The 444,866-nt window shown below is 64.8% G+C and carries 453 protein-coding genes, 5 tRNA genes, 1 pseudogene and 1 riboswitch (2 of these 460 only partly in view); of the genes and pseudogenes, 206 read left to right on the forward strand and 253 right to left on the reverse strand.

The features are described from left to right. From rplF to AC0WRY_RS21825, 35 genes are all read right to left on the reverse strand, one after another. On the reverse strand, nt 1–88 hold the 5' end (the start) of the coding sequence (rplF, locus tag AC0WRY_RS21655; protein WP_027549201.1) for a 50S ribosomal protein L6. 446 nt of this gene lie to the left of the window's left edge; the window shows 88 of its 534 coding nt (coding positions 1–88); its start codon is at nt 86–88; its stop codon lies off the left edge, out of view. A gap of 16 nt (nt 89–104) precedes the next feature. Beyond that, nucleotides 105–503 carry a 30S ribosomal protein S8 gene (gene rpsH, locus AC0WRY_RS21660; protein WP_194402788.1) on the reverse strand — a complete coding sequence of 133 codons (399 nt, stop codon included), beginning with the start codon at nt 501–503 and terminating at the stop codon, nt 105–107. 14 nt (nt 504–517) lie between these two features. After that, a complete protein-coding gene (rpsN, locus tag AC0WRY_RS21665; RefSeq protein ID WP_194402789.1) occupies nt 518–823 on the reverse strand; it encodes a 30S ribosomal protein S14 in 306 nt (101 codons plus the stop codon). Between the two features lie 46 nt (nt 824–869). Further along, complete coding sequence (gene rplE / locus AC0WRY_RS21670; RefSeq protein ID WP_018322267.1) at nt 870–1,427, reverse strand: 50S ribosomal protein L5; 558 nt, start codon at nt 1,425–1,427, stop codon at nt 870–872. Continuing rightward, nucleotides 1,420–1,734 (reverse strand): 50S ribosomal protein L24, encoded by a 315-nt coding sequence (gene rplX, locus AC0WRY_RS21675; protein WP_007603031.1) that lies wholly within the window; start codon nt 1,732–1,734, stop codon nt 1,420–1,422. The genes rplE and rplX overlap by 8 nt, the downstream gene beginning before the upstream one ends. After that, complete coding sequence (gene rplN / locus AC0WRY_RS21680; RefSeq protein WP_007603030.1) at nt 1,734–2,102, reverse strand: 50S ribosomal protein L14; 369 nt, start codon at nt 2,100–2,102, stop codon at nt 1,734–1,736. The genes rplX and rplN overlap by 1 nt, the downstream gene beginning before the upstream one ends. An 83-nt stretch (nt 2,103–2,185) precedes the next feature. Continuing rightward, nucleotides 2,186–2,434 carry a 30S ribosomal protein S17 gene (gene rpsQ / locus AC0WRY_RS21685; RefSeq protein WP_097658742.1) on the reverse strand — a complete coding sequence of 83 codons (249 nt, stop codon included), beginning with the start codon at nt 2,432–2,434 and terminating at the stop codon, nt 2,186–2,188. Between the two features lie 13 nt (nt 2,435–2,447). After that, nucleotides 2,448–2,654: a 50S ribosomal protein L29 gene (gene rpmC, locus AC0WRY_RS21690; RefSeq protein WP_011088144.1), complete on the reverse strand. Its 207-nt coding sequence runs from the start codon at nt 2,652–2,654 to the stop codon at nt 2,448–2,450. Between the two features lie 5 nt (nt 2,655–2,659). Continuing rightward, nucleotides 2,660–3,073, reverse strand: a complete 414-nt coding sequence (gene rplP, locus AC0WRY_RS21695) for a 50S ribosomal protein L16 (protein WP_008136349.1) — start codon at nt 3,071–3,073, stop codon at nt 2,660–2,662. 30 nt (nt 3,074–3,103) lie between these two features. Next, complete coding sequence (rpsC, locus tag AC0WRY_RS21700; protein ID WP_092294149.1) at nt 3,104–3,829, reverse strand: 30S ribosomal protein S3; 726 nt, start codon at nt 3,827–3,829, stop codon at nt 3,104–3,106. Nucleotides 3,830–3,846: 17 nt separating this feature from the next. Continuing rightward, nucleotides 3,847–4,233, reverse strand: coding sequence for a 50S ribosomal protein L22 (rplV, locus tag AC0WRY_RS21705; RefSeq protein ID WP_008136353.1), 387 nt, complete (start codon nt 4,231–4,233; stop codon nt 3,847–3,849). Nucleotides 4,234–4,243: 10 nt separating this feature from the next. After that, nucleotides 4,244–4,522, reverse strand: a complete 279-nt coding sequence (gene rpsS, locus AC0WRY_RS21710) for a 30S ribosomal protein S19 (RefSeq protein ID WP_008136357.1) — start codon at nt 4,520–4,522, stop codon at nt 4,244–4,246. 12 nt (nt 4,523–4,534) lie between these two features. Continuing rightward, a complete protein-coding gene (gene rplB / locus AC0WRY_RS21715) occupies nt 4,535–5,368 on the reverse strand; it encodes a 50S ribosomal protein L2 (protein ID WP_194402790.1) in 834 nt (277 codons plus the stop codon). Nucleotides 5,369–5,380: 12 nt separating this feature from the next. Then, nucleotides 5,381–5,683, reverse strand: a complete 303-nt coding sequence (locus tag AC0WRY_RS21720) for a 50S ribosomal protein L23 (protein ID WP_194402791.1) — start codon at nt 5,681–5,683, stop codon at nt 5,381–5,383. Beyond that, entirely contained in the window at nt 5,680–6,300 is a 621-nt protein-coding gene (gene rplD / locus AC0WRY_RS21725; protein ID WP_020508797.1) for a 50S ribosomal protein L4, read from the reverse strand. Before rplD ends, AC0WRY_RS21720 begins: the two co-directional genes overlap by 4 nt. Nucleotide 6,301: 1 nt before the next feature. Then, entirely contained in the window at nt 6,302–7,018 is a 717-nt protein-coding gene (rplC, locus tag AC0WRY_RS21730) for a 50S ribosomal protein L3 (protein WP_194402792.1), read from the reverse strand. Nucleotides 7,019–7,070: 52 nt separating this feature from the next. Further along, the gene (gene rpsJ, locus AC0WRY_RS21735) at nt 7,071–7,379 is read right to left on the reverse strand and encodes a 30S ribosomal protein S10 (RefSeq protein ID WP_002712302.1); all 309 of its coding nucleotides are present in this window, start codon (nt 7,377–7,379) and stop codon (nt 7,071–7,073) included. 83 nt (nt 7,380–7,462) lie between these two features. Next, nucleotides 7,463–8,653: an elongation factor Tu gene (gene tuf, locus AC0WRY_RS21740; RefSeq protein WP_194402793.1), complete on the reverse strand. Its 1,191-nt coding sequence runs from the start codon at nt 8,651–8,653 to the stop codon at nt 7,463–7,465. A gap of 40 nt (nt 8,654–8,693) precedes the next feature. Beyond that, complete coding sequence (fusA, locus tag AC0WRY_RS21745; protein WP_018322261.1) at nt 8,694–10,766, reverse strand: elongation factor G; 2,073 nt, start codon at nt 10,764–10,766, stop codon at nt 8,694–8,696. 30 nt (nt 10,767–10,796) lie between these two features. Beyond that, nucleotides 10,797–11,267 carry a 30S ribosomal protein S7 gene (gene rpsG, locus AC0WRY_RS21750; RefSeq protein ID WP_008136420.1) on the reverse strand — a complete coding sequence of 157 codons (471 nt, stop codon included), beginning with the start codon at nt 11,265–11,267 and terminating at the stop codon, nt 10,797–10,799. A 15-nt stretch (nt 11,268–11,282) separates the two neighbouring features. Beyond that, nucleotides 11,283–11,654: a 30S ribosomal protein S12 gene (rpsL, locus tag AC0WRY_RS21755; protein WP_007603006.1), complete on the reverse strand. Its 372-nt coding sequence runs from the start codon at nt 11,652–11,654 to the stop codon at nt 11,283–11,285. A gap of 882 nt (nt 11,655–12,536) precedes the next feature. Then, nucleotides 12,537–14,561, reverse strand: a complete 2,025-nt coding sequence (locus AC0WRY_RS21760; RefSeq protein WP_491120855.1) for an ABC transporter ATP-binding protein — start codon at nt 14,559–14,561, stop codon at nt 12,537–12,539. 131 nt (nt 14,562–14,692) lie between these two features. Then, nucleotides 14,693–16,753 (reverse strand): FAD-dependent oxidoreductase, encoded by a 2,061-nt coding sequence (locus AC0WRY_RS21765; RefSeq protein ID WP_194402795.1) that lies wholly within the window; start codon nt 16,751–16,753, stop codon nt 14,693–14,695. Nucleotides 16,754–16,946: 193 nt separating this feature from the next. Beyond that, nucleotides 16,947–21,143, reverse strand: a complete 4,197-nt coding sequence (rpoC, locus tag AC0WRY_RS21770; protein ID WP_126258100.1) for a DNA-directed RNA polymerase subunit beta' — start codon at nt 21,141–21,143, stop codon at nt 16,947–16,949. A gap of 130 nt (nt 21,144–21,273) precedes the next feature. After that, nucleotides 21,274–25,392: a DNA-directed RNA polymerase subunit beta gene (gene rpoB / locus AC0WRY_RS21775; RefSeq protein WP_194402796.1), complete on the reverse strand. Its 4,119-nt coding sequence runs from the start codon at nt 25,390–25,392 to the stop codon at nt 21,274–21,276. 482 nt (nt 25,393–25,874) lie between these two features. Further along, nucleotides 25,875–26,252, reverse strand: a complete 378-nt coding sequence (gene rplL / locus AC0WRY_RS21780) for a 50S ribosomal protein L7/L12 (protein WP_100177007.1) — start codon at nt 26,250–26,252, stop codon at nt 25,875–25,877. Nucleotides 26,253–26,306: 54 nt separating this feature from the next. Then, nucleotides 26,307–26,825: a 50S ribosomal protein L10 gene (rplJ, locus tag AC0WRY_RS21785; protein ID WP_194402797.1), complete on the reverse strand. Its 519-nt coding sequence runs from the start codon at nt 26,823–26,825 to the stop codon at nt 26,307–26,309. Nucleotides 26,826–27,409: 584 nt separating this feature from the next. Beyond that, nucleotides 27,410–28,363 carry a 2-hydroxyacid dehydrogenase gene (locus AC0WRY_RS21790; protein ID WP_491120859.1) on the reverse strand — a complete coding sequence of 318 codons (954 nt, stop codon included), beginning with the start codon at nt 28,361–28,363 and terminating at the stop codon, nt 27,410–27,412. A gap of 90 nt (nt 28,364–28,453) precedes the next feature. After that, nucleotides 28,454–29,146, reverse strand: coding sequence for a 50S ribosomal protein L1 (gene rplA / locus AC0WRY_RS21795; RefSeq protein WP_063682741.1), 693 nt, complete (start codon nt 29,144–29,146; stop codon nt 28,454–28,456). A gap of 6 nt (nt 29,147–29,152) precedes the next feature. Next, nucleotides 29,153–29,581 (reverse strand): 50S ribosomal protein L11, encoded by a 429-nt coding sequence (rplK, locus tag AC0WRY_RS21800; RefSeq protein ID WP_006611824.1) that lies wholly within the window; start codon nt 29,579–29,581, stop codon nt 29,153–29,155. Nucleotides 29,582–29,711: 130 nt separating this feature from the next. Beyond that, a complete protein-coding gene (nusG, locus tag AC0WRY_RS21805; protein ID WP_007602985.1) occupies nt 29,712–30,266 on the reverse strand; it encodes a transcription termination/antitermination protein NusG in 555 nt (184 codons plus the stop codon). Further along, on the reverse strand, nt 30,266–30,457 hold the full coding sequence (gene secE / locus AC0WRY_RS21810) for a preprotein translocase subunit SecE (RefSeq protein ID WP_007611620.1): 192 nt from the start codon (nt 30,455–30,457) through the stop codon (nt 30,266–30,268). Before secE ends, nusG begins: the two co-directional genes overlap by 1 nt. Nucleotides 30,458–30,824: 367 nt before the next feature. Beyond that, nucleotides 30,825–32,093 (reverse strand): class I SAM-dependent methyltransferase, encoded by a 1,269-nt coding sequence (locus tag AC0WRY_RS21815; protein ID WP_194402799.1) that lies wholly within the window; start codon nt 32,091–32,093, stop codon nt 30,825–30,827. Between the two features lie 85 nt (nt 32,094–32,178). After that, complete coding sequence (locus AC0WRY_RS21820) at nt 32,179–33,207, reverse strand: lysylphosphatidylglycerol synthase transmembrane domain-containing protein (RefSeq protein ID WP_194402800.1); 1,029 nt, start codon at nt 33,205–33,207, stop codon at nt 32,179–32,181. A 12-nt stretch (nt 33,208–33,219) separates the two neighbouring features. Then, complete coding sequence (locus AC0WRY_RS21825) at nt 33,220–33,807, reverse strand: SIS domain-containing protein (protein ID WP_246776288.1); 588 nt, start codon at nt 33,805–33,807, stop codon at nt 33,220–33,222. 165 nt (nt 33,808–33,972) lie between these two features. Here AC0WRY_RS21825 and AC0WRY_RS21830 point away from each other — a divergent pair, with 165 nt between their 5' ends. The 17 genes from AC0WRY_RS21830 to AC0WRY_RS21910 all read left to right on the forward strand — a co-directional run bounded on the left by AC0WRY_RS21830 (nt 33,973) and on the right by AC0WRY_RS21910 (nt 50,505). Then, nucleotides 33,973–34,983 carry an SDR family oxidoreductase gene (locus AC0WRY_RS21830; RefSeq protein ID WP_194402802.1) on the forward strand — a complete coding sequence of 337 codons (1,011 nt, stop codon included), beginning with the start codon at nt 33,973–33,975 and terminating at the stop codon, nt 34,981–34,983. An 85-nt stretch (nt 34,984–35,068) separates the two neighbouring features. Beyond that, nucleotides 35,069–36,634 (forward strand): PfkB family carbohydrate kinase, encoded by a 1,566-nt coding sequence (locus AC0WRY_RS21835; protein ID WP_194402803.1) that lies wholly within the window; start codon nt 35,069–35,071, stop codon nt 36,632–36,634. Between the two features lie 27 nt (nt 36,635–36,661). Further along, a complete protein-coding gene (locus AC0WRY_RS21840; protein ID WP_194402804.1) occupies nt 36,662–37,663 on the forward strand; it encodes an NAD-dependent epimerase/dehydratase family protein in 1,002 nt (333 codons plus the stop codon). 5 nt (nt 37,664–37,668) lie between these two features. Next, on the forward strand, nt 37,669–38,280 hold the full coding sequence (locus AC0WRY_RS21845; RefSeq protein ID WP_246776289.1) for an HAD family hydrolase: 612 nt from the start codon (nt 37,669–37,671) through the stop codon (nt 38,278–38,280). Further along, the gene (locus AC0WRY_RS21850; protein WP_194402806.1) at nt 38,277–39,314 is read left to right on the forward strand and encodes an aminoglycoside phosphotransferase family protein; all 1,038 of its coding nucleotides are present in this window, start codon (nt 38,277–38,279) and stop codon (nt 39,312–39,314) included. The genes AC0WRY_RS21845 and AC0WRY_RS21850 overlap by 4 nt, the downstream gene beginning before the upstream one ends. After that, complete coding sequence (locus AC0WRY_RS21855; RefSeq protein ID WP_210346978.1) at nt 39,289–40,137, forward strand: transketolase; 849 nt, start codon at nt 39,289–39,291, stop codon at nt 40,135–40,137. The genes AC0WRY_RS21850 and AC0WRY_RS21855 overlap by 26 nt, the downstream gene beginning before the upstream one ends. Nucleotides 40,138–40,147: 10 nt before the next feature. After that, nucleotides 40,148–41,107 carry a transketolase family protein gene (locus tag AC0WRY_RS21860; protein ID WP_194402807.1) on the forward strand — a complete coding sequence of 320 codons (960 nt, stop codon included), beginning with the start codon at nt 40,148–40,150 and terminating at the stop codon, nt 41,105–41,107. Between the two features lie 8 nt (nt 41,108–41,115). Beyond that, nucleotides 41,116–42,222, forward strand: coding sequence for a DegT/DnrJ/EryC1/StrS family aminotransferase (locus AC0WRY_RS21865; protein WP_194402808.1), 1,107 nt, complete (start codon nt 41,116–41,118; stop codon nt 42,220–42,222). After that, nucleotides 42,212–43,330, forward strand: coding sequence for a DegT/DnrJ/EryC1/StrS family aminotransferase (locus AC0WRY_RS21870; RefSeq protein WP_194402809.1), 1,119 nt, complete (start codon nt 42,212–42,214; stop codon nt 43,328–43,330). The genes AC0WRY_RS21865 and AC0WRY_RS21870 overlap by 11 nt, the downstream gene beginning before the upstream one ends. Beyond that, nucleotides 43,327–44,133 (forward strand): sporadic carbohydrate cluster 2OG-Fe(II) oxygenase, encoded by an 807-nt coding sequence (locus tag AC0WRY_RS21875; protein WP_194402810.1) that lies wholly within the window; start codon nt 43,327–43,329, stop codon nt 44,131–44,133. The genes AC0WRY_RS21870 and AC0WRY_RS21875 overlap by 4 nt, the downstream gene beginning before the upstream one ends. After that, complete coding sequence (locus AC0WRY_RS21880) at nt 44,126–44,518, forward strand: LIC12192 family sporadic carbohydrate cluster protein (protein ID WP_194402811.1); 393 nt, start codon at nt 44,126–44,128, stop codon at nt 44,516–44,518. Before AC0WRY_RS21875 ends, AC0WRY_RS21880 begins: the two co-directional genes overlap by 8 nt. Nucleotides 44,519–44,543: 25 nt before the next feature. Next, nucleotides 44,544–45,209 (forward strand): class I SAM-dependent methyltransferase, encoded by a 666-nt coding sequence (locus tag AC0WRY_RS21885; RefSeq protein WP_194402812.1) that lies wholly within the window; start codon nt 44,544–44,546, stop codon nt 45,207–45,209. Further along, nucleotides 45,187–45,768, forward strand: a complete 582-nt coding sequence (locus AC0WRY_RS21890) for a WbuC family cupin fold metalloprotein (RefSeq protein ID WP_194402813.1) — start codon at nt 45,187–45,189, stop codon at nt 45,766–45,768. Before AC0WRY_RS21885 ends, AC0WRY_RS21890 begins: the two co-directional genes overlap by 23 nt. A 114-nt stretch (nt 45,769–45,882) precedes the next feature. Continuing rightward, nucleotides 45,883–46,812: a lysylphosphatidylglycerol synthase transmembrane domain-containing protein gene (locus AC0WRY_RS21895; RefSeq protein WP_246776290.1), complete on the forward strand. Its 930-nt coding sequence runs from the start codon at nt 45,883–45,885 to the stop codon at nt 46,810–46,812. A gap of 239 nt (nt 46,813–47,051) precedes the next feature. Beyond that, a complete protein-coding gene (locus AC0WRY_RS21900) occupies nt 47,052–48,260 on the forward strand; it encodes a class I SAM-dependent methyltransferase (protein WP_194402815.1) in 1,209 nt (402 codons plus the stop codon). A 1-nt stretch (nt 48,261) separates the two neighbouring features. Continuing rightward, nucleotides 48,262–49,467 carry a class I SAM-dependent methyltransferase gene (locus AC0WRY_RS21905; protein WP_194402816.1) on the forward strand — a complete coding sequence of 402 codons (1,206 nt, stop codon included), beginning with the start codon at nt 48,262–48,264 and terminating at the stop codon, nt 49,465–49,467. Between the two features lie 3 nt (nt 49,468–49,470). Next, the gene (locus AC0WRY_RS21910) at nt 49,471–50,505 is read left to right on the forward strand and encodes a Gfo/Idh/MocA family protein (RefSeq protein WP_194402817.1); all 1,035 of its coding nucleotides are present in this window, start codon (nt 49,471–49,473) and stop codon (nt 50,503–50,505) included. Here AC0WRY_RS21910 and AC0WRY_RS21915 read toward each other — a convergent pair. Continuing rightward, nucleotides 50,495–52,162 carry a hypothetical protein gene (locus AC0WRY_RS21915; RefSeq protein ID WP_194402818.1) on the reverse strand — a complete coding sequence of 556 codons (1,668 nt, stop codon included), beginning with the start codon at nt 52,160–52,162 and terminating at the stop codon, nt 50,495–50,497. The two genes, AC0WRY_RS21910 and AC0WRY_RS21915, sit on opposite strands and share 11 nt — an antisense overlap. 142 nt (nt 52,163–52,304) lie before the next feature. Between AC0WRY_RS21915 and AC0WRY_RS21920 the strand changes: the two genes are divergently transcribed. The 3 genes from AC0WRY_RS21920 (at nt 52,305) to AC0WRY_RS21930 (ending at nt 54,234) form a co-directional block, all read left to right on the forward strand. Next, nucleotides 52,305–52,811: a hypothetical protein gene (locus AC0WRY_RS21920; RefSeq protein WP_194402819.1), complete on the forward strand. Its 507-nt coding sequence runs from the start codon at nt 52,305–52,307 to the stop codon at nt 52,809–52,811. Nucleotides 52,812–52,820: 9 nt separating this feature from the next. After that, nucleotides 52,821–53,327 carry a hypothetical protein gene (locus tag AC0WRY_RS21925; protein WP_194402820.1) on the forward strand — a complete coding sequence of 169 codons (507 nt, stop codon included), beginning with the start codon at nt 52,821–52,823 and terminating at the stop codon, nt 53,325–53,327. Nucleotides 53,328–53,472: 145 nt separating this feature from the next. Then, complete coding sequence (locus tag AC0WRY_RS21930; RefSeq protein ID WP_194402821.1) at nt 53,473–54,234, forward strand: glycosyltransferase family 2 protein; 762 nt, start codon at nt 53,473–53,475, stop codon at nt 54,232–54,234. Between the two features lie 113 nt (nt 54,235–54,347). Here AC0WRY_RS21930 and AC0WRY_RS21935 read toward each other — a convergent pair. Beyond that, nucleotides 54,348–54,423 (reverse strand) — tRNA-Trp (locus AC0WRY_RS21935). Nucleotides 54,424–54,574: 151 nt separating this feature from the next. Here AC0WRY_RS21935 and AC0WRY_RS21940 point away from each other — a divergent pair. After that, entirely contained in the window at nt 54,575–55,810 is a 1,236-nt protein-coding gene (locus tag AC0WRY_RS21940; RefSeq protein WP_194402822.1) for a serine hydrolase domain-containing protein, read from the forward strand. A 191-nt stretch (nt 55,811–56,001) separates the two neighbouring features. Here AC0WRY_RS21940 and AC0WRY_RS21945 read toward each other — a convergent pair whose 3' ends face one another. Beyond that, nucleotides 56,002–56,769: an SDR family NAD(P)-dependent oxidoreductase gene (locus AC0WRY_RS21945; protein WP_097658708.1), complete on the reverse strand. Its 768-nt coding sequence runs from the start codon at nt 56,767–56,769 to the stop codon at nt 56,002–56,004. Nucleotides 56,770–56,850: 81 nt separating this feature from the next. Further along, a complete protein-coding gene (locus AC0WRY_RS21950; protein ID WP_194402823.1) occupies nt 56,851–57,549 on the reverse strand; it encodes a histidine phosphatase family protein in 699 nt (232 codons plus the stop codon). Between the two features lie 134 nt (nt 57,550–57,683). Here AC0WRY_RS21950 and AC0WRY_RS21955 point away from each other — a divergent pair, with 134 nt between their 5' ends. The 3 genes from AC0WRY_RS21955 to argE all read left to right on the forward strand — a co-directional run bounded on the left by AC0WRY_RS21955 (nt 57,684) and on the right by argE (nt 60,626). Further along, nucleotides 57,684–58,469 carry an SDR family NAD(P)-dependent oxidoreductase gene (locus tag AC0WRY_RS21955; protein ID WP_194402824.1) on the forward strand — a complete coding sequence of 262 codons (786 nt, stop codon included), beginning with the start codon at nt 57,684–57,686 and terminating at the stop codon, nt 58,467–58,469. Nucleotides 58,470–59,143: 674 nt separating this feature from the next. After that, complete coding sequence (locus tag AC0WRY_RS21960) at nt 59,144–59,326, forward strand: hypothetical protein (protein ID WP_194402825.1); 183 nt, start codon at nt 59,144–59,146, stop codon at nt 59,324–59,326. Nucleotides 59,327–59,453: 127 nt separating this feature from the next. Beyond that, nucleotides 59,454–60,626, forward strand: a complete 1,173-nt coding sequence (gene argE / locus AC0WRY_RS21965) for an acetylornithine deacetylase (RefSeq protein ID WP_491120874.1) — start codon at nt 59,454–59,456, stop codon at nt 60,624–60,626. Nucleotides 60,627–60,744: 118 nt separating this feature from the next. On the opposite strand, the gene AC0WRY_RS21970 is transcribed toward argE, so the two are convergent. Further along, nucleotides 60,745–61,803: a phosphotransferase family protein gene (locus tag AC0WRY_RS21970; protein WP_194402827.1), complete on the reverse strand. Its 1,059-nt coding sequence runs from the start codon at nt 61,801–61,803 to the stop codon at nt 60,745–60,747. 149 nt (nt 61,804–61,952) lie between these two features. After that, nucleotides 61,953–63,188 (reverse strand): acyl-CoA dehydrogenase family protein, encoded by a 1,236-nt coding sequence (locus AC0WRY_RS21975; protein ID WP_194402828.1) that lies wholly within the window; start codon nt 63,186–63,188, stop codon nt 61,953–61,955. Nucleotides 63,189–63,501: 313 nt separating this feature from the next. On the opposite strand from AC0WRY_RS21975, the gene AC0WRY_RS21980 reads away from it, so the two are divergent. Continuing rightward, nucleotides 63,502–64,164, forward strand: coding sequence for a TetR/AcrR family transcriptional regulator (locus AC0WRY_RS21980; protein ID WP_194402829.1), 663 nt, complete (start codon nt 63,502–63,504; stop codon nt 64,162–64,164). Between the two features lie 2 nt (nt 64,165–64,166). Here the strand turns inward: AC0WRY_RS21980 and AC0WRY_RS21985 are convergent, their stop codons facing one another. The 7 genes from AC0WRY_RS21985 to AC0WRY_RS22015 all read right to left on the reverse strand — a co-directional run bounded on the left by AC0WRY_RS21985 (nt 64,167) and on the right by AC0WRY_RS22015 (nt 71,143). Beyond that, nucleotides 64,167–64,559 carry a RidA family protein gene (locus tag AC0WRY_RS21985; protein WP_194402830.1) on the reverse strand — a complete coding sequence of 131 codons (393 nt, stop codon included), beginning with the start codon at nt 64,557–64,559 and terminating at the stop codon, nt 64,167–64,169. A gap of 98 nt (nt 64,560–64,657) precedes the next feature. Continuing rightward, entirely contained in the window at nt 64,658–64,873 is a 216-nt protein-coding gene (locus AC0WRY_RS21990) for a hypothetical protein (RefSeq protein WP_194402831.1), read from the reverse strand. Nucleotides 64,874–65,037: 164 nt separating this feature from the next. Continuing rightward, nucleotides 65,038–66,267, reverse strand: coding sequence for a CaiB/BaiF CoA transferase family protein (locus AC0WRY_RS21995; RefSeq protein WP_194402832.1), 1,230 nt, complete (start codon nt 66,265–66,267; stop codon nt 65,038–65,040). A 165-nt stretch (nt 66,268–66,432) separates the two neighbouring features. Then, on the reverse strand, nt 66,433–67,632 hold the full coding sequence (locus AC0WRY_RS22000; protein ID WP_194402833.1) for an MFS transporter: 1,200 nt from the start codon (nt 67,630–67,632) through the stop codon (nt 66,433–66,435). Between the two features lie 136 nt (nt 67,633–67,768). Beyond that, nucleotides 67,769–68,596: a 3-oxoadipate:acetyl-CoA acetyltransferase gene (locus AC0WRY_RS22005; RefSeq protein WP_194402834.1), complete on the reverse strand. Its 828-nt coding sequence runs from the start codon at nt 68,594–68,596 to the stop codon at nt 67,769–67,771. Between the two features lie 119 nt (nt 68,597–68,715). Next, entirely contained in the window at nt 68,716–70,113 is a 1,398-nt protein-coding gene (locus tag AC0WRY_RS22010) for an MFS transporter (RefSeq protein WP_194402835.1), read from the reverse strand. Nucleotides 70,114–70,378: 265 nt separating this feature from the next. After that, entirely contained in the window at nt 70,379–71,143 is a 765-nt protein-coding gene (locus AC0WRY_RS22015; protein WP_194402836.1) for an NUDIX hydrolase, read from the reverse strand. Between the two features lie 102 nt (nt 71,144–71,245). Between AC0WRY_RS22015 and AC0WRY_RS22020 the strand changes: the two genes are divergently transcribed. Further along, nucleotides 71,246–72,292, forward strand: a complete 1,047-nt coding sequence (locus AC0WRY_RS22020; protein WP_491120881.1) for an SPFH domain-containing protein — start codon at nt 71,246–71,248, stop codon at nt 72,290–72,292. Beyond that, nucleotides 72,276–73,211: a diacylglycerol kinase catalytic domain-containing protein gene (locus AC0WRY_RS22025; protein ID WP_194402838.1), complete on the forward strand. Its 936-nt coding sequence runs from the start codon at nt 72,276–72,278 to the stop codon at nt 73,209–73,211. Before AC0WRY_RS22020 ends, AC0WRY_RS22025 begins: the two co-directional genes overlap by 17 nt. 3 nt (nt 73,212–73,214) lie before the next feature. Here AC0WRY_RS22025 and AC0WRY_RS22030 read toward each other — a convergent pair whose 3' ends face one another. From AC0WRY_RS22030 to AC0WRY_RS22045, 4 genes are all read right to left on the reverse strand, one after another. Beyond that, entirely contained in the window at nt 73,215–73,418 is a 204-nt protein-coding gene (locus tag AC0WRY_RS22030; RefSeq protein WP_194402839.1) for a hypothetical protein, read from the reverse strand. 52 nt (nt 73,419–73,470) lie between these two features. After that, nucleotides 73,471–74,808, reverse strand: a complete 1,338-nt coding sequence (locus tag AC0WRY_RS22035; RefSeq protein WP_194402840.1) for a PQQ-dependent sugar dehydrogenase — start codon at nt 74,806–74,808, stop codon at nt 73,471–73,473. Next, nucleotides 74,805–75,257, reverse strand: a complete 453-nt coding sequence (locus tag AC0WRY_RS22040; protein ID WP_194402841.1) for a DUF2231 domain-containing protein — start codon at nt 75,255–75,257, stop codon at nt 74,805–74,807. Before AC0WRY_RS22040 ends, AC0WRY_RS22035 begins: the two co-directional genes overlap by 4 nt. Nucleotides 75,258–75,320: 63 nt before the next feature. Then, complete coding sequence (locus AC0WRY_RS22045) at nt 75,321–75,626, reverse strand: hypothetical protein (protein ID WP_194402842.1); 306 nt, start codon at nt 75,624–75,626, stop codon at nt 75,321–75,323. A 55-nt stretch (nt 75,627–75,681) separates the two neighbouring features. Here AC0WRY_RS22045 and AC0WRY_RS22050 point away from each other — a divergent pair, with 55 nt between their 5' ends. Then, on the forward strand, nt 75,682–76,029 hold the full coding sequence (locus AC0WRY_RS22050) for a hypothetical protein (RefSeq protein ID WP_194402843.1): 348 nt from the start codon (nt 75,682–75,684) through the stop codon (nt 76,027–76,029). Continuing rightward, nucleotides 76,026–76,757, forward strand: a complete 732-nt coding sequence (locus tag AC0WRY_RS22055) for a Fic/DOC family protein (protein WP_194402844.1) — start codon at nt 76,026–76,028, stop codon at nt 76,755–76,757. Before AC0WRY_RS22050 ends, AC0WRY_RS22055 begins: the two co-directional genes overlap by 4 nt. Nucleotides 76,758–76,837: 80 nt before the next feature. Here the strand turns inward: AC0WRY_RS22055 and AC0WRY_RS22060 are convergent. Then, nucleotides 76,838–76,911, reverse strand: a tRNA-Gly gene (locus AC0WRY_RS22060). 343 nt (nt 76,912–77,254) lie between these two features. Further along, nucleotides 77,255–79,666 carry an ATP-binding protein gene (locus AC0WRY_RS22065; RefSeq protein WP_491120885.1) on the reverse strand — a complete coding sequence of 804 codons (2,412 nt, stop codon included), beginning with the start codon at nt 79,664–79,666 and terminating at the stop codon, nt 77,255–77,257. Nucleotides 79,667–80,003: 337 nt separating this feature from the next. On the opposite strand from AC0WRY_RS22065, the gene AC0WRY_RS22070 reads away from it, so the two are divergent. Continuing rightward, on the forward strand, nt 80,004–80,717 hold the full coding sequence (locus AC0WRY_RS22070) for a substrate-binding periplasmic protein (protein WP_194402933.1): 714 nt from the start codon (nt 80,004–80,006) through the stop codon (nt 80,715–80,717). Between the two features lie 10 nt (nt 80,718–80,727). Here the strand turns inward: AC0WRY_RS22070 and AC0WRY_RS22075 are convergent, their stop codons facing one another. Then, entirely contained in the window at nt 80,728–80,931 is a 204-nt protein-coding gene (locus tag AC0WRY_RS22075; protein WP_194402934.1) for a hypothetical protein, read from the reverse strand. Nucleotides 80,932–80,954: 23 nt separating this feature from the next. After that, nucleotides 80,955–81,140 carry a hypothetical protein gene (locus AC0WRY_RS22080; RefSeq protein ID WP_194402935.1) on the reverse strand — a complete coding sequence of 62 codons (186 nt, stop codon included), beginning with the start codon at nt 81,138–81,140 and terminating at the stop codon, nt 80,955–80,957. A 197-nt stretch (nt 81,141–81,337) separates the two neighbouring features. Here AC0WRY_RS22080 and AC0WRY_RS22085 point away from each other — a divergent pair, with 197 nt between their 5' ends. After that, the gene (locus tag AC0WRY_RS22085) at nt 81,338–81,718 is read left to right on the forward strand and encodes a YciI family protein (protein WP_194408367.1); all 381 of its coding nucleotides are present in this window, start codon (nt 81,338–81,340) and stop codon (nt 81,716–81,718) included. Between the two features lie 9 nt (nt 81,719–81,727). Here AC0WRY_RS22085 and AC0WRY_RS22090 read toward each other — a convergent pair whose 3' ends face one another. Then, nucleotides 81,728–82,318: a TMEM175 family protein gene (locus AC0WRY_RS22090; RefSeq protein ID WP_194402936.1), complete on the reverse strand. Its 591-nt coding sequence runs from the start codon at nt 82,316–82,318 to the stop codon at nt 81,728–81,730. 121 nt (nt 82,319–82,439) lie between these two features. Between AC0WRY_RS22090 and AC0WRY_RS22095 the strand changes: the two genes are divergently transcribed. Together AC0WRY_RS22095 and AC0WRY_RS22100 are read left to right on the forward strand one after the other, a co-directional pair. Next, nucleotides 82,440–84,497 (forward strand): ATP-dependent helicase, encoded by a 2,058-nt coding sequence (locus AC0WRY_RS22095; RefSeq protein WP_194402937.1) that lies wholly within the window; start codon nt 82,440–82,442, stop codon nt 84,495–84,497. A gap of 55 nt (nt 84,498–84,552) precedes the next feature. Continuing rightward, on the forward strand, nt 84,553–85,533 hold the full coding sequence (locus AC0WRY_RS22100; protein WP_194402938.1) for an NADPH:quinone oxidoreductase family protein: 981 nt from the start codon (nt 84,553–84,555) through the stop codon (nt 85,531–85,533). 36 nt (nt 85,534–85,569) lie between these two features. Here the strand turns inward: AC0WRY_RS22100 and AC0WRY_RS22105 are convergent, their stop codons facing one another. The 3 genes from AC0WRY_RS22105 to AC0WRY_RS22115 are packed head-to-tail and all read right to left on the reverse strand — an operon-like array spanning nt 85,570 to nt 88,687. Beyond that, entirely contained in the window at nt 85,570–86,817 is a 1,248-nt protein-coding gene (locus AC0WRY_RS22105) for a metal-dependent hydrolase family protein (protein WP_194402939.1), read from the reverse strand. A 17-nt stretch (nt 86,818–86,834) separates the two neighbouring features. After that, nucleotides 86,835–87,332, reverse strand: a complete 498-nt coding sequence (locus tag AC0WRY_RS22110; protein WP_194402940.1) for a GAF domain-containing protein — start codon at nt 87,330–87,332, stop codon at nt 86,835–86,837. Further along, nucleotides 87,329–88,687: an MFS transporter gene (locus tag AC0WRY_RS22115; protein WP_194402941.1), complete on the reverse strand. Its 1,359-nt coding sequence runs from the start codon at nt 88,685–88,687 to the stop codon at nt 87,329–87,331. The genes AC0WRY_RS22110 and AC0WRY_RS22115 overlap by 4 nt, the downstream gene beginning before the upstream one ends. Before the next feature lie 168 nt (nt 88,688–88,855). On the opposite strand from AC0WRY_RS22115, the gene AC0WRY_RS22120 reads away from it, so the two are divergent. Next, nucleotides 88,856–89,722, forward strand: coding sequence for a LysR family transcriptional regulator (locus AC0WRY_RS22120; protein ID WP_249132135.1), 867 nt, complete (start codon nt 88,856–88,858; stop codon nt 89,720–89,722). A gap of 149 nt (nt 89,723–89,871) precedes the next feature. After that, the gene (locus AC0WRY_RS22125; RefSeq protein WP_194402942.1) at nt 89,872–90,903 is read left to right on the forward strand and encodes an LLM class flavin-dependent oxidoreductase; all 1,032 of its coding nucleotides are present in this window, start codon (nt 89,872–89,874) and stop codon (nt 90,901–90,903) included. Nucleotides 90,904–91,006: 103 nt separating this feature from the next. Here the strand turns inward: AC0WRY_RS22125 and AC0WRY_RS22130 are convergent. Further along, nucleotides 91,007–91,092, reverse strand: a tRNA-Tyr gene (locus AC0WRY_RS22130). A 216-nt stretch (nt 91,093–91,308) separates the two neighbouring features. Here AC0WRY_RS22130 and rlmB point away from each other — a divergent pair. After that, nucleotides 91,309–92,139: a 23S rRNA (guanosine(2251)-2'-O)-methyltransferase RlmB gene (gene rlmB, locus AC0WRY_RS22135; protein WP_194402943.1), complete on the forward strand. Its 831-nt coding sequence runs from the start codon at nt 91,309–91,311 to the stop codon at nt 92,137–92,139. A gap of 61 nt (nt 92,140–92,200) precedes the next feature. On the opposite strand, the gene AC0WRY_RS22140 is transcribed toward rlmB, so the two are convergent. After that, a complete protein-coding gene (locus AC0WRY_RS22140) occupies nt 92,201–92,674 on the reverse strand; it encodes a hypothetical protein (protein WP_194402944.1) in 474 nt (157 codons plus the stop codon). Nucleotides 92,675–92,719: 45 nt separating this feature from the next. After that, nucleotides 92,720–93,202 carry a hypothetical protein gene (locus tag AC0WRY_RS22145; RefSeq protein ID WP_194402945.1) on the reverse strand — a complete coding sequence of 161 codons (483 nt, stop codon included), beginning with the start codon at nt 93,200–93,202 and terminating at the stop codon, nt 92,720–92,722. A gap of 284 nt (nt 93,203–93,486) precedes the next feature. Here AC0WRY_RS22145 and AC0WRY_RS22150 point away from each other — a divergent pair, with 284 nt between their 5' ends. Both AC0WRY_RS22150 and AC0WRY_RS22155 read left to right on the forward strand, forming a co-directional pair. Next, nucleotides 93,487–93,981 (forward strand): hypothetical protein, encoded by a 495-nt coding sequence (locus AC0WRY_RS22150; protein WP_194402946.1) that lies wholly within the window; start codon nt 93,487–93,489, stop codon nt 93,979–93,981. Nucleotides 93,982–94,138: 157 nt separating this feature from the next. After that, nucleotides 94,139–94,213 (forward strand) — tRNA-Thr (locus AC0WRY_RS22155). Nucleotides 94,214–94,226: 13 nt separating this feature from the next. Here AC0WRY_RS22155 and AC0WRY_RS22160 read toward each other — a convergent pair. The 3 genes from AC0WRY_RS22160 to AC0WRY_RS22170 form a co-directional block, all read right to left on the reverse strand. Next, nucleotides 94,227–94,640, reverse strand: a complete 414-nt coding sequence (locus AC0WRY_RS22160) for a GFA family protein (protein ID WP_194402947.1) — start codon at nt 94,638–94,640, stop codon at nt 94,227–94,229. A 95-nt stretch (nt 94,641–94,735) separates the two neighbouring features. Beyond that, entirely contained in the window at nt 94,736–96,565 is a 1,830-nt protein-coding gene (locus AC0WRY_RS22165; protein WP_194402948.1) for an outer membrane protein assembly factor BamB family protein, read from the reverse strand. An 88-nt stretch (nt 96,566–96,653) separates the two neighbouring features. After that, on the reverse strand, nt 96,654–97,361 hold the full coding sequence (locus AC0WRY_RS22170; protein WP_194408369.1) for a class I SAM-dependent methyltransferase: 708 nt from the start codon (nt 97,359–97,361) through the stop codon (nt 96,654–96,656). A gap of 306 nt (nt 97,362–97,667) precedes the next feature. On the opposite strand from AC0WRY_RS22170, the gene AC0WRY_RS22175 reads away from it, so the two are divergent. The 3 genes from AC0WRY_RS22175 to AC0WRY_RS22185 all read left to right on the forward strand — a co-directional run bounded on the left by AC0WRY_RS22175 (nt 97,668) and on the right by AC0WRY_RS22185 (nt 99,072). Then, nucleotides 97,668–97,868: a hypothetical protein gene (locus tag AC0WRY_RS22175; RefSeq protein WP_194402949.1), complete on the forward strand. Its 201-nt coding sequence runs from the start codon at nt 97,668–97,670 to the stop codon at nt 97,866–97,868. Nucleotides 97,869–98,137: 269 nt separating this feature from the next. Beyond that, on the forward strand, nt 98,138–98,512 hold the full coding sequence (locus AC0WRY_RS22180; protein WP_194402950.1) for a hypothetical protein: 375 nt from the start codon (nt 98,138–98,140) through the stop codon (nt 98,510–98,512). A 305-nt stretch (nt 98,513–98,817) separates the two neighbouring features. After that, the gene (locus AC0WRY_RS22185; RefSeq protein WP_194402951.1) at nt 98,818–99,072 is read left to right on the forward strand and encodes a hypothetical protein; all 255 of its coding nucleotides are present in this window, start codon (nt 98,818–98,820) and stop codon (nt 99,070–99,072) included. A 27-nt stretch (nt 99,073–99,099) separates the two neighbouring features. Here the strand turns inward: AC0WRY_RS22185 and AC0WRY_RS22190 are convergent, their stop codons facing one another. From AC0WRY_RS22190 to AC0WRY_RS22205, 4 genes are all read right to left on the reverse strand, one after another. Beyond that, complete coding sequence (locus AC0WRY_RS22190) at nt 99,100–99,342, reverse strand: DUF6719 family protein (protein ID WP_194402952.1); 243 nt, start codon at nt 99,340–99,342, stop codon at nt 99,100–99,102. 255 nt (nt 99,343–99,597) lie between these two features. Then, the gene (locus AC0WRY_RS22195) at nt 99,598–100,305 is read right to left on the reverse strand and encodes an outer membrane protein (RefSeq protein ID WP_194402953.1); all 708 of its coding nucleotides are present in this window, start codon (nt 100,303–100,305) and stop codon (nt 99,598–99,600) included. Nucleotides 100,306–100,592: 287 nt separating this feature from the next. Continuing rightward, a complete protein-coding gene (locus tag AC0WRY_RS22200) occupies nt 100,593–101,027 on the reverse strand; it encodes a hypothetical protein (RefSeq protein WP_194402954.1) in 435 nt (144 codons plus the stop codon). A gap of 203 nt (nt 101,028–101,230) precedes the next feature. Continuing rightward, nucleotides 101,231–101,596: a His-rich protein BRANT gene (locus tag AC0WRY_RS22205; RefSeq protein WP_194402955.1), complete on the reverse strand. Its 366-nt coding sequence runs from the start codon at nt 101,594–101,596 to the stop codon at nt 101,231–101,233. 248 nt (nt 101,597–101,844) lie between these two features. On the opposite strand from AC0WRY_RS22205, the gene AC0WRY_RS22210 reads away from it, so the two are divergent. Continuing rightward, nucleotides 101,845–102,390: a tetratricopeptide repeat protein gene (locus AC0WRY_RS22210; RefSeq protein ID WP_194402956.1), complete on the forward strand. Its 546-nt coding sequence runs from the start codon at nt 101,845–101,847 to the stop codon at nt 102,388–102,390. A gap of 108 nt (nt 102,391–102,498) precedes the next feature. Next, on the forward strand, nt 102,499–103,884 hold the full coding sequence (locus tag AC0WRY_RS22215; protein ID WP_194402957.1) for a serine hydrolase domain-containing protein: 1,386 nt from the start codon (nt 102,499–102,501) through the stop codon (nt 103,882–103,884). On the opposite strand, the gene AC0WRY_RS22220 is transcribed toward AC0WRY_RS22215, so the two are convergent. Further along, nucleotides 103,874–105,442: a S10 family peptidase gene (locus AC0WRY_RS22220; RefSeq protein ID WP_491120896.1), complete on the reverse strand. Its 1,569-nt coding sequence runs from the start codon at nt 105,440–105,442 to the stop codon at nt 103,874–103,876. The two genes, AC0WRY_RS22215 and AC0WRY_RS22220, sit on opposite strands and share 11 nt — an antisense overlap. A 242-nt stretch (nt 105,443–105,684) precedes the next feature. Between AC0WRY_RS22220 and AC0WRY_RS22225 the strand changes: the two genes are divergently transcribed. The 3 genes from AC0WRY_RS22225 (at nt 105,685) to AC0WRY_RS22235 (ending at nt 107,715) form a co-directional block, all read left to right on the forward strand. After that, nucleotides 105,685–106,464, forward strand: coding sequence for an NAD kinase (locus tag AC0WRY_RS22225; protein ID WP_194402959.1), 780 nt, complete (start codon nt 105,685–105,687; stop codon nt 106,462–106,464). A gap of 97 nt (nt 106,465–106,561) precedes the next feature. Further along, a complete protein-coding gene (locus tag AC0WRY_RS22230) occupies nt 106,562–107,107 on the forward strand; it encodes a response regulator (protein WP_008549760.1) in 546 nt (181 codons plus the stop codon). Between the two features lie 29 nt (nt 107,108–107,136). Continuing rightward, on the forward strand, nt 107,137–107,715 hold the full coding sequence (locus AC0WRY_RS22235) for an Hpt domain-containing protein (RefSeq protein WP_194402960.1): 579 nt from the start codon (nt 107,137–107,139) through the stop codon (nt 107,713–107,715). 103 nt (nt 107,716–107,818) lie between these two features. Here AC0WRY_RS22235 and AC0WRY_RS22240 read toward each other — a convergent pair whose 3' ends face one another. The 4 genes from AC0WRY_RS22240 to folE all read right to left on the reverse strand — a co-directional run bounded on the left by AC0WRY_RS22240 (nt 107,819) and on the right by folE (nt 111,492). After that, a complete protein-coding gene (locus AC0WRY_RS22240) occupies nt 107,819–108,994 on the reverse strand; it encodes a DUF2336 domain-containing protein (protein ID WP_194402961.1) in 1,176 nt (391 codons plus the stop codon). A gap of 203 nt (nt 108,995–109,197) precedes the next feature. Continuing rightward, a complete protein-coding gene (locus AC0WRY_RS22245) occupies nt 109,198–110,259 on the reverse strand; it encodes a lytic transglycosylase domain-containing protein (RefSeq protein WP_491120901.1) in 1,062 nt (353 codons plus the stop codon). Nucleotides 110,260–110,367: 108 nt separating this feature from the next. After that, nucleotides 110,368–110,790 carry a phosphoribosyl-AMP cyclohydrolase gene (gene hisI, locus AC0WRY_RS22250; RefSeq protein WP_194402963.1) on the reverse strand — a complete coding sequence of 141 codons (423 nt, stop codon included), beginning with the start codon at nt 110,788–110,790 and terminating at the stop codon, nt 110,368–110,370. Between the two features lie 24 nt (nt 110,791–110,814). Further along, a complete protein-coding gene (folE, locus tag AC0WRY_RS22255; protein ID WP_194402964.1) occupies nt 110,815–111,492 on the reverse strand; it encodes a GTP cyclohydrolase I FolE in 678 nt (225 codons plus the stop codon). 242 nt (nt 111,493–111,734) lie between these two features. Between folE and AC0WRY_RS22260 the strand changes: the two genes are divergently transcribed. Beyond that, nucleotides 111,735–112,190 (forward strand): iron-sulfur cluster assembly scaffold protein, encoded by a 456-nt coding sequence (locus tag AC0WRY_RS22260; protein WP_126257965.1) that lies wholly within the window; start codon nt 111,735–111,737, stop codon nt 112,188–112,190. A 136-nt stretch (nt 112,191–112,326) separates the two neighbouring features. Here AC0WRY_RS22260 and AC0WRY_RS22265 read toward each other — a convergent pair whose 3' ends face one another. Beyond that, nucleotides 112,327–113,226: a COG3904 family protein gene (locus AC0WRY_RS22265; RefSeq protein ID WP_194402965.1), complete on the reverse strand. Its 900-nt coding sequence runs from the start codon at nt 113,224–113,226 to the stop codon at nt 112,327–112,329. 228 nt (nt 113,227–113,454) lie between these two features. Between AC0WRY_RS22265 and yidD the strand changes: the two genes are divergently transcribed. Both yidD and AC0WRY_RS22275 read left to right on the forward strand, forming a co-directional pair. Then, the gene (gene yidD / locus AC0WRY_RS22270; protein ID WP_194402966.1) at nt 113,455–113,793 is read left to right on the forward strand and encodes a membrane protein insertion efficiency factor YidD; all 339 of its coding nucleotides are present in this window, start codon (nt 113,455–113,457) and stop codon (nt 113,791–113,793) included. Nucleotides 113,794–113,885: 92 nt separating this feature from the next. Further along, nucleotides 113,886–114,095 (forward strand): hypothetical protein, encoded by a 210-nt coding sequence (locus AC0WRY_RS22275; RefSeq protein ID WP_194402967.1) that lies wholly within the window; start codon nt 113,886–113,888, stop codon nt 114,093–114,095. On the opposite strand, the gene AC0WRY_RS22280 is transcribed toward AC0WRY_RS22275, so the two are convergent. Continuing rightward, nucleotides 114,096–115,310, reverse strand: a complete 1,215-nt coding sequence (locus AC0WRY_RS22280) for a hypothetical protein (protein ID WP_194402968.1) — start codon at nt 115,308–115,310, stop codon at nt 114,096–114,098. A 2-nt stretch (nt 115,311–115,312) separates the two neighbouring features. Further along, nucleotides 115,313–116,680, reverse strand: a complete 1,368-nt coding sequence (locus tag AC0WRY_RS22285; RefSeq protein ID WP_194402969.1) for an APC family permease — start codon at nt 116,678–116,680, stop codon at nt 115,313–115,315. A 319-nt stretch (nt 116,681–116,999) separates the two neighbouring features. On the opposite strand from AC0WRY_RS22285, the gene AC0WRY_RS22290 reads away from it, so the two are divergent. Further along, nucleotides 117,000–118,322: an alpha/beta hydrolase gene (locus AC0WRY_RS22290; protein ID WP_194402970.1), complete on the forward strand. Its 1,323-nt coding sequence runs from the start codon at nt 117,000–117,002 to the stop codon at nt 118,320–118,322. A gap of 167 nt (nt 118,323–118,489) precedes the next feature. After that, the gene (locus tag AC0WRY_RS22295) at nt 118,490–118,816 is read left to right on the forward strand and encodes a GrlR family regulatory protein (RefSeq protein ID WP_194402971.1); all 327 of its coding nucleotides are present in this window, start codon (nt 118,490–118,492) and stop codon (nt 118,814–118,816) included. 48 nt (nt 118,817–118,864) lie between these two features. On the opposite strand, the gene AC0WRY_RS22300 is transcribed toward AC0WRY_RS22295, so the two are convergent. Both AC0WRY_RS22300 and AC0WRY_RS22305 read right to left on the reverse strand, forming a co-directional pair. Further along, nucleotides 118,865–119,254 carry a hypothetical protein gene (locus tag AC0WRY_RS22300; protein ID WP_194402972.1) on the reverse strand — a complete coding sequence of 130 codons (390 nt, stop codon included), beginning with the start codon at nt 119,252–119,254 and terminating at the stop codon, nt 118,865–118,867. A gap of 90 nt (nt 119,255–119,344) precedes the next feature. Further along, the gene (locus tag AC0WRY_RS22305; protein WP_194402973.1) at nt 119,345–120,517 is read right to left on the reverse strand and encodes an MFS transporter; all 1,173 of its coding nucleotides are present in this window, start codon (nt 120,515–120,517) and stop codon (nt 119,345–119,347) included. Nucleotides 120,518–120,704: 187 nt separating this feature from the next. Between AC0WRY_RS22305 and thrS the strand changes: the two genes are divergently transcribed. Beyond that, entirely contained in the window at nt 120,705–122,750 is a 2,046-nt protein-coding gene (thrS, locus tag AC0WRY_RS22310; RefSeq protein ID WP_194402974.1) for a threonine--tRNA ligase, read from the forward strand. A 6-nt stretch (nt 122,751–122,756) separates the two neighbouring features. Here thrS and AC0WRY_RS22315 read toward each other — a convergent pair whose 3' ends face one another. Continuing rightward, nucleotides 122,757–123,128: a helix-turn-helix domain-containing protein gene (locus tag AC0WRY_RS22315; protein WP_194408370.1), complete on the reverse strand. Its 372-nt coding sequence runs from the start codon at nt 123,126–123,128 to the stop codon at nt 122,757–122,759. A 10-nt stretch (nt 123,129–123,138) separates the two neighbouring features. Further along, a complete protein-coding gene (locus tag AC0WRY_RS22320) occupies nt 123,139–123,363 on the reverse strand; it encodes a type II toxin-antitoxin system HigB family toxin (protein ID WP_246776304.1) in 225 nt (74 codons plus the stop codon). A gap of 220 nt (nt 123,364–123,583) precedes the next feature. Here AC0WRY_RS22320 and AC0WRY_RS22325 point away from each other — a divergent pair, with 220 nt between their 5' ends. After that, nucleotides 123,584–124,147 carry a nitroreductase family protein gene (locus AC0WRY_RS22325; protein ID WP_194402976.1) on the forward strand — a complete coding sequence of 188 codons (564 nt, stop codon included), beginning with the start codon at nt 123,584–123,586 and terminating at the stop codon, nt 124,145–124,147. Nucleotides 124,148–124,210: 63 nt separating this feature from the next. Beyond that, on the forward strand, nt 124,211–125,479 hold the full coding sequence (locus AC0WRY_RS22330; protein WP_194402977.1) for a serine hydrolase domain-containing protein: 1,269 nt from the start codon (nt 124,211–124,213) through the stop codon (nt 125,477–125,479). On the opposite strand, the gene AC0WRY_RS22335 is transcribed toward AC0WRY_RS22330, so the two are convergent. Together AC0WRY_RS22335 and AC0WRY_RS22340 are read right to left on the reverse strand one after the other, a co-directional pair. Next, nucleotides 125,465–127,927 carry a putative bifunctional diguanylate cyclase/phosphodiesterase gene (locus AC0WRY_RS22335; protein ID WP_194402978.1) on the reverse strand — a complete coding sequence of 821 codons (2,463 nt, stop codon included), beginning with the start codon at nt 127,925–127,927 and terminating at the stop codon, nt 125,465–125,467. The genes AC0WRY_RS22330 and AC0WRY_RS22335 overlap by 15 nt on opposite strands. 810 nt (nt 127,928–128,737) lie before the next feature. Then, nucleotides 128,738–129,598 (reverse strand): LysR family transcriptional regulator, encoded by an 861-nt coding sequence (locus AC0WRY_RS22340; RefSeq protein ID WP_194402979.1) that lies wholly within the window; start codon nt 129,596–129,598, stop codon nt 128,738–128,740. 104 nt (nt 129,599–129,702) lie between these two features. On the opposite strand from AC0WRY_RS22340, the gene AC0WRY_RS22345 reads away from it, so the two are divergent. Continuing rightward, on the forward strand, nt 129,703–130,695 hold the full coding sequence (locus tag AC0WRY_RS22345) for a zinc-dependent alcohol dehydrogenase family protein (protein WP_491120909.1): 993 nt from the start codon (nt 129,703–129,705) through the stop codon (nt 130,693–130,695). A gap of 36 nt (nt 130,696–130,731) precedes the next feature. On the opposite strand, the gene AC0WRY_RS22350 is transcribed toward AC0WRY_RS22345, so the two are convergent. Both AC0WRY_RS22350 and AC0WRY_RS22355 read right to left on the reverse strand, forming a co-directional pair. Next, nucleotides 130,732–130,971 carry a hypothetical protein gene (locus tag AC0WRY_RS22350; protein ID WP_246776305.1) on the reverse strand — a complete coding sequence of 80 codons (240 nt, stop codon included), beginning with the start codon at nt 130,969–130,971 and terminating at the stop codon, nt 130,732–130,734. Between the two features lie 444 nt (nt 130,972–131,415). Next, complete coding sequence (locus tag AC0WRY_RS22355) at nt 131,416–132,489, reverse strand: RgsD C-terminal domain-containing protein (protein ID WP_194402980.1); 1,074 nt, start codon at nt 132,487–132,489, stop codon at nt 131,416–131,418. A 274-nt stretch (nt 132,490–132,763) separates the two neighbouring features. On the opposite strand from AC0WRY_RS22355, the gene AC0WRY_RS22360 reads away from it, so the two are divergent. Next, complete coding sequence (locus tag AC0WRY_RS22360; protein WP_194402981.1) at nt 132,764–133,798, forward strand: patatin-like phospholipase family protein; 1,035 nt, start codon at nt 132,764–132,766, stop codon at nt 133,796–133,798. Here AC0WRY_RS22360 and AC0WRY_RS22365 read toward each other — a convergent pair whose 3' ends face one another. Together AC0WRY_RS22365 and AC0WRY_RS22370 are read right to left on the reverse strand one after the other, a co-directional pair. After that, complete coding sequence (locus tag AC0WRY_RS22365; protein ID WP_194402982.1) at nt 133,799–134,227, reverse strand: CBS domain-containing protein; 429 nt, start codon at nt 134,225–134,227, stop codon at nt 133,799–133,801. A 188-nt stretch (nt 134,228–134,415) separates the two neighbouring features. Further along, nucleotides 134,416–135,246, reverse strand: a complete 831-nt coding sequence (locus AC0WRY_RS22370) for a rhomboid family intramembrane serine protease (RefSeq protein WP_371746118.1) — start codon at nt 135,244–135,246, stop codon at nt 134,416–134,418. Nucleotides 135,247–135,695: 449 nt separating this feature from the next. Between AC0WRY_RS22370 and AC0WRY_RS22375 the strand changes: the two genes are divergently transcribed. Beyond that, entirely contained in the window at nt 135,696–136,250 is a 555-nt protein-coding gene (locus AC0WRY_RS22375; protein WP_194402983.1) for a PAS domain-containing protein, read from the forward strand. A gap of 109 nt (nt 136,251–136,359) precedes the next feature. Next, nucleotides 136,360–137,493, forward strand: coding sequence for a DJ-1/PfpI family protein (locus tag AC0WRY_RS22380; protein WP_194402984.1), 1,134 nt, complete (start codon nt 136,360–136,362; stop codon nt 137,491–137,493). A 53-nt stretch (nt 137,494–137,546) separates the two neighbouring features. On the opposite strand, the gene AC0WRY_RS22385 is transcribed toward AC0WRY_RS22380, so the two are convergent. Beyond that, nucleotides 137,547–137,933, reverse strand: a complete 387-nt coding sequence (locus AC0WRY_RS22385; RefSeq protein WP_194402985.1) for a COG4315 family predicted lipoprotein — start codon at nt 137,931–137,933, stop codon at nt 137,547–137,549. A gap of 146 nt (nt 137,934–138,079) precedes the next feature. Between AC0WRY_RS22385 and AC0WRY_RS22390 the strand changes: the two genes are divergently transcribed. Both AC0WRY_RS22390 and AC0WRY_RS22395 read left to right on the forward strand, forming a co-directional pair. Next, nucleotides 138,080–138,586 carry a GNAT family N-acetyltransferase gene (locus AC0WRY_RS22390; protein ID WP_194402986.1) on the forward strand — a complete coding sequence of 169 codons (507 nt, stop codon included), beginning with the start codon at nt 138,080–138,082 and terminating at the stop codon, nt 138,584–138,586. 126 nt (nt 138,587–138,712) lie between these two features. Next, on the forward strand, nt 138,713–139,024 hold the full coding sequence (locus AC0WRY_RS22395; protein WP_194402987.1) for a hypothetical protein: 312 nt from the start codon (nt 138,713–138,715) through the stop codon (nt 139,022–139,024). 78 nt (nt 139,025–139,102) lie between these two features. Here the strand turns inward: AC0WRY_RS22395 and AC0WRY_RS22400 are convergent, their stop codons facing one another. Then, entirely contained in the window at nt 139,103–141,049 is a 1,947-nt protein-coding gene (locus tag AC0WRY_RS22400) for a DEAD/DEAH box helicase (protein WP_194402988.1), read from the reverse strand. Nucleotides 141,050–141,315: 266 nt separating this feature from the next. On the opposite strand from AC0WRY_RS22400, the gene AC0WRY_RS22405 reads away from it, so the two are divergent. Both AC0WRY_RS22405 and AC0WRY_RS22410 read left to right on the forward strand, forming a co-directional pair. Next, nucleotides 141,316–142,056, forward strand: coding sequence for a metallophosphoesterase family protein (locus tag AC0WRY_RS22405; protein ID WP_194402989.1), 741 nt, complete (start codon nt 141,316–141,318; stop codon nt 142,054–142,056). Nucleotides 142,057–142,173: 117 nt separating this feature from the next. Then, on the forward strand, nt 142,174–142,527 hold the full coding sequence (locus AC0WRY_RS22410; protein WP_194402990.1) for a cupin domain-containing protein: 354 nt from the start codon (nt 142,174–142,176) through the stop codon (nt 142,525–142,527). 124 nt (nt 142,528–142,651) lie between these two features. Here AC0WRY_RS22410 and AC0WRY_RS22415 read toward each other — a convergent pair whose 3' ends face one another. From AC0WRY_RS22415 to AC0WRY_RS22425, 3 genes are all read right to left on the reverse strand, one after another. After that, nucleotides 142,652–143,062, reverse strand: coding sequence for a hypothetical protein (locus AC0WRY_RS22415; protein WP_491120917.1), 411 nt, complete (start codon nt 143,060–143,062; stop codon nt 142,652–142,654). 102 nt (nt 143,063–143,164) lie between these two features. Then, the gene (locus tag AC0WRY_RS22420; protein ID WP_194402992.1) at nt 143,165–143,587 is read right to left on the reverse strand and encodes a VOC family protein; all 423 of its coding nucleotides are present in this window, start codon (nt 143,585–143,587) and stop codon (nt 143,165–143,167) included. 145 nt (nt 143,588–143,732) lie between these two features. Continuing rightward, a complete protein-coding gene (locus AC0WRY_RS22425) occupies nt 143,733–144,884 on the reverse strand; it encodes a zinc-binding dehydrogenase (protein WP_194402993.1) in 1,152 nt (383 codons plus the stop codon). A gap of 257 nt (nt 144,885–145,141) precedes the next feature. Here AC0WRY_RS22425 and AC0WRY_RS22430 point away from each other — a divergent pair, with 257 nt between their 5' ends. The 3 genes from AC0WRY_RS22430 to AC0WRY_RS22440 all read left to right on the forward strand — a co-directional run bounded on the left by AC0WRY_RS22430 (nt 145,142) and on the right by AC0WRY_RS22440 (nt 148,037). Then, on the forward strand, nt 145,142–146,332 hold the full coding sequence (locus tag AC0WRY_RS22430; RefSeq protein ID WP_194408373.1) for an MFS transporter: 1,191 nt from the start codon (nt 145,142–145,144) through the stop codon (nt 146,330–146,332). Nucleotides 146,333–146,470: 138 nt separating this feature from the next. Beyond that, a complete protein-coding gene (locus AC0WRY_RS22435; protein WP_194402994.1) occupies nt 146,471–147,082 on the forward strand; it encodes a PilZ domain-containing protein in 612 nt (203 codons plus the stop codon). A gap of 331 nt (nt 147,083–147,413) precedes the next feature. Next, complete coding sequence (locus AC0WRY_RS22440; protein WP_194402995.1) at nt 147,414–148,037, forward strand: transglutaminase-like cysteine peptidase; 624 nt, start codon at nt 147,414–147,416, stop codon at nt 148,035–148,037. A gap of 117 nt (nt 148,038–148,154) precedes the next feature. Here AC0WRY_RS22440 and AC0WRY_RS22445 read toward each other — a convergent pair whose 3' ends face one another. Then, entirely contained in the window at nt 148,155–149,018 is an 864-nt protein-coding gene (locus AC0WRY_RS22445) for a helix-turn-helix transcriptional regulator (protein ID WP_246776306.1), read from the reverse strand. A 74-nt stretch (nt 149,019–149,092) separates the two neighbouring features. Between AC0WRY_RS22445 and AC0WRY_RS22450 the strand changes: the two genes are divergently transcribed. Beyond that, on the forward strand, nt 149,093–149,629 hold the full coding sequence (locus tag AC0WRY_RS22450; RefSeq protein ID WP_194402996.1) for a peroxiredoxin-like family protein: 537 nt from the start codon (nt 149,093–149,095) through the stop codon (nt 149,627–149,629). 90 nt (nt 149,630–149,719) lie between these two features. Here the strand turns inward: AC0WRY_RS22450 and AC0WRY_RS22455 are convergent, their stop codons facing one another. Continuing rightward, on the reverse strand, nt 149,720–150,427 hold the full coding sequence (locus AC0WRY_RS22455; protein WP_194402997.1) for a GntR family transcriptional regulator: 708 nt from the start codon (nt 150,425–150,427) through the stop codon (nt 149,720–149,722). Between the two features lie 268 nt (nt 150,428–150,695). Here AC0WRY_RS22455 and AC0WRY_RS22460 point away from each other — a divergent pair, with 268 nt between their 5' ends. From AC0WRY_RS22460 to AC0WRY_RS22480, 5 genes are read left to right on the forward strand one after another with little or no spacing between them, the layout of a single operon-like run. Beyond that, nucleotides 150,696–151,682, forward strand: a complete 987-nt coding sequence (locus tag AC0WRY_RS22460) for an ABC transporter ATP-binding protein (RefSeq protein WP_194402998.1) — start codon at nt 150,696–150,698, stop codon at nt 151,680–151,682. 43 nt (nt 151,683–151,725) lie between these two features. Beyond that, nucleotides 151,726–153,015 carry an ABC transporter substrate-binding protein gene (locus tag AC0WRY_RS22465; protein WP_194402999.1) on the forward strand — a complete coding sequence of 430 codons (1,290 nt, stop codon included), beginning with the start codon at nt 151,726–151,728 and terminating at the stop codon, nt 153,013–153,015. Between the two features lie 5 nt (nt 153,016–153,020). Then, nucleotides 153,021–153,974 carry an ABC transporter permease gene (locus AC0WRY_RS22470; RefSeq protein WP_194403000.1) on the forward strand — a complete coding sequence of 318 codons (954 nt, stop codon included), beginning with the start codon at nt 153,021–153,023 and terminating at the stop codon, nt 153,972–153,974. 3 nt (nt 153,975–153,977) lie between these two features. Continuing rightward, complete coding sequence (locus AC0WRY_RS22475) at nt 153,978–154,856, forward strand: ABC transporter permease (protein ID WP_194403001.1); 879 nt, start codon at nt 153,978–153,980, stop codon at nt 154,854–154,856. A gap of 20 nt (nt 154,857–154,876) precedes the next feature. Next, nucleotides 154,877–155,614 (forward strand): aspartate/glutamate racemase family protein, encoded by a 738-nt coding sequence (locus AC0WRY_RS22480; RefSeq protein WP_194408375.1) that lies wholly within the window; start codon nt 154,877–154,879, stop codon nt 155,612–155,614. 92 nt (nt 155,615–155,706) lie between these two features. Here the strand turns inward: AC0WRY_RS22480 and AC0WRY_RS22485 are convergent, their stop codons facing one another. Beyond that, entirely contained in the window at nt 155,707–156,978 is a 1,272-nt protein-coding gene (locus AC0WRY_RS22485; RefSeq protein ID WP_194403002.1) for a DUF892 family protein, read from the reverse strand. A 506-nt stretch (nt 156,979–157,484) separates the two neighbouring features. Here AC0WRY_RS22485 and AC0WRY_RS22490 point away from each other — a divergent pair. After that, nucleotides 157,485–157,979, forward strand: coding sequence for a hypothetical protein (locus AC0WRY_RS22490; RefSeq protein ID WP_194403003.1), 495 nt, complete (start codon nt 157,485–157,487; stop codon nt 157,977–157,979). 190 nt (nt 157,980–158,169) lie between these two features. Here the strand turns inward: AC0WRY_RS22490 and AC0WRY_RS22495 are convergent, their stop codons facing one another. Together AC0WRY_RS22495 and AC0WRY_RS22500 are read right to left on the reverse strand one after the other, a co-directional pair. Then, a complete protein-coding gene (locus tag AC0WRY_RS22495) occupies nt 158,170–158,544 on the reverse strand; it encodes a hypothetical protein (protein WP_194403004.1) in 375 nt (124 codons plus the stop codon). Between the two features lie 104 nt (nt 158,545–158,648). Next, the gene (locus AC0WRY_RS22500; protein ID WP_194403005.1) at nt 158,649–158,966 is read right to left on the reverse strand and encodes a hypothetical protein; all 318 of its coding nucleotides are present in this window, start codon (nt 158,964–158,966) and stop codon (nt 158,649–158,651) included. A 95-nt stretch (nt 158,967–159,061) separates the two neighbouring features. On the opposite strand from AC0WRY_RS22500, the gene AC0WRY_RS22505 reads away from it, so the two are divergent. Beyond that, complete coding sequence (locus AC0WRY_RS22505) at nt 159,062–159,226, forward strand: hypothetical protein (protein WP_194403006.1); 165 nt, start codon at nt 159,062–159,064, stop codon at nt 159,224–159,226. 27 nt (nt 159,227–159,253) lie between these two features. Here the strand turns inward: AC0WRY_RS22505 and AC0WRY_RS22510 are convergent, their stop codons facing one another. The 3 genes from AC0WRY_RS22510 to AC0WRY_RS22520 form a co-directional block, all read right to left on the reverse strand. Next, entirely contained in the window at nt 159,254–160,948 is a 1,695-nt protein-coding gene (locus AC0WRY_RS22510) for a PAS-domain containing protein (protein ID WP_194403007.1), read from the reverse strand. Between the two features lie 132 nt (nt 160,949–161,080). Next, on the reverse strand, nt 161,081–161,611 hold the full coding sequence (locus tag AC0WRY_RS22515) for a gamma carbonic anhydrase family protein (RefSeq protein WP_194403008.1): 531 nt from the start codon (nt 161,609–161,611) through the stop codon (nt 161,081–161,083). Between the two features lie 88 nt (nt 161,612–161,699). Next, nucleotides 161,700–162,029, reverse strand: coding sequence for a DUF6949 family protein (locus tag AC0WRY_RS22520; protein ID WP_063195224.1), 330 nt, complete (start codon nt 162,027–162,029; stop codon nt 161,700–161,702). A 221-nt stretch (nt 162,030–162,250) separates the two neighbouring features. On the opposite strand from AC0WRY_RS22520, the gene AC0WRY_RS22525 reads away from it, so the two are divergent. After that, entirely contained in the window at nt 162,251–162,958 is a 708-nt protein-coding gene (locus AC0WRY_RS22525) for a hypothetical protein (protein ID WP_194403009.1), read from the forward strand. Between the two features lie 212 nt (nt 162,959–163,170). On the opposite strand, the gene AC0WRY_RS22530 is transcribed toward AC0WRY_RS22525, so the two are convergent. Beyond that, the gene (locus AC0WRY_RS22530) at nt 163,171–163,389 is read right to left on the reverse strand and encodes a DUF3126 family protein (RefSeq protein ID WP_007602550.1); all 219 of its coding nucleotides are present in this window, start codon (nt 163,387–163,389) and stop codon (nt 163,171–163,173) included. A 127-nt stretch (nt 163,390–163,516) separates the two neighbouring features. Next, on the reverse strand, nt 163,517–164,341 hold the full coding sequence (gene cysE, locus AC0WRY_RS22535) for a serine O-acetyltransferase (protein ID WP_194403010.1): 825 nt from the start codon (nt 164,339–164,341) through the stop codon (nt 163,517–163,519). Between the two features lie 290 nt (nt 164,342–164,631). Here cysE and AC0WRY_RS22540 point away from each other — a divergent pair, with 290 nt between their 5' ends. Together AC0WRY_RS22540 and AC0WRY_RS22545 are read left to right on the forward strand one after the other, a co-directional pair. Beyond that, nucleotides 164,632–165,990 carry a hypothetical protein gene (locus AC0WRY_RS22540; RefSeq protein WP_194403011.1) on the forward strand — a complete coding sequence of 453 codons (1,359 nt, stop codon included), beginning with the start codon at nt 164,632–164,634 and terminating at the stop codon, nt 165,988–165,990. Between the two features lie 252 nt (nt 165,991–166,242). Continuing rightward, nucleotides 166,243–167,838, forward strand: a complete 1,596-nt coding sequence (locus tag AC0WRY_RS22545) for a sensor histidine kinase (RefSeq protein ID WP_194403012.1) — start codon at nt 166,243–166,245, stop codon at nt 167,836–167,838. A 100-nt stretch (nt 167,839–167,938) separates the two neighbouring features. On the opposite strand, the gene AC0WRY_RS22550 is transcribed toward AC0WRY_RS22545, so the two are convergent. After that, nucleotides 167,939–168,352 carry a hypothetical protein gene (locus AC0WRY_RS22550; protein ID WP_491120933.1) on the reverse strand — a complete coding sequence of 138 codons (414 nt, stop codon included), beginning with the start codon at nt 168,350–168,352 and terminating at the stop codon, nt 167,939–167,941. A 105-nt stretch (nt 168,353–168,457) separates the two neighbouring features. Between AC0WRY_RS22550 and AC0WRY_RS22555 the strand changes: the two genes are divergently transcribed. Next, the gene (locus AC0WRY_RS22555; RefSeq protein WP_212068198.1) at nt 168,458–169,393 is read left to right on the forward strand and encodes a LysR family transcriptional regulator; all 936 of its coding nucleotides are present in this window, start codon (nt 168,458–168,460) and stop codon (nt 169,391–169,393) included. 93 nt (nt 169,394–169,486) lie between these two features. Here the strand turns inward: AC0WRY_RS22555 and AC0WRY_RS22560 are convergent, their stop codons facing one another. Both AC0WRY_RS22560 and AC0WRY_RS22565 read right to left on the reverse strand, forming a co-directional pair. Then, nucleotides 169,487–170,242: an alpha/beta fold hydrolase gene (locus tag AC0WRY_RS22560; RefSeq protein WP_194403015.1), complete on the reverse strand. Its 756-nt coding sequence runs from the start codon at nt 170,240–170,242 to the stop codon at nt 169,487–169,489. 107 nt (nt 170,243–170,349) lie between these two features. Next, nucleotides 170,350–171,486: a hypothetical protein gene (locus AC0WRY_RS22565; RefSeq protein ID WP_194403016.1), complete on the reverse strand. Its 1,137-nt coding sequence runs from the start codon at nt 171,484–171,486 to the stop codon at nt 170,350–170,352. 308 nt (nt 171,487–171,794) lie between these two features. Here AC0WRY_RS22565 and AC0WRY_RS22570 point away from each other — a divergent pair, with 308 nt between their 5' ends. Then, nucleotides 171,795–172,040 carry a zinc-finger domain-containing protein gene (locus AC0WRY_RS22570; protein ID WP_194403017.1) on the forward strand — a complete coding sequence of 82 codons (246 nt, stop codon included), beginning with the start codon at nt 171,795–171,797 and terminating at the stop codon, nt 172,038–172,040. Nucleotides 172,041–172,059: 19 nt separating this feature from the next. Then, the gene (locus tag AC0WRY_RS22575) at nt 172,060–173,262 is read left to right on the forward strand and encodes an FAD-dependent monooxygenase (protein ID WP_491120936.1); all 1,203 of its coding nucleotides are present in this window, start codon (nt 172,060–172,062) and stop codon (nt 173,260–173,262) included. A gap of 27 nt (nt 173,263–173,289) precedes the next feature. On the opposite strand, the gene AC0WRY_RS22580 is transcribed toward AC0WRY_RS22575, so the two are convergent. Further along, nucleotides 173,290–173,715 (reverse strand): twin-arginine translocation pathway signal, encoded by a 426-nt coding sequence (locus AC0WRY_RS22580; RefSeq protein ID WP_212068201.1) that lies wholly within the window; start codon nt 173,713–173,715, stop codon nt 173,290–173,292. A gap of 173 nt (nt 173,716–173,888) precedes the next feature. Between AC0WRY_RS22580 and AC0WRY_RS22585 the strand changes: the two genes are divergently transcribed. From AC0WRY_RS22585 to AC0WRY_RS22595, 3 genes are all read left to right on the forward strand, one after another. Then, a tRNA-Leu gene (locus AC0WRY_RS22585) sits at nt 173,889–173,977 on the forward strand. A 265-nt stretch (nt 173,978–174,242) separates the two neighbouring features. Then, on the forward strand, nt 174,243–175,709 hold the full coding sequence (locus AC0WRY_RS22590) for a hypothetical protein (RefSeq protein ID WP_249132124.1): 1,467 nt from the start codon (nt 174,243–174,245) through the stop codon (nt 175,707–175,709). Nucleotides 175,710–175,884: 175 nt separating this feature from the next. Beyond that, nucleotides 175,885–177,132, forward strand: coding sequence for a multidrug effflux MFS transporter (locus AC0WRY_RS22595; protein ID WP_194403021.1), 1,248 nt, complete (start codon nt 175,885–175,887; stop codon nt 177,130–177,132). On the opposite strand, the gene AC0WRY_RS22600 is transcribed toward AC0WRY_RS22595, so the two are convergent. The 4 genes from AC0WRY_RS22600 to AC0WRY_RS22615 form a co-directional block, all read right to left on the reverse strand. After that, complete coding sequence (locus AC0WRY_RS22600; protein ID WP_194403022.1) at nt 177,107–177,325, reverse strand: hypothetical protein; 219 nt, start codon at nt 177,323–177,325, stop codon at nt 177,107–177,109. The genes AC0WRY_RS22595 and AC0WRY_RS22600 overlap by 26 nt on opposite strands. Before the next feature lie 15 nt (nt 177,326–177,340). Continuing rightward, nucleotides 177,341–178,933 (reverse strand): glycosyltransferase family 39 protein, encoded by a 1,593-nt coding sequence (locus AC0WRY_RS22605; protein ID WP_194403023.1) that lies wholly within the window; start codon nt 178,931–178,933, stop codon nt 177,341–177,343. 229 nt (nt 178,934–179,162) lie between these two features. Then, a complete protein-coding gene (locus AC0WRY_RS22610) occupies nt 179,163–180,785 on the reverse strand; it encodes an ABC transporter substrate-binding protein (protein ID WP_491120940.1) in 1,623 nt (540 codons plus the stop codon). A gap of 109 nt (nt 180,786–180,894) precedes the next feature. After that, complete coding sequence (locus AC0WRY_RS22615) at nt 180,895–182,505, reverse strand: ABC transporter substrate-binding protein (RefSeq protein WP_194403025.1); 1,611 nt, start codon at nt 182,503–182,505, stop codon at nt 180,895–180,897. Nucleotides 182,506–182,775: 270 nt separating this feature from the next. Here AC0WRY_RS22615 and AC0WRY_RS22620 point away from each other — a divergent pair, with 270 nt between their 5' ends. The 8 genes from AC0WRY_RS22620 (at nt 182,776) to AC0WRY_RS22655 (ending at nt 193,267) form a co-directional block, all read left to right on the forward strand. Further along, nucleotides 182,776–183,906 carry a M20/M25/M40 family metallo-hydrolase gene (locus AC0WRY_RS22620; protein WP_491120942.1) on the forward strand — a complete coding sequence of 377 codons (1,131 nt, stop codon included), beginning with the start codon at nt 182,776–182,778 and terminating at the stop codon, nt 183,904–183,906. 263 nt (nt 183,907–184,169) lie between these two features. Continuing rightward, the gene (locus AC0WRY_RS22625) at nt 184,170–185,111 is read left to right on the forward strand and encodes an ABC transporter permease (RefSeq protein WP_194403027.1); all 942 of its coding nucleotides are present in this window, start codon (nt 184,170–184,172) and stop codon (nt 185,109–185,111) included. A 19-nt stretch (nt 185,112–185,130) separates the two neighbouring features. Further along, nucleotides 185,131–186,018: an ABC transporter permease gene (locus AC0WRY_RS22630; RefSeq protein WP_194403028.1), complete on the forward strand. Its 888-nt coding sequence runs from the start codon at nt 185,131–185,133 to the stop codon at nt 186,016–186,018. 153 nt (nt 186,019–186,171) lie between these two features. After that, complete coding sequence (locus AC0WRY_RS22635; protein WP_194403029.1) at nt 186,172–187,821, forward strand: ABC transporter ATP-binding protein; 1,650 nt, start codon at nt 186,172–186,174, stop codon at nt 187,819–187,821. A gap of 270 nt (nt 187,822–188,091) precedes the next feature. Beyond that, the gene (locus AC0WRY_RS22640; protein WP_491120946.1) at nt 188,092–189,597 is read left to right on the forward strand and encodes a M81 family metallopeptidase; all 1,506 of its coding nucleotides are present in this window, start codon (nt 188,092–188,094) and stop codon (nt 189,595–189,597) included. A 13-nt stretch (nt 189,598–189,610) separates the two neighbouring features. Continuing rightward, on the forward strand, nt 189,611–190,783 hold the full coding sequence (locus tag AC0WRY_RS22645) for a M20 aminoacylase family protein (protein ID WP_491120948.1): 1,173 nt from the start codon (nt 189,611–189,613) through the stop codon (nt 190,781–190,783). Then, nucleotides 190,776–192,197 (forward strand): amidase, encoded by a 1,422-nt coding sequence (locus tag AC0WRY_RS22650; protein WP_491120950.1) that lies wholly within the window; start codon nt 190,776–190,778, stop codon nt 192,195–192,197. Before AC0WRY_RS22645 ends, AC0WRY_RS22650 begins: the two co-directional genes overlap by 8 nt. A 179-nt stretch (nt 192,198–192,376) precedes the next feature. Beyond that, nucleotides 192,377–193,267, forward strand: coding sequence for a crotonase/enoyl-CoA hydratase family protein (locus AC0WRY_RS22655; RefSeq protein WP_211419040.1), 891 nt, complete (start codon nt 192,377–192,379; stop codon nt 193,265–193,267). 101 nt (nt 193,268–193,368) lie between these two features. Here AC0WRY_RS22655 and AC0WRY_RS22660 read toward each other — a convergent pair whose 3' ends face one another. The 3 genes from AC0WRY_RS22660 to AC0WRY_RS22670 form a co-directional block, all read right to left on the reverse strand. Next, on the reverse strand, nt 193,369–194,346 hold the full coding sequence (locus tag AC0WRY_RS22660; RefSeq protein WP_491120952.1) for an NADPH:quinone oxidoreductase family protein: 978 nt from the start codon (nt 194,344–194,346) through the stop codon (nt 193,369–193,371). Then, a complete protein-coding gene (locus tag AC0WRY_RS22665) occupies nt 194,346–194,954 on the reverse strand; it encodes a 2-hydroxychromene-2-carboxylate isomerase (RefSeq protein ID WP_194403035.1) in 609 nt (202 codons plus the stop codon). The genes AC0WRY_RS22660 and AC0WRY_RS22665 overlap by 1 nt, the downstream gene beginning before the upstream one ends. Before the next feature lie 127 nt (nt 194,955–195,081). After that, entirely contained in the window at nt 195,082–195,783 is a 702-nt protein-coding gene (locus AC0WRY_RS22670; RefSeq protein ID WP_491120954.1) for a glutathione S-transferase N-terminal domain-containing protein, read from the reverse strand. Between the two features lie 143 nt (nt 195,784–195,926). Between AC0WRY_RS22670 and AC0WRY_RS22675 the strand changes: the two genes are divergently transcribed. Then, entirely contained in the window at nt 195,927–196,949 is a 1,023-nt protein-coding gene (locus AC0WRY_RS22675) for a methionine synthase (protein ID WP_259213429.1), read from the forward strand. 22 nt (nt 196,950–196,971) lie between these two features. Here the strand turns inward: AC0WRY_RS22675 and AC0WRY_RS22680 are convergent, their stop codons facing one another. From AC0WRY_RS22680 to AC0WRY_RS22690, 3 genes are read right to left on the reverse strand one after another with little or no spacing between them, the layout of a single operon-like run. Then, nucleotides 196,972–197,634, reverse strand: a complete 663-nt coding sequence (locus AC0WRY_RS22680; RefSeq protein ID WP_491120957.1) for a hypothetical protein — start codon at nt 197,632–197,634, stop codon at nt 196,972–196,974. Nucleotides 197,635–197,658: 24 nt separating this feature from the next. Further along, the gene (gene gpt, locus AC0WRY_RS22685) at nt 197,659–198,186 is read right to left on the reverse strand and encodes a xanthine phosphoribosyltransferase (protein ID WP_063195254.1); all 528 of its coding nucleotides are present in this window, start codon (nt 198,184–198,186) and stop codon (nt 197,659–197,661) included. 40 nt (nt 198,187–198,226) lie between these two features. Further along, complete coding sequence (locus AC0WRY_RS22690) at nt 198,227–198,964, reverse strand: competence/damage-inducible protein A (protein ID WP_194403039.1); 738 nt, start codon at nt 198,962–198,964, stop codon at nt 198,227–198,229. A gap of 276 nt (nt 198,965–199,240) precedes the next feature. Between AC0WRY_RS22690 and AC0WRY_RS22695 the strand changes: the two genes are divergently transcribed. The 6 genes from AC0WRY_RS22695 to AC0WRY_RS22720 all read left to right on the forward strand — a co-directional run bounded on the left by AC0WRY_RS22695 (nt 199,241) and on the right by AC0WRY_RS22720 (nt 204,723). Further along, entirely contained in the window at nt 199,241–200,659 is a 1,419-nt protein-coding gene (locus AC0WRY_RS22695; protein ID WP_491120959.1) for a circularly permuted type 2 ATP-grasp protein, read from the forward strand. 4 nt (nt 200,660–200,663) lie between these two features. After that, complete coding sequence (locus AC0WRY_RS22700; protein WP_194403041.1) at nt 200,664–201,608, forward strand: alpha-E domain-containing protein; 945 nt, start codon at nt 200,664–200,666, stop codon at nt 201,606–201,608. Between the two features lie 168 nt (nt 201,609–201,776). After that, on the forward strand, nt 201,777–202,625 hold the full coding sequence (locus tag AC0WRY_RS22705; RefSeq protein ID WP_491120961.1) for a transglutaminase family protein: 849 nt from the start codon (nt 201,777–201,779) through the stop codon (nt 202,623–202,625). A gap of 64 nt (nt 202,626–202,689) precedes the next feature. Continuing rightward, nucleotides 202,690–203,097, forward strand: a complete 408-nt coding sequence (locus AC0WRY_RS22710; RefSeq protein ID WP_211419032.1) for a carboxymuconolactone decarboxylase family protein — start codon at nt 202,690–202,692, stop codon at nt 203,095–203,097. Between the two features lie 82 nt (nt 203,098–203,179). Continuing rightward, entirely contained in the window at nt 203,180–203,938 is a 759-nt protein-coding gene (locus tag AC0WRY_RS22715; RefSeq protein WP_194403044.1) for a proteasome-type protease, read from the forward strand. A gap of 26 nt (nt 203,939–203,964) precedes the next feature. Next, nucleotides 203,965–204,723 (forward strand): SDR family oxidoreductase, encoded by a 759-nt coding sequence (locus AC0WRY_RS22720; RefSeq protein WP_491120964.1) that lies wholly within the window; start codon nt 203,965–203,967, stop codon nt 204,721–204,723. Nucleotides 204,724–204,931: 208 nt separating this feature from the next. Here AC0WRY_RS22720 and AC0WRY_RS22725 read toward each other — a convergent pair whose 3' ends face one another. Beyond that, on the reverse strand, nt 204,932–206,170 hold the full coding sequence (locus AC0WRY_RS22725; RefSeq protein WP_491123493.1) for an MFS transporter: 1,239 nt from the start codon (nt 206,168–206,170) through the stop codon (nt 204,932–204,934). Between the two features lie 160 nt (nt 206,171–206,330). Here AC0WRY_RS22725 and AC0WRY_RS22730 point away from each other — a divergent pair, with 160 nt between their 5' ends. Further along, nucleotides 206,331–207,581, forward strand: a complete 1,251-nt coding sequence (locus AC0WRY_RS22730; RefSeq protein WP_491120966.1) for a NupC/NupG family nucleoside CNT transporter — start codon at nt 206,331–206,333, stop codon at nt 207,579–207,581. Between the two features lie 114 nt (nt 207,582–207,695). Here AC0WRY_RS22730 and AC0WRY_RS22735 read toward each other — a convergent pair whose 3' ends face one another. Then, nucleotides 207,696–208,223 carry a cupin domain-containing protein gene (locus AC0WRY_RS22735; RefSeq protein WP_491120968.1) on the reverse strand — a complete coding sequence of 176 codons (528 nt, stop codon included), beginning with the start codon at nt 208,221–208,223 and terminating at the stop codon, nt 207,696–207,698. Nucleotides 208,224–208,445: 222 nt separating this feature from the next. Between AC0WRY_RS22735 and AC0WRY_RS22740 the strand changes: the two genes are divergently transcribed. Next, nucleotides 208,446–210,575 (forward strand): O-linked N-acetylglucosamine transferase, SPINDLY family protein, encoded by a 2,130-nt coding sequence (locus tag AC0WRY_RS22740; RefSeq protein ID WP_491120970.1) that lies wholly within the window; start codon nt 208,446–208,448, stop codon nt 210,573–210,575. Between the two features lie 164 nt (nt 210,576–210,739). Here AC0WRY_RS22740 and AC0WRY_RS22745 read toward each other — a convergent pair whose 3' ends face one another. Next, the gene (locus tag AC0WRY_RS22745; protein WP_194403049.1) at nt 210,740–211,027 is read right to left on the reverse strand and encodes an usg protein; all 288 of its coding nucleotides are present in this window, start codon (nt 211,025–211,027) and stop codon (nt 210,740–210,742) included. 378 nt (nt 211,028–211,405) lie between these two features. On the opposite strand from AC0WRY_RS22745, the gene AC0WRY_RS22750 reads away from it, so the two are divergent. The 3 genes from AC0WRY_RS22750 to AC0WRY_RS22760 all read left to right on the forward strand — a co-directional run bounded on the left by AC0WRY_RS22750 (nt 211,406) and on the right by AC0WRY_RS22760 (nt 213,843). Then, nucleotides 211,406–211,720: a co-chaperone GroES gene (locus AC0WRY_RS22750; RefSeq protein ID WP_211419027.1), complete on the forward strand. Its 315-nt coding sequence runs from the start codon at nt 211,406–211,408 to the stop codon at nt 211,718–211,720. A gap of 45 nt (nt 211,721–211,765) precedes the next feature. Then, nucleotides 211,766–213,406 carry a chaperonin GroEL gene (groL, locus tag AC0WRY_RS22755; protein ID WP_194403051.1) on the forward strand — a complete coding sequence of 547 codons (1,641 nt, stop codon included), beginning with the start codon at nt 211,766–211,768 and terminating at the stop codon, nt 213,404–213,406. Between the two features lie 149 nt (nt 213,407–213,555). Continuing rightward, the gene (locus tag AC0WRY_RS22760) at nt 213,556–213,843 is read left to right on the forward strand and encodes a GIY-YIG nuclease family protein (RefSeq protein WP_212068203.1); all 288 of its coding nucleotides are present in this window, start codon (nt 213,556–213,558) and stop codon (nt 213,841–213,843) included. Between the two features lie 76 nt (nt 213,844–213,919). Here the strand turns inward: AC0WRY_RS22760 and lepB are convergent, their stop codons facing one another. After that, the gene (gene lepB, locus AC0WRY_RS22765) at nt 213,920–214,669 is read right to left on the reverse strand and encodes a signal peptidase I (protein ID WP_491120974.1); all 750 of its coding nucleotides are present in this window, start codon (nt 214,667–214,669) and stop codon (nt 213,920–213,922) included. A gap of 129 nt (nt 214,670–214,798) precedes the next feature. Then, nucleotides 214,799–215,632 (reverse strand): LysR family transcriptional regulator, encoded by an 834-nt coding sequence (locus AC0WRY_RS22770; RefSeq protein ID WP_491120976.1) that lies wholly within the window; start codon nt 215,630–215,632, stop codon nt 214,799–214,801. Between the two features lie 130 nt (nt 215,633–215,762). On the opposite strand from AC0WRY_RS22770, the gene AC0WRY_RS22775 reads away from it, so the two are divergent. From AC0WRY_RS22775 to AC0WRY_RS22785, 3 genes are all read left to right on the forward strand, one after another. Beyond that, on the forward strand, nt 215,763–216,356 hold the full coding sequence (locus AC0WRY_RS22775) for an isochorismatase family protein (protein ID WP_491120978.1): 594 nt from the start codon (nt 215,763–215,765) through the stop codon (nt 216,354–216,356). Between the two features lie 12 nt (nt 216,357–216,368). Further along, on the forward strand, nt 216,369–216,995 hold the full coding sequence (locus tag AC0WRY_RS22780) for a glutathione binding-like protein (RefSeq protein ID WP_491120980.1): 627 nt from the start codon (nt 216,369–216,371) through the stop codon (nt 216,993–216,995). A gap of 110 nt (nt 216,996–217,105) precedes the next feature. Further along, a complete protein-coding gene (locus AC0WRY_RS22785; protein ID WP_491120983.1) occupies nt 217,106–218,473 on the forward strand; it encodes a caspase family protein in 1,368 nt (455 codons plus the stop codon). A 6-nt stretch (nt 218,474–218,479) separates the two neighbouring features. Here AC0WRY_RS22785 and AC0WRY_RS22790 read toward each other — a convergent pair whose 3' ends face one another. From AC0WRY_RS22790 to AC0WRY_RS22820, 7 genes are all read right to left on the reverse strand, one after another. Continuing rightward, nucleotides 218,480–219,916 carry an NAD-dependent succinate-semialdehyde dehydrogenase gene (locus tag AC0WRY_RS22790; protein ID WP_491120985.1) on the reverse strand — a complete coding sequence of 479 codons (1,437 nt, stop codon included), beginning with the start codon at nt 219,914–219,916 and terminating at the stop codon, nt 218,480–218,482. A 12-nt stretch (nt 219,917–219,928) separates the two neighbouring features. After that, on the reverse strand, nt 219,929–220,576 hold the full coding sequence (locus AC0WRY_RS22795) for an ATP-binding cassette domain-containing protein (RefSeq protein ID WP_194403059.1): 648 nt from the start codon (nt 220,574–220,576) through the stop codon (nt 219,929–219,931). Continuing rightward, nucleotides 220,577–221,278: an ABC transporter ATP-binding protein gene (locus tag AC0WRY_RS22800; RefSeq protein ID WP_491120988.1), complete on the reverse strand. Its 702-nt coding sequence runs from the start codon at nt 221,276–221,278 to the stop codon at nt 220,577–220,579. Next, the gene (locus tag AC0WRY_RS22805; protein WP_259213516.1) at nt 221,275–222,018 is read right to left on the reverse strand and encodes an ABC transporter ATP-binding protein; all 744 of its coding nucleotides are present in this window, start codon (nt 222,016–222,018) and stop codon (nt 221,275–221,277) included. The genes AC0WRY_RS22800 and AC0WRY_RS22805 overlap by 4 nt, the downstream gene beginning before the upstream one ends. Then, a complete protein-coding gene (locus AC0WRY_RS22810) occupies nt 222,015–223,058 on the reverse strand; it encodes a branched-chain amino acid ABC transporter permease (RefSeq protein ID WP_491120990.1) in 1,044 nt (347 codons plus the stop codon). Before AC0WRY_RS22810 ends, AC0WRY_RS22805 begins: the two co-directional genes overlap by 4 nt. Before the next feature lie 5 nt (nt 223,059–223,063). After that, nucleotides 223,064–223,984: a branched-chain amino acid ABC transporter permease gene (locus tag AC0WRY_RS22815; RefSeq protein WP_491120992.1), complete on the reverse strand. Its 921-nt coding sequence runs from the start codon at nt 223,982–223,984 to the stop codon at nt 223,064–223,066. Nucleotides 223,985–224,069: 85 nt separating this feature from the next. Continuing rightward, nucleotides 224,070–225,314, reverse strand: coding sequence for an ABC transporter substrate-binding protein (locus AC0WRY_RS22820; RefSeq protein ID WP_194403064.1), 1,245 nt, complete (start codon nt 225,312–225,314; stop codon nt 224,070–224,072). A gap of 184 nt (nt 225,315–225,498) precedes the next feature. Between AC0WRY_RS22820 and AC0WRY_RS22825 the strand changes: the two genes are divergently transcribed. Further along, nucleotides 225,499–226,332, forward strand: a complete 834-nt coding sequence (locus AC0WRY_RS22825; protein ID WP_194403065.1) for a MurR/RpiR family transcriptional regulator — start codon at nt 225,499–225,501, stop codon at nt 226,330–226,332. A 21-nt stretch (nt 226,333–226,353) separates the two neighbouring features. Continuing rightward, on the forward strand, nt 226,354–227,175 hold the full coding sequence (locus tag AC0WRY_RS22830; RefSeq protein WP_491120995.1) for an SDR family NAD(P)-dependent oxidoreductase: 822 nt from the start codon (nt 226,354–226,356) through the stop codon (nt 227,173–227,175). A 72-nt stretch (nt 227,176–227,247) separates the two neighbouring features. Here AC0WRY_RS22830 and AC0WRY_RS22835 read toward each other — a convergent pair whose 3' ends face one another. After that, nucleotides 227,248–228,339: a DUF2778 domain-containing protein gene (locus AC0WRY_RS22835; protein ID WP_194403067.1), complete on the reverse strand. Its 1,092-nt coding sequence runs from the start codon at nt 228,337–228,339 to the stop codon at nt 227,248–227,250. 611 nt (nt 228,340–228,950) lie between these two features. On the opposite strand from AC0WRY_RS22835, the gene AC0WRY_RS22840 reads away from it, so the two are divergent. After that, entirely contained in the window at nt 228,951–229,478 is a 528-nt protein-coding gene (locus AC0WRY_RS22840; RefSeq protein ID WP_491120998.1) for a FecR domain-containing protein, read from the forward strand. A gap of 100 nt (nt 229,479–229,578) precedes the next feature. Beyond that, a complete protein-coding gene (locus AC0WRY_RS22845) occupies nt 229,579–231,465 on the forward strand; it encodes a CHASE2 domain-containing protein (RefSeq protein WP_491121000.1) in 1,887 nt (628 codons plus the stop codon). Nucleotides 231,466–231,470: 5 nt separating this feature from the next. Here the strand turns inward: AC0WRY_RS22845 and AC0WRY_RS22850 are convergent, their stop codons facing one another. From AC0WRY_RS22850 to AC0WRY_RS22865, 4 genes are all read right to left on the reverse strand, one after another. Next, nucleotides 231,471–232,970 (reverse strand): glycosyltransferase family 39 protein, encoded by a 1,500-nt coding sequence (locus AC0WRY_RS22850; protein WP_491121002.1) that lies wholly within the window; start codon nt 232,968–232,970, stop codon nt 231,471–231,473. Nucleotides 232,971–232,976: 6 nt separating this feature from the next. Next, nucleotides 232,977–234,110, reverse strand: a complete 1,134-nt coding sequence (locus AC0WRY_RS22855; RefSeq protein ID WP_194403071.1) for a glycosyltransferase family 2 protein — start codon at nt 234,108–234,110, stop codon at nt 232,977–232,979. Nucleotides 234,111–234,353: 243 nt separating this feature from the next. Further along, nucleotides 234,354–234,557, reverse strand: coding sequence for a hypothetical protein (locus tag AC0WRY_RS22860; protein WP_128926573.1), 204 nt, complete (start codon nt 234,555–234,557; stop codon nt 234,354–234,356). A 71-nt stretch (nt 234,558–234,628) separates the two neighbouring features. Then, a complete protein-coding gene (locus AC0WRY_RS22865; RefSeq protein ID WP_491121005.1) occupies nt 234,629–235,009 on the reverse strand; it encodes a hypothetical protein in 381 nt (126 codons plus the stop codon). 117 nt (nt 235,010–235,126) lie between these two features. Here AC0WRY_RS22865 and AC0WRY_RS22870 point away from each other — a divergent pair, with 117 nt between their 5' ends. Continuing rightward, a complete protein-coding gene (locus AC0WRY_RS22870) occupies nt 235,127–235,948 on the forward strand; it encodes a DUF72 domain-containing protein (protein WP_194403074.1) in 822 nt (273 codons plus the stop codon). A gap of 8 nt (nt 235,949–235,956) precedes the next feature. Further along, nucleotides 235,957–236,418 (forward strand): DUF488 domain-containing protein, encoded by a 462-nt coding sequence (locus tag AC0WRY_RS22875; protein WP_194403075.1) that lies wholly within the window; start codon nt 235,957–235,959, stop codon nt 236,416–236,418. A 51-nt stretch (nt 236,419–236,469) separates the two neighbouring features. Here the strand turns inward: AC0WRY_RS22875 and AC0WRY_RS22880 are convergent, their stop codons facing one another. The 7 genes from AC0WRY_RS22880 to AC0WRY_RS22910 all read right to left on the reverse strand — a co-directional run bounded on the left by AC0WRY_RS22880 (nt 236,470) and on the right by AC0WRY_RS22910 (nt 242,918). Further along, on the reverse strand, nt 236,470–237,384 hold the full coding sequence (locus AC0WRY_RS22880; protein ID WP_491121007.1) for a PhzF family phenazine biosynthesis protein: 915 nt from the start codon (nt 237,382–237,384) through the stop codon (nt 236,470–236,472). A gap of 192 nt (nt 237,385–237,576) precedes the next feature. Beyond that, on the reverse strand, nt 237,577–237,786 hold the full coding sequence (locus tag AC0WRY_RS22885; RefSeq protein WP_491121009.1) for a hypothetical protein: 210 nt from the start codon (nt 237,784–237,786) through the stop codon (nt 237,577–237,579). A 146-nt stretch (nt 237,787–237,932) separates the two neighbouring features. Continuing rightward, nucleotides 237,933–239,240: an adenylate/guanylate cyclase domain-containing protein gene (locus AC0WRY_RS22890; RefSeq protein WP_491121011.1), complete on the reverse strand. Its 1,308-nt coding sequence runs from the start codon at nt 239,238–239,240 to the stop codon at nt 237,933–237,935. Between the two features lie 108 nt (nt 239,241–239,348). Next, nucleotides 239,349–240,512 carry an ABC transporter permease gene (locus AC0WRY_RS22895; protein WP_194403078.1) on the reverse strand — a complete coding sequence of 388 codons (1,164 nt, stop codon included), beginning with the start codon at nt 240,510–240,512 and terminating at the stop codon, nt 239,349–239,351. Then, nucleotides 240,509–241,441, reverse strand: coding sequence for an ABC transporter ATP-binding protein (locus tag AC0WRY_RS22900; protein ID WP_491121014.1), 933 nt, complete (start codon nt 241,439–241,441; stop codon nt 240,509–240,511). Before AC0WRY_RS22900 ends, AC0WRY_RS22895 begins: the two co-directional genes overlap by 4 nt. Continuing rightward, nucleotides 241,438–242,226, reverse strand: coding sequence for an HlyD family secretion protein (locus tag AC0WRY_RS22905; RefSeq protein WP_491121016.1), 789 nt, complete (start codon nt 242,224–242,226; stop codon nt 241,438–241,440). Before AC0WRY_RS22905 ends, AC0WRY_RS22900 begins: the two co-directional genes overlap by 4 nt. Further along, a complete protein-coding gene (locus tag AC0WRY_RS22910; RefSeq protein ID WP_491121018.1) occupies nt 242,223–242,918 on the reverse strand; it encodes a TetR/AcrR family transcriptional regulator in 696 nt (231 codons plus the stop codon). Before AC0WRY_RS22910 ends, AC0WRY_RS22905 begins: the two co-directional genes overlap by 4 nt. Before the next feature lie 107 nt (nt 242,919–243,025). Here AC0WRY_RS22910 and AC0WRY_RS22915 point away from each other — a divergent pair, with 107 nt between their 5' ends. Genes AC0WRY_RS22915 through AC0WRY_RS22925 form a run of 3 tightly spaced genes read left to right on the forward strand, consistent with a single transcriptional unit; the run spans nt 243,026 to nt 244,248 of the window. Next, nucleotides 243,026–243,361 (forward strand): ArsR/SmtB family transcription factor, encoded by a 336-nt coding sequence (locus AC0WRY_RS22915; RefSeq protein WP_194408377.1) that lies wholly within the window; start codon nt 243,026–243,028, stop codon nt 243,359–243,361. Then, nucleotides 243,358–243,822 carry an SRPBCC family protein gene (locus AC0WRY_RS22920; RefSeq protein ID WP_194403082.1) on the forward strand — a complete coding sequence of 155 codons (465 nt, stop codon included), beginning with the start codon at nt 243,358–243,360 and terminating at the stop codon, nt 243,820–243,822. The genes AC0WRY_RS22915 and AC0WRY_RS22920 overlap by 4 nt, the downstream gene beginning before the upstream one ends. A 12-nt stretch (nt 243,823–243,834) precedes the next feature. Further along, nucleotides 243,835–244,248, forward strand: coding sequence for a GFA family protein (locus AC0WRY_RS22925; RefSeq protein WP_194403083.1), 414 nt, complete (start codon nt 243,835–243,837; stop codon nt 244,246–244,248). A gap of 4 nt (nt 244,249–244,252) precedes the next feature. Here AC0WRY_RS22925 and adhP read toward each other — a convergent pair whose 3' ends face one another. The 3 genes from adhP to AC0WRY_RS22940 form a co-directional block, all read right to left on the reverse strand. Then, nucleotides 244,253–245,278: an alcohol dehydrogenase AdhP gene (gene adhP, locus AC0WRY_RS22930; protein WP_491121021.1), complete on the reverse strand. Its 1,026-nt coding sequence runs from the start codon at nt 245,276–245,278 to the stop codon at nt 244,253–244,255. A 137-nt stretch (nt 245,279–245,415) separates the two neighbouring features. Continuing rightward, on the reverse strand, nt 245,416–245,826 hold the full coding sequence (locus tag AC0WRY_RS22935) for a DUF2000 family protein (RefSeq protein ID WP_194408378.1): 411 nt from the start codon (nt 245,824–245,826) through the stop codon (nt 245,416–245,418). A gap of 125 nt (nt 245,827–245,951) precedes the next feature. Next, nucleotides 245,952–246,341: a DUF4189 domain-containing protein gene (locus AC0WRY_RS22940; RefSeq protein WP_194403085.1), complete on the reverse strand. Its 390-nt coding sequence runs from the start codon at nt 246,339–246,341 to the stop codon at nt 245,952–245,954. A gap of 372 nt (nt 246,342–246,713) precedes the next feature. On the opposite strand from AC0WRY_RS22940, the gene AC0WRY_RS22945 reads away from it, so the two are divergent. Further along, the gene (locus tag AC0WRY_RS22945; RefSeq protein ID WP_491123494.1) at nt 246,714–247,016 is read left to right on the forward strand and encodes an avidin/streptavidin family protein; all 303 of its coding nucleotides are present in this window, start codon (nt 246,714–246,716) and stop codon (nt 247,014–247,016) included. A gap of 191 nt (nt 247,017–247,207) precedes the next feature. Beyond that, nucleotides 247,208–248,002 (forward strand): hypothetical protein, encoded by a 795-nt coding sequence (locus AC0WRY_RS22950; protein WP_491121023.1) that lies wholly within the window; start codon nt 247,208–247,210, stop codon nt 248,000–248,002. A gap of 100 nt (nt 248,003–248,102) precedes the next feature. On the opposite strand, the gene AC0WRY_RS22955 is transcribed toward AC0WRY_RS22950, so the two are convergent. The 8 genes from AC0WRY_RS22955 to AC0WRY_RS22990 form a co-directional block, all read right to left on the reverse strand. Next, a complete protein-coding gene (locus AC0WRY_RS22955; protein ID WP_194403087.1) occupies nt 248,103–249,707 on the reverse strand; it encodes an NTP transferase domain-containing protein in 1,605 nt (534 codons plus the stop codon). After that, nucleotides 249,704–250,405, reverse strand: coding sequence for an XdhC family protein (locus tag AC0WRY_RS22960; protein WP_194403088.1), 702 nt, complete (start codon nt 250,403–250,405; stop codon nt 249,704–249,706). The genes AC0WRY_RS22955 and AC0WRY_RS22960 overlap by 4 nt, the downstream gene beginning before the upstream one ends. Before the next feature lie 2 nt (nt 250,406–250,407). After that, nucleotides 250,408–250,731: an XdhC family protein gene (locus AC0WRY_RS22965; RefSeq protein ID WP_097658284.1), complete on the reverse strand. Its 324-nt coding sequence runs from the start codon at nt 250,729–250,731 to the stop codon at nt 250,408–250,410. Between the two features lie 10 nt (nt 250,732–250,741). Then, entirely contained in the window at nt 250,742–251,944 is a 1,203-nt protein-coding gene (locus AC0WRY_RS22970; RefSeq protein ID WP_491121026.1) for a vWA domain-containing protein, read from the reverse strand. 101 nt (nt 251,945–252,045) lie between these two features. Then, nucleotides 252,046–252,984: an AAA family ATPase gene (locus AC0WRY_RS22975; RefSeq protein WP_211418991.1), complete on the reverse strand. Its 939-nt coding sequence runs from the start codon at nt 252,982–252,984 to the stop codon at nt 252,046–252,048. Nucleotides 252,985–253,046: 62 nt separating this feature from the next. Next, nucleotides 253,047–253,853, reverse strand: coding sequence for an FAD binding domain-containing protein (locus tag AC0WRY_RS22980; protein WP_194403092.1), 807 nt, complete (start codon nt 253,851–253,853; stop codon nt 253,047–253,049). Between the two features lie 27 nt (nt 253,854–253,880). Next, nucleotides 253,881–254,366, reverse strand: a complete 486-nt coding sequence (locus tag AC0WRY_RS22985) for a (2Fe-2S)-binding protein (RefSeq protein WP_014494194.1) — start codon at nt 254,364–254,366, stop codon at nt 253,881–253,883. 134 nt (nt 254,367–254,500) lie between these two features. Then, nucleotides 254,501–254,947 (reverse strand): SRPBCC family protein, encoded by a 447-nt coding sequence (locus AC0WRY_RS22990; protein WP_194403093.1) that lies wholly within the window; start codon nt 254,945–254,947, stop codon nt 254,501–254,503. 172 nt (nt 254,948–255,119) lie between these two features. Between AC0WRY_RS22990 and AC0WRY_RS22995 the strand changes: the two genes are divergently transcribed. The 3 genes from AC0WRY_RS22995 to AC0WRY_RS23005 are packed head-to-tail and all read left to right on the forward strand — an operon-like array spanning nt 255,120 to nt 257,708. After that, on the forward strand, nt 255,120–256,475 hold the full coding sequence (locus tag AC0WRY_RS22995; protein ID WP_491121031.1) for a 3-carboxy-cis,cis-muconate cycloisomerase: 1,356 nt from the start codon (nt 255,120–255,122) through the stop codon (nt 256,473–256,475). Between the two features lie 28 nt (nt 256,476–256,503). After that, nucleotides 256,504–257,286: a 3-oxoadipate enol-lactonase gene (gene pcaD, locus AC0WRY_RS23000; protein ID WP_491121033.1), complete on the forward strand. Its 783-nt coding sequence runs from the start codon at nt 256,504–256,506 to the stop codon at nt 257,284–257,286. A 29-nt stretch (nt 257,287–257,315) separates the two neighbouring features. After that, nucleotides 257,316–257,708, forward strand: coding sequence for a carboxymuconolactone decarboxylase family protein (locus AC0WRY_RS23005; protein WP_491121035.1), 393 nt, complete (start codon nt 257,316–257,318; stop codon nt 257,706–257,708). Here the strand turns inward: AC0WRY_RS23005 and AC0WRY_RS23010 are convergent. Beyond that, entirely contained in the window at nt 257,670–258,218 is a 549-nt protein-coding gene (locus tag AC0WRY_RS23010) for a hypothetical protein (RefSeq protein ID WP_194403097.1), read from the reverse strand. The two genes, AC0WRY_RS23005 and AC0WRY_RS23010, sit on opposite strands and share 39 nt — an antisense overlap. A 282-nt stretch (nt 258,219–258,500) precedes the next feature. Then, nucleotides 258,501–258,674, reverse strand: coding sequence for a hypothetical protein (locus AC0WRY_RS23015; protein WP_181769418.1), 174 nt, complete (start codon nt 258,672–258,674; stop codon nt 258,501–258,503). Nucleotides 258,675–258,963: 289 nt separating this feature from the next. Here AC0WRY_RS23015 and AC0WRY_RS23020 point away from each other — a divergent pair, with 289 nt between their 5' ends. From AC0WRY_RS23020 to AC0WRY_RS23040, 5 genes are all read left to right on the forward strand, one after another. Further along, nucleotides 258,964–259,881, forward strand: a complete 918-nt coding sequence (locus AC0WRY_RS23020; protein ID WP_194403098.1) for an ABC transporter permease subunit — start codon at nt 258,964–258,966, stop codon at nt 259,879–259,881. Between the two features lie 27 nt (nt 259,882–259,908). After that, nucleotides 259,909–261,204 carry a high-affinity branched-chain amino acid ABC transporter permease LivM gene (gene livM / locus AC0WRY_RS23025; protein ID WP_491121038.1) on the forward strand — a complete coding sequence of 432 codons (1,296 nt, stop codon included), beginning with the start codon at nt 259,909–259,911 and terminating at the stop codon, nt 261,202–261,204. Further along, complete coding sequence (locus tag AC0WRY_RS23030) at nt 261,201–262,034, forward strand: ABC transporter ATP-binding protein (RefSeq protein ID WP_194403100.1); 834 nt, start codon at nt 261,201–261,203, stop codon at nt 262,032–262,034. Before livM ends, AC0WRY_RS23030 begins: the two co-directional genes overlap by 4 nt. Next, nucleotides 262,031–262,774: an ABC transporter ATP-binding protein gene (locus tag AC0WRY_RS23035; protein ID WP_194403101.1), complete on the forward strand. Its 744-nt coding sequence runs from the start codon at nt 262,031–262,033 to the stop codon at nt 262,772–262,774. Before AC0WRY_RS23030 ends, AC0WRY_RS23035 begins: the two co-directional genes overlap by 4 nt. A 161-nt stretch (nt 262,775–262,935) precedes the next feature. Beyond that, on the forward strand, nt 262,936–264,054 hold the full coding sequence (locus AC0WRY_RS23040; protein ID WP_194403102.1) for a branched-chain amino acid ABC transporter substrate-binding protein: 1,119 nt from the start codon (nt 262,936–262,938) through the stop codon (nt 264,052–264,054). An 81-nt stretch (nt 264,055–264,135) separates the two neighbouring features. On the opposite strand, the gene AC0WRY_RS23045 is transcribed toward AC0WRY_RS23040, so the two are convergent. Then, nucleotides 264,136–264,522, reverse strand: coding sequence for a response regulator (locus AC0WRY_RS23045; protein WP_491121041.1), 387 nt, complete (start codon nt 264,520–264,522; stop codon nt 264,136–264,138). 236 nt (nt 264,523–264,758) lie between these two features. Here AC0WRY_RS23045 and AC0WRY_RS23050 point away from each other — a divergent pair, with 236 nt between their 5' ends. The 3 genes from AC0WRY_RS23050 to AC0WRY_RS23060 are packed head-to-tail and all read left to right on the forward strand — an operon-like array spanning nt 264,759 to nt 268,882. Further along, on the forward strand, nt 264,759–267,566 hold the full coding sequence (locus AC0WRY_RS23050) for a PAS domain S-box protein (protein ID WP_491121044.1): 2,808 nt from the start codon (nt 264,759–264,761) through the stop codon (nt 267,564–267,566). Nucleotides 267,567–267,623: 57 nt separating this feature from the next. Next, nucleotides 267,624–268,619, forward strand: a complete 996-nt coding sequence (locus AC0WRY_RS23055; RefSeq protein ID WP_491121046.1) for a P1 family peptidase — start codon at nt 267,624–267,626, stop codon at nt 268,617–268,619. A gap of 50 nt (nt 268,620–268,669) precedes the next feature. Beyond that, nucleotides 268,670–268,882, forward strand: a complete 213-nt coding sequence (locus AC0WRY_RS23060; protein ID WP_491121048.1) for a KTSC domain-containing protein — start codon at nt 268,670–268,672, stop codon at nt 268,880–268,882. 13 nt (nt 268,883–268,895) lie between these two features. On the opposite strand, the gene AC0WRY_RS23065 is transcribed toward AC0WRY_RS23060, so the two are convergent. Then, nucleotides 268,896–269,699, reverse strand: a complete 804-nt coding sequence (locus AC0WRY_RS23065) for an EF-hand domain-containing protein (RefSeq protein ID WP_491121050.1) — start codon at nt 269,697–269,699, stop codon at nt 268,896–268,898. Nucleotides 269,700–269,952: 253 nt separating this feature from the next. Between AC0WRY_RS23065 and rpe the strand changes: the two genes are divergently transcribed. The 3 genes from rpe to AC0WRY_RS23080 all read left to right on the forward strand — a co-directional run bounded on the left by rpe (nt 269,953) and on the right by AC0WRY_RS23080 (nt 271,365). Further along, nucleotides 269,953–270,654, forward strand: a complete 702-nt coding sequence (gene rpe, locus AC0WRY_RS23070; RefSeq protein ID WP_211418980.1) for a ribulose-phosphate 3-epimerase — start codon at nt 269,953–269,955, stop codon at nt 270,652–270,654. Between the two features lie 165 nt (nt 270,655–270,819). Continuing rightward, nucleotides 270,820–270,963 (forward strand): hypothetical protein, encoded by a 144-nt coding sequence (locus AC0WRY_RS23075; RefSeq protein ID WP_491121052.1) that lies wholly within the window; start codon nt 270,820–270,822, stop codon nt 270,961–270,963. A gap of 210 nt (nt 270,964–271,173) precedes the next feature. Beyond that, nucleotides 271,174–271,365: a hypothetical protein gene (locus tag AC0WRY_RS23080; RefSeq protein ID WP_194403111.1), complete on the forward strand. Its 192-nt coding sequence runs from the start codon at nt 271,174–271,176 to the stop codon at nt 271,363–271,365. A gap of 21 nt (nt 271,366–271,386) precedes the next feature. On the opposite strand, the gene AC0WRY_RS23085 is transcribed toward AC0WRY_RS23080, so the two are convergent. From AC0WRY_RS23085 to AC0WRY_RS23105, 5 genes are all read right to left on the reverse strand, one after another. Beyond that, nucleotides 271,387–272,826 (reverse strand): serine/threonine protein kinase, encoded by a 1,440-nt coding sequence (locus AC0WRY_RS23085; protein ID WP_491121055.1) that lies wholly within the window; start codon nt 272,824–272,826, stop codon nt 271,387–271,389. 6 nt (nt 272,827–272,832) lie between these two features. Continuing rightward, a complete protein-coding gene (locus AC0WRY_RS23090) occupies nt 272,833–273,573 on the reverse strand; it encodes a metallophosphoesterase family protein (protein WP_491121057.1) in 741 nt (246 codons plus the stop codon). Between the two features lie 114 nt (nt 273,574–273,687). Then, nucleotides 273,688–274,293 carry a hypothetical protein gene (locus AC0WRY_RS23095; protein WP_491121059.1) on the reverse strand — a complete coding sequence of 202 codons (606 nt, stop codon included), beginning with the start codon at nt 274,291–274,293 and terminating at the stop codon, nt 273,688–273,690. Then, nucleotides 274,286–274,972, reverse strand: a complete 687-nt coding sequence (locus tag AC0WRY_RS23100) for a DUF2135 domain-containing protein (protein WP_211418974.1) — start codon at nt 274,970–274,972, stop codon at nt 274,286–274,288. The genes AC0WRY_RS23095 and AC0WRY_RS23100 overlap by 8 nt, the downstream gene beginning before the upstream one ends. After that, a complete protein-coding gene (locus AC0WRY_RS23105; RefSeq protein WP_491121061.1) occupies nt 274,969–275,739 on the reverse strand; it encodes a MotA/TolQ/ExbB proton channel family protein in 771 nt (256 codons plus the stop codon). Before AC0WRY_RS23105 ends, AC0WRY_RS23100 begins: the two co-directional genes overlap by 4 nt. A gap of 199 nt (nt 275,740–275,938) precedes the next feature. Between AC0WRY_RS23105 and AC0WRY_RS23110 the strand changes: the two genes are divergently transcribed. The 3 genes from AC0WRY_RS23110 (at nt 275,939) to AC0WRY_RS23120 (ending at nt 278,376) form a co-directional block, all read left to right on the forward strand. Further along, on the forward strand, nt 275,939–277,309 hold the full coding sequence (locus AC0WRY_RS23110) for a sensor histidine kinase (RefSeq protein ID WP_491121063.1): 1,371 nt from the start codon (nt 275,939–275,941) through the stop codon (nt 277,307–277,309). Between the two features lie 7 nt (nt 277,310–277,316). Beyond that, nucleotides 277,317–277,967, forward strand: a complete 651-nt coding sequence (locus AC0WRY_RS23115; RefSeq protein WP_194403118.1) for a response regulator — start codon at nt 277,317–277,319, stop codon at nt 277,965–277,967. Between the two features lie 112 nt (nt 277,968–278,079). Continuing rightward, nucleotides 278,080–278,376 (forward strand): hypothetical protein, encoded by a 297-nt coding sequence (locus AC0WRY_RS23120; protein WP_194403119.1) that lies wholly within the window; start codon nt 278,080–278,082, stop codon nt 278,374–278,376. Nucleotides 278,377–278,408: 32 nt separating this feature from the next. On the opposite strand, the gene AC0WRY_RS23125 is transcribed toward AC0WRY_RS23120, so the two are convergent. Beyond that, nucleotides 278,409–278,996: a TetR/AcrR family transcriptional regulator gene (locus tag AC0WRY_RS23125; protein WP_194403120.1), complete on the reverse strand. Its 588-nt coding sequence runs from the start codon at nt 278,994–278,996 to the stop codon at nt 278,409–278,411. A gap of 559 nt (nt 278,997–279,555) precedes the next feature. Here AC0WRY_RS23125 and purB point away from each other — a divergent pair. Continuing rightward, nucleotides 279,556–280,863: an adenylosuccinate lyase gene (gene purB, locus AC0WRY_RS23130; RefSeq protein ID WP_491121066.1), complete on the forward strand. Its 1,308-nt coding sequence runs from the start codon at nt 279,556–279,558 to the stop codon at nt 280,861–280,863. 107 nt (nt 280,864–280,970) lie between these two features. After that, on the forward strand, nt 280,971–282,143 hold the full coding sequence (locus tag AC0WRY_RS23135; RefSeq protein ID WP_194403122.1) for a M20 aminoacylase family protein: 1,173 nt from the start codon (nt 280,971–280,973) through the stop codon (nt 282,141–282,143). A 109-nt stretch (nt 282,144–282,252) separates the two neighbouring features. Here the strand turns inward: AC0WRY_RS23135 and AC0WRY_RS23140 are convergent, their stop codons facing one another. Continuing rightward, entirely contained in the window at nt 282,253–284,160 is a 1,908-nt protein-coding gene (locus AC0WRY_RS23140) for an acyl-CoA synthetase (RefSeq protein WP_491121068.1), read from the reverse strand. A 249-nt stretch (nt 284,161–284,409) separates the two neighbouring features. Here AC0WRY_RS23140 and AC0WRY_RS23145 point away from each other — a divergent pair, with 249 nt between their 5' ends. Together AC0WRY_RS23145 and AC0WRY_RS23150 are read left to right on the forward strand one after the other, a co-directional pair. Next, on the forward strand, nt 284,410–285,489 hold the full coding sequence (locus AC0WRY_RS23145) for a SecDF P1 head subdomain-containing protein (RefSeq protein WP_491121070.1): 1,080 nt from the start codon (nt 284,410–284,412) through the stop codon (nt 285,487–285,489). Between the two features lie 243 nt (nt 285,490–285,732). Next, the gene (locus AC0WRY_RS23150; protein ID WP_211418965.1) at nt 285,733–286,539 is read left to right on the forward strand and encodes a Crp/Fnr family transcriptional regulator; all 807 of its coding nucleotides are present in this window, start codon (nt 285,733–285,735) and stop codon (nt 286,537–286,539) included. A gap of 7 nt (nt 286,540–286,546) precedes the next feature. Here the strand turns inward: AC0WRY_RS23150 and AC0WRY_RS23155 are convergent, their stop codons facing one another. Next, nucleotides 286,547–287,188 carry a glutathione S-transferase family protein gene (locus AC0WRY_RS23155; protein WP_491121072.1) on the reverse strand — a complete coding sequence of 214 codons (642 nt, stop codon included), beginning with the start codon at nt 287,186–287,188 and terminating at the stop codon, nt 286,547–286,549. 205 nt (nt 287,189–287,393) lie between these two features. Here AC0WRY_RS23155 and murI point away from each other — a divergent pair, with 205 nt between their 5' ends. The 7 genes from murI to AC0WRY_RS23190 all read left to right on the forward strand — a co-directional run bounded on the left by murI (nt 287,394) and on the right by AC0WRY_RS23190 (nt 292,830). Next, on the forward strand, nt 287,394–288,191 hold the full coding sequence (gene murI, locus AC0WRY_RS23160; protein ID WP_194403127.1) for a glutamate racemase: 798 nt from the start codon (nt 287,394–287,396) through the stop codon (nt 288,189–288,191). A gap of 61 nt (nt 288,192–288,252) precedes the next feature. Beyond that, nucleotides 288,253–289,026, forward strand: a complete 774-nt coding sequence (locus tag AC0WRY_RS23165; RefSeq protein ID WP_194403128.1) for an HpcH/HpaI aldolase family protein — start codon at nt 288,253–288,255, stop codon at nt 289,024–289,026. A gap of 67 nt (nt 289,027–289,093) precedes the next feature. After that, complete coding sequence (locus AC0WRY_RS23170; protein WP_194403129.1) at nt 289,094–289,477, forward strand: cupin domain-containing protein; 384 nt, start codon at nt 289,094–289,096, stop codon at nt 289,475–289,477. 105 nt (nt 289,478–289,582) lie between these two features. After that, on the forward strand, nt 289,583–290,350 hold the full coding sequence (locus AC0WRY_RS23175) for an acyltransferase (protein ID WP_194403130.1): 768 nt from the start codon (nt 289,583–289,585) through the stop codon (nt 290,348–290,350). Between the two features lie 199 nt (nt 290,351–290,549). Further along, complete coding sequence (gene rpsD, locus AC0WRY_RS23180) at nt 290,550–291,167, forward strand: 30S ribosomal protein S4 (RefSeq protein WP_027548656.1); 618 nt, start codon at nt 290,550–290,552, stop codon at nt 291,165–291,167. Nucleotides 291,168–291,431: 264 nt separating this feature from the next. After that, on the forward strand, nt 291,432–291,743 hold the full coding sequence (locus AC0WRY_RS23185; protein WP_491121076.1) for a type II toxin-antitoxin system RelE/ParE family toxin: 312 nt from the start codon (nt 291,432–291,434) through the stop codon (nt 291,741–291,743). Between the two features lie 19 nt (nt 291,744–291,762). Further along, nucleotides 291,763–292,830 carry a threonine aldolase family protein gene (locus tag AC0WRY_RS23190; RefSeq protein ID WP_491121078.1) on the forward strand — a complete coding sequence of 356 codons (1,068 nt, stop codon included), beginning with the start codon at nt 291,763–291,765 and terminating at the stop codon, nt 292,828–292,830. Nucleotides 292,831–292,938: 108 nt separating this feature from the next. Here the strand turns inward: AC0WRY_RS23190 and AC0WRY_RS23195 are convergent, their stop codons facing one another. From AC0WRY_RS23195 to grxD, 4 genes are read right to left on the reverse strand one after another with little or no spacing between them, the layout of a single operon-like run. Continuing rightward, nucleotides 292,939–294,201, reverse strand: a complete 1,263-nt coding sequence (locus AC0WRY_RS23195; protein ID WP_491121080.1) for a serine hydrolase domain-containing protein — start codon at nt 294,199–294,201, stop codon at nt 292,939–292,941. A 1-nt stretch (nt 294,202) separates the two neighbouring features. Beyond that, on the reverse strand, nt 294,203–295,489 hold the full coding sequence (locus AC0WRY_RS23200; RefSeq protein ID WP_194403133.1) for a serine hydrolase domain-containing protein: 1,287 nt from the start codon (nt 295,487–295,489) through the stop codon (nt 294,203–294,205). Nucleotides 295,490–295,532: 43 nt separating this feature from the next. Then, nucleotides 295,533–296,087, reverse strand: a complete 555-nt coding sequence (locus AC0WRY_RS23205; protein WP_491121084.1) for an O-acetyl-ADP-ribose deacetylase — start codon at nt 296,085–296,087, stop codon at nt 295,533–295,535. Nucleotides 296,088–296,089: 2 nt separating this feature from the next. Further along, nucleotides 296,090–296,416: a Grx4 family monothiol glutaredoxin gene (grxD, locus tag AC0WRY_RS23210; RefSeq protein WP_181769420.1), complete on the reverse strand. Its 327-nt coding sequence runs from the start codon at nt 296,414–296,416 to the stop codon at nt 296,090–296,092. Between the two features lie 250 nt (nt 296,417–296,666). Between grxD and egtB the strand changes: the two genes are divergently transcribed. Beyond that, nucleotides 296,667–297,962 carry an ergothioneine biosynthesis protein EgtB gene (gene egtB / locus AC0WRY_RS23215; protein WP_194403135.1) on the forward strand — a complete coding sequence of 432 codons (1,296 nt, stop codon included), beginning with the start codon at nt 296,667–296,669 and terminating at the stop codon, nt 297,960–297,962. A 50-nt stretch (nt 297,963–298,012) separates the two neighbouring features. After that, nucleotides 298,013–298,984 (forward strand): L-histidine N(alpha)-methyltransferase, encoded by a 972-nt coding sequence (gene egtD / locus AC0WRY_RS23220; RefSeq protein ID WP_313754866.1) that lies wholly within the window; start codon nt 298,013–298,015, stop codon nt 298,982–298,984. A gap of 11 nt (nt 298,985–298,995) precedes the next feature. Here egtD and AC0WRY_RS23225 read toward each other — a convergent pair whose 3' ends face one another. Both AC0WRY_RS23225 and AC0WRY_RS23230 read right to left on the reverse strand, forming a co-directional pair. Beyond that, a complete protein-coding gene (locus tag AC0WRY_RS23225; RefSeq protein ID WP_491121087.1) occupies nt 298,996–300,177 on the reverse strand; it encodes a low temperature requirement protein A in 1,182 nt (393 codons plus the stop codon). Nucleotides 300,178–300,220: 43 nt separating this feature from the next. Then, the gene (locus tag AC0WRY_RS23230; RefSeq protein WP_018316584.1) at nt 300,221–300,457 is read right to left on the reverse strand and encodes a BolA family protein; all 237 of its coding nucleotides are present in this window, start codon (nt 300,455–300,457) and stop codon (nt 300,221–300,223) included. Between the two features lie 174 nt (nt 300,458–300,631). Between AC0WRY_RS23230 and AC0WRY_RS23235 the strand changes: the two genes are divergently transcribed. After that, complete coding sequence (locus AC0WRY_RS23235; protein WP_194403138.1) at nt 300,632–300,991, forward strand: DUF427 domain-containing protein; 360 nt, start codon at nt 300,632–300,634, stop codon at nt 300,989–300,991. Nucleotides 300,992–301,122: 131 nt separating this feature from the next. On the opposite strand, the gene AC0WRY_RS23240 is transcribed toward AC0WRY_RS23235, so the two are convergent. After that, nucleotides 301,123–301,296, reverse strand: coding sequence for a DUF1328 domain-containing protein (locus tag AC0WRY_RS23240; protein ID WP_491121090.1), 174 nt, complete (start codon nt 301,294–301,296; stop codon nt 301,123–301,125). A gap of 175 nt (nt 301,297–301,471) precedes the next feature. Here AC0WRY_RS23240 and AC0WRY_RS23245 point away from each other — a divergent pair, with 175 nt between their 5' ends. Continuing rightward, on the forward strand, nt 301,472–302,650 hold the full coding sequence (locus tag AC0WRY_RS23245; RefSeq protein WP_194408380.1) for an acyltransferase family protein: 1,179 nt from the start codon (nt 301,472–301,474) through the stop codon (nt 302,648–302,650). 159 nt (nt 302,651–302,809) lie between these two features. Here the strand turns inward: AC0WRY_RS23245 and purL are convergent, their stop codons facing one another. Further along, a complete protein-coding gene (gene purL, locus AC0WRY_RS23250) occupies nt 302,810–305,020 on the reverse strand; it encodes a phosphoribosylformylglycinamidine synthase subunit PurL (protein ID WP_491121092.1) in 2,211 nt (736 codons plus the stop codon). 185 nt (nt 305,021–305,205) lie between these two features. Between purL and AC0WRY_RS23255 the strand changes: the two genes are divergently transcribed. Beyond that, entirely contained in the window at nt 305,206–305,685 is a 480-nt protein-coding gene (locus AC0WRY_RS23255; RefSeq protein WP_194403140.1) for a PaaI family thioesterase, read from the forward strand. 76 nt (nt 305,686–305,761) lie between these two features. Then, a complete protein-coding gene (locus tag AC0WRY_RS23260; RefSeq protein WP_491121094.1) occupies nt 305,762–306,724 on the forward strand; it encodes a DMT family transporter in 963 nt (320 codons plus the stop codon). Between the two features lie 3 nt (nt 306,725–306,727). On the opposite strand, the gene AC0WRY_RS23265 is transcribed toward AC0WRY_RS23260, so the two are convergent. Both AC0WRY_RS23265 and purQ read right to left on the reverse strand, forming a co-directional pair. Beyond that, complete coding sequence (locus AC0WRY_RS23265) at nt 306,728–307,699, reverse strand: tripartite tricarboxylate transporter substrate binding protein BugD (RefSeq protein ID WP_491121096.1); 972 nt, start codon at nt 307,697–307,699, stop codon at nt 306,728–306,730. Continuing rightward, nucleotides 307,696–308,397: a phosphoribosylformylglycinamidine synthase subunit PurQ gene (gene purQ, locus AC0WRY_RS23270; protein WP_194403143.1), complete on the reverse strand. Its 702-nt coding sequence runs from the start codon at nt 308,395–308,397 to the stop codon at nt 307,696–307,698. The genes AC0WRY_RS23265 and purQ overlap by 4 nt, the downstream gene beginning before the upstream one ends. A 167-nt stretch (nt 308,398–308,564) precedes the next feature. Here purQ and AC0WRY_RS23275 point away from each other — a divergent pair, with 167 nt between their 5' ends. Beyond that, nucleotides 308,565–309,581 carry a magnesium and cobalt transport protein CorA gene (locus AC0WRY_RS23275; protein ID WP_194403144.1) on the forward strand — a complete coding sequence of 339 codons (1,017 nt, stop codon included), beginning with the start codon at nt 308,565–308,567 and terminating at the stop codon, nt 309,579–309,581. A 10-nt stretch (nt 309,582–309,591) separates the two neighbouring features. Here the strand turns inward: AC0WRY_RS23275 and purS are convergent, their stop codons facing one another. Next, nucleotides 309,592–309,834 carry a phosphoribosylformylglycinamidine synthase subunit PurS gene (purS, locus tag AC0WRY_RS23280; RefSeq protein ID WP_007602264.1) on the reverse strand — a complete coding sequence of 81 codons (243 nt, stop codon included), beginning with the start codon at nt 309,832–309,834 and terminating at the stop codon, nt 309,592–309,594. 13 nt (nt 309,835–309,847) lie between these two features. Next, nucleotides 309,848–310,615: a phosphoribosylaminoimidazolesuccinocarboxamide synthase gene (gene purC / locus AC0WRY_RS23285; protein WP_173015815.1), complete on the reverse strand. Its 768-nt coding sequence runs from the start codon at nt 310,613–310,615 to the stop codon at nt 309,848–309,850. 321 nt (nt 310,616–310,936) lie between these two features. Here purC and AC0WRY_RS23290 point away from each other — a divergent pair, with 321 nt between their 5' ends. Beyond that, entirely contained in the window at nt 310,937–311,260 is a 324-nt protein-coding gene (locus AC0WRY_RS23290; RefSeq protein WP_194403145.1) for a DUF1476 domain-containing protein, read from the forward strand. A 5-nt stretch (nt 311,261–311,265) separates the two neighbouring features. Here the strand turns inward: AC0WRY_RS23290 and AC0WRY_RS23295 are convergent, their stop codons facing one another. Beyond that, complete coding sequence (locus AC0WRY_RS23295; protein WP_491121100.1) at nt 311,266–312,240, reverse strand: LysR family transcriptional regulator; 975 nt, start codon at nt 312,238–312,240, stop codon at nt 311,266–311,268. A gap of 104 nt (nt 312,241–312,344) precedes the next feature. On the opposite strand from AC0WRY_RS23295, the gene AC0WRY_RS23300 reads away from it, so the two are divergent. Continuing rightward, complete coding sequence (locus tag AC0WRY_RS23300; protein WP_491121102.1) at nt 312,345–313,172, forward strand: isocitrate lyase/PEP mutase family protein; 828 nt, start codon at nt 312,345–312,347, stop codon at nt 313,170–313,172. Here the strand turns inward: AC0WRY_RS23300 and cynS are convergent. The 7 genes from cynS to AC0WRY_RS23335 all read right to left on the reverse strand — a co-directional run bounded on the left by cynS (nt 313,159) and on the right by AC0WRY_RS23335 (nt 319,689). After that, a complete protein-coding gene (cynS, locus tag AC0WRY_RS23305) occupies nt 313,159–313,641 on the reverse strand; it encodes a cyanase (RefSeq protein ID WP_194403148.1) in 483 nt (160 codons plus the stop codon). The two genes, AC0WRY_RS23300 and cynS, sit on opposite strands and share 14 nt — an antisense overlap. A gap of 14 nt (nt 313,642–313,655) precedes the next feature. Further along, complete coding sequence (locus AC0WRY_RS23310; RefSeq protein ID WP_491121105.1) at nt 313,656–314,579, reverse strand: ABC transporter ATP-binding protein; 924 nt, start codon at nt 314,577–314,579, stop codon at nt 313,656–313,658. 2 nt (nt 314,580–314,581) lie between these two features. Continuing rightward, a complete protein-coding gene (ntrB, locus tag AC0WRY_RS23315) occupies nt 314,582–315,421 on the reverse strand; it encodes a nitrate ABC transporter permease (RefSeq protein ID WP_313754867.1) in 840 nt (279 codons plus the stop codon). 148 nt (nt 315,422–315,569) lie between these two features. Then, nucleotides 315,570–316,949 carry a CmpA/NrtA family ABC transporter substrate-binding protein gene (locus tag AC0WRY_RS23320; protein WP_491121107.1) on the reverse strand — a complete coding sequence of 460 codons (1,380 nt, stop codon included), beginning with the start codon at nt 316,947–316,949 and terminating at the stop codon, nt 315,570–315,572. Nucleotides 316,950–317,068: 119 nt separating this feature from the next. Further along, nucleotides 317,069–317,947, reverse strand: a complete 879-nt coding sequence (locus AC0WRY_RS23325) for a sulfurtransferase (protein WP_194403152.1) — start codon at nt 317,945–317,947, stop codon at nt 317,069–317,071. Nucleotides 317,948–317,997: 50 nt separating this feature from the next. After that, nucleotides 317,998–319,110, reverse strand: a complete 1,113-nt coding sequence (locus AC0WRY_RS23330; RefSeq protein WP_491121110.1) for an acyl-CoA dehydrogenase family protein — start codon at nt 319,108–319,110, stop codon at nt 317,998–318,000. 36 nt (nt 319,111–319,146) lie between these two features. After that, nucleotides 319,147–319,689 (reverse strand): OsmC family protein, encoded by a 543-nt coding sequence (locus AC0WRY_RS23335; protein ID WP_491121112.1) that lies wholly within the window; start codon nt 319,687–319,689, stop codon nt 319,147–319,149. A gap of 246 nt (nt 319,690–319,935) precedes the next feature. On the opposite strand from AC0WRY_RS23335, the gene AC0WRY_RS23340 reads away from it, so the two are divergent. Next, a complete protein-coding gene (locus tag AC0WRY_RS23340; protein WP_194403155.1) occupies nt 319,936–320,583 on the forward strand; it encodes a TetR/AcrR family transcriptional regulator in 648 nt (215 codons plus the stop codon). A gap of 79 nt (nt 320,584–320,662) precedes the next feature. Here the strand turns inward: AC0WRY_RS23340 and AC0WRY_RS23345 are convergent, their stop codons facing one another. Next, nucleotides 320,663–322,216 (reverse strand): bifunctional AfsR/SARP family transcriptional regulator/alpha/beta hydrolase, encoded by a 1,554-nt coding sequence (locus tag AC0WRY_RS23345; protein WP_491121114.1) that lies wholly within the window; start codon nt 322,214–322,216, stop codon nt 320,663–320,665. 147 nt (nt 322,217–322,363) lie between these two features. Between AC0WRY_RS23345 and mddA the strand changes: the two genes are divergently transcribed. Genes mddA through AC0WRY_RS23360 form a run of 3 tightly spaced genes read left to right on the forward strand, consistent with a single transcriptional unit; the run spans nt 322,364 to nt 324,894 of the window. Then, on the forward strand, nt 322,364–323,134 hold the full coding sequence (mddA, locus tag AC0WRY_RS23350) for a methanethiol S-methyltransferase (RefSeq protein ID WP_491121116.1): 771 nt from the start codon (nt 322,364–322,366) through the stop codon (nt 323,132–323,134). Beyond that, nucleotides 323,131–324,108, forward strand: a complete 978-nt coding sequence (locus AC0WRY_RS23355) for an NADPH:quinone oxidoreductase family protein (RefSeq protein WP_491121118.1) — start codon at nt 323,131–323,133, stop codon at nt 324,106–324,108. Before mddA ends, AC0WRY_RS23355 begins: the two co-directional genes overlap by 4 nt. A gap of 36 nt (nt 324,109–324,144) precedes the next feature. Next, nucleotides 324,145–324,894: a hotdog family protein gene (locus AC0WRY_RS23360; RefSeq protein WP_491121120.1), complete on the forward strand. Its 750-nt coding sequence runs from the start codon at nt 324,145–324,147 to the stop codon at nt 324,892–324,894. Between the two features lie 241 nt (nt 324,895–325,135). On the opposite strand, the gene AC0WRY_RS23365 is transcribed toward AC0WRY_RS23360, so the two are convergent. Then, nucleotides 325,136–326,329, reverse strand: a complete 1,194-nt coding sequence (locus tag AC0WRY_RS23365; protein ID WP_491121122.1) for a TrmJ/YjtD family RNA methyltransferase — start codon at nt 326,327–326,329, stop codon at nt 325,136–325,138. A 340-nt stretch (nt 326,330–326,669) separates the two neighbouring features. Between AC0WRY_RS23365 and AC0WRY_RS23370 the strand changes: the two genes are divergently transcribed. Both AC0WRY_RS23370 and AC0WRY_RS23375 read left to right on the forward strand, forming a co-directional pair. Further along, complete coding sequence (locus AC0WRY_RS23370) at nt 326,670–327,884, forward strand: NADP-dependent isocitrate dehydrogenase (RefSeq protein WP_211418936.1); 1,215 nt, start codon at nt 326,670–326,672, stop codon at nt 327,882–327,884. Nucleotides 327,885–327,982: 98 nt separating this feature from the next. Further along, nucleotides 327,983–328,478, forward strand: a pseudogene (locus AC0WRY_RS23375) (DUF3455 domain-containing protein). Between the two features lie 4 nt (nt 328,479–328,482). Here AC0WRY_RS23375 and AC0WRY_RS23380 read toward each other — a convergent pair. Together AC0WRY_RS23380 and alaS are read right to left on the reverse strand one after the other, a co-directional pair. After that, nucleotides 328,483–329,709 (reverse strand): cyclic nucleotide-gated ion channel, encoded by a 1,227-nt coding sequence (locus AC0WRY_RS23380; RefSeq protein WP_194403163.1) that lies wholly within the window; start codon nt 329,707–329,709, stop codon nt 328,483–328,485. A gap of 4 nt (nt 329,710–329,713) precedes the next feature. Next, nucleotides 329,714–332,392 (reverse strand): alanine--tRNA ligase, encoded by a 2,679-nt coding sequence (alaS, locus tag AC0WRY_RS23385; protein ID WP_491121125.1) that lies wholly within the window; start codon nt 332,390–332,392, stop codon nt 329,714–329,716. A 234-nt stretch (nt 332,393–332,626) separates the two neighbouring features. Beyond that, nucleotides 332,627–332,717: riboswitch (glycine riboswitch) on the forward strand. Between the two features lie 163 nt (nt 332,718–332,880). On the opposite strand from alaS, the gene gcvT reads away from it, so the two are divergent. Genes gcvT through gcvP form a run of 3 tightly spaced genes read left to right on the forward strand, consistent with a single transcriptional unit; the run spans nt 332,881 to nt 337,292 of the window. Then, on the forward strand, nt 332,881–334,029 hold the full coding sequence (gene gcvT / locus AC0WRY_RS23390) for a glycine cleavage system aminomethyltransferase GcvT (RefSeq protein ID WP_491121128.1): 1,149 nt from the start codon (nt 332,881–332,883) through the stop codon (nt 334,027–334,029). A 9-nt stretch (nt 334,030–334,038) separates the two neighbouring features. Continuing rightward, nucleotides 334,039–334,407 (forward strand): glycine cleavage system protein GcvH, encoded by a 369-nt coding sequence (gene gcvH / locus AC0WRY_RS23395; protein ID WP_194403166.1) that lies wholly within the window; start codon nt 334,039–334,041, stop codon nt 334,405–334,407. A 17-nt stretch (nt 334,408–334,424) separates the two neighbouring features. Continuing rightward, a complete protein-coding gene (gene gcvP / locus AC0WRY_RS23400; RefSeq protein ID WP_491121131.1) occupies nt 334,425–337,292 on the forward strand; it encodes an aminomethyl-transferring glycine dehydrogenase in 2,868 nt (955 codons plus the stop codon). Between the two features lie 316 nt (nt 337,293–337,608). Here the strand turns inward: gcvP and recA are convergent, their stop codons facing one another. Next, nucleotides 337,609–338,697: a recombinase RecA gene (gene recA / locus AC0WRY_RS23405; protein WP_126260835.1), complete on the reverse strand. Its 1,089-nt coding sequence runs from the start codon at nt 338,695–338,697 to the stop codon at nt 337,609–337,611. A 773-nt stretch (nt 338,698–339,470) separates the two neighbouring features. On the opposite strand from recA, the gene AC0WRY_RS23410 reads away from it, so the two are divergent. Next, nucleotides 339,471–339,671, forward strand: coding sequence for a hypothetical protein (locus AC0WRY_RS23410; protein ID WP_194403168.1), 201 nt, complete (start codon nt 339,471–339,473; stop codon nt 339,669–339,671). A 153-nt stretch (nt 339,672–339,824) separates the two neighbouring features. Continuing rightward, nucleotides 339,825–339,992: a hypothetical protein gene (locus tag AC0WRY_RS23415; protein ID WP_491121134.1), complete on the forward strand. Its 168-nt coding sequence runs from the start codon at nt 339,825–339,827 to the stop codon at nt 339,990–339,992. A 639-nt stretch (nt 339,993–340,631) separates the two neighbouring features. Here AC0WRY_RS23415 and AC0WRY_RS23420 read toward each other — a convergent pair. Then, complete coding sequence (locus tag AC0WRY_RS23420; RefSeq protein ID WP_194408381.1) at nt 340,632–340,889, reverse strand: DUF2798 domain-containing protein; 258 nt, start codon at nt 340,887–340,889, stop codon at nt 340,632–340,634. Between the two features lie 227 nt (nt 340,890–341,116). On the opposite strand from AC0WRY_RS23420, the gene AC0WRY_RS23425 reads away from it, so the two are divergent. Continuing rightward, nucleotides 341,117–341,317: a hypothetical protein gene (locus AC0WRY_RS23425; protein WP_194403170.1), complete on the forward strand. Its 201-nt coding sequence runs from the start codon at nt 341,117–341,119 to the stop codon at nt 341,315–341,317. Nucleotides 341,318–341,483: 166 nt separating this feature from the next. Beyond that, the gene (locus AC0WRY_RS23430; RefSeq protein WP_194403171.1) at nt 341,484–341,717 is read left to right on the forward strand and encodes a DUF6894 family protein; all 234 of its coding nucleotides are present in this window, start codon (nt 341,484–341,486) and stop codon (nt 341,715–341,717) included. Between the two features lie 24 nt (nt 341,718–341,741). Here the strand turns inward: AC0WRY_RS23430 and AC0WRY_RS23435 are convergent, their stop codons facing one another. Beyond that, complete coding sequence (locus tag AC0WRY_RS23435; RefSeq protein ID WP_491121139.1) at nt 341,742–341,996, reverse strand: hypothetical protein; 255 nt, start codon at nt 341,994–341,996, stop codon at nt 341,742–341,744. A gap of 107 nt (nt 341,997–342,103) precedes the next feature. After that, on the reverse strand, nt 342,104–342,397 hold the full coding sequence (locus tag AC0WRY_RS23440; protein ID WP_194403173.1) for a hypothetical protein: 294 nt from the start codon (nt 342,395–342,397) through the stop codon (nt 342,104–342,106). 362 nt (nt 342,398–342,759) lie between these two features. On the opposite strand from AC0WRY_RS23440, the gene AC0WRY_RS23445 reads away from it, so the two are divergent. Then, on the forward strand, nt 342,760–343,224 hold the full coding sequence (locus AC0WRY_RS23445; protein WP_194403174.1) for a PaaI family thioesterase: 465 nt from the start codon (nt 342,760–342,762) through the stop codon (nt 343,222–343,224). A 95-nt stretch (nt 343,225–343,319) separates the two neighbouring features. Here AC0WRY_RS23445 and AC0WRY_RS23450 read toward each other — a convergent pair whose 3' ends face one another. Beyond that, nucleotides 343,320–343,613 carry an HdeA family protein gene (locus AC0WRY_RS23450; protein WP_247552289.1) on the reverse strand — a complete coding sequence of 98 codons (294 nt, stop codon included), beginning with the start codon at nt 343,611–343,613 and terminating at the stop codon, nt 343,320–343,322. Between the two features lie 182 nt (nt 343,614–343,795). Between AC0WRY_RS23450 and AC0WRY_RS23455 the strand changes: the two genes are divergently transcribed. After that, nucleotides 343,796–344,038, forward strand: coding sequence for a PilZ domain-containing protein (locus AC0WRY_RS23455; protein WP_194403175.1), 243 nt, complete (start codon nt 343,796–343,798; stop codon nt 344,036–344,038). Nucleotides 344,039–344,193: 155 nt separating this feature from the next. On the opposite strand, the gene AC0WRY_RS23460 is transcribed toward AC0WRY_RS23455, so the two are convergent. Beyond that, nucleotides 344,194–344,418, reverse strand: a complete 225-nt coding sequence (locus AC0WRY_RS23460; protein WP_211418925.1) for a hypothetical protein — start codon at nt 344,416–344,418, stop codon at nt 344,194–344,196. A 176-nt stretch (nt 344,419–344,594) separates the two neighbouring features. On the opposite strand from AC0WRY_RS23460, the gene AC0WRY_RS23465 reads away from it, so the two are divergent. Together AC0WRY_RS23465 and AC0WRY_RS23470 are read left to right on the forward strand one after the other, a co-directional pair. Continuing rightward, on the forward strand, nt 344,595–344,999 hold the full coding sequence (locus tag AC0WRY_RS23465; protein WP_491121143.1) for a hypothetical protein: 405 nt from the start codon (nt 344,595–344,597) through the stop codon (nt 344,997–344,999). A 100-nt stretch (nt 345,000–345,099) separates the two neighbouring features. Continuing rightward, nucleotides 345,100–345,426 carry a hypothetical protein gene (locus AC0WRY_RS23470; protein WP_491121145.1) on the forward strand — a complete coding sequence of 109 codons (327 nt, stop codon included), beginning with the start codon at nt 345,100–345,102 and terminating at the stop codon, nt 345,424–345,426. A gap of 90 nt (nt 345,427–345,516) precedes the next feature. Here AC0WRY_RS23470 and AC0WRY_RS23475 read toward each other — a convergent pair whose 3' ends face one another. From AC0WRY_RS23475 to AC0WRY_RS23490, 4 genes are all read right to left on the reverse strand, one after another. After that, nucleotides 345,517–345,873 carry a carboxymuconolactone decarboxylase family protein gene (locus AC0WRY_RS23475; RefSeq protein WP_491121147.1) on the reverse strand — a complete coding sequence of 119 codons (357 nt, stop codon included), beginning with the start codon at nt 345,871–345,873 and terminating at the stop codon, nt 345,517–345,519. Nucleotides 345,874–345,883: 10 nt separating this feature from the next. Beyond that, the gene (locus AC0WRY_RS23480) at nt 345,884–349,108 is read right to left on the reverse strand and encodes an efflux RND transporter permease subunit (protein ID WP_491121149.1); all 3,225 of its coding nucleotides are present in this window, start codon (nt 349,106–349,108) and stop codon (nt 345,884–345,886) included. Beyond that, entirely contained in the window at nt 349,105–350,115 is a 1,011-nt protein-coding gene (locus AC0WRY_RS23485) for an efflux RND transporter periplasmic adaptor subunit (protein ID WP_194408383.1), read from the reverse strand. The genes AC0WRY_RS23480 and AC0WRY_RS23485 overlap by 4 nt, the downstream gene beginning before the upstream one ends. Before the next feature lie 113 nt (nt 350,116–350,228). Then, entirely contained in the window at nt 350,229–350,528 is a 300-nt protein-coding gene (locus AC0WRY_RS23490) for an ArsR/SmtB family transcription factor (RefSeq protein ID WP_025037340.1), read from the reverse strand. A 115-nt stretch (nt 350,529–350,643) separates the two neighbouring features. On the opposite strand from AC0WRY_RS23490, the gene AC0WRY_RS23495 reads away from it, so the two are divergent. From AC0WRY_RS23495 to AC0WRY_RS23515, 5 genes are all read left to right on the forward strand, one after another. Continuing rightward, on the forward strand, nt 350,644–351,930 hold the full coding sequence (locus AC0WRY_RS23495; protein ID WP_491121151.1) for an NAD(P)/FAD-dependent oxidoreductase: 1,287 nt from the start codon (nt 350,644–350,646) through the stop codon (nt 351,928–351,930). Further along, nucleotides 351,927–352,370 (forward strand): thioredoxin TrxC, encoded by a 444-nt coding sequence (gene trxC / locus AC0WRY_RS23500; RefSeq protein ID WP_285807016.1) that lies wholly within the window; start codon nt 351,927–351,929, stop codon nt 352,368–352,370. Before AC0WRY_RS23495 ends, trxC begins: the two co-directional genes overlap by 4 nt. A gap of 13 nt (nt 352,371–352,383) precedes the next feature. Next, nucleotides 352,384–352,587: a YgaP family membrane protein gene (locus AC0WRY_RS23505; RefSeq protein WP_194403182.1), complete on the forward strand. Its 204-nt coding sequence runs from the start codon at nt 352,384–352,386 to the stop codon at nt 352,585–352,587. Nucleotides 352,588–352,624: 37 nt separating this feature from the next. Further along, on the forward strand, nt 352,625–354,064 hold the full coding sequence (gene ccoG / locus AC0WRY_RS23510) for a cytochrome c oxidase accessory protein CcoG (RefSeq protein ID WP_491121154.1): 1,440 nt from the start codon (nt 352,625–352,627) through the stop codon (nt 354,062–354,064). Nucleotides 354,065–354,214: 150 nt separating this feature from the next. Then, nucleotides 354,215–355,378, forward strand: coding sequence for a GNAT family N-acetyltransferase (locus tag AC0WRY_RS23515; protein ID WP_491121156.1), 1,164 nt, complete (start codon nt 354,215–354,217; stop codon nt 355,376–355,378). 8 nt (nt 355,379–355,386) lie between these two features. Here AC0WRY_RS23515 and AC0WRY_RS23520 read toward each other — a convergent pair whose 3' ends face one another. After that, the gene (locus tag AC0WRY_RS23520) at nt 355,387–356,052 is read right to left on the reverse strand and encodes a DsbA family oxidoreductase (protein WP_491121158.1); all 666 of its coding nucleotides are present in this window, start codon (nt 356,050–356,052) and stop codon (nt 355,387–355,389) included. A gap of 169 nt (nt 356,053–356,221) precedes the next feature. Between AC0WRY_RS23520 and AC0WRY_RS23525 the strand changes: the two genes are divergently transcribed. Beyond that, nucleotides 356,222–357,022, forward strand: a complete 801-nt coding sequence (locus AC0WRY_RS23525) for a thioesterase family protein (protein WP_491121160.1) — start codon at nt 356,222–356,224, stop codon at nt 357,020–357,022. Here the strand turns inward: AC0WRY_RS23525 and AC0WRY_RS23530 are convergent. From AC0WRY_RS23530 to AC0WRY_RS23595, 14 genes are all read right to left on the reverse strand, one after another. Then, a complete protein-coding gene (locus AC0WRY_RS23530) occupies nt 357,010–357,834 on the reverse strand; it encodes a helix-turn-helix domain-containing protein (protein WP_491121162.1) in 825 nt (274 codons plus the stop codon). The genes AC0WRY_RS23525 and AC0WRY_RS23530 overlap by 13 nt on opposite strands. 41 nt (nt 357,835–357,875) lie before the next feature. Beyond that, nucleotides 357,876–358,697, reverse strand: coding sequence for a helix-turn-helix domain-containing protein (locus AC0WRY_RS23535; protein WP_194403188.1), 822 nt, complete (start codon nt 358,695–358,697; stop codon nt 357,876–357,878). Nucleotides 358,698–358,745: 48 nt separating this feature from the next. After that, nucleotides 358,746–359,837, reverse strand: a complete 1,092-nt coding sequence (locus AC0WRY_RS23540) for a YeeE/YedE family protein (protein ID WP_491121164.1) — start codon at nt 359,835–359,837, stop codon at nt 358,746–358,748. 96 nt (nt 359,838–359,933) lie between these two features. Next, entirely contained in the window at nt 359,934–360,377 is a 444-nt protein-coding gene (locus AC0WRY_RS23545; protein WP_491121166.1) for a DsrE family protein, read from the reverse strand. Nucleotides 360,378–360,387: 10 nt separating this feature from the next. Continuing rightward, nucleotides 360,388–361,293: an alpha/beta hydrolase gene (locus AC0WRY_RS23550; protein ID WP_491121168.1), complete on the reverse strand. Its 906-nt coding sequence runs from the start codon at nt 361,291–361,293 to the stop codon at nt 360,388–360,390. 15 nt (nt 361,294–361,308) lie between these two features. Further along, nucleotides 361,309–361,743: a DsrE family protein gene (locus tag AC0WRY_RS23555; RefSeq protein WP_491123495.1), complete on the reverse strand. Its 435-nt coding sequence runs from the start codon at nt 361,741–361,743 to the stop codon at nt 361,309–361,311. Between the two features lie 26 nt (nt 361,744–361,769). After that, nucleotides 361,770–362,507 (reverse strand): c-type cytochrome, encoded by a 738-nt coding sequence (locus AC0WRY_RS23560; protein ID WP_194403192.1) that lies wholly within the window; start codon nt 362,505–362,507, stop codon nt 361,770–361,772. Beyond that, complete coding sequence (gene soxC / locus AC0WRY_RS23565; protein ID WP_313754882.1) at nt 362,446–363,717, reverse strand: sulfite dehydrogenase; 1,272 nt, start codon at nt 363,715–363,717, stop codon at nt 362,446–362,448. The genes AC0WRY_RS23560 and soxC overlap by 62 nt, the downstream gene beginning before the upstream one ends. A gap of 6 nt (nt 363,718–363,723) precedes the next feature. Beyond that, a complete protein-coding gene (gene soxB / locus AC0WRY_RS23570; RefSeq protein WP_491121171.1) occupies nt 363,724–365,415 on the reverse strand; it encodes a thiosulfohydrolase SoxB in 1,692 nt (563 codons plus the stop codon). Between the two features lie 27 nt (nt 365,416–365,442). Then, nucleotides 365,443–366,264 carry a sulfur oxidation c-type cytochrome SoxA gene (gene soxA / locus AC0WRY_RS23575; protein ID WP_285807027.1) on the reverse strand — a complete coding sequence of 274 codons (822 nt, stop codon included), beginning with the start codon at nt 366,262–366,264 and terminating at the stop codon, nt 365,443–365,445. A gap of 28 nt (nt 366,265–366,292) precedes the next feature. Continuing rightward, entirely contained in the window at nt 366,293–366,619 is a 327-nt protein-coding gene (soxZ, locus tag AC0WRY_RS23580; protein ID WP_212068235.1) for a thiosulfate oxidation carrier complex protein SoxZ, read from the reverse strand. 19 nt (nt 366,620–366,638) lie between these two features. Then, complete coding sequence (soxY, locus tag AC0WRY_RS23585) at nt 366,639–367,091, reverse strand: thiosulfate oxidation carrier protein SoxY (protein WP_491121173.1); 453 nt, start codon at nt 367,089–367,091, stop codon at nt 366,639–366,641. A gap of 18 nt (nt 367,092–367,109) precedes the next feature. Then, on the reverse strand, nt 367,110–367,565 hold the full coding sequence (soxX, locus tag AC0WRY_RS23590; RefSeq protein WP_211418904.1) for a sulfur oxidation c-type cytochrome SoxX: 456 nt from the start codon (nt 367,563–367,565) through the stop codon (nt 367,110–367,112). A gap of 130 nt (nt 367,566–367,695) precedes the next feature. Beyond that, nucleotides 367,696–368,316 (reverse strand): SoxW family protein, encoded by a 621-nt coding sequence (locus AC0WRY_RS23595; protein ID WP_491121176.1) that lies wholly within the window; start codon nt 368,314–368,316, stop codon nt 367,696–367,698. A gap of 41 nt (nt 368,317–368,357) precedes the next feature. Between AC0WRY_RS23595 and AC0WRY_RS23600 the strand changes: the two genes are divergently transcribed. Next, nucleotides 368,358–369,071, forward strand: a complete 714-nt coding sequence (locus tag AC0WRY_RS23600; RefSeq protein ID WP_491121178.1) for a hypothetical protein — start codon at nt 368,358–368,360, stop codon at nt 369,069–369,071. Nucleotides 369,072–369,073: 2 nt separating this feature from the next. On the opposite strand, the gene AC0WRY_RS23605 is transcribed toward AC0WRY_RS23600, so the two are convergent. Beyond that, nucleotides 369,074–369,805: a cytochrome c biogenesis CcdA family protein gene (locus AC0WRY_RS23605; RefSeq protein WP_211418901.1), complete on the reverse strand. Its 732-nt coding sequence runs from the start codon at nt 369,803–369,805 to the stop codon at nt 369,074–369,076. Nucleotides 369,806–369,907: 102 nt separating this feature from the next. Between AC0WRY_RS23605 and AC0WRY_RS23610 the strand changes: the two genes are divergently transcribed. The 5 genes from AC0WRY_RS23610 to AC0WRY_RS23630 all read left to right on the forward strand — a co-directional run bounded on the left by AC0WRY_RS23610 (nt 369,908) and on the right by AC0WRY_RS23630 (nt 372,622). Then, nucleotides 369,908–370,279 carry a thioredoxin gene (locus AC0WRY_RS23610; protein ID WP_491121180.1) on the forward strand — a complete coding sequence of 124 codons (372 nt, stop codon included), beginning with the start codon at nt 369,908–369,910 and terminating at the stop codon, nt 370,277–370,279. A 37-nt stretch (nt 370,280–370,316) separates the two neighbouring features. Then, nucleotides 370,317–370,667, forward strand: coding sequence for an ArsR/SmtB family transcription factor (locus tag AC0WRY_RS23615; RefSeq protein WP_028137430.1), 351 nt, complete (start codon nt 370,317–370,319; stop codon nt 370,665–370,667). A 71-nt stretch (nt 370,668–370,738) separates the two neighbouring features. Next, nucleotides 370,739–371,818 (forward strand): YeeE/YedE family protein, encoded by a 1,080-nt coding sequence (locus AC0WRY_RS23620; protein WP_285807034.1) that lies wholly within the window; start codon nt 370,739–370,741, stop codon nt 371,816–371,818. 138 nt (nt 371,819–371,956) lie between these two features. Continuing rightward, complete coding sequence (locus tag AC0WRY_RS23625) at nt 371,957–372,187, forward strand: hypothetical protein (protein WP_194403204.1); 231 nt, start codon at nt 371,957–371,959, stop codon at nt 372,185–372,187. 36 nt (nt 372,188–372,223) lie between these two features. After that, complete coding sequence (locus tag AC0WRY_RS23630) at nt 372,224–372,622, forward strand: hypothetical protein (RefSeq protein ID WP_211418898.1); 399 nt, start codon at nt 372,224–372,226, stop codon at nt 372,620–372,622. Between the two features lie 92 nt (nt 372,623–372,714). On the opposite strand, the gene AC0WRY_RS23635 is transcribed toward AC0WRY_RS23630, so the two are convergent. Continuing rightward, nucleotides 372,715–373,296, reverse strand: a complete 582-nt coding sequence (locus AC0WRY_RS23635) for an SET domain-containing protein (protein WP_211418897.1) — start codon at nt 373,294–373,296, stop codon at nt 372,715–372,717. 163 nt (nt 373,297–373,459) lie between these two features. On the opposite strand from AC0WRY_RS23635, the gene AC0WRY_RS23640 reads away from it, so the two are divergent. Then, on the forward strand, nt 373,460–374,065 hold the full coding sequence (locus AC0WRY_RS23640; protein WP_491123496.1) for a hypothetical protein: 606 nt from the start codon (nt 373,460–373,462) through the stop codon (nt 374,063–374,065). Here the strand turns inward: AC0WRY_RS23640 and AC0WRY_RS23645 are convergent. Both AC0WRY_RS23645 and AC0WRY_RS23650 read right to left on the reverse strand, forming a co-directional pair. Continuing rightward, the gene (locus AC0WRY_RS23645; RefSeq protein ID WP_491121184.1) at nt 374,062–374,697 is read right to left on the reverse strand and encodes a DUF6321 domain-containing protein; all 636 of its coding nucleotides are present in this window, start codon (nt 374,695–374,697) and stop codon (nt 374,062–374,064) included. The genes AC0WRY_RS23640 and AC0WRY_RS23645 overlap by 4 nt on opposite strands. Nucleotides 374,698–374,745: 48 nt before the next feature. Further along, nucleotides 374,746–375,477, reverse strand: coding sequence for a TetR/AcrR family transcriptional regulator (locus AC0WRY_RS23650; protein ID WP_491121186.1), 732 nt, complete (start codon nt 375,475–375,477; stop codon nt 374,746–374,748). Between the two features lie 105 nt (nt 375,478–375,582). On the opposite strand from AC0WRY_RS23650, the gene AC0WRY_RS23655 reads away from it, so the two are divergent. The 6 genes from AC0WRY_RS23655 (at nt 375,583) to AC0WRY_RS23680 (ending at nt 379,875) form a co-directional block, all read left to right on the forward strand. Continuing rightward, nucleotides 375,583–376,980, forward strand: coding sequence for a carotenoid oxygenase family protein (locus AC0WRY_RS23655; protein WP_212068245.1), 1,398 nt, complete (start codon nt 375,583–375,585; stop codon nt 376,978–376,980). Nucleotides 376,981–377,051: 71 nt separating this feature from the next. Then, nucleotides 377,052–377,315 carry a hypothetical protein gene (locus tag AC0WRY_RS23660; protein WP_491121189.1) on the forward strand — a complete coding sequence of 88 codons (264 nt, stop codon included), beginning with the start codon at nt 377,052–377,054 and terminating at the stop codon, nt 377,313–377,315. A gap of 75 nt (nt 377,316–377,390) precedes the next feature. Then, nucleotides 377,391–377,966, forward strand: coding sequence for a hypothetical protein (locus AC0WRY_RS23665; protein WP_491121191.1), 576 nt, complete (start codon nt 377,391–377,393; stop codon nt 377,964–377,966). 12 nt (nt 377,967–377,978) lie between these two features. Continuing rightward, nucleotides 377,979–378,533, forward strand: a complete 555-nt coding sequence (locus AC0WRY_RS23670; RefSeq protein ID WP_211418892.1) for an inner membrane-spanning protein YciB — start codon at nt 377,979–377,981, stop codon at nt 378,531–378,533. A gap of 105 nt (nt 378,534–378,638) precedes the next feature. Beyond that, nucleotides 378,639–378,935, forward strand: a complete 297-nt coding sequence (locus AC0WRY_RS23675) for a hypothetical protein (protein WP_194403213.1) — start codon at nt 378,639–378,641, stop codon at nt 378,933–378,935. Between the two features lie 19 nt (nt 378,936–378,954). Continuing rightward, the gene (locus AC0WRY_RS23680; protein WP_491121194.1) at nt 378,955–379,875 is read left to right on the forward strand and encodes an SH3 domain-containing protein; all 921 of its coding nucleotides are present in this window, start codon (nt 378,955–378,957) and stop codon (nt 379,873–379,875) included. Nucleotides 379,876–380,009: 134 nt separating this feature from the next. On the opposite strand, the gene AC0WRY_RS23685 is transcribed toward AC0WRY_RS23680, so the two are convergent. Next, the gene (locus AC0WRY_RS23685) at nt 380,010–381,665 is read right to left on the reverse strand and encodes a fumarate hydratase (RefSeq protein WP_211418890.1); all 1,656 of its coding nucleotides are present in this window, start codon (nt 381,663–381,665) and stop codon (nt 380,010–380,012) included. A 211-nt stretch (nt 381,666–381,876) separates the two neighbouring features. On the opposite strand from AC0WRY_RS23685, the gene AC0WRY_RS23690 reads away from it, so the two are divergent. From AC0WRY_RS23690 to AC0WRY_RS23705, 4 genes are all read left to right on the forward strand, one after another. Continuing rightward, nucleotides 381,877–382,350, forward strand: coding sequence for a hypothetical protein (locus AC0WRY_RS23690; protein ID WP_194403215.1), 474 nt, complete (start codon nt 381,877–381,879; stop codon nt 382,348–382,350). A gap of 309 nt (nt 382,351–382,659) precedes the next feature. Then, entirely contained in the window at nt 382,660–382,833 is a 174-nt protein-coding gene (locus AC0WRY_RS23695; RefSeq protein ID WP_018321873.1) for a hypothetical protein, read from the forward strand. A gap of 388 nt (nt 382,834–383,221) precedes the next feature. Then, nucleotides 383,222–384,343 (forward strand): helix-turn-helix transcriptional regulator, encoded by a 1,122-nt coding sequence (locus AC0WRY_RS23700; RefSeq protein ID WP_491121197.1) that lies wholly within the window; start codon nt 383,222–383,224, stop codon nt 384,341–384,343. A 19-nt stretch (nt 384,344–384,362) separates the two neighbouring features. Beyond that, a complete protein-coding gene (locus AC0WRY_RS23705; RefSeq protein WP_211418887.1) occupies nt 384,363–385,037 on the forward strand; it encodes a methyltransferase family protein in 675 nt (224 codons plus the stop codon). A 280-nt stretch (nt 385,038–385,317) separates the two neighbouring features. Here AC0WRY_RS23705 and AC0WRY_RS23710 read toward each other — a convergent pair whose 3' ends face one another. From AC0WRY_RS23710 to flgB, 10 genes are all read right to left on the reverse strand, one after another. Next, the gene (locus AC0WRY_RS23710) at nt 385,318–386,025 is read right to left on the reverse strand and encodes a glutathione S-transferase (protein WP_313754897.1); all 708 of its coding nucleotides are present in this window, start codon (nt 386,023–386,025) and stop codon (nt 385,318–385,320) included. 231 nt (nt 386,026–386,256) lie between these two features. Next, the gene (locus tag AC0WRY_RS23715) at nt 386,257–386,937 is read right to left on the reverse strand and encodes a lectin (RefSeq protein ID WP_491121200.1); all 681 of its coding nucleotides are present in this window, start codon (nt 386,935–386,937) and stop codon (nt 386,257–386,259) included. Nucleotides 386,938–387,082: 145 nt separating this feature from the next. Beyond that, nucleotides 387,083–388,105: a Tim44 domain-containing protein gene (locus AC0WRY_RS23720; protein WP_194403220.1), complete on the reverse strand. Its 1,023-nt coding sequence runs from the start codon at nt 388,103–388,105 to the stop codon at nt 387,083–387,085. 210 nt (nt 388,106–388,315) lie between these two features. Next, nucleotides 388,316–390,892: a cell cycle histidine kinase CckA gene (gene cckA, locus AC0WRY_RS23725; protein WP_194403221.1), complete on the reverse strand. Its 2,577-nt coding sequence runs from the start codon at nt 390,890–390,892 to the stop codon at nt 388,316–388,318. Between the two features lie 154 nt (nt 390,893–391,046). Beyond that, nucleotides 391,047–392,126, reverse strand: a complete 1,080-nt coding sequence (gene flhB, locus AC0WRY_RS23730; RefSeq protein ID WP_491121203.1) for a flagellar biosynthesis protein FlhB — start codon at nt 392,124–392,126, stop codon at nt 391,047–391,049. A gap of 10 nt (nt 392,127–392,136) precedes the next feature. Then, entirely contained in the window at nt 392,137–392,907 is a 771-nt protein-coding gene (fliR, locus tag AC0WRY_RS23735) for a flagellar biosynthetic protein FliR (protein WP_491121205.1), read from the reverse strand. 17 nt (nt 392,908–392,924) lie between these two features. Next, the gene (gene fliQ / locus AC0WRY_RS23740; protein ID WP_015684971.1) at nt 392,925–393,188 is read right to left on the reverse strand and encodes a flagellar biosynthesis protein FliQ; all 264 of its coding nucleotides are present in this window, start codon (nt 393,186–393,188) and stop codon (nt 392,925–392,927) included. A 114-nt stretch (nt 393,189–393,302) separates the two neighbouring features. Further along, nucleotides 393,303–393,623, reverse strand: a complete 321-nt coding sequence (fliE, locus tag AC0WRY_RS23745; RefSeq protein ID WP_194403224.1) for a flagellar hook-basal body complex protein FliE — start codon at nt 393,621–393,623, stop codon at nt 393,303–393,305. Nucleotides 393,624–393,639: 16 nt separating this feature from the next. Then, a complete protein-coding gene (gene flgC, locus AC0WRY_RS23750; protein WP_194403225.1) occupies nt 393,640–394,065 on the reverse strand; it encodes a flagellar basal body rod protein FlgC in 426 nt (141 codons plus the stop codon). A 41-nt stretch (nt 394,066–394,106) separates the two neighbouring features. Beyond that, nucleotides 394,107–394,511 (reverse strand): flagellar basal body rod protein FlgB, encoded by a 405-nt coding sequence (flgB, locus tag AC0WRY_RS23755; RefSeq protein ID WP_194403226.1) that lies wholly within the window; start codon nt 394,509–394,511, stop codon nt 394,107–394,109. Between the two features lie 353 nt (nt 394,512–394,864). On the opposite strand from flgB, the gene AC0WRY_RS23760 reads away from it, so the two are divergent. Then, a complete protein-coding gene (locus tag AC0WRY_RS23760) occupies nt 394,865–395,845 on the forward strand; it encodes a flagellar biosynthetic protein FliO (protein WP_212069420.1) in 981 nt (326 codons plus the stop codon). After that, nucleotides 395,842–396,603 (forward strand): flagellar type III secretion system pore protein FliP, encoded by a 762-nt coding sequence (gene fliP / locus AC0WRY_RS23765; RefSeq protein ID WP_491121209.1) that lies wholly within the window; start codon nt 395,842–395,844, stop codon nt 396,601–396,603. The genes AC0WRY_RS23760 and fliP overlap by 4 nt, the downstream gene beginning before the upstream one ends. A gap of 115 nt (nt 396,604–396,718) precedes the next feature. Here the strand turns inward: fliP and AC0WRY_RS23770 are convergent, their stop codons facing one another. From AC0WRY_RS23770 to AC0WRY_RS23780, 3 genes are all read right to left on the reverse strand, one after another. Beyond that, complete coding sequence (locus AC0WRY_RS23770) at nt 396,719–400,459, reverse strand: tetratricopeptide repeat protein (RefSeq protein WP_491121211.1); 3,741 nt, start codon at nt 400,457–400,459, stop codon at nt 396,719–396,721. 233 nt (nt 400,460–400,692) lie between these two features. Further along, complete coding sequence (locus tag AC0WRY_RS23775) at nt 400,693–401,586, reverse strand: tetratricopeptide repeat protein (RefSeq protein ID WP_491121213.1); 894 nt, start codon at nt 401,584–401,586, stop codon at nt 400,693–400,695. 58 nt (nt 401,587–401,644) lie between these two features. Next, nucleotides 401,645–402,295: a FecR family protein gene (locus tag AC0WRY_RS23780; protein WP_491121215.1), complete on the reverse strand. Its 651-nt coding sequence runs from the start codon at nt 402,293–402,295 to the stop codon at nt 401,645–401,647. Nucleotides 402,296–402,660: 365 nt separating this feature from the next. Here AC0WRY_RS23780 and AC0WRY_RS23785 point away from each other — a divergent pair, with 365 nt between their 5' ends. Further along, on the forward strand, nt 402,661–406,806 hold the full coding sequence (locus tag AC0WRY_RS23785) for a VCBS domain-containing protein (protein ID WP_491121217.1): 4,146 nt from the start codon (nt 402,661–402,663) through the stop codon (nt 406,804–406,806). Between the two features lie 20 nt (nt 406,807–406,826). Here the strand turns inward: AC0WRY_RS23785 and AC0WRY_RS23790 are convergent, their stop codons facing one another. From AC0WRY_RS23790 to fliL, 5 genes are all read right to left on the reverse strand, one after another. Further along, a complete protein-coding gene (locus AC0WRY_RS23790) occupies nt 406,827–407,024 on the reverse strand; it encodes a hypothetical protein (protein ID WP_211418878.1) in 198 nt (65 codons plus the stop codon). 591 nt (nt 407,025–407,615) lie between these two features. Continuing rightward, nucleotides 407,616–408,380, reverse strand: a complete 765-nt coding sequence (locus tag AC0WRY_RS23795; RefSeq protein WP_194403232.1) for a MotE family protein — start codon at nt 408,378–408,380, stop codon at nt 407,616–407,618. Nucleotides 408,381–408,389: 9 nt separating this feature from the next. Beyond that, nucleotides 408,390–408,836 (reverse strand): DUF6468 domain-containing protein, encoded by a 447-nt coding sequence (locus AC0WRY_RS23800; RefSeq protein ID WP_194403233.1) that lies wholly within the window; start codon nt 408,834–408,836, stop codon nt 408,390–408,392. Beyond that, nucleotides 408,833–410,035, reverse strand: a complete 1,203-nt coding sequence (gene fliM / locus AC0WRY_RS23805; protein ID WP_018321852.1) for a flagellar motor switch protein FliM — start codon at nt 410,033–410,035, stop codon at nt 408,833–408,835. Before fliM ends, AC0WRY_RS23800 begins: the two co-directional genes overlap by 4 nt. Nucleotides 410,036–410,065: 30 nt before the next feature. Next, the gene (fliL, locus tag AC0WRY_RS23810; protein WP_194403234.1) at nt 410,066–410,566 is read right to left on the reverse strand and encodes a flagellar basal body-associated protein FliL; all 501 of its coding nucleotides are present in this window, start codon (nt 410,564–410,566) and stop codon (nt 410,066–410,068) included. A gap of 378 nt (nt 410,567–410,944) precedes the next feature. Between fliL and flgF the strand changes: the two genes are divergently transcribed. The 4 genes from flgF to flgH are packed head-to-tail and all read left to right on the forward strand — an operon-like array spanning nt 410,945 to nt 414,455. Then, a complete protein-coding gene (gene flgF / locus AC0WRY_RS23815) occupies nt 410,945–411,706 on the forward strand; it encodes a flagellar basal-body rod protein FlgF (protein ID WP_212069408.1) in 762 nt (253 codons plus the stop codon). Between the two features lie 16 nt (nt 411,707–411,722). Then, entirely contained in the window at nt 411,723–412,511 is a 789-nt protein-coding gene (gene flgG / locus AC0WRY_RS23820) for a flagellar basal-body rod protein FlgG (protein WP_194403236.1), read from the forward strand. A 36-nt stretch (nt 412,512–412,547) separates the two neighbouring features. Continuing rightward, entirely contained in the window at nt 412,548–413,681 is a 1,134-nt protein-coding gene (flgA, locus tag AC0WRY_RS23825) for a flagellar basal body P-ring formation chaperone FlgA (RefSeq protein WP_491121222.1), read from the forward strand. A gap of 9 nt (nt 413,682–413,690) precedes the next feature. Then, a complete protein-coding gene (flgH, locus tag AC0WRY_RS23830) occupies nt 413,691–414,455 on the forward strand; it encodes a flagellar basal body L-ring protein FlgH (protein WP_211418874.1) in 765 nt (254 codons plus the stop codon). Between the two features lie 190 nt (nt 414,456–414,645). Here the strand turns inward: flgH and AC0WRY_RS23835 are convergent, their stop codons facing one another. From AC0WRY_RS23835 to AC0WRY_RS23850, 4 genes are all read right to left on the reverse strand, one after another. Next, the gene (locus AC0WRY_RS23835) at nt 414,646–415,425 is read right to left on the reverse strand and encodes a 2-keto-4-pentenoate hydratase (protein ID WP_285807057.1); all 780 of its coding nucleotides are present in this window, start codon (nt 415,423–415,425) and stop codon (nt 414,646–414,648) included. 432 nt (nt 415,426–415,857) lie between these two features. Further along, nucleotides 415,858–416,658, reverse strand: a complete 801-nt coding sequence (locus tag AC0WRY_RS23840; protein WP_491121225.1) for a phytanoyl-CoA dioxygenase family protein — start codon at nt 416,656–416,658, stop codon at nt 415,858–415,860. A gap of 297 nt (nt 416,659–416,955) precedes the next feature. Then, nucleotides 416,956–417,321 carry an RNA polymerase-binding protein DksA gene (gene dksA, locus AC0WRY_RS23845; RefSeq protein ID WP_008554760.1) on the reverse strand — a complete coding sequence of 122 codons (366 nt, stop codon included), beginning with the start codon at nt 417,319–417,321 and terminating at the stop codon, nt 416,956–416,958. Between the two features lie 215 nt (nt 417,322–417,536). Further along, the gene (locus AC0WRY_RS23850; RefSeq protein ID WP_285807059.1) at nt 417,537–418,148 is read right to left on the reverse strand and encodes an NAD(P)-dependent oxidoreductase; all 612 of its coding nucleotides are present in this window, start codon (nt 418,146–418,148) and stop codon (nt 417,537–417,539) included. 177 nt (nt 418,149–418,325) lie between these two features. On the opposite strand from AC0WRY_RS23850, the gene AC0WRY_RS23855 reads away from it, so the two are divergent. Further along, entirely contained in the window at nt 418,326–418,697 is a 372-nt protein-coding gene (locus AC0WRY_RS23855) for a winged helix-turn-helix transcriptional regulator (protein WP_128917938.1), read from the forward strand. A 13-nt stretch (nt 418,698–418,710) separates the two neighbouring features. Here AC0WRY_RS23855 and AC0WRY_RS23860 read toward each other — a convergent pair whose 3' ends face one another. Beyond that, on the reverse strand, nt 418,711–419,124 hold the full coding sequence (locus tag AC0WRY_RS23860; RefSeq protein WP_194403242.1) for a flagellar assembly protein FliX: 414 nt from the start codon (nt 419,122–419,124) through the stop codon (nt 418,711–418,713). Between the two features lie 285 nt (nt 419,125–419,409). Between AC0WRY_RS23860 and AC0WRY_RS23865 the strand changes: the two genes are divergently transcribed. From AC0WRY_RS23865 to AC0WRY_RS23880, 4 genes are all read left to right on the forward strand, one after another. After that, nucleotides 419,410–420,534 (forward strand): flagellar basal body P-ring protein FlgI, encoded by a 1,125-nt coding sequence (locus AC0WRY_RS23865; protein WP_211418870.1) that lies wholly within the window; start codon nt 419,410–419,412, stop codon nt 420,532–420,534. Continuing rightward, nucleotides 420,534–420,902 carry a flagellar assembly peptidoglycan hydrolase FlgJ gene (gene flgJ / locus AC0WRY_RS23870; protein WP_491121229.1) on the forward strand — a complete coding sequence of 123 codons (369 nt, stop codon included), beginning with the start codon at nt 420,534–420,536 and terminating at the stop codon, nt 420,900–420,902. The genes AC0WRY_RS23865 and flgJ overlap by 1 nt, the downstream gene beginning before the upstream one ends. A gap of 11 nt (nt 420,903–420,913) precedes the next feature. Continuing rightward, nucleotides 420,914–421,411 carry a hypothetical protein gene (locus AC0WRY_RS23875; RefSeq protein WP_483070642.1) on the forward strand — a complete coding sequence of 166 codons (498 nt, stop codon included), beginning with the start codon at nt 420,914–420,916 and terminating at the stop codon, nt 421,409–421,411. A 159-nt stretch (nt 421,412–421,570) separates the two neighbouring features. Further along, nucleotides 421,571–421,930: a hypothetical protein gene (locus AC0WRY_RS23880; protein WP_194403246.1), complete on the forward strand. Its 360-nt coding sequence runs from the start codon at nt 421,571–421,573 to the stop codon at nt 421,928–421,930. Nucleotides 421,931–422,064: 134 nt separating this feature from the next. Here the strand turns inward: AC0WRY_RS23880 and flaF are convergent, their stop codons facing one another. From flaF to AC0WRY_RS23905, 5 genes are all read right to left on the reverse strand, one after another. Further along, the gene (gene flaF, locus AC0WRY_RS23885; protein ID WP_008554779.1) at nt 422,065–422,433 is read right to left on the reverse strand and encodes a flagellar biosynthesis regulator FlaF; all 369 of its coding nucleotides are present in this window, start codon (nt 422,431–422,433) and stop codon (nt 422,065–422,067) included. Between the two features lie 294 nt (nt 422,434–422,727). Further along, nucleotides 422,728–425,022: a DUF1522 domain-containing protein gene (locus tag AC0WRY_RS23890; RefSeq protein ID WP_211418868.1), complete on the reverse strand. Its 2,295-nt coding sequence runs from the start codon at nt 425,020–425,022 to the stop codon at nt 422,728–422,730. A 218-nt stretch (nt 425,023–425,240) separates the two neighbouring features. Next, nucleotides 425,241–427,529 carry a DUF1522 domain-containing protein gene (locus AC0WRY_RS23895; protein WP_491121231.1) on the reverse strand — a complete coding sequence of 763 codons (2,289 nt, stop codon included), beginning with the start codon at nt 427,527–427,529 and terminating at the stop codon, nt 425,241–425,243. Nucleotides 427,530–427,858: 329 nt separating this feature from the next. After that, nucleotides 427,859–430,147: a DUF1522 domain-containing protein gene (locus AC0WRY_RS23900; protein ID WP_259214218.1), complete on the reverse strand. Its 2,289-nt coding sequence runs from the start codon at nt 430,145–430,147 to the stop codon at nt 427,859–427,861. Nucleotides 430,148–430,505: 358 nt separating this feature from the next. After that, nucleotides 430,506–432,794: a DUF1522 domain-containing protein gene (locus tag AC0WRY_RS23905; RefSeq protein ID WP_259214219.1), complete on the reverse strand. Its 2,289-nt coding sequence runs from the start codon at nt 432,792–432,794 to the stop codon at nt 430,506–430,508. A 319-nt stretch (nt 432,795–433,113) separates the two neighbouring features. Here AC0WRY_RS23905 and flbT point away from each other — a divergent pair, with 319 nt between their 5' ends. Further along, entirely contained in the window at nt 433,114–433,554 is a 441-nt protein-coding gene (flbT, locus tag AC0WRY_RS23910; RefSeq protein WP_194403251.1) for a flagellar biosynthesis repressor FlbT, read from the forward strand. A gap of 75 nt (nt 433,555–433,629) precedes the next feature. Here flbT and AC0WRY_RS23915 read toward each other — a convergent pair whose 3' ends face one another. The 7 genes from AC0WRY_RS23915 to AC0WRY_RS23945 form a co-directional block, all read right to left on the reverse strand. Then, complete coding sequence (locus AC0WRY_RS23915; RefSeq protein WP_491121234.1) at nt 433,630–435,129, reverse strand: pyridoxal phosphate-dependent decarboxylase family protein; 1,500 nt, start codon at nt 435,127–435,129, stop codon at nt 433,630–433,632. Continuing rightward, the gene (locus AC0WRY_RS23920; RefSeq protein WP_491121236.1) at nt 435,126–436,376 is read right to left on the reverse strand and encodes an ATP-grasp domain-containing protein; all 1,251 of its coding nucleotides are present in this window, start codon (nt 436,374–436,376) and stop codon (nt 435,126–435,128) included. Before AC0WRY_RS23920 ends, AC0WRY_RS23915 begins: the two co-directional genes overlap by 4 nt. A 1-nt stretch (nt 436,377) precedes the next feature. Beyond that, on the reverse strand, nt 436,378–438,027 hold the full coding sequence (locus tag AC0WRY_RS23925; protein ID WP_491121238.1) for a hypothetical protein: 1,650 nt from the start codon (nt 438,025–438,027) through the stop codon (nt 436,378–436,380). After that, entirely contained in the window at nt 438,017–438,802 is a 786-nt protein-coding gene (locus AC0WRY_RS23930; RefSeq protein ID WP_491121240.1) for a hypothetical protein, read from the reverse strand. The genes AC0WRY_RS23925 and AC0WRY_RS23930 overlap by 11 nt, the downstream gene beginning before the upstream one ends. Before the next feature lie 71 nt (nt 438,803–438,873). Beyond that, complete coding sequence (locus tag AC0WRY_RS23935) at nt 438,874–440,757, reverse strand: flagellar protein (RefSeq protein WP_491121242.1); 1,884 nt, start codon at nt 440,755–440,757, stop codon at nt 438,874–438,876. Between the two features lie 20 nt (nt 440,758–440,777). Beyond that, entirely contained in the window at nt 440,778–442,661 is a 1,884-nt protein-coding gene (gene flgK / locus AC0WRY_RS23940; RefSeq protein WP_491121244.1) for a flagellar hook-associated protein FlgK, read from the reverse strand. A 34-nt stretch (nt 442,662–442,695) separates the two neighbouring features. Continuing rightward, a protein-coding gene (locus tag AC0WRY_RS23945; protein ID WP_194403258.1) for a flagellar hook-basal body complex protein crosses the window boundary here: on the reverse strand, nt 442,696–444,866 show its 3' portion. Its footprint extends 88 nt past the window's final position; only the last 2,171 of its 2,259 coding nucleotides appear in the window; its start codon lies off the right edge, out of view; it ends in the stop codon at nt 442,696–442,698.

Consider the following 444,866-nt stretch of genomic DNA (forward strand, 5'->3'; position numbering starts at 1 on the left):
TCGGGCCCTTCATCTTGACGGTCTGCCCATCGACGGTCGCGGTCACACCCGACGGAACCGCCACAGGCCTTTTGCCAACACGTGACATGGATCAAAAATCCTTCTCAGAACACCGTGAAGAGGACTTCACCGCCCACATTCGCGTCGCGCGCGCTGTGGTCGGCCATGATCCCCTTCGGCGTCGACAACACCGAAATGCCGAGCCCATTGTTGACCCGCGGCAGGTTCTTCACCGAGGCGTACACGCGACGCCCGGGCTTGGAGACACGTTCGATCTCGCGGATGACGGGCTCGCCGTCGAAATACTTCAGCTCGATCTCGATCTCGCTGCGGCCCGAGGAATGCTCGAGCGTGGCGTAGCCGCGGATGTAGCCCTCGGTCTTGAGGACCTCGAGAACGTTCTCGCGCATCTTCGAGCCGGGCGTGGAGACCTTGGTCTTCGCGCGCATCTGCGCGTTGCGGATACGGGTGATCAGATCGCTGATTGGATCGTGCGTAGACATCTAAACGACCCTCCTTACCAGCTGGACTTCACGAGGCCCGGGACCATGCCCTTGGAGCCAAGTTCGCGCAGCGCGATACGGGACAACTTGTTCTTGCGGTAGTTCGAGCGCGGGCGGCCCGACAGCTCGCAACGCAGGCGGACGCGGGTCGCCGACGAGTTGCGCGGCATTTCGGCCAGCTTCAACGTCGCAGCGAAACGCTCCTCCATCGGCAGCTTCTTGTCGGCGATGATCGCCTTCAACCGCTCGCGCTTGGCGGCGGCGTTCTTCACCATCCGCTTGCGCCGGTTGTTCTTCTCGACTGAACTCTTCTTTGCCATGCTTGGCTCCTGGGTATCCGCGTTTGAGAGGCTCTAGGTCAGCGTCTCACTGCCGGAACGGGAAATTGAAAGCGGTCAACAAGGCCCTCGCCTCTTCGTCGGTCTTGGCCGTGGTGCAGACGGTGATGTCCATGCCGCGGGCTTCCGTGACCTTGTCGAAGTCGATCTCGGGGAAAATGATGTGCTCCTTGATGCCGAGCGAGTAGTTGCCGCGGCCGTCGAAGCTCTTCGGGTTCAGGCCGCGGAAGTCGCGGACGCGCGGCAGCGCGACCGTCACCAGGCGATCGATGAACTCGTACATGTGGGCCTTGCGCAGCGTGACCTTGCAGCCGATCGGCTGGTTCTCACGCAGCTTGAAGGTCGCGATCGCGATCCGCGAATAGGTCACGATCGCCTTCTGGCCGGCGATCTGGGTCAGCTCGGCAGCGGCGGTCTCGGCCTTCTTGCGGTCATTGACGCTGTCGCCAACGCCCATGTTCAGCACGACCTTGTCCAGGCGCGGAACCTGCATGACGTTCTCATAACCGAACTTCTCGGTCATGGCCGTGCGGATCTTCGCGTCGTATTCCGCGCGCAGGCGCGGCGTGTAAGCGGCCTCAGCCATCGATCTCAGCTCCCGAGCTCTTGGCGATGCGGACCTTCTTGCCGTCCGCCAGAATCTTGAATCCGACGCGGGTCGGCTTTCCGTCCTTGCCGACATACGCGATGTTGGACAGTTGGATCGGCGACTCCTTCGAGATGATGCCGCCCTCCTGGGCTTGCGTCTGCTTCTGGTGACGCTTGACCATGTTGATGCCGCGCACCAGCGCCGTACCGGCGTCGGGACGCACTTCGAACACTTCGCCGGTGCGGCCCTTGTCGCGACCGGTCAGCACGACGACCTTGTCGCCCTTGCGGATCTTCGCAGCCATCACAGCACCTCCGGCGCGAGCGAGATGATCTTCATGTGGTTCTTGGCGCGCAGCTCGCGCGGCACGGGCCCGAAGATACGGGTGCCGACCGGCTCGGACTGGTTGTTGATCAGAACGGCGGCGTTGCGGTCGAAGCGGATGACCGAACCGTCGGCGCGACGGATGTCCTTGCGGACGCGCACCACGACGGCCTTCATCACGTCGCCCTTCTTCACCTTGCCACGCGGAATTGCTTCCTTGATCGAGACGACGATGATGTCGCCGATCGTGGCGTAGCGGCGCTTGGAGCCCCCGAGCACCTTGATACACATGACACGGCGTGCGCCAGAATTGTCGGCCACGTCGAGGTTGGTCTGCATCTGAATCATTGATGCACCTCGTCCTCTTCTATTTGCGCCAGCCCAGCCGGCGCTCAACATTTCCCTGAAGTCAGTCGGCTAAAGCCAACAGATCAGGCGCTTTTCTTGTGTTCGCCCCGGATCACGACCCAGCGCTTCAACTTCGAAATCGGCTTCGATTCCTCGATCCACACCATGTCGCCCGGCTTGAACTGGTTGCTCTCGTCGTGCGCGTGGTAGTTCTTCGAACGGCGGATCGTCTTCTTGTAGATCGGGTGCGTGAAGCGGCGATCAACGCGCACCACGATGGTCTTGGCTTGCTTGTCGCTGACGACCACGCCCTGCAAAGTACGTTTCGGCATCTTCGTAAGCCTCTTACTTCTTCTTCGCGCGCGTCTGCGCGGCGACGGTCTTGATCCGGGCGATGTCACGGCGGGCCTCGCGCAGCCGCGAGGTGTTCTCGAGCTGCCCGGTGGCACGCTGGAAGCGCAGGTTGAAGCGCTCCTTCTTCAGGTTCAGGATGGCGTCATCCTGCTGGTCGGGGCTCATCGCGCGGATGTCTTCGATCTTCATCTGGGCCATGGCCATTACTCCGCAATGCGCTCTACGAAGCGCGTCTTGATCGGCAGCTTGGCGGCCGCCAGGGTCAGCGCCTCACGCGCCGTCTGGGTGTTGACGCCGTCGATCTCGAACAGCACCCGGCCCGGCTTGACGCGCGCGACCCACAATTCCGGCGAACCCTTGCCGGAGCCCATGCGGACTTCGGCCGGCTTCTTCGACACCGGAACGTCGGGGAACACGCGGATCCAGACGCGGCCGGCGCGCTTCATGTGGCGGGTCAGCGCGCGGCGAGCGGCTTCGATCTGACGCGCGGTGACGCGCTCAGGCTCGGTCGCCTTCAGGCCGAACTGGCCGAACGCCAACGTCGCGCCCGAAGACGCGACGCCGTGGATGCGGCCCTTATGCGCCTTCCGGAACTTCGTTTTCTTAGGTTGCATCATGGCTTTGAGCCCTCAAATTCCTGTGCGGCTTCAGGCTGCAGCCGTATCGCGGCGCTGACGGCCACCACGATCGCTGCTACCACCCGTCTCGCCTTCGGCCATTCTCTTGTCCTGGGCCATCGGATCGTGCTCCAGGATCTCGCCCTTGAAGATCCAGACCTTGACGCCGCAGGTGCCGAAGGTCGTGAACGCGGTCGCAACGCCGTAGTCGATGTCAGCGCGCAGGGTGTGCAGCGGCACGCGACCTTCGCGGTACCACTCCATGCGAGCGATTTCCGCACCGCCCAGACGACCCGAGCAGTTGATGCGGATGCCTTCCGCGCCGAGACGCATCGCCGACTGCACGGCGCGCTTCATGGCGCGGCGGAACGCCACGCGGCGCTCCAGCTGCTGTGCGATCGACTCGGCCACCAGCGTCGCGTCGAGCTCCGGCTTGCGGATCTCGACGATGTTGATGACGACGTCGGACGAGGTGATGTCCGCAACCTTCTTGCGAAGCTTGTCGATGTCGGCGCCCTTCTTGCCGATCACCACGCCCGGACGGGCCGAGTGGATGGTGACGCGGCACTTCTTGTGCGGACGCTCGATCACGATGCGGGCGACGGCCGCCTGCTTGAGCTCCTTGTGCAGGATCTCACGGATCTTGACGTCCTCGTGCAGCAGCTTGCCGTATTCCTGCTTGCCGGCGAACCAGCGGGAATCCCAGGTACGGTTGATGCCAAGGCGCAGACCGATCGGATTGATCTTTTGACCCATCGTGTTCTCCTGCGCCCTTAAGCGGCGGCTTCAGCTTCGACCTGACGAACGATGATCGTCAGCTGCGAAAATGGTTTGTAGACCCGGCCCGAACGGCCGCGGCCGCGAGCGGCGAAGCGCTTCATCACGAGGCCGTTGCCGACGAAGGCCTGCGCCACGACGAGATCGTCGACGTCGAGGTCGTGGTTGTTCTCGGCGTTGGCGATAGCCGATTCCAGGCACTTCTTCACGTCGACCGCGATCCGCTTGCGCGAAAACTGCAGGTCGGCGAGCGCAGCAGCCGCCTTCCGGCCGCGAATGAGCTGGGCGACCAGGTTGAGCTTCTGCGGGCTCACCCGCAGCATCCGGGCGACCGCCTTGGCCTCGTTCTCGGCGAGGCTCCGTTCGCGCTTAGGTTTGCTCATCGTTTAATCCTCAAGCCTTCTTGGCTTTCTTGTCGCCGGAGTGGCCATGGAAGGTCCGGGTCGGCGAGAACTCGCCGAACTTGTGACCCACCATTTCCTCGTTGACGGCGACCGGTACGTGCTTCTGACCGTTGTAGACGCCGAAGGTCAGGCCGACGAACTGCGGCAGGATCGTCGAGCGACGGCTCCAGATCTTGATGACGTCGTGACGGCCGGACGCGCGCGCGGCATCTGCCTTCTTGAGCAGAGAACCCTCGACGAACGGGCCTTTCCAGACTGAACGAACCATGTCCGGCGTTCCTTACTTCTTCCGCTTGTGGCGGCTTAGGAGAATGAATTTGTTGGTCGACTTGTTGGTGCGGGTCTTCTTGCCCTTGGTCGGCTTGCCCCACGGAGTGACCGGGTGGCGACCGCCCGAGGTACGACCTTCACCACCGCCGTGCGGATGGTCGATCGGGTTCATCGCGACGCCGCGGTTGTGCGGCTTGCGGCCCATCCAGCGCTTGCGGCCGGCCTTGCCGATCGAGGTGTTCATGTGATCCGGGTTCGACACCGCGCCGATGGTGCCGCGGCAACGGCCGTGCACCAGGCGCTGCTCGCCCGAATTCAGGCGGATGATCACGTAGTCCTGGTCGCGGCCGACGAGCTGGGCATAGGTGCCCGCGGAACGGGCGAGCTGGCCGCCCTTCCCGATCTTGACCTCGATATTGTGGATGATCGTGCCGACCGGCATGTTGCCGAGCGGCATGACGTTGCCCGGCTTCACGTCGACGTAATTGCCGGCGACGATCGTGTCACCCACGGCCAGGCGCTGCGGCGCCAGGATGTAGGCCTGCTCGCCGTCCTGATACTTGATCAGCGCGATGAAGCCGGTGCGGTTCGGATCGTATTCCAGCCGTTCGACGGTCGCGGGAACGTCGATCTTCTCACGCTTGAAATCGACGGTACGCAGCGTCCGCTTGTGACCGCCGCCGCGGAAGCGCACGGTGATGCGACCGGTGTTGTTGCGGCCGCCCGAGGAGTGCTTGCCCTCGGTGAGCGCCTTCACCGGCTTGCCCTTGTACAGGGCCGAACGATCGACCATGACCAGCTGGCGCTGGCCCGGCGTCGTGGGATTGAATGTCTTCAGTGCCATCGTCGTACGACCTTACAGACCGGTGGTGACGTCGATCCGGTGGCCCTCTTCGAGGGTCACGATCGCGCGCTTGGTGTTCGACTGCGAGCCGAGATTGCCGCGGAAGATCTTGGTCTTGCCCTTGCGGACCAGCGTGTTGACGCTCTTGACCTTGACGTCGAACAGCTTCTCGATCGCTTCCTTGATCTGCGGCTTGGTGGCCTTGGCGGCCACCTTGAACAGCACCTTGTTGTGCTCGGAAGCGATCGTCGCCTTTTCGGTCACGACCGGCGACACGATCACGTCGTAGTGGCGAGCCTCGATGTTCTTCGTCATTTGAAGCGCGCCTCCAGCGCATCGATGGCGGCCTTGGTCAGAACGAGCTTCTGACGGCGCAGGATGTCGTAGACGTTGATGCCCTGGATCGGCAGCACGTCCATGTTCGGGATGTTGCGGGCCGCAGCGGCAAAGCCGTTGTTGAGCTCGGCACCGTCGATGATCAGCGCGTTGGTGAGCCCCAGGCCCGAGAAGTGGCCGAGCAGCGCCTTGGTCTTGGCGGCTTCCAGCGCGGCCTTCTCTATCACGACGAGATCGCCGTCCTTGGCCTTCGCCGAGAGCGCATGCTTGAGCGCCAGCGCGCGGACCTTCTTCGGCAGGTCGGTGGCGTGCGAACGCACCACCGGACCGAAGGCACGACCGCCGCCGCGGAACTGCGGCACGCGGGCCGAGCCGTGACGAGCACCGCCGGTGCCCTTCTGCTTGTACATCTTCTTGCCGGTGCGCCAGATCTCGGCGCGGCCCTTGGCCTTGTGCGTGCCGGCCTGGCGCTTGTTGAGCTGCCACTGCACGCAACGTGCAATGATGTCCTGGCGCGGCTCGAGGCCGAAAATGGTGTCGGACAGCTGGACCGAGCCGGCTTCCTTACCTTCGAGGGTGGTGACCTTCAATTCCATCTCACGCACCCTCCTGCTGGGCCGCAGCCTCGGCTTCGCCACCCGTAACCTTGAACTTGCCGGGCTTCGGAGCTTCCTTCGGCAGCGGCTTCTTGACGGCGTCGCGCACGCGAATCCAGCCGCCCTTGGAGCCGGGAACGGCGCCTTCGACGAGGATCAGGCCGCGCTCGACATCGAGCTGAACGACGCGAAGGTTGAGCGTGGTGATGCGGTCGACACCCATGTGGCCGGGCATCTTCTTGTTCTTCCAGGTCTTGCCGGGGTCCTGACGACCACCGGTCGAACCGATCGAGCGGTGCGAGACCGAGACGCCGTGGGTGGCGCGCAGACCGCCGAAGTTCCAGCGCTTCATGCCGCCGGCGAAGCCCTTACCGACCGAGGTGCCGGTGACGTCGACGAACTGGCCGACGACGAAATGATCGGCCTGGATTTCGGCGCCGACCGGGATCATCGCATCCGCGGTAACGCGGAATTCCTCGACGCGGCGCTTCGGCTCGACCTTGGCGACCGCGAACTGGCCGCGCTCAGCCTTCGGCATGTAAACGGTCTTGCGGGCGCCAGAACCGAGCTGGAGCGCGACGTAACCGTTCTTCTCTTCGGTGCGGTGGCCTACGACCTGGCAATTGCCGAGCTTCAGCACGGTCACGGGGATATGTTCGCCGGCCTCCGTGAAGACCCGCGTCATCCCGACCTTTTGTGCGATCACTCCGGAGCGCATCGGCTTGCTTCCTGTTCTTTCTGTCCGCTTGCGCGAACGGGATCCAAAAATCTTAGAGCTTGATCTCGACGTCGACACCGGCGGCCAGGTCGAGCTTCATCAAAGCATCGACGGTCTGCGGGGTCGGATCGACGATGTCGAGCAGGCGCTTGTGAGTGCGCATCTCGAACTGCTCGCGGCTCTTCTTGTCGACGTGGGGCGAACGGTTGACGGTGAACTTCTCGATGCGGGTGGGCAGCGGAATGGGTCCGCGGACCTGCGCGCCGGTGCGCTTCGCCGTGTTCACGATCTCGCGGGTCGACGTATCGAGGATACGATGGTCGAACGCCTTGAGACGGATACGAATATTTTGGCCGTTCATTGCCGTGCTTTCTCTAGTGAGTGGCGAGTAGCGAGTAGCGAATAGAATTCCCTATTCGCCACTCACCATTCCCTATTCGCTTGTTACTCGATGATCGAGGCGACGACGCCGGCGCCGACGGTGCGGCCGCCTTCGCGGATCGCGAAGCGGAGTTTCTCTTCCATCGCGATCGGCACGATCAGGTGCACTTCCATCGCGATGTTGTCGCCCGGCATCACCATTTCGGTGCCTTCCGGCAGATGCACGACACCGGTCACGTCGGTGGTGCGGAAGTAGAACTGCGGACGGTAGTTGGTGAAGAACGGGGTGTGGCGACCGCCCTCTTCCTTGGTGAGGATGTAAGCCTCAGCCTTGAACTTGGTGTGCGGCTTGACCGAACCCGGCTTGCACAGCACCTGGCCGCGCTCGACGTCTTCACGCTTGGTGCCGCGAAGCAGCGCACCGATGTTGTCGCCGGCCTGGCCCTGATCGAGCAGCTTGCGGAACATTTCGACGCCGGTGACCGTGGTCTTCTGCGTGGCGCGCAGACCGACGATCTCGATTTCCTCGCCGACCTTGACGATGCCGCGCTCGACACGGCCGGTCACAACAGTGCCGCGGCCCGAGATCGAGAACACGTCTTCAACCGGCATCAGGAACGGCTGGTCGATCGGACGCTCCGGCTGCGGGATGTACTCGTCGACGTTCTTCATCAGCTCGAGAATGGCGTCGTGGCCGAGCTTCTTGTCGGAATCTTCGAGAGCGGCGAGCGCCGAACCCTTGATGATCGGGATCTTGTCGCCCGGAAAGTCGTACTTCGAGAGCAGCTCGCGGACTTCGAGCTCGACGAGCTCGAGCAGCTCCGGATCGTCGACCATGTCGCACTTGTTGAGGAACACGACGAGCGCGGGCACGCCGACCTGGCGGGCGAGCAGGATGTGCTCGCGGGTCTGCGGCATCGGGCCGTCAGCGGCCGACACGACCAGGATCGCACCGTCCATCTGGGCGGCGCCGGTGATCATGTTCTTCACGTAGTCGGCGTGGCCGGGGCAGTCGACGTGGGCGTAGTGGCGGTTCGGCGTCTCGTACTCGACGTGCGCGGTCGAGATGGTGATGCCGCGCGCCTTCTCTTCCGGCGCCTTGTCGATCTGGTCGTACGCGGTGAACGTCGCACCGCCGGCTTCGGCGAGGATCTTGGTGATCGCCGCGGTCAGCGACGTCTTGCCATGGTCGACGTGACCGATGGTGCCGATGTTGCAGTGCGGCTTGTTACGTTCAAACTTTGCTTTGGCCATTTGACTCTCCGTTCAATCGTCAGCTCTAGACCGACGACAATCAGGCAAACTTCTTCTGGACTTCTGCCGACACGTTGGCCGGCGCTTCTGCGTAGTGGTCGAACTGCATGGTGAAGGTTGCGCGACCCTGGCTCATCGAGCGCAGGTTATTCACGTAACCGAACATGTTCATGAGCGGCACCATCGCGTTGATGACGTTGGCGTTGCCGCGCATGTCCTGACCCTGGATCTGACCGCGCCGGGAATTCAGGTCGCCGATGACCGAGCCGGTATAGTCTTCCGGGGTCACCACTTCGACCTTCATGATCGGCTCGAGCAGGACGGACTTGCCCTTCTGCAGCGCTTCGCGGAAAGCCGCGCGCGATGCGATTTCGAAGGCGAGCGCCGACGAGTCGACGTCGTGATACTTGCCGTCGACGAGCTGAACCTTGACGTCGACGACGGGGAAGCCCGCCACGACACCAGAGCTCATCACGCTGTTGAGGCCCTTTTCGACGCCGGGGATGTATTCCTTCGGAACCGCACCGCCGACGATCTTGGACTCGAACTCGTAGCCCTTGCCGGGCTCGTTCGGCTCGACCACGATCGACACTTCCGCGAACTGACCGGTACCGCCGGTCTGCTTCTTGTGGGTGTACTTGACCTCGGCCTTCTTGGTGACGCGCTCACGGAACGCAACCTGCGGCGCGCCGATGTTGGCGTCGACCTTGTAGGTACGCTTGAGGATGTCGACCTTGATGTCGAGATGGAGTTCGCCCATGCCCTTGAGGATGGTCTGGCCGGACTCCTGGTCGGTCGACACGCGGAAGGACGGATCCTCCGCGGCGAGCTTGGCCAGCGCCACGCCCAGCTTTTCCTGGTCGGCCTTGGACTTCGGCTCGATCGCGATCTCGATGACCGGCTCGGGGAATTCCATCTTCTCCAGGATGACCTGCTTGTCGGGATCGCACAGAGTGTCACCGGTGCGCGCTTCCTTCAGGCCGGCCAGCGCGACGATGTCGCCGGCATAGGCTTCCTTGATGTCTTCGCGGTTGTTCGCATGCATCAACAGCATGCGCCCGATGCGCTCCTTCTTCTCGCGGGTCGAGTTCACGACGCCGGTGCCGCTCTGCAGAACGCCGGAGTAGATGCGGCAGAAGGTGATGGTGCCGACGAACGGGTCGTCCATGATCTTGAACGCGAGCAGCGCGAGCGGCTCCTTGTCGTCCGCCTTGCGCACGACCTCGTTGCCGCGGTCGTCGGTGCCCTTGATCGCGGGCACGTCGATCGGCGACGGCAGATAGTCGACGACGGCGTCGAGCAGCGGCTGAACGCCCTTGTTCTTGAAGGCCGAGCCGCACAGCACGGGATAGAACGCACCGGTCAGAACCGCCTTGCGGATCAGCCGCTTCAGCGTCTCTTCGTCCGGCTCCTTGCCGTCGAGATAGGCGGCCATGGCGTCGTCGTCGAGCTCGACGGCGGCTTCCACCATCTTCTCGCGGTATTCCTTGGCTTGCTCGACGAGATCCTCGGGAATGTCGACATAGTCGAACTTCGCGCCGAGCGATTCATCGTTCCAGATGATGCCCTGCATCTTCACGAGGTCGACGAGACCCTTGAAGTTGTTCTCGGCACCGATCGGAAGCTGGATCGCGATCGGCTTGGCACCGAGGCGGTCGACGATGTCGGCCAGGCACTTGAAGAAGTCGGCGCCGGTCTTGTCCATCTTGTTGGCGAAGACGATGCGCGGAACCTTGTACTTGTCGCCCTGGCGCCAGACGGTCTCGGTCTGGGGCTCGACGCCCTGGTTGGAGTCGAGCACGCAGACGGCGCCGTCGAGCACGCGCAGCGAACGCTCGACTTCGATGGTGAAGTCGACGTGGCCGGGGGTGTCGATGATGTTCAGGCGCTTGCCGGCCCAGAACGCGGTGGTCGCAGCCGAGGTGATCGTGATGCCACGCTCCTGCTCCTGCTCCATCCAGTCCATCGTCGCGGCACCTTCGTGCACTTCGCCGATCTTGTGGCTCTTGCCGGTGTAATAGAGGATGCGCTCGGTCGTCGTCGTCTTGCCGGCATCGATATGCGCCATGATACCGAAGTTGCGGTAATTCTCTATGGCATGAACGCGGGGCATAGGCTGTTCCTCAGATTCCGTGTGTCGCCGTTACCAGCGATAGTGCGAGAAGGCGCGGTTGGCTTCCGCCATCCGGTGCACGTCTTCACGCTTCTTGACGGCGTTGCCGCGGTTGTTCGAGGCGTCCAGCAGTTCGGCCGAGAGCCGCTCGGTCATGGTCTTCTCGTTGCGCTCGCGCGCAGCCGAGATCAGCCAGCGGATGCCCAGCGCCTGCCGGCGGGTCGAACGAACCTCGACCGGGACCTGGTAGGTCGCGCCGCCGACGCGGCGGGAGCGAACCTCAATCGTCGGCATAACGTTCTCGAGCGCCTGCTCGAACACGCCGAGCGGGTTCTGCTTGGTCTTGCTTTCGATGATACCGAACGCACCATAGACGATGCCTTCGGCGACCGACTTCTTGCCGGCGTACATCACCGAGTTCATGAACTTCGTGACGATGATGTTCCCGAACTTCGGATCGGGAAGGACTTCGCGCTTTTCCGCTGAGTGGCGACGAGACATGGACCTGGTTCCCGCTTACTTCGGACGCTTCGCGCCGTACTTCGAACGACGCTGCTTACGGTTCTTGACGCCCTGGGTATCCAGAACGCCGCGGAGGATGTGGTAGCGCACGCCGGGCAAGTCCTTGACGCGGCCGCCGCGGATCATGACCACCGAGTGCTCCTGGAGGTTATGGCCCTCGCCGGGGATGTAGCCGATCACCTCGAAGCCGTTGGTCAGGCGCACCTTGGCGACCTTACGAAGCGCCGAGTTCGGCTTCTTCGGGGTCGTGGTGTAGACGCGGGTGCAAACACCACGCTTCTGCGGCGACTGCTGCAGCGCCGGCACCTTCTTGCGCGACTTCTGCACTTCACGCGGTTGAGCGATCAGCTGGTTGATCGTCGGCATCCTGGCCTTACCCTTTGTTCTGTCGCGAACCCTTTTCGGATCCGCTGTCTTGCCGCAGCCCGTTGCCGGGACTGCAAATTCTTTCGAGCTACCCGCCCGACGAGGTCGCCTTCCGCGGAACAATCCGCACAAAGCGAAATTGCGCCAACCGCCCCATCAACGGGCGGAAAGCGCTTCGACGCCACAGAGGACCGCAGTATTGAGGCCGATCAGCATAAAGCCGCGGCCCGCGCACTGAGGTCATGCATCCGAATTCGATCTCAAGAGAATAAGCTCAAGAGAACTAGAATCGCACTGGCATTGCCTAGCTATGATCGACAGCGTTTGAGCGGCATTCGTCGAGGTTGGTGCCCGTCTCGCGACCCTTGTGGATCTAGTCCTTGCGGCTCTAGTCTTTGGGGGTCTGACGGGTGGCCCGTTCCGACGCTGGCGATGCTCACCGCCTGTCGTTAAGTGAGGCGCTTTCTATAAGTGGGAATCGGTCAAGTCAAGGCGAAACGACAGTCACAACGCGCTCAGGAGCCTGTCAAAATCGCTGTTTGCCGCCCTCGCCGCCTCACCCGGATATGGGTGCACAGCCGGCATTTCGCCAGCCCGCCGAACATTTATACCCGGAATTAAAGTAATTTTATAACGACCGGAACGGGTTTTTCGAGCCTCGCAAGCGTTAAGGGGCGTTAATCTCTCTTTCCTTCGACAGCCATCGTCCCAGGACGTCACTGAGATCGGAGGAAGATCGCCCGGGCAACAACGTCTGTGATGTCCGGCCCGACCGATTTCACACGAGAGCGATCCGGCCGAATTTTCGAATCGAAGAACTGATCGTCGCCTGAGGATCGAGCGAACACCCATGGCCGACTCACAGAATCGGTCCGGCTCCGATCACTCCTCCTCCTCCTCATCCTTGTCCTCGTCTTCCTCGAGGTCGTCTTCATCGTCATCGTCTCTGCCATCGTCGGCGGGGACGGCGCCATGCGGCTGGTGGATTTGGTCGTTCCACAGCTTGCGATAGGTCCCGTTCTTGGCGAGCAGCTGGGCATGCGAGCCCCGCTCGATCGCCCTGCCCCCGGAAATCACGATGATCTCATCCATCTCGACCACCGATGTCAGCCGGTGGGTCGACCAGATCATGGTGCGGCCCTTGGCGACCTTGAGCAGCGTGCGGTTGATCGCAGCTTCCGTGGTCTGGTCCAGTGCCGAGGTGGCTTCGTCCAGCAGCAGCACCGAGGGATTGCGGATGATCGCGCGCGCGATCGCGATGCGCTGGCGCTGGCCGCCCGACAGGGTGTCGCCGCGTTCGCCGACCGGCGTCTCATAGCGCTGCGGCAGGCTCATGATGTAGCGGTGGATCTCGGCCTTCTTGGCGGCCTCCTCCACCTCCTCGTCGCTCGCGCCCTCCTTGCCGAGCCGGATGTTCTCGCGGATCGACATGTTGAACAGCATGTTCTCCTGGAACACCACCGCCATGCTCCGGCGCAGCGAATCCAGCGTCACCCTGCGGACGTCGACGCCGTCGATGGTGACGCGCCCCTCGTCAGGCACGTAGAGCCGCAGGATCAGGTTGAGCAACGTGCTCTTGCCGGAGCCGCTCGGGCCGACGATCGCGATGCGCTTGCCCGCGTCGAGCCTGAGACTGAGATTGTCCAGCACCGGCGTCTGACTGCCCTCGTACTGGAAGGTGACGTGGTCGAAGGTGATGTCGTTGGTGATGCGGGGCAGATCTGGCGCGCCGGGACGGTCGGCGCCGCGGGTCGGCTCGTCCAGCAGCTCCTGGATGTGGCGGATCGCTGCGGCCGAGGAGATCGACACCGGGATGAAATGCATCACATGGGCGATGTTGTAGGAGACCTCCCAGAACGCGCTCTCGAAGGTCACGAAGGTGCCGATGGTGATCTGGCCCTTGGTCGCCAGATACGCGCCGATCGCGAGCACCACGAGGTGCAGCAACAGCACCGAGATGGTCACCGTCCGCTCCACCATGGTCGACAGGAATGCGGCGGAGGCGATCTTGTCGCGGGTCGCGTCGTTGCGGAAGGTGAAGAAGTTGAACATCTTGCGCTGCAGGCTGAACGCCTTGATCACGGCCTGCGCCGCCACGTTCTCCTGCACCATGCCGAGCAGCGCGCTCTCGTTGAGCTTCTGCTCGTAATTGGCTTGCACCGCCTTGGGGGTGAGAATGCGCGGGCCGATCAGCGTGATCGGGAACACGAGCAGCGCAATCACCGCGAGCTGCCAGTTCAGGAACACCATCAGGATGATGCCCGCGATCAATTCCAGGAACGGCAGCGCGGCGCTGTTGGCGAAGGTCTTCACCGAGCCTTCGAACGCCGAGAGGTCGACCGAGAAGCGCGACAGGATCTCGCCGCGCTTGGTGCGGCCGAAATAGGCCGCCGGCAGGTCCTGGACATGCTCGAACAGGCGCTTGCGGACGTCCGAGATGATGCAGGCCGCCAGCCGCGCGTCCCAGCGCTCGTACCAGACTGCGACGACCGAGGTGAAGATGCCGGCGACGGCGAGCACGCCGAGGATCTTGTACAGCGCCTGGAAGTCCTCCTCGCCGAGCGCGTCGTCGATCAGGAACTTGAGGCTGAGCGGCATGATCACGTTGAACAGCGTCTCGACGAAGACGCCGAACGCCACGAACGACAGCATCCGCTTGTAGTTCGTCAGATGGGGCTTGACGAACCCGACGATGGTCGCGAGCGCGCCGGCGGCCTCGCGGGCGGTAAAGACGACGAGATCCTCGTCCTCATCGTCGTCGTCGAGTTCCAGTTCGTCATCCGCCTCGTCTTCGTCGTTCTCGTCGTCTTCGAGGTCCGGCTTGGCGGCGGCGAGCTTGTCGTCGAGCTCGGCCGCCTCTTCCGCGGCGAGCTTCTGTTTGTCGGGCGGGAGGGGCTTGGACGCCATGAAACCAATCGATGCTGACGGCCGGCATGACCGCAGAGAAGCAGGACATAGCGGAGAGCGCTATCGTGCCGATTCTATGCGATCAGGATGAATTCGGCAAAACAATTGGCGAATGCGACGCGCGTCCGCGGCTAGTCTTCGTCCTCGTCCTCGACCTTGTCGAAGAAGGAATAGCGCAAGCTGTCCGCGTCGGCGTACCACTGCCCCGGCCCCTTGTTGGCGGCGAGCGTCGCCTCCCAGAGCGCATCGGTGCAATCCTTGCGGTGCATCGAGAGGTCGAACCCGTTGCCGAAGAACAGTTCGGACCACTCCCACCAGGTGCCGAGCTTCTTGACCCCGCGCAGCAGGTCGTAGCGGTCGATCAGAGCCGGCGCCATGTCCGAGGTGATCGAGCCGAACACGAGGCCGGACTTGACCACGCGGTTGAGCTCGCGGATCGCGCGGACCACCTGCTTCGGCGAAACGTGGCACAAGCTGGTCTCGAACACGAAGTCGAACGCGCCGTCCTTGAACGGCATGTCGGTGATCGAGCCGAGCTTGTTGTACTTCTTCAGCGCCTTCGGCGTCTTGGCGTGGATGGCACGGTTGTTTTCGATACCGTAGGCATCGATGCCGCGTTCGCGCAGCGCGCCGACCAGCTCTCCGCTGGCGGAGCCCGCGACGAGCAGCTTGGCGCCCTTGGTCTTGCCCCAGACGATGCCGAGCAGCCTGGTGAGATAATCGGGGTCGGTAAAGTGGCGCCATGCCTCCTGATAGGGACCGAGGCCGCGATAGTTTTCGAAATAATCGCGATCGATCTTGTTGGAGAGCGGCTTGTCCTCCTGCGCGCGTTCCCGGCGCAGGCGCATCATCTCGGTCAGGATGATGTCGGTCGCCGCGTCCGAGGAATCGAGCAGGCCGTTCAGCGTCGAGTCGAACAGATAGTCGCCGACCACCACGATGCCGGGATGCTCCTTCGGCTCCGGCCGGTGGTTGGTCATGACGTCGCGCACCGGCAGGCCGCCCGGTATGGCGTTCACCGACGACAGCCAGCGATGGATCTTGCCTTCCACGAAATGCGAACGCGCATCGCCGAGCGCAGCCGGCAGCGACTTCAGCGCGGCGTCGATCAGCTCCTGGTCCGACAGATTGGCGAAAGCCAGCGCGTCGGAGCCGGGAATCAGCCAGTTCAGCACGCCGTGCTTGCCGACGTCGTGGCGCGCGCCCTCGTTGTAGACGCAGCAGCCGCCGAACGCTTCCGACATGAACCAGGCGCCGGGAATCTTCTCGCCCCAGAACGGGGTGTCGAACAGGATCGAGACGCGCAGGTAATGTGCAGGACGGTCGAAATAGGAGACGTGCTTGACCATCGACTTGCGCAGCTGCTCGCCTTCCCACCCCATGGTGGCGAGCCAGGAATGCGGCAGGCAGACCAGCACCAGATCGAAGTCGCGGGTCTCCGGTCCCTTGCCGTTCATCATCTTGAGCTGGTAGCGGCCGGTCGGCGCCTTGCCCACGGTGAGCACGCGATGATTGAGCTGGATGTCGGCGTTGACCTCCGACTGCAGGCACTCGATCAGCTGCTCATTGCCGTTCTGGATGGAATACAGGCCGATATAGCCGTCGACATCCATCAGATAGTTCTTGAGCGCGTTGAGGCCGTTGGTGTTGTGGCTCTCGGTCGCGATGTCGGAGCGCGCCATCACCTTGAAGAAGCGCTTGGCCGTTTCGTCCTCGACCTCCTCGTCGAGCACCTGCTCGGCGGTCTTGTAGGCCCAGGGGTTCTCGTTGTCGTGCGCGCCGACGCCCTCGTAATATTCGATCGGCGACATCACCTCGCTGCAACGCTTGCGGAAGGCCTCGATCGCGGCCGCGGTCTTGGCGCCGTATCGGCGGCGCATGCCGGGCACGTCGTTCAGCAGCTCGCCGCCGAGATGCACCTGCTCGGCGTCCATCGGAATGGTCTGCAGCCCGAAATGCTGGATCAGCTCGCGCAGCGGGTCCGGGCCCGTCATCGAGTAATCATAGATCTCGGCCACGCCGGCCTCATACATCGCGGGCGCGGAATCGAACTTGCGCGTGACGACCTTGCCGCCGAGCCGGTCGGAGGCCTCGTAGATGGTGACGCGGCAGAGATCGCCAAGCTTGCGCTTCAGATACCAGGCGCTCATCAGCCCGCCGGGGCCGCCGCCTACGATTGCCAGATCAAGCATGCGAGTTCCGTGGTCTCCGGCCCTGCCCCCGTCACGGGATCCACCGGTCTAAACTCCCCTAGCAGAAGCGCTTTTGCGCCTGAAGGAAAGATGAACAAAGGTTGATCGTGCATCGCAGCAAGCAAAGAAAGCAGCAAAAAGGCCGGCTTGCGCCGGCCTTTCCATTATCCTCGGTATTCCTACGGATGAACGATCATTCCGCGGGAGGCAGCGCAGGAAGCTCAGCTTCCGGCGCGGGCGACACGACGGCCGCCTGCTTCTCGCGCTCGTCCAGGATCAGCTTGTCGCGCTTCATGGCGACTTCGCGGATCTTGGCCATGGAGGCGCCGGTGCCCGCCGGAATCAGACGGCCGACGATGACGTTCTCCTTGAGGCCTTCGAGCGGATCGACCTTGCCGTTGACCGCCGCTTCCGTGAGGACGCGGGTGGTCTCCTGGAACGAGGCCGCCGAGAAGAACGAACGGGTCTGGAGGCTCGCCTTGGTGATGCCGAGCAGAACCGGCGTTCCCGTGGCGGGCTTCTTGCCCTCTTCCTTGGCCTTCTCGTTCAGCGCGTCGAACTCGATCTTGTCGACCTGCTCGCCCGAGATCATGTCCGTATCGCCCTGGTCGGTGACTTCCACCTTCTGGAGCATCTGACGGACAATCACCTCGATGTGCTTGTCGTTGATGAGCACGCCCTGGAGCCGGTAGACCTCCTGGATCTCGTTGACCAGATAGGCCGCGAGCTCCTCGATGCCCTTGACCGCAAGAATGTCGTGCGGTGCCGGGTTGCCTTCGACGATGAAGTCGCCCTTTTCGACGACGTCGCCGTCCTGAAGGTGGATGTGCTTGCCCTTCGGGATCAGGTACTCGCGCGGCTCGTCGGTCTTGTCCATCGGCTCGATCGAGATGCGACGCTTGTTCTTGTAGTCGCGCCCGAACCGGATGGTGCCCGCGATCTCGGCGATGATCGCCGCATCCTTCGGACGCCGAGCCTCGAACAGTTCCGCCACCCGCGGCAGACCGCCGGTGATGTCACGCGTCTTGGCGCTTTCGGTCGAGACACGGGCGAGAATGTCGCCCGGATTGACCTTGGCCCCGACGTCGACCGAGAGAATGGCATCGACCGACAGCATGTAGCGGGCATCGCCGCCGCGGGCGAGCTTGAGCACCTTGCCGTCCTTGCCCTTGACCACGATGGCCGGACGCAGATCCGAGCCGCCGCGGGTCGAGCGCCAGTCGATGACCACGCGCTTGGCGATACCGGTCGCTTCGTCGAGCGTTTCCGAGATCGACTGCCCCTCGACCAGATCCTCGAAGCCGATGGTACCTTCGACTTCGGTGAGCAGCGGACGGGTGTAGGGATCCCACTCGACAATGCGCTGGCCGCGCTTGACCATGTCGCCCTCGTCGACGTGCAGGCGCGAGCCGTACTGGACGCGGTGCGTCGCACGCTCGGTGCCGTCGGCATCGACGATCGCCACCACCATGTTGCGCACCATCGCGATCAGGTGACCTTCGCTGTTGCGGGCGATGGCCTTGTTCCGGATCACGATCTTGCCGTCGAAATTGGCTTCGACGAAGGACTGCTCGTTGAGCTGCGCCGCACCGCCGATGTGGAAGGTGCGCATGGTGAGCTGGGTGCCCGGCTCGCCGATCGACTGCGCCGCGATGACGCCGACGGCTTCACCGTGGTTGACCGGCGTGCCGCGGGCGAGGTCGCGGCCGTAGCACTTGCCGCAGATGCCGTTGACGAGTTCGCAGGTCAGCGCCGAGCGAATCTTCACCTCCTGCACACCACCCTGCTGGATGGCGTCCAGATGGCTCTCTTCCATCAGCGTGTCGCGCTTGATGATCACCTTGCCGGAGCTGTCGCGGATGTCCTCGCAGGCCGTGCGTCCGAGGATGCGCGAGCCGAGCGAAGCCACCACGGTGCCGGCATCGACGATGGCGCGCATCTTGATGCCGAGCTTGGTGCCGCAGTCGCTCTGCGTGATGATGCAGTCCTGCGCGACGTCGACCAGACGACGGGTCAGGTAGCCCGAGTTCGCGGTCTTCAACGCGGTGTCCGCGAGGCCCTTACGGGCACCGTGGGTCGAGTTGAAGTACTCGAGAACCGAGAGGCCTTCCTTGAAGTTCGAGATGATCGGCGTCTCGATGATCTCGCCCGACGGCTTGGCCATCAGGCCGCGCATGCCGGCGAGCTGGCGCATCTGGGCCGGCGAACCGCGGGCACCGGAGTGAGCCATCATGTAGATCGAGTTGATGTCGGCATCCGCCCCGCTCGCCGTCTTCTTGGTCGAGGAGATCTCCTTCATCATCGCCTTGGCGATTTCTTCCGTGGCCTTCGACCAGGCGTCGACGACCTTGTTGTACTTCTCGCCATGAGTGATCAGGCCGTCGTTGTACTGCTGCTCGAAATCCTTCGCCAGCGTACGGGTGGTGTCGACGATCTTCCACTTGCCGTGCGGCACGACCATGTCGTCCTTGCCGAACGAGATGCCGGCCTTGAACGCGTTGTAGAAGCCGAGCGCCATGATGCGGTCGCAGAAGATCACCGTCTCCTTCTGACCGCAGTGACGGTAGACCTGGTCGATCACGCCCGAGATCTCGCGCTTGGTCATCAGCTTGTTGATGATCTCGTACGAAATCCGCGGGTTCTTCGGCAGGAGATTGCCGAGCATGACGCGGCCGGCGGTGGTCTCGATCCAGCGCGTCGAGACCTTGCCGGTCTCGTCCATGCCCTGCCACCGGTACTTGATCTTGGTGTGGAGGTGGATGACCTTCGCATGCAGCGCGTGCTCGAGCTCGGCCATGTCGCCGAAGATCTTGCCCTCGCCGGGCAGGCCTTCGCGCATGATCGAGACGTAGTAGAGGCCGAGCACGATGTCCTGCGACGGCACGATGATCGGTTGACCGTTGGCCGGATGCAGGATGTTGTTGGTCGACATCATCAGGACGCGCGCTTCCAGCTGCGCTTCGAGCGACAGCGGGACGTGCACGGCCATCTGGTCGCCGTCGAAGTCGGCGTTGAAGGCCGAGCAGACCAGCGGGTGAAGCTGGATCGCCTTGCCTTCGATCAGCACCGGCTCGAACGCCTGGATGCCGAGGCGATGCAGCGTCGGTGCGCGGTTCAGCAGCACCGGATGCTCGCGGATCACCTCATCCAGGATGTCCCAGACCTCGGGCCGCTCCTTCTCGACCAGCTTCTTGGCCTGCTTCACGGTGGTGGACAGGCCCTTGGCGTCGAGCCGCGAATAGATGAACGGCTTGAACAGCTCGAGCGCCATCTTCTTCGGCAGGCCGCACTGATGCAGGCGCAGCTCGGGACCGACCACGATCACCGAACGGCCCGAATAGTCGACGCGCTTGCCGAGCAGGTTCTGGCGGAAGCGGCCCTGCTTGCCCTTGAGCATGTCGGCGAGCGACTTCAGCGGGCGCTTGTTGGCACCCGTGATGACGCGGCCGCGGCGGCCGTTGTCGAACAGCGCATCGACCGCTTCCTGAAGCATGCGCTTCTCGTTGCGGATGATGATGTCGGGCGCGCGCAGCTCCATCAGCCGCTTCAAGCGGTTGTTGCGGTTGATGACGCGGCGGTAGAGATCATTGAGGTCCGAGGTCGCGAAGCGGCCGCCGTCCAGCGGCACCAGCGGACGCAGGTCCGGCGGGATCACCGGGACCACGGTCATGATCATCCATTCCGGCTTGTTGCCGGAGTGGCGGAACGCTTCCACGATCTTCAGGCGCTTGGCGAGCTTCTTGTGCTTGATGTCGGAGTCGGTCTCCTGCATCTCGACGCGAAGCGAGGCCTCGAGCTTCTCGAGGTCCATGCCCTTGAGCAGCTCGCGGATCGCTTCGGCGCCGATCATGGCGGTGAAGGAATCCTGGCCGTACTCGTCCTGCGCCTTCAGATACTCGTCCTCGGACAGCAGCTGACGGTCCTTGAGCGCGGTGAGACCCGGCTCGAGCACGACGTAGTATTCGAAGTAGAGGATCCGCTCGAGATCCTTCAGCGTCATGTCCAGCAGAAGGCCGATGCGCGAGGGCAGCGACTTCAGGAACCAGATGTGGGCGACGGGGGCGGCGAGCTCGATATGGCCCATGCGCTCGCGCCGGACGCGCGACAGCGTGACCTCGACCGAGCACTTCTCGCAGATGATGCCCTTGTACTTCATGCGCTTGTACTTGCCGCACAAGCACTCGTAATCCTTGATCGGCCCGAAGATGCGGGCGCAGAACAGGCCGTCGCGCTCGGGCTTGAAGGTGCGGTAGTTGATGGTCTCCGGCTTCTTGATCTCGCCGTAGGACCAGGACAGAATCTTCTCTGGAGACGCGATCGAGATCCGGATCTGGTCGAAGACCTGAGCCGGCGTCGTCGGGTTGAAGAGATTCATAATTTCTTGGTTCATCGTCTTCTCCTCGCGCGCCGGTCGCCTCCGGCCGCAAATTCGAAAATCACTTCAAGCAGGGCGCCCTGCCCTCAAGGCATCGGGAGGGGCGCCGATGCCCGGCCGTGAAGGCCGGGCATGAAAGGTCGTGTTACTCGGCCGCTTCCGACGTCGGCGCCGGTCCAACCTTGGAGTTGTGCAGGTCGACGTTGAGGCCGAGCGAGCGCATTTCCTTGACCAGCACGTTGAACGATTCCGGAATACCGGCCTCGAACGTGTCGTCGCCGCGCACGATCGCCTCGTACACCTTGGTACGGCCGGCGACGTCGTCCGACTTCACCGTCAGCATCTCCTGGAGCGTGTACGCCGCGCCGTAAGCCTCGAGCGCCCACACCTCCATTTCGCCGAAGCGCTGGCCGCCGAACTGCGCCTTGCCGCCCAGCGGCTGCTGGGTGACGAGCGAGTACGGACCGATCGAACGCGCGTGGATCTTGTCGTCGACCAGATGGTGCAGCTTGAGCATGTAGATGTAGCCCACGGTCACCTTGCGATCGAACGGATCGCCGGTGCGGCCGTCATAGACGGTCGACTGACCGGAAGCGTCGAGACCGGCAAGCTTCAGCATCTCCTCGATGTCGGCTTCCTTGGCGCCGTCGAACACCGGCGTCGCGATCGGAACACCGCGGCTGAGGTTATGGCCGAGCTCGATCAGTTCGTTGTCGTTGAGCGACTTGATCGTCTCGTCCTCGCCGTAGACCTTCTTCAAGGTCTCCTTCAGCGGCTTGATGTCCTGCTTCGACAGATACGCATCGACCGTCTGGCCGATACGCTTGCCGAGGCCGGCGCAGGCCCAGCCGAGATGGGTCTCGAGGATCTGTCCGACGTTCATGCGCGAGGGCACGCCGAGCGGATTGAGCACGATGTCGGCATGCGTGCCGTCTTCGAGGAACGGCATGTCCTCGATCGGCACGATCTTCGACACCACGCCCTTGTTGCCGTGGCGGCCGGCCATCTTGTCGCCGGGCTGGATCTTGCGCTTCACCGCGACGAAGACCTTGACCATCTTCATCACGCCGGGCGGCAATTCGTCACCGCGCTGCAGCTTCTCGACCTTGTCGAGGAAGCGCTGCTCGAGCCCCTTCTTCGACTCGTCGTACTGCTTCCGCATGGCCTCGATCTCGGCCATCAGCTTGTCGTTCGGCGAGGCGAACAGCCACCACTGCGACTTCGGGTACTCCTCGAGCACCGCACGGGTGATCTTGGTGTCCTTCTTGAAGCCCTTGGGACCGGCGATGCCCTGCCGCCCTTCGAGCAGCTCGGCAAGACGGTTGTAGACGTTGCGGTCCAGGATCGCCTGCTCGTCGTCGCGGTCCTTGGCCAGACGCTCGATCTCTTCCCGCTCGATCGCCAGCGCACGCTCGTCCTTGTCGACGCCGTGACGGTTGAACACGCGCACTTCCACGATCGTGCCCTGCACGCCCGGAGGAACGCGCAGCGAGGTGTCGCGAACGTCGGACGCCTTCTCGCCGAAGATGGCGCGCAGCAGCTTCTCTTCCGGCGTCATCGGGCTCTCGCCCTTCGGCGTGATCTTGCCGACCAGGATGTCGCCGGCGCGCACTTCCGCACCGATGTAGACGATACCGGCTTCGTCGAGGTTCTTCAGCGCTTCTTCCGAGACGTTCGGAATGTCGCGGGTGATTTCCTCAGGCCCGAGCTTGGTGTCGCGGGCCATCACCTCGAACTCCTCGATGTGAATCGAGGTGAAGACGTCTTCCTTAACGATCCGCTCGGAGAGCAGGATCGAGTCTTCGAAGTTGTAGCCGTTCCACGGCATGAACGCGACGAGCACGTTGCGGCCGAGAGCGAGCTCACCGAGATCGGTCGACGGACCGTCGGCGATGATGTCGCCCTTCTTGACGATGTCGCCGACCTTCACCAGCGGACGCTGGTTGATGCAGGTCGACTGGTTGGAACGCTGGTACTTCATCAGGCGATAGATATCGACGCCCGACTTGGTCGGATCGAGATCTTCCGTGGCGCGGATGACGACGCGGGTAGCGTCGATCTGGTCGATCACGCCCGAACGGCGCGCCGCGATCGCAGCACCCGAGTCACGCGCAACCACGCCTTCCATGCCGGTGCCGACGAACGGCGCCTCGGCGCGAACCAGCGGCACCGCCTGGCGCTGCATGTTCGAGCCCATCAGCGCGCGGTTGGCGTCGTCGTTCTCGAGGAACGGGATCAGCGCCGCGGCGACGGAGACGAGCTGCTTCGGCGAGACGTCCATGTAGTCGACCTTGTCCGGCGTCACCGGCAAGACTTCGCCGGCGTGACGGCAGACCACGAGGTCTTCGGTGAAGCGGCCCTTCGGGTCGAGCGGCACGTTGGCCTGCGCGACCGTGTAGCGGCCCTCTTCCATCGCCGAGAGGTACACGACCTCGTCGGTGACGCGGCCATCCTTGACCTTGCGGTACGGCGTCTCGACGAAGCCGTACTTGTTGACGCGCGCGAAGGTCGCGAGCGAGTTGATCAGGCCGATGTTCGGACCTTCCGGCGTCTCGATCGGGCAGATGCGGCCGTAATGCGTCGGATGCACGTCGCGCACCTCGAAGCCGGCGCGCTCGCGGGTCAGACCGCCCGGTCCAAGGGCCGACAGGCGGCGCTTGTGGGTGATCTCGCTGAGCGGGTTGGTCTGGTCCATGAACTGCGAGAGCTGCGAGGAGCCGAAGAACTCGCGCACGGCGGCAGCCGCCGGCTTGGCGTTGATCAGGTCCTGCGGCATGACCGTGTCGATGTCGACCGAGGACATGCGCTCCTTGATCGCGCGCTCCATGCGCAGCAGGCCGATGCGGTACTGGTTCTCCATGAGCTCGCCGACCGAGCGCACACGGCGGTTGCCGAGATGGTCGATGTCGTCGATCTCGCCCTTGCCGTCGCGCAGATCCACCAGCGTCTTGATGACGGAGAGGATGTCTTCCTTGCGCAGCGTGCGCTGGGTGTCGGGCGCATCGAGGTCGAGGCGCATGTTCATCTTGACGCGGCCGACCGCGGAGAGGTCGTAGCGTTCGGCGTCGAAGAACAGCGACTGGAACATGGCCTGCGCCGAATCCAGCGTCGGCGGCTCGCCCGGACGCATCACGCGGTAGATGTCGAACAGCGCGTCTTCACGCGTCATGTTCTTGTCCGCCGAGAGCGTGTTGCGGATATAGGGGCCGACATTGACGTGGTCGATGTCGAGCAGCGGCAATTCCTTGTAGCCGTGCTCGTTGAGCACCTTCATCGACTTGTCGGTGATTTCCTCGCCGGCCTCGGCGTGGATCTCGCCGGTCTTCGGGTTGACGAGGTCCTCGGCGATATAGTTGCCGACCAGCTCCTCATCGGACATGCGCAGCGCCTTCAGCCCCTTCTCCTGGAGCTGGCGGGCGGCACGGACGGTGAGCTTCTTGCCGGCCTCGAGCACGACCTTGCCGGTGTCGGCATCGATCAGGTCGTTGACGGTCGAGTAGCCGCGGAAACGGTTGGCGTCGAACGGAACGCGCCAGCCTTCCTTGGTCCGCTTGTAGAGGATCTTCTTGTAGAACGTCGACAGGATCGCTTCGCCGTCGAGGCCGAGGGCGAACATCAGCGAGGTCACCGGAATCTTGCGGCGACGGTCGATACGCGCATAGACGATGTCCTTGGCGTCGAACTCGATGTCGAGCCAGGAGCCGCGATACGGGATCACGCGGGCGGCGAACAGCAGCTTGCCCGAGGAATGGGTCTTGCCCTTGTCGTGGTCGAAGAACACGCCGGGCGAGCGGTGCATCTGCGAGACGATGACGCGCTCGGTGCCGTTGACGATGAAGGTGCCGTTCATCGTCATGAGCGGGATGTCGCCCATGTAGACGTCCTGCTCCTTGATGTCCTTCACCGACTTCGCGCCGGTTTCCTCGTCGATATCGAACACGATGAGGCGCAGCGTCACCTTGAGGGGAGCCGCGAAGGTCATGCCGCGCTGGCGGCACTCGTCGACGTCGTATTTCGGCTGCTCGAACTCGTAGCGGACGAATTCCAGCATCGAGGTGCCCGAGAAGTCGGAGATCGGAAACACCGAGCGGAACACCGCCTGCAGACCCTCGTCGAGTCGGCCACCCTGGGGTTCGTCGACCATCAGGAACTGGTCATAGGACGCCTTCTGAACCTCGATGAGGTTCGGCATCTCTGCGACTTCCTTGATGTGTCCGAAGAACTTGCGAACGCGTTTGCGACCGGTGAATGTCTGCTGCGCCATCGTGGCCTCTCATTTTCGTCGCCCCATCTGGGCGCGCCGTCCAGGGCGCGGCTGCCACCGCTCCCCGGGTTGAATTTTTCGAACCCGTTTTGGGGGCCGCAGACTCAGTTTCAGGCGAGAATGTCCTGAATCTGTTCTTCAGACCTTCAAAACGCAAAACGACGTGCGGGGCGCTGGTGCGCGCCCGCCCGTCACAACGATCCTCTTCACGGACTGCAAAAGCCCGAAATAGCCTGCTCTCCCAACGGCTTACAGGGGGTCCGGCACCCCTGCCACCGCGCTTTCGTGCTGCCGACCCGATATGGGGCGACAATAGTGCAGATTCGAGGGGTAAACCTCGAAATCCCCACACTTTTTCGTGTTCAGCCCACGTCGGGACGTTCCGTCGCACGCCTTTTGCATCACGCCCACCCTTGGTCGAGGGGCAGGCCAAGGTCCCGGGCTCGCTGACGCGCGCCCGGGACCTCGCGAGTAAGCTGCGCTTACTTGAGCTCGACCTTCGCGCCAGCCTTCTCGAGCTGGGCCTTGATCTTGTCGGCTTCTTCCTTGTTCACGCCTTCCTTCAGCGGCTTCGGAGCACCCTCGACGAGGTCCTTTGCTTCCTTCAGGCCGAGACCGGTGATGGCGCGGACTTCCTTGATGACCTCGATCTTCTTGTCGCCGGCCGAGGCCAGGACAACCGTGAACTCGGTCTTCTCTTCAGCCGGAGCGGCGGCAGCGCCACCACCAGCCGGGCCGGCCACGGCGACAGCCGCGGCAGCCGAAACGCCCCACTTCTCTTCGAGGAGCTTCGCAAGTTCAGCGGCTTCGAGCACGGTGAGGCTCGAGAGGTCGTCAACGATCTTCTGCAGGTCAGCCATTGTTCAGTTTCCTTAGGTGTAAGTCTGGTTCGGGTTTGAGTTTTGCGAAGGGCGTCAGGCCGCTTCGCCCTTTGAGGCATGAGCCTGGATGACGCGCGCGAGCTTGCCCGCGGGCGCGTTGGCGAGCTGGGCCAGCTTGGTCGCCGGGGCCACGATGAGGCCGACGATCTTGCCGCGCAGTTCGTCAAGCGACGGCAGTGAGGCAAGCGCCTTCACGCTGTCGACATTCAGGACGGTCTTTCCCATCGAGCCGCCAATGATGACGAACTTTTCGTTCGCCTTGGCGAATTCGACGGCGACCTTTGGCGCCGCTACCGGATCGTTCGAAGTGGCGATCACGGTCGGTCCCTTCAGCATGGGGCCGATGGCAACGACGTCAGTGCCTTCAAGAGCAATTTTGGCGAGACGGTTCTTCGAGACCTTCACCGAGGCACCAGCCTGCTTCATCTGCATGCGCAGCTTCTGCATCTGGGCAACGGTCAGGCCGGAATATTGAGCAACGATCGCGACGCTCGTGGTCTTGAAGACCCCATTGAGCTGTTCGACCGCGTCCTTTTTTGCCGCTCGTTCCACAGCAAGCTCTTTCCGGTTGGCAGCCTTCGCGAAAAGCGGGACCGCCGGGTTGCACCCATCGCCCCACCCAAAACCTGAACCTCCGGGCCAAAACCCATCGGACACGCGCCGGGCGAGACGACAATTCAAAGCCTGCCCTCCGGGAGCCCGCTAAGGCCCACGGCGTGTCGAGGTCCGAACCAGACCCGTTCCGCAACCACCCGTTAAGATGGAAGGCGAAGTGAAATCCGGTCTTCACCCGTCTATGCAGGCCATGCGATTAAGCCGTTGAGAAATCGAAATTTCCCGCGGGCGCCTGCAGTCTTGGACAGGACAGGGTCAGCCGGCGAGCCGTCCAACCCCTGCCCGCATCCCACCAACCGACAGGTTTTCCCTCCATTTCGGGCAAATCCTCACGGACGTCCTGAAAAGGAATGATCTCCTGTCGTGTCGGGTTTTCGGAATGCGTGCACGAACGCGCCAGCCGAAGCCGGCACGTCCGGAAGCGGTTCTTTAACTGCTCTCTGCCTGCTTGCCAAGAGCAAAATTCACACCAGTTCCAATCCGTTGCCGATGGGGCTTGACCCAGGCCGATAAGGGCCGATTCAGGTCAAGTTCACCCCATAAGGCAGCGGCTTGCCCTCGAAGAACGCGGTCAGGTTCGCCAGCACGCAGCCCTGCATGGCGACATGCGATTCGAGGGTGTGGCCGCCGATATGGGGGGCGAACACCACGTTGGGGAGCGCGGTCAGGGCGTCCGGCGCGTGCGGTTCCTTCTCGAACACGTCGAGTCCGGCCCCCGCAATGGTCCTGTCGGTCAGCGCCGCGACCAGCGCCTTCTGGTCGATCACGGAGCCGCGGGAGATATTGACGACATAGCCGTCCGCCCCGAGGCGCCTCAGGATGTCGGCATTGACGACGTGCTGGGTGTCGGCCCCTGCCCGCACGGCGATCATCAGGACGCTGCACCAGTCGGCCAGCGCTTCGAGCGTCGGGAAATATTGATACGGCAGATCGTATTTGGTCCGGCTGAAATAACCGATTTCGCTCTCGAAGGCGGCGCAGCGGGCGGCGATCTTGCGGCCGATCTCGCCCATGCCGTAGACGCCGATGCGGCGGCCGGGCATGCCGGTCTGGGGACGCATCATCGGCGATTGCTTGGAGGCGGCCCAATCGCCGCTGCGGACATATTGGTCGGCAACCAGGATCCGGCGCGTGGTCGCCAGCATCAGGGTCATCGCGATGTCGGCGACCGAGGCCGCGTTGGCGCCCGGGCTGTGGCCGACGGCGATATTGCGGCTGGCGCACGCCTTCAGGTCGACGCCGTCATAACCGGTGCCGTAGCAGACGATGGCGCCGAGCTTCGGAAACAGATCCATCGCTTCTGCTTCCAGCGGTGAACCGCCCGCGGTGAGCAGCGCACGGATGCCACCGAGCTCTTCGGGCGGAAACACCTCCGTTGCCTTCTTGCCACCGGTGTCGAGCAGCTCGAACCGCTCGGCGAAACGCGCCATCATCGTCTTGGGAAAGCGCGAATAGATCAGGACCTTGTCAGCCATTTTTCTTGTTTCCGGTGAGCGCCGCCACAAACGACGAGGGGCGGAATCGGTTGCCCAATTCCGCCCCTCGCCTCATGCAATTTTCAAACCTTAGCCGAGAATGGTGCCCGGCTCGACCTTCACACCGGGGCCCATCGTCGAGGACACCGCAACGCGCTGGATGTAGGTGCCCTTGGAGCCAGCCGGCTTCGCCTTCGAGACAGCATCGGCGAGAGCCTTGATGTTCTCGACCAGCTTCTCCTCGGAGAACGAGGCCTTGCCGACGCCGGCCTGCAGGATGCCGGCCTTCTCGACGCGGAACTCGACCGAGCCGCCCTTGGCACCCTTCACCGCACCGGTGACGTCCATGGTCACGGTGCCGATCTTCGGGTTCGGCATCAGGCCGCGCGGGCCGAGCACCTTACCGAGACGACCGACCAGCGGCATCATGTCGGGGGTGGCGATGCAGCGGTCGAAATCGATCGCGCCGTTCTGCACCTTCTCGACCAGGTCTTCGGCGCCGACGACGTCGGCACCTGCGGCCTTGGCTTCATCAGCCTTGGCGCCGCGGGCGAACACGCCGACGCGGAGCGTACGGCCGGTGCCGTTCGGCAGGGTCACGACGCCGCGGACCATCTGGTCGGCGTGACGCGGATCGACGCCGAGATTGATCGCGACCTCGATGGTCTCGTCGAACTTCGCTTTCGCGCGTTCCTTGACCATCTTGATGGCGTCCGCGAGCGGGTAAAGCTTTTCGCGGTCAACACCTTCGCGGGCTTTGTTCAAACGCTTTCCGATTGCCATGACCGCTTACCCCGCAACTTCCAGACCCATCGAACGGGCGGAGCCCTCGACCATCTTCATGGCCGATTCGATGGAATCGCAATTGAGATCCTTCATCTTCTTCTCGGCGATCTCGCGCACCTGCGCCTTGGTCACCTTGCCGGCCTTGTCACGGCCCGGCGCCTTCGAGCCGGACTGGATCTTGGCAGCCTGCTTGAGGAAGAACGACATCGGGGGCGTCTTCATCTCGAAGGTGAACGAACGATCGGCGTAGATCGTGATCACCACGGGAATCGGGGTGTTCTTCTCTTCCTTCTGGGTCTGCGCGTTGAACGCCTTGCAGAACTCCATGATGTTGAGACCGCGCTGACCGAGCGCGGGACCGATCGGGGGCGAAGGATTCGCCGCACCGGCCGGGACCTGAAGCTTCAGGTATCCGGTCACTTTCTTTGCCATGTATCACTCCTGTTGTGCCGGCCAGGCCGGCGGTTTCAGGTTCGTGGTCTGGGTCGGATGCGGCTGGCAACCGCCCTCTCCCTCCCACGGCCTCTTCATGCGTGAGGCTGAAGCCTCCCGCGTTACCCGGTCAGACCTTCTCGACCTGACCGAATTCCAGCTCGACCGGCGTTGCGCGACCGAAGATCGACACCGCGACCTTCACGCGCGAGCGCGCCTCGTCGATTTCCTCGACAACGCCCGAGAACGAAGCGAACGGGCCGTCGGCCACGCGCACGTTCTCGCCGATCTCGAACGACACCGACGCCTTCGGCCGTTCCACGCCCTCCTGCACCTGATGCAGGATGCGCATGGCCTCTGCTTCCGAGATCGGCATCGGCTTGTTTTCGGCGCCGAGGAATCCCGTGACCTTCGGCGTGTTCTTGATCAGATGAAACGCTTCGTCGGTCAGCTTCATCTTCACCAGCACGTAGCCCGGGAAGAACTTGCGCTCGGCGTCGATCTTGCGGCCGCGGCGCACTTCCGTGACCTTCTCGGTCGGCACCAGCACCAGCTCGAACAGCTCCTCGAGCCCGCGCTGCTTGGCCTGCTCGCGGATCGATTCGGCGACCTTCTTCTCGAAGTTCGAATAGGCGTGGACGATGTACCAGCGCTTGTCGGACAGTTGAGCGGTTGCTGTTGCCATCAGTGAATGCCCAGAAGGAAGGTGATGAGGTAACGGATGATCTGGTCGGCGGCGAAGAAGAAGATCGAGGCGACGGCGACCATGACGAACACCATGATGGTGGTGATCGTGGTCTCACGCCGGGTCGGCCAGGTGACCTTGGCGGTCTCCGAGCGCACTTCCTGCAAGAACTTGAACGGGCTGACTGCCATCGTTTTGAGGTCCAGCGTCCGTCGACAGACGCACATGAATTTCAGGGATCCGAACAGCCGCCGTTGGCCCAGCCCTCTGTTTCGAAGGATGAGCCGGAAACCGGGCTCGATTGTTCGGGGATTTCAAAGCCGCGCCGGAGATCCGCGTCTAACGGGCCGGCTGCGAGTGCGGGGTATCTACTGCGGATGGGACCAAAGGTCAAGATAGAGAGGGCTCGCCCGGGCGAGCCGACCTCCTGGGGCGGGAGAGCAGAGCCAAGGCAGATCAAAGGCTTATACGCCCCACCCTGGCACGGCGTGACCGCTGCGTCCCATCGCCTCCTTCGGAGCGCCCGCCGGGGGGCCCGCCGCCTCGGCCGCCGCGCGATCAGTCGGCCCGGTCGACCATCGAAATGCCCGGCAGCGGCACCACGAACTTGCCGCCTTCGGCGAAATAGCGGGCGTGCTTGGCCCGGATCGGGTCGACATAACGCCAGGCGAAGACGACGACGAACGCCGGCTTGCGCTCGTAAAGGGCGGCAGGCGGCAGGATCGGGATGTCATAGCCTGGGCCTGCCATTACGTTGCCCTTCTTGGGGTCGTCGTCCACCAGGAAGTCGATCTTGTTCTCCAGGCCGAACTGCGGCAGCAGCGTCGTGGTGCCGACCGAGACGCCGTAGCCGGCGACCGGCTGACCGCGCGCATGGGCGGCGTCGGCCATCGCAATCAGCTCGTCGCGGATGGCGGCGATCCGCTTCACGTAGGGCGCATAATAGGCCGGCCGGTCGACGCCGAGACGGTCTTCCTCGGCAACGAAGCGCGCGACCTCGGCCGATGGCTTCTTCGCACCACCGGCGCGCTGCACGGTCACGCGGATCGAGCCGCCCTTGGTCCAGATGTGCTGGACGTCGATCAGCTCCATGCCGAGCCGGGCAAAGAAACGGATCAGCGGCTTGATGTTAAAATAGGACAGATGCTCGTGATAGACGGTGTCGAGCAGGTTCTTCTCGGTGACGTCGACGCCGTATTGGGTTTCGAACACGAACAGCCCGTCCGGCGCGAGCACGTCGCGAACGCCGATCACCAGCGGATCGAGATTGTCGACATTGGCGATCATGTTGTTGGCGATCACGACGCTCGCCGCGCCGTGGCTCTGCAGGATACGGTGACCGATCGCATCGGTGAAGAAATCGCCGATGGTCTCGATCCCCGCCTCGGTCGCGCGCTTCGCGATGTCGACGGCGGGATCGACACCGAGCACCCGCATTCCACGTTCCTTGAAGAAGCCGAGCAGCGATCCGTCGTTGCTGCCGAGCTCGACGACCAGGGAGCCCGGAGCAATGCCGAAGCGGCTGACCACATCGTTGGCATAGCCGGCGAAGTGCTCGCGCAGGCCGAGCGAGAGCGAGGTGGTGTAGACGTAGTTGCGGTACTGGATCTCGGGATTACCGACATGGAGAATCTGGAGATGGCCGCAATCCCTGCACAGATGCAGCGCCATCGGCACCGCCGCGCGGAAGACCGGATCGTCGACGCTGGCATCCGGCACTTGGAAATTCGGCGTGCCGATGGGCATGCCGGCCATCGGGACGACCAGCTCTTGCTTGTCCGAATGACAGAGGCGGCAGGTGTGGCGGACGTAGAACAGATTTTTCATCGTGGAACCGGAAAAGGGAGACATGCGCGCAGGTGAGGCAATCCCACCCTGTGAAAATCAGATCGAGAGTCGCGGTCCAAGCGAATCAAGGGTGGCTCGATACCTCCTCGGCCGCCGGCCCGTAGTTCGGGAATTCGTCCGTAGCCTTCGTAGCTTTCGCCGCCCTGTCCGCTGAATACAGGCCGCGCTCCGGACTTGCCAGCCAGATCGCGCCGCCGACGAGTCCGATGATCACGCTGATGGCGCCCAGCAGGAGCGAAACCGACAGCGCTTGCTCGGAAGGAACACCCGCCAGACCGAGACAGGCAACCATCGCTCCCTCGCGAACGCCCCAGCCGCTGATCGAGATCGGGACCGCCGTCAACAGCACCACCGGCGGAATCAGGATGCCGGCGTCCACCATCGAGAGCTGCGCTCCGACACCGTGCGCCAGGGCGTAGCAGGCCGCCGCGGTCACGAGATGGATCAGCAGCGCCGACCCGAACAGCAATACGCGGCGCTCGGATTGCAGGAGAAGAAACCTGACCAGCGTTCCGAACCGGACGAAGCTTGCGATCGCCGGATGCGCGATGAGGCGCATGGGCAGCCGGTCGAGCGTCAACAGAACCGCAGTGCCCGCGATGCCGGCCAGCGTCAGCCCGCCGATGGCCAGGATCGCGGCCTGATTGGACACGCGTGACATGAGGAACGGCAATCCGGCGACCATCAGCACGATCAGCCCGATCAAGGCGGTGAAACGATCAGCCGCGACGCCCTTGACCGCGTCCGGCCACTGCACGCCACGCTGGCGCAGCAGCCACATCCGCACAGCGTCCCCGCCGACCGACGACGGCAACACCTGATTGAACCAGAGGCTGATCATGAGAATGCGCCAGCCCGCGAACCAGTCCAGCGAGACGCCGAGCGCACGCATGATCAGCGCCCACCGGCCGTTGAGCACGAAGGTCTGGAAGAAGATCAGCGTCAGCGCGAGGACGAACAGGAGAGGATCGACCGAGACGAGATGGCTGCGCAACTGTTGCAGGTCGAGACCACGCACGATGTAGACCAGCACCGCGATCGACAGCAGCAGCTTTACCGAAAACAGGGCCGCCTGCTTGAACCGCGACTGCATCGGGTGCCCGCCTCAGGATGCCGGATATTCCGCACGACCGATGACGAGGTCGATCGCGGCCATCATCCAGAACTGGTGCGTCGTCTCGACAATGTTGTAGCTGCGGCTGTCGACGAAGAAATTGACGTCGCCGAGATTGCGCAGAGGATTGTCCGCATTCATCCCCGACAGCGTGATCACGTCGAGCTTCATGGTCCGCGCCTGCGCAACCGCATTGAGAATGTTCTTCGAGCGTCCCGACGAGCTGATCGCGACCAGGCAGTCGCCGGCACGCGCGTTCAATCGCACGGCGTGCGCGATCCAATCTTCGAAGCCGTAATCGTTGGCAAGGCACGACATCATGCTTGCGTCGCTGAAGCAGAGCGCGGGCACCGCAGCGTTCTTCGAAAGGTCGATCGCCAGATGCGAAGCGATTCCGGCGGAGCCGCCATTGCCGATGAAGATGACGCGGCCACCCTGCTCGCGCGTGCGCAACCAGACGGCGCGGGTGGCGGAGATCCCAGCAAAGACACCGTCGTCGATCGCCGTCGCGCGATGCAGGCGCCCCACATAATCGTCGAGGAAAGCCTTGTGATCGGGATCGACGGACTCGACAGGCATGGGCTGGCGGCTCGGCTGCAACATGACGTCCTGATACCGGCTATCACCAGGGATTGCAAAGGCATAATGCTTGCAAAGTCGGCGAGCGGCTGATAGTCGGCTTTCGGGTTTCACACAACATTGGCCGGCCTGTTTCGCTGGGCATTCGCGTCACGGATGTTCCCCATGAAATGCATTGTCACTGGCGGCGCAGGTTTCATCGGAAGTCACCTCGTCGATCGACTCATCGACGATGGCCATGAGGTCGTCGCGCTCGACAATTTCGTCATCGGCCGCCCCGAAAATCTGGCCTCGCGCGCCAAATCGAGCCAGCTGAAGGTGGTGCGGGCTGACGTCACCGACCTCGAATCGATCAAGCCGTACTTTCACGGTATCGACTGGGTCTTTCACCTCGCGGCGCTGGCCGATATCGTTCCCTCGATTGAGTCGCCGCTCCCGTATCATCGCGCCAATGTCGACGGCACCGTCAACGTCCTCGAGGCGGCAAGGCACGCGGGCGTCAAGCGTTTCGTCTACGCCGCCTCATCGTCCTGCTACGGCATTCCCGACGTCTACCCGACGCCGGAGAGCGCCGAGATCCGGCCGATGTACCCTTATGCACTGACCAAGAATCTCGGCGAGCAGTGCGTCATGCATTGGTGCCAGGTCTACAAGCTGCCCGCGGTCGCGCTGCGCCTGTTCAACGTGTACGGGCCGCGCCATCGCACCACCGGCACCTATGGTGCCGTGTTCGGCGTGTTCATGGCGCAGAAGCTTGCCGGCAAGCCCTTCACGGTGGTCGGCGACGGCGAGCAGACGCGCGACTTCACCTTCGTCAGCGACGTCGCGGATGCCTTCGTGACCGCCGCGCGCTCCGATATCTCGCAGGAGATATTCAACGTCGGCTCGGACAACACCTACAGCGTCAACCGCCTGGTCGAGCTTCTCGGCGGCGACAAGGTCCACATCCCCAAACGTCCGGGCGAGCCCGATTGCACCTACGCCGACATCACCAAGATCAAGCGTGTCCTGAACTGGGCGCCCAAGGTGAAATTCGAGGACGGCGTCGCGACCATGCTGAAATCGATGGATCAGTACAAGGACGCGCCGCTGTGGACGGTCGACAAGATCGCCGACGCCACCAAGGACTGGTTCAAATATCTCGGTGACGACAAGGGCTCACCGAAGGCAAGCTAGTGAACAGGTTCGCGGGATATCCTTGCCGCGATTCGATCATTTCCGGGCGGCCATTCGAGACCTACCGGCGCTTTGGGTGATTCACATGGCTAATGCACGCACAGACAGGCCGGCCGTCCATCCGGCACCGCACGACAAGATCAAGACGGTCGAGCAGCTTGGCGAGGTGGCCCGCGCCGCGCAGGCCAAGGGCCTGACCGTCGCGCTCTGCCACGGCGTGTTCGATCTGGTGCATCTCGGCCACGTCCGGCACATCCTGGCGGCGCGCAACGAGGCCGACGTGGTCATCGTGACCATCACTGCCGACCGATTCGTCAACAAGGGCCCGGGACGGCCGATCTTTCCGGAGAACATGCGCGCCGAGATGCTGGCCGCGCTCGGCACGGTCGACTGGGTCGGCATCAACCAGACCTCCAGCGCCGAGCCGGTCCTCGATACCGTGCGCCCCGACATCTATGTGAAGGGTTCGGACTACGAGAACCCCGAGGATGACGTCACCGGCAAGATCGCGGTCGAGCGCGAGGCCGTCGAGCGTCACGGCGGGCGAATCGTCTTCACGCGCGACGTGACCTTCAGCTCGTCGTCGCTGCTGAACCGCTACTTCGACATCTACGATCCGCCGCTGCGCGACTACCTGCAGAAGGTTCGCGAAGGCGGCGGCGCCGAGCGGCTGCTGAAGCTGATAGACAAGATCCAGGACATGCATGTCGTGCTGGTCGGCGATACCATCATCGACGAATACCAGTACGTCACGGCGCTCGGGAAGGCGTCGAAGGAGAACATCGTCGCCACCCTGTTCAAGAATGGCGAGCAGTTTGCCGGCGGCGTCATCGCCGCGGCCAACCACGTCGCGAGCTTCTGCAAGTCGGTCGAGATCGTCACGACGCTGGGCGGCAACGACTACCCCGAAGAGTTCATTCGCGCGCATGTCCGCCCGAATGTCACGGTGACGCCGATCCGCATTCAGGGCCGCCCGACGACCCGCAAATTGCGCTACGTCGAGATGGGCTATCTCCACAAGCTCTTCGAAGTCTACACCATGGACGACACGCCGCTCGACGAGACCACGCGCAAGGAGATCGACCGCGTCACCGCCGAGCGCGTGCGCGGCGCGGACGTGGTCATCGTCACCGATTTCGGCCACGGCATGATCGCATCCAGCACGATCGGGGCGTTGATCGCGAACTCCAAGTTCCTGGCGGTCAACGCGCAGAGCAACAGCGGCAACCACGGCTACAATCTGATCACGAAGTATCCGCGGGCCGACTACATCTGCATCGACGCGCCGGAAGCGCGGCTGGCCGCCACCGACAAGTTCAACGACATCGCGTCGGTGATCGAGGACGGCCTGCACCGCGAGATCGATTGCGACAACATGATCATCACGCACGGCTCCTTCGGCTGCTACCCCTTCTCGTCGAAGACCGGCGTCGCGCGCGTGCCCGCTTTCACCAAGACCGTCGTCGACACGGTCGGCGCCGGCGATGCCTTCCTGACGATTACGGCGCCGCTGGTGGCGGCCGGCGGCAACATCGAGGACGTCGCCTTCATCGGCAATGCGGCGGGCGCGATCAAGGTCGGTATCGTCGGCCATCGCAGCTCGGTCGAAAAGGCACCGCTGGTCAAGTTCGTCACCGCGTTGTTGAAGTAGCGCGAACGGAAAATCTGGAGAACGACAGTGATTGATCAGAAATGGAACGTGATGGTCACCGGTGGCGCCGGCTATGTCGGCAGCGTGCTGGTTCCCCAGTTGCTGGCGGCCGGCCACAAGGTCACCGTGCTCGACCTGTTCATGTACGGCGACGACGTCTTCAGTGGCGTTCGCGACAATCCTAACCTTCGCCTGATCAAGGGCGACATCCGCGACGAGGCCGCGATCAACGAGGCCCTGCGCGGCAACAATGCGGTGATCCACCTCGCCTGCATCTCCAACGACCCCTCGTTCGAGCTGGATCCGGCGCTCGGCAAGTCCATCAACTACGACTGCTTCCGGCCCATGGTGCGCGCCGCGAAGAAGGCCGGCATCAAGCGCTTCATCTACGCCTCCTCGTCGAGCGTCTACGGCATCAAGGACGAAGCCGAGGTGACCGAGGAACTGTCCTGCGAGCCGCTCACGGACTACTCCAAGTTCAAGGCGATGTGCGAGACCGACCTCGCCGAAGAGGCGGCGTCCGGTTTCGTCACCTGCACGGTTCGTCCCGCCACCGTCTGCGGCTACGCTCCGCGGCAGCGGCTCGACGTCGTCGTCAACATCCTGACCAACCTCGCGGTCAACACCGGCCGCATCCGCGTGTTCGGCGGAACGCAGAAGCGGCCCAATCTGCACATCCAGGACATGTCCGCGGCCTATCTGTTCCTGCTGCAGCAGGATGACGCGAAGATCGACGGCAAGACCTACAACATCGGCTACGAGAACCACTCGCTGATGAAGATCGCCGACATCGTCAAATCGGTGGTCGGAGACAACGTCGAGGTAGCCGTCGAGCCGACCGACGACCTGCGCTCCTACCACGTCTCCTCGGAGAAGATCCGCCGCGAGCTCGGATTTGCGCCGACCCACACGATCGAGCAGGCCGTGTCCGGCCTGGTGGACGCCTTCAGGGGCGGCCGCCTGCCGAACTCGCTGAACGATCCCCGGTATTTCAACATCAAGATGATGCAGAACATCAGCCTGAAGTGAGCGGCGTGCGGATCGGCATCGATTTCGACAACACGATCATCTGCTACGACAAGGTCTTTGCCGCCGTCGCACGGCAGCGTGGGCTGGTGCCGGAGGGCTGGGTCGGCCTGAAGACCGAGGTGCGGGATCACTTGCGGTCCCGCGCCGGCGGCGAGCTGGCCTGGCAAGGGCTGCAGGGCTTCGTTTACGGCAAAGGCATCGGCGGCGCCACGATCTATCCGGGCGTGCGCGAATTCCTCGCGAGCTGCCGCAAGGCCGGTGCGCGTGTCTACATCGTCAGCCACAAGACGCAGTTCGGCCATCAGGACCCCGACCGCGTCGATTTGCGCGAGGCCGCGCGGGACTGGCTGAAGAGCGCGGGCGTCATCGACGCCGCCGATGCGCCGCTGGCGGCGGGCGATGTCTATTTCGAGGACACGCTGGCGGCCAAGGTCGAGCGGCTCGCGAGCCTGAAGCTCGACATCTTCATCGACGATCTCGTCGACGTGTTCGAGCAGCCGCATTTTCCCAAGGCGACGCGAGCGATCCTGTTCACGCAGTCGCAGCCGCCTCATCCCGGTCATTGCGAGCCGATCGCGAGCTGGGCGGAGATAAGCCGCGGAGTGTTCGCGCAATGAGCGGGCCGGAGCTGAGCGCGCAGGATGCAATTTCGATCGGCAACCGCCTGGCCGGGGCGCAGGTCGTCGCCGCCCAACCGGCGCGGTCCGGCGGCAACAACCGGGTGTTCCGGCTGGAGATGGCGAAGGCACCGCCCCTCGCCCTCAAGCATTATCCGTCCGACGGGCGTGATCGCCTCGGACAGGAATACGACGCGCTCACATTTCTCTCGCGACACGGCATGACCACGACGCCGCGGCCGATCGCAAAGGACACAGATGCGTTCTGTGCGCTGTATCAATGGTTCGACGGAGACGCGGCGGTGCTGCGTCCCCAGGAGAACGATGCCGACCAGCTGGCCGATTTCCTGATCGAGTTGCAGAAGCTGCGCGACGCCGAGGGTGCTCGGGCTCTGCGCAACGCCTCGGCCAGCATCTTTTCGCCCGAGGAAGCCATCGCCCAGTACGAGCAGCGCCTCGACGGGCTGAGGCGGGCCTCGGACGATCATCCGGAGCTGCGCGCGTTCATCGACGGCAGCCTGGTTCCCAGCACGACCACCGCCATTCGACGGCTTCGCCAGCGCTATGCGGAACTGGGCCGGGATCCCGCAGCGGAGCTTGCGCCTGCGCATCGCGCGCTCAGCCCGTCCGACTTCGGGCTGCACAACGCCCTGCGCGGCGACGACGGCCGCCTGCGCTTCATCGACTTCGAATATTTCGGCTGGGACGATCCCGTCAAACTCCTGTCCGACACCGCGATCCACCCGGGCAGCGATCTGCCGGCGGCAAATGCGAATCGCCTGATCGAACGCCTCACGCAAGCCTTCTCGGCTAGGGATGACGCGTTTGCGGTCCGCCGTGACGTGCTGTATCCTCTGTTCGGGGCGATTTGGTGCCTGATTGTCCTGAATGCCTATTTGCCCGAAAGCCGCTCCCGGCGCGCCTTGGTTGCGCAAGGTGGCGATCTGACGGTCCGCCTTGCCGGTCAGCTCGACAAAGCCCGCCGGCTTCATCAGACGATTTGCCAACGTGATCCAGATCTCACCCCACGCTGAAGCTGCCCTCACCTGCACGCTGGACGAGCGCAGCCTCTATCTGCGCCGCCTGGTCCTCGGTTCTGTACGTTTAGCCGGACGCGGCCATGTCGGTCCGGCCCTTTCGCTGATCGAAATGGTCCGCGTGCTCTACGACGACGTGCTGCGGATCGACCCGACGAACCCACGCGACCCCGATCGCGACCGCGCGATCCTCAGCAAGGGGCACGGTTGCCTCGCGCTCTACGCGCTGCTCGCCGATCGCGGTTTCTTCCCGCTGTCGGAGCTGGACGGCTTCTGCGGCCCCGACAGTATTTTGGGCGGACATCCCGAATACGGCATGGTGCCGGGCGTCGAGGCATCGACCGGCGCGCTCGGCCACGGCCTGTCGATCGGCGTCGGCCTTGCGCTCGCCGCCCGAATGCGCGAGCGCAGCTACCGGACCTTCGTCCTGCTCGGCGACGGCGAGATCAACGAGGGATCGGTGTGGGAAGCCGCCATGGGCGCGGCCAAGCACGGGCTCGATAATCTGGTCGCTATGATCGACTACAACAAGCTCCAGAGCTACGGGCCCACCGACTATGTGCTGCCGCTGGAGCCGCTCGCCGACAAGTGGCGCAGCTTTGGCTTTGCCGCGCAGGAGGTCAACGGCCACGACGTCGGCGCCTTGCGCACGGTCCTGAAGCAGGTCCCGGCCGTTCCAGGCAAGCCCACCGCGATCATCTGCCATACCGTCAAGGGCAAGGGTCTGCCGGCCGCGGAATCCAACGCCGACTGGCATCACAAGAACAAGCTGACCGACAGCGAGCTCGACGCCATTCGCGTCGCCGTCGGCGATTTTTGATCGGCTCCCCATGCGCAACACCGCGATGAACATGGTCCACAAGCTCGCTGCGCAAGACGAGCGGGTGCTCTACATCGGCTCCGATCCCGGCGCCGGCACGCTGCGCGCGATGAGCAAGGAGTTTCCCAAGCGCCATCTGATCGAGGGCATTTCGGAAGCGCACATCATCGGCATGTCGGCCGGTCTCGCGATGGAAGGTTTTGTTCCTTACGTGAACACCATCGCGACCTTCCTGACCCGGCGCTGCTATGAACAGGTGGCCGTGGATCTGTGCCTGCACAATCTGCCGGTGCGGCTGATCGCCAATGGCGGCGGCCTCGTCTACGCGCCGCTCGGCCCCACCCATCAGGCGATCGAGGACATCGCCATCATGCGGGCGCTGCCGAACATGACGGTGATCTGCCCGTGCGACGCCGACGAGGCCGCGCGCATGATGGGGCAGACACTGGACTGGAAGGGCCCGATCTACATCCGGCTGGGTAAAGGCGGCGACGCCATCGTCTCGAAGGCCGAGCACGGCTTCGACATCGGCAAGGCCATCCTGATGCGGCCGCCCGGCGACGTCGTGATGGTCACCACGGGCATCATGCTCCAGCGTGCCCTCGCTGCGGCCGACCTGCTGGCCGCGCAAGGCATTCGCGCCGGCATCCTGCACATGCATACGGTCAAGCCGCTCGATACCGAAGCGCTGCTGCAGGCGGTGCGCGCGACGCGCCTGCTGGTGACGCTCGAGGAGCACGTCCCCTCCGGCGGCCTCGGCAGCGCAGTCGCCGAGACGTTGATCGACAAGCTCGGTTCGGGCCTGCCTGCGATGCTGCGGCTGTCGTTGCCGGACCGCTTCATGCACAATTACGGCTCGCAGGATTCGCTGCTGAAGAAGCATGGACTCTCCGCTAACGCCATCGCGACCTCGATCGAGCGCACGCTTACCGCCTCGCACCCCTCCTCTCCTCAACTCCATTCCACCTGACGGGTCACATGTACGACGTTCGATATTCCTATCTGCTCGAGCAATTCTCCGACCCCGCCCCGATCCTCGCCGAGATCGGCCGGCTGGTGGCGACCGGTGACTTCACCCTTGGCAAGCCCGTTGCCGAATTCGAGAAGCGCTTTGCCGAACTGATCGGCGTGCGCCACGCCATCGGCGTCGGATCGGGCACCGACGCGCTCAAGCTGCCGCTCAAGGCGCTCGGCATCGGTCATGGCGACGAGGTCATCACCGCCGCCAACACCTTCATCGCCACCGTCGGTGCCATCGCGGAAACCGGCGCGACGCCGGTGCTGGTCGATTGCGACGATTCCTTCTGCATGAATGTCGACCAGGTCGAGGCCGCGATCACTGCGAAGACCAAGGCGATCATGCCGGTGCAGTTGACCGGCGAAGTCACCGACATGGGCAAGCTGATGCCGATCGCGCAGCGTCACAATTTGCCCGTGGTCGAGGACGCCTGCCAGGGCATCCTGTCGGAGTTCGCGGGCAAGCGCTCCGGCACCCACGGCATCGCCGCCGGCTTCTCCCTGCATCCGCTGAAGAACCTCAACGTCTGGGGCGATGCCGGCGTCGTCGTCACCAACGATGACGGCATGAACGAGAAGCTTCGTCTCATCCGCAATCACGGCATGAAGAACCGCGACGAGATCGCGATCCTCGGCTGCAATTCGCGGCTCGATTCCTTGCAGGCCGTCGTCGGCAACTGGCTGATCGGCCAGACCAGCGAGATCACGCGGCGCCGGATCGAGAACGCCGCCTATTACGACGCGGGCCTTGCCGGCCTGCCTGGCCTGCGCGTTCCCGCGCGCCGGCCCAACGTGAAGCACGTCTACCACCTCTACATGGTGTTCGCCGAGCGCCGCGACGAGCTCTACAAATACTGCCTGGACAACGGCATCGAGGCCAAGATCCACTACCCGATCCCGCTGTATCAGCAGGAAGGCCTGAGGCATCTCGGCTACGCGCCCGGCACCTTCCCGGTCACCGACCGCCACGCCAAGGAGGTCATCAGCTTTCCCGTCGACCAGCACCTGACTCGTGCCCAGCAGGATCGCGTCATCGAGACCGTCAGGAAGTTCTGCCATGGACGCTGACACCGGCCGCCGGCGCATCGGTTACGTCAATCTTCCCGCGCAATTCGAGGAAGAGCGCGCCGAGATCATGCAGGCGGTCGAAGGCGTATTCCAGCGCGGCGACTTCATCGGCGGCGCGGCAGTCGGAAAGCTCGAAGAGGAATTGTCGGCCTATCTCGGCTCGCCCCATGTGGTGACGCTGAATTCCGGCACCGACGCACTGATCCTCGCCTTGCGCGCGCTCAACATCGGGCCCGGCGACGAGGTGATCACCCCGCCGAATTCGTTCGTGGCATCGACCGCCGCAATCATCGCGGTCGGCGCCACGCCTATCTTTGCGGATGTGCTGCCGGACCAGAACATCGATCCGGCTGCGGTCGAGGCCGCCGTCACGACGCGCACCAAGGCGATCATGCCGGTGCATCTGACCGGGCGCATGGCCGACATGAACCCGCTGATGGCGATCGCGGACAAGCACGCGCTCGCCGTGATCGAGGACAGCGCGCAAGCCGTCGGCTCGACCTATGACGGCCGCATGAGCGGCACCATCGGAACGTTCGGCTGCTTCTCCGCCCATCCGCTGAAGAATCTCAACGCTGCCGGCGACGCCGGATTCCTCGTCACTGCCGACGCCGACCTCGCCGCCAGGATCCGCCGGCTGCGCAATCACGGCCTGATCAACCGCAGCGACGTCCAGGAATGGGGCATCGTGTCACGGCTCGACACGGTGCAGGCCGAAGTGCTGCGCATCCGCCTGCGTCATCTGCCCTCGGTGATCGACCGCCGGCGGCGCAACGCCGCGCAATATCGCGCCGAGCTCGAAGGACTTCCTCTGTTCATTCCGCCCTGCCGCAACATCGAGTTCAACACCTTCCATACTTTCGTGGTGCAGACCGACCGCCGCAACGACTTCCAGAAATATCTCGCCGACAAGGGCATCGAGACCGCGATCCATTATCCGGTCCCGATCCACCTGCAGCCGGCCGCGGCGCATCTGGGGCACGGCCGCGGCGCGTTCCCCGTAACCGAGCGGCAGGCGAACCAGATCCTCACGCTTCCCATCAACCAGTTCCTGTCGGCCGCCGACATCAGTTACATCTGCGCGACCGCCCGGGAGTATTTTGCATGACGGATACGGACTTCCTTCAGGCCGATGAGCAGGCGCTGGCGCAGCGCTTCATCGACAACGGCTTCGTCACCACGCCGGCCGACGATCGCGCCGGGCTCGACCGCATCCAGCGGCGCGCCGCCGAGCTCGCGGCGGACTATCTGAAACTGCCGCACAGCAACGATCCCTACGCGATGCTGGACAGCATCCACACGCGCGTGAGCGTCGACGATCTCAATGGCCTGCGGCTGCATGTCTTCAACGGCCTGAACGCCGAACCATGGTTCCGGCCGACCTATTTCCGCCTCGCGCGCTCGACCATCGAGACCATCGTCGGCAACGAGCTCTGCATGCAGCGCCGCGTCAATCTCAGCATCCAGATGCCTGGCGACGATTCCTCGCTGCTCGCCACCCATTCCGATGTCTGGTCGGGCGACTCGCCGTTCGAGGTCGTGGTATGGGTGCCGCTGGTGGACGTCCACCGCACCAAAGCGATGTATCTGCTGCCGCCGTCGCTGAACGGCGACATGCAGGACAAGATGGCGTCCTTGCGCAGCGCCGAGGAGCTGTACAAGACGATCAAGCCGCACGCGACCTTCATCGAGATTCCCTACGGTCACGTGATGCTGTTCAACCAGACGCTGATGCACGGCAACCGCGTCAACGAAGAGCGCGGCACGCGGTGGAGCATGAACTGCCGCTTCAAGAGCATCATGTCGCCTTACGCGGACAAGCGCTTCGGCGAGTTCTTCGAACCGATCCTGCTGCGCCCGGCGACACGGGTCGGCATGCAATACAAGCTACCGGGAGGCTTCCATGGCTGAGCGAGCCGGCCATCGCGGCTATATCGGTGCCCGGCCGCTGAACGGCAGCCGCACCCCGCAGCACGTCCAGAACATCGTGATCCGCGACTACGCGCGGCGCAAGAACCTGCAGTTTCTGCTCAGCGCCGTCGAGCACATCATGCCCGGCAGCTACATGGTGCTCGAGGATATCCTAGACGAGCTGCCCCGCCTGAACGGCATGATCCTCTACAGCATCTTCATGCTGCCACCCGACGAGGCTCGCCGGCGGGAAATCTACGACCGCGTGCTGCGCGAAGGCTGCGACCTCCACGCCGCCGTCGAGGAGATCACGTTGTCGTCGCGGAAGGACATCCAGGCCGTCGAGGACATCCTGCTGGTCAATCAATACGCGACCATCCTGTGACGACGCCGCGAACGGGTTGACGATCATGGCCGAGGTCAACCTGCTCCAGCCGATGCACGCCTCGACCAGGCGGAACTACGTTCAGCGCGTGGTCGAGCACGACAAGGCGGAATCCGCCGCCGTGGCACGGCAATGGGGCCGCGACTATTGGGACGGCGATCGGCGCTACGGCTATGGCGGCTATCGCTATGACGGACGCTGGCGCCCGCTGGCCCAGACCCTGATCGATCGCTACGGCATCAAGCCCGGCATGAGCGTGCTCGACGTCGGCTGCGGCAAGGGTTATTTGCTCTACGAGTTCACCCAGCTCGTCCCCGACCTCACCATTGCCGGCATCGACATCTCCGACTACGGCATCGCCAATGCCAAGGAGGAGGTCCGGCCGCTTCTACAGGTCGGCAGCGCCGTCGAGCTCCCCTACCCCGATCACAGCTTCGATCTCGTGGTGTCGCTCGGCGTGCTGCACAACCTTCCGCTCGAGGACGTGTTCCGCGCGGTGCCCGAGATCGAACGCGTCGGACGCGGCACCTCGAAATATCTGATGGTGGAATCCTTCCGCAACGAGCGTGAGAAGGCCAATCTGCTCTACTGGCAGCTCACCTGCCTGAGCTTCCACGGCCCGGAGACTTGGGCGTGGATCTATGACAAATGCGGCTATCGGGGCGACCATGGGTTCATCTTCTTCGAATGAGGCGACGGGCCGGCGCCGGCCGGCCTCGCTGCGCGCGCAAAATCCCGAAGTCTATTATTCGGACGACGCCATCGTCACGGCGGATGACGCCACGATCGCCGAGCTCAAACGCATCGCCGCCGGCAACCCGCGTCTGCGCAGCCGGCTATGCACGCACCCCGACCCCTCGTCCGGCCTGCACGAGATGCTGATCGTGCATCATCGCGAGGCCTATGTGCGGCCCCACAAGCATTTTGGCAAACCCGAATCGTTTCACGTGATCGAGGGCACCGCACAGGTCGTGATCTTCGAGAACGACGGCCGCATTCGCGACGTACTCGAGATGGCGCCCTACGGCCAGGGCAAGCGCTGCTACTACCGGATGCCTGAACAGGTCTTCCACTCAATCCTGATCACATCGGAATGGCTGGTGTTCCACGAAACCACCGCCGGGCCGTTCGATCCCTCCGGCACGGCATTTCCCGATTGGGCACCCGACGGCAGTGACGCTGCCGCGGTGCAGGACTACGTCACAAGGATTGGCGCCCTCACCGCGGAACAGCTGGCGAGGCAAGGTTGAGAGCCGTGACCGCTCCGCTGGTCCCGATCACCTTCACATGACGGCGAGCTCGACTGGTGGAACGGGCTGACGATGCGACCTGGGAAGAAGACAATCATTGTCCTGACCAAATTCATGGTCTCCGCCGGCATCATCGTTCTGGTCGTGCGCGACCTGGATCTTTCGTCGCTCGAGGCGGACCTTCTCGCTGTCAAATTGCACATGCTCGCGCTGGCGATGGCGCTGCTGTTCGCGCAGACGTTCGTCCTATGCAACCGCTGGATTCTGATCCTCCGCGCGATCGGCGTGTCTCTGGATTGGGTGGCCGGATGGCGCATCGTTCTTGCCAGCGCCTGGTTCAATCAGGTGTTGCCCTCCGGCGGCGAAGCGGTCCGCATATGGATGTTGCGGCGGCATAGAATAAAGTGGTCGCAGACGTTGAGCAGCATTGTCGCAGATCGGTTCATCGGACTTCTGACCCTCGGCTTCCTCATCTTGCTGGGAATGCCGCTCTTGATTTCGCGCATCCATGACACCGTCCTGCTGTCCGCCGTCGCAGCGATCGTCGCTGCCGCATATTTCGGCGCAATTGTCCTCATGACGTTGGGCAGGTTGCCGGGCCGCATGACTGCCGTTCTTCCCGTCCGAATCATGCAGTTTGCGGCGCTTCTCGAAGCGCCGCTACTTGCCAGAGCCGGACGCAAAGCCTTGTTCAGTTCGGCCATTGTTGTTCACCTTCTGACCGTTACGGCTTCTTATACGCTCGCGATTGGCGTGGACGCCGGGTTGTCCGCACTCGACGCATTCGTCCTCGTGCCGCTGGTCATCATGGCAGCTGCCGTTCCGCTCTCGATCGGAGGATGGGGCATTCGCGAGGGGGCGATGGTCGGTGCGCTCGGGCTCGTCGGCATCGCATCCGACAAGGCGCTCGCGATATCGATCTTGCTCGGGCTCTGCAATCTCGTCGTCGGCTTCATCGGGGGCGCGGTGTGGCTGCTTGCACCGGAGCGTGCGACTTACGGCGCCGAACCGGATGACACCGCAACATCGCTCCGCCAGCGGTAATTGCGCGAATCTGTGGGGGACGTGCACCGCACGGAACTGCCGCGGTAACCGGAGAAGCCGGATGCCATTGATCAAAGACGACCGTGCTGAGGCGCGGAGCTGTTCCGGCGCTGGTGGCGCGGGAGGACAGGGCAAGTTAGGAATTGTGGCGCAGGCGGCGCCATTATATAGGCTTGAACCAGTTTGAGTCTCGCCCGGGGGCCATGTCCCCCCTGTTCTTCCTGCAAAGAGCCAGACCATTGACCGACCATTGCCGCCTTTGCCATTCGACCAACCTGCGTCCGGTCATCGACCTCGGACTGATGCCGATTGCGCATCGGCTTCGGCATAGCCGAAACGAGCAGGACGAGCGCTTCCCGTTCGAGGTGTTGGCCTGCGGCGATTGCGGCCTGCCCCAGATCGTCAAACCGATCGATCCCGAGATTTTGTACCGCCAGTTCAACTACAATTTCAGCAGCTGGAAGCCGGAGCCGCATCAGGCTGACGAGCTCGACACCATCGCGAAATTCTCCAAGCATCAGTCCGTGTTCGAGATCGGCTGCAATGACGGCCTGTTCATGGACAAGCTGCGCGAACGCGGCACCAAGGTCATGGTCGGCGTCGAGCCCAATCCGGTGTCGGGCAAGATCGCCCGCGAGCGCGGCATCAAGGTCTATGCCGACATGCTCAGTCCGGAGATGGCCCACGACGCAGTCGCTCAGTCCGGAAAGTTCGACCTCGTCATATCGCGTCAGGTGCTGGAGCACATCGTCGATTTCGAGAACTTCTTCGACTGCGTCAAGATCGCGCTCAGCGACGACGGGCTGTTGTTCATCGACGTGCCCGATTTCGCCCCCGGCTCGGCGGCGGGAGACCTCTCCGTCCTCTGGGAGGAGCATGTCAGCTATTTCACCGAACCGACCCTGCTCGCACTGCTGGCGCGCCACGGCTTCGAGGCGGTGTCCGTGAAAAAATACAATTTCAGCGGCGGCAGCCTTGCGATCGCAGCCCGCCGTGCCGCGGGCACGGTGACGGTGCCGCCTGCGCCGTCCGGCGTCGGCGAGAAATTCGGCCAACGCGCGAGAGAGTATGGCGCACGTCTCCGCCCGGTTCTCGCCAAAGCCCGCGCCAACGGCGCGGAGGTCGCCATCTACGGCGCCGGCTGCCGTGCCTGCACTTTCACGAACGCGCACGAGCTGGCGGATCTCGTCGACCTCTCGGTCGACGATCAGAAGGAGCGTCAAGGGCTGTTCCTGCCCGGCACCGGCATTCCGATTCGCTCACCGGAGGATCTCGCCGGCAAGTCGGGGCCACTCGTCTGTCTTCTCGCCGTGAACGAGGAAAACGAAGCCAAGGTCAGCAAGCGGCTGCGCGAAAATGTGAAGCGTCCGCTGCAGATCGTTTCGATCTTCGCGCCCTCCGACATCTGGAGTGAGCTCGATCGTCTCGAGGCGGCGCTAAGGTCGTAGCATGGCTGAGGACAAGCTCTTCAACTATTACGAACGTCAGGACGTCTTGCCGACGTTCGGGAATTTCAAGTCCTCCACCGAGCTCGAAGCCTACGCGAGCCAGCGGCGCGAACTGTTCTCGGACAAGCTGGCGTTGCCGCCGCGGCTGTTCCGCAATGCCGAGGTGCTCGAGTTCGGCCCCGATTCCGGCGAGAATGCGCTGGTGTTTGCCGGCTGGGGCGCGAACATGACGCTCGCCGAGCCGAACCGGCATGCCCACCCCAAGATCGAGGCCTACTTCGCGCATTTCGGCCTGACCGAGCGTCTCCGCGAGCTCGCCCTGGCGGATGTCGAAGGCTTCCGCAGCGATCGCCGCTTCGACATCATCGATGCCGAAGGCTTCATCTACACCGTGCAGCCGAGCGAAAAATGGCTCGGCATCTTCCACCGCCTGCTCAATCCCGACGGTTACGCCGTCGTGTCCTATTACGAGCGCTACGGCGGCTTCTTCGAGCTCGCGCTCAAGGCGATCCATGCGGCCGGCAAGGCATTGACCGGTCGCCCCGCGCTGGAGACGGCGAAGATGCTGTTCGACGCGAAGTGGAACAGCATCCCGCACACCCGCAGCTTCGAATCCTGGCTGATGGACGTGCTGGAAAATCCGTTCGTCAGGTATCGCTACTTCCTCGACGCGGCCGCCCTGTGCGCGGCGGCGCATGAACAAGGTTTCGACATCCATTCGGCATGGCCCGCCTACCGCGACAGCCTGGACATCTACTGGCACAAGAAGGTCCTGTCCGGTGACGAGAAGCTGCATCGCGCGAGGCGCCATCTCGACCGCAGCCGCCTGAGTTTCCTCGGCGGGCGAAAGCTGTATCTGGTCGGCACGTCCGATGCCGTGCAGGCAATCTCCGCGTCGATCGAGGCGCTGGTGCTCGACGTCGATGGGATGATCGACGATCCCTTCGGCGAGAGCCTGCCGCGCGTGGTCGCGGGCCTCGCGTCCCTGCGCGAGACGATCCGCACCGCAGACGTACTCGCCGACGACGCTGCGGACATCGAAGCCATCACGGCAACGCTCGACAGTTTCCATCGCATCTTTGGCGCGATCGGGCGACGCGATGCGTCCGCGGTCACCGCCCTCACCCAGTCGGATCCGGCGTTCATCAACACATGGGGACAGCCGGCGCATTTTCTCGTCGTCCGGAAGCGTCTCGAGGGATCGTAGCCAGTGAAGCCAGGCATTGGCATCATCGGAACGGGCATGGTCGGCCAGATGTGCCACCTCGCCAATTTCGCTGCCAATCCCGCTTGCCGCGTCGTCGCGATCGCCGATCTTCGGCCGGACCTCGCTGCCGCCGCAGCGCAGAAGTTCGGCATCCCCAAGGTTTACGGCACGCACCGGGAGCTGCTCGCCGACAGCGCGGTGTCCGCCGTCGTCGTCGTGACCAAGCGTCGTGCCACGGGCCCGATCGTGCTGGAGGCGTTGAACAGCGGCCGGCACGTGCTGTCGGAGAAGCCGATGGCCTACACGACGGCCCAGGCCATTTCGCTGGTCGAAGCCGCGCGGCGGCAACACCTCGTCTACGGCATCGGCTACATGAAGCGTCACGATGCCGGTGTGGCACGGGCGCGGCAAGTGCTGGCACGCCTGCGTAGCGACCAGTCACTCGGACGCATCGTCCGGGCCACAGGCTGGTGCTTCGGCGGCGACACCGGCCGGTCGCAGGACAATTTCGTGATGACCGGCGAAGCGCGGCCGGACGGGCTCGAGCTCTGGCAGGATGGCCCCGACTGGATGCCGAGCACGATGCGTCCCGGCTACGACAATTTTCTGAACGTCTTCAGCCATGTCATCAATCTCTCGCGCGACCTGCTCGGATCGTCGCCGACGGTCGGCGAAAGCACGATCGAGACTTCGGGAGCCGCGCGCATCACGCTCGACTTCGACGGCATTGCCTGCGCGCTGGATCTCGTGAACGGCTCTGAAGGAGCCTGGCGCGAGGGACTGACGATCAATTTCGAGCGCGGCGCGGTGACCTTGGAGTTGCCCCCACCCTTTGCCGAGCAAGAGGCAGAGGTCATTATCGACCATGATGGTCAAAGCACGCGCTTGACGGGTGAAACGAGCTGGGCATTTCGGCGCCAGGCCGACGCCTTCGTTTCCGATGTCGCCGCGCTGAGCACACCGCTCGCTTCCGGCGAGGATTCGGTGATCGATATCGCGCTCGCGGAAACAGTCTGGAAGCGGCTGGCTAGCGGCTAGGCTCAGCACTCTTGCTTGCACCATCGAGCGGCAGGATGCCGGGGATCGGACCCACCTTGATCGTGACCTGCGCAAGTCGAGACAGGAACTCTGCAACATCGCAGCGCGCCAGCAACCGGCATGCATAGTACTTCCGCACCAAAGCCTGGTTTGGCGCGGCGCCAGGGCCCGGTTGGAACGAGATCGTCGCCTGCGGCCCCGACGGATCGAAATGATGGAATGCACTTCCTGGTGCCGTCCGCGCCTCCTCCATTTTCCGCAGGATGTCGGGCCGCTCGGCACGCAGTGCAAATCCGAAGAATGGCTGATTGCCCCAGGCAAGGCGCAGCATGCCGGTGACCTCGGCAAGGCCGAACAGCATGTGCCGGGACTTGGAGTCGAAAAAGCCGTCGTCGAGCGCATAAACCGTCGCCGCCGGCTGGACCCTGGCGGCAAGGTCGCGCGCCAGCGCCTCCTGCTTCAGCGCTCTCGCCTGCATGAAGAGGTAGCCGCTCCACAGCATGCTGATCGACGTGATCAGGCCCAATCCGAACAGGAGCGCGAACGCGGCGGTGGGACCGGTCAAACGTTCGAGCAGCCGCTTCAATGCAAGGAGCGTCAGCGCAAACGGCACACCGAACATCAGCAGATGACGGCTTTCGTAGAAATGAGTGGACAACGGCCGGAGGCCGGCGATCAGATAGGGAGACGACAACGCCAGGAACAGAACCACGGCGAGCACCAGCGGCAAGACGGTCGCTATTGCGGACGTGGCCCGCTTCGGGTCGGGACGCAGCAGCAGGACGATGGCGACGAGCACCGCCGCTGGAATGAAGAAGGCAGGGACCTCCGTCGCCACGCTGAACGCATGCTCCCCGACGTCCCAATAGCCGGCGGCGAAAAACGCACCCCATCCGCCTGCCATTTCGCCAAACGTCGGCAGATGGGCGTCATAGTGCTGGGTGTACACGCCGATCCGCTTGAACCAGATATTGAGCACGCCCCAATAGATCAGAGGAAGCACCGCCAATTCCGGATAGCGCAGGGCGCAGCGCCAGCAAGCGAGCCATGTGCGGCGCACGAAGCCGTCCGCCGCGCTCCCCTCCCGCCATATCGCGACGAACAGGCCGAGCACAACGAAGGCATAGAGCACGATCGTCGAGTTGAGTGCGAAGCTCAGCAGGAACACGAGCGCACAGGCCACGCGAAGCAGCACCCGCCGCAGGCCGTGAGCGCCGAAGGCCAGCGTCAACAGCCATGCACCGATGAACAGCAGCCCGAAGCTGAAGACATAGACCGCGTTCGCCTTGCCCGCCCAAAGCTGATAGCCGGGATAAGTCCAGACGATCAGCGCGAAACCGACCGCCTCGGCGCGGTCGAGCAGGCCGAGGCGCGTCGCGGTCAGTGCGAGCGATATGGCGCCAAACACAATTCCGGCGAGCGCCAGCGATACCATCACGACAACCGGGGCGCCCGTCCAGTTCGCGAACGTGTCGTAGCTGTAGAAGATCGGGTGACCGGCGCCATTCAGCAGGAAGTCGATGTCGATGAAATAGTCCGGACGGGGCTTGAGCACCAGCCAGTCGTCCATGAAGAGACCGTCGTTCAGGAGCATCGGCGCATGCGCAGCCAGCAACACGATGAGGAGGACGACGATCGCACGCAGCAATGGGGACATCTCGGACGGAGGAAGGGCGCGGGCTTAGGATTCGCACGGCCAACTGACGTCCGCAAGGGCGGGATGACGGGCTCCCTTGACCGAAAAAATACGACCTCCTATAGACTTTTGCTGTGGCTAGGCCTGAGAGGCATCCGGGACGATGAACATGCTACCGGGCCCGGCGCAAGCCGCAGCGATTGGTCTCAGTGTCGCGTTGCCGTTGCTGTTGCTGTGCTACGCGCGCATTGCCGCCACCGGCGGATCCGGCCGCCGCTTCCGGCTCGGCTGCCTCAGCGTCATGGTCCTCTACGCAATCGCCTGCATCGCGCTCCCCGGCGAGCGCCATCTCGCCGACATGCTCGGCGGCCTGTTTCTGTTGGCGACGGCGATGATGCTTTGGTACATCCTGTTCAGCCTGCTGGCCTGGGGCTTTACGCTGACGCTGCTCACCGCGCTCGTCCAGGCCGGGCATCCCCTCACTCTGGAGCAATGGGCCGTCGCCTACATGCAGGGCGGAGATCTCGGCACCTTCACGCACAACCGCCTGAAATTGCTGGTCCGCGCGGGGATGGTGATCACGGCAGACAGCAAGCTGGCTCCGACGGCCAAGGGGTTGGCTGTCGCGCGTCTCGTCAAACTCGTTCGTCTGTCGACCGGGCTTGGGTGAGCGGCTGTGATGTCCTTCGCTATCGGCCTCGCCGCCGCCGTCGCCTTCGCCCTGCTGGCGCCTGTCCTGCAACTCATGGCCCGCGCTCGCGGATGGACGATTGGACCCGTGGTCCTGCTCGCGATCGCTGCGATCGTCACCCATGGTCTCGGCGTGACGCTCGGAATTTTCGTCGTTGCGCAATTTCAGTATTGGGACGCCGCGTCGATTTTCGGGTTTTGCGTCATGGCGTACGTCTTCGCTTTTGGCGCAGTGTACAAGTCGGTTTCCTTGGACATTCTCCTCGGCGTCGTCGACCGGCCCGAGCGGCGAGCTCCGCTTTCGGAGATCGTTGAACAGCAGGTTCCAGATCTGTTCCAGGGACGAATTCGGAACCTGGTCGATGGCGGCTTGGTCGAGCGCACCGGTTCACACTTCGCGGCGACGACAGCGGGCCGGACGATGGCGCGCCGCGTCGGGCAGCTGCGCCGGGCCTTCGGCATTGGCGACACCAGCCTCTATGATTTTCCCGACTAGTTGCGCGGAACACACAGATATCCCCGGTTTCGTGCCGGTTGTGCGGATCCGATCTGCGGACGCCTTGTTGTTCGCTCGGCCCGGATGACCTACAGTTGCACCAGGGTTCCACCAGTCAGGAGTGGCCGGCAACGGGCGGCATAGGATGACACCTTCCAGGGCAGCGAAGAGGCTTACGATCGTCATCCCTGCTCTGAACGAGCAGGACAAGATCGCCGACACCATTGGCGGGGTGCTGCCGCTTGCCCGCGAGCTGCTCGACGACTTCGAAATTTTCCTGATCGACGACGGCAGCACCGATGCCACCGGCGCGATCATGGACGAGTTCGCGGCCGGCGAACCGCGCATCATCGTGCAACACAACGCCGAGCGGCGCGGCGTCGGAGCCGGCTTCGAATACGCGCTCTCGCGCGCGAAATTCGATGCCATCACGCTCATTCCCGGCGATCATGCCTTCCAGAACGAAGGCGTTGCCCGCATGTTCAAGGCGGCGGGCGCCGCCGACCTCGTCATCACCTATCGCGACAACCAGTCGGACCGCTCCGTCAACCGCTCGCTGCAGTCGCATTCGCTGCGGTTCATCCTGAATTACCTGTTCGGCTTCTGGCTGTCCGACTACCACAGCATGATCGTCTACCCCGTGAAATGGCTGCGCCAGATCGCGGTGAAGGCCGACGGCTACGGTTATCAGATCTGTGCGTTGGTCTCGCTGCTCCAGCTCGGCCTCACCTACGTGCAGGTGCCTGTCAGCCTGAACGCGGAGCTGAAGGGGTCATCCCGTGCCCTGCGGCTGCGCACCTATTTCGAGCTCGGCGGCACCATCGTCTCGCTGCTGCGCCGCGTTCCCATCCGGAACGTCGATCTCAGCCAGGTTTCCAGCGACGCAGAGCGTGTTCAGGCGCGCTAGGCAAGGCCTCTTGGGGCTTGGCACTGGACAGCGGGCGTCGCAGGCCGGCGCATGGCGATTCGCCTCAGGGACGTCCCTATCCCCCCAGCACTGATCTAAGTCGTTGATTTAGCTGGCAGGAGTGGCAGGGCTCGAACCTGCGACCCCCGGTTTTGGAGACCGGTGCTCTACCAATTGAGCTACACTCCTACAGACCCTGCGTCGCCGCTTCGGATCAGGCCGCTTTCAAGCACAGGGGGCGGCCGGATTGCAAGGGTGAACCGCGCCGGCTTCGCTTGTTTGTGCTGGGGTTTCTGGGCCACAGTCGCTTTCCGACAATGAAAAACAATTGGGAGCGCCCATGACCGCCACAGCGACCGCTTCAGCCGGCCCACAGGCCTCGATCGGGCCCCACACCCCGCCCCTGCCGGAGGGCCGCCCGGAGACGCTCGGGCTGTCGAGGCCGCGCCTGCAGGCCATGTCGGACGCCTTTAAGCGCGAGATCGACAAGGGAACCGTTCCCGGGGTCACCGTGCTGGTGGCGCGTCGCGGCCAGGTCGGCTGGTTCGAGGCGCTCGGCCGGCAGAGCCCGGCGGCGGCAGTCTCGATGGCCCGTGATTCGATCTTCCGGATCTTCTCGATGACCAAGCCGATCGTGTCGGTCGCAATCATGGCGCTGGTCGAGGACGGCCACCTGCTGCTCGGCGATCCCGTCGCAAAGTTCATCCCGGAATTTGGCGGTCAGCAGGTCGGCATCGTCAAGGACGGCAAGCTGGAGCTGGTGCCGCCGGCGCGGCCGATGAGCGTGCAGGACCTGCTCCGCCACACCTCGGGCCTGACCTACGAGCACCAGGGCGACGGCCCCGTGCACAAGCTCTATCAGGAGTCCCGCGTCCGCAGCCGCAAGATCAGCAACGCCGAGCATGCCGCGCTGGTGGCGAGCTTCCCGCTGGTCTGCCAGCCCGGCGCGGAATTCAACTACAGCCGCTCCACCGACATCCTCGGTCGCATCATCGAAATCGTCAGCGGCAAGTCGCTCGGCGCATTCCTGAGCGAGCGCGTGCTTGCCCCGCTGCAGATGACCGAGACCGGCTTCTCGACCTCCGAGGCCAATGCGGGCCGGCTCGCCGGGCCGTTCGCAGCCGATCCCTGGACCGGCGACAAGGTCGCGCTGTTCAACATGCTCGAGCAGCCGGTGATGGAGTCCGGCGGCGGCGGCCTGGTCTCGACCACGATGGACTATGCCCGCTTCTGCCTGATGCTGCGCAACGGCGGCACGCTCGACGGTGTCAGGATCATCGGCCGCAAGACGCTGGAGCTGATGGCGTCTGATCACCTCGGGCCGCACGTTCAGACTAACGGCACCCTGCTCTCGCCCGGCCACGGTTTTGGTCTCGGCTTCGCCGTGCGCCGCGAGGCCGGCATCGCGCCCTTCCCCGGTAGCGTCGGCAACTATTTCTGGAGCGGCATCGCCGGCACCTTCTTCTGGATCGACCCGAAGGAGGATTTGTTCGCGGTGTTCATGAGCCAGGCGCCGGGCCAGCGCGACTACACGCGGACGCTGGTGAGGGATCTGGTCTACGCGGCGGTGGAGTGAGACTCTACGCTTACGCGCAACGCTGCATCTCCACGCTCACTGTCATGCCCCCGGCTTGACCGGGGCATCCAGTACGCCGCGGCGGATGTTCGTTCACACAATTACGGCCGCGGAGTACTGGATCGCCCGCCTTCGCGGGCGATGACACCGATGTTGGAGCGACGTCGTCGCCCTCTCCCGCTTTAAGACTCTCAGCTGATCGTCGCGCCGCCGTCGATCACCATGGTCTGGCCGGTCATGAAGTCGCCGGCCTTCGATCCCAGGAAAACCGCCGCGCCCGCGATCTCGTCGGGGATGCCGATGCGCAGCAGCGGCGAGCGCGCGGTCGAGGCTTTCAGGTTCTCCGGATTGTCCCACAGCGCCTTGGCAAAGTCGGTCTTGATCAGGCCGGGCGCGATGCAGTTCACGCGGATGTTGTGCTTGCCGTATTCGCAGGCGAGGTTGCGCGCAAGCTGCATGTCGGCGGCTTTCGAGATCGCGTAGGCGCCGAGGATGGTCGAGCCTTTCAATCCGCCGATCGAGGAGACGATGATGACGGAGCCGTCCTTGCGCTCGATCATCTGCGGCACCACCATCGAGATCAGCCAGTTGTTGGCGACGATGTTGTTGTCGAGGATCTTCCTGAACTGATCGTCGGAGATGCCGGCGAGCGGACCGTAATACGGGTTCGAGGCGGCATTGCAGACCAGCACGTCGATCTTGCCGAAAGCGCGGTTGCTCTCATCGACGAGGTTTTGCAGATTCTCCTTCGACGAGATGTTGGCGGCAATCGCGACGGCAGTGCCCTTGCCGAACTTGTCGTTGATGCCCTTTGCCACCTGCTCGCAGACGTCGGCTTTGCGCGAGGAGATCACGACCTTGGCGCCGTGCTCGGCCATGCGTTCGGCAATGGCCAGCCCGATGCCGCGCGTCGATCCCGTGATAACGGCGACTTTCCCCTTCATGTCGAACAAGGTCATGTGTTCCTCCCAGATTGATGTTCTTGTCACATCGAGATTTCGGGTTCGATGCTTCGCATCGCCCCGGAATGACAGCTTGGCTTACGCCAGCTTCTTGACTTCCGGCCCCGCCGGCTGATGCATCGCCGCGTGCGCGTCATCGGCGATCCAGGGCTGCTGGTTCACCATCGGAAGCCGCCAGACCGTGCGCTCGGGACTTGCGAAATGATCGAGCCGGGTCACGGAGCAATTGTCGATGTCGAACGACAGTCCCCGCTCCGGCTGACCGTCGAGCGCGAGCCCCAGCGCCGCCTTGATGGTGCCGCCATGGGCGACCGCGATGATGTCCTGCCCGGCCGCCTCGTTGTTGATGCGTTCGACGGTGCGGCGCGTGCGGTTGTAGAGATCCATGAAGCTTTCGCCGCCGGGCGCGGGCTCGTTGATGTCCGCGAACCAGCTGGCGCCGACGGGACGGCTGGCGATGAACTCGACCCGGTTCATGCCCTGCCAGCGGCCGAGATTCTGTTCGGCAAGGTCCGCCTCCCATTTCATCGACGCAGGCCGCGGGAAGCCCGCCTCCCAGATCGCTTCGGCGGTCTGGTGCGTACGCTTCAGATTGCTCGAATACCACACCGCCTTGCGTGGCAGCACCTTGGCAACAGCGTTGAACACATAGGTGTCGCTGGTGTCGCAGGCGATGTCGCTCTGTCCGTAGATGTTGCCGCCGTCATTGCGCACCGGCGCGTGGCGGACCCACCACCATCGCGTGACGACCACATTGGGCTTGTCTGCATCCGCCATCGAAACCCTTCCATCCCGTTTGATGTCGCTGTACGTCAGGTGTGAACGTGTCTCAAGACACTTTACCGTTTGAAATCTTGTTTGAAATTCCGTCGCGCGGCAAGCGTCGCGCGAGGCACCACAGGGAGAAGCGCATGGGCCGCCTGCAAGGCAAATCCGTCATCATCACCGGCGCCGGCAGCGGCATCGGTCGTGCCGCCGCACTGCTGTTCACCCGGGAGGGCGCCAAGCTCATCGCGGTCGATCGCAGCGAGGCGGTGAAGGAGACCGTCGACGAGATCAAGAAGGCCGGCGGCGTCGCGGAAGCCATGATCGCCGACGCGGGTTCCGAGACTGACGTCATCGCCGTCATCGACAAGGCGGTGAAGGCCCACGGCCGGCTCGACGTGATCTGGGCCAATGCCGGCGTCTCCGGCGGGCTCATCCCACTCGGCGAGCAGACCGTGGAGCATTGGCAGGAGGTGTTGCGCGTCAATCTGATCGGGCCGTTCCTCGCCGTGAAGCATGCGATGCCGCACATGGTGAAGCAGAAGTCCGGCGCGATCGTGCTGACCGCATCCGTCGCGGGCCTCAAGGCCGGCGCCAGCGGACATCCGTATGCGGCGAGCAAGGCGGGCGTGATCAGCCTGGTGCAGACCACGGCGTATTCGCTCACCGGCACCGGCGTGCGCATCAACGCGGTGTGCCCGGGCCTGATCGAGACCGGCATGACCAAGCCGATCTTCGACCGCGCCAAGGAGCGCGGCACGCAGGGCAAGATCGGCCAGCTCAACCCGCTTCAGCGCCCCGGCCAACCGCACGAACTCGCGGCGATGGGCTTGTTTTTGGCGAGCGATGAGGCGTCGTATGTCAACGGTCAGGCATTCCCGGTGGACGGCGGGCTGACGGCGTCGATGCCGTATACGGGCAAGCCGGTTTGACCCTGCCGTGTCCCGGACGCGACGCAGCGCGCAAGCGTTGCGGCGCAGAGTCGGGACCCAGCAGGCTGCACGGCCCGCTGCCACCTGGGCCCCTGCTCTGCAGCGCATCGTCGAAGGGACGCTGCGCTGCGTCCGGGGCGCGAGAGCGGTGGTGAATGACTGACATGGGACGACTGACATGGGATCGCGTCCTCGCGGCGCATCTCGCCCGAGCTTTGCTTCGTTGCCTTGCCCTCGATCGAACAAGGGCGCAGGGAAGGCCGGGAGCCGGTTGGCTCCCGTGGACCGCCATGCCAAAAGCAGACTGCGTGTGCTGCTGCATAGCGGAGAACAGGGCAACCGGAGACATCCCGGCCTTCCCTGCGCAGTGGTTGGAACGGCTTATGTCGCGCTCTCCTCGGGAGCGTTGCACTATTGCCCCGTCGCCTTGCGGATGGCTGATGTGTGGCCCGGTCGGGCCGCACTTCACCACAAGACTTGACGCCAGACTGCGGGCGCCAGGACCACACGATTTTGCCGTACGCTGATCACACCGGTCGTGTGCGCGACGGCTCTGCTCACGGTTGCCCGCCCTGCAAGAGCCCTTCGCGCCGGTATCATCAGCGCCCACCGCCGCCCGGCCCGCGTTCGTGACGATCGCGATACGCCCCTTGTGCTTGGGCCGGGTTGCCGCGATGGATACGCCATTCCCGAATTTCGGTAAAGCGGAATATTTTTGCCAGCGCGGATTGACCGATGGCTCGGGTGTTTTGCCCGACGGGCAACGCAAGGGATTGTGGTTCTCCCTCGTCATTCCGGCGCGCGACGAAGGCGCGAGCCCGGAATCCATTTTCGCAGCGTGTGATGTGGGCCGATGAATTCCTGGCTCGATGCTGCGCATCGCCCCGGAATGACGGTGTGCGATGTTGATTTGCCCCGTCGGGCCTCACGTTGGTATGGTTCCTGCAGGCAACCTCAGCCTCCATCCTCTGAAGAAACGTGCCAATGCCAAGCTCAAGACCCGACCGTATTCGCAAACTCCTCGCCGATCTCGTCGGCTTCGACACCGTCAGTGACCGCACCAACTTGCCGCTGATCGCCCATATCGAGAACTACCTCGCCGCGTTCGGCGTCAAGAGCGAGCGCTTCGTCGACACGACCGGGCAAAAGGCCTCGCTGTGGGTCACGATCGGCCCCGACGACCGCCCCGGCTTCGTGCTGTCGGGCCATACCGACGTCGTGCCCGTCGTAGGCCAGGACTGGAGCCACGATCCGTTCAGGCTGATCGAACGCGACGGCAAGCTCTATGGCCGCGGCACCACCGACATGAAAGGGTTTGTCGCGGTATGCCTTGCCATGGTGCCTGAGATGGTGGAGGCGAAGCTTGCAACGCCGATTCACCTCGCGATCTCCTATGACGAGGAGATCGGCTGTGTCGGCGTACGGCCGATGCTCGGCGAGGTCGCCAAGAAGAAGGTTCGGCCGCTCGGCGCCTTCATCGGCGAGCCGACCGAGATGAAGGTGATCATCGGCCACAAGGGCAAGCACGGCGTGCGCGCGACCTTTCGCGGGCTCGCCCGCCATTCGTCGATCGCGCCCGACGGCGTCAACGCGATCGAATATGCGGCCGAGCTGATCGTCGAGATCCGCCGCCGCGCCGTAGCGCTCGCGGCCGCGCGCGCAACGAACAGTCTCTACGACGTACCGCACTCGACGCTGCTCACCAGCATCGTGCATGGCGGCGCGGCGCTGAACATCGTGCCCGACACCTGCACGGTGGATTTCGAATGCCGCGGCATCGGCATCACCGAGTCACGCGAGGTCACCGATGCGATCGTCGCCTGGGCGAAAGCCGAGCTCGAGCCGGCGATGAAGGAGAGAAGCCCGGAGTGCGGCATCGACTTCGAGGAGATCCTCGATTATCCCGCGCTCGACACGGCGGCCGATGCCGCCATCGTCACGCTCGCCAAGAGCCTCGCCGGCCGCAACGACCACGCCAAGGTCGCCTTCGGCACCGAGGCGAGCCTGTTCGCCAGCATGGCCGACATCCCGTCGGTGGTGATCGGCCCCGGCGCGATCTCCCAGGCGCATACGCCAGACGAGTTCGTGGAGATGGCCGAATTGGAGAAGTGCGCGGGATTCGTGGAGAGGCTGATCGCGCATTGCGCGAAGGGGTAGTCGCAGTTCAGCAGCTGGCTGGGTCCCGGCTCTGCGCAGCAACGCTACGCGTTGCAGCGCGTCCGGGACACGAGAGGCGTGCGCCGAGAAAGAGCGCGGCCGCAGGCCGCGCCTTCAACTACACCGCGCCCGCCTTCTGCGCGTACTCCCACGATGCCTTCGACAGCGGCACGGTGCGCTTGGCGGATTCCAGCGCCTTGGCGTTGGCGGCGGTGCCGTCGCGGACGCGGCCGGCGATGCCTTGCGTGATGCCGGCGAGACGGAACAGATTGTAGGAGAAGTACCAGTTGAGATCCGGCACTGTCATCTTGGTGACATTGCAATAGATCTGCGCCGCCTCTTCCAGGCTCGGGATGTTGAGCGCCTTGAGATCGGCGCCCTCGAGGCCCGGCATGATCCACTGCATCAAGAGATAGGTGAAGTCGGCCATGGGATCGCCGAGCGTCGACAGCTCCCAGTCGAGGACGGCCTGCACGCGCGGTTCCGTTGCGTGGAAAATCATGTTGTCGAGGCGATAGTCGCCGTGCACGATCGAGACGCGCGCCTGTTCCGGTACGGTCTTCGGCAGCCATTCGGCGACCTTCTCGAACTCGGGAATGTGCTGGGTCTCGGATGCGCGATACTGCTTGGTCCAGCGGTCGATCTGGCGCGCGAAATAATTGCCGGGCTTGCCGAACTCGCCGAGGCCGATCGTAACAGGGTCGTACATGTGGAGCTTCGCCAGCGTCTCGATCTTGCTGGTGAAGATCTTGCGGCGCGACTCGGCATCCTGGCTCGGCAGCGTCGGGTCCCAGAACACCCGCCCCTCCTCCATCGACATGATGTAGAAGGCAGCGCCAATGACGCCATCGTCCTGGCAGAGCGCATAGGCGCGCGCGACCGGAAAGCCCTGTTTTCCAAGGGCCGCAATGACGCGGTATTCGCGGTCGACCGCGTGCGCCGACGGCAGCAATTTGCCGAACGGCTTTCTGCGCATCACGTAGGAACGGTTCGGCGTGTTCAGCCGATAGGTCGGATTGGACTGGCCGCCCTTGAATTGCAGCACGACCAGCGGCCCCTCAAAACCTTCGACGTGCTCGCGCATCCAGGCTTCGAGGCGCAGCTCGTCGAAACGATGCCGCTCCTCGACCGGCTTGGTGCCCGAAAACTCTTCGTCTTTCCTGACGCCGTCGGCCATGACGCTCCCTCTTCAGTCCTGACCTTTTTCAGGTCGAGCATGATCCTAATCGGTAACCGCTGACGCACTTGCGTCAAGCGGTCATTGCGAATGGGACCATGCCCTGTCGTTTCTTCAAGTCGGGAGCGCCGCCTGGCGCTCCCTCTTAATCAATGACTGGGAGAGTTGGCATACTTCCGAACCTCAAGCCTGGCAATGGCGCGATTGTGCACCTCGTCCGGACCGTCGGCGAGACGGAGCGTGCGGATGTGGGCGTAGTCCTTGGCAAGACCCGCCTCGTCCGACACCCCGGCGCCGCCGAAGGCCTGGATCGCCTCGTCGATGATCTTGAGCGCCATGTTGGGGGCTGCGACCTTGATCATCGCGATCTCGGCCTGCGCGGTCTTGTTGCCGACCTTGTCCATCATGTCGGCGGCCTTGAGGCACAGAAGACGCGTCATCTCAATGTTGGTGCGGGCTTCGCCGATGCGCTGCTCCCATACCGAGTGCTCGACGATCTTCTTGCCGAAGGCGGTGCGCGAGGTGAGCCGCTTCACCATCTTCTCCAGCGCCTCCTCGGCCTTGCCGATGGTGCGCATGCAGTGATGGATACGGCCCGGGCCGAGGCGGCCCTGCGCGATCTCGAAGCCGCGGCCTTCGCCGAGCAGGATGTTCTCCTTCGGGACCCGGACGTTGTCGAGCAGCACCTGGGCGTGGCCGTGCGGGGCGTCGTCGAAGCCGAACACGGGGAGCATCTTCTCGACCTTGATGCCTGGCGTGTCGAGCGGAACCAGGATCTGCGACTGCTGCTGGTGCTTGGCCGCCTTGAAATCGGTCTTGCCCATCAGGATCGCGATCTTGCAACGGGGGTCGCCGACGCCGGACGACCACCATTTGCGGCCGTTGATGACGTAATGGTCACCGTCCTTCTCGATACGCGTCTCGATGTTGGTGGCGTCGGACGAGGCGACCGCCGGTTCCGTCATCAGGAAGGCCGAGCGGATCTCGCCGTCCATCAGCGGGCGCAGCCATTTGCGCTTCTGCTCCTTGGTGCCGTAGCGGATGAACACTTCCATGTTGCCGGTGTCGGGCGCGGAACAGTTGAACACTTCCGAGGCCCAGGTGATGCGGCCCATCTCTTCCGACAGCAGCGCGTATTCCAGATTGGTCAGTCCCGCGCCGCGGAATTCGTCGTCCTCATGCTCGCTCGGCGGCATGAACATGTTCCAGAGGCCTTCGGCCTTCGCCTTCTTCTTGAGGTCCTCCAGGATCGGAATCACCTTCCAGCGCTCGCCGGCGTGATCCTGCTGGTCGTAGATCGGCACCGCCGGGCGCACGTGCTTGGCCATGAAGGACCGCACGCGGTCGAGCCATTCCTTCTGCTTGGGGGACAGATCGAAATCCATGGGACGCTCCTCGTCTCTCTTTTGCAAACCTGTTTTGTGCCGGACTGTCCTCCCGCATTGCGCAGCCCGCAAGCGAGACTTCGCGCGCCTTGCGAGGCTTTCCGAGCCGGCCGCGAATTGCGAACGAGTCTCGAATGCGGATTGACATCTCCGACCTTCAAACGATAGTTTCATACAACTGTTTGAATTGCAACTCCCTCGCCCACGACGTCATTCCAGGGCCGCCCGCAGGGCTCAACCCGGAATCTCGAAATGTGGCGCGAGATTCCGGCTCGGCGCTTCGCGTCGTCCCCGGAATGACGGGAAAAGAGCCATGGCCAGCGATCATACGAGGTCTGCCATTCTGACCGCCGCCGAACGGCTCTATGCCGATCGCGGCTTCAGCGACGTGACGCTACGCGACATCGTCGCCGAGGCGGGCGTGAACCTCGCCGCAGTCAACTATCATTTCGGCTCGAAGGACGAGCTGATCGCGGAATTATTCGTCACGCGCTCGATCGCCACCAACCGGGAGCGCCTGCGCGAATTGAAGGCGGCGGAAGAGCAAGGCGGCGGCCGCGCGCCGATCGAGGTGATCCTGCGCGCCCTCGTCGGGCCGACGCTGCGCGGCTGCCTCGGGCCTGAGAACCAGCGCTCGACCGCGGCGCGCTTCATGATCCGCGCCTCGATCGAATCCGTGCCGCCGATCCGCCGCATCAAGAACCGCGAGATCGACCATTTGCGGAAATTCGCAGGCGCCATGCGCCGCGCCCTGCCCGACCGCAGCGACGTCGACATCTACTGGGGCCTCAACTTCGCGCTCGCGATGGCGCACCACACCATCCGCGAGAGCGAGCGGCTGACAAAACTGTCGGAAGGAAAATGCGACCTCGACGACGTCGAGGATGTCGTCGCGCGCGTGGTCAGCGTGGCAACAACGGCGCTGACGGCGGGCAAGGCGGAGACGAAGCCGGCGGCGAAGGTCGCGGCGCGCTGACCTTACATCATCGCGATGCAGTCGATCTCGACGTCGAACGGGCCGAACCATTCCGGCGTGCAGACGAAGATCCGCGCCGGCGGATCATCAGGGAAATAGCGGGCATAGACCGCGTTGAACGCGGCGAAGTGTCTGGTCGAGGTGCAGTAGACGTTGCACTTCATGACGTTGTCGAGCGAGGCACCGGCCGCCGCGAGGCACAGCTTCATCTGCTCCATGATGATCTCGCTCTGCCGCTCGATGGCCATCCCGCCGATCTCGCCTGTCTCGGGGTCGAACGGCGGCAGGCCGGCGACGAAGATCATGTTTCCGGCGCGCGTCACCGGCGAGGTCGGCGCTTTCACGCGATCGAGAAAGGTCGAGATCGGCTCGACACGGAGCGCTTCGCGTTTCATGGCCGGCCACCTTCGATTCGAGCGAGAGTGACGGCTGACTACACTATTCGTCAGCCGACATGCTTCGCTTCCGATCGAAGTGTGGTGGAGCGGCGGTGTCAGGCCCGCTGCGGCATCTCCTCGGCCTCTTCCTTGGCGAGCAGCAGCAGCATCTCGATACCCATCTCGCCTTCCTGCGGCGAGCGGATGAACTTGATCTCGTCGGCACTCTGCCGCAGCGCGGCGACGATGGCGACGGCCTGATTGGCGGTGGCCGCCTCGGTCGCTAGAATGGACTTCTGGTTCTTCGCCTGGAACCCGATCGTGTAGGACATTCTATTCCCTCCCCGAACTCAAGTGGAGAGATCGAATCAGAGTCGCGCGCAAAGCGGAAGCCTGTGCGACTACGGACCGGACTTATCTGGGGATGGCCCGCAAGCCTCAGGCAAGGCCGAGCGTCGCTCCCCTTTTCGCGTTACGGGAGAAGGGGAGAAAAGCGCTAGATGATCCCCTGCTTTTTCAATTCCTCGATCTTCCCGGCATCATAGCCGAGCTTGCCGCCCAGCACTTCCTGCGTGTGCTCGCCGAGCAGCGGCGGGGCGCGGTATTCGGTGATGGGGGTGCCCGAGAGGGTCAGCGCGTTGCGGATCAGGGAGAGCTCGGGCTCGAACTTGTGCTGCGTCTTGACCCGCATGCCGCGCGACTGCACGTGCGGATCGGAAAACACCTGCTCGAAATTGTTGATGGGACCCGAGGGCACGCCGGCCTCCTCCAGCTTCTCCAGCCAGTAGGCCACCGGCTGCTTCAGGAACAGGCCGGCGAAGATCGCCATGATCTCCTTGCCGTGCACGACACGGTCGTTGTTCTTGACGAAGCGCGGATCGTTCGCGAGCTCCGGCTCGCCGAGCACGGCGCAGGTCTTTCGGAACTGGCCGTCATTGCCGACCACCAGCATCAATTCGCCGTCGGTGCAGCGGAACACGCCGGCCGGCATGCCGCCATTGCCCCAGGTGCCGCGGCGCGGCGGGGTCTTGCCGTTGACGAGGTAGATCTGCAGCCAGTGTGACAGCGACGCGATCACGGTGTCGAACAGGCAGACGTCGATGTGCTGGCCCTGCCCGTCATTGGCGTCACGGTGATAGAGCGCGGAGAGAATGCCGATCGAGGTGTTCATGCCGGTCATGTAGTCGACGATGGAGGGGCCGACCTTCATCGGGCCCTCGCCCGGCTCGCCGTCCATGTGGCCGGTGACGCTCATCAGCCCGCCCATCGCCTGCAGGATGGCGTCATAGCCGGCGCGCGGCGCGTAAGGTCCGGTCTGGCCGAAGCCGGTCACCGAGCAATAGATGATGCCGGGGTTGATCGCCTTGATGGTCTCGTAGTCGAGGCCGTAGCGCTTGAGATCGCCGACCTTGTAATTCTCCATGAAGACGTCGACGTCTTTGGCGAGCTCGCGGATGATCGCCTGCCCTTCGGGCTTGGCGATGTTGACGGTCACCGACTTCTTGTTGCGGTTGGCGCAGAGGTAGAAGGAATTGTTGTTGTTGGCCTTTCCTTCCGGGTCGGTCAGGTAGGGCGGCCCGAAAGCGCGCGCGTCGTCGCCGGTGCCCGGCCGCTCGATCTTGATCACCTCCGCACCGAGATCGCCCAGCATCTGGGCCGACAGGGGCCCGGCAAGGACGCGCGTGAGGTCAAGGATCTTGATGCCTGAGAGCGGCAGGGCCGACATGTAAGCTTCCTCCGGGGAACTGGATCTTGGTGCGGCGGCTCGAAGCGGCCGTATCCCTTGCGGATACACCATTTTGGCGCGCTGAGCCCTGCACTGGCGGCATACGGCTATCTCATGCCGGGTACGGGAGCATTCCATCAGCACTTTCCGCGCCACGATATTGGCTCAGGTTATGGCCGCAACCACCCGCGGCCGGCGCCGTGCGAGCAGCACCAGGATCAGCACCGTCGCGCAGGAGAATACCAGCGTGAGACCGAGCGCGCCGCGGCTGCCGAATTCGGTCAGCAGGCCGACGAGGAGCGGCGGCGAGATCGCGGACGCCAGATTGAGCGGCAGCGCGATCATCGACATCGCCTTGGCGAACTCGGCCTGGTCGTAGAACACGAGGGGAATGGTGGCCCGCGCCACGGCCATCGCGCCGCTGCCGGCGCCGTAGAGCAGGATGAAGGCCGCGACCGCCCAGGTCGCGCCCTCGCTCAGCATCAAGAGCAGCATGGCCATTGGCAGCGCCGCGCCGGCCACGAGCCCGGTCGTGATCCCGTCCCACCGCCCGCCACCGAGAAGATCCAGCCCGCGGGCGCTGACCTGGATCACGCCCAGCATCGAGCCGAACAGAAGTGCCTGCGCCGGCGCCAGCCCTTCCGTCCGCAACAATTCGATCATGATGGCACTGATGCCGAAATTGACGAAGGCGTTCAGCGTGATCGCGGCGACGACGAGGCCGAAGGTGCTCCTGGGAATCGCGGACGGCAGCGACGACTTGACCGGCTCGCCGGCACCATCCCCCACGACCTTCCGGCGCGGTGCGAGTGCGTAGAGCGGCAGGCTGACGACGAGCATCATCGCGGCATAGACGAGGCACGTCCCGCGCCAGCCGAGGTGACCGCTCAGGAACGAGGTCGTCGGCCAGAAGATGCTGCTGGACAGGCCCGTCACCAGCATCAGGGCGCCGATCGCATTCTTGGCCTGCCGCCCAGCGATCTCGTTCAGCATGATATAGGCGCCGGTCGACAGCGTGGCGCTGCCGGCAACGCCGAGCACGATCCAGGCGGCGAAATAGAGCATCGGCTCGCGCGCGAGGGACAGCAGCACGAAGCCCGGTGCGGTGACGACCGTGCCGACCATCATGACGATCCGCGCGCCATGCCGTGCGAACGATTTGGCGAGCCAGGGCGCGCACAGGCCCATCGCGACATAGAGAACGGATGTCCCGGCGAAAACCGCCGGCAGGCTCATGCCGAGATCGGCGGCGAGATCGCGCCCGACGATGGCAGGAAGCCCGATCGTGCCCCATCCGATCAGCTGCGTGATGGCGAGCACCAGCAGGACGCCGATCAGCCTGCTGTCAGATTTCAAGAAACGCATTCCAAACGTTCGCCTGCCCGGCAGGCGCGATCGCGCCCGTGACACCTCTCTTAGCCCGAGAGTCAGGACGCGGGAACGCCGGCCGCCGAATGGCAGAAGGCAGCCGGGAGCATGTCAGGCGGAGGAGCGCCGTCCCTTACGCCGCGATGCCGAGCAAGGATCGCGCCTCGGCCGCGGTTGCGACGCGCCGGCCGTGGCGCGTGACGGCCTCACAAGCGATGGTCACGAGCTCGGCGTTGCTGGCGGCGAGGCGCGTCTTGTCGACCCTGATATTGTCCTCGAGCCCGGTCCGAACCGCGTCGGCGCCCAGTGCCAGCGCCCAGCCCATGACCTCGGCCTGATGACGTCCGATCCCGGCCGCGGTCCATGTCGCTTTCGGAATCAGCCGCTTCAGCTCCTGGAGGAGAATGTCGAGGACATGCTCATCCGCCGGCATCGCGTTCTTGACGCCCATGACGAACTGCACATGCGGACGCGGATCGATCAGCCCCGCCTCGATCAGGCGGCGCGCACCATGCAGATGCGACAGGTCGAAGATCTCGATCTCCGGCAAGACGCCATTCGCCTTCATGCCGGTCGCGAGAGTCTCGACCAGAGCGGCGCTGTTCTCGTAGACGATCGTCGGAAAGTTCACCGAGCCGGTGGATAGCGATGCCATGTCCGGCTTGAGGTAAAGCGAGGATCCACGTGCCGAAGGATCGCGGCCGCGCCCGCCAGTCGAAAACTGGACGATCATGCCAGGACAATGCTTCCTGATCCCCTCCTGCACCAGGGCAAAACGCTCGGGATCCGAGGACGGCGTCTCGTCGTCGTTGCGAACATGGATGTGGGCAAGCGTGGCCCCGGCCTCGAAGGCTTGGTGCGTCGATTCGACCTGCTCGGACGGCAGGATGGGCACCGCCGGATTGTCCTTCTTGCGCGGAACGGAGCCGGTGATGGCAACAGCAACGACGACGGGGTTCATCCCTGGACCTCATGATGATCGCGCTCGCGCGCACAAAGTCGAATAGATCGTTAAGTAGCGCATGAAGCCCTGCCGCTGCAAACATCATGGCTCGCAGCGGCTGCCTCGTCACTTCGCCATCAGGTCGGAATTGCGGCCGCACCGCTCGCCGCTTCCGCGCGCTGCCGCTCATAGTCCGCCCGCGGCATCGGAACGGCCTTGGGATTGCCGAGATCGTCGATGCTGATCCGATAGGTTTCCCGCGCCGAGACCGCCGCCAGCGCGGCGATCACCGTGATGCCGAAGGCGATCGCGCCCACCGTCAAGGGGATATTGGCCGAGCCGGGAGGCGCCACGGTGGCGAACAGGGCCGGAAGCAACGCGGTGATGGTGGTCCCGATGTTCTGCGAGATCGCCATCGCCGACACCCGCGTGCGCGTCGGAAACAGCTCCGGATAGAAGCTCGGGAAGATCGCGTTGTAGCCCTGATAGACGACGCCCCACATCAGCAGCGAGAGCGTGATCGCAAGCGGCACGTTCCTGATGCTGATGGCGTAGAGATAGCCGATGGCAAGCAGGCCCGAGAGCAACGCGCCCACGATGATCGGAGGCTTGCGACCGACCTTGTCGGAGAGATGGCCGACGAAGGGAATGACGAACACGGCCAACATGTTTCCGAGCACCGGGATCCAGAGATAGACGTCCTTGGCGAAGCCGATGCCATAGGCCGGCTGCACCGCGTAGGCTGCGCCGAAGATGGTCGCCACCACCGGAATGACGTTCATCAGTGCCATGCAGATGACCCTCAGCATGTCCCGCCAGCTCAGCTTGATGGCCTGGACGATGGGCGCGCGCGGCGTTTCGCCCCGCTCGCCCTCGCGGGCAAAGGCAGGGGTCTCATCGACTTCGCGGCGAATGACATAGCCAGCGACGATGACGAAGAAGCTGAGCAGGAAGGGAATCCGCCAACCCCAGCTGTTGAAGGCATCGGTGGGCATATAGGCGGCCAGCGGCAGGAAGACGGCTGCTGCGAGAATCTGTCCTGCCTGCACCCCCTGAAGCGCGAAGCTTGCATAGAAGCCGCGCCGGCCAAACGGCGCGTGCTCCAGGATCATCGAGCTCGCGCCGGAGATTTCACCGGCGACGGCAAATCCCTGCACCAGGCGCAGGATGACGAGGAGGATCGGCGCCAGCATGCCGACTTGCTGATAGGTGGGCAGAAGACCAACGGCCATGGTCGAGATACCCATCAGGAACATGCAGACGATGAGCACCGTCTTGCGGCCATGTGTGTCGCCCCAATGACCTAACACGAAGGCACCGATCGGCCGGGCCACGTAACCGACGCCATAAGTCGCCAGCGACGCGACGATCGCGACGGTGGGATTGTCCGACGGGAAGAAGATTTGCGGGAAGATCAGCGACGCCGCGGTCGCGTAGATGAAGAAGTCATAATATTCGAGGGCTGATCCGATCCAGCCGCTGGCAGCAGCCTTCCTGGACTGACTCATATCGTGGGTCGCGCGAGCTGTTGTCATCTCGAAGATTTCCTCCCGGGTTTGCTGATGTCCCGTTGGCGGGCTTCACTGGAAATTGGGCAGCATTCTCCCGGCGCTCCGCGGGACTTTCGCGAGCGCTTGTCACTGCCGATGGATGTCTGATTGGTTGCGACAATAGGCTATCGCCCGGGTAACACAATTACCCTGTTATGCGATAAACCTAACATGATGTTATCTAGGTCGGAGCGCTGCCCCGCGCCGCGGTCGCGCTCGCCGAATGGCAGCCCGGCATGTCGCCGCGAGATCATTCCGGCGGATTGAACGTCCGCACGAAATACACAGGCTCGCTATCCTTCTTCAGGCGATAGAGCTGCGCCGGGCGGTTGGCGCCGCGCCTCATCCTGGCCACCGGCTCGATCATGTCGGCTGACAGGATGCGGGTCCGGAAGGCGCTCTTCTCGAGCGGGCGATCGAGCACGATCTCGTAGACCCGCTGCAGATCCGGAAGGGTGAATTCCGCCGGCATCAGATAGGCCGGAAGCGAGGTGTATTCCACCTTGTTGCGCAGGCGCTGGATTGCGGTTACCAGGATCTCGCCGTGATCGAAGGCAAGCTTGTCCTTGAGCCTGCCCCCGCGAATTGGAAACCAGCGCGCATCCGGCGCAAGCACGCCTGCCGCCTCCGGGATCAGCGCGAAATAGGCGTGCGTCGCCGACCAGCCGCGCGGATCGCGCGTCGCGCTCCCCCAGCTTCCGAGCTGCTCGAGATAGGGGCTGGTGACCCCGGCCTTCTCCCTCAGCTTCCGGGCCGCGCAGGCCGCGAGGTCGCTGTCCTTGGCGACATCGACGAAGCCGCCCGGCAAGGCCCAGGCCGACGGAAACGGCTCGCCCTCGTCCGCCGGTCGCTGCACCAGCAACACCTGAAGACTGTCATCCAGGATCGCGAAGATCACGACGTCCACCGTCGTCAGGGGACGCGGAAAGTCCAATTGCCGCGCCTTTCCAAGGTCCTTGCCAACGCCTTTGCCAAAATCCTTGCCAAGACCCTTGCCGAGCGCCTCGCCTGCCATCGCCAAACTCCGCTGCCAGGACTTGACACTAGCATAGTTAGTTGTACAGTCCAACTTACTTAGTTGCTCAGACACACTTATAACGCTCACCGGAGACAGGCCATGTTCGGCGTCAGATACATCAAGGCTCAGCCTACCACCTATCTGATGAAGTACCGCGGCGGTGCTATCGTCGCCGAGGGCCCCGGTCTTTCCACGCTGTATTACGCGCCGGCGACCATGCTGGTCGCCGTGCCGATCGGCAGCCGCGACGCCTCCTTCATCTTCGAGCAGACCGCGCGCGACTTCCAGACGCTGACCGTCCAGGGTCAGGTGACTTATCGCATCAGCGACCCGACGAAGGCGGCCTCGATGCTCGACTTCACCCTGAAGGCGGACGGCAAGACCTATGAGAGCGACGATCCGGAAAAGCTGCCGGAACGCATCCTCGGCACAGTCGAGGTCCTCGCCCAGCAAGCGGTGAAGGAACTGACGCTGAGGGACGCGTTGCAGGCGTCCGACCGCATCGCCGACATCATCGCGGGCGGATTGAGGCAGCGCGCCGATATCGCCTCCCTCGGGCTCGAAATCCTCGGCGTGTCGGTTCGCGGCATCAAGCCGACACCGGACACCGCGAAGGCACTCGAGGCGCAGGCCCGCGAAGCGATCCTCAAGACCGCGGATGAGGCCATCTTCGCCCGGCGCAACTTCGCCGTCGAGCAGGAGCGCGCCATCCGCGAGAGCGAACTCGACACCGAGATCGCGGTCGAGCAGAAGAAGCGGTCGATCCGCGAGACCCAGATGGACGCCGAGGCGAGCGTGGCCGCCAAGCGCAACGAGCTGCGCGAGGCCGGCATGGCGGCGGATATCGTGCTGGAAGGCAAGCGCAAGGATTTCGTCGGCCTCAACGCCGAGAACACCAGGACGCTGGCCGACGCCGAAGCCTATCGCGTCGGTGCCTTGATGAAGATCTTCGAGGGTGTCGACACCCGCGTGATCCAGGCGCTCGCCGCCGCCGGCATGCAACCGGGTCAGCTGATCGCGCAGGCCTTCTCCGGCATCGCCGAGAAGGCCGAGAAGATCGGCCAGCTCAACGTCTCTCCGGACCTGCTCAGCCAGTTGATGGAGAAGCCGCAGCCGATGGAGGCCGCCAATGCCCGCCGCCAATGACCGCAAGGTCGTGCTGGTGACGCGCAAGACCAGGCTGGAGGACCTGATCGCGCGCCACCTGACGGCGGCGCAGGCGCGCTTCTATGTTGAGCATCTCGGCGCCGACTTCTCCGACTATGAGCGGGAGCACGAAGTCTATCGGGCGCAGCATCGCACCACGCTGCAGGTGCTGGAGCAATGGGGGCGCTATCAGATCATCGATCGCAGCTTCCTGCCGAATTTCATCTTCGGGCCCGACGACATCGTGGCCGCGCTCGGCCAGGACGGCCTCGTCGCCAACACGATGAAATATCTCAACGACCATCCGCTGATCGGGCTCAACCCCGACCCCGCGCGCCACGACGGCATTCTGCTTCCTTTCGCGCCGCGCGACCTCGCGAAGCTCCTGCCGGAGGTGGCCGCCGACAAGCGCGGCAGCCAGGCCGTGACGATGGCGGAAGCACGGCTCGGTGACGGCCAGGTGCTCTACGCCGTCAACGACCTCTTCATCGGCGCCCGTACGCATGTCTCGGCGATCTACGAGCTCACGGCCGGCGGTGCCATGGAGCGGCAGTCTTCCAGCGGCCTGATTGTTTCCACCGGGCTCGGATCGACCGCCTGGTTCAAGAGCATCGTCACCGGCTCGCTTGCCATTGCCGGCAGCTTTGGCCAGCCTCCCCTGCTCAGCGGCTACGAGGCGCTGCCCTGGGACGCGGCCGAGCTGCGCTTCGCGGTACGCGAGCCCTTCCCCAGCCGCCATTCCAAGACCAATCTCGTCTGCGGCCGGCTCGCTCCCGCAGAGCAATTGCGCATCCGTTCCTTGATGCCGGAAAACGGCGTGATCTTCAGTGACGGCGTCGAACCCGACCGCCTCGATTTCAATGCCGGCGCCGAGGTTGCAATCGGAATTGCCGGGCGGCGCGGCCGATTGATCGTGTGATGGCTAACTGCCCAGCGCATTCTCGCCGGCTTCGCGGCCGGGCACGCTGACATGGACCTCATGCCCCTCACGAAGCGCGAGGGATGCGGCCGCGACCGCCGATTCAAAGGCAGCCTCCTTGGTGGCATATTTGCTCCTGACGTCGCCGTCGTGCAGCACGCCCCATTCGTCCTGCACCGGCACGATGGCATATTGAGCGAGGCCCATTGTCCAACTCCTGGGTTTCAGAATCCATCTGCCGGATAACGCGCCCGCGCGTCTAACGTTGCGTCAGTTGCGGATGCGCGGCGGTGACGCGCCACACCGTGTTGCCGCTGTCGTCGGCGACCAGCAGCGCGCCTGATTTGTCGATGGCAACGCCGACGGGCCTGCCGCGTGCCTTGTTGTCGCTGTTGAGGAAGCCGGTCACCACGTCCTGCGCCGGTCCACTCGGCTTGCCGTCCGTGAACGGCACGAACACTACCTTGTAGCCGTTCAGCACCTGCCTGTTCCAGCTGCCGTGCTCGCCGACGAAGGCGCCGCCGCGATAGGCCGCCGGCAGAGCGGAGCCGGTGTTGAAGGCCATCCCGAGCGGTGCGACATGCGAGCTCAGGGCGTAATCGGGCGCGATCGCCTTGGCGACGAGATCCGGCCGCTGCGGCTTGACGCGGGGATCGACGTGCTGGCCGTAATAGCTGTAGGGCCAGCCATAGAAGCCGCCGTCCTTCACCGAGGTCATGTAGTCGGGGACGAGATCGGGACCGAGCTCGTCGCGCTCGTTCACGACCGTCCACAGCGCGCCGGTCTGCGGCTCGAAGCTGAGCCCGTTCGGATTGCGCAGACCGCTTGCGAAGATACGCCAGCGCCCGCTGGCACGGTCGACCTCGAGGATGGCGGCGCGATTGTGCTCGGCCTCCATGCCGTTCTCGGTGATGTTGCTGTTGGAGCCGACGCCGGCATAGAGTTTCGAGCCGTCGGGGCTGGCGACCAGGCTCTTGGTCCAGTGATGGTTGATCGGCCCGCCCGGCAGCGGCGTCAGCACCGTGCCCGGCGCGGTGATCTTGGTGTCGCCTTCCTTATAGGGATATCTGACGATCGCATCGGCATTGGCGACATAAAGCTCGTTGCCGACCAGCGCGATCCCGAACGGCGAGTTGAGCTGCTCGAGGAAGACGCTTTGCGTATCCGGCACGCCGTCGCCATTGCTGTCGCGCAGCAGTGTGATGCGGTTGCCCGGCCCGGTGTCGTTGCCGCCCGAGGTCGCCCAGGACTCGATATATCCCATGACGATCTCCTTGGGTCGCTTGATCCCGGCCCCCTTCGGCGCCTTGGATTCCGCCACCAGCACGTCACCATTGGGCAGTACATAGAGGAAACGCGGATGCTGCAGGCCGGTCGCAAAGGCCTTGATCTGCAAGCCCTCCGCCACGGAAGGCGTCTCGTCCTTCTTCCAGCCGACGATGCGCGCGATGTGCATGGGCGGCAGCAGGTATTGCTGGATGTCGGGCAGCTTAGGGTTGGCGCCGATTTGCGCCTTGGGATCGCCGCTGCCGTCATCGCAACCAGCCAGGAGCAGCAGCGAGGAGCACAGCAGCGCGCGGGCAAGCTTCGATCTCATCGCGCAACTCCTACGCCGTGGCGGTAGACCAGGGCCCAGCCGAGCCAGCCGGTGATGGGCAGGATCAGGACGGTGAGCACCGACAGAACGAGCCCCGTCGGCCACACCGAGGTCCAGGCATCGCGGGTGTGGATCAGTGCGTTGACGATGGCGAGGATCAGCGCCAGCGCGTTTCCGATCAGATGCGGCCAGGCCGGCGTCTGCGCCCGCACCAGGCGGTTGCCGAGGAAATCGGTCAGGCCCGCGATCGCCGCCAGCACGCCGAAGACGACGCCGACGAGCAGAAGCCATGCGGAAAAATCCGCCCACATGATCTCGGCGCTGGCGACATAGGCGATGTCGGTCAGGAGCGCGCCGACGAAGCACGCGATCGGGATCGGCACGAGCATTGGATGAATGGGATGACCCGCGATCTGCGCGGTGGTGCGCACGCGCACGTCTTGCTGCACGGTCGGCCTCGTGTGAGTTTCGGTCCTGCCCGACCGGCCAACTCGTGCGCGGGGTGATGGTTCCTAGCTGCGCGGCAGGCCCAGCCGTTGCCGGACCTCATCATCCTCGATCACCTGATCCAGGCGCGAATCCTTGCCGGCTTCGAGATCTTCCGCGATCGTCTCGAGCACCCGAAATGCGTCCCCGGCGCTCGGTGCCGTCGCGATGTGCGCGATCGACCGGCCGTTGACGGTGAGATCGGCCTCGCCCCAGGGCGTGGTGTCAATCTCCAGGCGGTCGCCGCCGGCATTTGCGATGAAGTGCTGGACGGTGGATTTGGAGGTCGGCAGAGAAAGGTCTGGCGTCCAGTCGATCGGCTTGTCGGTCATGTCGTGGTCGTCCCGAAGTTGCGACCGATGGATAGACCATCCGGCGCGCGGGACATTGACCTGGATCAGGCCTGCTGCGTTGATGGTTGTAGCGGGTGAAGAGGTCACCATCGCGAATCGGCACGCTGGAATCCCAGCCCAAAAGTGCTATATTATTGATGTGGATAAGGTAACCGCCTCCTCGACCGCAGAGCACATCCGGGCACTCGCCCGGACGTTCCACGTGTCCTATTCCGAGGGCCCAAACGACCGCTTGGCACATCATATCTCGCGCCTGGCCGGGGATCCCGTCGAGTTGGACGAGATCGAATTGTTGCTCATCGGGTTAGTGCGAGCCGAACGAATTACGCGCCCGGAAATGATCCAGCTGCAGGCTGCCTATTTGCGTGAAGTCAGGCCGTGACCTTCGATCCGTTCGGCGACTTCGAAGCGCACGGATATCTACGCAACCTTGCTCAAGAGAAAGATCCAGCGATCGTAAAGAGGCTCGAACATGCTTCCTTCACGACCGGCATCGATGAAGCATTCACGGCGCTTCAGAAAAAGCAGGCGCTCACCTACGCGGACGTGCTCAGTACCCACAAGACGTTGTTCGAGGCCATGTACCCGTGGGCTGGTCAGGATCGCGCCACGACGGCACCGGATATCGCCGTGAGCCGGGACGGCGTTTTGTTCGCCCATCCGAAGTCTATTCAGAAGGCAATCGACCATGCGCTGAAACTGGGCAACGATCCCAAAACCATGCGCGAGAAGCCGGGCGAAGTCATGGGCTATTTGGCCCACGGCCATCCGTTCCTCGACGGCAATGGCCGCACGATCATGGTCGTCTACTCCATACTGGCGCAACGCGCCGGCTTCAGCATCGACTGGGCTGCGACCGATAAGACCGAATACCTGCAAGCGCTCACCAGGGAACTCGACGATCCCGGCAAGGGCATCCTCGACACATATCTCGAGCCTTACATCCGCCCGGCTGTTAGCGATCTCAAAGAGCACATCAACGCTGCCAAGGGACTCGATGGCGGCAGGGGCGAGACGGACACCGTTCGCGGGAGCAACGACGATCCGGCTGTCCAAGCAGAATACGAGCAGCAACGGCTCAAGCGCGATGAGCAAAGCAAAGGCGCTTGATAAGAGGAATCCTGAAGCCAACGAAGGATACTTCGCACGGCTCAACCAGATCGCCGACCATCACCCTCTTAGGGAATGGCTGGAGCGGGTGAAGGGAATCGAACCCTCGTATTCAGCTTGGAAGGCTGCTGCTCTACCATTGAGCTACACCCGCGCTACGGGGCTCCCTAACACGGCCGGGCGGCGGTCTCAACTACCAGGACGCCGCTTTCGGGTGTGTTCTCAGCCCTGCGAATTCCGCCGGTTCCTTCCGGACCCGCAGCCCCTTAACAGCGGCGGCAATGCCGCCTATATTGAAATCTTCCGCAACCAACGAAAGGAGGTGATCCAGTGTCTTTTACCAAGCGCTGTCACCTCGCTGGGATCGCCCGCTAAGCTCTGAATAAGGCTTGGCATCGGGGCGCTCTCAGCCCTGGACCAGCGAGCACGAAATCGGGCGCGACGGGGCTTCCCCGCCGCGCCTTTTTCGTCGCCGGCCTTTCTGTCGGTCGCGGGGCTCAGGCCGGCGGCTCGCCCGCAAGCACTTCGCGAATTCTCTGCGACAGCTCCGACTTCCGGTAGGGCTTTCCGAGCAACGTCACGCCGGGATCCAGATGCCCTTCGTGGACGATGGCATCGTCGGTGTAGCCGGAGGTGTAGAGCACCTTCACGCCGGGCCGGCGGAGCCGGACGGCGTCGGCCAATTCCCGCCCGTTCATGCCGCCGGGCATGATGATGTCCGTGAACAGGAGATCGAATTTGGCGCCCTGGTCGACCAGCGCCAGCGCCGATGCGCCGTCGCCGGCCACGAGCGTGCGATAGCCGAGGCTGCCGAGCTGGGCGATGACATAACCCTGCACCAGCGGATCGTCCTCGACTACGAGGATCGTCTCCTGCCCACGTGCCGTGACGGGCGCCTGAACCGGTGTCGCCCTGGCCGGCGCCTCGCCCTTCGACCGCGGCAGGAACAGCCGCATCACCGTGCCGGTCCCCTCCTCGCTCTCGACTGCGACGGTGCCGCCGGTCTGGCGGGCAAAGCCGTAGACCATGCTGAGCCCGAGCCCCGTGCCGCGACCGACGCCCTTGGTGGTGAAGAACGGCTCGAACACCCGGTCGCGAATGTCGGCCGGGATGCCGTGGCCGGTGTCGCCGACCGCGACCATCACGAAGGCGCCGCGCACGGCGTCGCCGTCGGCGACGCTGCCGGCGCCCTCGAACTCCCGGTTCGCGGTTTCGAGGGTGAGCCTGCCGCCCCCCGGCATCGCGTCACGTGCATTGACCGCGAGGTTGACGATCGCGGAGGAGAGCTGCGAGGGATCCGCCATCGCAGACCAGGCGTCGTCGGCGAGCCGGATGTCGATCTCGATATGCTCGCCGAGGATGGGCTTGAGCAGCTTCGCGGTCTCGACCACGAGCGCGTTGACGTCGATCTCGCGCGGCGCCAGCGGCTGGCGGCGCGCGAAGGTCAGGAGCTGCGAGGTGATCTCGGCGCCGCGCGCGGCCGCATCGTCGATCAGCTGCGCGATCGCGGAGAGCTCGGGCTTGTCCGCAAGCCCGTCCCGGATGATCTCGATGGTGCCGGTGATGACCGTGAGCACATTGTTGAAATCGTGCGCGACGCCGCCGGTGAGCTGGCCGATCGCATCCATCTTCTGGGATTGACGTAAGCGCTCCTCGGTTTCGTGCTGCGCGGTGAGGTCGGTCGCGGAGCCGCGGTAGCCCGTGAAGCGTCCGTCGGCATCGAAGACCGGCTTGCCGTTGACGCTGAAATGATGAATCCGGCCCTTGGTGTCGTGCCCGCGATATTCGAACTTTCGAAACGGCTCGTGACGGTCCAGCGCCGCCAGGTGCGCGCGCCATTTCTCGGGCTCGGTCTCGCGGTCGAGCGCGGTATCGATGCGGCGCGTGCCGACCCGAACCTTGGGATCCATGCCGAAGGCGACCACCCGGTCCGACAGGTAGGTGAACCGATGATCCGGGCCGGTCTCCCAGAACCAGTCCGATGCGGTCTCGGCATAGTCGCGGAAACGTTCCTCGCTCGCCCGGGCGTCCTCCTCGGCGCGCCGGCGGATTTTCAGATCGCGCTCGAGATTTGCATTGGCCTCTCGCAGCTCGCCATAGGCGCGCTCGAGGTTCGCGCACATCGCGTTGAAGGCGTCGATCACCTTGTCGAGCTCATCGGCTTCATAGGGCGGCCGGCGCTCCAGGCGCAAAGGCGGCGGCGGCCGCGCCAGGCTGTATTTGCTGACGAACTCGGCGATGGCGGCCAGATGCCGCGTCACCAGCAGATGGAACATGTAGATGATGAACAGCGAGACCAGGAATGTCTTTGCCGCCTGGCTGGCCAGGATGACCAGCGCCCGGTTGAGCAGATGCTGATAGATGTCGGTCAGCGTCGCCTCGACGTGGAGCAGGCCGATCTCGCGCGCGGTCCCCTGCACTGTCGTGTTCAAGGGATAGTCGCGCGTCACCACGGAGCGGGTGCTGGGCTCGCCCACCGCAAGGCGGATCGGATTGGGACGATCGGCGATCTCGCGCACTTCGGCGGCCCGGATGTCAGGCAGCCGCAGGATGCCGTCGAGTTGGAGCTTGAGCTGGTTCTGGTCGAGATTCCACAGGCTCTCGCCGAGGCTGCCGGTCGTGCTGCGGCCGATCTCGTCGAGCCGCGTCTCGATGAGGGCGACCTCGCGATCGTAATCGAGATAGAGCTGAAGCGCAGTCAGCGTCAGCGTCACGACCGAAGAGAACAGTAGCACGGCGGCGAGGAGCCGTGGTCCGACGCCGCTGCGCGACCAGTTGAAGAGCCGTGACAGGAGCGACGGGAACACCGGAGCTGCGAGCGTGGTCCCGACGCCGGTCAGACCCGGCTTCGCAGCCGCCGGCGCGACGGCGCGGCTGTGCTTGGGGTCCTCGTCGCCTGCGTTGGCCATGCACCACATCCTCGGAAATGGCGGCTCCCTGCTCCGGCCAGCCGGCTGCAGTCTCGAGCAATCCAAAAGTAGCAATCCAGGAGTTGAGACGCCCGCCTCGTCACCCCGCGCGCAATCATCCTGTCGGCCCGTGGGCGGCTTGAGGTCGACAAGTCATGTCTTGCGCCCAGCAGCAGGATACCCGCGCAAACTACCACTGCGCGTGCTAGAATGACATCGGTGAAAGTGCGGAGTCGCTCGCGGGGCAAGCGGTAACGGTTGCCGGCCCCCAGGTGCCCACTTCCGGTAGATCGCGCGGACGTCCGAATCCAGTGGTAGCAACCAAAGGAGGCGCCTCATGTGGCGGCTGATGGTCGCCTGCCTGTCGTTGCTCGCAGCCGGTCCCTCCCAGGTGCAGGATGTGATCCGGCTGGCGCGCATCGCCGACATCCCCGATCAATATGTCGGCGGCGAGATGCTGCGGGCTGTCTATGCCAAGCTGAACATCAGGCTGGAGTTCGAGGACGTCCCCGGCAAGCGCGCGCTCGCGCTGTCGAGCGCCGGCGAGGTCGACGGCGAGATCCAGCGGATCGGAACGCTCGCGCGCGACTACCCGACGCTGGTCCAGGTCACGCCGGCGATCAACTACATCGAGCCCGCAGTGTTCGCGACCAGGCTCCGGTTCGACGTCGCCGGCTGGGATTCGATCAAGGACTACAGCATCGGCATCGTCCGCGGCGTCGGCTCCTCGGAAGCCGGCACGCGCGGCATGGCCCGCGTCACGGCGACCACCGGCCTCGACAACATGGTCAGGATGCTCGACGCCGACCGCTTCGACGTGATGGTCACCGACCTCTTCAGCGGCCTTGCCGCGGTGAGGAAACTCAATCTGCAGGCCAAGATCTACCCGCTCTCGCCGCCGCTCGAGCGCATCCACATCTACCACTATTTGCATGAACGCCATCGCGATCTGGTGCCGAAAGTGGGCAAGGTGATCGCTGAGATGGAGGCGAGCGGCGAACTGGCGGCGCTGCGCGAGGTCCTGGTCAAGCAGGTCCTGAGCGGGCCGTGAGAGCCGTCAGTCAGCTCATCCGAAGCCGCTCGCGCAATGCGACGGCTGCGATCAATATGCCGACACACCAGGCCACGACTGCGCGGTGAGGCTCCCCGCCGAGCAGCACGGTGAAGATGCTCGCGAGCAGGCACGGCGCGATGGCCTTGCCGTTGCGGCTCACGAGCGAGACGAGAAACGGCATCGCCGCGATCGATATCTGCAGAAGGTCCATGCAGGAAACGGTGTCGTGAGGCTTCAGACGCCGCAGCCGCCGGGTGCACGCGGGCGCTTGCCGCGCCGGCTTTCCACGATGCGCTCGCCGCCATTCTCGGCCGAGCTGCCGTAATAGCGGTGGTGACCGCTTTGGTCGTGTAGATCGGCCGTCTCCGATCGTCCGGCCCGACGCGCGTCGCAGATGATCTTGATGATGTGACCCGACATTGCCGCCTCCAGCAGAAATCTTGTTGTTTGTGGTCATCAGTCGCGACCGCTTCCGACGGCGTTCACGCGGCCGGGCCGCAATCGGGTTTCAGGACGGTTTCGTCGCTTGCGGCCCGCGCAATATTTTGCTTCGGGAATGTCGGCACCGCCTGCGGTGGGACGTCCTTGGGATCTGTGCAGAAAACAACGAGGTGACGATGCTTTACGCCATTCTGGCCTATCATGTGGAAGACGAGGTCACGTCCTGGACGCCGGAGCATGACGCCGCGGTCGTGGCAAAGGTCATCGCGGTTCAGGAGCCCTTGCGGGCAAGCGGACAGTTTGGGCCGGCCGCCCGTTTGGATGGGACCCGAAAGGCGCGCACCTTGCGTGGCCCGGGTGCAGGCATGGTGCTGGACGGGCCGTTTGCCGAGACCAAGGAGCAGCTCCTGGGCTTCCACCTGATGGAATGCGCCACCGAGGACGAGGCGATCGCGGCGGCGCGGAAGCTGCGTGCGGTCAATCCGACCGCGGTCTACGAAATCCGCCCGGTCAAGCTTTACGTGCCTGCCGATGGGTTCGGCGCGACGTCCGGGTGAGGCGCAGCCCTAGCCGCCCGGCCCGGTCCGCGCACCATAGAAGCGCTGGATCAGGAGCCCGCCGAAGGCGATGAACCAGACGAAAGGCGCGACGTGCGGCGCAAATGCCGCCACGATCGTGCCGGGGATGAACACCAGAAGCGGAAACAGCGAGGCCATGATCTCGTGGCGCCAGCTGCCGAGGATCGTCCACCACAGCCAGGCATTGAGCCCGGCAATCGCGGTGAGGTGCAGGCCGTAGAGCACCGCGACTGCACTGCTCCTGCCGTAATTGGTGTAGAGGCCGTTGGTGACAGGCAGCAGCACGATCGAGAGCAGGAAGAACAGGTTGAGGATCACCGCGCCGCGGCTGCTGACCGGCTGGCGCGCCAGCCGCCGGTGATGGCTGATCCAGAACACGCCGGCGATGATGAAGCTGAGCGCGAAGCCGGCGAGCTTGCCGGAATAGACATGGGCGAGGTCGCTCCAGTCGGGGGCGCTGGTAAACACCGCGGCCTTGGGCAGGTCGTAGGCCAAAAGCGTCATGGCGACACCGAAAATGGTGTTGCTGAGCGATTCCAGCCGCCGCATCTCGAACTGGTCGGGCTTGAGCTCGGTCATGTCGGGTGTGCGCAGCTGGAACTTCGGGCCGTCCTCCCCTAAATCCTAATTCAGGTTCCGTCCAGCCGCATTGCGATTCGCGATGGGATCGCCGACTCTCGCCCTTTCACCGGGGCGATTCGTGGCAACATATCTGGACACGCTCAATGCGGAGCAGCGCCGCGCCGTGGAGCATGGCGTGGCCGACGGCGCGACCGTGGGCGCCCCCCTGCTCGTCATCGCAGGCGCCGGCTCCGGCAAGACCAACACGCTGGCCCACCGCGTCGCGCATCTGATCGTCGCAGGTAGCGATCCGCGCCGCATCCTGCTGATGACATTCTCCCGACGCGCGGCGGCCGAGATGGCCGGCCGGGTCGAGCGCATCGCCCGTAAGGTGCTGGGCGAGAACAACGCCGCGATCATGCGCGATGCCCTCACCTGGGCCGGCACTTTCCACGGCATCGGCGCGCGGCTGCTGCGCGAATATGCCGAGCGGATCGGCGTCGACCCTGCCTTCACGATCCACGACCGCGAGGACTCCGCCGACCTGATGAACCTGGTCCGGCACGAGCGCGGGCTGTCGAAGACCGAGAGCCGCTTTCCGGCCAAGGGCACGTGCCTGTCGATCTACTCGCGCTGCGTCAATGCCGAGATGGAGATCGAGAAGGTGCTCGGCCAGCATTATCCCTGGTGTGCGGGGTGGGCCGCCGAGCTGAAGGGCCTGTTCGCAGCCTATGTCGAGGCCAAGCAGGCCCAGCATGTGCTCGATTACGACGACCTGCTGCTCTATTGGTCGCAGATGATGAGCGATGCGCTGATCGCGGAAGAAATCGGCGGCCGCTTCGACCACGTGCTGGTCGACGAATATCAGGACACCAACCGCCTGCAATCCTCGATCCTCCTGGCGCTCAAGCCCGACGGACGCGGGCTCACCGTGGTCGGCGACGACGCCCAGTCGATCTACTCGTTCCGCGCCGCCACCGTGCGCAACATCCTGGATTTTCCGCAGAGTTTCTCGCCCCGCGCGGAGATGATCACGCTCGACCGCAACTACCGCTCGACCCAGGCCGTGCTCGCCGCGGCCAATGGCGTGATTGGACTCGCACGCGAGCGTTTCACCAAAAACCTCTGGACCGACCGCACCGCCTCGCACAAGCCGCAGCTCGTCACCGTGCACGACGAGGCCGACCAGGCCCGCTACATAGTCGAGGAGGTGCTGGCGAACCGCGAGCAAGGCGCGCTGCTCAAGCACCAGGCGGTGCTGTTCCGGACGTCCTCGCATTCCGGCCCGCTCGAGATCGAGCTGACCCGCCGCAACATTCCCTTTGTGAAATTCGGTGGGCTGAAATTCCTCGACGCCGCGCACGTCAAGGACGTGCTGGCCTTGCTGCGCTTCGCCGAGAACCCGCGCGACCGCGTCGCAGGTTTCCGCATCCTGCATCTGTTGCCGGGTATCGGCCCCGCGACAGCGCAGCGCGTGCTCGATCAGATGGCGGAGAGCATGGACCCGCTGCACGCGCTGGCGCATCTCCCGGTGCCGGCACGCACCGGAGACGACTGGATCGCCTTCGTCCGCACGGTCGAGAACTTGCGCTATTCGGAATGGCCCGTCGATCTCGAACGCGTCCGGCTGTGGTACGAGCCGCATCTCGATCGCCTCCACGAGGATTCCGAGACGCGCCGCGCCGATTTGATGCAGCTCGAGCAGATCGCAAGCGGCTATCCCTCGCGCGAGAAATTCCTGACCGAGCTCACGCTCGATCCGCCGGACGCGACCAGCGACAAATCGGGTCCGCCCTTGCGCGACGAGGATTATCTGATCCTCTCCACTATCCACTCGGCCAAAGGCCAGGAGTGGAAGTCCGTGTTCGTGCTCAACGTCGTCGATGGCTGCATGCCGTCCGACCTCGGCGCCGGCACCAGCGCCGAGCTCGAGGAGGAGCGCCGCCTGCTCTACGTCGCGATGACGCGCGCCAAGGACGATTTGCACCTCGTCGTGCCCCAGCGCTTCTTCGTCCATGGCCAGGCCGCCAAGGGCGACCGCCACGTCTACGCCTCGCGCACCCGCTTCATCCCGGAGCAGCTGGTCTATCTGTTCGAGCGCACCGCCTGGCCGAAGTCCGCCCCAGGTGCAGCCCGCACCGCGGCGCAGGGGCCGAAGATCGACATCGGGGCGCGGATGCGGGGGATGTGGCGGTAGACGCAAGAGGCCGGTCGCGAGACCTGTCAGGATCAGTGGAACACAGAGGTCCGACATGAAAGCCGTCGTCGTCGAGCAATACGCCCCCATCGATCAGATCGAGCTGCAGGACGTTCCGTCCCCGCGCATCGAGCCTGGACAGCTGCGTGTCCGGGTGGAGGCCGCCGGGATCGGCTTCGTCGACGGTTTGAAGATCGAGGGACGCTATCAGACCAAGGATCCCCTGCCCTTCATTCCGGGAACGGAATTCGCAGGCGTTGTGACCGAGGCTCCCGGCGCCCCCGGCGGTTTCGAGCCGGGCATGCGTGTGATGGGCATGACGCGGTCTGGTGCGCTCGCCGAGGAGATCGTCGTCAGGCCCGAAGCGGTCTACCCGCTGCCGGACGGTGTTGCGGCCGAGGTCGCCGCCTCGTTTCGCGCCAATTATCTCACCGCGCTCTATGCGCTCAGTGCACGCGCCTCGCTCTGCGCGGGCGAACAGCTCCTGGTGCTGGGCGCGGCCGGCGGCACGGGAATCGCGGCGGTCCAGATTGGCAGACTGCTCGGCGCCCGTGTGATCGCAGCGGCCTCGACACCAGACAAGCGCACGTTCGCGCAACAACACGGCGCCGACGCTGTGATTGACTACACGCAGACCGGCTGGCGGGACACGTTGAAGGAATTGACCGGAGGACACGGCGCGGACGTGATCTTCGATCCCGTCGGTGGCGAGATCTCGGTGCAGGCGTTTCGCTCCATCGCTTGGCGCGGCCGCCATCTCGTGGTCGGTTTTGCGGCTGGTGCGATTCCGGCATTGCCATTCAACCTGCCATTGCTGAAAGGCGGCGCCCTGCTCGGCGTCGACCTCGCGCAGATTCCGGTGCGCGAGCCAGAGGTGCAGAAGCACCTGATGTCGCAGTTGACGGGCTGGCTCGCCGACGGCCAGCTGAAGCCCGTGGTCGGCCGCGTCTTCGCGCTCGAGGATTTCCGGGACGCGTTCAGGACCATGCAGACACGCGGGGCGCTCGGCAAGATGGTCGTGCGGATCTCAAAATAGGATGCATCGCCGCGCGGGATGTGGCGGTAGCGCCGGCTACGCGCTCAACCTGTCGAAGTGGACCTTGCCTGATTTCATCACCATCGGGATGTGCTCGCCCTGGCCGAGCAGGCAGGTGACATCGCGCAGCGGATTGCCGTCGACCACCAGCAGGTCGGCGATGGCCTCGGGTACGATCCGGCCGAGCCTGCCTTCCATGCCGAGCACCTCGGCGCCAATCACTGTCGCGCTGGCGATCACCGCTTGGGGACCGAGGATCTCGGCGCGAATGCGGAATTCGTCGCTCTGCAGGCGTTGCGAGGGGCCAAGCAGGTCGCTGCCGAACCCCATCTTGACGCCGGCGTCGCGATAGATCGCAAGCGAGCGCAGCCCGGCGTCGCGGACATCGGCGATCTTGGCGACGCTTTCCGGCGGCAGGCCGTATTGGGCGCCTTCGTTCGCCAGCGCCTCGTAGGTGATGAGCGTCGGCACCACATAGGCGCCCTTCTCGGCCATCAGGCGCGCGGTCGGCGCATCAACCAGGTTGCCGTGCTCGATGGTGCGCACGCCGCAGCGAACCGCGCGCTCGATGGCAGCGGCGGTGTAGGCATGGGCGAGCACATAGGTCTGGCGCCCGCGCGCCTCCTCGACGATGGCGCGGATCTCGTCCTCGGAATAGCCAAAGGCGCCGACCGGATCGGTCGGCGAGGCGACGCCGCCGGAGGCCATGATCTTGATCTGGTCGGCGCCCATCTGCAGCTCTTCGCGCGCGGCCTTGCGCACGCCGTCGACACCGTCGGCCACGCGCGCCAGCGCGCCGACCCGCACGCAGCACGGACATGGCGCGTCGCTGGCCAGATAATCCGAGCGCGCCCGCATGTCGCCATGGCCGCCGGTCTGGCTGAGCGCGCGGCCGGAGACGAACAGCCGCGGGCCGTCGGTGAGGCCTGTCTCGATCGCTTGCTTCAGCGCGTGGCCGGCGCCGCCGGCATCGCGCACCGTGGTGAAGCCCCGCCTGAGCATGCCGCGCAGCAGCAGGGTCGAGCGCAGCGTCACCAGCACGTTCGGCATGTGCACCTGCTGTGCCAGATTGAGCTCGACCGCGATCGCATGCACATGCAGATCGATCAGCCCGGGCATCAGCGTCTTGCCCTTCAGGTCGATGGTGCGATCGGCCGTGACATTGAGCGGCCGGTCCGAGACCTCCCTGATCACGTCGTCCTCGACCAGCAGGTGATAGCCTTCCAGCAGATCCGGCTGAAGCGGATCGAGCAGAGCGGCATTCTTGAAGAGGGTGCTGGGCATGGTCGTTTCCTGTCTGGTCAGGACTGTGTGAGCAGCGCGGGCAAGGCGAGCTGGGCGAACGGAAGGCACGCGGCGACATCGTCCTCGCCGTACCAGCCCGCTTCATGGAGCAGGTTGAGCGAGCCGAGCGTGCGCCCGCGCCAGCGCACGGGCATGTTGAGCACGCTCTCGCAGCCGAGTGAAGCGATCAGCTCGTGATCGGAGAAGACGTGGCGCAGATCGTCGATCGTGTAGCCGACATAGGCCTCGCCGCGATCGAGCACGGCCTCGGTCCACGGGCCGGGCGCCAGGCGCTTGCGTCCGCCCGTCGGATAAGGCCCAGGAAGATTGGAATAGATCCGCGCCGCTTCCCCGCTGCCGTCGTCATAAGTGAGGATCGTGAACAGCTTGTGCCCGATCGCCGACTTCAAGGCCTGGTCCAGCGCCGAGAACAGCGCATCGGGCTGATCCACCCTGCCCTGCGCAGCCGCTACAGCGCAGAGCAGCGGGTCGGCTCGGAATGTCGTCTGCCTCATGCGACTTCGCCCGCGGCGATGTCTTCCAGCGAACGGCCGCGGGTCGGCACGCCCATCACCACGACGGTGAGTGCGCCGATCAGCAGGACGCTGGTAGTGATGCCGAACACGCCGGCGAAGCCGAAATTGGGATAGAGGTAGCCGACCAGGATCGGCGACACGATCGCGCCGATGCGGCCGATCGCCGAAGCGAGGCCGGCGCCGGTGGTCCGCACCGGCGTGGGAAACACCTCCGCTGTATAAGCGTAGACGCCGGCATAGGTCCCGTTCATGAAGAACGACAGCAAAATGCCGGCAACCATGATGTGCTGGTCGGTCTGCGCGAAGGCGAGCCCGAGCGCGCTGATGCCGCCGAGCACCATGTAGGAGGCAATCGTGGCCTGCCGGCCGATGCGCTCGTTGAACCAGGCGGCGCTGAAGTAGCCGGGGATCTGCGCGCAATAGATCGCGATCGAATAGGCAAAGCTCTTGGTGATGCTCATGCCGTTCTGCACCAGCAGGCCGGGGATCCAGACGAAGAAGGAGTAATAGCTGAAGGTGATCGCAAGCCACATGATCCAGGTCATGATGGTGATGCGCGCCTGGCGGCCCGCCAGCAATGCGGCGAAATTGGCGAGCAGCGTCCCGCCGGTCACGGCGGGCGCTGCTGCTTCGACGACCGGTTGCGGCAGAACAACGCCCTGGTGCGCGAAGCCGGCCTCGATCTTGTCCAGCACCGCTTCGGCCTCCTTCGCCCTGCCCCGGCTCTCCAGCCAGCGTGGCGATTCCGGCAGCGCCCTGCGCCACCACAGCAGCATGACGACCGGCACCGCGGTGATCACCAGCACGATACGCCAGCCATTGTCATAGGCGGGAACGATGAAATAGCCGAGCAAGGCAGCCGCGACGAAGCCGAAGGAGAAGAAGCCCGCCAGCGCGCCGGTGAAGCTGCCGCGGAAGCGCCGCGCCACGAACTCGGCGAGATAAGGCGCGATGATCGCGCTTTCCGCGCCGGTGCCCATGCCCGCGACGACCCGAGCGGCGAAGAACGACGACCAGCTGTCCACTGCGGCGCTGACGATCGATGCGGCGCAATACAGCGCCAGCGCCGACATCATCACCGCGCGGCGGCCGATCAGATCACCGAGCGTACCCGCCAGCAGCGCGCCGAACAGGAAGCCGATATAAGTGCTGCTGCCGAGCACGCCGATCTGCACGCTCGTCAGATTCCAGGCGGTGCGCAGCACCGGCAGGATGAACGCCAGCACGGCCGCGTCCATCGCGTCGAACATGTAGCCGAGCCCGCCCATCAACAGCAGGTGCGTGTGGAAGCGCGCGTATGGCAGGCGCTCGATACGCGCCGAGATCATCGACATGTCAGTCCCCTCTGTCCGGCGGCCCGGCCTCCGCAACTCCCTGGGGGAACCATAGACAAAGAGATATTATCGTCATAATTTATAATCATGATCTAGTACATCACTGTGGTGAATGTTCTGTCGTTTCGATCGCTCGACCTCAACCTGCTGAAAGTGTTCGAAGCCCTGATGACCGAGGGCAGTGTCACGCGCGCCGCAAACGCGCTGACGATGACCCAGCCTGCGGTCAGCAACGCGCTGGCGCGGCTGCGCGAGGCGCTCGGCGATCCCCTGTTCGTGAGGTCCGGTACCGGAATCCGTCCGACCCAGCGCGCCGTGGTGCTGTGGGAGCCGATCGGCGAGGCGCTCGAGCGCGTTCGCGGCGCGCTCGACGAGCAGGTGTTCGATCCGAGCCGTGCGCAGACCGAGTTCAGCCTCTCGATGTCGGACTACGTCGCCTCGCTGGTGATGCCAGACCTGCTCGGCCATTTCGGCAAGGTCGCACCCAAGGCGCGCGTCCACACCGTCCCCAACACCATCCTGGAGATCGCCGATCAGCTCGAAGACAATCGCGTCGACTGCGTGCTCAGCGTCTATGTCAACGAGGCGCAGCAGCCGGCCGCCATCCGCTCGCGCTCGCTGTGGACGGTCGATTACGCCTGCTTCATGCGGCGCGGACATCCGCTCGCCGCACAGAAGCGGCTGAGCACACGCAGCTTCCTCAACGCCGGACATGTCGACGTGAGTCTTGCCGGCAAGACCTTGCCGTCTTACGACCTCTTCCTTGCCTCGCGCGGACTGTCGCGTAACCTGGTCGCTACGGTCAATCACTACAGTGCCGCCTACGAGGTCGTGCGCCAGTCCGACCTGATCGCGGTGCTGCCGAGCGACCTGCGCTCGCAATCAAGGCACGCGCCGTTCCTGCACGCCATGCCGCTTCCGCTTCGCGCGCCAGCGCGCATCGTCAGCCTGTTCTGGCACCAACGCAACGACACCGTGCCGGCGCAGCGCTGGCTGCGCGAGACCCTGGTCGGGATGTTCGCCAAAACCGACTGACGACGCGGGCCGAAACCCGACACGATCCAAAAAGGAAACGGTGGGTTTCTCGAACCAGTATTGTTGCACCGGTCACCGCGGCCTAGCTCCACCGAAACGATGCCCTCCCCACAGTGACCGGCGCAAGCTGCGTCCGCAGAGACTGATCAATGACCGCCCCCCTTCAATTCGGACTGGACACCTTTGGCGACGTCACCAAGGACGCCTCAGGCGCGGTGCTTCCCCATGCGCAGGTGATCCGCAACGTCGTCGACGAAGCCGTGCTGGCTGACGAGCTCGGCCTCGACTTCATCGGCCTCGGCGAGCATCACCGCGCCGACTTCGCGATCTCCTCGCCGGAGACCGTGCTGGCGGCGATCGCCTCGCGCACCAAGCGCATTCACCTCGGCTCGGCCGTGACGGTGTTGTCGTCGGACGATCCGATCCGGGTGTTCCAGCGCTTTGCGACGCTCGATGCACTCTCGAACGGACGCGGCGAGGTGATCCTCGGCCGCGGCTCGTTCACCGAATCCTTTCCGCTGTTCGGCTTCGACCTGCGCAAATATGAAGAGCTGTTCGAGGAGAAGCTCGATTTGTTCGCGGCGCTGCTGTCGCAGAAGCCGGTGACCTGGGAAGGCAAGCTGCGTCCACCGCTGCGGGACCAGTTGGTCTATCCCCCGGTCGAGAACGGCACGCTGAAAACCTGGATCGGTGTCGGCGGCAGCCCGCAGTCGGTCGTGCGCGCCGCTCATTACGATCTGCCGTTGATGCTCGCGATCATCGGCGGCGATCCCGCGCGGTTTGCGCCCTTCGTCGATCTCCATCACCGCGCCGCCAAGGAGTTCGGCCGCACCGCCCAGCCGATCGGCGTGCATTCGCCCGGCTATGTCGCGGAGACGGACGAGCAGGCGCGCGCAGAGCTATGGCCCGACTACAAGGCGATGCGCGACCGCATCGGCAAGGAGCGCGGCTGGCCGCCGATGGGCCGCGACGAATTCGTCAGCGAAGCCGAGCACGGCTCGCTCTATGTCGGCTCGCCGGAGACGGTCGCGCGCAAGATCGCGAAGACCGCAAAGGCGCTCGGCATTTCGCGCTTTCAGCTGAAGTATTCGGCAGGGCCGTTGCCGCACGAGAAGCTGATGAAGAGCATCGAGCTCTATGGGCGGAAGGTGGTGCCGATGGTGCGGGAGATGATGGGGTGAGAAACTCGCGTCAGTCCGTTCGCCCTTCGGGCTTCGCCGGACACCACGCCTCGCCCTTCAGGCATCGCGTGGCTGCGCCACGCGTAGCCCGAAGGGCGAAGCGTGGTGGGGGAGGCAGGACTCGAACCTGCGAAGCCATGAGGCGGCTGATTTACAGTCAGCTCCCTTTGCCACTCGGGACACTCCCCCGCTCGACGGCAGCACAATCGGGCCGGACCTTGCCGGCGGACCGAAGACGGCCATGGAACGTGAGGCCGCGACAGCCCGGATGGGGGCGCGACCGGGCGCGGTTATGGGCGAAGCGGTGGGGTAAAGTCAACCGAGGCGTTCGGGGAAAATGGTCCATAATGGCCTCAGGAGATGGCCAAATTGCCATATTCCGGAACCCGTGACACAAGCGCAGCCATGAACGATCGAGAATTCGCACCCAAGGGCCGTCGCCGGGACGGTAAGCCCTTCAAGAAGGCCGAGAAATCGGCCGGTCGCCCGGCCCGGCGCGACCGCGATTCGGCAACCGACGGGCCGGTCATCCTCTATGGCTGGCACTCCGTTTCCATGGCGCTGGCCAACCCCCAGCGGCGGATTCGCAAACTGACGTTGACCGAGAACGCGGCCAAGCGATTGGCGGACGAAAACATCGCGACCCCAGTCACGCCCGAGATCGTCCGGCCTCAGGAGATCGACCGCCTGCTGTCACCCGATGCCGTGCACCAGGGCCTGCTCGCCGAAGCCGATCCCCTGCCCTCGCCCGATATCGAGACCTTGAAGCAGGAAGGCATGGTGCTGGTGCTCGACCAGATCACCGACCCCCACAATGTCGGCGCCATCCTGCGCTCGGCCGCAGCGTTCGCGGTCAAGGCGATCGTCACCACCGCACGCCACAGTCCGGAGGCGACCGGCGTGCTGGCGAAGGCCGCATCCGGCGCGCTCGAGCTGGTGCCGATCATCACCGTGCAGAACCTCGCCCGCGCGCTCACCGCGCTGAACGAACGCGGCTTCCAGACCGTCGGGCTCGACAGCGAAGGCAGCGAGGACCTCTCGGACGTCGCGCTGCGCGAGCCGCTCGCGCTCGTGCTAGGCGCCGAAGGAAAGGGTCTGCGGCAATTGACGCGCGAGACCTGCAGCGTCGTGGCGCGGCTCGACATGCCCGGCGAGATCAAGAGTCTCAACGTGTCGAATGCCGCCGTGCTTTCGCTCTATGTCGGCGCAAGCCGGCTGGGGCTGATGAAGCGGTAGAAAAGCAAAACGCCCGTTCGCATCGCGCGAACGGGCGTCTCGTCACTCGACCGATCAGAGATCAGTAATAGCGGCGCAGCACGCGGTGACCGCCGTAGTACGGCATCGGCGCGTGGCGGTGGGCGTAGCCGTAGCGCGGACCGTGGCCGTAGTGCACGCGCGGCAGATAGCCGTAGCGCGGACCATAGCCATAGCGATACGGACGGTAATACGGCCGGTGATAGGGAGCGGCAGCGGCGCGATAGCCGTAGCCGTAATTGGCGGGCGCGACGACCGCGTCTTCACGATAGGTCGGATACGGCGCGAAGGCGCCCGGGCCGGTGTAGGTCGGACCCTGGTTGACGTGGTAATATTGCGTGGTCGGCTCGGCGAGACGCTCATAGGCGCCGTAGCCATAGCCGCCGCAACCGGTGTTGCAGCCGGAATAGACCGGCGCGACCGGCTGGCACGGGTTAAAGCCGCAGGCCGCGGCTGGTGCCGTGGCGACGAACATCACGGCGGCTGCCGCGACCAGTCCCGAAATCATCTGACGCATTACTCTCTCCTGTTGATTTCCGTTTTTGTTGGATCTTGACGTTTCTTAACCCGGCGGCCTGCCGGGGACTTGGACGTGCGGCCGCGGTCGCGGTGGCCGCGGACGATCGTTGATCTCGGGCGCGTAGATCACCGGCGGCGGATCGACGGGCGGATCCATCTGCGCCGGAAGCGGCGCCGATTGCGCACCCCAGCTCTGGTGATAGCTCTCGGCGGGCTTGGGCAATTTGCGGTTCGCGGGCGGCTCGACCTCGAGCCGGCCGTAGCCGGGCCGCAGGCCCAGCGTCGGATAATAATGACCGACATGTTCGGGCTGCCGCTCGGCGACATAGCGCCCGCCATAGATCGTGGGCTGCACCTGCTGGTTCTTGCCGAGGCCCCAGACACCCTCGACGACGGCGTAGGACGCATCGATATTGTTGATGATGATAGGCACGCCGGGGCGGCCGGGCACGACGACGTCGAAGCCGCCGGCAAAAGCCGTCGCAGGCAGTCCGATCAGAAGGGTGGCGAGCGCCACAGCGCGCATGAGGAAACCCCGGTTATCCGGCTGCAACCTACCCGATCACCACGCAGAGAGGGTTAAGGCCTGCTCACCAACTTCCGGTAAGCCTAATGCGTAAGGATCGCGCGCCGCTCAAATGCTGCAAAGCGGGCTAGCGAAGCGTTAACGGCGCATGGTGTCGCCGCCGCGGAACCGCGCCGTGCGCTCACATCCGTTTGACCTTGGTGTAACGAAAATCCACCGGTTTCATCGGAACGTCCGGCGTCGCAAGCGTTTAGCTCTCGTCAACAAAATGGGAGCCAACAACCATGAACATCAAGCTACTCGGAGCGACGGCGATTGCGGCGACCATGCTGGCAGGCTCTGCCATGGCGCAGGCGGTCGTCAACGAACCCGGCCGCTGCGCGGCGCAATTCCCCAATGCCAACTGCAAGAACCTCGGCCCCGGCAATCCCTACACCGATCGTGGATCCCGCCATCACCGCATGTCCTACCGTCAGACCAACACCTATCGTCAGGCCAATGGCGATTGGAATAACGATTGGAACAGGAGCCGCACCGGCTTCTGGCCGACCGACGTCGCGGCCGGCGTAGCCGGCGCCGCGATCGGCACCGCCGGCGCGATTGCCTCGGCGCCGTTCCGCGCCTGGGACAATTCCTATGCCTACGACAATTCGTGGGACAACCGCGGTTGGGACAATCGCGGCTGGGACACCCGCACCTACGCCCAGCGTAACGGCTTCGTCTGTACGCCCGGCACCTGGTTCAAGGGACAAGACGGCCGCCGGCACATCTGCCAGTAAGGCGATTCAGCTCTAGCGCGAAACATCAGGCGGCCGTCAAGGCCGCCTGATTCATGTCCGCCAGGACGCGCCTTGGGGTTCTGGCACTTTCCGATCAAGTCTGGTATTGCGGCGCGCACGGGCAGACAGCCCCGGCTCAGCCGGCCCTGCCCGCGTCGCCGGCTTAGCTCAGCGGTAGAGCAGCGGTTTTGTAAACCGAAGGTCGGGGGTTCAATCCCCTCAGCCGGCACCAGCCTCTGACACCCTCATCCCGCGCGCTTTGCCGCGCTGCTCTGCTGGAAGTGCTCGGCACCTGTGATCTCCACCCAGCGATGTTTCGACTGCTCGAACACCGACCTGACCGGCGCCGGGAAGTCCGGATTTGCGATCGCGCCGACGGCGACAGCGATCATTCCCGGCAGATTGTCGGCTTGCCAATAGACCGTTGACCCGCAGTCGGGACAAAAATGGCTGCGCACCTTGCCGCCACTCGCGGCGGTCCGAACATAGGGCTTTGACGCTCCAGAGATCGTGACGGTCTCTGCGGCGTAGAAAACGCCGATACCGAACGGCGCGCCGGTCCGTCGCTGACAGTCGAGGCAGTGACAGGCGACGACGAGGCGCGAGGGTCCCGGAAGCGACAACGAAAGCGCGCCGCAGCTGCATCTGGCATCGATCATGGAATCTGGTCTCCCTTGACGGCAGATAGAGTTGAAGAGGCAGCGGTGCCCGTCTCAAATGACACGTTGCAGCGCGCTCCGCACACCTCAGAGCCTCACTCCGTCCCGACCTCGAACGCCAGCAGCACGTTGCCGGCGACGCCGCTCCATTGTCCGTAGCCGGAATTGGTGTAGAGCATGCCGCCGGCGATGACCGGGCCGGGGCCATCGATCGCGCCGCCATGGGCGGGGACGCCGTTCACCGCCTTGAAATCCTGCGCGGTGTCGAACTCCCACACGAGCTTGCCGTCGGGAGCGTAGGCGCGCAGGAAGCCGCTGACGCCGCCGGAAAACACCACGCCCGGGATCAGGCTCACCGCCGCCGAGAGCGCGGGGCTGCATTGCGGGCGTTCGCCGCAGGCGACCGGCGGCACTTCCATCACAACTTTTCCGCTGGCGAGGTCGAGGCCGAACAAGCCGCCGCCTTGCGTGGAATCGAGCTGCCGCGTGCCGTCCCGTTTGAAGCGCAGGTCGGAATTCGCGACATAGATGCGCTCGCCGTCCGCGGCCGAGCCCCATTCGCTGCCGCCGAGCGAACCGCCCTTCCCGATCCGGGTTTGCCACAGGATCTTGCCGCCGTCGTCGGGATCGAGCGCGTGCACGACGCCGGATTTCTGCGCGATGGCGAGCACGCGCCTGCCGTCGTGCAAGGTCACGAGGATCGGCGACTGGCCGAAATCGTGATCGGGCCCGTGATCCTCGGGACAATTGGTCTTGTCTGCATTGTAGCAGGCGACGACGAAGGCGTCCTTGGGCGTCGCCTGCTGCTTCCACAGCAGCTTCCCGGTCGCGAGCTCGAAAGCGAGGATCGCATCGGCGGTCGCGGCCGGCGGATTCGAATAGGAATTGCTCGTCGCGACATAGACCGCGCCCCGCTTCGCATCGATCGTCGGCGCCGACCAGATCGCGGCGCCGGACGGACCGAAGAGCTGCGTGCCCCTGGCATTCTTGCCGGTCGGATGCGGCACTTCCGGAATCGTATAGGCCTGCCAGATCGTCTTGCCGGTCGCGGCGTCCAGCGCCACGACGCTGCCGCGGAAGGTGCAGCATTCGTAACCGGCTTGCGAGCCTGCCGCTTCCTCGATCGAGGACACCGGCACGTAGAGCACGCCGGCATGCAGCGTCGGAGCGCCGGTGATGCGCGCGGCGGCATGCTCCTCGACTTTGGCCTTCCAGATCAGCGCGCCGGTCAGCGCATTGACGGCGTAGGCGTTGGCACGCAAATCCCCGAAGAAGATCGCGTACTGATCGGAGCCCGGAAGCTGAGCAAAACTGATCGCGGCGCGCACCGCCGCATCGATCGCCAACGTCCACAGCGTGCAGCCGCTTCGCGCGTCGAGCGCGTGCATCTTGCGATCCGTGCCGCCGATGAACAGCATCCCGCCGACGATGGCGGGCGGCGCAAACGACACCGATGCGCCGGGAAAGGCATAAGCCCATTTCAACCGCAAACGCGGCACCTGCGCCGCGGTCAGCCCCGCCATGTCGGCCGGCTGGAAGCGGCTGTTGCCGGCATCGACGCCCCATCCGTTCCAGCGCGGGCCGTCGAGGGCTTGCGGAAAGCCGCTTCCCGGCTGCGCGCAGCGGCCGTCCGCGTCGGCGGTAGCGCCGCTCGTCGGCATCTTGCCGGTGACAAAGGACGCTATGGCGCGGCGTTCGGCATCGCTGCGATCCTTCGTCATCGCCGCCATGCTGCCGGAGGTCAACGTTCCCAGCACGTGGTCGAACGACATCGCCTGCATGGCGCTCCGGGCCGGCACGCGGGTCTGCGCCTCGCTGTCGTGGCATTGCGCGCAATGCGCTGCATAGAGCGCGGCCCCTTCCTGTGCCAACGCTGGCGCACTGCACCAGATCAGCAACGCGGCGGAGATGGCACGAGCGCTCATGGTGGGCTCCGGCATGCGATCGCTTCACACAACCCGAAGTCTATCGCCGCCGCGATCGCGGGCGCAATGGACGTTGTGCCTGCTTCTGTCACGCACCCGTGCGATCGGGATCCGGCAACTCGTCGAGCCGCCAGAGCCCGAGGCTCTTGTCGCGCCAGCCGCCGTCGCCCTCCTCGCAGCGCTCGTCGATCAGCTCGCGCGGTGCGGGCCAGTCGAACGGCGCCTTCGTCATGTTGAGCGCGCGCCAGTCGCCGTCCTCGCAATCGCGATTGTCCTCGATCTCCGGAAACGTCGTGACGAGCAGGAATTGCGCGCCGCTCTCGCGAAAGCGGGCGGTGACGCGGGCGATGTTCTGAAAGCTCAGATGCACCAGGCAATCCCGGCACAGGATCAGGTCGGCGCGCGGCAGTGCATCGCGCGTGACATCGGCAACCAGGAATCGGCCGGCCAGTTCGCCATCCGCCACGCGCTTGTTGTTGGCCTCGACCAGCGACGGCACGATGTCGATGCCGACGTAGTCGATATCGAGCTTGATGCGACCGATCCAGCCGGCATCGCCGCAGGGCGCATCGAGCAGCGAACGCGCGCCGAGCCGTTGCAGCAGCGGTGGAAGCGCCTCCCGAACCGCGGCGGTCGCCATGTCCTCCGACCCGAGCCCGGAGACCGAGCTGGCAGCGCCCCAGAGGTTCGTCCGCTCGATCCGCTCGAACCGCGCGGCGAGATCGAGGCCCGCGAAATTGTCGCGGTCGGCGACGAAGCGTTCGTGGGCCAGCACGGGGGGACGATTGGCGATCATCGGATCAGACACAGGTCGAAATTTGGTCGCAAGCACCATACATCGCGTGCATCCCATTCGAAATTGCCTGACCGGGCGTCAGCCAACATCCGGACCCGATGCGCTCCATGACGACCAAAGAGACGGCCAGGATCGCCGCCGGTGCGGTGACGGCCGTGGTGATGACGGCGGTGCTGTTTGCAATCGCCATGGCATTTCTGCTGGCGCCCTAGGTGGCATGAGCACCCCGAACATGGGGCCAAATCGGAACCAAAGGCGCACCTGGTTCGTTCTCGACCCATGCGAATCCGCGAAGAAAACCGAAACATGTTTCTGCTGGTGACAGTGACACTGTGCTGTACCGCAGTTGCCGGCACATTGACGCTGCTCGAGCCGACGCTTGGGCCGGCCCCCGAAAGGCAGGTCGCCGAGCGAGCGATGATCGACGTCACCCGGGTATCGGATCAAACTCCGGTTCGGGTGGTGGGCGCACCGTTCGAGCCCAACGTTAATCCGCGCGCGCGATAGCCCTCACCTCGGCGATGCCTCCGTGCCCTCCTGGGGCCGGCTTTGGGCACGTGCCAATTCCTCCACGAACGCGATCACCTCCGCCCGCTTGTGGGGCGGGAGCGACAGGAACGCGCGGATGAGCCTCAGGCCCTCCACTTCGTGCGACCGTTCTTTTCCGGAATCCATCCGCCTAATGTCGTGCGACCGGGAAAAATATGCAATCCCTTGCGAACGACCTTGATTCGGCGCGGTCGCTTTGCTGGAATAGGGCCCGGCTGAGGTGAAGCATGAAGTGGATCAGGGAGCGCGACGCGCTCATCGCGCAGACGATGGCCTTCGTCCAATCGGTGACCGGCAAGAAGGACGACCTCCTTCAGCCGGATGCGCCGTCGGATTCTTCGGCGGCAACCGTCGAGGCCGTCCCGGTCGAGGCCGTCATGGTCGAGATCAAGCCGCCCCCACCCCCTCCGCATCCTCAGCCCGCCCGGCATTCGCCGCCGCGGGCGGTCGGTGATTTCCGTACCGAGATGCAGGCCCGCATTGCCAATTTCCGTAAGCATCAGGAGCGGTTCGAGCGCGAGCGCGAGGAATATTGTGCCGAAACCCTGACCAAGTTGCGCGCCGCCATCCGCGACGTCCCTAGCCCGCCGGCCAAAAAGTAAGGTCCCCCTCCCGCGGGAGGACCTATAGCCAAGACCACACCAGCCACAGATTGGCCGCGCAGGCGCCGAATAGCGCCAGCGTCAGCGGCAGGAGCATGTGCCCGCAGGAGGTCTTCAGGTCGCTCGTCATGGCGGAAAACATCCGCTGATTCCGCCAAACGAGTCCCAGGGATTCTTTTTTTCGCGATTCAGGACTCGTTAAGGACTCACGGCCCGGCACGCGCGATCACGGCCCCGTGATCACCCCTCGCCCGGAACCTGCCGGCCGGCCCGACCGTTAACGGGCTTTCCTGGAGCGGGAAGAGATGCCCTACGCCCTGTTCTGCAACGACGCCCAGATCAGCAAGGCCTATCCGAGCGAATCCGACATCTGGCAGCTCGCGGAGCGGAGCGGCCTGGTCGTCGATGTCAGCCCCGACGAGGACCGTCCGGGGCCACGCCGAGTGCTCGACAATGATTACGAGATCAGGCCCTGCCGAGCCGCCCAGGGCGAGGACCCTGCCAAGAACAAGGCCGAGGCCGAGCGCCAGTCCAAGATCGAGCTCGAGCTGAATTCGTGAGGTGCCGCCGGCGGACGCCGCAGGGGATCAGGGCGTTGCTGTCGCCAGCGAGGCCTGCTCACCCGGCATCACCACACAGGCCTTGCGGCGGTGCAGCCCGCGGATCGCCCCGGTGACCTTCAGCACCTTGCCCGACGGGCAGGACGCGTCCTTGACGAAGGCCACCTCGTAAGGTGCCAACATCAGAGGCTCGGATTTGAGGATTGTCTGTGCAGAGCACGGTACACAGAAGAAGCACGAGAGCACCGCTGCCGACACCAAGATACGCATGTCCGTCGTCCCACCAGCCCGGTAATTCTCATATAACGCGTTCCGGAGCGCGAGTTCCGTAAGCGGCAAAAATTATTTTTGCTTTACCCGAGCCCCATGACACGCGTGAGAAGGCGCGCGTCGGAATGTTTGTCTGCAAATGACGCGCCAGATGGTTCACGCATTGCAAATACTGGGGTGGCCGCCGGGCGGGCGGACAAGCGAAAGGCCGGCGGAGCCGGCCTTTGCCTGGATGCGTGGTCGTCTGGGTGCGGGTCAGTAGCGCGAGGCTGCCGGACCGCCCCAGCCGAAACGGTAGTTCACACCGACCTTGACGGTATGCTCGTCCTCCCGGCCGCGGACGCCGACGACGTCGACCGGACCGGAGGTGAAGGTGGTGCTGCCGAAATTATAGTACTGGTACTCGGCCTTGGCGGACCAGTTCGGCGCGAACATGTATTCGAGGCCGGCGCCGACCGTGTAGCCGTCCTTGCTGTTGCCGGTCGCAGTGAAGGCCTGCGGCACCCCGGCGATGTTGACGCCGAGATTGTTATTGCGCCAGGCGTAGCCGCCCTTGGCGTACAGCAGGGTCGGTCCCCAGGTGTAGCCGATGCGGCCGGTCACCGACCCGAGCTGGTCGGTGTTGGAGGTCACCTGCGTGCCCAGCGGGAACGTGACACCATTGTTGTTGGTCGGCAGCCAGGAATACTGGGCCTCGATACCCACCACCCAATTGGGCGCGAACTGGTAGTCGAAGCCGCCCTGCACGCCGCCCAGGAAGCGGGCGTCGCTGGACTGGAAGCTGCTGTCGCCGGCAAACGTGCCGCCGACATGGCCACCGATGTAGAAGCCGGTCCAGTTGTAGATCGCCTGTGGCGGCGTATAGGCCGGCGCCTTGGTGTAGGTGCGCGGCTGCATGTCCGCGGCTGCAGCCGGCGCGGCCAGCGCAAGCACAGCGGCTGCACCCAGCAAAATCGATCTCATGATCATCCCCGTTCTTTCATTTACGACACTCAGGAAACAACGTGGCGTGAATTGGGTTGCTTCGCGGCGATGCCGGAACGTTGATCGTTCGTTACTGTGACGGGGTGGCAACATCGCGATTTTGTTCCGTCACGTCGCCCGCGCCGACTGTTTTTGTCGCCTGCGGAAGTCCTGCCGTAACAATTTGTCGCAACACGAAACCGCCCCGTTCAAAGCTCCCCGAAATGTGATCCAGCGAGCTCCGGCACCAGCCTTTCTAGCACCGACCGATGAAAGCGGGCTTTGCGCTACCGCGTCATCTTTTCGAGTTCCGGAAAGGGTACGTAAACCGCGCCGGCACAGAGCTCGCTGGTGCGGTCGACGACACGGTCCGCGCGTCCGTTGACGAAGATCACGGCGCGTTCCCGCATGGCCTTGTAACTGCCATCGGTCTCGCGCGGGGTGAAGTGCAGACAGCTCACATAGAACTGCCGGCCGCCGACTTCGCGCTGGACCGGCTCTGCCATGCTGGCCTCGCGCACGCCGACCGGGTTGTTCAGGTAGGTGCGCATCAGGGCCAGCGTGTCGCTGCGGAAATTGTCGGGAAACGGCTGCGGCCCTCCGGCCTGGGTCCCGCCGATGAAGGTTGGACGGTCACCATCACTGCCGAAACATGCCGCAAGCGCCAACGGCAAGGCCAGGACGGATGCCAAGCGCACCGCAAATTTCGCCAATCGCCCCACAGATTCCGCTCTCCACGCGAACAGACTTACGGGGATGTTCTAGCCCCAAGGGCGCGCAAAGGGAATTCAGTCCTGCGCGAGAGGCCCTGTCAGCAACGCGCCGCACCGCCGCCGGCACTCGCGCTTTCGCGCAGGTGCCGGGACGGCCTGAAATCCGTACGCGGCGGCGGGCAATGCACGGTGCCGCCGCGCGGGATCAGACGTTAGCTGCGCTTCTCGGTGGTCAGCGGCTTGGTCGCCTCCGGCTGCGCCTTCAGCTTCTTCGCCGACAGGTGCTTGTGGTGATGGCGATGGGTGCGCACCGTCTTGTGCTCGTCCGGCGTCACGGCCGCGTTGGCGTTCATCGCCTTCGACTTGGTATCCACCTTGGCGTCCGCCTTGACGTCGGTCGCCTTGGTGTCGGCCTTGAGGCCGGCCTCGGGTTTCGCGACGGTGGTCGAAGCCTTGGTCTGGCTCTGGTCCGCCTTGATCACCGGGGCGGTCGTGGTGGTCTTGCCGGCCTCGGCGGCGAAGGCCGGGGCTGCGATCACGGTAGCTGCGAGCAAGGCTGCGGAAATGGTCTTCAGCATGGTGGTCTCCTCTTGGAAGGATCTCGAGGCGGCGCCCTCTCGCCTACCCTTCGATCGTAGGTGGAGCCTAGGGACGGCGCACTGAACCCAATCTGAAGCCCCTTGCAGGCTTCCGTTCATCTCGATGACTAGTTTGTCATCTGCCCTGGACGACCAGATCGTGCGATGCGGGAATGTTTTTGGCTGACGGGTGTTTCGGTCTTCAGGCAATCGTGTAGGATCGCCACGTTCCATACGGGAGAATTTAGATGCGCAAACTCTCAATGCTTGTCGTGCCGGGACTTGTCGCCATGTCGCTGGCGGCCGCACCGGTGCTGTCGAGCGCCTATGCCGCCGGCAGCGACGAGCCCTCCTCGCCGCCGAAGTCGGACTCGTCCTCGTCCAAGAAGGGCAAGAAGAAGAGCTCTTCCGTCAGCGATCCCAAATTCCTCTCCGCCTATCGCACCGCCTACACCGCGATCTACGACAACCACGACTACTCCGGCGCGATCGGTCAGTTGAAGTCGCTGAAGCGCGACGACGTCGCCGACGTCGCCAATCTGATCGGCTACTCCTATCGCAAGCTCGGCGACTATCAGTCGTCGAAGGTCTATTACGAGCTGGCGCTGAAGGACGATCCGAACCACGTCCGCACCTGGCAGTATTACGGCCTCTGGCAACTCGAGCAGGGCAACCGCGAACAGGCGCAGTATCATCTGAACAAGATCGCCTCGCTCGCCGGCACCGACAGCTCCGAATATCGCTCGCTTGCGGCAGCCCTCGACAAGCCGACCGGCGCGACGCTCGTCTACTGAACCTCGCATCGTCGCATGACGCGAACGGGCACAACCTTCCCGGTTGTGCCCGTTCCGCTTTCTCGGCTAGCCTCCCGCACCAATCCTCCCCGCAAAAATTGGTGTGCAATGGACAATTGGCTGCGATCCGCGATCGACTACATCGGCTCCTGGATCGAATTCCAACTGACGACAATCCAGCAGCCAGGCGTCATCGTCGCAATCGCGCATCGCGGCGAGATCGTCGCCGAGCATGCATTCGGCCTCGCCAATCTCGACACCGGCGAGAAGCTGACCCCGCGCCATCGCTTCCGGATCGCTTCCCACTCGAAGAGTTTTACGTCGGCCGGCATCATGAAGCTGCGCGAGCAGCGCAAGCTTGGGCTCGACGACCTCATCGGCGACCATGTCGGCGGCCTGCATCCGCGCGTCGCCGAGACGACGATCGCACAGGTGCTCTCACACAGCGCCGGGCTGACGCGCGACGGCGTCGATTCCGGCCAGTTCATCGACCGCCGCCCCTATCTCGACGCCAAGGAGCTGCTCGCGGAATTGAAGCTGCCGACCGCGATCGAGGCCGGCACCCGCTTCAAATATTCCAATCACGGCTTTGGTCTGCTCGGCCTCGTCATCGAAGCCGTGACGAAGGAGCCCTACTCCGTCTGGATCAAGCGCGAGATCGTGGAGGCCGCGGGCCTGCGCGAGACCGAGCCGGACGCACCGCTTGCCAAGGGTGCGCCGTTCGCGCGCGGCCATACGCGAAAGGTTCCGCTCGGCGAGCGTTGTGTGATCCCCGGCGACAACCCCGCGCACGCGATGGCGTCGGCCGCAGGCTTCATGGCGACCGCCGGCGACACCGCGCGCTTCTTCGCGCAGCTTGCGCCGAATGCCAGAAGAAGCGTGCTGTCGGCCGCAAGCCGCCGCGAGATGACGCGTCATCATTGGCGCATCCCCCAGAGCTTCGAGGGCTATTACGGCCTCGGGGTCAATGCCGGCAAGACCGACGGCTGGGACTGGTTCGGCCATGGTGGCGGCTTCCAGGGCTATATCTCGCGAACCTGCGCCATCCCGGCCTGCGAGCTTTCGATCAGCATCCTCAGCAATTCAATCGACGGCGCGGCGCCGTTCTGGATGGACGGCGCGATGCAGATATTGCGCGTCTTCCAGACCCGCGGCGCACCTGACCGCCGTCTGCGCGACTGGACCGGCCGTTGGTGGACCATCTGGGGAGCGAATGATCTCGTGCCCACCGGCAACCGCGTGCTCGTCGCCAATCCGCAATTCAACAATCCCTTCATGGATGCCGCCGAAATCGAGGTCACCGGCCGTGACACCGGCAAGCTCTCCTGGGCTGCCGGCTATTCCAGCCATGGCGAGCCGGTGCGCCGGATCCGCGACAAACGCGGCAAGATCAGCGAGATCTGGGTCGCGGGCGCCAACGTGAAGCCGGAGCGCGTCGTCGCGAAGGAGATCGTGCGGAGATACAAGCCGCGCAAAAGCAGGCCTACTCCCTGATCAGGGCCTCGACCTCACTGCGAAACGCCTGCCGCGAGCCGCCTTGCGAATAGAACATGTGGCCACCGGGATAGACGACGAACTTCACGCGCTGCGTCACGAAAGCGGGCAATTGATCTAGCACACGCTTCGTTCCGAAATAGGGCGTGGCGAGATCGAACAGGCCGTGCGCGACCAGCACGTTCAGCTTGGCGTCGGTGGCGAGGATCTGGCGCAGCTCGGACACCGATTGCGGCGGGTTGATGCCCCGTCCGAAATCCCAATGACCTTCCACGGTGCCGTTCAGCACCTCATAGGAGCCGTCGGGCTTCCAGTTGAGCTTGCGCGAGAGCACGTCGACGGCCGCACTCGTCAGCGGCGCCTGAAGCGCATCGCCCGAGGGATCGCCGAACCGCGAGCTGCTCGAATCCGGATAGGGATCGAAGCCGCGCACGGAGGCGTCGTAGCGTCCCGTCACCTTGCCGTTCTTGCGGTCGAATTCGCGGCGGAATTCGCCGACGTCGAAGCGCCCGGCGAGGCGGCGGCTCACCGCCTGGTCGATGCCGGTAAGCGCAGCGACCTTGTCGGCCAGGCGATTGGTGGCCTCCTTGTCCGCCTCGCCCTTGACGAGGTCGGCCAGGAATTCCCCGCGCGCGTAAGCCTCGACATCGGCGAGGTCGGCGCGCTTGATCGGCCCTTTAGCTTCGCGCGCCACCGCCACATAGCTCGGCAAGGTCGCGACATATTGCAGGAGGCTGGTGCCGGTGAACTCGCGGAAGTCCAAGAGCGGCGACACCAGGATCAAGCCCTTGACGCCGACGCCATGCTGGAGCTGCAGCTGGCGCACGACCTTGGGCCCGCGAATGCCGCCATAGCTCTCGCCCGCCACGTATTTCGGCGAGGTCAGGCGGTCGTGTTTCTCGAGCCAGCGGCGGATCACGAGCGCGATCGCGTTGACGTCGCCGTCGACGGAATAGAACGATTTTCGCGCATCGTCGCCGCTCGCGATGAAGCGACTGTAGCCGGTGCTGACGGGATCGATGAAGACGAGGTCGGTGAAATCGAGCCAGGTCTCGGCGTTCGGCTTCACCTCGGGCGATGCCGACGGCGACAGCGCATCGCCATCGAGCGGCAGCCGCCATGGACCGGCCGCGCCGAACTGCAGCCACGCCGAGGATGCACCGGGTCCGCCGTTGAACAGGAACGTGACCGGGCGCGTGGCGCGGTCGGCGCCGTCGAGCTGGTAGGACGTGTAGGCGATGTCGGCCAGCGGCTCACCCTTGCCGTCGAACACGCGGATGGAGCCGGCGGTCGCGGCGAAGTTGAGGGTACGGCCGGGCAGCTCCAGCGTCTGCTTCGTGGTCGTATCAGGCGGCAGGCGATGCGGCTCGCCCGCCGACGGCGCAGCCTGCGTCGCACCTTGCGCATTGCCGGCGCGCCCGCCCTTCTGTCCGGCGGGCGCTGCCGTCTCGGAGCGCGGCTGCGGCGGATCCTCCGCACGCGCAACGCTTGCGAATGCGACCGCGGACGCGGCCAGCACCAGCCCGGTTCGTCGCAGCCTCGGCAAGATCGCGCGCATAATCGTTCTCCCTGCCCGGCTGTTATAGCCGGTGCGCCGCGAGGCTAGCGAGGAATTGCGACGGTTTGCAGGATCGAGGGTCGGCGGTGCGTCCCAAGCCGGCTCAAATCAACCTGTTTTGTTCTCCGGATCGACAATCGCCCATTTGCCCTAAGCGGCGGTCATCCTCGACAATACAGGGGCACCTCGTATAGACGAGCCCGGCGGAACTTTCTCCAGCCAGCGGGCCTGCCCGACAAGCCATGACCAAATCCCCGCGATACGACCGGATCGCCTTCGTCGCCAGCCCGAGCAGCGAGGCGCAGGCCGCCTATGTCCAGCTCACCAGGGACTATGGCAATTGCGACCCTAAGGATGCCGATATCGTGGTCGCGCTCGGCGGCGACGGCCTGATGCTGCAGACGCTGCACCAGAACATGCACACGGGAAAGCCGATCTACGGCATGCATCGCGGCACCGTCGGCTTCCTGATGAACGAATACTCGACGCACGATTTGCGCGCGCGGCTCGAGGCGGCGCATGAAACCGAGATCAATCCGCTTCTGATGCGCGCGACCGATGGCAACGACCGCGTCCACCTGCATCACGCCATCAACGAGGTCTATCTGTTCCGGCAGACCTCCCAGGCGGCGCGCTTGAGGATCATGATCGACGAGCGCGAGCGCATGCCCGAGCTGATCGCCGACGGGATCATCGTGGCGACGCCGGCCGGTTCGACCGCCTATAATTTGTCGGCGCAGGGACCGATCCTGCCGATCAACGCCGCCCTGCTGGCGCTGACCCCGATCAGCGCCTTCCGGCCGCGGCGCTGGCGCGGCGCGCTGCTGCCCAACACCGCCTATGTCGTGATCGAGGTGCTGGAGGACGACAAGCGTCCGGTGGCGGCCGTCGCCGACCATGAGGAGGTACGCAGGGTCCGGCGCGTCGAGGTCCTCTCCGACAAGAGCATCTCGATGCGCATGCTGTTCGACCCCGGCCACAGCCTGGAAGAGCGCATCCTGCGCGAGCAGTTCGGGTACTAGAACCACCCTCCGCCCGCCGATGCGGCTTCGGTCGCAACCCTTCGTTAACCCTCGCCACGATATGGTTAACGAAGGTTGACCCTTTGGCCCGGGCGTCATGTTTCGTATCGACTTCAACAAGCTGCGCTTCCTCGTCTGCGACGACAATCCGCACATGCGCCGCATCCTGCGGACGCTGTTGCATTCCTTCGGCGCACGCGAAGTCTATGAAGCCGAGGACGGCGCCACCGCGCTCGAGATGTACAGCCATTACGTGCCCGACATCGTCATCACCGATTGGGCGATGCCGATCTTCGACGGACTCGAGCTTGCGCAGATGATCCGGCAGCCGGAATCCAAGGGCAACCCCTACGCGCCGATCATCATGCTGACCGGCCATTCCGAGAAGCGCCGCGTCACCGTCGCGCGCGATGCCGGTGTCACCGAATTCCTGGCCAAGCCGATCTCGGCCAAGGGGCTCTATCAGCGCATCCTCAACGTGGTCGCCAATCCCCGCCCCTTCATCAAAACCAAGACCTATTTCGGGCCGGACCGGCGCCGCAACACCAACTCCGCCTATATGGGTCCCGAGCGCCGCGTCGGCGAAAAGCATGAGGTGCTGCAACAGCCCTCGCTGCTCGACAAGGCCCGCTCCTCCATCTAGCGCAGGCGTCTTCAGACGAGGCAGGCATCATGGCGAAGAACAGTGCAAAGGACATCGAGGTCAAGGCCTTCGCCACGCATCAGGTCATCACGCAGCCCAACCCGCTGCGCAAGGTTCTGCGCCGCGTCGAGGAGAAGGACCTGGACGATCCGGTCGGCCGCGCCGAACAGGCGCTCGCGGGCCTTTCCGGCGAGTTCAAGGACTGGATGACGACCGAGGTCAACCGTCTGTCGGCCGCCTATGTCGCCGTTCGCAACGACGGCTTCACCAAGGAGCGGCGCGACGAGCTGTTTCACGCCGCTCACGACATCAAGGGCGACGCCGTGACATTCGGCTATCCGGCCGCGGCGGGAGTAGCCGAGAGCCTGTGCCGCGTCATCGAGCACGCGCCGGATCTGGAAAAGGTCCCGGCCGAACTGTTCACGCACCACATCAACGCCATCCTCGCCATCGTGCACGAGAATACCCGGCTCGACCGCATCAGCGTCTCCGCCGAGCTCAGCCGTCGCCTGCGCAAGGTCGCCGACGACTATCTCGCGCAGGTCAACCGCGATCGGCCCGAACATCTCGAGGTGATCCTGGCGCCGAGCATCGCGCCGGCGGAGTGAGGCTCGGCTCTCTCCCCGTCATTGCGAGCGCATCGAAGCAATCCGGAATCCCTCCGCGGAGAGATTCTGGATTGCTTCGTCGCTTCGCCCGCACCCTACGGCATCACGCCGCGATCAGATCGTCGTACACCGGGTCGACCGCATCATCCGCGGCCAGCTCGTCGCAGAACAGCCGTGCCTCTTCCCGCGCCGATTCGGTGGCGAAGCGGCGCAGCAGGACCATCAACGGCTCGGCGACGCCGCGGTCGGTCTCGCAATGGGTGAGCACACGCTCGACCATGCGACGGCGCAGCCGGACCGCACCATCGTCGCTGTCGACGAAGCCCTGCTCGTGGCAGGCATCGAGCGCGACCTGGAATGCCGCAAACGTCGCCTCCGGAAGCCCGGCGCGCCGGAGCAGCGCGTGCAGGCTGTTGCCGCCGCGGTCATGCAGCAGCGCGGAGACGCGCGCCAGCGGCAGATCGGCAAGCTCGGCGAGTGCCGCGTCGAACAGGTCGAGATTGCTCGACAACAGCGCGCGCAGGATCAGGCCGGCCGTCAGCTGGCCCGTGACGCGCAGATGATGCACCAGGCCCTGCATGTCCTCGCCGCGCGAGCGCGCCGCGATGTTGATGGTGGAGCGGTCGCGCGCCTCGATCGTGATGCGGTCGGCACGGTCGGCGCTCAGCCAGTTCCGCGCCACGACGAATTGCGCGAGCGTCTCGGAGAGTTTTGCCACCAGCGCGGCGCGGGTTGCGGACGGCAGGTCATCCAGCACCAGCATCGCCTCGCGGATCGCGGCGAGATGGCCATGGCGCTCGACGATGCGATTCCACGAGAACGGCGCAAGTTCGGCATGGGGATTTTCGATCAGCTCGAGCGCCGCCGCGGCGCAGCCGACTTCGGCGATGGCAGCGCAGACCGAGACCGGCAGCGCGATGCGGCGGGCGACCGCGCATTGCACCTCGTCATTGCCGGTGGCGACGATATCGACGAGATCGGCGTCGATCAGCAGCGGAGAATGTTCGAGCACGGGCAGCGCGACGGTCGGCTGGTCCGCCGACAGCGCCCGCACGATCGACGCCGGAGCATCGAGGCTGCGCGCAAAGGCCTCGGCCATGGCCTGCCGCACCAGGGGCGAGGGATCGTCGAGCTGCATCAACAGCGCGCCTTCGGCGGCGATGCGGTCGCCTGTCGAAAGGTCTGAGATCAGCCAGGCCCGGGCCAACGCCCGTGTTGCCTCGGCCCGCTCGCCGGCGGGCGCCGTTCTGATCCAATTGATGAACTGCCGAACAATCATGCTGCTTCCGGCTTACACAACAAACGAAAAGGGTGACGGCTCGTCACCTGCAACACAAAATAAACCACGACGCTTAACAAAGCGTTCACCATAACTGGCTGGTTTTGTTGAGGATTTGTTAAGGGAACAAAGCCGCTTGGGATGCGTGCCCCCGGACGTAGCGCAGCAGCGCTTCGCGCTGCTGCGCGTAAGGGACGCGAGACCTAGCTCGAGAACGTGCCGTTGCGATCGCTGAAGAGATCGAGCGGCTGCGGCGGCCGCACGTCAGGCGCAGCTGAGGCGACCGAGGTGAGCGAGGCGTTGTTGCCCCACAATTTCTGCACGGTGGTCGAGACCGGCTGCGTGGTATCGCCGGGCTGATAGATCGAGCGGAAGGCCGGCGTTGTCGGCGTATTGTCCGCGACCGTTGTCGGCGATGTCGCACTGACTGGCGTCACGGCGTTCGTGTTGGGGAAGGTCTGGAGATAAGCAGCGTTGTCGACCATCGGCGCGGTGGGCTGCACCCCATTCGCGCTCGCAACCTGCGTCGTCGACGGCGTGCCGCCATACATCGCCATCGCGCTGCGGGTCACCTTCGAATTGGCCGCGCTGGCATAGCGCGCGTCCAGCACCGAATAGACTTCGGAGACGCTGCGGGCGCGGCCGTCCTTGGCGTAGAAGATCGAGCGGTTGGCGGAGGCGGCGTTCGGAAACAGCCGCGCACCGACCGCTTGCGGATTGTCCTCGGCATTCGCGATCAGTTTTGCGGCGCCGCCGACGCCCATGAAATGCGCCATGTAGAGTTCGCTGTCGCTCGGCCTGCGCCCGAGCAGGCCGGTGAGCTTGAAGCTGTTCGACTGCGTCAGCGCCGCCGCCATGCTGGAGGCGGCTTCCGGATCGTCACGCAGCTTCATGATCGACCGCTTCATCGCGGGATCATCCACGCTGTAGCCGCCCGACGACGTCCTGGTGATGGCGTCGGAATAGTTGCCGTAGCCGAGCTGGGTGCCGGCCTCCTTCACGGTGCCGAGCCAGGTCTGGTCGATGAACTGGTAGAGCCCATGCGCGGACGAGGTGGTGGCCCCTGCCGTGGGATCGAAATCCGATTCCATCTTGGCGGTGGTCAGCATGTACTGGAAGCTGACGCCGCTGACGTTCGAGGCCTGCTTGATCGCACCGGCGACGCGCGCCCGCGTCGGCTCGAGACCGACCGTCTGCGTGGCACTGGAATTGTCGACCGACATGATGAAGTGCCCGCCCCGTGCGGCGTTGAGCGGCGCCGGCAATTCGGACGCCTGTCGTTTCACCGTGGGACAGGTATGGTTAATGCGGGGTTAATTCAGCCCTCACCCTCATCCCGGGCTCGCGCTTCGCGTGCCCCGGAATGCAGCGAGCTACTTCTTGTAGACCGCATCCGGATCGAACAGCCGCTCCGCATCGGTGAAGACCAGCTTGGCGCCGCCGCCCTCGCCCTCGACCTTGCGATAGAAGCACGAGCGTCGCCCGGTGTGGCAGGCAGCCCCGATCTGCTCGACACGGATCCAGACTGCGTCCTGGTCGCAATCGGTGCGCATCTCGATCACGCGCTGGGTCTGACCCGAGGTCTCACCTTTTCGCCACAAGGCATTGCGCGAGCGGCTGAAGTACCAGGCCTCGCCGGTAGCGATCGTCTTGCGCAGTGCCTCGTCGTTCATGTGCGCGACCATCAGGACGTCGCCGGTGGCAACGTCGGTCGCGACGACGGTCACGAGGCCGCTGGCGTCGAACTTGGGCAGGAAGGCGAGACCTTCCTCGGTCTCATGGGAGTGGGCGGACACGACCTTGCCGATCTATTCGCGAGGTCAGCGCGTGCCTCGCACCAGGGACAGGAAGCGGGCTTGCTCCGCCGGATTGTCGCGGAACATGCCGGTGAAGCGGCTGGTGAAGGTGGAGGCGCCATGCTTGGCGACGCCGCGCACCGACATGCAGGTATGCTCGGCCTCGATCAGCACGGCAACGCCGCGCGGCTTGAGGACCTCGTCGATGGCGGCGGCGATCTGCGCCGTCAGATGCTCCTGGGTCTGGAGCCTGCGGGCGAAGATGTCGGTGAGGCGGGCGAGCTTCGACAGTCCGACGACGCGCTCCACCGGCGTGTAGGCGATGTGCGCCTTGCCGTAGAACGGCATCATGTGATGCTCGCACTGCGAGGTGAACTCGATGTCGCGCACTAGCACGAAATCGTCGTAGCCGGCGGTCTCGCCGAAGGTGCGGTCCAGCACCTCGGCCGGACACTGGTGATAGCCCTGATACAGCTCGTCGAAGGCTTCGACGACGCGGCGCGGCGTGTCGAGCAGGCCCTCACGCTCGGTGTTCTCGCCGATATAGGCGAGCAGCGTCTTCACCGCCGCTTCCGCCTCGGCGCGCGCCGGGCGCGGCTGGTCGGCACGGACGGCGGCCGCGAGGAATTCGGCGGGATCAAGCTCGGCCGGACGGCTCTCCGGCAGCTTGTTGGGGCGGATCGGCTTGATTGTCGCGTCCATATCGACTCCGTTCGACGGCCTTAACGGCCGGAGTGTCACCGGCAGACGGGGCGGCCAAGCCGCCGGACGCCTGAAGAGAACAGTTTTGGCGCAAAAGGTCCTGAGCTGACAACGCTGGCGGCGCAGATCCGGATCACCGCCTTGCACCGCTGGACTGTTTTTCCACCAGTTCCGCCCCTATATAGGACCCTGAATGGCGCCCGCCAAGGCCGATCGGGCGCGGAAGTGCTGGACTCCATCACATGCTGAACGACATCTACAACAAGCGGATCATCGAACTCGCCGGGAATATTCCGCGCCTCGGACGGCTGCCGGACCCCGATGCCTCCGCCACCGCTCACTCCAAGCTGTGCGGCTCGACCGTCAAGGTCGACCTCAAGATGACCGGAGATACCGTCACCGACTTCGCCCATGACGTGAAGGCGTGCGCACTCGGACAAGCCTCCTCATCCATCATGGCAAGTCGGGTTGTCGGCTCGACTGCGAGCGAACTCCGTGAGTTACGCGAAACTGTTCGCAAGATGCTGAAGGAGAACGGCGCGCCGCCGGAAGGCAAATGGGAGGAGATCAAATTCCTCGAGCCTGTCCGCGACTACAAGGCCCGCCATGCCTCGACGCTGCTGACCTTCGATGCCGTGGTCGATGCCATCGGCCAGATCGAGGCCAAAGCCAAGCAGCCGGCCGCGGCGCAGGGGTAAGCGCCGCGCCGTTTCGGGGCGTCGCAAAGCGACGGACCTGGATCCCCGAGATTGCAGCGCGAGATTCTCAGGCGCGCAATTGCGCACCATAGTCAGCGCTACGCTCGCCCCGGAATGACAAGCCAGATCGAAGAGCTTACTTCGGCGTCGCCGCAGCGGTCGGCGCGGCAGCCACGCCGCCCGTTGGCACCACGGCTTCCGCCGTCTTGGTCGACTTGGCTGCCTGCTCCGGTTCCACGCCAAATCTTGCCTGCGTCTTCGGAGCAAGCTCCGCCATCGCCGGCGCGGAAATGTCCACATGCGGCAGCACGTCGGCCACGAGATCGGTCGTCACGAGATTGGTGAGCTTGAGCTCGCCGGCGTCCAGTTCATGCAGGTCTTCCCAGGGCGGAACGCTGAGCGCGAGCGACAGCAGGTCGCCCGCTCCGCCCATGTCGAACGTGTATTTGGCGAGACGGCCGATGTCCCGCTCCACAATCATCAGGTCCTGCGCGCTGTAGCTCGCCGCCTTGGCATCATCGGCGCGATCCCCCATCCAGATCTGGTGAACCCGGACATGGGCAGCTTCCGGCACGTAGCGCTTCTTGCCGGCCAGCAGCAGGAACACGCACATGGATTCGCAATAGGCCTCGGGCGCGACCGCCGGACGAGCCGACTGCCCGCCGCGGAGGCTGACGCCGACGGTGGTCAGGAGGCCGAGATTGCGGAAGCGACGGCCGAGCGTGATCGCGTCATTGACCGAGCCGCCGCTGGAATCGAGCACCACAGTGGCGCCGCCGAGCTGGCGGCCGCGAGAAAACTCCTCGAAATCCTTCGGGGTATCGGCGGTGATGATGCCGACCGCGCTGACCCAGCCGCGGCAGTTCGGCTCGCAGGCGACCCAGTTGAACTTCATCGGCAGCTTGCGCTCTTCGAGCACAGCACCGGCGCGGGCCGACGACCCGAGTGTCGCAACGGCGCCAGCCAGCACGACTCCACAGACGGCGGTTCCCACCAGCAACCAGCCGCGAAGATTGAGCGACGTCAGAACTTTCAAACTGGTCCCTTCCCCAAGCCCCAAAGCGATTCAGGCAAGCCCCGTTTAGCGTCCGATGAGTCTACACATGGACGTCACAAAAATGGTATCCGGGCGAATACAGATCGTCCATAGGCACTTGCTGCACTGCTCTCAAAAAGCACGCAAAATATGGCGTGGAAACAACAGCTTACAGTTCCCTGCCGCGGAACCGCGCAATCCTTCGCTCAACATCGCATCACGGCGCACATGAAGCATTCAGCCTGCGGGCATTGTTCCAGTTCGGTCGAAGGGGCGCTTCGGCTCCCACGCAGATTCGGCCGGGCACTGATCTGGCTCTACCGACATACGCTCTCGCCCCTGGTCGGTTACAACTGCCGGCATCTGCCGACCTGCTCTGTCTATGGCGACGAGGCGATCGAACGGTTCGGGCTCTGGGCCGGCGGCTGGATGACGCTCGCGCGGCTGCTCCGCTGCAATCCCTTCGGCACCTCGGGCATCGACAACGTACCGCTCACCGCGCCGCAAGGTGCGCGCTGGTATCTGCCATGGCGCTACGGCCGCTGGCGCGGGGTCAATGCATCCTGAGATTGCTGCGATGCTTAGTGCATCGGTAGCCTGAGCGGAACCTGAGACAATCTTCCCGCGTTGTTTCGATGCTCCCCCGGGAGGAAACAACAATGCGCTGGAAAATCAGCCCTCATATTCACGCCAAGCTTGGGCCCACCCCCGGCTCCAGGCGGCATCACGATCCCAGAACCATGGACCTGCTCGCGATCGTCGCCTTGCTGGCGCTCGTGCTCGGCTCCGGCTGGTATCTGGCATCGAGCCTTGCGACACCGGCGAGCACGACGGCGTTCATCGTGCCGAGCCAGAACGTGCACTGGTAATCAGCGAAACCAGTAGAAGCGCCCGGGCGGCGGCGGAATCGGCTCGGGCGGCCGCAGCCGTTTCGGACGCGGCGGCTTCGGCGTCGGATCGGCCGACGAGGTGGCCTCCCCGCCCGGCGGCGTTTCGGTGCCCGGCACCCTCACCGCCAGCAACAAGTTCGACTCATGCATCCGCCAGCGGTAGCCGACGCCAAAGTCGATCGGCTGGGCGCGTGTGAACAGCTCGGCGTAGCGCTCCTGGTAGCGGCCGGGGAATTCGCCGATCGGCCCGAGATAGCGGCCGAACGGGAAGAACCGCCATTGCCGGGCGCCGTAGTTCGCGAGCGGAATGCCGGAATCGTCCTGGATAATGGTGGCGCTGTTGGCGAGCAGCCAGTCGCGGACCACCGCGAAATCGCTCTTGTGCAGAAGATAGGATGCACTCTTGAGCAGGCTGTTGCCGGGCCCCAGCGTCTCGCAAAACTTCAGGAAGCCGGTGTTGCGCGCGCCGGCATTGGAAAGGTCGGTCGAGAAATAATACAGCGTGCGCGCTTCGCCATCGGGGCCTGCAAAGGTGATGCGGACGCCGCGCGTCGCGTTACGCCCGGGATTGTCGTCGCCGACATGCACTGCCCCCTTGTCGTCGAGCGCGATCATCTCGACGTTGCGGATGGTCTTGCCCGAGCGCGCGAGGAAGACATAGAGGATTGGCAAGGTGCCGTTGACCTGGTTGGCGTGCAGGTCGACCTTCATCTGCTTGGTGATGAAAAAGGAAAAGCTCAGGATCGAGCCGAGCGAACGCTCGACATTGTAGAGCGCGGCACCGACCGAGCCGCGCGGCAGCCGCGTCAGATCGGGCACGGCGCCGACCGGCTCCAGCGCGCCGAGCACGTAGGTGCTGGCCTTGGAATAGAAGGCGTTGGCGTAAAGGAAATCGGGGCCGCTGAACATGTAGAACATGGTCGGCCGGGGCGCGGCGAGATTGACGTCGGCCCAATCGCGGATCTTCGAGAGCTGGCGCTGTTCGAGCTGGGCGAAGGCGCCGTCGAAGAATTTTGCGTGGCGCTGCCAGCCGGGATCCCTCGTGAGCGGCAGCAGCGGCGAGTCCGCCGAAGGCTGCATGCCCGCAAGGAAGCGCGCGGTGTCATCGAAAGTGACGTCGGCGGCACGGGCGGACGAGACGGCCGCAGCCAGCAAGGCAAGAGCGACGGCCACGATTCTGAGGGGTCGAAACATATCTATTCGCGATGATGTGAATGGCCAGCAGCGACCGGCCGCCTGCGGAAAACAGCATAAATCAACAGGCCCGAGAGCATGACGAGCATCCCCGAGAGCGACTGCACAGGCCGCTCGGTCAACAGGTAGTACATCATGAACCCGGTCACGAGCAGGAAAACCAGCGGCGTGAACGGGTATCCCCAGGCGCGATAGGGCCTCGGCAAGTCGGGATCGGTGATGCGCAGCTTGATGACGCCGGCGACGGTGAAGAACGAGCAGAACAGCAGTGCAAATTGGATGAAGTCGAGCACCGCCTCGAAGCTGCGCGTGAACAGCAGAAGGTTGGCGATCGCGAGCTGAAACAGGATGGCATAGGCCGGCGCGCCGCTCGTCGATCGCTTCGAGAACACGCGCAGGGCCGGAATGTCCTCCCCCATCGTCATCATCACGCGCGGGCCGATCCACATCATCGCGGAGATCGAGGAGATCAGGCCGAAACAGATCATCGCCCCGACGATCCTGCCGCCGAGACCGCCGAAGATGGCACTGCCGGCGACGCTGGCGACATCGAGCTGGCCGGCGAGCGCGCCAACCGGCGTCGAGTAGAGAAACACTGCGTTCAGCGCGACGTACAGGACGAGCACGATCAGCGTGCCCGCGAGCAGCGCACGCGGCAGGTCCCGCTGCGGCATGTTCATCTCGCCGATGATGTAGGTCGCGGCATTCCAGCCCGAGAACGAATACATCACGAAGACGAGCCCGATCGCGAAGGGCGCGCTGACGATATGGGCGAGATCGCCGGCCTGCGGTGTGAAGGCGATCGGCTGCGGCACGCCGATGACGAAGCCGGCGACCAGGAAGGCGACGATCAGGGCAACCTTGATGATGGTCGAGATCAGCTGGAAGGTCGAGGAGTGCCTGACGCCGGTCAGTTGCACCAGCGAGACCAGCCACACCACGGCGATGGCAAGCGGGATCGGCGGCAGGTCTGGCACGACCGACTTGGCGTATTCGCCGAACGCCATCGCGGCAAGCGCGACCGGCGCTGCGAAGCCCACCGTCGCCGACACCCAGCCGGCGAGAAAGCCGAAAGCCGGATGATAGGCACGGCCGAGGAAATTGTACTCGCCGCTCGAGCGCGGAAACATCGCCCCGAGCTCGCTGTAGGCGAACACGCCGCAGAGCGCGACGATGCCGCCGACGGTCCACAGCAGCAGGATCGAGAAGCCGGACGGGATATCCTTGACCTGGAAGCCGAGGCTGGTGAAGACGCCGACCCCGATCATGTCGGCCACCACGATGGCGGTTGCGACCAGAACCGAGACCCCTGTCCCGCCTCCGGTCAGCCGGCCAGTCCAGGGTGCCGTTCCCGCATCTGATGCCGTCATCGGGGTCCTTAAGCCGAGGCGTCTCGCCTCGCGGGCGCATCGTGCAGTTTGGCCCAGTCAATTCAAGCAGGGTTAACAAGGGTTAAATGAGGCAGCGGCAGCGGGTATTTCAGCACCGCTTATCCCCGCTGTCAGACGAAAAGGCCGCCGAGCACCGGAAAGTCCCGCTCCTTCTCCCCACAATCAGGACACGATTGCGTGGTCCTTTTGAGCGTTCCGGATGTGGGGAAGTTTCTCCGGACGCTTAACGTCGCCTAAACGCCGGTCGGCTCAATTGTCTCAATAATGCCGATGGACGTGACTTTGGGGTCATGGGTGGATGGTCGGGGCCGTTCCGAAACCGAGAGCTGATGATCGTGCTGATCGGACACCGTCCGGTCGGCGCGGTCGTGCGCTCCCGGCCTGCCTGATCTCAGCCTTGGTGCCGCTGTCGCTGACGCTGGTTCAATGCGGCAAGGCGCCGAACCCGGCGGCGCTCGCGGCGAACTCGCAGGCCAATGTGCAGGTGGTCGTCAAGACCAACACCCAAGTCGCGAGCGGCGACACGTTCGAGGATCGCTTCCCGGCCCCCCAGTTCAGGGAGCGCTTCCCGTCGGCGAGCGAAAGTCTCCTGCAACGGCAGATGTCGGACTTCTCGCCCAAGCACGCCGTACAGCACCAGCCGCCGGAGCAGGCGCCCTACAAGGTCGCATCGCTCGAGCCGCAGGTCCCCTATAAGCGTTCGCCACGCGACGATTTGACGACCCTCGTCAGCATGAAGTCGTCGGCCTTCCCCTATTTCGGCAACAACCCCGCCTCCGACGCGCCGTTCCTCAACATCTCCAAGGGCGACCGCCGCGGTCATCGCAGCTATTCCGGTCGCGTGTTCTGGCAGGACGAGACCTACAATGACAGCCGCGTGCTGGTGCACGTGCCCGAGCATTTCGACGTGCGTAAGCCGGGCGTGATCGTGGTGTTCTTCCACGGCAACGGCGCAACGCTCGAACGCGACGTGCGCGATCGCCAGCTGGTGCCCAAGCAGATCACCGATTCCGGCGCCAATGCCGTGCTGCTTGCACCGCAGATGGCCGTCGATGCCGCCGATTCCAGCGCCGGCAAGTTCTGGCAACCGGGCGGCTTCAAGCGCTTCATGGCGGAATCGGCCGACCACCTCGCCCGCGTCACCGGCGATCCCAACAGCGCGCGCGCCTTTGCCAACATGCCGATCGTGATCGTCGGCTATAGCGGCGGCTTCCTGCCGACGGCCTGGAGCCTGGAGGTCGGCGGCATCAGCGACCGCGTCCGCGGCGTCGTGCTGCTCGACGCCGTCTATGGCGAAATGGACAAGTTCGCATCCTGGATCGAGAGCCATCGTTCCGGCTTCTTCGTCAGCGCCTACACCCGCGGCACGGCGCGGCGCGACCGCGAGCTGATGAGCACGCTCCGCCAGAAAGGCATCAGCGTCGCCGAGGACATGGATGAGCCGCTCCGTCCAGGCAGCGTGGTGTTCGTCGAGACCGCCGACGGCATCACCCATCGCGACTATGTCACCCGCGCCTGGACGCGGGATCCGCTCAAGGACGTGCTGGTGAAGATGGCTGCGACGCCAGCGCTGGCGGTGACGCGGGTGGCCTCCACCAATCCGTCGGCGGCGAGCCGCTAACCGATTTTGCGCGCGGCGGTATTCGGCTGCGTTGCCTGCAATTCTCGCAGGCTTTGATCAAAATGTGATGTTGATGGCCGAAATCCCCGGAAGCCGCCGGATTGCTTCCGCCGGCAAGGCTCATACTTTGCCGGCCGGTTTGTGATTGGAATTCTGCGGGGGCGGCAGTGCGTCAGGGATTGTACAAGGTCGACTTCCACACCGTGCACGGAACGGGCTGCGGCGTCGTCTATGTGATGGATGGCAGGATGCGCGGGGGCAATTCCGCCTTCGCCTTCATCGGCACCTATACGGGCGAAGGCGACAGCATCAAGGTCAAGATCTCGACCCAGCGCTACAATGACGACCCGTCCTTCAAGGCGCTGTTTGGCGTCGACCGGATCACGCTGGCGCTCGCCGGCCGGGAGGACGGCGACACCGCGGAATTCGAGGGCAACGCACTGCAGGCGCCGGGCGTTGCCTTCCGGGCCGTGCTCAGCCGGATCAGCGACTGAGCCTCAGCCGATCCAGCCTCTGCTCTTGCAGCCTCAGGTCTAGCAGCCTCAGCTCTTGGGCAGCTTCGGGATGCTCTCGGCGAAGCCGTTGTAGCAGGCGAGCCGCTCGTCCTCTTCCTTGAAGAATTTGCAATCGGCGTAGCCCTTGGCCTTCGCCGGTTTCGGCTTCGGCGCCGGCGGGATAATGGCGTCGTAGCAGTTCAGCCGGTCCTTGGTGCCGTCATCGAGCTCCAGGCAGGCCTGGAGCCGCACCGCGATCGACTGCGGCTTGCCCTTCGGCGCCGCAGCCGGCTTCGCCGCCGCTTCCTTGGTCCCCGCCTTGGTACCCTTGGGCTTGACCTGCACCAAGGGCTTGTCCCCGACCATCGGTGGCTTGTCGGCTTGCGCAAACGCGGAGGCTGAATAGAGCACCGCGGCAACCGCCAGAATCATCCTCATTTCAGTCAACTCTCTTTGGTCCCCATGACCGGCCTTCTAGCGCTCCCGCGCGCGGTTTGCCAAGCACCTTGCGCACAGGAAACGCGGCAGTCAGGCCGCGGCGGCAACCCGATGGGGCCGGGTCAGGACGATCAGGATCAGCGCCAGCACGACGAAACCGACTGCAACGAAGCCGAGCGTATGCAGGAGCTCGCGGGCGAACAACAATCCCCCGATGGCGGAGCCGACGGCCTGGCCGATATAGAGGACCGACGTGTTGAGCGCGACGGTCGCCGATGCCAGGGGCGGCGCGGCCGCAACCAGCCGCACCTGCTGCATCGAATTGGTCGAGGCAAAACCGAGACCCCAGACCGCGACCCCGGCCGCCATGAAGGCAAGCGCGCCTGCGCCGATCGCCCAGCCGGCGATGCCGGTCAGCAGCAGGCAGGCGAACAGCAGCGACGTGCGATAAGGCCCCCAACTGTCGACGATGCGGGTGGCGATGACGACGCCGAGGAAGCCGCAGACACCGTAGAGCGCGAACACCATGCCGATCGCATCGGGGCCGGCGCCGGTGAGCTTGCCCAGCAGCGGACCCATGAAGGTGAACACCACGAACTGCCCCGACATCTGCAGCATGGTGATCGCGAGCAGCAGCAGAATTGTCTTGTCGCGGCCGACCTCGCGCCAGGTCTTCAGATCCACCGGCACCCCCTTCAAGCCCGCCGGCAAGCGCAGCAGCAACAGCAGGACGCTGAGACAACCGAGCGCGCCGATCCCGCCATAGGCCGCCTGCCAGCCGTAGCGGCTGGCGATGAAGGTGATCAGCGGCAAGCCGACGGCGGCAGCCAGCGACCAGCCGAGAAAGATATAGGCGATGGTGCTGCCGCGCCGCTCAGTCGGCACGATCATCGCCGCGGTGCCGGCAGCCTGCGGCGTATAGAGCGCACCGACGGCGAGCATCACGAGACGGATGACGAGGAGGCTGGTGTAGCCGGGCGCAAGGGCCGAGGCGAGATTGCCGAGCGCGAGCACCGCGAGCGTCGTCGTCAGCAGCGTGCGCCGTTCGATGCGGCTGGTCAGCCAGGCCGTCAGCGGCGAGCCGATGCACAGCGTCACCGCGCCGAAGGTGATCAGCAGCCCGGCGGCATGAATGCTGATGTCGAGCCCCCTCGCCAACTCCGGCAGCATGCCCGCCGGGGCCAGCACGGAGCAGCCGGTGACGAGATTGCCAAGCATGAGGGCAGTTGGCGCGAAACGGCCGGCGGCAGGGGATTTTTCCATGCAAGTGCATGTAGAGCAGGCCCGCCGCCCGTTAAAGCCCCGTTGCTCGAAATAGTTCGTGCCAGGCCCCGGCTTTTGCGCGCCGATTTCTTGGAATTGCCGGATTGCGCAGGCCGAATCGCCTGATATATCGCTCGTTCCCGCTTACCTGCGCTCGTTCGCAGGAGTGAGCCTCAGGAGAAAAGCAATGACCGAACAGCCCCCCAAATCCGAGTCCGGCTTCCAGTACAGCCTCTCCAATCTCAAGCCCGTGACCCCAGCCGCCAAAATCACCCTCACCTTCCCCGACGGCGCCAAGCGCGAATACGACAAGAGCATCACGGGCCTCGATATCGCCAAGGGCATCTCGCCGTCGCTGGCCAAGCGCACGGTTGCGATGGCGCTCGACGGCGTGCTCACCGACCTCAACGATCCCATCGAGGACGATGCCAAGATCGAGCTCGTCAACCGCGACGACCCGCGCGCGCTGGAATTGATCCGCCACGATTGCGCCCACGTGCTCGCCGAAGCCGTGCAGACGCTGTGGCCGGGCACGCAGGTCACCATCGGTCCGGTGATCGAGAACGGCTTCTACTACGACTTCTTCCGCAACGAGCCGTTCACGCCGGAAGACTTTGCCGCGATCGAGAAAAAGATGCGCGAGATCATCGCGCGCGACAAGCCTTTCACCAAGGAAGTCTGGGACCGCGAGAAAACCAAACAGGTGTTCCGCGACAAGGGCGAGGCCTTCAAGGTCGAGCTGGTCGATGCCATTCCCGGCACCGAGCCGATCAAGATCTACTACCAGGGCGACTGGTTCGATTTGTGCCGCGGCCCGCACATGACCTCGACCGGCAAGGTCGGTAACGCGTTCAAGCTGATGAAGGTTGCCGGCGCCTATTGGCGGGGCGACAGCAACAACCCGATGCTGACCCGCATCTACGGCACCGCCTTCGCCAAGCAGGAGGACCTCGACGCTTATCTCAAGCAGATCGAGGAAGCCGAGAAACGCGACCATCGCAAGCTCGGGCGCGAGCTGGACCTCTTCCACTTCCAGGAGGAAGGTCCGGGCGTCGTGTTCTGGCACCCGAAGGGCTGGACCATCTTCCAGCAGCTCATCGCCTATATGCGCCGCCGCCTGACCGGCGATTACAGCGAGGTCAACGCGCCGCAGATCCTCGACAAGGTGCTGTGGGAGACCTCGGGCCATTGGGGCTGGTATCGCGAGAACATGTTCGCGGCGCAGTCGGCCGGCGACGAGGCGGAGGACAAGCGCTGGTTTGCGCTGAAGCCGATGAACTGCCCCGGCCACGTGCAGATCTTCAAGCACGGCCTGAAGAGCTACCGCGACCTGCCCTTGCGCCTCGCCGAGTTCGGCGTGGTGCATCGCTACGAGCCCTCGGGCGCCATGCACGGCTTGATGCGCGTGCGCGGCTTCACCCAGGACGACGCGCACATCTTCTGCACCGAGGACCAGCTTGCCGAGGAATGCTTGAAGATCAACGACCTGATCCTGTCGACCTATGCCGATTTCGGCTTCACCGGCGATCTCACCGTGAAGCTGTCGACCCGGCCGGAAAAGCGCGTCGGCACGGACGAGATGTGGGATCACGCCGAGCGCGTGATGGCGACGGTGCTGCGCGAAATCCAGACGCAGAACAACCACATCAGGACCGAGATCAACCCGGGCGAAGGCGCCTTCTACGGACCGAAGTTCGAATACGTGCTGCGCGACGCCATCGGCCGCGACTGGCAGTGCGGCACCACGCAAGTCGACTTCAACCTGCCGGAGCGGTTCGGTGCGTTCTACATCGACCATGACGGCGGCAAGAAACCGCCCGTGATGGTGCACCGCGCGATCTGCGGCTCGATGGAGCGCTATATCGGCATCCTGATCGAGCACTATGCCGGCAACTTCCCGCTCTGGCTGTCGCCGGTGCAGGCGGTGGTCACCACCATCACTTCGGAAGGCGACGAATACGCCAAGGTGGTGATGGAGCAGGCTCGGCGCGCCGGGCTTCGGGTCGAGATCGACCTGCGCAACGAAAAGATCAACTACAAGGTCCGCGAGCACTCGCTGGCCAAGATCCCGGCGCTGCTCGTGGTCGGCAAAAAGGAGGCCGAGACGCATTCGGTCTCGGTCCGCCGGCTCGGCAGCGACGGCCAGAAGGTGATGACGACCGCCGAGGCGATCGCCGCGCTGGTCGACGAGGCGACGCCGCCGGATGTGAAGCGAGCGCGCGGGACCGCCTGACGTCGTTCAAGCCGCCCTGTCTTGCCCAACTTTAATGAGGGACTCGGCCGGAATGCCGAGCCCCTCATGCAGGCGTCGGATCATGCTGAGCGTCAATTCGCGCCGCCGGTTGAGCACCTCGTGAACCCGATTGCGGCTGCCGATAAAGGGAATCAAGTCCCTTGGCTGCAGGCCGCTCTGCTCCATATGATACTTAATGGCTTCTACCGGATCCGGCAGATCGAGCCGGTAATGCTTACGCTCCCACGCCTCCACGAGCGTCACAAGCACATCAAGCCGATCGCCCTCAGGCGAGTTTCGGCGCGCACTCATCAACGTCTCGATCTCTTTGAGGGCGCGACGATAATCCCGGTTAGACTTGATTGGCGCGATTTCCATCATCGACCTTCTAAATGGTTTGCGCATCGATTGCGTCGTATTGCCGATGCGTTCCGACAAAGCGGACATAGACTACGCGGTATGGGTAATTGATCCAGACCACGACACGATATTTGTTGCCGGCGACGTTGAAGACGACGCGGCCATCCCTGAGGATGCTAGCGGTTCTGATATCTCGCTTGACGTCCGCGGGCTTCGCCCAATCGGCCCGCTTGACCTGCCGAAACCAAGCCATCAGAGGTTCGCGAGCGTCGGAAGGCTCGCTCGCCCGATCGAGAAATGCCTTGATCGTGCTGAGCGCTATGATCCTCATTCTATTCATCTTAGCATAGTCCCAAATTGGGACCACAACTTTCTGGCCGGGCCAGTAGACTCATAATCCCTCTAAAATCTCTTCCATTCGTCGTCTGCCATGCCTATCTCCGGGCGGAAGTAGCAAGCCATAAGGACGCCCCGTGCCCGACGCCATCGAACTTCTGAAGACCCGCCGCTCGGTCAAGCCGCGCGAGATGACCGGGCCCGGCCCCTCTGCGGCCGAGCTCGAGACCATCCTCACCATTGGCGCGCGCGTGCCTGATCATGGCAAGCTCGCCCCCTGGCGCTTCATCATCTTCGAGGGAGATGCCCGCCAGCGTGCCGGCGAGGTGATCGCAAACGTCTTTGCCCGGAAGAATCCCTGCGCGCCGGCGGCCGACGTCGAGATCGAGCGCAAGCGCCTCATGGATGCGCCGCTGGTGATCGGCATCGTCAGCTTCACCAAGCCGCATCCGAAAGTGCCGGCGTTCGAGCAGGAATTGTCGGCGGGCGCCAGCGCCATGAACATCGTCACGGCCGCGACCGCGCTCGGCTACGGCGCCTGCTGGCTGACCGGCTGGTTCTCGTTCGATCGCGACGTGCTCGACGGCCTCGGCCTCAAGCCGGACGAGAAGCTCGCCGGCTTCATTCACGTGGGCAAGCCGACCAAGCCGAGCGAAGACCGTCCGCGACCGTTCCTTTCGGAAATCGTGACGCGTTTTTAAGCGATGTCGTGTTGACGCCTCTCGCGTCTTGCGGCTTTGATCGCGCCGAGGGAGGAAGGTCGGATGAGACGTCGTGAATTTCTGGTCGGGGCCGCGATGCTCGCCGGCACGATGGCGCAAAGCCGCGCTGCCGACATCCCCGCCCCGTCGCCGGACGGGCTCGACCGCATCACGGCGTATTTCAACGACGAGGTGACGAGCGGCCGGCTGCCGGGCGCCGTGATCCTGGTGCAGCAGCACGGCAAACCGGTCTATCTCAAGACATTCGGCGTGCGCGACACCCGGACGGGCCTTGCCATGACGCCCGATACGGTCTTCGCCATCCACTCGATGACCAAGCCGATCACCTGCCTCGGCGCGATGATGCTGATCGACGAGGGCAAGCTCGCGCTCACCGATCCCGTGTCGAAATACGTCCCGCTGTTCGCGGGCACCAAGGTCGGCCTCGAGGTCACCCTGCCCGACGGCAAGCTGGAGCTCGACCTCGTGCCGCCGGTCCGGCCCGTCAACATCGAGGACCTGCTGCGGCACACCTCGGGCATCAGCTACGATTACATCGGTGGCAAATGGGTCGAGCAGGCCTACAAGGCCGCCAACATTTTCGAAGGCCAATTCAACAACAGGGAGTTCGCCGACCGCATCGCCAAGCTGCCGCTGGCGCGGCAGCCGGGAACCCTGTGGCGCTACGGCCATTCCACCGACGTGCTCGGCGCTGTCATCGAGATCATCTCGGGCCAGACGCTGTACGAATTCCTGAAGGCACGCATCTTCGATCCGCTCGGCATGACCAGCACCAAATTCGCTCTGGCGACGGAGGACGAGCTGGCGCGGATGGCGCGGCCGCTGCCGAACGATTTCATCCTGCTCGCCGCCGAGCGCGAGCGTCTCGACCATCCCGAATGGCAGTCCGGCGGCGGCGGCCTGCTCTCGACCATCACCGACTATCAGCGCTTCTCGCAGATGCTGCTCAACGGCGGCGAGTTCGAGGGCAAGCGCTATCTGAGCCCGGCCGCCTTCAAGGCGATGACGACCGATCATATCGGCCCCGGCTCCGGCGTCGGACGCGACTACTTCTATTTTCCGGGCGACGGCTTCGGCTATGGCTATGGCCTTGCGGTACGGACCGATCCCGGCAACGCGAAACCGCCGCCGCCGGGCTCGCTCGGCGAATTGAAATGGGACTCAGGGAGCGGCACCTATTTCGGCGTCGATCCCAAGCTCGACATGGTCTACCTCATGATGCAGCAGACCCAGAACGAGCGCAGCCGCATCACGCCCGCCTTCAAGGCGCTGGTGTACGACTGCTACCCCGAGGGGCTACGCCGCCCGTGAGGCGCGCTGACCGAAATCGGCGAGCAGCTTGGCGATCTCGGCCGCGGGCCGCGCCGCGCTGAACAGAAAACCCTGCACCTCGTTGCAGCCTTCGGCGCGAAGCCAGTCGAGTTGATCCTCGGTCTCGACGCCCTCGGCCGTCGTCGTGATGTTGAGGCTGCGGCCGAGGCCGGAGATCGCGCGCACGATCGCGCTGCAATCGGGCCGCTGCGCCAGGTCCTTCACGAACGAACGGTCGATCTTGATCTTGTCGAACGGGAAGCTGCGCAAATAGCTGAGGCTGGAATAGCCCGTGCCGAAATCATCCATGGAAATGCCGACGCCGAGCTCGCGCAATTGGTGCAGGATTGCGAGATTGGCGTCGGTCTCGGCCAGGAAGATCGACTCGGTGATTTCGAGCTCGAGCCGTCGCGGCGACAGGCCGGACTGCGCGAGAGCCGAGATCACCACCTGCACCAAATTGCGGCTGCGGAATTGCGCCGGCGACAGATTGACCGCGACTTTGACATCGGCAGGCCATTTCACCGCCTCGGCGCAGGCCTCGCGCAGCACCCACTCCCCCAACTGGGTGATGAGGCCGATGTCCTCGGCGACGGGAATGAACTCCGCCGGCGAGATCATGCCCTTGTCGGGATGACGCCAGCGCAGCAGCGATTCGAAGCCTGAGATGCGGTCGGATGCGATCGTCACCAGCGGCTGGTAGTGCAGCTCGAACTCGCCATTGGCGAAGGCGCGGCGCAGATCGAGCTCCAGGTCGCGGCGCTTCTGCGCCTGCAGGTCCATCTCGCGTTCGAAGAAATGGTGCACGCCGCCGCCATCGGACTTTGCCCGGTACAGCGCCATGTCGGCATTGCGCATCAGCTCCCCCGGCGTCGTGCCGTCGCCGGGCGACAGCGCGATGCCGATGCTGGCGCCGATCACCATCTCCTGGCCGTCGAGATCATAGGGCGCCTTCAGCATGTCGATCAGCAGGCTCGCGCAGGCGCTGGCCTCGTTTGGCGAGACGTCGGCACTGAGGATCACCGCGAACTCGTCGCCGCCGAGCCGGGCCGCGAGACTGGCGCCGCGGACCGCCTTGGTCAGGCGCCCGGCGACGTCCTTGAGCAGGCGATCGCCGACGGGATGACCGAAGGAATCGTTGATGTTCTTGAACAGGTCCAGGTCGATGTAGAGAACGCCGACGCGCTTGTCCCCGGCCTGGTCCAGGGCCTGCTTCAGCCGCTCCTGAAAATATTCGCGGTTCGGCAGGTCGGTGAGCCCGTCATGGTGCGCCATGTGCGCGATGCGCGCCTCGGCCTTGCGCCGCTCGGTGATGTCGACCACCGCGACCAGATAACCGTCGCGATCATCGAAGGCCACGCGGCGGCCGAAGGTGAGCACTTCGATCTCGCTGCCGTCGGAGCGCAGGTGCCGCCAGTTGCGCGAGGAATGATAGGCGTCGCCGACGCGCTCCAGCGCCTCGGCGTGGCTTTCCCACTCGTCCTCCGGCCAGATCTCGTGCAACTTCATGCGCAGGAAGGTGGCGCAGCTGTAGCCGTAATGCTGGACAGCGGCGTCGTTGACGCCAAGGAATTGCTTGGTCTGCGCGTCGAACACCCACATCGGCATCGGGTTGTTGTCGAACAGCAGGCGGAACGAGGCGTCCCGCCGTTTCAACGCGGTGACATCGGAGATCGTCAGCGAGACCACGTCCGCGAAGGCCGTGGCACTGAGACGGAGATGCCGCCCCTCGCTCTCGATCTCGAGCTGCTCGCCGCGGCCGCCCGCGACGGCCTTGAGCAGAAAGTCCATGACCTCGGGCAGAGCCAGCAGCGTGGTCTCCTCGCCGATCCGCCGCCACAACAGGCTTCCGCTCGCAACCTTCAACAATGCGCCTGCGCTGTTGTTGTGATGCACGACCTGAAGATCGAACGGCTTGCCGCCGGCATCGCGCAAGGTCGTGAGCGAGATCACCGCGTCGTCAGTCGAGGCGAAGATCGCGTCCAGCAGATTGTACTGCGTGCCGCGCTCGTTGATATAGGCGCCGACCAGCGTGGCGCCCCAGCGCGAGGCCGTCGGCAGCGCCAGCAAGTCGTAAGTCCTGACCATGCCGTCGCGCACGCAATACGCGCTGGCGTGATGCGGCTGTCCCGTCGTCAGCGCAATGGTGGCGGCTTCCGTCAGCGCCGTGGCGCAATCGGGCGACAGATCCGAAACCGGAATGTCCCAGCTCTCCTCACCGAGCCATTCCTGCACGTAACGTCCGCTGCGCGACAGCTCGAGCGCGCCATCGTTCCTCAGGAGCGCGATGTGATCGGCAAGCCGTCCGAGACTGCCGAGCATGACGTCCTCGTAGCGCGGCAGCCGGTCACCCGGCTTCAACGCGGCACGCCATTTGCGCTGCAGTACCGGGATGTCGTCGAACATTTCAGCGGACGGTTTTCCCGGCATCTTCTTCGCAGCATTCATGGCAGCCCCCAACGCACTTTCCGGGCGCATCCAATGCAGGCGCACTTAACGACGTGTAAAGAGCGCGCGAGCGTGGGTTCCATTCAGCGATTATGACAGTTTTAAGTCGGGTGTTGGTTAGTGCGGATTAGAGACTATGACGGTCGCGCGAAGGCGAGCCGGACGCGCAGCGCGTAGCACTTCTCAACGACAGACACACCTTCGCATCCTCGCGGCTCATTCGCCCGAGCTTTGCCTGGTCGCATCACGCCCATTGAAAGAGGGCGCAGGGAAGACCGGGTGCCGGCCGGGCACCCACGGTCCACTGTGCGAAAGGTGGCAACAAGAATTTGCACAGCGGCATACAGGTGGAGCCGAGCATCCGGCCTTCCCTGCGCAGTGGTCTTACGGCTTATGTCGCGCTCTCCTCGGGGAGCGATGCACTATTGCCCCCGTCGCCTTGCGGATCGCTGATGCACGTGCCCGGTCGGGCCGCCGCATCACCACAAGACTTGACGCACAGACTGCGGGCGCCAGGACCACACGATTTTGCCGTACGCCGATCACACCGGTCGTATGCGCGAGGTGCCTTGCTCACGGTTGCCCGCCCTGCAAGACTCTTTCGCGCCGATGCAATCAGCGTCCACCGCCGCCCGACCCGCGTTCGTGACGATCGCGATACGCCCGTCTTCCTTGGGCCGGGTTGCCGCGACACATACGCGCTTTCCGAATTTCGTTGAAGTGGAGTATTTTCGGCGACGAGCGTTGACCCATAGCTCGGGTGTTTCGCCCGTCGGGCAACGCAAGGGATTGTGGCCGCAGGCTGCCTGCCTACGGAGCCCTGGCAGCCAACCTCTCGATCACGAGGTCAAGCAGCGCGCGCAGGCGGGCAAGACGTCTGAGATCGCGGTGATAACCGACATAGGTGTCGCGGCCGGGCGGCGCCGTGCCGATGTCGAGCGCGACGAGGCGGCGGTCGCGATCGCCGAGCAGACGCGGCAGCACCGCCAGTCCACCGCCGCTCGCACATAGCTCGGCCTGCGCCTGCCTATTGTTGCTGCGCGAGGCGATCTGCGCATTCGGCAGCGTGCGCTTCAGCCAGACCGCGTCCGGCATGTCGGCGAACTCGGCATTCATGGTGACGACGCGGACAGCGCTGCCGTCGCCGGCGCGCGGCGGCTTGCTGCCCTTCTTGCCATAGAGCGCGTAGGGAATGTGCAGCAGCTTTCTGGAGATCACCTCGGGCTCGCTGAACGGCTTGATGCGGAAGACCAGGTCGGCCTCGCGCCGCGGCAGGCTGTAGAGCCGCGCATCGGTCAGGAGTTCCACCGTCACCTTGGGGTGACGCTTGCCGAACGCTGCGATCACCGGCGACAGCATCACCGTCCCGAACCAGTCCGACGACGACAGGCGCAACAGGCCGTCGAGCTGCGTCTCCGCACCCGACACATGTCGCTCCAGCGCGAGCGCCTCGTCCTCGATCCGTTCGGCGTGGCGGAGCACGGCGGTGCCCTCGTCGGTCAGCACGAAACCATCCGCCGTGCGCTGGAACAATGTCTGTCCCAGCGCTGTCTCGAGCGCGCGAAGCCGCCGGCCCATCGTCGGTTGGGTCTGGCCGATCTTGCGCGCGGCGGCGCCGAGGGTGCCTTCGCGGGCAATCGCCAGGAAGATGCGCAGATCGCTCCAGTCCATCAGAATCCCCGCCATACAAAACTGTATGAGGATCGTACAGCCTTGTTCCTTCCCATGCAAAATTTCATGAGCATATTGGAGGCCGACAACGGAGCAAGACGGTCATGTCGACACAATTGACGATGCGCGCTGGCGTCCTGGAGGCTCACAACACCCCCTTACGCCTCGCGACGATTTCAAGGCCCGAGATCGGGCCGCGCGAGGTGCTGGTGCGGGTGCGCGCGAGCGGGGTCAATCCGCTCGACACCAAGATCCATGCCGGCACGGCCGCGCATGCGCGCCATTCGCTGCCGGCGATCCCCGGGATCGATCTCGCCGGCGTGGTCGAACGCACGGGGCGTGAGGTGACCCGGTTCAAGGTCGGCGACGAGGTCTACGGCATGACCGGTGGCGTCGGCGGCGTGCCGGCATCGCTGGCCGAATTCGCCGCTGTCGATGCCGACCTCCTGGCATTGAAGCCCGCCAATCTCAGCATGCGGGAAGCTGCCGCCCTGCCCTTGATCGTCATCACGGCCTGGGAAGGCCTGATCGACCGCGCGGCGTTGAAGGCCGGCCAGAAGGTCTTGATCCACGGCGGCGCAGGCGGCGTCGGCCATGTCGCGATCCAGATCGCGCGCGCATTCGGAGCGGACGTGTTCGCAACCGGCTCGGCGTCGCAGCGCGCCACGATCGAAGGCTTCGGCGCCGTGTTCATCGATCGCGACAGTCCGGTCGAAGCCTACCTTGCGCAGCATACCGGCGGCCGCGGCTTCGACATCGTCTACGACACCGTCGGCGGCAAGGTGCTCGACGCCTCCTTTGAAGCGGTGCGCCGCTTCGGCCATGTGGTGAGCGCACTCGGCTGGGGGACGCATGCGCTTGCGCCACTGTCGTTCCGCGCCGCCACCTATTCCGGCGTGTTCACGCTGCTGCCGCTGCTGTCGGGCGAAGGCCGCGCCCATCACGGGGAGATCATGACGGAGGCCACGGGCCTCGTCGAGGCCGGCAAGCTCGTGCCGCTGCTCGACGCCAGGCGCTTTACGATGGAGAGCGTCGGCGAGGCCTATGCGCTGATCCGAGACCACGCCGCCAAGGGCAAGCTGGTCGTCGAGATCTGAGTGAGCTTGTCGCGCGGATGGAGCTGCGCTCCGCCGCTAATCCTCGCTGGACGCAGCCGAGCGGTTGCGCAAGTAAGCCTGCGACAACAGGAAGAACAACGCGCGCTCGCCATGATATTTGGCCGACGGCCGGGTGCGCTCGAAGCCGTCGGCAAAGATCTTGCCGGACTGGTCGCATACCTGCCATCGCCAGCCAAACCGCTTGCGCCTGGTGAGGATCACTTCGAACATGTCGACGAGCTTGGTCCCTGCTCCCCGCCGGTCTCGCAGACCCACAAGCCTGCTCCGGCCTCCCCCATTTGACGGATGTCCGACATATAGCCCAGCGGAGTGGAAAGAGAATAAAATTGATGATCGGAAATACGTATCTTTCACCGGCTGTGATGAACGCGCGAGGCGCGGAATAAGCCGGCGGCGCCGGTGTTCATCGATCTCGCAGCATCGCCTTGTCGCGCTGGCGCGTATTCAAATCGGTAGCACAGGGGCAAAGGTCGGGGAGCACCGGACTTTCGTGGAGCGAAATTGGCGGTCGAGCAGCGCCCTGGCTGGATGGGCGTCCGGCCGGATTTGCGTGCGCTGGATGAGAAGTGCGGTACGATATTGCGGACGCTGTTGGATGATGAAGAGCCGGGAGCCCATCGACCGGATCGGCGCCGCGCCGTCTTGGCCCCGGCTCTGCGGAGCGGCATGTCGTGCCGCATCGCGTCCGGGACACGAAAACTACCGCGCGACGACTTCGACTTCGCCGTCGACGCCGTTCACGACGTTGAAGCCGCGCTCGTAGACCTTGCCCTCGTTCTTGGCGATGGCGCGGTATTCGCCTTCGGAGAGCACGACGCGCGGAAAGGCGCCGATCGATTCCTTGATGACGTCGCCGCCGGGGGTCAGCACCGACCAGGCGGTGTTGGCGAGCGCCTCGCCGCCCTTGTCGCTGACCAGCTTGAGCGTGATCACGGCGGCGCGGTGGGTGATGGTGACGTCGGTGAGCTTGCCGGCCTGGACGCGAATGTCCGAACGCACCACCGAGTTGGCGTCGCCATAGTTGGAGATGATGTAGTAGGTGCCTTCCGGGATCAGCACGACGTCGCCGGCGGCGACGTTCGGCACCAGCGAGGCGCGCTCGCCGGATTCGAACTGGCTGCCCTTGTAGATCGCGAACGAGATCTGGTTCTGCGGAATGCGGCTGGTGCCGACCCGGCCCTCGATGCGCAGGCCGCCGGCCGGCAGCACGAAGGATTCGCGGTCGGTCTCGGCCTTCAGGCTGACGGTGCGCACCGCGCTGACGAGGCCAAAGGCGACGTGCACGACGTAGTTGCCGGGCGGCAGCACGATGTTGGGCGAGGCGTTGCGGTCCTCGCGGATCAGCTTGAAGGTGCCGTTCTCATCCGGACGGTCGGCGAAGACACGCCAGACCAGACCGCTGGTGATCGCCGGCGTGTCCTTGCCGTATTTCGCGGTCAGCGACAGCACGCCCTGTCCGGGCACGGCCGCATTGAGCGGCGCGGCCGGCGGCACGGTGGTGACCGCGGGCGGCGGCATGCTGGGCGTGTTCGGCTGCATCAGGGTCGATGGCAGGCTCGGGGGACCGGCGCCAAGCCCGGAGGGCGGCGCCAGGTTGACGGCGCCGCCGGGGTCCGGCACCGAAGCCGGCGGCACCGGCGGCGGGCGATCGGAGAAAAGCTGCGCCCGTGCAGCGTTTTGGCCTGAGGTAACGAGGCACGCGGCAAGGATCAGCGCCGGCAGCAGCCTGCCGCTGCGCCGCCATCCGATGATGCCGTCACCCCCGCGTGTCATGCTCCTGCTTTTCACCGAAAACGCGGCAAATTCAAGCCTCTGAAACCCAAGGAAATACGGTGCCGGTTCGTTCTGTGGAACCCGGTTGACGCCTGCGTGATTAGTCGTGAGGCAATCGCCCCTCGCCATACTCCTGCCCGGTGCCCTCCCCAAAGCGGCATAAACCATGCTTCGCGCCCGGGATGGCGGAGTGCGAGTGCGGTGCCTAGTCTAATGATACGGGCTTGGCCGCAGCCTTGAGCCGCAGCCTTGGCCCCGGCGTAGGAGAGTTTCGGTGCTGGACATCTTGAAGGGGCGCGGCGCAAACGGCTCGAACGGCGAGAAGATTGGCCTTGGCCCCACCCGCCGTCCCGTCATCGGCCTTGCCCTCGGCGGCGGCGCGGCGCGCGGCTTTGCCCATATCGGAATCCTCAGGACCCTGCTTGCCAACGGCATCGTGCCCGACGTCGTGGTCGGCACCTCCATCGGCGCCGTGGTCGGCGGCCTGCATGCGGCCGGGCGGCTCGAGACGTTCGAAGATTGGGGGCGCAGCCTGCAAGGCATGCGCAACATCCTCGGCTATCTCGACATCCGCCTCAATGGATCCGGCCTGCTCGGCGGCGAGAAGCTTGCGGGCCGCCTTGAGGACGCGGTTGGGCAGACCTTGATCGAGGATTTACCGGTGAAATTCGCGAGCGTCGCGACCGAAGTCCGCACCGGCCATGAGATCTGGCTGACGCGTGGCCGCCTGGTCGATGCGATGCGCGCGTCCTACGCGCTGCCCGGGATCTTCCAGCCCATGCTGATCGGCGACCGCTGGCTGGTCGACGGCGCGCTGGTCAATCCCGTGCCGGTCTCGGCCGCCCGCGCGCTCGGCGCCGAAATCGTCATCGCCGCAAATCTTTCCAGCGACATCTTCACCCATTCCACGACGATCCATTCGCATGGCGCACCGCCCACCCCGGTGGTGCCGGAGGCGGAAGAACCGGCGGCCAAGCGGCGCTTCCCGCGGCTATTCTCTCCCGAGAGGACCATGAAGCGCGAATTCTTCGGCGGCAACGGCCGGCCCGGCATCTCCTCGGTGATGGTCGATGCCTTCAACATCATGCAGGACCGCATCACCCGCGCCCGCCTCGCCGGCGATCCCCCGGATCTGCTGATCTCGCCACGGATCGGCCAGTTCGGCTGGTTCGACTTCCATCGCTCCGAGGACCTGATCGCCCACGGTGCGCGCGCCGCCGAGCGCGCGCTGGACTCCATCCAGGAGGCGATCGATGTGCTGGCGCCGGCGCCCGCGGGGCACGCGCCGAAAGCGGACGATGGCGCCTGATCAGGCGGTCTTGATGTAGTCGCGCAGGGCTTCCTGCTCGGACTCGTATTCCTGGACCCGGCGCTTGACGATGTCGCCGATCGAGATCAGGCCAACCACCTTGCCGTTGTCGATCACGGGCAGATGGCGGAACTTGCCCGATGTCATCATCTCCATGAGCTCGGCGACCGTATCGGTCTCCTTGCAGGTGACGACCTTGCGGGTCATGACCTGAGCCACCGGCTCTTCCAGGACGGCGGCGCCGCGCTCGCCGAGCACGCGCACGATGTCGCGCTCCGACAGGATGCCTTCGAGCCGGCTCTGGTTCATCACCAGCACCGCACCGATCTTCTTCTCGCCGAGCAGCTTGACCGCGGTCGCCAGCTTGGCGTCGGGCTCGACGCTCATGATCTGGTGGCCCTTGGTGTTGAGAATGGAACGTACCGTCATTGTCGCCTCCCTGAATCCGAGCCGTCCGCCTTGGCGGTCAGGACTTGTTCTTCGAGTCTTCAACTAACAGTTTCGGCGCGGGTTGCATGCTCGCGCGCTTGTCGAAGCGTTGCCTCTATGGGCTTGTCGCTTCGGAACATTCTTCGCGGAAATGATGGATGAATTCGGGCCGCGCCGCAAGCGCCGCTTCAAATACGGTCTGAAACGTCCTGTGATGACGCATCCGCAGCATCGTTTCGCGCGCGCGGCACGGGATCGAACAGGGTGAACAGCAACAGGCCGGCGAAGAAGCCGCCGATATGCGCCTGCCAGGCGACGCTCGTGGTTTCGGAATCGATGCCGATCGCGCCGACGCCGAAGATGATGTTGACACCGAACCACACCGCGAGGAAACCGACCACCCGTCCGTCGCGCAGCGCGCGCGACAGCGGCAGCGCCGGAACCCTTGCCGCGGTATCCGCGTCCGAACGGTTGAACGACAGGAAACTGCCGCGGACGAACGCGAAGCGGATGGCGGCGGCCATCGCGCCGGACACCGAGGCCGAGGCCCCGATCATCGGCGCCACCGCATGCTCATGGGTGACGAGATGGGCGAGCGCGCCGGCCGCCGCCGTCACCGCTAGAAACAGGAAGAACCTGACGGCGCCGAAGCGCCGCGCCAGCGCGCTGCCGAACGGCAACAGCCACAGCACGTTGAAGCCGAGATGGGTCAGGTTGGCGTGCAGCAGCGAATAGGTGACGAAGCTCCAGACCTTGGCCCCGGTGCCGCCGGGGATCTGCAGATTGAGCAGCGAGGAATCGTAGCGCTTCGGGATGAAGCCGAAGACGTCGATGGTCCAGTTCTCGAGTTCCGGCGGCAGCAGCACCCGCAGATGGATCACCGCCAGCAGCAGGATATAGGCCGTCAGCGCGAACGGCAGCGTCAGGATCGGCTCGCGCGGAGCCTCCTCATGAACCACCTGGACCGCCGGCAGGCCGGGCTGAGGATCTTGCGACGAATCGTGCGGCGGGGAATCCAAGGCAGCTTCGCTTTCAGGCGCGATCGGAGCGATCCCCTTGCAGATAGTCGCCTTTGCCAGCCTTGCGCAAGTGCACAAAAGGAAAAGGCAGGGCCCTGGGAAGCCCTGCCTATCCGTGTCGGCCTTCCGGTGCCCCAGGGAATGAAGGTGAATCCCCACCCCTCCCCGGCCCGTGGCCAAACTGTTTGACGCCCTGTGTACAGACCCCGCCGAGAACCTGGAGAAACCGGCGGAGATAACCGCGATCACCATAGCAGCGCGGCGCGAGGGGCAAAGCGCATAGTTAACTTAACGTTAACGACGCAAAGACCGGCTTAACTGAGCCGAAAACGCCGCCACGGCATGGACGCTGCAAATCCCCTCCTGCACAACAAACAAGGGATCGTGGCTGCACTGAAGCGGGACAGGTTTGTCCCCTGGAGGTTGCGGCCCGGGGTAAGCGTTCAGACATGAAACATCCGTCGAGCCGCGCGTTCTTCGCGTATTGGGACGAAAAGCGTGGCGCCGCACGGGCCCCCGACCGGGCCGACATCGATCCGGCCGCGGTCCGCGGCCTGCTCGGCGACATTTTCGTACTCTCCTGCGAGCCGAAGCTCGGGTTCCCGTTCCGCGTCGCCGGCACACGCGTCTGCGCACTGGCGGGGCGTGACCTCAAGGACCAGAGCTTCGCGGCCCTGTTCGACGAGGAAAGCCGCAGCGAGATCGAGGAGATCACGACCATCGTCGCCGACGAGGCGCTAGGCGCGATCGCCGGCGTCACGGCCGTGCGCGAGGACGGCAGCAAAGCCTATATCGAGCTGTTGCTGCTGCCCTTCAACGCCCGCCCGCATACGCCGGTGAGCGTGACGGGTGTGCTCGCGCCGTTCGACGACGAATGCGGCGCGCTGTCCACCTTCACCCTCACCTCCTGGCGCTATCTGCACCAGCCGGAGAAATTGCTGCCGCGCGCGATCCGGAAATTGCAGATCGCACGTGGGCTGATGGTGTACGAGGGACTGCGATAGCCTTTCGTCCCGCGTGCGGATGGCCGTTTTTGCCGGATCTGCGTCATTCCTGATGTCGCTCGGAGCGACTAGCTTCCGCCTCGCGTGAAGCAACAAGGGTGACGAGAGCATGACATGGCGCATTCTGGCGTTGAGCGGCGTCGGCTGCGTGGCGCTGCTTGCAGCGTTGGGCGGGATCTGGCTACTCATGCTGCCTGGCACGCCGGCTCAGGGAACCACGTCCGCGATATCCCAGGACGAGACCGTGGCAACGCTTGCGGCGCTGCGGCCGCCAAAGCGTAAACGCCCGCAGATCGCCATCGTCGGCATCAACGACATGAGCGAGACCACCGACTATCTGATGCCCTACGGCATTCTCGCGCGCGCCGACGTCGCCGAGGTGCAGACATTGGCGACCCGGCCCGGACCCGTCACGCTCTATCCCGCGCTGAAAGTGCAGCCGCATGCGACCATCGCCGAGTTCGACGCTGCGCATCCCGACGGCGCCGATTACGTCATTGTGCCCGCGATGAGCCACGAGGACGATGCCGTCGTCTTGCAGTGGATCAGGAGCCAGGCCGGCAAGGGCGCGATCATCATTGGCGTCTGCGTCGGTGCCAAGGTCGTCGCCAACAGCGGGCTGCTCGACGGCCGGCAGGCCACTACGCACTGGTATTCCGTGCGCGATCTGCAGAAGCATTCCGCGATCCGCTATGTCGCGGATCGCAGGCTGGTGGTCGACCGCGGCGTTGCGACGACGACCGGCATCACCGCATCCATGCCGATGGCGCTGACCCTGGTTGAGGCCATCGCCGGCCGCGCCAAGGCGGAGGCGGTCGCCCGCGAGATCGGTCTTGCGCATTGGGATGCGCGCCACCGCAGCGAGGCGTTCCAGTTCACCCGCCCCTTCGCGCTGACGGCGATCGCCAACACGCTGGCATTCTGGAATCGCGAGCAGCTCGGAATCGCACTGACATCAGGCATCGACGAAGTCTCGCTCGCGCTCGTGGCCGATGCGTGGTCGCGCACCTATCGCTCGCGGGCCCTTACCGTCGCAGGCACGGCGGAGCCGCAGACGAGCCGCGGCGGTCTGCACATCCTGCCCGACGAGGTCACGGCCGGCTGGCCGGCAAGGCAGATGCCGCCGGCTACCGCCGACCTGCCGCCGGCGCAAGCATTGGACCAGACGTTGCGCGCCATCGATGCACGCTACGGGCCGCGCACGGCTGACTTCGTCGCGATGCAGCTGGAATATCCACGATGACGACACGGCAGCGCACCGGCTGTCGCCGATGCACTGTGTCTGCGTAAAGGCCGTTACGGCATCGCCAGATGCCAGGCGCCGTTCAGAAAGCCGTCGCCGGTGACATCGCCGGGCTTCTGGTCCTTGGCGAAGGTGTAGAGCGGCTTGCCCTTGTAGGCCCATTGCTTCGAGCCGTCGTCGCGGGTGATGATGGTGTAGCCGTCGCCGGCAGCGTCGCTCGCCTCGGCCTTCAGCACCGGCCAGTTCGTCGCGCATGGACCGTTGCAGGCGGACTTGCCGTCCATGTCCTTGTCGAAAGTGTAGAGCGTCATGCCTTTGGCATCGGTGAGCACGTTGCCCTTCTCGGTCTTGCCGGTCTTGGTCGGCGGCGCGGCGAAGGCTGTGGGAACGATCGCGAGCGACATTGCGAGCGCGAGCGCGAGGCGGATCGAAGACGTCATGAGTTCTCCTGTCATGCAATTGGCTTGCATGGGTAGGACGCCGCGCGTGGCCTGATATTCCTGAGATGGCGGCCAGGATATTTTTCGCTGCGCGCATCAAGGCAGCGGAATAAACTGAACCAACCGAGACGGAACGACGGAAAGACATGAGCAAGCCGCATTGGCGTCCCGCCCACGCATCCGACCTGCCCGCGATCAGCGCCATCGCGGCACGGGTTCATCCTGGTCTTCCTGAAAGGCCAGAAGTCATCGACGAGAAGATGCGGCTCTATCCCGATGGCTGCCGCGTGCTCATTGCCGACGACGAGATCGCCGGCTACGGCCTCGCGCATCCCTGGAAGCTGCATCAGATCCCGCCGCTCGACCGCTTGCTCGAACGCCTGCCCGAAGACGCGGACTGTCTCTATGTCCACGACGTCGCCGTGATGCCCGAGTTTCGCGGCGGCGTTCTGCGCGCCTATATCGCCGATATCGAGCAACTCGCGCGCGCATCACGCATCGCAACGCTCGCGCTGGTCTCGGTCTACGCCACGCGGCCGATGTGGCAGCGTCTCGGCTTTCGGCCCGTCGCCGTGGACGCCGCACTGCGCGCAAAGCTCGCATCCTATGGCGAAGGCGCGACGTATATGCTGCGCGACCTCGCCGCGGCGTAGGGTCCCTGCCCGGCCGGCCAGCTCACGCGGGCGTGAACCGGCGCCCTCGAACCGGATCAGATCAGGCCCCGTCGAAGGTGTGTGCGAGCCGTTCCGGTCTCGCCAAGCCGAGGCTGGAGAACATCCATGAAGCTCACCCTGTCGAAAGTTGCTTTGATTGCATGCGTTGCGACGAGCGCGTTCGCAACGACCAGCGCCAACGCGGCGCCCCACCGAACCGACGGCTGCCAGTTCGGCTTCTTCGAAAGCTGTGGCATCGTCACGGAGTCGACGACCCCGGGCCGCGCACGCCGCCCCGTCGCTCGTCTCGCCAACGATACCTCGCCGACTTACATGAAGCAGACCGATCCCCGCTACAGCTCGTCCATGCGTGATGCCGGCGGCGGCGGAGGTGGCGGTGGCGGAGGTGGTGGCGGCGGCGGTGGCGGCGGCCGCTGAGCACACACCTGACCTTTCAGATGATGCCGCCGGTGCAATCCGGCGGCATCATTTCCGTTCGTTCTGAGCGGCGGCGGCTTAGCCGCGATGCTTTTTCTTCTTCGCTTTCTTTCCAGGCGCGCCCTGCGCAGGCCACGGTGTGACCGAAGGCTCTGCGCGACCCGGCTTGTTCTTGTGCTTCTTTTTCTGAGCGAAAGACGGAGCATCGTCGAATTTCGGCCCGCGCTCGCCGTGAGGCTTGCTGCGTGGCTTGAATTCACCCTTGTCGCGCGGACGATCGTCGCGACGTTCACGATGATCGCTGTCGCGGCCCTCGCGCCGAGGCGCGTGGGACCGCTCTTCCGCAGCCTCTTGTCGCTGCGGCGCCTCCGTCATCGGCTCGATGCGGATGCTGTCTTCCTTGTCCGGACGCTTGATCTTGGCGGCAAAGGATTCGGCGGCCCGCACGGAAATCTCGAACTCGGTGGTGGTGTCCATGATCTTGATGGCGCCGATGTCGCGCTTGTCGATGCCGCCGCGGCGGCAGATCATCGGCAGCAGCCAGCGCGCTTCCGCATTCTTGCGCCGTCCGATCGCGGCGCGGAACCAGACGCTGCCCTCCGCCATGGCGTGTTTCGAGGACGCCTTTCCGGACTTTGATCGCGGCTTGGCGGCGCGATCGTCGCCGCCTTCAAACCTGTCGCGGCCGCGATCGTCGCGCGGCCGGCCGCTGCGCTCGCCGGGATCGATGATGTCCTCGGGCGACGGCAGCCGTGCGCGATAGAGCCGCGCCAGTGCGGCGGCGATGTCCTCGGCCGAGCGCTCGGCCAGCAAGGCCTGCGCCAGAGCCTGGTCGTCGGGGGTCGTCTCCTCGGTGAACAGCACGTCCTTCATGCGCTCGTGATCGAGCTTGCGGATCTCGTCCGCCTGCGGCGCCGTGCCCCAGGCCGCGTCCACCCCTGCGAGATTGAGCAGCAGCTCGGCGCGCCGCCGTCGCGCCGGCGGCACCAGCAGGACGCTCGTCCCCTTGCGGCCCGCGCGACCGGTGCGGCCCGAGCGATGCTGCATCACCTCGGCGTCGTTGGGCAGGTCGGCGTGAATGACGAGGTCGAGGCTCGGCAGATCGATGCCGCGAGCGGCGACGTCGGTCGCAACGCAGACGCGGGCGCGGCCATCGCGCAGCGACTGCAGCGCCAGGGTGCGCTCGTTCTGGGTCAATTCGCCCGAGAGAGCGACGACGGAAAAGCCGCGCTCCAGCAGTGCTGCCTGCAAATGCCTGACATGATCGCGCGTGCTGCAAAACACCAGCGCGCTCGGCGCCTCGAAGAAGCGCAGCACGTTGACGACGGCATGCTCGGCATCGGCGGGCGCGATCCGGATCGCGCGATACTCGATATCGGCGTGACCGCCTTCATCGCCGGCGACCTCGATCCGGAATGCCTGCCGCTGATATTGCTTGGCCAGCGCGACGATGCCGCGCGGGAAGGTCGCCGAGAACAGCAAGGTGCGACGCGTCTCCGGCGTGGTCTCGAGGATGAATTCCATGTCCTCGCGGAAGCCGAGATTGAGCATCTCGTCGGCCTCGTCGAGGACGACCGCCTTCAATTCGGAGATATCGAGACGGCCGCGGCGCAAATGGTCGCAGAGCCGGCCGGGCGTGCCGACGACAATATGGGCGCCGGCGGCAAGCTCGCGCTGCTCGCGACGCGGATCCATGCCACCGACGCAGGAGACGACGCGTCCGCCCGTATGCCCATAGAGCCAGGCAAGCTCGCGCTGGACCTGCATGGCAAGCTCGCGGGTCGGCGCTACGATCAGGGCGAGCGGTGCGGCCGCGGCGGCAAACTGCTCGGCATCGCCGAGCAGATCCCTGGCCATGGCGAGGCCATAAGCGAGGGTTTTGCCGGAGCCGGTCTGGGCCGAAACCAGGAGGTCGCGATTGGCGGCTTCCTCCGCCAGCACGGCGAGCTGAACGGGGGTCGGAGAATCATAGTTCCGCTCGGCCAAAGCTCGGGCGAGCGGCGGGGTCAGGGCCGGAAAAGACACGGGATGGAGAACCTTGGTTAATTCAGGCGCGGCGACAATGAGCCGAGAGGCCTGAGGCTGGCGTGCGCGGCAATCGGCCCGGCCGCACGCTGGCGATTTGATCTGGCCGCTCTTTACGCCAAGCGCGCGGAAATCACCATGCCTATGTTGCATGGCTTCGCAAGGAGAACCGCGCCTGAGGGTTGCAGCGGACACCCTATCCGACGATGCTAAACATATCCGGTGACTGAGTTGGGTTCAGGCGAAATAGCGGGTGGAGCGCAACGATGCGATTGGCAGTCATTTCCGATATCCACGGCAACCTTGTTGCGTTGGAGGCCGTGCTCGCGGACATCAAGGCGCGCGGCGCCGATCGCACGGTGAACCTTGGCGATTGCGTTACCAGCCCGCTGTGGCCGAAAGAGACTTTCCAGGCCCTGCAACAGCTGTCGTTGCCGACGGTGCGCGGAAACCATGACCGTTGGATCGAGGAATTTCCGGACGACAAGCTCTCGCCGGCAGGTCTCTTCGCGCGCAATGCATTGACCGCGGAGCAGCGTCGGATGCTCCACAGCCTGCCCTCCCAACTGTGGCTGGACGACGGAATTCTGGCCTGCCACGGCACGCCAGATAACGACACGACCTGCCTGCTGGAGGAATCGCTCGACGACGGCCGCTACGTGCCGGCACGCCGCGAGGTGCTGGCCACGCGTCTCGCGAGCGAGCCGGCGGCCCGCGCAGTGCTGTGTGGCCATAGCCATCGCCAGGCGGTCGTACAGGGTCCCGGCGAGCGTCTCGTTCTCAATCCGGGGAGCGTCGGCTGTCCGGTCTTCGGCGACATTCCGTTTGCCGCAAACCTGGAATATCGCTCACCTCACGCCCGCTACGCGATACTCACAAGGAAGAAGCGGGGCTGGCAGGTCGAACTGCTGGCACTCGAATATGATTGGGAAGCTGCGTCGGCACGTGCACTCGCAAACAACCGTCCGGACTGGGCGCAGGCGATGTTGACCGGGTATGTCAAATAGCCGGCTGGGGCGAGATATCGGAGACCACATCGGCCGGAAAGATCGCCGCCGAACGACGCTCTTGTCGCGCCTGCGACGCGAGCTCAAATCGTGCATCAAGAGACATCAAGAGGAAACATGACCGACAGCATATCACTTGCCGACAAGCTCGCGACTTTTCAGGAGCACTGGTCGCCGCGCACGATCACGACCTTCAACGATTGTGACGTGATGGTGGTGAAAGTGAAGGGCGAGTTCACCTGGCACAAGCACGACGACACCGACGATTTCTTTCTCGTCCTGAAAGGCAAGCTCGATATCGAGTTACGCGACCGCACGGTGACGCTCGGCCCGGGCGAGCTCTATGTCGTTCCCAAAGGTGTCGAGCATCGGCCAGTGGCGCGCGAGGAGGCTCACCTCATGCTGATCGAGCCGACCGGCACGCCGAACACAGGCGACAAGGCGACAGCCGCGGCGCGCAAGCTCGTCTAGCGGCCGCGCGCCCGGACGCGGCCTAGTCCCTGGAGGTTGCCGGCCGGCTGAAGCTAGCGGCCAGCCTGGCTTTTGCGCGCGCAACACTGTCCTTGACCGCACGGGCCAGCGCTCGGACGGCGCGCTAGGCTTCTGTTGCCTGCAGCCACGCCTTCGCCGCGGCGTATTTTCCGTAGGCCCAGGCAAAGGCGGGAATTCGCATCAGCTTGTCGCGCGTGAGATGAAACAGGCGCTCGACCAGCACCAGCTTGAGCAATTCGCCGACAATGAACGTCACCGCACCGCTCAGGACCTGACCGGTTGCGGTGAGGTACGCAGCAACTGGCTTGACCGGCTCGAGCATAATGACGGGCACGGAGAACAGAGCCAGCGACGGATAAGGCCGCAGGGACCTGATCCAGGCGCGCAAACGCCTGAACTGGACGTGCCGCCCGATCCAGCGCGCGATCGGCCCCGCCACGGCCATGAAGACCGCGTCCACCAGGAAGTAGATCGCAGCCAGGACGTAAGTGACCGGTTTCAGGATTCGCTTCACGGCATCTCTCCCGCGAAGTGAAAGCCGGAACCTGGGCCTAAGTTTCACCTCGATGCTGATAGTCCCGGAAAATCAGATGGAACTTTTGGCCATTCGCCGCGCTCAGATCTCCGCATAGACCTCCAGCAGATTGCCGTCGGGGTCGCGGAAGAACAGCGTGCGGTGGCCGAAGGACTGGTTCGTCGGCGGCGACACCAACGCCACACCATGCCGCACGAGTTCATCGGCGCATTGGTCGACCTCCGTGGCCGACACCTTGAACGCCAGTTGCAGCGAGGCGCTGCCCGCCGGCGTCGGCGCATCAGCGGCCGTGCGGCTCGGCCGAGCCAGCGCCAGCGTGTTGCGGCCGAGGCCGTACTCGATCCAGTTCGGCGACAACTCACGAAGTAGCGGGAAGGCGAGCACGTCCTCATAGAACCGCCGCATCGCGGCCATGTCGCGTACGAAGATGACGGTGTAGTCGATCGCGCGGATGGCGTGGAAGGAGGAGCGGTTGCGCTGGGCTGGTGTTTGTTCGTTTGTCATCGTGGCCCTTATTCCAAACTCCGGTTCGTAGCCCGCATGGAGCAAAGCGGAATGCGGGAGCGGCGGTCCCGGATTGCGCTGCGCTCCATCCGGGCTACGAAGCCCGAGATAACGCCGCGAGATCGTGCGGGACGGACGGCATCTTCTAGTCCACCAGCTCAGGCCATGGCACGATGGTCGACTTCACCGTCTTCATCGCCATCGCGTCCTTCACGGCCTGCGCGACGCCCTCCTCCGTGAACGGATAGATCGTCTGCATCTTCAGCCATGGATATTTCTCTCGAGTCCGATAGAGCATGTCGACGCCGAGCGGCAGGTCGTTGCCAGTGAAACCCCAGGAGCCCAGCACGTTGAGGTCCTTGGTGCAGATGCGGTGCCAGGAGGTCTCGATCGAACCGGCGTCGGTGAACTGGCCCATCTCGACATAGGTGCCGCCGTCGCGCAGCATCTCGATGCCTTCGGGGCCGGCGGTCGGATGGCCCGAGCAATCCATCACGAGATCGGCGCCGAAGCCGCCGACAATCTCGCGGACGCGCGCGATGCGCTCCTGGGGCGACTTCAGCTCCTCGATATTCACGGTCGCCTCCGCGCCGAACTCGCGGGCGAGCTTGAGCCGCGGCTCCTCCGGGGCGCCGACGCATATGACGCGCCCTGCCCCCATCTCCCTGGCCGCCGCGACCGCGAGAATGCCGATCGGCCCCGAGCCCTGGATCACCACCGTATCGCCCCAGCTGAATCCGCCGGCGCGGCTGGCACGGTTGAAGGCGCGGATGCAGGAGGTCAGCGGCTCGGACAGTGCCCCCAAGCGCAGCGACATGTCGTCGGGCAGCTTGTAGATCTTGGTGCCCGGCAGCATCTCGAGATCGACATAGACATATTCGGCCCAGCCGCCCCACATGTGCGGCGCCTTGTCGAAGCCGAGATAGCGGCCGTAATAGACCGGCGTCAGACACTTGTTGGCCGTCTGGGGATAGTGGATGCAGTAATAGCAATGGCCGCACGGCATCAAGGGCGGGATCATCACCTTCGAGCCGACCTTGAGCGGCTTGCTCATGAAGTCCTCGGTGAACTCGTCGCCGCATTCGACGATGACGCCGCCGAGCTCGTGACCGAGCGTGAATGGCCAGGGCAACGGCTTCGGCCAGTGGCCTTTGAGGATATGCAAATCGGTGCCGCAGACACCGCACGCGCCGACCTTGATCAGCGCCGCCTTGCGGCCGACCTTGGGCCACGGCACGGTCTTGATCACGGGCTCCGAGCCGGGACCGGCGTGGGTGCAGACGCGGATCTGTTGCATGGCAGTTTCCCCATTGCCCGTCTGTTATGATTGGTTGGTGCGGGCGTAAGGCGAAACGTATGTGAGATGCGCAGCCGTGCCAAGCCGAAGTCTCGTAGCCGCATGGAGCGTGCGGCAGCGGTGCATGGCGACTATCCAATCCAAGTGTCTTGAGCGTTCAGCACTGAACGTGTAAGGCCGCAAGCATCCCTTCCAGGCAGCGCCCCTTGAACCCCTTGCCCCAAAATCCCATCGCCGTGTCCGGCTCGTTCGCGGCGATGAAGTCGGTGCCGTATCGGCTCCAGTTCATCGCCTACGTGCTGGCGATGATGGCCGACAATATCGAGCATGTGATCAGCTATTGGGTGGTGTTCCAGAAATTCCATTCGCCGACGCTGGGGGGATTTGCCGTGCTGTCGCACTGGCTGCCGTTCCTCTTGTTCTCGGTCGCGGTCGGCGGGCTCGCTGACCGCGTCGATCCACGGCGCATCATCCAGTGCGGCATGCTGCTGTTCATCACGGCCTCCGCCGGCTGGGGCTTCTTTTTCATCACCGACACGATCGAGATGTGGCACGCAATGCTGCTGCTGGTGATCCATGGCTGCGCCGGCGTGTTGTGGCAGACACCGAACCAGCTCCTGCTCTACGACCTCGTGGGACCTGCGGACCTGCCGAGCGCGGTGCGGCTGAACGCGATGGCGCGCTATCTCGGCATCCTGGTCGGACCTGCCGTCGGCGGCGTGATTATGCTGACGCTCGGCACCTCGCACGGCATCATCTTCAACACGCTGTTCTATTTGCCGATGCTGCTCTGGCTGTTCTGGGCACCCGTGCGCGACAAGAGCGTCGCGGCGCGGCGCTTTGCCGTGCGCGGCCTTGCCGACATCGTGCTGACCATCCGCGCCATCGGCACCCAGCCGGTGCTGACGGCGATGACGTGGCTTGCCGGCCTCACCTCCTTCATGATCGGCAATGCCTACCATGCCCAGATGCCGGGCTACGCCGGCGATCTCGGCCATGGCGATCCCGGCGTCTCCTACAGCGTGCTGCTCGCGGCGGACGCGGCCGGCGCGCTGCTTGCCGGCATCGCTCTGGAATCCTGGGGACGGCTGAGAGGCACGCCGCGCACCGCGATCCTGCTCGCGATGCTCTGGAGCGTGGCGCTGCTCGGCTTTGCGTTGGTGCCGGTCTATCCGATCGCGATCGCGCTCTTGTTCTGTGCCGGCTTCTTCGAGCTCTCGTTCAACACCATGGCGCAGGCGCTGGTGCAGCTGAACGCGCCGCACGACATTCGCGGCCGCGTCGTCGGCCTCTACAACATGGCCGGCCTCGGCATGCGCGCCTTCAGCGGCATCACCGTCGGGGTATCAGGCGCGGCGATCGGAATCCACTGGTCGCTCGGGCTGTCGGCTGCGGTGCTGCTGGCGCTGCTGGCCCTGCTGCAGTGGCGGGCGACGAAGCCGGCCTGAGCGGGCCTTTCGGGTGTGTGGCTTTTCGAACGCATTGTGTCTGTCCGTTGCCGCCGCACCCAATCCTAACGCGGCATTAACCCTATGCACCTTAGGGTCGTCCCGGACTCCGCCCGGGCGGGGGGTCGGGTGTTGAAAATGGCGTTGGCGAACAAAAAATTTCTTCCGGCCGCCGAGGAGCGTCGGCGCTTCCAGCGGGTGAAAGTGCACCTGCTCGGCCGCTACATGCTGCCCGACCGCCGGGAATTCCCCTGCCAGGTGATCAACATGTCGCCCGGCGGGCTGGCGCTGCTCGCCCCCGGCATCGGCAATGTCGGCGACCGCGTGGTCGCCTATCTCGACCATATCGGCCGCGTCGAGGGCAAGATCACCCGCATCATCGACAACGGCTTCGCCATGACGATCGGTGCAACGCCCCGCAAGCGCGACAAGCTCGCGGCCCAGCTGACCTGGCTCGCCAACCGCGACATCCTCAACCTGCCGGAGGACCGCCGTCACGACCGTATCGTGCCGCGCAACCCGATCGCGGTGCTGACGCTCGAGGACGGCACCAAGATGACCTGCCGCATCATCGACCTTTCGCTGTCGGGCGCCGCCATCGCCGCGGAGAACCGCCCGCCGCTGAAATCGACGGTCCTGCTCGGCCGGGTCCAGGGCCGCGTGGTCCGAAACCTCGAAGACGGCTTCGCGCTGGAGTTCTTGCACGCGCAGCCTATCGAGACACTCGAAGAGAGCGTTACCGCGCGGTAAAGCGCGAGAGCGCCAAAACCCCCGTATTTCCTGCCCTGAAGGCGGCCTCCGCGATGCGGACGCCGCCTTTTTCTTGGCGCGCGACGGCCCCAGCGCGGGTTAACGCGCGGCGCGTTTGCATGTGGAAATGGCGGTTCCGTCAGCGTTTCCGCGTTAATCGATACAATTTGAATCAATTGCAGTTGTTTCAAATTTTATGAGAATTCGATTCAAGTATAGATCGAATTCGCCGCAGGTTTTACTTGTATTCGTCTCGACTTGACTTGGTCGACTTAGCGGCAACTCAAAAGCTCCGTGCGAAATGTGGTCCCAACAAGAAACGGGGGCCGCAATGTTTGACTTCAGGGGACAGGGGAAGAAGCTGGCGCTCGCCGCCATGCTCTTCGGGATCAGCGCGGCAGCGCAGGCCGGCGAAGGCCGTCTGCTCTACGCGAGCCTCGGTGACACCACGCGTGCACCGATCGGCTGGGTCGAATTCTGTGCAGACAATGCCGCCCAGTGCCAGGGCGCACCGACGCAGCCGCGCGACATCGTGATGTCGCAGGGTGCATGGCGCGACCTCGTCAAGGTCAATCGCTGGGTCAACGAGACCGTCAAGCCTTTGACCGACCAGGAGCACTGGGGCGTGATCGAGAAATGGTCGCTGCCGACCGACGGTTACGGCGACTGTGAAGACTACGTGCTGTTGAAGCGCAAGATGCTGATCGATGCCGGATGGCCGCGCGAGGCCCTGCTCATCACCGTCGTGCGTGACAAGAAGGGCGAAGGACACGCGGTGCTGACGGTGAAGACCGACAAGGGCGAGTTCGTTCTCGACAATCAGAACGAGAACGTCGTGGCCTGGACGGAGACCGGCTACCGCTTCGTCAAGCGCCAATCGCAGAGCGATCCCAATGTCTGGGTCTCGCTCGGCGATACGAAGCCGGCGGTCTCCACCGCCAGCGCCAGAGACTGACAGGAACGAGACAACAGGTTACGCGACCCGGTCACATCCCCACCCCTCCCCGTCCCAGACCGGTTCGCGCGCGGCCAGGCTTCCCCCAAAGCCTGGCCGCAACTTTTTTGACGTGCTTCAGCCTGCAGTGATCACGGACGAGGCCGACGCTGGCTCGCCTCGATCCTCCATGGCTCCGGGTGGCGATGCGGCATTGCCGCGCTCCAGCTGCGTAGCGCGCACTGATCTCGGCGGCGACCCGAACATCCTCGAATAGGCCCGCGAGAAGGCGGCAGCGCTGCCAAACCCCACACGACGAGCTACGCCCTTCACCTGCCCGCCTCGCATCAGCTCCCGCTGCCCAAGCATCAACCGCCAGCCGTTGAGATAAGCAGCGGGTGTCGTGCCGAGAATTCTGGGAAAGACATCCATGAAACGGCTGCGGGACATGCTGGAGAGTTCGGCCAGCTGCTCGACAGTCCAGGATTTCGCAGGATCATCGTGCATCGCGACGATCGCGCGCTGCAGAGCAGGATGCGACAGGCCAGCAAGAAGGCCCGGCTCCGTCGCACCCGCATCGATCGCCTCTCGCAGCACCAGCAATACGATCAACTCGCAAAGCCGGTTCAGCGCGACGCGCTGCCCGCAGCGATTGGCGTGCCCCTCGGCGACGAATGTGCCCACCACGGCTCGCAAGGTCGGGCGACTGTCGAGATCGATCTCCACCGTTTCAGGCAGCGCCTTCATCAAGGGATTCGTTGGGCCGCCAAAATCGACCGTGGCGGCGATCAGCAGGTCAGGCACGGATCGATTGTCGGCCCTGCCATAGAGGATCACCCGCTCGGCCACACCAGCCCGGCCGGTCACCACGAGATTGGCCATCCCACCCGCAACGTCCGGTGAAACCGAGACCACTGACAGGTCAAAAGCCTCGAAGAAGGCGGCCAAGCGATCGCGCTTGGCCGCGACTGGACTTTTGATCATGTAATTCGGATATTTCATGCTCCAAAGTGTGACATAGGAGGCAAGTCTTCGCAACCGGCCGGACGAATGGCCATTTCCCCAACGGAGCCCCCATGCTCACCCCCCGATACAAGGCACCGGATCTGAAGGTCGAAACGCTCGGCCGCGGCCGCTTCGATCTTGCGAATGAGGTGCCACAACGCTTCACTCTGATCTGCTTCTACCGGGGGCTGCATTGCCCCATCTGCGCCAACTATCTCAAAGAGCTGGAGCGCCATACTCCGGCATTGGCCGAGCGCGGCGTGACGACGATCGCGATCAGCTCGGACAACGAAGAGCGCGCGCGGTCGATGGCCGAGAAGGTCGGCGCCTCTGCGCTGCGTTTCGGCTATGGGCTTAGCCTTGCTAAAGCACGCGAATGGGGCCTCTACATTTCCGCCTCGCGCGGCAAGACCTCGATCGGCATCGAGGAGCCTGCGCTGTTCTCCGAGCCGGGCGTATTCCTGATCCGCCCCGACCAGACCATCTATTACCTCGCAGTGCAGTCGATGCCCTTTGTGCGCCCAAACTTCGGTGAGATGGTGCAGGCGCTCGACTTCGTCATCAATAACGACTATCCGGCGCGGGGCGAATATACCGGCGTCGTCTGAGGCCGAGAGCCGAAAGTCAGGATCGCGCGGGCATCAAGCTTGCCAGGTGCAGCGGACCCGCGTGCTCCCGATCTGTTACATTCAGCACGACTAGACGCCCAGCACGTCGGCAAGCCGCAGCTCGTCGGCCGCCGGATCCTTCAGGAACAGTTCGGCTTCGATCTCGTCCAGATGCGACAGCATCTGCGCGCGCGCGGCTTGCTTGTCGCGGTTGCGGATCGCGGCAACGATGCCGGCGTGATGATCGGTGCCGCAGGCCGGCGTGTCGTGGCGGCGATAGAGCAGAATGATGAGCGAGGAGCGCGCGATCAGCTCCTTGAGGAAGCCGAGATAGATGCTGTGGCCGCTCATCTCGGCAACGAGCCGGTGAAACTCGCCGGAGAGCCGGACCGAGGCGCGGGCATCGCCGCGCAGCTCGGCCTCGCGTTCCTCGGCAAGGTGCTGCTGGAGGCGGTCGAGCCAAGCCTGCGAGACGGCATCGATGGCGTGATCGACGATGGTGGGCTCGATCAGGCGGCGCGCCTCGAACACTTCGCGGGCATCGGCCGGCGTCGGCCGCGCGACGAAGGCGCCGCGGTTCTTCTCGATGTTGACGATGCCCTCATGCGCGAGTTGCTGCAGCGCGGTGCGGACCAGCGTGCGGCTTGCGCCGTAGATCTCGCCGATCTCGTCCTCGCCGAGCTTGGTGCCCGGCAACAGGCGATGCTCGAGGATCGCGGCGGTCACACCCTCCCGGATGCGGCTGACGCGATCACTCGCATCGGGCGCGTCGGATTTGGGGCGGGGCTTGGCGGCCATGGGTTCGAGGGTTGAGCTTGAGGGAGGATCGGCGACATTCGCTTTTCGATGTTAGTCGACGACCTGTATCCAATCACAGGCGGAAGTTTATACAATCTTCGCCTGTTTTGTGTGCAGATGGCTGGGCACAGGGCGGGCGGGCCAGAGGCGCAGGATTCGATCTAACGATCTGACACCGCTGCACAGTTTCGGGATTCGGCCGGCGAAGCGGCGGTTGGCACGGACCTTGCGGAGAGAGGCCGCAAGCACCGCCCTCCCTGGACATGCCATGGCCACTCCCGCCGCCCTCGAACTGGTCGCCGTTACCAAGCGCTACGACACGACGCTGGCGGTCGACACCGTCAATCTGAAGATCCCGGCCGGCACCTATTGCTGCCTGCTCGGCCCGTCCGGCTGCGGCAAGACCTCGACCCTGCGGATGATCGCGGGCCACGAGGCTGTCAGCGAGGGCGACATCATCCTGGGCAGCCAGAACGTCACCGAGCTGCCGCCGGCCGAGCGCGGCACCGCCATGATGTTCCAGTCCTACGCGCTGTTTCCGCATCTGAGCGTGATCGACAACGTCGCCTTCGCCCTGAAGATGCGCGGCGTCGACAAGCCGACGCGCCACAAGCGCGCCGGCGAACTGCTGGAGCTGGTGGCGATGAGCCAATATGCGGGCCGCCTCCCCGCGCAGCTCTCCGGCGGCCAGCAGCAGCGCGTGGCGCTCGCCCGCGCACTGATCACCGAGCCGCAGATCCTGCTGCTCGACGAGCCGCTGTCCGCGCTCGATCCGTTCCTGCGGGTGAAAATGCGCGGTGAATTGAAGCGGCTGCAGCGCGAGCTCGGCATCAGCTTCATCCAGGTCACCCACGGCCAGGAAGAGGCGATGGCGCTCGCCGACCATATCGTAGTGATGAACCACGGCCGGATCGAGCAGCAGGGCACGGCCCGCGACATCTTCCACCGTCCCCGCACCGAATTCGTGGCGCGCTTCATCGGCGGCCACAACGTGCTCAGCGACGCCGGCAAGCTCATCGCCGTGCGCGCCGATCAGCTCGGCATCGCGCCGTTCGCCGACGGCGCCTTCGGTGCGCCGGCGCTGTTGACCCAGACCGAGTACCAGGGCTCCTACATCGCCGTCTCGCTCACGCTCGACGACGGCACCGCCCTGTTCTCCCACGTTCCCGAAGCCACTTTCGACGTCCACCCGTTCCGTCCGGGCGATCGCGTGTTGGCCACCTGGGATCCCGCCAAGGCGCAACGCCTGCAATAGCGCCGATCGATCACTGGAAATGCGCAACAAAGGAGTGAGCGAAATGACCGAGACGACCAGGACAACCGGCGTCAGCCGCCGCACGCTATTGAAGGGCACCGCGGGTCTCGCCGGCTTTGCCGCCGGCTCCGGCGCCATCACCGGCTTTCCCTATGTGAAGTCGGCCGAGACCAAGGTGCTGCGCTATCTCGGCACCGCCGTGAACGAGGGCGACGACATCTCCAAGCAGTGCCTGAAGGACACCGGCATCAAGATCGAATACATCACCGCGACAACCGACGACGTCACCAAGCGCGTGATGACCCAGCCGAACTCCTTCGACGTGCTGGACACCGAATATTTCTCGCTGAAGAAGATCGTGCCGTCGGGCAACATCCTTGCGCTCGACGCCAGGAAGATCAAGGAATTCGACAACATCACGCCTGTCTTCACCAAGGGCGAAACGCCCGGCGGCAAGAAGATCGGCGGCCAGGGCACCGCGCCCTGGAAGGTGCTGTATCTCGAGGGCAAGGACTCCAAGAAGTTCGCGACGTCGGCGACCGAATTCGTAACGCTGATCCCGACCGTCTACAACGCCGACACGCTCGGCATCCGTCCCGACCTGATCAAGCGGCCGATCAGCTCATGGTCGGAGCTGCTCAACCCCGAATTCAAGGGCAAGGCCTCGATCCTCAACATCCCCTCGATCGGCATCATGGACGCCGCGATGGTCGTGGAAGCCACCGGCAAGTACAAATATGCCGATAAGGGCAACATGACCAAGGAAGAGATCGATCTCACCATGAAGGTGATGACCGAAGCCAAGAAGGCCGGCCAGTTCCGCGCCTTCTGGAAGGACTTTAATGAGAGCGTCAACCTGATGGCGTCAGGTGAAACTGTCATTCAGTCGATGTGGTCGCCGGCCGTGACCAAGGTGCGCTCGATGGGCATTGCCTGCACCTTCCAGCCGCTGAAGGAAGGCTACCGCTCCTGGGCGTCCGGCTTCTGCGTCTCGAAGGGCGTGTCGGGTCCCAAGCTCGAATGGGCCTATGAGTTCGTCAACTGGTTCCTGTCGGGTTATGCCGGCGCCTATCTCAATCGCCAGGGCTACTACTCCGCCGTGCTCTCCACCGCGAAGGCGCATATGGAGCCCTACGAGTGGGCGTACTGGATGGAAGGCAAGCCGGCCGAGAAGGACATCAAGGCGCCCGACGGCTCGCTGCTGGAGAAGGCCGGCGCCGTGCGCGACGGCGGCTCTTATGAGGACCGCATGGGCGGCGTTGCCTGCTGGAACGCCGTGATGGACGAGAACGACTACATGGTCCGCAAGTGGAACGAGTTCATCGCGGCGTAACGGACATGTCGGAAGAAGTCCTGCAACAGGCGTCCCCGGGCTTGATCCCGGGGTCGGGCACAGCGCGCGCCGCGAAACCGACGCGCCTGTCGCCGTCCTTCATCTCCTGGCTTCAGGCCGGGCCGATGATGCTGGTGTTTCTCGCCTTCTTCCTCATTCCGCTGGTGTTCGTCGTCATCGTCTCGTTCTGGGACTACAACGAATACCAGTTGCTGCCGGCCTTCTCGGGCCGCGGCTACACCGACACGTTCGAAGGCTGCATCGCGCAGCTCCCCGATCTCTGCACGATCGGCAAGACATATGTGAAGACGCTGAAGCTCTGCTTCATGGTCTGGGCGATCACGCTTTTCATCGGCTTCTGGGTCGCCTACTTCCTCGCCTTCCACGTCAAGTCGAAGACCTGGCAGATGGGATTGTCACTGCTCTGCACGATCCCGTTTTGGACCTCCAACGTGATCCGCATGATCGCCTGGATTCCGCTGCTCGGGCGCAACGGCCTCGTCAATTCCGGCCTGGTCAAGACCGGTCTGATCAACCATCCGCTGGAATGGCTGCTGTTCTCCGAATTCTCCGTGGTGCTGGCGCTGGTGCACCTCTTCACCTTCTTCATGGTGGTGCCGATCTTCAACTCGATGATCCGCATCGACAAGTCGCTGATCGAGGCCGCCTATGACGCCGGTGCCACCGGCTTCCAAACGCTGGTCAACGTCATCATCCCGCTCGCCAAGCCGGGCATCGTGATCGGCTCGATCTTCGTCATCACCATCGTGATGGGCGATTTCATCACCATCGGCGTCATGGGGGGCCAGCAGATCGCGGCGGCCGGCAAGATCATTGAGACGCGGGTGAACGCGCTGCAATTCCCCGCGGCAGCGGCCAATGCCGTGATCCTGCTCGTCATCACCTTCCTGATCATCACCATGATGTCGCGGATCGTCGACATCAAGAAGGAGCTCTAGAGCATGAAGGAAGGACGCCCGCGCTCGTTCTACGTGCTCGCGATCTTCTTCGCGGGCTATGTGCTGTTCCTCTACGGCCCGATGATCGCGATCTACGTGCTGTCGTTCCAGGGACCGCAGGGCGGCCTCACCTTCCCGATGAACGGCGTGTCGACCTTCTGGATCGCAAAATTGTTCCAGGGCACCGGCATCGTCGATCTCGGCGCGGCCTTCCGCCGCTCGCTGCTGCTCGGCATCATCGTGATGATCGTCACCGTCGTGCTGTCGGTCGCCGCCGGCATGGCCTTCCGCCGCAGATTCAAAGCGCAGAGCCTCCTGTTCTATTCGGCGATCGCGAGCCTGATCGTTCCCTCGATCATCACCTCGCTCGGCATCTCCCTCGAATTCCGCATCATCGACGATCTGATCAAGGCGCATTGGAACGAGAACTTCGAGACGTCGATGGGCTTGCTGACCTCGGGGCTCGGCGCGCATCTGACCTGGACGCTGCCGTTCGGCCTGCTCATCATGTTCGCGATCTTCAACCGCTTCGACCCGCGTCTCGAGGAAGCCGCGCGCGATCTCGGCGCGACGCCGTGGCAGACGTTCCGCCATGTCGTGCTGCCGATCATCCTGCCGTCGGTGATCGGCATCGGCCTGTTCGGCTTCACGCTGTCCTGGGACGAGCTCGCCCGCTCCAGTCAGGCGATCGGGGCGGTGAATACATTGCCGCTCGATCTGCAAGGCCTCACCACCACGGTGACGAATCCCGACATCTATGCGCTCGGCACCGTGATCTCGGCGGTGTCGTTCACCGTGATCACGCTTGCGCTCGGCACCATCCACATGCTCAACAAGCGCCAGGCGGCCAAGGGTTCGGACGCCGGTAAAGGGCTTGTTTGACAAGGGACTTGTCTGATCCGATGCGGCTGCACGTCGTCAATCCCAACACCACCGCATCGATGACGGCGAAGATCGCCGCCGCGGCGCGTGCGGTCGCGTTATCCGGCACGGTGATCGATGCGCGCCAGCCGGCGATGGGCCCGGTCTCGATCGAGGGATTTTACGACGAAGCCTTCGCCGTGCCCGGCATGCTCGGCTGCATCCGCGAGGCCGACCGCGACGGTGCCGAGGCCCATATCATCGCCTGCTTCGACGACACCGGCCTGGATGCCGCCCGCGCCGTTGCCAAGGCGCCGGTGATCGGCATCGGCGAGGCCGGCTTCCACATGGCGAGCCTGGTCGCGGCGCGCTTTGCCGTGGTGACGACGCTCAGTGTCTCCATCGTGCCGATCGAGCATAATTTGGGGAAATACGGCCTCGCCGATCGCTGCGCCCGCGTCCGCGCCGCCGAAGTCCCGGTGCTTGCATTGGAGGAGCGCAACACCGATGCGCTCGCAAAGATCTCCGCCGAGATCGCGGCTGCAATCCGCGACGACCGCGCTGAGGCGATCGTGCTCGGCTGCGCCGGCATGGCCGATCTCGCCGCCGAGCTTGCCGCCACCCACGGCCTGCCCGTGATCGACGGCGTCGCCGCCGCAGTGACGCTGGCGGAATCATTGGTGCGGCTGGGGCTGAAGACCTCCCGGCTCGGCCCCTATGCGGCGCCGCGGCCGAAGACCTATTCCGGGCCGTTTTCGCCGTTCCAGCCGGAAGGCTAGCTCACGACCGTTCGCTCCGTCTAAAATGGTTCGGCGGCCCGCTCTCAACGATCGCGGGCCGCCGATGGTCGATTGCGCGAGATCACATCGCCCTACTCGGTCTGCTCCACCGCAGCGGGCATCTTCGCGACCGACATCAGGGATCGCGCGACCTGGTTGAGCAGCTGATCTGCGTTCTCCTCTTCGGCCAGCGACTTCGACAGCAAAGCGACGATGGCGCTGTGGCGCAGCTGTTGGGCGAGGTTGCGCGCAGTGGTGTAGCCGGCGATCTCGTAATGCTCGACTCGCTGCGCCGCGCCGATCAAGGCGAGGTCGGCGGCTGCATCCTCCTTCTTTTCGCCCTCGTCGATGATCTCCTGCCCTTCTTCGACGAGGCCCATCATGCCCTTGCAAGGCTTGGCCCGCGGCGTCTTGCCGAGTAGCTCAAAGCATTCGTTGATGCGCTCGATTTGGGTCTCGGTCTCGCCGAGATGCATCTCGAACAGCTCACGCAATTGATCGAAACGCGCAGCTTCCACCATTTTCGGCAGCGCCTTGGTCAGTTGCTTCTCGGCATGAAGGATATCGCGCAGCTCGTCGAGCAGGAGGTCGCCGAGCCCGGCTTCGTCCATCGGTGGCGAACTCTCGGTCACGATGGCGGTCGCAGGTCCAGGCTCGCCGGCCTGGATCGCGGGAGATTCCGTGAAGACCCAGTCGCCGCCCTCGTTCCAGGGGCCGCGGGTGTCGATCTCGCCGTGATCGCCGGCTCCCGTCGAATCGTTGAAGAACTGGTTGACCAGGCCCGGCGTCGGCGCAATGCGGCCGATGCTGAAGGCGGGCTTGCCCATGCTTTCGAGCGCCAGTGCAAACGCCTTCATATGGGTGATTTCGCGGGTCATCAGGAATTGCAGGGCATCCTTGGTGCCGGCATCGTCACAGAAATTGATCAGCCGCTCGTAGACGATCTTGGCACGCGCCTCCGCCGCGATGTTGCTGCGCAGATCGACATCCAGCTCCCCGGTGATCTTCAGATAGTCGGCAGTCCAGGCGTTGCCTTGCGAATTGAACAGATTGACGCCGCCGCCTCCGGCGATCGCGATCAGCGGATCGGCTTCCGCCGCCTGACGGTCGAATTTCGACGGCTTCAGATGCATGCGCGCCAATGTGCCGACGACTTCGAGATGGCTCAACTCCTCCGTTCCGATGTCCATCAACAGATCCTTGCGGTCAGGATCTTCGCAGTTGAGGCCCTGAATGGAGTATTGCATGGCAGCGGCCAGCTCGCCGTTGGCGCCGCCGAACTGTTCTAGCAGCATGTTGCCGAAGCGAGGGTCCGGCTCGTCGACGCGAACGGTGAACATCAGTTTCTTGACGTGGTGATACATAGGGGAAAGGCCTCGGGCTTGGGGACAGATCGATTCCCGAACGGATGCATGTCGCGGTTGTTCCTATCGCGATGGCTAAGCCTCATCGCCGCGGCGACGCGCGCCGAGCTGCCTTGCCATGCACATGGAGGAAGGCAGACCGGATCAAGGATGTTGCGACGGTCACGCGCGAAGGTGCGCGACTTGTTCGGCTTGGCTCGCAGGAAAGAGAGGCGTCGCTTCCTTCGCTGCCCGCTCGACCGCCGATCCGCCCGCGCGGCCGCGCGGCGCGGCTTGCCGGCGTAGCCGGCCAAAACCTCGCCGGGACGCCTGTCCGTATTTTTACGGAGCCTGCCTTAGGTGACCGCGGCCGTCCGGCCGAACGGACTGGATCGGTTACCTTTTTCGCCTTTAGCCTCTTTTTGGTCCCATTCGTTGCCGAAACGTAACGCTTTCGGGACGCCCCGGCGGCCTTAGGGCTGCCGGTCTTCGCCACTCACCAAGTTTCAATTTGGGTTTTGTCAGCGATGATCGATCTCGCACAGGACGCACCGTCCAACCCCCTTCTTCGTCTCGGCGCCCAGCCCATCGCGCTGACCGCCGCAGCGCTCCTGCTCCTGATCGCCGGGGTCACCTCGATCGCGATCTGGCGCGCCTATACCGGCGCCGCACCCGAAACCGACCGGGTGGTGGCATCACGGCAGCTCCAGGCCCGGGCCGCACAGGCCTCCGAGCAGCTCGTCGAGAAGACCAAGGGGCTGGAGGCGACCCAGCAGGAATCGATCGATCAGCTCCAGGTGGTGCAGGATCAGCTCCAGACCATGAAGCGGCTGATGGCGGCGCAGCAGGCCGACACCAAGCGCCTGTCCGAGCAGGTCGCGACGCTGAACGAGTCCATCGACGGCCTGCGGCAGTCGTTCGCCAGCGCACGCGCAACCGACGTCGAAGCACCGACGGTTACCCGCAGGAAACCGGTGCGGCACCGCGTCCATGCCAGCGCGCGCAAGCGCTCGCGCGGCTAAGCAATTCACGACGACGGGACTAATTTTTTCGACTTGTGAACTGGATCACATTCGCCCGTGTGATTCCGCGCGATGCTCGCGGTTACCGGATGGCGTGAGCCGATTTCAATGTCCGGGGCTGGCAAGGTCGTTGACGGTATACTGCGTCAACGGCCTTGTTTTTTTGTCGGTTGGCCTCTCGTCGAGGAGGCTATTCGCAGACATCCACGCGGCGGTATCGCCATCCAGCCGGCGTCATCACACGCTTCCGCACGACGTAGCAGCCACCATAGCCACCGTTGTAGTCGTCGTAGCCGGTATCATAATAGTAGGAGCCGCCGTAGGGATAGCCGTAGCCGTAATAGCCGCCGTAGTAGCCGGCGCCGGCAATGCCCGCCCCGATCGCGACTCCAGGCCAGAAGCCGCCGCCATGCCAATGGCCGCCATGACCCCAGCCACCATAGCCCCAGCCACCACCGCCATGCCCCCAACCGCCATGTCCGAATCCCCGCGCCTCAGCCGCATGCGGCATCGACAGCCCGACCGCCGCGACGGTCAGCGCCGCCATCATCATCCTGCGTAACATCACTCGATCCTCCGCGTGGACACGCTCCACGCTTCAAAGCAGGACCAAGCTAGCGTCACTTAGGCATTCCGGACAGCCACACTGCCTCACTTCCGCGCGAGCATTCAGCAGCCGCGGCAGATGCTCTTGAGCTTCTTGTCGAGCATGCGATTCTCGGCATTGACGGCGGCATCAGCCGAGCCGCCTGTGCCGCTGCCGGTGGTGACTCCGGCGCCCGCGCCGGACGATTGAGCCGTGCCCAGGCTGTTGGTGCCGGGCGGTGGCGCGGGCGCGTTGGCAACACCTCCGGTCGCCCCCGCAGAGCCACCCGTCGATCCGGCAGACCCGCCGGCCGCCTGCGCGAAGGCGACCGCCGGCATCGCCGCGAGCGCGAAGATCAGGATCGTGATTTTGCTTGAAACGGCGAAGGGCGCTGCGGCCATCGAAGCTCTCCTTTAGCGGTCAACCGCCGCGGCATAGTCCAGTTCCGGAACAAATGCCGTCACATCAGCTTGAAAGCCGGGAGGCAAGACCGACAATGACCGATCGCGATCCCTTTGCAGAGGGCGAACGCGCCGCGCGCGAGAACATTCCGGCCGAGGCCAATCCCTATCTCGACGGCAGCGACGAGCATGCGCTGTGGGCCGCCGGCCATGAGAAAGCCGCAGGCGCAATCGAAGCAGGCGAATCCGAAGGGCGCTGACGCGCCGCTCGCATTTGCTGCCGGCAGCTATGCCGCCGCCGCCGCCTTCTCGGTGCGGTCCTCGACCATGGTCACGAACATGTGGGACTCTTCGCTGGCGCCGCCCACCTGGATCCGGCGAGCGCAAATGACGCGGCGCCCGCGTGCGGGATTGTCGATGGTGTCGACGATCGGCTCGAGCTGCTGCTTCTGCGCGAGCAGTTGCTGGTCGCGCCGCTCGATCAGTTCAGCCGCCTCTGCGGAGAACAATTCCCGCGCGGTCTTGCCGATGATCTCGCCGCGCGTCATGCCGATCATCTTCTCGGCGGCCTTGTTGACGAAAACGTAGCGCAAATTGCGCGCATCCTTGGCGATGATGCCCTCGGCGACGTTCTCGATGATGGTGGCGAGGAAGCGCTCCATCCGTTCCAGAATGCGCTCGTGCTGGCGCTGTGCAGTGACGTCCTCCTGCACCGAAACCCAGCCGCCGCCATCCATCGGACGCTCGTAGATCTTGATGGTGCGGCCGTCGTTGAGGGAAATCTCGTAGGCCGCCGGCTCGCGCCTGGCGATCCGGCCGAGAACCGCCGCGACATATTTCTCGACGTCGCCGTTGAACAGCCCGCTCTTGACCCGGTGCTGGAGGATTTCCTCGAGGGTGGATCCGGCCTGGATCGTCTCGGGCAGATTGTAGATCTGCCGGTAGTTCGAATTCATCGCCACCACGTTGGCCTTGCCGTCGAGCATGATCAGGCCCTGCGGCATGCTGTTGATCGCCGCCGAGAGCTGCCACTTCTTGGCCTGGTACTTGTCGTTGAAATTATCGCGCTCGGTCCTCGCGGCGTCGCGCGCCTGGGCGGTACCGAGCTCGAGCTCCTCGAGCTGGAAGATGCGTGCGACGGCATCGCGGAAGTTCTGCACGGCGCGCGCCAGACGTCCGATCTCGTCGTGACGGCCGAGATGCGGCACCTCGCTCTTGACGTCACCGGCTGCGATCCGGTCGGTGGCCTGCGTAATATCGGCCAGCGCGCCGACCACGGAGCCCCGCATGACGACGACGTTCAGACCTGCGAACATCAGCGCCGCGAGCCCGAGCGCGAACAGATAGGCCGCCGCGTAACGGTTTTCGTTGGCGAGTGCGTCCGCCTCGCGGGCGCGCTGCTGATAGATGCGCTCGAGCGCCTCGACATCGCTGTTGAGTTGACTGCGCACCTTCCGGTTGGCGTTGTTGTCGCCCCATTCGCGCGCCGCCGCGGAGCTGATCTCCACGCCACGCCGCACCAGCTCCTGGCGGAACTCGATGAACTGCGTGATGCGCTGGCGGAAGCTCGCGAACAGCTCGGCATCATCATTGCCGACGGTGCGCTCCATGCTCTTCACGGCCTCGGCCAGCTCGCGGTTGCGCCGGGTCAGCCCGTCCGCGTAGGGCATCATCGCACGACGATCGGTGGACATGTAGATGCCGCGTGATTCCATCACGATGGCGTAGATCAGCGCATTGATGCGCCCGACGCTGATCGCCGCCTCGGCGGACGAGGCGTGCATGTGACGATAGGTCGTCTGCAACCGCACCGACTGGACCGACATCACCAGGAGGAAAGTGGTGACGATCGCGAGGAAGGCGGCAATGCTGTAGACCTTCTCCGCAACGGTCAGCGTGTCGGTGCCGCGCGCGAACCTCACGAATTTCTTCAATAGATTGGTTCCGGCACCAAAGCCGGATTCCAGCGCCGTCGCATTCATGGCGCCGCTCCTCCTGGTTGAAAACGCTCGATGATAAGCGTGATCGCGCTAGCGGAGGATTAAAGTACCTAGCTGTATTTTTACGGTACGGAACCGGTCCCGCGCCGGGTCCCGGCCGGCAGCGCGGGCTGCTCAACCGATCCGTTTCAGGCCGTTCTTGAAGCGCGGACCGTTGGCGACGTAGAACCTCGCCGCGCTTCCCATCTTCTGCACCTGGGCGTCGTCGAGCGTGCGGATCACGCGCGCCGGCGAGCCGATGATCAGGGAACGTTCGGGAAATTCCTTGCCCTCGGTGATGACGGAACCGGCACCGACGATGCTGTTGCGGCCGATCCTGGCGCCGTTCATCACGATCGAGCCCATGCCGATCAGGGCACCCTCCTCGACGGTGCAGCCGTGCAGGATGACGTTGTGGCCGACCGTGCAGTTCCGGCCGATGTGAAGCGGAAAGCCGAGATCGGTGTGGCAGGTCGAGCCGTCCTGCACATTGGCGCCCTCCCCGATCTCGATCCACTCATTGTCGCCGCGCAGCACGGCGCCGAACCAGACGCTCGCGCCCGGTTTCAGGCGAACCCGGCCGATCACGGTCGCGGTCTCCGCGATGAAGTAATTGCCGTCGGCGGGAAGGTCGGGCGCCTGCCCGTCGAGCTCGTAGATCGCCATGGAGGTCTCCTGTCACGTCGACTTCAGCCATAGCGAAACGGCGGCGAAGAGGCAAAGGAACCGGGCAGCTCGCCGATCCGGCCGGGCCTCAGCCCAGAACGCCGGCGGCGCGCAGCGTCATCAGGAAGAAGGTGCCGCTCATCATGCTCCAGAAGCCGGCGATGAGGGTTGCCATCATCACGAACTCGGCACGGCGGCTTTCCACCCGCATGCCGCGCAGCGTGTTGCGCATGATGATGAAGGGCGCGGCGAACACCAGGAACGGCACGGCCGCGAAGGTCTTGGGCGCCACGCCGTCCTGCAACAGGCCGAAGCCGGCGGGCCGCTGCGCGAGCGCCTGGTATCCGTTCACGAGCGCGCCCGCGAGCGCGAAACCAATGCAGATCGAGAACAAGGTATTGAAAGCTTCAGGTGTCATCGGAACGGTCCGCCCTTACGCAACGCCACCGCCTTCCTGTGACAAATAGGGCTGGTTAACGCTACATTATCCTTAAGGGAAGGTTAACACCGCTGCCCCTCAGACGCAGGGGCCGTCCCGTTCCCTGCGGCCGCGAACGCTGCGCGAAATCGCCGCCGCATGGCATATTCGCCGCTGATTCGTCGGCCACCGGCCGACATCCGGCTCTCTTGCGCTAGCTCATGACGGTGTTTTCCGAAGCTCCCCTCAGGTCCCCCCGCACGCATGCCAGGACGCATGTCGTCCCGATCGTGCTCGGCGGCATTGCCGCGGCATGCGCTGTCGCGCTCGTCGCCTATCTACTGTGGCCGACCTGGGGCGCGGGCGGCGCGAACGCCCCGGACAAACTGCCGGTGAGCGTCGGCGGCACGCTGTTCAACCTGCCGACGACGGCGATCCGCATGAAGATCCAGCGGCACTCCGGACCGCAGGAGCGCATCGATCTCGACTTCCTCTATCCCTCGCTGGAGCCGCCCGGCGCGCCCAAGCACGTCACCGCCGACACGGTGGAAGCGGCAGTGCATTCGATCGATCGCATCTTCCTGTCGATCGCAGCCCATCACGATGCGCTCTCGCCCGAGCAGCGGACCGCAACGATCTATCCGCGCTATCTCGACCAGGCCGCGGCCCAGCCCGTGGACGGCCTGACCATGCGGATGTTCCGCGCTGATACGCCTTACGGCAGCGAGGATCTCTATTCCGCGGCAAGCCCGGCACTGACCGCGCGCTGCACCCGCGATGCGGCGACGCCGGGCATGTGCCTGTCCGAACGCCGCGTCGGCGGCGCCGACCTCACCTTCCGCTTTCCGCGCAGCTGGCTGTCGCAATGGCACGACGTGGCGGAGGCGATGGAGAAGCTGACCGCGCAGCTGCGCGGGCCGAAGGGGTAAGCGGTCCGCCCAAAACAAAAAACACGAAAACAACCCCATGCACAGTAGCAAGTGCTTGGCGTTCTTCGTATTTTTCGAAGGCGATTTGCGGCAATAACGGCGCGGAAGGAGCGCGCCTCAATCTCGATGCGTGCCCCGGACGCAGCGCAACGTCGCTTCGACGGTGCGCCGCTGGGCCGGGGCCCATGGGCACGCAATGACGGCGTTGAAAACTATTCCTGATCGACCAGATCGTCCTCGAGGATCGCCATCTGGAACTGGAAAGAGCGATCATCGTCCTCGTCGTCGACGAAGAGGACGCCGATGAATTCCTCGCCGATATAGACTTCGGCGGAATCGTCTTTCTTCGGCCGCGGCACGACGCGGATCTTGGGATTGCCGAATACGCGTTTCAGATACGCATCTAACTTTCTGACTTCTTTGACGTCCACGGCAAGTCTCCGATCGAAAATGGCTGGCCGCGTTTTAGGACGAGACGCGACGAACCGCCAGCATGATTTGCCAAAGAATTTGGGGAGGAAAAGGGCCGGAAAACCGGCCCTTACATCAAGGGCCCTCTCAAAGCCCCATGGCGTTGATCATCTGATCCATCGTGCGCGACGGCTCGGCGCAGCCAGCTTCACCGACGATCTTGGCCGGCACGCCCGCGACCGTGACGTTGTGCGGCACCGGCTTGACCACGACCGAGCCGGCGGCGATGCGCGCGCAATGGCCGATCTCGATGTTGCCGAGGATTTTTGCGCCGGCGCCGATCAGCACGCCGTGGCGGATCTTGGGATGACGGTCCTCATTCTCCTTGCCGGTGCCGCCGAGCGTGACGCCGTGCAGGATCGAGACGTCGTCCTCGATGATCGCCGTCTCGCCGCAGACGAAGCCGGTGGCGTGGTCGAGGAAGATGCCGCGGCCGATGCGCGCGGCGGGATTGATGTCGGTCTGGAACACCGCGGAGGCGCGGCTCTGCAGATAATATGAGAAGTCCTTGCGGCCCTTCAGGTAGAGCCAATGCGCGAGGCGATGGGTCTGGATCGCGTGAAAGCCCTTGAAGTAGAGCAAGGGATCGATGAAGCGGGAAGTCGCGGGATCGCGGTCGTAGACGGCAACGAGATCAGCGCGGAAGGCGTTGCCAAGATCGGGATCGTCGCGCAGGGCATCCATATAGGCCTGGCGCACCAGATCGCCCGACAGCGCGGAATGATCGAGCCGTTCGGCGACGCGGTGGACCACCGAATCTTCCAGGCGGCTGTGATGCAGCACCGACGAATAGATGAAGGTCGCAAGCTCCGGCTCGCGACGGACGATGTCCTCCGCTTCGCCCCGGATCCGGTCCCAGATCGGATCGAGCGATGCGAGCTTTCCGCCGGGATTGACCTGATGCACTGCCATGGATTTGCTCTCTGGGATGCGCTTTCGAATGGGCCCGTTTGACCGGCTCTATAGCATAGTCTAGGCGGCAAAGTCCTGACCGGCTTGCCTGAGAGTGAACAGCACCTTGCCCCGCGAAAGCAGACCAAGACGTTGAAACACAACGGCTTCTTCTGACGCCCCCAAGCGGCGAGGTCGGCTCAAGGTGGTCAGAGTTTTGCCAAATTCAAGCCGGGCGGCGTCAAACTATTGGTGAATTCTCTGCCAACCGTTATTGCGGGCATGGTCGGCAAGCGAGGACGGGGCCGGATTTGAGCATCACCACTGATCAATTGCGCGCGCGCGCCGCAGGTGCGCCTTGGCTGCGTCTGGCGGCGGTGGCCCTGCCCCTGCTGATGATCGCGCCGGCGTTCTGGAACGGCTATCCGCTGTTGCAATGGGATACCGGCGGCTATCTGGCGCGCTGGTACGAGGGCTATCTCGTCCCCAGCCGCTCCACGGTGTTCGGGCTCTATCTGCACTACGGCGAGAGCTTTGGTTTCTGGATCAACCTCGCGGTCCAGTCGCTGGCGACGCTGTGGCTGCTGCAGCTCACACTGCGCGTGCTCTCGATGATGCAGACCTTCCGCTTCGTCGCGATCAGCCTCGGGCTGATCGTGTCGACCGCGCTGCCCTGGCTTGCGAGCATGCTGCTCACCGATATCTTTGCCGGGCTCTCGGTGCTCTCGCTGTTTCTGCTGATTGTGGGCGCAAGCCGCACCTCGGCGCTGGAAAAGATCGCGCTGTTCGTCTTCACCGCCTTTGCCGCTGCGACCCACAGCGCCACGCTCGGCGTGCTGCTCGGGCTTTGCGTCGCGGGCTGGATGGCACGGCCGTTTCTGAAGGGGCGCCTTCCGCTCGCTGGCCTGACGCAGGCGAGCCTCACCATTGTTGCGGGCGCGGTGATGCTGGTCTCGGCGAATTATGCATTGTCCGGCAAGGTCGCTTGGACGCCCGGCGGCTACGGCGTCGCCTTCGGCCGCATGATGCAGGACGGTATCGTCGCGCGTTACCTGAACGACCACTGCCCGCGCGAGCGCTACAAGCTGTGCCCGTATCGCAATGAGCTGCCGGCGACCGCCGACGAGTTCCTGTGGGGCAACAGCATGTTCAACGCGCTCGGCCGTTTCGATGGGCTGAACGACGAGATGGGCTACATCGTCGTGCAGTCGCTGAGGGAATATCCGGCCTGGCAGGCCGGCGCGGCGCTGCGGGCGATGGGCCAGCAATTGCTGCATGTCGCGACCGGCGAAGGCACCAATGGCTGGATCCCGCACACCCGCGGCATCATCGAGCGCTACGTTCCCGCGCAAGCCGCGCCGATGCGCGCGGCGCGACAGCAGAACTGGCAGCTCGACTTCACCGCGATCAACTGGCTTCACGTGCCGGTGGCGCTGGCCTCGATGCTGGCGCTGCTCGCACTGCTCGGCCATGCGCTCGCGAACCGCAAGCTCGACGACCTGACGCTGCTGGCAGCCACCGTGACACTAGCCCTGCTCGGCAACGCCTTCATCTGCGCCGTCATCTCCGGCCCCCACGACCGCTACGGCGCAAGGATGGTGTGGGTGGCGACCTTCGTGGTGTTGGTGGCGGTGGGGCGGCGGTTTGGGGAGGACGTTAAAGGGCGGTGAGATTGGGGTGAGGTTCGTCGCGCCCGGCTTCGTCCGGGCAGCGATCGCTGTCATCTACAGGGCCCTAGAACTGACTTGGTGTTCAAAAGCCAGTCGCGTCGGCAAGGAACCGGTGTCCCATAACGACCACTGGCGGACTCCAGGCACTCTCGATCGACGCGCTTGCACCTCTGCTCGCGTCCCCGAAGCAGACATTGTCAGCGCGGAAGCCTTGGATATGCTGCAACATTGGCTGCAGATGGGACCACGACCTTGAACCCGGACAATCGCCATTTTGCGCTGGAGACCGACCCTCCACTTGTGGTCGCTTCGATGCCTTACACCCAACGGCACCGAGCGATGGCGCTCGGTCTTGTGGTCAGTATCCTGGTCGTTTCATCGTTTCTGGCTCCGTTCGCCAATCAACAAATTGGCAGAGTAGACAGCTTTTTGCCGGTCGTTCAGACGGTCATGGCTACAGCTGACCTGCTGACGGCGACCCTCTTATTCGCTCAGTATTCAGTGCAGCCGCACCGAGCCCTTCTGATCGTCGCGAGCGGATACATCTGCGCAGGCTCGTTTGCCTTTCTGCAGACTCTGAGTTTTCCAGGCAGTTATGCACCAAACGGGCTCATAGGTGACGTCTACAACACGCCGGCTTGGTTCTTCGTACTTTGGTACACCACCTTTCCGTTGAGCATCCTTTTCTATGCGCTGCTGAAAGACAAAGGAAGGATGTCGCAGGGGTCGACGACGGCAAACATCGCAATCACGCTGTCGATCGTATTCGTGTTGATAGCCCTGCCGTCGTGGCTGGTGATAGACGGCACTGAGTATCTGCCGCAGTTCTTTACGACAGGTCTCATGCGACAGACGCGCCTCAGCAATCAATTCAACATAGGCCTCACGATATTGGCAGGCTTCGTACTCCTGATACTCTTTGTCCGAAGGCGCACGGTGCTCGACTTGTGGCTGATGGTCACTGTATTCGCGGCCCTTCCCAATTTCCTGGTGGCGGCATACGCCGGCTCGTCTCGATTTTCCGTAGGTTGGTACACCGCTCGCGGGTTTGCGCTCATCGCAAGTGTTACTCTGCTGTCCGTATTGGTCGCAGAAATGACCATGCTTTATTCGAGATTGGCCAGCGCTCTGATGATGCAGCTGCGAGAGCGCACCAATCGCTTCGTGAGCATAGATGCAGCCACCGCAGCGATAGCCCATGAAGTCAGGTCACCCTTGGGGTCAATCACATTAAACGCCGACACTGCTCAGCAGGTCCTTGGTGCAAAACCTCTCCGGCTCGAAGAGCTCAGTGCCATTCTTAAGGATATTGTGGAAGCCAGCCTGAGAGTTGACAACACGATCACAAGCATTCGTGGACTGTTCAAGCACGCAACCGACAAACCGGTCACGATCAACGTCGAGAACGTAGCGCGGCAGGTGTTACGCCTGCTGCAGCATGAGCTGCAATTCAATGGAGTGCTTGTCGTAACTGACTTCGAGGATGGAGCGCCTCTCGTAAGAGCCGACCCGGTACAGTTGCAGCAGGTGATTCTGAACTTGATCAAGAATGCCATCGAGGCCATGGCTTCCATGCCACGCGATAGCCGCAGACTGAATATTGGCGCTCGGGTCGCGCAAGATTCATTTGTTCTCTTGTCGATCCAGGATTCTGGTACCGGCGTGCCGCTTCTTGATCGGGACCGCGTATTTGAAGCGTTCTATACGACCAAATCGGCGGGCATGGGCTTGGGACTAGCGATATCCCGCACGATTATCGAGAGATATGGAGGCCGCCTGGTCCTGGGCGATACGGGACCTGAGGGATCAACGTTCGAGATCGCCCTGCCTATTGCAAAGGGCGGCTAGGCCGCGACTACGCCACATCAAACCGCGCCACATGGCTTTTGGCCCGCCGCGGCCGTGGTGAGGTCGTGCCGCGACGATGCTCGGCATTGTCATTGCAGTCTCACATCGCCTTGGCGAGCGCGATCAGCCGGAAATCTTCGAGCGCCGCATGACGGTGCGGAGCGACTTCGCGCCGGTAGGTCTCGGTTTCGACGATCGCGCGGAAGGTGGCGAAATCGCCGTATTCATTGATCGCGGCTTCGTCCCAGCGTTCGCTTGGCGAGCCGACGAGGCTCGCCAGGACCGGGACTGAAAACATCCGCACGAGCGGCTTGCCGACTGCAAGACGGCGGAATGCCGGCCTGTAGCGTTCATTAAAGGCTTCGCGGCCCGAGCAAGGCGCGGCGTCGAATCCGTCCTCGTAATGCGCCTGCGTGCGATAGCGCAGCAGATTGAGCATGTAGAACGGCTGGCCGGGTGGGATAGCCCGCTCGGCGGCGTCGAGGGCTTGCAGGGTGATTTCGATGAGGTTCATGGGACTTCCCGCGTTTCCAGCCGCAGAATGCGCGCTGACGCCCCCGAATTAGCTGTCCGGAAACGGCCCTTGTAGTGACGGCACAGCCATGACTATGTGGACTACATGTCCACAACAACTTTGCCTCCCGATCTCTCGCGTCTCCTCGCCTTCGTCCGCGTCGTCGAGGCGGGCTCCTTCGCCGAAGCCGCGCGGCGGGCGGGGACGACCACTTCGGCAATGTCCAAGGCGGTCGCCCGCTTCGAAAAGGCCCACGGGTTGCGGCTCTTGCATCGCTCCACCCATTCGTTGGCGCTGACCGAAGAGGGCGACAGGCTGATGACGGCAGGACGCGCGTTGGTCGAAAGTCTCGCCCGTGTCCAATCCGCGCTCGGCGAAGTCGCGCGCGGCGATTGCGGACGGGTGCGCGTGACCGCCCCCGCCTCGTTCGCGCGCGCCTGTATTCTGCCGCGACTGCCCGCGTTCCTGCGGGAACGCCCGGAAATCGAGATCGAGGTCAAATTCCGCAACGAGATTCTCGATCTCGCGGGGGAAGGCGTCGACGTCGCGATCCGCTCGGGGCCGCTCGACCGCACGCCCGGCCATCAGGCGCGGCGGCTTTGCACATTCTCCTGGATCGCTTGCGCCTCGCCTGCCTATCTGAAGGCGCGCGGCGCGCCAGCGACGCCTGACGAGCTTTCCGCGCATGACCACGTCGGCTTCCGCAATCCCGCGAGCGGTCAGATCCTGACCTGGCGCTTCGCCGACCCGCGCGGCAAAGCACCCATTCGCATCGCGCCCAGGCCCAAGCACATTTGCGACGACGCGCACGCTTCGCTCGCTTTGGTCGCGAATGGGTTCGGGGTCGGCTGGGGGCCGGCGTGGCTCGTCAACGAAGACCTTCGCTCCGGCCGACTGGTCGAAGTGCTGGCGCCCTGGCGCGCGCCTGGGGAACCGCTATGGATGCTGCGCGCTTCCGGCCGCCGCCCGCCCCTGCGCACACAGCGCGTCATGTCGTTCCTCACCACGCTTCCCGCCGCGTTCAGCGACAAGGCGGGGTGAAGCATCGGCCGTCACCGAAAATCCGGGCGCCAGGCAACCGAGCTCCAGGTCTCACGGACTTGTCGGCGAAGACCTTCCTGGCCCTTTGCCGGCTCAGCCGCGGCGCGAGAGAAAATCCAGCACGCCCGTCTTGTAGACCTTGTCGCCGACCGCGCGCATGTGGTCGCGATTGGGAATGTCCAGCACTTCAGAGCCGGGGATGATGGCACCGAGCGCGCTGGCACTTCCTGCGACGTCGTCGGTCGAGCCGACCGCGATCAGCACGGGCACGTCGATACGCGCGGCTTCTTGCCTCGTCATGAGATCTCGCGTGCCGCGCAGGCAGGCGGCGAGCGCGCGGCGGTCGGAGCGGGTCTGGTCGGCAAAGGCGCGAAAGGTGCGGCCGACGGGATCGGTGACGTCGTCGAGCCCTGGTGCTTCCAGTGCCTTGGCGACGTTCTCGCCGGGACCAGTGCCCTCGATCAAGCCGCCGATGCCGATGCCGCCGAGGATCGCCGAGCGCAGGCGCTGCGGTTCGTTGAGACCGAGCCAGGCCGCCATCCGCCCGCCCATCGAATAGCCCATGATGTCGGCCTGCGGGATGGCGAGATGATCCATCAGCGCCAGCACGTCGCCGGCCATCACGGGTATGGAATATTGCGCGGGCTCGTAGAGCTTGGCGCTGTCGCCATGGCCGCGATTGTCGAGCGCGATGACGCGGCGGCCGTTCTTGCGCAGCTCGGAGACCCAGGTCGGATAGACCCAGTTGACGTTCTTGCTCGAGGCAAAGCCGTGCACCAGGATGATCGGATCGCCCTCGCCTTCGTCGAGATAGGCAATTTCAACGGCGCCGTTGTGAAAGCTCGGCATCATCAGTTCCGCAGGTCGTTGTGGGGAGTGATCGGTCTTAGAGCACGATCCGGAAAACTGTGCAGCGGTTTTCCGGCAACATCATGCTCAAACAATAATCGAAAGCTTCAGGCCGTCGCGGCCGCACCGGCCAGAGCGGCCTCCGGGGCGATCCGGGCCCGGCGGAGCCGCCGGGCACGTCTGCGATCGCACCAAGCCTGGGTCAGGCGCTCGGTGGTCGCCTTGATCGAGGACAACAGGCCGAACAGCGTCAGCGCCGCGCCGAGCAGCCACATCGTCAGATCGAACGCGCCGCCGATCAGCAGCAGCGCGCCGCGGCCGAGCAGCTTCATGATCGCGCGCGTCTTTCCGCCCTGCGCCTCCGCAAGCCGCGCCGCGCGCGCGACGTCCTTCGGGCCTTCGGCGATGCGCAGAGTATCCATGGCGCCGCGCGTCCCGGTCTTCCCGGCGACGCGCGTGACGTCCTTGCCGAGCCGGACCAGCGCGCCGGCCTTCTCGGCCCGGAACGCAGCCTTGATTGCGCTGACGGTCTCGCCGGGGCGGAACACGGAACCCTTGGCCACGGCATTCTGCAGCATCGGCGTGTCGACGACCTCACGCGCGGAACGGCCGGCCCAGACGGCGAGCCCCTCGCCGAGCCGTCCGACCTTCCGTGCATCCTTCACCAGTGTCAGTCCGGCGCGCACGGGCGCAGCGCCACCGACGGACACATAGGTTGCCGCAGTCACCGCAAGGCCGGCGGCCGCGAGGCCGAGCACCAGACGATCGGTATCCTCGCCCATGGCGAGGTGCTTGCCCTCACGGACGACATCCCGGATGTCGCCGATGACGAAGAGGTCGCCGGCCACTGTTCCGGACAGGCTCGCCACGTCGTCGGCATTGCCGGTGACGAGGCCGGTCGCGAAGCGCTTCGCAAAATGCGAGGTCGAATTCTCGGCTTTGACCGCATCGCCGACGCGGCTCAGGAGATCGTCCGGCAGCGCGATGTTGCGGTCGCGCGCGAGCGTGACGAAACTGTCGGCGAGATCGGCGTCCCCTGCTGCGAGCGCGGCCTCGATGTTGTCCTGAACCAGACGGTCGTTCTGCCGCAGCACTTGATCGAGCTTCAGCTCGGACAGCACGGCCGGGTCATCCTGGGCTGCGAGGATCGCGCCGGCCTCACGGGCGTGCGGCGCTACCTGTACGAGCATGAAGCCGCAGGCCGCGATACCCGTCAACGCTGTCGTGATTCGCAGCCACTTCATGTGGAAAGTCCGGACGGTCCCTGAAATCGTTTGCGCCTGATGATTCGTCTTTGATCGCAATTGCGCTCGTCCACAGACATAGTATGCCAAAATTGCGACACAACGTCCCCGACGAAAGAAGGGCTTCTCTCAGGCCCCAAGATTGTGTCGAATTTGCATGAGCAAATGAGCATGGGGCAATTGCGGACCTTTCGGTTCCGCTGGACTAGCAATCATCTGCACCCGCCAGTATGGTCCGCGGCGCCTTAAAGATGCCGCGTCAGTTTTTGATTGTGTCTGCCGCCATTGCTACTCCAGGATGAACTACGATGTCCGACCATGTCGTCCCGCACTTCCACAACGATGCCGGTGTCCCCGTCATCGAGATCGGCTCGAAAGAGTTCATGTGCGTGGGCGCCAATCCTCCGTTCGACCATCCGCACGTCTTCCTCGACCTCGGCAACGACAACGAGATCATCTGCCCCTATTGCTCGACGCTGTACCGCTTCGCGGCCGACCTGAAGGCGGGTGAAGCCCGCCCGCCGGAATGCGTCCTGAAGGACAAGGTGGCCTGACCGTCTTCATCGGTCAGGGGTGGCGCTCTCCCGAACGATTGTCATCGCCGGTGCCGGCATCGGTGGACTGACGGCCGCGCTTGCGCTCGCGGCCCGCGGCTTCCGCATCGTCGTGCTGGAAAAGGCCGAACGCCTCGAGGAAGTCGGCGCCGGCCTGCAGCTCTCTCCCAATGCCAGCCGCGTGCTGGTCGAGCTCGGGCTCACCGAACGTCTCAAGCTGCGCGCCGTCACCCCGGAAGCGGTCTCGATCATGAGCGCGCGGGCCGGCGGCGAGCTGCTACGCATGCCGCTCGGCGAAACAGCCTCGCTGCGGGCCGGCGCCCCCTATTGGGTGGTGCACCGCGCCGACCTGCAATCGGCGCTATCCGGCGCCGTCGCCGATCATCCCGATATCGACCTGAAGCTGGGCGCGACCTTCGAGGACGTCGCGCCTCACGCCAAGGGACTGACGGTGGTCCATCGCAGCGGCACGATCCGCCGCAGCGATCTCGCCAGCGCGCTGATCGGCGCCGACGGCATCTGGTCGACGGTCCGCCAGCATCTGTTTCCCGAGGTGCAGCCGCGCTTCTCCGGGCTTATCGCCTGGCGCGGCACGCTCGATGCCACGCAGCTGCCGAAGGGCTACACCGCGCGCCGGGTGCAGCTCTGGATGGGCCCGAACGCCCATCTCGTCGCCTATCCGATCGCCGGCGGACAGCAGATCAACGTGGTCGCGGTGCTGCCGGGCACCTGGAACAGGCCGGGCTGGAGCACGCCTGGGGATCCCCTTGAGGTGATGGACGCCTTCGCCGGCCCACGCTGGCCGCCGGCGGCGCGCATGATGCTCGCCACGGTCGACAGCTGGCGGAAATGGGCGCTGTTCGGCGTGCCCGACGGCTGCCCCTGGAGCAAAGGGCCGGTGGCCCTGCTCGGCGATTCCGTGCATGCGATGCTGCCGTTCGCAGCGCAAGGAGCGGGCATGGCGATCGAGGATGCCGCGGTGCTCGCCCGCCATCTGAGCCTCGAGGCCGCCGAGAGCACCGCGGGCATCAGCGCTGCGCTGAAGCAATACGGCCGCGCGCGCGAGGCGCGGGTGCGCCGGGTGCAGCGGACCGCGCGGCAGCAGGGCCGCATCTATCATTTCAGTGGACCGCTTGCGGCCGCGCGCGACCTCGCGATCCGCGCGCTCGGCCCGGACCGTATGCTGGCACGGCAGGACTGGATCTACAGCTGGCGGCCCTGATGCGAAGCGCCCGCCGGCGGCATCGCCTCAGCGGGCCGCTTTGCCGGATCTCGACGCGGGCTTGACCGGGGCCGCGGGCGACGACGATGCGGCAGCCGGCAGCTCCTCGGGCGTCTCCCGGCACCTGTTGCGGCGCCAGCCGTCCTCGGCCAATTGTGCCTGCCCGCGCACCGCGATGTAGTCGTTGCGATAAGCGAGCTCGGACACGACGGCGCCTCCGGCTCCGGTCTGGGCCTTGTCCATCAGCCTCTGCAACTCGTCAGTCCGCTTGGCGAGCGCCTTGCGCTCCCCCTCCAGCTGCTTGCAGTCGTACAGATCATATTTGGCGGGATCGGCAAAGGCCGGTGCGACCGTCTCGCTCATGCTGGCGCAGCCGGACAGCGCGGCGGCGGCCGCAAGCAGCGCGAGGAGCGCGCCGGAGCCGCGCAGGGAAGAGGAAAACGAAGCAGCCATGCCGGATGAATAGTCCCCGTGGATTGAGAATGCCTAAAGCAGCACCAGATGTCCGGATTGAGGTTTTGCCTTGTGCGCCCGGCTCGCTTAAGGAAGAACCGTCCCCCGGTCACGCAAAGCGCCAATTCCAGACGGCCGGAGCTGGACTTAAGTGTTTGATCTCGTTGGATCAAGCGGGCATGGCGGAATTGGTAGACGCAAGGGACTTAAAATCCCTCGGTGCGCAAGCGCTGTGCCGGTTCGACCCCGGCTGCCCGCACCAGCGAGATGCTCGCACCGCCGCCTCCGCAAGCGGGACGGCAGCCATGACGCGCGCCGCGCACGCAATCGTTCGTTTACCAAGCATCCCTTCCGCGTGGGAAACCCGAGCGGCGCCCCTGGCCTTTACTCCACTTTAGATCGTCTTCCCCTAAAGCGGGCGATGTCTGCCCCGTCGATGCAGACCCAGGGACATGCAGGGCCTGGAGCGGCTGGCTGCGATGGTGAGAGCTCCGATGGACGCGCGCGAGGATTGGTCCCGGTCCAGGATGAGCCGATCGCGAGCGGCGTCCGCGGCTCCCCTCCACGGGGTCGAGGTCTACGTCTTCCTGATCGCCTTCCTGTCGGTATTTTACCTGTCGAACGGACCGCTGCTGCTCGGCCATTATGATCTCGGCTGGCACCTCGCCGCCGGAGACCTGATCAGGCAGCGGGGCGAGGTGCCCTTCCAGGATCCGTGGTCGTTCACCGCCGGCGACAAGCAATGGTACAATCTGTCCTGGCTCTGGGACGTGATGGCCAGCGCGCTGTATCAGCAGGCCGGCTTTGCCGGCATCGTCCTCATGGTCGTCGCCTGCGGCGCGGTCATTGCCGGCTACCTCGCCTTTTGCGGCTTGAGCAGCGGCGCGTCCGCGCCGGCGGTTTGCATCGCCGTGTTCGCCGCGTGCCTGCTCTACCCCTGCTACGAAGCCTCGCCCAACATGTATCTGGCGGCATCGCCGAACATCGCGACCATGTTGTTCGCCGTGGTCCTTTACGGCGAATGCATGCGGCGGCGTTGGTTCCTGTTGCCGCCGATGATGATCGCCTGGGTCAATCTGCATGGCGGCTTCGTGCTCGCCTTTCCGATTCTCGGCGTCTTCTGTTGCGCCGCCTTGCTGCGGCGGGACTGGACAGGCCTTCGCAACTATTGCCTGGCGGGCGTCGGGTGCCTCATCGCGATCCTCGTCAATCCCCTGGGATGGCATGTCTATGACGGCGTGACGGCGACGCTCGGGCATTTCGTCCAGGCCGATATCAGCGAATGGCGATCCTATTTTCACAATGTGGAGCTGCCGGGGAGCCTTCCCGGCATCGCCTATGCGCTGACATTCGCTGCCCTAGAGCTGCGAGACCGCAACGCCACGCGCGTTCCCCTCGAGGCCCGCGTGCTGGCGTGGCTCTTTCTGTTTCTGGGCCTCTATCAGTTCAGATACACCGCGTTCTTCTTCATCTTCTCGAGCGTGCCGATGGCGCTTCACATCGACCGGCTGCTGCCGAAGCGCCGCAGCTTCGAGATCCGACGCGCGATGCTGGCGGCCGGCCTCGTCGGCGTCTTGTTGCTGCCATTCACGTTCATGCAGGTGAGACCGGCGCTGGCATTGCCCGACATGCTCTCGGACGCGGATGCCCGCTATCTCCAGGCGCACACCTCGCGCGGGCACCTGCTGAACCACTGGAACGTCGGCGGGCTCCTGATCTTCAGAACGCAGGGCTCAGTGCCCCTCTTCGTCGACGGCCGGGCGGCGACCGCCTATCCCGACGAGCTGCTGCGGGACTATCTCAGGCTGGTCCGGCGGGACATCGACGCGGCGACCTGGGACAAGGTGCTCAGCAAGTACAAGATCGACGCGGTGCTCTGGATCAGAGCACATGACCAGCTGCGGCACTTCCTGGTCGGCGAGCGAGGCTGGAAAGAGGAATATACCGGCGGGTATGTCAGCCTCTACACAAGGCCAGAGGCCGCTTCCAGGTAACGTCAGGGTGCCCGGCATGGGCGGCGGTTTCCGGCGAACCCCGCCCGGCCGCGCGGGGCCGGCGCCTCACCAATTCTTGTTCGCCCCTGCCCCGCCTGCCAGCCATCCCGAAACATGGGTTGTGCAACGCAGCATGAAAGACCGATAAAGTCGCTCGATTTCAGAGGTGAGCTGCTTGTCCGACGTTAATGCCGATTCCTGGGTGTCCACGGGACACCGTCCGATGGGTTTTCCGGAATTTGTCATCGTGATCGCGTCCATCATGGCGCTGAATCCGCTTGCGATGGACATGATGCTGCCGGCGCTGCCCAATATCGGGGCGGCGTTCAATATCCCCGTCGCCAACCATCTTCAGCTGGTGCTGTCGACCTTCCTGATCGGTTTCGGCGCCGGCCAGTTCGTCATGGGGCCGCTCTCGGACCGCTTCGGCCGCCGGCCGGTGCTGCTTGGCGGGATGGCGGTCTATGCGGTGGCGAGCGTGCTGGCGGTCGCGGCGCCCTCGTTCGAGACGCTGCTGCTGGCGCGCGCGCTGCAGGGACTCGGCACCTCGGCGACGCGCGTGATCGCGACCTCGATCGTGCGCGACTGCTATGTCGGCCGCCGGATGGCGAGCGTGATGTCGCTGGCCATGATGGTGTTCATCGCGGTGCCCGTGATCGCGCCCTCGTTCGGACAGGCGGTGCTGCTGGTGACGGCGTGGCGCGGCATCTTCGTGGTGCTGATGCTGTATGGCCTGCTCGCGCTCGCATGGTGCGTGCTGCGGCTGCCTGAAACCCTCCCCGAATCCGGACGCAGGTCGCTGGCGCCCGCCGACGTGCTTTCGGCGTTCCGCCAGACCGTGACCCATCGCCAGACCATCGGCTATGCCACCGCGGCCGGCAGCGTCATCGGCGCGCTGTTCGCTTTTGTGTTCTGCGCCCAGCAGGTCTTCACCGGCATCTACCACCTCGGCCATTACTTCCCGCTCGCGTTCGCCGCGATTGCCGCCGGCACGGCCGTCGCCGGCTTCCTCAATGCGCGGCTGGTCGGGCGGCTCGGCATGCGCGTGATCTCGCACGGCGCGCTGACGCTCTACACGGTCGTGGCCGGCGTGATGCTGCTGACGGAAATGCTCGGCGTGCTGCCGCTGAGCCTGTTCATGGTGCTCTCCGCCCTGATGATGTTCTCGTTCGGCATGATGGTGGCGAACTTCACGGCGCTCGCCATGGAGCCGCAGGGCCACATCGCCGGCACCGCCTCCTCGCTCTATGGTTCGATCACGACCCTGATCGGAATCGTGGTCGGCATGGCGATCGGACAGAGCTTTGACGGCACGCTGCTGCCGTTCTCGGTCGGCTTTTTCCTGTCGACCCTCGCCGCGCTCGCGATCGTGCTGGTGGTCGAGAAGGGTCGGCTGTTCAAGCCGCATCATCGCCCCATCTGACAAGGAACATCCCGGCGGCCCCGATGTTGTCCTGCAGCAATTTCGAAAGGCCGCTGCGATGGAACTGGAACCCCGCGAAGATCACGCCGACGTCGAACCGCAGACGGCGGAGGGTTCCGAACCTGGCACCGGCCAGGCTGCGCTGACGCCGCCCTTTGCGAGTGAGGGCCTCGAGCAGTTGCGCGACAGCCATTGCTGAACGCGACGTCTACTCGGTCGCGCGCCGGCTGGCGCTGAAATCATCCGCAGTGCTCTTGGGAATCGTCCGCATTCCCCGCGGCCGCACCATCAGCACAACCACGTCCCGCGAAAGACCGGGCCGCCCCCACAGCGTGGCCTGCACGGTGAACTCACGCCTGACGAAATGCCCGATTTGGGGGGACGCCCATTCCATCCATCGGATGCAAGGCTCCTGATCGCGGAAACACAGCGCGGCCCAGCCACGATCGAGCGTCCTGCGCGGCAAGCCCCACCCGGGTTCGTACTCGAACGGACTCACATGATACGGATGGTCCGGGCCGTAAAACGCCGTGGCGAAAGCCAGCGAACCATCGCCGCTCACGGCGCTCAGAGGCTGGCCCGTGAGGTCCCGCCACGCGCGCGTCACTTCGCCGGCCGCCTGGGCGTAGAGATTGCGGCCCTCCTCGTAGCCGTGATCGTTGCGGTAGACGGCATGGATCGGCGCGGCGATCAAAACGGCCGCGAGCGCGATACCGACCACGATCACCGTAAGGTTGACGGTGTAGAAGCGCTCGATCGAATAGCTGGTGCCGCAGACCACGAGAACCGCGAACAGGAATAGCCCCTGCAACGCCCAGAGCGAGGGCAGATCAGTGCCCATCACGAGCGACGTCGTGGCCGGCAGCACGATCGTGCCGATCGTGACGTAGAACAGAAGCCGCAGGCCCGGGCTCATCGCCGCGAAGTCGGCCGGAAACTGCCTCAAGCGCGTTCCTGCGACGAGCACCCAGAGCGCGGCCGAGATGCTCATCGCGGCCACCAGCCCCAGCAGGAAGCTTCTCACCTCACCGAGCGAGGTCGCAGCGTTTCCGCCTGCGTGCGCCAGCGCGTAGGTGAAGGTCGACGCACCCGTGGTCGCAAGCCAATAGATGTGAGGCGACAGCGCCGCGAGCCCGACGACGACGGAGATCCAGGGCGAGGCGGAGGTGAAATAGGCCCGCCGCGCCGGGTGAGCCAGTGCGGCAAACGCGAAGCTCGTGACGAGAAAGATCGAATAATATTTGCCGACCATCGCCAGGGCTGTCGTGCACCCCACCGCGACCGCCCACAGCACCGCGCGCGTCTCGAATGCGCGCAGGAAGCACCAGGTCGCCAGCGGCCAGGTCGCGAGTAGCACGGCATTGGCGTTGAAACGCTGGGCGTGGAATTGATAGGCGGGCGTCAGCATCAGGAGCAGAAGCACCAGGACGCGCTTGTGCCCGGTGACGAACTGCCGCGAGATCCGGTCGACGAAGAGCAGCGCAAGCCCGGCATTGGCCATCGCCATCAATTGCATTGACCAGTCGCTGGGTGGAAAGACCGAGGTCCATGCCGACGCGACCCACCCCATCAACGGTGGATGCTTTGGATAGCCCCAGGCAAAATGCCGCCCCAGCGTCCAGGCCTCGAGCGTATCAGGGTGCACGCCGCCGCCGGCATAGGCGATCGCCAGATAGAGCGTCCAGACCGCGACGAAGCAGCCGACGAGAAGCGGAACGGCCCAGCCCGCCTCGACACCATCGAGCCAATGCAGGAAAGGCCGTCGCCAGCGCGAAGGCGCGCGATCGGACCGTTCGGCCATCGCCTGGAGTGCAAAATCAATCGGCACGGAATCAAATGGGACAAGGAAAGCGATGCGGGAACACGGCGCTTCTATTTCAGAATTGAAACAAATAGCAATGATTGAAAACTGGAAGAGTTAAAAGCCTCACGCCTTGCCGGCCGGCGCAGGAGCGGCACAAGACAACGGCGCCGCTGATGACAGCGGCGCCGTTTGGTTAAGACAGCGAAGGCGGGAGAATCGCCTCCCCTCACTCCGATTTGTCGATATTCCAGAACACCGGCGTTGCCGGGCCGTCGAGCACGCCGGTCAGCGACTTGCGCCAGGCGCTTGGCGCCTGATACTGGCCGAGCGGCATGTAGAGCACTTGATCGTAGGCCTCTTTCTGGATCTCGGCCGCGATCTTCTTGCGCTCGTCGAGCGAGGCGGCACGAACGAAGGCGTCCTTGAGCTGCTCGATCTTGGCATCCTCCGCCCAGCCGAACCAGCCGCCCTTCTTGCCCTGCCCGCCGACCGCGACGTTGGTGATCGGATTGTCCACGTCGGCGCTGACCCAATTGGTGATGAACATGTTCCAGCCGCCCTCCTTCGGCGGCTTCTGGCTGGCGCGCCGGCTCACCACCGTCTGCCAGTCGGTGGCCTGCAGGTCGATATTGAAGCCGGCCGCGCGCAGTTGCTGGGCCACAACGATCGGCTGGGCCTTCAACAACAGCACGTCGCCTGGCGCCATGAGGACGACGGGCGTGCCGTCATAGCCGGACTCGGCGAGCGCCTTTTTGGCCGCGGCGATGTCGCCGCCCTTCGCCAGGGTCTCGCCGCCAACCTCGGTCGCAAACGGCGTGTCGCAGATGAAGGCCGCGGCGCAGGTCTTGTAGTACTTGGAATTGCCGATCAGCGCGTCGAGCACGTCCTTCTGCTTGATCGCCAGGAATGCTGCGCGGCGGATCTTGACGTTGTCGAAGGGCGGATGAAGGAAGTTCATCCGCGCGCCCGTCTGGAAGCCGAACTTGTTGAGGATCTCGAGCTTGAGCTCCTTGTCTGCTTCGATGACAGGCAACATGTCGATCGCGGGGTATTCCATGAAATCGATGTCGCCCGACTGCAGCGCGTTCAACGCCGTCTGCGAGTCCGGCATCGTGATCCATTCGACGCGGTCGACCTTCACCACCTTGCCGCCGGCGGTCCAGCTCGCTGGCTCCTTGCGCGGCACGTAATCGGCATTCTTGACATAGACCGACTTCACCCCCGGCTGGAATTCCGACGCCACGAACTTGAAGGGGCCGGAGCCGATCTGTTCGGGTATCTGCTTGTCCACCGTTGTCTCGGCGAGACGCTTCGGCATCATGAAAGCGACCCGCGAGGACGGCTTACCGATCGATTCCAGAACGAGCGCGTAAGGCTCCTTCAGCTTCAGCGTGATGGTCTTGGCGTCGGTCGCCTCGATGCTCGCGGTGAACAGCATCATCTGCTGCCCCATCCCGTCGACTTGAGCCCAACGCTTCAGCGAGGCGACGCAGTCTTCGGCCGTCACCGGCGTCCCGTCATGCCACTTCAGGCCGTCGCGCAGCGTGAAGGTGTAGGTCAGCTTGTCGTCGGAGATCTTCCAGTCCGCCATCTGCGGCTGGATCTTGAAATTCGAATCCGTCGCGATGAGCGTGTCGTAGACCATGTAGCCATGGTCACGCGAGATATAGGCGCTGGTGAAGATCGGATCGAGGATACGCAGATCCGAATGCATCACCGCCGTGATGGTCTTGCCCGCGGCAAGCACCGGAGAGGCCAATGCCGAAAGTGCCAAGACTGAGAGCGATAAGACCGACAGCGCAAATTTGGAGGCGAACGCAAGACGCCCCCGACGCATGAGTTGGAACATTGACGTTCTCCTGGCGAGCGGTTGGCGCACGGCGCCGCTGATGTCAGCGGCGCCGCGTAACGTTCGGCGTGAAAGGCGCGCGAGGCGCCTTCCTCATCTCGACTAGGTCCTACTCCGACTTGTCGACGTTCCAGAACAGCGGCGTTGCGGGACCGTCGAGCACGCCGGTCAGCGATTTGCGCCAGCCGCTCGGCAGCAGGTATTGCCCGAGCGGGATGTAGATCACCTGCTCGTAGGCTTCCTTCTGGATGTCGGCAGCGATCTTCTTCTGCTCGTCAAGCGAGGGCGCGCGGACGAAGGCGTCCTTGAGCTGCTCGATCTTAGGGTCTTCCGCCCAGCCGAACCAGCCGCCCTTCTTGCCCTGGCCGCCGATCGAGAGATTGGCGATCGGGTTGGAGACGTCGGCCGCGACCCAGTTGGTGAAGAACATGTTCCAGCCGCCTTCCTTCGGCGGCTTCTGGCTGGCTCTGCGGCTCACCACGGTCTGCCAGTCGGTCGCCTGCAGGTCGACCTTGAAGCCGGCCTCACGCAGCAGCTGGGCCGCGACGATCGGCTGGGCCTTCAGGGTCGTGACGTCGCCGGGTGCCATGATCACAACGGGAGTGCCGTCGTAGCCGGACTCGGCGAGCGCCTTCTTGGCTTCGGCCATGCCGTTACCCTTCACCAGGGTTTCGCCGCCGACCTCGGTTGCGAGCGGCGTATCGCACACGAAGAAGGCACCACAGATCTTCTGGTACTTGGCGTTGCCGATCAGCGCGTCGAGCACGTCCTTCTGGTTCATCGCCAGAAGAGCGGCGCGGCGCACCTTCACGTTGTCGAACGGCGGATAGAGGAAGTTCATACGGCCGAGGGTCTGGAAGCCGAACTTGTTGGAGACCTCGATCGTGATCTCCTTGTTCGCTTCAAGCACCGGCAGCATGTCGTAGGGCAGGTTCTCCATGAAATCGATGTCGCCCGACTGCAGCGCGTTCACGGCCGTCTGCGAGTCCGGCATGGTGATCCATTCGACGCGGTCGACCTTCGCCACCTTGCCGCCGGAGGTCCAGCTCGCCGGCTCCTTGCGCGGCACGTAGTCGGTGTTCTTGACGTAGACGGCCTTCACGCCGGGCTGGAATTCCGACGCCACGAACTTGAAGGGGCCCGATCCGATCTGCTCGGGGATCTGCTTGTCCGCCGGCGTCTCGGCGAGGCGCTTCGGCATCATGAAGGCGACGCGCGAGGACGGCTTGCCGATGGAGTCGAGCACGAGGCCGTAGGGCTCCTTCAGCTTCAACGTGATGGTCTTGGCGTCGGTTGCCTCGATGCTCGCGGTGAAGTCCATGAGCTTCTGGCCCATGCCGTCGACCGCGGCCCAGCGCTTCAGCGAAGCGACGCAGTCTTCCGCCGTCACCGGTGCGCCGTCATGCCACTTCAGGCCGTCGCGCAGCGTGAAGGTGTAGGTGAGCTTGTCGTCGGAGATCTTCCAATCCGCCATCTGCGGCTGGATCTTGAAGGTCGAATCAGGAGCCACCAGCGTGTCGTAGACCATGTAGCCGTGGTCACGCGTGATGTAGGCCGTGGTGAAGATCGGGTCGATGATGCGCAGATCGGAATGCATCACCGCCGTGATGGTCTTGCCGGCTGCGAGCACCGGCGAAGCCAGCGCCGTCGAAAGCGCGACGACAGACAGCGCAAGTTTGGAGGCGAACGCGCGAGGCCCCCGGCGCATGAAGTGCAACATAAAAAGTTTCTCCTGACGTGAAACTGTTCAAAGGCGGGTTATTGATTGAGCATGTGGTTCGTTCTTTGGGCGAACTAACCCCATGCAATGCCTTTATCTTTCGAGACTTGCAGACAGTGCCCAGCGCGTCAATCCGGTTTCGCTGCAAGCCATGGCGGCGCGGCCGCGGGCTCCACAAGGATCGGTTTGGCTCTACAACACTCTCCGCTCGTCTCGTCCTCGCGGCGATGCAATGCGCGTTCCATCTTTCGAAGCCTGAGAGACATTCAGATGAATCCAGCCAATCTTCCCTTCGATTCCGAGGCCATGCTCGAAGGCCTGCGCACCTGGGTGGAATGCGAGAGCCCGACCTGGGATGCAGATGCCGTCAACCGGATGCTCGATATCGCAGCGCGGGATATGGCGATCATGGGTGCGACGATCGAGCGCATCGCCGGCCGGCAGGGCTTCGGCGGCGTGATCCGCGCGCACTTTCCGCATCCGAAGCAGGGCGAGCCCGGCATCCTGATCGCCGGCCATATGGATACCGTCCATCCGGTCGGCACCATCGAGAAGCTGAAATGGCGGCGGGAGGGCAACAGATGCTACGGCCCCGGCATCTACGACATGAAGGGCGGCAACTACCTCTCGCTGGAAGCGATCCGGCAGCTGGCGCGCGCATCCTTCACCACGCCGCTGCCGATCACCGTGCTGTTCACGCCGGACGAGGAAGTCGGCACGCCCTCGACACGCGACATCATCGAAGCGGAGGCCGCACGCAACAAATACGTGCTGGTGCCCGAGCCCGGCCGTGCCGACAACGGCGTCACCACCGGACGTTATGCCATCGCACGTTTCAATCTCGAGGCGACGGGCCGGCCGAGTCATGCCGGCGCGACGCTGTCGGCGGGACGCTCGGCCATCCGCGAGATGGCGCGGCAGATCCTCGCAATCGATGCGATGACGAGCGAGGACTGCACCTTCTCGGTCGGCGTCGTGCACGGCGGGCAATGGGTCAATTGCGTTGCCACGACCGCCACCGGCGAAGCGCTCTCCATGGCCAAGCGGCAGGCCGATCTCGACCGCGGCGTCGAGCGAATGCTGGCACTGTCGGGCACGACCAACGACGTCGCCTTCAAGGTGACGCGCGGCGTGACGCGTCCTGTGTGGGAGCCGGACGCGGGCACGATGGCGCTGTATGAGAAGGCGCGCGGCATCGCCAAATCTCTCGGCGCGGAATTACCGCATGCGAGCTCCGGCGGCGGCTCCGACGGCAACTTCACCGGTGCGATGGGAATTCCCACCCTCGACGGCCTGGGCGTGCGCGGAGCCAACGGCCACACGCTGGAGGAGTATATCGAAGTCGAGAGTCTCGTTGAGCGCGGCCGCCTGATGGCGGGGCTGCTGGCGACGCTGGAGTGATTTTTGAGCCGGTCATTCCAGGGCGGCGCGACGCGTCGACCCATGGTGCGCGGTTGTGCAGCCGGGAATCTCGAGATTCCGGGTTCGCGCCTTCGACGCGCCCCGGAATGACAGCGCGCCATAGGGAAAGATGCCCTTCCCGAAACGATTGACCGCACTGCAATAACTGTGGCCCCGATGGCACGGGAATTGCTGAAATGTTAGGCTGGTGGCAGAACACCGTAATCGCTGCCGCGATTTGACTCTAATCAGACGGATCCAACTTGCTCGGATATCTCCTTCGCCGAATCTTCGCCGCCGTGCCCGTAATGGGTGTCGTCGCGCTGTTCGTCTTCCTCCTGCTCCGCCTCACCCCAGGCGATCCCGCCGCAATTCTCGCCGGCGACAATGCGACGCCTGAGCGGCTGGAGCGCATCCGCACGTCACTGGGCCTCAACGAGCCCCTGATCGTGCAGTTCATCACCTGGGTGAACAAGCTGCTGCACGGCGATCTCGGGACTTCGCTAATCTCCAACCTGCCCGTCATGAAGATGATCGGCCAGCGCGTCGAGCCGTCGATCTCGATCGCGCTGTCGACCATCATCCTCGCCGTGATCGTCGCGGTTCCCCTGGGCGTGATCGCGGCGTGGAAGCACGGCACCTGGATCGACCGCTTCGTGATGGGGCTGTCGGTGCTCGGCTTTTCGGTGCCGGTATTCGTGGTCGGCTACATCCTGATCCAGGTCTTCGCCATCGAGCTGCGCTGGGTTCCGGTGCAGGGCTTCAAGAGCATCAGCGCCGGCTTCGGACCGTTCTTCGAGCGCATGATCCTGCCGACCTGCGCACTCTCCTTCATCTACATCGCGCTGATTGCGCGCATGACGCGCGCCGCGATGCTCGACGTCCTCGGCGAAGATTACGTGCGAACGGCGCGTGCGAAAGGCATCAACGAGGTCGCCGTGATGATGCGGCATGCGCTGCGCAACGCCGCCGTTCCCGTGATCACGGTGATCGGCACCGGCTTTGCGCTGCTGATCTCCGGCGTCGTCGTCACCGAAAGCGTGTTCAACATCCCCGGCATCGGCCGCCTCACCGTGGATGCGGTGCTGGCGCGGGACTATCCCGTGATCCAGGCGATGATCCTGTTGACTTCGCTGATCTATGTCGTCGTCAATCTTCTCATCGACGTCGCCTACACCCTGCTCGATCCCCGGATCCGGTACTGAGGCAAGGACAAGGACAAACATGTCGGTCGATACCCTTCCCCAGTCGTCCATTCCGATCACGTCGCCGCTGCGGCCGCGCTTCGGCTTCCTCACCTCGACGCCCATCATCGCCACCGCAACGGTCCTGCTCGCGCTGATCATCCTGATCTCGATCCTCGCGCCGCTGATCGCGCCGCATGATCCGATCCAGCTCGCGCCGTCGCAGCGGCTCAAGCCGTCGTCCGCGCAGTTCCTGCTCGGCACCGACGCCTATGGCCGTGACCTGGCGTCGCGCGTCCTCTATGGCGGCCGCATCTCGCTGCTGATCGGCATCGGCTCGGCCATCCTGTCGATCGTCATCGGGCTCGCGATCGGTCTCGTCTCCGGCTTCTTCAAGCTGGTCGATGCCGTGCTGATGCGCGTCATGGACGGCCTGATGGCGATGCCGAGCATCCTGCTCGCGATCGCCGTGGTGTCGCTGTCCGGGGCCAGCCTCTGGACCGTGCTGATCGCGATCACCATCCCCGAGATTCCGCGCGTGGCGCGCCTGGTACGCTCCGTCGTGCTGTCGGCGCGCGAGGAGCCTTATGTCGAGGCGGCGATCTCGGTCGGCTCGTCCCTGCCGAAGATCATGTTGCGGCACCTGATGCCGAACACGGTGGCGCCGCTGATCGTCCAGGGCACCTATATCTGCGCCAGCGCCATCCTCACCGAGGCCATCCTCTCCTTCCTCGGCGCCGGCATCTCGCCGGAGACGCCGACCTGGGGCAACATCATGGCCGAGGGCCGCCAGTACTTCCAGATCAAGCCGTCGCTGATCTTCTGGCCCGGCCTGCTGCTCTCGATCGCCATCCTCAGCATCAACCTCATCGGCGACGCCGCCCGCGACGCCCTCGATCCGCGCATGAAGCAGCGGGAGGGGAAGTGAAGCAATTGACGTTGTCATTCCGGCGCGCGGCTCTTGGCGCGAACCCGGAATCCATTTCACCACATGTGCTGCGGCCCGATGGATTCTCAGGTGCGCAATTGCGCACCAGGGCTGGCGACTTTGTCGCGCCCTGGAATGACGGAGAGATTTGACGTGACCGACACCATCCTCGACATCAACAACCTCGTCGTCTCAATCGGCAAGAAGCCGAATGGGCCCAAGATCATCGACGGCATCTCGATCCAGGTCCGCGAGCGCGAGACGCTGTGTCTCGTCGGCGAAAGCGGCTCAGGCAAGTCGGTGACCTCGCTCACCACGATGGGCCTGTTGCCGAAGGGCACGCTGGTTCCCACCGCCGGCAGCGTCAAACTGGTCGGCGAGGAGATCCTCACGGCGACCGACCGCCGCCTCCGCCAATTGCGCGCGACCAAGATGGCGATGATCTTCCAGGAGCCGATGACTGCGCTCAACCCGGTCGTGCCGGTCGGCCGCCAGATCGACGAGGTCTTGCGCGCGCACACCAACCTCGACGCCAGGGCGCGCAAGAAGCGCATTCTCGACATGATGGAGCAGGTCCACCTGCCCCAGGTCGAGCGCATCTTTGCCTCCTACCCGCACCGGCTCTCCGGCGGGCAGCGCCAGCGCATCATGATCGCGATGGCCCTCGTGCTGGAGCCGAAGCTGCTGATCGCGGACGAGCCGACCACCGCGCTCGACGTCACCACGCAGAAGCAGATCCTGCTGCTGATCCGCGAGCTGCAGCGCGATCACGGCACAGCCGTGCTGTTCATCACCCACGACATGGGCGTGGTGGCCGAGATCGCCGACCGCGTGGCGGTGATGCGGCAGGGCCGGCTGGTCGAAACCGGCCCGCTCGAAACCGTGCTGCGCAATCCCACCATGGAATATACCCGCAACCTGCTGGCCTCGGTCCCGAGCCTGGTGCCGCGGGCGCCGCGCGAGGAAAGCCGCGAGCCGATCGTGCTCGAGGCCAACGAGCTCAGCAAGGTCTACAAGGAGCGCGCCTTCTTCGGCAAAGGCCGCGAGGTCGTCGCCGCCGACAAGGTGACGCTGACGCTGCGCAAAGGCCGCACGCTCGGCATCGTCGGCGAAAGCGGGTCCGGCAAGTCGACTGTGGCGCGCTGCATCGTGCGCCTGATCGATCCGACCTCCGGCGGCGTGCGCCTTGCCGGACGCGAGATCGCCGACATCTCGCGGCGTCTGCTGCAGCCGCACCGGCAGAAGATCCAGATCGTGTTCCAGGATCCCTACCGCTCGCTCAATCCGCGCGTCACCGTTGGCGAGAGCATTGCCGAAGGTCCGATCAATTACGGCGTCGCGCACGCTGAGGCGATGAAGCGCGCCCGCGAGTTGCTCGAACTGGTCGGCCTGCCCGCCGATGCGGTGTCGCGCTATCCGCACCAGTTCTCCGGCGGCCAGCGTCAGCGCATCGCCATTGCGCGCGCGCTCGCGCTCGATCCGGACGTGCTGGTCGCGGACGAGGCGGTCTCCGCGCTCGACGTCTCCGTGCAGGCGCAGGTGCTGGAACTGCTCGACGAGATCCAGCAGCGGCTCGGCATCGCCATCCTGTTCATCACCCACGATCTGCGCGTCGCCGCACAAATCTGCGACGAGGTCGTGGTGATGCAGCACGGCCGCGTCGTCGAACAGGGCCCCGCCGCCGAGGTGCTGACGCATCCGAAGCAGGCCTACACCAAGGCGCTGCTGGACGCCGCGCCGGGGCGCAACTGGGACTTTGCGAACTTCCGGCCGGTGTCGGAAGGCGTCGGGGCGAGCGCCTAAGTCAACTCACCCCTCGTCATTCCGGGGCATCGCGAAGCGGTGAGTTATGGTGCGCAATGGCGCACCATAGAATGCATCGGGCCTCAGACTCTGTCGCAAGATGGATTCCGGGCTCGCGCCAGGTGGCGCGCCCCCGGAATGACGGCGGAGTGTGAGACGCAGCATTCCCAAAACAGCTTGAGGCCATGCGCGGCGCGATGGCCTCTCACCTTGCTCTCCTCGCAAAGCCAAGGCTAATTTCGCGCACTTTCCAATGCTGGACTTGAATTGATGACACGTATCGCCGTCGGCGGCTTCCTGCACGAAACCAACACCTTTGCTCCCACCAAGGCGACCTTCGCCGATTTCCAGCATGGCGGGGGCTGGCCGGCGATGACGGAAGGCGCCGACGTGCTGAAGGTGATGCGGGGCATCAATGTCGGCCTTGCCGGCTTCGTCGACAGCGCCGAAGCCAACGGCTGGGAACTCATCCCGACGATTGCTGCCGCTGCGAGTCCCTCCGCGCATGTCACCAAGGACGCCTTCGAGCGCATCGTGAAGGTGATGATCGACGGCATCAAGGCCGCCGGCCCGATCGACGCGGTCTATCTCGATCTGCACGGCGCGATGGTGACCGAGCACCTCGACGACGGCGAAGGCGAGATCTTGGCGCGCGTGCGCCGTGTCATCGGCAAGGACGTTCCGCTGGTCGCCAGCCTCGACCTGCATGCCAACGTCACGCCCGAGATGATGGAACACGCGGACGCGCTGATCGCCTATCGCACCTATCCGCACATCGACATGGCCGACACCGGCCGCGCCTGCGCGCGGCATCTGGCGCTGCTGCTGAAGACCAGGCAGCGCTTTGCAAAGTCGTTTCGGCAATTGCCGTTCCTGATTGCGATCAGCTGGCAATGCACCAATGACTTCCCCACCAAGGGCATCTACGAAAAGCTCGCCGCCCTGGAGGCCGATGCGGTTCCGACGCTCTCCTTCGCGCCCGGCTTTCCGGCCGCCGACTTCCGCGATTGCGGCCCGAGCGTGTTTGCCTATGGCAGGACGCAGGACGACGCCGACCGTGCGGCGGACGCGATCGTGAAGCTGGTCGAAAGCCACGAGGACGATTTCGACGGCAAGATCTGGTCGCCCGACGACGGCGTGCTCCACGCCATGGAACTTGCGAAGAGCGCGAGCAAGCCGATCATCATCGCCGACACCCAGGACAATCCTGGCGCCGGCGGCGATTCCGACACAACCGGCATGCTGCGCGCACTGGTGCGCAACAGAGCGAGCGCGGCGACCGGGGCGATCTACGATCCGGAATCCGCGAAGGCCGCGCATGCGGCCGGCGTCGGCGCCACCGTCACGCTGTCGCTCGGCGGCAAGTCCGGCATTCCAGGCGACGCGCCCTACACCGAGACCTTCGTCGTCGAGCAATTGTCCGACGGCCGCTTCATCGCGCCCGGCCCCTATTATGGCGGCCGCGAGATGGAGATGGGCCCCTCAGCAGCCTTGCGCATCGGCGACGTCCGCGTCGTCGTCTCCTCGCACAAGGCCCAGCTCGCCGACCAGGCGATGTATCGCTATGTCGGCATCGAGCCGACGCAGGAGAAGATCCTGGTCAACAAGAGCTCGGTGCACTTCCGTGCGGATTTCGAGCCGATCGCTGCGAGCCTGATGATCTGCGCCGCGCCCGGCGCGATGCCGGCCGACACCGCTGCCCTGCCCTGGACGCGCCTGCGTCCGGGCATCCGCATCAAGCCGAACGGCCCCGTTTTCAACCCTCCCTCACGCTAACCGGACAGGACCCATGCCCACACTCGAGCGCATCGACGGCTACGCCGACGAACTCACCGCTATCAGGCGCGACCTCCACGCCCATCCCGAGATCGGCTTCGAGGAAGTGCGCACCTCCGGCATCGTCGCCGACAAGCTGAAGAGCTGGGGCATCGAGGTGCATCGCGGCCTCGGCGGTACCGGCGTGATCGGCGTCATCAAGGGCAAGGGCTCGGGCAGCAAGCGCATCGGCCTGCGCGCCGACATGGACGCGCTGCCGATGGAAGAGAACACCAATCTGAAATGGAGCTCGAAGATCCCCGGCCGCTTCCACGGCTGCGGCCATGACGGCCACACCACCATGCTGCTCGGCACCGCCCGCTATCTCGCCGAGACCCGGAATTTCGACGGCACCGTGCACCTGATCTTCCAGCCGGCCGAGGAAGGGCTCGGCGGCGCCCGCGCGATGATCAAGGACGGCCTGTTCGAGAAGTTTCCCTGCGACGAGCTCTACGGCCTGCACAATGCGCCGGATCTCAATCACGGCGAGATCGCGATCCTGCCGGGACCCGCGATGGCCAGCGCCGACTTCTTCGACCTGCGCATCACCGGCTACGGCGCGCATGGTGCGATGCCCGAGCGCTCCAAGGACGCGGTGATCATCGCGACCACGCTGGCGCAGGCGATCCAGACCATCGTCAGCCGCAACGTCGAGCCGCTGCAGGCCGCGGTGGTGTCGATCACCCAGATCCACGCGGGCTCAGCCTACAACGTCATTCCCGGCGATGCACATCTCTGCGGCACCATCCGCACCTTCTCGAAGGAGGTCCGCAGCCTCGTCAGCGAACGCATCCGCACGATCTGCGCCGGCATCGCAAGCGCCTACCAATGCGTGATCGACGTCGACATCCGCGACACCTTCGGCGTGCTGGTCAACCAGGTCGAACAGTCCAAGGTGGTCGAGGAGGTCGCGCGCACCATCGTCGACCCCGCCAAGGTGATCACCCGCGCCCAGCCCAAAATGGGCAGCGAGGATTTCGCCGACATGCTGGAGACGATTCCCGGTGCCTATTTCTGGGTCGGCCATGACGGCTCGGTGCCGGTGCACAATCCCGGCTTCGTGCTCGACGACAAGATCCTGCCGATCGGCGCCAGCATGTTCGCCCGCATCATCGAGACGCGCATGCCGGTAGGCGCTCATGCATAAAAAGAGCGTCGAGGATGCGGTCACCTCGCTGCACGATCTGTCCGCAGTCGATCTGATCGCGGGCTATCGCGCCAAGCAATTCTCGCCGAGCGAGGTGCTGGAGGATCTGCTCGCGCATGTCGCGGCATGGGAACCGCATCTGAAGGCGCTCTATGCGTTCGATCCCGACAGCGCGCGCGAAGCCGCCAAGGCCTCGACCGCGCGCTGGAGCGGCGGCGAGCCATCCGGCGCGCTCGACGGCGTGCCCGTCACGGTGAAGGACAACATCGCGACCAAGGGCGTGCCGGTGCCGCAGGGGGCAGCCAGCGTCAAGCTGGTGCCGGCCGAGAAGGACGCTCCGCCCGCCGCGCGGCTGCGCGAGGCCGGCGCGATCATTTTCGCCAAGACCACCATGCCCGATTACGGCATGCTGTCCTCCGGGCTCTCCAGCTTCCACGCGCTGGCGCGCAACCCGTGGGACCTCACCAAGAATCCCGGCGGCTCCAGCGCGGGCGCAGGGGCCGCAGCGGCGGCCGGCTATGGCCCGTTGCATCTCGGCACCGATATCGGCGGCTCGGTGCGCCTGCCCGCGGGCTGGTGCGGGCTCGTCGGCCTGAAGCCGAGCTTCGGCCGCGTGCCGATCGATCCCACCTATGTCGGGCGCGTCGCCGGGCCCATGACCCGCACGGTCGACGATTGCGCGCTGATGATGAGCGTGATCGCAAAGCCCGACCGGCGCGATGGGATGAGCCTGCCCGCCCAGCCGCTCAACTGGAAGGGTCTCGAAAAATCTCCGCGAAAACTGCGCATCGGATTGATGCTCGATGCCGGCGTCGGCCTGCCGGCAGAACGAGCGGTCCGCGACGTCGCGGTGAAAGCCGCAAAGGCGTTCGAATCCGCAGGCAGCGTCGTCACCGAGGTCGACGGCATCCTCACGCGCGAGATGCTCGACGGCCTCGACAATTTCTGGCGTGCAAGGATGTGGGACGATCTGGCGAAGCTGACGCCGGCCGAGCAGGCCAAGGTGCTGCCCTACATCTTCAAATGGGGCGAGTCCGGTGCGAAGCTCTCGGGTGTCGACGTGATCCGCGGCTTCAACCAGACCATGGCGATCCGGGCCGCGGCCGGAAAACTGTTCTGCGAGCTCGACTATGTGATCTCGCCGACCGCGCCGAACGTGAACTATGCGGCGGAATGGGCTTCGCCGACCAACGATCCGATGAGGCCATTCGAGCACATCTGCTATACCGTGCCGTGGAATATGTCGGAGAACCCGGCAATCTCCGTCAACGGTGGCTTCGACGCCCAGGGCTTTCCCATCGGCGTGCAGATCGTCGGCCGGCGCTTCGACGATATCGGCGTGCTCGGCATGGCCAAGGCGTTCGAGGCCCTGCGCGGCCCGCAGCGGCCGTGGCCCAAGCCGCCGGCGAAGTAGCCGCACTCTGTCATTCCGGGTTGCGCCCACTTGGCGCAAGCCCGGAATTCATTCATCGGCACTACTGGTGCGGATTGATGGATTCTCAGGTGCGCAATTGCGCACCGTAGCTCGCGCTTCGCGCGCCGTGGAATGACGTGCTAGAGAGACCGATAAAGAAACCGGGAAGGAAACCACCCATGGCGTATGAGACGATCAAATACGAGGTCGCCGAGCAGATCCTCACCATCACGCTGAACCGGCCCGACAAGCTCAACGCCTTCAACGCGCAGATGCAAGCCGAGCTGATCGACGCGTTCGACGCCGCCGACAAGGACGACAACGTCCGCGCCATCATCGTCACAGGCGCCGGCCGCGGCTTTTGCGCGGGCGCCGATCTCTCTTCCGGCGCCGACACCTTCGATCGCGACGCGCGGCGCGGGCCCGTGAAGCGCTTCGCCGACGGCAAGGTCGACTACAGCGATCCGCAGGTGCGCGACGGCGGCGGCCAGGTGACCTTGCGCATCTTCAAATGCCTGAAGCCGGTGATCGCCGCGGTGAACGGTCCCGCGGTCGGCATCGGCGTCACCATGCAGCTCGCGATGGACATCCGGATTGCCTCCGATGCCGCGCGGTTCGGCTTCGTGTTCTCCCAGCGCGGCATCGTGCCGGAGGCGGCTTCGAGCTGGTTCCTGCCGCGCATCGTCGGGATCTCGCAGGCGCTGGAATGGTGCTATTCGGGCCGCGTCTTCCCGGCGCAGGAAGCCCTCGCCGGCCGTCTCGTCAGCAAGGTCGTGCCGCCAGATGATCTGCTGCCGACCGCCCGCGCGCTCGCCAAGGAGTTTGCGGCGAAGACCGCGCCGGTCTCGGTGGCGCTGATCCGCCAGATGATGTGGCGCATGATGGGCGCCGACGATCCCATGGAAGCCCACAAGGTCGACAGCCGCGGCATCTACGCGCGCGGCCGCTCGGACGACGTGAAGGAAGGCGTGGTGTCGTTTTTGGAGAAGCGTCCGGCGCAGTTCAAGAACAAGGTCTCGACCGACATGCCGGACTATTTCCCGTGGTGGACCGAGCGGGAGTACAAATAAGTTCGTAGGCGGATTAGCCAAAGGCGTAACCCACCTCTTCTCTTGAGGCAGAACGGCGGGTTACGCTTCGCTAACCCGCCCTACGGGTTCATCGGCACCGATCAGTCCATCATCAGCGCCACACGCCCGATCACCTTGCGGTCGATCAGGAGCCGCATTGCCTTCGCATAGTCCTGCAGCGGCAGGCGGTGTGAGATGTTGGGGCGCAGCTTGCCCTGCTCCGCCCATTGCAGCAGCGCCTTCAGGCGCACCTGCCCGAGCGCAGGGTTCTTTCGGACCGCTTCGCCGGCGCGCACGCCGAGCACGCTGGCGCCTTTGATCAGCAGGAGGTTGGTCCTGGCCGAACCGATGCCGCCGGTGAAGCCAATCACCAGCAGCCGCGCGCCCCAGGCGATGCAGCGCATCGAATCTTCAAACACCTGACCGCCGACGGGATCGAACACGACGTCCGCGCCGCGACCATCTGTGATGCGCTTGACGGCATCGCGAAACGGTTCGCGGTCGTAGCGGACGAGATGATCGGCGCCGCGCGATTTCGCGATGGCGAGCTTCTCGTCACTTGAGGCGGTCGCGATCACGATGGCGCCCAGCATCTTGCCGATCTCGACGGCGGCCAATCCCGTGCCGCCGCCTGCGCCATGCACCAGCAGCACCTCGCCCGGTTCGACCCGGCCGCGATCGATCAGCGCATGATAGGCCGTGCCATGACCGGCAAGATAGGTCGCGGCTTCCGCGTAGTCGAATGTCGACGGCATCGGCGTCAGTTGCGCTGATGTCACCACCGCCTCATCGGTAAACGCGCCGTGGCGCATCTTCACGATGACCTTGTCGCCGATGACAACGCCTTTCACCTCGGCGCCGATCTCGGTCACGTCGCCGGCGGCTTCCATGCCGGGCGTGAACGGCAGCTCCGGCTTGAGCTGATATTGGCCGGCCGCCATCAGCACGTCAGGGAAATTCAGCCCGGCGGCGCGGATCGCAACGCGCACCTCGCCCGGATTCAGGGGGCGCGACGGAAACTCCTCGAGCCGCAATTTTTCGGGCTCGCCGAGCGAGCGGCAGACGACGGCGCGCACCATCAGGCCGCGCTCGCCTTGCTGCGCAGAAGCGCCTCACGGATCAGCGGCAGGCGGTCATTGCCGAAATACATGTCGGTCTTGTTCACGAAGATCGTGGGCGAGCCGAAGCCGCCACGGGCGACGACCTCTTCCGTATTCGCCTTGAGCTGATCCTTGATCCCCTGCTCCGAGATGCCCGCGAAGAATTTTGCATCGTCGACGCCGACCTTTTTGCAGATGTCGGCAAGCACCGCGTCCTGCGAGATATCCTTGTCGTCGCCCCAATAGGCCTCGAACACCGCCGTCGCAAACGGCACCATGTCCTTGCCGAGCCAGATGCAGCCGCGCATCGCTTTGACGCTGTTCACCGGAAACACCGTCGGTGGCATCTTGATCGCAAGGCCGGCGGAACGTGCCCAATCGGCCAGATCCTTCTTCATGTAGCGCGCCTTCAGCGGCACCGGCTTCTCACGCTGCGCATAGACGCTCGGGTTGACGGTGTTGAAGATGCCGCCGACCAGGATAGGCCGCCAGACGATCTCGGCGCCCAGCTCCCTGGCGAGCGGCTGGATGTTGTGGAAGGCGAGATAGGTCCAGGGGCTGGAGCAGTCGAAGAAGAATTCGATCATGGTGGTTCCTCATGTCTGTCATTGCGGGATGCGCCGAAGGCGCAGGCCCGGAATCCATTTCGCCTCTCGTTCCGCGGCCCGGTGGATTCCGGGCTCGCGACTGCGTCGCGCCCCGGAATGACGGTGCCTACTTCCGTCCCAGCACTTCCTTAGCCTTCTGCCCGAACATGATCTTGCGTGATTCCTCGTCGAACGGCTCTTTCACGAATTTGCCGATCGCAAGCCCGGCCTGCACCTGCGGCCTCGCGCGGACCTCGGCATACCAGCGTTTCACGTTCGGATAGTCGTCGAGCGTGAAGCCCTGCGCCTTGTGGGTCATGGTCCAAGGGAAACAGGCGATGTCGGCGATGGAATAATCGCCGGCGATAGAGGCGCCGGTCTTCTCCAGTTGCCGGTCGAGCACGCCATAGAGCCGGGCCGCCTCGTCGCGATAGCGCTCGATCGCGTAAGGAATCTTCTCCGCCGCATAGAGCGCGAAATGCCCATGCTGGCCGAGCATCGGACCGAGGCCGGCCATCTGCCACATCACCCACTGGATTGCTGTAGAGCGGCCGCGCAGGTCGGCCGGCAGAAAGCGGCCGGTCTTTTCCGCGAGATAGATCAGGATCGCGCCGGTCTCGAAGGCCGAGAACGGCTCGCCGCCGTCTGCGGGTGCGTGGTCGACGATCGCGGGGATACGGTTGTTCGGAGAGATCGCCAGAAACTCAGCGCTGAACTGCTCACCCGCGCGGATATTGATGGGCTTCACCGTATAGGGAAGCCCAAGCTCCTCCAGCATGATCGAGATTTTCCAGCCGTTCGGCGTCGGCGCGTAATAGAGGTCGATCATGACCTTTCCCTTGGCGTTCCCTTGACATTCCCTTGGCATTTCTCGTCGTCGCGGCCGGAATAGAGAGCGACTTTCGTTGTTCTGTACCTCGACGTTAGGACATGGCAGGAAGGGGCGCAACATAACCTGCCGGGAGGGCCGCCATGCTGTTTCCAACCACGATCGCCGGCTCCTTGCCGAAGCCGGAATGGCTCGCCGAGCCCAATATGCTCTGGGCTCCCTGGAAATCGCAAGGCGAGGAGCTGCTCCGTGCCAAGCGCGACGCGACGCTGATCTGGCTGAAAATCCAGGAGGACGCCGGCGTCGACATCCTCACCGAGGGCGAGCAGGCCCGTCAGCATTTCGTCCACGGTTTCCTGGAGAAGATCGACGGCATCGATTTCGCCCACAAGGTCGAGATGGGCATCCGGAAAGATCGCTACAAGGCGATGGTGCCGCAGGTGGTCGCGCCGCTTCGTCTTAGGGATCGCGTCCATGCCTTCGAGGCGCGTGTGGCGCGCACGCACACCAAGAAGAAACTGAAGTTCACGCTTCCCGGCCCGATGACCATCATCGACACCATCGCCGATCGCTATTATGGCGATCGCGTCAAGATGGCGTTTGCTTTCGCCGAGCTGCTCAACGAGGAGGCCAAGGCCTTGCAGGCCGACGGCGTCGATCTCGTGCAGTTCGACGAGCCCGCCTTCAACGTCTACATGGACGAGGTCAATGATTGGGGCATCAAGGCGCTGGAGCGCGCCGCGCAGGGCCTGACCTGCACCACCGCCGTGCACATTTGCTACGGCTACGGCATCAAGGCCAATACCGACTGGAAAGAAACGCTCGGCACGCAGTGGCGGCAATACGAGCAGATCTTTCCGGCGATCGATGCGAGCCCGATCCAGCAGGTCGCGATCGAATGCCGCAACTCGAAGGTCCCGCTCGACCTGCTCGCGCTCCTGAAGAACAAGATCGTGCAGGCCGGCGTGATCGATGTCGCCAGCGACACAGTCGAGACCGCCGAGGACGTCGTGAAGGTGATCGAGGCCGTGTCGAAATTCGTGCCCAAGAGCAACATCATCGCCACCACCAATTGCGGCATGGCGCCGATGCGGCGCGAGATCGCCGAAGCCAAGCTGATGGCGCTCGGCGCCGGCGCGGCGCTGGCACGCGAGAAGCTGGGGTGATGGCCGTGATCCGGACGCTCTGCTAATCCAGAGCCGTCGGATGCAGCGCCGGCCGATATCCGGCGCTCAGCGCCCGCAATGTGGACGGGGGCGTCAGCAGCATCGCGCTCTCCAGCGCGTGCTCGGCGCGGGCATAGCCAGCTGGCGACCATAGCAGCGACCGGCCTTTTGTTATCAGAAAGCTCTGCTCGCCCTGCTGCAGCATCGCGCCGTCGGGCAATTCTGCGAGCGGCACCGGCAGCGGGTGCAGGCGCTTGCGGCCATGGTCCAGACGCTCCAGGTGCAGTTGGGCGTCCATCGCCTTCGCGCTCACCTTGCTTGCACCATTGCCCTTCTCCCAGGCCGCGCGGAAGCTGTTGGCATCGTTACGGCGGCAGAAGAAGCAGGGGCGGTGCCCCGAGGCAAAGGCGGTGGCTTCGTCGAGAAAGAACAGCTCGGTCCAGCTCCGCCGCGCCATCACCGGCCGCCGCCATCCCCGGAATTCGCACAGGCATGTGATCCAGGCCGGCGATGACCAGCGCTTGTTGAGCAGCGTCTTCGTCGAGGGATCATGGATGATGCCGCGATTGCCGGTGAAGAGGCCGCGATGCGGGGTGGCGATGATGTCGCCGGTGGGCGTGACGCGGTTTTGCAGGGGGCGAGTAGCGAATGGCGAATTGCGAGTGGAGGGGCTGCTACTCGCCATTCGCTACTCGCCATTCGCCTTTGGTCACGCCGCGCCGTCGCGCAGCGGCGGGTGGTAGGACAGCGCAGTGTCCCAGGGGAAGAATATCCAGGTGTCCTGGGAGACTTCGGTGATGAAGGTGTCGACCAGCGGGCGGCCCTTCGGCTTGGCGTAGACGGTGGCGAAATGCGCATCGGGCAGCATCTCGCGCACCAGCCTGCCGGTCTTGCCGGTGTCGACGAGGTCGTCGACGATCAAGAGGCCCTTGCCGGTGCCTCCACCGAGCTTCATGGCCTGCTCCGAAATGCCCTTGAGGACCTGCAGCTCGCCCTGCTTGTCGTGATCGTAGCTCGCGATACACACCGTATCGATCACGCGCACGCCGAGCTCGCGCGCCACGATCGCGGCCGGCACGAGGCCGCCGCGCGTGATCGCGATCACCGCGTGGAACGGACCGACCTCGTTGAGCCGCCAGGTCAGCGCCCGGCAATCCCGGTGGAATTGATCCCACGAGACCGGAAAGGCCCTGCCCGCCCGCTCCTGTGCGCTCAGTTCCGGTGCTTCACCAGCCATCATCGTCTCCTGCATCGTAAAACGTCCGGCAAGCCGGGGCTTAGCGGCTGACGTTCAATCCTGCCAGCATCTCCTTCACCGCAGCCATCGCTGCCGCCAGCTTCTCGGGATCGCGCGAGCGCACCACCAGATTGGTGTTGGGCTTCTGCTCCTCGTCCATGAAGGGATAGCTGCCGATGATGGTGTCGGGATGGGCGGCGGCGATCGCCCGCAGCGGGCTGCCGATATCGCCCTCGCGCGCATTGGCGCGCACCGTGTCGGAGAGCATGCGCACGCCGGATTTCAGCTTGGGCGCCACGATGTCCATCATCGCCTGCATGATCGAGGGCACGCCGGCCATGACGATGACATTGCCGATCTTGAAGCCGGGCGCGAGGATGGTCGCGCTCTGGATCAGCTCGGCACCGTCGGGAATGCGGGCCATGCGCAAGCGGGCCTCATTGAGATCCTGCTCGCTCCAGCGCTCGCGGAAACGGGCGACGACCTCCGGATGGTGGTCGATGCCGACGCCGAACGCCTTGGCGACGCTGTCGGCGGTGATGTCGTCATGGGTCGGCCCGATGCCGCCGGTTGTGAAGACGTAGGTGTAGCGATGCCGCAGTGCATCCAGGGCCGCGATGATGTCAGGCTCGTCGTCGGAGACAACCCGGACTTCCTTCAGGTCGATGCCGATATTGGTCAGGTATTCGGCGATGAAGCCGATATTCTTGTCCTTGGTTCGGCCGGACAGGATTTCGTCCCCAATGACCAGAATGCCCGCCGTGACGATCTCGCTCATAACTTCAGTCCCTCACCTATGGCGCCGACTTTGCCGAGGTAACGCGTTGAAGTCACGCGGTTTTGCTGCCGAAATAAGCAGTCCTCAGCCATTTTTTCAGGCATGCCGCCGGCCATATCCGGCAAATGCCGTCCGTCCATGCTTATCGCGCTGGCCCGGCCCTTGCTACCGCATGAAAGTCATGCACTCTTGCCGCATGGCCAGGACGATGCGGCTTCACTGGGGCCTTGCGGCCTGACCAGCGGCGCAACGCCTTGCGGAGACAAGTCGGGATCTATGGCAGTCGCGTTTGATGAAATGAACATCCCCGGCGGGGAGCTTCGCCCCGCCTATCAGGAGCTGGCGCGCTGGCTCAAGGAGACGCCCCCCGAGGCGCTCGAATATCGCCGCCAGGAGGCCGAGCTCCTGTTCCGCCGCATCGGCATCACCTTCGCGGTCTATGGCGAGGCCGAGTCCACCGAGCGCCTGATCCCGTTCGACGTGATCCCACGGATCATGTCCGGCAAGGAATGGACGCTGCTGGAGAAGGGCCTGAAGCAGCGCGTGCGCGCGCTCAACATGTTCCTGCGCGACATCTATCACGGCCGCGACATCCTGCGCGCCGAGATCGTGCCCGACGACCTCATCTTCCAGAATCCGGTGTTCCGGCCCGAGATGAACGGCCAGCAGGTGCCGCACGACGTCTATGTGCACATCGCGGGCATCGACATCGTCCGGGTCGACGCCGAGGACTTCATCGTGCTGGAAGACAACGCCCGCACACCCTCGGGCGTCTCCTACATGCTGGAAAACCGCGAGATCATGATGCGGCTTTTTCCGGACCTGTTCGCCCGCCACAGGGTGGCGCCGGTCGAACGCTATCCGGACGAGCTGCTCGCGGCGCTCCGCTCGGTGGCGCCGCAAAGCGCCTCGGGCGAGCCGACGGTGGCCCTGCTCACCCCCGGCGTCTACAACTCGGCCTATTACGAGCACTCCTTCCTCGCCGACAAGCTCGGCATCGAGCTGGTCGAGGGCCGCGATCTCATCGTCAAGAACAACGAAGTGTTCATGCGGACGACGGAAGGGCTGAAGCGGGTCGACGTGATCTATCGCCGCGTCGACGACGACTTCCTCGATCCCCTCACCTTCCGTCCCGATTCCGTGCTGGGCGTGCCCGGGCTGATGTCGGCCTATGCGGCCGGCAACATCACGCTCGCCAACGCCGTCGGCACCGGCATCGCCGACGACAAGGCGATCTACTCCTACATGCCCGACATCGTGAAATTCTATCTCGGCGAGGAGCCGATCCTGAAGAACGTGCCGACCTGGCGCTGCCGCGAGCCGAAGGATCTCGCCTATGTGCTGGACAATCTCGGCGAGCTCGTCGTCAAGGAAGTTCACGGCTCCGGCGGCTACGGCATGCTGATCGGCCCTGCTGCGACGAAAGCCACGATCGAAGCGTTCCGCGAGAAGCTCAAGCGCGAGCCCGAAGGTTTCATCGCGCAGCCGACGCTGGCGCTCTCAACCTGCCCGACCTGCACGGTGTCAGGCCTTGCGCCGCGCCACGTCGACCTCAGGCCCTTCGTGCTCACCGGCAGCAAGCGCACCACCATCGTGCCGGGCGGCCTGACACGCGTCGCACTGAAGGAAGGCTCCCTGGTGGTGAATTCGAGCCAGGGCGGCGGCACCAAAGACACCTGGATCCTGGACGAGTAGATCGATGCTGTCGCGTACCGCCGAAAACCTCTACTGGCTCGCCCGCTACGTCGAACGGGCCGAATATCTCGCGCGCACCATCGATGCGACCTTGCGCGTCACCGCGCTTCCCGCCGCCTATATCGGCAAGACCAATGAATGGGACTCGGCGCTGCTCACCGCCGGCGTCGCCGCCAGCTTCTATCAGACCTATGAGGAAGCCAACGAGCACAACGTCGTCGACTACCTCTCCTTCTCGGCGGACAACCCGTCCTCGATCAGGAACTGCATCGAGGCGGCGCGGCTGAACTCGCGTTCGGTGCGCACCGCGCTGACCAGCGAGATGTGGGACACCATCAACTCGGCCTGGATCGAGCTTCAGGCGGTCTGGAGCAAGGGCACCTCGACGCGCGAGGACCTCGCAAAGTTCCTGCGCTTCGTGCAGGAGACCTCGCTGCGCTTCGACGGCTCGGCCTATCGGACCATGCTGCGCAACGACGCCTATTGGTTCTCGCGGATGGGCGTGCATCTGGAGCGCGCCGACAACACCGCGCGCATTCTCGACGTGAAGTATCACGTGCTGCTGCCCGAGGAGGAGCATGTCGGTGGCCCCCTCGACTTCTATCAGTGGAGCTCGATCCTGCGCTCGGTCTCGGCGCTGACGGCCTATCACTGGGTCTATCGCGAGACGCTGAAACCCTGGCTGATCGCGGACCTGCTCATCCTCAACGACACGCTGCCGCGCTCGCTGGCCAGTTGCTACGGCAATCTCGTGCGCAACCTCGACCAGATCGGCGTCGCCTATGGCCGCCAGGGCGCGGCCCAGCGCCACGCCCGCGGCATCCGCAACCGGCTGGAACACAGCAACATGAACGACATTTTCCAGCACGGCGTCCATGAATTCATTCAGGAATTCATCACGGACAATTCCAGGCTGGGCGAAATCATCACGAAGCAGTATTTGATCTGATGTCCCTCGACTGACGAAATGGGATAGCGTCATGGCCGGGCCTGTCCCGGCCATCCACGTTCTTGCTTCCACGCGAGGAGGAAGAACGTGGATGCCCGGGACAAGCCCGGGCATGACGAGTTCCTTTGCGGCTGCAGTCGGGCCTAACAACCAACGACACGGTCCACCATGCGCCTGCGAATCCTGCACACCACGACCTATCGCTACGAGCCGCCGGCGACGAGCGTGATCCAGATCCTGCGCATGACGCCCGGCAGCCATGACGGGCAATATGTGGCGGAATGGCAGATCGACGTCTCCACGGACACCAAGCTCGACACGCATGAGGATGCGTTCGGCAACGTCACGCATGTGCTGTCCTGCGGTCCCGTCGGCGACATCCAGATCACCGCCGAAGGGCTGATCGAGACCCACGACACCGGCGGCGTGCTGCGCGGCACCGACGAACGCTTTCCGGCGGGCATGTTCCTGCGCTCGACCGACCTCACCTCCGTCAACCCGGCGATGATGGCAGTGGCGCGTCAGTTGCGCAGCGAGGCCGAGAGCGACACGCTCGGCTTCCTGCATGCGCTGATGACCCAAATTGGCGATCACATGACGTTCGACGAGGACCCGACCCATAGCGGCACCTCGGCGGTGGAGGCGTTCACGCTCAAGCGCGGGGTCTGCCAGGACTACGCGCACATCTTCATTGCCTGCGCCCGCGCCGGCGGCGTGCCGGCACGCTTCGTCTCCGGCCACTTCCTGCGCGCGGACGGTCTCTCGCATCAGGACGCCGGGCACGCCTGGGCGGAAGCCTTCGTGCCTGATCTGGGCTGGGTCGGCTTCGATCCCGCCAACAGCATCTGCGCCACCGACGCCCATGTCCGCGTCGCGATCGGGCTCGACTATCTCGGCGCGGCGCCCGTGCGGGGCACCCGCTATGGCGGCGGCACGGAGACGCTGACGGTGGCCGTGAAGGTCGAGCAGGCCGGCCGCGGCGGGCCTTCGCAATCGCAATCGCAGCGGCAGAGCTAGGCGCCGCCGTCGGATCGCATCGGCCATGCTACACTCGCGGGATCAGCCCCCCCGCGAGGTCCCCATGGCCACTGTCAAACTGCTTTCCGACGATGAACTCTCCCCTGAAGCGCGCGCCGTCTTCGACGATATCCGCAAAGTGCGGAAGTCGGACTTCGTCAACAATTTCTGGCGCGCGCTGGCGCATGATCCGAAGACGCTGCGGCGGACCTGGGAGAGCATCAAGGAGGTGATGGCGCCCGGCGCGCTCGACCCCAAGGTCAAAGAGATGCTCTATGTGGCGGTGTCGATCGCGCATGGCTGCAGCTATTGCATCCATTCGCACACCGCCGCCGCACGGGCCAAGGGCATGACCGAGGCCGAATATGCCGAGATGCTCGCCATCGTCGGCATGGCCGCGGAGACGAACCGGCTGGTCACGGCGCTCGGCGTGCCGGTCGACGAGGCGTTTCTGGTCGATGCGGCGGACTGAGGTCCCGCCCCGGGCAATCGGGGGTTTCATGCCTCCTTGAAATTGGCTAGTAATTCCGCGCAAACGCGTTCGGGGACTGGAAATGACCTATTGCTGCGGAATCCTGGTTCGGGACGGTCTGGTGATGATCGCCGACACCCGCACCAATGCCGGCCTCGACAACGTCTCGACCTTCCGCAAGCTGCACATCTTCTCCAAGCCCGGCGAGCGCATCATGGCGATCGCCAGCGCCGGCAACCTCGCCATCAGCCAGTCGGTGCTCTCCACGCTGACCGAAGGCCTGGAGGACCCCAACACGGGCGAGCTCGAGACGCTGATGAACGCGCCGACCATGTTCCAGGCCGCCCAGCGCATCGGCCGGGCGATCCGCGCGGTGCACGCGACCGAAGGTCCGGCGCTGCGATCCGAGGACGTGTCCTTCGACGTCTCCTTCCTGTTCGGCGGCCAGATCAAGGGCTCCCGGATGCGCCTGTTCATGATCTACACCGCCGGCAATTTCATCGAGTGCACCACCGACACGCCCTATTTGCAGATCGGCGAGCACAAATACGGCAAGCCGGTGCTCGACCGCGCCATGCATTACGACGTCGAGCTCTACGAAGCGCTGAAGACCGGCCTGATCTCGATGGATTCGACCATGCGCTCGAATCTCGGCGTCGGCCTGCCGATCGACGTGCTGGTGGTGCGCGCCGACGCCTGCGAGGCCGACCTCAACCACCGCATCGAGGCGGGCGAGCCTTATTTCCACGACCTGCGCTCGCGCTGGTCGGCGGCGCTGCGCGCCGCGCATCAGAACATCCCACGCCCGCCCTACAAGAACGAAAAAGAACCCAAAACCTGACAGCTCGAGAGAAAAGGCAGGAAACGATGAGTGAAGCAAAGAAGATCGCCCTGGTGACGGGCGCCGGCACCGGCGTCGGCCGCGCGGCCTCGCTGGCATTGATGAACACCGGCTTCACCGTGGTGCTGGTCGGCCGCCGCCTCGACATGCTCGAGGAGACCGCGAAGCTCGGCCCCGCGGGAAAGAGCCTGTGCGTCACCGCCGACATGACCAAGCCGGATTCGATCGCCGCGCTGTTCGACAAGGTGAAGGCCACCTATGGCCGCCTTGACGTGCTCTTCAACAATGCCGGCATGGGCGCGCCCGCAGTGCCGTTCGAGGACCTCAGCCTCGAGCAGTGGCAGGCGGTGGTGAACACCAACCTCACCGGGCCGTTCCTGTGCACCCAGCACGCCTTCCGCATCATGAAGGACCAAACCCCGCGCGGCGGCCGCATCATCAACAACGGCTCGATCTCGGCGCATGCGCCGCGGCCGTTCTCGGCGGCCTACACCTCGACCAAGCACGCCATCACGGGCCTGACCAAGGCCTCGAACCTCGACGGCCGCATGTACGACATCGCCGTCGGCCAGGTCGACATCGGCAATGCCGCGACCCCGATGACCGACCGCATGGTCAACGGCCCCGGCGTGCTGCAGCCTGATGGCACGACCAAGCACGAGCCGCGCATGGACGCCAAGGCGGTCGGCGATGCCGTCGCCTACATGGCCGGCCTGCCGCTCGATGCCAATGTGCTGACCATGACGGTGATGGCGACGAAGATGCCGTTCGTCGGACGGGGCTAAATCAAAAAACGCGAAAACAACCCCATGCACAGTAGGGATCTCTTTGATTTCCCTACGCTCTGTCCACGGCCGTGCCCCGGACGCTGCGCGGCATGAAATGACGCGCTGCTGAGCCGGGGCCCACGCCGCCCCGATCTCGTTCTTGGAGAGCCGGGGCCCACGCCGCCCCGATCTCGTTCTTGGAGAGCCGGGACCCGAGACCATTTCCCTACTCCAGGCTCTCCACCTGGCGCAGGCTCGGAAACAGCTTCATCCAGAGCAGCGCCACGGCGACCGTGGCGACGCCGCCGAAGACGGCGGCAGGCATGGCGCCGAGCAGCGCGGCGGCGACCCCGCTTTCGAACTGGCCGAGCTGGTTGGAGGCGTTGATGAAGAGGAAGTTCACCGCGCCGACCCGGCCGCGCATCTCGTCGGGCGTTGCGAGCTGCACCAGCGAGAAGCGGATCACGACACTGATCGTGTCGGCGGCACCAAGCACGGCGAGCGCCAGCACCGACAGCCACATCCAGGACGACAGCGCGAACACGATCGTGGCGAGGCCGAACACGATGACGGCCTGGAACATGCGCAGCCCCACATGGCGCGAGATGGCGTGACGCGCCAGCACCATGGTCATCAGCAGCGCACCGACCGCGGGCGCCGCGCGCAGCACCCCTAACCCGACCGGGCCGGTCTGCAGGATGTCGCGGGCATAGATCGGCAGCAGCGCGGTGACGCCGCCGAACAGCACGGCGAACAGATCGAGCGAGATGGTGCCGAGAATCGCCGGATTGCTGCGGATGAAGCGGACGCCGGCGAAGATGTTGTCCGTCTCCGTCCCTTCCTTTGCGATGGCCTGCGGGCGCGGCCGGATGAAACCGGTCAGGATCATTCCGAAGATCCAGAACAGCACCATCATGGCATAGGCGAGATGCGGGGCGATCGCATAGGCGAAGCCACCCAGAGCCGGCCCGGTGATGGTCGCGACCTGCGCCGCGCCGCTGGAGACGGCGGTGGCGCGCTGCAGCGATCCCTGCGGCGCGATCGCCGGCAGCAGCGCCGCCGTGGTCGGGCTCTCGAACGCGCCGGCGATGCCAAGCACGAAGGTCGCGACGAAGATCTGAACCTCGCCGACGGCGCCGAGATAGGTGATGATTGCGAGATAGAACGCGGTCGCGGCCTCCACGGCCTGACAGAGCTGGACCACGCGTTTGCGCTCGAAGCGGTCGGCGGCGTGACCGGCAACGAACACGAGCAGCGCGGTCGGCAGGAACTGGACGAGGCCGACCATGCCGAGATCGAAGGCCGACCCTGTCAGATCGTAGATCTGCCAGCCGATCGCGACCGCCGCGATCTGGCTGGAAAAGCGCGACAGGCTGCGCGAGAGCAGGAAGAACAGGAAGGCACGGTGGGCGAGAAGCGCGCGGGCGCTGACCTGTGGATGTCCGGATATTGGCTGCTCTGGCATCGCCTGCTGGGTCACCCTCGGACCGCTCTTCCCCTCGATGTCGAAGGCCTCCGCGTGACCGAGGCGGACCCGCTTGTCAACAGCGGGACGCACCCCGGATGTCCCGGCATTGCCTTTGCAGCGCAGGCGCGGCCATAATCACTGAGGGTTTGGGGACATCATGCTGCGCTTGCAATCGGCACTCGGCATTTTCGCATTGCTGTTGATCGCCTTCGCATTGACGGAGAACCGTCGCGCCGTGTCGCTGCGACAGGCGGCGATCGGCCTCGTCGCCACCTTCGTCACCGCAATCATGCTGCTGAAGCTGCCGGCCGTCGCGCATGCCTTCGGCGCCATCAACGATGCGGTCGGCGCGATCTCCGCGGCCTCGCGCGCCGGCTCCGCCTTCGTGTTCGGCTATATCGGCGGCGGCCCCCTGCCCTTCGATCTCAAAGTGCCGGGCGCCGATTTCGTCCTGGCGTTCCAGGCGCTGCCGATCGTGCTGGTCATGAGCGTGCTGACGACGCTGCTGTTCTACTGGCGCGTGCTGCCGCCTGTTGTTCGCGGCATGGCCTGGCTGCTGGAGCGGACGTTAGGGGTCGGCGGCGCGGTGGGCCTGTCGACCGCCGCGAACATCTTTCTCGGCATGGTCGAGGCCCCGCTGTTCGTGCGGCCTTATCTGGCGCAGATGACCCGTAGCGAATTGTTCCTGGTGATGACCGGCGGCATGGCCGGCATCGCCGGCACGGTGCTGGTGCTCTATGCGACGCTGCTTGCTCCCCTCATCCCGGACGCCGCCGCACATTTCGTGATCGCGTCCGTGCTCGGCGCGCCGGCCGCGATCCTGATCAGCCTGATCATGGTGCCCGAAACCTCCGACAAGCGCACCGGCGGCACGCTGGAAGATCCCGAGATGGAGGTTGCCAGCACGATGGATGCGATCGTAAAGGGCACCAGCGCGGGGATTGAGCTGCTGATCAACATCGTCGCCATGCTGCTGGTGCTGGTGGCGCTGGTCTATCTCGTCAACGCGATCCTCGGCCTGCTGCCTCAAATCGGCGGTGCCACCATCTCCCTGCAGCGCCTGCTCGGCCTCGTGATGGCGCCGGTGTGCTGGCTGATGGGGTTGCCGTGGGATCAGGCCGTCACCGCCGGCAGCCTGATGGGCACCAAGACCGTGCTCAACGAATTGATCGCCTATGTCGACTTCTCGAAGCTGCCGGAAGGCGCGCTCGATCCGCGCTCGCGCCTGATCATGCTCTACGCGATGTGCGGCTTCGCCAATTTCGCCAGCCTCGGCATCATGATCGGCGGCCTGGGCGTGATGGCGCCGGAGCGGCGGGAGGAGATCAACGCGCTCGGGCTGAAGTCGATCGTGTCGGGGACGCTGACGACGTGCTTGATGGGCGCGGTGGTGGGGGTGTTGGTGTAGGTTTCTCCGCCGTCATTCCCAGGCGCGCGTAGCGGCGAGCCCGGAATCTATTCATCCACCGTCTCCGCCGCTCAATGGATTCCGGGTTCGCGCTACGCGCGCCCCGGAATGACGTCAGGCCTTCAACTCCACCGTCCTGAACTCCGCCGGCAGGATCACCTCCAAGAGTTCGACGTCGTCGGAGTAATCAAGGATCATGTGCTTGATCTTTGGTGGCTGGGTCCAGGCGCTGCCCTCTATCATCAGCGTCTCGCCCTGCCCGTCCATATAGGTCTTCACCCAGCCCTTGAGCACGTAGACCATCTGGAACTCGACGTCGTGGAAGTGCAGCTTCGAGACCTCGGCCGGGTTGCAGGGGCCCTGCAGGCGGATCACATGCGCTTGCGCGAGACCATGGGTGGCGTCGGCAATGCCGAGGTCGCGGTATTTGGCGTAGGCACGCAGGCCGTCGGCCTTGAAGTCTTCCTCACGGTGATGGCTGATCGCGATGCGTTGCCGCGGGCGCGTGGGCTTTTTCGGAGCCACAATGCGTGCCTTCGCCTTCACCGCCTTGCGCGCCGACGATCGCGCCGCGGCCTTTGCGCCGCTGCGCTTCTTCACCGCGGCCTTCGTTGCGGGTCTTGATGCCTTTTGCTTGGCCATTGTCTGCCTCCCTGATCGGAGCCGCGCCCGCCGGACGGGCGCGCCCCGCAGGCAGATTATCCAGTCTTGGACGATGCGGCAATTGCGGGGCTCGAGGCTGGACGCGCCGAAGCACGACCAGAGTCGTAGCTTGTCCGAAGCTGTCGTCGTGAGCGGCCATCGCCTCGTATTCGTTTCCTCGCTGAATTAATCTCGCCCGTGAGATTCTGGGGGACTTGATTCATGGGCGGCAGCGTAGGTCAGCGAGCATTTCAGAATGCCCGGCTTCAGAAACGGCAAAAAGCTGAAGTATTGCCGATGCTCAGCCATGCACTCCAGCTGCACAAGATGGGACTTTTGCCGGAAGCCCAGGCTGCCTACCGCAAAGTCCTGCAACTCGCGCCCAACCAAATCGTCGCGCTGCACATGCTCGGCATTCTGGAATCCGATGCCAAGAACTATCAGCAAGCCGAAATCCTGCTGAGCCGCGCGGTTGCCGCGGATCCGCGATCCGCCGATGCGCATATGAGCCTGGGCGTCGCTCTCAACGGATTGCGGCGTCATGACGAGGCCCGCGCGAGCTATCGAAGAGCCCTCGCCTTGCGGCCCAACCACGCCGTAACGCTCTCCAATCTCGGCAACGCGAGCGCGGCCCTCGACCTTCACGACGAGGCGCTGCACAGCTACGACAAGGCGCTCGCACTCGACCCGAACCTTGCGGAAGCCCATAACGGCCGCGGTTGGGCACTCTGCCGTCAGCGCAACTATGACGAGGCGATCACAAGCCTGAACCGCGCGCTGTCGATCAAGCCCGACTATGCGGCGGCGCTGGCGAACCGCGCCGTTGTGTTACGGGAGCTTCAGCGTTTTGACGAAGCCCTGGCGGACGGCAATCAGGCCATCGCGCTGGCTCCCGACGACGCGAATGGGTGGCTCGCGCGGGCCGGTATCCTACTCCAGATCCAGCAAATTGCCGAGGCATCGCGCGATTGCGAACAGGCGCTGGCGATCGCTCCCGATTCCATTCAAGGTCATCTGGTGCTGGGCCTTTGCCTCGCCGGACTTGGCCGGGTCGACGAGGCCCTCGCGAGTTTCGACAGGGCTCTCGACATCCAGCCTGACCTGCAGAGCGCGATCTCCAACAAGATATTCACGCTCGACTTTGCCGGCGACGCCACCGTCGAGCGGCATCAGCAGGCGCGTCAGATGTGGTGGGAACGCGTCGGCGCGAAGATCGCCCTGGAGACGCCGAGACCGCATGACAACAATCGCGATCCGGATCGCCGCCTGGTGCTCGGCTATGTCTCGTCGGACTTCAACGCACATTCGGCCGCGTTGATCTTCATGCCGGTCCTTCAGCACCATGACCGGGCCCAGTTCGAGATCGTGTGCTACGCCTGCTCGTCGAAAGTGGATGCGACGACCAGCCAATTCCGGGAGATCGCCGATCGCTGGCGCGACGCTTCGCAATGGACCGAAGATCGCCTCGCCGACGAGATCCGCGCCGACCGCATCGACATCCTGATCGATCTGTCCGGCCATACCAGAGGGAACCGCCTCGGCGTGTTTGCGCGCAAACCGGCGCCGATCCAGGTCCATGGTTGGGGCCACGGCACCGGCACCGGGCTGCCGACGATCGACTATCTGATCTCGGACCCGGTCGCGATTCCTCACGACGTTCGGCATCTGTTTGCGGAAACCGTCGTCGACCTGCCGTGCTTCGTGACGCTGACGCCACTGCCGGCCGAGATTGCGCGGGCGCCAACCCCGGCGATCTCGAACGGCTTTGTCACCTTCGGCGTCTTCAACCGCATCAGCAAGATTTCGGACGAGGCGGCGGACGTCTGGGCCAGGATTCTCGAACGCGTGCCGGGTTCGCGACTGCTGATCAAGGATGTCGCGCTGGACGACCGGCTGATCCGCGAAAATCTGCTGGCGCGGTTCGAGGCTTGCGGAATTCCGGCCGAACGCGTCGAGCTGCTCGGCGCCACCTTGCGAAGCGAACATCTAGCATCGTTCAATCGTGTCGATATCTGTCTCGACCCGTTCCCGCAGAACGGCGGCGTCAGCACGTGGGAAGCCTTGCAGATGGGCGTGCCTGTGGTCGCGAAGCTCGGCAACAGCCTGCCTAGCCGCGCCGCCGGCTCCATCCTCACGGCGCTCGGCCTGCCCGACTGGGTCACCGACAGCAATGAGGCCTATATCGACATCGCAACGAGCCGCGCCCTGGAGATCGGCGAGCTCGACAAGGTGCGCCTCGCATTGCCCGACCAGATCCGGGCCGCCGCCGCCGGCAACCCCGTCTCCTACGGGCGAGCGGTGGACGAGGCCTATCGCGCGATGTGGCAGCGCTATTGCAGCAGCGGCGCCTGATCGCGCCTCGGGCGACGACAGCGCGTTCGCACGGCGCAGCTCAAACTGAGATATCGTAGGGCGGGCAAAGCGAAGCGTGCCCACGCATCTGTAACCGGATCGGAAAAAGCGTGGGCACGGCGCGCGAAGAGCGCGCCTTTGCCCGCCCTACGAGACCGGTGTCCTCAATGCAGCCGGAACACGCCATCCACGGCGCGCAGCTCGGCCGGCTTGATCAGCTTGGAATGCGCCACGGTGACCGAATGGAGGGGGCCGTCGAGCTTCTCCTGCCAGAATGCCAGGAAATCCTTCAGCGCCGGGAATTTCGGAAACATGTCGTAGTTCTGCCAGACATAGGTCTGGAGCAGCGAGGGATGATCCGGCATGCGGTAGAGAATTTGCGCCGTCGTCAGCCCGTAACCCAGCATCTGTTTCCGGAAATCCTCGGAAACGACCCCACTCCGCAAGCCCATGCCAACCTCCTTTGCAGGAGCGCATTCAAGGGGCGGCTTGGTCGGTGTGCGCCTTACGAGCCACCCGGTACTGATGCGCTCACATGAGAGAAATGTGACGCAAACTGACAATCCATCTCAAGCCCAAAAGTTTAACGAGCTGTTGAAATTCAATGCGTTAGCAGCAGATGCGGCACCGTGCTAATACGGTCCCTAAACCCGGTTAACGATGGAAAGACATTCTGGCAGCCGAGCCTTCAGAGCGCCAAATTTTCTGCTAGAAGCCCTTGCCCCCGCAAAATTCCTGTCCTATTTCAGCCTTGCTCGTGCTAGCACTCGCGGGCACCGATTGCTAACAATCTCAAAACCTCAACCCGAGCAAATGCTTAGGAGGACTGCATGAAATTCCGTCCGCTTCACGACCGCGTCGTGGTCAAGCGCATCGACGCAGAAGAGAAGACCGCTGGCGGCATCATCATTCCCGACACTGCCAAGGAAAAGCCCTCCCAGGGCGAAGTCGTCGCCGTCGGCCCCGGTGGCCGCGACGAAGCCGGCAAGCTGGTCCCGCTCGACCTGAAGGTCGGCGACCGCGTCCTGTTCGGCAAGTGGTCCGGCACCGAGGTCAAGATCGACAACGTCGACCTGCTGATCATGAAGGAAAGCGACATCATGGGCGTCCTCGACGTCCCCGCTTCCAAGAAGAAGGCGGCCTAAGAGCCCCTCTTTCCCTCCAATCAAATACCTCAAGGAAAAATCCAGATGGCAGCCAAAGAAGTCAAATTCTCGGTTGATGCGCGCGACAAGATGCTGCGCGGCGTCGACATCCTTGCCAACGCGGTGAAGGTCACGCTCGGTCCGAAGGGCCGCAACGTCGTCCTCGACAAGTCGTTCGGCGCTCCCCGCATCACCAAGGACGGCGTCACCGTCGCCAAGGAGATCGAGCTCGAGGACAAGTTCGAGAACATGGGCGCGCAGATGGTGCGCGAAGTTGCCTCCAAGTCCGCTGACGCGGCGGGCGACGGCACCACCACCGCCACCGTGCTGGCCCAGGCGATCGTGCGCGAAGGCGCCAAGTCGGTTGCCGCCGGCATGAACCCGATGGACCTCAAGCGTGGTATCGACCTGGCCGTGGAAGCCGTGGTCGCCGACCTCGTCAAGAACTCCAAGAAGGTCACCTCGAACGACGAGATCGCCCAGGTCGGCACCATCTCGGCGAACGGCGACCAGGAGATCGGCAAGTTCCTCTCCGACGCCATGAAGAAGGTCGGCAACGAGGGTGTCATCACCGTCGAGGAAGCCAAGTCGCTCGAGACCGAGCTCGACGTCGTCGAGGGCATGCAGTTCGACCGCGGCTACATCTCGCCCTACTTCGTCACCAACGCCGACAAGATGCGCGTTGAAATGGACGACGCCTACATCCTCATCAACGAGAAGAAGCTCTCCTCGCTGAACGAGCTGCTGCCGCTGCTCGAGGCCGTGGTGCAGACCGGCAAGCCGCTGGTCATCGTCGCCGAAGACGTCGAAGGCGAAGCGCTCGCGACCCTGGTCGTGAACCGTCTGCGCGGCGGCCTGAAGGTCGCGGCCGTCAAGGCTCCGGGCTTCGGCGATCGCCGCAAGGCCATGCTGCAGGACATCGCGATCCTGACCGGCGGCCAGGCGATCTCGGAAGATCTCGGCATCAAGCTCGAGAACGTCACGCTCAACATGCTCGGTCGCGCCAAGAAGGTGATGATCGACAAGGAGAACACCACGATCGTCAACGGCGCCGGCAAGAAGGCCGACATCGAGGCGCGCGTGGCCCAGATCAAGGCGCAGATCGAGGAAACCACCTCGGACTACGACCGTGAGAAGCTGCAGGAGCGTCTGGCCAAGCTCGCCGGCGGCGTCGCGGTGATCCGCGTCGGCGGCGCGACCGAGGTCGAGGTCAAGGAGCGCAAGGATCGCGTTGATGACGCGATGCATGCGACCCGCGCGGCTGTGGAAGAAGGCATCGTTCCGGGCGGCGGCGTCGCCCTGCTCCGTGCCTCCGAGCAGCTCAAGGGCCTGCGCACCAAGAACGACGACCAGAAGACCGGCGTCGAGATCGTGCGCAAGGCGCTGTCGGCTCCCGCTCGCCAGATCGCGATCAACGCCGGTGAAGACGGCTCGGTGATCGTCGGCAAGATCCTGGAGAACAAGACCTACAATTACGGCTTCGACTCCCAGACCGGCGAATATGCCGACCTCGTCAAGAAGGGCATCATCGACCCGACCAAGGTGGTCCGTACCGCGATCCAGAACGCAGCCTCGGTTGCGGCCCTGCTGATCACCACGGAAGCCATGGTCGCCGAGCTGCCCAAGAAGGGCGGCGCCGGCCCGGCAATGCCCCCCGGCGGCGGCATGGGCGGCATGGACTTCTAAGTCCAACGACCTCTCAAGAACGACGAAACCCCGGCAGCGATGCCGGGGTTTTTGTTTGGGGGGAGATACACGCTAAGATGGTCGTGGGTTCGTCATTCCGGGGCGGCGCGTAGCGCCGAGCCCGGAATCCATAACCACAGGCGGATGGAATGGCCTACTATGTCTACATCCTCGCAAGCAAAAAGCACGGCACACTCTACATCGGCGTGACCAGCGATCTTGTTCGCCGTGTGTATGAGCACAAGACAAAAGCTGTTCCCGGATTTACGACCAAGTACGACGTTGGGAAGCTCGTCTTGTTCGAGATCTACGACGATGCAGTTACCGCCATCACCCGCGAGAAAGAACTCAAGAAGTGGCGTCGCGACTGGAAGACCCGGCTAATCGAGGAGCAGAACCCAAACTGGGATGATCTCTATCCGGGGATAGCCAACTAAGACCTGTGGTTATGGATTCCGGGCTCGCGCCCAAGTGGGCGCGCCCCGGAATGACGAAGGAGAGGGCTTTGGGCCCTCACCTCACCTTGCCCAGCCGCTCCATGTGCGGCTCGCCGTCTTCGTCGAGCGACCAGAAGATCCGCGTCACCTTGCCGATCAGATTGTTCATCGGCACGAAGCCGAAGCTCGACATCATGCGGCTGTCGGTGGAATTGTCGCGGTTGTCGCCGAGCACGAAGACATGGCCCGGCGGCACCGTGACAACGTCGGTGTTGTCGAGGAAGCCGTTGTCGATGCAGTCGTTGGTGACGTACGAGGCGCCGTTCGGCAGCGTCTCGCGCCAGCGATGGACCTTGACGCCGCCATCCACACCGCAGGCGTTGTCGGCGAGCGCGTCCGCGAGCCCGACGCGCGTCACCGGGCGGTCGTTGAGGATGAGCGCCCCTCCCCGCATCTGGATGCGGTCGCCGGGCAGACCGACCACGCGCTTGACGTAGTCGACCGAACCGTCCTTCGCCGTCCGGAATACGACGATGTCGCCGTGTTCGGGGTCGGCGGCGAGAATGCGGCCCGAGATCCAGGACGGCGCGAACGGAATGGAATAGCGGCCGTAGCCGCAGGCATATTTCGCGGCGAAGACGTAGTCGCCGACCATCAGCGTTGGCGCCATCGAGCTGGAGGGGATGCTGAAGGGCTGGTACAGGACGAAGCGAAACAGGATCAGCGGCGACCACAACACCGGGACCAACAGGATCAGGATGAGAATGGCCTTCCATTCCCGCGATTGCGCCCTCGAGGGCCGGATCGTTTCGGAAAGAGTGGTCATGCACTTGCCCCGGTCAGGTCTCGTCACGAGATTACGCAACCTTGGCGCGCGCGCAATCCCGGCTCAGTGATTTTGGTCGCACATCGCGCGGACTGCGTTCAATGCGAAGGCCATGAACGCCGCCGATGATCAGGCCTGCGGGACGTCCTTGAAGCAGTACCTGACCCAGTCGATCGTCACGCGCGTCGCCGCGTCGCGCTTCAGGTGATTCTGTACCAACAGCCAGACGTCGCGCCGTTTCGGCAGCAGCGTGGCACGCAGGCCGCGGTCGGCGAGCAGATCCCCACAACTATATTCCGGCAACACGCCGGCGGCTTGATGCGCGCGGATCAGATTGCGGATGACGCGAACGTTGTCGGTGACGCAGCGCACGCGGATTTTCCTGGTCCGCAGGAACTGCATCTCGGGAATGGCACCCAGCTCATCCGGATAGGTGCAAAGCATCGGCTCGCCATCGGTCGCAACAGGCTCGAAATAATAAAGCTTGATGTCGCCGAGCCTCGAGATGGCAAAATCACCCTTGTCGGGCTTGCGCAGGCGGATCGCGAGATCGGCTTCCCACCGCGAGAACTTGACGTTCTCGCTCGAGGTGAGGAATTGCAGCATCAGACCTGGATTGGCGCGCAGGAAATCGCTCGCGCGCGGCGACAGCACCTCTTCGGCGACCGTGTTGGTGGATGCGATGCGCAGGCGTCCCACGGGACCCTCCACGCCCTCGCTGAGGCGATCGATCTCGGCCGCATGCGCGGCCATCGCCTCGACATGCGCCAGCACCGCCTCGCATTGCCGCGTCGGCCTGCGCACGCCGTCGGCAGCCTCGAACAGGCGCAAACCCAACGCACGCTCGATGCGCGACAGCCGGCGTCCCACCGTGGTCTCGTCGATGCGCAGGCGTGCGCTGGCGCCGGCATAGGTGCCCTCGTCCCTGACGGCGGCGATGATGCGGAGATCGTCCCAGTTCATGGGATGAAGCTACATCGACCGCGACAAGCCTGCAATATCGCAGCCATCCGCTGCAATATCCCTGCATATCGGCAGGCCGCCCAGGGGCTATGTTGAACCTGCCTTTCGCTTTCCGGAGATTCCAGAAATCATGACGACCGCAAAGACCCTGCTGCAGCTCGCCGGCGCCGACCTAACCCCGCCGCGTCTTGCCGATGCTGCGCTGGTGCTGATCGACATTCAGAACGAATATCTCGCAGGTCCCGTCGCCCTGCCCGACGCCAGGCCCGCGATCGCGCGCGCGGCTGCCCTGCTGGCAAAGGCGCGCGCCGCCAACGCCGCGATCATTCATATCGCCCATCGCGGCAAAGCGGGCAGCCTGTTCGATCGCAGCGCCGACCGCGGCGCCATTGTCGACGAACTGACGCCGCATGCCGGCGAGCTCGTGATCGAAAAGGAGTTGCCCAACTCGTTTGCCGGCACCGATCTGAAGGCGCGTCTTGACGCGATCGACAGGAAAAACATCGTGCTGGCCGGCTTCATGACGCATATGTGCGTCAGCTCCACCGCGCGGGCCGCGCTCGACCTCGGCTTTCGCACGACGATCGATGCCGATGCCTGCGCCACGCGCGACCTGCCCGACGGACGCGGCGGCACGCTGGACGCCCGGAGCATTCACGAGGTTGCGCTCGCCGAACTGTCCGACCGCTTCGCGATCATCGCGCGCGGCGATGCACTGATGTGACGGAGCAAGACGATGCTGCAACTCTACTTCTCGCCGATGGCCTGCTCGCTTTCGAGCCGCATCGCGCTGATGGAAGCAGGTCTCGATGCGACCTATCATCAGGTGCATCTCTGGACCAAGAAACTCGCGGATGACGGTGATTTTCACGGCGTCGCCCCGAAGGGCGCGGTTCCGGTGCTGGTGCTGGAGAACGGCGAACGCCTGACGGAAAGCGCGGCGGTGCTGCAATACATCGCCGATCTGAAGCCCGCCAGCGGCCTCGCGCCGCGTCCGGGCGAGATCGATCGCTACCGCTTGCAGGAATGGCTGAGCTTCATCGGCACGGAGATTCACAAGGCGTTCCTGTTTCCGACCTTCTGGTACAAGGACGACGGCTCCCTCGCCAAGCCGCGCGCAAGGATCGCCCAGACCCTGTCGATACCGTCTGCGCATCTGGCGGAGCGCGAATTCCTCGTCGGCAACAGCTTCACGGTGGCGGATGCGCACCTCACCTGGGCCTTGCTGCTGCTCCGTCCCGCCGGCGTCGACGTCGCGCAATGGCCGTCCTTGTCGGCCTACCTCGCGCGCATGCAGATGCGACCGGCCGTGCGGGACGCGATTGCGACGGAAATGGCCCTGCGCAAGGCGGTGGCAGCGTGACGGAACGTCACGGTCGCGAAATCTGAGCGATCCCCCGGCGGGGGCATTGAAGTCGGCGTGGCATGCGCTAATCTGGAGAGATATTTTCGATATTTCCTCGGAAGGCATTCATGAGTGCTCTTTCCAGATTCTGCTTCGCCGGATTTTGCTTGCCCGGTTTTTGTCTGGCGCTCTTCGCCTCGCTCTGCGTCGGACCTGCGTCGGCGGATACGCGGGTGGCACTGGTGATCGGCAACGGCGCCTATGCCTCTACGGCGCAACTCCCCAACCCCTCACACGATGCCGAAGACGTGGCAGCCTCGCTCAAGCGCAGCGGCTTCGAGGTGATCCAGGGCGTCGACCTGCGCCAGGCCGACATGCAGGACCTGACCATCCGCTTCGCGCGCGCAGCGAGCAGAGCCGACGTCGCCCTGTTCTACTACAGCGGCCATGCGATGCAGTACAACGGCGTGAACTATCTGATGCCCGTCGACGCCACGCTGACCGATGAAGCCGACCTCAAGCGTTTCGTGCGGGTCGACGACATCGTGAACGACCTGCAGCAGGCCAAGAACCTGCGCATCCTGGTGCTGGATTCTTGCCGCGACAATCCACTGGCGGAAATGCTCAAACGCTCCGCCGGCTCGACGCGAGCCGCCTCGATCGGGCGCGGCCTGTCGAAGGTCGAGGCACCGCGCGGCACGATCGTGTCGTTCTCGACGCAGTCCGGCCAGGTCGCCGCCGACGGCGTTGGCCGCAACAGCCCCTACACGACGGCGTTCCTGAAACACATCGAGGAGCCGCAGGAGATCGGCGAAGTCTTTCGCGACATCAGCAGCGACGTCTATGATTCCAGCGGCAAGACCCAGCTGCCGGAGCTGTCGCTGTCGATCATCGGCAAGTTCTACCTGAACGGCCCGGTCACGGTCACGGTCGCTCCCGGGGCGTCGCAGGCCGCGCCGCGGGCCGACCCGTGCGCGGCCGCGGAGGCCCATTGGAAGGCCGCGGACGGCATCGGCACCGTCAGCGCCTTCGAGGATCACCTGGCGCGATTTTCGAGCTGCAGCTTCGCCAGTCTCGCCAAGGCGCGGATCGACAGCCTGAAGCAGAAGGTGGCGGTCGCGCCGAGCGGCAGCGCCAGAACCACCGGCAGCATGGATTTCGACGGCAGCTGGGACGTCACCCTGCACTGCCCGCCGACCGGCAAGGCGCAGGGTTTCACCAGACCGCTGGCCGGCACCGTGACCAACGGCGTGTTTCATGCCGAGGTTCAGGGCAAGGACGGAGGCAACCGCCTGGAGATCGACGGCCAGATTCCGGCGGACGGCAAGACGACGCTGAGCGCGCGCGGCACGACGGGAGCAAGCGCCTACACGCTCAACAACCTCGCGCCGGGCTCGCCTTACGCCTTTACCGTCGACGCGCAATTCGATCGCACCCGCGGCACCGGCAAACGCAACGAGGCCCGCGCGTGCAACTTGGTCTTCGTCAAGCGATAGCGGCGGTCATACGCCCGTCTGGCTGATGAATTTGGTGTTGAAATAGCCGTCCATGGCCTCGGTGCCGCCTTCCGAGCCGTAGCCGGAATCCTTGATGCCGCCGAACGGCACCTCGGGCAGCGCGAGACCAAAGCTGTTGATCGACATCATGCCGGCCTCGACAGCGGCACCCACCGCGGCCGCAGTCTTGGCCGAGCTGGTGAAGGCATAGGAGGCCAGACCGAAGGGCAGACGGTTGGCTTCCTCGACGACCTCGTCGAATGACTGGAAGCGCGAGATCAGCGCAAGTGGGCCGAATGGCTCCTCGTTCATGGCGCGCGCATCCTTCGGCACGTCGCTGACCACGGTCGGCTCGAAGAAATAGCCCTTGTTGCCGATGCGCTTGCCTCCGGTCTCGAGCTTGGCGCCCTTGCCGACGGCATCCTGCACCATGCCTTCGATGGCGCTGACGCGGCGCGGATTGGCGAGCGAACCCATTCTGGACTCGGGATCGAGGCCGTTGCCGACCTTGAATGCCCTGGCACCGTCCACGAACTTGTCAACGAACTCCCTGAACACCTCGTCCTGGACCAGCATGCGGGTCGGTGAGATGCAGACCTGGCCGGCGTTGCGATACTTGGCGGCCGCCAGGATTTTCGCAGCCGAGGTGACGTCGGCGTCCTTGAACACGATCGCGGGCGCGTGGCCGCCGAGCTCCATGGTGGCGCGTTTCATGTGCAGGCCCGCCAGCGCGTTGAGCTGCTTGCCGACACTGGTCGAGCCGGTGAAGGAGATCTTGCGGATCACCGGATGCGGGATGAGATATTCGGAGATCTCGGCCGGCACGCCATAGACGAGGTTGATCACGCCGTCGGGCGCGCCCGCGTCGGCAAAGGCGCGGACGAGCTGCGCGGGAGAAGCCGGCGTCTCCTCCGGCGCCTTGACGATGATCGAGCAGCCGGCCGCGAGCGCGGCGGAGAGCTTGCGGACCACCTGGTTGATCGGAAAATTCCAGGGCGTGAACGCCGCGACCGGGCCGACCGGCTCCTTGATCGCGAGCTGGTAGATGCCCGGCCCGCGCGCCGGGATCAGCCGGCCATAGGCGCGCTTGGCCTCCTCCGCGAACCACTCGATCACGTCGGCCGCGGCCATCGCCTCCATCTTCGCCTCGCCGAGCGTCTTGCCTTGCTCCATGGTCAGCAGCGGCGCGATCTCGTCATTGCGCTCGCGCATGATGGCGGCGGCCTTGCGCATGATGCGGCAGCGCTCGAACGGGGCGACGTTGCGCCAGGTCTTGAAACCCGCAGCGGCAGCGGCCAGCGCCTCGTCGAGATCGGCCTTGCCGGCATGCGCGACGGTGCCGATCACCTCCTCGGTCGCGGGATTGAGGACTTCGATCATCTTGCCCGAATGAGCCGGGCGCCATGTGCCGCCAATGAAAAGCTGGGTGTTCGAATAAGCCAAGGGAAGTCTCCTTTACATCGATTTGCGGCAGATAGCGTCCGCGGCGCGCGTCATCTCCGGTCCGAGATAGGCGCGAAAGCGCGGCTCGGCGGCGAGGCTGCGGAAGTCCGTCATCCGCGACACCCCGCCGCCGGCCACGAACAGGAATTGCTCGGCGATCTCGGCGAGGATATCGAGGTGCCAGCTCGCCGTCGGGTGCATGCAGAGGATGACCAGCCTGCCCTCGTCGCGCAGCTTGCGGAAGAAATCCAGCATGAAGCCGATATAACCGTCCTGCAGGTTGAACTGCGGCTCGTCGAACAGGTGCACGAGCGGCGTCCGGGTCGGCGATGGCGCGAGGAACGCCGAAGGAATCCGCTTGCGAAAGCGCCTGACCTGGTAGGATTGGTGATAATGGATCGCGAGACGATCGCGCTCGCGATACTTGACCCCATGGATATCCGTGCCCGCGACCAACACGCGTCCCGAGGTCGGCGCATTGGAGCCGGTCATCATCTCGAACAGGGTCGTCTTGCCGGCACCGTTCGGCCCGACGACGCCGACGATACCCGGCTCGTCCAGCGCCAGGCTTGCCTGAAGCGTGAACGTCGGACGGCGAACGATGCGGCCCGTCGTATAGACCTTGCTGACATCATCGAGCACGAGCAGCGGTGCGGCCACTTATTGTACTCCCAGCAAGCGCTGCCGAAGGGAACGATCATCGCGCAACACAGCGGCCTCCCCGGTCCAGACGATCCGGCCGCGGTCGATGACCGCGGCATGGTCCGCGACCGACAGCGCGATCTCGGCATTCTGCTCGACGACCAGCGAGGCGATGCCCTCGTCCTTCATCCGCAAAATCGTCGCGAGCACGTCGCCGACGATCTTTGGCGCCAGCCCCTGGCTAGGCTCGTCGAACAGCACAAGCCCGGGCGAGCCGACCAGCGCACGTGCAATGGCCACCATCTGCATTTCGCCGCCCGACAGATTTTCGCAATCCCGCTCCATCAAATATTCGAGCGGCGAGAAGATCGCGCAGGCCTCCTTGACGCTCCATCGACGGAAACGCGTGCGCTTCTGCGCGATCGACAGATTACGCGCCACCGACAGGGTCGGGCACAGCCGCCGGTCATCTGGCACCCAGCCGATGCCGGCACGCGCGACCTCATGGGTCGGATCGTGCGTGACGTCGCGCCCGTCGAAACGCACCGCGCCGCGCCGCGGCCTCGTCAGCCCGAGGATCGAACGGAGCATGGTGGTCTTGCCGGCGCCATTGGGCCCGAGCAGCGCAAAGACCTTCGCCTGCTCGATCGCGAGCGAGGCGCCGAACAGCGCCTGGGTTTCGCCGTAGAACGTATCCAACCCGTCGACTTCGAGGATCATGCGAACTTCCCCAGATTGGAGCGCCGGACCCACTCGTTCTGCTGCAATTCGTGCGGCGTGCCGCGCGCCACCACCTGGCCCCAATGAATGACCGAGATGCGGTCGGCGAGCGAGAACAGGAACTCCATGTCGTGTTCGATGGCGACGATGGTGAGCTTGCCTTTGAGGCGAGCGACCAGGCTTGCGAGCCGCTGCACGCCGTCGGAGCCGAGGCCGGATGTCGGCTCGTCCAGGCACAGCACCCGCGGCGCCTGCGCCAGCGCGACGGCGATCTCCAGCGCGCGGCGGTCGCCGTAGGACAGGTCCTTGGCGCGAACATCGCCCTTCTCCGCAAGCCCGACTGTCGCAAGCGCTTCGGAAGCCTGCTCGGCGAACTTGCGATCACCGGCCGCGGCGCGGGCGAAATCGAGGCCGCGCGCGCGAAACGCGGGCAAGCCCATCATGACGTTGTCGCGCGCGGAGAATTCGTCGAACAACGTCATGATCTGGAACGAGCGGGCGATGCCCTTGGCGGCGATACGGTGCGGGCTCAAGCCGGTGACATCCTCGCCGCCGAGACGGATCTTGCCACGATTTGGTTTCACCCGGCCGGTGAGGACGTTGAAGAAGGTGGTCTTCCCGGCACCGTTCGGGCCCATCACGCCGTGAAACTCGCCCTCGCCGACCGCGAGGTCGACGCTTTCCAATACGACGCGATCGCCGAAGCGGACATGCACACCTGCGGCCTCGATCATGCTCATCGCCCGCTCCCGACCAGCAACCGCATCGCGGACGTACCGCGCCGCCTCAAGGCGTCGAGAGAATGCTGCCGCACCAGGGCTGAGAGCGCGCCGGCGATGCCCTCGGGACGGAACAGCACGATCGCCATGAAGAGAAGACCGAAATAGAGCATCCAGGCATTGGTCAGCGCGCCGATCACGTCGCGTGCAGTGAGGAAGAGGACCACACCGATCACCGGGCCCCAGAAGCTGACAAGCCCGCCGCCGACCAGCGTCATCATCACGACGTAGCCGGACTGGTGCAGACTCATCACATCGGGAAACGCGGCAAGCTGCGCCATCGCGAACAGACCGCCGGCAAAGCCTGACAGCGCGGCCGAGAGGGTGAAGACCGACACCTTGTAGAGCCACACATTGTAGCCGAGATGGTCGGCACGGATTTCGCTCTGCCTGATCGCGGCGACGACGCGGCCATAGGGCGAATGCACCAGCCGCCACAAGGCGGCGACGCCAATTGCGAACGCCGCGAGCACGAAATAGTAGAACGCGACATTGTCGGTGAGGTCGAACGACACCAGGCCGAAATCCGCAGGCAGCCGCCTGATCTTGAGCAGGCCATCCTCGCCGCCGGTGATGCCGTGCGACTTGATCGCGAGCGTCCAGAATATCTGGCCGAACGCGATCGTCATGAAGGCGTAGTAGATGCCGCGCCGGTGCGAGATGAAGAGTGCCACCAGCGCGCCGGCGAGGCCGGCCGCGAGCGTCGCCAGGGCAAGGCATATCCAGAGATTGGCGACGATGTCGAACTGGCACAGCCCGAAGGCATAGGCGCCAATGCCGAAATAGGCGCCGTGGCCGAACGACGGCAGGCCGGCGGTGCCGAGCACCAGGTTGAAGGCCAGCGCATAGAGCGACCAGATCAGGATCTCGATTCCGAGATAGGGATAAAGCCCGACCCGCGTGATCCAGAGCGGCACTGTCGCAAGCACCAGCCAGAGCACCAGCATGGACGGCGTGACAAGCCGCGAAGCGTCGGATGAGGTCGTCGAACCCACGATCATATCCCCTAGACCTCGAGCACGCTCTTCTTGCCCCAGAGGCCGCGCGCGCGGAACGTCACGACGGCAACGAGCAGGATGTACATGGACAGGAGCGACCATTCGGACGCGTAGGCTCCGGCGAGGCCGACGCACAGGCCGACCAGCAGGCCGGCGACGACCGCGCCCCAGAAACTTCCGACGCCGCCGAGCACGATCACCAGGAATGCCGGGATGACGGCATCGACGCCCATATGCGGGCGGATGCCCCAGATCGGTGCGACGATGATGCCGGCGATGGCCGCCAGCATGGTGCCGAACACGAACACCAGGAGCCGCAGCCGCGACAGATTGATGCCGAGCGCGCGGACGATCTCGCTATCATGGGCGCCGGCCTTCACGGTCGCACCGAACGAGGTCTTCTCGATCAAGAGCCAGACGAGGCCGATGATCCCGGCCGCGATGCCGGCTGCATAGAAGCGATAGGTTGACCAGATGAGGTCGCCGAACAGGAAGCCGCCATTGACGGCTGACGGCACCTGCAGCACATAGTCGCGCGTGCCCCAGACCAGGCGGATCAGCTCTTCGATCACCATCGCCGCGCCGAAGGTCAGCAGCAGTCCGTAGAGCGGGTCCTTGCCGTAGGTGCGTCGCATGCAGAACTCGATCAGCATGCCGACCAGGCTCACGATGACGGGCGCGATGACCAGCGTCGCGGCGTAGCGCCAGCCGAGCGGCAGCGCGAGCCACAGCTTTGCAAGCTCGGCCGGCAATGGCGGACGCGGACCGGTGAGTTGCATCGCGACGTAGGCCCCGAGCGCGAACAACGACCCGTGCGCCAGATTGATCTGCTCCATCAGCCCGACGATGAGCATGAAGCCGAGCGCGATCAGCGCGAATAGCAGGCCAAGCGTCAGGCCGTTCACAAAATGCGGAAGGATGTCGAACAAGGGTTAAGTCTCGCAACTGGCATTCCAGGAGCAGGCAGACGGCGCGACAAGCGCGCCGCCGTTACCGCGATGGGGCGAACCGTCGTCAGGAGTCGACGGTCGGCACTTGCTCGTAGGGCGCGAGCTTGCACTTGCCGGGTGCGGCGTCATCGGCCGCGGATTTCGGCTCGGTCCAGCTGATGATCTCATAGAGATCGGTGTTGTCGGCCGGTTTGGCGTTGCGGCGCGCCAGGTAGATCGTCTGCTGCATCTGATGCGTCATTGGATCCATGTAGGCGTCGAAGTGCTGCATCCGGTCGGTCGCCGAGACCTTGAGATTCTCGAGCTCCTTGATGATCTTGACGTTGTTGGTCGACCCTGCCCGCTCGATCGCGCGGAGCAATTCGCGCGTCGACATGTAGCCGTTGTAGGAGACGTTGCCCGGCACCGGGATCGGGCCATCCTTGTTGGCGGCCTGCCATTTCCTGACGAAGTCGGCGACCCCAGGCAATTGCAGCTTGTGATACCAGGTGGTGCCGAACACGCCGAACAGGCTGTCGGGCGCGCCCCAGACGTCGGGCCAGTCCTGCTGGTTGTTGATCCAGGCCGGCTTGCCGTCGAGCTTGAGCTGCGCCACCTGCTCGCGCAGCGCCTTGATGTCGTCGCCGCCGATCGCGGTCGCGACGACGTCGGGCTTTGCCTGCTGAATCTTGAGCAAATAGGCAGTGAAGTCGCGGGTGTTCTGCGGCACCAGGAGATTGTCGACGATCTTGCCGCCGGCGGCCTCGACCTGCGCCTTGGTCGCGGCGGATGTCGTGTGACCCCAGACATAGTCGTTGGTCAGCAGCATCCAGGTCTTGCCGATGGAGTCGACCGCGTTCTTGACCGATGCCTTGGAGAAATTGGTGCCGTTGCCGTCCCAGACGAATTTCACGCGCGAGCAGTTCTCCCCGGCCTCGCTCGGCGCGGAAGAATTGGTGTTCATGTAGATCACGCCATATTTGCTGGCGACCTGGGTGATGGCGTTGGCGACGCCGGAGTGCAGCGCGCCGATCAGGATGGTGCAGTCCTCGCGCGTGATGAAGCGTTCGGCGACACGGCTGCCGGTCGCCGGCGTGGTCTCGGTATCCGCGGTGATGAAGGTGATTTGGCGCCCGAGCACGCCGCCTTTGGCGTTGAACTCGTCGATCGCCATCTTGATGCCGCGGAAATCATCCTGTCCGCTGTTGCCATATTGACCGCTGGCATCGCAGGTCAGGCCGAGCTTGATCGGCTTTGCGCCCTGCGCCCACGCGTGATTCTCCTTCCACGGCCCGAAGAAGCTGCCGGTGCCGCCGATGACGCTCGCCATCAAGCTGCCCTTCAAAACGCTTCGCCGTGAGATCTGACGCCCTCTCATCGTTTCCTCCCGTTTTCGAAGTCTTTTGCTTTTTTCTGCGATTAGAATATTCATTCCATTTGCCATGTAAAGTAGAATATTTGGTCCAAACGGTGAAATGCCGTTAAACAGGCGACCGATCCGGAGACCTGAGACGATGAACAAGGCACAGGGAGCCATGAGCTACGACGAGCTGCGCGGCGCCATTGCGCAGCGGCACCGCGCTTTGTCGGGCCGGCTGCAGCAGATCGCGGAGTTCGTGCTCGATCACCCGACGGATGTCGCGCTGGGCACGGTCGCCGAGGTGGCGCAGCGTTCGGGCGTGCCGCCGTCGGCGATCGTCCGCTTCGCCCATGCGCTGGGCTTCGGCGGCTTCACCGAAATGCAACAGGTGTTCCGCTCACGCCTCGTTGCCGGCGTGGCGCCGAGCTACAAGGCGCGGCTCGCCCGTATGAAAAGCGAGGAGAAATCGGTGCTCGGCCGCCAGCCGGCCGCGGTGCTGTCGCGCTTCGTCTCGGAAGCGCAATCGTCGCTGGTCACGCTGAGCCAGTCCGTCCATGCGCGCGAGCTCGACGCCGCGACTGCGATCCTTGCGAAAGCGCGCGACATCTATCTGCTCGGCCTCGGCGGCTCGTTTCCGGTTGCGACCCACCTCGCCTATGTGCTGCGCAAGCTCGGACGGCGCGTCGTCCTGCTCGATGGCACCGGTGGCAGCATCCACGAGCAGTCGCATGCCGCAACCGTGGAGGACGCACTGGTCGCGATCAGCTTCCGGAACTACTACCCGGACACGGCGCGGCTGTTTCCCGAACTGGTTGCGCGCGGCGTCCCCACGATCTCCATCACCGACAGCCTGCTGAGCCCGATCGTCGAGGGAGCGCGCGTCGTGTTCGAAATCCAGGACATGCCGGAGCCGGCGCTGCGCACGCTGGTCGCACCGATGTGTCTCGTGCAGGCGATGGCGATCGGCCTCGACCTCGCGGCTGACTAAGTTTCAAAACAGGAGAAGATCATGGTTGCACATGACGGGAGAGTATTGGCAGGCCAAGTCGCGCTGGTGACCGGCGCGGGCCGCGGACTCGGGCGCGCCTTCGCGGAGAAGCTCGCCGCCCTCGGCGCCGATATCGCCGTCCACGGCATGCGCGAGAACGGCCCAGCCGAATATGGCGAGGGCACCACCCTCACCGCCGTCGCCGAAGAGATCGGCCGGCAGTTCAGTGTTCGCACCACGCGGGTGCTTGGCGATCTCACCAAGAGCGAGGACATCGCGCGCGTGATTGCCGAGACGGAAAGCGCGCTCGGCCCGATCGACATCCTCGTGCACAACGCCGGGGGCGACATCGCGGCCGCCGGCGGCAAGCCGGACCCGAACGACGCGGTCCACATCAAGGAGGCTGACGTGCGCGCGGTGCTGGAGCGTAATCTGCTCTCGACCATCCTGACTTGCCAGGCGGTCGCCAAAGGCATGATGGAGCGGCGCCGCGGCCGCATCGTCACGCTCGGCTCGGTCGCCGCTTTCAAAGGACGCACCCAGGGCTCGATCTACGCGGTGGCGAAGGCCGGCGTGACGCATTACACACGATGCCTTGCCGACCAGCTCCGCCCTTACGACATCGCCGTCAACTGCATCGCGCCGGGCGACACCCGCACCGGCCGCTTCCTCGGCACACGGGCGGTGGCTCCTGACAGAATGGTCGAGACCGGCACGCTCGACCGGATCGCGACCGTCGACGAGGTCGCGCGCGTCGTCGAGTTCTTCGCAGGTCCCATGGGAGCGTTCGTCTCAGGCCAGGTGCTGAGGATCGACGGCGGCGGACAGTGCTGGCCGGGCTGAGTGCATCCGGCAAGCCGCCAAAGGAAAAGGGCCGCTGAGAAGCGGCCCTTTGGACATCCGAATGAACCAGGATCACTCCACCCGCGCCAGCACCGCGAGCTTGCGGATGCCCTTGTTGCGGTAGGCGTCGAGGAACGCGTAATAGTCCTTGAACGACACGCAGCCGTTGGAATCGCCGTTCGGTCCGAGCATGTAAGTGTGCGCGAGCAAGCCGTCGCGGCCGTAGATCGCGCTTTCGCCGCCGATCGGGGTCAGACGCAGTGCGGGCACGCCGTGGAACAGCGCCTCGCGCGGCTTCAGCGTGTAGATGTGCGGCGGCGTCACGCCGCGCATGCGGGTGCGCTGCGAGCGCGGATCGTCGAGACTGGAGCCGAGGCCGGAATGCGCCTCGAGCTTGGTGCCATCGGGCAGATAAACCGTCTTGGCGGTGATGTCGTAGACGGCGGTATCGCGCTCATAGGGCGGCGCGCCGCCTAACATCGGGTTCTGCTCCTTCGGCGCGATCGCCGCCGTGATGCTGGCGTCGGCCGAGGCATAGGCCAGGAGCCCACCTGAGGGCTCACGCTTGCCCCAGAGTTTGTCGACCATCGACTGGCGCGGACCGGTGATCGACATCACCGCGGCTTTGGCGCGCTCGGCGATCGACTTCTTGGCTTCGGGCGCCGGCACGATCTGGGCCGGATCGGCCGACGCAAGCTGGATCTGCGCATCCGGCGCACGCTTGGCCTTGTCCGCGGTCTTGTCGGTCGTCTTTTCAGCAAGTTTAGCCGCGGCCGCCGGCTTCAGCGCTTCCGCCACCTTGGCGATCACGCTTTGCTTCGGCGGGTCTTTCACCACCGCAACCTGTGTCGCCGGCGCCGCGCTGGCCGCGTTCGAGGCCACGCCTTGCGTCGCAGCTGCGGCAAAGCGCTCGTTGAACATCTCGCGCGAGATCGGGGCTGCGACCTGCAACCGGTCCGGCAGCAGCGCAAAAGCTTCCTTGATGGCGTCGCCGGCCTCGCGCAGCGCCACCTTGGGCGCACGCTTCACCACCGGCTCGTCGTAGCCGATGCTGCCGACGGTGGGATAGACGCTCGCGCCCAGGACGTTGTTGTAGATGGTCCAGCCGGCGCCCATCACGACGCAGCCGATCGCCGCGGCGCCAAGCCAATTGGTCGTGGTCATTTTCCGGGAAGATTTCCGCGAGTGGCTTTGCGAGAAATTTTTCGACTTCCGTGCCGCGTTACTCTGCGCAGCGATACTCGTACTCATACGCCTTGCGTCCAGGACGGTGTCACTCAGTCCCCCTTCAAAGTGCCGCTGGTCACGATCCGGCAACAGCATCTCGCAGAGGGTCGGAGCGTCATTAAGGCGACTTTTAGTTAAATGCGGATTAAGTTCGGGCGGATCTAGGGCGGCTCGTTAACGCTGTCTCATTCTGAGAAAAAAGCCCGCAGAACTACGGACTTAGGCGCGTCTGTTAACCATAACTCTCGGCCGGATTTGGCGCATTCAGCGGACCTCTTCGGCCGCCTCTCTAGACCCACCAACCGAGTCCTTTTCGTGGCTTCAATGCCCCGCACGATAACGGGGAAGCATTGCGCGAGGCTGGTGCGCGATGCGCCCCCTCCACCTCACGCGGTGCAGCCCTGACCGAAAGTTGATCGCGCTGGGCTGGAAAATGCCGCGGCCAGGAAATAGCTGCGAGACCGGCACTTTTCAGCAGCCTCTGCGTGTGATACGGTACCGTATCAACATCGCCTTGAACTGTGCCAAGCACGCAAAGGGAGGCTGGCATGAGTTGTGGGTTCGCGCGCGCCCGGTTTCTCGCCCTGGCGGGGTGGTTTTTGTTGATCGGCTCCGCACATGCGCAGCCTGCTCCCAATGCGGGCTGCACGGCATCGCCATCCACCGCAGGCACGCAGATTTGGCGCTGCGACAACGGCATCACGATCGTCGCGGAAAACGGCGCCAGATTTGAACTAAAGGACGCCAACCGCGACGGACATATAGACTCCGTCGAGTTGAGCAGCAGAGCGCTGCTGGTCGAAGTGCCCAAAAAGCCCGGCGGCAATCCCTTCAAGGTGCTGACGCCGCAGGCGATCGCCGCGGTGCGCGGCACCCGATGGGCCGTCGATGTTGCCGAGGCCAAGACCTCCGTCTTCGTCGCTGACGGCCGTGTCGGCGTCAGCCGCAGGAGCCGTGGACGCGGCGTCGTTCTGGGCCCCGGCGAAGGCGTCGACGTGGAAGCGACCGGCCCGTTGACCGTCAAGACATGGGGCCAGCCGCGCGTCGACGCACTGATGAGACGGCTCGGCCAATGAGGCTTGGTCAATAGGGCTTGGTCAACAAGGCTTGTTCAACAAGGCTTGGTCAACAAGATTTGGCCGATAGGACTTAGAACAAAGAAGATTGCAGTACGTGGTGACGAGACGTGTTCAGATCCTGGTGGCCCTTGCCCTCACCGCGCTGTGGGGCGCGGGCATCTATGCCGCGCACGCCTACGGCCATCTGCGCTTTCTCGACCGCCTCGAGGCAACATTGACCGACTGGCGGACCCAGGTCCGCGGCGTGCAGCGGCCGCCCGATCTCGTCACCATCGTTGCGATCGACGACACCGTGGTGAAGCGCGGCGGCAGCTATCCGCTGCCGCGTGCCGATCTCGCCCGTGTCGTCGACACCATCGTGTCGTTCAAGCCGAAGGTCGTCGCGATCGATCTCCTGCTCGTCGATCGCAGCGCCGCGATCGGCGACGCCACGCTGGCCAACACGCTTGCCACCGGCCCCATGGTGCTCGCCGCCGCCGCGATCTTTCCCAGCGACAGCGAAACCGTGGAGCCGAGCAGCCAGGGCCCCCTCGCCGTGCTGCCGCAGGCCGAACGCTTCCTGCTGCCGCTGCCGGCGTTCGCCGACCACGCGGAGGTCGGCGTCGTCAACGTCGCGACGGGACAGTCGGGCTCGCCGCTCTCGGTGCCGATGCTGTTCCGGACGCACGACAAGGTCGAGCTGTCGTTCCCCCTGCGCGTCGCCAGCCGCGCGCTCGACAAGCCGCTGACGATCGCGCCGGATCAACTCATGCTCGGTGAGCGCGCGGTGCCGACCGACACCGATTTCGCGCTGCCGATCACCTATTACGGTCCGCGGCGCACCATCCGCACCGTCAGCGCGCAGAGCATCTTCGACGGCACGCTCGATCGCGCGGCGATCGAGAACCGGATCGTTGTGATCGGTGCCTCGGTCGCCGGCGGCGGCGACTTCTATCCCACGCCGTTCGATTCCCTGATGCCCGGCGTCGAGGTGGTCTCGACTGCTATCACGCATCTGGTTGCCGGCGACGGCATCGTGCGCGACCGCAGGGTTCGTATCGCCGACGCGCTCGTGGCGATCCTGTTGCCGATGCTGCTGGTCGGCCTGCTCGCCTGGCGGCGCAGCGCGCCCGGCATCGTGGCGGCGGCCGCTTTGATGATCGCCTGGGCCGGCCTCAACGCGGTCGCGTTCACACATGGCGTCTGGCTGAATGCCGCAACCACGCTCGCCGCAGCCGTGCCTCCGGTTGCGATCTTTGCCGGCGTGCAGCTCTGGGCCGGAGGCCGCCGCACGCAATATCTTGCCGCCAAGAGCAGATTGCTCGCCCAGTTCCAGGCACCTGCGGTGCAGGAATGGCTGGCCCGCGATCCCAATTTCCTGTCAAAACCCGTCCGGCAGAACGCAGCCGTGGTCTTCATCGATCTCTCCGGCTTCACGGCCTTGAGCGAGCGGACCGATCCGGACGCGATCCAGGAGATCCTGAAGGCGTTTCACGCGCTGATCGACAGGACCGCAGTCGATTGCGGCGGCACGATCACCGGCTTTCTCGGTGACGGCGCCATGATCCTGTTCGGGCTTCCGGCCGCGATGCCCGATGATTCCGCGCGTGCACTGAAATGTGCCATCGACCTGCATCGCAGCGTCGAGCGCTGGATCGGCTCGCTACCGCCAGCCATCGGCGACCGGCTCGGCTTCAAGATCGGCGCGCATTTCGGCGAGATCGTCGCCTCGCGTCTCGGCGGAAGTCACCAGCACATCACCGCGACAGGCGATACCGTCAACGTCGCGAGCCGGCTGATGGAAGTGGCCGTCCAGAACGGCGCGCGGCTCGCGCTGAGCGATACGCTGCTGGATGCCGCCGACTTCCACGGGGCTCCCGACGGCGTTCTGTCAGGCCCCCTGCTCGCGCAGGTTCGGGGCCGCTCAGGCATCGTAACCGTGTGGTTCTGGCGTGATCAGGACAGGCCGGGCCAGGCTGCGGCCAGGGCCGAGATGATCGACTGAGGTGCTTACCTCGCTTCCGGCGGCGGCGAGCGGTCGAGCACGTCGCCCTTGGCGCCTTCGAGCAGATCGATGCCGTAGGTCTCGACCACGAGCGGCCCGCGCTTGCGCTGCAATTGCGCGACCTGCGTGACCTTCGCGAAGAGATCGTTGAGGACGGGGTGACCGCCCCCACGCAGCTCGTCGACATAGAGCAGCTTGCCGGCAAGCAGCTTCGGATCGGGCTCGCCCATGTTAACCCAGCGGATGCGCTGGGTCCGCTGCAGCACGCAGGTGCCACGCGGCAAATAGAAGGCGAGCCAGCCCGTGGTGCCGTAGTCCTGCGCGAGGACGCAGGTCGCGCCATGGCGCGCGCGCTCGGCTTCGATCCCGGCAGCGAGCTCGCGCCAGCCGACGCCGACGCTGCGCACGGTGGCATCGCGGCGATAGCCGGACAGCCAGCCGGTGTTGGCCTGCACGATCAGCGCGGCAAACATCACGATGCCGGCGGGCGCGGCCCAGCGCAGGCAGAAATCGACGAGGCGCCGCGCACGCGGCCCCCACGGCGCGAGGCTGGCGGCGGCCGCGGCGACAACGAAAGGCGGATAGACCGGCGCGAACCAGTTGGCCTCGACGCGGGCATGCAGCGAATGCCAGACGAAATAGGCGACAATGGTCCAGAACATCGCCGCGATCAGCACGCGCGAGGCCAGCGCGCCGACGCGCTGCCAGGTCAGTGCGTGCAATCCCATCGCGCCGAGGATGAAGACCAGCGGGGTTGCGAACGCGATCTGGGTCGGGATCAGCTCGGCAATGAAGACCGGACGAAAGTCCTCGATCTTGGCGCGGCCGAGCTGCTTTGCGAACGAGACCCATTGATGGTCCGCATTCCAGAGGATCACGGGCGCGAACAGCGCGAGCGCAACGAGGCCGCCGAGATAGGGCCATGGCGAGAGAAACCAGCGCCTGAGTTCCGGCACGCAAGCGAACCAGATCAGGATCGCAGCGCCAAAGAACATCGCGGTGTATTTCGACAGCAGCGCCGCACCGACCGCCGCGCCGACCGCGAGCCACCAGACGCCGCGGCCGGTCTCCAGCACCTTGGCGAGGAAAAACAGCACTAAGCTGGAAGCGACCAGCAGCGGCGCGTCGGGCGTCACGATCAACGTGCCGACGGAAGCCAGCAGCGTCACATTGAGCAGGACGGCGCTGGTCGCAGCAATCCGCACCCCGCCGAACAGGATCGCCGTGGAGCGGTAGATCGCATAGCTCATCGGCAGCGCGAGCAGGATCGAGACGAGGCGGACGCCGAGCTCGGTATCGCCCGCGATCATGGTGCCGGCGCGGATCACGTAGGCGACCATCGGCGGGTGATCGTAATAACCTCCCGCGAGGTTCTTCGACCACATCCAGTAATAGGCTTCGTCGAAGGTGATCGGCGTGAACGCGGCCGCGACGAGCCGTAAGCCGACCAGCGCCAGAATCAGCAGCGCGGTGTTGCGGACGATCCGCGCGTCAGCGTCGGCCATCTCGCGCTATTTCTTGCGCCAGACGAACAGGCCTGACATCGCGTAGTTCCACACCACGCCCATCAGCGCACCGGCCATGCCGGCCAGCCACCAGATCGGCTCCTGGTCGTACACCGAGAACGCGACGCCGACATTGGCGAGCAGACCGACGCTGCACACGATGTAGAAGGCGATCAGGCCGCGCAGCAGCGCAAAACCCTTCAGCCGCTGGTCGCGATAGGTGAGGAAGTTGTTGAGGATGAAATTGCTGGTCATGGCGACGATGGCGCCGGCGGCCTGCGCCTCCGCGAACGGCGCCTTGAACAGCTGAAGTCCGATGAACAGCGTGGTGAGGTGCACCACGAGGCCGATGCCGCCGACCATCGCGAACAGGATGAAACGCAGCGAGACGATGTCGTTGCTCAGCTTGGCGAGCACGAGACCGAGGAAATCGAGCGCGACCATGGAATCGAGCTTGCTCTCGCCGTGCTGGCGGGCGCCGAACGTGTAGGGAATCTCGACCGCCCGCAAGGTGCCATGCGCGGTCGCGACGACGTCGAGCAGGATCTTGAAGCCGTGCACCGACAATTTCGGCGCGATCTGCTCGAACCGGTCGCGGCGGATCATGAAGAAGCCGCTCATGGGATCGGCGATCTCGACCCGGAGCATCTTCCTGGCGACTTCGGTCGCCAGCGCGCTGGCGCCGGCGCGCTGCTTGTTGAAGCCTTCGCTCTTGTAGCCCTCGATGTAGCGGCTGCCGACCACGAGGTCGGCCTGGTCGCTCGCGAGCAGCAACAGCATCTTCGGCAGCTGGGTCTCGTCGTGCTGGAGGTCGGCATCGATCACGGCGACAAAGGGCGCACTGGAGGCGAGGATACCCTCGATGCAGGCGCCCGACAGGCCGCGGCGGCCGATGCGGCGAACACAGCGCACGCGGCTGTCCTGTTGCGCCAGCGCGCGCACAACGTCCCAGGTGCCGTCGGGCGAATTGTCGTCGACGAACACGACCTCCCAGGCGACGTTGGCGAGCGTCGCCTCCAGGCGCCGATACAGCACCGTGACGTTGTCGCGTTCGTTGAAGGTCGGGACGATGACCGACAGTTCCGGGCCCTCTTGGGCCTGCTGCGGAACGTCGGAGCCCGGTCTGATCGCTTCATTCATGACGGCAGCGTATATCTGCCGCATCCTGCGCTGCCAAGCCGGGAGGTCTGTGGGAAACGCTCCAAAAAAGGGCCCTAAAACGCCAACGACCCCGGAACGGCGGGCCGCGCGTACATCCGGCGCGAGCCCAAGCTATTCCAAGGTCGTCCCAGCGCCGGAGTTTTCGCTCAACGTCGCCGTTAAAGGCTAGATAGGAACGACAAGACCGCTTCGCAAGGGGCCGGAAACCTGAATTCTTGTGCCTTATTGGTTGGGCACTTCCCGGATGATCGGGCCCCGCGGCGCCGGCGCGGCGGGGGCTGCGGGTGCTGCAGCCGGAGCCGGCTCGACCTTTGCCGGTTTGGGCGGCTTGCCATACTGGCCGATCGGCCCGAACACGACGGCAACTGCAAGCACGATCGCGGCAACGATCGCGCCCAAAATGCCCCCCACCGACTCAGACGCCATGGAAACCCATCCCTGTTCCAGATGCGTCCTGTGATACCACGGATGCGCGCGGCGCCGGAAGGGCCGCGCCCCTACTTCGCCGGCGGCCTGTGCTTGACGAAGGCCGTCACGATGTCCTTCTGCGCGGATTCCACCGCCCTGTTCGCGGTGGCGAGATGGGCGCCGGCATCGATATCGGGATACTGCGTGGTGAGGTAGTCGAGCAGCGCCACCCGGTAATATTGCCGCTCCGACGGACAGGCGCCCGCGACCGAACGGCCAAAATCCTGTTCCGTCATTCCTTGATTGCTGTCGCGCGAATATTCCCGCGCCAGGCAATGCCAGTAATCGTCGCGGCCCTGCTGGGCGAGCTTCCGCGCGCCCTTGGCATCGTCGTCATCCGCCATGACCGAGGACATCATGGCAGCAGATGTCATCATGACGAGCGTCGCTCCCAGCATTGGCATCCGCATCTTGTTCTCCCTTGTCGCAGATCGCATCGCCGAGCTTAGACGGGAGGCGAGAACTGGCCAATCACATCTCGTTTGACTAGGATGACGTCTTCCCTCCCCGTCGATGCGAGATCCTCCGTGGCCAAAGCAAAAACCGCGTCCAAAAAATCCGGCAACATCTTCATCGGCATCGGCGGCTGGACCTTCGAGCCCTGGCGCGGCGTGTTCTATCCGGAGAAGCTCACGCAGGCGAAGGAGCTGTCCTACGCTGCCTCGAAGCTGACCTCGATCGAGATCAACGGCACGTATTACGGCTCGCAGAAGCCGGAGAGCTTTCGCAAATGGGCAAGCGAGGTGCCCGACGGTTTCGTGTTCTCTGTGAAGGGACCACGCTTCGCCACCAATCGCCGCGTGCTGGCGGAGGCCGGCGATTCCATCAAGCGGTTCTATGATTCCGGCGTGCTGGAACTCGGCGATCATCTCGGGCCGGTGCTGTGGCAGTTCGCGCCCACCAAGAAATTCGACGGCGCCGATTTCGGCAAGTTCCTCGAGCTGTTGCCGCGCAAGCTCGACGGGCGCGCACTGCGCCACGTCGTCGAGGTCCGCCACGACAGTTTCTGCACGCCGGATTTCGTGACGCTGATCCGCGAGTTCGAGACGCCTGTCGTGTTCGCCGAGCACGGCAAATATCCCGCGATTGCCGACGTTGCCGGCGATTTCGTCTATGCCCGGCTTCAGAAAGGCAATGACGAGATCAAGACCTGCTACCCGCCAAAGCAGCTCGACGCCTGGGCCGAGCGCTTTCAAGCCTGGGCTTCGGGCGGTGAACCGGACGACCTGCCGAAAGTTGACAAGGCCAAGCCGAAGAAGGAGCCGCGCGACGTGTTCGCCTATGTCATCCACGAAGGCAAGGTGCGCGCACCGGCCGGCGCCATGGAACTGATCGCGCGGGTGAGTTGAGGTGATCCATGGCAAAGGCGAAAAAGCTGTTCACCATCGGCTATGAGCAGACGCCGCCCAAGGCGGTGCTGGACGAACTGGAGCAGGCCGGCGTCAAGCTCGTGGTCGACGTGCGTGCGGTGACGTCGTCGCGCCGCCCGGGCTTCTCCAAGAAGCAGTTGTCGGCCGGGCTCGACGAACGCGGCATCGCCTATGTCCACCTCGCCGCCCTCGGCACGCCGAAGGAAGGCCGCCTCGCCGCGCGCAGCGGACAGTACGACGTGCTCGAGAAGATCTTCTCGAAGCACCTGAAGGCGCCCGAGGCCAAGGAAGCGATGGACGAGCTCTCGGCACTGGTGAAGAAGGCCGGACCCGTGTGCCTGCTCTGCTACGAGCGCGACCACACCCATTGCCACCGCCAGATGATCGCGGAGATGATCGAGGAGCGCGATGGGGTGACGGTGAAGAATTTGGCGGGGCGGCAGGTGTAGTTGCCGCCGTCATTCCGGGGCGCGCCTCTTGGCGCGAACCCGGAATGACGGTTAAGCCGCCCCCGCGAGCCGAAACGTCCCTTCCATCATCTGCACGCAGCTGCCGCCGACATGGGCGGAGACGATCTTGCCGTCCTGCTTGCGCACGCGCGTCAGCAGGATGCTCGGACGGCCCATGTCAAAACCCTGGCCGACGGTGAGCTTGAGCTCGCCTTCCCGCGCGGGGTCGAGGTCGGCGAACAGCGCGGCCGCGGCGACCGTCGCGCTACCGGTTGCTGGGTCCTCGGCGAGGCCGCCGGCGCCCCGCATGAACATTCGCGCCTGGCGTTCGGAAGGCGCCTCCGACGCGGCCACGTCGCGCGTATAGAACCACACCGAGCGGGCGTCATCGCGCGGCAAGAACCTGCCGAACGCGGCCGCATCTGGCCTCGCTCGCTTGAGGGCATCGCGCGAATGCACCTCCGCCACCAGGAACGGCGTTCCGACGCCGACGACTTGCGGCGCATGGTGATCGGTCCGGATGTCATCGACGCTCAACGAGAGGCAGGCTGCAACGTCAGCGGCGGAAACTTCCGCCAGCCGCGACAGCGGCTGCGGGGCAGTGAGCTCGGTGCTGATGACCCTGCCCTGCTCGCGAAAAATGTCGACCGGCACGATGCCCGCGATCTCCTCGAACAGCAGACGCGGCTTCGGCTCCTTGGCGAGACTCGCCAGCACGAAGGAAGTGCCGACATTGGGATGGCCCGCGAACGGCATCTCCCTTACAGGCGTGAAAATGCGCACCTCCGCATCATTGGCCTTGTCGCGCGGCGGCAGCACGAAGGTGGTCTCGGAGTAATTGAACTCGGTCGCGATCGCCTGCATCTGCGCCGTGGAAAGCCCGCCGGCATCGAGCACAACGGCAAGCTGGTTGCCGCCGAAGGCGCGATCGGTGAACACGTCGACGGTGATGTAGCGGCGCTGCATCGTCACTTCCCCATGCAAAAGGCGGCCGCAACCGGCCGCATCGCCGGCAGTCTACAAGCCGAAAACATCGCCCGTCATGCCCCAAAATTCGGAGCAATCGGAGCAATTGCGATGACGCGTTGGAAGACGACGCTATAGAGATACGCAACGCCGGGCCGGCAAGCTTTGCGCCGGCCCGGCACCGTGTACGCGTCAGTACGTTGTCATCGTGTTCGGCAGGCACGGCGGCTGCGTGTACGGCGCAGAGACATACGCTCCCTCTGCCGGAGCCCTGACGCAGGCGTCGGTCACCGCCTGAGTGACAACAGCGCGATGCGGCGCGGCATGGCGCACCGTTGCGGCCTGAGTTGGGGTGACGGCAGCTGCAATCAAGGCGGCCGCAACGAGGGTCAATCGGGTCATTGGCTTTCTCCGTGTCACAAAGGGAAGCCGAGACGTTTCAGCTTCCACAGTGCAATACGCGAAAGCTAACCGAGATATTTCATCACGCGCCTTCACCGAAGCGCGACCCCGCTTCAACGAACCGCGACTCACATGTGAAAGGCGCGTTAGCCCAGCTGAAACACCGGCACCTTCTGCTCATAGCCGCGCACCTCGACCTCGCCGAGCGCGACCGCGTCGCTGCCGTCCTCGCCCAGCGTCTCGCGCACGGTCGCCGAGATCAGCAATTGCGAGCCGAACTCCTTGTTGAGCGCCTCCAGCCGCGAGGCGAAGTTCACGGTGTCGCCGATCACGGTATATTCCTTGCGCCTGGGCGAGCCGATATTGCCGGCGACGACCTCGCCGAAATGAATGCCGATACCGATGCGCAGCGGCCAGCTCGTCTGCGCGTTGATGCGGTCCATCGCGCTCAGCATCTCACGGCCTGCGGCAACCGCACGCTGCGCGGCGTCGGAAGCCTCCAGCGGCGCGCCGAACAGCGCGAGAAAGCCATCACCCAGGAACTTGTTCACGATGCCGCCGTGACGGTCGAGGATGTCCACCAGCACCGCGAACGCGCCGTCGAGCCGGTCGACCACCTCCTGCGGACTGCGCGACTGCGCACCGGCGGTGAAGCCGCGAAAATCGACGAACATCACAGCGACACGGCGCACGTCACCGCCCGAGCTGGTTCCTGCCGCCATCAGCCGCTCCACCACCTGCGGAGAGACGTGCTGGCCGAACAGGTTCGTCACCCGGTCGCGCGCCGTCGCCGCCGCAATGCTCGCGGCGAACTGCCGGCGCAACTGGGCGCCGACGGCGCCCGCCAGCACGCCACAGATCAGGATGACGACGCTGCGCACGGCGTGCAGATAGATCAGGGGGTCGCCGGCCTCGTCAGCCGAGTTGAAGTACAGCGCGACGGAGAGAAGCCCGGCCGCGGCCACGAAACCCGTGAATGCGGAGAGCCAGAAGTCGAGCCGCAGGGTCGAGAGGATGACGAAAATGAAGTACATCAGCGGCACGGCGAAGCCGAGCGCCTGGGCCGCGCCCATCGTCCGGATCTGCAGAACGAGAATCAGCGTAGGCAGCGACGTCTCGATCAGCGTGCCGATGTAACGCCGGAATACTGGCAGGTCGCGATCGAGGCGGAGATTCTTCCTGATCTGGGTGTGGACCCAGACTTCGAACAGGATGAAGCCGACCAGAAGGCCGTAGACCTCGACGATCCCCTCCGTTCCGCGCCAGACCCGGTTCACCACACTGGGCTCGATCAGATAGATCGCGGTGAGCAACACCATCATGATGCAGCCCGTCATGATCAGCGCGCGCACCCGGAGCAGCTCGGTGCGCAGCACTTCCCGCGTCAGCTCGCGCTCGAAATCCTCCGACAGCGCCGCGTGGTGCCGTGTCTTCCTGCTCGCAAACCTGACCATTCCGCCCCCTTGTCATTCCGGGGCGCGGCGAAGCCGTAACCCCGGAATTTCGAGATTCCGGTCTCGATGCTAGCGCATCGCCCCGGAATGACAGCGAGACAGTTTGCCTCAATCCAGCGTGCGGCGGAAGCGCGTCACGGCGATGGTCATGGCGAGCAGCATCAGGGCCGCCAGCGCCAGCGTGTCGAAGCGCAGATTCTGCATGGTGGCGCCCTTCAGCATGATGGCCCGGACGATTCGCAGATAATGGGTCAGCGGCAGGCATTCGCCGACATATTGCGCCCAGGTCGGCATCCCCGCGAACGGGAACATGAAGCCGGACAGCAGGATGCTCGGCAGGAAGAACATCATCGACATCTGCATGGCCTGGAGCTGGTTCTGCACCACGGTCGAGATCGTGTAGCCGATCGACAGATTGGTGGTGATGAACAATGTCGAGAGCAGCGCCAGCAGGAACAGATTGCCGAGCACGGGGACGCCGAACAGGCCGACGCCGATGCCGATGATGAGGAAGGCCTGGACGAAGCCGACCAGCACGTAAGGCACGATCTTGCCGAACATCACCTCGACTGGCTTGATCGGCATCGACAACAGGCTCTCCATGGTGCCGCGCTCGACCTCGCGCGTGACCGACAGCGCGGTGAAGATCAGCATGGTCATGGTGAGGATGGTGCCGACGAGACCCGGCACGATGTTGAGGCTGGAGCTAGCTGCCGGATTGTAGCGGGCATGCGCGCGGATCTCGAACGGCATCTCGGGGGGATCGCCGATATAGAGATCGTGCTTGAGCGCGGTCTGCACGACCATGCCGAGCGAGCCGATCGCCGAGCTCGCCGCCACCGGATCGGTCGCATCGGCCGCGACCAGCAGCGCCGGCCTGTCGCCGCGCCGCACAGCGCGCTCGAAGCCGCGCGGGATCTCGACGCCGAACAGCACCTTGCCGGATTTCAGCAGGTTGTCGAAATCCTCGACATCGTGCACCTCATAGAGGAAGCGGAAATAGGCCGTGTTCTCCAGCGCCTTCAGGATCGAGCGGGCGAGATCGGAATCCTCCTGGAGCAACACCGCGCTCGGCAGATGGTGCGGCGTCGTGTTGATGGCATAGCCGAACAACATCAGCTGCATCACGGGCAGCATCACGATCATCGCAAACGAGACGCGGTCGCGCCTCAGCTGGATGAACTCCTTGATCAGCATCGCATAGGAGCGCCGCAGGAAGCCGAAGCGCTCCCGGATGTCGCGCCGTGGTCCGGAATGTTCGACGGCGCTCATTGGAAATTATCCTTGGAGCGCCCCATCAGCTCGATGAACACGTCTTCCAGCGAGGGCGACGATTTGTGCCAGTGCAGGCCGCTTCTTTCCCGCCACGGCCCAATACTGGCTTCGAGCGCGGCGACATCGCGCCCCGAAACGTGCAGCGAGGTACCGAACGGTGCCACCATGTCGATCCCGGATTTGCCGGTGAGCTCGGCCGCGAGAGCGTTGAGGTCCTCGCCCGTCACCGTGTAGGTCGTCAGCGCGGATTTCGAGATCACCTCCTCCACCGTGCCGTGGGTCAGCAGATGGCCGTAGGCGATGTAGGCGATCTCGTGGCAGCGCTCGGCTTCGTCCATGTAATGGGTCGACACCAGCACGGTGAGGCCCTCGGCGGCCAGCGCGTGGATCTCGTTCCAGAAATCGCGCCGCGCCTTGGGATCGACGCCGGCGGTGGGCTCGTCCAGCAGCAGCAATTGTGGATTGGGCAGCGTGCACGCCCCCAGCGCCAACCGCTGCTTCCAGCCGCCCGAGAGCTCGCCCGCGAGCTGCTCCTCGCGCCCGGATAGCCCGAGCCGCTTGATCATGTCGCGCGCGGCGCCTCGCGCGTCAGTGAGGCCATAAAGCCGCGCGACGAATTCTAGGTTCTCGCGCACGGAGAGATCCTGATACAGGCTGAAACGCTGGGTCATATAGCCGACCTGACGCTTGATCTTCTCGGCATCTTTCAGGATGTCGTAGCCAAGGCAGGTGCCCTCGCCACTATCGGGCGTGAGCAACCCGCAGAGGATGCGGATGGTCGTGGTCTTGCCCGAACCGTTGGGACCGAGGAAGCCGTAGATCGAGCCGCGCTTCACCTGCATCGACAAATCATGCACGACCTCGCGGCCGCCGAACGATTTCGTCAGGCCCTTGACGTCGATCGCGATGCCGTTGCCACCGTTCATCGCTTGTCCGCCACCGGAGTCTTGGGATTGAGATAGACGTCGATCGGCTGTCCGACCCGCAGGGCATCAGGGCGCGAGGGCCGCGCCTGGATCAAATAGACCAGCTTGTTGCGCTCCTCGAGGCTGTAGATGACAGGCGGGGTGTATTCGGCCGAGGTTGCGATGAAATAGACCTTTGCGGTGAGATCGGCCGCGCAATTGTCGCAGGAGACGCGCACCGTATCGCCGATCGAAAGCTTCGGCAGCGCGGTCTCCGGCACGAAGAAACGCAGCTTCATATTGCCGGGCGGCATGATCGACAGCACCGGCCGCTGCGCCGCCACCATCTCTCCCTCGCGGAAATAGATCTGCTGGATGGTGCCGGCGACCGGCGCAAAGCCCTTGCGCCGCGCCATCCGTGTTTCAGACGTCGCCACCCGCGCCTCCGCGACGCGCAATGCCGAAACAGCGGAGTCGAGATTGGCCTGGGTGCCCGAGCCGGTCTTGCTCAATGAGGCCGCGCGATCATAGGTCTGCTGCGCATTCGCCAGCGTCGCCTTTTGCTGATTGAGATCGGCAAGCTGAAGATCGTCGTCGACGGAATACAGGGCGTCGCCGACCTTGACCTCATCGCCCTCGCGGATATTGAGCTTGGTCACCCGCCCCGCTTCGTCGGGGCTGACGAAGATCATGTCGGCCTCGACCCAGCCCTGGAAGCCGGGATCGCGCTTCTCGTTGCAGCCGGCCAGAGAGGTCGCGAGCGCGAGAACCAATGCAATACTGAGAAGTGCGTGCGACGACCTCATGTCGTCCTCCGTTCGCCAAAAATCAAATCGAGATGGACGCGCACCATCTCCTGCGCGTCGAGCGGCGCATGCCGTGCAAACAGGCTCTGCCAGATCACCGCGATCATCGCCGGAGCGACCAGGATCTGCGGATAGCGCGCGAGGTCCTTCTGACGGATCTCGCCGCGGGCAATGCCGAGCTCGATCAGGGCGCGCATGGCGGCGACGCCGCGCGAGACGACCTCGCGATAATAGAAGTCGGCGACGGCCGGAAAGCGCGGCCCCTCCGCCACGATCAGCCGCACCAGATCGCCGCGCCTGGTGCCGATGACCTCTTTGAGGAAGTTGCCGGCAAAGGCCTCGACGAGGTCGCGCACCGAGCCCGTCGGCGGCGGCAACCTCGTCAGCCGCTCCACCACCGGCACAATCACGATGCGCACCAGCTCCTCGAACATCGATTCCTTGTCCTTGAAGTGCAGGTAGATCGTGCCCTTGGCGACACCGGCACGCTTGGCGATGTCGTCGAGCCGCGTCGCGGCAAAGCCGCGGGCGATGAATTCCTCCATCGCGGCCTCCACGATCGCCGCGCGCCGCTCCAGCGCGCGCGCAGCGCGGTTCGACGCGGGCATCCCCTCGCTGCCTGCGCGCGCAACGCCTTTTGCGCCGGCACGAGCTGCGGATGACAAGGCGACTTTGGAGGGCTTCTGAGTCATTCTAAATTTATGACTGACTAGTCAGTCATAGTCAAGACGACAGAGCAGATGTATTCCCACAACGAATTAGCCTTGACTAATGCATTAGCGATTGCTAATTGAAGTCCATGATCGAAGCGGCTCCCAATTCCGTCACCACCGTGATGCGCGCTCTGGCCGATCCGACTCGCCGCGCCGTGTTCGAGCGCGTCTTCGAGAGCAAGGAGATCAGCGTCGCCGAGCTGACACGCGGCAGCGGCGTGACCCAGGGCGCGATCTCGCAGCACCTGAAGTCCCTCAAGCAGGCCGGCCTCGTCGCCGAGCGTGCCGAGGGCCGCAACGTCTATTACCGCGCCGCGCCGCAAGGGCTCGAGCCCCTGGTCAGCTGGATGGACCATTACGGCGTGTTCTGGCGCGAGCGTTTCCAGAACCTGCGTGACCTCTTGAAGGAGATCGATCCGTGAGTGCAGTTGCTTCCAAAGTCCAAACTCAAGACATCGTCATCGACGAGGTCTTCCCTCACGCGGTCGCGACGATCTGGAAGGCGCTGACCAGCGCCCAGTTGATCGCGCGCTGGCTGATGCCGCCGACCGGTTTCGAGGCCGTCGAAGGCAACACCTTCACGTTCAAGACCAATCCGGCCGGCGCGTGGGATGGCACGATCCAGTGCCGCGTTCTGGAGGTCGTGCCGAACCAGCGCTTTGCCTATGCCTGGAAGGGCGGCGACGAGGGCAATACCGGTTACGGCTCGGCGCTGGATACGGTCGTCACCTGGTCGCTCACACCGGTCGAGGCAGGGACGCGCGTGCGCGTGGTGCATTCCGGCTTCGTGACGCCGAAGAACGATACCGCTTACCGCAACATGAACGACGGCTGGGTCAAGGTGCTGCAGCGCCTCGATGCCATCTCGGGCGAAGACAAGTAAGGAAGCCTCGCGATGGACAAGCCCTATACCGGAGGCTGCGCCTGCGGCGCGATCCGCTACTCGATTGCCGGCGAGCCGCTGTTCAGCAATCACTGCCAGTGCCGGGACTGCCAACGCGAAAGCGGCGGTGCGCATGGCTCATACGCGACGTTCGCGCGCGCTGGGGTCACGCTCACCGGCGATGCCAAGCATTGGGACATGGTCGCCGACAGCGGCAACGTGAAGACGCGCGGCTTCTGCACGCAATGCGGCGTGGCTGTGTACATGACCTTCGCAGCGCACCCAGGCGTCTTCACGATCCGCGCCGGAAGCCTCGACGAGCCGGCCCGCTACAAGCCGCAGGTGGTCACGTTTGCCGCGCGCGGTCACAACTGGGATCAGATCGATCCCAGCCTGATGACGTTTGCAGGCATGCCGACAGGCTGAGGCGCTAGCCGAAATCCAGCACCATGCGGCCGTCGATCTTGCCGGCTTTCATCCGGTCGAAGACCTCGTTGATTTGCGTGAGCGGCACCTTCGTCACCTCGGCCTTGACCTTGCCGTTCGCAGCGAATGCGACGGCTTCGTCGAGGTCGCGCCGCGTGCCGACGATCGAGCCGCGCACCGTGATGCGCTTGAGGACGACGTCGAAGATCGGCGTCGGAAATTCGCCCGGCGGCAGGCCGACGAGGCTGACGGTGCCCTTCCGGCGCACCATCTTCAGCGCCTGGCCGAACGCGGCGGTCGAAACCGCCGTCACCAGCACACCGTGAGCCCCGCCACCGGTTGCCGCGAGAACCTTGTCGACCGCGCCATCAGCGAGCGCATTGACCGCGAGATCGGCGCCGGTCTCGCGCGCGAGCGCAAGCTTGTCCTCGGCGATGTCGACGGCGGCAACCTTGAGGCCCATCGCCTTGGCGTACTGGATTGCGACATGGCCGAGCCCGCCGACGCCCGAGATCACCACCCACTCGCCGGGCCTGGCTTCGGTCTCCTTCAATCCCTTGTAGGTGGTGACGCCGGCGCACAGGATCGGCGCGATGGCGGCGAAGTCGACCGTCGCGGGCAGCTTCGCGGCAAAGGCGGCCGAGGCGATGACATATTCGGCGAAGCCGCCGTTGACGCTGTAGCCGGTGTTGTGCTGGTGCTCGCACAGGGTCTCCCAGCCGGTCTCGCAATATTCGCAGGACATGCAGGCATCATGCAGCCAGGCGACCCCCACGGCATCTCCCACCTTCAGATTCTTCACGCCGGGCCCGAGCGCGGCGACGATGCCGGCCGCCTCGTGGCCGGGAATGAAGGGCGGCACCGGCTTCACCGGCCAGTCGCCGGAGGCCGCGTGCAGATCGGTATGACAGACACCGCACGCCTTGACCTTCACCAGGACCTCGCCGGGACCGGGCTGCGGCACCGGCACGTCCTCGATCACCAGTGGCTTGCCGAATTGCTTGACGATTGCGGCTTTCATGGTCGGCATCTGCTGCTCCTCTGCGCTTTGGAAGCAGACTAACGATGCCGCCGCGGTGCTCCTTTGACGGGGGTCAAACAGCACAAAGTTTGCGCAAGACCAGCTCCATCATGACACCATAATGACGCTGCGCGAATGTCGAATTGTCAGTTGTGGAACTTGAGGCCGTCGAGGATCTTGTCGATCACCTTGCGCTCGGCGCGCATGGCGATGCCGACGAGATTGAGATCGTCGCGCGCTACTGCCCTCACCGCCTCGCGGTTGGCGGCGTCGTGCGTGGTGCTGAACATCTCCTCGGTATAGACCGCCGGCTTGACGTTGCGCGTGAGCGCGCGGTCCAGCGCGCGCGACAACGCCGGACCGTCGGCGCCATAGATCAGGATCGGCTGACCTATCAGCGCATGATATTTCGTGCCTGAGGCGTCTTCATAGGCTTCGCCGATGCATTCGGGAAAAGCCGCGGCGATGCCGCTGGTGAGAAAGGACGCGACGTTGAGCTTCTGCCAGGCCTGAAGATCGGTACGGATCACGACGGCGATCTTGGTGTCGAACTGCATATGGTTCCTCAGTGTCATTCCAGGCGCGCCAATTGGCGCGAGCTATCCATTGCGCCACCAAGCAAGTGGATGAATGGATTCCGGGTTCGATGCTACGCATCGCCGCGGAATGACAGCAATAGAAATCAACCCTTGGCGTCGCAGGCCCAGGCGCGGATCACGCATTCCTTGCCGCCGTATTTGTAGCATTCACGCGTGGCGGCGTTGAGCGAGGCGGAAATCTTCGGCTTGACGGCGTAGCCATAGGCGCCGCAGGGATTGGCGAGATCGACCGACATTGCCGCGCAGGCGCGCTTCATCGTCACGGTGGTGCAATCGCCCTTGCACTGCTTCTGCGCCGCGGCGCGCGCGTCGTGCTCGTGACCATAATCGAAGGCCTGGCCATAAGCGCCGCACTTGCCGACCGCAAACGCGCCAGCGGCATGAGCTTCGGTGATGTAGCGGGCGCCCGTGACGGCAACTGAAAAGACAAAGAAAAACATCGCGCAACGGCGCGCGACGACGTTCGAAGCCATGGAAAAACCCCTCCCCCCAAGGCAGGTGGAGGCAACTCTAAGCGGCGGTCGTTTCCACTTGGTGAACGGGTGGTTGAAAAGCGATGCCGGACTAGTAATGCCGGAGATACACTCTAAAGTTGTATTTTTCCATCGTATTATTTGAGGTCGCCACGCGGCAAGCAGGGCCAAGGGAGGCGACCATGCGTCCAAACAAACAATGCTGCTGGGAATGATAGGGTCGGCCTGTCTGATCGGACTTCCGTCCGCATGCGCAGGCAGTGAGCTGGACCTGGACCAACCAATATGGCTCGACCCTGGCAATCACCAACTTCGCCCAGAACTCGGGCGCGATCACAGGGACCTATATCAACAACGCAGCAAACAGCTGCGATGAGGGGCAAGCCGCTGCCCGTCACGGGGTGGCTGGCCTATGGCAATTCCGGCACTGCGATCAGTTTCTCGGTGAATTTTCTCGGCTGTGGTTCGACCACGGTCTGGACCGGACAGCTCAACGCCGCGACCGGCTTTCAGGGACTGTGGTATCTGTCCCTCGGCGAAGCCGTCGCATGGAACGGCATCAGCGCCGAGGCTGATACATTCACGTTCAGCAGCGGCAACAAGGCGCAGCTGACGAAGCAAGGCGTCGAGCTGAAAGCCGGCGGGGTCGAGAAGCTTTCGAACACCAAGAAGTAGACGAGCCAGAAACGTGCGCGAGGTGGATTGGCGACGCGCCATCCACCTCTTTCGTTTCCGCGAGGGGACGGTCAGTACGGCCCCCTTGACGGCACCTCATCGCGCCAACAGACGTTGCGACTCAAAACCCTCTGGCCTGATCGCGCCCGCCTGTTTAGGCTTGCCGCAGCAGCCGGAGAAGCTCGATCGCTATGAAGTACCTTTTGCTCGTCATACTCGCCGTCCTGTCGGCGACATCCGTTTGCTCCGCCGCGCAACAAGGCGCCCTGTTTCGCGACGCTTACGCCTGTCCGGATCGGGGGCGGTCTTCCATCTGCGTTTACGGCACAATTCCTAAGGGAGCGCAGGTCACCGTGATCGCCAAGGGCTGGAAGAGCGCAGCCGAGGTCAAGGAACGGTTCTCGAACAAGAACGAAGAATTCCGCAACGGCATTGACACCAGCACACGGCTCCAGGTTGCAACGATGCCGCCGAAGAACGCGCCCATCATCGCCGTCCTGGCTGCGGCAAATGCCGTCAACGAGATCAAGCCAGAGAACGTTCAGGATCGACAGATCGTCGAAAGAATTGGCGGGCACATCAAGAAGGCCCGGGAGCTCAACCTCGAACCCGACATTCGCCTGTTGCAGACGCGCCTGCTCAGGCTGTCTCCGGCAATTCTTCTCTCCGAGACATTTCTCAGTCCGGCCAGCGACGTTGCTGAGCTGCAAAAGCAACTGCCGACCGGATGCGAAGGTTGCGAGAACGTACCGCTGATGGTCGGCGGAAGCGGCCTGCACGACCTCTTCAAGCCGGTCCGCTCATCGAAAAAGAACAGCGTGGAGCACCTCTGCGGCGGCATCAAGCTGGCGTTCACGGTGTCCGACCGAACCTATGCTCTCAGTCACGCCTTCATCTGCGAAAGCGACGCGATGATGGCAACGCTGGTCCACGATCTCTCGGGGCCAGCTCCGGCACTGGCGCTCAAAGTGGTTGGCGGGCTTTAGGCGTGGCTTCGACAGGGCGGATTAGCGAAGCGCAATCCACCGCCTTCTGTTGCCGCGGACAGGTGGAATACGCCTTCGGTTAATCCACCCTACGGCACCGTCATCCCCGCCGGGCCGCTTCAAGCGCCTGAGGCGTGTCGATATCGAGGAAGGCGCTCTCGCCATCCACCGGCACGTCGGCCACCGCCTCGGTATGCTTGGCGATCAGATGCCGCGCGCCGACGTCGCCGTCGAGCGTCATCAATTCCTTGAAGAACCGCCGCGACCACAGCACGGGATTGCCGCGGCGGCCTTCGCTGACGGGCACGACGATGAGGTTGCCGCGGTCCGGCGCAAAGCCGTCGATGAGGCGGTCGATCAGGCCGGCATCGATCAGCGGCATGTCGCCGAGACAGATCAGCGCGCCGTCGCAAGATTCCGGCACGGCCGCGATGCCTGATTTGACCGAGCTTGCAATGCCGCCGGCGAAATCCGGATTGCGGACGAATTTCACCTTCAGGCCCTGCAGTGCCTGCTCGACCAGCTCGGCCTGATGCCCGACGACCACGATCACCTCGGACGCCTTCGAGGCCAGCGCCTGCTCGGTCGCGAGGCGCACCAGCTTTTTTCCGTCGAGTTCGGCAAGCAGCTTGTTCGGTCCGCCCATCCGGGTCGAACGACCCGCCGCGAGCACGATGGCCGCGACCTGGCTGTTGCCCTCGGTCTCGGGTTTTGCGCGCGGCTGCGGGCGCGTGACGATCTCCATCAGGAGGCCGCCGACGCCCATGCCCATCAGCTCGGCGCGCGTCACCTTGATGCCGGCAAGAAGCCGCATCAGGACCCAGTCGAACCCGTTCTCGACAGGTGAGCGGGCGCAGCCCGGTGCGCCCAGCACCGGCACGCCGCCGGCGCGCGCGATCAGCAAGAGATTGCCGGGATCGACCGGCATGCCGAAATGCTCGATCTCGCCGCCAATGCCGGTGACGGCCGCGGGGATGACGTCACGGCGATCGGCGATGGCGGACGCTCCGAACACGATGACGAGCTCGGCCCCCAGCGCGAGCAATTCCTTGATCGCGGCTGACAGTTCGCGTTCATCGTGCTGGACACGCCGCTCGGCGATGATGCTGGCCCCCGCAGGCGCGAGCCGCTCGGCGGTGACGCGCAGCGTCTTGTCGATCACCTTGGAGGACAGGCCCGGCAGCAGGGTCGAGACCACGCCGACACGCTGGATCACGTAAGGCGCGATTCTGAGCACGTCCTTGCCCGCCGCCTTCACCGCGGCATCGCGCAAGCCTTCTTCGACGCCGAACGGGATGATCTTGACGGTGCCGACCATCTCGCCCTCGACCACCGGCTTGTAGGCGGAGAGCGTCGCAAAGGTGATGGCTTCGTCGATATTGTTGATGCGGTCGACCGCGGCGCGGTCGATCACCAGCACGCCGGGGCGCGCGGCAAACAGATTGGCGCGGCCGGTGAAGGCGCGCTCGACATGGATGCCCTCGCCGCCGACAGCCAGCGCAATGCCGGCAGCCGCGACATCCTCGGAGACGTCGCCCTTCTCCATGCGCACCACGACGATGTCCTTGATGCCCGCGCGCGTGAGCTGCTCGACCTCGGCGGGGCCGATCGTCGTGCCTTTCTTCAGCACCAGCGGCCCCTGGCGCAGGGTATGGACGGTCACCCCGCCGATCGCATCCTTGGGACTCGCTGGGCCAAATTTCATGCCGCCTCTTCTTTTTCCTTGGGAGGCAGGCGGAGCACCGCCGTGATCTCTGCCATGATCGCGACCGCGATCTCGGACGGGGAGACCGCGCCGATTGCAAGCCCGATCGGCGCGTGGATGCGCGCGATGTCGCTCTCCTTCGCACCCTGCGCCCGCAGCCGCTCGCCGCGCTTGGCGTGCGTTTTCCGCGAGCCGAGCGCGCCGATATAGAAACAACCGCGCTCGAAGGCATGCAACAGCGCGGGATCGTCGATCTTGGGATCGTGCGTCACCGCGACGAAGGCGGTGTAGGCATCGACATTGAGCGGCGGCAGCGCGGTATCAGGCCATTCGGCCACCAGCGGAATATCGGGGAAGCGCTCGGGGCTCGCAAAGGCCGTGCGCGGATCGACCACCGTGACGTCGTAACCGAGCGAGCGCGCCAGCGGCGCCAAGGCCTGGCTGATATGCACCGCGCCCACGATGACGAGCTTTGCGGTCGGGGCGTAGACGTTGAGGAACAGCTTCTTGCCACCGGCCTCGACACTGGCGCTCTTGCCCATGCGAAGCTGCTTCTCCAGCTCGGCCCGCAGCGGATCTTTGGCAAAGTCCTTGGCCTTCACCAGGCGCTGCTCGCCGCTCCCGGTGTCCGTCACCAGGATCGCCGGCCGACGCGCGGCCCGCTCGGCATTGAGTTCGTGCAGGATCTCGAGCTTCACGGCTAACCGACCTTCTCGACGAAGACGCGGATGGTGCCGCCGCAGGACAGCCCGACATTCCAGGCCGTCTCGTCGGCGACGCCGAACTCCAGCATCCGGGGTTTGCCGCTCTGGATCACATCCATGGCCTCGGTGACCACGGCGCCTTCGACGCAGCCGCCGGAGACCGAGCCCAGGAACGTGCCCTCGTCGTTGATGACGAGGCTCGAGCCCGCCGGGCGCGGCGCCGAGCCCCAGGTCTCGACGACCGTCGCCAGCGCGACGCCATGGCCGGCCTTCTGCCAGTCCTCCGCCGCCTTCAGGATATCCTCGTCGCGATCGAGCATGGCTGGCCTCTCAAGCTGCGGAACGGATCAGGCTGCGGTGATGCGGCGGCAGCGGCCGGGAGAGCGTCGTGATCAGCTCCTGGATCGAACTCAAATTATGTACCGGGCGGAATTCGTCAACGTGCGGGAGCATCATTTTGATGCCCTGCGCCTTGGCCTCGAAGCCGCCGAACCGCAAGAGCGGGTTGAGCCAGATCAGCCGGCGGCAGGAGCGATGCAGCCGGTCCATCTCGAAGGCGAGCTTGGAATCGGCCTCCCGCTCCAGCCCGTCCGAGATCAGGAGCACGATGGCGCCCTGGCTCAGCACGCGCCGCGCCCATAATTTGTTGAAGTTGTGCAGCGAGGCCGAGATCCGGGTACCGCCGGCCCAGTCCTCGACCGAGGCCGAGCAGCTCGCCAGCGCCTCGTCGGGATCGCGCTGGCGCAGCGCGCGAGTGACGTTGGTGAGGCGGGTGCCGAACAGGAATACCGAAACGCGCTTGCGGGCGTCGCCGATGGCGTGGAGGAAGTGCAGGAACAGGCGGGTGTACTCGCTCATCGAGCCCGAGATGTCGAGCAGCGCCACGATCGGCGCCGGCTTCTCGATCCGCCCGAGGCGATGGATGTCGATGATGTCGCCGCCGGTGCGCAAGGACGCACGCAGCGTGCGGCGGAGGTCGAGCCGAAGCCCGCGCGGATCGGGCAGATAGCGGCGCGTCAAAAGCTCGGCCTGCGGCAACCTCATCCGTTCGATGGCGCGCAGCGCCTCGGTGATCTCGGCCGCACTCATCTGGGCAAAATCTTTCTTCTGGAGGATTTCCCTGTCGGAGACCGACAGGCGCAGATCCTGCTCCTGATGCTGCGGCGTCTCCGTCATGCGCGGCTGCGACATCGCCTCCTGCACGCGGCGGGAGCCGGCCTGCGGCTTCTTCTTGGCCTCGTCCGGCAGCGGCACCGAATCCAGCATGTGCTTCCACTCCTCGGAGGCGCGGAAGAACAGGTTGAAGGCTTGCTTGAAGATCAGCGCGTGCTCATGGCGCTTGACGAAGATCGCCTCCAGCGCGGTGAAGACGTCGGCGCGGTTGCCGATGTCGATGACCTGGAGCGCGCTCATGGCGTCGATGACGGCACCCGGCCCTACCGGCATGCCCGCAGCACGCAGCGCGCGGGCAAAGCCGACGATGTTGTCGGCGAACTGCTCGGTCTGCTCCGGGGCAAGGTGGTTGATGGCCATGGTCTATCCCCGCTCCGTCATTCCGGGGCGTCGCGCAGCGACGAACCCGGAATCTCGAGGTTCCGGGTTCGATGCCGCGCATCGCCCCGGAACGACGACGATCAATTCTCGCTCGTCGCGTCCTTCAGCACCTTCTGCAGGGTGTCGCCCTGCATGCGGGTGATGTCGTCCTGATACTTCAGCAACGCGCCCAGCGTGTCGCCGACCACTTGCGGGGTCAGCGAGCGGGCGTCGAGCTCGGACAAAGCGGTGGCCCAGTCGATGGTCTCGGCGACGCCCGGGGACTTGTAGAAGTCCTGGTCGCGCAAAGCTTGCACGAAGCGCACGACCTGCTGCGACAGCTTTGCCGAGATGCCGGGCACGCGCGACTTGACGATCGCAAGCTCGCGCTCGGCGGCGGGATAATCGACCCAGTGATAGAGACAGCGCCGCTTCAGCGCGTCGTGAATCTCGCGGGTGCGGTTGGAGGTGATGATGACGATCGGCGGGCTTGGCGCCTTCACGGTGCCGAATTCGGGGATCGTCACCTGGAAGTCGCTGAGGATTTCGAGCAGGTAAGCCTCGAACGCCTCGTCGGCCCGGTCGAGTTCGTCGATCAAGAGGACCGGCGGGCCCGCGACGTCGGGCTCCAGTGCCTGGAGCAGCGGCCGCTTGATCATGTAGCGGTCGGCGAAGATGTCGCTCGAGAGCTGATCGCGGTCGGTGTCGCCGGCGGCTTCCGCCATCCGGATCGCGATCATCTGCGCGGCGCTATTCCACTCATAGACCGCCGAGGAGACGTCGAGGCCTTCGTAGCATTGCAGACGGATCAGCTTCCGCCCCAGCGCCGCCGAGAGCACCTTGGCGATCTCCGTCTTGCCGACTCCGGCCTCGCCTTCCAGGAACAGCGGCCGGCCCATGCGCAGCGAGAGGTACGTCACCGTCGCCAGCGATCGCTCGGCGAGATAGCCGCGCGAGGTCAGGAGTTCGAGCATCGCATCGACCGATGCCGGCAATACAACTGAAGTATTGGCCCCGGAAGTGTTGGCCGCTGAAGTCATGAAATAGCCAGTCTCGCTACGCCCTCACCGGGGACAAGTTTGGGCCGAGGCGTGAGATCACCTCACTCCTTGGCGTTGGCGGCATCGAGCGCGCGCCGCGTCAGCACACCGATGAGATGCGCGCGGTATTCGGCACTGCCGTGGATGTCGCTGTTGAGACCTTCCGCCGGCACCGCGATGCCTTCAATCGCCTTCGACGCGAAGCGCTTCTTGAGGGCTTCCTCAAACGCCTCGACGCGGAACACGCCTTCGGAGCCGGCACCGGTCACGGCCACCCGGACGTCCGACGGACGCCGTGCCACGAACACGCCGACCAGCGCATAGCGCGAGGCCTGGTTGCGGAACTTGATGTAGGCCGCCTTCTTCGGCAGCGGGAACATCACCTTGGTGATGATCTCGTCGGCTTCGAGCGCGGTCGTGAACAGGCCCTGGAAAAACTCTTCGGCCTTGAGGCGGCGCTTGTTGGTGACGATGGTCGCGCCCAGCGCGAGCACGGCAGCCGGATAGTCCGCGGTCGGATCGTTGTTGGCGAGCGAGCCGCCGATCGTGCCCTTGTGGCGCACGGCGGGGTCACCGATCTGGCTTGCGAGATTGGCCAGCGCCGGGATCGCCTCGCCGACGATCGCGGAGGTCGCGACCTCGGCGTGCCTGGCGGTGGCGCCGATCACCAGCGAACGGCCCTTCATCTCGATCGTGTTGAGCCCCTCGATGTGGGAGAGGTCGACCAGATGCGGCGGGCTCGCCAGGCGCTGCTTCATGACGGGAATCAGCGTGTGGCCGCCGGCGATCACCTTGGCGTCTTCGTTCTTCACCAGGAGGTTGGCGGCCTGCCGCACGGTCCCGGGGCGATGGTATTTGAATTCGTACATCTGAATGTCCTGATCGCGGGATGCGCGTTACGCGAGGTCGGATTTGGCCATCGCCTTGGCGCCGGCGGAGATCGAGGCGACGATGTTCTGGTAGCCGGTGCAGCGGCAGAGATTGCCTTCCAGCTCTTCCCGGATCGTATGGTCGTCGAGCTCGTGGCCCTTGCGATGCACGATGTCGATCGCGGTCATGATCATGCCGGGCGTGCAGAAGCCGCATTGCAGGCCGTGGTGCTCGCGGAAGGCCTCCTGCATCGGATGCAGCGGCGCGCCGTCGGCGGCCAGCCCTTCGATCGTCTTGACCTCGTGGCCGTCGGCCATCACCGCGAGCGTGGTGCAGGACTTCACGGCCTTGCCATCGAGATGCACGACGCAGGCGCCGCACTGCGAGGTGTCGCAGCCGACATGGGTGCCGGTCAGGCGCAGATTTTCGCGCAGGAACTGCACCAACAGGGTGCGGGGATCGACGTTGGCCGTAACAGGATTGCCGTTCACGATGAGGGAGATTTTTGCCATAAGCACTCTCTATCAGCGCCCCGACGGGTCCCATCGAAGCGGTTCTTATAATTATTCCAACCCATCATATGGGCCATTATGCCCCGGGGCAACATCGCCCAGGGCGCAAGCCGCCATGCCGAAGGCGATGACCTTCAGCTCTGTACGGCCTTGGCGAAGTTCGCGAAAAACTCGTCGGCGAGCTTCTTGGCGGCGCCGTTGATGAGGCGCTGGCCAAGCTGCGCCAACTTGCCGCCGATCTGTGCCTCGACCTCGTAGGAAAGCAGCGTGCCGCCGTCCTTCTCCGCCAGCTTGACCACCGCGCCACCCTTGGCGAAGCCGGCAACCCCGCCCTCGCCCTCACCCGAAATCTTGTAGCCGTTCGGCGGGTCGAGATCGGACAGCGTGACCTTGCCCTTGAAGCGCGCCGACACCGGGCCGACCTTCATTTTCGCCGTTGCGCGAAAGCCGCCGTCGTCGGTCTTCTCGAGCTCCTCGCAGCCGGGGATGCAGGCCTTCAGCACCTCGGGATCGTTGAGCTTGGCCCACACGGCCTCGCGCGACGCCGCAAGCTGGACTTCGCCGTTCATCGTCATGGCCATGAGGGTGCCTCCCGGATCGCGTAACTATAGTGCTGATCAAGTAACGCAGGGACGCGGCAAAGGAAAGGCCGGTGCCCGGTCACGTGCAATGCATATTCGCAACTGCAAAAAGACGTGTGCGGGCGGTGGGGGATTGGCACAGCCGGGCCATGATGATTAGGTCGCGCGCAATATGACCACATCCCTCTCCCCCCTGCTCGCACCGATGCTGTCGAGCGCCGCCATGCGCGCCGTCTGCGACGACCGGTCGACCCTGCAGAACATGCTTGATTTCGAGGCAGCCCTGGCCCGCGCCGAGGCCGCCACGGACGTGATTCCGGCATCCGCCGTGGGCCCGATCGAGGCCGCGTCCAAGGCCGATTCCATTGACATGACCGCACTGGCGGACGCCGCGACGCGATCGGGCAATCTCGCGATTCCCCTGGTCAAGGCCCTGACGGCCAATGTCGGCAAGGCCGACAAGGAGGCCGCGCACTATGTGCATTGGGGTGCGACCAGCCAGGATGTCATCGACACCGCGACCATGCTCACGCTTCGCGCCGGCATCGATGCGCTGGACACCGACCTCAGCCGCGCCATCAAGGGCTTTGCCGCCCTGGCGCGCAGCCATCGCAATACCGCGATGGTGGCACGGACCTGGCTCCAGCACGCACTGCCGATGCCGTTCGGCCTGAAGGCCGCAGAATATGCCTCGAGCCTCGCCCGCGCCCGCTGCCGCCTGCGGCGGCTGCGCCGCGAGGGTCTCGCGCTGCAATTCGGCGGCGCGGCCGGCACGCTCGCGGCCCTCGGCGACAAGGGCCTTGCGGTAGCGGAACGCCTCGCGCGCGAGCTCGACCTGCCGCTGCCGGAAGCGCCCTGGCACACCCATCGCGACCGGATCGCGGAGGCCGCGTCCTGCTTCGCCATTCTGGCGGGAAGCTGCGGCAAGATCGCGCGCGACGTCTCGCTGATGATGCAGACCGATGTCGCCGAAGCATTCGAACCGGCCGGCGAAGGCCGCGGCGGCTCCTCGACCATGCCGCACAAGCGCAACCCGGTCGCTGCCGCAAGCGCGCTGGGCGCCGCCACCATGGCTCCGCAGCTTGCCGCCACGATCTTCGCGGCTCAAGTGCAGGACCACGAGCGCAGCGCCGGTCCCTGGCACGCGGAGTGGCCGACGCTGCCGCAATTGATGCTGGTCACCTCGGGCGCACTGGCCGCCATCGTCGACATCGCGGAGGGCCTCGACGTCGACGCCGCGCGCATGCGCAGCAATCTCGATGCGACGCACGGGCTGATCATGGCAGAGGCGATCACCTTTGCGCTGGCCGAGACGATCGGCAAGAGCGATGCGCATCATCTCGTCGAGGCCGCCAGCAAGCGCGCGGTCGCCGAGAAGAAGCATCTGCGCGAGGTGCTGCTGGCCGATTCGCTAGTCACCGCGCAGCTTTCGCCGGAAAAAATTGCGGCATTGTTCGAGCCGATGGCCTATCAAGGGGCTTCCCAAGCCCTGATCGACCGGCTGCTCGACAGCCTCGACCGCGAATAAGAACTGCAAGATACGACGGAGACGCCGCATGCCCATGATCGATGCCGACGGATGTCTGCTCAACGTCTCCGTCGAGGGCCGCGACGGCGGGCCGACCTTGATGCTCTCCAACTCGCTCGGCTGCACGCTGCAGATGTGGGAGCCGCAGATGAAGGCGCTGACACTGGTGTTCCGCGTCATTCGCTATGACCGCCGCGGCCATGGCAAGTCCAACGTTCCGCCCGGCCCCTATACGATGGAGCGCTTCGGCCGCGACGTGCTCGCGATCCTCGACGACCTCAACATCGAGAAGGTGCATTGGTGCGGCCTGTCGATGGGCGGCATGGTCGGGCAGTGGCTGGGCGCCAACGCACCGGAACGCTTCGGCAAGCTCATCCTCGCCAACACCTCCTGCTATTATGCCGAGCCGACCAAATGGCTGGAACGCATCGACGCCGTGAAGAAGGGCGGCATCGCCGCAGTCGCCGATGCCGTGATCGCGGGCTGGCTGACGCAGGATTTTCGCGAGCGCGAGCCCGACATCACCGCCAGGATGAAATCGATGCTGCTCGCCTCGCCGGTCGAAGGTTATCTCGCCTGCTGCGAAGCGCTGTCGACGCTGGACCAGCGCGAGCTGCTTCCCAAGATCAAGAGTCCGACGCTGGTGATCGCCGGCCGCCACGACATGGCGACGCCGATCTCGGCAGGTGAATTGATCCGCTCGAAGATTCCCGGCGCGAGCATGACCATCATCGACGCCGCACATATTTCCAACATCGAGCAGCCGCACGCGTTCACGGATGCGGTGGTGGGATTCTTGACGCAGCGCTAGCCACCATCTTCGTCATCCCGGAGGACAGAATGGACGACCAGAAGCGCCGCGATGCCGGCATGAACGTTCGCCGCAAGGTGCTGGGCAATGCCTGGGTCGACAAGTCGATCGCGAACCGCAACGTCTTCAACAACGATTTCCAGGACATGATCACGCGCTACGCCTGGGGCGAGATCTGGACGCGGCCGCATTTCGACGAGCGCACGCGGCGGGTGCTGGTGATCGGCACCATGGTTGCGCTCGGCCAATGGGACGAATTCCGCCTGCACGTGCGCGCGGCGCTCGCCGAAGGCGGCTTCACGCCCGACGACATCAAGGAAATCCTGCTGCAGCAGGCGATCTATTGCGGCGTGCCGGCCGTGAACCACGCTGTCAAGGAAGCCTCAGCGATTGTGCAGGAGCTCGGCCTGCTCAAGGCCTAGGGGAGCTGCGATCGTGGCGGTCTCTTGAACCGCCTTGTGGACCGTCTTGGGCGCGGTCTCGGGCCGTTCGATCACCACCACGATGGCGGCGCCGAGCAGGAGCAGCAGCTCGGTTGCGTGCAGCCGGAGCGCAGCCATCTCGCCGACCTTCGAGGCCATGACCATGCTGGCGAACGAGATCAGGCTGCCGATCGCCAGGGCAATGCCGAGCGCCTCGTCGCTGCCGCCATTCCTGCGGATGCGAGGAATGCAGAGCAGCGCGAGATAGATCGCAAAGAACGCCACGACCGTCAGCCGGCCCAGCGCCAGCAGCCACGCGGCGCGCACCGTGTCCATGCCGGCCATCTGGAGATGGTCGCTCAGGTACAGCGCAACCGCGACGCTCGGCCGCTCGTAGAGGCCATGCACGGGTGCGATGATGATGTTGAAGGCGACAAGCGCCCAGGCCGGGATGAAATAGGCCGCCAGCAGCGCGCCGTTGACCGAGCCGATCCGCCAATTCCCGAACATAGCCGCTTCCCGCTTCGCCTGCCGTTCGCCTTCGACCGAAGGCTTTGCGGAGAGCTAACTCGCATCAGACTGTGGCGGCAATTTAAACCCTTTGTTTACCTTAACTGCCCTCGCGATCGTCAGTCCGGGGGCGGGCTCGCAAAACCGAACCCGGAATCTCGAGATTCCAGTTCTGGCGCTAACGCACGATCCCGGAATGACGCGGACAAGCGATGGACCCAAAAGAAAAAAGGCCCCGCCTTCCGGCGGGGCCCTCTCTCTACTCCTCGGCTCCCAAACTCGCTATTCCTGGTCGCGCTGGCCGCCCTGCTGCTGGCCGGGCCGATCGCCCTGGCGCATCGGGTCGTTCTGCTGCTGCTGTCCGGGTTTCTGACCACCGCCCTGCTGCTGCCCGGGGCGCTGCTGGCCGGGGTTCTGACTCTGCTGACCCGGATTCTGGTTCTGCTGCTTCGTCATTCGGGGAACTCCCTTGTTGGACGTCAGAGCCGAGACAACGGCCGGCGGCCATTTTGGTTGCTCTGCGGAACCCAGTTCCTCACAGCTGCGGAACCCGAGCTCCAAATCACCTCTGTACAAGACCTCCTGCCATCGCGTGAGCTGTTGCAGCCGTCAGTTCCCTCCTGTTACAAAACGGCAAGAACGCTGAGGGGCTGCCGGGGCCCAATAAAAACACGCTCAAACCACACTCCAACCCACTCTCCTCAGAGCTCACGTTGAGCCCGCGTCAGGTTTGGTACGGCAGCCCATGGATTATTTCACCCAGCAGCTCATCAACGGTCTCGTCCTAGGCTCGATCTACGGCCTGATCGCCATCGGCTATACGATGGTCTACGGCATCGTCGGCATGATCAACTTCGCCCATGGCGACGTCTTCATGATCGGCGGCTTCATTGCCTTGATCACCTTCCTGATCCTGATCTCGCTCGGGTTGACCGCGATACCGCTGATCCTGCTCGTCGTGCTGCTCGTCTCGATGGCGATCACCGCGCTTTATGGCTGGACCATCGAGCGCATCGCCTACCGGCCGCTGCGCCATTCCTTTCGCCTCGCCCCGATGCTGTCGGCGATCGGAATGTCCTTCGTGCTGACCAACTATTCGCAGGTGGCGCAGGGCGCGCGCGTCAAGCCGATCCCGCCCTTCATCACCGGCGGCTACACCCTGCACGAGAGCACGGACGGTTTCGTGATCCAGCTCTCCAACATCCAGATCATGGTGGTCGTCACCACCATCGTGCTGCTGGCCCTCTTCACCTGGCTGGTGTCGCGCACCCGGCTCGGGCGCGACATGCGCGCCTGCGAGCAGGACCAGACCATGGCGGCGCTGCTCGGGGTCGACGTCGACCGCACCATCTCCATGACCTTCGTGATCGGTGCCGCGCTCGCCGCGGTCGCGGGCCTGATGTACCTGCTCTATTACGGCCTCGTCGATTTCTTCATGGGCTTCGTCGCGGGCATCAAGGCGTTCACCGCCGCCGTGCTCGGCGGCATCGGCTCGCTGCCCGGCGCCATGCTCGGCGGCCTTGCGATCGGCCTGATCGAGACGTTCTGGTCGGCCTATTTCTCGGTCGAATACAAGGACGTCGCGGCGTTCTCGATCCTGATCGTCGTGCTGATCTTCATGCCGACCGGCTTGCTCGGTCGTCCCGAAGTCGAAAAAGTCTGACGGTCGCGCGTGGCAGCTTCCTCACCCATGAAGGCCAAATCTGGCATCCCCGCCATCCTGAAGACGGCTTTGGTCAACGCGCTGGTCGCGCTGGTGCTGTTCTCGTTGATGGTCGGCATCCGCACCGAGGCGGGCGCCTCCGGTCAGCTCACTTATTGGACGCGCTTCGGCGAGCTCGCGTCCCTCGTCGCTGCAGTGTTCGGCGGCTCGATCGTCATCGAGTTGCTGCGGCAATGGATCGGCCCGACCGGCGCCGAGAAACTGGTGCCACCGGCGGTCTCGAACGGCATGTCGTTCATCGGCCGCTACCTCGCTCCGGCGCTTTTGATCTTCACGCTGCTGGTGCCGGTGATCTTCTATAACCAGCGCTACATCCTCGACCTTGCGATCCTCGTGCTCACCTATGTCATGCTGGGCTGGGGGTTGAACGTCGTGGTCGGGCTCGCGGGCCTGCTCGATCTCGGCTACGTCGCCTTCTACGCGGTCGGCGCCTATTCCTACGGGCTGCTTGCGACTAATTTCGGCTGGTCGTTCTGGATCTGCCTGCCGCTCGCCGGCATCCTCGCGGCGTTCTGGGGCGTCCTGCTCGGCTTCCCCGTGCTGCGCCTGCGCGGCGACTATCTCGCCATCGTGACGCTCGCCTTTGGCGAGATCATCCGCCTCGTCATCATCAACTGGCAGGAGCTCACCGGCGGCCCCAACGGCGTCTCCGGCATTCCCCGCCCCACCTTCTTCGGCATCCCGCTCGACAACAGCGATGACGGCCTCGCCGCCAAGCTCGGCATCGAATATTCGCCGACGCACCGCATCGTCTTCCTGTTCTATCTGATCCTGGCGCTGGCGCTGCTCACCAACTGGGCGACGATCCGCCTGCGCCGCCTGCCGATCGGGCGCGCCTGGGAAGCCTTGCGCGAGGACGAGGTCGCCTGCCGCGCGCTCGGCATCAACACCACGACCACCAAGCTCACGGCGTTCGCGACGGGTGCGATGTTCGGCGGCTTTGCCGGCGCGTTCTTCGCCACTCGCCAGGGCTTCATCAGCCCGGAATCCTTCACCTTCCAGGAATCGGCGCTGGTGCTCGCCATCGTCGTGCTCGGCGGCATGGGCTCACAGCTCGGCGTGGCGCTGTCCGCGCTCGCCATGATCGGCGGCTTCGAGCTGTTCCGCAGCCTCGAAACCTATCGCATGCTGGTGTTCGGCATGGCCATGGTGCTGATCATGATCTGGCGGCCGCGTGGCCTGGTCGGCCATCGCGCCCCGACCGTCTATCTCACCAAGGCGCACGCGATCTCTTCCGACCTCGTCAAGGAAGGTCACGGATGAGCGACGACAAGATTCTCGACGTCGACCGGCTCACCATGCGCTTCGGCGGCATCGTCGCCGTGCAGGACCTGTCATTCTCGGCGGCGCGCAAGAAGATCACCGCCCTGATCGGACCGAACGGCGCCGGCAAGACCACCGTGTTCAACTGCATCACCGGCTTCTACAAGCCGAGCGGCGGCGCCATCCACCTCACCCATGACGACGGCAGGACGGTCGCGCTGGAGCGGCTGAATGATTTCCGCATTGCCAAGCAGGCCAAGGTCGCCCGCACCTTCCAGAACATCAGGCTGTTTCCCGGCATGACTGCGCTGGAAAACCTGATGGTGGCGCAGCATAACGCGCTGATGCGCGCCTCCGGATTCACTCTCCTCGGTCTCCTCGGCGTTCCTACTTACCGTGACGCCGAAAAACGCGCCATCGACCTCGCCATCGACTGGCTCAAGCGGGTCAACCTGCTCGACCGTGCCGACGATGCCGCCGGCAATTTCGCCTATGGCGACCAGCGCCGGCTCGAGATCGCGCGCGCCATGTGCACCGAGCCCGCGCTTCTGTGCCTGGACGAGCCCGCCGCCGGCCTCAACGCGCGCGAGAGCGCGGCCTTGAGCGAGCTCCTGCTCTCGATCCGCGATGAACTCGGCACCTCGATCCTCCTGATCGAGCACGATATGTCGGTCGTGATGGAGATCTCCGACCACATCGTGGTGATGGACCATGGCGTCAAGATCGCGGAAGGCACGCCGCGCGAGATCCGCGACGATCCCAAGGTGATCGCCGCCTATCTCGGCGCCGACGAGGAAGAGGCGGCTGCTGTGATGGAGGGCGGCTCGTGACGCCGGCACCTTCTCCTCTGCTCGTGATCCGCGGCTTGCGCGCCGCCTACGGCAAGATCGAGGCGCTGAAGGGCGTCGACGTCGAGATCAATGCCGGCGAGATCGTGGCCCTGATCGGCGCCAACGGCGCCGGCAAGTCGACCCTGATGATGACGATCTTCGGCAAGCCGCGCGCCCGCGCCGGCCAGATCCTGTATGAAGGCCGCGACATCACCGACGTCCCCACCCACGCGATCGCGCATTTGCGCATCGCCCAATCTCCGGAGGGCCGCCGCATCTTCCCGCGCATGAGCGTGGCGGAAAACCTCCAGATGGGGGCGGACGCCACCGAATGCACCGAGACCGAACGCGAGGCCACGCTCCAGCGTGTCTTCACGCTGTTTCCGCGGCTGAAGGAACGCTACGCCCAGCGCGGCGGAACCCTGTCCGGCGGCGAGCAGCAGATGCTGGCGATCGGCCGCGCCTTGATGAGCCGTCCTCGCCTGCTGCTGCTCGACGAGCCCTCGCTGGGCCTCGCGCCGCTGATCGCGCGCCAGATCTTCGATGCGATCCGCACCCTGAACCGCCAGGACGGCCTGACCGTCCTGATCGTCGAGCAGAACGCCAACCATGCCCTCAAGCTCGCCCATCGCGGCTATGTCATGGTCAATGGCCTGATCACGCTGGCCGGCACGGGCGCCGAATTGTTGCAGCGCCCCGAGATTCGCGCCGCCTATCTGGAGGGCGGCCGGCACGGCTGACCGAACCACAAGCCAGCCGGCGTGCGGCCGAATGCGGCGAGATATCTGCGCCAATGCCCGTATTTTGCCGGTGACTTCTCCTGAGATTCATTCAAGAATGGCGCCGGTTTGAACCGGGCATGCCCGGCAACGTCCACAGGCGACCACCCGCGAGGTATCTCATGAAATCACTGAAGCTCATCGGTCTGGCATTCGGCGTATCGATCGCGCTGTCGAGCGCGGCATTCGCGCAGGATGTCACCGTCGCAGTCGCAGGCCCGATGACCGGCGGCGAGTCCGCCTTCGGCCGCCAGATGAAGAACGGCGCCGAAATGGCCGTGGCCGATATCAATGCCGCCGGCGGCGTCAACGGCAAGAAGCTCGCGCTGTCCGTCGAAGACGACGCGTGCGACCCGAAGCAGGCGCGCTCGATCGCCGAAAAGATCGCCGGCGCCAAGATGCCCTTCGTCGCCGGGCACTATTGCTCCTCGTCGTCGATCCCCGCCTCGGAGGCCTATGCGGACGGCAACGTCCTGCAGATCACCCCCGCCTCGACCAACCCGCTCTTCACCGAGCGCAAGCTTTGGAACGTGGCACGCGTCTGCGGCCGTGACGACCAGCAAGGCCTGATCGCGGCGCAGTACATCGCCAAGAACTACAAGGGCAAGAACATCGCGATCCTCAACGACAAGACCACCTACGGCAAGGGTCTTGCCGACGAGACCAAGAAGGCGCTCAACAAGGCGGGCGTCACCGAGAAGATGTACGAGTCCTACAACAAGGGCGACAAGGACTTCAACGCGATCGTCTCGCGCCTGAAGCGCGACAATATCGACCTCGTCTATGTCGGCGGTTACCACCAGGAGAGCGGCCTGATCCTGCGTCAGATGCGCGACCAGGGCCTCAAGACCGTGCTGATGGCCGGCGACGCGCTTGCCGACAAGGAGTACGCCTCGATTACCGGCCCCGCCGGCGAAGGCACCCTGTTCACCTTCGGCCCCGATCCGCGCAACAAGCCGACCGCCAAGAAGATCGTCGACGCCTTCAAGGCCAAGAACATCGATCCGGAGGGCTACACCCTCTACACCTATGCGGCGATGCAGGTCTGGTCACAGGCGGCCAAGAAGGCCGGCACCACCGACGCCAAGAAGGTCATGGAGGCGATGAAGGCCGGCAAGTGGGACACCGTGATCGGCCCGATCGAGTACGACGCCAAGGGCGACATCAAGCAGATCGACTACGTCGTCTACAAATGGGACGCCAAGGGCGGCTACTCCGAGATCAAGGGCAACGGCACCTGAGCGCGGCTCCGGGACTCAAATCCCGCCATGCGATCATCATCACGCCCCGGCTTGCCCCGGGGCGTTTTCTTTGTGGCAGGATCAAACGGCTGCGGGCAGCTCGCCGGCGGCCACGGCCTGAGCCTTGCGAAGCGCCTGCAGGAGATCGTTCGGACGAAACGGCTTCTGCAGGCAAATCACGCTGGCGAGGTGGGGCGACTGCTCCATGAAATCCAGCGCCGTCATTCCGGACACGGCAACGACGGGAAGCCCCGGTGCGCGCTCGCGCAGGGTCGCAATGACGTCGACACCGCTGATATCGCCGAGGAAAATATCGACGATCACCGCGTCAAAGCGGCCTTCTGCGAAGGTTTTCAGCCCGGCCGCACCGCTTCCGGCCTCGGCAACCTCGTAATGGTTGACCCGAAGCACGATCGCGACCATCGCGCGGACGTCCTTCTGGTCGTCGATGATGAGAACGCGAGGCATGGGAACAACTCCCGCAGATCGATCAAATGATATGATTCGAACCTGGAACCCGGCACCGTGGCAGGGCATTATGACACCACCCAGTAAAGCGCATCTTACCTGGTCCCCATTCCGCGTTCCCCCTCAAATTAAGTAAGCTGTAACCTTCGGTTGAGTCGTCGCGGTATCAGTTCACGACACGCGCCCGGAACGGGCTACCGTAGGAGGTCAGGACTGCCGATCTTGGAACTGCGGAGATGCTCAAAACGGGTCTGCACGATATGAACGCGCCTGCGATCGACCGAAGCACATTTCTTTCGACTCTGCCGGCCGCGTCGACCGACCGGACCGCGGCTTTGTGGATCGTCGGCATCTCCTCGATCCTGTTCGCATTGGCCGTTCCGTTCGCAGGTATCCCGCTGCCGCCGGTCCCGGCCTTCGTCGCGAGCTATCAATCGGCGCTGGCCGTCAGCGACATCATCACGGCCGTGCTGCTGCTGTCGCAGTTTTCGGTGGTGCGGACCCGCGCCCTGCTGTGGCTGTCGACCGGCTACCTGTTCACCGCCGCGGCTGCGCTGGTCCATGCCCTCACCTTCCCCGGCCTGTTCACGCCGACCGGGCTGTTTGGCGCGGGCAGCCAGACCACGGTCTGGCTCTATATGATCTGGCACGGCGTCTTCCCGTTGTTCGTGCTGGGCTATGCCTGGCTGAAGGAACAGGACGGCGGCCCCAGGATCCAGGGCCCGACCAGCACCGCGATCTACGCGACCGTGCTCGGCGTCGTCGCAACCATGGGCGCCTTCGCCTGGATCGTCACCGCCCAGCACGATTTGTTGCCGGTTCTGCTCCGCGACGGCCGTTACACACCGACCATGATCGGCGTCGTGTCCTTCGTGTGGTCGCTGAGCTTCGCCGCGCTGGTATCGCTCTGGTTCCGCCGCCCGCATTCGGTGATCGACGTCTGGCTCATGGTCGTGATGTGCGCATGGCTGTTCGACATCGCGCTGTCCGCGATCGTCAACGTCGCGCGCTTCGATCTCGGTTTCTACGCCGGCCGCCTCTATGGCCTCTGCGCGTCGAGCTTCGTGCTCGCGGTGCTGCTGATCGAGAACGTCCGCCTTCAGTTGCACACCGTCGGCCTCGTCGGCAGGCTGCGCCAGCAATCGGCGTCGGAACGCGACTATTACGGCAAGCGCCTCGCCCTGTACGGCGCCGTCGTCGAATCCTCCAACGATGCCATCATCACGAAGACGCTCGACGGCATCATCACCGGCTGGAACAAGGCCGCCGAGCATCTGTTCGGCTATTCCGCCGCGGAGGCCGTCGGCAGGTCGATCGACATCATCGTGCCGCCGGACCGAAAAGGCGAAGTCAGGAGCATCCTCAACCAGATCGCCGGCAACGAATCGATTGCCCAACACGAGACAGTGCGGATTCGCAAGGATGGCCGCGCGCTCGACGTCGTCCTGAACGTATCACCCTTGAGATCGGACAACGGAGAGATCATCGGGGCCTCCAAGATCGCCCATGACATCACGGAGGAGAAACAGGCGCGCGAGAAGCTGCGCCGCGAGACCGAGGAGCGTCAGCGCATCTTCGAGACCTCGCAAGACCTGATCTTGGTGACCGATGGTTTCGGCAATTTCATCCAGGTCAGCCCGAGCGTGAAGGACATCCTCGGCTTCAGCCCGGACGACATGATCGGGCACAGCGCGACCGAGTTCATCCACCCTGACGACCTCGAGAGGACGCGCGACGAGATGCGGGCGGCACGGCGCGGCGCGGTCAAGCGCAGCTTCGAGGCGCGCTACTATCATTACGACGGTCACGAGGTCACGCTGAACTGGATGGGCACTTGGTCCGAGCCGGTGAAGCGCCATTTCTTCATCGGCCGGGACCTCACGGAGAAGCAGGCCGCCGAAGCCCAGTTCCGGCAGGTCCAGAAGATGGACTCCATCGGCCAGCTGACCGGCGGCGTCGCGCACGACTTCAACAACGTGCTGACCGTCATCACCGGCACGATCGGCATCCTGGCCGACGCGGTTGCCGACCGCCCCGAGCTGGCTGCAATCACCAAGCTGATCGACGACGCCGCCGAGCGCGGCGCCCAGCTGACCAAGCATCTGCTGGCCTTCGCCCGCAAGCAGCCGCTCCAGCCTCGCGAGATCGACGTCAACGCGCTGGCGCTCGAAGCCGCCAAACTGCTGCATCCGACGCTGGGCGAGCAGATCACGATCATGCCGCAGCTCACTGAGGACGCCTGGCCGACGCTGGTCGATCCCGGCCAGCTATCCACCGCGATCCTCAATCTCGCATTGAACGCGCGTGACGCCATGCCCGAGGGCGGCACCTTGGTGCTGGAGACCCGCAACATCTTTCTCGACGACGGCTATGCCAGCATGAACCCCGACGTCGTCGCCGGCAATTACGTGATGATTGCCGTCAGCGACACCGGCAGCGGGATTCCGCCGGACCTGATCGACCGGGTGTTCGACCCGTTCTTCACCACCAAGGAGGTCGGCAAGGGCACCGGCCTCGGCTTGAGCATGGTGTTCGGTTTCGTCAAGCAGTCGGGCGGCCACATCAAGATCTACAGCGAGGTAGGCCACGGCACGAGCGTGAAGATCTACCTGCCGCGCTCGACCGGGGTGCAGGAGACCGAGTTCGAGGCGCAGCAGAACGCGCCCATCACCGGCGGCAACGAGAAGATCCTGATCGTCGAGGACGACGCCCTGGTGCGGCAATATGTGGTGACCCAGGTCAAGAGCCTCGGCTATACCGCGCTCGAGGCCGCCAACGGCGCGGAGGCCCTGACCATCATCGACAGCGACAAGACCATCGACCTGCTCTTCACCGACATCATCATGCCCGGCAACATGAACGGCCGTCAGCTCGCCGACGAGGCCGCTCGCCGCCGTCCCGACCTGAAGACATTGTTCACCTCGGGCTACACCGAGAATGCCATCGTCCATCACGGCCGGCTCGATTCCGGCGTGCTGCTGCTGGCAAAGCCCTACCGCAAGTCCGAACTCGCCAAGATGCTCAGGACGGCACTGGCGAGTTGAGCCTGCGGCGTCCCTGCGCTATCGCAAGGCGAACTCCTTTCAGCGCGCGAGGCCACCTTGAAGGATCTGCTCACCGACATTGCCGGGGTCCGCGTCGGCCACGCCGAGGATGCCAAAGTCGCCACCGGCACGACCGCAATCATCTTCGACCAGCCCGCGGTCGCGGCGATCGACGTGCGCGGCGGCGGTCCCGGCACGCGCGAGGATGCGCTGCTCGATCTCGCCAACACCGTCGAGCGCGTCGACGCGATCGCGCTGTCCGGCGGCTCTGCTTTCGGTCTCGATGCCGGCGGCGGCATCCAGGCATGGCTCGCCGAGCAGGGGCGCGGCCATCGCGTTCGCGAGGCGCTGATTCCGATCGTGCCGGGGGCCATCCTGTTCGACCTCCTCAACGGCGGCGACAAGGCCTGGGGACGCTTCTCGCCCTATCGCGACCTTGGCTACGCCGCCGCGGCCGCTGCCAGCGCCGACTTCCCGCTCGGCAGCGTCGGCGCCGGCTTGGGGGCCACCACCGCGACGTTCAAGGGCGGGCTCGGCTCGGCGTCGGCGGCGACACCTGACGGCGTGAAGGTCGCGGCGATCGTCGCCGTCAACGCGGTGGGCAGCGTGACCGTCGGCAACGGGCCGTGGTTCTGGGCGGCACCGTTCGAAATCGGCAGCGAGTTCGGCGGGCGCGGCCTGCCCGACAAATTCACCGACGACATGCTCCGGATGCGCATCAAGGGCGGTCCCGCGGCGAGCGCGCGCGAAAACACCACCATCGGCGCCGTCGTCACCGACGCGGTGCTGACCAAACCCCAGGCCAAGCGTCTGGCGATGATCGCGCACACCGGCTTTGCCCGCGCCATCTATCCGGTGCACGCACCGACCGATGGCGACGTGCTGTTTGCGGCGGCGACCGGCGAGAAGCCGATCGAACCGCTGGTCGGCCTCACCGAGCTCGGCACGGTCGCCGCCAACGTGGTCGCGCGTGCGATCGCCCGCGCCGTGTACAGCGCGACCGCGCTGCCGTTCCCGGGGGCACAGCCGGCGTGGAACGACAGGTTCGGTTAGAAACGAAACGGCCGAGACGGCATTACCCTGGCGGCCTCAGGTGTACCGCCATGCCGTCATCCGTAATCCGCTTCGTTCGCTATGCGCCCGACACGCGGGAGCTGAAGGTGACCTTCGTCAGCGGACGCTCCTATGTCTACGAGGACGTTCCACCCGAGGTCGCCGCAGCGTTCCGGGAAGCGCGCTCAAAGGGCGCGTTCTTCAACCACGAAATCCGTGACCGCTATGCCTATCGTGACATCACGCGCGAATATGCCGGCTGATCCCGGTGGTGGCTCACACGCTCATCGACATCGACGAACCGGCAGCCGCCGAAGCGCCTTGCCCCTGGCCGCCTTGCTGCTGCATCAACTGCGCGAACAGATCGTAAGCCGAATTGCGCGGGCTGGAGGCGCCCGGCACCGTCGTCGACATCTTGAAGCCGTCAGCATAGGTGACGGTCGTCGTGGTCGAGCCGTCGGCAGCGGTCGTCGTGGTCGAGGTCGATCCACCCTTGGAATTCGACGAGGAATCCGATCCATCGCCCGAGCCGTCGGCACCTTGCGCGTGATGGTGGCCATGGTGACCGCTCTTCAGCGCCTTCGACATCTCGTCCAGGCTCACGCTGCCGTCCGCGTTCGAGTCCAGCTTGGAGAATACGTCGTCGGCCTGCGCGAGGTTGGTTCCGCCGGCACCCAGCGCGTCCTCGAACTCGGACTTGGTGATGTTGCCGTCGCCGTCCCCGTCGATCTGGGAGAACAGGTGCTTGAGCGCGGCCTCACGGCTCGTTGACGTCGAGGAGGTGGACGTGGAGTTCGACGAGGTCGAGCTGGCCGTGCTGGTGGTGTCAGAGGACTGGCTTTGCGCGGCGAACAACGCGTTCATCGTCTCCGGCGCGATCTGCGGATATTTGCCCGAGTTGACCGACGAGGTCGCGCCGCTGGTCGTGTTGCTGCTGCCGCTGTCGATGGCAAAGGGATTGGTTGCACCCTGCGCCGCCCCCGTCTTGTGCGTCGAGGCGGACGATTTCGAGTTCGTCAGCGTCTGAATCGCGTCGAGTGCGCTCGACACGGCACCGACGGCACCAAGGGCAAACAACATTGCACAACTCCAACCGATGCGGCACGCCGCGGCCAATGTTCTGCAGGTGACGTCAGCAAGCGTCGTGCCAGCGTAAAAAGCTCAATGATATCCGCGACCGTTGCGCTTTGGACGGCTTGGGATTACCGGCAATTCGTGCCGGCCGCGGCAGATTTTTCCGCCCACAGGAAGCACGCCTCCCCTGCATTGCCCGCCATGGAGGCCCATGTTAGGCGAGGCCATCTTTCACGCCCCGCCTCCGGGAAACCGCGCCATGACCCAAGCCTTCGCCCCCCGCCCCCTGGCAATCGCGCCCTCGATTCTGGCTTCGGATTTCTCCAGGCTCGGCGAGGAGGTGCGCGCCGTGGATGCCGCCGGCGCCGACTGGATCCATCTCGACGTGATGGACGGCCATTTCGTTCCGAACATTTCCTACGGCCCCGACATCATCAAGGCGATGCGCCCCCACACCAAGAAGGTGTTCGACGCGCATCTGATGATCTCGCCCTGTGACCCCTATCTCGAGGCCTTTGCGAAGGCCGGCTGCGACCACATCACCGTGCACGCGGAGGCTGGTCCCCATTTGCACCGTTCGCTGCAGGCCATCCGCGCGCTCGGCAAGAAGGCCGGCGTCTCGCTCAATCCAGGCACGCCGGTCAGCGCGCTCGAATACGTCCTCGATCTCGTCGACCTCGTGCTGGTGATGTCGGTCAATCCCGGCTTCGGCGGTCAGGCCTTCATTCCCTCCGCGATCGGAAAGATTCGCGACATCCGCGCGATGACGGCGGGACGACCGATCGACATCGAGGTCGACGGCGGCGTCGGCCCGGATGTCGCCGGCGCGCTCGCCGCGGCCGGCGCCAACGCCTTCGTCGCCGGCACATCCGTCTTCCGGGGCGGCACGCAGGAGGCCTACAGGACCAACATCGCCGCGATCCGCAACGCGGCGCTCGGGGCCCGCGGCGAAGCGATTTGAGCCGGATCAAACAGCGCACGCGGACGAGGCGAAATCCCGCGGCTTTTACGGGTGCTGCAGCGCCCAATACCTAAAATTGCAGTGGTGATCCGTACTCATCCGGACTTCACTGATTCGCGCAAATCACCGCAAGTGAGTCCTGCCTGCTTTTGACGGGAGGACATCATGACGACGACCCTGGTTTGGACTGGCGTAGCGTTGTGGTTGGCGTTCAATGCAGCGATTGCGGCTCGTAGCCTCTACGTGGCGCGAACGGTGAAGGCCGAGGCTTCTGCCCGCATCATTCACCTTCACCGTCGCCGGGTCTGAGCGCCATGCAGATCGCACTCGTGAAGCGTCAGCCGAAGCGCAGGTGCCGGATCCCGCGGCGCCCACATCCGGGCCTCGATTATTTCTTCGGCCGCCTCGAGAGCACCGATAGCAGGCTGGACGACGACGCCGCACTCGACACGACGGACCCCGATCATTCGTTTGCCTCGCAGCACCGACACTGAGACTTTCCTTTTTTCGGACCACTCCATGAAACCGCACTGCCCGAACTGCCTGAAGGAAATGACCAAGGCATCCGCGTCGCGTAACCTGTTCAATTGCGAGCCCTGCCGCGAGATCATCCAGTATTTCGGCGGCAGCCCGGATCACGGCGAGCCCGGCCCGCAATTCTCCTGGCCGATCCGCCGCAAGCGCGTCGCTCATTCCGCCCACGCGGCCTGACCGCCCTTCAAGCCGGCGGGCCTATCCCGGCCCTTCGCCGGCGTCGGTCTCGCCGACATCCCCAGCCATCCGCGGCGGCCGCACCACGGTGACGGTGCAGGCCGCTTCCGAGGCCACCTTGGCCGAGACGCTGCCGAGCAGCGTGCGGCGGAACGAGCCCTGCCGCGCCCCGATGATGACGTGGTCGACGTGGTTGACCTCGGCGAACTCCAGGATCGCGGCAGCGGGATCAACCGCCTCCAGCACATGAGCCGACAGCCGGCTCTCATCCAATTTGAGCGGCGTCGCCCAATGCCGCAGCGCGACCAGGCGGTCGATATGCTTGTTGGACCCCTGCTCGTCCAGGGTACGGTCGATCGCGATCCGGTTCAGCTTGAGCACGTTGACGCAAGCGAGCCGCGCTGACGGCAAGGTGGCGAGGATGCGCTCGGTGGTCACGCGCAGCGCCTCGTTGAGCGCCGGCGCGCCTTCCACCGTGTCGAGCGCGACAGCGAGGATCGGGCTCGACGCGATTTGCGCGGCGACATCCGATTTCGCGCGCGGCGCCATGACGCCCAGATTGAAGCGGCGACGCCAGGCGACGCTGAGCGGGTCGCGCTTGACCCGCTCCGCACGCGTGGTGAGCTTGACCTGATCGGGATGGGCGAGATCGAAGGCGAGCTGGGACGCCGTCGGATAGCGCCACACCGGCTCGATCTCGAGACACCGCAGCACCACCTCCTGCAGCCAGGGCGGATAGTCGGCGCGCACGCTCCGCGGCGGATGCGGATCGCGCCACAGCCGGCGCCGCATCGCGCGCAGCGTCTCGCCCTCGCCGAACGGCCGTTCGCCGGTGGTGAAGAAATAGAGCAGCACGCCGAGCGAAAACAGATCGCTGCGCGGATCGTCGCGCACCCCGGACAGTCGCTCGGGCGCCATGTAGGGCGCGGTGCCGTAAGGCAGGCGGAACTCCTCCTGCAACAGATCCGGCAAGTGATTGTGATGCGACAGGCCGTAGTCGATCAGCACCGCCTCGCCGCTCTCGCGGAACATGATGCTGCTCGGCTTGATGTCGTGATGGATCACGTTCTGGCGGTGCAGATCGGCCAGCGCGGTTGCGATCCTGGCGACGAGCTGCCGCGCCTCGTCATAAGGCAGCGGGAGCTCAGGCAGTCGCTTGTAGAGCGTGGTGCCGCCGATGCGCTCGATCACGACATAGGCCTGGTGCGCGAAATCACCGGTGCCGAAGCAGGTCGGGACGTGCGGACCCGCGAGCCGCGGCAGGATCATCATCTCCATCTCGAAGGAGACGATCGCGGCGGGGTCCTCGCCCTCCGAGACCCGCGGGATCTTCATCAGCAGCGGCACGTCGATGCCGGGATGGGTAACGGTCCACAGCGTCGCCATGCCGCCGGCATGGACGCATTCACCGATGGTGTAGCCATCGATCACCGCGCCTGTTGTGACCAGTGATTTCGGCATCGGCCTCTAGCGCCCCTGCGACAGCCGGTCGGCGAGCCAGTGCGGCAGACCGTTGTCGCGAATTCTGCCTGCCGCGGTCGCGATATCGTAGGGCGCGCGGCAATAGGTGATCTGGCAGGACTCAGTGTCGAACAAGACGAAGGCTGCCGACGGATCGCTGTCGCGGGGCTGGCCGACCGAGCCGAGCACGGCGAGCCATTGCCGTCCGCGCAGAAGCTGCACCGGGACGTCGGTCTTCGGCACGAAGCTCGTCATCTTCGCCGTCACCGACATCGAATAGAGCGCGGGACGATGGATATGACCGCAGAAGGTGACATGGGCGGGGGTCGCGATCAGGCTCTTGGCGGCGTCCACGGTGGATCGGACATAGTGCCAGCGCTGCGGGTGAGAGGCTTCCGAATGCACGAAGAGACGGTCGCTGTCCTCGACCAGCATCGGCAATTCGCTCAGGAATCGGCGCTGCGCTGCGCCAAGCCGGCCGCGGGTCCATTCGATTGCGACCTGCGCCTCGGCGTTCATCGTCTCTGCCGAGGAGTTGACCGCCTGGTCGTGATTGCCGCGCACGGCGATAGCACCTTGGGCCACGAGCTCCATCGCGGTGTCCACCACCCATTCCGGATCGGCGCCATAACCGACGAAATCGCCGAGCAGGACGAACCGCTCCGCGCCCTTCGCACGCGCGACCTTCAGGCAGGCCTCGAAGGCCTGCCTGTTGCCGTGGATATCCGAGAAGACAGCGAGAAGCACGCACCCTCCACCCTTCAATTCTTATTGAAACCCGATACGGCTAAATTGAGGGAGGTCAAGACATGCGCCAGCGCCGCGCCGATTACCAGCCCCCCGCGGACGATCGCGAAGAGCCTATTGCTCGTCCTTCGGGGGCATTCGGGGCGGCGGCAGCGGGGTGAACACGGCGCCTTGTGCGCCGGCCGGCGGGGCGATGAACTCGCCGGTCGAGGAATCGCCGCCGGTGGTCTCCATGATCGTCTTGGGCGTCACATATTCACGGACCATGTCGAGGAGGCTGCCATCGCCGCCGCCGAAATCGGCGGCGCGACCGCCTTGCGGATGTCCCAGCGCGATCTCGTTTTCCGCGGCATGGGTCTTGTCGGCGAGCCCATCGTTGTAGGGCACACGGAAGGCCCGCGGGATGCCGCTCGGACGATTGTCATCGTCGAGCTGCTCGACCCAAAGATAGATCGAGCCGGGATCGCCCTGAAGCGAGTGCGGCTCGACGATGCGGGACTTCAGCAGCTTGAATGTCGTCGGCAGCCGGTCGGTACTGGCCCAGCCGAGCAGGCCGCGCATCTCGCTGAAGCTGACGACATAGAAGGCGCTGGTCACGACCACCGCGACCGCCTTCAGCGACCAGTGCAGCCGCGCGTAGACCAGCACGACCAGCAGCAGCGCGCCGATCACGGCGTAGGCGACCGACAGCGTGAGGATGACCGTTTGCAGATCAGTCACGGCGTATCCTCTTGGCGTTGCTGCTCACACCCGTCCTCGGGTCGAGATCGGCCCCGTTGCGCCAGCTGCTGCGGAACGTCTCGAGCAGCGATTTCGGCCGCTGATTCACATCGACGACCTTGCCCTCCGTGTCGAGCCGGAATCGCACCGCGGTCTTCTCGTCGCCGGTGTGGTCGAGCGTGAACTTGTTGTCGAACACAACCTGCGCTGTCGGATTGAGTTTCTGCACCTTCACATTCGCCGTCACGGGCTCGCCGGTGGTGGCGACGAAATGCGAGACGTTGACGGTGTATTCACCGGGGATCATGCCGCGCAGCGTCACGATCTCCTCGCGGATGGGCGAGGCGATCTTCTTGCCGGCGACCATGATGAAGTCGTTGGCGCCGCCGCGGTCGTCGCGGTCGAGCGTGAGGAAACCTGCCTCGCGGTGGCGATACCAGGCGATGTTGCCGGCGGGATCCTGCACGAACAGATCGAGATCGTCGGGGTGATTGTCCGGCCAGTCCAGCGTGATGATGAACTCCGCCTTGGAATCGATCTTGCCGTCCTTGGCGTCCGGAGAGACCGCGAGCAGTGCAAGGAAGAACAGGAACGCGATCACCTGGAGCGCCTTGAACAGCATCACGCCCAGCGGATCGAACGGCTCCTCGCGCGGATAGAGACCGAAATCATCCATCATGACGGCGATCCGGCGCCTTTGCGCTCGAGCACCGGCGTCACATAGGTCTCGGTCAGCACCACCGCGTCGGAGAACACCTTCTGGGTCGCGGCATCCAGCATGTAGTACTGGATACGGACCAGGATCGAGCCGACGAGGCCGGCAAGCGTCGTGTACATCGCGACCGCCATGCCGTCGCTCATCAGCCCCATCGAGGAGCGCATCGCGACCTTGTCGGCGGCATCCAGCCCCGCGATCGGCGCCAGCATGATGATGAAACCAACGATGGTGCCGAGCAGGCCGAGCTTCATCAGCGTGTCCGAAACGAAGGCGCCGAATCCGTTGGAGCCGCGCAGGCGATCGGCGAGCGTTCGCAGCAGCAGCGTCTGATTCACAGGGCGATAGTCCTGCGCGGCGGCCTTGGTCACCAGGCTTTCGATGTGATCCCGCACCAGCCCGCGCGGCAGCGCCGTTGCACGCGCATCGAGGACCTTGCCGCCGTCGGGCGCCGCGAGCGCCGTACGGCAGCGCCGCGCCGCCGCGCCTTCCCGCGCGATCGCCCGCGTGCGCAGGAAGCAGTGGCCGCAGGTGAGGATATAGAGCAGCGCGATGACGCTCGAAATGTAGGTGCGGTCCGAGGTCAGCATCAGGTGGATCAGCCCGAACCGCCACAGCAGCACGACGGCGAAGATCGAGAGCCCGGTGAAGATCATCCAGAACAGGAGCGCGCTGCGCTCGGATGGGTCGGTCGTGACAGGCGCGATCGGTCCAATCGTCATCGAACTCATGCTGCACCGCTCCTCGGCCGCAACGATCGGCCCATCAAGATTTCCACCCGATTAGATCAAAGCCGCCGTCTCAGGTCCAAAGACCCATGCCCAATCCGGCTTGGGAAATTTGCCCGAACTGCGATCGTGCCGAACCCTGCGATTGGCAAGGCGCGGCGGCATTGTTAGGCTGACCTTATCAAACGTTGAGGGTGATCGCATGCGCCTCGTGCTTCAGCTCGTCGCCCGTCTGCTGCTCATCGTGGCGCTTTGCCTCGGAGCCGCGACCGTATGGGCCACAATCGACGCCTATCGCAGCGTCGACCGGGCGACCGCGGCCTCCGCGCAGCGGGTCGCGCAGGCCCTTCAGGCCTTGTACTGGCATGAGTTCTTGTTGCGCAGCAGCAGAACGCGCGAGCAGCTTCTGCCAGCTCCGGAATGGCGCACATTGGAGACGATGAAGCTGATTTCGCCGGGCGTCTGCGTCGAGTTCCAGCCGGCCATCGCATTCGAAAAGCCGCTCTGCGGCCAGAGCGAGGGGCTCGGCAAGACTCCGCCGCGCTGGTTCGCATCGATCGTGCCGTTCTTCCTCGGCAGCCACGCCGAGGTGGTTCGGCCGGTCAGTCCCCGCGCCGCTTCGGCCGGCACGGTGGTCGCGACGCCGGACGCCGCGGCCGCGATCTCGCTCGCCTGGGAATACATCCTCAACGTGATCGACGTCGCGCTGTTGATGGCGGCAGCGATCGCGCTGCTGGCATCGCTGGCGATCGCACATGCGCTGGCCCCGGCGCGCGCGATCGTGACCGCCTTGCAGCGCATGGCGCGCGGCCAATATCGCACCAGGCTGCCGCGTTTCCGCTCGATGGAGCTGACGATGATCGGCAACGCCGTCGGCGAGCTCGGCACCCGCCTGGAGGAAGCCACCGAGCAGCGCGCGTCGCTGACGCGGCGCCTGATCGAGATCCGCGACGATGAGCGCCGCGCCCTCGCCCGCGAGTTGCACGACGAGTTCGGGCAAAATCTCTCCGCTATCCTCGCCTTCGCCAACACGATCGAGACGGCCAGTGCGAAAGGAAACACCGACAGCGGCATCGCCCAGGATGCGCGCATGATCTCGCAGGCCACCCATCATTTGATGGCCTCGCTCCGCGATGCGCTGAAGCGCCTGCGCAATCCCCTGCCCGAGGAGCTCGGGCTCGAGGCGAGCCTCGTCAATCTCGTCGACAGCTGGCGCTCGCAGAGCGCGGCGCGGCCGACCATCCAGCTCGATCTCAGGGGCGACCTGACGAACGTGCGGGGAGCAGCCGCCACCACGGCCTATCGCGTCGCCCAGGAATGCCTGACCAACGCGTTGCGCCACAGCGCGGCGCGCGAGATCACCTTGCGCATCGAGCGTCGGGCCGGCGACGACAACGCGCTGCTGATCCGCGTCGAGGACGACGGCGGTGGCGATGCGGAACGCGTCGCCCAATCGGCCGGCTTCGGCCTCACCGGCATCCGCGAGCGCGTCACGGCTGCCGGGGGAACGCTCTCGATCCTGCCGGCCCGCGGCGGCCTCAGCGTTGCCGCCACCATCCCGCTCGCTGCGTGAGGCGGGCATGAGCGAGGTGGCAGCAACAGGCATCTCCGTGCTGCTCGTCGACGACCATCCGATCGTCCGGCAGGGCTACCGGCGCGTGCTGGAGAGCCAGGGCGACCTCCACGTCGTGGCGGAAGCCGACAATGCCGCGGACGCCTATGGCGCGTTCAAGGCGCACGATCCCGACGTCGTCGTGCTCGACATCTCGATGCCGGGCGCGAGCGGGCTGGAGGCGATCCGCAACATCCGCGCGCGCAGCCCGCGGGCGCGGATCCTGGTCTTCACCATGCACAACGAGGCCGTGCTGGTGAAAGCCGCCTTCAGCGCCGGCGCCAGCGGCTTCGTCACCAAGAGCAGCGAGCCGTCCTCGGTGGTCGGCGCCATCCGCAGCGTGGCCCGCGGCGAACGCGCCATGAGCGACGATATCGCGCATATCCTCGCTGAAGACAGCCTGTCGTCGGGTTCGGTGCTGGATCAGCTGGGCGAGCGCGAGATCGAGATCTTGCGCCAGTTCGCAGGCGGCGCCACCACCGAGCAGATCGCGACGCATCTCAATCTCAGTGTGAAGACGGTGCAGAACTATCACTACCTGATCAAGACCAAGACCGGCGCACGCACCGATGCGCAGCTGGTGCGGCTCGCCGCGACGTGCGGGCTGACGAGGATTTAGCAGCAGGACTGCCGCAATCCTTCGAATGGCGTGAAATTTCTCAATCTGCCGGGCTGATTGGAACAGAGCCTATTCCGTTCCGGTTAGCAGCAGAGTGAAGGAGTTAAAGGTCATGAGTAAGGGTCATCACAAAGCAGTCGCCCCTCCCTCGATCATCACGGTGGGCGAGCTCATCGACGAGCTCTGCCGCCTGCCGGATACCGCTGTCGTCCATTTCCGCTGCCCCATGCTCGGTCAGGAGCTGGCATTCGAGCGCCTTCGAAAGCGGTCAAAGGACGACGTCGAGATCGCCATCAATGCCTATCCGGAGAGCCCGCCGGTCGTACCGTCATCCGACGGCGCTTTCCGCCCGCGAACGTCTTCGCCGTCGCTTCGCACCGGCGCACTTCTTCACAAGGCGAGAGGTTGATCGGCCGCAGCGTAGCGACCAGCAGCAGCGGTCTAACAGACTTTCAATCCGCGCAGCACCAGCGCCAGGGTCGCATCGACGCGCGCGGAGAGATCGGCATCCTTCCACTCGTCTGCATGGGCCGGATGATGGAAACGGACGGTCGCATCGAAGATCGCGCGCGCTGTGGTCTTCGTGTCGGCCACGTCAAACACGCCCTGCTTCACGCCGTCGGTCAGGATCGCCGCGATCTGGTCGATCATGGTGTCCTTGTGACACTTCACGGCGGCGCAGGCCTCGCGCGCCAGCGTCAGATAGGTCTCGAACATCTCGGGGTCGTCGAGCACGCGCGAACGCTTGGCGGCGAACAGCGTGCGCAGCCAGCGGTCGAGCCTCGCCGGCGCCGGACCCTGCTCCCCGGCGATCTGGCGCAACGGCGCGTCGATGCGGTCCAGCCAGCGTTTGGCAACGGCCTCGCGCAGCGAGGCCTTGCTCGGGAAATGGCGATAGACGCTGCCGTGGCTCACATCGAGCGCACGGGCCACGTCGACCACGGTGGCCTTGGCAAGTCCAAAGCGCCTGAGCACGTCCTCGGTCACTTCGAGGATCCGCTCCGGCGTCAAGACAACAGCTTCATTCATGCCAGCACCATGTTCCCGTTCAGGGCTCAGTTACCCGGCAGTAGGGCTGCTTCCGAAGCGCCCTGGCCGGTCGTTTCGGAAAGCCTATGCCTTAATGAGGCAGTTTTGCAGCCTGCGCCGCGATCTGCCGCGCCACCAGCAAATTGAGCCAATGCCCAATCACGCCGGTCAAATTGAGGATTTCGGTCGTCATCGTCTTAAGTCTCCATTCGTCCGCGGTCCCGTTCTTCAATTTGCCCTCCGATCCGCTTTGGATGTCGGGCTTTCCGGGGCTTGTCGCGGGACGCCCAATCGGAGCGTCCGGGTACGGATATACATGTCTCGCTGACAGATTTCAATATCTGTCAGTCAATGATCCGTGATTGACAGCAGATTTTTGACCACCGGCCGGCCGGCTCGGCCCCCAGCGGTGGATTAGCCCTCCCCAAACTCGTTCCGGGGGTCGGATCGTTTGTTTCGCCCTCCCTGCTCTGTTAAATCACGGCGTAAAAAAATTCCGGCCGGACCTGCCCCTCGGACCATTCCTTGGGCCGCCCGCCCACCTTCCTGGAGCCGCCCCATGATCCCCCGCTATACCCGTCCCGAAATGGCCTCGATCTGGGAGCCGCAGACCCGGTTCAAGATCTGGTTCGAGATCGAGGCGCACGCGGCGGACGCCCTCGCCGAGCTCGGGACCATCCCCAAGGAGGCCGCCAGGACGGTCTGGGCCAAGGCCAAGAACGCCACTTTCGACGTCGCTCGCATCGACGAGATCGAGCGCGAGACCAAGCACGACGTCATCGCCTTCCTCACCCACCTCGCCGAGATCGTGGGCCCCGAGGCGCGCTTCGTCCACCAGGGCATGACGTCCTCGGACGTGCTCGACACCTGCCTCAACGTCCAGCTCACCCGCGCCGCCGACCTGCTGCTTGCCGACCTCGACAAGGTGCTGGCCGCGCTGAAGAAGCGCGCCTTCGAGCACAAGATGACGCCGACCATCGGCCGCAGCCACGGCATCCATGCCGAGCCGGTGACGTTCGGCCTCAAGCTCGCTTACGCCTATGCCGAGTTCACGCGCGCCAAGGAACGCCTGATCGCGGCGCGCAAGGAGGTCGCGACCTGCGCCATCTCGGGCGCGGTCGGCACTTTCGCGCAGATCGATCCGCGCGTGGAAGAACATGTCGCCAAGGCGATGGGCCTCGTCCCCGAACCGATCTCGACCCAGGTGATCCCGCGCGACCGCCACGCGATGTATTTCTCGACGCTCGGCGTGATCGCCTCTTCGGTCGAGCGCATTGCGGTGGAGATCCGCCACATGCAGCGCACTGAGGTGCTGGAGGCCGAAGAGTTCTTCTCCGAGGGGCAGAAGGGTTCTTCCGCGATGCCGCACAAGCGCAACCCGGTGCTGTCGGAGAATCTGACCGGCCTGTCGCGCATGGTGCGGGCCTATGTGACGCCGGCGCTGGAGAACGTCGTGCTCTGGCACGAGCGCGACATCTCGCACTCCTCGGCCGAGCGCATGATGGGCCCCGATGCGACCGTGACGCTCGACTTCGCGCTGGTGCGCCTCGCCGGCCTGATCGAGAAGCTGCTGGTGTACCCCGCCAACATGCAGAAGAACCTCGACCGTCTCGGCGGCCTCGTCCATTCGCAGCGCGTGCTGCTGGCGCTGACGCAGAAGGGCGCAAGCCGCGAGGATTCCTACAAGCTCGTGCAGCGCAATGCGATGCCTGTCTGGCGCGGCGAAGGCGACTTCCTCCAGCTCCTGAAGAAGGACGCGGAGGTGAAGAAATATCTCACCGACGCCGAGATCGAGGAACAGTTCGACCTCGGCTATCACCTCAAACACGTCGACACGATCTTCAAGCGCGTGTTCGGGGAAAGCTGACAACTTCGCGTAGGGCGGATGAGCGCAGCGTAATCCGCCTTCCGTCCCAGCATCGCGGCGGGTTACGCTACGCTGACCCGCCCTACGAACAAGAAACGGATCCCCCAATGCCCATCGTCAACCGCGTTGCCGCCCTCTCCGACGAAATGGCCGCCTGGCGCCATGACTTCCACGAGAACCCGGAGCTGCTCTACGAGGTCCATCGCACCGCCGGCATCGTCGCCGACAAGCTGCGCGAGTTTGGCTGCGACGAGGTGGTGACGGGTATCGGCCGCACAGGCGTGGTCGGCGTGGTCCGCGGCCGCAAGTCCGCTTCCGGAAAGACGATTGGCCTGCGCGCCGACATGGACGCGCTGCCGATCCTGGAAACCTCGGGCGTCGCCTATGCCTCAAAGGTCCCCGGCAAGATGCACGCCTGCGGCCATGACGGCCACACCGCGATGCTGCTCGGCGCCGCAAAGTACCTGACCGAGACGCGCAATTTCGACGGCACCGCGGTCCTGATCTTCCAGCCCGCCGAGGAAGGCGGTGGCGGCGGCAAGGCCATGGTCGAGGACGGGCTGATGACGCGCTGGAACATCCAGGAGGTCTACGGCATGCACAACATGCCGAACCTGCCGGAAGGGCACTTCGCCACCACACCCGGCGCGATGCTCGCCTCCTCCGACAACATCCAGATCACGGTGCACGGCAAGGGCGGCCACGCCGGCGCGGGTCCGCACAAATCCGTCGACAGCGTGCTGATCGGCTCGCAGATCGTCAATGCGCTGCAATCGATCGTGGCGCGCAACGTCGATCCGCTGAAGTCGGCGGTCATCTCGATCACGCAATTCCACTCCGGCACGGCCTTCAACATCATCCCTGAAATCGCCGAGCTCGGCGGCACCGTGCGCACGCTCGATCCCGAGGTGCGCGATCTCGTCGAGCGCCGCATCGGCGAAGTCGCCGACAGCGTCGCCCGCGCCTATGGCGGGTCGGCCGAGACCAAATACACGCGGATGTATCCCGTGACGATGAACCATGCCCGCGAGGCCGGCCTTGCCGCCGACGTCGCCCGCGACATCGTCGGCGCCGATCGCGTCAACGACAAGTTCATCCCCATGATGGGCGCGGAGGACTTCTCGTTCATGCTGGAGGCGCGCCCCGGCGCCATGGTGCTGGTCGGCATGGGTGACGGCAACGAGTGCCACCATCCGTCCTATGTCTTCAACGACAACATCTTGGGCCACGGCGCCTCGTTCTGGGCGCGTCTGGTCGAGACGCGAATGCCGGCGGGCTAGGGCCGCCCGTACGCTGCTGTAGCGCCCGGGTGAGCGAAAGCGACACCCGGGACAGCTAGCTTCCCCGGATATCGCTCCGCTCAACCGGGCTACAATCCAACGCAAGCACCTATGCCTGCACCACCTCATGGCGCATCACGAACGGCGCGAGCAGTGTGTGCACTTCGCCCGCAACCGCTTCGCGCTGATCCTCCGCCAACCCCGTCAGCGTGACAGTCGCGATGGACCCGTGGCTGCCATGGGCTCCGACCTTGACCTTGCAATCGATGCCGCGCTCGACCAGTGGCGATAGCACCTTGGTGAAGACGCGCTCGGCCGCGTCCCAGCGCAGCTGCGGCTTGAACACCTTGCCGACGCCGGTCACCGGCATCGGATCGATCGGGATGACCTGCACCGGGACGGCGGCCCGCTCCGGCGTTCGCTCACGCACCCACGTTTCCAGTTCGCCGGGCTCGACCTTGGCGCCCGGCTTCAACTGCACGTAGCCCACAGGCAATTCGCCGGCATAGGCGTCGGGCTGGCCGACCACGGCAGCGAAGCCGACCGCGGGATGGCGGAACATGATCTCCTCGATCGGCGCCGGGTCGATGTTGTGGCCGCCGCGGATCACGAGGTCCTTGGCGCGGCCGGTGATCCAGAGATAGCCGTCGGCATCGAGCCGGCCGAGATCGCCGGAATTGACCCAGACGTCGTCGATGAAGGCGCCCTTGTTGTGCTCGTCGTTGAGGTAGCCGCTGAACACGCCCGGCCCGGCCATGATGACGACGCCGATCTCGTCAGGCTTGCAGTCGCGGATCAGGCGGCCGTCGGCGTCGAGCTGCACGATGCGCACGCGCGCATAAGGCATCGGCAAGCCGACGGAGCCGAGCCGGATCGGTCGTGACGGATAAGCCAGCGTGTGCACGCTCGACGTCTCGGTCATGCCGTAGACTTCGACCACCGGCAGCTTCAGTTTCTCCTGGATCGCAGAGCCGACGGCGACGGGGATCGCCGAACCGCCGCCGGCGGCATATTTCAGGCTGGAGATATCGGCATTGCCCGGCGGCACCGCGAGCGTTGCAGCCAGCACCGTCGGCACGCTCGACAGCGCCTCGGGCTTGAAGCGCTCGACCAGTCCCCAGATGTTCTTCACCGCATTCGGATTGCGCCAGCCGCTCGGCGACAGCACGACCAGCGAGCCCCCGCTCGACAGCATCGTCAGCACCTGTGTCAGCGATCCCCCGACGTGAAACAGCGGCATGCCGAACAGCAAATTGGTGCCGGGCTTCCCCTTCAGCAGCAGATTGAGCGCCCAGGCCTGATAGACTTGGTTGGTATGGGTGTGCCGCACCAGCTTCGGCGTGCCGGTGGTGCCGCCGGTGTGGAAATAGGCGGCGATGTCACTGCCGCGAATCTTGCGCCCGCTGACGAGCCGATCCGACGGCTGCTGCTTGATCAGGTCGCCAAAGGCGAAGATGCCCTTGTCCGGATCGCCTCCGCCGAACACCTGCACGATCGCCTTGAGGTGCTTGAGCTGCGGGCGGATCTGCTCGACCTTCTGCCAGATGTCGGTGCCCGGCATCGGCCCGAGCGCGACCAGGATCTTGGTGTTCGCAGCTTCCAGGATTTCCGCGATCTGGTGCGGTTCGAGCAGCGGATTGACGGGATTGGCGATGCCGGCGGCCTCCGCGCCGAACAGCGTCACGAAGGCATCGGGCACCAGCGGCAGCATGAAGCTGATGACGTCGCCCTTCTCCGCGCCGAGCGCGTGAAACATGTTGGCGGCCTGCGTGACGCGCGCGATGAAATCACGGTACGTGACCACGACCGGCGTGTCGGCGGGATCGGCATTCTGCAGAAACTGGAGCGCCGCTCCGTCGGGGTTGCGCGCCGCGCCTAACGTGATGGCGTCGTAAGTGCTCTCGGCTGCGATGCGCTCGGCGTAGGGCACCTGCTGGAAGGCCTGCACCTCCGCGTCGGTCTGAAGATCAGGATAGTCGTTGCCGATGAGCCGATCGAGCGCGTGGATGCCCGCCATGGAATTCCGTCCTCCCTCAGGTTCATTTCCCCGCCTCCTGTCTTTTGACATTTTGGGTCGACGAGGCCCGGACCGGTGACCGGTCGAGCGCGGACAGAATGATGGATGATTTGGCGTTCGTCCATTCCCTAACGAGTGCGGCGATCAGGCTCGGCCTGGACGGCCATTGAACCTCCACGCCCGATCCGGGGACCAAAAACCGGCACTGGACTTCCTTGCCAGCGTCCTGCCGCAAGACTCGAGGTTATCATGATTGGGCCCCTGCGAGACCGCTTCACACGGCTGATCGTCGCGCTCGTCCTCGTCCCGGCCATCGCCCTGCCCTGCACCGCGCTCGCCGACAGCCAGTTCGACAAGATGCGCGCCAAGATCGCGGCCTTCGTCGCCGACAAGATGGAGAAGCTGGGCGGCTCGCGCATCATCTACAAGGTGGACAGCGAGGGTTTGCGCGAGAGCGTCGTCACGGATTTGCGCGACGACGTCTACAAAACTCTGCGCGAAGGCAAGGTCGCCTTTTCGGGCCTTGCGATCCGCGACGGCGGCGTCGAATTGAGGATCGCGGACGCCAAGGGCCGCGAGCAACTCGCTCGCAAGCTCGCATCAGATGCGGAGGGACTGCCCTCGCACGCGCTCACCGTGACGGATGGCGGCGACGGGCTGGTCAGGCTCGCGCCGACCGATGCCGCATCGGCTGCGCGGCTGCGCGATCTCGTCGACGATTCCATCGCCATGATCGAGCAGCGCCTCAAGGACGCCGGCATCAAGCTCGCCAGCGTCCAGCCGGATGGAACGGATCGCATTCGCATCTTCCTGCCCGGCATGATGGAGCCCGAACGGATCACCGCGACCTTTGCCAGGAAGGTCAAGGTCAGCTTCCGCCTGATCGATCTCTCGATGGCGCCGGAGCAGGCACAATCCGCCACGCCTCCGGCGGGCACGGAAGTCCTGCTCGGCCTCAAGGACAACAAGCCCTATCTCGTTGCCAGGGACAGCGCGCTCGAGGGCGACGACATCAGCCATGCGGGCCCGGGATTTGCGAGCGGCACGAAGGACCCGATCGCCTCGTTCCGCTTTAACGGCCGCGGCACGCGCCGCTTCGCCCATATCACCGCAGAGAATATCGGAAAGCCCTTCGCCATCGTGCTCGACGACAGGGTGATCTCCGCCCCCGTGATCCGCGAACCCATCACCGGCGGCTCGGGGCAGATCTCCGGCAATTTCACCCTGGAGGAAGCGAGCAGCGTGGCCATGATGCTGCGCGCCGGCTCACTGCCGGGACATCTTGGCCTCATCGAGCAGCAGGTCGTGCAGCCCGCCGCCAAGCCATAAGCCGAAGATCGCCCCCGCCCTGGGGCAGCAGCCCCCTCCGCGCCGACGCCCCGCCCGAATCACGGCCGCGCCGCAGCCAAGTGGGGCAACCAACGGGCAATTGCCGAAACGCCCGATCGGGCTAAAATTTGCCTCTTGCGACATGGCGGCTGAAGGCTTCATTTCAGGCGGCCGTCATGCGATTTCGGCTATACGTGTCGAGCACACCGACCAGGACTGAAGGCCTTACGCGGGATTAGTACCATGCCGTCCGGCAGCGCAGACATTTCCTCGATCCTCGACCGCATTCTCGAGGCGGCCACGGACAACCTCAGGATCGCGAAGATCCTGGTGCAGATGGGCCTCGATCCCAACAACGTCACCTACGACGCGATCTTCAACCGGCTGCTGGAGATCTTCGTCAGCAACATCACGCTGGCCAATATGTTCGCCGTGGTCGGGGCGGTCTTCTTCGTCGCCACCCTCTTGATGCGGACGATGGTGCCGCTGCGCGTCGCCAACATGATCGGCTGCGCGTTCTTTGCGATCTTCGGCGCGCTGTCCGCCAACGTCGCAACGTTCCTGCTCTATCTGCTGATGCTTCCGATCAACGCCTTGCGCCTGCGGCAGATGCTCAAGCTGGTCAAGAAGGCGCGCCATGCCGCCGAAGGCGACATGTCAATCGAATGGCTCAAGCCCTTCATGACCGAGCGCAGATATCGCCGCGGCGACACGCTGTTCAAGCTGGGCGATCCGGCGAAGGAAATGCTCCTCACGGTCACCGGCAAGTTCCTGGTCAAGGAGATCAACGTCGAGATCGGGCCGGGCGCACTGATGGGCGAGCTCGGCTTCCTGACGCCCGATAACAGGCGCACCGGAACGATCGAATGCATCGAAGACGGCCAGGTGCTCACGATCACCTATGACCGGCTGCTCGAGATCTACTTCCAGGATCCGCAATTCGGCTATTATTTCCTGGTGCTGACCAGCCAGCGCCTCCTGCAGAACATCGATCGCCTGCAGAAGCAGCTGGCGACGGAACGGGCCGCCACAACGAACAGGATCGCGTGACCGACACTCAGCTCAGCAGCAGCGCCATGCCCGGATCGCCCTTCTCCATTGCGCGCCGATAGGCTGGACGACCGCCGATGCGGCCGAGATATTTGACCACGTTCGGGCAACGCTGGAGGTCATAAGGCTGGAAGTAGCGCATCGTGGTGAGCGAGAAGCCGATCATGATGTCGGCGGTGGTGAAGGTGGTGCCGGCCAGATATTCGGCATCGCGGACGCGCGCATCGACCAGATCGAAGGCACGGTCGACGCGCCCTTTGGTGGCGACCAGCATCGAATTGTCCTCGGCGAGCTTGAGCCGGCTCAGGATCATCAGGCGGCCCATGCCGGCCTGCAGCGTGCCGTTGGCAAAGTGAAACCAGTACAGGAACTGGGCGAAATCCGGATCATCGGGCCGGGGCACGAGGCGCCCATTGCCGTATCTGGCCATGATGTAGTCGACGATGGCGCCGGATTCGGCCAGCACGAGATCGCCGTCGGTGATCACCGGCGCCGCCCCGATCGGATGCAGCGCCTTGTAGTCGGGCGGCGCCAGCATGGTGACGGGATCGCGGGTGTAGCGCTTCAGCTCGTAAGGAATTCCGAGCTCCTCACAGAGCCAGACGATGCGCTCGGACTGCGATTTGCCGAGATGATGGACAGTGAGCATGACGCCTCCTGGAAGCGCAAATTGGACCAGCCGCGAGGTACCTTACGCCCTCGTTCGGAGAGGTGTGCGTCGTACTTCCCTCTCCCCCGGAATTTTGCGGATATGATCGGGCACGCGAAATGAACCTCGCCAACGCGTTCTGGGTGCTCCGCCGCAAAACCGCCCCAAAAACCGAATGGTAACCATGGTGGGCTAGGGTAATGACGTGACCAATTCTCCGACGATCCTGATGTTCGATTCCGGCCTTGGCGGGCTCACGGTGCTGCGTGAGGTCGTGGCGGCGCGCGCCGACGCGCACTTTGTCTACGTCGCCGACGACGCCTTCTTCCCCTACGGCCACCACAGCGAGGACGAGATCATCGCCCGCGTCGTGCCGCTGATGGGGGAGCTGATCGGCACGCATGACCCTGATATCGTCGTCATCGCCTGCAACACGGCGTCCACCCTGGTCCTGTCTCACTTGCGCGCCGCCTATTCCGTGCCCTTCGTCGGCACCGTGCCGGCGATCAAGCCGGCCTGCGCACAGTCGAGGACCCGCCGCGTCTCGGTGCTCGGCACGAAGGGCACGGTGAAGCGCGAATACACCAAGGCCCTGATCCGCGATTTCGCGCAAGGCTGCGAGGTGACGCTGGTCGGCTCACCCGAGCTCGCCTCGCTCGCCGAAGCCGCGCTTGGCGGCCACCCGATCAGCGACGGCGACGTCCTTGCCGAGCTCGCCCCCTGCTTCGTCGGCGATGCCGAGGACGCCGGCGCACGCACCGATACAATCGTGCTCGCCTGCACCCATTATCCGCTGCTGCTGGACCGTCTGAAGCGGCTGGCACCCTGGCCGGTCGACTGGATCGATCCGGCGCCGGCAATCGCCCGCCGCGTCTCGGATCTACTCGGCCCGCGCACTGGCGACATCGTGCAGTCCGGCGCCGAGATGATCTTCACCTCGAACCGCGCGCACGGCCTTTCGGCCACGCTGACGCCGTTCTTCGGCGGGCGCGCGCTGGCCTGACCTTGCGCCTCGGTGCTGCGCTGCTAGGCTTTGCCGTAGTCACCTAGCTGCAGGCCTTTCCATGTCGATCCCGTCCACGCCACTCAACCGTCTCCGCCAGCTCTGGCGCGACGGGCGCCCCGCCTTCGGCGCGATCGCGACCATCCCGAGCGTGCAGATGGTGCAGATCATGGCGCGCTCGCTCGACTGGATCATCGTCGATCTCGAGCATGGACCGATCGGGCTGACCGAAGCGCACGCGATGATCGCCGCGACGACGGGCACGCCGTGCACGCCCCTGGTGCGGATCGCGGCCAACGAGCCGTGGCTTGCCAAGGCGCCGATGGACATCGGTGCCTTCGGTATCAACTTCCCGATGATCACCAGCCGCGCGGACGCCGAAAAGGCGGTGCGCAGCGTACGCTATCCGCCGCGCGGCGATCGGCTCTGGGGTCCCTTCCATGCCCCGTTCCGCTGGGGCCAGTCGATGCCGGACTACATGGCCAGCGCCGACGACGAGATGATCTGCATGATCACCATCGAGCATGTCGAGGCTGTCAACCGCATCGACGAGATCATGGCGACGCCGGGCATCGACGTCGCGGTGATCGGCCCCGGCGATCTCGCGACGTCCATCAACAAGCGCGGCCAGATGGACGATCCGGAATTGCTGGAGCTGGTCGCGCGCGCGGAGGCCGGCATTCTCAGAAGCGGCGTGCCGATCGGCGGCGTTGCCCGCACCGCCGACCAGGCCAACGCGCTTGTCGATCGCGGCTACCGCGCCATCGCGCTCGGCTTCGACTGGTCGCTTTTCCAGCGCGGCATCATGGGGGCGTTCGACGGCATCAAGCGCTGAGCGAGCTGATTGCCACCTTGCCGGGAACCGCGACGCTGCTAGGGTCGCGCCCGGGAGGAAAACAACCATGCTCAAAAAGACTTTGCTCGCTTTGACCTTTGCCGGCCTTGCCGTGGCCGCCTTCGCCCAGCAGCCCGGAATCAAGCGCACTCCGCTTCAGAAGGTCGAATTCCCGGAGGGCCATAATACCGTCACTGCCATCGCGGAAATCCCGGCCGGGGGCACCGCCGGACGTCATACCCATCCCGGCATCGAGACCGGCTACGTCCTGGAAGGCGAGCTGAACCTCCTGATTGATGGGCAGCCCGAGAAAACCCTGAAAGCCGGCGATTCCTACCAGATCCCGGCAGGTGTCGTGCATGACGCCAAGGCTCATGGCGATAAGGCTATGAAAGTGCTGGGAGTTTACGTCGTCGACAAGACCAAGCCGCTGGCCTCGCCGGCGCCCTGATGCGTCGAACCGACCGACCCCAGGCGGGTTGGTTCGTGCTAAAGCAGGCGGCGAGCGGGAACCCGCTCGCTGCACATTTTTTCATCTGCGGGAATTGAACGAGCGATGCGCGGGACGCCCAAAACCATTTCGCTGCCGCGCCGCCTGATTTGCGACCTCATGCGGGCGTCGATGGACGTGCCGTTCGTGTCGCTGTCTCGTTCGCTCCAGATCCGCCCCCTGCTGGAGGCCCGCGCCGGCGCAGCCGCGCCCGCCGGCTGGGCCGCGATGTTCGTCAAGGCCTTCGCCCTGGTCGCCAGGGACGAGCCGATCCTGCGCACCGTCTACGCCAAATGGCCCCGTCCCACGCTCTACGAGCTGCCCAGGAGCGTGGCTCTGGTGGCAATTGCCCGGGTCGAGGCTGGCGAGGAATGCGTGATGCCGCAGCGAATCGCGGCGCCCGAGGCCATGGCACTGGCCGCGGTCGAGGCGGAGATCCGGCGCGCCAAGACGGCACCGATTGACGACGTCCCGATGTTCCGCAAGATCATGCGGGCGACCCGCCTGCCGCTGCCGCTGCGCCGCCTGTCCTGGGCCATCGGCCTGAATTTCGGCCGGCAGCGCGGCAACTGGTTCGGCAGCTTCGCGGTCAGCTCGGTGGCCGCCTATGGCGGCGGCGAGCTCCATCCGGTCACGCCGGGCCCCTTCATCGTCAGCTACGGATTGGTCGAGCCCGACCAGACCATCCACGTCGTGATCCGCTGGGATCACCGGGTCACGGACGCTGCCCCCATTGCCCGGGTCCTGACCCGGCTGGAACAGGTCCTGAACACTGAAATCGCTGCCGAATTGCGAGCGGCCGGCGCAAAGCCGATCCGGGCGGTCGGGACGTGATTCCGGGCCATTCGCATTGACAGCGAACCCCAAACTCCCCTAAAAGCCGCCTGCTCGCGGGCCGATTTCGGCCCGCGAAGCGTTTCGCGACCCGTGGTCCACTCCCTTGAGCTTTGGGGATCGGACCTGTCGGTGCCGGGATCCATCCCGTCACACAGGAGGGCGCGTTTCCTCAAACCATGCAACCGAAGAGGACGCGATGACTAAGCGCAGTGAGGCGAAGTACAAGATCGATCGCCGTATGGGCCAGAACATCTGGGGCCGCCCGAAGAGCCCCGTGAACCGCCGCGAGTACGGCCCCGGCCAGCACGGCCAGCGCCGCAAGGGCAAGCTCTCCGACTTCGGCGTGCAGCTGCGCGCCAAGCAGAAGCTGAAGGGCTACTACGCCAACATCAGCGAGCGTCAGTTCCACGGCATCTATGTCGAGGCGAGCCGCCTCAAGGGTGACACCGGCGAGAACCTGATCGGTCTGCTCGAGCGCCGTCTCGACGCGGTCGTGTACCGCGCCAAGTTCGTCTCGACGATCTTTGCCGCCCGCCAGTTCATCAACCACGGCCACATCAAGGTGAACGGCCGCAAGGTCAACATCTCGAGCTATCAGCTCAAGGTCGGCGACGTGATCGAGGTCAAGGAAGCCTCCAAGCAGCTGGCCCATGTGCTCGAAGCCAGCCAGCTCCCCGAGCGCGACACGCCCGACTATCTCGAAGTCGACCACGGCAAGATGACTGCTAAGTACATCCGCATCCCCGGCCTCTCCGACGTGCCGTTCCCGGTGCAGATGGAGCCCCATCTGGTCGTCGAATTCTATTCGCGCTGATAAGCACGGCAGAACGACATTCAAAGGCCCCGGTTTCCGGGGCCTTTTTTTATGGTATCCTACAATTATTGATGTCCCAGACTGCCGACCAGCTCACTAATATCGTTCCATCGGCAACGCCTTCGGAAGCGGAGCTCGAGGCATGGGCCAAGCTGCCCCGCGACGAGCAGGTCCGCCGATATCAAGCCCTGTTCGCTCAGCCCGATTGCAACAATTTCACTTCGGACACTCCGGAAGATATCCTCGCTGCCGCGCGGCGACGTGTTGCTCGGCGGCGCCATGGCTGAGTACCGGCTATCGGAGCGTACCCGGGCCGATCTGATCGACATTTACGATTTCACCGAGAGCCGCTTCGGAAAGTATCAGGCCGAAGCCTATTATGCAGGCCTGATCCGCTCGTTCGGACGTCTCGCCGATTTCCCTCTCATCGGCCAGCAAGTGGACGAACTCGCGGTCGGCTACCCACGTTTCCGCTTCCCATCCCATCTGATCTTCTACACGATGCAGACCGACCACGTCGAAATCCGCGCCGTCCTTCACGGTGCGCAAGACATCAGACCGCAACTATTCGACTAGACGAATGACGAGACCAGCCATGCTCTACACCCCTCCCCCTGTTGATCCCAAGGCGCCGCCGGTGCGCATCAATCTGCTCTCGGACACGCAGACCAAGCCGACGGCTGCGATGCGCGATGCCATGGCGCGCGCCGAGGTCGGCGACGAGCAGGTCGGCGACGATCCGACCGTGAATGCGCTGTGCGAGCGCGTTGCGGATCTGCTCGGCAAGGAAGCCGCGGTCTACATGCCCTCGGGCACGATGTGCAACGTCACCGCGACGCTGGTGCATTGCCGCCCCGGCGACGAGATCCTCGCGCATGAGACCGCGCACATCATCGCCCGCGAAGGCGGCGCGCATGCCGCGATCGGCGGCTTCCAGGTCACGCAGCTCAAGGGACCCGACGGCCAGTTCACGCCGGAAACCTTTCGCAAGGCGCTGCATCCGCGCACGCGCTACCAGCCGCCGCAGACCGTCGTGAGCGTCGAGCAGACCGCCAACATCGGCGGCGGCACGATCTGGAAGAAGGCCGCGCTCGACGAGATCGTCGCGATTGCCAAGCAGCATGGCCTCGTCACTCACATGGACGGCGCGCGCCTGCTCAATGCCACCGTCGCCAGTGGTATCTCTCCGCGCGACATGACCGCCGGCTGGGACTCGGCCTGGATCGATTTCTCCAAGGGCCTCGGCGCGCCAATCGGCGGCGTGCTCGCAGGCTCGCGCACCTTCATCGACGCGGTCTGGCAGTGGAAGCAGCGTCTCGGCGGCTCGATGCGCCAGGCCGGAATCTGCGCCGCCGCCTGCATCTACGCGCTCGACCACCACGTCGACCGCCTCGCCGACGACCATGCCAATGCACGGGCCCTCGCCCGCGGGCTGTCGCAGATCGCAGGGATCGAGGTGCAGGAGCCCGAGACCAACCTCGTGTTCTTCAAGCCCGACGGCGCCGGCATTGCCGGCGACAAGATGGTCGCGGCGCTGCGCCAGCGCGGCGTCACGCTCGCGATGATGGACGGACGCATCCGCGCCTGCACCCATCTCGACGTCGACGCGGGCCAGATCGAGGAGACGATCGGCTACGTGCGCGAGATCGTGCGCGGAGCGTAATTGAGCTGCCGTAGCCCGGATGGAGCGCAAGCGTAATCCGGGTCATCTTTCGGCGGCAAGACTCCCGGATTGCGCTGCGCTCCATCCGGGCTACGAAGCCATCCGCGCTCACCGCCCCATCGCCTGATAGATCAGCGTCTTCAGCGCCAATTGAATCCGGCCGCGCTGCGAGGGCGTCTGCACCATGAAGATCCCGAACAGATCGTCTTCGGGATCGATGAAGAAGAAGGTTCCGCCGACGCCGTCCCAGCGATATTCGCCCAGTGGCCATGACGTCCCCGGCGGCACCGAGGTGCGCACGGCGAAGCCGAGGCCGAAGCCGGAACTGCCGCCCGGATAATAGTTCTGGTCGCGCCCGATGTTGGTTTCGGGGCCGACGTGATCCGACGCCATCAGCGCAATGGTCTCGGGCTTGAGATAGCGCCGGCCTTCATACGTGCCGCCATTCAGCAGCATCTGCGCGAACCGCGCATAGTCGCCCACCGTGCCGACCAGGCCGGCGCCGCCCGATTCCCAGGTCACGGGCCGCCTGACGTCGCGAATCTGCGTCGTCGGACTGATGTTGCGGTCCTCCGGCATCGGCTCGGCGATACGCGGAAACTTGGCGGCATCGGCGACGTGAAACGCGGTTTCGCTCATGCCGAGCGGATCGAGTAGCCTTTCCTTTTCGAACTGGAACAGCGTCTTGCCCGAGATGATTTCGACAACGCGGCCGAGCACGTCGGTGGCAAAGCCGTAGTCCCACACCGTGCCCGGCTGCTCGGCGAGCGGCAGCGTCGCGAGCTTCGCGACGAAATCGGCGTTGGACAGATCGCTATTGAAGAGATCGGCCGCAGCATAGAGCTCGCGCACCCTACTGCCGCCCGTGGCTCCGTAGGGCAGGCCCGCTGTATGACGCAGCAGATCCTTGATCGTGACGGGACGCTGTTGCGGCTCCAGCGTGAGCGCAACCTTGTCCGCCGTGCCCCTCCTCTCGACGCCGACCTTCATCTCGGCAAAAGCCGGAATGTACTTTGCGACGGGATCCTCGAGCGCGAGCCTGCCCTCTTCGACCAGCATCATCGCCATCACCGACGTGATCGGCTTCGACATCGAATAGAGGCGGAAGATCGTATCCGCGCTCATCGGGATCGCGGTGGCGACGTCGCGGACGCCGAAATTCTCGCAATAGACCGACTTGCCGTGCTGCTGCAGCAGCAGGATGGCGCCGGGGATCTTCCCGGTCGCGACCTCGTTCCTGATGTAGGTGGAGACCTTCGCCAGCCCTTCGGCCGAGAGCGTGCGGGCAGCACGCGTCTCGGAGCCGGCCTTCGCACCGGCCACTCCTACCAGAAGAACGAGCGCCGCGAGAAAGGCGCGGCGCCTGCTCATGTCACTTCTCCATGGCTTCGTAGACCAGCTGCTTCAAGGTCCGCTGCACGCGCTGGCGCTCGGTCGGGGTCTGCTCCAGCAGCACGAAGAACATGTCCTGCTTGGGATCGATCACGAAATAGCAGCCGGACGCGCCGTCCCACTTCAATTCACCGAGGTCGCCGGGCGGCGGCGGCTTGGCGTTGCCGGGATCGGTGCGGACCGCGAGCCCGAGGCCGAAGCCGAAACCGTCGCCGGGGAAGTAGAAATAATCGCGATCGACGCCGGAGCCCGGGCCGATCTGGTCGGTGGTCATCAGCTTGAACGTCGCGGGCTTGAGGATGGTCTTGCCGTCGAGGCTGCCGCCATTGAGCAGCATCTGCGCGAAGCGCTCATAGTCGGCCATGGTCGTGACCATGCCGCCGCTGGCGAACTGGATCTTCTTGACGACGGTCGGATCGTTGATCCGGCCGACCCGGAAATCGGCATCGTTCGGCACCGGCTGCGCCATCAGCTTCTGCTTCTCGGGGGCGGTGACGAAGAAGCCGGTGTCGACCATGCCGAGCGGATCGAGCAGCTTCTCCCGCATGATGTCGATCAGCGGCTTGCCGGCCGCAATCTCCATCACGCGGGCCAGGACGTCGGTGGAATGGCCATATTGCCAGAGCGCGCCCGGCTGGTTGTGCAACGGCAGTTTCGCGATGCGCTCGGCGAACTCGGCAAGATCGAAATCGCCGGCATAAATGTTAGCGTCGCGATACGCCTTGCGGACCAGGCTGTCGCCATAGAAGCCATAGGTGATGCCCGAGGTGTGCGTCATCAGATCGTGCACCGTCATCGGCCGGTTGGGCGGCACCAGCTCGAGCGACTTGGTGCCGTCCTCGGCCTTCTTCTCGACGCCGACCTTCACATTGGCGAAGGACGGAATGTATTTCGAGACGGGATCATCGAGCTTGATCTTGCCATCTTCGACCAATTGCATCGCTACGACCGAGGTGATCGCCTTGGACATCGAGAACAGGCGGAAGATGGTCTTGTCGGTGATCGGCGCCTTGCTGACCACATCCTGCACACCGAAGGCCTCATGATAGACTGGCTTGCCGTGCTGCCGGATCAGGACAGTTGCGCCGGCGATCTTGCCGGTCGCGACCTCGTTCTTGAAGAACTCGCTGATCCTGCCGAGCTTGTCCTGGTTGAAATGCGCCCCCGCCGGAATCTCGTAAGTGCCCTCCGCCCGCGCCAGCGACATCGCGCCAAGCGACACCAGCGCGCCACAAACCAGCACACGCAGTCCAGACTTTGAAATCATATCCCCTCCCCGGAACATGGTCCGGCGGAGTGTACCGACCGCTTCAGTCGGCACAAGGGCCGGCGTGGCGAGCAAGCGCCTCGGCATGGAGTTTGGCGCCTGGCTCCGCGAAGCAGCAGAACACGACCCGGGTTACGGACGGCGCAGCCGTCAGGCCCTCGATCGTCGTGCGCACGGCGATGTCGGCAGCCCGGTCGGCTGGAAAACGGAAAACGCCGGTCGAAATTGCGGGGAATGCCACCGAGGTCAGCCTGTGCGTCCCGCACAGCTCCAACGAACGGCGATAGCAGGAGGCGAGCAGGCCATCCTCGCCGATCGTGCCGCCGTTCCAGACCGGCCCGACGGTGTGGATCACATGGGAAGCCTTGAGCCGGTAGCCCCCGGTGATCTTGGCATCGCCGGTCTTGCAGCCGTGGAGCGTGCGGCATTCGGCAACCAGATCGGGGCCGGCTGCCCGATGGATCGCGCCATCCACGCCGCCCCCGCCAAGGAGCGACGTATTGGCGGCGTTGACGATGGCGTCAACGCTCAGTGTGGTGATGTCGGCAACAATGACCTCGAGCACCGCGCCGCCAATCCGGCGCGTCGGCACGGTCACGATCAGGCAGCGACGACGACGCCCTTCTCCGAGAACAGCTGCTGCAGTTCGCCAGCCTGGAACATCTCGCGGACGATGTCGCAGCCGCCTACGAACTCGCCCTTCACATAGAGCTGCGGGATGGTCGGCCAATTGGAGAAGGTCTTGATGCCGTTACGCAGTTCTGCGGATTCGAGAACGTTGAGGCCCTTATAGCCGACGCCGATATGGTCGAGGATCTGGACGACCTGGCCGGAGAAACCGCACTGCGGAAATTGCGGCGTGCCCTTCATGAACAGAACCACGTCGTTCGACTTCACTTCGTTTGCGATGAATTCCTCGATGCTCATATCCGTGTCCTTTTGGGGCGAAGCCCTCACCGATCGCTTCGGGCTGGCTCTGCCGATCTAACCCGATACCTGCCTATATATGTAGCCCAAACCGTTGTGCATCCAAAGTAAAATGGCGGCGACAAGCTCCACGGTGGCCGGCTTGACCCCAGCGGGCCCCAAGCCTGTCCATAGGCTGATGACATCAATATCATCGCCCTAGAGGACTTTCATACCGTAACGGAGCCCCTATCTAGGACGAACCCTGGTTTTGGAACCGGGCAACGCCAACAACGTTCTCTTGTCCTGTCTGGAGAAAAACGTGACGAAACAAGCCTCCGCTACGGCCACTGCCCCGCTTTCGTCATTGTCCGGTCAGGGCGGCCTCGCCCAGAGGCTTCAGGACGCATATCTTGCCGTCCGCAATGAGACCGAACGTCGGGCCGCGCCGCTTTCGCCTGAGGACCAGCAGATCCAGTCCATGCCGGATGCCAGCCCGACGAAATGGCATCGGGCGCATACCACCTGGTTCTGGGAGCAATTCCTGCTCGGCGAGCACGCCGCGGGCTATCGGCCCTTCCACCCCGATTTCGCGTTCCTGTTCAATTCCTATTACGTCAGCGCCGGCCCGCGTCATGCGCGCAATCATCGCGGCGACATCACCCGTCCCAGCGCCGACGAAGTCGGTGCCTATCGCAGACATGTCGATGCGGCCGTCGTCAAATTCTTCCGCGAGACCGGCGCGGACAAGCTTCGCGAGATCGCGCCGCTGGTCGAGGTCGGGCTGAACCACGAGCAGCAGCATCAGGAATTGATGTTCACCGACATCCTGCACGCTTTTGCGCAGAACCCGGTCTATCCGGCCTACGACCCGGACTGGCGCTTTCCCGCCGCGACCCGCACCGGTGATGACTGGCTGCACCTCAACGAGGGCATCCACACCGTCGGCCATGTCGAGGACAGCTTTCATTTCGACAACGAGAAGCCGGCCCATCGCGCTCTCGTCGGGCCGGTCAAGGTCGCGCGCAACCTCGTCACCAATGGTGAGTGGCTCGCCTTCATGCGCGACGGCGGCTATCGGACCGCGACGTTGTGGCTGATGGACGGCTTTGCCGCGGCCAGCAAGGACGACTGGCAGGCGCCCGGCCATTGGCGTGAAGCCGACGGCGGGTGGCAGATGATGACGCTCGCCGGCCTCAGGCCGGTCGATCCCGACGCACCGGTCTGCCATGTCAGCTATTACGAGGCCGACGCCTATGCCCGCTGGGCCGGCAAGCATCTGCCGACCGAGATGGAATGGGAGGTCGCGGCCCGCGCGGGCCAGCTCAACGACGCCTTCGGCATCGTCTGGCAATGGACGCGCAGCTCCTATTCGCCCTACCCGGGCTATCGCGCCGTCGAAGGGGCGCTCGGCGAGTACAACGGCAAATTCATGGTCAACCAATTGGTGCTGCGCGGCTCCTCGCTTGCAACTCCGGAGGGCCATAGTCGTATCACTTATCGGAACTTCTTCTATCCGCACCACCGCTGGCAGTTCACCGGGCTGCGGCTCGCCGACTACGAGTAGAAACTATCCCACGACAAATGCGCGCCGGACAGCGCGTTCAGGAGAGTATCATGAATGTGCACGCCAGCGCTTTGGCCGAAGCCCATCTTCCCGACGAGCAGACGACCGCCTTCGCCCGCGAGGCGATCGAGGACCTCTCGCAGCAGCCGAAAAAGCTGTCGCCGAAATACTTTTATGACGCGACAGGATCGGAGCTGTTCGAGGCGATCACGAAGCTGCCGGAGTATTATCCGACACGCACCGAGCTTGCGATCCTGACCGAGCGCGGCCGCGAGATCGCGAAGATCATTCCGGAGCACGCAGCGCTGGTCGAGTTCGGCGCCGGCGCGACCACCAAGGTTCGCCTGCTGTTGGATCATTGCAAATTCGCGGCCTATGTCCCCGTCGACATCTCCGGCGACTTCCTGAAAGCGCAGGCGAATGGCCTGAAGCGGGATTTCCCCGCGCTCGGCATCTATCCGGTCGCGGCCGATTTCACCACGCCGTTCGAGCTGCCGAAGGCGGTCGCGTCCATGCCCAAGGTCGGCTTCTTCCCCGGCTCGACCATCGGCAATTTCGAGCCGCAGGAGGCGCAGGCCTTCCTGAAGAGCGCACGCAAGATCCTCGGCCGCGGCGCGCAGATGATCATCGGCGCCGACCTCGAGAAGGACGAGCGCGTGCTCCATGACGCCTACAACGATGCTGCCGGCGTCACCGCGCGCTTCAACCTCAATGTCTTGGTCCGCATCAACCGCGAGCTCGGCGGTAATTTCGACCTGTCCGCCTTCACTCATCGCGCGATCTACAACCGCGAGCGGCACCGCATCGAGATGCATCTGATCAGCAAAAAGAGCCAGACCGTCCGCCTGCTCGGCACCAGCTTCTCGTTCCGCCCGGGCGAGAGCATCCACACCGAGAACAGCTACAAATACAGCCTCGAGCGCTTTTCCGCGCTGGCGCAAGGCGCCGGCTGGCGAGTGCGCGAAAGCTGGACGGATGCGGCGAAGATGTTCTCGGTGCACGCGCTGGAGGTCGCGGAGTAGGCTTCCCGCGCCTACTCCTCGGTTGCCGACCCCAGCGACACCGACTCCCACACCGCGACGACTATCATGATCGCGCTGCTGGCGACCGAGAGCCAGAGTGGCGAGAGATCGGCGGCGAACCACCATAGCACCAGCAGCAGGATGATGCCGATGCCGTGCGAGAGCTGGAGGAAGCCGCGGATCGCGTGCTTGAACAGGATGGTGCCGACCAGGAATACCAAGGGACCGCCGATCGTGCTCACGATGGTCCTGAAGTCGGAATGGCCGGTCGGATGCTTCAGCACCAGCTCATCCGACACCGCAGTCAGAATGATGCCGGCGATGATCGGCATGTGCAGATAGGTATAGGCGAGCCGCGCCAGCCGGCCGGATTCGGCGGACTTCGAGATCCGCTCGGCGCCGGCTTCCGCTCCCTTGTGGAAATAGATCCACCACATGGCGATGGCGCCGACCAGCGCGGAAACGAAGGCAAGGATGTTGGCTGCGGTCCATTCCAGCTCGGCAAAGGTCGCGCCGTTGACGACGACGGCCTCGCCCAGCGCGATGATCACGAAGAGGGAGCAGCGCTCCGCCATGTGGCCGCCTTCGACAGCCCAGGCTTCAACCGACGAGAAGCCCAGCTTCGGCACCCAGAACCGCGCCGCCGGCGAGACGTACTCCCAGGAGACGGCCGCAATCCACAGCCATAGCCGCGTCTCGCCCTCGTATAGGCCGCCTGCGATCCACAACACCGCGGAGATCGAGAGCCAGGTCAGGATGCGGATCGCGTTGTGGCGCACCGCGGTCCGATGCCGCGGCGTTGCGAACAGCCAAAAGGCGGTGCGTCCGAGCTGCATGGTCGCGTAGGCGATCGCAAACCACAGGCCCCGCCCCTCGAACGCGGTCGGGATCGTCGTCGACAGCACGAGGCCGCCCAACATCATGAGGAAGAGCATGACGCGGACAGGCGTCAGCTCGGGATTGAGCCAATTGGTGACCCAGGCGGTGTAGACCCAGACCCACCACACCGCGAGAAACAACACCGTGACATGCACCGCGCCGAGCGGCGTGAAATGGTGCAGCAGCGTGTGCGAGACCTGCGTGACCGCGAAGACGAAAACGAGGTCGAAGAACAGCTCGACATTGGTGACGCGGCTGTGCTGGTTCGGCACGATGACGCGAAACATCGCGCCGCGAGGATTGTCCGCAGCCATCATCCTTCCCCCGTCGCGCGATCAGATCAGGCAGCCGGTCAGATCAAGCGCCCGGTACGCCGGTTTGCAGTGCCAGCGCGTGCAGCACGCCGCCCATCTGGCCGCGCAGGGACTGATAGACGATCTGGTGCTGCTGGACGCGGGACTTGCCGCGGAAGGATTCCGAGATCACGGTCGCGGCATAGTGATCGCCGTCCCCGGCGAGGTCACGGATGGTCACCTCGGCATCGGGGATCGCCGCCTTGATCATCGCCTCGATATCGTGGGCGTCCATGGGCATTCGGGTCGTGCTCCTGTCTCGTCGAATCGCGCCGGGGTCCCCTGGCCGGCTGGGTCAAACTTAGCGTGAACAGCCTTCTTCGTCACGCATTCCGGCACTATATCCCTGATCCCATCGGGATAAAGGCACGACAAAGTGCCGCGCAAGGCAGATCGATCGAAAAGGCGTGACATCATGAAGCTTCCAGGGCCCGACCACCCCATCACCATCACCCAAAATCCCCGGCGCGTCCGGGTCACCGCAGGCGACATCGTGATTGCCGAGACCAGCAAGGCACTGACCCTGAAAGAGGCGAAATACCCGGCGGTGCAATATGTGCCGCGGGAGGACACCAATATGGCCCTGCTGGAGCGCACCGAGCGCACCACCCATTGCCCCTACAAGGGTGACGCCAACTATTTCAGCGTCAAGGCCGACGGCAAGACGCTCGACAATGCGATCTGGACTTACGAGACGCCCTTCCCCGCGATGACGGAGATTTCCGGCCATCTCGCCTTCTATCCGGACAAGGTGAAGATCGAGGAAGTGGGGTAGGCCCTGCTGTAGCGCCACGTCATGGCCGGGTTTATCCCGGCCATCCACGTTCTTGGATAATCGCAGATACCGAAACACGTGGATGCCCGGGACGAGCCCGGGCATGACGATGAGTGCTGCTACCGGTCGGGCTATGTCCTGAAAATCGTCAGCCCCAGTATCAGCAGCACCAGGAAGATCACGACAAACACGTAGAACAGGAAGCGGGCGATATCGGCGGAGGCAGCCGAGATTCCGGTGAAGCCGAGCACGCCGGCCACAATCGAGATCAGCAGGAAGATCAGCGCCCATTTCAGGATCGTCATCGCCAGCTCCGCAATCGGTTGCCGCTTGGCGCGGCTCTCTACGCCCTTTCGCGAATGCTAACTTTGCTACGCGGAACTGGTTCCTCAGGTTGCAGCTGCCGAAACGACACTTGCTGAATCCGGTTCCCGGCGGCACAGTCCCGGCGGGACGGGACGCGGGGCGACCATAATGACGATGTCACATTCAGCGACGATGGGCGCGGAGGCGCAGGCTGCGCCGAAGAGCAAGGCGCGCAATCTCTCGCTCGATCGTGCCCGTACCTTCCTGACGCTGGTGGTGCTGCTGCATCACGCGGTGATTCCCTACACGCATTTTGGTCACACCGATCCGGCCTCCTTCGCCGGCTTCGACATGATTGTGCTCGCCACCGACAGCTTCTTCATGGCGATGTTCTTCTTCCTGTCAGGCCTGTTCACCTGGCCCGGCATCGCGCGCAAGGCACCGTCGGTCTTTTTGCGCGACCGCCTGTTGCGGCTCGGGCTGCCGTTCGCGATCGCGGCCCTCACCGTCATCCCGCTCGCCTACTACGCCATCGCGCTGCGGGCCGAGCCCGAGCTGACCTTCGCTGCATTCTGGTGGAAGACGGTGACGGCGGGGCCGTGGCCGAGCGGCCCGATCTGGTTCGTGTGGGTGCTGCTCGCCTTCGATCTCACCGCGAGCCTGCTCTACCGGGTCTCGGCGCATCTGGTCGACCCGATCAACCGCGTCTCGTTGCGCGGATTCGACCAGCCGGCCGCGTTCTGGCTGGTGCTCGCCGCGATCAGCATCCTCGTCTACGTGCCGGCGCTGGTCTATTTCGGCGCCAACAAATGGTTCGAGTTCGGACCGTTCTCGGTGCAGGCGAGCCGCATCCTGCTCTACTTCAGCTACTTCTTCATCGGCGCCAGCGTCGGCTCGGCGAACTTCGATCGCGGCATCCTCAGCTCGGACGGTCAGCTGCCGAACGACCGCTGGCGGTGGGTGTTCATCACGCTGGTGCCGTACTGCCTGATGTGGGGCATGATCTACATCAAGCGCGAAATCCTCGGCAATCCCGATCCGCTGCCGCACTGGTACCACGCGTTCTACGGCACGTTCCTGGTGCTGTTCTCGGCCTCGATCCTGCTCACGATCCTCGCCTTCTTCCTGCATTCGAAAGCGCCGGGGCCAACCCTGCTCGACCGCATGCAGGCGGATGCCTACGGCATCTTCCTGGTGCACTACCCGATCGCACTGTGGATCCAGTATGCGCTGTTCGATTACGAGCTGCCTGCGATCGTGAAGGCCGCGATCGGCTTCGTGCTCACGGTGATCCTGAGCTGGGGCCTGACGGCGGCTTTGCGCAAGATACCGGGGGCGTCGTCGGTGTTGTGAGAGCGCGCGGTCTCTCGGCTCGTCAAGGAGCCCTTGCGACGACGGGATCGTAGCCCGGATGGAGCGCAGCGCAATCCGGGAGTCTTGCCACACGCGATAGCGGTCCCGGATTACGCTTTCGCTCCATCCGGGCTACGGCTCTGAGTTTGTGGAAGCGCCTTACGCCGCCTTGCCGCCCATATATTCCGGCAGCCAGCGCTCGTGCGATATCCGCAAGCTGTCGATCGTGACAGGCGCTTCGCCGGCAATGGCGATCGCGTCGCCGCCGGTGGTACCGATCCTGACGCAGGGCACCTCGCAGCCGCGCATCTTGGCGAGCACGCGGCCGGCTTCCGTTTCCGGCACGGTGACGAGATAGCGCGCCTGGTCCTCGCCGAACCAATAGGCCTGCGACACCAGCGAGGTCGGCGCCGCCAGCAGCTTGGCGCCGATGCCGCCTGCCATCGCCATCTCGGCGAGCGCGATCAGCAGGCCGCCGTCGGAGAGGTCGTGCACGGCTGTGGCGGTGCCCGCGTGGATCATGCCGCGCACGCAATCGCCATTGCGCTTCTCGGCGGCGAGATCGACCGGCGGTGGCGCGCCCTCCTCGCGGCCGCAGATGTCGCGCAGATACACCGACTGGCCGAGCCAGCCATGGGTCTCGCCGACCAGGAGGATCGCTTCGCCCTCGGCCTTGAAGGCGAGCGAGGCGGACTTGGTGAAATCGTCGAGCAGGCCGACGCCGCCGATCGAGGGCGTCGGCAGGATCGCGCGGCCATTGGTCTCGTTGTAGAGCGAGACGTTGCCGGAGACGACCGGGAAATCCAGCGTGCGGCAGGCTTCCGAAATGCCTTTCAGGCAGCCGACGAACTGGCCCATGATCTCGGGCCGCTCAGGGTTGCCGAAATTGAGGTTGTCGGTGATCGCGAGCGGCTTGCCGCCGACTGCGGTGATGTTGCGCCAGGCTTCGGCGACGGCCTGCTTGCCGCCTTCGAACGGATCGGCTTCGCAATACCGCGGCGTCACGTCGACGGTCAGCGCGAGGCCCTTCGGCCCGTCCTGCACGCGCACCAATGCGGCATCGCCGCCGGGACGCTGCATGGTGTTGCCGAGGATGACGTGGTCGTACTGCTCCCAGACCCAGCGCTTAGAGCACATGTCGGGCGTGCCGATCAGCTTCTCCAGCGCGCTGCCTAAACCCATCGGCGCCGGCACTTCGCGCGCATGCACGACCGGCAGCGCGACGGACGGGACATGCGGGCGGTCATAGAGCGGCGCCTCGTCGCCGAGCTCCTTGATCGGCAGGTCGGCCATGACGTCGCCGCCATGCTTGACCACGAAGCGCTTGCTCGGCGTGGTGTAGCCGACGACGGCGAAATCGAGGCCCCACTTTTTGAAGATCGCCTCGGCTTCCTTTTCCTTCTCGGGCTTGAGCACCATGAGCATGCGCTCCTGGCTTTCCGAGAGCATCATCTCGTAGGCGCTCATGCCGGTCTCGCGCGTCGGCACCGCGTCGAGATCGAGGTCGACGCCGAGATCACCCTTGGCGCCCATCTCGACGGCCGAGCAGGTCAGCCCCGCCGCGCCCATGTCCTGGATCGCGATGACGCAGCCCTTCTCCATGATCTCGAGGCAGGCCTCCAGCAGCAGCTTTTCGGCGAAGGGATCGCCGACCTGCACCGTGGGGCGCTTCTCTTCGGACTTGTCGTCGAACTCGGCCGAGGCCATCGAGGCGCCGTGGATGCCGTCGCGGCCGGTCTTGGAACCCAAATAGACGATCGGCATGTTCACGCCGGAGGCCGCCGCATAGAAGATCTTGTCGGCATCGGCGAGGCCGACCGCCATCGCGTTGACCAGGATGTTGCCGTCATAGCGGGTGTGGAAGCGCACCTGGCCGCCGACCGTCGGCACGCCGAAGGAATTGCCGTAGCCGCCGACGCCGGCAACGACGCCGGAGACGAGGTGCCGGGTCTTGGCGTGCTCGGGCGCGCCGAAGCTCAGCGCATTGAGACACGCGATCGGGCGCGCACCCATGGTGAAGACGTCGCGCAAGATGCCGCCGACGCCGGTGGTCGCGCCCTGGTAGGGCTCGATGTAGCTCGGGTGGTTGTGGCTCTCCATCTTGAAGACCACGGCCTGGCCGTCGCCGATGTCGATCACGCCGGCGTTCTCGCCCGGGCCCTGGATCACCCAGGGCGCCTTGGTCGGCAGGCCCTTCAGATGGATGCGGGAGGATTTGTACGAGCAGTGCTCGTTCCACATCGCCGAGAAGATGCCTAGCTCGGTGAAGGTCGGCTCCCGCCCGATCAGCTTCAGGATGCGCTCATATTCGTCGGGCTTAAGCCCATGGGCGGCAACCAGTTCGGGGGTGATCTTGGGTTCATTCTTCATGGCTTCAGGGGCTTTCGGCGGCGGTTTGGCCGTTCTTAGGAACATCCGGGGCTCGCGAAAAGCCCTTTATGGCGCATTTTCCCGCTGTCCCACGTTTTGCAGGCAGGGACGGCGGGAACAGGAATTGCACGGCGCCGACGGATCGGATTTAAGGGCTCGAGACCCGCAATTGAAGGCCTATTTCCTTGCACGAATTGACCAAAGCGCCCCCACCCCGCCGCCCCGACCTCCACGTCGCCACCGAGGGCGAATTCGTGGGCTGGCGGACCTGGATTCGCGACAGTTTCGAGGCCCATGTCGGCCCCTTCTGGCACCGGATCGAGGCGGACGGCAGCGTCCGCAGCGCCTTCCGGGTCGAGAAAAAGCACCTCAACGGCTCCGGGAACGTCCATGGCGGCTGCTACATGGCCTTCGCCGACTACTCCCTGTTCGCGATCGCCACCCATGTCCTGGACAGCCGGGCGGTGACGACCAACTTCGCCTGCGAATTCCTCGACGCGGCACGCGAGGGCGAGCTGATCGAGTGCACCGGCGAGGTCACCCGCGCCGGCGGCTCGCTGATCTTCCTGCGCGGCAAGATGATGTCTGCCGACCGGGTGCTGCTGACCTTTTCCGGCACGATCAAGCGGATGAAGCGGAAGGCGCTCCCTCAGCCAAACGCATAGCTCGGCGCCTTCCCTTTTCGCTCGCCCTCGCCCAGACTTCCCGGCAAGCGCTGTCGCGCCGGGGAGCAAGAACAAGGTGCCGCAGAGCACATCGGAGGCGGGTCGCGCGACGGCGGCCGCATCAACGCCGTTGCCGTCCATCGCCACCGGCGCCCGCAACTGGCGCGACTATGCGCTGCTGCTCGCGCTCGCCTGCTGCTGGAGCTCGACCTATCCGCTGGCCAAGCTGGCGCTTCCCACCATCCCGCCCATCACCTTCATCTCCGCACGCTCGCTGATCGCGGCCGCCTTCCTGTTCGCGATCCTGTGGATGCGCGGCATCAAGGTGCCGACGGACGCAAAGGCCTGGAAGCTGTTCGCGACCCAGCAACTGATCAACTCGACCTTCCCCTTCCTGATCATCACCTGGTCGCAGCAATACGTGCCGGCGTCGAGCACGGTGGTGCTGGCGTCGACGACGCCGATCTTCGCCTTCCTGATCACCTCGCTGATCACGCGTCACGAGCCGGCGACGCTGCTCAAGCTCGCGGGCGCGGTGCTCGGCCTCGCCGGCACGATTCTCATCGTCGGCCTCGATGCGCTGCACGGCTTCGGCAGCGAGATCATTGCCGAGATCGCGATCCTGCTTGCCACCATCTCCTTTGCCTGCGCGACCATCTTCGGTCTGCGCCTGTCCGACTACGATCCGATGGTGGTGGCTGCCGGCTCGCTCTTGTTCGGCGGCCTCATCCTGCTGCCGCCCTCGCTGATCATCGACCAGCCCTGGACGCTGCAGCCGACGCCGACGGCGATCGTCGCCACCATCGTCATGGGCATCGTCTCGAGCGCGCTCGGCCTGATGCTGTTCTACGTCTGCCTCGGCCGCCTCGGCACGCTGACCACCAACGCACAAGGATATTTGCGCATCCCGATCGGCGTCGGCCTGTCCGTGGCTCTGCTCGGCGAGAGCGTGCCGTCGAACCTGGCGCTCGGGCTGTTGCTGGTGATGGCCGGCGTCGCCGCGATGACGGTGCCGGCGGAGCGGCTGAAGCGACGCTAACGACTACTTGGCGTCGTCCGCCAGCATCTTCCGGTACTTTTCGACGTCGCGCGTCACGAGCTTCTGCAGCACTTCGGACGCGTGCTCGTCCGCATCAGGGGCGACAGTGGAAAGATCGGCAAAACGCTTCTTCACGGCATCGGTCTCGACCGCAGTGCGCGCAGCGGCGTTCAGCTTGGCGATCACGGCCGGCGGCGTGCCCTTGGGCGCGAACAGGCCGTTCCAGCCCTGCGCCTCGAATTCGGGCAAACCCGCTTCAGCCGAGGTCGGCAGGTCCGGCAGCGTGGCGAGCCGCACGGTCGAGCCGACCACGAGACCCTTCACCAGCTTCTCGTTGATCGACTGCGAGACCGAGGCCGCCGCATCGCAGACGCCGTCGATCTGGCTGCCGACCGCATCGGTCAGCGCAGGCGCAGCACCACGGTAGCCGACCAGCGTCGCGTCGATGCCGGCAGCGGTGACGAAGCTCTTGCAGATCAGATAGTTCGACGAGCCGACGCCGGCATGGCCGAGATTGATCTTGCCCGGATTGGCCTTGGCGTAGGCGATGAACTCTTTCAGGTCCTTGGCCGGAAAGTCCTTGCGCAGCGCGATGATGCCGAATGTCTTCGCCACCATGGCGATCGGCACGAAGGACTCAGGCGTGAACGGCAGTTTCGGATAGATCGTGTAGGTCGCCGCATTCGTGCCGGCATTGCCGATCGCGATGGTGTAGCCGTCGGGCTCGGCGCGGGAGGCGCGCGCCAGCGCGGTCGAGCCGCCGGCACCGGCAACGTTCTCGATCACGATGGTCTGGCCGAGCGCGATGCCCATCTGCTCGGCGACCGCACGCGCGATCACGTCCGAGGTGCCGCCGGCCGCGAACGGCACGATCATGGTGATCGGACGCTTGGGATAGTCTTGGCCAAACGCGGCCGTCGCGAAAGCAATTGCGGCGACCGCGATCGACAGCCGCTTCAGCACGAACGAAATCACGCGGCTTTTTCCAGATGCTGAGCGAGGCCGGCGAACAGACCGCGGCCGTCCGTGCAGCCCATGATGTCTTCGACGTGGTTTTCCGGATGCGGCATCATTCCGAGCACGTTGCCCTTGTCGTTCACGATGCCGGCGATGGAGTGCGCAGCGCCGTTGATGTTGCTGTTGTCGTCCACCACACCCTCGGCCGAGCAATAGCGATAGAGCACCCGCCCCTCGCCTTCGAGCCGCTTGATGGTTTCTTCGTCCGCCTCGTAATTGCCTTCGCCATGGGCGACCGGCACACGGATCACCTGCCCGGCATTGTAGCCGCGGGTGAACGGCGTGTCGGAACGCTCGACGCGCAGATGCACGTCGTGGCAGATGAACTTCAGCCGCGCGTTGCGCATCAGCACGCCGGGCAGCAGGCCGGACTCGCAGAGGATCTGAAACCCGTTGCAGACGCCGAGCACGAGGCCGCCCTTGGCCGCGTAGTCGCGCACCGCGTCCATCACCGGCGCACGTGCCGCGATGGCGCCACAGCGCAAATAATCGCCGTAGGAGAAACCGCCCGGCACCACCACGAGGTCGGTCCCCGGAGGCAGCGAGGTCTCGGCGTGCCAGACCATCGCCGGCTCGTGGCCCGAGATCAGCCTCAGCGCACGCGCCATGTCGCGCTCGCGGTTGATTCCGGGAAAGACGAGGATGGCGGCTTTCATGTTCGGGTTCCGACGGTGACGGGAATCGGGCTGGCCGAAGGGGCCAATTCGCTGGGAGACATAGCCATTTGACGGGGATTTTACCAGTGCTAGCCTCGCCGGGCGGCCTTGTACACAGGCCATAGCCACGGCAGTTTTGCCCAACGATCTTGCCCGGGATTGCAGCCATGAACGTCCCGTCGCTGCCCACCTCCCTCGCCGAGCCGGTATCCGCCGAGGGCGTCGTCGCGGCCGGTGCCTATGTCGACGGCCGGCGCGTTGCCAATATCGCGATCAGCGAGGCCTCGAGCTGGCGCGCCAAGCCCGGCCACGTGGTCTGGATCGGCTTGCATGAGCCCGACATGGCGCTGCTCAGCGCGGTGCAGAAGCAGTTCGACCTGCACGAGCTCGCGATCGAGGACGCCAACCACGCCCATCAGCGTCCCAAGATCGAGCAATATGGCGAGGCTCTGTTCATCGTGGCGCGCACCGCGCAACTGATCGAGGGCCGCATCGCCTTCGGCGAGACCCACATCTTCGTCGGCGAAGGCTATCTGGTCTCGGTGCGCCACGGCGCTTCGACCTCCTACAAGCCGGTGCGCGAGCGTTGCGAGAGCTGCCCGCGAGCGCTGGCTCGCGGCGAGGATTACATCCTCTATGCCATCCTCGATTTCATCGTCGACAATTACTCGCCCGTGCTCGAGAGCATTCACGACGAGGTCGAAGGCATCGAGGATGACGTGCTGTCGAAGCCGATCAGCAAGGCGCAGATCGAGCGGCTCTACATGCTGCGCCGCGACCTCTTGCGGCTGCGCAACGCGATCGGGCCGCTGGTGGAGGTCTGCCGCCGGCTGGAGCATGACGAGCTGGCGATGGTGCGGCAGGCCATGCAGCCGCTATTCCGCGACGTCACCGACCACGTCCGCAACATCCAGGAGCGCATCGATTCCATGCGCGAGGTGCTGGCCTTCGCCTTCGAGGCAAGTCTTCTGGTCGGTCAGGCGCAGGAGACGGCGGTATCGAAGAAGCTCGCCTCCTGGCTTGCGATCATCGCGATCCCGACCGCGCTCGCCGGCATCTACGGCATGAACTTCAAGCACATGCCGGAGCTGGAATGGGAGTACGGCTACTTCATGCTGCTCGGCGTGATGCTGACCGCCTGCGGCGCGCTGTACTGGCGGTTTCGCCGCGCGGGATGGCTGTGAGCCGTCCTGCTCACCCGATCAGCTCGACCCGATAATTCTCGATCACGGTGTTCGCGAGCAGCTTGTCTGCGGCGTCCTTCAGCGCGGCTTCCGCCTTGGCCTTGTCGGCGCCGGCGAGCTCGATGTCGAACACCTTGCCCTGGCGGACGCTGGCGACGCCATCGACGCCGAGCGACTTCAGCGCGCCTTCGATGGCCTTGCCTTGCGGATCGAGGATGCCCGTCTTCAGGGTAACGGTGACACGTGCCTTCACGTCAAAATCCTCTTCAGCTCTTCACCAGCACCGGGCCGGAGCCCTGCGGACGCTCGTTCTCCATCAGGATGCCGAGACGCTTTGCAACTTCCGTATAGGCCTCGAGCAGACCGCCGAGATCCCTGCGGAAACGATCCTTGTCGAGCTTCTCGTTCGACTTGATGTCCCAGAGACGGCAGCTGTCCGGCGAGATCTCGTCGGCGACGATGATGCGCATCATCTCGTTCTCGAACAGGCGCCCGCATTCCATCTTGAAGTCGACGAGGCGGATGCCGATGCCGAGGAAGAGGCCGGTGAGGAAGTCGTTGACACGGATGGCGAGCGCCATGATGTCGTCGATCTCCTGGGGTGTCGCCCAGCCGAAGGCCGTGATGTGCTCTTCCGACACCATGGGATCGTTGAGCTGGTCGTTCTTGTAGTAGAATTCGATGATCGAACGGGGCAGCTGGGTGCCCTCCTCGATGCCGAGGCGCTGCGACAGCGAGCCGGCGGCGACGTTCCGCACCACCACCTCGAGCGGCACGATCTCGACCTCGCGAATCAACTGCTCGCGCATGTTGAGGCGACGGATGAAATGGGTCGGCACCCCGATGTCGTTGAGGTGCTGAAACAGGTACTCCGAGATCCGGTTGTTGAGGACACCCTTGCCCTCGATCACCTGATGCTTTTTCGCATTGAACGCGGTGGCGTCGTCCTTGAAGTGCTGGATCAGGGTACCGGGCTCCGGGCCTTCATACAGAACCTTTGCCTTGCCTTCATAAATACGACGCCGACGGCTCATGGGGATGTACCGTGTTTTGTTGAAATCCATGTATTTGGTGTGCTCCGGTTACTAGGATTTACGACCCACAGCGGAGCTGCCGTGAACAGCCCGGAACCCATCTATAAACCCTTGGAAACAGAACGGGAACCAAGCCTTTAGGCAACCTATCCGATTGGCTGTCCGAGCACAATCGATCCGGCCGTCCGGCGCCAACTTATACCGTCTTGCCTGCGGCTTAACGGCCCGTTGTTTTGCCGATATGTGCTATCTATGTAGGCACGCAGCCGGGCGGTCGCAACGGAAGGCGCCCCGCGCCATCAGAGGGATTTGGAACAAGGCATGAGCGAGTTCGACAAGCGCCAGGAAGGTTTCGAGAAGAAATACGCCCTCGACGAGGAGCAGAAATTCAAGGCGGAGGCCCGCCGCAACCGGCTGCTCGGGCTTTGGGCCGCCGAAAAGCTCGGCATCTCCGGCGATGCCGCCACCGCCTATGCCAAGGAAGTGGTTGCGGCCGACTTCGAGGAGGCTGGCGATGCCGACGTCGTGCGCAAGCTGACGGCCGATTTCGCCGCCAAGAACGTCGCCGTCACCGAGCAGGCGATTCGCGCCAAGATGAGTGAGCTGCTCGCGGTCGCAGCCGCCGAGGTCAAAGCCGGGAAATAATTGAGTTAAGCAAGGCGCCGGCGCGCAATACCCTTGCGCGCCGGTGATCGCTTTCCGCTGTCCCGCGTGGTCGGGACGTCCCGCCCGGCATAGTTGCGCCGGATGGTCTCGAGCAGGCGCTCGGCCGCAGCGCTCAGAAAACCACCGCGGCGCGTGACGAGAACGATGTCCTGATCCGCCGCAAGATCGTCCACCACGATCGTCGCGAGCGAGGCCGCACGCAGTTCCTCCGCCATGTGGCTCCGTGCCAGCAGCGCAACACCGAAGCCCGCCTCGACGAGCCGCTTCTGGGCGGTGAGGCTATCCACGGCCGTCCACTCCACTTCGCCGAGCCCTTGCGTGAGAAACAGCGCAAACACGTGGGCCGCGGCGATCTCGCGGCGCCCGCGCGTCGCCGGGAATGCGATCCAGCGCTCGCCGCTGAGCTCCGCGAGGCGCTTCACGCGCTTTCCAGCCAGAGGATGGTCGGGCGCACAGACCACCTGCAACGCCTCGCTCAGCACCAGCTCGCAGGTGAGGTCGCCGGAGCGGTCGGTGTTGTAACGCAGGCCGATCGTCGCCTCGCCGCGCCGGACGAGATCGCTGACCTCCGCGCTGGTCGCGGTCTGCAAGGCCAGCGTGACGGCCGGATTCTCCTTTGCGAACCGCTTCATGATGGTCGACAGGCGACTATCGGCCAGCGTTCCGGTCACCGCGAGCGACACCGGCCCTGCATTCTGCTTGGTCAATGCGCGGATCGCCTGTTCGGCGTCCTCTGCCGCGGCGACCGCGCGCTCGGCATAGGGAATCAGCACGCGTCCGGCATCGCTGAGCCGGGTGCGGCCTGCCACTCGTTCGAACAGGGGCACGCCGAGCTCATGCTCCAGCAGCGCGATGCGGCGCGAGATCGCCGGCTGCGAGCGGTGCAGGAATTTCGCGGCATTCGAAATCCCTCCCTTGCGATGAACGGTCAGGAAGGTGTTGAGGGCGTCACTGTCCATTGCGACCTCATGCAAGAAACTGATGTCTTCCGTAAGAATAACAAATTTGGCGGATGGCGAAAATGCTCCTAAGCCTGCCTCGACCGACAACACGGAGACGAGCCATGATGAGCCAGCTGGACAAGGCGACAGCGTTCCGCGCCCTGCACGCGCGCCGAGGCGCCTTCATCATTCCCAATCCATGGGACGCCGGCACCGCCAAGTTGCTCGCGGCGATGGGCTTCGAGGCCCTGGCGACGACGAGCCTCGGGGTCGCCAACATGCTTGGCAGGAGCGGCGTCAGCCTCGATGTCATCCTCGCCAACGCGCGCGCGATCGTCGAGGCGACCGACCTGCCCGTCAGTGTCGACCTCGAGAATTGCGGTGCGGACGAGCCGAAGCGTGCCGCCCAGGCGATACAGCGCGCCGCCGAGGCCGGCGCCGTCGGCGGCTCGATCGAGGATTTCAGCGGCGACCGCGATCGCCCCATTTACGACTTTTCCCACGCGGTCGAGCGCGTCCAGGCCGCTGTCGAAACGGCGCGTGCGCTGCCGTTTCCGTTCACGCTGACCGCGCGGGCCGAGAACTTCCTGCACGGCCGCAAGGACATCGACGACACGGTTCGCCGCCTGCAGGCCTTCGAGGCCGCGGGCGCCGATGTCCTCTATGCGCCCGGCCTGTACGACCTTGGCACGATCCGGACCGTCGTCTCCTCGCTCGGTAAGCCGTTCAACCACGTCATGGGCTTTGCCGACCCGACGCTGACGGCCGAGCAATTGTCGGACGCCGGCGTCAAGCGCATCAGCGTCGGCGGGGCGATGTCGCGCTACGCGCTTGCCGCGTTCCTGACCTGCGCGCGCGAGATGAAGGACAAGGGATCCTTCACCTATGTTCGCGAGATGGCAGAGGTCGGCGCGTTGCGCGCCGCCTTCGCCGCGGTCACTCCTCCTTGAAGCCGTATTCCGGCACGTTGCCGCTGGCGCCGTAATATTTGTACGGCAGGAATTTGCCGCTCATGGTGATCTTGACGCGGTCGCCCTTCGGGTTGGGCTGTCGTTCCATCACCATGTCGAAATCGATCGCCGACATGATGCCGTCGCCGTACTCCTCCTCGATCAAGGCCTTCCAGGCCGGCCCGTTCACCATCACGAGTTCGTAGAAGCGATAGATCAGGGGATCGGTCGGGGGCATCGGCATGCCGCGCATTGGCGTCTCGTTCAGCATGGCGACTTCAGCCTTCGACAGGCCGAACAGCTCGCCTGCATTGGCCGCCTGGGGCTTCGTCAGCTTCATCTGGCCGAGGATGGCGCCCGTGATCAGCACCTCGGAATAGCCGCCGATCTTGTCGCAGATGTGCTTCCAGCTCCAGCCCTTCTCGCGCTTGATGTCGAGCAGCTTTTCGGTGAGGTCTTCGCGTTTCATGTCAGGGTCTCCTCTCAGGCGGTGAGTCCGGGACTGGGCCCGGGTATCCAGGTCTGTCTTTGCTCCTCGACGTTCGAGGCGATCGTCAGCCCGGGCTTGCCGATATGTACCGTCGGCACGTTGCGTGGATCGTGGCCCAGCGTTTCGGCGGCAAAGGTCTTGCTGCGCGTCACCAGGAAATCGATGATGTGGTTGCGCAGCGCATAATAGAGCGGATGGCGGTGAAGATCGATGCGGCCGCGATCCCGCGGCAGCGGATTTTCGACGACCTCGGCCAGCACCGCACCCGGCCCGTTGGTCATCAGGAAGATCTTGTCGGCGAGATAGATCGCCTCGTCGACGTCGTGGGTGATCATGAATGCGGTCTGCCCGGTCTCGAGGCAGATACGCCGGACCTCGTCCTGCAGCGTGCCCCGCGTCAGCGCGTCCAGCGCCGAGAAGGGCTCGTCCATCAGCATCATCTTCGGCGTGATCGACAAGGCACGCGCGATACCGACGCGCTGCTTCATGCCGCCCGATAGTTCCGATGGCCGCTTGTGTTCGGAGCCGGCGAGGCCGACGAGATCGATGAAGTTCTGCGCGTGCGCCCTCACCTTGGCACGGTCCCAGCTTCGCCATTTCGAGCTCACGGCGTAGCTGACGTTGCCGAGCACGGTGCGCCAGGGCAACAGCGCATGGCTCTGGAAGATCACGGCACGATCGAGGCTGGTACCGGAGATCGCCTGTCCGTCGACGATGACCGCGCCCTCGCTCGGCGCGTCGAGGCCGGCGAGGATGTTGAGCACCGTGGTCTTGCCGCAGCCGGAATGGCCGATCACGCAGGCAAACTCGCCGCGCGCCATCGACAGCCAGAGATTCTCGAAGATGGTGGTCGTAGCGCCACCCGCGCCGGGATAACGCTTGGCGATGCCCTCGATGGAGATGAATTTATCGGTCATGTCTACTCCGGAAACGTGACCATGCGCGTGAAGCGCGCCAGAATCTGGTCGAGCAGCATGCCGATGACTCCGATCAGCAGGATTGCGATGATGACGTTGGTGATCGACAGATTATTCCACTCGTTCCAGACGAAATATCCGATGCCGGTGCCGCCGACGAGCATCTCGGCGGCGACGATGACGAGCCATGCGATGCCGACCGAGATGCGCATTCCGGTCAGGATCGTCGGCGCCGCGGCGGGGAGGATCACGGTGAAGGCGCGCCTGACGGTGCCGACTTCGAGCGTGCGCGCCACGTTGATCCATTCCTTGCGCACGCTGGCAACACCGAACACGGTGTTGAGCAGCATCGGCCAGATCGAGCAGATGAAGATGACGAAGATCGCCGAGACCGAGGAATCCTTGATGGTGTAGAGCGCGAGCGGCATCCAGGCCAGCGGCGAGATCGGCTTGAGCACCTGAATGAAGGGATCGAGCGCCTTGCTGAGCAGCGGCGACATGCCGATCAGGAAGCCGAGCGGGATCGCGACCAGCACTGCAAGCAGATAGCCGGTGCCGACGCGTGCGATCGAATAAGCGAGCTGGATGCCGAGGCCCTTGTCGTTCGGGCCGTTATCGTAGAATGGCCGTTTCAAATGCTCCAACAGCTTGGCGCCGACATCGAGCGGTCCCGGCATCGTTGATTTGCCCTGCGTCGCGGTGAGGCCCATCAGCTTGGCGTATTCCGGGCTCATCGTCGTGGTAGCACCGGTCGAGCGCGTGGCCAGGTGCCAGATGCCGAGAAACGCAGCGAGCAGCACGATGGAGACGAGGCCCGCACGGAGGCGGAGGGAGGAATTCATCGCGCCGACCTCACCGCATGTGTCCCGGACGCGATGCAGCACGCAATGCTGCTTCGCAGAGCCGGGGCCCAGCCGGGCCGGCTGGGTCCCGGTTCTGCGTCGCACCGCTTTGCGCTGCGCCGTGCCGGGGACACGAGAGCCCAGCCCATCACGACGCCTTCCTGATCTTGAAGCTCGCCACATAATCCTCCGGCTTGGCCGGATCGAACGTCTTGCCCATCACCGCGAAAGACTTGTAGGCGCTCGCCGGCGGCGACAGGCCCATTTCGGTCATCAGCTTCTTGGTGTCGGTGGCGAGATACACCTGCTCGGCGACGGCCTTGTAATCGACCTCGCCCTTGATCTGGCCCCAGCGCTTCATCTGCGTCAGCATCCACACCGCGAAGGACTGCCAGGGGAACGGATCGAAATCGACGCGCTTGGCATCGGTCTTCACCCCGCCGAGCCCGTCGGCATAGGTGCCGGTCAGCACCTGCTCGAGCACCGTCACCGGCGCGTTGATATAGTTGGCCGGCGCAATCGCTTCTGCGATCTGCTTGCGGTTCTCCGCTTTCGATGCAAAGGCGGTGGCATCGACGATGGCGCGCGTCAGCGCTGCAAAGCTGTTCGGTGCCGTCGTGATGAACTCGCGACTGGCGGCGAAGCTGCAGCAGGGATGGCCGTCCCAGATCTCCTTCGACAGGATGTGCATGAAGCCGACGCCGTCATAGATCGCGCGCTGGCAGATGTTGTCGGGAGCGAGGAAGCCGTCGATGTTGTCGGCGCGCAGATTCGCGACCATTTCCGGCGGCGGCACCGAGCGCAGCTGCACGTCGGTGTCGGGGTCGAGACCGTGCTCGGCGAGATAATACCGCAAGAGATAATTGTGCATCGAATAGTCGAAGGGAATTGCGAACTTCATCCCCTTCCAGTCCTTCGGATCGCGCTTGTCCTTGTGCTTCATGGCAAGCGTGATGCCCTGCCCGTTGATGTTCTCGATCGCAGGGACGGCAAATGGAACCGGGTTGGCACCCAGGCCGAGCGAGATCGCAATCGGCATCGGCGCAAGCATGTGCGCGGCGTCGTATTCCTTGTTGATGGTCTTGTCGCGAACCACGGCCCAGCCGGCGGTCTTGACCACCTCGACGTTCAGACCGTGCTTGGAATAGAATCCCATCGGGGCCGCCATGATGATGGGCGTGGCGCAGGTGATCGGGATGAAGCCGACCTTGAGGTCCTTTTTCTCCGGCGCGCCGGCTTGCGCAAACGCCTCGGTCGCGGTCTTGAGCGGGAAGAACTGCGACAGCGCGGCGAGCGCAGTGGAGGCCCCGACCGATTTCAGGAATGCGCGCCGCGCCCCATCCTGCGGAAACATGGCGCGCATCACGGCAGACGCAACCACGCCCTCGTAGCGCTTCTCCTCGCTCTCAACGGGCTCGCATCGCAGGGTCAACGCGGCCTCGTGCTCTCCCGCCGAAGCGTGCTGGCCGCACACACATCCGGACTGAAGATTGCGGTCGGCATCGAACGGATCGTTAAACGTGGACATGTTTCTGCGCCCCTTTGTCACACCGTGCGGCGGACGACGTTGTCCGCCGCGTCGGCTCAAAATTCCTTCGTGGCCCGGCTGCCCCCTTGCGCAGCCGGGCCACGGGAAACATGCAGGTTCTATGCCGCCTTGCCTGTTACCTGGGCAGCCACCGGCAGCCCCTGCTCAATCGGCAGCGACGGATCGCGCGACCATTCGTTCCAGGAGCCGAAATACATCCGCACGTCCTTCACGCCGGCGTTCTTCAGCGCCAGGAACGTGTTCGAGGCCCGCGCGCCCTTGAAGCAGTAGAGATAGACGGGTGTGGTCGGCGAGATGCCGACGGTGGCACATTCCGCCAAAATCTCGTCCTTGGACTTGAAGCGCGGGCCTTCCGCGGTCGGCTTCATCATGCGGTACCATTCCAGCCACACTGCGCCGGGGATACGGCCCTTGCGCGGGCAGAAATCCTTGCCGTAGGGCGAGGAGCTGTCGCCAATCCACTCGTCGACGTCGCGCACGTCTAGAATGGCAATGCCGGGCTTGCCGACCGCGGCGAGCATGGTCTTGGCGTCGATCAGGATCTCGCCGGCCTCGGGTACGATCGCGAAAGAGGCTTTCGCCGGCGCCGGGACATCCTTCGTCACCGGGAAGCCCGCGGCTGCCCACGCGTCGAAGCCGCCATGCAACACCTTGACCTTGGGATAGCCTAGCATGGTGAGGAGGTAGTAGCCGCGGCAGGACTGGCCGAAGCCGGAATTCATCGACTGCTCGTAGATCACGGCCGTTTCCTTGCCGGAGAGGCCGGCCGCGCCGAAAGCATCGGCGAATTTGGTCTTCAGCTCGCTGATGCCCTCCGGCGTCGAGGTTGCAAGGAACGTGAAGATCTCGTGCACGTTCACGGCATTGGGCAGGTGCCCGGCGGCATAAGCGTCGGGATTGCGGGTGTCGATCACGACACAGGGTTCAAGCTTCAAGAGATCGGCAAGTTCGCTGGCAGAAATCAGAACGTCCGTCATTGGCGGCCTCTCCGTTGAGGTTGGGGGTCTTCTGGGTGGACTCGTGAAGCTCAGCAATCGGCGAGCATCTTGCGCAGCTGCTTGGTAGCCGGCGTGACGATCGCAATGAAATAGGCCTCGCGCAGGCGCCGCTGCGCGCGGTGGCTCTTGAGGTAGCCGCGCGCGCCACAATGCAGCATCGCCGCATGCGCCGCCGCGACGCTGGCCTCGCCGGCGCGAAGCCTGAGCGCGATCACCTTGCGCCAGTAGGTTTCCTCCTCGTTGTAGGGATCGCGCGCCAGCGCCATGGTCTCGGCCTCGAGCTCGGCGGCGAGATCGCGGAAATGCACCGGCTGCTGCGGCAGATAGCGGTTGATATGGCCGAGGGGATTGTCCACCTCATCCATGATGTTGATGCAGTCCTTGATGAGGCCGAGCGCCGTGCCGGCCTGCAGCAGGATAAAGCCGGCGCGGATCTTCTTGACGAAGGGGCCGGCGGGATCGGCGAGGATCAATTCGTCCGGCACGAAGACGTCGCGGAACTGCACGCCATAGGTGCCGGTGCCGTCCATCGCCATGAACGGCTTGCACGGCGTCAGCGTGATCGCGGGATCGGCGCAATCGGCGAGGAACATCACCGTTTCCTCCGCGTCCTCGCGCTCGAAAATCGTGCCGAAGTAATGATCGGGACCGAGGTTGGAGACCCAGGGCAGCGCCCCCCGCACGACATAGCCACCCTCGACCCTGCGCCCCTTCAATTTCAGCTTCTCGATGCCGAAGAAGCTCTTCATCGGATTGGAGAGCCCGGTGCCGCCGAGCACCCGGCCGGTCGAGAAGGCATCGCCGAAGCGCTTGGCGAGCTTCAGGTTAGTCGAGTTGGCGGCGTACCAGACCAGCGTGTTCTGGCACCAGGCCATAAAGGCCGTGGCTCCGCAGACCTCTCCGATCGCCTCCATGGCCTGGATCGCGCAGCGCAGGTCGGCGGGCCCCTCTTGCGGGACGTGACTTCCCCAGGCGCCGACCTCGCCGAATTTGCGCAGCACGTCGGCTGGATAGACCGAACCGTCGTCGATGCCGGCCGCGAGCGGCGCGAGTTGCTCCCGTGCGATCCGCGCCACTTCTCCTGCAATGGAAGGTGCGGGCTGATCCAGAACTTCGACCCGCGATAAAGCCAGTGAACCCATGATCGTCTCCCGCACCTTGTCCTGGTTGCTATTCAGCTAGATGCCGATCTCGAGATTGACCGGACGGGTGAAGGTGTTGGCGACCGGCGACCATTTCTTGACATGGGCGACCAGCGCGTCGATCTCGTCCTGCGCGATGCCCTCGCATTCCATGTCGACCTTGACGCGGACGTCGGTGAAGCCGACGGGCTTGTCGGAGGTGTCGCCGGTGCCCCACACCGCGGTGATGTTGAGGTCGCCTTCGAGCTCCAGCTCGAGCTTGTTGACGATCCAGCCGCGGTGCACCGCATTGGCGTGCAGGCCAACTGCAAGGCACGAGCCGAGCGCGGCGAGCGAGGCTTCCGACGGATTGGGGGCGGTGTCGTCGCCCAGGAGCCCCGGCGGCTCATCGACGATGTAGGGCGGCAGACTGCGGATATAGTTGGCGTGGCGGAACTTGCCTTCCGCGACCGTCTTGCACTTCAAGGTCTTGACGACCTTCGGATTAGCCTTGCCGCTCGCGATCAGTTGCTCGAGGCCATTCTTGTCGATGGGCGCAAGGCACCCCGTCAGCACTGTCTTTTGAACGACGGCAGTCATCTTTTTCTCCCTGGCAGCCGTGAAAAACGGCAGGATACCGAACGGTCTGTTTCCTTGCATAGGGCGTGCCAAAGCGGGCGGAAAACGAAATGCGAGGCGATGGAGCCGCTTAAGCGTCGCTGCCCGCGGATTGATCAGCCGCGCTCTGCTCAAAGGCGATGCAGATGCGCGCGCCGATGCGAATCTTTTCGGCGCGAAACAGATGCGGCTTGATGATACCGCGCGGCTGCGGGTAAGTTCGTCGCCATGGCCAAGACGTCATCGAAGAAGACCTCGCCCCACGCCGCCATCGGCGACGACGAATCCGCGCGCGGGCGCCTGCTCAGCGCCGCATCGCATCTGTTCTGCAAGAACGGAATCAATGCCACCGGTATCGATGCGATCATCGAGGAGGCCGGCACCGCGAAGACCACGCTCTACAAGCTGTTCGGCTCCAAGACCAACCTCGTCAACGCAGTGCTGGAGAGCGAAGGCAAGCAGTGGCGCGAATGGTTCATCGCCGCCATGGAGGAAGGCGGCGGCGACGCGCAGGCCAAGCTGGCGCGCATCTTCCCGGCGCTGAAGAGCTGGTTTGGCGAAGAGCGCTTCTACGGCTGCCCCTTCATCAACGCCGTCGGCGAGCACGACAAGGACGCCAAGCAGTTCCGGAACATCGCGCTGAAGCACAAGAAGATCGTGCTCGGCCACATCGAGAAGCTCGCCGGCGAGCTCGGATCAAACGAGCCGGTCGTGCTCGCGCATCAACTCGGCCTCCTCATCGATGGCGCGATCGTCGCCGCGATGGTGTCGCGCGATCCCGGCGTCGCCGATACGGCCGCGCTCGCTGCGGGCCCCCTGCTCGGTCAGGCAAAGACGAAGAAGAGGCGCGGGGCGGAGCATTTGGAGGCGGTGTGATCGCTCTCACTTTGTAGCCCGCATGGAGCGGAGCGGAATGCGGGAACACCCTCCCGGATTGCGCTCCGCTCCATCCGGGCTACGGCGGAGGACGATTCAACGTCTCCACAAACTGCCCGATCGCCGCCAGCACCGGCTGCTGATCGCCTGCGAAGAACCAGTGATCCTCGCCATCGAGCTCGACGAACTGCGCACCCTTGATCCGGCTCGCGATATCGCGCCCGGCGGCGATCCGCACGGCCCGGTCGCCGCGCCGGTGCAGCACCAGCGTCGGCACGGTGATCTCCGGCAGAAGGTGCCGCACGTCGGCGTCGCGAAAGGCTTCGAGCACGGCCGAGATGCCGCCGGGACTGGACGCCGCGCGCAGCAATCCGGCCCACCAGGCGCGCGCCTTCGGATCGCCCGCAAGGCTCGGCGCGAAGGTCTCGATCCCGACCGGCCCGCCCCATTGCGCGACCAGATGCCTACTCCAGGCGTCATACTGACTGGCGCGCAAGGCATGCGGGTAATCCTCCGACCAGCATCCCTTGGCCAAGGCGCCGAACAGGATGAGCCCGGCCACGACGCGCGGCTGATCGACCGCAAATTTGACGCAAGCTGGCCCGCATTCGGACGCGCCGAACAGTACGACGCGGCGGGAATCCACCGCGCGCAGCACGGTGCCGATATCCTCCGCGGTGACGTCGATACCAGGCGCCGATCCGACCCGGTCGGACAGCCCGATCCCACGACGATCGAACACGATGAGGCGCCCGAGCTTCATCAATGACGCCAGGAACGTCCGGCTCGCAGGGCTCTCCCAGGCACGCTCCACATGCGACACGAAGCCCGGCATCACCAGAATATCGAGCGGGCCGCTGCCATAGGTCTGATAGGCCAGATGCACGCCGACGCCCTTCACGTAGCGCGTCGTCGGAGCGGCGTGCGGTGCTGCGGCCGGACTCATGAGCGCCTCGGTCTCGGCCTCCGGTGCGACCCCGAGCTCGTCCCGCAGCCGCTGCGTGAGTGCCGCGTGATGACGTTCTGCCGCGCTTCGGTCGCCTGATAGCAGCAGGCTGCGGATCAAGTGCCGGCCATAGACTTCGCTGAGCGGATCGAGCTCGACCAGGCGCTGCGCATGTGCCGTCGCGGCAAAATGATCTCCGGCCGCGTTCTTGTCCTGCACGAGACGCTCCAGCGCATGCACCAGCCGTCCCCGCAGCGCCTCGCGGCGGAAGAACGCCCAGTCGTCGAACTCGGGGCAGTCTCCCGGCGCGAAGCCCGCCAGGAAGTCGCCCCGGTAGATCAGGCACGCTTGTTCGAACGCGCCGCGATCGCAGGAATCCTCGAACAGACGCGAGTCGAGCTTCAGCTCGACGTCCGGCGACCATTTCAGACTGGTGCGGTCGGTCTCGAACACCGCTTGGCCCAGCGTGAGCTCGACGCGGTGAAGCAGCCGCCGCAAGCGCGCAAGGCCGGTCTCCCGGGGCGTCTCCGGCCACAGCAGCGTGGCCATGATTTCGCGCGCGACGGCGCCCTTGGCCTCCCCGAGATAGACCAGCAGCGCAAGCCCCTTGCGCAAGGCCAGCTTGATCGGGCGGCCGTCGGCGTAGAGCTCGGGGAACCCGAACGTCTCCAGCGAGAAAGCCGTCATGGAAATCCTCTTCTTCCGGCTTGCGTTCTCCGGGGGACGCGCAGGGGACGGTCCGGCGGATACGGTCGGGCCAGATCGAGCCTGCTCGCCGGCGAGCGCCCAGGCTCTGCATGCGGCACCGTCGCCATCGGCACAATAGGAAAACCCATGTTCGCACGCCTCGCAATCCTGCTCTACGCCCTCGTGAGCTATGCCGTCTTCACGGTTTCATTTCTCTACGCGCTCGGTTTCGTCGGCAATTATGTCGTGCCGAAGTCCATCGATGTCGGCCCCGCTTCGAATGTAAGCGAGGCCGTCGTCGTCGACCTCCTGCTGATGAGCCTGTTCGCCATCCAGCACAGCGTCATGGCGCGTCCGGCCTTCAAGCGATGGCTGGCCGCATTCATTCCCGAGGCCTGCCAGCGCAGCACCTATGTGTTGCTCTCGAGCCTGATCCTCCTCTTGCTGTTCTGGCAATGGCGGCCGATCCCTGCACCGGTCTGGCAGGCGAGCGGTACTGCGGCGGGGGTGCTGACCTCCGTGCATTGGCTCGGCTGGCTGATCGCGTTCGCCTCGACCCACATGATCGATCATTTCGATCTGTTCGGCTTGCGCCAGGCTCTTTCCGCGCTGCGCGGGGCCGAGATGCCTGGCCATTCGTTCCGGACGCCGCTGCTCTACAAGATCGTGCGACATCCGATCATGCTCGGCTTCCTGCTCGCGTTCTGGGCCACGCCCGAGATGACGGAAGGGCACCTGCTGTTCGCGCTCGCCAACACGGCCTACATCCTGGTCGCATTGCAGTTCGAAGAACGGGACCTCATCGCTGTATTCGGGGCGACGTATCAGGACTATCGCCGGCGCGTTCCGATGCTGGTGCCGGGCCTGTTCGCGCGCCGCCGCAGCGAAGATCGCCGGCCTGTGGGAGCGCCCCGATGAAAGCCGTGCTGTGCCATTCGTTCACCGGGCCCGGCGATCTGCGTCTCGGTGAGATCACCGAGCCCCGGCCCGCCGCTGACGAGATCCTCATCGACGTCCATGCCGCGTCGGTCAGCTTCATGGACCAGCTGCTGGTCTCCGGCCTCTACCAGATGCGGCCGCCGACGCCTTTCGTGCCCGGCACCGAAGCATCCGGAACCGTCGTCGCCATCGGCGACAAGGTGACAAGGTTCGCCCCCGGCGATCGCGTGGCCTGCAGCAGCTGGACCGGCGGCTACGCCGAGCGGATGATTGCGAAAGAATCGAAGAGCGTGCGCCTGCCGGATGGCGTCGCATTCGAAGCGGCGGCCACGGTGCTGCACAATTACGGCACGGCCCATTACGCGCTGGTCGAGCGGGCACGGGCACAGCGCGGCGAAACGTTGTTCGTCACGGGCGCGGCCGGCGGGGTTGGCCTTGCCGCCGTCGATCTCGGCCGGCATCTCGGCCTGCGCGTCGTCGCCGGCGTCGGCGCCGACGACAAAGCGGCCCTGGTCCGCGGTTACGGTGCCAGCGAGGTCATCAACTATCGCAGCGAGGATCTGCGCGAGCGGATCAAGGCGATCACATCGGGAGAAGGCATCGACATTGGCTTCGACAATGTCGGCGGCGCGATCTTCGAGCAGATGGCCCGGCTGATGGCCTGGGGCGGGCGCCTGATGCCGATCGGCTTCACCGGCGGCGAGATTCCGTCCCTTCCGATGAACCTGCCGCTGCTGAAGAACTATTCCATCGTCGGTGTCTTCGCCGGTGCCTGGGCGGAGAAATACTCTGATGAAGCCGCGCGGATGAACGACACGCTGATGCAAATGCTGGCCGAAGGACAAATCCGTCCGCATATCGACCGCGTCCTCCCTTTGGAGGAGGCTGCGGACGCCATGCGCGCCGTCGCCAACCGCACGGTTCAGGGAAGAATCGTGCTCAGGATTCGATAGAGTGGGCTGGCAACGGCAACAAAGGGACGTCAGACGTTGACAGAAATCATCATCGCCAAGCGCTATTGCGGCCCTCCGAACTCCGGCAACGGCGGCTATGTCTGCGGCCGGCTCGCCCGGCACATTCCCGGCGGCGCAGAGGTGACGCTGCGCGCGCCGCCTCCGCTGGACACGCCGCTCGATGCGGCCGCGACCGACGACGGCATGTGGGAGCTTCGCGACGGCGCCAAGGTCGTTGCGACAGGCAGGGCGGCGAATGTCGGGCTCACCCGGATCGAGACGGCCAGCCTGCAGGACGCTCGCGCGGCCGGATTGCTGGCGCTGTTCGAACCGCAAGAGCATCCGCTGCCGAACTGCTTCGTCTGCGGCCCCGCGCGTGCGCAAGGCGACGGCCTGCGCATCTTCACCGGGCCGCTCAGCCGCCGGCGAGAGAACGCCGTTCTTGCGGCGAGCTGGACGCCGGATCCGGACCTCGCCGCCGAGGACGGCTTGGTCGCTTCTGAATTCCTCTGGTCGGCGCTCGACTGCCCCACCGGCTTCGCCTGCAATTGCAATCAGCAGAGCGGCACCTACGACAAGACACCGCTCCTTCTCGGACGGATGGCGGCCCGGATCGAGGCCCGCCCCCGCCCCGGCGAGCCCTGCATCATCACGGCCTGGCCCACCGGCCGCGACGGCCGCAAGCGGACCGCGGACGCGGCGCTGCATGATGAAGGTGGCAGGTTGCTGGCGGTAGCGCGGACAACATGGATCGCAGTGGAGCGCGACGTGCTGCTCGGGCGATAGATGCGTGAGGGTGGAGTAGCCGAAGGCATAATCCAGCACGGCTCTTTCCGTTCGGATCGCAAAGAGGCGGGTTACGCTACGCCAACCGCCCTGCGAACTACAAGCGCGGTCCCGCGGGGTGTGTCCACGACTTCTGTTTCAGCTCCCTTGATCGAGAGGGTGGGTACATTTTCGCTTTCGCTCTTCGAGCTACGGCGGACAAGTCGCTTTGCCGACCCTGCGAGACCTTCCGCGACGGCACCTACGTTGCCTGCTCCACCATCTCCTGCAGCCGCACCAACTCCGCCTCCAGATCCCTCTCCACATCCGCGGCGCGAATGTCCAGCACCCGATAGTCGCGCGCTTCCAGCCAGCTCCGCCGCCCCGCACGGTCGGCCGCGATCGCCTCGCCCTCGCCCGGGTTGACCAGCTCGATCGCAATCCGGTGCGGGAAGGAGACGAAGTCCGGGATGTGCCGCCCGACCGGGGTCTGTCGTTTGAACTGCCCGGCGAAGCGGCGGTCGCGGGTCAGCGCCTGCCAGAGCAGCCGCTCGGCGTCGGTCGGGTTGCGGCGGAGCAGACGGGCGAGGCCGCGCACGGTCGAGCCGCTGTCGGGCGTCCCGCTGCCATGCTCGGCCAGCAGTGCGCGCAGGCGCGTCGCCTGCTCGCCGTCGAGCACGCCGCCCTTGGCCGGTCCCTTGCGCCCCTCGGCAATCGCCATCACCACGCCGTGGAGGGTGTGCATGTCCTGCTTGGTCGGCTCCATCCGCGTGAAGATGTTGCGCAGGTTCACCAGCATGGTGTCGCGCTTCTCGGCCGGCCGCAAAAATTCCACCTTGTCGAGCTCGCGCACGAGGTTGTCGAAGAAGGCCTGCATCTGGTGCTGCGAGGCGCGCTCGGAGCGCTCCGGCATGGCGTGCGGCAGCTCGCCGGAGGTCGCGCGCTTGAACCATTCATAGCCGACCAGCAGCACGGCCTGGGCGAGGTTGAGCGAGGCAAAGCCCGGATTGACCGGGAAGGTGATGATGCGGTTGGAGAGCCCGACCTCCTCATTGGTCAGCCCCCAGCGCTCCCTGCCGAACAGGATACCGGCCTTGCCTCCTGCGGCGACGTGCCCGGCGATCTCGCTGGCCGCAGCCTCCGGCCCGACCACCGGCTTGGCCTGGTCGTGAGGGCGCGCGGTGGTGGCGAACAGGAGGTCGAGGTCGGCGACCGCCTCTTCCACCGTGCCAAACAATTCGACCTTTTCCAGAATGTGGTCGGCGCCGGCCGCGGCGCGCTGGGCGGCGATGTTGGGCCAGCCGTCCCGGGGGTTGACGATGCGAAGGGCGGACAGCGCAAAATTGCCCATGGCCCGCGCGGCCATGCCAATGTTTTCACCGAGCTGCGGTTCGACCAGGATCACGATGGGACCGCCGAGGGACAGGCCCGTTTTGCTCTTGTCAGTCCCCGACATCTCGCTTCGCTTTCACGCTTCGTCTCAAGGCCTTGGCAAGGCCGCCTGAGGAATTGATTCAGGGCGGCCCCAGGATCGGGGCCTGCCCTCGCGGTCTGTCGTTTGCCTGTCCTGACGAAATTCTCAAGGGAAATAACGGGTTGGATTCGACTTTTGAATCGATGCGGGATCCCCCGGATTCGGCCCTGCGGCAGGGCGGCTCCCCGCCCCCCGTCTGGGGAAGCTGGATGAGCTAAAAGTGCATAATCCCTTGGCTTTCGCCCGCCGCGTCTGGGTGCTAAGAGGCGGCGGATATTCCCGTGGCGCGTCAAAAGCGCCGTTCCAAGAGGCTTCCCCGATCATGGCAAAAATCAAGGTATCCAATCCCGTCGTCGAACTCGATGGCGACGAGATGACCCGGATCATCTGGCAGTACATCAAGGACAAGCTGATCAACCCGTTCCTGGATGTCGAGCTGCTCTATTTCGACCTGGGCATGGAATACCGCGACCACACCAACGATCAGGTCACGATCGACGCGGCCGAGGCCATCAAGAAGGTCGGCGTCGGCGTCAAGTGCGCCACCATCACCCCCGACGAAGCCCGGGTGAAGGAGTTCAACCTCAAGCAGATGTGGAAGTCGCCGAACGGCACCATCCGCAACATCCTCGGCGGCTGCATCTTCCGCGAGCCGATCATCTGCAAGAACGTGCCGCGCCTGGTTCCCGGCTGGAGCAAGCCGATCATCATCGGCCGCCACGCCTATGGCGATCAGTACCGCGCCACCGACATCAAGTTCCCGGGCAAGGGCACCCTCTCGATGAAGTTCGTCGGCGAGGACGGCACCGTGATCGAGAAGGAAGTGTTCAAGGCCCCCGGCGCCGGCGTCGCCATGGAGATGTACAATCTCGACGACTCCATCATCGACTTCGCCCGCGCCTCGTTCAACTACGGCCTGCTGCGCAACTACCCCGTCTATCTCTCGACCAAGAACACGATTCTGAAGGTCTATGACGGCCGCTTCAAGGACATCTTCCAGGACATCTTCGACCGCGAGTTCAAGAAGGAATTCGACGCCAAGGGTCTGACCTACGAGCACCGCCTGATCGACGACATGGTGGCCTCGGCGCTGAAATGGTCCGGCGGCTATGTCTGGGCCTGCAAGAACTACGACGGCGACGTGCAGTCCGACACGGTCGCGCAGGGCTACGGTTCGCTCGGCCTGATGACCTCGGTGCTGCTGACCCCCGACGGCAAGACCGTCGAGGCGGAAGCAGCCCACGGCACGGTGACCCGCCACTACCGCGAGCACCAGAAGGGCAAGGAGACCTCGACCAACTCGATCGCGTCGATCTTCGCCTGGACGAGAGGCCTCGCCCACCGCGCCAAGCTCGACAACAATGCCGAGCTCGCCAAGTTCGCCAACACGCTGGAGAAGGTCTGCGTCGACACCGTCGAGGCCGGCTACATGACCAAGGACCTCGCGCTGCTGGTCGGCGCCGACCAGCGCTGGCTCTCGACCACCGGCTTCCTCGACAAGGTCGCCGAGAACCTCACCAAGGAGCTGGCGGCGTAAGCCGACCGCAATTTCGCCCGACTGGGCCAGACATCATCACGGGCCGCGCCTTCAAGCGCGGCCCGTTTCTTTTGAGGCCCCCGCGCGGAGATGCGACCATGTCGATCAAGCTTGCCGTCCCCTGCCTGTTGCTGCTCGCTGGCCCGGCTTTGGCCGCCGACCCGCTTCCCGACGCCATCGCAGCCCCCGGCGAGAGCATCGTGCTCAGCGTCCACGCCGAGGGCGCGCAGGTCTATGAGTGCAAGGCTGGCGCCGACGGCAAGCTCGGCTGGGCCTTCCGCGAGCCGATCGCGACGCTGCTGTCCGAGGGCAAGACGGTCGGACGACACTATGCCGGCCCGAACTGGGAGCTCACCGATGGCAGTGCGGTGGTCGGCAAGGCCGCCGGCAACGCGCCCGGCGCGACGGCGGCCGACATCCCCTGGCTGAAGCTGGAGGTCACCGCCCGCCGCGGCAGCGGCACCCTGACGCCGGTCACGACGGTCCAGCGCATCAATACCCATGGCGGCAAGCTCGACGAGTGCTTGCGACAAGGCCGGCGCGTTCAGAAGCGCACCCTACACGGCCGAGTATGTTTTCCTGAAGAAGGGCTGACCGCTCAGCGGTCGGTGTCGTCCTTCTCCGCCTGCGCCAGCTCCGCCAGCGCGAGGTCGCCGGTGTCGGCGAGCCTCGCCTTGGCGGTTTCGTGGACGTGGTCGGCGAGCGTCGGCATGCGCGCGATCAAGGCGTGAAAATCCTGGGCGTCGAGCACGAGCAGGCGCGTCTTGCGCGTCGCCGTCACCGTGCCGCTGCGTTTTGTTTTATGCAGCAACGCGATCTCACCGAAGAAGGTGCCGTCGGCAAGCCGCACATGCTGGCTCGGCAGCGCGATCTCGACCTCGCCGGCCGTGATGAAATACATCGAGGACGCTGCATCACCCCGCCGCACCAGGATCTCGCCCTGCTCGATCGTGCGCGCGCGCAGCAGCCGCATGATGTCGGCGATCTCCGCGGCCGACAGATGCGAGAACAGCGGCACCCGCGCCAGCATGCCCCAGGTGACGACGAAGTCGCGCCGCTTCACCTCCTCGGCAAAGGCGGTCGAGATGATCGCGACCGGCAGCGCGATCATCGCAAAGCCCGAGATGATGGCGAAGGTGGAGACGAGCTTGCCGAGCGGCGTCACCGGCACCACATCGCCATAGCCGACGGTGCCGAGCGTCACGATCGCCCACCACATCGCCTGCGGGATGGTGCCGAGCTTGTCCGGCTGCACGTCGCGCTCGATGGCGTAGAGCAGCGAGGCGAAGGTCAGGACCGCGCCGATCAAGATGACGATGCAGCCGATCAGCGCCCGCCGTTCGGCATGCACGGCGGCGAGCAGCGAGCGCATCGCCGGCGAGTACCGTATCAGCTTGAAGAACGGCAGCACGCCGAGCGCTGCCAGCGTCGCGTGCCGGCCGGTGGCGAGCACGATGGCCGCAGGCAGGAATGCCATGAGGTCGATGATGCCGAGCGCCGACAGGGCATAGCCGAGCCGGTCGGACAGCGCGGACGCCTTGCGGGGAGTGTGGCCCGCCACGGTCCACAGCCGCGCCAGATATTCCAGCGCGAACACGATCACGGACATGATGGTGATGGCTTCGAACAGCGCGCCGAACTGCGCGTCCAGCTCCGGCACCGAAGCGAGGATCATCGCGACCACATTGAGCACGATGACGCCGATGATGATCTGGATGAAGCGCGACCCGGCCGAATAGGCCAGCGGGTCGTGCTCCAGCAATTCGTAGAGGCGATCCCTCACATCGGGATCGCGAAGCCCACGCCCTCGCGGACCGGGGCGCATGGCTTCACGCAGCCCCCATCGCTTTTTCGATCGCCGCCAGTGCGTCGGTCGCCTTGGCTCCATCGGGGCCGCCGGCCTGCGCCATGTCGGGCCGGCCGCCGCCGCCCTTGCCGCCGAGCGCCTCGGAGGCAACGCGCACCAGGTTCACGGCGTTGAAGCGCGCGGTCAGGTCCGCAGTGACGCCGACCACGACACCCGCCTTGCCGTCCTCGGTGACGCCGACGATGGCGACGACGCCGGAGCCGATCTGCTTCTTCGCCTCGTCGGCGAGGCTCTTGAGATCCTTCATCTCGATGCCCTCGACCGCGCGCGCCATCAGCTTGACGCCGCCGGCCTCGCGCACGCTGGCCGCTGCACCATCGCCGCTCGAGACGCCGCCGCCCATCGCCAGCTTCTTGCGGGCGTCGGAGAGCTCGCGCTCGAGCTTCTTGCGCTCTTCCATCAGCGCGGCGATGCGCGCCGGGACGTCGTCGAGCGAGGTACGCAGCTCGCTCGCCGCGGTCTTCGCCAGCGCCATGGTGTCGTTGGCGTGCCGGCGCGCATAGTTGCCGGTCAGCGCCTCGATGCGGCGCACGCCGGAGGCGACCGCGCTCTCGCTCGTCAGCGTGATCAGGCCGATGTCGCCGGTGCGCTTGACATGCGTACCGCCGCAGAGCTCGACCGACCAGCCGAGCGCGTTGGTGCCGCGCTCGCGCGCGGTGCGGCCCATCGAGACGACGCGGACCTCGTCGCCGTATTTCTCACCGAACAGGGCGCGGGCACCGGCTTCGCGGGCTTCATCGACGCCCATCACGCGCGTGGTGACCTCGTCGTTCTCCAGCACCACGTCGTTGGCGATGTCCTCGACGCGCGCGAGCTCCTCCGCCGTGATCGGCTTCGGATGCACGAAGTCGAAGCGCAGGCGGTCCGGCGCCACCATCGAGCCGCGCTGGGCGATGTGATCGCCGAGCACCTGGCGCAACGCCTCGTGAATGAGATGCGTCGCCGAGTGATGCGCGCGGATCGAGGAGCGCCGCGAATGATCCACTTCGAGCTGCAGCGCCGTGCCGATTTTCAGCTCGCCGCTCTCGACGGTGCCGACATGGACGAAGAAATCGCCGAGCTTCTTCTGGGTGTCGGCGACGCGGAACTTGATGCCGCCCTCGCCCGTGAGCACGCCGGTGTCGCCGACCTGGCCGCCGGATTCCGCATAGAACGGCGTCTGGTTCAGCACGATCGCGCCCGTCTCGCCGGCCTTGAGGCTTGCGACCACCGCACCATCTTTCACCAGCGCGGACACCACGCCCTCGGCGCTCTCGGTCTCGTAGCCCAGGAATTCGGTCGCACCCAGCTTCTCGCGCAGCGGGAACCAGATCGCTTCGGACGCAGCTTCGCCAGAGCCCTTCCAGGACTCGCGCGCCTTGGCCTTCTGCCGCTCCATCGCGTCGGTGAACGCGGCCTGGTCGACGCCGATGCCGCGCGACTTCAGCGCGTCCTGCGTCAGATCCAGCGGGAAGCCATAGGTGTCATACAGCGTGAAGGCGACGTCGCCGTCGAACATGTCGCCCTTCTTCAGCGACGCGCTCTTCTCGTCGAGGATGGCAAGGCCGCGGACCAGCGTCTTCCGGAAGCGGGTCTCTTCCAGCCGCAGCGTTTCCTCGATAAGATTTTCGGCGCGCATCAAATCCGGATAGGCCTGGCCCATCTCGCGCACCAGCGCCCAGACGAGGCGATGCATCAACGGCTCCTTGGCGCCGAGCAGTTGCGCATGGCGCATCGCGCGGCGCATGATCCGGCGCAGCACGTAGCCGCGGCCCTCGTTCGAGGGCAGCACGCCGTCCGCGACCAGGAAGGCCGAGGAGCGCAAATGGTCGGCGATGACGCGGAACGAGGCGACGTTCTGCTCGTTCGGCCCGCTGCCGAGCGCGGACGAGGTCGCGTCGATCAGGTGACGGAACAGGTCGGTCTCGAACACGCTGTCGACGCCCTGCATGATGCAGGCCATGCGCTCGAGGCCCATGCCGGTGTCGATCGAGGGACGCGGCAGGTCAACGCGCTCCTCCTTCGTCACCTGCTCGTATTGCATGAACACGAGATTCCAGAATTCGAGGAAGCGGTCGCCGTCCTCTTCCGGCGTGCCGGGAGGCCCGCCCCAGATGTGATCGCCGCGGTCGATGAAGATCTCCGAGCACGGGCCGCACGGGCCGGTGTCGCCCATCGCCCAGAAATTGTCCGAGGTCGGAATGCGGATGATGCGATCGTCGGAAAAGCCGGCGATCTTCTTCCAGAGCCCGTGCGCCTCGTCGTCGGTGTGGTAGACGGTGACGAGCAGCTTGTCCTTCTTGAGCCCGAAATCCTTGGTGATCAGCTTCCAGGCCAGCTCGATCGCGCGCTCCTTGAAATAGTCGCCGAACGAGAAGTTGCCGAGCATCTCGAAGAAGGTGAGATGGCGCGCGGTGTAGCCGACATTGTCGAGGTCGTTGTGCTTGCCGCCGGCGCGCACGCATTTTTGCGACGTGGTGGCGCGCTGATAGGGCCGCTTCTCGACGCCGGTGAAGACGTTCTTGAACTGCACCATGCCGGCATTGGTGAACATCAACGTCGGATCGTTGCGCGGCACGAGGGGCGAGGACGACACGATCTCGTGGCCGTTCTCGGCAAAGAAGTTCAGAAAGGTCGACCTGATCTCGTTGACGCCGCTCATGTTCATCCAATCGGGTATGCTTGGACCCGCTTCCCAGCCATCCAAACCGCGCGTTTGGGCTGATATCTGCGGGCCAAAGCGCTTTTAGACAAGGCCAGCTTCGCTGTCCAGAAACTGTGCAGAGAGATCAGAGGGTTGCCGCAGGCGCTCAGTCCCCCTTGCAATCCCGTTGAAAGGCACGGATGCCGCGTTGACAGGCTTGGCCAGCCTGTGGTCTTTACCCATTTGTATCGTACGGCCACGTCGGGAGAGACCGGCTTTAGGCAGCCGGCGCCGAAGGAGCAACCGCCCCGGAAACTCTCAGGCAAAAGGACCGCGTGGCTTTGACGACATCTGGAAAGAGGCGCCGACGGGCGAATACCTTCTAAGGAAGGTTGGCCCGGATAGCGTCCGCCGACGGGATAATACTCTCAGGCACAGCGACAGATGGGGCTTCGACTGGTTTGTCTCGGGGAATCGTCCCCGGGGAACCGCCGAGGGCCCCTGCGATGCTGGCGCGTGACGACAAAGACTCCCTGAAACGTACCCCCCTCTACAATCTGCATGTGTCGCTCGGCGGCAAGATGGTGCCGTTCGCGGGCTATGAGATGCCCGTGCAATACCCCGCGGGCGTGCTCAAGGAGCACCTCCAGACCCGCAGCTCCGCCGGCCTGTTCGACGTCTCCCATATGGGCCAGCTAGCGCTACGGCCGAAATCCGGCAAGGTGGAGGACGCCGCCCGTGCGCTGGAGCGGCTGGTGCCGCAGGACATTCTGGCGATCGCGCCCGGCCGGCAGCGCTATGCCCAATTCACCAATCCGGACGGCGGCATTCTCGACGATCTCATGGTCGCCAATTTCGGCGACCACCTGTTCCTGGTCGTCAACGCCGCCTGCAAGGCGGAGGACGAGGCGCATCTGCGCGCGAATCTCTCGGACGATTGCATCATCGATTCGCTCCAGGACCGCGCGCTGATCGCGCTCCAGGGCCCGAAGGCGGAAGCGGCGCTGGCGAAATTCTGTGCAGAGGCGCCCGCCATGACATTCATGGTTGCCGGCCCGCACGAGGTCGCCGGCATCAAGTGTTTCGTCTCGCGCTCCGGCTACACCGGCGAGGACGGTTTTGAGATTTCCATCCCGGCCGCCGATGCCGAGCGGCTCGCGAAGTCGCTGCTGGAAAACCCCGACGTGATGCCGATCGGCCTTGGCGCCCGCGACAGCCTGCGGCTGGAAGCAGGCCTCTGCCTCTACGGCCACGACATCGACACCGCGACCACGCCGGTCGAGGCGGCGCTGGAATGGTCGGTGCAGAAGAGCCGCCGCAAGGGCGGCGCGCGCGCCGGCGGCTTTCCCGGCACTGAGAAAATCCTCGCCCATTTCGACAACGGGGCATCCCGCCGCCGCGTCGGTCTGCGTGCCGAAGGCCGCGCGCCGGTGCGCGAAGGCGCGCTGCTGTTTGCGGACGCCGCCTCCGGCGAGCCGATCGGAAAGGTCACCTCGGGCGGTTTTGGGCCGACCCTGAACGCGCCGGTCGCGATGGGCTACGTGCCCACGGCCATGAGCGCGCTCGATACGAAACTCTTTGCCGAGGTGCGCGGCCAGCGGCTGCCGCTCACCGTCGCCGCCATGCCCTTCGTGAAAAACACCTACAAACGCTGAGGACTTGAAATGACCACGACGCTGTACACCTCCGACCACGAATGGCTGGCGATCGACGGCGATGTCGCGACCGTCGGCATCACCGATTATGCCCAGCAGCAGCTCGGCGATGTCGTGTTCGTGGAGCTGCCCAAGGTCGGCCGCACGCTGAAGAAGGCGGAAGCCGCCGCCGTGGTGGAATCGGTTAAGGCCGCCTCCGACGTCTACGCGCCTGTCACCGGCGAGGTGCTCGAGACCAATGCTGAGCTCGCGGCCGAGCCGGCGCTCGTGAACTCGGATGCGCAAGGCAAGGCCTGGTTCTTCAAGATCAAGATCGCCGACAAGAACGAGCTCGGCGGCCTCATGGATGAAGCTGCGTACAAGGCACATACGGCTTAGGGACGATGGAGCAAGCGATGACCGCGCACCGCAAGACCAACGGCGACACCGCCGCCAGTTTCGTTCGCCGCCATATCGGCCCTTCGGCGCGCGATGTGGCCGCCATGCTGGAGGCCGTCAGCGCAAAGAGCGTCGATGCTTTGATGGCGGAGACGCTGCCGGCCTCGATCCGGCAGGCCGCGCCGCTCGATCTCGGCAAGCCGCTAAGCGAGACCGAGGCGATCGCGCACATGGCCGAGCTGGCGCGACAGAACCAGGTCTTCACCTCGCTGATCGGCCAAGGCTACTCCGGCACGATCCTGCCCGCGGTGATCCAGCGCAACATTTTGGAGAACCCGGCCTGGTACACGGCCTACACGCCCTATCAGCCCGAGATCAGCCAGGGCCGGCTGGAAGCGCTGCTCAACTTCCAGACCATGATCTGCGACCTCACCGGGCTCGACGTCGCCAACGCCTCGCTGCTCGATGAAGCCACCGCGGCGGCCGAAGCCATGGCGCTCGCCGAGCGGCATTCGCAGGTCAAGGCGCAAGCCTTCTTCGTCGACAAGGACGTGCATCCGCAGACGCTGGCGGTGATGCGCACCCGCGCCGAGCCGCTCGGCTGGAAGCTGATCGTCGGCGATCCCTTCACCGATCTCGACAAGGCCGACGTGCTCGGCGCGCTGCTGCAATACCCGGGCTGTTCCGGCGCCGTGCGCGACCTCAGGCCCGCGATAGCAGCGTTGAAAGCCAAGGGCGCGCTCGCGATTCTCGCCGCCGATCTCCTCGCGCTGACGCTGCTCGCCTCCCCGGGCGAGCTCGGTGCCGACATCGCGATCGGCTCCGCTCAGCGTTTCGGCGTGCCGATGGGCTATGGCGGACCGCACGCCGCCTATATGGCGGTGCGCGATGTGCTCAAACGCTCGCTGCCCGGCCGCATCGTCGGCCTCTCCGTGGATTCGCGCGGCGCACCCGCCTATCGGCTCGCGCTGCAGACCCGCGAGCAGCACATCCGCCGCGAGAAGGCGACCTCCAACATCTGCACCGCCCAGGTGCTGCTCGCCGTGATCGCCTCGATGTATGCGGTCTATCATGGCCCCGAGGGCCTCTCGCAAATCGCGCGCAATTTGCATCGCCGCGCCGCGGTGCTCGCGGCCGGCCTGCGCAAGCTCGGCTTTGCGCCGCAGTCGGAGGCCTTCTTCGACACGCTGAGCGTCGATGCCGGCGCCAGGCGCGCCGAGATCGTCGCGCGCGCGGCCGCTGAGAAGATCAATCTCGGCGTCGGTGACACCGCTCTGCGCATTGCGCTCGACGAGACCACGACGCCCGCGACCGTCGAAGCGGTCTGGCGCGCGTTCGGCGGCACGCTGTCCTACGCCGAGATCGACGCGACCACGCGCGAGGCGCTGCCGGAGGCGCTGAAGCGCACCACGGCTTTCCTCACCCACCCGGTGTTCCACGCGCATCGCTCGGAGACCGAGATGCTGCGCTACATGCGCAAGCTCTCAGATCGCGACCTCGCGCTCGACCGTGCGATGATCCCGCTGGGATCCTGCACGATGAAGCTGAACGCAACCACCGAGATGATGCCCCTGACCTGGCCGGAATTCGCGACGCTGCACCCGTTCGTCCCGCGCGAGCAGGCGGCCGGCTATCACGCGCTGTTCGCACGGCTGGAAAAGTGGCTGTGCGACATCACCGGCTATGACGCGATCTCGCTGCAGCCGAATTCCGGCGCGCAAGGCGAATATGCCGGGCTGCTCGCGATCCGCGGCTACCATGCCGCGCGCGGCGAGAGCCACCGCAAGATCTGCCTGATCCCCTCCTCCGCCCACGGCACCAATCCGGCTTCGGCCGCGATGGTCGGCATGGACGTGGTGGTGGTGTCCTGCGAGAAGAACGGCGACGTCGACGTCAACGATCTCCGCGCCAAGGCCCAGAAGCATTCGAACGACCTCGCCGCGGTCATGATCACCTATCCCTCCACCCACGGCGTGTTCGAGGAGCACATCCGCGAGATCTGCGACATCGTGCACGGCCATGGCGGCCAGGTCTATCTCGACGGTGCCAACCTCAATGCGCAGGTCGGCCTCTCCAGGCCCGGCGATTACGGCGCCGACGTCAGCCACCTCAATTTGCACAAGACCTTCTGCATCCCGCATGGCGGCGGCGGTCCCGGCATGGGCCCGATCGGAGTGAAGGCGCATCTCGCGCCGTTCCTGCCGGGTCATCCCACGACGAACGGCGATGCACCGGTCGGTCCGGTCTCGGCCGCGCCGTTCGGCTCGGCGTCGATCCTGACCATCTCCTACATCTACATCCTGATGATGGGCGGCGACGGCCTGAAGCGCGCCACCGAGATCGCAATCCTCAACGCCAACTACATCGCCGCGCGCCTCGATCCGCACTTCCCGGTGCTCTACAAGAACGAGAAGGGCCGCGTCGCCCATGAGTGCATCGTCGATCCCCGTCCGCTGAAGGTTACGTCCGGCGTCACCGTAGACGACATCGCCAAGCGCCTGATCGACTACGGCTTCCACGCCCCGACCATGAGCTTCCCGGTGCCGGGCACGCTGATGATCGAGCCCACCGAGTCGGAATCCAAGGCCGAGCTGGACCGCTTCTGCGATGCCATGATCGCGATCCGGAAGGAGATCGCCGAGGTCGAGGCCGGCCGCTTCAAGATCGAGGCCTCGCCGCTGCGCAACGCCCCGCACACCGTGCACGATATCGCGGATGACGACTGGAAGCGCGCCTATACCCGCGCCGAAGGCTGCTTCCCCGCGGGCACCTCGCGCACCGACAAATATTGGAGCCCGGTGGGGCGCGTCGACAACGTCTACGGCGACCGCAACCTCGTGTGCTCCTGCCCGCCGGTGAGCGATTACGCGCAAGCGGCGGAGTGAGGTTTCTTAGGGTGGTTTAGCGGGCGGCGGCGCGAAGCGCTGTCCGCCGGCGTAGCCCACCACTTCACTTCTGCGGAGACGGACGTTGTGGGTTACGTCTTTGACTAACCCTACGGCGGTTTCTGAGCATCATTCTGCGCCGAGTTCGTCCTCTGACGGCCCGGCTTCTTTCTCGTAATCTGGTTCATTCATTGCTGCGGCTTGCCGTTCCAGCAACTCCAGAAAGTCGTGCTGATCATCACGAAACGGGCACCGAAGACGTCGGCAACTCAACGTCCTCAATGCCCGCTCCTCGCGATAACTCTGTACTCGAAAACTACTCGTCCGTCGGCTCCTCGCCGTCGGCATCGCGCTCGGGCGTGCCGGCCAGGATCTGCTCGGCGATCAGGCCGGAGTTCTGGCGGATCGCGGTCTCGATCTTGGCGGTGATGTCGGGGTTGGCCTTCAAGAACGCTTTCGAATTCTCGCGGCCTTGGCCGAGGCGCTGGCTGTCATAGGAGAACCAGGCGCCGGACTTTTCGACGATGCCGGCCTTGACGCCGAGATCGAGGATCTCGCCCATCTTGGACACGCCCTCGCCGTACATGATGTCGAACTCGACCTGCTTGAACGGCGGTGCCAGCTTGTTCTTGACCACTTTGACGCGCGTGGTGTTGCCGACCACCTCGTCGCGCTCCTTGATCGCACCGATGCGGCGAATGTCGAGGCGGACGGAGGCGTAGAATTTCAGCGCGTTGCCGCCGGTCGTGGTTTCGGGCGAGCCGTACATCACACCGATCTTCATGCGGATCTGGTTGATGAAGATCACCATGGTGTTGGACTTGTTGATCGAGGCCGTCAGCTTGCGCAGCGCCTGGCTCATCAGCCGCGCCTGCAGACCCGGCAGCGCATCGCCCATCTCGCCCTCGAGCTCGGCCTTCGGCACCAGCGCCGCGACCGAATCGATCACCAGCACGTCGACCGCGCCGGAGCGCACCAGCGTGTCGCAGATTTCCAGCGCCTGCTCGCCGGTGTCCGGCTGCGAGATCAAGAGCTCGTCGATGTTGACGCCAAGCTTGCGGGCATAGACCGGGTCGAGCGCGTGCTCGGCGTCGATGAAGGCGCAGATGCCGCCCTTCTTCTGCGCTTCCGCCACCGTATGCAGCGCCAAGGTGGTTTTACCTGAGGATTCCGGCCCGTAGATCTCGACGATGCGCCCCTTGGGCAGGCCGCCAATGCCCAGCGCGATGTCCAGCCCGAGCGACCCCGAAGACACCGCCTCGATGTCCATGGACCGATCGTTCTTGCCCAGCTTCATCACCGAGCCCTTGCCGAACTGGCGCTCGATCTGAGAGAGCGCGGCGGCCAGAGCTTTACTCTTGTCCATGGAGGATCCTTCGACGATACGCAGGGCAGTTGCGGACATTGGGTCGTGCTCCTTATGGCGAGGATTCGCGTGAGGGACAAACGGTTGCGAGGGCGGCTCGGCGATAAAAGCAACGTACCCTATTTGTTCTAGGTTCGCAATATGTTCTTTGCGGATTTGGGGTACTGTCCGTATTTGACCCCGGGTGTCCTAAGTTAACTTTAGGCGTGTCCTAAATCCGTAGTTCTCCGGGCGAGAACGGACGCGAAATAAATAGGTCCGAATTTGTTCTGCTGGCGTGTATTTATAAGCGGAACACGTAGAAGTAAGGCCGCCTCAGTGGGCGGCCTCTTTCATCCAAAGGATACTGAGCAGATATGCCAGTTCCCGCTGGTAACGTTCGGCGGACGAATTCACCTGCAAGCGCTTCCCCTCGACCATATGGAAACTGCCGATCTTCAAGCGCGAGATCGGGATGCTCTTCGCGCCACTGATGCGGCCAGACGTTCAGGCTCAGCTTAGCGATGACGGCGTGCCAAACCCCGGACCGGTTGGCTGAATTAATTTCACTGGCCTGATTTGATTTTGCGAGTGGCCTATTTCGGCCAGTACCGGATTTGGGTGCTGCCCGTATTTAAACCCCCGCCAAGCGACCCGGTGGCGACAGCTCGATCTTCAAACCCGGCTCGCCCCTGCGCGTTGTGCGCACAATTGAACAGACGCCGTTCCGTTTCTGGATCCTAATCCATCATCATCCGCGAGGGCCCGCGGCAGCTACCGGTGAAGCGAACGCCGATTCGCTCCCGCCTTCCTCGCACGAACAATGGCGGGTCATGCTCAAGCGGCGACGGTTCAAGCAACAACTGACCCTTCAAGACCGGCTCTCCGCATGGGTGAAGCAGGTCAAGGAGGACGCTGCCAGGCTGCCTCCCGGCCCAGAGCGGGATGCCCTGCTCAAGAAGGCGCGCCAGGCCGAGTTGGCAAATCATCTGCAGGACTGGGTCAAATCCCCCGGGCTGCAACCGCCGAAATAACAGCGCGGCCACGACATTCCTCCCGACCGAAGCTGACGTGCGTCGAAGGCCTATGACCTGTCGTCGTCATAATTCCGCAATCCTGCGGCACCGAACCTTTTCGCGGTCTCAGCCTTGTCCAAGACAAGACCGCAACTATTGGGGATCTCAGTCATGACGGACAACGAGCACCGCGAAACGTCCAGGCGCAAACCCCTGCTGCAGGCGGCGCAGGAGGAGATGACGAAGTTCGAGCGCAAGGAGAACGAGTTCCGCAAGAAGGACCGCGACGAGCGCGCCAGCGAGCTCCGTCTTCCCCTGAACGAAATCAAGGTCCACTGAAGCCTGTCGAGACTCGCCTTCGGAATCGACGACGACGGCGCTGTCGGAGGAGCTTCAGCCGCCGGGCGTGGGTGCGCATGGCGGGATGACGCGCCGAGCTCATACAGCCTGCCGCGCACAATGACGGTATCTAAGCACTACCTATAAGCCATTGAAATAACAACAAATTTCCATGAGGCCTACTGTGCATGGGGTTGTTTTCCAGTTTTGAGATTGGCGGCATGCCCGTTGCCCGCGATCATCGCAGGGTACGGCCGCTGCCTGCACGATCCCCTACAGCAGCGCCAGCAGCACGAGGCCGATCACCAGCACCACGAAGCCAGCCGCGGTCGCGGCGGCAAATGACCGCTCTACGTTATCCATGATGCCACCCCGTTGCCGGCGTGCCACGTTTCCCCCATGGCTGCGCCGAACGGTGTGAAATCTTGCCGACCTGTGTGTCGGCAGTTGTGCGAACGGATGTCGAAATTGGGACCGGTGCGGGGCCAGTCTGCGGCCTGTGCCAGGCTCGGAAAGCTGCCGCCTGTCAGGCTGCCGTAAGCGGAGCCGGCTAGGATGATGCGGCTATGGTGTTGCAGCCCAGCACCTCAGCCTCCAACAACTCTCTGCCCCGCTTGGCTCTCCCCAGGCGGGGCTTTTTCATGCCTGACGGCCGGCCGCCGACTCACGTTCCTCTCGCGTCAGGCGCAGCGAGAAGGCGCGGATCGCGGGCGCAGCCAACAGCACGATCGGCACCATGGTGGCCCAGGCGATGAGCCACGACACCATCCAATGTTCAAAGAAGATCATGCCATCGCCGGCAGGAAAGCTGGCGACCCACGCTGCAATCAGCGAGGTCAATCCGGACTGGATAATTCCAAAGACGAAATGACTGTACCGCCGGGGAATGCCGAGCATGTCGAGCCCATGATGCTTGCTCTCATCAAGCAAGCAAAGCACATGCCGCCGCTGGCAGGGAACCGGAATCCACCGCAGCGCGAACACACGGGCCTGCGGTTCAGGAACTCTGTTCATGGTCGGAGAACCACGGGGTTCGCCCGGCAATCTGCAGATTTTGCTTGTGCCCGGAATATTATGACGACCACCATGTTAACAGTCATGAGGGTGAATCGTGGGAGGTCGCCATGAATCACAGGGGCATCGAGTTCACCGTCGCCAAGACGGCGATTCCCGGAATCTGGCAATGGCAGTTCCGCATCGGCGAGCAGATCAAGACCGGCAAGACCGAGACGAAAATTGATCTGCTCGCGATCCGCCGCGTGCAGTTGCGGATCGATCGGGAGCTGAAGCGATCGGCCGGACAACGGCCTGAACCGGCCGGATGAATTGTCGGCAATCGCGAGGCGCCTTGCGCCCCGCCACGGCTGGCAGGCCCGCTGCTGCAGCATCATCCGTAGCCGCCCGGAATTGATCTGACGCCGGTTTGGGATTGGACTGCGCGCGCCCATGGCCGTGGGGACGAGGCCATCACGCGTGCGACCGGTGCTGCCCATGCCGCTCTATTTCTTTCGAATCCGGAATGGCCGTTATTCCGGCTGCGCCGACCAGGCGACGGAATTCGCCGATCGCGATTCGGCCTGGAAAGAGATGACCAGCGTCTGCGCGGACATGACCGCCGGCATCGCCCGCAAGCTCCAGGAAAATTCCGAATGGCACATGGAGCTCCTAGACGAGGCCAAGGAGCCCGTGTTCCGGATCCGCATCGTCGCCGAAACCCTCGAATAGCATGAGCCCTCGGAGCAGGCCCGCCTAGTCCGCGCTGGGCAGCCGCCGCATGGTGAATTCGATCTCGCCGCCGGGCAGTTCGCGCCAGGTCTCGACCGCGCTCATATAGCCGGCCTTGGGGTAGCGGGCGAAGAAGGCCTGCGCCCGTTCCCGCGCCGCGGTGCGCGGCAGCGTGAAGGTCTCGCGCAGATAACCGTCGCCGCCCGTTCGGCCGGGCTTGCCGGCCACCTTGCGCCGGCGTGACATCCGCTCGGCGAGATCCCGCGGACGATCGGCCATATCCTGCCCTCCTCTACGCGCTACGCTCAGAGGCAAATGTAGGGCGCGGGCCGGCTGAAGAGGAGTCCCGTTCGCAAGGCGTCGGACCGTCCCCGACGCGGCCAAAGTCAGTTGGCGGCCGTGCCGCTCTTGGACTTCTTCGGCGCGCTGGTTGCAGCCGATGCCTTCGGCGCCGGCTGTTTCGGCGGATCGGAGCGCATGCCGCCCCAGGGATCGTTGGACGCCTTGTTGTCCGGAATCTTCTTCAGCGTTTCCTTATAGGCCTTGTCGCGCTCGGCTTCCGCGGCCTTCTCTTCGGGGGTCTTGCTCGGGGCGTCCTGCAGCAAATTGAGCTGGGGCATTTGCGCGTAGGCCGGGCCGGCCAGCACGGCCAGCACCGCGGCCAAACGGAAAAGCTTCATCATCCACTCCTTGATCAATCCATGACGCACGGATCGCCCGCGCCGTGCCATCCGTGTCGCCCCGGGCGCGTTCGGAGCCCCGCTAGAGCCGATCCGACCGGCACGATTTGGGCCCATGCAGCCAATCGTCCCAGATCGGGCCGCATCTGGTGCACCCGCTCAGCGCGAGGCCGAGCGCGACCATACAAAAAACCAGGACACCCCGACGCAACATCATCCACCCGTACCCCAAGCGAGGCATCATACCGGGCCAAGTCAGGCATTTTCAAGCCGGCGGGACCGCCGCGACCGGGTGACTTTGCCGCGCCGATGCGCGCACAATGGGAGCGAAACATCCGGCAATACAGGAGTGTGCGACAGCAATGCAAAGGCAACCAGACGCCGAATTCGGCCTCCCCGACGCCAGACGCATCCTCGGCGAGGTTTTCGCGCCCTGGGTCCAGGATCTCAACCTCGCGATCGAGCGCCTCGAGCACGCGCAGCCGGCGGATGTCCCGGACTGGCAACCGGGCGCGCTCCTGCGCATGCCGTTTTCGGAACGGTTGTGCCGGAACGGCGGCGTGGTCTGCGGCCAGGCCCTGATGGCGCTCGCCGACACCGCAATGGTGATCGCGAACCTCGCGGCCAATCGCGGCTACCGCCCCATGACCACGGTCGACCAGACCACGCATTTCATGCGCGCGGTATCCTCCTCGGACGTGCTGGCGGACGCACGCGTGGTCCGACTCGGGCGCACCATGAGCTTTGGCCGCGTCACGCTGCTCTCGGCGACCGACAACAAGCCGGTCGCGATGGTGTCCAGCGCCTTCGCGATGTTGCCGGGCTGATCCAAAAAACGAGAGCCGCGTGAGCGCAAAGCGCACCCGCGGCTCTCCATCACGATCGCATCGAAGCAGTCACGCTTCGGCCCGCGTGCGTCACATCACTTGCCGAGCACTTCGTCGGCCGCGGTGACGATGCTGGCCGTCGGGTTCTTTCCGCAATAGGCACCGAATTTCTTGGCGTTCTCGATGAACACGTCGGTGTCGATGATCGCGTTGTCCTCGTCGCCCTTGTACCAGCCATCCATCCAGGTCAGCACCACCTGGATGTTGTCTTCGCCGCTCTCGAGGAACTGCTTGCAGCTCATGGTCGAGAGGTCCCACTTGACGGCGTGGGCGGGCATCGACGACAGCGAGAACGCTGCAGCGAACAGAAGCGAAAGCGTGGTCTTCATCGGAATCTCCATCGGCGCGTAACGCCATAAAAGAAAGGCTTGTCGGGAAAGTCGGCGGAGAGCCTCTCCGCTCGAACGTCGTAAACGAAGTCTGAAACGCCAGGTAAGCAGCGCCAGTATTGAATTTAGTTCAACGCAATTTCTATGCACTACTCCTTGATCATCATGATGGATCGACTCGGATGATCGAGAGGCGTACAGCGCAGCGTCACCGTGTTTTCAAGGGTGGAACGATCACCTTCGAAAACAACGGCATCGCTTGCACGGTGCGAAACATGTCGGCGGGCGGCGCGGCGATCGACCTCGACGCTCCCGTCACGTTGCCGCAATCGTTCACGCTCTCGATCGCACGCGACGACTTCGTACGGAATTGTCGCACAGTTTGGCGCAGTAACAAGCGCGTCGGCCTCGCCTTCGTGCAATAGCGCGCGCGATGTGAACGAGTGTTCGCATCACATCCACAATACGATGATGATTGCGCGACACGACGAGGGCTCTGCCTCGCGAAGCAGGCGATTGTGGGTACCCGTCGTGATCCCGCCGGAACATGATTCGAAAAGCCCGAATCAGACCCGCTACTCTATTTCGGCTTCTTGGCCGGTTCGCTCGGGCGGGCGCCGCCCCATGGGTCGTACTTGTCCTTGGGCTCGGGAATGCGCTCGAGCGCAGCCTTGTAGGCCTTCTCGTCGACCTTGGGCTTGTTGTCCGCGGGCTTGGCCGAGTCCTGGGGCGGCCGCCGGCCCTGTGCCTGCGCCGGGGCAGCCGTCAGCGCCAGCGCGGCGGCCGCGATGACCAAAATCCTCATTGCTGCAATCCCCTTCGTCTGGGGTACACGCTAGCCTGCAATCGCGGAATAGCAAATACCGCGGGCTCCAAGGATTGATTTCAAGGCTTGGTGGAGGCTTCAGCAAATCTTGATCGGCGAGGACTTCGCCGGACCGCATTCGTGCCTATCTGTTGGCCCGCAGGGGACTTTCGCGGATGTTACGGATTGTTGCTCAAGCGGCGCTGCTCGCCGGCGCGCTCGCGCTCGGCGCCTGCGGCTTTGCCGACAGCCGCGCGCCGGTGCCTGAGTTCATGCGCATGAAGGAGACCGAGCAACCGGCGCCCGAAGCGCCCCCCGACGTCAAGCGTGTGGTGCGCGAACAGATCGACGTTGTCTTCCTCACCACCTCCTATCCGCGCGAGGTGCACGTCGCCCCGCCCCATCGCGAGGTGCGAGGACCGGGCTGGACCGCCTGCGTCCGCGCCCAGCTCACCTCCGCGACCGGCACGTCGCTTGGCGCCCAGACCTACATCGTGACGATCAATGGCGGAAAGGTCGTCGATCGCCGGCGCGCCGAAGCCGACGACATCTGCGGGACCGAGACTTACGAGCCGATCTAGGAGCGCTGAAAGAGAAAGTTCCGGGAAAAACCAGCATTTTGGCCGGGAACGATAGCCGCCTCCCCTTCTTGTTACCGCCGAGGGCAGTTTCGAGGAGGACATGATGAAGACATTTGCGATTGCGCTGCTGGCGGGCGTGGGTGCCCTGGCGGCCGCCTCGGGCGCGAAGGCTTCCGATATCTACACGACCAGCGAGTACACCAATCCGGATCTGGTTCAGCAGGTGCGGCTCGTCTGCGACGACGCCGGCCGCTGCTATCGCACGCGTGGCGGCGCGCGCGTGATCGTGCGCGATTCCTACAACTACATGCCGCGCGAACGCTATTACGAGCGCCGAACCTATCATCGCGATTGGGATGACGGTCCGCGCGCCGGCGTCGGCATCCGCGCGCCTGGCGTCAGCGTCGGCGTCGGTGACCGCTGGTAATCGCTAGTCATCAATAAAGCCGATGGACGTGACCGGACGAGAGAACTCGTCCGGTCACGTCCGCGCGTCAACCTGCCCGACAAGCGGAAATCAGGCCACAACCGATTGCTGCTGAAACTGCTCGTAGGCCGCGATTGCGTCAGCAGCGTACATCAGCGACGGCCCGCCGCCCATGTAGACGGCCATGCCGAGCGTTTCCTCGATCTCCTCGCGGGTCGCACCAAGCTTGACGAGCGCTTCGGCGTGAAACCCGATGCAGCCGTCGCAATGCGCGGCGACGCCGAGCGCCAGCGCCATCAGTTCCTTGGTCTTCTTGTCCAGCGCGCCGTCACGCGTGGCGGCCTGGGCGAGCGCGGAAAATCCCTTCATGGTGTCGGGAATGTCGCTGCGAAGCTTCTTCAGATTGGCCGAGATGTTCCTGGTGATGTCGGCGTAGTTCTTGTCCATCGGACCCTCGCTAGTTGGATTTGGCTGCGGTCGGACCCGCCTCGCGCGGTGCGCGCAGGGCGATATAGATCGCGGGGATCACCAGCACGGTGAGCAGCGTCGACGAGGCGAGCCCGAACAGGAGCGAGATCGCCAGCCCCTGAAAGATCGGATCGAGCAGGATGGTCGCGGCCCCGATCATGGCGGCGAGCGCAGTGAGCAGGATCGGCTTGAAACGCACAGCGCCCGCCTGCAGCACCACATCGCGCAGCGACTTGCCGTCTGCGTTGCTGTGCCGGATGAAGTCGACCAGCAGGATCGAGTTGCGCACGATGATGCCGGCAAGCGCGATGAAGCCAATCATCGAGGTCGCGGTGAACGGCGCACCCAGCAGCCAGTGTCCGATCAGGATGCCGATCAACGTCAGCGGAATTGGCGTCAGGATGACGAGTGGCAGACGGAAGCTCCGGAACTGGGCGACGACCAGCACGTAGATGCCGAGGATGGCTGCCCCGAAGGCGGCGCCCATGTCGCGGAAGGTCACCCAGGTGATCTCCCATTCGCCGTCCCATAGCAGCGTCGGCCGCGACTCGTCCGAGGGCTGGCCGTGCAGGCTGATCGCGGGCTTCGGCAGCCGGCCCCAGTCATGAGTCTCGACGCGATCGGCAACCGCGAGCATGCCGTAAAGCGGCGCCTCGAAGCGCCCGGCGAGCTCGGCCATCACCATGTCGGCGAAGCGGCCGTCGCGGCGGAAGATCGTCGGCGAGCCCTCCTCCATGGTCGCCTTCACGACCTGGCCAAGCTCGACCACCGTCTTGCTGCCGGGCAACGTGTCGGCCGGCACCGGTGTCGAGGCCAGCGCCTCGTCCCAGACCAGATCGCGCTTTCCGAGATGCACCGCGATCTCTATCGGATTGCGGTCCTCGCCGCGATGCGAATAGCCGATCGAGATGCCGCCGAACAGCGCCTGGATGGTGTCGTAGACGTCGCGCTGCTCGACGCCGAAGAATTCGAGCCGGTCCTGGTCGATCGAGAGCCGCAGCCGCGGCCGCTTCTCGCCGATCGAATCGTCGATGTCGACGATGAACGGCACGTCCGCGAACACCTTCTTGAGCTCGGCCGTGACCGCACGGCGCGTGGCCGCATCGGGACCGTAGACCTCGGCGAGCAGCGTCGACAGCACCGGCGGCCCCGGCGGCACCTCGACCACCTTGAGGCTGGTGCCCGCGGGCGTATCAAGCGCCTTCAGCTTCTCGCGCAGCTCGAGCGCGATCTCGTGGCTCGCGCGCTTGCGCTCGCCGCGCGCGGCCAGATTGACCTGCACTTCGCCGAGCTCGGGCCTCTCCCGCAGATAATAGTGACGCACCAGGCCGTTGAAATTGAAGGGAGCCGGCGTGCCGGCATAGGATTGCAGCGAGGTGACCTCGGGCAGTTGCCGCGCGATCTCGGCCGCGCCGAACAGCGTGCGCTCGGTCGCCTCCAGGCTCGCGCCTTCCGGCAGGTCGACTACCACGGCGATTTCGGACTTGTTGTCGAACGGCAGCAGTTTGACCGTCACCGACTTGGTCGCGAACAGCGTCATCGACAGCAGGGTCGCGATGCCGACGCCGAGCAGGAAGATCCAGGCCGACCGCTTGCTCCGCACGATCGGCGTAGCGAAGCGACGGTAAAGCCGGCCGAGCCGACCTTCGTCCTGCTCCGCATGCGCGGAGGCCGTCTCGCCCTTCGGTGCGAGCTTGAGCATCAGCCAGGGCGCCACCACCATCGCGACGAAGAACGAGAACAGCATCGCCGCCGACGCATTGGCCGGGATCGGCGCCATATAGGGACCCATCAGGCCCGACACGAACAACATCGGCAGCAGCGCGGCGACCACGGTCAGCGTTGCGACGATGGTGGGATTGCCGACCTCCGCAACCGCCTCGATGGTCGCCTGCAGCCGCGGCCGGCCGTCGCGCATGCCCCAGTGCCGCGCGATGTTCTCGACCACGACGATGGCGTCGTCGACCAGAATGCCGATGGAGAAGATCAGCGCGAACAGGCTGACGCGGTTGATGGTGTAGCCCATCAAATTGGCCGCGAACATCGTGAGGAGAATTGTCGTGGGGATCACGACGAAGGTCACCAGCGCCTCGCGCCAACCGATCGCGACCGCGATCAGGACGACGATCGAGACCGTCGCGAGGCCGAGGTGGAACAAGAGCTCGTTGGCCTTCTCGTTGGCCGTCTCACCATAGTCGCGCGTCACCGTCACCTGGATATCATCCGGGATCAGGCGCGACTTCAATCCGTCGAGGCGCTTGGCGATGTTCTCGGACACGACGACAGCATTGGCGCCGGCCCGCTTCGCCAGCGCCAGGCTGACGGCGGGCGTGCGCGTCCACTGCCCGGCGGGCCCGCGCGAATCCGTCCAGACCCGATGCTCGATGGTGCTCGGACCGACGACGACGGAGGCGACGTCCTTGACATAGACCGGCCGGCCGTCGCGGCTCGTGATCAGCAACAATCCGATGTCGGGAACGCCTGACAGCGTCTGCCCCGCCGCAACGCCTCGGACGATGCCGGCATCGCGGACCTGCCCGGCCAGGAACGAGCGGTTGGCGTCCTTCACCTTGGCCACGAGCTGCTGCAGCGTGACGCCGAACAACGACAGCTTCTCCGGATCGGGCTCGACCCGGATCTGTTGCGCCGCGCCGCCGGAAATGTAGGTGAGACCGATGTCGTCGACCTTCATCAGCTCCGCGCGCAGCTTGTCGGCGAGCTCATAGAGGTCCTTGTCGGTCCAGCGGCTGGCCGCCTCCGGCTTCGGCGACAGCGTCAACACCGACACCGCGACGTCATTGATGCCCCGTCCCACGATCAGCGGCTCGGGGATGCCGACGGGAATGCGGTCGAGATTGGCGCGGATTTTCTCGTGCACCCGCAGGATGGCATCCTCGAACTTGGTGCCCACCAGGAAGCGCGCGGTGACCATCACGCGGTCGTCTTCGGTCTGGCTGTAGACGTGCTCGACGCCGTCGATACCCTTGACGATCGATTCCAGCGGCTTGCTCACCAGTTCCACGGCGTCGGGCGCGCGCAGGCCGTCGGCATTGACGCGGATGTCCACCATGGGAACGCTGATCTGCGGCTCCTCCTCGCGCGGGATCACGACGACGGCGATCAGCCCCACGACGAGCCCGCCGAGCAGGAACAGCGGCGTCAGCGGCGATGCGATGGTCGACCGGGTCAACCGTCCTGACAGACCGAGATTCATGGCCGCACCAATTCGTCGCCGGCCCGGATGCCCGACAGGATCTCGAGCCCGTCAGGAAGCGAAGGGGTCGGCATCTCGCGGCCGCGCTGCACCGGCACGTCAATCGTCCCATCCGCTTTCCGAAGCTGGACGTAGTCGACGCCGAACCGGGTCGTCACATAGCTGGAAGGAATGACGAAGGCCGACCGCACGCCGCCGGCGATCCAGACCCGCAAGCGATCGCCGACGAAATACTCGCCGAGCCCCTCGACGGTCGCGTCCGCGATGACCCGCCCCTCCTCGATCTGAGGATAGACGAGGTCGACCACACCCCATTTAGAGGCTTCGCCTGCCAGCTCTGCACCATCGACGCGGACCTTATCGCCGGCTTTGAGGAAGCGCGCGTGGCGCTCCGGCACGCGCAGCCGCAGCTTGAAGTTCTGCTCGGCGACCGTGACGATCGGATCGCCCGCAAGCACGACGGATCCCATGGTGATCAGTCGCTTCAACACGCGTCCGTCCGCCGGCGCCAGCACTTGTCCCTGGTTGAGCTGCTCGTTGATGACGGCGCGCTCCGCGGTCCTGGCGCGCAGGCCGTTGTCGGCGACGTTGAGCGCCGTGCGCTGCTCGTCGAGCTTGACGCGCGGCAGGATGCCGCGCTCGACCAGCCCTTCAGTCCGGGTGAAGTCGAGCTGCGCCTGCTTGGCCTGGGCCTGCAGCGCCTCGATCTGCGCATCGAGCGATGTCATCTGGAGGACGAGCTTCTCGTCCCCGATCGCTGCGATGATTTGACCCGCGGCGACGCGATCCCCTTCCCGCACCTTGAGCTGAACGACGGTGCCGCCGATGCGGCTACGCGCCGGGACCACGCTGATGCTCTCGACGGTCGCGAAGACCGCCTTCTCGTCGGCGACCTTCTGCTGCGCAACGCCAAACGTCTCCGCGGCGGCAAGGGATGCCGGCGGTACCCCGATCGCCGCCCACGCGGCCAACAGCCCCAGGCGCGCCAGATATTGCAAGGGACGCATCCGTGTCCTCATTGGTTCATCGCACCGCGCCGCGGTGTCCTCTCATTTCATCGACATCGGGCGGAGGCGCGTTGATCTCGCGCAAGGCGCACCCGCCCGCCATTGCCTAGGCTTCACTTTGTCCTTGCGGACTTCGGCGCGCAAAACACCTGATAAAGCGTCTTCAGGATCTCGCGCGCCGGCTCGCTGGCGATCGAATAGAAGATCGTCTGCGCATCACGCCTGGCGGCAACGAGACCGTCCTTGCGAAGGAGCGCAAGATGCTGAGAGACCGTAGAGTCCCGCAGGCTGAGGAACTCAGCCAGCTCGCCGACCGACCGCTCGCCGTCGATCAACTGGCAGATGATGAGAAGACGGTGGCGGTTCGAGAGTGCCTTGAGCAACTCGCTCGCCTGATCCGCCGCCCGCTCCATGATTTCGCTATCTATTTTCATACTTGCGTATATACGCAATTACGAATATATAGTCAAGCGCTGCACGACAGCCGGCACAGAACCGGTGATGCGGCCTGATCCAACGGAGGTACCCATGGCGGAAGTTGTCGTAGTCGGAGCCGGTCTGAGCGGAACGCTGATGGCCTATGAATTGCTGCCCCAGTTGCGAAAGGAGGACCGCCTCAGCGTCGTCTCGCAAGGCGCGGTCTATCATTTCGTGCCCTCGAATCCGTGGGTAGCCGTCGGCTGGCGCAAGCGCGAGGAGATCGAGATCGATCTCGCCGACATCATGAAACGCAAGGGCGTGCGGCTGCTGACGCAGGGGGCAAAGCGCGTCCACCCCGAGGAGAACCGTGTCGAGCTCGGCGACGGCACGTCGATCGACTATGATTATCTGGTCGTCGCGACCGGTCCTGAACTTGCCTTCGACGAAATCCCCGGTCTTGGGCCGCAGGGTCATACGCAATCGATCTGTCATGTCGATCACGCCGCGCACGCCCGTGAAGCTTTCGAGAAGCTCGCGGCCAATCCCGGTCCGGTCGTGATCGGTGCCGTTCAGGGCGCCTCCTGCTTCGGGCCGGCCTACGAATTCCTTTTCATCCTGGAAACGGAGCTGCGCCGGCGGAAGCTGCGCGACCGGGTGCCCATGACCTTCGTCACCTCGGAGCCCTATATCGGCCATCTCGGTCTCGACGGCGTCGGAGATACCAAGGGTCTGCTTGAAAGCGAGATGCGGGAGAAGCACATCAAATGGATCACCAACGCCCGCGTCGACAAGATCGACGCTGGCCTCATGACGGTCGAGGAGTTGTCCGACAACGGCACCTCTCGCAAGGCCCATGAGCTGCCATTCGCCTATTCGATGATGTTGCCCGCCTTTCGCGGCGTCGAAGCGGTTCGCGGCATCGAGAAGCTGACCAACCCGCGCGGCTTCGTCATCGTCGACAAGCATCAGCAGAACCCGACCTTCCCCAATATCTTTGCAGTCGGCGTCTGCGTGGCGATCGCGCCGGTCGGCGCGACGCCGGTGCCGGTGGGCGTGCCCAAGACCGGCTTCATGATCGAATCCATGGTGACGGCGACCGCGATCAATATCGGCGCCCTGCTCCGCGGCAAGGCGCCCACGGCGCAGCCAACCTGGAACGCGATTTGCCTCGCCGATTTCGGCGATTCCGGCGTCGCCTTCCTGGCGCAGCCGCAGATCCCGCCGCGCAACGTCAATTGGTCCTCAAAAGGCGAATGGGTGCACTTCGCCAAGGTCGCCTTCGAGAAATACTTCCTGCGCAAGATGCGGCGCGGCGAGAGTGAGCCGTTCTACGAGCGCTTCCTGCTCGACAGGCTGAACATCGCCAAGATCAAGGAGGTCCGAACCGGCACATGAGCACGACACGCCAGATCGTCTGCGGACATTGCGGGCGCATCAACCGCCTGCCCGCCGAGCGCGCACCGGAAGGTGCGCGCTGCGGCGCCTGTCATCAGCCGATGTTCACCGGCCATCCGATCGAGGTGGACGAGAAAGCCTTCGACCGCCATGTCGCCAGCAGCGACATTCCCGTGCTGATCGACGTCTGGGCGCCGTGGTGCGGACCCTGCCGCGCCATGGCCCCGATGTTCGAGCGTGCGGCGCAACAGCTCGAGCCCGGCGTGCGGCTGTTGAAGCTGAATTCGGACAACGCGCCCGCCTTGTCGTCGCGGCTCAACATCAGCGGCATTCCGACGCTGCTCTTGATGCGCGGCGGCCGCGAGATCGCCCGCCAATCCGGCGCGATGGATACGCGCAGCATCGTCACCTGGACCGAAGCCAACCTGACCCGAAACTAAGAAGGAGCCTGCCATGAATGTCGATAAAGCCGTCCTCGCCTTTGCGGGGTTCGTTGTCCTGCTCGGTCTCGCACTGGGCACCTATGTGAACGCGTATTGGTACCTGCTGACGGCCTTCGCCGGGCTGAACATGTTGCAGGCCTCGATCACCGGCTTCTGCCCGGCAGCGATCGTATTCAGGAAGCTGGGCCTGAGCAGCGGCTGCGCGTTCTCCTGAACGCGCGAATCCAGCCATTGATGCGGGGGAATTTACCATGACCGACGACACCTTCATTGAAGGGCCTCTCTACGAAAAGCGCAGGAAGGTCTATCCGCAGTCGGTCCATGGGCCGTTCCGCCGCATCAAATGGGCGATCCTCTGCGTCACGCTCGGGATCTATTATCTCCTGCCGTTCGTGCGCTGGAATCGCGGACCCGGCCTGCCCGACCAGGCCGTGCTGATCGACTTGCCGCATCGCCGCTTCTACTTCTTCTTCATCGAGCTGTGGCCGCAGGAGGTCTATTATTTCACCGGCCTGCTCATCCTCGCGGCGATGGCACTGTTTCTGATGAACGCAGTGGCGGGACGGCTGTGGTGCGGCTATCTGTGCCCGCAGACGGTGTGGACCGACCTGTTCTACGCCGTGGAGCGCTGGGTCGAGGGCGACCGCCGCGAGCGCATGCAGGGCGACAAGCGCTACTGGACGTTCGACCACATCCGGAAGGTCGCGCTGAAGCATTTTCTCTGGATCATGATCGCCTGGTGGACCGGCGGCGCCTGGGTGCTCTATTTCGACGATGCACCGACGCTGGTGAAGGAGCTCGCGACCTTCCAGGCTCCGTTCATTGCCTATCTCTGGATCGGCATCCTGACTGCAATGACCTATGTCTTTGCCGGCCACGCCCGCGAGCAGATGTGCATCTATATGTGCCCGTGGCCGCGCATCCAGGCGGCCCTGACCGACGAATGGGCACTCAACGTCACCTATCGCCGCGACCGCGGCGAGCCTCGCATGTCCGTGAAGAAGGCGGAAGCCGCCCGCTCCCAGGGCGACCTCGCCGGCGATTGCGTCGACTGTCACCAGTGCATCAATGTCTGCCCGACCGGCGTCGACATCCGCCACGGCATCCAGCTCGGCTGCATCCAGTGCGGCCTCTGCATCGACGCCTGCGACAACGTCATGCAGGAGATCGGACGGCCCAAGGGCCTGATCGGCTACGACACCGACATCAACATGCAGCGCCGGCGCGAGGGCAAGCCGCCGATCTATCGCATCATCCGCCCGCGCACGCTGATCTATACGGCCGCCATTGCCATCGTCGGCACGATCATGATCTACAGCCTCGCCACGCGCGCGACCATGGACGTCAACGTGCTGCACGAGCGCAACCCGCTGTTCGTGCAACTGTCGGACGGCGGCGTGCGCAACGACTACACCGTGCGTATTCTCAACAAGGGCGCACAGCGATCGTTCACTCTGGACGTTTCGGGACTGCCCGGTGCAACCATTCGGGTCGCCGGCATCGAAGCCGCTCCCGATGGCAAGCCGATCGTCGAGGTCGGGCAAGACCAGACCCGCGAGGTCAGACTGTCGGTGCAGGTCGGGCCGGCCGATCTGCCGAAGAGTTCGCGCGATCTCGAGGTCACGATCACCGATACGGCCAGCGGTGGACAAGCGAGCGCCCGTGATCACTTCCTGCCCGGCGACAAGTGAGGTTCAAATCGAGCATCCGGCACCGGATGCTCAATGAGACGTTAACATTACCGTTCGAATTGAAACGGCGCGCCAACGGTATTTTCCAATCTTTGCGCTAATCATGGCCCCGTGACGCGGCATTTGCCCGCGCGAACGGGACGAGGGGACGTGGTCGACATCGCGCAGCAGGCAGCGATCCATTCGGCATCCGCAAAGGATGCCATGGCCGCGCGCGTCCCGCTCCATGCGATCGACCCCGGACAATGGCGTGCTCTCGCGCAGCGGGCGATCGAGCCGAACGGATATTACCTGCCCGCCTGGGAGCTCGCCGTCAGCGCATCCGCGCGCGGCCGCACCTCGGCCTCGGCGTTGCCCGCGTTCGACGGCGCTTCGACGCGGCTGATCGGGCTGATGCCCGTGATCTCGCTGTGGCAAGCCTTGAAGATTCCCCTGCCCGCGCTGGTGAGCGCGCATCCCTACGGCACGCTGTGCAGCCCGCTGATCGACCGCGAGGCTCCGATCGAAGCGGCCACGCGGCTGTTGCAGCAGGCCCGCGAGTGCGGTGCACACGCGCTGGTACTGAACGATGTCGCGATCGACGGTGCCGCGATGAATGCGCTCAGGCAGGTCTTGAACCACGACGGCCTGAAGCCGCGCGTCCTGTCCTCCTATCTCCGCGCCAGCCTCGATGCGACGCAGGATGACGAAACGCTATTGCGCGAGGCCCTCGGCGCAAAGAAGCTCAAGGAGCTGCGTCGCCTGCGCCATCGACTCGACGAGCACGGCCCCGTTACGTTCGACGTTGCGCGCCGGCCGGACGAGATCAGGCCCGCGCTCGAGACCTTCCTGCAGCTCGAAGCCAGCGGCTGGAAAGGCAAGCGCGGCACCGCGCTGGTTCAGCATGCCGGTGATGCGACTTTCATCCGCCGCGCCGTGCCGGCCCTGGCGGAGACCGCGCAGTGCGAGATCGTCACGCTTCGCGCCGGGACGACACCGGTGGCCGCCGGCATCGTGCTGCGCCATCAGGATCGCGCCTTCTTCTTCAAGCTCGGCATCGACGAGCGCTTTGCAAAATATTCGCCGGGCGTGCAGCTCACGCTCGAGCTCACGCGGCATCTCTGCGCCGATCCCGCCATCACCAGCGCGGATTCCACCGCGAGCGCCGACCACCCCATGATCAACCCGATCTGGCGGGGACGTTTCGCGATCGGTGACGTACTGATCCCGCTGCGGCGGCACGATCCGGTCGTCGCGCTCATTCACGGCGCGTTGGTCGGGCTCAACGCCGCGCACGAGACCGCGCGACGCTTGGTTCGCAGCCTCCGGAAATAAAGCGAACGCTACTCCGCCGCCTCGGTGTTGATCTCCTCAGAGACCTGACGGATGGCGCGAGCGAGCAGGTTCGGATCCTGCGCGCCGGAGACGGCGTATTTCTGCGCGAAGACATAGGTGGGCACGCCGGAGATGCCCTTCTCGGCAGCCTCCTGCGCGTCCGCCGAGACGCGTGCGACGTCCTCGTCGGTGGCAAGGCGCTTGCGCACGTCGTCGGCATCGAGGCCGATATCTGCGGCCGCCTGCACCAGCACGTTGACGTCGGTGAGATCGCCGCCGTCGCGGAAATACAGCTCCATCAGGCGCTGCTTCATCTCGGGCGCCTTGCCGATCGCTTCCGCCCACAGGATCAGGCGATGGCAGTCGGTGGTGTTGGGCTGGCGCGCGACCAGCTCGGGCTTGTAGACGAGGCCCTCCTCGCTTGCAGCCGCAACGACGCGCCCCGCAATGCCCTTATAGGCCTCGACCGAACCGAACTTCTGGGTGAGGTAGGCCTCGCGGCTGATGCCCTCGCGCGGCACCCAGGGATTGAGAAAGAAGGGGCGGAAATTGAGCTTGACCGGGACGTCAGGAACGAGCGCCAGCGCGCTCTCGATCCGGTGCTTGCCGATATAGCACCAGGGGCACACCACGTCGGAGACGACGTCGATCTGGAGCGGTTTCAGCGTGCTCATGTCAGGCGCCTCCTTCGGGCGGATACCGGGTTCGCCGGAAGATAAGCCGAACCGGGGACGGCGCAAGGCACCCGTCCTGCATGGCTCACGACTGCACCTCTGCGGTTATTGTGACGGCTCCGGCCCGCCGGGATACTCGTGGCCGGGATCAAGCCCGAAGGAGACCGCGATGAATGCCATTTTCAAGCCGGAAGGCCGGCAATTCCGGGCCACCGAGCATGCCGGCGGGCCATGGTCGCCGGACATGTTGCAGGGTAGCGCCACCACCGCGCTGATGGCTCGCGAGGTCGAGCGCCTCGCCGCCGCCTCCGGCTTTGCGGTGCGGCGCCTGACTTTCGATCTGTGGCGGCCGGCGGGCCTGCGTGCCTTCGGCACCATTGCCGAATTGCTGCGCGACGGCCGCAAGGCCAAGACCTTGCAGGTGCGGCTGATGGACGGCGAGACCGAGATCGGCCGTTGCACGGCGCTGCTGACGGCACCGAGCGGAGAATCGCCCGTCGATCCCTTCGCAAGGCCCGTAGCCGTCGACGAGGCACCCGAAGCAGGCAGCCCGCCGCCGGCCTTCGCGCAGAAATGGAGCCGCTATTTCCAGAACGTCTCGGTGCGGCTGATCGAGGGCGCACTGGAGCAGCCGGGCCCGGCGGCGGCCTGGATGCGGCTCGATGCGCCGCTGGTCGAGGGCGAGCCGAACACGCCGTTGCTGCAGGCGGTGCAGGCCGCGGACTTTTCCAGCGGCGTTGCGCAGATCGTCGACATGCGCGACTGGACCTTCATCAACCCCGAGATCAGCCTCTACTTCTTCCGTCCGCCGGAGGACGAATGGATCCTGATCCGCGCGGCCACGCGCGTCGGCGCCAACGGCGCGGGCCTCACCACGGCGACATTGAGCGACCGCAAGGGTCCGTTCGCGGAGGTGATGCAGGCCATGAGCTTCGAGCGGCGCGAGGCCGCGCAAGCTCAGGCGTCCTGAGCCGCAAGCGCGACCAGGGCGGCTTCGGATGCGGCATCGGCCGGCATGAACATCTCGACGCGAAGCTCCTGCAGCGTCACATCCTGCGGCGTGCCGAGCGTCAGCACCGCACCGATCAGACCGATGTCGACATCGCCCTTGCGCAGGCGCACCTCGCAGAGCGGCCCCGGCACGGCGTGATCCTCGACCCCACATGCGGGAAGCTCCGGCAGCCGCATCAATTCACGCCAGGTCGATTGCAGGGCTTCGTCGAGCGGCGCTGCCATCGCCTCGTGGCGCGCACGCGACAGCAGCGCGGCGGCCACTGCGGGCCAGTTCTCGACGAACGGCTTGAGCTCGTTCGGCGCGAGGAACATGCGCATATGGTTGAGCGGCCGCTGCATGCGCTCCGCGCCGAGCAACATGGTCATCAGGCGTGAGGCAGCGCGATTGGCCTGCTTCACGTTCCAGCGCCGATCGGTGACGATTGCGGGAAACGGCTCGTGCCGCCGGAGCAGAAGATCGATGGCACGCCGCGCGTCGGCGAGCTCCGGCGCGGCAAGATCGCGTTCGCCATATTGCCGGGCAAAGCCACCGGCCTCGAGCAGCGCGTTGCGGTCGCGCAGCGACAGATCGAGCGCGGATGCAAGCTGCAGCAGAATGTCCCGGCTTGCCGCCGCCTTGCCGGTCTCGACATAGCTCAGATGCTTGATCGAGATGCCGGCCTCGAACGCCAATTCCGCCTGGCTCAAGCTGCGTCGCGTGCGCCAGCCGCGCAGGAGATCGCCGACGGGGTTGGCCGGCCGCATTCGCCGGAACGCGCGTGTATCCATCCCGAGGATTATGCGGGGGCCGCCGCTGTCTGTAAACGCCGCTATGACAGCCCGGCCGCCATCTGCTTCAGTCGTTCGGCGGTGCGCTCGTCCGCCGGGAAGAACGTCTCCAGCGCCAGTTCCGACAGGGTGATGTCGACGGGCGTGCCGAACACCATGGTGGTGGAGAAGAAACTCAGTATCTCCCCGCCATGGCGCAGCTTGAAGGGAATCGCGACATTGTCGCTCGACAGCGGCCCTGCGCGCGCGGGAATCGGGTAGCTCTTGAGGTCGTCATAGAGCTTGATCAATTCAGGATCGGCCGTCGCCTCGCATTGCCGATGCAGCCGCTCCAAGAGATGTCCGCACCATTCCGCGAGGTTGACCGTGCGCGGCGCCAACGCCTCGGGATGGAAGGCGAGCCGCAGCACGTTGAAGGGCTGGCCGAGCAGATGCTGCGGAATGCCGTCCAGCAGCGGCGCCACCATGCGATTAGCCGAGACCAGGTTCCAGTGCCGGTCCACCGCGAGCGCGGGATTGGGCTCATGGGCTTTGAGCACGAGATCGATCGCCTGGCGGGCTGATTTCAAGGCGGGATCCTCCAGTGGGCGCTGCTGGAAGGCCGGCGCGTAGCCGGCCGCGACCAGCAGCACGTTGCGGTCGCGCAAGGGCACGTCGAGACGTTCGGCGAGCCTCAGCACCATGTCGCGCGAGGGCGCGGCGCGGCCGGTCTCGACGAAGCTCAGGTGACGCGCCGAGATTTCGGCTTCGCCCGCAAGATCGAGCTGGCTCATGCGGCGGCGCTGCCGCCATTCGCGCAAATGGTCACCGATATGGACCGGTTGGCTTCGATCAGGACGTGCCGTGGCTGCATGTGCATTCATGACCGGAAACCTATCACGCAGGTTTCGGCCCTTCCATTACCTCAGAGGTCATGGTTTCCGCGTTGCCCAGCCCGTCGCCGGTCGCGCTTGCGGCATGCCGCCGCGGTCGACGATCAAATCCGTGAGGCCCGCTCCCAGCCACATGCCGCCGAGCACGAGCCAGGCGGTGAGCGCGAAGACCGAGGCGCCGGTCACGCCGGCGCCGACCGCGCAGCCGCCGGCGAGCATCGCGCCGAACCCCATCAGCACCGCGCCGAGCAGATAACGGCGCATGCCGAGCCCGTCCGAGAATCCTTCCAGCTTCAGCTCACCCGCCTGCGCCGCCGCGGCGAACGAGCCGAGGAACACGCCCGGAATGATGCCGAGGTCGAAGCCGAGCCGGAGCTGGGAGCTGTTCAGGACCAGCATCAGCAATTCGGCCGACGGTCCGCTGAAGGTCAGGCTCTTCAGTGTCACCGGCGCAAAGGAGGCCTGCGACAGCTGGTAGGTGAAGAACCAGCCGGCGACGACGGCCGCCCCCGCAGCGAGCGCGGCGAGAAGCAGCCGACGCGGCAGATGGCTGCGAAAGGCAAAGGCGAGCCCTGCGATCAGCCACGATGCGCCAAAAGCGAGCTTCTCCTGTGTGCCGCCTCCGAACACCGCCATGATGTCACGCGACGGCCCACCGTCGACCAGCCACAGATTGGTCACCCACTCGCGCGCGGGCGACAGCAAGCCGCGATAGGAGGCCTGAGCGGTGACAGCAAACACCAGGCCCGACAGCAGCGCCCTGAGATTGCCGTTGGCCGAGAGCACGAGCAGCCGGCTTGCGCAGCCGCGAGCGAGGATCATGCCGCAACCGAACATCACCCCGCCGGCCAGCGCACCGGAGATGCTGCCCTGCTGCGCGAGCTGCCGCGCCTCGGAGACGTCGAGCCAGCCGAGCGCGACCAGGCCTTGCGTGCCCACCAGCGCGGCAGCGAAGGTCAACAGCCACACCGCAAGGCGCGGCCCGCCCGCGCCGCGGGAGAACTCGACGGCGGCAGCGCGCAGGCAAAAGCGGCTGCGCTGGGCGAAGAATCCAAAGAGGCCGCCGACCAGGAGGCCGCCCAGCCATGACAGCCGGTCTTCCCCTAGGAGATCGATGAGTGTCGTCAGCACGGCCGCCTCAATATGCCCTGGACTTGCCAATCTATCGCGCGGCGTGGCCGCGCCATATGAGCGAGATCAAGCCCCGGCGCACAAGCCCATGCCTGTTCAGGGACGCAAATACGCAAATCCCTGCTGTTGCAGCTCTGCGAGCCGCACCACGCCGCCCTTCTCCGCGACGACGAAGCCGGGCGTGAGGTCGTCCAGCTTGACGCCCTGGGCCTTCATCGTGTTGGCGCAGGCGTCGAGGCCGACGCCGGCATCGACCAGCTTCGTCATCATCGCAATTGTGTGGTCCTGGGCCGCGAGCGCATGGAAGGCCCGCAGCGCCGGTCCGTGCACGACCAGCCTGATGTCGGCCTTGCCGGGTCCGCCGACACCGTCGACATGGTTCTGGAGGTTGCCGAGAACGAAGACGACGCGATCGGCATCGGCGAGATGATAGACGACGCGCTGCCGCGCGGGCGTTTCCGTCGCCGCGGACGCCTGGCGCACTGCGAAAGCACCAAATAGTCCGGCAAGGCTCGCGCGAAGCATGGATCGACGCTGCATGGTGCCCCTCCTATCGTGTCTGCTTGATGAACTCGGCGATGCGGTCGGCGACGTCTTCCGCGAACAGGTCGCGGAAGAAATGATCGGCATCTTCGATCGTGTCGAGCTGGACCCTGCCGCCGCCCGACCCAGCAAGCGAGCCGAAGGCGGCTGCGACGTCGGGCACGACGCTATCCTTGGTCGCGGCAAGCACCAGCACCGGCGGCTTCGTGCGCGCCACGAGCGCGGCGGTATCCTGGCCGGCATCGGCAGCGTAAAATGACGCAAAGGCCCGTGCCGTCACCACGGCATTGCGACAATAGATGAAGCCGGGCACGTCCATCCACTCCCCGCCGCGGCCGGCTGCAATCGCCTTCGTTGCCAGCTCCAGAATCGGCTCGAGCGGCTTGCCATAGGTCGTGGCGTAGGAGACCCGCACATCGGCCTCGGCTTTTGCGGTCACCGGCGCCAGCAGCACCGCACCCGTCACCGGCGGGGTTTCGCTTGCTGCGAGATACCGCGCGACTTGGTTGCCGCCGCGCGAATGACCGAGCGCCAAGACGAGCCGGGACATGCCCCTCGCCCGCGAGACCCAGGCGCCGATCTCGGCGACCGCATCCTCAACGACATAATCATGCCGCACGGCGCAATCGTACATGCCCTTGCGGCGATCGAGCCCGAGCGACAGCGTATGGGCGAGCGAGGCGATGCCGCGCTGCTCCAGTGCCTTCGCAACGCCCTGGACGACCTCCATGTCCTTGTGCGCGAGCGTGCCGTGGGTCATCACGACGAGCGGCGTGTCTGGTGTCATCGCCGCCGGTGTCCGCAGTGTTGCGAGCGTCGTGCGGCCCTCGACCGACAGTTCGAGCTCCTGCTCGGCGGCACAAGCGGGCCAAGCGAACACGAGCACGAAAGCAAGTCCCATCAACCATCGCATCGTCGGCTATCTCCCCTACGGCCGGACAATCGTCCAGTTCTTTTCGGCGAGATCCATCAGCGCGGCAACCCCGACCTGCGTGACGCCGATGCCTTCGAGCAGCGCAGGCCGCCTGCCCTCCTTCACCGCCAGCGTCTCCAGCGTATTGCCGCAGGCAATGAAACTCACATTGGGCATCGATTTCAGGAAATTCACCAGGCGCTCCCTCACCGGCGAGCGGTCGTCGAGCAGCATGTCGAGGCCGCCGTTGAAGGCGACCACTACAATCTCGACGTCCTCGCCCTGCCCGGAATAATGCCGCGATACGTTGGCGGCAACATCGAGCACGGCGCGCATCTTGACCGGATCGTCGTCGCTGATCTGCAGCGCGAGCCTGTGAGGCTCCGCCGCCTGGACCACGGCCGGATGGATCGTGACGAGCAGGCCGGCCGCGAGAACCGCATGCGGCAGCGTGCGGCGGCTCGCCCGGCCGTGTCTCACTCCACGCCTCGGGACTTCTTCTCCTTGCCGTCCTCGGGCGTGACGTCGATGGCGGCAGCGCGTCCGGTGATCTTCACCGGTGCGATGCAATCCTTCATGCAGGGATCCTTCTGCCAGAACGATTTCTCGCTGGTGGCGCGGTCGTCCATCACGAAGCCCTGCTCGTTCGGCATCTTGATCGTGGCGAGGGTCTTCCTGTTCACCTCGAAGTTCTGATCGGTGACGACGTCGTTCAGATACAGGACGTAGGCGACCAGCGCATAATATTCATCGACGGACAGGGAGCCCGTGTTGCCGTACGGCATGGCATGACGGACATAGTCGAACACGGTGGAGGCGTAGGGCCAGTAGGAGCCCACGGTCTTGACCGGATTGTCCGATGTCAGAGAGCCCTTGCCGCCGGCCAGCACCGGCCAGCGGCCGTTGCCCTCACCGAATTCGCCGTGGCAGCTCGCGCAATTGTCCATGAACAGCTTCTCGCCCTGCATGGCGGTGCCCTTGCCTTCCGGCAGGCCCTGGCCGTCCGGCCGCACGTCGATATCCCAGCCGCGGATCTCGTCCGCGGTCGGCGCGCGGCCGATGTGGTAGCGCGGACCGCTCTTGGCATCCGCCTTCTGCTGCGCGAGCGCCGGCGCGCTCAGCGTGGAGGCGAGCAGCGCGGCTGCAATGAGCTTAAGCGACTTCGACATTCTCGACCTCACCATTGGCCTGCACATGCCAGGTCTGGATGCCATTGTTGTGATAGATGGAGTTGACGCCGCGGATCTTGCGCAGCTCGGCCTTGCTCGGCTGCACGTAGCCGGTCTCATCCTGCACGCGCGATTGCAGCAGCAGTGGCTCGCCGTTCCAGTCGAACTCGTAGTAGAAACGCGTCAGCGCCTTGTCGAGAACGGGACCATCGAGGCGCGCCGGCCACCAATTGCGGCCGCCGTCGAGCGAGACGTCCACGCGCTTGACCTTGCCGTTGCCGCTCCAGGCGAGTCCTGACACGACGGTAAAGCCCTTGCCGTGCCTGATCGGCGCCTGCGGGCTCGGACTCGTGATCACGGATTTCGCGTCCATCGACCAGGTGAAACGGCGTGCCTTGCCGTTCGGCATGAGGTCCGTGTATTTCGACGTTTCCTCGCGGGTGTGCCAGGGCTGGTCGCCGACCTTGATGCGGCGCAGCCACTTGACCCAGAGATTGCCCTGCCAGCCCGGCACCACGAGCCGCATCGGATAGCCCTGCTCGGGATAGAGCGCCTCGCCGTTCATCTTGTAGGCGATGATGCAATCGTCGAGCGCCTTCTCGATCGGCAGGCTGCGGTCCATCGCGGCCGCATCGGCGCCCTCGACCAAGAGCCACTTGCCGTTGGTCTTGACGCCGGCCTCCTCCAAGAGGGTGCGCAGCGAGACGCCGGTATATTGCACGCAGTGGATCATGCCGTGGGTGAACTGGCAGCCATTGAGCTGCGCGCCACGCCATTCCATGCCTGAATTCGCCGCGCATTCCATGAAGTGGATGCGGTTGACGCGCGGATAGCGCTTCAGCTCCTCCAGCGTGAGGATGAGCGGACGCTCGACGAGGCCATGGATCATCAGGCGATGATCGGCCGGATCGACCTCGGCAATGCCGCCGTGATGCCGCTCGAAGCAGAGACCGTTCGGCGTGATGATGCCTTCGAGCTCGTGCAGCGGCGTGAAGCTCACTGAGGATTCGCGCGAGGCGGTCAGCCATTCGACGTCGCGCCGCACGACGTCCTTCTCGAATTTCGACGGCTTGCCGTACGGGCGCACAGCGACGCCCTCGCCCAGCGATTTCGTCCATTCGGGAACGTTGGGTGGCTGGTTGGCGGGATTGCCGGCTCCCGCCGCGGCGGGCTTCGCGAGCACGGACGCGGCAACACCGGCGCCAGCGGCCAGGAAACTGCGTCGGGATTGCCGGGGATTGTCCATCTTCGACATCGCTTCTTACGCTCCGGTAACTTTGACGGCCCGGTTGGGTTCGAGCCGAACGGTCTTTTGTCGCGCCAGATAGTTCGCGACGACATCCCAGATCGGCGGTCCTTCGGTGCCTTCGTTGACGCTGGCCCAGCCCGCGACCTGATATTCTCTGGCGGGATCGATCGGCGCTCCGGTCTTGACCATCTGCATGTCCGAGATGCGCTGCCCCTGCGGCTTGGCGACGTCGATCGCGTAAGCGAGCCCGCCGATGCGCACCATGTCGCCGCCCTGCTGGTAGTAGGGATCGATGTTGAAGAGATTGTCGGCGACGTCCTCGATGATCTCTTTCAGTCGCGCGCCCGTCATGCCCATGCGGTAGACGGCGGGATAGGTAATCGCGGTGGCGTTGGTGACGTCCTCGAAGGTGATGTCCTGCCCCGGCAGCACGCTGGTGCCCCAGCGGAAACCGGGCGAGAGCGCGATCTCGGCGTCGCGCTCCTGCAGCAGTGCCTGACAGATCAAATCGTCGAACGTGCCGTTGAAATTACCGCGCCGGTACAGCAGCGAGTCGGTCTTGCCGAGCACCTTGGTGAGATCAGACGCGAAAGGCTTGCGTACCTCGGCGATCTTCGCGGCCATCTCGGCGTCCGCGCCGATCACGTCGGAGAACAGCGGAATGAGCTTGTACCTGTAAGCTTTGATCTCGCCGTCGCGGACGTCGAGATCGAGCCGCGAGACGAACTTGCCGGACGAGCCCGAAGCGATCAGCAGCGTCTTGCCGACCTTGACGGCTTCGGGCAATGCGTCGTGGGTGTGTCCGGTCAGGATGACGTCGAGGCCTTTGACGCGGCTTGCGAGCTTGCGATCGACGTCGAAGCCGTTGTGGGAGAGCAGCACGACCAGTTGCGCGCCGCCCTTGCGCGCCTTGTCGACCTGCGCCTGCACGTCCTCCTCGCGCACGCCGAACGACCAGGTCGGAATCATCCAGCGCGGATTGGCGACCGGCGTATAGGGGAAGGCCTGGCCGAGCACCGCGATCTTGACGCCGCCGCGCTCGATCATGGTTGAGGCGTCGAACGCGGCCTCGTTCCATTCGGTGTCGCGGATGTTGAGGCCGAGGAACGGAAAGCCGAGGCCTTCGATCGCCTGCTTGACCCGCTCGGTGCCGTAGGTGAATTCCCAATGTCCGGTCATGGCGTCCGGCTTCAGCAGCGCCATGCAGTCGATCATATCCTGCCCGCGCGTCTTCAGCGACGACCACGAGCCCTGCCAGGTGTCGCCGCCGTCGAGCAGCGCGACCTTGTCGCCGCGCTCGGCGCGGATTGCCTTGATCACGGTCGCGGCGCGATCGAGGCCGCCGATCCGGCCATAGCTCTTGGCGAGCGACTCGAAATCCTCCGAGGTCAGGGCGTAGGCCGCCGACGAGCCCGGCGCGATGCCGAAGCGCGCGAGAAACTCCTTGCCGGTGACGTGCGGCGGAAGGCCCTTGGCCTCGCCCACCCCGAGATTGGTCGAGGGCTCGCGGAAATACAGCGGCATCAGCTGACCGTGGATATCGGTCACATGCACCAGCGTGACGTTGCCGAGCGGCTCGAAGGCCAGCAATTCCTTTTCGGTCAGGCGCTGCTGGGCGACCGCACGCGTCAGGCCGGAGCCGACGCCGCTCGACAGGGCCGCCGTTGCCGCGGCAACCTGAATGAACTCGCGGCGAGAGATCATGCGCAGTGCTCCTGCAAGCTCATCGTTTCAGTTGCGCACCGACGGCGTCTCGACCGGCAGACCGATGCCGCGCCAGGCCACATAGAGCTCGAGCGCGAGAAACTCGTCCGAGAGCGGCTTGAACGGCTCGGCGCGCACGTCGAACATGCAGCCTTCGAAACGCTCATGCAGCGGCACCAGGCGCTGGTCGCGCAGCCGGTAGGTCGGAAAGCCGTTGGTCTGGCCCTGGCTGAGGAAATCGGCGCGCATGAACTTGCCGTTGTTGCGCTCGTGGCAGGATTCGCAGGCGAGGTCGAGCTGGCCGTAGCGCGTATAATAGATCTGCTTGCCGCGCTCGAACCAGGGCGACATCGGCCCGTCGGTCTTCACCGAGACCTTCATGCCGTGCGACTGATAGCGCACGAACGTCGTCATGTCAGTCAGCTCGCGGGACTTGAACTTCCAGGGCTCGGCCTTCATCTGCTCGCTCCGGCAGATGTTGATGCGCTGCTCGAGATTGACCGGCTTCTTCAACTTGTCGTCCCATTTCGGCATGGCGGCGCCGACGCCCTTCATGCTGGTCTCGGCCTCGCCGTGGCAGCTCATGCAGGACTTGCCCTCGCTGCCCTCGGCCTTTTTCCAGGCATCCGCCGCGCGTTCCACGGCGAGGAAGCCCGGATTTTCGAGATCGTCGTCCTGCAGCGCGCGGGTCTCCTTGCTGCGGAACTCGTAGCCGGAGATGATGGTCTTGAAGACGTGGCCGGGCGGCGCCGCGATGCCCTTGCGCTCGGTTTCCTCTGCGTAGGCGAGCGTCGCAACCGATGCGGCGGCCACGATCGCAGCGGCCAAAGCAAGATATCGTGGCGCCATTCGAGTCTCCCTCAATGCGCGATGCGCATCATGCCTTGAGCGCGATCTTCTCTTCGGCCGTGATCACCGTGCCGTCGTCATCCGTCCAGGAGAACTTGAACGTGCCGGCCTCGTCGATCCTGGCGTCGAACTGGACGTAGGGATTGGCCGAGATCGCCGGCTCCAGCGCGCAGGAGAACACCGGCTTGCCGTTGAACTCGCACGCGAACTTGTTGATGATCTTGCGCGGAATGGCCTTGCCCTGCGCATCCTTGCGCTGGCCCGATTCCATGACATGCGAGACCAGGGTCTTGATCTGGATGACCTCGCCCTTGGCGGCTTCCTTGGGAAGCTTGATGCGCGGTTTGTCTGCCATCTGTTTTCTCCTGACGCCCTTAGCCGCCGCAGCCGCCGATAGTGACCTTGACGGTCTTCTGCTCGGTGAACAGCGAGCCGTCGCTCATCTTCGCGATCGCCACCACGTTCTGCGTGGACGCGAGCCGGATCCGGATCGAGGCTTCCGCCTTGCCAGACAAGGGGGTGAACGAGAGCGTCGCCACGCCCGCATTCGGGTTGCCGTCCGCGATGATCAGGACGTCCTTGACGTAGGCCTCCGCGGTCATCGGGCTCTCGATGTTGATCGACAGCGGAACGGTGTTGCCGTTCTCCGCGATCTCCGGCAGGTCGAGCGAGATCTTGCCCTTGGCCGGCTGCTTGCCGCCGGTGAACTTCTCGATCCACTTCGCCGCATCGTTCGTCACTTCGGCATCGGCCGCCATCGGCATCAGCGCCAGCACGACGAAGCCGCCCCCGAGCGCAAATGCCTGCCGTCGATTGATCGCCTTCATTCCTGATCCTCCTCGCCGTCAGTTCAGCGTCTTGAGAAAAGCGATGACGTCCTCGACCTGCGCGGCCGTCAAAATGGATTTGCCGACGAATTCCGGTCGCACCCGGCTCAGGCCTTCGTTCCTGAAGAACGCCGGCATGACCGTGTTGGTGAAGATGCGCTTGGGGTCGGCGACGATGAGGCGCAATTGCGCCTCGCTGTAGCGGCCGGCGACACCGTCGAGCGACGGACCGAACTCGCCGTGAAACTCCTGGGACTTCAGGCTGGTGACCTGGTGGCAGGCCAGGCAATTACCGAGCGTGCGCGTCAGAAACACCTTCTTGCCGGCTGCGGCATCGCCGGGCGCACCGGTCAGGGATTTCGGCAGGGAGTCGTCGACGATATCGAGCTTGATCGGCTCTTTGACAGCCTCTTGCGCGAGACCACCTCCGGCGGACAGACAAAGTGCAAACGCAGCCGCAAGCGAGCGCCGCATGTTTCCTACCCTTATCGCGGGATGACGCCCGCCTTCGATCCCGACGGACTCACGGTCCATCAAATTCAGTTATTATGATATGTTCATGTGATCGGCGCGGCGTCAAGCGAAATTCGAAAGACGTCTGCGCTCAGCCGTTCGCGGCCAGGAAATCACGGAACGAGCCGCGCTCATAAGCACGCTCGCGCACGAAGCGGAACATCGCCAGGAAGTGCGGCGGCTTGAGATAACCGGGGGCCCGCGCCACCTCGCGCGCCATCGCGTCCTTCACGTCGAGGCCGTCGGCGGATGGCGGAAAGAACTGAAAGGTCGGCGTGAACCTGATGCCGTATTTGCGGGCGAAATCCTTTTCGGCCAATTCCTCGCGGTCGAAATCGGTCACCTTGCGCGAGCCGATCAAATTGAGCTGCAACACCTCGAAATTGTCACGGATATAGCTCGCGATGCCGGCATCGGCGAAGTTCACCAGATGCGTCTCGCGGCAATAGGGGCAGCCGCGCAGCTCCCACATGATGGCGAGGCGCTTGCCGCCCGCCGCCGCGCTCTCCAGGTCCTCGCGCAGATCGAGGAAGCTCTGCAAGAACCAGGGCTCGTGATAGAGCCCGTCTTCTCCGACCGTGGGCTCTGCAGCCGCCGCGCGGCGGCCGGCGAAGGCCGCGCCCACAGCGAGTGCAAGGAGGCCGCGCCGCGTCGGCAGAAGCGATAGCGGGGCTTGGTGCGTCGGAAGATCTTGCGCAATGCTCATTTTCATTATGATATTCGAATACACGAATGTGACAAGGAGTTCCGATCTTGCGTTGCACCATCGTGCTGCTGGCGTGGCTGGCCTCGAACACGCTCGCGCTCGGCGCGGAGACCGGCAGGCGTGCCGAATTTGCATCGGCGATGGCGCCGGTCATGGCCAATCTGCGCACGGCCGCGAGCTATGCCCGCACCGGCAACGTCGCGCTGGCGCAGATCGAGACGGACGAGGCAGTCACCCGGTGGAAGCGGTTCGCGCAAGACAGCTCCCTGCCCGCTGACGTGCCAGCCGAATTGGAGGGATTTCTCGCGCGGGGGCGCGACCGGCTCACGGCGATCACGGGCGCGCTGGACCGCGGCGACAATGTCGCCGCCGGCCGCGAGCTGCTGGCGCTTCGACAGGCCCTTCACGCGCTCAGGCATGATGCTGGCCTCTACGATCTCGGCGATTGCATCTTCGAGATCGCGCCCGCCATGGAGAGGTTGCGGGTCGCAGCCGTCAGATTCGGCGAGCAGCCGGCGCCAGCGAACGCCGAGGAGACGGTCGTGGCCGCAAGCGCGTTCCGCGATCGGCTTCAACGCTGCAACGAACAGGCAAATGGCGAGATCGCCGCTCAGGGTGAATTCCGCCGCCTGATCGATGGCGCCATCACCAGCAGCGGCGAGATCGCCCAGGCCGCGAAGGCCGGCGATGGCCCCCTCGTGCATCGCTACCTCATCGAGCTGCAGTCCTTCGCCCAGTTGCTCGACTTCCGCTACGGCTAGACTCAGCCGATGCTGGTCAAAGCAGGGAAATGCTCGAGCAGCCATTCCGAGACCGCAGGCATCAATCCGGTCAGGAACATCAAGCCGGTCGCAACCAGGAAGACGCCCATCGTCTTCTCGATCAGGCCCAGATGCCGGCGCATGCGGCCCAGCGCTGTGATGAAGCGGCCGGTGAAGGCCGCTGCGATCAGGAAGGGAATGCCGGTCCCGACCGAATAAGCGAGCAGCAGCAGCGCCCCTCGCCCGGTCGTGTCTTCCGAGCCCGCCATCAGCAGCACGGCAGCGAGGATAGGGCCCGCACAGGGCGTCCAGCCGAACGCAAATGCCAGGCCCATGACGAAGGCCCCCGCCACGCCGGCCGGACGGTTGTCGACCTGAACGGTCGCGCTGCGATAGAGCAGCGGAATCCTGAGCAGCCCGAGAAAATGCAGGCCCATGACGATGATCAGCCCGCCCGCGACGATGCCGAGCGTCGACAGATGCGCGGAGACGAAGCGCCCCGCGATCGAGGCGGTCGAGCCGAGCGCGACGAAGACCAGCGAAAAACCCGCCACGAAGGACAGCGCGGAGACCAGGATGCGGGGCCGCAGATCCGGCCTGTCGCCGGACAGATCCGTGACGGAGACGCCGGCCATGTAGCACAGGAAGGGCGGGACCAGCGGCAGGATGCAGGGCGACAGAAACGACAATAGGCCCGCGACGAAGGCCGCACCCAGCGTGACGTCCAAGGTCATTTCCGCCCCATCCCTAGCACATATACGAATTTAATGATATAAAGCGCCAGGCACGTTTGCAATGCAAGCCCGTCAGGCAATCCAGAAGACCGGTCACGCAGCATGGCAAGAATCATCGTTTTGCTCGCCCTCACCTTCGGACTGGCGCTGCCGGCGACCGCCTCGCGCGCCGCCGAGCTCGTCATGTTCGAACGGGCCGGTTGCGCCTGGTGCGCGCGCTTCAACGCCGAGATCGCGCCGATCTACGGCAAGACCTGGGAAAGCCGGACCGCACCGCTGCGCCGGGTCAACCTGAACGGCCCCGTTCCCGCCGATCTCGCCGGAATCGATCCGGGTGCCTTCACGCCGACTTTCGTCGTGGTACAAGAGGGCCGCGAGATCGGACGCATTCGCGGCTATCCGGGGGATGCCTTCTTCTTCGGCCTCTTGGACCGAATCCTGTCAAATGCGGGTTCGGAACCCGAGAGGTCGTGATTGGTCTTGCGGATTTTGCTGAGAGGAACTTGACGCGATGCCATTGCCGAAGCTGAAGGAGATTGAAGGCTCCGCCGAACTCGAGCAGATGATCGAGAAGGCGCGCGAAGCCAGCGACATGCTCAAGGCGCTGTCGCATGAATCCCGCTTGCTGCTGCTTTGCATCCTCGCCGAGGGCGAGAAGTCGGTGACCGAGCTCGAGCAATTCCTCGGCGAGCGGCAGTCCACGGTATCCCAGCAGCTCGCGCGGCTGAGGCTCGACCGTCTGGTCACCACGCGCCGCGACGGCAAGACCATCTACTACAGCCTCGCCAGCGAGGACGTCCGCAAGATCCTGACCGCCGTCTACGACGTGTTCTGCGAGCCGGTGCGCCGGCGGCGCAGGTAATTGTCCGCTCTGGATTTCCACAACCCTCCGGCGCAAACTGCCGGAAGGAAGAATGAACATCCCCGGGAGGAATGCTGAACCCCTCGACCATAGCGTTCGCATGCGGGCTTGCGGCCGGCGCCATGCTCGGTGTCGCGGGTCGCGCGGGACGATTTTGCACACTGGCGATGCTCGAGGATGCGTTCTTCGGAGCGGATCTGCGCCGGCTGAAATCCTTTGCGCTGGCTGCGGCCGTGGCGCTGCTCGCGACCCAGGCGCTCGCCGAGTTCGGCATCATCGACCTGTCGCGGTCGATCTACCTGACGCCGTCGATCGGACTTGGCGGTGCGATTCTGGGCGGGCTGACGTTCGGCATCGGCATGGCGCTGGTCGGCACCTGCGGCTTCGGCACGTTGGTCCGTGTCGGCGGCGGAGACCTCAGGGCCATCGTGGTCTTTCTCGTGCTCGGCCTCTCGGCGCTCGCGACCATGCGCGGGATCACGGGCATGTTGCGCATGACGCTGATCGAACCGTTGTCTCTCCGGCTCTCCGAGGGCAATAACCAGACGCTGACCTCGCTGCTGGGCGCGGGAGGCGCGGCCCGCGCGCTCCTCGTCGTGTCGATCGCCGCGGCGCTTGCCTTCTGGGCGCTTGCCGACGGCAGGCTGGTCCGATCGCCTCGGCTGCTGGCCTCCGGCCTTGCCGTCGGCTGCGCGGTCGCATTCGGCTGGTTCGCGACCGGATGGCTCGCCGATGACGAATTCGATCCCGCCCGCGTCTCGTCGCTCAGTTTCGTCGCACCGCTCGGCGACAGCATCCTCTACATCGCGACCTTCTCCGGGGCGCGGCTGAATTTCGGCATCGGCTCCGTCGCCGGCGTCGTTGCCGGCTCGTTCGCCGCAGCGATGCTCGCGCGCGGCTTCCGTTGGGAGGCCTGCGACGACGCGCGCGAACTGAAGCGTCACATGACCGGGGCGCTGCTGATGGGCATCGGGGGCGTCATGTCGATGGGGTGCACGATCGGCCAGGGATTGACGGCGTTCTCGACGCTCGCCGTCTCGGCGCCGATCACCCTGCTGGCGATTGCCTGCGGAGCCCGGCTCGGGCTCGAGTTCACGATGACCGGCGAATGGTGGCCGGCGCTGCGCAGGCTGTTCGGCGCCTCGACGTAGCCAAAACGCCGCGATCCTCGAGAATCGCAAACCGCGTTGAAAATCCCAAAACTGTCCTGAATAGCGATCTGCCTTACCCCTGAGGTAATCGAATTGGCCCCTGGGCCGGCGCATCTTCTGTTGCAACAGGAGATGACCATGATCGCGCTGCTGCTCTACCGGACCGTCGCCGACCACCTTGTTCCCTGGGCCGTGACGTTCGCGACCCGCATGCTGGCGCGCAGCCTCAACATGCCCGAGCCGCTGGTGCATTCGACCGGCGACTACGTGGTCGCACAGGTCATCGCCTTCGAGCACGGCGTCGGCAAGAGCCTCTGTCCGTTCCGCCTCGCCCGCCTGCTCCGCGCCCGCTGGCGCGGATGGCGCTGAGTTCCACCCCGAGCCCCCTAAGCAAGGAGACCTACGATGATCGACGCTTCCACCTTCCTGCGCCGCGCCCTGCTCGCAGATAGCATCTTCAGCGGCGTCGCCGCGCTCGGCTTCAGCTTCGGCGCGGGCGCGTTCGCAGCTCTGTTCAATCTGCCGGAAGCGCTGCTGCGCGAGACCGGCCTGTTCCTGATTGCCTACGCCGCGCTGGTCGGCTGGCTGGCCTCGCGCGCGTCGGTGGCGAAGGCGCTCGTGCTGCTGGTCGTGGTCGGCAATGCGGCCTGGACCGTCGGCAGCATTGCGCTACTGCTCTCAGGCGCGGTGTCGCCGAATCTCGCCGGCGAACTCATGGTCGTCGCGCAGGCGATCGCGACCGGCGTGTTCGCGGAGCTGCAATATGTGGGACTGCGCAGAAGCGAGCGCGTAGCGGCGGCGTGAGGCCTCTCGTGTCCCGGACGCGCTGCAACGCTTCGGCGTTGCGGCGCGTCGCCAAGAGGCGCTGCGCTGCGTCCGGGGCACGAGAGCAGAGGCTACGCCCGCACGCGACCGTTCGCCTTGACAACGGCATGACCGTTGAGCTTCTTCTTTTTGGCGGCCTTGCTCTTCGAAGCCTTCGCGAGCACGTTCTTCGCCACCACTTTCTTCGCCTTGCGCGCCTTCACCTTGGCGGCTTCCGCCCGTGCCTCGGCGCGCAGCTTCTTGCGCTTCTTCTCGCAGGACTCGCATTTGCAGCCGATCGGCTTCAGATAGGCTTTGAAATAGTCGGTGCCGTAATCGTAGTTGATCTCGTCGCCCGGCTCGATGTTCCTGATGGCGCGGATGAACACCTTGCGCTCGCGCGGCCTGACGTCGGACTCGGCGTTGGGCCGGCAGGAATGATTGATGTAGCGGGCGAGATTCTTGCGCACCGAGCCGTCGATGGTCCAGCGGCCGTTGAGCTCGAACAGGTATTTGTTCTCGATGTCGTCCTGCTCGGGAATCCGCGAATCCAGGATCGGTCCGAAATAGCGGATGATCCGGGTACCCTTCTTGATTGGCTTGGTGGCGAAGAGGCCGAGCCCGGTTTTGGAACGGCCGACGCGATAGGATTTGCTGGAAGCGATGGCTGGCATGATCAAGAGAAATGAGGACGCGAACGAGGCACGATGCCTCAGGCGAAGCCGCTCTTCTAGAACGATTCCGCGCCGCTGTCAGGTATATCCCAGGCCTGTTTGAACCTTGCCCACAATGAAGACGTCAGACGGTACGGAGTTCCCGTATCATCAAGACCCCATGATGAAGCACATCACCCGCCTTGGCCTCGCTGCCCTGATGACTTGCATCGGCCTGAGCAGCGCCGACGCCCAATCGATGGGCAGCACGTACACCTCGACCGCGCCGAAGGATTGCCGGCAGATCGGCAAGCCCAGCGAGCTCGACGGCAGCACGACGCGCGTCTGTCCGGGCAAGAACGGCTTCCTGGTGCTGATTGCCGAGGACGATCTCCGCGAAATCGTCTCGGTCGCCCGCAATCGCAAGCAAGCGGCCGAGGAACCTGCCGCCAAGGTCTGGTTTGCCCCGTTCAATTCGTCGGAGACCACGATCGAGTGGCGCGCAATGGGCGCAAAGCCGTTTGCGATCATCCAGCGCTGGCACATCGCCGACAACACGGATCCCGACAAGCAGGGGCGGCCCAACACCAAGGCCATGCTGGTCGTGACCCGGCTGCCGCCGGGTCCGGTCTGCCACGTCGCCTACGTCGATGCGATCGCCAATCCCACCGCCAACGAGCTGGCGCGCAAGGCCGCGGACGATTTCGCCCGCAGCTTCACTTGCGGCAAGGACGAGGTGAAGATCATCGGCACGCGCGGCCGCGCGGTCGAGCTTGCGACGATGCGCTAGGCTCTCGCCTTGGCGCGCCGATAGCGCGCCAGCAGCCGCTCGCCCTTCGCGGCAATGCGCCGTGCCGCCGCCACCGTCTTCGGAACCGGCTCGCCCCAGGCATGGGCCGACAGCGCGTGCCGGGTTGGCTGCCCCTTCGCATCGACCAACGGCGGCAGTTTCGCGCGGCCATAGAAGCGAACGGCCCAGCTACCTTTGCGTCGCATCTCCTGCGGAGTCATCTCTGATTCTGGCTTGGTGACGCCCGGCCGCAAATGAGCGCCCCGCTTACGGGCGAACGCCTTGCGGCCCGCCGCGGTCAGACCGCCGCGCGGATCCTTTTCGCGCGCGGATGCGCGGCGCTTCCGGGACTTGGCCTTCTTCGCGTTGCGCTTGCGGGTCTTCTTCGCGGATGTCGTCGACTTTGCCTTTGATGCCTTCGACTTTGACGTTTTCTTGGAGCTCTTCTTCTTGGAGGACTTCTTCTTTCTTGCCATGCGCATGTTGTCCACGAGGTTGGGATAGCGGCGGCCGGCGCGGCGGGCGCGGGCTTTCGCCGCTGATTTCTGCGCGGGACTGAGATGCTTGGAGGCCTTGCCGGCCCGCTTGCGGGGATTTGAGCGTTTCCAGGGAGCGCGCGTTGATTTTGCCATGCGGCGTCAACGCCTGACCACCGCAAGAGTTGCGCTCGCTCCTGATGATCAGGAGCCGAGCGGCTTCGCGGCGATCGGCGCGGTCAGCATCGCCTCGAGCAGGCGTTCGGCCGTCGTTCCCTCGGGCAGCCGCTCCAGGATATCCTTGAGGCGCCCATCGAGCAGCAGCGTGGTGAAGCCGTGCACCATCGACCAGGCGCGCGCGATCGCGGCGCCCTGGTTCAGCGTCAGCGCATCCTCGCTGATCTGCTCCTGCCGCATCGCGCCGATGGCATTCGCCAGGCCGGCAAACGAGGCTTCAGCCGCCTCGTGCAGCGAGGGTCTGGAATAATCCAGCCGCTCGGTGCGAAACATGATGCCGTACATGCCGGGATGAGCCTGCGCATAGGCGACATAGGCTTTCGGCCGCGCCAGGGCGCGTTCGAGCGGCGTGCTTTCAGCGTCAGAGGACGAGGCCATCGCGGCATTGAACTGACGGAAACCGACGGCCGCGAGTTCGCTGAGCAGGCCAGTGAGATCGCCGAAATGATGGGTGGGCGCGGCGTGTGAAACGCCCGCCTCGCGTGCCACCGCACGCAGTGTGAGGCCCGCGAGCCCCTCGCGTTCCAGCACCCGTTCGGCAGCCTGGAGCAGCGCATCGCGCAGGGCGCCGTGATGATACGGCGTCTCGGCCTTCGCGCTTGCCGTGCGACGCGAGGTGCGAGGTGCCGCGCTCGACGTCGTTCTTTTGGGGGCACGCGAGCTTCGCGCGGTTTCGCTCTTGGTGTCGGTCTTCGTCATTTACAAGCTATATGACGCAATATTGACAGTGTAAAGATTTCACTTGACCGGAATGGCAAGTGGCGCTATCTGATCTTTACGATGTAAAGATAGGGAGGATATGCCGTGCAGCACGACGCCATCGCCGAGCGCCGCAACAATATCGCGCCGATCCCGTTCGAAGCGGACGCGCCATTCCTGCCGGTCATCGGCGAATTGCCGCGCGATCTGAACGGGGTGCTCTATCGCAACGGTCCCAATCCGCAGTTCTCTTCGCCGGGCGCGCATTGGTTCGTGGGTGACGGCATGCTGCACGCCTTCCATCTCGAGAACGGCCGCGCCAGCTACCGCAACCGCTGGGTCCGCACGCCGAAATGGCTTGCCGAGCACGATGCCGGCCGCGCTTTGTTCGGCGGCTTCGGCCGCAAGCTGCCCGATGCCCCGGCGGATCTCACCGACGGCGGCGTCGCCAACACCAACATCGTCTTCCATGCCGGCAAGCTGCTGGCGCTGGAAGAGGCGCATCTGCCGACCGAGATCGAGCCGGGCACGCTGGCGACGCGCGGCTATCACAATTATCAGGGCCGCGTCGCCGGCAGCTTCACCGCGCATCCGAAGATCGACCCCGTCACCGGCGAGCTCGTGTTCTTCGGCTACAACGCCGCAGGTCCGTTGACGCCCGCCCTCTCCTACGGCTCGATCGATGCCTCCGGCAAGGCGACGCGCTTCGAACGGTTCGAGGCGCCCTATGCCAGCATGGTGCACGACTTCATCGTCACCGCGAACCATGTGCTGTTTCCGATCCTGCCGATCACCGGCAGCATGGAGCGCGCCATGAGCGGACGGCCGCCCTACGCCTGGGAGCCGGACAAGGGCGCCTATGTCGGGGTGATGAAGCGCAACGGCACGGCCAAGGACATCGTCTGGTTCCGCGGTGAAGCCTGCTACGTCTTCCACGTCATGAATGCGTGGGAGGACGACAACCGCATCGTCGCCGACGTCATGCAGTTCGAGGAAGCGCCGCTGTTTCCGCATCCCGACGGACGGCCGACCGATCCGGAGAAGTCGCGCGCCCGGCACTGCCGCTGGACCTTCGACCTCTCGGGCAATACCGATCGCTTCCAGCAGACCTACCTCGACGATCTCACCGGCGAATTCCCGCGCATCGACGACCGCCGCGCCGGGCTGAAGAACCGTCACGGCTGGTACGCCTGCGCCAATCCGAAACTGCCGATGTTCGGCGCGCTCGCCGGCGTCGTCCATGTCGACGGCAACGGCAGGCGGCTCGGCCATTATCTGCTGCCCGCCGGCGACACCATCTCCGAGCCTGTGTTCGTCGAGCGCTCGAAGGATGCGAGCGAGGGCGATGGCTGGCTGCTCGCGGTGGTCTGGCGCGCGCGCGAGAACCGTAGCGACCTCGCGGTGTTCAACGCCACCGATGTCGAAGCGGGCCCCGTCGCGCTGGTGCAGCTCGGCCATCGCGTGCCCGACGGGTTTCACGGCAATTGGGTGGGCGCGCAGTAACGCCCGTCATGCCGCGGCACGCCATTTGGCGGGCCCGGAGCCACAGCACGGTCGTGTCACGAAGAGGTCGTATGCAGATGCCCTCAATCACCGCAGACTTCCTCGCCATCCTCGCCGTGATCTGCGCCGCGCTCGCACTCGAGGTGGCCCATCTGCGGCGGAGCGGCCAGGTCATTTTCAACGGCGGCATCCTGCTCGCCCTCGGCCTCGCGATCATCTGCGCGCTGCCTCTCCTGTCGGGACTGCCCTGGGCGGAATTGGCTGACGAGGCATTCGACCAAGTCGTTGCAACGTTTCAGCTTTTGCACATTGCCTACGTCATTTTGACACTGTAAAGATTTTGCTTGACCCCGCTCCAAGCCTGAACTATCTATCTTTACATCGTAAAGATCGGCCTTACCGAGGTGGCCATGGCGATTTTCCTGATTCTCGCGCCTTACGGCGCCTACACGTTCCTGATGCTGGTGACCTCGGCCACGGTGGGCGTGTTCGCGGCCTCCGCGATCTGCCTCACCACCGTCGCGATCGATGTGGCACGCGGCCGCTCGGTGAAGACCCTGGCCGCAGGGTCGGCGGTCGTATTCGCCGCCGTCGGGCTCTATCTCGCGCTGCTCGATCCGCAGCTCGGCACGCTCGGCGTCAAGCTGTCGGTTGATATCGGCATCTTCATCATCTCGCTCGGCTCGATGCTGATGCGCCGCCCCTTCACGCTGCAATATGCGCTGGAAGCGGTGCCGGCCGAGACCGCGGCGATGCCCGGCTTTCTCTATGCCAATTACGTCATCACCGGCGCCTGGACGGCGGCCGCGCTGTTGATGGCGGCCGCCAATCTGGTGCTGCTCTATGTCCCCGGCCTGCCGCTCTGGTCCAGCCTTGCCGTCGCCTTCGCCGCCCGCAACAGCGCGATCTACTTCACAAAGTGGTATCCCGAGTATCGCCAGATCAAGTACGGTACGCCCGCCCGCGCATTGCCCAACGCCCGCTGAACAGGATTGACGATGAAGGACGTATTCGCCCGCCTCGCCTCCGATCTCTTCTCCGCCATCCTCTTCCTGGTCATCTATCTCGTCACCGACAACGTCATCCTGGCAACCTCGGTGGCGGTCGCCGGCGCGGTTGCGCAGGTGATCTACGCCCGCATCAAGGGGCAGCAACTCAATTACATGACCTATGCGAGCCTCGCGCTCGTCGTTGGCCTCGGCACGATCACGCTGCTGACCAACGATCCTCGCTTCATGATGGCAAAGCCCTCGATCGCGCATTTTGCGATCGGCGCGATCATGCTCAAGCGCGGCTGGATGCTGCGCTACATGCCGCCGATGGTCGTCGAGACCGTTCCGGAATATGTGACGGCCGCGGGCTATGCCTGGGCGGTGCTGATGTTCGTGATCGGCGCCGGCATGATCGTGGTCGCCTCCACCGGCGATCTGAAGCTGTGGGCGTTCTACCTCACGGTGGTCGCGGGCGGCGCCAAGATCCTCGCCTTTGCCGTGCAATATGTCGTCCTCCGGCTCATCGTCACCAGCCGCCGGCGGGCTGCCGCCCGCGCCTAAATGCCCTATTCGAGGGTTAGGCAGGAACTGCGAGTTGCGCTATAGGCTCGCTTGGGACTGGCCGCGGATCGTCGCGGTCCGCCGGGATTTGTTCGGGAGACGGGAATGGCCGTAGACGGCAACTGGAATCTGACCATGACGACGCCGATGGGCGAGCGCCAGGCGACGCTGAGCCTGAAGGCGGCGGGCGGCACGCTCACGGGCACGCAGGGTGCGGAAGGTAATACCACCGAGATTTTCGACGGCACCGTCTCTGGCGACAACGTCTCCTGGAAGGTCTCGATCGACAAGCCCATGCCGCTCACGCTCGAATTCACCGGCACCGTCTCCGGCGACAGCATCAACGGCGAGATGGGCATCGGCCCGATGGGCAGTTTTCCGTTCACGGGCGCCCGCGCGTAACGCCTCGCGTTGAATGACCATGCGTGCGCTCCGTTTCGTCGCGGCAACGATCCTGTGCGTCGTGACGCAAGCGGCGCGTGCGGACGACACCGAACCGGCGTGGCGCGCAAGCGCGCTCGCCCTGGTGCCGGCGGGCTACGTCGCAGGCCACGCCTATCGTACTGAAGGTGCGACCGGATACCTCGCCGTCTATCCCGCGACATCGAACGATCCGAAGACACCGGCCAGCGTGTTCGCCGCACGTCAGGCCCTCGTCGTCACGCTGACGGCGGATGCGACGCGCGCGGTCTCGGCCGAATTGAAGCCGCGCGCCGAGCCGGCCCCTGACGACGACGAGGCCGATTTCGCCAAGCTGCATGCCGATCTCGCCGCAAAGCGCACAACACTGCCCGAGGGCACCGAGCCGTGCAGTCTCGGCGCCTGGTCCACCGACAAGGATGCGAGCGGCCTCAATGTGCGTGCCGAGCCATCGGTGCAAGCGCGCGTGCTCGGCACGTTGCCGCCGCCCTATATGCTGAAGCTCGGCGGCGCCGAGAACACGCCCGACGGCGGCTGGCTCACCGAATTCCGCATCATCGGTTTCAAGAGCGGCTGGTTCCTGATCGAAGGTGCCAAGCCTCCGGGCAAGGACTACGAGGACGAGAAGCGATATCCGCGCAGCGCACCAAAGCCCTATGCCGGTCGCGGCTGGGTCGCGTCCAACAAGGTCGGCGCGAACTACGCCAATGGCGGCACGCGCGCCGGCGGCCTATTTCAGGCACCCTTCGTCGACGCCAAATGGATGCCGGCGCAGCGCGAGCTCGGCGGCCCGATCGACGGTGACGGCGGGCCGAAGCGGCTCTTGGCCTGCAGCGGATATTGGGGCCTCGTCGAGAGCCACGACGGCGTGCGCGGCTGGTGGCGCGCGCTGTGCTCCAACCAGGTCACGAATTGCAGCTGAGCGGGTAAATCTCGTGTCCCGGACGCGATGCAGCGCGAAGCGGTGCGTCGCCAGAGCCGGGACCCATGCCCCCACGTGGACCCCGGATCTGCTGCGCACCACTTCGTGCTGCGCAGCGTCCGGGGAACGTCACCTCAGCCCAGATTCAACTCCTTGAAGAAGTCGTTGCCCTTGTCGTCGATGATGATGAACGCCGGGAAGTCGACGACCTCGATGCGCCAGATCGCTTCCATGCCGAGCTCGGGATATTCGAGCACCTCGACCTTCTTGATGCAGTGCTCGGCGAGGTTCGCCGCGGCGCCGCCGATCGAGCCGAGATAGAAGCCGCCATATTTCTTGCAGGCCTCGCGCACGGCGGGCGCGCGGTTGCCCTTGGCGACCATCACCATCGAGCCGCCCGCGGCCTGGAACTGGTCGACGAAGGAATCCATGCGGCCTGCGGTGGTCGGACCGAACGCGCCGGAGGCGTAACCCTCGGGCGTCTTGGCGGGGCCGGCGTAGTAGACCGGATGGTTCTTGAAGTAATCCGGCAGCGGCTCGCCCTTCTCCAGCCGCTCGCGCAGCTTGGCGTGCGCGCTATCGCGCGCGACGATCATGGTGCCGGTCATCGAGACGCGCGTCTTGATCGGGTGCTTCGAGAACGTCGCCAGGATGTCCTTCATCGGCTGGTTGAGGTCGATCTTGACGACCTCGCCGCCGAGCGACTGCTCGACCTCAGGCAGATATTGCGCTGGGTTATGCTCGAGCTCTTCGAGATAGACGCCGTCCCTGGTGATCTTGCCGAGCACCTGGCGGTCGGCCGAGCAGGACACGCCAAGCCCGATGGGAAGCGATGCGCCATGGCGCGGCATGCGGATCACGCGCACGTCGTGGCAGAAATACTTGCCGCCGAACTGCGCACCGACGCCGAGCGACTGCGTCATCTTATGGATCTCCTGCTCCATCTCGACGTCGCGGAAGGCGTTGCCGTCGGGCGAGCCGTGGGTCGGGAGCGCATCGAGATAGCGAGCGGAAGCGAGCTTCACCGTCTTCATGCAGAGCTCGGCCGAGGTGCCGCCGATCACGATCGCGAGGTGATAGGGCGGGCACGCCGCGGTGCCCAGCGTCAGGATCTTCTCCTTCAGGAACGCGAGCAGCCGATCCTTGGTCAGCACCGAGGGCGTGGCCTGGAACAGGAAGCTCTTGTTGGCGGAGCCGCCGCCCTTCGCCATGAACATGAACTTGTAGGCATCATCGCCCTCGGCGTAGATCTCGCACTGCGCAGGCATGTTGTTGGCGGTGTTCTTCTCCTCATACATCGAGAGCGGCGCGACCTGCGAGTAGCGCAGATTGCGGCGGAGGTACGCATCACGCGCACCTTCCGACAGCGCCGCCTCGTCGTCACCGTCGGTGATGACGTTGCAGCCCTTCTTGCCCATGATGATCGCGGTGCCGGTGTCCTGGCACATCGGCAGCACGCCGCCGGCCGCGATATTGGCGTTCTTCAAGAAGTCCAGCGCGACGAACTTGTCGTTGGGGCTCGCCTCGCCGTCCTCCAGGATGGCGCGGAGCTGCTTCAGATGGCCGGGCCGCAGGTAATGGTTGATGTCGCCGAAGGCCGCCTCCGACAGCGCCCGCAGCGCCTCGCGCGATACCACCAGCATGTCCTTGCCCAGGACCTTCTCGACCCGGACGCCCTCGGTCGTGATCTTCTTGTAGGGCGTCTCGTCCTTGCCCAGCGGAAACAGCGGGGTGTGCTTGTAGGGCGGGACGGGCTTGGACTGGTCGGGAAAGGCGGTGGGAGCGTTCATGGGCGAATCCAGGGGGTTTGGGGCCACGCGCAGGCCCTCGCGTAGAAGCGTTCTAAGCCCATTTTGGACGGAAAAGGAAGGGACTGGTGTGCATGAGACAGGGCGGCCAGGGCTCGGGAAAGCATTGGCGCAGCACGTGGAAAGCCCAGATCCCACTCTTGCGCTTCGCGGCCGCCGACGCTTGAATGCGCGCCCTAAGGGGCTTTTCATCATGACATTGAACTTGAACGTCCGCGGCGCGATCCTCCTCGCCGCCGCCATCACCGGCCTTGTGACCCTCACCTCGCCCGCGCGCGCCGATCGCTGCGACGACAGCGCCAAGGAGTTGGCGAACCAGGTCGACCGCCTGAAGGTGAATTTCCGGGCCGCCAACGTCGTCTACCTCACGCATCCCGCTGCCAAGGAACTGTCGGTCGGCTGCCGCGGCGACAAATATTCGATCGAGCTCTACGCCAAGGGCGATCGCAAGCCGAAGCCGGAGTTCTATGCGCTGGTGGGGTCGATGGCCGCGATCGTCTTCACCGTGACCAAGGACGACACCACGACGGGCGCGACACGCTGCCTGAAGCGGATGGGCCTGCTCCGCGGCGATAAGGTCACCATGCGCTACCGGCGCCTCAACATGGAATGCACGCGCACCAAGACGGACGCGTCGATCGCAATCACGCGCGGCAAGGACGAATAGAAGGGGGCGCGGCCCCTCGTTCCGCATGCTGGCGGCACACGCATCGCGACGCCGCTCGCCATACACTCCGTCATTGCGAGCGTAGCGAAGCAATCCAGAAATCTCTCCGCCGAGGGACACTGGACTGCTTCGTCGCAAGATCTCCTCGCAATGACGGGGAGAGGCGCCTCGTGTGCCTTGGCACCGCGCGGATGCGACGCAAACACGGCCCTCCCCCGCACCATTGCCTCGCATTTTAACGATTGGCTTGAAGGAATTTTCGCTCCTCACGGCGCAGGCTCAATTGTTTCCATGTGTGAGGATTTGCGGATGAAGGTTTCTACCGTAGCACCGCCGCCGATCGCGATCGTGGTTCCGAGCTACGACACGACCAAGCAGCAGGACGACCAGACCAAGACCAAGGACGCTGACCCGACCTACAAGCCGCAGCCGCCCGCGCCGCTGCCGCCGGGTCAGGGCACGCGGATCGATCAGCTCGCCTGATCGATCCCCCCGCGGGCGGATTCGCCCGGTCCGATCGATCAGACCTGTTCGCATCCAGCCGCATCTTTGCCGGATAGCGGGATCAATATCGTGCGCGGCCAGCCCGGGACCTGCGCATGATCGCAACTGCAACTGCCCGAACACGGTCTTCGACGCCACGGCGGCGCGGCTGCTTGCGTTCGCGCGAGAGTTGCACTGGCCCTGGATACTCCCCGCCGCGGCAATGTCCCCTTGGCGCACGATGGGCTCGCAAACCGCCACCTTTCGAATCGGCGCACGCCTTCAAGTGTGATCCGGCTCATCAAGTTTCCGCACTCGGCGTGCTCATCTGCGAGGCCGATCGAGTCCATCCCAACGTCTGGTGGGCAAGCGTCTGTGGGACAAGCCAATGGAACTGAATGAAAAGCTGCTGTCGCTAGTGGCGGACATCTACGATGCAGCGCTTGACGATTCGCGATGGTCCACGACACTTGCAAGTATTGTCGACCTGGCGGGCGGCCAGAGCGGCGGGCTGGTCCGGATCGGAGCTGCCGGCGAGGCCGTGATCTCGCATGCCGTCGGCGTCGATCCCGCCTATATTCAGTCCTACATCGAGACCTACGAGCCATTCGATCCGTCGCGCGGCGTGCTCCACGCACCGGTCGGCCAGATCCAGACCATCAGGGACTGGATCGACGTCGACGAATTCCGGACCACCATGTTCTACAACGAATGGACGCGGCCGCAGGGCCTCGAAGACGCCGCCAATATCCTGCTCGACAAATCGGCCGAGGGAATATCCCGCCTCTCGATCATGAAGGCCGGCGGTCCCGTCGACCGCAGGATGTACCAGGTGATCTCCCACCTCACGCCGCACATGCAGCGGGCCATGCTCGTCAGGCAGAAGCTGCAGCAGCAGAACGAGCTGGAGACGAATTCGGTCAGCACCCTCGACGCCCTGCGAACCGCCGTGCTGCTGCTCGATGCCGAGGGTCATATCACCCACGCCAATGCGAGCGCGCGCGACTTCCTGGGCGAGGGCGAAATCCTTCGGTCGGTTCGTGGCCGGCTGGTGACGAACGACCTGAATGCCGATCGCGTGCTGCGGCAGGCGCTGGCGGGCACGGTGGTCGGAGACCGGGCGATAACGAGCGCGAGCATCTCGCTGCATATGACCGCCCGCGACGGCTCGCATTATGTCGGACATCTCCTGCCGCTGACCGCCGGCCGCCGGCAGAGATTCGGCGCCAGCTACGACGCCTGCGCCGTGCTGTTCGTCAGCAAGGCCGCGCTCGATACGATCGTCGCGCCCGACCTCATCCGCAAGCTGTTCAAGCTGACGCCGACCGAACTGCGGGTCTTCCTGTCCATCGTCGAGATCGGCGGGGTGCCGGACGTGGCCAGGAGCATGGGCATCGCCGAAACGACCATCAAGACCCATCTTGCACGGATCTTCGTCAAGACCGGAACCAAACGGCAGGCGGATCTGGTTCGGCTCATCGCGGCCTTTACACCGCCGATCAAGGTCTGACACCCGGACGAGATCGACCATGATCGCCAGATTGCTGCTGCAGAACACGATCACCACCGTCGCGATGGGCGCGCTGCTGTTCGCATCCGCAGGCACCTTGCGCTGGCCCGCAGCCTGGGCGTTCCTCGCGACATGCATCCTGCTCGGCCCGCTCTGTGGCTGGTGGCTGTACCGGATCGATCCGGCGCTGCTCGCCGAGCGTCTGCGACCACTTCTGCAAAAGGATCAGCCCGCCGCCGACAAGGTGTTCATGGGCGCCCTCATCGTTGCGATGCTGGCCTGGCTGGTGCTGATCGGCATCGACCGGCGCGTTGAAGGATCCGACATGCCGGTCGCGTTGCAGGCAGCCGGCGTCGGGCTGTTCCTGCTGTCGACGCTGTTCACGCTGTGGGTCTTTCGCGAGAACTCGTTCGCCGCCCCCGTGGTGAAGCTGCAAGCCGAGCGCGCGCAACGCGTGATCTCGACTGGGCCCTACGCCCATGTGCGTCATCCCATGTATAGCGGCATGGTGCTGTTCTTCACCGGGTTGCCGCTGCTGCTGGGCTCGTGGTGGGGACTCGCGATGGTCCCGATCTTCATCGCCTTGTTCGCGATCCGCATCGGAATCGAGGAACGCATCTTGCGCGACGGCCTGCCGGGCTATGCCGACTACGCGGCTCGCGTGCGCTATCGGCTGGTGCCGGGCGTCTGGTGAAGGCGCCATTGCACAGAAAATCGTGCCCCCTCCTCCGATCGACTGACGTCGCGGCAAGCGAGCCCCGCTAAGGGAACCCGCACCTTTGCGACGGAGACGCGACGATGTTCTGCAAGCCCCCCTGCCCCGACGAGCACGACCTCTCTCCCGTCCCCGATGACGAGCGATCCGGACCGGAGCGTTCCCGGACGCTCCCCGGCCACGACGCGCTCGGGCGACTGATCGCGCCCGAAGCGGCCGGTCCGGAACGGAGGCTGCCGCCAGTCTTCGTCCGGACCGGCTAATTATCCAGCTCGCGATACCGGCGGAAGATGCCCTGCTCGTTGAAGGGAATGCGGCGCGGGCTTGCGAGATAGGCCTTGATGTTCGGCCGCGCGGCGATCCGATCGTGCAGGCCGAGCAGGCCCGGAATGTCTGTTTCGAACGCCTTCATGCGCTTGGGAAAGGCATAGCGCAGCCCCGCGACGATCTGGAACAGCGAGAGGTCGACATAGGTCAGCCTCCGGCCGGTGACATAGGCGCCGCCATTGGCCGCGAGAAGCTGCTCGAAATAGCCGAGATATTTCGGCACGCGCTCGTCCCAGAAATCGGCCGTGCGCTTCTTCGCCGGCGGCTTCTGGTCCTCGTAATAGAGCGAGGGTCCGAGCGGATGATGGGTGTCGTGAATCTCGACCACGAGGTCGGTGATGGTCAGCTGGAGCTGATGCACCCAGAGCTTTCCTGCTTCCGTCTTCGGTGCGAGTCCGTGTCGGCTACCGAGATAGAGCAGGATATTGGCGGTCTGGCCGATGACGAGCTTGCCCGCTTTCAGGAATGGCGGCGCAAAGGGCGGCGTGCCCTTCTGCGCGTCCATCATCTTCATCATCGCAGCCGTGCCGCGCGCTCCCCGCGCGACATCGACGTAAGCCGCACCCGCCTCCTCCAGCGCGAGCCGCACATATTCACCGCGGCCCTGGATCTCGGGCCAGTAATAGAGTTCGTATTTCATGGGAGGGGTCCGTGAGCTTGGATGCTAGCGGACCAATGTAACATGCGGCCTCGGGTTCCGTCAGAGTGTGACGGAACCCTCTCGCAGCCCACTCGCCATTGCGAGCGCAGCGAAGCAATCCGGAAGTGTCTCTGCGGAACGACTCTGGATTGCTTCGTCGCATCTGCGCAAAATTGCTACGCAATTTTGTCGCTGAGCTCCTCGCAATGACGCGTGGAGAGAGCTCAGCCCTCAATTCGCAGCGAAACAATACAGCAGCCCGTCGCCGCCGGTGCTCTTCAGATCGGCCTGCGAGCAGCCGCCGTCGGGGCCGCGCGAGGGGTGCGAGCTGTTCCAGGATTTCGACGGTTCGTCATCGCGCAAGCCTAGACGATCGGCGTGGCCAACGATCGCCGCACCTTGCGTGCTCGACGTCCAGTTCTTGCAGGTCTTGTCGTCGCCGGCGGCGAACGCGGTGCCGTCGGGCTGCGTTCCCGTCAGGATGTCGTGCCGGTTCGGCGTGTCGCCGCGGCCGTTGGTGACCTCGCCCTTCTCGCTGAGGGCGGTCTGCTTGGTGAGGTTGTTGGCGGGGCCGTGCAGGTCGGCCACGTCCTTGGCGATCACCGCGCCCTTCGCGTTCTGCCACGGTCCCTTGCCGATGCGGTCCTTGGCATTGACGGCCGGCTTGCCGTCGGCGGCCTGCGCCGAGAGATAAGCGCGCCAGGTTTTGGCTGCTGCGCCGGAGGCCTGCGCGAGCCTCGCACAGTGCGCGTCGGCTCCCTCGAGGCCGCCGAGATCGGCGCCCTTGCCCGGGCCGCTGGAGGTCACGAAGAACGTCATGTCGGCCGATTGCGCCTGCGCAGTTGGCGCCGCCGCCAAGGCCAGCGCCAGCGTGAGCCCTGAAATCGTCACGGATCTCTCGATACGAATCATCTTGTCCTCCCAATCTTGTTTGTCGTTGGCCGCCAGAATTTCAACCCAAGGCGCATCCGCTTATTCCAATGCCGCGTGAGGCGCCCAAAGAAAAAGGGCGCCGTGCGGCAAGCACGACGCCCTTCTCGTCTCGATCGCGTTGCGATCAGTTGGTCTGCTGGATCGCCGACAATTCCCAGCCGCTGCCGGGCCGGCGGGCGAACGTCCAGACCTCGGTGACTTCGCCCGGCTGTTCGCTGCCGGCGACCACCGTGCCGCTGTTGCGGTCCAGCGTCTTGTCGGTGAGCGCGAAGCGCAGCGCCACCGTGGCGTAATCGGTCTCGCCTTCGCGCCAGGCTTCGGCAAGGTCGCCTTGCAGCAGCTTGACGTTGGTCACCTTGTTGACGACGTTGCGCGCGCGGTTCTGGGCGAGGTCCTGCTCGAAATAGGAGACCATCTCCGGCGTCGCGAGCGTGTGCAGCTTGGCCACGTCCTCGTTCGACCAGGCGGTCTGGATCTCGCCGAGCAGGCGCTCGAACGCTTCATAGTCGTCCGGCTTGATCTCGAGCGGCGCGTTGTTGGCATTGGCGCCGAAGCCGAAGCCGCCGAGACCACCGCCAAGGCCGCCACCGAGACCGCTGCGCTGGTTCGGCTGCGGTCCTGAAGCTGCGCCTGCGTCGGCATTGGCATAGGCCGCCTGCGGCGTGTGACGGCGCTGCCACCAGGACATCGCCAGCCGCACCACCAGCACCACCAGCACGATCTGGATGATCAGGCCGAGGATCGAGGACAGGCCGCCGAGGCCGCCGAACAGGCCGCCGCCGAACAGCATGCCGAGCAGGCCGGCGCCCAGGAAGCCGGCCGCAAGGCCGCCCATGAAGCCGCCGGCGCGGCCGCCGAACAGGCCGCCACGCGCGGGCGCGGACGCAGCCGAGTTCATGCCTGCACCCGGCTGGGTGTAGGTGCGGTTGAATTGCGAGGCCGAGCCCGGCGCCGTGGAGGTCGAGGGCGGTGCCGAAAAGGTGCGCGAGCCGCGTGAGCCCGACGAGCCGCCGCCGCCGACGCGCGCGTCGGCGGACGAAATGACGAGCGCTGTCGGCAGCGCAAGCGCCAGCATGACGGCGAGCGTCTTGAAGAGATTGCGGGAGCGTAGCGAGAAATTCATGTGCGTTTCCCAAATCCCCGGCATGGGGACGTGCCCCTAAGATGGGCAGACTTCCCAAAAAGTGAAGTGTGTTTGGGAACTTGCGGCTGCGGCCCTCAGTCGCGGGGATGTGGCAAAAGCCCATATTTGGCGGGGGCTTGGCCGGGTGGCGAGGGAACCGTGGTCACCGGCTACCGGCGGTTTCGGGGGGAGATTTCCACCCTTTCCCCCTCATTGCGAGCTTCTCGCGAAACCTCACCCCTGCTTCGTCATCGTCTCCTTCACCGCCGCCACGAGCTGGCTGAGCGTGAACGGTTTCGGCAGGAAGTCGAACTGCTGGCCCTCGGGCAGGCTCTTCTCGAAGGCGTCCTCGGCATAGCCGGAGACGAAGATGAACTTGATGTCGGGGTTCTTTTCCCGCATCGCCTTCAGGAGCGTCGGGCCGTCCATCTCGGGCATGACGACGTCGGAGACGACGAGATCGATCCCGCCGCTCTGCTCCTCCAGCATCTCCATGGCTTCGACGCCGTTCTCGGCCTCGACCACGGTATAGCCGCGCGAGCGCAGGCCACGTGCGTTCAGCGCGCGCAGGCCCTCTTCGTCCTCGACCAGTAGGATGGTGCCCTGCCCCGTGAGATCGGTGCGCGGCTTGGCCTCGACGGCCACAGCTTCCTTCGCGGCGCCATTCGTCGCGGTGGCAACGGCCGGCTGCTCGACCTGCACCTCCGGCTCGGCGTGATGGCGCGGCAGGAAGATGTGGAACGAGGTGCCCTGCCCCGGCTCGGAATCCACGTAGATGAAACCGCCGGTCTGCTTGACGATGCCGTAGACCGTCGAGAGGCCAAGGCCGGTGCCTTTGCCCACTTCCTTGGTCGAGAAGAACGGCTCGAAAATCTTGTCGCGGATATCGGCGGGAATGCCGGTGCCGGTGTCGGCGACCTCGATCCGCACATAATCCGCGGCCGGCATGCCCTTGTAGGCGAGCTTGCCCGCGTCCTCGGTGGTGACGTTGGCGGTGCGGATGATCAGCTTGCCGCCGTCGGGCATGGCGTCGCGCGCGTTCACCGCGAGGTTGACGATCACCTGCTCGAATTGGGAGACGTCGACCTTCACCGGCCAGAGATCGCGGCCGTGGACGAGGTCGAGCTTGACCTTCTCGCCGATCAGCCGGCGCAGCAGCATGGTGAGATCGGAGAGCGCGTCGCCGAGATCGAGCACCTGCGGCCGCAGCGTCTGCCGCCGCGAGAACGCCAGCAGCTGCCGCACCAGCGTCGCGGCGCGCGTCGCGTTCTGCTTGATCTGCATGATGTCCTGAAACGACGGGTCGGTCGGCTTGTGCGCGTTCAGCAGGAAGTCGTTCGCCATCATGATGGCGGACAGCACGTTGTTGAAGTCGTGGGCGATGCCGCCGGCGAGCTGGCCGACCGTCTCCATCTTCTGCGACTGGTTGATCTGGTTCTCCAGCGCGCGCCGCTCGGTGGTCTCGAGCATGTGCACGATGGCGGCTTCCGTCTCGTTCTCGGCGGAATCGACCGGCGTGACGAAGAACTGGCCCCAGCGCTCCTTGGTCCCTTCCAGCGCCACCTCGACCGGCGCGATGTCGGCCTGGCCTTCGGCGGCCTGGTTGATGGCCGCGATCAGGAGATGCCGGTCGCGCGAATTGACCGCGCGGAAGATCGACTTGGAGGCGCTGTCGAGCCCCAGCGCCTGGCCGAGCTTGGCGTAGCGCGCATTGGCCCGCACGACGTTGCCGCCGCGGTCGACGGTCGCGATCGCCATCGGCGTGTGGTCGAAGAAGCGCATGAAGCGCACTTCGGCGGCGCGATCGGGGTCGCTGCGCTCGTCGCGGGCGCGGCTGATGACCAGCGTGCGCGAGGGGCCCGGCGCGCCGTCGGCGCCGAAGGCGAGCTTGTGATAGAGCCGCACCGGCATGGTCTTGCCGGTGCGCATGCGCAGGTCGATGTCGAAGACTTCCGTCTTCACCTCGCCCGGCACCGCCACGATCGAGGTCAGCAGCGAGGCGCCGTCGCCGGAGACGATGTCGGTCAGCTTCAGGCCGCCCGAGCCGATCTCGGCGAGGTCGTAGTCGAGCCAGTTCGCCAGCGTCGCGTTGACATAAGCAAGCTCCCCGGCCGGATTGACCGAGAAGAAGCCGCACGGGGCATGATCGAGATATTCGATGGCGTGTTGCAGCTCCTGGAACACGTCTTCCTGGCGCTCGCGGTCGCGGGTGATGTCGGCGATCGACCATACCGCGTATTTGGACTCGCGCTTGCCGGTGCCGAGCGGGCGCACCCGCATGCGCAGCCAGCGGCCCTGGCTGCCGTCCTGGCCGGAGATGCGCACCTCCTCCTGCTGGCGCTTGCCTTCGCGGGCCGCTTTCAGCAGACGGAATACGGCTTCGGAAACGTCGGGATTGCCGATGAAGACGCGTTCCACCGGGCGCACGTCCTGCGGGCCGGCGGCGCCGGTCAGCGTCAGATAGGCTGCATTGGAATAGACCACGTGGCCACGGGCATCGGTGACCGCCAACCCGTCGAACCCATGATCGGCGATCCGGCCCACCACGGGATCATCGAGATTGCGGTCGGCGAAGCGGATGATGCCGGCGGCGAAGGCGAACAGGTTGAACAGGCCGACCATCGCCAGCACGGCGAGGATGCCGAGGATATAGGGCTGCGCCTGAGCGCGGCCGAGCGTCATCAGCCCGACGGCGACGGCGACGAGGCCGGCGGCCACCAGCAGCACCAGCGCAATGCTGCCCGAGCGCTGCGACGGCTCGTGCGCCGCAACGGGCTCGCGTGTGAGGTCGTGGTCGGTCTCGGCGGTCATCTCAAGCTGGCGCGGCCTGTCGGCAGAGAATCAACGCGCCACGGGGCGCATGGGGTCCTCCCTGCCTGAATCGGACCCCGAGGTGCAAGGGCAGCGGGAGCGAAAGGTAAGCTGATTCCCAGATTACAGCCATTTCCGGACCTTTTCGGGTGTTTTAGCCGCGTCCGGCACGGAATCCCTGCTTCAGCCGCATGACGTAACCGATCACCTCAGCGACCGCGTGATAGTGCTCGGTCGGGATTTCCTGGTCGATCTCGACGGTCGCGTAGAGCGCGCGGGCCAGCGGCACGTTCTCCACGATCGGGATGTCGTGCGCGCGCGCAATCTCCCGGATCTTGAAGGCGAGGTTGTCGACGCCCTTGGCAACGCAGATCGGCGCCGACATGCCGCGCTCGTAGGACAGCGCGACCGAATAGTGGGTCGGGTTGGTGATGATCACCGAGGCCTTGGGAACCGCCGCCATCATGCGCTTCTTGGAGCGCTGCTGCCGCAACTGCCTGAGCTTGCCCTTGATGTGCGGATCGCCTTCGGACTGCTTGAACTCTTCCTTGATCTCCTGGAGCGACATCTTCTGCCGCTGGAACCAGCTGCGATACTGGAAGAAATAATCGGCGATGGCGACCACCGCGAGCGCCGCGACCACCGCGCCGAGCAGATGAATGGTCATGCTGGTGCTGGCGCCGAGCATGGCGGCCGGATCGAGCCTGACCATCGCCTCCATGCGATGCCGCTCCGGCCAAAGGATCATGGTCATGACCACGCCGAGCAGCACCAGCTTGCCGATGCCCTTGAGAAAATTGGCCGCCGCCTGCTTGCCGAAGATGCGCTTGAAGCCGGCGCCGGGCGAGATCTTGCTGAACTTCGGCGTCAGGGATTCGGTCGACCAGACCAGGCGGTGCTGGAGCATGTTGCCGGCGACCGCCGCCAGCATCAGCATCAACAGCGGCACGCCGATCGCCGCGAGAATGGCGAATTCGATGTGCTGCATCAGCGCCAGCAGCGCCTTGCCGTCGGTCTTGATCATCCAGGAATTGGCGAGCAGATTGCGCATCGGCGCCAGCAACCCGCTGCCCACCGAACCCGAGAAGGTCGAGACCACGAGCGTGCCGCCCGCCATCATGAACCAGGTGTTGATCTCCTGGCTCTTGGCGACGTCGCCGCGCTCGAGCGCATCGTCCAGACGCTTTTGTGTCGGGTCTTCTGTTTGACTCTCTGGATCGTTGTCTTCCGCCATCGATCCCTCGTTACCTGAGCGGCATCAACTGGTGCATGACACCGATGAAGTAATCCAGATAGGTGCCCATCATCGCCGTGAGCACCACGGCGAGCACCAGGAAGCCTGCGAAGATCGAGAGCGGCACGCCGACGAAATAGACCTGCATCTGCGGCATCAGCCGCGCCAGCACGCCGAGCCCAATGTTGAAGACGAGGCCGAACACCAGGAACGGCCCCGAAAGCTGCAGCCCCAAGCGAAACGCGGCGGCGAAGGCGCGGGTTGCGAGCGCGGCGACGTCGCCGCTCGACACGGTCTCGCCCGGCGAGAAGATCGTATAGCTGTCGTTCAGCGCCGCGATCACCAGATGATGGCTGTCGGTGGCGAACAGCAGCGTCACGCCCAGCATGGTCAGGAAGTTGCCGACCAGCACGCCCTGCTGCCCCTGCGTCGGATCGACCGAGGTGACGAAGCCGAGCCCCATCTGCTGCGCGATCACGGATCCCGCGACCTGCAGCGCCGACAGCGTCACGCGCGCGGTCGCGCCCAGCACGATGCCGATCGCGATCTCATGCAGCATCAGGACCAGCAGCGGCGCCAGCGAGCCCATGTCGACCTGGTAGGCGTTGCGGTGCAGCGGCAGGATGATCATCGTCAGCAGCAGCGCGATCGAGAGCTTGATCCGGGTCGGAATATTGGTCTCGCCGAGCCCCGGCAACAGCATCACCATCGCGCCGACCCGGGCGAAGACGAGCATGAAGGAAGCGGCGAGCGCCGGCAGCAGCGAGATGTCGATGCGCATAATTGCCGCATCTTGCCTCAGCCGCCGATGATTCGCGACGAGATCCGCAGCATGTGGGAGTGCAGCGCGTCGGCCATGAACGGCAGCGCCAGCAGCATCGTGGCAAAGATGGCGAGGATCTTCGGCACGTAGATCAGCGTCTGTTCCTGGATCTGCGTCAGCGCCTGGAACAGCGACACGATGACGCCGACCACGAGGCCCACCACCATCAGGGGTGAGGACACGATCACGATCGTCCAGATCGCATCGCGCGCAACGTCGAGGGTCTCGGGTCCGGTCATTTGGGAATTCTCACTGTAAGTATTTCCGTCATTCCGGGGCTCGCGAAGCGAGAACCCGCAATCTCGAGATTCCGGGCTCGGTGCTTCGCACCGCCCCGGAATGACTGGTGCAAATCAGATCGGCATCTTCATGATGTCTTCATAGGCCGCGATCATGCGGTCGCGGACCGAGACCAGGGTGGACACCGCGACGTCGGTGTCGGCGACCGCGGTCACCACGTCCATCACATTGGCCTTGCCGGAGGCCATCGCGACCGTCTGCGCATCGGACTTGCGGCCGGACTCCATGACGCTGCCGACGGCGTCCTTCAGCAGCGAGGCAAAGGACTGCCCGCCGGCCTCGGTGCCCTTACCGGCACCGGCACCGGCGCCGGTGTTGTCCAGCACGCGGGCGAGGTTGGCATATGCATTGGCGGCGACTGACGGTGATGCCATGGCTCAATTGTCCTGTTCAGCTCTTGAGGATGTCGAGCGTGCGCTGGATCATCCGGCGCGTCGCACTGATGATGTTGAGGTTGGCCTCGTAGGACCGTTGCGCATCGCGCATGTCGGTCATCTCTACCACCGAGTTCACGTTGGGATATTTGACGTTGCCGCTGGCGTCCGCGACCGGATTGTTCGGCTCGTATTTGACGCGGAAGTTCGACTGGTCGGGCTTGATCTTGCCGAGGGTGACGACCTGCGCGTCGAGCGAGCGGTCGAGCGCGGAGGAGAAGGTCGGAACCTTGCGCCGGTAGGGATCGCCGCCTGACGTCTGCGCGGTCGAATCCGCGTTCGCGATGTTTTCCGAGATCACCCGCATGCGGCCGGCTTGCGCCCGCAGACCGGAGGTCGCGATCGCCATCGAGCGGGCAAAGTCGCTGCTGTCATTGGCCATGATGCGCCTCCTCTAGCCGTTCTGTTCCGTCGATCATGCGGCTAGCCCTTGCCGATCGCAGTCTTGAGCAGATGCAGGCTCTTCGAATAGAGCGAGGTCGCCGCCGCGTAATCCATCTGGTTGCTGGCGGCCTTCATCATCTCCTCTTCGAGATTGACGGCGTTGCCCGCGGGGCGGGTTTCGAAGCCCGCGTTCTTGTTCTGGTCGAATCCGGACGCAGCGCCCGACGGGGTCATGTGAGAGCCGCTGGTGCGCATCATCGCCAGGGGTCCCATCGAGCCGGTGACGGCCCCGGACTTGTCGAGTTTCGGCTCGACCAGGTCGCGCGGCCGGAATTTGGGCGTGTCGGAATTGGAGACGTTCTCGGACAGGACGCGCTGGCGTTCCTGGTGCCACTGCATCTTGGTGCGAAGCGCCGACAGTACCGGGAGGTCGTTGATGGACATCGTCGCGGCTCCTTCCGCCTCTCACGGACCCCTGAGGTCCGCAGCTAGGCAGAATTTGCCGTGTGTATGGTTAACAGCTGGTTAAGAGGATCCCCGACACCTGTCCCCGTGCGGGACAGTCATCTACGCCCCCGTGATTCTACGTCTCCAAAAGTGGCATTAACCCAACCGTTTGGCGGCGCCGGCACGGGCCAAGAAGTCGTTTTGGATCGAGCGATTCATGGGTTATTAAGAGTTGGGGACGGCAAAACTTGCCGTGGGACGTTAAGAAATCGCAGTTTGGGGCATCGTAGGCCGGTGGTTGGCGCATCCGACCATGGGCACGACAGAAGCGCCATTTGTCGGGGACAAGTATGCAAGGCAGCCCTATCACCTTCATCGTCGCGTTCATCGTCGTCCTGGCGTTGATCGGCGTCGCTGCTTGGCTGGTTCGCCGATTCGCCACCAGCCGGCTCGGCGCCAACACCCAGCGCGGCAGGATGCCCCGCCTTGCCGTGATCGATGCCGCCGCGGTCGACGGAAGGCGCCGCCTGGTGCTGGTCCGGCGTGACAATGTCGAGCACCTCCTGATGATCGGCGGTCCCACCGACATCGTCGTCGAGCCCAACATCGTTCGCGCGGCGCATGGCCGCGATCAGCTGCCGCAGCGCCCCAACGCCGCCGAGCCGCCGCGCCTTGCCCCGATGCCCGATGCCGGAGGCTGGGCCGACGAAGCGCCGCGGCCAGAGCTGCTCGATCATCCCGAGCCGCAAATGCCGGAGCCGCCGCCGCGGCCCGCACGCCCGTCCTTCGCCGACGAACTGCGCCGGCCCGCTCCCGCGCTGGCCGAACGCCGCAGCGAACCGCCGATGGGCGGCTTTCCACCCGAACCGATCGCGCCCCGTCCCGAACGCGAACCACGCCCCGAGCCGCTGCCGCCGCGCGTCCCGCGCAGCGAGCCGCCGCTGATGCCGCGTCCGCCGCGTCAGAGCGAGCCGGCCAAGATGCCGCCACCGCGCGCCGAGCGCGCCGCCGCACCGCCGCCTCCTCCGCCCGTGCCGCAGGCGCCGCCCGTTCCGCCGCCGGCGCCCGCTCCCGCGAGCCCTTCGAGCGCCGAGCAGAACCTCGCCGAAATGGCGCAGCGGTTAGAGGCTGCGCTACGCCGACCCGCCGGCGAAACGGTCGCCCCTCCCGTCGCGCCGGAGCCGCCGGCCGCGCCGCCCCCGCGGGCGGCTCGCAGCGAGCCGGCCGCGCCCCCGGCTCCGCCACCGAAGCCGGCCGCGGAAAAGACCAGCTTTGAAAACCTCGAAGACGAGATGGCCTCGCTGCTCGGCCGTCCGAAGCCGTCTTCGTGAGGCTGCCGTCCCTCCCGCGTAGAGTTGTTTTCTTTTCTGTCCTGATCGCCGCGGCTTCGCTCGCGGGCCCTGCGCATGCGCAGGACATCAGCATCAATCTCGGCGGCGGCGGTGCTGGCGGTGGCGGCGTCACCGAGCGCGCGATCCAGCTCATCGCGCTGCTCACCGTGCTGTCGATCGCTCCGTCGATCCTGATCATGATGACGTCGTTCACGCGCATCGTGGTCGTGCTGTCGCTGCTGCGCACCGCGATGGGCACGGCGACCGCGCCACCGAACTCGGTGATCATCGCGCTCGCGATGTTCCTCACCTTCTTCGTGATGGGCCCGGTCTTGCAGAAATCCTACGACGACGGCATCCGGCCGCTGGTCGCCAACCAGATCGGCGTCGAGGACGCGCTGCAGCGCGCCTCCGTCCCCCTGCGCGGCTTCATGCAGAAGAACGTGCGCGAGAAGGACCTCAGGCTGTTCCTCGATCTCTCCGGCGAGGCGGCGCCGGCGACCCCCGACGACCTCGCCCTTCGCATCCTCGTCCCCGCCTTCATGATCTCCGAGTTGAAGCGCGCCTTCGAGATCGGCTTCCTGTTGTTCCTGCCCTTCCTGATCATCGACCTCGTCGTCGCCTCCGTGCTGATGTCGATGGGCATGATGATGCTGCCGCCAGCGACGATCTCGCTGCCGTTCAAGCTGATCTTCTTCGTGCTGGTCGACGGCTGGTCGCTGGTGGCGGGGAGCCTGGTGCAGAGTTACGGGGGATGAGGGGGACACCGCCCCTTCAACAAGGAAAGCCGGCTCCGTCCCGCATCGACAACGGAGTTGCACTCCTCTCCCGCTTGCGGGAGCAGTGATTGGTTTCAACCTGAAGCCGTCGGTGTTACCGCGTCATCTTGATCTGCCGCACCACCGGGATCGTGGGCAGCGAGCCGGTGTGCTCCGCTTCGTCCTTGGCGTGGGGGGCGGCCGGTGCGCGGGCGGTGGCGTCGGGGAAACGCTGCTTCATCTCACGCAGGAATCCGTCGAGCGTGTCGACGCTGGCGGCCAGCTTGGCGATCTCGGCGAATTCGGCGCTGGAGGCGGCGGCCGGCTTGCTGGCGATGTCGAAGGCGAGACGATCGGCGCTCTCGCTCATCAGCGGCGCGTATTTCTCGCGGAAGCGCGACAGGCCGATCGAGTCGTCGGCGAGCGCATAGCCGACGGCGGCGCGGATGATGTCGCTCTTCTCCACCGCGTTGAGCGGCTTGAAGTCGCGGAAGCGCTCGCCGTAATAGAGTTCGATCTGCTCGGCGGACTCGCGCCAGCGCCGTGCCGCCCAGAAGATGTCGGAGCGCAGGCGGAGCACTTCGCGCCCGGAGACGTTGGAGACGATGTCGAGCGCGAGATCGTGACGGCCGACGTCGCTCTGCGCGCGCGCCTCCAGCAGCAGGCGCTGCTGCCTGAGCTCGCCGGAGAGATCGCTGATGCGGCTGGCGCGCAGCGCGGTGATCGCCATGTCGGGCTTGCGGTTGGCGAGATAGATCATGGAAAGGCGCGCGGCGACCTGGGCACGCGCGGCGCCTTCGAGGCGATGGTCGACCTGGTACTGCAGGAGCTCGGCAGCCTGATCGAGCAGATCGATCGAGGCGAGACGGTCGGCGAGCCGGCGGATCAGTTCGTCGCCGCGACGGCCGATCGGCGTCAGCTCGCGGAACTCGTAGAACATCCCGAGCGCTTCGACCGGCGGCAGCTCGTCACCCTTCGGTCCCAGGAAGATTTGCGTAAACAGCTCGGAGGCGAGGTCCTGCGCCTGACGGGAGGCTTCCGCGTTCGGCTGCAGCCGCGTCGCGGTGCGCGCCGCGGTGAGCGCGTCGCGGTAGCGACCGCTGTCGGCATACATGCGCGACAGCATCTGCAGCGTCCTGACCTCGATCGTGTCGCCGCGCCAGGTCATGGACAGGGTCTCGAGCTCGCGTAGCGCGTCTTCCTTGCCGATCTCGTCGCGCTTCTGCCGCAGCGCGACTTCGAGCTGCTTGGCTTCGGCGGCCGCCGGCCGGTCGGCCGAGGCGGCAGCGAATTTGTAATCGTCGAGCGCGTCCTTGTCGTGGCCGAGCGCCTCGGCGAGCCGGCCGCGCAGCACGGCGAAGCCGGGCGCAGCCTCGGGCGGGACGCCGACCACCTCGAGCTCGCTGCGGCGCTTGGAAGCGCCGGCATAATCCTTCACCTCGAGCGACGCGCGCATCGCATCCATCGTCACGATGCGCTGGATGTCGAGCGGCAGCGAGGCGATCGCGAATTCGACGTTCTTGAACTTCTCGCGCGCATCCGCCCATTTGCCCTGACGCGCAAAGGCGAGCGCCTTCCAGAGCTGGGAATCGTGGCTGTTGCCGATCACGGGATTGGCGAGGTCCTTCAGGCCCTGCGTCGGGCGGCCGATCAGGATGTTGGCGATCGCATGCATGATCAGCGCGCCGCTCTCCTCCTTGTTGAGGGGATCGGTCAGCATGACGTCGGTGACGGCCTTGGCCTCGTGATACATCGCACGCGACATGTAGAACTGCGCGAGGTCGAGCCGCGGCAGCGAGCGCAGCGCCGGCTCGACGGCCGAGATCGCCGTCAACAGCTCGCTCTGGCGTGCCATGAAGTTTTCCGACTGGCCCTTGCGCCAGCCTTCGGGACTGAAGACGGGGCGGACCGCGGTCGGTGCGCGCTCGGCCGAGATGTCGACCGGCGACAGCGTCAATCCGCCCTTCTTGCCGAGGATCACCTTGTCGGAGCCGACCTCGACGCCGACCTCGTCGGAGTTCGGCCGGATCGCGATGCCATGCGCGGATTCCAGCAGCGAGAGATCGACGAGATCCTGCCGCTTGATGAAGCCGCGCACCGGCCGCTGCGCGGTGACGACATAGAGCGTGTCGCCGGCGTCGGGATCGGTGAGCTTGTGCAATTGGCCGGGATTGGCGAACGGGATCGCGATGTTGGCGAGCGCGGGGTCGGTGATGTTGCGCGACATCATCAGCGGCAGCGGCGTCGCCGAGATCTTGTCGGCGAGCGTCAGAAGCCAGTTGGTCTCCTTGCCGACCTCCTCGCTCGCCAGCGAATAGACCAGCGGACGGGTGAGACGGATGCGCACCGCCTGCCCCTTGTCGAGCGGGATGCGGCCGACCTCACCGATCATCGCGCCGCCCCTGGCGCGGATCGCCTCGACATCGATGGGCTTCGGCGTATCGAACACCAGCCACACCGTGTCGCCGCGGCGGAACGCGGCCGCGGGCGTTGCGACAGGAATCGGGAACGTCACGCGCAAGCCGTCGCTGTCGCGGCGCGCATCGACGCTGGCGATGCTCGGCTGCGGCGCGGCCGGCGCAGCCTTTGCGGTTTCCTTGACACCTTCCTTGACCGGCTCCTTCGCGGCCTCTTTCGGCGCTTCGGCAGCCGCGGGCTTGGCCGGCGGGGCCGCCGCTTCAGCGACGGGAGCCGCGGGCTTCGGGGCTTCCTTCAAGCTATCCTTGGGCGCTTCCGGAGCATGCGCCGCCTCAACCGCGGGCGCCGGCTTCGGCACTTCAGCGGCCGGCATCGCGGCGGGCGCCTCCGGCTTGACCTCGGGCTTGACGTCGGGCTTGACGTCAATCCTGGCTTCGCGCGCGATCGTCTCGGAGGTCGGCGGCGCGATCTCGCGCTGGGCCTCCTTCGGCTTCTCGGCCGCGGGCTTCTCGGGCGCCGGCTGGGGTCCGTGACCGGCGGGCTTCATCTGCGCGATCGCCGCCTCGGGCGTCGCGGCCATCTTGCCCTTGTCGGGCTGGAAAGACACGTCGACGACGTAGTTCTTCTCGTCTCGGAACGAATGCACGTCGGAATCGCCGATCAGCGCGATCTCGACATTGGTCTGGTCGATGTCGGCCTTCTGCTTGATCGAGGCGACGTTCGGCGGCGCCGCGACGACCGCGTCCGCCAGGTCGAAATTGAGGTTGGCGTTGAAAGCGAGCGTGAGCTTCTGCTCGTTGAGCACGGAGGACACGCCGACACCGTCGGGCATCTCGAACACGAAGCGCACGAAAGTCGGCTGCACCGAGGCGCGCACGCGGATCGGCGGACGCTTCTTGGACTCGGCCGCGGCGCGCTGGGCGCGCAGCGCGCGCTCGGCGACGCGTGCGCGCTCGGCAAGCTCCTTGACGACGTCCATGGGCAGGCTCGGCGGAGGCCCCTTCCAACCCTCGGGCAAGAGGTCGATGAAGGTGCGCTCGCCGGCGTTCATGGTGTTGACGGTGACGCGCCGCGCCAGCGACAGGCGGATGGCGCTGCCGTCGGGATCGCGGCGCGCGGAATTGATGTAGTCAGGCGCGCCTGCCGGCACGCGATCGACGGGAACGTCGACGGGCCGGTCGAACCGGATGACGAGGATGGAGCCCGCGGTCGTCACCTCGGAGGGAACGTCCTCGCCGAGCTTGATGACGAGACGGGCAAAGCCGCCGCCGGCCGAAAAACTCGCCTCGCCCCTGACCGGATCAGCCGCCCGGGCAGGCGTACCAAGGCCGATCAGCAGGCAGACCGCCAGCAGGGCCGCGCTTCGGACATGACGCGACAGGCCCGGCGCGAAAGCGCGGGCTCGCGACACAAATCCACCGGCAGCCTCTCGCCCCATTGGCGGCATGTCTTCCGTTTCGATGGTCCAGCACGGCACTGATGCCGGCCCCTGCCGTCGACTGTAGGTCTCGCCAATTAAGGACTTGTTAATGCTATATCTTGATTTGCTCTGGAGGCAGCACGCCGTGCCGCATCGAGCGTCGACGGGTCCGCCGTATTTGAATTTGAGACGCCGATGGTTAAGGATTTGCTAACGCCTGCACAACGGTCCTGCCGGGGTTGGCCACCCCCTCACGGCATCCCATAGCGGACAAAGGCTTCGTCGATCCGAGCGTCAATCTTCTTGGCCGCCAACATATCGCTTTGGCCACCATCTGTGTCGCCGAGTTTGAAGCGGGCAAGCCCTCGGCCGTACAGCGCGCTAGCAAGCTTGGGCGCGAACCGCAGCGCTGAGTTGTAATCATCTATCGCCGCGGAGAATTGCCCCAATTTCAGATTTATAAGAGCTCGCGAGTCGTATGCTGCCGCGTTGTTCGTTTCCGATCGAAGCACAATATCGCAGTCTTCCAGCGCAGCCTGCAAAGCGCCAAGGACGGCTCGGGTCCAACAGCGGCCGCTCCGCGCCGCCTCCAGCTTCGGATCAAGGCGAATTGCCTCGTCATAGTCCTGCGCGGCACGGTCGTACGCGTTCGCCTTCAGGTACGCCGCCGCGCGGTTGGCGTAGGCAGCGCCATAGTTCGGGTTGAGCTTGAGCGCCTCCTCAAAAGCGCTGATCGCTAAATCGTTCGCGCCCGTTTTCAGATAGGCCACCCCGAGGTTGTTGAAGGCTTTCGCATAGTTCGGGTCAAGCCTGGTCGCTTCGAGGAAATCCTTGATCGCGCGTTCGTAGTCGGCTTTAGCGCTATAGGCATTCCCCCTGTTGTTGTAGGCGACAACGAAGCCGTTCAGCGCCCCCTCGCCCGCTTCGATAAACGCCGTGCAGCCATCGATCCGAGCTTCGGGTGAGACATGGTCTGAGCCGTTACACAGTTCAACCGTCTTGAGGGAGCTGCCCTTCTGCTTCTGCGCCCAGCCCGACGAACTGGACAGGACAAGCATAAGAGCGAGCATCACGGCCTGGATGAAACTGGCTCTTGCGGTCATTTCCACACCACGTGTCGAGTCCGACAGTGAATGAAGCGCCACTGCTCATTCTCCCCGGCCGGCGCTGCAGCGCTCGGCGGCTTCGGACCAAGCGAGTTTCTCAGCAGCCTCGACAGATGTTGAGCCTTCGATTGCTGCTTCGATCGGGCTCCGGCGCCGCGGATGTCGGCGGCTTCTTCAGGAGCTTGCTCTTGCCCTCTTCGATCAAGGTAGAGAATCTGACCGACCCATCATCCAAAATCTCGATGTGCGGCGTCGTGCCCCGGATCCCGAGCGTGGCGACGGGGGTATCGACCTTCATGTCGCCTGTCTCTGCGACGCTGCCTGCGACAAAAGTGAACGTCCCCTTGGCGAGATTGAATAGGCTCGCATTGGACTTGCCGGCCGGCTCATACACATAATGATCCAATACCATACGGGCGTTGCTCGATAGATTGAACGAGCTGCCGTCGGTAAAGTTGATGGCGACCCGGCCATCGACCCCCGTCTGCACCACATCACCAAGATAGACGGGATCACCCGTATTGGCCCAGATGGGGTCACCCGAGACATTCGCCTGAACGATCACTGCGCCCGCATGTTCGATCGTGACCGAGCCGGTGGCAACCACCACCTTCCCAATCGGTTTCGATGACGAGGTAGCGACGGCGGGCTTGGCGGAATCGATTTGCGCTCGAGCCGCACCCGGTAAGAAGCAGGCAAGCGCCACAACGAGGACGGTCGCCAGAGCGGCTATCGCAGGTCTGCACATGATCCCCCCTTTCTGAGAAGATCTTGCCGCTAATCCGCGGTCTATCCTGACCCGCGCGACGCAGCCGCAATAACTATAATATTGTTTAATTTTATTAACTGGACTACCTTATCTCCGGCGCTGCGCAAGCACCATCAATTAAATCCATCTCGTTTGTCAATTTGATCACATTGGCGGGAGGGGCACGGCGGGGAATGGGCGGTGAGCTTCGCTGTCCCCGGCGCAATGCGTCTCCCTCTTAGACTTGATTTTTTTCGGCGGGCAAGCCTTCGGGGCTGCCGGCGCCAAGAACGTTTTTGCCTTGGCGAGGACCCGAGCAAGGCAGCACGCCGAGCCTGAAACGATCACCCAGGCGAGGTCGAGCCATGTTAGTTGCATCCGGCATCCAGGTTGATAACGGGGCCGTCACGTCCCTGCCCGCCGAACTCATCGGCCATATTCCGACAGTGATCGGTCGCTGTACGCTGACGCGAGCGAGCGGCATCGCCACACAGGCAGTGGCCGGTGCGCCTATCCACCGGGGCGACGTGCTGGAGACCGATGCCGACGGACAGATCACAATTCGCTTCATCGACGGCACTTTCTTCAACCTCGGCTGCGGCACTCGCGTTGAGCTGAGCGAGTTCGTCTTCGACGCCGAAGGCATGCCACTTGCAGCCCTGTTCGACGTGACGCGAGGGAGCTTCAGTTTCGTACCAGGCCGGCTGGCACAAGCCGGGGCGCTCCAGCTGAATACCCCCATTGCAGGCATTCGCGCCCGGGGGCACGCAGGCTGTTTCGGGATGCTGACGCTTGCTGCATTGACTTTCTCGGCCGCGCAAGACGCCGAGGCGGCGGATCCGGATGTCACATTCCTGGAAGACGATTCCATCACCTACAAGGACTTTGCGCACGGTGCATTCGAGCTCGTGACCAAGGAGCGGATCCCGCGGCACATCATCGTCGAAGATCCCGGCGAGACGATCGTCATCAAGAAGGTGGGATCAACCATCAGCGTCAACCAAGTCACGAACACGTCCGCTCGCATGGACGAATTGCGCGCCTCTCAGCAGGACGTGCTCGCCAATCTCACCGACGGGCAAGGTCCACACGGATCGAGCACACCACCCTTTGTCAAATCCCTGTCGCTGCAGCCGATCAATTTCATTCCGTCCGATGCGCCCACGCCGCAGAAACTGCTGGCCCCAGTGACACCATTCGTCATTCCCGTTTTCGACCCTGTGCCGCCGACGCTCAGTACCGGAGCGGGGCCAACCGAGCTCGATACGGTGGTGTTTGATACATTCACTCCGACGAGCGGAGTTTTCGCCGCCAGCAGCACCAGCAGCGGCGCCAAGCTGACCTTTGGTGTCATAGGGGCGGCCGCCGGCGAGACGATCCTCGACGGAGTGACATACGATCTGTCAAAGCCAAGTCCGTACGGGACGCTCTACGTCAACAGTGCGAGCGGTGCCTACACGTTCGTGCCTGACAGCGCCGCGATCAATGCGTTAAAGTCTCCCTCGACCGACGATTTCGTCATCACGGTTTCCGACGGCCTCAATTCTGCGAGCAAGACGTTCACGATCATCATCAACGGTGTCAACGACGCTGCAATCATCTCTGGCAATACGACCGGTTCGACCATCGAGGCTGGCGGCATAGACAATGGAGCGCCCGGCACGCCGATTGCTACCGGCACCCTTTCCGATACCGACGTCGACGATCCGCCCAATACGTTCACGGCGGTGAGTTCGCCAACCACCAGCACCGGTGGCTATGGCACCTTCACGATGACAGCGTCCGGCGTGTGGACCTACACTTTGGACAACGCCAATCCTGCAGTGCAGCGCCTCAATGCCGGCGACACGCTCACCGACAACTTTACGGTGACCACGAGCGGAGGCACCACCCAAGTGGTGACGATCACGATCCACGGAGCCAGTGACGCCGCGATCATCTCCGGCGCAACGACCGGCGCAGTGATCGAGGCTGGCGGCCTCGCCAATGCAAACCCCGGCACGCCCACCGCAACCGGCATCCTCACCGATACGGACGTCGACACGACCGCAAATGCTTTCACGGCAGTCGCCTCGCCAACGGCGAGCGCCGCCGGCTACGGCACCTTCACCATGACGGCAGCCGGCGTGTGGACCTATGAGCTCGACAACGTCAACGCAGCGGTGCAGGCGCTCAACACCGGCGAGACATTGACCGATACGTTCACAGTGACCACCCTGGACGGAACTGCCCAAGTCGTGACGGTCACCATCCATGGCACCAACGATGCTGCCATCGTTTCAGGCACCTCGACCGGCTCGGTGACTGAGGCCGGCGGCATCGCCAATGCGACACCCGGCAGCCCGAGCGCAACGGGCACGCTCTCTGCCGCCGACGTCGACAATGCGACTAACACCTTCACCGCGGTGAGTTCGCCGAGGGCGAGCACGAATGGGTATGGCACTTTTACGTTAACCGCCGCCGGCGTGTGGACCTACACGCTCGACAACGCCAGCGGCGCGGTGCAGGCGCTCAATGTCGGCGGTACGCTCACCGACAGTTTCACTGTCACAACCCTCGACGGCACGCCGCAGGTGGTGACGATCACCATTCAGGGCAGCAACGACGCGGCCCTCATTTCTGGCACCACGACCGGCTCGGTGACCGAGGCAGGAACTTTCTCACCTGGCGCTCCCATCGCGACGGGCACGCTCACCGATACAGACGTCGACAATGTGCCGAACACGTTCACCGCAGTCTCTTCGACGGCAAGTGACGGCGGATACGGCACGTTCACGATGACCGCAGCCGGCGTATGGACTTACACCCTAGATAACAACAACAGCGTGGTTCAGGCGCTCGACGTCGGCGACACGTTGACCGACACGTTCACGGTAACTGCCATCGATGGTACGACGCAGACGGTGACCGTCACCATTCATGGCGCCAGCGATGCAGACCCCAACGATTTTGATAACCTGGCCACCGGATCTGCAGTGATCTCCGATCCTCCGAACGTGTATGGAACACCGGGGAGCGAAACCATCGCCGGCGGCGGCGACACTGGTCAGATCATCTACGCGGGAGCGAGCAGCGATACCGTCAACGGCACGGGCAAAGCCGACGTTCTCTATGGCGGCTCAGGCGATGACACCATCAAGGGCAACGATGGGGATGACGTGATCTTTGGCGGCTCGGGCAGCGATACAATCAACGGCAACAACGGCAATGACGTCATAACCGGTGGTTTTGGTGCGGATCAACTCACCGGCAGCAATGGCAACGACCGCTTCGCTTATTTATTCGTAGCCGATTCCAACGCAAACCAGTACGACACCATCACCGACTTCGCCTCGGGGGCTGACAAGATCGACCTGACTGCCTTTGGCGCGCTTGGGTTTGTCATATTGGCCTTGAGCTCAACCAGCACCGTCGTGCCGGCACATACGATCGCCTGGCTCTACGACAGCGCGGCCAATCAAACGATCGTGTACGTCAATCCGACGGATCAGACCCTGCATGTCGGCGATTCCGGTCTGCTCGAAATTCATTTGCAGGGGGTTGCAACCATCGACGCGTCGGACTTCATCACGGCGCCGCCGGCGGCACCGGTGATGGCGGTAGCCGGCGATCTGCTCGACCTCACCGCAACCGCGCAGAGTGACGCGACCGCCGTGATGACGACCACTTCCGAAGTCTCGTCCGATGTCGGCGGCGGCGACGGCACGCTTCTCGCTGCGAGGAGTTCGGCAATCCAACCAACCGAGCCTGCCTCAAGCCTCGATTCGAGCTGGGACGAGATCGCAGCGAGCGAATATTCCAGCCTGCCCGGTTCAGACGAGGTGCAAACGCTAGCGATCGAAACGCCCCGCAGCGACGCGGCACCTGCCCCACCCGGTGCGCTGGCGGTGATCATGCAGCACATGGTCACATACACGGAGACCAGCTTTGTCTTCGACAACCTGACCGGTTTCGAGGCCGCCTCAATGGTTGGCAAAAGCGGCACGATTGCCGCGAGTGGCCAGCTGCCCGACATTCCGATCGCCATGCTGAATTTTGCCCATGACGCTGCCGAACACCACGCTGGAGGCAGGTTTGCGCCGGGGAGCGATGCTGACGACGGCACCTTGCCACCGGGACGCGCCGCCAAGGCGGCTCATGCCCATGATCAAACCGGCGATGAAACGGCAGACACGACGCTCAACCCAAGCCTCCTGAAGTCAGCGACCGGCGGCGTCAACCATTTGCCGACCGGCGAGGCGGAGCAGCACAACCCGTCCCAGGGAGCGTCTGGATCCCACCCCGCCGGTCCGCAGCTGCTTGGCGACTCATTCGAGTTTATAGGTGACGCTTCGCCTGGCTCACTGCACAGCGCAGTGTTGGATCGTCTCTCGGACATCGTCGGTCAGCACGAGCAGGCTGAGGGATTCCATGCGTCCGAGCTGGCGTCCAAGCCTGAAACATCCGGTTTTGAGTCGCCTCACGGCGCAGGAACAGTTCACGGCCATGTGTTGCACGATCTGATCGTATGACGCTCAGGTCGATTGCGTTTTCAGTGTTGCTTGTCGGCGCCTTCTGGCGCCGAGGAGTTCTGTACGCCGAGGGAAGATCCAACATCGTTGCCGTCGTCAACTTCTGGCGGCGCTACATGCTGATGGCTAAGGGCGGACGTCCACGCTGATGTCATCGCCGCTATGAGCAGCCGGTTGACGGCCTCAATGACGCGCTCCGCTGCGGACGAGTAGTTCATGGCCTCCTCCTGCGCTGCCGATTGCGAACGGCCGAAGCGTAGGACCGCGGCTTGAGCGCAACTGTACGGCACTTCACACCTGCGCGCGTCAACTCATCGCAGTCCCAGAGGGTGCCGCCTGGATCGACTGCATCCGCCGCGGGAGTTCGATCGAGTTGCTGGGCGCGCGCTCTCACAACCTTCGGCACGTTGCGGTTCGCGCGCGACTCTGAATCAGATGTGACCTCGGCGATGCGAATCGCATTGGTTAGCTTTTGGGGGGTAATCAATGAACGGAGAAGCCGGTTGCATTGTGTGTAGCAGGGCAAGAGCGGTCGTAGCGATGGTTCCGATCGCCAGCGGATACGCCCTGAAAACATTTGAGTGCTCCTGTTGCCATAGCACCCTGCAGCTCGTCACTCGCGTCACAGAGGCGCCGCTGATCAAGCAGCAGCTAGATACTCTTCCTCGGGTGGAGAAGCAGTTGCGCCCGCCTGTTCGCAGGGTGCAACAGGTCTTCGCGAATTAGGCACGCAAGGCTCTCGTTGGGCTCCAGTCGAACGACCACGCTGCAACGCGTCCGGTCGCGCCAGCTCCGTTCGCCCTGCGCCCTCAATTCGGCTTTTGCGTCGGCTTGCCCTCGATCTTGGGCAACTCGGCGGCCGAGGCGGACTGATCGCCGCCGCCATTGGCGCGGCGGGCCATCTCGACCGTCAGCTTCTCCGCCGCTTCCGGCGACATCAGTCCCATGATGTCCGACATCTTCCGCGGCGCGATCGCCGAGGCGATCTCGATCAGCACGCCCATCTCGAGGCGGTCGAACACCCGCGCGGCGTCCTTGGGCTTCATGCCCTCGTACATGGTGACGAGGCCCTTCATGCGCTGGGCTTCGGCGGCCTTCTGCTCGGCCTGCGTCGCGGAGATGCGGGTTTCCACCGCCTTCATCTCCTCGACCTTGCCTTCGATGCGCTTCTCGGCCGATTTGAGCAGGCTTTCGCGGATGTCGATCTCACGCTGGCGGGCCTCGATCTCCTGGCGGCGCGCCTGCAATCGCTCGAGGATCGCGCGCTCGGAGGCCGAGACCTGCGGCTGGCCCTCCTCGACCTTGACCACGGTGCCTTCCGGCTTGGTCTCGGGCGCGGCGGGCTTCGGTGCCTCCTTCGGCGCGCCATGGGTCGAGCCCGTGATGATCTCGGGTTCCTCGCGGCCGGTCGGGAAGTTCAGGTTCTCCTGGGCCCAGGACTTCTTGGTCTGGTTTGGCTTGTAGTCGAAGACATAGCCGCCATTGATCACGAGGCCCGCGACCTTCAGCGTGGCGAGGCCAGCGACGGCAACCAGGACGACCGGAATGACGCGGATGTTACGAAAGGATTTCATATCCTGGCTTCATGCGGCAAGGCCGTTGGATCGCCGGCGCTCGGAGAAGGCTTCGGCGGCTGCCGCCACCGCCTTCGCCGTCGATGGCTTGGCTGCGGGCGCGACGACCGTTTCGGGCCCGGCGACGGGGCGCGCGGCGATCGCGATCTTGGACAGCCGCCGCACCACGTTGTCGGCTTCGCCGAGCTGCTTGTGGAGCTGGTCCGACATCTGCGTCGCCGCGGCGAGCTGGCTGCCGAGGTTCTCGTTGACGTCGCGCACGGCGAGCTTCAGCCCGCCGATCGCGCGCTCGGCGATCTCTGTCGCCGTGATCAACTCGCCGATCACCGCCTTCAGCGAATGCTCGTCCGCCTTCAGCCGCGTCAGCCGCTTGTTGAGCATGACGCAATAGACGATCGTCAGCATCAGCAGGATAGCCACCAGCGTCTCGATCGCCATTCCCAGGGAGTGGTTCATGGGGCCTCCATCATCTTGTTCTGCTCGTCCACCTTCTCGAACATCGCAAGTGTCGTACTTGGCTTGCGCAAGGGTTTCGTCACGCGGATCGCGACGCGGTCGCCGACCCGGCCCATCCGCCCCTCGGTCAGCGTGACGTCGCCGCAGCGCACGGTGACGTTGGCATCCGCACGCATGTCCAGCGGCAGGGTGTCGCCGACCTTGAGCCGCATCAGCTGCTTGAGCGGGATGTCGGCCTCGTAGAGCACGGCATCGACGGCGATCTCGGCCTGCACGATCTCGGTGGCGAAATGGCCTTCCCAGACCGGGTCGCGGCCGAATTTTTCGCCCATGAACATCTGGAGCAGGACGCCCCGGATCGGCTCGATGGTCGCGTAAGGCAGCAGCAGTTCGATGTTGCCGCCGCGGTCTTCCATGTCGATGCGCAGGCGCACCAGGATCGCGGCATTGGCGGGACGGCTGATCGCGGCAAAACGCGGGTTGGTCTCGAGCCGGTCGATCGTGAAGGTCACCGGCGACAGCGGCCGGAACGCCTGCTCGGCGTCGGCCAGCACCACCTCGACCAGCCGCTTGACCAGCTCGGTCTCGATCGTGGTGTAGGGCCGGCCCTCGATGCGGAGCTGGCTGGTGCCGCGGCGGCCGCCGAGCAGCACGTCGATCATCGAATAGATCAGATTGGAATCGACCGTCGCCATGCCGAAGTTTTCCCACTCCTCGGCCTTGAAGACGGTGAGGACGGCGGGCAGCGGGATCGAGTTCATGTAGTCGCCGAAGCGCACCGAGGTGATGCGGTCGAGCGAGACTTCGACGTTGTCGGAGGTGAAATTGCGCAAGGACGTCGTCATCAACCGCACCAGGCGGTCGAAGACGATTTCGAGCATCGGCAGACGCTCGTAGGAGACCATTGCCGAATCGATGATGGCGCGAATGCCGGAATGGTCGTCGAGCGTGACGTCGCCGACGGTGAAGCCGAGGAGATTGTCGATCTCCTCCTGCGACAGCACCCTCTCGCCGGAGTTCTTGCCGCTGCCGAGGTCGCGGCTGCCGTCCTCGACCATGGCCGCCCATTGCAGGGCCATGGTCTCCGACAATTCATTTTCGGCGGCAGCCTTTGCGGCCTCCGCGGGATCCTCGGAATCGAGCGACGCCTCCCATTGGGCGGCAATCGCATCCTGGTCCATTTGCTCGTTGCCGGCCATGACGCTAGCCCGTTGCCTCCCGCAGCGCCATCACTGGACCACGACTTCCTTGAACAGCACCGCGCTGACCTGGATCGGGGCGACCGCCGCGTTGACGCGCTTGGTCAGCTCCTCCTTGAGGCGGAAGATGCCGGCGGAACCGTTGAGGTCGGAGGGGCGCAGCTCGCGCACATAGGTCTGGAAGATGTCGGTGACGCGCGGCATCGTCGGCTTGATCGCCTCGATCTGCTTCTCTTCCTTCAGCTCCAGCACGATCTTCAGCCGCAGATATTGCACGCGCTCGCCCGGCGCGCCGGCGAGGTTGACCATCATGTCGGGGACGTCGACGAAGGCCGGCGGCTTCGGCGGCGGCGCGGCCTCGGCATGATGCTCGTCGTCGCCGTGGCGGAAGAAGAAGAACCAGGTCGCAGCACCGCCGCCGAGGATTGCGAGCAGGCCGACGGCCATGATGATGAGCTTCAGCTTGTTCTTGGGCGGAGCGGCTTCCGCGCCTTCGGCGGCTGCGCCGCCTTCTGCTTCATTCTCTGCCATGGTCGCCGCGCCCGGATCTCTGAAAGGGGTCGAAAGAGCGAAGCCTCAAGACAGTGACGCGATACAAATGCCCCGGCGCAATGCGCTCCTCTTCATGGCAAACGCTACGGTAATAATGGTTAACGGAATCTTTCAATTGGGCTTCCGCTAGGAAAAATCTGCCGGGCAGACATGGCTAACAGAACCTTTCTGCCGCCCTCCCGCGCCCCTCCAAAATCGGCAAGATATTGAAATAACACAATTTTCCGAGTTGGCACGGCTTTCGCTGAGAGAGGGCCGAGACCCCAAGGTTTGGGAGAACCTGAAGGTCTCGATCACAGGGTCGGCCAAGGCGCTTGGGAGAGCGAAATGGCAGGCCTCACTCAGGGGAGATTTCCGATGCAGAACGCGCTTCTGATCGGCTTGTCACGGCAGATGACGTTGGAACGGCAGATGGATGTCATCGCCAACAACGTCGCCAATGCCAACACCAACGGCTTCAAGGCCGATCATTCGCTGTTCGAGGAGTTTCTCAACTCGAACGCGCGTGAGGACAATTTCATCGGCGCCGATCGCCGCGTCTCCTATGTGCAGGACCGCGGCACCTTCCGCGACGTCGGCCCGGGGCCGATGGAGATGACCAAGAACCCGCTCGACATGGCGATCAGCGGCGACGCCTATTTCGCCGTGCAGGTCAATGGCGGCGAGCGCTACACCCGCGACGGCAAGTTCTCGCTCAACTCGACCGGCCAGCTCGTGACCTCCGACGGCAACCTCGTGCTCGGCACCGGCGGCCCGATCACCTTCCAGCCGACCGACCACGACATCAACATCGCCCCCGACGGCACCATCACGGTGCTCGAGGGCACGGCGAAGACCGACTCGATCCGCGGCAAGATCAAGATGGTGTCGTTCGACAATGCGGCCAAGCTGACCAAGCTCGGCGCCAATCTCTATGACACCGGCTCCGCGACCGTGCAGCCCGCCACCAAGTCCACCGTGGAGCAGGGTTACATCGAGAAGTCGAATGTGAATTCGGTCGGCGAGATGACCCGCATGGTCGAAGTCATGCGCAGCTACACCGCCATCGCCAACATGCTCCAGCAGCAGAGCGACCTCCACAAATCGGCGATCGAAAAGCTCGCCGACGTTCCGGCCTGATTGAAGGAGAACTGAGATGCAGGCACTTCACACCGCAGCGACCGGAATGGCGGCACAGGAACTCAACGTTCAGGTGATCTCCAACAACATCGCCAACCTACGCACCACCGGCTTCAAGAAGCAGACCGCGGCGTTCCAGGACCTGATCTACGAGCACGTGCGCCGCGTCGGCGCGCAGGCCTCGGACCAGGGCACCATCCTGCCCGTCGGCGTCGACATCGGCGGCGGCGTCAAGACCGTCGGCACGCCGCGCAGCATGACGCAGGGCACGCTGTCGCAGACCGGCAACGATCTCGACCTCGCGATCTCGGGCGAAGGCTTCTTCAAGATCCTGATGCCCGACGGCAGCTACCAGTACACCCGCGACGGCACCTTCCAGATGGACAATCAGGGCCGCGTCGTCACTGCCCAGGGCAACCCGGTGCAGCCGACGATCACGATCCCGCAAAACGCCTCGGGCCTCACGGTCAACGTGCAGGGCCAGGTTTCGGTGACGCTGCCGGGCTCGTCGACCTCCACCATCCAGGGCCAGCTCGGCCTGACCCGCTTCATCAACAAGGCGGGCCTGCAGCCGGTCGGCAACAATCAGTTCGTCGAGACGCCCTCCTCCGGCCCGCCCCAGGACGGCACGGCGAGCGCGGAAGGCTACGGCAACATCACGCAAGGCAGCCTCGAGCAGGCCAATGTCGACGTCGTGTCGGAGATGAGCGACCTGATCGCCGCCCAGCGCGCCTACGAGATGAACGCCAAGGTGATCAGCGCCGCCGACCAGATGATGCAATCGACCACGGCGCTGTTCCGCTGAGGCCAAGTCTGAAGCAATGACACTGAAGCAATGACGATGATCCGCGCCACACTCGCCACGATCTCCACCCTGCTCGCGCTGGCCTTGCCGGCAGCCGCCGCGGACGATTTCATCGTTTCGCCGACACTGCGCGCAAGCGTCACCGTGACCTCGGACGTGGTGCGGGTCGGCGATCTCATCGACAATGCCGGATCGGCCGCCCTGATCCCGGTCTACCGCTCGCCCGATCTCGGCACCACCGGCGCGCTGCCGGTCGCGCACGTCCTGAGCGTGCTCCGTGCCAAGCAGGTGATCGGCGTGATGACCGGCGACATCAAGGAGGTCCAGGTCACCCGCCTCGCCCGCACGCTCGCGAGCAAGGATATCGAGAACGCGGTCGCTTCGGCACTCGAGCGCCGCTTCGGCCTCGGGGACGCCGCCAACATCACCGTCACGTTCGACCGCGGCGGTGCCGAAATGCGGCTGGATGCCTCCAACAGCGGCGCGCTGCAGCCGGTCGCGACCCGCTACGACGCGCGCAGCGGCCGCTTCGACATCGCCTTCGAGATCGCCAACGACAACAATCCGAGCCCGACCAAGCTGCGCTTCTCGGGCACCGCGATCGAAACGGTGGAAGTGGCCGTGCTGACGCGCGACATCGACCGTACCGACACGCTGAAGGCCTCCGACGTCGCGCTGGAGCGGCGCCCGAAGGCCGAGGTCACCGGCGAGCCGGCCTCGCGCGATCGCAGCGTCGGCATGCAGCTGCGCCGGGCGATGCGGGCGGGCACGCCGCTTCGTGCCGCCGACGTCGTCAAGCCCGATTTCGTGGTGCGCGACCAGGCCGTGACCGTCATCTTCCAGGCGCCGGGCCTCTACCTCACCACACGCGGCAAGGCGATCGAGAGCGGCGCCGAAGGCGACACCGTCAGCGTTCTCAATCTGCAATCCAAGCGCACCCTGACCGGGGTCGTCACCGGCCGTGGCCAGGTGACGATCCAGGGCGCGAGCCAATCCGCGCCGATGGCGCCCGCGGTCGAGCAGACCTCCTCGCTCAAGCGCGATGAAGCGCCGGCCCCCGTCGACACCGCAGCACTCCTGCGGAACCTGGTGCAGGCCCCCGCCTCGCCCGCCCAGATCGCAGAAGCCCAGATCCCGCAAGCTCGCGTCTCGCAAGCTCAAGCAAAGTAAGAGTTCGTCATGTCCTCGTTCAGTTCGGCTTACCGTCTTCGTCGCATCGCGATCTCTGCCCTGCTGCTGACCTCCTGCGCGCTGGGCGGCTGCTCCTCGATCGACCGCCTGTCGCAGATTGGCGAGCAGCCGAAACTGTCGGCGATCGACAATCCGACGACGCAGCCCGGCTACAAGCCGGTGCAGATGCCGATGCCGAAGCCGGAAGTGGCCTCCTACAATCCGAACTCGCTGTGGCGCAACGGCAGCCGCGCCTTCTTCAAGGACCAGCGCGCCCGCCAGGTCGGCGACCTCCTGACCGTGACCGTCAACATCACCGACAAGGCCAACATCGCCAACGAGACCCAGCGCAGCCGCACCAATTCGGAAGATTCCGGCATCACCGACTTCATCGGCGCCAAGACTCTCGGCGCGCAGGCGCAAAAAGTGCTGCCCGGTCGCATCCTCACGGCGGACTCCTCCGCCTCCAGCGACGGCAAGGGCTCGGTCAACCGTACGGAAGCCTTGCAGACCAACGTCGCCGCGGTCGTCACCCAGGTGCTGCCGAACGGCAACCTCGTGGTCGAGGGCAAGCAGGAGATCCGCGTCAACTACGAGATCCGCGAGCTCGTGGTCGCCGGCATCGTCCGCCCCGAGGACATCCAGAGCGACAACACCATCGATTCCACCAAGATCGCGCAGGCCCGCATCGCCTATGGCGGCCGCGGCCAGATCATGGACGTGCAGCAGCCGCGCTACGGCCAGCAAGTCATGGACGTGCTGCTGCCCTTCTAAATTCTCCCGAGCTCCCACATCGTGTTCGCGAACCTAGGCGCGAACGACGATGTACAACGCGGCCCTCGCTAGCTCCCCTGGCGAGGGCCGCATGTATTTTAAGCGGTGGTCATCGCGCGGTCGCAGGTCCGGCCCGTATATCGACGCGGCTGCGCCGACTCCGCAATGACGCCGAAGCAACTTCTGCCCCTCAGGTAAACTCCGCCTCCACCACGCCCAGCCCGTCCAGCTCCATCCGCACCTTGTCGCCGGCCTTCAGCCATAGCGTCTTGACCAGGCTGCCGGTGAGCACGAGTTGCCCCGCGTGCAGTCCCTTGCCCTCGGCGGCGAGATGGTTGGCGAGCCAGGCGAGCGCGTTGTGGGGATGGCCGAGCACGTCGGCGCCGGTGCCTTGGCTGACCTCCTCGCCGTTGACGATGGCGCGGCCCTTGACCGCCTTCAGGTCCGGCACGGACGAGCGCGGAACCGACGGGCCCAGCACGCAGCCGGCGGCGAAGAAATCGTCGGCGATCAGGGTCGGGGCGCCCATGGTCTCCCACTTCACATAGCGGTCGTCGACGATCTCGATGGCGGGCTGGTAGCTTTCAACGGCCTCGCCGACCCATTCGGCCGTGAACGGCGCCTCGCCGGCGGCAAGGTTGCGCTTCAGCCGGACCGCGATCTCGCATTCGACGCCGACCCGGACATAGTTCGAGGCGGCGAGCTTGGCCCCGCTGTCATGCACGCCCTTCTGGAACACGCCGCCGCCGCAGGGGTGGGGGATGCCGATATAGTCCTGCATCACCTGGCTGGTGCAGCCGATCTTGTAGCCGACCAGCGGCCCGGCATGCGCCAGCAGCAGATCATGCAGCGCGCGCTGGACCTGATAGCCCTCGGCTTCATCCATCGGCGGACGTTCCAGCGCCGCAAGCGGCGCATGGTTGCGGCGCGCCAGCGCGATCGCCTTCGCGGCTTCGAGAATCTTGTCCATCGGCGCCGCCTCCCACGCTACGCAATTGTGGGCGACACTTCAGCATTCCAACCCGGGCCTGACAAGCGCCGCTCGGCGCTCGGCCGGGTCGATTGCGGGGGGAGTCCGCCGCTTAAGGAAAAATTGAGTTGGTCCGGTCTTTATGGAGCCACGCGCCACAGGCCCATGCGCCCGCGCGGCACGAGACCCCTGATTGCAGCGATGCGTGAAGCCGCTGCGCCGCCGTCTCAAGATGCCGGTCGATCTCCTTGATGCGACTCGCAAAACGTCCCGCACCTGAAGTGAAAGCTTTTTCTCATGCGAACTCACGTGAGCACGGAGGATTTGACTCTAGCCCATTGATCGCGATTCATTTTTCGCGATCAAACCAACCGTCGTCACACGACAGGGGCGTTGTGGCACAAGCGTGCGCCACAACGCCGAGAGCGTCCCTCAATTGCGTCCGAGTGCGATGCGGATGGCGACCTCGACCGGCGAGTAGTCGCCCTCGCTTCGCTCCAGCCGGTATGGCTCGGCGAGATGCAGCGGCGGCTGCGCCAGGAAGCACGGTCGCGTTCCCTGATGCTTCTGCGCGGCATGAACCAGGAAGGGATGGCAGAGATAGACCGTGCCGGCCGCACCGGTCGCAAGGACAACCGGACAATCGGCCCCCATCTGCTCAAGCATCATGTGCGCTCGCCCCGCATCGCCGGCCGGTCCCAGATAGCGCGCCATCGGCAGATGCGAGCCGACCCGGATCCGCGTCGGCGCATCGTCGTCACCGATGTCGGAGAACAGGAACAGCAGCAGCAACGCCCGCCCGCGCGAGGTGACGTTGACGCGCCAGGCCATGTGATCCTGCGCTTCGTTTGGGTTGTCATCCTCGCCGGGAAAGCTGAGATCGACGTGCCAGCCGGCATCGCCGGGGTCGTCGGGATGCGGGAAGCGCACCGGAAAGGTGCCAATGTCGCGCCGCGGCCGCCATCGCCCCTGCCCGACGATCTGGTCGAAGGCTGCATGGAGCAATGCGGTGTTGATGGCATCGCGGAACGGCGGGTCGCCATAACAGGGCAGCCGCACCACGGGCCGGGTCCAACTCGCGGGGTCGTGCTCGCTGCACGGCAGATCGCGCCACATGATGACGCGGGCCGCCTCGGCGAGCTCACGGGGGAAAGCATTGTCGATCCGGACAAAGCCGTCGCGGATGAATTGGGCAATTTGCGCGTCGTCCAACGCGCGGGGAACGGCGGTCATGATGATCTCTCGATGCCTCGCCCAGCCCTCATGGTCCGCTCGCTGCGGAACCGGCTGGGTCGATCAGTGGGGAATCCGCAAGCCGGGCTCGCGGGACGCAATGCCTCCGCGGCGGAGGCGCCTGCGCTCAACCCAGGAAGAAGACCGATGCGATGTTGAGAGTGCAAATCATCATGGCGGCGCGAATCTACGCGCCGGAGAGGTGGCGTTCAAGCGGCAGGCAAACGCCGAGCGCGGCGCGAAACAGCGCACCTTACGCCACAAAAACAAAAGAGCCGCATCGCTGCGGCTCCGTCTCTATTCGTCGCGATAGACCTTCTCGCGTTTCTCGTGGCGCTCCTGCGCTTCCACCGAGAGCGTCGCGATGGGCCGGGCCTCGAGCCGCTTCAACGAGATCGGCTCGCCGGTGTCCTCGCAATAGCCGTAGGTGTTGTCCTCGATGCGCTGGAGCGCGGCGTCGATCTTGGCGATCAACTTGCGCTGGCGGTCGCGGGCGCGGAGTTCGATGGCGCGGTCGGTTTCGGACGATGCCCGATCGGCAAGATCGGGGTGGTTCACGTTCTCCTCCTGCAGGGCCTGCAGGGTGAGCTTGGACTCTTTGAGGATCTCATCCTTCCAGGCAAGGAGCTTCAAACGGAAGTACTCCTTCTGCCGGTCGTTCATGAAAGGCTCTTTTTCGGTCGGTCGGTAGTTTTTCAACTTTTCCAAGGGCGGCCTATCTGTCTAAGCAACGACTCGCAACGGAAACAGGGTCCGTTGAGCGGGGCGTTATATAGCGGCCTCCTGTGACAGACAATCTTTCCCTGAGGGCCCGGCCGGTACCCCCAAGCCCTTGCACAGGAAGGTTTATCCTGGAGGGCCCGGGGGCGCCGGAAGGCCTAGTATCCGACCGTGAAACGCTGCCGCAGATGGGCCGGCCGCTCGATCTCGTCGGCGAGCGCAATGGCGTAGTCGGCGAAAGTGATCCAGCTCTTGCCGTTCGCATCTGCGAGAAGCTGATCGGTCCCGAGCCGGAACTTGCCCGTGCGTTCCCCCTCGACGAACAGCGCGGACGGCGAAATGAAGGTCCAGTTCAGCTCCTTGTCCTGCCGCAACAGGTCGAGGAAAGCCGAGCCGGCCTCGGCTTCCGCCTTGTACTGGGCCGGAAAATTGGGAGTCGTGACCAGCTTCACGCCCGGCGCGACCTCAAGACTGCCGGCGCCGCCGACCACGAGATAACGGCCAACCTTGGCGTCCTTCGCCGCGCCGATCAGCTTGCGCGCGTCGCTGGCCAGGAAGTGCACGGAACTCACGGCGACGTCGTGGCCGGCCCACAGCTTGGCAAGGCCGGCCTGGTCGAGCACGTCTCCCTTGGTGGGCGTGACGTTCGGCAGCGCCGCGATCTTCTCCGGGTTGCGGGCGATGGCGGTGACCGCGTGGCCGCGGCGGGACAGTTCCTTGGTGATCTCCGACCCGGCCCGGCCCGAGGCGCCGGCAACTGCGATTTTCATGGAAGGCTCCTTCGCTTCTGTGGTAACCAATAGCGACTAGATATCAAAAAGAATGCTGGTGTTAAGAGAGCACTTTGTGCTTACCTGATTACGCCGGGGTAACCCGGGCGCTTGACCCAGCGCCCTCCCGACCGACGCCCGGACCGCAAGCGACCGAACGAACTCCGAGGACCGACGATGAAACCCGACGTCTACGCAGCAAACTGCCCCACCCGCCAGATCCTCGACCGCGTCGGCGACAAATGGGCGGTGCTGATTCTCCTGCTGCTGCGCGAGGAGCCGATGCGCTTCAATCAGCTGCGCCGCACGATCGAAGGCATTTCGCAGAAGATGCTGAGCCAGGTTCTCAAATCGCTCGAACGCGACGGCCTGCTCAAGCGCCACGCCATCGCGACCGTACCCGTGACGGTGGAGTATTCGATCACGCAGCTCGGGCTGACGCTCGCCGGCGCCGTTGATCCGCTGCGCGATTGGGCCGAGCAGAATCTGAAAGACGTTCTCGCCGCCCAGCGCCGCTATGATGCGCAGCAGAAGGAGGAAGCGGCATAGGCGCGGCGGGAGGTTACGCCTGCCCGGCCTTCGCCAGTTCGACCTCGACGCGCAGCTCGATCTCGGCAAGCACCGCATCGAGACCCGCGTCGCCCGAGGACGATTTCAGGTTCGCCGCGGCATCCCGCAGCCGCATTACGGTCGAGGCGTCGAGATTGCCGGACAGCAGGCCCATCTTGAGATCGTCGAGCACGTCGAGCGCAGTCCTGCCGCGCGTGACCGAGCGCTTGCGACGCTCGACCGGATCCTCCTCGACACCTTGCAAGGCAAGCAGCCCGTCGATGTTGGCGGCAGCCTTTGGTGCGGCGGCGCTCCGCGTCTCCTGCGCCGACGAGGCGTCGGGCAGCACGAAGGTGCCGGAGCCGGTCCGCCTGGCCTGGCTGGCCGGCGTTCCAAGCGTGGTGCCATTCGGTCCGTAGATGCGCATCGGAAGGAATCCGGGTGATCGATGCCCCACCTTCGCCGTCTTATGGTTAACGGCGCGTAAACGGCCCGGCAAAATCTGCCGACAGGCGGCATTTTCGCTCCTCAGGGCGAACGCCGGCTGACACCGGTCCAGACAGATTTATTCAACCTATTCAGCCACCTACCCTCGCTGGCCTGTGTTGGCACAGCCCTCGCAAGGACAGCGTCGGACCAGCTCGTCATGGGAGTGTCGTGCAGGTCTTTCCGATTTGAGGCGCCCCTTTTGGGGACCTTTGGGGAGCAGGGGATGTCAGGCGTTCGTTGGGTGAGGATGTTTGGGGTGGCCTGCGCTGCGCTATCGGCGCTGGCGCTCTCGGTCGCGCCGGCGGCTGCGACCTCGCGCATCAAGGACCTCGCCAACATCGAGGGCGTGCGGCAGAACCAGCTCATCGGCTACGGCCTCGTCGTCGGCCTCAACGGCACCGGCGACACGCTCAACAACATCCCCTTCACCAAGCAGTCGCTGCAGGCGATGCTCGAGCGCATGGGCGTCAACATCCGCGGCGCCACCATCCGCACCGGCAACGTCGCCGCCGTGATGGTCACGGGCAATCTGCCGGCGTTCGCCACCCAGGGCACGCGCATGGACGTCACCGTCTCGGCGCTCGGCGATGCCAAGAACCTGCAGGGCGGCACCCTGCTCGTCACCCCCCTGTTAGGCGCCGACGGCAACGTCTACGCGGTGGCGCAGGGCTCGCTCGCGATCTCCGGCTTCCAGGCCGAGGGCGAGGCGGCCAAGATCGTGCGCGGCGTTCCGACCGTGGGACGCATCGCGAACGGCGCCATCATCGAGCGCGAGATCGAGTTCGCGCTCAACCGCCTGCCGAACGTGCGCCTGGCGCTGCGCAACGCCGACTTCACCACCGCCAAGCGCATCGCGGCCGCCATCAACGACTATCTCGGCGTGAAGTCCGCCGAACCGATCGATCCCTCGACGGTGCAGCTCTCGATCCCGCCGGAGTTCAAGGGCAACGTCGTCGCGTTCCTCACCGAGATCGAGCAGCTGCAGGTCGATCCCGATCTGGCCGCCAAGATCATCATCGACGAACGCAGCGGCATCATCGTGATGGGCCGCGACGTTCGCGTCGCCACCGTCGCGGTGGCGCAGGGCAACCTCACCGTCACCATCTCCGAGAGCCCCCAGGTCAGCCAGCCCAACCCGCTGTCGCGCGGCCGAACCGTGGTCGCGCCACGCAGCAGCGTCACGGTCACCGAGGACGGCAAGAAGCTGGCCGTGGTCAAGGACGGCGTCTCGCTCCAGCAACTCGTCGACGGCCTCAACGGCCTCGGCATCGGCCCGCGCGACATGATCAGCATCCTCCAGGCGATCAAGGCCGCCGGCGCCATCGAAGCCGACATCGAGGTGATGTGATGCAGACCAGCACGATCAACACCCCGCATATCGCCAACTCCTCGGCCTTCTCGGTCGAGAGCCGCAACGGCCGGCCCGATTTCGATCTCGCGAGCGCTCTGCAAAAGGTCTCGCCGAAGCAGCAGGCCAAGGCGCAGAAGACCGCCACCGATTTCGAGGCGATGTTCCTCAACAGCATGTTCTCGCAGATGACCTCGGGCCTGAAGGGCGAAGGCCCGTTCGGCGATACGCCCGGCACCGGCGTGTGGCGCTCGATGCTGACCGAGCAATATTCCAAGACCTTCGCCAATGCCGGCGGCGTCGGCATCGCCAGCGAAGTCTACCGCACCCTCATCATGCAGCAGGCGAAAACGATCCGCACGGCATAAGGTCAATCGAGATGAACCATTTCAACGCCTCACGTCAGCCGATGCAGGCCCAGCGTCCGAATACCGCGCCCGGCAGCGCCGAGGCGCGCAAGCTCGCCGAAGACCTGATGGATGCGATGAGCGCCCTGCTCGGACTGATCGAGCGCGAGACCGAGCTGGTTCGTGCCGGCAAGGTCCGCGAGGCGATGACGCTCGAGAGCAAGAAGCAGGAGCTCTCGCGAAACTATGTCGGCGCCGTCAGCCAGCTGAAGGCCAATCAGCCTCAACTCGCGAAGTCCGCGCCGGAGCTGCTCTCGACGCTGCACCGCCACCACGATGCATTCCGCGCGATGCTCCAGGTCAATCTCACCGTGCTCGCGACCGCGCACGCGGTTTCCGAAAGCGTCGTGCGCGGCGTCAATGCCGAGATCCAGAAGCGCAACGTGCCGAATACCTATACGGCCGCAGGTCGTCGCGCAGCTCCAGGCCCGCGCCACATCACCCCGCTCGCGGTCAGCCGCTCGCTCTGAGCGCACGCGAAAACAACCGACAATTTTACGAAAAACCGCGCGGCGATTTCGTCGCGCGGTTAGGCACGTTTCCTTACCGGGTCTTCAGTCCTGGTGTTCCATGGTTGCGTTATGAGAGGGGTTGGGATTTGACTCACGTGAGGCAACCAGGAGGCTGCCATGAGTACAGATTTCAGCATCAGGCCGGTGGGGATCCCGGCCCCCGTGCAGATCGTAACGACGTCCAGCGTGGCGGCGAACGAGGCTGTGCAAACTGATCTTCCGGTGAGCCAGACGGTCGCCGCGGCGGATACGAGCGCGCCCGTGCGCAATGATCTACCGAACCACGAGAACATCTCGCGCCAGGTCGTGTTCGACCAGGCGGCCGCATCCTTCGTCTTCCAGGTCGTCAACGACAGGACCGACGCGGTGGTCAATCAGTTCCCCGACGAAGCGATGCTGCGCCGGCGAGCCTATTTCCACGCAGAGGATCTGAAGTCGCAGCCCTCGCGTCCGCTCAGCACGGATGTCAGCGCCTGACGATCACGCGTCGCGATCGCGGGATCGGTGACGATGTTTTGCCCTGCGTCTGACCGGCACCGGTCAGCGTCAAATTGTCATTGCTGAAAGACGACAGATCCAACGCTCGTGACGTCGACCATCACGAGTTCCCGTCACGGCCGTCCGGACAGACCCGCAGCGATGTTGCGGTTGATCTCGATCAGCGGACGGAAGTGATCGAACTGCGGGCTCATCTGGAGCGCGGCGGTCTGGCTCAGCACGAACACGCTGATGTTGGCGATCTTCTGCCGGACGTCGATCGGCTGCGGGTTGTTGTCGCGCATCGCCTCGCTCAGGAAGATGGTCCAGAGCTTGCGGTTGAACATCAGGGCCTGCATGGTCTGCTCGCTGAGCGGATCGGCATTGTTCACCGCATCCTGGAGCTTGTTCGCGGCCTTCAGCAGAGTCTGCGCCTCGATGTCGCGAGGAGATGCGGTGGTCGTTGCAACACGCGCATAAGCCGAGGCAGCGGAATTCGACATCAATCACACCCTGGAGGTTACCTAGCGCGTTGTAAGCGCTTAAGGATTTCTTTCCCAACCCTAGGCAGCACCGCTTAAGATTTGCTTACGTGTGTGCTTGGAAGCACTCCGGATAATTACGGGTCGCGGAGCTCTTCGTCAGCGCAACGCTAGATCCACGCACGCACGATGTAAACGCGCTTCGCGCGAGGCGTGCTGATCTCAGCTAATCTTGTCTTAGCGATCTCCCTCAAAAGAACGGCGGGGCGTTAGCCCCGCCGCAAAATCTCGAAGAGCGAACTTTGGCGCTCGAAATTAGCGGAGCAGCTGCAGCACGCTCTGCTGCGACTGGTTGGCCAGCGACAGCGCGGAGACCGCGATCGACTGGCGGGTCGACAGCGCCTGGCTGTTGGCCGCTTCCTCGTTGGTGTCGGCGAGCGTCAGGTTGGACGAGCCGGTCTGCAGCACGTTGATCAGGTTCTTGGAGAAGTCCTGACGCACCTGCACGATCGAGAGATTCGAACCGAGCGAAGAGCCCTCCGAGCGCAGCCTGCTCGAGGCGGCATTCAGGCTGGCCAGCACCTTGTTGGTGGCGCCGTTGTCGATGAAGTCCGTGCCGGGAACGAGATTGCTGAGACCGAGACCCGCCGCGTTGAACACGACGCCGTTGATGCCGAGCGTGGAGCTGCCGGTCTCGTTGAAGACCAGCTTCAGCGTGTCGCCGTTGAGCAGGTTGATGCCGTTGAAGGACGAGTCCTGCGACGTCGTGTCGATCTGCGCCAGGATGTTGTTGAACTGGCTGACCAGGCTCGAACGCGCGGTCTGCGCGACGGGATCCTGGATCGGTGGCTGCGCGGTGGTAAAGGCGAGCACGCCGGTGAGCGTACCACCGACCGCGCCGCCGGCAGCAGTCGAACCGAGGGTCGAGGACGCGTACTCGTTGACGGTGGTGACCGTCAGCACGCCGTTGGCATCGATCGTCGCCGTGAGGTGGTTCGCCTGCAATTGCACGTTCAGCTGATCGAGCGTCTTGACGGTGCCGTTGGTGCCGTCGCCGAAGGTGACGTTCACTGGCGTACCGCCGTTGAAGGACGAGAAGGTCAGCGTCTTGCCGCTGACGCCGCCGACGCCCGAGGTGCGCGCCGCGGTGAAGGCGGTCGCCGTTCCCGTGTTGCCGCTGAGGCCGAAGGCGCTCAGGGCATTGCCGGTGCCGGTGATCGACAGGTCGGAATTGATGCCGGTGGAGAGCGCAAGCTGGCCGCTGCTGTTGACCGACGAGGGGATCTGGCCCGCGGTGGTCGACAGCGTCGCCGTGCCGTTGAAGATGCCGGCCGTCTTGACGCCGGTGGCAAGGTCGATCGAGTTGAGCAGGTCGGTCAACGTCGCGCTCTGGAGATAGACGGTCGAGTTGCCGTTGCCGTCGGTGACGACGTTGCCGCTGACGCCATAGCCGGTGGCCACGCTCGCCGCCGATTGCGGCGTCTGAGCGTTCTTGAAGGTGATGGTGTGACCGTCGATGTTCAGCGTCGAGCCGTCCTGGACGAGAGTGCCGAGCGAGCCGGCGGTCGTCGACCGGTTCGCAGTGACGCTCGCATTGCCCGCGCCGGTGGCCGCAGTCAGACCGAGCTTGTTCAGGAAGTCGGCCTTGCCGGTCAGGCTGAGATCGGCGCCGGTCGAGCTCTTCAGCGTGATCTGGCCGCCGCCCGAGATGGATGATGCCGTCTGGAGCGTGCCGACGGGTCCGGCCGCGCCGCTGATGGCGATGGTCGCCGCGCTCGCACTGATGGTTGCAGTCTTGACGCCGCTGGCGAGGTCGATCGCGGTGAGGACGTCGTTGATGGTCGCACCGGGCGCAGTCGGCGTTCCCTCGTAGACGATCGAATTGCCGTTGCCGTCCGTGGCGATGTGGCCGCTGGCGTCGAGGCCCCAGCCGGTCGGCTGCGTGCTCGGGGCAATACCGGTGCGGAAGGTGATGGATTTGCCGTTCACGGTGATGGTATCGCCGTCGGCGGGCGCCGCGCCGAAGGTGGTGGACGCGGTTGTGCCGACGAGCGTGGCGGTTCCGCTGAGCACCGTGGTGCCGTCAGCCGCGGTCGCGGCGAACCCGACCACCGTGCCGGCGCTCGAGCCCAGCGAGGCGCCGAGCGCGGCGGTTCCCGTAACCGGGGTCACGCCGCCGGCGGCGCCGGTATAAAGCACGTTGCTCTTGGCGGTCGCGCTCGCATAGGAGGTCGTGCCGCGCAGGTCCGCAGGCGTCGCGCCGGGAATCGTGGTCGAGACGTTCGACTTGGTGGAGTAGCCGACCGTGGTCTGCAGCGCCTGGTTGGCGATCGATTTCGCGCTGTCGATCAGCTTCTGCAGCGAGGTGATGCCGGTGTTGGCGGCCTGCAGCACCTGGACACCGTTATTAATGCCGTCGAGCAGGTTGCTGATGTCGCTCGCCCGGTTGTCCAACCCCTGCGCCGTGAAGAAGTTGGTGGGATTGTCGAGCGCGGTGTTGACCTTCTTGCCGGTCGACAGCCGCTCCTGCGTCGTGGCCAGCAAGTCGGCCGTCGACTGCAGCGACAACAGGTTCTGGCGAACGGACGCCGAGAGAACGATGTTGGACATTGGCGAGTCTTCCTCTTGAACCGGATACGAATCGGCCGCGCGGTCTGCAAAGCGGGCTTTTGTCCAGTTTTAGGAGGTGTCCTTTAAAGTATGGTTAACGCCGGTTTAAGGGACAGGGTTAATGGCGAGTGAACGCCCCTGCCCGCCCAAGACGCCAAAAAGAGCGGCGGGGCAAATGGCCCCGCCGCTCGATTTTATCTAGTTATTTCAGTCGCTTATTACCTGAGTAACTGAAGCACGCTCTGCTGCGAGGTATTGGCCAGCGACAGCGCGGAGACCGCGATCGACTGCCGGGTCGACAGCGCCTGGCTGTTGGCGGCCTCCACATTGGTGTCGGCCAGGGTCAGGTTGGACGAGCCGGTCTGCAGCACGTTGATCAGGTTCTTGTTGAAGTCCTGACGGATCTGAACGACCGAGAGGTTCGAGCCGAGGCTTGAGGCTTCCGAGCGCAGCGTGCTCGATGCGGCGTTCAAATTGGTCAGCACGCGGTTGGCGGCAGCGTTGTCGATGAAGTCGACGCCGACGGTCAGCGCGGCAAGGCCCAGGCCCTTGGAGTTGTAGGTCACGCCGGTGATGTTGAGGCTCGACTTGCCGGTCTCGTCGAACACCAGCTTGAGCTGGTCGCCGTTCAAGAGGTTGACGCCGTTGAACGAGGAGTCCTGCGAGGTCGTGTCGATCTGGTTCAGGATGTTGTTGTACTGAGACACCAGGTTCGCACGGGCCGTCTGGGCAACGCCATCCTGGACGGGGTTGGAAGCCGTCGAGAAGGTCAGCGCCGAAGTGAGCGTGCCGCCGATCGCACCACCCGCCGCGGTCGAGCCGAGCGTCGATGACGCGTAGTCGTTGGATGCGGTGATGGTCAGCAAGCCGTTGGCGTCGATCGTTGCCGACAGGTTGTTGGCCTGCAGCTTGGTGTTGAGCTGATCGAGCGTCTTGACCGTGCCGTTGGTGCCGTCGCCGAAGGTGACGTTGACCGCCGTGCCGCCGTTGAAGGAGGTGAAGGTCAAGGTCTTGCCGGCGATGCCGCCGATGCCGGAGGTGCGGGCCGCGGTGAACGCGGTCGCGTTGCCGGTGTTGCCGGCGAGGCCGAACACGTTCAGCGCGTTGCCGGTGCCGGTGATCGACAGATCGGCGTTGATGCCGGTCGAGATCTTGAGCTGGCCGGACGTATTGATCGTCGAGTTCGACTGGCCGGTGGCGGTCGCAAGCGTTGCGGTGCCACTGGCGCCGATCGTGGCTTTCTGCACGCCGGTGGCAAGGTCGATCGCATTCAGCACGTCGTTGACCGTGCCGTTCTCCAGATAGACCGTCGAATTACCGTTGCCGTCAGTGACGACGTTACCGCTCGCGCCATACCCGCTCGGAACGCTCGGAGCACCGGTCGTGCCGGGGGTCGGTGCGTTCTTGAAGGTGATGACGTGACCGTCGACGTTCAGGGACGAACCGTCCGCGATCGTTGCACCCAGCGAGGTTGCGCTCGTGGTCCGGTTGACGTTGACCGTGGCATTGCCGCCGCCGACTGACGTCGTCAGGCCGAGAGCATTGAGCAGATCTGCCTTGCCGGTGACGCTCAAATCCGCGCCCTTCGAGCTGACCAGCGTGACCTTGGAGGTGCCGACGCTCGACACGGTACCACCCTGGCCGAAGCTCGCTGAGATCGTCGCAGCACCTGCACTGATCGAGACCGTCTTCACGCCGCTGGCCAGATCGATCGCGGCCAAGAGATCGTCGACGGTCGCAGCCGGAGTACCCGCGGTGCCGAGATAGACCGTGGTGTTACCGTTGCCGTCGGTGACGAGGTTACCGCTGGCGCCGGAGCCGGACGGAACGCCGGTGGCTCCCGGAGCCGCGCCGGAACGGAAGGTGATGGTCTTGCCGTTTACGGTCAGCGTGTCGCCGTCGGCGGGCTGGGCCACACCGGCGAGGCCGGTCGCAGTCGTGCCGTTGGTGGCGATCAGGGTGATGGCGCCGGTCAGGGCCGTAGTGCCGCCTGCGCCGGTCGTTGCCGTGCTGCCCTGGAACGAGCCGATGGTCGCGCCGAGCGTGCTGGTGCCGGTTGCCGCCGTGATGCCGCCGGCCGCGCCGCTATAGAGCACATTGCTGTTCGCGGTTGCGCTGGCGAAGCTCGTGGTGCCGCGCAGGTCGGCTGCCGTCGCGCCGGCGATGGTCGTAGAAACGTTGGACTTGGTGGAGTAGCCGACGGTGGTCTGCAGCGCCTGGTTAGCGATCGACTTGGCGCTGTCGATCAGCTTCTGCAGCGAGGTGAGGCCGGTGTTGGCAGCCTGCAGCACCTGCACGCCGTTGGCGATGCTGTCGAGCAGATTGTTGATGTCGCTGGCGCGGTTGTCGAGCGACTGTGCCGTGAAGAAGTTGGTGGGATTGTCCAGGGCCGAGTTGACGCTCTTGCCGGTCGACAGACGGTTCTGTGTGGTGGCGAGAAGATCGGCGGTGGACTGGAGAGAAAGCAGGTTCTGGCGAACCGACGCAGAGAGAACAATACCGGACATGACTCTTACCCTTCTGGCTTACGCGTCTTCGTTCGATCGTTTCTGGATCGAGTGACGGGGCCAGCGTGCCGTGACGTGGCTAACAAAGGGTGAAAAGAGTGCAGCCTACATAAGCGCCGGTTCACCATAAGCGAGCCGAGGGCGCCTGGACCACGAACAATCCACCTGAAATCATTGGCGATTCCTGGCGCTTACGCTCCATTAACCATAACCGCTGGTTACTTTTTCGAACCTCGCCTGCCCTCTCGAAGTCTCCGAGCAATGCGCAAAAAGAAAGCGGCGGGACCGAAGCCCCGCCGCCGGATCTTGCTTGCGATGTCGTCCGCGACTTAGCGGAGCAGCTGCAGCACGCTCTGCTGCGACTGGTTGGCCAGCGACAGCGCGGAGACCGCGATCGACTGGCGGGTTGACAGCGCCTGGCTGTTGGCCGCTTCGACGTTGGTGTCGGCCAGGGTCAGGTTGGACGAACCAGTCTGCAGCACGTTGATCAGGTTCTTGTTGAAGTCCTGACGAACCTGCACGATCGTCAGGTTCGAGCCGAGGCTCGAAGCTTCCGAGCGCAGCGTGCTGGAGGCCGAGTTCAGGTTGGTCAGCACCTTGTTGGTGGCGGCGTTGTCGATGAAGTCGACACCGCCGGTCAGCGCGGCAAGGCCCAGGCCCTTGGAGTTGTAGGTCACGCCGGTGATGCTGAGGTTCGACTTGCCGGTCTCGTCGAACACCAGCTTGAGCTGGTCGCCGTTCAAGAGGTTGACACCGTTGAACGAGGAGTCCTGCGCGGTCGAGTCGATCTGGTTCAGGATGTTGTTGTACTGATTGACCAGGTTCGCACGCGAAGTCTGGGCAACCGTGTCCTGGACGGGGCTGGAAGCCGTCGAGAACGTCAGAGCCGTCGTCAGCGTACCGCCGATCGCACCACCCGCGGCGCTCGATCCGATGGTCGAGGACGCGTAGTCGTTGGTGGTGGAGACCGTCAGCAGACCGTTGGCGTCGATCGTTGCCGTCAGGTTGTTGGCCTGCAGCTTGGTGTTGAGCTGATCGAGCGTCTTGACCGTGCCGTTGGTGCCGTCGCCGAAAGTGACGTTGACCGCCGTGCCGCCGTTGAAGGAGGTGAAGGTCAAGGTCTTGCCGGTGAGACCGCCAACGCCGGAGGTGCGCGCCGCGGTGAAGGCGGTCGCCGTCCCGGTGTTGCCGGCAAGGCCGAGCACGTTCAGCGCGTTGCCGGTGCCGGTGATCGACAGATCGGCGTTGACGCCGGTCGAGATCTTGAGCTGGCCGGAGGCGTTGATCGACGAGTTGGTCTGGCCGGTGGCGGTCGCAAGCGTCGCAGTACCGCTGGCGCCGATCGTGGCTTTCTGCACGCCGGTGGCAAGGTCGATCGCATTCAGCACGTCGTTGACCGTGCCGTTCTCCAGATAGACCGTCGAGTTGCCGTTGCCGTCAGTGACGACGTTACCGCTCGCGCCATACCCGCTCGGAACGCTCGGAGCACCGGTCGTGCCGGGGGTCGGCGCGTTCTTGAAGGTGATGACGTGACCGTCGACGTTCAGGGACGAACCGTCCGCGATCGTTGCACCCAGCGAGGTCGCGCTCGTGGTCCGGTTGACGTTGACGGTGGCATTGCCGCCGCCGACCGACGTGCTCAGGCCGAGAGCATTGAGCAGATCTGCCTTGCCGGTGACGCTCAAATCCGCGCCCTTCGAGCTGACCAGCGTGACCTTGGAGGTGCCGACGGTCGACACCGTACCACCCTGGCCGAAGCTCGCTGAGATCGTCGCAGCACCCGAACTGATCGAGACCGTCTTCACCCCGCTGGCCAGATCGACCGCCGCCAAGAGATCGTCGACGGTCGCAGCCGGAGTGCCCGCGGTACCGAGATAGACCGTGGTGTTGCCGTTGCCGTCGGTGACGAGGTTGCCGCTGGCGCCAGAGCCGGACGGAACGCCGGTGGCTCCCGGAGCCGCGCCGGAACGGAAGGTGATGGTCTTGCCGTTTACGGTCAGCGTGTCGCCGTCGGCGGGCTGGGCGACGCCGGCAAGTCCGGTCGCGGTCGTGCCGTTGGTGGCGATCAGGGTGATCGCACCGGTCAGGGCCGTAGTGCCGCCTGCGCCGGTCGTTGCCGTGCTGCCCTGGAACGAGCCGATGGTCGCGCCGAGCGTGCTGGTGCCGGTCGCAGCCGTAGTGCCGCCGGCCGCGCCGCTATACAGCACGTTGCTGCTCGCGGTCGCGCTGGCAAACGAAGTCGTACCACGGAGGTCCGCCGCCGTCGCACCCGAGATCGTGGTGGAGACGTTGGACTTGGTGGAGTAGCCGACGGTGGTCTGCAGCGCCTGGTTGGCGATCGACTTGGCGCTGTCGATCAGCTTCTGCAGCGAGGTGATGCCGGTGTTGGCGGCCTGCAGCACCTGCACGCCGTTGGCGATGCCATCGAGCAGATTGTTGATGTCGCTGGCGCGGTTGTCGAGCGACTGTGCCGTGAAGAAGTTGGTGGGATTGTCCAGGGCCGAGTTGACGCTCTTGCCGGTCGACAGGCGGCTTTGGGTGGTGGCGAGGAGGTCAGCGGTGGACTGGAGAGAGAGCAGGTTCTGACGAACCGACGAAGAGAGAACGATACCGGACATTGAGTGTTACCCTTCTGGTACGCAACGCAACAAAACTTCGATTAGGATTAATCGATGCTCGGGACGGTGAACGTGGAGGGCTAACAAAGCATGAAGCGTGTCGCGCCAGTCCCTGCGCGGATTCACCATACGGGCGATCGAAGCCTGATCACGCTTCTCCATATCGTCATGATAGGATGACGCTTTTTGGTGCGGCGACGAGCCATTTGCCACTTGTCAACCATAACTCAGAGTGAGCAATTGGCTGCATCCCATACATCATCCCACTTCATCGAGCGGCATCCCGATGCCGACGCAAAAAGAAAGCGGCGGGGCCGAAGCCCCGCCGCCGGATCTTGCTTGCGATGTCGTCCGCGACTTAGCGGAGCAGCTGCAGCACGCTCTGCTGCGACTGGTTGGCCAGCGACAGCGCGGAGACTGCGATCGACTGACGGGTCGACAGCGCCTGGCTGTTGGCCGCTTCGGTGTTGGTGTCGGCCAGGGTCAGGTTGGACGAGCCGGTCTGCAGCACGTTGATCAGGCTCTTGTTGAAGTCCTGACGAACCTGCACCACCGAGAGGTTCGAGCCGAGGCTCGAAGCTTCCGAGCGCAGCGTGCTCGACGCGGCGTTCAGGTTCGAGAGCACCTTGTTGGTGGCGGCGTTGTCGATGAAGTCGACACCGCTGGTCAGCGCAGCAAGGCCCAGGCCCTTGGAGTTGTAGGTCACACCCGTGATGCTGAGGTTCGACTTGCCGGTCTCGTCGAACACCAGCTTGAGCTGGTCGCCGTTCAAGAGGTTGACACCGTTGAACGAGGAGTCCTGCGAGGTCGTGTCGATCTGGTTCAGGATGTTGTTGTACTGGGAGACCAGGTTCGCACGCGAAGTCTGGGCAACCGTGTCCTGGACGGGGCTGGAAGCCGTCGAGAACGTCAGCGACGAGGTCAACGTACCGCCGATCGCACCACCCGCGGCGCTCGATCCGATGGTCGAGGACGCGTAGTCGTTGGTGGTGGAGACCGTCAGCAGGCCGTTGGCGTCGATCGTCGCCGTCAGGTTGTTGGCCTGCAGCTTGGTGTTGAGCTGATCGAGCGTCTTGACCGTGCCGTTGGTGCCGTCGCCGAAGGTGACGTTGACCGCCGTACCGCCGTTGAAGGAGGTGAAGGTCAAGGTCTTGCCGCTGATGCCGCCGACGCCGGAGGTGCGCGCCGCGGTGAAGGCGGTCGCCGTCCCGGTGTTGCCGGCAAGGCCGAGCACGTTCAGCGCATTGCCGGTGCCGGTGATCGACAGATCGGCGTTGACGCCGGTCGAGATCTTGAGCTGGCCGGAGGCGTTGATCGACGAGTTGGTCTGGCCGGTGGCGGTCGCAAGCGTCGCGGTGCCACTGGCGCCGATCGTGGCTTTCTGCACGCCGGTGGCAAGGTCGATCGCATTCAGCACGTCGTTGACCGTGCCGTTCTCCAGATAGACCGTCGAATTACCGTTGCCGTCAGTGACGACGTTACCGCTCGCGCCATACCCGCTCGGAACGCTCGGAGCACCGGTCGTGCCGGGGGTCGGTGCGTTCTTGAAGGTGATGACGTGACCGTCGACGTTCAGGGACGAACCGTCCGCGATCGTTGCACCCAGCGAGGTTGCGCTCGTGGTCCGGTTGACGTTGACCGTGGCATTGCCGCCGCCGACTGACGTCGTCAGGCCGAGAGCATTGAGCAGATCTGCCTTGCCGGTGACGCTCAAATCCGCGCCCTTCGAGCTGACCAGCGTGACCTTGGAGGTGCCGACGGTCGACACCGTACCACCCTGGCCGAAGCTCGCTGAGATCGTCGCAGCACCCGAACTGATCGAGACCGTCTTCACCCCGCTGGCCAGATCGACCGCCGCCAAGAGATCGTCGACGGTCGCAGCCGGAGTGCCCGCGGTGCCGAGATAGACCGTGGTGTTGCCGTTGCCGTCGGTGACGAGGTTGCCGCTGGCGCCAGAGCCGGACGGAACGCCGGTGGCTCCCGGAGCCGCGCCGGAACGGAAGGTGATGGTCTTGCCGTTTACGGTCAGCGTGTCGCCGTCGGCGGGCTGGGCCACACCGGCGAGGCCGGTCGCAGTCGTGCCGTTGGTGGCGATCAGGGTGATGGCGCCGGTCAGGGCCGTAGTGCCGCCTGCGCCGGTCGTGGCCGTGCTGCCCTGGAACGAGCCGATGGTCGCGCCAAGGGTCGAGGTGCCGGTCGCAGCGGTAGTACCGCCCGCCGCGCCACTAAACAGCACGTTGCTGCTCGCGGTCGCGCTGGCAAACGAAGTCGTGCCGCGCAGGTCGGCCGCCGTCGCACCCGAGATGGTGGCGGAGACGTTGGACTTGGTGGAGTAGCCGACCGTGGTCTGCAGCGCCTGGTTGGCGATCGACTTGGCGCTGTCGATCAGCTTCTGCAGCGAGGTGATGCCGGTGTTGGCGGCCTGCAGCACCTGCACGCCGTTGGCGATGCCATCGAGCAGATTGTTGATGTCGCTGGCGCGGTTGTCGAGCGACTGTGCCGTGAAGAAGTTGGTGGGATTGTCGAGAGCCGAGTTGACGCTCTTGCCGGTCGACAGACGGTTCTGCGTGGTGGCGAGGAGGTCAGCGGTGGACTGGAGAGAGAGCAGGTTCTGACGAACCGATGCGGAGAGGACGATACCGGACATGACTCTGTTACCTTTCTGGTAAACGACGCTACTGTTACACGTCTGCTTGGATCGCGAGTGATCCAGCGACGGCGGACCGTGGCGCCGAGACCTCTAACGAAACATGAAATGAAACCCGCACTTTCGCCGGGTCGCGTGTGATTCGGTCCGGGAAACGGCGCGGATCGCAGCGCCGCCACACGAATGCGCCTTTGAAAATATTGGGCTTTTGGGTGCGACCGGTGTGGATTTACAGCTCGTTAACTAATTGCGAGCGAGAATCGCGTCTTCAGAGGCCGCAACGAACGCTCGGTTACGAAAGCGTTGATGGAGAACAGGCATGGCCCTCAAGGTCGAACTCAGACCGCACGAACGCATCATCGTCGGTAACTGCGTGATTACCAACACGGACCAGCGCGCCCGCCTCCTGATCGACGGCGACAACGTGCCGATCCTGCGCGAGCGCGACATCCTCACGCCGGAGACCGCCGATACGCCTGCCAAGCTCGTCTATCTGGCGGTGCAGCTCATGTACATCTCGCCGGATCCGCAGACCCAGCACGGCACCTATTTCAACCTGGTGCGCGACATCGTCACCGCGGTGCCGAGTGCCTGGCCGATCATCGAGGCCATCAACAACAACATCCTGAATGGCGACCTCTACCGGGCGCTGAAGGATGCCCGCAAGCTGATCGCCTATGAGGAGAAGCTGCGGAGCCAGTTCGAGGCCACCCATCCCACGGCTGAAGTGGCCAAGGACGACGTGAGCTCCGCCGCCTGATCAACGACACAGTCCCGCAGACGACAACGGCCCCGGATCATCTCCGGGGCCATTGTCGTTTCAACAATGCGTGCGCTATTGCGCCGCGAGCGGCGGTGCCTCGACCTCGATCAGATCCTCGCCGCAGCGCCGTCCGCCGAACTCCAGCACCGCCGCGACGAGCGCATCGATGTCCGACGCCTCGGTGCGGTGGTTGACGATCGCGGCGCGGATCGCGAACTTGCCGTCCAGCGTCGTGCTCGACGGTGCCGCTATTCCGGACTCATGGATGTCGGCAACGATCTCGCGGTTGACCGCGTCAATGGCACGGTAGCGGAAACAGACGATGTTGAGGTTGACCGGCGCCAGCAATTCCAATCGCGGTTCGGCCAGCACGCGCGTTTCGAGATACTTCGCCAGCGCGCAGCTTCGCGCGATCGTCGCACCGAGCCGGTCGGTGCCGAACGTCCTCAGCGTGAACCACGTCTTCAGCGCACGGAAGCCGCGCGACAGATCGGGGCCGAGATCGCAGGGCCAGACCGCCCCCGCCGCAAGCCCCCTCGCCTCGCGGCGCAGATAGGCCGCGGGCTGCGCAAAGGCCTGCCGATGCTGCTCGCCATCGCGCACTAGCAGGAAGCCGGCATCATAAGGCACCTGACCCCATTTGTGGAAGTCGAGTGCAATGGAATCGGCGAGCTCGATGCCGCCGAGCAGCGGCGCGAGCTCGGGCGACAGAATCGCGAGCGCGCCGAAAGCACCGTCGACGTGAAACCAGATTCCCTCCTCGCGGCACAGCTGTGCAATGGCCTTGAGATCGTCGATCGCACCAATGTCCACCGTGCCGGCAGACGCGACGACCAGGAACGGCTTGAAGCCGACCTCGCGATCGACGGCGATCTGCGCGCGCAGCGCGGCAACGTCGATGCGATGATCGGCATCGACGCCGATCTTGCGCAGCGCATCGGTGCCGAGCCCGGCAATGTCCATCGCCCTGGACACACAGCCATGCGCGGCCTGCGACGTATAGGCTGCGAGCAGCGCGCCGTCATTGCCGATGCCGTACTGCCGCGCCAGCGTGCCCAGCGCTGCCGTGCGCGCCACCAGCACCGCCATCAGATTGGCCATCGACGTGCCCGTGACGAAGATGCCGCTCGCGCTGTCCGGAAAAGCGAACAGGCGGCGCATCCAGTCGACGATCTGGCGCTCGACCTCGATCGGCATATGGTCCCGTCCGCCGAGATTCGCGTTGAGGCCGGCCGCGAGCATTTCCGCGAGCATGCCGACCGCGGTGCCGCCGCCATGCACCCAGCCCATGAAGCCGGGATGGACGTTGCCGGTCGCATAGGGCGCGATGTGCTCGGCGAATTCGCGGTAGACCTCGGCGAGATCGCTCGCCTCGCGCGGCACGTCGGCCTTGAATGAAGCGCGGACCTTATCGGGGATCGGCTGCCAGACGGGACGCGTCCGGACATTGGCGATGCCGTCGATCGTCTCGTCGAGCATGCGATGAGCGAGCGCGCGAAATGCGTTCCAATCCTGCGGATCGAGCGAGGTGTGCGCGGTGGTGCTTTGCGTGTTGCGGATGATCTCGTTCATGTTGCGCTCTCCACGGCTGCAGCATGCCGCGACAGCATCGTCGCGAACGCCGCGAAGATCTTGCGCATCTGCGGCGGCTTGTAGGGAAACACGTCTGGCGAATCCATGTTGTGCACGACGGCGGTGTTGTCGGCTTCGAAGACCAGGAGTTCGCCAGCCTGGTTCTCCGCGCAATCGACGATGAAATAATCGAGGCCGACGCGCCTGCTCATCTCGTCGAGCGCGCTGCTGTGACTCGCCGCGAAGGCGTGGTCGAAATCGCGCATGAAGAGCGCCTCTTCTGCTCGCTTCTCCTCGCTGAATGCCATGTAGGCGTTGAGATACCAGATATCCCAACGGCCGGCGATCGCCATGTGGCAGGCGTAAGGCTTGCCGTCGACCATCGCGAGACGATATTTGCGATAGAGCCCGTCGCCGCTCACATAGTCGACGAAGCGCGCGACGAAGAAATCCTGCTCGTCGCGCTCGGCGAGATAGGATGCGAGCGCCGCCGCATCGTCGAGCTTTGCGAGCCCGACGCCGGCATGCGAGCCGCGCGGCCGCGCGATCATCGGAAAGCGCAGTTCACCCGCGATGTCTCGGCAAGCGATCCGCCCTTGCGAAAGATCCGACAATTGCGCGCGCGTCGCGTGGATGGTCGCGGGAATGTCGAGACCCGGTACGCCGGCCAGCAGCCGATGCAGCTTGTCGCGATCGAGATTGCCGATGCGATCGGGACGATTGAGCAGCGGCCGCGGCCAATGCGGTGCGGCCTTCTCGATCAGGTCGAGCGCCTCGCGGCATTCCTCGGAATCGGAGGCGACAACGATGGCAACGTCGTGCTCGGGCAGACTCTCCGGCAGGCCGACGCCCTTGACCACGTAGAGCGTCAACAGCTCGATGTCGGAGCCTTCAAGCAGAAAATCGATCGGGGTATTGCCGCCCATGTCGATGTCGGCGGCAAGCGCCAGCACGCGCAAGCCCGGCTTCGCAGCAGTGCTCGGCGTGCGGAACAATTGATGGAAGGCCAGCACCTCCGACTGGATCGCAAGACCTCGATCCTTGTCGCCGAGAAGCTGGGTGATCAGCGACAGATCCAGTCCTTCGCCCGCCTGCGCCGTTCCTGCCGCGATCCGCGCCACCAGATGGTCGCGCAGCGGATGCAGGTCGACACCTTCGAAGGCCCGGCGCGTCAACTGCGCAAAGCCGATGCGATCGGCAAAGTTCGCCGCGGTCATGCGAAGCGGCGCGGAAACCGGATGCTGCATCTCACACCTCGAACGCGGAGTTTACCGGCGTGGCCGCGACTGCGCCACGGTCAAGCAGCATCTCGATCTTTACCAGCACATGGGCGATGCGATCGAGAATATGCTGCACATTGCGTTGCGCCTCGGCCGTATCAGGCGACCAGGCTTCGGTCACCAGACGGGCGCCGACGCAAAGGCGCAGCACGGCCTGCGGTGCCGCGTCAGGCCGCTCCAGACGGACCGGCTGGCCGATCAGGCAGCGCCGCGCGGCGACTTCCCGGTCTGCCGCACTGCCGCTGATCTTCTCGTTCATGTCGCGCGCCAGCGCCTGATGAATGGCATTGGTCTCGGCGGTCGAGACCGGCTTGCCACCGCGCAGCAGCATGAACGGAAAGATCGTAGTTTGTGCAAATTCCTCGTCATCCACGCCGGCCGTGCTGGTCACCTTTGGCACGGGTTGAAGCGACGGCGACAACGCGATCATGCTGTCGATGCCGGCGGCGAGCTCGGCGAGCACCTTGGCGCGGAATGCGCCGGGCACGGCGTAATACCCGCCGATCTCGGCGAGCGCCGCCTCCCAGCGCAGCCATTGACCGAAATTGGGACGGCGGTCGAAGCGCGAACGCAGCCCCGTCCAGGCCATCGGCCAATCGCAACGGCCGGCATAATCGAAGATGCCGGGCGCGATCCGCTCGATCCGGTCGATCGAGCGCGACAGGCCCTTCGGCACCAGCAGCGCACCGCTGAAGGCGGGGCCGCCGAAGAATTTCGAGCCGGTCATCAGCACCATATGGCCGCGGTCGAGATAGGCGCGCAGCCGGCGGCGGCCGAGCCGCGCCTGACAGGCGTCGACGACGATCTGGACCTTGCGCGGCCAACGCCGCGCGATCTCATCGAGGCAAGCCGCGCTCGGTGCGCGCCAGCCGAGCTTCGATGCATCCATGATCTGGAGCAGCACGGGCGCGCCTTGCGCGATCACGGTCTCGACCGCGTGCAGCACCGCGGCATCGGCCTCCCCGCGCATCGCAATCCCTGGCCCCGTTTGAAGCAGCGGCAGCGCAAGACTGGCGCCGGCGAGCCCCGCAATCGCGCCATCCTTGCGAACCGCAAGGCCGCTCGCCGTCATGGAGCTGAAATGGTGCCCGCGAGCGGTATGGCTCGTCCCGCTTCCGGTCTGGTCGGCGCCGACCACGATCGTCACCGGCGGCGCCCCGAGCACCGCGCGCGCCAGGAACAAAGCGTGGAGCTGGGAGTCCGTGCCGGAGGGCGAGAACACGATGTCGACGCGCGGCGGCAGCTGGAGGTGGCCGCGCAGCTCGCTGCGCATGTCCTCGCAACGTGCGTCGAAGGCGACCTCGACTTCGTCGAACAGGCATTTGTGCACCAGCTCTTCGCGCGCCAACGCGGCGCGGTCATAGCCAGCTTGCGAGATCGTCGACGCGGTCGAGGACGCGAAATTCCAGAGCTCCGGCTCCGGCGAGGCCGCGCAGCCATATAGGTTGACGCGATCCGTGGCGTCGAGCGCCAGCCGCGGATCTCCGCCGGAAACGAGCAGCGTGTCGAGCGGCGTGAAGAGATCGCGCAGGCGATAGCGCGAACCGCTGTCGGATGCGCGTTCGAATTCTGACAGACGGGATGCGCCGGCGCTCATCCCGAAAGGCTCACGCCGCATCGGCCGCCGCCCCTCCGGGCGTCGGTGCGAATTGCGAGGCGATGTCGCCGTGGAACACCGACGGTCCGACATGATCGAGCGAGCTCTGGATGTCGGCCCAGATCTCGCCGCCGATATCGGTCCAGCGCTTGCAGAAGGCGAAGTCCTCGGACAGATAAGTGCCGGTCGCCGGATCGATCATGCATTCGAACAGCGCGAAGCGGTTCTGGCTCGCGACCAGCGTGTCGTGCGAATGCTCGCGGAAGAACTGCAGGCTGGCATAGTCCGGATGGCGGCACATCGCCTCCAGCGCGTGGCGCCGGATCATCAGAAAGCCGGTGCCGGCGTAGCGCACGCGGGTAAAACCGTTGACGACGACGATGCGGTCGGGATCCTCGATCTCGAGCACATAATCCAGCGAAGCCGCCGGCACGTCGGCCCTGCCGGACTGGATCGCCCGCGCGGCCTTGTCCCAGTTGACACGCTTGATCGGATAGCAGCCGGCCACGACGTCCGCGCCGCATTCGATCAGCCGGAACACCTGCTCCGGCTTGAAGCCGATATCGGCGTCGATGAACAGGAAATGCGTCGCCTTGGGATCGTCCAGGAACATCGCGACGAGATTGGCCCGCGCCCGGGTGATCAGCGCGTCGCCGTCGCGCAGCAGCACCTTGAGCTCGAGATTGGACATGCCGTGCACGGCACGCTGCAGCGCGAAGATCGAACTCGCATAGATGCTCGACACCTGCCCGCCGAAGCACGGCGTTGCCACCACCAGTTGCATCTTGTCCGACATCGGCAGCTCCGCCCCGCTCCAATCCTCACCAAGAGGTAAAGAGGCATGGTTAACGGCGCCTTAACGCGCTCTTACAGGAATTTGACGAGCGAGAGCTGCGCGAGGTTCGAGGTCACCTGATAGGACGCCTGCAGCGCATTCTGCAGCGCCAGGATTTGGCTCGCCACCTGGTCGGGCGAAGCCGATTCCGCCTGGTCGATGATGGTCTGGAGCTGCGCCTTGGCCTGGGTCTGGCGCGTGGAGGCGTCCTTCATCGTGTTCTGGGCCATCGCGATGTCGGTCTGGATGTCCTCGATGCGCTGCTGACCGGCCTGCTGCGTCAGCGCCTGCGTCACCCTTTGGCTCAGCGCGGAGACCTGCCCGCCCGAATACTGCCCGGTCGGCGAGGTCGAGAACGTTCCGAACACCGCGATCGCCTGCAATTGCCGGCGGATCGCATCCTCGTTGGCCTGGGCGCCATACTGCACCGTGATGGAATCGTCGACCCGCGCCATCGCGGTCGAGCGCGCCGAGCCGGGGCCGTCATTGCCCTGGTACCATTTCACGGTGTTGGCCGAACCGTTGGCCAGGCTCGTCGCCGAGCTCGCAGGCGAGGAGCCGACGCGCAGCGGCGGCTGCGTTGCGGTCACGGGCGTCGCGCCGAAGCCGAGCGAGGCGAGCGCGCCGGTATTCGAGCTGTTGATGTTCAGGCTCGCCGCATCGTCGGTGTTGATCGTGATCGAGCCGCCGTGGACCGTCGAGGGCTTCGACGTTCCCGTGATCGCGTCGATCTTGGTCAGCAGGTTCTGGATGCTGTCGCCAACATTGAGCTGGTTGCCGGTCGCGCCCGAGGCCACGAAGGTCAGCGTGGTGCCGTTGACGGTGATAGTGTCGCCGGCGACGAAGCCCGGCGAGATCGAATCCGAGGGGCTAGCCCCGGACAGTGCCGTCGCGCCGCTGACGGGTGCCGGCGGTGCCGCCTGGTTGTTGACCGGCGTGCCGATCGCGGAGCTGGCGGTATTGAAGAAATTGTCGCCGGCGACGATCGCCGAGGCCGCGACCAGCGAGGTGTTGGCGAGCTTGGTGATCGCGGTGTTCAGCGCCGTGTTGAGGTTGTTCGCGGTATTGGTCGGGTTGACGGGCGTGCTGGCATCGATCGCGAAGCTGCCGAGCGGCGTTGGCGTCGCCGAGGACGCGGTCAGGTCGATCTGCTCGGTCGTGCCGTCCGGCAGCGTGAACTGGACGCTGAGCTTGTCGCCATTGTTCGGGTTGACGCCGTTGAGATCGACCGAGAACGACACCGGCGAGCCGCTCGGGCCGGTGATCGTCGCACCCGTCAGCGTCGAGGACACCGCCTTGAGCTTGAGGCCGAACGGCGAGCCGGCGACGTCCTCCGAGACCTGGATCGAGCTCGGCGTCGGCTGCGTCTGCACCAGACGGCCCAAGCCGTTGGCTCCGAGGTCGGCGGCCTGACGCTCGGCCATCACGGTCTTGAAGCCCGCTTGCGTCGTGGTGCCGTTGATGATGTCGCCGGCATCCGCGACCGACTGCGTGTTGACGGCGGTTCCGGAGAACAGATAGCGGTTGCCCGTCTGCGTGTTGAGGACGCCGACCATCGAGCCGAATTGCGCCGCGGCGGTGTTCTGCGCGATCGTCTGGCCGTTGACGTTGAGATCCTGCGCGGTGTTGGCGGCGCCGGTCTGCACCGTGCTGCGGATCTTGGTCAGCGACTGCAACGCGGTGTTGGCGAGGTTGATGCTGACATTGACGTTGGTGATCGTGTCGGTATAGGCGGCGATGTTGGAGAGCTGCGCGCGTCCGGCGATCGCAAAGCCCTCGTTGGTGCCCATCCCGGAATAGTTCTGCGACAGCTTGCCGGTCGAGAGCTGCGTCGACAGGTCGGTGAGCTGCTGATTGATGTTGCGGATCTGCGAGCCGAGAACCGACGAGGAGTAATTGATACTGCTGATCGACATGTTTCAGCGCTCCGTTACTTCTACACTTGAGCCTGGATCAACGTGTTCATCATGCTCTGCACCACCGACATGACGTGGGCGTTGGCGGCGTAGGCATTCTGCAGCTGGATCAGGTTCGACATCTCCGAGTCCAGATTGACCTTGGAGGTCGAGTCGAACTTGGCCTGCAGCGTCGAGACCACGACGCCCTGCCCCTCTTGGAGCTGGGTGGCCTGAGTTGAGGCGTTGGCCTGGATGCTGAGGAATTGCTGCAGATAGCCCGAAACGCTGCCGGTGAAGGGCTGGTTGGCCGAGCCGAGGCCGCTCTGCGGTGAATAGGAGAACACCGCGCTGGTGAGCTGCGAGTAGAGATAGTCCGAACGCGTGGTGTCACCCGCGGGCGTCACCGGGGAGGTGTTGTACACCGACATCCTGGTGGGATCGGCGGTCAGCTGCGTGTTCACCTTGATGCGACCGGCAAAGCCGGTCAGCTGCGAGCCCGAGCCGGTGATCGCGCCGGTGTAGAGCGCCTGCCCGCCATCGGTGAACACCGCCAGTTGCGGATTGCCCGAGGCCAGCGACGACACGGTCTTGCTCGTCGAGGCCGAATTGACCCTGGCGAGACCGGAATTGTCGTCCGTGACCCGCAGCGTCGTGGCGCTCGCCGGCGCTGGCGCGGCAGAGAAGCTGAGATGCGAGGTCGAAAGCGCGGTGTTGAGCGCCGAGGCGATCGCGCCCATGCCGCCGGAAAAGTTCACGCCGATCTGCATCGGGTTGGCGTTGGTCGCATTCTGCAGCGGCAAGGCAGCCGGATCGGTCACATTCACCAGCGTGATCTGGCGCTGGGTGTTGGTGGCCGTGTCGGTGTAAGTGAAGGTGGCGGTGTTGCCCGGGAGCGCGCCGCCGAGGTCGACGTCAAAGCCGGCGGGCGGACCCGACACCGTGCTGCCGGCCGTGGTCTTGTCGGACAATGCGCTCGACATCGTTGCGGCGAGCTGATCGATCTGGTTCTGCGCCTGCACCAGCGTCTGGTCGCGCAGCTTCAGATCAGCCGCGATCTGGCCCGATGAGACCACGTTGTTGGCGACCACGTCGACCTTCGAGCCGTTCGGCAGCACGATGTTGAGCGCGCCGACGCCCGACTTGGCCGGATCGATGTTGTAGAGCGAGGTCGCAGACATCGCCCCGGCGGAAGCGAAAGTGAATTGTGAGGCGAGCCCGGCGCCGACCAGCTGGATGCCCGTCGTGGTGTAGATGTTGGCCTGGTTCGATCCGTCGGTGGTGACGCGGACGTCGACATATTTCGACAGCGTGTTGATGGCCTGGTCGCGTTGGTCCATCAGCGTCGCGGCCGACGGGTCGTTGGCCGACAGGCCCTGCAGCTTGGTGTTGATGTTGGCAACCTGCTGCATGGCAGCGTTCGCGGCCTGCGCCGAGGTGCCGAGATCCTGCTCGACGTTGGAGCGCAGCGACTGGATGCCCTTGGTGGTGACGTTGAGCTGCGTGGCCAGCGCCTGCGCCGCACCGAGGGCCACCGTTTGCGCCGACGACGCGCCCGAGCTGGTCGACAGCGCCTGCAGCGCCGTGGTGAAGTTGTTCAGCGCGGTTTCCAGCGTGCCGCTGTTGCCGGGCGTGCCATAGACACTCTGAAGCTGCTTCAGGATGTTGGCCATCTGGTCGGCGTAACCGCTGCCGCCGGTCTCGGTGCGCAACTGGTTCTGCACGAAGGCGTCGAGCTCCCGGCTGACGCCGGTCGTCATCGCCGTCGAGCCGAAATCGCCGGTGGTGACCTCGATCTGGTTCGGGGTCTGGACGACGTAACCCGGCGTCTGCGCATTCGCGACGTTCGAGGAGACGATCGAGAGCGCGGCCTGGTTGGCACGCAGGCCGCTCATCGCGCTGGCGAGGGCTGAACTCAAACCCATTTCACTTGCCGCCTTTGGTTACGTCACGCGCCGATCAGCGCAACACGTTCAGGAGGTCCTGCACCATCGAATTCGCCGTCGTGATCACCTTGGTGTTGGCCGAATAGGCCTGCTGGGTCACGATCAGCTTGGTGAATTCGTCGGCGATGTCGGTGTTCGAGCCTTCAAGCGACGAGCCGCTGATGCTCCCCGATGCGCCGTCGATCGCCGCACCCGACTGTTCGGTCGCGGCATACGCGCCACCATCCATCGCCTTCAAATAGTTGGTGCCGTTGAAGTGCGACAGCGAGACTTGAGCGAGGTTAAGGTTCTGGCCGTTCGAGAAGGTGCCGACCACGAGGCCGCTGTTGTTGACCGCGACCGACCGCAACTGGCCGGCGGCGTAGCCGTTCTGCGTGATGGTGTTGATGGTCACCGCGCCCGACGTGCTGGCATATTGCGTCAGTCCGCCGGTCGAGATGTTGAAGGCGACGGAGCCGAGCGACTGGCCGCTGACGCTGACATTGTTGATGGTGATGCCCGAGCCGCTCGGCGTGGTCAGCGAGCCGTCGGAAGCGAAGGTGAAGGCCTGGCCCGTATTGACCCAGCCGACCGTGGTGCCGGTCGCGTTCGGATCGGTCTGGTAGAACAGGTTCCAGCTGTCGGAGTGACCTGCGCCGAGCGAGGCGCTGTCGGTCTTGGCCCAGCGCAATTGCAGGTTCACCGGGGTACCCGCAGCGTTGTAAGCGGTCACCGCGCCGCCGCTGATCGACTCCTTGGTGAAGGTCGCGATGTCGTTGCCGATCACCCCGCCGGTGCCCGCGGTGCCGCCGCCGTTACGGTTCTTGGTGATGGTGGATGTAAAGCCGAGCGCGGCGAAGGCGGCGCTGTTGGAGCTCGACACCGACAGGTTGGACACGGTGCCCGTGTTCAAGGTGATCACACCGCTGGTGCTGACGGACGAGCCGGTGGCGCCGGAGAGCGCATCGATCTTGCTGAGCAGGGTCGTGATGTTGTCGGTGACGTTGATCTGGTTCGGACCGCTCGCGCCCGAAGCCACGAAGGTCAGCGTCTGGCCGTTGACGGTGATCGTGTCGGCAGGCGGGCCCGCCGAAAAGCCGGAGGTGAGAACCTCGGCGCCGCCGGCCGTCGCGCTGCCGCTCAGCAGCGTCGACCCCGAGATCGCGGGCGAGGACAGCACGTTGCCGCCGCGCGTCACGCTGGTGATGCCGAGCGCCGTGGCCGCGGTGCCGCTGTTCACCGCCACATCCGTGGAGGTGCCGCTCGAAATCACGATGTTGCCGCTGGTGTTGAGAGACGCGGTCACGCCCGCACCGCCTGCGTTCTGGATTGCGGTCAGAATGTCCTGGACCGTCGCGGGCGTGCCGGCGCCCAGGCCGATGGTCGAGTTGGTGCCGAGTGTGACGGTGTTGCCGGTGTTGAAGGTGATCGTGTTGCCGTTGATCGTCAGCGTCTGGCCGCTCAGTGCGGTGAGGATGCTCGATGCGAGATGGGTGCCGACGGCGGCATCCAGCGACGTTGTCGTCGATGCCACGGCCGCCGAGTTGTTCTGGAGAGCGACCGATCCGGTGTTCGTCGTCGAAGAATAAGGCGAGCGGAGGTTGCCCGTGGCCGCGGCGCCCGAAGCGGTGTTGTTGGTATAGGGCGCGGGGGGCGTGCCGACCGGAAGCGGGTTGGCAGCGAAATCCGAAGGATTGAGGCCGCCAGCCGCCAGCAGCGACCCCGTCGTGGCGGTCGAGCTCGCTGCAGTGTTCGGCTGGGTCGGCAGGTTTGCCGCATACTGGATCGAGGTGGTCGCTTGCGCCGGAATGAAGTTGTTCTGGAATTTGAGGACGTTCGCCACGTTGCCGGTCGGGTTGCCGGTCTTGGGGTCGACCGTGACGCCCATCAAATAATAGCCGGCGCCGTTGACCAGGTTGCCGTTGGCATTGAGCTGGAAGTCGCCGCGGCGGGTGTAATAGGTGACGCCGCTGAACACCGGCACGTTGTCGACGACGCCGGTCGCCTTCTGGATCGAGAAGAAGCCGTCACCGGTGATCGCCATGTTGGTGGCGACGGTGGAGCCCGAGATCGTGCCCTGCGTGGTGATGGTGGCCTTGGCATTGGCCGTCACGCCGCCCGCGACCTGCTTGCTCGGAACCGAGGAGTCGGGGATGAGATCGACGAAGCTGGTGCCGATGCCCTTGTAACCGGTGGTCGATGAGT

Source organism: Bradyrhizobium sp. T-12 (genome assembly GCF_058314695.1).

Bases quoted from the DNA above. Each gene is read 5' to 3' on its own strand.
- AC0WRY_RS21850 (WP_194402806.1), top strand. From the start codon at position 38,277: ATGAGCGGGCCGGAGCTGAGCGCGCAGGATGCAATTTCGATCGGCAAC.
- AC0WRY_RS22445 (WP_246776306.1), bottom strand. From the start codon at position 149,018: ATGAAATATCCGAATTACATGATCAAAAGTCCAGTCGCGGCCAAGCGC.
- AC0WRY_RS23915 (WP_491121234.1), bottom strand. From the start codon at position 435,129: ATGAACGAGATCATCCGCAACACGCAAAGCACCACCGCGCACACCTCG.
- AC0WRY_RS22895 (WP_194403078.1), bottom strand. From the start codon at position 240,512: ATGAGCGCCGTCGAACATTCCGGACCACGGCGCGACATCCGGGAGCGC.
- AC0WRY_RS22005 (WP_194402834.1), bottom strand. From the start codon at position 68,596: ATGAACCCCGTCGTCGTTGCTGTTGCCATCACCGGCTCCGTTCCGCGC.
- AC0WRY_RS23115 (WP_194403118.1), top strand. From the start codon at position 277,317: ATGAGCGAGGTGGCAGCAACAGGCATCTCCGTGCTGCTCGTCGACGAC.
- ntrB (WP_313754867.1), bottom strand. From the start codon at position 315,421: ATGAATTCCTCCCTCCGCCTCCGTGCGGGCCTCGTCTCCATCGTGCTG.
- AC0WRY_RS23190 (WP_491121078.1), top strand. From the start codon at position 291,763: ATGCTCTACACCCCTCCCCCTGTTGATCCCAAGGCGCCGCCGGTGCGC.
- AC0WRY_RS22165 (WP_194402948.1), bottom strand. From the start codon at position 96,565: ATGAGCGCTCGTGCCATCTCCGCCGCGTTGCTGATCTGGTGCAGTGCG.
- AC0WRY_RS23195 (WP_491121080.1), bottom strand. From the start codon at position 294,201: ATGAGCAGGCGCCGCGCCTTTCTCGCGGCGCTCGTTCTTCTGGTAGGA.
- AC0WRY_RS21920 (WP_194402819.1), top strand. From the start codon at position 52,305: ATGAACATGCTACCGGGCCCGGCGCAAGCCGCAGCGATTGGTCTCAGT.
- AC0WRY_RS23785 (WP_491121217.1), top strand. From the start codon at position 402,661: ATGTTAGTTGCATCCGGCATCCAGGTTGATAACGGGGCCGTCACGTCC.
- AC0WRY_RS22965 (WP_097658284.1), bottom strand. From the start codon at position 250,731: ATGCTCGATCGCGACGAGGATATCCTGAAGGCGGCGGAGGACTGGCAG.
- AC0WRY_RS22915 (WP_194408377.1), top strand. From the start codon at position 243,026: ATGATCGAAGCGGCTCCCAATTCCGTCACCACCGTGATGCGCGCTCTG.
- AC0WRY_RS23225 (WP_491121087.1), bottom strand. From the start codon at position 300,177: ATGGCTGCGGACAATCCTCGCGGCGCGATGTTTCGCGTCATCGTGCCG.
- AC0WRY_RS23690 (WP_194403215.1), top strand. From the start codon at position 381,877: ATGACATTGAACTTGAACGTCCGCGGCGCGATCCTCCTCGCCGCCGCC.
- AC0WRY_RS22660 (WP_491120952.1), bottom strand. From the start codon at position 194,346: ATGGTGCGCGCCGTCGTCTGCCGCTCGCTCGGCGAGCCCGAAAAATTG.
- AC0WRY_RS22705 (WP_491120961.1), top strand. From the start codon at position 201,777: ATGCGCCTGCGAATCCTGCACACCACGACCTATCGCTACGAGCCGCCG.
- AC0WRY_RS23310 (WP_491121105.1), bottom strand. From the start codon at position 314,579: ATGACCGATAAATTCATCTCCATCGAGGGCATCGCCAAGCGTTATCCC.
- alaS (WP_491121125.1), bottom strand. From the start codon at position 332,392: ATGAGCGGCGTCAACGAGATCAGGTCGACCTTTCTGAACTTCTTTGCC.
- AC0WRY_RS23085 (WP_491121055.1), bottom strand. From the start codon at position 272,826: ATGCCGAAATCACTGGTCACAACAGGCGCGGTGATCGATGGCTACACC.
- rplV (WP_008136353.1), bottom strand. From the start codon at position 4,233: ATGAGCAAACCTAAGCGCGAACGGAGCCTCGCCGAGAACGAGGCCAAG.
- AC0WRY_RS22695 (WP_491120959.1), top strand. From the start codon at position 199,241: ATGGCAGTCGCGTTTGATGAAATGAACATCCCCGGCGGGGAGCTTCGC.
- AC0WRY_RS22315 (WP_194408370.1), bottom strand. From the start codon at position 123,128: ATGGAAATCGCGCCAATCAAGTCTAACCGGGATTATCGTCGCGCCCTC.
- AC0WRY_RS22590 (WP_249132124.1), top strand. From the start codon at position 174,243: ATGAGCCGATCGCGAGCGGCGTCCGCGGCTCCCCTCCACGGGGTCGAG.
- AC0WRY_RS22645 (WP_491120948.1), top strand. From the start codon at position 189,611: ATGCCCACACTCGAGCGCATCGACGGCTACGCCGACGAACTCACCGCT.
- flgK (WP_491121244.1), bottom strand. From the start codon at position 442,661: ATGGGTTTGAGTTCAGCCCTCGCCAGCGCGATGAGCGGCCTGCGTGCC.
- AC0WRY_RS22150 (WP_194402946.1), top strand. From the start codon at position 93,487: ATGAACATCAAGCTACTCGGAGCGACGGCGATTGCGGCGACCATGCTG.
- AC0WRY_RS22550 (WP_491120933.1), bottom strand. From the start codon at position 168,352: ATGAACCTCATCGAAATCACCCTGCAAGCCCTCGACGCCGCCGAGCGG.
- AC0WRY_RS22160 (WP_194402947.1), bottom strand. From the start codon at position 94,640: ATGATCGATGCCAGATGCAGCTGCGGCGCGCTTTCGTTGTCGCTTCCG.
- AC0WRY_RS22240 (WP_194402961.1), bottom strand. From the start codon at position 108,994: ATGATTGTTCGGCAGTTCATCAATTGGATCAGAACGGCGCCCGCCGGC.
- AC0WRY_RS22495 (WP_194403004.1), bottom strand. From the start codon at position 158,544: ATGTTACGCAGGATGATGATGGCGGCGCTGACCGTCGCGGCGGTCGGG.
- purL (WP_491121092.1), bottom strand. From the start codon at position 305,020: ATGAAGAATGAACCCAAGATCACCCCCGAACTGGTTGCCGCCCATGGG.
- AC0WRY_RS23380 (WP_194403163.1), bottom strand. From the start codon at position 329,709: ATGCGCCCCGGTCCGCGAGGGCGTGGGCTTCGCGATCCCGATGTGAGG.
- AC0WRY_RS23895 (WP_491121231.1), bottom strand. From the start codon at position 427,529: ATGTCCGGTATTGTTCTCTCTGCGTCGGTTCGCCAGAACCTGCTTTCT.
- AC0WRY_RS22770 (WP_491120976.1), bottom strand. From the start codon at position 215,632: ATGAACTGGGACGATCTCCGCATCATCGCCGCCGTCAGGGACGAGGGC.
- AC0WRY_RS23430 (WP_194403171.1), top strand. From the start codon at position 341,484: ATGCCGCTCTATTTCTTTCGAATCCGGAATGGCCGTTATTCCGGCTGC.
- AC0WRY_RS22570 (WP_194403017.1), top strand. From the start codon at position 171,795: ATGTCCGACCATGTCGTCCCGCACTTCCACAACGATGCCGGTGTCCCC.
- AC0WRY_RS23340 (WP_194403155.1), top strand. From the start codon at position 319,936: ATGGCCAAGACGTCATCGAAGAAGACCTCGCCCCACGCCGCCATCGGC.
- AC0WRY_RS22605 (WP_194403023.1), bottom strand. From the start codon at position 178,933: ATGGCCGAACGGTCCGATCGCGCGCCTTCGCGCTGGCGACGGCCTTTC.
- AC0WRY_RS22385 (WP_194402985.1), bottom strand. From the start codon at position 137,933: ATGACGTCTTCGATCCGCCTCGCGCTCGCGCTCGCAATGTCGCTCGCG.
- AC0WRY_RS22225 (WP_194402959.1), top strand. From the start codon at position 105,685: ATGACCAAATCCCCGCGATACGACCGGATCGCCTTCGTCGCCAGCCCG.
- AC0WRY_RS23700 (WP_491121197.1), top strand. From the start codon at position 383,222: ATGGAACTGAATGAAAAGCTGCTGTCGCTAGTGGCGGACATCTACGAT.
- AC0WRY_RS23175 (WP_194403130.1), top strand. From the start codon at position 289,583: ATGCGCGGGACGCCCAAAACCATTTCGCTGCCGCGCCGCCTGATTTGC.
- AC0WRY_RS21940 (WP_194402822.1), top strand. From the start codon at position 54,575: ATGACCGCCACAGCGACCGCTTCAGCCGGCCCACAGGCCTCGATCGGG.
- AC0WRY_RS22760 (WP_212068203.1), top strand. From the start codon at position 213,556: ATGGCCTACTATGTCTACATCCTCGCAAGCAAAAAGCACGGCACACTC.
- AC0WRY_RS23880 (WP_194403246.1), top strand. From the start codon at position 421,571: ATGAGTACAGATTTCAGCATCAGGCCGGTGGGGATCCCGGCCCCCGTG.
- AC0WRY_RS23165 (WP_194403128.1), top strand. From the start codon at position 288,253: ATGTCGATCCCGTCCACGCCACTCAACCGTCTCCGCCAGCTCTGGCGC.
- yidD (WP_194402966.1), top strand. From the start codon at position 113,455: ATGAAGCATTCAGCCTGCGGGCATTGTTCCAGTTCGGTCGAAGGGGCG.
- AC0WRY_RS22230 (WP_008549760.1), top strand. From the start codon at position 106,562: ATGTTTCGTATCGACTTCAACAAGCTGCGCTTCCTCGTCTGCGACGAC.
- AC0WRY_RS23460 (WP_211418925.1), bottom strand. From the start codon at position 344,418: ATGAGGATTTTGGTCATCGCGGCCGCCGCGCTGGCGCTGACGGCTGCC.
- AC0WRY_RS22475 (WP_194403001.1), top strand. From the start codon at position 153,978: ATGAAGGAAGGACGCCCGCGCTCGTTCTACGTGCTCGCGATCTTCTTC.
- AC0WRY_RS23930 (WP_491121240.1), bottom strand. From the start codon at position 438,802: ATGTCGGACAAGATGCAACTGGTGGTGGCAACGCCGTGCTTCGGCGGG.
- AC0WRY_RS22745 (WP_194403049.1), bottom strand. From the start codon at position 211,027: ATGGGCTTGCGGAGTGGGGTCGTTTCCGAGGATTTCCGGAAACAGATG.
- soxC (WP_313754882.1), bottom strand. From the start codon at position 363,717: ATGTCGAAGATGGACAATCCCCGGCAATCCCGACGCAGTTTCCTGGCC.
- AC0WRY_RS22690 (WP_194403039.1), bottom strand. From the start codon at position 198,964: ATGAGCGAGATCGTCACGGCGGGCATTCTGGTCATTGGGGACGAAATC.
- folE (WP_194402964.1), bottom strand. From the start codon at position 111,492: ATGGACGCGACAATCAAGCCGATCCGCCCCAACAAGCTGCCGGAGAGC.
- rpsD (WP_027548656.1), top strand. From the start codon at position 290,550: ATGACTAAGCGCAGTGAGGCGAAGTACAAGATCGATCGCCGTATGGGC.
- AC0WRY_RS21820 (WP_194402800.1), bottom strand. From the start codon at position 33,207: ATGCAGTCGCGGTTCAAGCAGGCGGCCCTGTTTTCGGTAAAGCTGCTG.
- AC0WRY_RS23680 (WP_491121194.1), top strand. From the start codon at position 378,955: ATGCGTGCGCTCCGTTTCGTCGCGGCAACGATCCTGTGCGTCGTGACG.
- AC0WRY_RS23445 (WP_194403174.1), top strand. From the start codon at position 342,760: ATGCAAAGGCAACCAGACGCCGAATTCGGCCTCCCCGACGCCAGACGC.
- rpsL (WP_007603006.1), bottom strand. From the start codon at position 11,654: ATGCCGACGATCAACCAGCTGATCGCTCAACCGCGTGAAGTGCAGAAG.
- AC0WRY_RS23425 (WP_194403170.1), top strand. From the start codon at position 341,117: ATGAATCACAGGGGCATCGAGTTCACCGTCGCCAAGACGGCGATTCCC.
- rplX (WP_007603031.1), bottom strand. From the start codon at position 1,734: ATGGCTGCGAAGATCCGCAAGGGCGACAAGGTCGTCGTGCTGACCGGT.
- AC0WRY_RS22115 (WP_194402941.1), bottom strand. From the start codon at position 88,687: ATGTCGATGATCTCGGCGCGTATCGAGCGCCTGCCATACGCGCGCTTC.
- AC0WRY_RS23530 (WP_491121162.1), bottom strand. From the start codon at position 357,834: ATGGATACACGCGCGTTCCGGCGAATGCGGCCGGCCAACCCCGTCGGC.
- AC0WRY_RS23905 (WP_259214219.1), bottom strand. From the start codon at position 432,794: ATGTCCGGTATCGTCCTCTCCGCATCGGTTCGTCAGAACCTGCTCTCT.
- rpsH (WP_194402788.1), bottom strand. From the start codon at position 503: ATGTCTACGCACGATCCAATCAGCGATCTGATCACCCGTATCCGCAAC.
- AC0WRY_RS21955 (WP_194402824.1), top strand. From the start codon at position 57,684: ATGGGCCGCCTGCAAGGCAAATCCGTCATCATCACCGGCGCCGGCAGC.
- AC0WRY_RS22665 (WP_194403035.1), bottom strand. From the start codon at position 194,954: ATGATCGAATTCTTCTTCGACTGCTCCAGCCCCTGGACCTATCTCGCC.
- AC0WRY_RS22025 (WP_194402838.1), top strand. From the start codon at position 72,276: ATGCCCGCCGCCAATGACCGCAAGGTCGTGCTGGTGACGCGCAAGACC.
- rpsS (WP_008136357.1), bottom strand. From the start codon at position 4,522: ATGGTTCGTTCAGTCTGGAAAGGCCCGTTCGTCGAGGGTTCTCTGCTC.
- AC0WRY_RS23890 (WP_211418868.1), bottom strand. From the start codon at position 425,022: ATGTCCAACATCGTTCTCTCGGCGTCCGTTCGCCAGAACCTGTTGTCG.
- AC0WRY_RS23345 (WP_491121114.1), bottom strand. From the start codon at position 322,216: ATGACGGCTTTCTCGCTGGAGACGTTCGGGTTCCCCGAGCTCTACGCC.
- AC0WRY_RS23450 (WP_247552289.1), bottom strand. From the start codon at position 343,613: ATGAAGACCACGCTTTCGCTTCTGTTCGCTGCAGCGTTCTCGCTGTCG.
- AC0WRY_RS23065 (WP_491121050.1), bottom strand. From the start codon at position 269,699: ATGTTGTTTGCCCTTGGTGCCGTCGGTGCCGTGTCGAGCGCACTCGAC.
- AC0WRY_RS23835 (WP_285807057.1), bottom strand. From the start codon at position 415,425: ATGGACAAGATTCTCGAAGCCGCGAAGGCGATCGCGCTGGCGCGCCGC.
- adhP (WP_491121021.1), bottom strand. From the start codon at position 245,278: ATGCCGACCATGAAAGCCGCAATCGTCAAGCAATTCGGCAAGCCACTG.
- AC0WRY_RS22675 (WP_259213429.1), top strand. From the start codon at position 195,927: ATGCTGTTTCCAACCACGATCGCCGGCTCCTTGCCGAAGCCGGAATGG.
- AC0WRY_RS22000 (WP_194402833.1), bottom strand. From the start codon at position 67,632: ATGCGTTTCTTGAAATCTGACAGCAGGCTGATCGGCGTCCTGCTGGTG.
- AC0WRY_RS22140 (WP_194402944.1), bottom strand. From the start codon at position 92,674: ATGCGTCAGATGATTTCGGGACTGGTCGCGGCAGCCGCCGTGATGTTC.
- rplL (WP_100177007.1), bottom strand. From the start codon at position 26,252: ATGGCTGACCTGCAGAAGATCGTTGACGACCTCTCGAGCCTCACCGTG.
- AC0WRY_RS23865 (WP_211418870.1), top strand. From the start codon at position 419,410: ATGTCAGGCGTTCGTTGGGTGAGGATGTTTGGGGTGGCCTGCGCTGCG.
- AC0WRY_RS22725 (WP_491123493.1), bottom strand. From the start codon at position 206,170: ATGCCAGAGCAGCCAATATCCGGACATCCACAGGTCAGCGCCCGCGCG.
- AC0WRY_RS22990 (WP_194403093.1), bottom strand. From the start codon at position 254,947: ATGGCCATGACGATGAACGGCGAAGTCCAGCTTGCGGCGTCGCGCGAG.
- AC0WRY_RS23715 (WP_491121200.1), bottom strand. From the start codon at position 386,937: ATGATTCGTATCGAGAGATCCGTGACGATTTCAGGGCTCACGCTGGCG.
- AC0WRY_RS23920 (WP_491121236.1), bottom strand. From the start codon at position 436,376: ATGCAGCATCCGGTTTCCGCGCCGCTTCGCATGACCGCGGCGAACTTT.
- AC0WRY_RS22380 (WP_194402984.1), top strand. From the start codon at position 136,360: ATGACATGGCGCATTCTGGCGTTGAGCGGCGTCGGCTGCGTGGCGCTG.
- AC0WRY_RS22175 (WP_194402949.1), top strand. From the start codon at position 97,668: ATGTTTCTGCTGGTGACAGTGACACTGTGCTGTACCGCAGTTGCCGGC.
- gcvP (WP_491121131.1), top strand. From the start codon at position 334,425: ATGACCGCGCACCGCAAGACCAACGGCGACACCGCCGCCAGTTTCGTT.
- AC0WRY_RS21925 (WP_194402820.1), top strand. From the start codon at position 52,821: ATGTCCTTCGCTATCGGCCTCGCCGCCGCCGTCGCCTTCGCCCTGCTG.
- AC0WRY_RS23780 (WP_491121215.1), bottom strand. From the start codon at position 402,295: ATGTGCAGACCTGCGATAGCCGCTCTGGCGACCGTCCTCGTTGTGGCG.
- cckA (WP_194403221.1), bottom strand. From the start codon at position 390,892: ATGACCGCCGAGACCGACCACGACCTCACACGCGAGCCCGTTGCGGCG.
- AC0WRY_RS22065 (WP_491120885.1), bottom strand. From the start codon at position 79,666: ATGGCCAACGCAGGCGACGAGGACCCCAAGCACAGCCGCGCCGTCGCG.
- rplB (WP_194402790.1), bottom strand. From the start codon at position 5,368: ATGGCACTGAAGACATTCAATCCCACGACGCCGGGCCAGCGCCAGCTG.
- AC0WRY_RS22190 (WP_194402952.1), bottom strand. From the start codon at position 99,342: ATGCGTATCTTGGTGTCGGCAGCGGTGCTCTCGTGCTTCTTCTGTGTA.
- AC0WRY_RS22405 (WP_194402989.1), top strand. From the start codon at position 141,316: ATGCGATTGGCAGTCATTTCCGATATCCACGGCAACCTTGTTGCGTTG.
- AC0WRY_RS22740 (WP_491120970.1), top strand. From the start codon at position 208,446: ATGGGCGGCAGCGTAGGTCAGCGAGCATTTCAGAATGCCCGGCTTCAG.
- AC0WRY_RS23875 (WP_483070642.1), top strand. From the start codon at position 420,914: ATGAACCATTTCAACGCCTCACGTCAGCCGATGCAGGCCCAGCGTCCG.
- AC0WRY_RS23635 (WP_211418897.1), bottom strand. From the start codon at position 373,296: ATGCCAGCCATCGCTTCCAGCAAATCCTATCGCGTCGGCCGTTCCAAA.
- AC0WRY_RS22925 (WP_194403083.1), top strand. From the start codon at position 243,835: ATGGACAAGCCCTATACCGGAGGCTGCGCCTGCGGCGCGATCCGCTAC.
- AC0WRY_RS23800 (WP_194403233.1), bottom strand. From the start codon at position 408,836: ATGAACCACTCCCTGGGAATGGCGATCGAGACGCTGGTGGCTATCCTG.
- AC0WRY_RS21860 (WP_194402807.1), top strand. From the start codon at position 40,148: ATGCGCAACACCGCGATGAACATGGTCCACAAGCTCGCTGCGCAAGAC.
- rplC (WP_194402792.1), bottom strand. From the start codon at position 7,018: ATGCGCTCCGGAGTGATCGCACAAAAGGTCGGGATGACGCGGGTCTTC.
- AC0WRY_RS22850 (WP_491121002.1), bottom strand. From the start codon at position 232,970: ATGGCCGACGCTGACGCGCGGATCGTCCGCAACACCGCGCTGCTGATT.
- rplN (WP_007603030.1), bottom strand. From the start codon at position 2,102: ATGATTCAGATGCAGACCAACCTCGACGTGGCCGACAATTCTGGCGCA.
- recA (WP_126260835.1), bottom strand. From the start codon at position 338,697: ATGTCCGCAACTGCCCTGCGTATCGTCGAAGGATCCTCCATGGACAAG.
- AC0WRY_RS23935 (WP_491121242.1), bottom strand. From the start codon at position 440,757: ATGTCGATCAGCAGTATCAATTACTCCTCGTCGGTTCTCGGCTCGCAG.
- AC0WRY_RS22995 (WP_491121031.1), top strand. From the start codon at position 255,120: ATGACCACATCCCTCTCCCCCCTGCTCGCACCGATGCTGTCGAGCGCC.
- AC0WRY_RS22970 (WP_491121026.1), bottom strand. From the start codon at position 251,944: ATGGCCATCAACCACCTTGCCCCGGAGCAGACCGAGCAGTTCGCCGAC.
- AC0WRY_RS22880 (WP_491121007.1), bottom strand. From the start codon at position 237,384: ATGCAGCGCCGCTACATCACCGTCGACGTGTTCACCGATCGCGCCTTC.
- AC0WRY_RS23420 (WP_194408381.1), bottom strand. From the start codon at position 340,889: ATGCTCGGCATTCCCCGGCGGTACAGTCATTTCGTCTTTGGAATTATC.
- AC0WRY_RS22775 (WP_491120978.1), top strand. From the start codon at position 215,763: ATGACGACCGCAAAGACCCTGCTGCAGCTCGCCGGCGCCGACCTAACC.
- AC0WRY_RS23525 (WP_491121160.1), top strand. From the start codon at position 356,222: ATGAATGCCATTTTCAAGCCGGAAGGCCGGCAATTCCGGGCCACCGAG.
- AC0WRY_RS22735 (WP_491120968.1), bottom strand. From the start codon at position 208,223: ATGGCCAAGCAAAAGGCATCAAGACCCGCAACGAAGGCCGCGGTGAAG.
- AC0WRY_RS22260 (WP_126257965.1), top strand. From the start codon at position 111,735: ATGCTGAACGACATCTACAACAAGCGGATCATCGAACTCGCCGGGAAT.
- AC0WRY_RS21835 (WP_194402803.1), top strand. From the start codon at position 35,069: ATGGCTAATGCACGCACAGACAGGCCGGCCGTCCATCCGGCACCGCAC.
- AC0WRY_RS23045 (WP_491121041.1), bottom strand. From the start codon at position 264,522: ATGCCTCGCGTTCTCATCATCGACGACCAGAAGGACGTCCGCGCGATG.
- AC0WRY_RS22710 (WP_211419032.1), top strand. From the start codon at position 202,690: ATGGCCACTGTCAAACTGCTTTCCGACGATGAACTCTCCCCTGAAGCG.
- rlmB (WP_194402943.1), top strand. From the start codon at position 91,309: ATGAACGATCGAGAATTCGCACCCAAGGGCCGTCGCCGGGACGGTAAG.
- AC0WRY_RS22865 (WP_491121005.1), bottom strand. From the start codon at position 235,009: ATGCGGATGCCAATGCTGGGAGCGACGCTCGTCATGATGACATCTGCT.
- trxC (WP_285807016.1), top strand. From the start codon at position 351,927: ATGAGCACGACACGCCAGATCGTCTGCGGACATTGCGGGCGCATCAAC.
- rpe (WP_211418980.1), top strand. From the start codon at position 269,953: ATGACCCAAGCCTTCGCCCCCCGCCCCCTGGCAATCGCGCCCTCGATT.
- rpsG (WP_008136420.1), bottom strand. From the start codon at position 11,267: ATGTCTCGTCGCCACTCAGCGGAAAAGCGCGAAGTCCTTCCCGATCCG.
- AC0WRY_RS23240 (WP_491121090.1), bottom strand. From the start codon at position 301,296: ATGACGATCCTGAAATGGGCGCTGATCTTCCTGCTGATCTCGATTGTG.
- AC0WRY_RS22185 (WP_194402951.1), top strand. From the start codon at position 98,818: ATGCCCTACGCCCTGTTCTGCAACGACGCCCAGATCAGCAAGGCCTAT.
- AC0WRY_RS22110 (WP_194402940.1), bottom strand. From the start codon at position 87,332: ATGAGGCAGACGACATTCCGAGCCGACCCGCTGCTCTGCGCTGTAGCG.
- AC0WRY_RS22975 (WP_211418991.1), bottom strand. From the start codon at position 252,984: ATGACTTCAGCGGCCAACACTTCCGGGGCCAATACTTCAGTTGTATTG.
- rpsJ (WP_002712302.1), bottom strand. From the start codon at position 7,379: ATGAACGGCCAAAATATTCGTATCCGTCTCAAGGCGTTCGACCATCGT.
- AC0WRY_RS23410 (WP_194403168.1), top strand. From the start codon at position 339,471: ATGCTCAAGCGGCGACGGTTCAAGCAACAACTGACCCTTCAAGACCGG.
- rpmC (WP_011088144.1), bottom strand. From the start codon at position 2,654: ATGGCCCAGATGAAGATCGAAGACATCCGCGCGATGAGCCCCGACCAG.
- AC0WRY_RS22300 (WP_194402972.1), bottom strand. From the start codon at position 119,254: ATGAGGATGATTCTGGCGGTTGCCGCGGTGCTCTATTCAGCCTCCGCG.
- AC0WRY_RS21975 (WP_194402828.1), bottom strand. From the start codon at position 63,188: ATGGATTTCGATCTGTCCCCCAAGCAGAAGGAATGGCTCGACCGCGTG.
- AC0WRY_RS23720 (WP_194403220.1), bottom strand. From the start codon at position 388,105: ATGCCGGGGATTTGGGAAACGCACATGAATTTCTCGCTACGCTCCCGC.
- AC0WRY_RS22195 (WP_194402953.1), bottom strand. From the start codon at position 100,305: ATGAGATCGATTTTGCTGGGTGCAGCCGCTGTGCTTGCGCTGGCCGCG.
- AC0WRY_RS22410 (WP_194402990.1), top strand. From the start codon at position 142,174: ATGACCGACAGCATATCACTTGCCGACAAGCTCGCGACTTTTCAGGAG.
- AC0WRY_RS23795 (WP_194403232.1), bottom strand. From the start codon at position 408,380: ATGAAATCCTTTCGTAACATCCGCGTCATTCCGGTCGTCCTGGTTGCC.
- AC0WRY_RS22075 (WP_194402934.1), bottom strand. From the start codon at position 80,931: ATGGACCTTCTGCAGATATCGATCGCGGCGATGCCGTTTCTCGTCTCG.
- AC0WRY_RS22885 (WP_491121009.1), bottom strand. From the start codon at position 237,786: ATGACCCGATTGACCCTCGTTGCGGCCGCCTTGATTGCAGCTGCCGTC.
- AC0WRY_RS21870 (WP_194402809.1), top strand. From the start codon at position 42,212: ATGGACGCTGACACCGGCCGCCGGCGCATCGGTTACGTCAATCTTCCC.
- soxZ (WP_212068235.1), bottom strand. From the start codon at position 366,619: ATGGCAGACAAACCGCGCATCAAGCTTCCCAAGGAAGCCGCCAAGGGC.
- rpsC (WP_092294149.1), bottom strand. From the start codon at position 3,829: ATGGGTCAAAAGATCAATCCGATCGGTCTGCGCCTTGGCATCAACCGT.
- AC0WRY_RS22480 (WP_194408375.1), top strand. From the start codon at position 154,877: ATGCGGCTGCACGTCGTCAATCCCAACACCACCGCATCGATGACGGCG.
- AC0WRY_RS22125 (WP_194402942.1), top strand. From the start codon at position 89,872: ATGACCGCCCCCCTTCAATTCGGACTGGACACCTTTGGCGACGTCACC.
- flbT (WP_194403251.1), top strand. From the start codon at position 433,114: ATGGCCCTCAAGGTCGAACTCAGACCGCACGAACGCATCATCGTCGGT.
- AC0WRY_RS22460 (WP_194402998.1), top strand. From the start codon at position 150,696: ATGGCCACTCCCGCCGCCCTCGAACTGGTCGCCGTTACCAAGCGCTAC.
- AC0WRY_RS22275 (WP_194402967.1), top strand. From the start codon at position 113,886: ATGCGCTGGAAAATCAGCCCTCATATTCACGCCAAGCTTGGGCCCACC.
- AC0WRY_RS22650 (WP_491120950.1), top strand. From the start codon at position 190,776: ATGCATAAAAAGAGCGTCGAGGATGCGGTCACCTCGCTGCACGATCTG.
- AC0WRY_RS21890 (WP_194402813.1), top strand. From the start codon at position 45,187: ATGGGTTCATCTTCTTCGAATGAGGCGACGGGCCGGCGCCGGCCGGCC.
- soxA (WP_285807027.1), bottom strand. From the start codon at position 366,264: ATGGCGCCACGATATCTTGCTTTGGCCGCTGCGATCGTGGCCGCCGCA.
- AC0WRY_RS22830 (WP_491120995.1), top strand. From the start codon at position 226,354: ATGGTTGCACATGACGGGAGAGTATTGGCAGGCCAAGTCGCGCTGGTG.
- AC0WRY_RS21930 (WP_194402821.1), top strand. From the start codon at position 53,473: ATGACACCTTCCAGGGCAGCGAAGAGGCTTACGATCGTCATCCCTGCT.
- AC0WRY_RS22835 (WP_194403067.1), bottom strand. From the start codon at position 228,339: ATGACCACGACCAATTGGCTTGGCGCCGCGGCGATCGGCTGCGTCGTG.
- AC0WRY_RS22935 (WP_194408378.1), bottom strand. From the start codon at position 245,826: ATGCAGTTCGACACCAAGATCGCCGTCGTGATCCGTACCGATCTTCAG.
- AC0WRY_RS22780 (WP_491120980.1), top strand. From the start codon at position 216,369: ATGCTGCAACTCTACTTCTCGCCGATGGCCTGCTCGCTTTCGAGCCGC.
- flgG (WP_194403236.1), top strand. From the start codon at position 411,723: ATGCAGGCACTTCACACCGCAGCGACCGGAATGGCGGCACAGGAACTC.
- AC0WRY_RS22680 (WP_491120957.1), bottom strand. From the start codon at position 197,634: ATGGCGAGTAGCAGCCCCTCCACTCGCAATTCGCCATTCGCTACTCGC.
- AC0WRY_RS22015 (WP_194402836.1), bottom strand. From the start codon at position 71,143: ATGGCAGGCGAGGCGCTCGGCAAGGGTCTTGGCAAGGATTTTGGCAAA.
- rpsN (WP_194402789.1), bottom strand. From the start codon at position 823: ATGGCAAAGAAGAGTTCAGTCGAGAAGAACAACCGGCGCAAGCGGATG.
- AC0WRY_RS22030 (WP_194402839.1), bottom strand. From the start codon at position 73,418: ATGGGCCTCGCTCAATATGCCATCGTGCCGGTGCAGGACGAATGGGGC.
- mddA (WP_491121116.1), top strand. From the start codon at position 322,364: ATGTTCGCACGCCTCGCAATCCTGCTCTACGCCCTCGTGAGCTATGCC.
- AC0WRY_RS23595 (WP_491121176.1), bottom strand. From the start codon at position 368,316: ATGAAAATGAGCATTGCGCAAGATCTTCCGACGCACCAAGCCCCGCTA.
- AC0WRY_RS23120 (WP_194403119.1), top strand. From the start codon at position 278,080: ATGAGTAAGGGTCATCACAAAGCAGTCGCCCCTCCCTCGATCATCACG.
- gcvH (WP_194403166.1), top strand. From the start codon at position 334,039: ATGACCACGACGCTGTACACCTCCGACCACGAATGGCTGGCGATCGAC.
- AC0WRY_RS23620 (WP_285807034.1), top strand. From the start codon at position 370,739: ATGCTGAACCCCTCGACCATAGCGTTCGCATGCGGGCTTGCGGCCGGC.
- fliQ (WP_015684971.1), bottom strand. From the start codon at position 393,188: ATGACCGGACCCGAGACCCTCGACGTTGCGCGCGATGCGATCTGGACG.
- AC0WRY_RS23645 (WP_491121184.1), bottom strand. From the start codon at position 374,697: ATGGCAAAATCAACGCGCGCTCCCTGGAAACGCTCAAATCCCCGCAAG.
- AC0WRY_RS22450 (WP_194402996.1), top strand. From the start codon at position 149,093: ATGCTCACCCCCCGATACAAGGCACCGGATCTGAAGGTCGAAACGCTC.
- secE (WP_007611620.1), bottom strand. From the start codon at position 30,457: ATGGCAGTCAGCCCGTTCAAGTTCTTGCAGGAAGTGCGCTCGGAGACC.
- AC0WRY_RS23610 (WP_491121180.1), top strand. From the start codon at position 369,908: ATGGCAAGAATCATCGTTTTGCTCGCCCTCACCTTCGGACTGGCGCTG.
- AC0WRY_RS22900 (WP_491121014.1), bottom strand. From the start codon at position 241,441: ATGAACGGTGGCAACGGCATCGCGATCGACGTCAAGGGCCTGACGAAA.
- AC0WRY_RS23125 (WP_194403120.1), bottom strand. From the start codon at position 278,996: ATGAATGAAGCTGTTGTCTTGACGCCGGAGCGGATCCTCGAAGTGACC.
- nusG (WP_007602985.1), bottom strand. From the start codon at position 30,266: ATGGCAACAGCAACCGCTCAACTGTCCGACAAGCGCTGGTACATCGTC.
- AC0WRY_RS22805 (WP_259213516.1), bottom strand. From the start codon at position 222,018: ATGAGCATGATCGAGGCCGCAGGTGTGCATGTCCGCTTCGGCGATCGC.
- AC0WRY_RS22840 (WP_491120998.1), top strand. From the start codon at position 228,951: ATGAGTTGTGGGTTCGCGCGCGCCCGGTTTCTCGCCCTGGCGGGGTGG.
- AC0WRY_RS22045 (WP_194402842.1), bottom strand. From the start codon at position 75,626: ATGACCGACAAGCCGATCGACTGGACGCCAGACCTTTCTCTGCCGACC.
- AC0WRY_RS22955 (WP_194403087.1), bottom strand. From the start codon at position 249,707: ATGAAATTTGGCCCAGCGAGTCCCAAGGATGCGATCGGCGGGGTGACC.
- AC0WRY_RS22210 (WP_194402956.1), top strand. From the start codon at position 101,845: ATGCGCAAACTCTCAATGCTTGTCGTGCCGGGACTTGTCGCCATGTCG.
- AC0WRY_RS22330 (WP_194402977.1), top strand. From the start codon at position 124,211: ATGAGACGTCGTGAATTTCTGGTCGGGGCCGCGATGCTCGCCGGCACG.
- AC0WRY_RS23330 (WP_491121110.1), bottom strand. From the start codon at position 319,110: ATGGGTTCACTGGCTTTATCGCGGGTCGAAGTTCTGGATCAGCCCGCA.
- AC0WRY_RS23005 (WP_491121035.1), top strand. From the start codon at position 257,316: ATGGACGACCAGAAGCGCCGCGATGCCGGCATGAACGTTCGCCGCAAG.
- AC0WRY_RS23550 (WP_491121168.1), bottom strand. From the start codon at position 361,293: ATGCGATGGTTGATGGGACTTGCTTTCGTGCTCGTGTTCGCTTGGCCC.
- AC0WRY_RS23760 (WP_212069420.1), top strand. From the start codon at position 394,865: ATGCAAGGCAGCCCTATCACCTTCATCGTCGCGTTCATCGTCGTCCTG.
- AC0WRY_RS22860 (WP_128926573.1), bottom strand. From the start codon at position 234,557: ATGGCGTCTGAGTCGGTGGGGGGCATTTTGGGCGCGATCGTTGCCGCG.
- AC0WRY_RS23650 (WP_491121186.1), bottom strand. From the start codon at position 375,477: ATGACGAAGACCGACACCAAGAGCGAAACCGCGCGAAGCTCGCGTGCC.
- AC0WRY_RS23100 (WP_211418974.1), bottom strand. From the start codon at position 274,972: ATGATGGATGATTTCGGTCTCTATCCGCGCGAGGAGCCGTTCGATCCG.
- AC0WRY_RS21815 (WP_194402799.1), bottom strand. From the start codon at position 32,093: ATGAAAAATCTGTTCTACGTCCGCCACACCTGCCGCCTCTGTCATTCG.
- AC0WRY_RS23485 (WP_194408383.1), bottom strand. From the start codon at position 350,115: ATGCGTCCCTTGCAATATCTGGCGCGCCTGGGGCTGTTGGCCGCGTGG.
- flgB (WP_194403226.1), bottom strand. From the start codon at position 394,511: ATGTCCATCAACGACCTCCCGGTACTGTCGGCGCTTCGCACCAAGATG.
- AC0WRY_RS22560 (WP_194403015.1), bottom strand. From the start codon at position 170,242: ATGCCGAGCTTTCACAACGGCGCCGTTGAAATTGCCTATCTCGACGAA.
- AC0WRY_RS22600 (WP_194403022.1), bottom strand. From the start codon at position 177,325: ATGGCTGTCGCGCAACTGCTCGAGGCCCTCACTCGCAAAGGGCGGCGT.
- AC0WRY_RS21880 (WP_194402811.1), top strand. From the start codon at position 44,126: ATGGCTGAGCGAGCCGGCCATCGCGGCTATATCGGTGCCCGGCCGCTG.
- AC0WRY_RS22910 (WP_491121018.1), bottom strand. From the start codon at position 242,918: ATGACTCAGAAGCCCTCCAAAGTCGCCTTGTCATCCGCAGCTCGTGCC.
- AC0WRY_RS21990 (WP_194402831.1), bottom strand. From the start codon at position 64,873: ATGTCCTACACGATCGGGTTCCAGGCGAAGAACCAGAAGTCCATTCTA.
- AC0WRY_RS22510 (WP_194403007.1), bottom strand. From the start codon at position 160,948: ATGAATGCGACGGCGCTGGAATCCGGCTTTGGTGCCGGAACCAATCTA.
- AC0WRY_RS22555 (WP_212068198.1), top strand. From the start codon at position 168,458: ATGTCCACAACAACTTTGCCTCCCGATCTCTCGCGTCTCCTCGCCTTC.
- AC0WRY_RS23440 (WP_194403173.1), bottom strand. From the start codon at position 342,397: ATGAAGCTTTTCCGTTTGGCCGCGGTGCTGGCCGTGCTGGCCGGCCCG.
- AC0WRY_RS22430 (WP_194408373.1), top strand. From the start codon at position 145,142: ATGAAGTCGGTGCCGTATCGGCTCCAGTTCATCGCCTACGTGCTGGCG.
- AC0WRY_RS23465 (WP_491121143.1), top strand. From the start codon at position 344,595: ATGTTACGGATTGTTGCTCAAGCGGCGCTGCTCGCCGGCGCGCTCGCG.
- AC0WRY_RS23850 (WP_285807059.1), bottom strand. From the start codon at position 418,148: ATGAAAATCGCAGTTGCCGGCGCCTCGGGCCGGGCCGGGTCGGAGATC.
- AC0WRY_RS22615 (WP_194403025.1), bottom strand. From the start codon at position 182,505: ATGTTGCACTTCATGCGCCGGGGGCCTCGCGCGTTCGCCTCCAAACTT.
- AC0WRY_RS22465 (WP_194402999.1), top strand. From the start codon at position 151,726: ATGACCGAGACGACCAGGACAACCGGCGTCAGCCGCCGCACGCTATTG.
- AC0WRY_RS23020 (WP_194403098.1), top strand. From the start codon at position 258,964: ATGGATTATTTCACCCAGCAGCTCATCAACGGTCTCGTCCTAGGCTCG.
- AC0WRY_RS23630 (WP_211418898.1), top strand. From the start codon at position 372,224: ATGATCGACGCTTCCACCTTCCTGCGCCGCGCCCTGCTCGCAGATAGC.
- AC0WRY_RS23505 (WP_194403182.1), top strand. From the start codon at position 352,384: ATGAATGTCGATAAAGCCGTCCTCGCCTTTGCGGGGTTCGTTGTCCTG.
- AC0WRY_RS23155 (WP_491121072.1), bottom strand. From the start codon at position 287,188: ATGCTCACTGTCCATCATCTCGGCAAATCGCAGTCCGAGCGCATCGTC.
- AC0WRY_RS21830 (WP_194402802.1), top strand. From the start codon at position 33,973: ATGAAATGCATTGTCACTGGCGGCGCAGGTTTCATCGGAAGTCACCTC.
- AC0WRY_RS23050 (WP_491121044.1), top strand. From the start codon at position 264,759: ATGCTCAAAACGGGTCTGCACGATATGAACGCGCCTGCGATCGACCGA.
- AC0WRY_RS23235 (WP_194403138.1), top strand. From the start codon at position 300,632: ATGAAGCTTCCAGGGCCCGACCACCCCATCACCATCACCCAAAATCCC.
- AC0WRY_RS22285 (WP_194402969.1), bottom strand. From the start codon at position 116,680: ATGACGGCATCAGATGCGGGAACGGCACCCTGGACTGGCCGGCTGACC.
- AC0WRY_RS23075 (WP_491121052.1), top strand. From the start codon at position 270,820: ATGACGACGACCCTGGTTTGGACTGGCGTAGCGTTGTGGTTGGCGTTC.
- AC0WRY_RS22365 (WP_194402982.1), bottom strand. From the start codon at position 134,227: ATGACGGTACGTTCCATTCTCAACACCAAGGGCCACCAGATCATGAGC.
- tuf (WP_194402793.1), bottom strand. From the start codon at position 8,653: ATGGCCAAAGCAAAGTTTGAACGTAACAAGCCGCACTGCAACATCGGC.
- AC0WRY_RS21765 (WP_194402795.1), bottom strand. From the start codon at position 16,753: ATGCTTGATCTGGCAATCGTAGGCGGCGGCCCCGGCGGGCTGATGAGC.
- AC0WRY_RS23470 (WP_491121145.1), top strand. From the start codon at position 345,100: ATGATGAAGACATTTGCGATTGCGCTGCTGGCGGGCGTGGGTGCCCTG.
- purC (WP_173015815.1), bottom strand. From the start codon at position 310,615: ATGAGCCGTCGGCGTCGTATTTATGAAGGCAAGGCAAAGGTTCTGTAT.
- AC0WRY_RS22220 (WP_491120896.1), bottom strand. From the start codon at position 105,442: ATGCGCGCGATCTTGCCGAGGCTGCGACGAACCGGGCTGGTGCTGGCC.
- AC0WRY_RS22335 (WP_194402978.1), bottom strand. From the start codon at position 127,927: ATGAATGCTGCGAAGAAGATGCCGGGAAAACCGTCCGCTGAAATGTTC.
- AC0WRY_RS22395 (WP_194402987.1), top strand. From the start codon at position 138,713: ATGAAGCTCACCCTGTCGAAAGTTGCTTTGATTGCATGCGTTGCGACG.
- AC0WRY_RS22090 (WP_194402936.1), bottom strand. From the start codon at position 82,318: ATGACCGAGCTCAAGCCCGACCAGTTCGAGATGCGGCGGCTGGAATCG.
- AC0WRY_RS22390 (WP_194402986.1), top strand. From the start codon at position 138,080: ATGAGCAAGCCGCATTGGCGTCCCGCCCACGCATCCGACCTGCCCGCG.
- AC0WRY_RS23520 (WP_491121158.1), bottom strand. From the start codon at position 356,052: ATGAGCACGCTGAAACCGCTCCAGATCGACGTCGTCTCCGACGTGGTG.
- AC0WRY_RS22750 (WP_211419027.1), top strand. From the start codon at position 211,406: ATGAAATTCCGTCCGCTTCACGACCGCGTCGTGGTCAAGCGCATCGAC.
- AC0WRY_RS21760 (WP_491120855.1), bottom strand. From the start codon at position 14,561: ATGGCGTCCAAGCCCCTCCCGCCCGACAAACAGAAGCTCGCCGCGGAA.
- AC0WRY_RS22985 (WP_014494194.1), bottom strand. From the start codon at position 254,366: ATGGCAAAAATCTCCCTCATCGTGAACGGCAATCCTGTTACGGCCAAC.
- rpoB (WP_194402796.1), bottom strand. From the start codon at position 25,392: ATGGCGCAGCAGACATTCACCGGTCGCAAACGCGTTCGCAAGTTCTTC.
- AC0WRY_RS22940 (WP_194403085.1), bottom strand. From the start codon at position 246,341: ATGGCTTCGAACGTCGTCGCGCGCCGTTGCGCGATGTTTTTCTTTGTC.
- AC0WRY_RS22180 (WP_194402950.1), top strand. From the start codon at position 98,138: ATGAAGTGGATCAGGGAGCGCGACGCGCTCATCGCGCAGACGATGGCC.
- AC0WRY_RS22010 (WP_194402835.1), bottom strand. From the start codon at position 70,113: ATGACAACAGCTCGCGCGACCCACGATATGAGTCAGTCCAGGAAGGCT.
- AC0WRY_RS22345 (WP_491120909.1), top strand. From the start codon at position 129,703: ATGTCGACACAATTGACGATGCGCGCTGGCGTCCTGGAGGCTCACAAC.
- rplP (WP_008136349.1), bottom strand. From the start codon at position 3,073: ATGATGCAACCTAAGAAAACGAAGTTCCGGAAGGCGCATAAGGGCCGC.
- AC0WRY_RS23320 (WP_491121107.1), bottom strand. From the start codon at position 316,949: ATGTCCACGTTTAACGATCCGTTCGATGCCGACCGCAATCTTCAGTCC.
- AC0WRY_RS22730 (WP_491120966.1), top strand. From the start codon at position 206,331: ATGCTGCGCTTGCAATCGGCACTCGGCATTTTCGCATTGCTGTTGATC.
- AC0WRY_RS21980 (WP_194402829.1), top strand. From the start codon at position 63,502: ATGGCCAGCGATCATACGAGGTCTGCCATTCTGACCGCCGCCGAACGG.
- AC0WRY_RS23200 (WP_194403133.1), bottom strand. From the start codon at position 295,489: ATGATTTCAAAGTCTGGACTGCGTGTGCTGGTTTGTGGCGCGCTGGTG.
- AC0WRY_RS22440 (WP_194402995.1), top strand. From the start codon at position 147,414: ATGTTTGACTTCAGGGGACAGGGGAAGAAGCTGGCGCTCGCCGCCATG.
- AC0WRY_RS22670 (WP_491120954.1), bottom strand. From the start codon at position 195,783: ATGATCGACCTCTATTACGCGCCGACGCCGAACGGCTGGAAAATCTCG.
- AC0WRY_RS23665 (WP_491121191.1), top strand. From the start codon at position 377,391: ATGGCGATTTTCCTGATTCTCGCGCCTTACGGCGCCTACACGTTCCTG.
- AC0WRY_RS23670 (WP_211418892.1), top strand. From the start codon at position 377,979: ATGAAGGACGTATTCGCCCGCCTCGCCTCCGATCTCTTCTCCGCCATC.
- AC0WRY_RS21825 (WP_246776288.1), bottom strand. From the start codon at position 33,807: ATGCCTGTCGAGTCCGTCGATCCCGATCACAAGGCTTTCCTCGACGAT.
- AC0WRY_RS23370 (WP_211418936.1), top strand. From the start codon at position 326,670: ATGGCAAAAATCAAGGTATCCAATCCCGTCGTCGAACTCGATGGCGAC.
- AC0WRY_RS23855 (WP_128917938.1), top strand. From the start codon at position 418,326: ATGAAACCCGACGTCTACGCAGCAAACTGCCCCACCCGCCAGATCCTC.
- AC0WRY_RS21970 (WP_194402827.1), bottom strand. From the start codon at position 61,803: ATGGCCGACGGCGTCAGGAAAGACGAAGAGTTTTCGGGCACCAAGCCG.
- AC0WRY_RS23860 (WP_194403242.1), bottom strand. From the start codon at position 419,124: ATGCGCATCTACGGACCGAATGGCACCACGCTTGGAACGCCGGCCAGC.
- rpoC (WP_126258100.1), bottom strand. From the start codon at position 21,143: ATGAACCAAGAAATTATGAATCTCTTCAACCCGACGACGCCGGCTCAG.
- AC0WRY_RS23490 (WP_025037340.1), bottom strand. From the start codon at position 350,528: ATGGAGCGGGCGGCGGATCAGGCGAGCGAGTTGCTCAAGGCACTCTCG.
- ccoG (WP_491121154.1), top strand. From the start codon at position 352,625: ATGACCGACGACACCTTCATTGAAGGGCCTCTCTACGAAAAGCGCAGG.
- AC0WRY_RS23675 (WP_194403213.1), top strand. From the start codon at position 378,639: ATGGCCGTAGACGGCAACTGGAATCTGACCATGACGACGCCGATGGGC.
- AC0WRY_RS23560 (WP_194403192.1), bottom strand. From the start codon at position 362,507: ATGGCATCCAGACCTGGCATGTGCAGGCCAATGGTGAGGTCGAGAATG.
- AC0WRY_RS22785 (WP_491120983.1), top strand. From the start codon at position 217,106: ATGAGTGCTCTTTCCAGATTCTGCTTCGCCGGATTTTGCTTGCCCGGT.
- thrS (WP_194402974.1), top strand. From the start codon at position 120,705: ATGACCGAACAGCCCCCCAAATCCGAGTCCGGCTTCCAGTACAGCCTC.
- AC0WRY_RS22490 (WP_194403003.1), top strand. From the start codon at position 157,485: ATGATCGATCTCGCACAGGACGCACCGTCCAACCCCCTTCTTCGTCTC.
- AC0WRY_RS23605 (WP_211418901.1), bottom strand. From the start codon at position 369,805: ATGACCTTGGACGTCACGCTGGGTGCGGCCTTCGTCGCGGGCCTATTG.
- AC0WRY_RS21945 (WP_097658708.1), bottom strand. From the start codon at position 56,769: ATGACCTTGTTCGACATGAAGGGGAAAGTCGCCGTTATCACGGGATCG.
- rpsQ (WP_097658742.1), bottom strand. From the start codon at position 2,434: ATGCCGAAACGTACTTTGCAGGGCGTGGTCGTCAGCGACAAGCAAGCC.
- AC0WRY_RS22855 (WP_194403071.1), bottom strand. From the start codon at position 234,110: ATGAATGAAGCGATCAGACCGGGCTCCGACGTTCCGCAGCAGGCCCAA.
- AC0WRY_RS21720 (WP_194402791.1), bottom strand. From the start codon at position 5,683: ATGACGAAGAACATCGAGGCTCGCCACTACGACGTGATCGTGTCGCCG.
- AC0WRY_RS22080 (WP_194402935.1), bottom strand. From the start codon at position 81,140: ATGTCGGGTCACATCATCAAGATCATCTGCGACGCGCGTCGGGCCGGA.
- AC0WRY_RS22290 (WP_194402970.1), top strand. From the start codon at position 117,000: ATGGTCGGGGCCGTTCCGAAACCGAGAGCTGATGATCGTGCTGATCGG.
- AC0WRY_RS22455 (WP_194402997.1), bottom strand. From the start codon at position 150,427: ATGGCCGCCAAGCCCCGCCCCAAATCCGACGCGCCCGATGCGAGTGAT.
- flaF (WP_008554779.1), bottom strand. From the start codon at position 422,433: ATGTCGAATTCCGCTGCCTCGGCTTATGCGCGTGTTGCAACGACCACC.
- rplA (WP_063682741.1), bottom strand. From the start codon at position 29,146: ATGGCAATCGGAAAGCGTTTGAACAAAGCCCGCGAAGGTGTTGACCGC.
- AC0WRY_RS23135 (WP_194403122.1), top strand. From the start codon at position 280,971: ATGCCCATCGTCAACCGCGTTGCCGCCCTCTCCGACGAAATGGCCGCC.
- AC0WRY_RS21915 (WP_194402818.1), bottom strand. From the start codon at position 52,162: ATGTCCCCATTGCTGCGTGCGATCGTCGTCCTCCTCATCGTGTTGCTG.
- AC0WRY_RS21950 (WP_194402823.1), bottom strand. From the start codon at position 57,549: ATGGCGGATGCAGACAAGCCCAATGTGGTCGTCACGCGATGGTGGTGG.
- fusA (WP_018322261.1), bottom strand. From the start codon at position 10,766: ATGCCCCGCGTTCATGCCATAGAGAATTACCGCAACTTCGGTATCATG.
- rplD (WP_020508797.1), bottom strand. From the start codon at position 6,300: ATGGAATTGAAGGTCACCACCCTCGAAGGTAAGGAAGCCGGCTCGGTC.
- AC0WRY_RS22520 (WP_063195224.1), bottom strand. From the start codon at position 162,029: ATGACACCTGAAGCTTTCAATACCTTGTTCTCGATCTGCATTGGTTTC.
- AC0WRY_RS23455 (WP_194403175.1), top strand. From the start codon at position 343,796: ATGATCGAGAGGCGTACAGCGCAGCGTCACCGTGTTTTCAAGGGTGGA.
- AC0WRY_RS22655 (WP_211419040.1), top strand. From the start codon at position 192,377: ATGGCGTATGAGACGATCAAATACGAGGTCGCCGAGCAGATCCTCACC.
- AC0WRY_RS23140 (WP_491121068.1), bottom strand. From the start codon at position 284,160: ATGGCGGGCATCCACGCGCTCGATCGGCTCATCGGCAACGACTATCCT.
- AC0WRY_RS23495 (WP_491121151.1), top strand. From the start codon at position 350,644: ATGGCGGAAGTTGTCGTAGTCGGAGCCGGTCTGAGCGGAACGCTGATG.
- AC0WRY_RS22720 (WP_491120964.1), top strand. From the start codon at position 203,965: ATGAGTGAAGCAAAGAAGATCGCCCTGGTGACGGGCGCCGGCACCGGC.
- AC0WRY_RS22020 (WP_491120881.1), top strand. From the start codon at position 71,246: ATGTTCGGCGTCAGATACATCAAGGCTCAGCCTACCACCTATCTGATG.
- AC0WRY_RS23545 (WP_491121166.1), bottom strand. From the start codon at position 360,377: ATGCAGCGTCGATCCATGCTTCGCGCGAGCCTTGCCGGACTATTTGGT.
- AC0WRY_RS22485 (WP_194403002.1), bottom strand. From the start codon at position 156,978: ATGTATCACCACGTCAAGAAACTGATGTTCACCGTTCGCGTCGACGAG.
- AC0WRY_RS22280 (WP_194402968.1), bottom strand. From the start codon at position 115,310: ATGTTTCGACCCCTCAGAATCGTGGCCGTCGCTCTTGCCTTGCTGGCT.
- AC0WRY_RS23640 (WP_491123496.1), top strand. From the start codon at position 373,460: ATGAAGCACATCACCCGCCTTGGCCTCGCTGCCCTGATGACTTGCATC.
- AC0WRY_RS22320 (WP_246776304.1), bottom strand. From the start codon at position 123,363: ATGGCTTGGTTTCGGCAGGTCAAGCGGGCCGATTGGGCGAAGCCCGCG.
- AC0WRY_RS22715 (WP_194403044.1), top strand. From the start codon at position 203,180: ATGACCTATTGCTGCGGAATCCTGGTTCGGGACGGTCTGGTGATGATC.
- AC0WRY_RS22420 (WP_194402992.1), bottom strand. From the start codon at position 143,587: ATGACAAACGAACAAACACCAGCCCAGCGCAACCGCTCCTCCTTCCAC.
- AC0WRY_RS23080 (WP_194403111.1), top strand. From the start codon at position 271,174: ATGAAACCGCACTGCCCGAACTGCCTGAAGGAAATGACCAAGGCATCC.
- AC0WRY_RS22500 (WP_194403005.1), bottom strand. From the start codon at position 158,966: ATGGCCGCAGCGCCCTTCGCCGTTTCAAGCAAAATCACGATCCTGATC.
- flgH (WP_211418874.1), top strand. From the start codon at position 413,691: ATGTCCTCGTTCAGTTCGGCTTACCGTCTTCGTCGCATCGCGATCTCT.
- AC0WRY_RS22610 (WP_491120940.1), bottom strand. From the start codon at position 180,785: ATGTTCCAACTCATGCGTCGGGGGCGTCTTGCGTTCGCCTCCAAATTT.
- AC0WRY_RS21865 (WP_194402808.1), top strand. From the start codon at position 41,116: ATGTACGACGTTCGATATTCCTATCTGCTCGAGCAATTCTCCGACCCC.
- AC0WRY_RS22035 (WP_194402840.1), bottom strand. From the start codon at position 74,808: ATGAGATCGAAGCTTGCCCGCGCGCTGCTGTGCTCCTCGCTGCTGCTC.
- AC0WRY_RS22505 (WP_194403006.1), top strand. From the start codon at position 159,062: ATGACCGATCGCGATCCCTTTGCAGAGGGCGAACGCGCCGCGCGCGAG.
- flhB (WP_491121203.1), bottom strand. From the start codon at position 392,126: ATGGCGGAAGACAACGATCCAGAGAGTCAAACAGAAGACCCGACACAA.
- AC0WRY_RS23840 (WP_491121225.1), bottom strand. From the start codon at position 416,658: ATGACCGCCGTTCCCCGCGCGTTGGACGACGCGCAAATTGCCCAATTC.
- AC0WRY_RS23355 (WP_491121118.1), top strand. From the start codon at position 323,131: ATGAAAGCCGTGCTGTGCCATTCGTTCACCGGGCCCGGCGATCTGCGT.
- argE (WP_491120874.1), top strand. From the start codon at position 59,454: ATGCCAAGCTCAAGACCCGACCGTATTCGCAAACTCCTCGCCGATCTC.
- AC0WRY_RS23290 (WP_194403145.1), top strand. From the start codon at position 310,937: ATGAGCGAGTTCGACAAGCGCCAGGAAGGTTTCGAGAAGAAATACGCC.
- AC0WRY_RS22435 (WP_194402994.1), top strand. From the start codon at position 146,471: ATGGCGTTGGCGAACAAAAAATTTCTTCCGGCCGCCGAGGAGCGTCGG.
- fliM (WP_018321852.1), bottom strand. From the start codon at position 410,035: ATGGCCGGCAACGAGCAAATGGACCAGGATGCGATTGCCGCCCAATGG.
- gpt (WP_063195254.1), bottom strand. From the start codon at position 198,186: ATGGCTGGTGAAGCACCGGAACTGAGCGCACAGGAGCGGGCGGGCAGG.
- AC0WRY_RS22205 (WP_194402955.1), bottom strand. From the start codon at position 101,596: ATGCTGAAGACCATTTCCGCAGCCTTGCTCGCAGCTACCGTGATCGCA.
- flgJ (WP_491121229.1), top strand. From the start codon at position 420,534: ATGCAGACCAGCACGATCAACACCCCGCATATCGCCAACTCCTCGGCC.
- AC0WRY_RS22525 (WP_194403009.1), top strand. From the start codon at position 162,251: ATGACGGTGTTTTCCGAAGCTCCCCTCAGGTCCCCCCGCACGCATGCC.
- AC0WRY_RS22100 (WP_194402938.1), top strand. From the start codon at position 84,553: ATGAAAGCCGTCGTCGTCGAGCAATACGCCCCCATCGATCAGATCGAG.
- AC0WRY_RS23475 (WP_491121147.1), bottom strand. From the start codon at position 345,873: ATGGACAAGAACTACGCCGACATCACCAGGAACATCTCGGCCAATCTG.
- fliL (WP_194403234.1), bottom strand. From the start codon at position 410,566: ATGGCAGAGAATGAAGCAGAAGGCGGCGCAGCCGCCGAAGGCGCGGAA.
- purB (WP_491121066.1), top strand. From the start codon at position 279,556: ATGATCCCCCGCTATACCCGTCCCGAAATGGCCTCGATCTGGGAGCCG.
- AC0WRY_RS23110 (WP_491121063.1), top strand. From the start codon at position 275,939: ATGCGCCTCGTGCTTCAGCTCGTCGCCCGTCTGCTGCTCATCGTGGCG.
- fliR (WP_491121205.1), bottom strand. From the start codon at position 392,907: ATGCGCATCGACATCTCGCTGCTGCCGGCGCTCGCCGCTTCCTTCATG.
- AC0WRY_RS22700 (WP_194403041.1), top strand. From the start codon at position 200,664: ATGCTGTCGCGTACCGCCGAAAACCTCTACTGGCTCGCCCGCTACGTC.
- AC0WRY_RS23770 (WP_491121211.1), bottom strand. From the start codon at position 400,459: ATGGGGCGAGAGGCTGCCGGTGGATTTGTGTCGCGAGCCCGCGCTTTC.
- AC0WRY_RS22565 (WP_194403016.1), bottom strand. From the start codon at position 171,486: ATGAAGTGGCTGCGAATCACGACAGCGTTGACGGGTATCGCGGCCTGC.
- AC0WRY_RS22305 (WP_194402973.1), bottom strand. From the start codon at position 120,517: ATGGAAAAATCCCCTGCCGCCGGCCGTTTCGCGCCAACTGCCCTCATG.
- AC0WRY_RS22875 (WP_194403075.1), top strand. From the start codon at position 235,957: ATGGCAAAGGCGAAAAAGCTGTTCACCATCGGCTATGAGCAGACGCCG.
- egtD (WP_313754866.1), top strand. From the start codon at position 298,013: ATGAATGTGCACGCCAGCGCTTTGGCCGAAGCCCATCTTCCCGACGAG.
- flgC (WP_194403225.1), bottom strand. From the start codon at position 394,065: ATGGCCAATGACAGCAGCGACTTTGCCCGCTCGATGGCGATCGCGACC.
- AC0WRY_RS22085 (WP_194408367.1), top strand. From the start codon at position 81,338: ATGCTTTACGCCATTCTGGCCTATCATGTGGAAGACGAGGTCACGTCC.
- AC0WRY_RS22825 (WP_194403065.1), top strand. From the start codon at position 225,499: ATGAACAAGGCACAGGGAGCCATGAGCTACGACGAGCTGCGCGGCGCC.
- AC0WRY_RS21985 (WP_194402830.1), bottom strand. From the start codon at position 64,559: ATGAAACGCGAAGCGCTCCGTGTCGAGCCGATCTCGACCTTTCTCGAT.
- AC0WRY_RS23170 (WP_194403129.1), top strand. From the start codon at position 289,094: ATGCTCAAAAAGACTTTGCTCGCTTTGACCTTTGCCGGCCTTGCCGTG.
- AC0WRY_RS23030 (WP_194403100.1), top strand. From the start codon at position 261,201: ATGAGCGACGACAAGATTCTCGACGTCGACCGGCTCACCATGCGCTTC.
- AC0WRY_RS23660 (WP_491121189.1), top strand. From the start codon at position 377,052: ATGCAGATGCCCTCAATCACCGCAGACTTCCTCGCCATCCTCGCCGTG.
- AC0WRY_RS22145 (WP_194402945.1), bottom strand. From the start codon at position 93,202: ATGCGCGCTGTGGCGCTCGCCACCCTTCTGATCGGACTGCCTGCGACG.
- AC0WRY_RS23300 (WP_491121102.1), top strand. From the start codon at position 312,345: ATGATGAGCCAGCTGGACAAGGCGACAGCGTTCCGCGCCCTGCACGCG.
- AC0WRY_RS23040 (WP_194403102.1), top strand. From the start codon at position 262,936: ATGAAATCACTGAAGCTCATCGGTCTGGCATTCGGCGTATCGATCGCG.
- AC0WRY_RS22980 (WP_194403092.1), bottom strand. From the start codon at position 253,853: ATGTACGAATTCAAATACCATCGCCCCGGGACCGTGCGGCAGGCCGCC.
- AC0WRY_RS22820 (WP_194403064.1), bottom strand. From the start codon at position 225,314: ATGGCGAGCGTCATCGGCGGCACCGGCAGCTTCTTCGGGCCGTGGAAG.
- AC0WRY_RS23010 (WP_194403097.1), bottom strand. From the start codon at position 258,218: ATGTTCGGGAATTGGCGGATCGGCTCGGTCAACGGCGCGCTGCTGGCG.
- AC0WRY_RS23535 (WP_194403188.1), bottom strand. From the start codon at position 358,697: ATGAATGCACATGCAGCCACGGCACGTCCTGATCGAAGCCAACCGGTC.
- AC0WRY_RS22340 (WP_194402979.1), bottom strand. From the start codon at position 129,598: ATGGACTGGAGCGATCTGCGCATCTTCCTGGCGATTGCCCGCGAAGGC.
- AC0WRY_RS21895 (WP_246776290.1), top strand. From the start codon at position 45,883: ATGGTCTCCGCCGGCATCATCGTTCTGGTCGTGCGCGACCTGGATCTT.
- AC0WRY_RS22810 (WP_491120990.1), bottom strand. From the start codon at position 223,058: ATGATCGTGGGTTCGACGACCTCATCCGACGCTTCGCGGCTTGTCACG.
- soxX (WP_211418904.1), bottom strand. From the start codon at position 367,565: ATGCGGCGCTCGCTTGCGGCTGCGTTTGCACTTTGTCTGTCCGCCGGA.
- AC0WRY_RS22905 (WP_491121016.1), bottom strand. From the start codon at position 242,226: ATGAGGTCGTCGCACGCACTTCTCAGTATTGCATTGGTTCTCGCGCTC.
- pcaD (WP_491121033.1), top strand. From the start codon at position 256,504: ATGCCCATGATCGATGCCGACGGATGTCTGCTCAACGTCTCCGTCGAG.
- AC0WRY_RS23015 (WP_181769418.1), bottom strand. From the start codon at position 258,674: ATGACGAAGCAGCAGAACCAGAATCCGGGTCAGCAGAGTCAGAACCCC.
- AC0WRY_RS22945 (WP_491123494.1), top strand. From the start codon at position 246,714: ATGAGGGGCAAGCCGCTGCCCGTCACGGGGTGGCTGGCCTATGGCAAT.
- AC0WRY_RS22105 (WP_194402939.1), bottom strand. From the start codon at position 86,817: ATGCCCAGCACCCTCTTCAAGAATGCCGCTCTGCTCGATCCGCTTCAG.
- AC0WRY_RS23615 (WP_028137430.1), top strand. From the start codon at position 370,317: ATGCCATTGCCGAAGCTGAAGGAGATTGAAGGCTCCGCCGAACTCGAG.
- AC0WRY_RS23925 (WP_491121238.1), bottom strand. From the start codon at position 438,027: ATGCGGCGTGAGCCTTTCGGGATGAGCGCCGGCGCATCCCGTCTGTCA.
- AC0WRY_RS22235 (WP_194402960.1), top strand. From the start codon at position 107,137: ATGGCGAAGAACAGTGCAAAGGACATCGAGGTCAAGGCCTTCGCCACG.
- AC0WRY_RS21875 (WP_194402810.1), top strand. From the start codon at position 43,327: ATGACGGATACGGACTTCCTTCAGGCCGATGAGCAGGCGCTGGCGCAG.
- AC0WRY_RS22425 (WP_194402993.1), bottom strand. From the start codon at position 144,884: ATGCAACAGATCCGCGTCTGCACCCACGCCGGTCCCGGCTCGGAGCCC.
- AC0WRY_RS22800 (WP_491120988.1), bottom strand. From the start codon at position 221,278: ATGATCCTCGAAGTCGACGGGTTGGATACGTTCTACGGCGAAACCCAG.
- AC0WRY_RS23625 (WP_194403204.1), top strand. From the start codon at position 371,957: ATGATCGCGCTGCTGCTCTACCGGACCGTCGCCGACCACCTTGTTCCC.
- AC0WRY_RS22215 (WP_194402957.1), top strand. From the start codon at position 102,499: ATGGACAATTGGCTGCGATCCGCGATCGACTACATCGGCTCCTGGATC.
- AC0WRY_RS23245 (WP_194408380.1), top strand. From the start codon at position 301,472: ATGTCACATTCAGCGACGATGGGCGCGGAGGCGCAGGCTGCGCCGAAG.
- AC0WRY_RS23710 (WP_313754897.1), bottom strand. From the start codon at position 386,025: ATGAAATACGAACTCTATTACTGGCCCGAGATCCAGGGCCGCGGTGAA.
- AC0WRY_RS22580 (WP_212068201.1), bottom strand. From the start codon at position 173,715: ATGGCTGCTTCGTTTTCCTCTTCCCTGCGCGGCTCCGGCGCGCTCCTC.
- AC0WRY_RS22120 (WP_249132135.1), top strand. From the start codon at position 88,856: ATGACCGAGGGCAGTGTCACGCGCGCCGCAAACGCGCTGACGATGACC.
- purQ (WP_194403143.1), bottom strand. From the start codon at position 308,397: ATGAAAGCCGCCATCCTCGTCTTTCCCGGAATCAACCGCGAGCGCGAC.
- AC0WRY_RS22640 (WP_491120946.1), top strand. From the start codon at position 188,092: ATGACACGTATCGCCGTCGGCGGCTTCCTGCACGAAACCAACACCTTT.
- AC0WRY_RS23295 (WP_491121100.1), bottom strand. From the start codon at position 312,240: ATGGACAGTGACGCCCTCAACACCTTCCTGACCGTTCATCGCAAGGGA.
- AC0WRY_RS23335 (WP_491121112.1), bottom strand. From the start codon at position 319,689: ATGACTGCCGTCGTTCAAAAGACAGTGCTGACGGGGTGCCTTGCGCCC.
- AC0WRY_RS22170 (WP_194408369.1), bottom strand. From the start codon at position 97,361: ATGATCGCCAATCGTCCCCCCGTGCTGGCCCACGAACGCTTCGTCGCC.
- AC0WRY_RS22375 (WP_194402983.1), top strand. From the start codon at position 135,696: ATGAAACATCCGTCGAGCCGCGCGTTCTTCGCGTATTGGGACGAAAAG.
- AC0WRY_RS23275 (WP_194403144.1), top strand. From the start codon at position 308,565: ATGAACGTCCCGTCGCTGCCCACCTCCCTCGCCGAGCCGGTATCCGCC.
- AC0WRY_RS22070 (WP_194402933.1), top strand. From the start codon at position 80,004: ATGTGGCGGCTGATGGTCGCCTGCCTGTCGTTGCTCGCAGCCGGTCCC.
- flgA (WP_491121222.1), top strand. From the start codon at position 412,548: ATGATCCGCGCCACACTCGCCACGATCTCCACCCTGCTCGCGCTGGCC.
- soxB (WP_491121171.1), bottom strand. From the start codon at position 365,415: ATGATCTCTCGCCGCGAGTTCATTCAGGTTGCCGCGGCAACGGCGGCC.
- soxY (WP_491121173.1), bottom strand. From the start codon at position 367,091: ATGAAGGCGATCAATCGACGGCAGGCATTTGCGCTCGGGGGCGGCTTC.
- cynS (WP_194403148.1), bottom strand. From the start codon at position 313,641: ATGAAACGCGAAGACCTCACCGAAAAGCTGCTCGACATCAAGCGCGAG.
- AC0WRY_RS23900 (WP_259214218.1), bottom strand. From the start codon at position 430,147: ATGTCCGGTATCGTTCTCTCTTCGTCGGTTCGTCAGAACCTGCTCTCT.
- AC0WRY_RS23685 (WP_211418890.1), bottom strand. From the start codon at position 381,665: ATGAACGCTCCCACCGCCTTTCCCGACCAGTCCAAGCCCGTCCCGCCC.
- AC0WRY_RS23325 (WP_194403152.1), bottom strand. From the start codon at position 317,947: ATGACGGACGTTCTGATTTCTGCCAGCGAACTTGCCGATCTCTTGAAG.
- AC0WRY_RS22890 (WP_491121011.1), bottom strand. From the start codon at position 239,240: ATGGTCAGGTTTGCGAGCAGGAAGACACGGCACCACGCGGCGCTGTCG.
- AC0WRY_RS23415 (WP_491121134.1), top strand. From the start codon at position 339,825: ATGACGGACAACGAGCACCGCGAAACGTCCAGGCGCAAACCCCTGCTG.
- AC0WRY_RS21790 (WP_491120859.1), bottom strand. From the start codon at position 28,363: ATGGCTGACAAGGTCCTGATCTATTCGCGCTTTCCCAAGACGATGATG.
- AC0WRY_RS22515 (WP_194403008.1), bottom strand. From the start codon at position 161,611: ATGGCGATCTACGAGCTCGACGGGCAGGCGCCCGACCTTCCCGCCGAC.
- AC0WRY_RS22620 (WP_491120942.1), top strand. From the start codon at position 182,776: ATGAATCCAGCCAATCTTCCCTTCGATTCCGAGGCCATGCTCGAAGGC.
- rplE (WP_018322267.1), bottom strand. From the start codon at position 1,427: ATGGCTGAGGCCGCTTACACGCCGCGCCTGCGCGCGGAATACGACGCG.
- AC0WRY_RS23695 (WP_018321873.1), top strand. From the start codon at position 382,660: ATGAAGGTTTCTACCGTAGCACCGCCGCCGATCGCGATCGTGGTTCCG.
- AC0WRY_RS23060 (WP_491121048.1), top strand. From the start codon at position 268,670: ATGCCGTCATCCGTAATCCGCTTCGTTCGCTATGCGCCCGACACGCGG.
- grxD (WP_181769420.1), bottom strand. From the start codon at position 296,416: ATGAGCATCGAGGAATTCATCGCAAACGAAGTGAAGTCGAACGACGTG.
- fliE (WP_194403224.1), bottom strand. From the start codon at position 393,623: ATGGCATCACCGTCAGTCGCCGCCAATGCATATGCCAACCTCGCCCGC.
- dksA (WP_008554760.1), bottom strand. From the start codon at position 417,321: ATGAACGACCGGCAGAAGGAGTACTTCCGTTTGAAGCTCCTTGCCTGG.
- AC0WRY_RS23150 (WP_211418965.1), top strand. From the start codon at position 285,733: ATGCCGTCCGGCAGCGCAGACATTTCCTCGATCCTCGACCGCATTCTC.
- AC0WRY_RS22630 (WP_194403028.1), top strand. From the start codon at position 185,131: ATGTCGGTCGATACCCTTCCCCAGTCGTCCATTCCGATCACGTCGCCG.
- AC0WRY_RS23705 (WP_211418887.1), top strand. From the start codon at position 384,363: ATGATCGCCAGATTGCTGCTGCAGAACACGATCACCACCGTCGCGATG.
- AC0WRY_RS23435 (WP_491121139.1), bottom strand. From the start codon at position 341,996: ATGGCCGATCGTCCGCGGGATCTCGCCGAGCGGATGTCACGCCGGCGC.
- AC0WRY_RS23790 (WP_211418878.1), bottom strand. From the start codon at position 407,024: ATGAACTACTCGTCCGCAGCGGAGCGCGTCATTGAGGCCGTCAACCGG.
- AC0WRY_RS23105 (WP_491121061.1), bottom strand. From the start codon at position 275,739: ATGAGTTCGATGACGATTGGACCGATCGCGCCTGTCACGACCGACCCA.
- AC0WRY_RS23145 (WP_491121070.1), top strand. From the start codon at position 284,410: ATGATTGGGCCCCTGCGAGACCGCTTCACACGGCTGATCGTCGCGCTC.
- AC0WRY_RS21885 (WP_194402812.1), top strand. From the start codon at position 44,544: ATGGCCGAGGTCAACCTGCTCCAGCCGATGCACGCCTCGACCAGGCGG.
- cysE (WP_194403010.1), bottom strand. From the start codon at position 164,341: ATGGCAGTGCATCAGGTCAATCCCGGCGGAAAGCTCGCATCGCTCGAT.
- AC0WRY_RS22470 (WP_194403000.1), top strand. From the start codon at position 153,021: ATGTCGGAAGAAGTCCTGCAACAGGCGTCCCCGGGCTTGATCCCGGGG.
- AC0WRY_RS23230 (WP_018316584.1), bottom strand. From the start codon at position 300,457: ATGCCCATGGACGCCCACGATATCGAGGCGATGATCAAGGCGGCGATC.
- lepB (WP_491120974.1), bottom strand. From the start codon at position 214,669: ATGACCACTCTTTCCGAAACGATCCGGCCCTCGAGGGCGCAATCGCGG.
- AC0WRY_RS23365 (WP_491121122.1), bottom strand. From the start codon at position 326,329: ATGTCGGGGACTGACAAGAGCAAAACGGGCCTGTCCCTCGGCGGTCCC.
- AC0WRY_RS22950 (WP_491121023.1), top strand. From the start codon at position 247,208: ATGAAGTACCTTTTGCTCGTCATACTCGCCGTCCTGTCGGCGACATCC.
- livM (WP_491121038.1), top strand. From the start codon at position 259,909: ATGAAGGCCAAATCTGGCATCCCCGCCATCCTGAAGACGGCTTTGGTC.
- AC0WRY_RS23480 (WP_491121149.1), bottom strand. From the start codon at position 349,108: ATGAATCTCGGTCTGTCAGGACGGTTGACCCGGTCGACCATCGCATCG.
- rplK (WP_006611824.1), bottom strand. From the start codon at position 29,581: ATGGCAAAGAAAGTGACCGGATACCTGAAGCTTCAGGTCCCGGCCGGT.
- AC0WRY_RS21995 (WP_194402832.1), bottom strand. From the start codon at position 66,267: ATGTCGGCCCTGCCGCTCTCAGGCATCAAGATCCTTGACCTCACGCGC.
- AC0WRY_RS22355 (WP_194402980.1), bottom strand. From the start codon at position 132,489: ATGACACGCGGGGGTGACGGCATCATCGGATGGCGGCGCAGCGGCAGG.
- groL (WP_194403051.1), top strand. From the start codon at position 211,766: ATGGCAGCCAAAGAAGTCAAATTCTCGGTTGATGCGCGCGACAAGATG.
- AC0WRY_RS21905 (WP_194402816.1), top strand. From the start codon at position 48,262: ATGGCTGAGGACAAGCTCTTCAACTATTACGAACGTCAGGACGTCTTG.
- gcvT (WP_491121128.1), top strand. From the start codon at position 332,881: ATGCTGGCGCGTGACGACAAAGACTCCCTGAAACGTACCCCCCTCTAC.
- AC0WRY_RS21960 (WP_194402825.1), top strand. From the start codon at position 59,144: ATGGATACGCCATTCCCGAATTTCGGTAAAGCGGAATATTTTTGCCAG.
- flgF (WP_212069408.1), top strand. From the start codon at position 410,945: ATGCAGAACGCGCTTCTGATCGGCTTGTCACGGCAGATGACGTTGGAA.